Source organism: Ensifer sp. ENS09 (assembly GCF_014852425.1).
GTDB lineage: Bacteria > Pseudomonadota > Alphaproteobacteria > Rhizobiales > Rhizobiaceae > Ensifer.
On record NZ_JACVBP010000002.1, the window covers coordinates 226,116 to 678,309 of the forward strand.

Consider the following 452,194-nt stretch of genomic DNA (forward strand, 5'->3'; position numbering starts at 1 on the left):
GTCAACCGTCTGGCGTGACTTACTGCTTGTTTTGGTCGGCCTGGCCGAAAGCCTTCGCGCCGCCATTGGCGATCGCGCCGGTTGCCGTCGTGTCGACGGTTTTGTCTTCAATGCCGGCATAATAGTCGCCGCGGCTTGCGGTCGCGGAAACACCGGCGCCGGCGGAAGCCTCGGCGCGACCGGTAAAGAGCGGCGTGGAGCTCACACCCTCATAGTAGCTGCCGCCGGCAACGGCCGCAGACGCGCCGCCGAGCATGGCGGCCGCAACGAGAACTGCGGCAAAGGACTTCTTCATCGATCTGTTCCTTGGTGGAGATGTAAGGTTGGGGCTCAGCCCCTCTAGGCGCTTGGGATCGCCTCATAGGATCATCACGGTGGTCCATCAAATCCCTTGAAATGGGGTGCGGGCGAAAGCCCGCGCCCCCTCATTCATCGCGGTTAGCGCGAAATGCCCTGGTAGTATTCGCCTTCGCCGCCGATCACGCTCTTCGGCGCGACGCTGAAGTTCGCGACCGAGCCGGTGTTGGTGCGATCGACATAGCCGGCTTCGGAGCTGCCGATGGTGAAGGACGACTTGCCGGTAACGGCAGGCGTGCGCTCGGTGTAGAGCGGCGTCGGGCTGACACCTTCATAATAGCTGCCGCCGGCGAAGGCAGCGGAAGCGCCACCGAGGATAGCGGTTGCAACGAGAGCGGCGGAAAGAGCGGTCTGGATTGCGGTTTTCATGGTCTTCACTCCTGGGAGGCTCGTTCGGCTGAACGAGGTTTCATCAAAATGTCCTTGGCCGGATCGATCGTCCCTCAGAACGCGGGGCCTCTGCCACTGGCGCTCGGTCGATCGAGGCGGTCAGAAGAGCGTTCCCCGCCCTTCCGTTATTGAAATGGTCCCTCACGATGAGGATGTGTAGTATCGATAGTCGGAACGCCTTGTTCAAAAATCGATAACAATGGCCTCTTGAATTCCCGGACCGCCACAGCGGTGGCAGCAGCACGCCGACGCCTCTTGCCTTCAAGGCCAAGTCCGGGCAAAAGGCCGCAATGATCCAGATTTCCGGCCTTTCCGCCCGCATCGCGGGACGTCTCCTCATCGAAAACGCATCCGTGACGCTTCCGGCGGGCACGAAGGCGGGGCTCGTGGGCCGAAACGGCGCTGGCAAGTCCACGCTGTTTCGCATCATAACCGGCGAATTCGCGTCGGAAGCGGGCACGATCGCGCTACCGAAGAACGCGCGCATCGGCCAGGTGGCGCAGGAAGCGCCCGGCACAGAAGAACCGCTGATCGAGATCGTGCTCAAGGCCGACAAGGAGCGCACTGCGCTGGTCGCCGAAGCCGAGACTGCGACCGATCCGCACCGGATTGCCGAGATCCAGACCCGGCTTGCCGACATCGGCGCCCACTCGGCGGAAGCGCGTGCTGCGAGCATTCTCGCCGGCCTCGGCTTCGACCACGAAGCACAGCTGCGTCCCGCCTCGTCGTTTTCCGGTGGCTGGCGGATGCGGGTGGCGCTTGCGGGCGTGCTCTTTTCCGAGCCGGATTTGCTGCTGCTCGACGAGCCGACCAACTATCTCGACCTCGAAGGCACTCTGTGGCTGGAGGATTACATCCGCCGCTATCCGCACACGGTCATCATCATCAGCCACGACCGCGACCTCTTGAACACCGCGGTCAACGCCATCGTGCATCTCGACCAGAAGAAGCTCACCTTCTATCGCGGCCCCTACGACCAGTTCGAGCGGCAGAAGGCGGAAGCCGACGAACTGCAGATGAAGGCGAAAGCCAAGAACGACGCGGCACGGAAGCACCTGCAGAGCTTCATCGACCGCTTCAAGGCCAAGGCCACCAAGGCACGCCAGGCGCAAAGCCGCGTCAAGGCGCTGGAGCGCATGGGCACGATTGCGGCCGTGATCGAAGACCATGTCCAGGGCTTCTCCTTCCCTGACCCCGAGAAGGAAGCCGCTTCGCCGATCATTGCCGTCACCGGCGGCACCGTCGGTTACGAGCCCGGCAAGCCGATCCTCAAGCGTTTGAACCTCCGGATCGATACGGACGACCGCATCGCCCTGCTCGGCTCGAACGGCAACGGCAAGTCCACTTTCGCCAAGTTCATCTCCGGCCGCCTTGCGCCGGAATCCGGCGAACTGAAGATCGCACCCAATCTCAAGGTCGGCTTCTTTGCCCAGCATCAGCTCGATGACCTGGTCCCGACGCAAAGTGCTGTCGAGCATGTGCGCCGGCGGATGCCGGAAGCACCGGAAGCAAAGGTGCGCTCGCGCGTGGCGCAGATGGGGCTTGCAACGGAAAAGATGGAAACGCCCGCCAAGGATCTCTCCGGCGGCGAAAAGGCGCGGCTGCTGATGGGCCTTGCCGCCTTCGACGCGCCGAACCTGCTGATCCTCGACGAGCCGACCAACCACCTCGACATCGACAGCCGCAACGCACTGATCACCGCGCTCAACGACTATTCCGGTGCCGTGATCCTGATCTCGCACGACCGGCACCTGATCGAGGCGACGGCAGACCGGCTGTGGCTGGTGCGCGACGGTACCGTGACGAGCTATGACGGCGACCTCGAGGATTACCGCAGCCTGATCGTCGGCGGCCCCAAGGCGAAGGACGAGAAGCCGAGGCCGACGGGCGTCGACGACAGTCTTTCGAAGGCGGACCAGCGCAAGGTCAATGCCGACAAGCGTGCCTCGCTGGCGCCGCTCCGCAAGAAGATCAATGAAATCGAATCCTTGACCGGAAAGCTGGAGAAACTGATTCAGGCACTTGATGTGGAACTTGCCGATCCGGCGCTCTACGAAAAGTCGCCGGCCAAGGCTGCGCAGAAGGCCAAGGAACGCTCCGACGCGGCAGCAAAACTCGCGCAGGCCGAAGAGCAATGGCTCGAGCTTTCCGCAGAATATGAAGACGCGATGGCCGGCTGATTAGCCGGCCCGGCGGTCGCCTCGCCTCCGTCAACCCAGCTCGAAGGTGGTGATTCCGTAGATCCGCGCCAGCGGTAAACCGGGATCCGGTCCACGATACATGCGCGCGGTTTCAAACACTGGCTTCAGATTGTAGCGATCGCAAAGTGCCTTGGCCGAAGCATTCGGTTCGGGGATGTCGAGATAGACGTCGCTGCCGTTGACGCCGGCGGCAAGCTTGCGAAAGACCAGATCGGCGCCGGTCTCGGTATCGGAAAACAGCGGCCCGATCTTGAATCCATTTCGGCAGGCCCGGATGGTCCCATAGGCCGCAACCGCGCCGTCGCGCAGCAGCAAGACGCTGCGCCGGCCGTCGCTCGACTTCAGCCACTCGCGCAGAAAAACCTCGCGACGCGCCGGAACGAAGCGGCGATCATAGTCGACGAGGAGCGGCATGTGCACCGGCGCGACCTCCAGGAGATCCGCGCCCGGCGGCTCGACCACGTCGATGATGGCGCCGTAGCGGATGTTCGCGTGGGCGTAGGCGAAGCCGGACCGGCTATAGTTCTCCTGCTGCGCGACCACACCGTCCAGGCCGACGATGCGCCGATCGGCAGCCGAGATCGCCTGTTGCCACAGCTGCCGGCCGATGCCCCTGCCACGGTGATCCGGCCGGGTGATGTAGAAGCCGAGAAAGCCGTAATTTTGGTTGTATCGCACCAGCGAGATCGCTGCGACCGGTCCCTCTACCCCCTCCGCAACCCAATACCCCTCCGGGTCGGCCGCCCAAAAAGGCCCTGCGTCGCCGAGACCGGGGTTCCACCCCTCCTCCGCGGCCCACTCGATCATGACGTCGAGGTCGGCTCGGCTTGCCCGACGGATCTGCTGCTGCATCGTTCACTCCCCTTTCAAGCGGTGAGACCGCCCCATAGTCCGTTCGGCTGACGGGAGGGCACCGCACGTCCGAGGGTAAAGTTAGTGCGGCGGCGTTGAGAGGGAATGACAATCTGTCGATTTCGTCGACATAGATGTCTTGGTCTGGCCGGTGGGCGGCCGCTTGCTCCCGGTGCGCAATCTGCTACAAGAACCGACAATAAGTCATACAAATCGAGCGGAACACCATGGCCCCCATCAAAATTGCGCTTGTCGGCATCGGCAAGATCGTTCGCGACCAGCACCTGCCCGCGATCGCCAAGAACCGCGACTATCAGCTGATTGCCGCCGCGAGCCGGCATGGGACGGTCGATGGCATCGACAATTTCAAGTCGATCGAGGCGATGCTCCAAGCTGTGCCTGCGATCGAAGCCGTGTCGCTCTGCATGCCGCCGCAATATCGCTACGAGGCGGCGCGCGTCGCACTCGACGCCGGCAAGCACGTTTTCCTGGAAAAGCCCCCGGGCGCGACCCTCAGCGAAGTGGCGGACCTCGAGGCGCTGGCCGCATCGAAGGGGTTGTCGCTGTTTGCAAGCTGGCACTCTCGCTACGCGCCGGCCGTGGAAGCGGCAAAGTCCTTCCTGGCAAGCACGACGATCAAGGATGTCCAGGTCATCTGGAAGGAAGACGTGCGCCACTGGCATCCGAACCAGGAATGGATCTGGGCGGCCGGGGGCCTCGGGATATTCGATCCGGGCATCAACGCATTGTCGATCGTCACCCACATCCTGCCGCGCCCGCTGTTCGTAACCTCGGGCGTGCTTGAATTCCCCGAGAATCGCGATGCGCCGATCGCCGCCAGCATCACCTTCACCGACGGCCAAAAGCTGCCGGTCACAGCGGAATTCGACTGGCGCCAGACCGGCAAGCAGAGCTGGGACATTGTGGCCCGCACGGCGGGTGGCGAGATGGTGCTGTCGGAGGGCGGCGCCAAGCTCTCCATCGACGGCAAGCTCGTGCATGAGGAACCGGAGCAAGAATATCCGATGCTCTACCGGCGCTTCGCCGAGATCGTCAAAGCCGGGAAATCCGACGTCGACCTGGCGCCGCTTCGCCACGTCGCCGATGCCTTCATGCTCGGCAAGCGCAAGTTCGTCGAGGCCTTCCACGACTGATCTTGCGGACAGGCCGGAAACAAAAAGCCCGCGGTCTCGGCCGCGGGCTTTTTGGTGACGTTTGTAAACTCAGGCCTTCTTTTCCCAGCGGCCGTCGCGGTTCTGCTGCCAGTAGGTCAAGGTGTGCCCCTCGCCCTTCAGCCGCTTCCAATGACCGCGGGCGCCTTCGAGCTGCTCCTGGTCGTAGCCGTCAAACATGAAGACGATGCGCTCATAGGCTGAAACATCAGGCGGGCTTGCGCCATCGATGACGAAGCGCACCGTCGCCGCATTGGCGTTGCCGTCGTCGGCGACGAGCAACACCGGCTGGTCCGCCGCAAAGTCCCCGGTGTCGGTGCCATGCGGCAGGAAGCTCTCGTCGCGATAGACCCAGAGATGCGTGTCGAGCGCGTCGCGCCGCTCGGCATCGATCGTCTGCACGACCACCCGCCAGCCACGCTCGACACTCTTGTCGAGCAATGGCGGTAGCGCGTCTTCCAGCTTCGATTCCGTCAGGTGATAGAACAGGATCTCGGTCATGCCGACTTCTTCCCGCCTTGTGTCACGTCCGGCATTGGTGATCAGGCCTCGTAGCTCGCCCGCACCAGTTCATCAAGCAGCCGCACGCCGAAGCCCGAGCCCCAGGACTGGTTGACCTCGTCGGTCGGCGCGCCCATGGCGGTTCCGGCGATGTCGAGGTGCGCCCAGGGGGTATCCTTGACGAAACGCTTGAGGAACTGCGCCGCGGTCACCGCGCCGCCGTGGCGGCCGCCGGTGTTCTTCATGTCGGCGAACTTGCTGTCGATCATCTTGTCGTATTCCCGGCCGAGCGGCATGCGCCACAGGGGCTCGTGCGTCGCGATGCCGGCGGCTAGAAGCTGCCCCGCCAGGCGGTCATCGTTGGAGAACAGGCCGGCATGATGTGTCGCGAGCGCCACCATGATGGCGCCGGTCAGCGTTGCAAGGTCGATGATCGCCTGCGGCTTGAAGCGATCGTTGCAGTACCAGAGCGCATCGCAAAGCACGAGGCGGCCCTCGGCGTCGGTATTGATCACCTCGATCGTCTGGCCGGACATGGAGGTCACGATATCGCCAGGGCGTTGGGCGCTGCCGTCGGGCATGTTTTCCACAAGGCCGATGATGCCGATGGCGTTGACCTTGGCTTCACGGGCGGCGAGCACGTGCATGAGGCCGGTGACGGCTGCGGCACCCCCCATGTCGCCCTTCATCTCCTCCATGCCGGCTGCCGGCTTGATCGAGATGCCGCCGCTGTCGAAAACGACGCCCTTGCCGACGAAGGCGAGCGGACGATCCTTCGACTTGCCGCCCTTCCACTGCATGATGACGAGGCGCGGCGGGCGGCTCGACCCTTGTGCGACGCCGAGCAGCGCGCCCATGCCGAGCTTCTTCATTTCCTTTTCGGTGAGGATCTCCATCTCGACGCCGAGCTTTTCCAGCTCCTTCGCCTTGGCGGCAAACTCGACCGGGCCCAGCACGTTGGCCGGCTCGTTTACCAGGTCGCGGGCGAGAAACACGCCTTCGGCAACGGCCTGCGCCGCCGTGAACGCCTTTTTCGCCGCGATGACCGTGCCGGTGACGATCGTCACCTTGGTCGGCTTGCCGGACGACTTCGCGTCGTCGTCGGCCTTCTTGGTCTTGTAGCTGTCGAAGGCGTAGGCATTCATTTCCATGCCGAGCGCGAAGTCGGCGGCCGCCTTGCCGGTCACGTTGACGTCGTCCGCGTCGATGAAGACCGTCACCTTGTCGACCGAACCGAGCTTCGCTGCAACGCTACCGCCGGCCTTCAGCCAGTCATGGTCCGTCAGCGCATCCGCGTCTCCAAGACCGAGCACGACGATTCGATCGGCGGGCGAGCCATGCGGCGCGACGATGTCGAGGGTGGAGAACGCCTTGCCGGTAAATTTCTTGATCTTCGCCGCCTTCGCCACCACGTTCTCGGGGTCGGCGACATCGGCGCCGGCAGCCGCCGACGCGCCCGCGGTCTTCAGCAGAACGGCGACGCCGCCGCTCGGCTTGTGGGACTTGGCAAAGGTGAACTCAAACTTCATCGACATTGAAAACTCCGGGTATTTCCTGGCTGGACGCAACCCTTTGGATCGAATGGTTCTTTCCGAGGGATCGAGCGCCAGCCCAAGGGGATCGAGGCCGCAAAACGCATCCGGGCGACACGGCAGGGCTCATGGCAAGCCGGGCTGTTACCGGGCGGTTACAGTGGCAAATATTCGCATCGTTCGCCACCGTCAAAGCTGTGGCCGGCACCCTTCTCGCTTTTCAACCGCTTGGCAAGATGCCCGCAGATGTTTACATGCGGTTAACCGAGGTTCTTCGCCTTAAATTATCCCTGTTGCTACACAATTCGAGCAGCAAGGGTGGCTGGCAAAGGACCGGGCTTCGGTTTACGGACACGGGCGAGACCCAGTTCGACAACCGCCGCCGGAACAGAAACATGAGCAGGATTTTGGACCGGACACGGGCATGAAGCTGATCGAACGCTACATATTCCGGCGTGCCGTGATCATGTTCCTCGCAACGCTCCTGCCGTTGCTCGGCATCGTCTGGACGACTCAGGCGCTGACCAACGTCAACCTCGTCACCGACAACGGCCAGTCCGTGTTCGCCTTCGCCAAGGTGGCGACCCTCATCCTGCCCTCCGTCATCACGATCATCCTGCCCTTTGCGCTGGTGATCGGCGTCACGCAGACGCTGTCGACGATGAACACCGATTCGGAGCTGACAGTGCTCAATGCCGCCGGCAGCTCGCGCATGGCGATCATCCGGCCGGTGATCTACCTGGCCTTGGGCCTCAGCGTGCTTTCCTTCGTGGTCGACAATTTCGTCGAGCCCTATGCGCGCGTCGCCTTGCGCAAGATGCTGGCAACCGCCAACGCCGACCTGCTGTCGTCGGTTGTGCAGGAGAACACCTTCCGCAAGGTCGCAGACAATCTCTATGTCCAGGTCGGCGCGCGGCGGGGCGGCGGCGTGCTGCAGGGCATCTTCGTCGCCGATTCGCGCAATCCGAGCTTCGAGCTCGTCTACTATGCGCGCGAAGGCGCCATCGACGACAAGAGTTCAGCGCTGGTGATGAAAGACGGGGAAGTGCAGCGCAAGCTCCCCGACGGCAGCGTATCGATCATCAAGTTCGACTCCTACGCCTTCGATCTCGCCGACATGACGAAGACGACGCGCGAAGCGACCATCCGGGCGAAGGACCGCGACCTTCCGGGTCTGATCAATCCGGACCCGGAAGATCACGTCTACAAGAACAATCCGCTTGCCTTTACCGCCGAGCTCAACCGTCGCTTCACCGAATGGACCTTCCCCTTGCTCTTCGGCCTGATCGCGCTGGTCTTCAGCAGTGATGCGCGCTCCCATCGCGAAGCGCGGCTTCATCCGATGGTCAGCGCCCTCGGCACGGCCCTGCTCATCCGCTGGATGACGTTCTATGCTGGTAACAGCGCCGAGGATTCTGTCTGGTTTGTGCCGTTGATGTATGCCGTGCCGCTGATTGCGGGCGCGCTCTGCATCCACCAGCTCGTCAGCAACAGGCGACTGGACATTCCGATGACCGGACAGGAAAAGCTGCAGGAACTCCTGGTTCGCCTGCGCCTGATGCGGCCCGATGCCGAGAAAGGGCAGCCGTCATGATGGGCACGCTCGGCCGCTACTTCTTCATGCGCTATGTGATCACGACGTTCTGGTTCCTCGTCGGGATCTTCTCGCTGGTCTTCATCATCGACTTCAGCGAACAGGCGAGCCGGCTGGCGAACCTGCCGCGCTACAGCATCTCCGGCGCCCTTTTGATGACCGCGCTCCGGATCCCGCTGATCCTGCAGCAGACGATACCCTTCGTCGCGCTGTTTTCGGCCATGGCGGCACTGATCTCGCTCAACCGCCGCTACGAGCTGGTCGTGACCCGCGCGGCCGGCATTTCCGTCTGGCAGTTCCTGCGGCCCTTCATCCTCGGCTCCTTCCTCTTCGGCGTGCTGGCGGTCGTGGCGCTCAATCCGCTTGCGGCCTGGGGAACGAAGCGCGGCGAGGCGCTTTTGGCCGAATGGGGCTCCACACGGAACGCCGACGCCGGCTCGATCCCGTGGCTCAGGCAGATCTATAACGGCACGGACACGATCATCGGCGCACGCTCTGTTCAGGACAACGGGACGACGCTTCTCAACGTCACCGTCATCCACTTTGATCCACAGGGCACGATCATTCTGAGACAGGATGCGGGGTCGGCGAAACTCGAAGATGGTTACTGGCTTCTTAACGACGTCACGGAAACGCGCAACGGACAGCTTCCGCAACGTTTGAAAACAGCACAGCTGGCCACCAATCTGAAGCCGGAGTTTGTTCAGGAACGTCTTGCAAAGGCTGATTCCATTCAGTTTTTCGACCTGCCGCGCAAGATCGAAGTGGCCCGCTCCTTCGGTTTTTCGACCAACGGCATGGAAACCCAATTCCACTCAATGTTGTCGTTGCCGCTGCTGCTCGTCGCCATGACGCTGATCGCCGCTTGCGTGTCGCTGAAATTTAGCCGGTTTAACCAATCGCGCTCCGTAATTCTCGGTGGCATCCTTTCAGGCTTCGTGCTTTATGTCGTCACCGTGCTTGTCAAAGCATTCGGGAGCAGCGGCATTGTGCCTCCTTTCGTTGCAGCCTGGTTGCCAGTTGTTGTAGCGATGGCGCTGGGCTCGACGATTCTTTTAAATCAGGAGGATGGCTAGTGGCGGTAGTGAACCGCAAACGTATAAGGCTGATCAACGCCGCCCTGCTCGCAGGCGTGGCGCTGCAGACACTTGCCATGGGAATGAGTGCGCCAGCGATGGCGCAGCAGGCTTCGGAGCGCCTCGATTCGTTGCGCCCGAACATGCCGGAAGACGCCAAGCTGCTTCTGTCCGCCAATGAGCTCGTCTACAACAAGGACGCCGAAAAAGTGATCGTGCGCGGCAACGTGCAGATCGATTACGGCGGCTACAAGATGGTGGCCCGCCAGGTCGAGTACGACCAGAAGAAGGGCCGCATCTATGCATCCGGCGAAATCCAGTTCGTCGAGCCGGGCGGCAATGTCGTCTACGCCGACAAGATGGATATCACCGACGATTTCGGGGACGGCTTCCTCGATCAAATGCGCATTGAAACCACCGATCTGACGCGGCTTGCTGCCACGAGCGGCGAGCGCCGGAACGGCGAAGAATTCATTCTGAACGAGGCGGTCTACACGGCCTGCACGCCCTGCTCGACCAAGCCGGAACATCGCTCGCTGTGGCACATCAAGGCCCAGCGCGTCATCCAGAACGGCCGCACGCGGACCATCCGCCTTGAGAACGCCCGCTTCGAGCTGTTCGGCAAGCCGATCGCCTACATTCCGGTCATGGAGCTGCCCGACCATACGGTCAAGCGCAAGAGCGGCTTTCTGTTCCCGACATTCCGCTCGGCCCAGAAGCTCGGCGTTGGCGTCGGCGTCCCCTATTATTGGGCGATCTCGCCCTATATGGACGCAACGGCAACGCTGACCGGCCTGACGCGACAGGGCTTCCTGCTGGAGGGAGAATTCCGCCAGCGGTTCCACAACGGCTTCCATACGCTGAACTTCGCCGGCATCAGCCAGCTCGACAAGGGCAAGTTCACGCCCGGCACTGTCGACGCGATGCATACGAACCGAGGCATGATCGCGTCGAAGGGCGAGTTCGAGATCAATCCGCGCTGGACCTTCGGCTGGAACGTGCTCGTTCAGTCCGACGCCAACTTCGCCAAGACCTACGAGCTGTCGACGTTCGACGGAACGACCTACGTCAACCAGGCGTATCTGAGCGGGCTCGGCAAGCGGAACTACTTCGATCTGCGCGCTTTCTACTTCGACATCCAGGATGCCGACGCCAACAGCATCGAGGAGAACCAGCAGCCTGCGGCACAGGTTCTCGACTATTCCTACAAGGCGCCTGAATCCGTCCTGGGCGGTGAGCTTTCCGGTACGCTGAACTTCACGAACGTGAAGCGCAACCGGCTCGACGCGTTCACGCAGCCGGGCGTGACCCGTTTCCGTGGCCTCGAGGGCACGTCGCACCGCCTGACCGGCGAACTGGAGTGGAAGCGCACCTTCATTGCTCCAGGCGGTCTGGTCATCACGCCGCTGCTAGCGGCGCGTGGCGACGCCATCGGGCTGAACATGGACAACCCGGGCCCGGCCTACACGGGCGACTACAACACGAGCGACGCGGTGACGCGGCGCATGCTGACCGCGGGTCTCGAAGCCCGCTACCCGATCCTGTTCGTCGGCGAAGACAGCAGCCACGTGCTCGAACCGATTGCGCAGCTCTACGCGCGTCCAAACGAGCAATACGCAGGCGGCCTGCCGAACGAAGACGCGCAGAGCTTCGTGTTCGATGCGACAAACCTCTTCGATCGCGACAAGTTCTCCGGCTTCGACCGGATCGAGGGCGGCACCCGCGCCAATGTCGGCTTCCGCTACACGGGAACCTTCGACAGCGGCTACGGTCTGCGCGGCATCGTCGGCCAGTCATTCCATCTCGGCGGCCTCAACTCGTTTGCGACAGACGACCTGGTCAAGGCCGGCGCGAATTCCGGCCTGGAGAGCAGAAGCTCCGACTATGTTGCCATGTTCGGTATCGATGCACCCTCCGGCCTGATGGCGAGCATTTCCGGCCGCCTCGACGAAAAGGACCTGTCGCTGCGCCGTGCCGATACCACCGTCGGCTATCTCGGCACGACGTGGCAGGCGGCGATGACCTATACGCGCATCGAAGCGCAGCCGCTCTACGGATCTCTGTCCAACCAGGACGAAATCCAGACGGCTGCCGCCTACCGGTTCCATGATTACTGGTCGGTGTTCGGCGCGATCACCTATGACATCAACAAGGATGTCATCTCGCGCAACGGTTTCGGCATCACCTACGACGATCAGGACACGCTGTTCTCGATCGTCTACAAACAGGAACGCGATACCGACGCCAATGTGGCGAACGACTGGTCGATCGGCGCGAGAATCAGCTTCCGTACGCTCGGCGACGTGAACGTCGGCGACACCAAGTTCGAAGAGCTGGATTATTATTGATATCGTCAAGCGAGTGGGCGGGCCAAAAGTTCGCCCATTCGTCGATATCGGCACGGTCAAACGGTCTTGTCATCGTTTGGCCGCATGTATTATGCATTCCCTCCGACAAGATAAGGCAACGGCGCAAGGCCGACAGGCGGACAAAGCCTGTCGACGGTGATAGTCCGGGATATAGGAAAAGATAATGGGCGGGAAAATGTCGATCTTGAGGACACTGTCGGTACTGGCTTTGGCCGGCACCTTGAGCGTTGCCGTATGCTCCGGAGCTCAGGCAGCAGCGAGTACGGTCAAGGTAACGGTCAACAACACGGTGATTACCTCCGGCGACATCGCCAAGCGCGTGGCCTTCCTTCGCCTGCAGCGCCAGAAGGGCGGCAACGACGAAGCCAAGAAGCAGCTCGTCGACGAAGTTCTCAAGCGGGCCGAGATCGCGCGCATCGGCCAGTCCGTCAGCACCCAGGAAGTCGATGCCGCCTATGCGCGCTTCGCCTCGGGCAACAAGCTTTCGACCGAGCAACTCGGCAAGATCCTCGATCAGGCGGGCGTCGGCGCGGAACATTTCAAGCAGTTCATCGCCGTGCAGATGAGCTGGCCGCGCGCGGTCAACTTCCGCTACGGCAGCTCCAACCGTCTCCAGGGCGCCGACCTCGTCAAGCGCATGATGGCCGGTGGCGGACAGAAGCCTGTCACCACCGAGTACTTCCTGCAGCAGGTGATCTTCGTCATTCCCGAGAAGAAGCGTGGCGCGATCACCGCGAAGCGGCAGGCCGAAGCCAACGCCTCCCGAGCCCAGTTCCCGGGTTGCGAAACCTCCAAGGTGTTTGCCGCCAACTATCGCGACGTGTCGATCCGCAGCCTCGGCCGCATGCTGGCCCAGCAGCTGCCCGACGAATGGAAGCCGCTGATCGAGAAGGCCGGCGAGAACGGCACCACCGGCACCCGCGTGACCGAAAAGGGCGTCGAGTACCTGGCGATCTGCAAGAAGCGTGAGGTCAACGACGACACCGCCGCCGAAATCGTCTTCCGCGCCGAGGATATCGGCAAGAAGAAGGAAGGCGGCGAGGACCCGAACAGCGAGAAGTACCTCGAGGAGCTGCGCAAGAAGGCGCAAATCGTCAACAAGTAATCACGACGGAACCATGCGCGAAACAACCGGCGGGCCCCTCGCCCTGACCATGGGCGACCCGGCCGGTATCGGGCCGGACATCAGTCTTTCGGCCTGGCTCGGCCGCCGCGACCACGCGACGGCCCCCTTCCTCTTCATCGGCGACCCCGCGGTGCTTGCCGCACGCGCATCGATGCTCGGCTATACAGTACCCGTCCGCGAGACCGATTGCGCCGGCGCGCGCTCCCTATTCGATACGGCGTTGCCGGTTCTGCCGCTCACCTGCCCTGCCCCGATCAACGCCGGCCATCCTGACACGGCCAATGCCAGCGCCGTCATCGGTGCGATCGACACGGCCGTGCGACTGGTGAACGCCGGTCAGGCGTCGGCCGTGGTCACGAACCCGATCGCCAAGGCGGTTCTTTATGACGCTGGCTTCCGCTTTCCAGGCCATACCGAATATCTCGCCGATCTTGCCGAAAAGGCGACGGGCGAGCCGGTTCTGCCGGTGATGATGCTGGCCGGACCGAAGCTGCGCGCCGTGCCCGTCACCATCCACATCCCCTTGAAGGACGTGCCGGAGCAACTGACGCCAGACCTCATCTACCGCACCTGCGCGATTACTGCGGCCGACCTTCGCAATCGCTTCGGACTTCAACAGCCGCGGCTCGCAATCGCCGGCCTGAACCCGCATGCCGGCGAAAACGGTGCGCTTGGGCTCGAGGACGACGCCGTGATCCGACCGGTCGTCGACCGGCTGCGCGCTGAAGGCATTGATGCGGTTGGACCGCTGCCGGCCGATACGATGTTCCACGATCGCGCACGCGCCACCTACGACGTGGCGATCTGCATGTATCACGACCAGGCGCTGATCCCGGCCAAGGCGCTCGGCTTCGACGACAGCGTCAACGTCACGCTCGGTCTTCCCTTCATCCGCACCTCGCCCGACCACGGCACGGCCTTCAGCCTTGCCGGCAAGGGCATCGCCCGCGACGACAGCCTTCGGGCAGCCCTCGACCTTGCCGCATCGCTTGCGGCCAATATGCCAGGAGATATTCGCTGATGGCCGCCCTTGACGGTCTTCCTCCGCTACGCGACGTCATCCAGCGTCACGGCCTCGATGCCAAGAAGGCGCTCGGCCAGAACTTCCTGCTCGACCTCAACCTGACGCAGAAGATCGCGCGGACCGCCGGTTCGCTCGAAGGCGTGACGGTCATCGAGGTCGGCCCCGGACCGGGCGGCCTCACCCGCGCCATCCTCGCGCTCGGCGCCAAGAAGGTCATTGCGATCGAGCGTGACTCGCGCTGCCTGCCGGCGCTTGCGGAGATCGGCGCGCATTATCCCGATCGGCTGCAGGTGATCGAAGGTGACGCACTGAAGACGCCCTTCGAGACGCTTGCTGACGAAGGGCCGGTCAAGATCATCGCCAACCTGCCCTACAATGTCGGCACGCAGTTGCTCGTCAACTGGCTGCTGCCCGAGCGCTGGCCGCCCTTCTGGCAGTCGCTGACGCTGATGTTCCAGCGTGAAGTGGGCCTGAGGATCGTCGCCGACGCGGATGACGACCACTATGGCCGCCTCGGTGTCCTCTGCGGTTGGCGTACGAACGCACGGATGGCGTTCGACGTGCCGCCGCAGGCCTTTACGCCACCACCGAAGGTGACGTCCTCCGTGGTCCATCTGGAGCCGGTCGAAAACCCGATCCCCTGCTCGGTCGCAGCCCTTGAGAAGGTGACGCATGCAGCCTTCGGCCAACGCCGCAAGATGCTGCGCCAAAGCCTGAAGCCGCTCGGCGGTGAAGCTTTACTTGCCAAGGCCGACATCGACCCGCAGCGACGCGCCGAAACACTTTCGGTGGAAGAGTTCTGCCGGCTGGCAAACTGCCTCTGAGCGGGCATGTGGATCGCAAGGCGCGCGCTACAAACGGACATGAATCAAAAATGGCTCCTCACGGAGCCATTTTCTTTTTTGAGCCTTAGAACGGGTTTTCGGTCAGCAGCCCGTTGACGAAATCGAACAGCCCAGGGCGCCGGTCACGGCGCAGGCGTTCGGCCTCAACGATCGCCCGCACGGACGCAAAAGCGCGGTCGAGATCGTCGTTGAGCACGATGTAGTCATACTCCCGCCAGTGCTCGATCTCGGCGCGCGAGTTCGCAAGGCGCGTGGCGATCACCTCTTCGCTGTCTTCGGCCCGGCGATGCAGGCGAGACTGCAACTCGGCCATGGACGGCGGCAGGATGAAGATCGAGACGACGTCTCCCGCCATCTTCTCCTGAAGCTGCTGCGCACCCTGCCAGTCGATATCGAAGAGCATGTCGCGGCCGGCGGCCATGGCCGCCTCCACAGCGTCGCGCGGCGTGCCGTAGAAATTGCCGTGCACCTCCGCCCATTCGAGCAGCGAGTCAGTGGACCTCAGCGCCTCGAATTCGCGTATGGACTTGAAGTGATAGTGCCGTCCGTCAATCTCGCTCGGGCGCCGCTGACGCGTCGTCACGCTGACCGAAATGCTCATCTCCGGATCGGCTTCCAGGAGATTGCGCGCAATGGTCGACTTGCCAGCGCCCGACGGCGAGGAAATGACGAGCATCAGCCCACGACGGGCGATCTTGATGGGCGAAGGGGTCGCCGGGTTCATACCTTACTCCAGATTCTGGACCTGTTCGCGGAACTGGTCGATGACGACCTTCAACTCGATGCCGGCGGCAGACACTGCGGCTGCGTTCGACTTGGAACAGATCGTATTCGATTCTCGGTTAAATTCCTGTGCGAGGAAATCGAGCTTGCGCCCGACGGGGCCGCCCTTCGACAGAAGGTCGCGGGCGGCAACGAGATGGGAGCCAAGCCGGTCGATCTCCTCGCGAAGGTCCGCCTTGGTGGCGAGCAAAGCGACTTCGGCATAGAGACGGTCCCGCTCTAGCGATGACCCGTTGTCCATGACCAGGGCAACCTGCTGCGCCAGCCGGTCGGCAATCGCCGCGGCGCTACGTGACGGGTCGGCCTCGACCGTCGCCGTCAGCCGCTCGATCGTCTCGACCTGCGCCAGCAGGATCTGACAGAGCGCCGCGCCCTCGTCCGCGCGCATCTTGCGCAGATCGGCGAGCGCGCCCGCCAGCCCGGCCAGGATATCTGCGTCGAGCGCCGTGCGCTCTTCTTCGCTCTCCTCCGGCTCACGGAAGTCGACGATGCCGCGGATCGAGAGAAGCGTGTCGAACCGGAGCGGCGCGGGATCGACGAGGTCCCCGAGCTGACCGCGCAGGTCTAGCACCGCCGTCAAGGCTGCTTGGTTGACCACGGCTTCGACGGCCGCCTCGCCGCCGCTGACGGAGAGGCCGATCTGAAGGTTGCCGCGGGAAAAATAATCAGCTGCAAGCTTGCGCACCTCGGGCTCGAAGCGCTCGAGCCCCTGCGGCAGGCGCAGCCGGAGATCCAGGCCCTTGCCGTTGACGGAGCGCAGCTCCCAGGCCCAACGACGGCGGCCGCTGCTGCCTTCTCTCCGGGCAAAGCCGGTCATCGATTGGAGCGGCATCATCACCTCCGTTGCGGTTTCAGCAGAAGCAATAAGGCGACGGCGCGGCATCCCGCAAGGGATATCCGCGCCGTGATTCGTCCGTCCACAGTGCAAGCATCGCTAGGCGGCTCTGCCACCAGCGAGCACCGGCCTATTGCGGCTGCGTAGCTGCCGGTTCAGCAGTGCCGGCGTCAGACGCAGCCTTCGCCGCTTCGGCTGCCCGCTCCGCCTCAACCTTGCGCCAGCGGCGGACATTGGCATTGTGTTCGTCGAGCGTCTCGGCAAAGACGTGGCCGCCCGTGCCGTCGGCAACGAAGTAAAGCTCCGGCGTACGCGATGGATTGGCGACCGCTTCCAGGGCTGCACGGCCGGGATTTGCGATCGGCGTCGGCGGGAGGCCCTTGATGATATAGGTGTTGTACGGCGTCTGCTTGTCGATGTCCGACTTCAGGATCGGCCGGTCCGCCGGCTTTCCGTCGCCGCCGAAAATGCCATAGATGATCGTTGGGTCGGACTGCAGCCGCATGCCCTTGTCGAGCCGGTTGATGAAGACCGAAGCGACGCGCGGGCGCTCGTCGGCGCGGCCGGTTTCCTTCTCCACGATCGAGGCAAGCGTCACCAGTTCTTCCACCGTCGAAACCGGCAGATCGGGATCGCGCTTCTCCCAGATCTGGCCAACGAGGACCTTCTGGGCAGCGGCCATCTGCTGAACGATCTCGCCGCGCTTGGTGCCGCGCGTGAACTTGTAGGTGTCAGGCATCAGCGAACCTTCGGCCGGCAGTTCCGACGGTAGATCGCCGACGAGCACCGGATCATCGGCGAGCCTGTGGAACATCTGCTTGACGGTCAGGCCTTCGGGCAGGGAAACGGAATAGAGGATCGACTTGCCCGACTTCAGGAGCTGCATGACCTCCTGCATCGACGAGCCCGCCTTGATCTCGTATTCACCGGCCTTCAGCGTCTCGTTGTCGAGATAGGCCTCGGAGACGAAACGGAAGACACGCGCATCGGTGATGATGTTGCCGCGCTCAAGGCCGCTTGCGATCTCGCTCATGCCGGCGCCGCCGCGGACGATGAAGTTCTGGTTCGCCTGCAGCGGACCCGGCTTTTCGTACTGGTGCATCGCGTAATAGACCGTGCCGGCGGCGGCGAGCGCTGCAAACACGATGACGGTCATGACGAAGTTCAGGAAGATCACGACCTGGCTGCGGGCTTTGCGCGATCGTTTCGGCGGCTGCGGCACCTTTTCCGGACGCAGCGCTTCGTTTGCCGATTTCGGAATGATCGGTCCGTTGCTCGCGTTTTCACTGCGGCCGAATTGCGCCGCGCCGTTATCGTTTGAGTCGCTCACGATTATCCCGAACCCGAAATTCGCGGCCTCATTCTCTTCCTGCTTCCGGTGCGAATTTCGGACTGGACCGTGGCAGGCATAGGTCAAATTTATAAAACGGTGCCGCCCAGAAGGCCGGCGTCCGCAGTTACTCAAAAATCCGCGTCCGGTGCAATCTCACCGAAGAACCACAGAAATGTGTCGAATCACCGTGCGTTCAAGAGAACGCGGCGGACGACCGACACTTTAATCCGGAACCTCGGCCCGCGGTAAAAACCGGGCAAACCGTCGTTCCAGACAATGGCTGAATGGCATTCTGACAGATATGCCTTGCGCGAACATCGCGGTCGGCGAGCGCCATCTTCCATGACGGCGCCTCCTCCCAACACATGCTTGTAGCGAGCAATACGGCAAAAGCTGGATCATCGCGCCGCCTTCTGCGGTCGGCGCGATGATTGGCTCAGGCGACGCTCCGGGCGCGCGATCAGGCGCCGGTGTAGCGACGCAGGACCAACGAAGCGTTGGTGCCGCCGAAACCGAAGGAATTCGAGAGCGCCACGTTGATTTCGCGCTTGCGCGCGACATGCGGCACGAGATCGATCTTCGTCTCGACCGATGGGTTGTCGAGGTTCAGCGTCGGTGGCGCGATGTTGTCGCGGATCGCCAGCGCCGAGAAGATCGCTTCCACCGCGCCGGCAGCGCCGAGCAGGTGGCCGATGGCCGACTTGGTCGAGGACATCGAGATCTTCGACGCGTGTTCGCCAACCAGACGCTCGACGGCACCAAGCTCGATCGTGTCGGCCATAGTGGAGGTGCCGTGGGCGTTGATGTAATCGATATCGGCAGCCGTCAGACCGGCGCGCTTCAGCGCCATCTGCATGCAGCGATAGGCACCGTCGCCGTCTTCCGACGGAGCAGTGATGTGGAAGGCATCGCCCGAAAGGCCGTAACCGACGACTTCCGCATAGATCTTGGCGCCGCGCGCCTTGGCATGCTCGAGTTCTTCGAGGATGACGACGCCAGCGCCCTCGCCCATGACGAAACCGTCGCGGTCGATATCGTAGGGGCGCGAGGCCTTCTGCGGATCGTCATTGTGCTGGGTCGACAGCGCCTTGCAGGCGGCAAAGCCGGCGAGGGAGATCCGGCAGATCGGCGATTCCGCGCCGCCAGCCACCATGACGTCGGCATCGCCGAGCGCGATCAGGCGGCTCGCGTCACCGATCGCATGGGCGCCGGTCGAACAGGCGGTGACGACAGAGTGGTTGGGACCGCGCAGCTTGTGGCGGATCGACACCTGGCCAGAGGCAAGGTTGATGAGGCGGCCAGGAATGAAGAACGGCGAGATGCGGCGGGGGCCCTTGTCGCGCAACGTGTAGCCGCCTTCGACGATGCCTTCGAGGCCGCCGATGCCTGAACCGATCAGCACGCCGGTAGCGATCTGGTCTTCATCGCTCTCCGGCTTCCAGCCGGCATCGGAAAGCGCCATGTCGGCCGCAGCCATCGCGTAGACGATGAACGGATCGACCTTGCGCTGCTCCTTCGGCTCCATCCAGTCGTCGGCATTGAAGGTAGCATCGGTGCCGTCGCCGAAGGGAATGCGGCAGGCAATCTTGGCAGGAAGGTCCTCGACCTCGAATTCGGTCACCTTGCGCGCAGCATTGTGCCCGGCAAGCAGGCGCGCCCACGTCGCCTCAGTTCCGCAACCCAAGGGAGATACCATGCCGGTACCGGTGATAACGACACGTCTCATAGTCCGCGACCCACCCTGACTTTTCCATTTCAGAGCCGGATCGGACCACGTGTAACGAACCCGATCCGGGCATCCATTTTAAGGTTCTTATTCACGATCAGAGGGAAATGCGGAAAACGCTTGCTGATCGAAATCCCCGCTCGGCGCGGGATAGCCCACTTCCCTGGGCTGAAACGGGCCGCTTTAGGCGGCCCGTCCACGGCCGAAGCCGCTTCAATATATTAGGCCTGGGCCTTTTCGATGAACTTGACGGCGTCGCCGACAGTCAGGATCGAGTCAGCAGCGTCGTCCGGGATTTCAACGCCGAATTCTTCTTCGAAAGCCATGACCAGTTCGACGGTGTCGAGCGAGTCCGCGCCGAGGTCGTCGATGAAGCTTGCGCCTTCGCTGACCTTTTCGGCGTCGACGCCAAGATGATCAATAACAATTTTCTTTACGCGTTCTGCGATATCGCTCATGTCGGAGTTCCTCGACCTTCGTTTCTGTAGGCGCCTATTCCGGCACCGGTACTCTTCTGTAAGCCTGATAGACCAAGACGGCCCACCCGGCAATCCATCCAACCGGAACTGCGGCAAACCCAAGGCAGCCAAGGCTGCCGGACGCCTGGCGGGACCGGTCGACTGCTAACAGTCATGGCCCGATTAACACGGTTTAACGCTGTCGCAAAGTCCGAAAATGCCTGTCATTCGCTTGCTCAACATTGAATTTCAGGCATTTGGCAGGCGGCATCCCGGGACGTTGAAGATCGCCCGCCGCACAATCTCGGCGGGCGGCCCATCCCGGAAACCGGATTAGATCATGGCCATGCCGCCGTTGACGTGAATCGTCTGGCCGGTGACGTAACCAGCTTCGTTCGAAGCGAGGTAAACGACCGCCGAAGCGATTTCGGCGCCGGTGCCCATGCGCTTCATCGGGATCGCGCCCATGATCGCGTCCTTCTGTTTGTCGTTGAGCTTGCCGGTCATCGCGCTTTCGATAAAGCCCGGAGCCACGCAGTTGACCGTGACGTTGCGCGTCGCGATTTCCTGGGCAAGCGACTTGGAGAAGCCGATCATGCCGGCCTTGGAGGCGCAGTAGTTCGCCTGGCCGGGGTTGCCGGTGACGCCGACGATGGAGGTGATGTTGACGATGCGGCCGAAACGGCGGCGCATCATCGGATGGGTGAGTTCGCGCGTCAGGCGGAACACGGCCGTGAGGTTCACTTCGAGAACGGCATCCCAGTCCTCGTCGCTCATGCGCACGAAGAGGCCGTCCTTGGTGATTCCGGCATTGTTGACGAGAATATCGACGCCACCGAGTTCGGCCTCGGCCTTTTCGCCGAGCGCCTTGACTTCGGCGCGGTCGGAAAGATTTGCCGGGAAGAGCTGCACGCGATCGCCAAGTTCGTTGGCAAGCGCTTCGAGCTTTTCGACGCGGGTGCCGTGCAGGCCGACGATGGCGCCTTGAGCGTGCAGCATGCGGGCGATTTCTTCGCCGATACCACCGGATGCGCCGGTAACGAGAGCCTTGCGGCCGGAAAGATCAAACATCTCTTTGATTCCTTATAACTGGAATAACTGGAGCGCCTAGGCGTTCGCTCAGGCGAGCAAGGCGGCGAGTGCTGCGTCGATATCGGCGGGCGTATTGACGGCGATACCGTTGACGGTCTTGTCGATACGGCGGGCAAGCCCTGTCAGGACTTTGCCGGAACCGAGTTCATAAAGCGTCGTGACGTTGTTGGCGGCGAACCACTCGACCGTCTCGCGCCAGCGGACCTGGCCGGTGACCTGCTCGACCAGCAGCCGGGCGATCTCTTCGGCATCGCTGACGGGGGCGGCAAGCACGTTGGCGATGACGGGAACCACCGGATTGCGCTTTTCGACCTTGGCCAACGCCTCGCGCATCGCGTCGGCAGCCGGCGCCATCAGCGCGGAGTGGAAGGGTGCCGAAACTGGCAGCATCAGCGCGCGCTTGGCACCCTTTTCGGAAGCGAGCGCCGCGGCCTTCTCGACGGCAGCCTTCTCGCCGGAGATCACCAGCTGGCCACCGCCATTGTCGTTGGCGATCTGGCAGGAACCGAGGGCCGACGCTTCGCGGCAGACGGCTTCGACATCCGCATGTTCAAGGCCGATGATCGCCGCCATCGCGCCCTTGCCGACGGGAACCGCCGCCTGCATGGCGTTGCCGCGGATGCGCAGCAGGCGCGCCGTGTCGGCAATGGAGAACGTACCGGCGGCACAGAGCGCCGAGTATTCGCCGAGCGAATGGCCGGCGACGAAGGAAACCTTGGACTTGAGGTCGAGGCCCTTGGCTTCGAGCACGCGAATGACGGCCATCGATACGGCCATCAGCGCCGGCTGCGCGTTCGCCGTCAGCGTCAGCGTTTCCTCGGGGCCGTTCCACATGATCTCGGACAGCTTCTGGCCGAGTGCTTCATCGACTTCGGCAAAGACGGCTGCCGCTTCCGGAAAAGCGTCGGCCAGATCCTTGCCCATGCCGACAGCCTGGCTGCCCTGGCCTGGAAACGTGAATGCAATGCTCATGGGATCGTCCCTTCCCTAGATCACTAGGATTTAGGGTCGGCGCGACACGAAATCCTAGTGATCGGTTCTTATGAGTTAGAGCGGGATGCAGGCAGAAACCATACATCTCCGGTTTCCTCTCCATTCACATTCCTTACCGACGAGTCAAGCTTGGAGGCCGGCAGGGACGCCGCCGACAGGCCCTTTTGCCCTTGATCTTCAACAATCAAGGCGTAAGTTTGCCGCCCGATGTCGCCCTTTCCCCAACCACCGGGACTGAGGCGACCGCTCCATTCCCGGTGCCGGCGCCCCTTCCCTCCCCAGGTCGGCGCTCGCCCTTCACAAGGATACTTATCTAGATGCGCTACAACACGCTTGGCCGCACCGGCATCAAGGTTTCGGAAATCTGCCTGGGCACCATGACCTGGGGCTCGCAGAACTCCATCGCCGAGGCGCATGAGCAACTGGATTACGCCTTCGACAAGGGCGTCAACTTCATCGACACCGCCGAACTCTACCCGACCACCCCGCTGTCGCCGGAGACCTACGGCGACACGGAACGCTTCATCGGCGAATGGCTGGCCACGCGCGGCCGGCGGGATGACGTCGTTGTCGCGACCAAGGTTGCCGGTCCCGGCCGTCCCTATATCCGCAGCGGCAATCCGACGACGCCCGAGGGCATCGACCAGGCGATCGACGCCAGCCTCAAGCGGCTGAAGACCGACTACGTCGATCTCTATCAGCTTCATTGGCCGAACCGCGGCCACTATCATTTCCGCAACGCCTGGTCCTACGACCCATCCAAGCAGGACAAGGACCACGTCGCGAGCGACCTTCGGGCGATCCTCGACAAACTCGGCGACCTCGTTAAGGCCGGCAAGGTGCGCGCCATCGGCCTCTCCAACGAGACGGCCTGGGGCACGATGAAGTTCATCGACATGGCTGAGCGTCATGGCCTGCCGCGCGTCGTTTCGATCCAGAACGAGTACAACCTGCTTTACCGCACCTACGACCTCGACCTTGCGGAACTGTCCCACCATGAGGATGTAGGCCTGCTCGCCTATTCGCCGCTCGCCGCCGGGCTTTTGAGCGGCAAGTATCTCGACGGCGCGAAGCCGAAGGGCTCGCGCCTTTCGATCAACGGCGATCTCGGCGGCCGCTTCACGCCCCACCAGGAGCCGGCCGTCGAAGGCTATGTCAAACTGGCGCGCGAGCACGGCCTCGATCCGGCGCAGATGGCGATCGCCTTCTGCCTGGCGCGGCCCTTCATGGCGTCCGTCATCATCGGCGCGACATCGATGGAGCAGTTGAAGACCAACCTCGGCGCCATCGATCTCACGCTGTCGCAGGACGTTGTCAACGGGATCCGGCGGCTGCACCGGATCTATCCGATGCCGATCTGAGTGTGGGAGCAGGTCGCCGATGCCGGTGCCCCAGACGAAAGCCGAACTGCTTGAGGCGATCGAAGCCCAGTTCGCCAGGCTGATGCGCGAGTTGGAACGGGTTCCTGACCAGAGCTACCGCGAACCTTCGCTCGAGGGCCACGCCAAGGGCACCATGATGAGCGTCGGCGATCTCGTCGCCTACCTCATCGGCTGGGGCGAGCTGGTGATCAAATGGATCGATCGCGATCAGCGCGGCGAGCCGGTCGACTTCCCCGAGACCGGCTATAAATGGAACGAACTTGGACGGCTGGCGCAGAAATTCTATGTGGACTTCCAGGCTCTTTCGCCGGGCGAGCTTGTCGCCAGGCTGAAGCAAAGCAAGGAGGCGATCGAAGCACGGATCAGGGATCGCGACGAGCAGGCGCTCTACGGGCGGCCATGGTACGGAAAATTCACGCTCGGACGCATGATCCAGTTCAATACTTCCTCTCCCTATGCCAACGCCCACGGCCGCCTGCGCAAATGGAAAAAGGTGAACGAGCTGGCGTAGAAAGCGGAAAAGATGCGGCAAGCCTTGCCTTCCGCGGAAAAATGCGTATAAGCGCGCTGTTCGAAATGCCCGGTCTTCTGGCTGGTGGCTGAACGGAGGGCCGGCTTCCTCGAGGGGAGCCGTTAGGATTGCACGTCTTTCCGGCCTCCCGTGTCTCCGCTCTCGACCGTCTCGATACAACACTTTCTTGCCGGCTGCCTGTCAGCCACTAAGAACAGTCGTTGAGGCTTAGCCGCCGAGGTCCGGGCTGATTAACGCAAGAAAGGCAAGCCACAATGGCTCTTTATGAACACGTATTCCTGGCCCGCCAGGACATCACGCCGCAGCAGGTCGACGGTCTCGTCGAGCAGTACAAGGGCGTGCTCGAAGCAAACGGCGGTAAGGTCGGTCGCGTCGAAAACTGGGGCCTGAAGTCCCTCACCTACCGCATCAAGAAGAACCGCAAGGCTCACTACGTTCTCATGGACATCGATGCTCCGGCAGCGGCTGTTCACGAAATCGAGCGCCAGATGCGCATCAACGAAGACATCCTGCGCTACATGACGATCGCCGTCGAGAAGCACGAGGAAGGCGCGTCGGCCATGATGCAGAAGCGCGACCGCGACGACCGTCCGCGCCGCGATGGCGACCGTCCGGAGCGTGGCTTCGGCGACCGTGGTCCGCGTCCGGACCGTGGCGACCGCGAAGACCGCCCGCGCCGTCCGCGCGAAGACCGCGCGTAATCAAGAAGCTTTAGGAGATTAAGACAATGGCTGAAGTTTCTTCCGCTCCGGTTCGTCGCCCGTTCCACCGTCGCCGCAAGACTTGCCCCTTCTCGGGCGCAAACGCTCCGCGGATCGACTACAAGGACATCCGTCTTCTGCAGCGCTACATTTCCGAGCGCGGCAAGATCGTTCCTTCCCGTATCACGGCCGTTTCCCAGAAGAAGCAGCGCGAACTCGCCCAGGCGATCAAGCGTGCACGCTTCCTCGGCCTGCTGCCCTACGTCGTTTCCTAAGAACGGCTGACCTTCCGTCAGTCTTCTGACTCGACGGAACCCGACGTGTTGGGAGAGGCGCTCCCCCAAGGTGAGCGCCTCTTTCACTCCCTTCCGCGATGGGCGCGGATCGGAACCGGCGCGATGCGCCAAAATCCCATGCTGGGGAAAAGGCTTTGGCCATCCCCTAACTGCACGAAGCAGGACAGCGAACGTGACGAATGTGAACAGGACATCGCTGCTGACCGGCGTTCTCGCCGGCTTTACCGCCGCCCTCTTGTCGATGGGCGCGAATACGCAGTCGTCTCTTGCCATCGTCCTTTACGCCGCTTCGGCCCTTCCGATCCTGATTGCCGGCCTCGGCTGGGGCAATGCCGCAGCGATCACCGCAATCGTCACGGCCGGCGCCACCGGTGCCGTTCTCGTTTCGCCCTATTTCTCGCTGCTGATCCTCGTCGTCACGCTGATCCCGGCCGGTTGGCTGAGCCATCTCGCCAATCTCGCCCGCCCGGCGTCCGAACTCGGCGGCCCGGACGAGGCGCTTGCCTGGTATCCGCTCTCCGATATCCTCAGCCATCTCGCCGGTCTGGTGACCGTCGGCATGATCATCGTCGGCGTGATCGTCGGCTATGGAGCCGATATCTCCGATCGCATGGTCGATATCGTCATTCAGGCGGTGAAGGCGCAGGACAGCGCCTACAACCCGGATGCGGCTGCCATCGCTCAGATCAAGTCGCTTTTCACCCTCGCCTTGCCGCTCGTCCAGGGCGCGATCTGGGTGCTGATGCTGTTTACCGCCTACTACCTTGCCACCCGCATCGTGCAGATGTCCGGCCGGTCGTTGCGCCCGCGCGAGGACATTCCTTCGACGCTGCGCATGCACCGCAACGCGATCTTCATTTTTCTCGGCGGCCTGGTCCTCACCTTCCTCGGCGGCGCACCCGCAACGATCGGCGCGCTGATCTGCGGAACCTTCGGCGCGGGCTTCCTGCTTGCCGGTTTCGCCTCCTTCCATTTCCGCACGCGCGGCAAGTCCTGGCGGCTTCCCGTGCTGTGGATCGCATACCTGTCGGTGCTCGTGTTCACGATCCCGGCATTCTTCTTCCTCCTGTCCGGCCTGATCGATACGCGACGCACCATCGCGGTCACGCCGGTTGGAAAAAACTGACCAACGAACTGGAACTCTGAAAGGAAACCAACATGGAAGTCATTCTTCTCGAACGTATCGCCAAGCTCGGCCAGATGGGCGAAACCGTAAAGGTTCGCGACGGCTTTGCCCGTAACTACCTCCTGCCGCTTGGCAAGGCGCTGCGCGCCAACGCTGCCAACAAGGCCCGTTTCGAAGCTGAGCGTTCGACGCTCGAAGCCCGCAACCTCGAGCGCAAGTCGGAAGCCCAGGCTGTTGCCGAGAAGCTCGACGGCAAGTCGTTCATCATCGTCCGCTCGGCTGGCGAAACCGGCCAGCTCTACGGTTCGGTCGCTGCCCGCGACATCATCGAAGTGCTCGCTGCCGAAGGCTTCAACGTCGGCCGCAACCAGGTCGACCTCAACCAGCCGATCAAGTCGATCGGCCTGCACAAGGTCACGCTGCACCTGCACTCGGAAGTCGAGATCTCGGTCGAAGTCAACGTTGCCCGTTCGGCCGAAGAAGCCGGTCGCCAGGCCAAGGGCGAAAGCCTGACCTCGGCCGACGCCATCTACGGCGTTGACGAAGACGCCCTGAAGCCGGAAGACTTCTTCAACCCGGAAGCCGAATTCGAAGGCGAAGAAGAATAAGCCTTAAAGGCCATTCGACATGCGAAAGCCCGGATCATCGATCCGGGCTTTTTTCTTGGCCGCTGCACGGTCCGCGCTGTCAATGACGTCCGGGAAATCCGGCCGCCTTATCCGTGAGCGGCAACGGGCGTGCCGCCCTTGTTGGCCTGGTCCGGTGCAACATGAACCGGCGCATCCTTGTCGACGCGCACGACGACCGAGAGACCGGGTGAGAGCATTTCCGCCAGCGGCTGACCGGGATCGACGGCGATGCGCACGCCGACGCGCTGAGCCACCTTGGTGAAGTTGCCGGTGGCGTTGTCCGGACGGATGATGCTGAACTCCGAACCAGCGGCGGGCGAGAACCGCTCGATATGCCCCATCAGCTCGTTCCTCTGCAGGGCGTCGACCGCGATGGTGACGGGTTGGCCCGCCTTCATGCCATCGAGCTGCGTTTCCTTGAAATTGGCGACCACCCAGACGTCGTTCGGAACCAGCGCCAGGAGTTGCGAGCCGGCCGTCACATATTGACCGATGCGCGCGCCGATCTCGCCGAGCCGGCCGTCACGCGGCGCGACGATGCGCGTGTTGTCGAGATCGATACGCGCGAGTTCGACGGCCGCTTCCGCCCCGCTCACCGCGGCCTGCAGTCCGGAACGCGCGCCGAGCGTCGTCGCCAGTGCCTGCTTCGAGACTTCCAGCCCTGCTTCCGCCTGGCTCACGGCAGCGTCAGCTTGCTCGAAGCCCGCACGCGCCTGATCGGCGTCGCTGCGGGTCGAAACACCCTTTTCCGCAAGCGGGCGAATGCGGTCCCAGGTCGCACGCGCCCGGTTGAAGGCGGCCTTGGCGCTGTCGATCTGCGCCTGGCTTGCGGCGATACCGGCCTTGGCCGAAAGCTCCTGCTGGAAGGAATTGGCAAGGGCTGCCTTCTGACCGGCAAGCGTGGCTTCCGCCTGCGCCACCTTCTGCGCATAGATGCGGTCGTCGATCTTGACCAGCAGTTGCCCGGCCTTGACCGTCTCGTAGTCGCGCACCGGAACGTCGGCGACATAGCCCGCAAGCTGTGGGCTCATGATCGTGACAAAGCCACGCACATAGGCGTTCTCGGTCGATTCGACCGAACTGTGGAACGGCGGCAGCCGCCAGGCGTAGAGCACAAGGGCAACACCGGCGATGCCGGCGAGAAGAACGATGATGCTCGTGGGCGAGCGCAGGGATTTCAACATGGTCGTCAACTCTGTCAATCAGGTGGCAGGCATCGGCGCAGGCGCGGACAATCTCTGCCTGAGCCAGTTGTAGAAGATGTGCAGCAGCAGCCCGGCGAGCGCGAAGAGCGCGACCGCCGAAGCCAGCAGGAAGGCGTCGTTGTAGGCGAGGATGTAAGCTTCGCGGGTCACCTGCTGTGACAACAGCACGGTGCCTTCGCCGCCGAGCAGGGTCTTGTCGCCCATCACCTTGGCGTAGGCGGCGGAAAGCTGGTTGACGCGCTGGGCAACCAGCGGGTTCGAGAGCACGATCCGTTCGGCGAGAATGTTGGAGTGAAACTTTTCGCGGATCGTGACGAAGGTGCCGAAGGCAGCGGAACCGATCAGGCTGCCGATGCTCTGGGTGAAGAGGAAGATCACGATGAAGCTCAGGATATAGCTCGGCCCCTTGGCGAGCGCCGCCTTGAAGCCGCGTGCCATGGCCGGCGGCAGGAAGAGCGCCGTGCCAGACGCAATCATCGCCTGGCTCAGATACATCTGCTCCGGCCGCGTGAGGTTGGTCGCCTGGCTATCCATGTAGGCGCCGGTCGCCAGAAGGCCGAGCGCCAGGATATGCACGCGCTCCGCATGCTGAGGGTTCATCAGCGCGGCGCAAAGCAGACCGCCGCCGATCGCCGCGGCAAGGATGATCCAATAGAGGGTCGCGACCTGCTCGAACTGGAGGCCGAGCTGCTGGTAGAAGTTCGCCGCGACCGTCGATTGTTCGGATGCCACCAGGCGGAAAATCAGGAGAACGGCGGCAAAGTGCACGATCTCCTTGGAGGCGATCCAGCGCACGTCGATCAAGGGTACCGGGCGATGGAGCTCGATCAGCACCGCAGTCGTCAGCGTCGTGATCGAGACGACCAGCAGGACACCGAGCCATGGCGCCTCGAACCACCAGTAGAGGCGCCCCATGGTCAGGACCACGGCGAGGCAGCCGAAGGCGACGGCGACGAGCAGGTAGCTCAGGATATCCATGCGCTGAATGACCTTGGCATGCGGCACCGGCGTCAGCGGCAAGAGGTAGATGATCGGCAGAGCGATCAACGCCAGCGCCATTTCCAGCGTGTAGAGCGCGTGCCACTGGCCGTATTCGATCAAGGTCGGCGAGATCAGGCGGGTAACCGGCGCGGAAATCGTCGTGCAGGTGAGCGCCAACGCCAGACCGACGGTCAGCTTGCGCGCCGGCGGAAAGGCTTCGAGCATGTAGAGAAAACCGAGCGTCGACATCGGTGCGGCGGCAATGCCGCTGATGAAGCGCACGACGATCGCCGAATGCAGATCGGAAACGAAGACGTTCATCAGCGAGACGACGACGAAACCGGCGATGCTGATTTCGGCAAAACGGCGCAGCCCGTACTGGGCGCGGATCTTCACCAGCGCGATCGACAGGCTGACATTCGGCGCCATGTAGGCCGCCGAGAGCCAACCGGCCTCGATGGAGGTCGCCGAAAGCGAGCCCTGGACCTGCGTGAGGTTGGCGAGCGCCAGGTTCATGCCGAGCCCCTGAGTCAGGAACAAAAGCACAGAGCCCAAGACGTAGACCGCCGAAAGCAACAGGCCTTTCTCGACCGGGGCCGGTACGGGCGCTGGCGCCGGTTCTGGTTCCGGCGCAATCTCGGTTTCCCCGCGTTGATCCTCGTCGATGGTCTCCGCAGCCTCAAGCTCGATGGCGAGGCGGTTGTCGTTTGCGGCGGCCGTCGCGCCTGCACCCATCGCCCTCACTCCCGCGCCAGCGACTGGACATTGTCGGCGATCGCCCGGATCACCCGCTTCGTCACCGCAAGCTCGGCTGCGTCGATGCCTTGCAGCACTTCGGCGCGGATCTCGTCGGCAAGTCTGAGGATCTCGTCGGCAACCGTTCGGCCGAGTTCGGTCATATGGATCTGCTTGGCGCGACGGTCGGAGACCTCCACCCGCCGCTCGATGAAGCCTTGCTTCTCCATGCCGTCGAGCAGGCGCACCAGGGTCGGGGTCTCGATGTCTAGCTCGTCGGCGAGCTCCCGCTGGTTCAGGCCGTCCTTCTTCGTCAGGGCAAAGAGCGCGCGGGCGCGCGACAGCGTCAGCCCCCTCTCCTTCACCCGCGCATCGAACACGGCGCGCAGCTTGCGGTTGACCAGCGACAGGGCATCGAACAGTTCGCGGTTCACGGTCGGCTGATACATTGGTATCTTTTCCATACTAATAGCATGCTAATTATATTGCCTCTATCTAATCCAAATGCGGTGGACTTTCAAGATGCGGATTTGAGGCAGAGGAGGACGGCGCTACACTTCGGCTTGTCGGGAAGGTTCGGGTGATTCGCGGCGTCAACGACCAAATTTGTGACGACGGCATAATCCGCACATTTGCGAACCCCCGCCTGTGGATCAGTCGAACAACGGGAACAGCGCCGGATGCGGTGACGTCGCTCTGCGACTGTGTCCCTCGTGCACTTGACCCGGCCCGCGCTTAGACGCAAACCGGTGCCACACCAGACAGAGGCAGAGATAATCGAATGAACGAAGCGTCGCGAAAGCTATCCCCTATCGGCAAGGATCAGGCGGACCAGCACTACCGCGAGGCCCCGAACAACCTCGAGGCCGAGCAGGCGCTGCTTGGCGCGATCCTCGTCAACAACGACGCCTACTACCGCGTCTCGGACTTCCTGAAGCCCGTGCATCTGCACGAGCCGCTGCACCGCAAGATCTACGAAGTCGCCGGCGACATCATCCGCATGGGCAAGATGGCGAACCCGGTCACCATCAAGACCTTCCTCAAGGCGGACGAGAAGGTGGGCGACGTCACCGTCGCGACCTATCTTGCGCGCCTTGCCGGCGCCGCCGTCTCGATCATCAACGCCGAAGACTATGGCCGGGCGATCTATGACCTGGCCCTGCGCCGTTCGCTGATCACCATCGGCGAGGACATGGTCAACATTGCCTATGACGCGCCGCTCGACATGCCGCCGCAGGGCCAGATCGAAGATGCCGAACGCCGTCTGTTCGAACTGGCCGAGACCGGCCGCTACGACGGCGGCTTCCAGTCGTTCAACGATGCCGTGGCGCTCGCCATCGACATGGCCGGCCAGGCCTTCGAGCGCGACGGCAGCCTTTCGGGCATTTCAACCGGCATCCTGTCGCTGGACGGCCGGATGGGCGGCCTGCAGCGTTCCGACTTGATCGTGCTTGCCGGACGTCCGGGCATGGGCAAGACCTCGCTTGCCACCAACATCGCTTACAACATTGCTGCGGCCTACGAGCCGGAAGTCCAGGCGGACGGCTCGTTCAAGGCGAAGAACGGCGGCGTCGTCGGCTTCTACTCGCTCGAAATGTCGTCCGAACAGCTCGCCACCCGTATCATCTCCGAGCAGACCGAAGTCTCCTCCTCGAAGATCCGCCGCGGTGACATCTCCGAGGCCGATTTCGAAAAGCTCGTCGCCTGCTCGCAGATGATGCAGAAGGTGCCGCTCTATATCGACCAGACCGGTGGTATCTCGATCGCCCAGCTTTCCGCCCGTGCCCGGCGCCTGAAGCGTCAGCGCGGCCTCGACTGCCTGGTGGTGGACTACATCCAGCTCATGACCGGCTCGGGCAAATCCAGCGACAACCGCGTGCAGGAAATCACCCAGATCACCACCGGCCTCAAGGCGCTCGGCAAGGAGCTGAATGTTCCGATCATCGCGCTCTCGCAGCTCTCACGTGGCGTCGAAAGCCGCGAAGACAAGCGTCCGCAGCTCTCCGACCTTCGCGAATCGGGCTCGATCGAGCAGGACGCCGACGTCGTGCTCTTCGTGTTCCGTGAGGAATACTACGTGAAGAACCTGGAGCCGCGCGACGAGTTCGATCCGAAGTACGAAGAGTGGAAGATGAAGATGGAGCAGGTGAAGGGCACGGCCGACGTGATCATCGCCAAGCAGCGTCACGGACCGACCGGTACCGTGAAGCTCGCCTTCCAGTCGGAATTCACGCGCTTCACCGATCTCGCCGACCCATCCTTCACTCAGTACGAGGAACACTAGACTGCTTCCTTGTTTCTTCGAAACAGTGAAGCGCTCCATCACTTTGAAAGAACGCAATTCCGGACGGAAAACCGTTTCACACTTTTCCTGGGATTGCTCAGAGTTCCGTGGGGGCGGCCGGAGCGGGCTGGGAAAAATGTTTGCGGTTTCCCAGCCCGCTCTCAATTTCAGAAGGCATGTGCCTTTCTCTCCGAAGCGCGCCTCGCACTCCGGCACAAACTCTCAGAACACGAGGCGCAGCAGCGCCACCGAGACGACACCGACGGCGACCGACACCAGGAGCGGCAGTCGCATGGCGGCGACCGCCGTCGCGGCGGCCGCGATCGTTTCCGCCGGACCGGTCACGAAGGCCGTCGGCGCGATGACCGCCATCAGCACGGCCGGCGGGATCGCCTCCAGCGCGCGCTTCTGGTTTTCCCCGATCGTCACATAGCGGATCAGCACGAGGCCGCCGATACGGGTCGCGATCGTCGCAACCGCCATGGCAAGAATTGCGAGCAGCGTGTTGAGATCGACGGTCATGCATGGGCCTCCTTGCGAGCGCCGGAGAGAAGCGCCACCACGACGCCGGCCGCAGCCCCGGCAGCGATGTACCAGACGCCCGGCAGCAATCGGTGCGTAATGACCGCCGCGAGCGCGCTTGCAGCCAGAACGGCCCCGGTCTCGCGCCCCTTCCAGAAGCCCATGACCAGCACGATAAAGACGGCGGGGAACGCAAAATCGAGGCCCGTGACCTTCGGATCGCCCAGGACGGCCCCGAGCAGCGCGCCCGCAAGGCTCGTCAGCACCCAGACGCAATAGAACGGTACCGCAAGGCCCGCATACCAGGCAGGCGTCAGCTTGCCGTTGCTCGCGCGCATCTCGGCCATGGCCCAGGTCTCGTCGGCCAGAAGCAGCATCGACGCATAGCGCGCCGGCCCGGAGAAACGGTCGAGCTTGCCGCCGATCGAAGCACTCATTAGCACATGGCGAATGTTGACGAGCAGGGCCGAAAAGCCAAGCGCCGCCCAGGACGCCGGATGCGTCCAGATATCCATAGCGACGAACTGCGATCCGCCAGCAAAGACCAGCGCGCTCATCAGCGCCACCTCGGCCGGCGTGAGCCCCTTGCTCGCAGCCACCGCGCCGAACACGAGGCCAACCGGCATGACCGCGACGATCAGCGGCGTCATGGCGACTGCCGCGGCCCGAAATTCCTGAAACGCACTTCTTTCCTGCAACGTCCACGTCTCCATTCGCGCGATGCGCCGCCTTTCCACGCAGGCGCGCCATCGCAATCACCCGCGTGTTCTAGGTCTCGGGCTGCGGATCGTCTTGAACGAAAGTGATCAGCCGGCGCGGAAGGCCCCGGGGGTGACGCCGGTGCGCGCCTTGAAATGACGGCTGAAATGCGCCTGGTCGGCAAAGCCGCATTGGTAAGCCGCGTCCACCGCCGACCAGCCGTGCCGCAGCAGCGTCTTTGCCGCCCGCACGCGCTTGTCGGTCAGGAACGCATGCGGCGTGATGTGGAACTCCTTGCGGAAAGCGCGGATGAGGTGGGCGCGGCTGAGGCCGGCGACCTTCGCCAGTTCCTCGAGCCCGACGTCCTCGGCATAGTTTTCCGCCAGGAAGTCGCGCGCCTGGTGCACCGCCGATTGCTCCCGCGTTTCAATCGGCGTGATGATCGTGCTGCCATGGCGCTCGAACATCGTGGCGAGAACACTGAACATGCTCTCTTCCGCCTCGAGGGTGCCGCCGTTCAGCTCGAGCATGCGGTGCGCGTGATGAAAGGCTATCGCCAGGTCAGGCGCCTGCAGCACGCGCCTGGAAAAGGACGGCGTGCCCTTGAAGGCACGGCCGGTCACGTCCTCGATGATGTTCACCAGAAGCTCGGCGCTCGGATAGACCATGCGATAACGGTAACCGCTGCCACCGGGATGGCCGTCATGGATCTCGTCGGGGTTGATGAGATAGAAAAAGCCCGGGCCTGCTTCCGAGCGCTCGCCCTTGATCTTGCTGATCTGCGAACCGGCCTCGATGGCGCCGATGCTGAAAGTCTCGTGCGCATGCGGCGCGAATTCGTGGGTGATGAAGGTCGCCGTCAGACATTCCATGCCCATGAAACGGGGATCCCGCCAGAAGCGCGTGCGCTCGGCGCCCTCTATCGGCATGACATCGATGGCTTCTTCCTGCGAAATTGTCTGCATGGCAAAACCATAGTGCGCATGCGCGGCTGCGTCTTGCACAAAAGTGCTCGTTTGCCTGGTCCATCCGCGAGGGCGCTGCGACAGGGGAATATTTGCGACGCTCTGCGCTTGGCTGTATTGATCCTGGATCATCCACGCAGAGTGCCCGGCATGCTTCCTCCAGACTTCCATTCCGCTTCCAACCGGCTCACGATCGATCTTGGCGCGCTTGTCGACAACTGGTGGGCCATGAACAAGCGCTCCGGCAAGGCGCGTGCCGCGGCCGTCCTCAAGGCGGATGCCTATGGCATCGGCATCGCGCAGGCGGCCCCTGCCCTCTATGCCGCCGGCGCGCGCGACTTCTTCGTCGCCAATGCCGAGGAAGGTGCCGATCTCCGCCCTCTGGTTCCGGACGGCCGGATCTACATTCTCGCCGGCATGTGGCCCGGCAACGAGGCGCTTTTCTTCGACAATGACCTGGTGCCGGTCATCAATTCGGACGAGCAGCTGGCCGTGTTCATGGCCGCACTCTCCGAACGGGGCGACCACCCTTGCGTGCTGCATGTCGATACCGGCATGAACCGGCTCGGCCTTACGGTCGAGCAGGCCGTTGCGCTTGCGACAGACCCGGCGCGGCCGGCGAGCTTTTCGCCGGTGCTGATCATGAGCCACCTCGTCTGCGCCGACGATCCCGAGCACCGGCTGAACGGCCTTCAGCTCCTGCGCTTCCACGAGGCGACCGCCGCCTATGAAGGCGTCGATGCGAGCCTTGCCAATTCCGGCGGCGTCTTCCTCGGTTCCGACTACCACTTCGACCTGACCCGGCCGGGCATCGCCGTCTACGGCGGCGAGGCGGTGAACGACGTTCCCAACCCGATGAAACCGGTGGTGACCGCCGAGGCACGGATCATCCAGGTTCGCGATGTGGCCGCCGGCGGCACCGCGAGCTATGGCGCATCCGCTCGCTTCGACCGCGACAGCCGTATCGCGACTGTCGCAGTCGGCTATGCCGATGGCTACCACCGCTCGGTCTCCGGCGGCGGCGTCACGCTCAGGCAGGCAACGCCATCAGGCGCCTTCGGCTTCCTGCATGGCCGGAAAGTGCCGCATGTCGGCCGCGTCACCATGGATCTCAGTCTTTTCGACGTCACCGACCTGCCGGAAGGCACGGTGCGGCCGGGCGATTACATCGAGCTCTTCGGCCGGCACATCGCCATCGACGATGTCGCGCGCGCCGGCGGCACGATCGGCTACGAGATGCTGACCAGCCTCGGACATCGCTATGCCAGGCACTACGTCGGCGGCGCGTAACGCCGTCCTTCATATCAATTTTCAGTCATTCCCGCTGAAATTCACCTTTTGTTCCGCGTTTCGCGGCATTATGTGACGATACAAGTGATTCTTTTCCGCCGACGTCCGATCGCGACGTCGGCGGTCTCACATTCCGAAAGTCGATGCCGATGGCGAAATCGCGTACCCAATTCATCTGCCAGAACTGCGGCACGATCCACACCCGCTGGGTGGGCAAGTGCGAAGGCTGCGGCGAGTGGAACACGATCATCGAGGACAATCCGACGGCAGGCATCGGTGGCGGTCCGTCGCGGGCGCCGAAGAAGGGACGCCCGGTGGCGCTCACTACGCTCTCGGGCGAGATCGAAGACGCGCCACGGATCCAGACCGGGATTTCGGAACTCGACCGGGTGACCGGCGGCGGCTTCGTGCGCGGCTCGGCGCTGCTCGTCGGCGGCGATCCCGGCATCGGCAAGTCGACTGTGCTGATGCAGGCGGCCGCCGCGCTCTCGCGCCGCAACCACCGCGTCATCTATGTCTCGGGCGAAGAGGCCGTGGCGCAGGTGCGCCTTCGCGCCCAGCGCCTTGGCGCTGCCGACAGCGACGTCCTGCTCGCCGCCGAGACCAATGTCGAGGACATTCTGGCGACGCTCTCTGAAGGCAAGCGCCCGGATCTGGTGATCATCGATTCAATCCAGACGCTCTGGAGCGACATCGTCGATTCGGCGCCGGGCACCGTCACCCAGGTTCGCACCGGCGTTCAGGCGATGATCCGCTTTGCCAAGCAGACGGGGACCGCCGTCGTGCTCGTCGGCCACGTCACCAAGGAAGGCCAGATCGCCGGCCCGCGCGTCGTGGAGCACATGGTGGACGCCGTGCTCTATTTCGAAGGCGACCGCGGCCATCACTACCGAATCCTGCGCACCGTCAAGAACCGCTTCGGCCCGACCGACGAGATCGGCGTGTTCGAGATGTCGGACAAGGGCCTGCGCGAGGTTGCCAACCCGTCGGAGCTCTTCCTCGGCGAACGCAACGAGAAATCGCCGGGCGCCGCCGTCTTTGCCGGCATGGAAGGCACCCGCCCCGTCCTCGTCGAAGTGCAGGCGCTGGTCGCGCCGACCTCGCTCGGCACGCCGAGACGCGCGATCGTCGGCTGGGATTCCGCGCGGCTCTCGATGATCCTCGCCGTGCTCGAAGCCCATTGCGGCGTGCGGCTCGGCCAGCACGACGTCTATCTCAACATTGCCGGCGGTTACCGCATTTCCGAGCCGGCTGCGGACCTGGCTGTGGCTTCCGCACTGGTTTCATCGCTTGCCGGGCTTGCCCTTCCGGCGGATTGCGTCTATTTCGGCGAAGTCAGCTTGTCGGGTGCCATCCGGCCGGTTGCGCATACCGCACAACGCCTTAAGGAAGCCGAGAAGCTCGGGTTCTCGCAGGCGGTCCTACCGTCCGCTTCGACCGAACTGCCGAAAAACGGCAATGGCCGCTGGAGCGAGATGGAAAGCCTGCCCGATCTGGTGGCGCGCATCGCGGGGTCGCGAAACGCACTGAGACCGGCGGAGGACGAAGACTGAAGATGCGGATGTCGCAGGCCGCCCTTTAAGGGCCGCAAACAGGCTGAAAATGCCCTGAACTCAGGGCCGATGGCGGATAGGCTTGAGGAGACCCGGACGAACCGGGTCCGGAGTAAGGACAAAATGCCCATTACAATTCTCGACGGTATCGTTCTCGGCGTCGCCCTGTTTTCCGCAATCCTGGCCATGGTTCGAGGCTTCTCGCGCGAGGTGCTCTCGGTCGCGAGCTGGGTGGGTGCGGCAGCTGCCGCCTACTTCCTCTACCCGCATCTCCTGCCCTATGCGAAGCAGTACACCAACAGCGACACGGTTGCGATGATCGGATCGGCAGCGGTGATCTTCCTGATCGCGCTGATCATCATCTCCTTCATCACCATGCGGATCGCCGATTTCATCATCGACAGCCGCATCGGCGCGCTTGACCGCACGCTCGGCTTCCTCTTCGGTGCCGCCCGCGGCATCCTGCTGGTCGTCGTCGCCATGCTGTTCTTCAACTGGCTCGTCGCTCCGCAGCAGCAGCCGACCTGGGTCACCCAGGCCAAGTCGAAGCCGCTGCTCGACAATCTGGGCAACAAGCTGATCGCTCTGTTGCCCGAAGAAGCCGACGCCACCATTCTCGATCGCCTGCGCGGCAAGGACACGACCGGCGAAGGCGAAGGCGAAGCGCCGGCAACGACGCCCGGCCAGGCACCTGCGACGACGCCGGACCAGGCGCCCGCCGACGACGCCCCGGCCAACAACGGCTGAGACAGGAACGATTTGCCGACAAAGCCCGCCCCGCGGGCTTTGTCCTTTTGGGGAATAACGCTTGCAGCCGTTTTCAGCTAAGATTGCTTGAAGACGGCGGGCCTGATCACGATATGCGCACCGGTACGGAGCAAAGGCGACTGTGATGACCGATAGATCCATCGAAATCCACGATGAACTCGAAGGCGACGAGCTGCACGAAGAGTGCGGCGTCTTCGGCATACTGGGGCACTCGGATGCGGCGGCGCTGACAGCGCTCGGCCTGCACGCGCTCCAGCATCGCGGCCAGGAGGCGGCCGGCATCGTCACCTTCGACGGCAAGCAGTTCTGCACCGAAAAGCGCATGGGCCTCGTCGGCGACCACTACACGGATCCCGCGACGCTCGCGAAACTGCCCGGCTTCATGTCGATCGGCCACACCCGCTATTCGACGACGGGCGAAGTGGCGCTGCGCAACGTGCAGCCGCTCTTTGCCGAACTCGAAGTCGGCGGCATCGCCGTCGCCCATAACGGCAACTTCACCAACGGCCTCACGCTTCGCCGGCAGCTGATCGCCGACGGCGCCATCTGTCAGTCGACCTCGGATACCGAAGTCGTTCTGCACCTGATTGCCCGCTCGAAGCAGACCTCCTCCTCCGACCGTTTCATCGACGCCATCCGCCAGATGGAAGGCGGCTATTCGATGCTGGCGATGACCCGCACGAAGCTGATTGCCGCGCGCGACCCGATCGGCATCCGCCCGCTCGTCATGGGTGAACTCGACGGCAAGCCGATCTTCTGCTCCGAGACCTGCGCGCTCGACATCATCGGCGCGACCTATGTCCGCGACGTCGAGAACGGCGAAGTCATCATCTGCGAGATCCAGCCCGACGGTTCGATCACCATCGACGCGCGCAAGCCTGAGGTGTCTCAGCCCGAACGGCTGTGCCTGTTCGAATATGTCTATTTCGCCCGGCCGGATTCGGTCGTCGGCGGCCGCAGCATCTATGTGTCGCGCAAGAACATGGGCATCAACCTCGCCAAGGAAGCGCCGGTCGAGGCGGACGTCGTGGTTCCGGTTCCGGACGGCGGTACGCCGGCCGCGCTCGGCTATGCCCAGCAGAGCGGCATTCCCTTCGAATACGGCATCATCCGCAACCACTATGTCGGCCGCACCTTCATCGAGCCGACGCAGCAGATCCGCGCCTTCGGCGTCAAGCTGAAGCATTCGGCCAACCGCGCGATGATCGAGGGCAAGCGCATCATTCTCGTCGACGATTCGATCGTACGCGGGACGACGTCGGTGAAGATCGTACAGATGATGCGCGACGCGGGCGCACGCGAAGTGCATGTGCGCGTCGCCAGCCCGATGATCTTCCATCCGGATTTCTACGGTATCGATACGCCGGATCGCGACAAGCTGCTCGCCAACCAGCATGCCGACCTCGCCTCCATGTGCCGCTACATCGGCGCGGACTCGCTCGAGTTCCTGTCGATCGACGGCCTCTATGAGGCGGTCGGTGGAGAGAAGCGCGATTCGAAGGCACCGCAGTTCACCGACCACTATTTCACCGGGGACTATCCGACCCGCCTCCTCGACCAGGAAGGCGCCAGCAATGTCCGCAAACTCTCGGTTCTCGCCAGCAACGGATAATCAGACAACAAAATGACGATCGATCTCAAAGGCCGGGTGGCCGTGGTCACCGGCGCATCGCGCGGTATCGGCTATTTCACCGCTCTCGAACTGGCCAAGGCCGGTGCCCATGTCGTCGCCTGCGCGCGCACCGTCGGCGGCCTCGAAGAACTCGACGACGCGATCAAGGCGGCGGGCGGTTCTGCGACGCTGGTGCCCTTCGACCTCGCCGACATGCCGGCGATCGACAAGCTTGGCGGCGCGATCAACGAGCGCTGGGGCAAGCTCGACATCCTGGTTGCCAATGCCGGCGTGCTCGGCACGATCTCGCCGATCGGCCATGTCGAGGCGAAGGTGTTCGACAAGGTGATGATGATCAACGTCAACGCCACCTGGCGGCTGATCCGTTCGCTCGAGCCGCTGCTGATCAAGTCGGACGCCGGTCGTGCGCTGATCCTGTCGTCGAGCGCTGCACACAAGTGCAAGCCCTTCTGGGGCCCCTACTCCGCGTCGAAAGCCGCCGTCGAGGCTCTGGCCCGCACCTGGGCCGGCGAGACGCAGCGCCTGCCGCTGCGCATCCTCTCGGTCGACCCCGGAGCTACCCGCACCGCGATGCGCGCCCAGGCGATGCCCGGCGAGGATCCGGAGACCGTGCCGCATCCTTCGGAAGTCGCAGCCAAGCTGCTGCCGCTGGTTGGCCCCAACCAGACCGAGACCGGCAAGCTCTACATCGTGCGCGAAGACAAGATCGTCGATTACCGGATGCCCGAATAAGCTTCGGCACACCGCTCAAATGAGAAAGGCCACCGTGTCGTCACGGTGGCCTTTTCTTTTTGCGTGTCGTTTTGGTCTCGGTCAGTCCTTGTCGCCCGGCAAGCCGTCGCCGCCGGTCGAAGGATGGACCGGCCAGTCGCCGCCATACTTGCGCTGCCAGGAGCGCGCGCCGAAGGGCAGCGTGATCAGATAGCCGAGCGCCGTTACCGCCATCGTTTCCCAAGTATAGGTCATCAGCGTCGCGACGTAGAAGACGACGCCGAGGATGGCCGGCAGGACGAGATCGCGGCGAACGCGGCTGTTTTCCGACTTTCCGGACCAGACCGGCAGGCGGCTGACGAGAAGGAAGGCGATCAGCACCGTATAGGCCGACGCAATCAGCGCGAAGGTGCGCTCCGGAGCAAGACCCAGGAGACCCAGGTATACCGGCAACAGCACGAGCATGGCGCCTGCGGGTGCCGGCACGCCGACGAAGTATTCCGACTGCCAGGACGCCTTGACCTGGCGCTCCGCCATGACGTTGAAGCGCGCGAGCCTCAGACCCATCGCGATCGCATAGACCAGAGCCGCGATCCAGCCGATCGAGCGCGCCTGGTCGAGGATGAAGACGTAGAGCACGAGGGCCGGCGCGACACCGAAGTTGATGATGTCGGCAAGCGAATCCATCTGGCCGCCGAAGTTCGACGTAGCCTTCAGGGCGCGCGCGACGCGACCGTCGATGCCGTCGAGAAAGGCGGCGAGCAGCACCATGGCAACGGCAAGCTCGATGCGGTTTTCAAAGGCGAGCCGGATGCCCGAAAGACCGGCGCAAATCGCGAGCACGGTGATGAGATTGGGGATCATCAGCCGCAGCGGGATCTCGCGCAGCCGAGGGCCGCGCGCGGTATCGCTCGAGCCGTTGGTGTCCTCGGACATCTGCGGCGCTTCGATCGGTTTTTGCTGTTCAGAGCCTTCCATGGACACTCCTTATGCGCGGCGGCTGATGACCGGGCCCTTGGCCGAGCCAAACTCGGCAAGCACCGTTTCACCGGCAACGGCGGTCTGCCCGACGCTGACGCGCGGCTCGGCACCGGCCGGCAGGAACACGTCGAGGCGCGAGCCGAAGCGGATCAGGCCGAAACGTTCACCGGCCTCCAGCGAGCCGTTCTCATACTTCCAGCACAGGATGCGGCGGGCAACGAGGCCGGCGATCTGAACGACGCCGATGGCGCCGTGCTTGGTGTCGATCACCAGACCATTGCGCTCGTTCTCTTGGCTGGCCTTGTCGAGCTCGGCATTGACGAACTTGCCGGCGCGATAGGCGACGCGGGTGATGGTACCGGCCATCGGCGCGCGGTTCACGTGGCAGTTGAACACATTCATGAAAACGGAGATGCGCAGCATCGGTTCCGAGCCTAGGTTCAATTCTTCCGGCGGCAGGACCGTTGCGATCGACGAGACGCGGCCGTCAGCCGGGCTGATCACCAGATCGTCGTCAAGCGGCGTCATGCGCTCGGGATCGCGGAAGAAGTAAGCGCACCACGCGGTCAGCACGAAGCCGATCCACATCAACGGCTCCCACAGGAAGCCAAGCACCAGTGACACGACGAAGAAGATCGCGACGAAGCGATACCCTTCCTTGTGCACCGGAACGAGCGTGTTGCGGATCGTATTGACCAGGCTCATGAACTCTACTCCAGATTTTCCGTGGAACGTGATCGTTTTCTATAAGTTAGCGCGGGATGCGGACGGAAAACCGCAAACGCATTTCCTGCCCCCGCTCTAGCGCGAAATGTCCCGGCGGGCAACGCCGCCCGCCCGGTAGCGACAAAACGCGTCGCGCTCAGCAAAGAAAAAGACACCATCAAACCGCCGGCTCGCCACGCGTGACGATGCCGAGATCGTCGCTTTCGCGCACGCGCTTCAGTTGCTCTTCTGCCTGCGTCGCTTCGCGCTGGCGGCTCCACATCGAGGCATAGAGACCGTTGCGGTCGATCAGTTCGCCATGGGTGCCGCGTTCGGCAATGACGCCGTCCTTCAGCACAATGATCTCGTCGGCGTTGATGACGGTCGAGAGCCGATGCGCAATCACAAGCGTCGTGCGGTTGCGCGACACGACGTCGAGGGCCGACTGGATCTCTTGCTCCGTGCGGGTGTCCAGTGCGGACGTCGCCTCGTCGAGGATCAGGATAGGCGGGGCTTTCAGGATCGTGCGGGCGATCGCGACGCGCTGCTTCTCGCCGCCCGAAAGCTTCAGGCCTCGCTCGCCGACCATGGCCTGGAAGCCCTCCGGCAGCGTGCGGATGAACTCGGCGATCTGCGCGGCTTCGGCCGCCGCCTCGACTTCGGCTTCGCTCGCCGAAACGCGGCCATAGCGGATGTTGTAGGCGATCGTGTCGTTGAAGAGCACCGTGTCCTGCGGCACCATGCCGATCACCGAGCGCAGGCTCTTCTGCGTCACTGTGCGCACGTCCTGGCCATCGATGGTGATCGCCCCTTCCTGCACGTCGTAAAAGCGATAGAGCAGCCGCGAGAGCGTCGACTTGCCGGCACCGGAGGGCCCGACCACGGCAACCGTCTTGCCGGCGGGCACCTCGAAGGTGATACCCTTCAGGATCGGGCGCGCCGCATCATAGGCGAAATGCACGTCCTTGAAGGCGATGGCGCCCTTGCCGATGACAAGTTCGCTCGCATCCGGGCGATCCACCACTTCGGCACGCACGTCGAGCAGATCGAACATATGCTCGATGTCGGTGAGCCCCTGACGGATTTCGCGGTAGACGAAGCCGATGAAATTGAGCGGGATCGCAAGCTGGATCAACATGGCGTTGATGAAGACGAAGTCACCCAGCGTCTGTTCGCCGCGCTGAACGGCCAGCGCCGACATGATCATCATCACGGCCGTGCCGGCGCCGAAGATCAGCGCCTGGCCGAAGTTGAGCCAGCCGAGCGACGTCCAGACCTGGGTCGCCGCCGCCTCGTAGCGTTCCATCGACTTGTCGAAGCGACGGGCTTCCATCTCCTCGTTGCCGAAATACTTGACCGTCTCGAAGTTCAGCAGCGAGTCGATCGCCTTGGTATTGGCGTCGGTGTCGCTGTCGTTCATCGAACGGCGGATGGCGATGCGCCAGTCGCTCGCGCGCACGGTGAACCAGATGTAGAGCCAGACGGTGACGGCGGTGACGAGGAGATAGCTGAAGCCGTAGCCCCACCAGAAGATCACAGCCGTCAGCAGGAACTCGATCAGGGTCGGCACGCTGTTGAGGATCGTGAAGCGGACGATCGTTTCGATGCCCTTGGTGCCGCGCTCGATGACGCGCGAAAGCCCGCCGGTGCGCCGCTCCAGATGGAAGCGGAGCGACAACTGGTGCATGTGTATGAAGGTCTTGTAGGCGAGTTGCCGCACGGCATGCTGGCCGACGCTTGCAAAAAGCGCGTCGCGCAGCTGGTTCAACCCGGCCTGCAAAAGGCGGGCAAGGTTATAGGCAAGCACCAGCATGACCGCGCCGGTCATGAACACGGGCAGAAAGCCCAGGACATCCGGCTTGCCGTTCAGCGCATCGGTTGCCCATTTGAAAGAATAGGGAACAAGGATCAGCACGACCTTGGCGATGATCAGAATGACCGTTGCCCAGATCACCCGGAGCTTAAGATCGGCCCTGTCCGACGGCCACATGTAGGGCCACAGATTGGCGATCGTCTGCAGGGGATTGCTGGTATCGGCCGAAACGGTTTTCTTCTGGGGTGCCACGTTCTGATCCGCTCTTACGTTTGCGCGCTTGGAGGCAGATTGTCGCGCATCCAAGCTCTGCGCCGAGCCTTCCCTGTAAACGAAGACCTCAGGCGCCGTCATCACCGTTCAATGAAAAGCGGCGCCCTGTCGAAGGCGCCGCCCTTGGTCGGGAGATAGGCATCCGCCGCAGCCGCCGCAATGTCGGCGGCCGCAGATCGGCTGCTTATTGCTCTTGTTTCATGTGCTTCTTGTGAATTTCCCGCGATTCTTCGTCCGGCAGCGCCTTGTCCGGCACGCCGAAGACCTGGCCCGGACGAATGCGGTCCGGGTCCTCGATCTGATCCTGGTTGGCGAGATAGATCGTGGTGTAGCGCAGGCCCGCGCCGTAGACGCGGCGCGAGATCTGCCACAGCGTGTCGCCGCGGCGGATGATCACCGAACTCTTGCTCTCCTTGAGCGGAGCCTGCTCGAGCGTCTGGGGCTGGTCGGGCGATGCTGCAACAGCTGCGGTCTCGGTCGCCGGCTGTGCCGGTGCGGCATCGTTTACAACCGCGCTCCCAGCACCCATCGCCTTTGCCAGTTCACCCGGCGCCGGGGCATTGTCCTTCGGCTGAGCCTTCTCGGGTGACGCCGGCGTGGCGCTGCCCTGCTCGGCCAGGACCGCACCGACGGTCGCATCAACCTTGGTAAGGGCCGCCGCCACGCTCGACGGGTCCTGAGGCGCTGCCTTCAGCGCCGCGAGCGCACTGGCCGCGGCCTTTGCGGCCCGCGTCGCCGAGGCGACGAGCGTCTGATCGGAATTGTCGGCAAGACGGAAATCCGCAAGCGACTTCAACGCGATCTCGGTCGCCGAACGGGCGGCAGCCAGCTGCTCGCCGTTCGGGACCTTGCCATTGGCATAGAGCCCCTTCAAGAGCGCCAGCGCCTTTCCAGCTTCCGCACGCAGGCCATCGAGACCGGCGGTTGCCGACGGCGTGCCCGAAGGCGCTACGGCCGCAACCTGCGATCCTGCGGGCCGGTCGAAGGGAACCGAGGCGCGCATCACGACCTTGGTGCCGTCCTCGTTCAGCATGTCCGCCCGGATGATGTGGCTGCCCACCGTCAACTCGATCTGACCGTCGACGACGAAGTGGCCCCTGTCGTCGGCCTTCATTTCGCCGACGAGCCTGTCGTCGGCATAGACGCGCACCAGGGCACCGGCCTTGGCACTGCCGGCGACGAACATCTTGCTGCCTTCGATCTCGACCGCGCTCACCTGCAGGCCCGGAACGCCGGAAAGCTGCGCCGGCGCCGTGGCGGCATCGACCGCCTGCGGCGTTGCGGAAGCAACCTCGGCCGGCTTGAGGTCCGCAGCCGCGACTTCCTCCGCCGCACCCGGCGTCGTGATCAGACGGCTCGCCGTACCCGGCTTCGAGACCATGGCAAGCAATTGACCGGACGGATCCTTGGGAACGGAAACGGTCGCGACTTCCTCGGAGCTCTTCACCGCACCGTTTTCACCGGTGCTGCGCAGTGTGAGCTGATGGTCGCCCGCCGGAAGGGGATTGTCGAAGACCGCGGCAAAGTCGCCGGTCGCGCCGACATCGGCTGTGCCGACCACGGTGTCGCCGCTGAGGATCTCAAGCTTCGAATTCGGCTGGGCGTGGCCGGCGATCACCGTCGAGCCATCGGGCTCAACGCGCAGCACGTCGAAACCGGGAAGGGCAGGATCCGTCGCAGGCGCGTTGGCGGCGGTCGCCGCTTCGGCCTTCGGCTGCTCCTGCTGCGGCACAGCATCCGTCTTGGCGGTCTCGGCAGAGGCGCCGGTCGCCTGCGGTCCACCGGTCGCGGGCGTCGCCTCGGTCGACTGCGTCGCGGTGCCTGCCGCCTGATCGGCCGCCGGCTTCTTGCTGTCGCCGCGCAAGTTCGGTTGAATTACGAATACCATCAACGCTGTTGCTGCCACGAGGACAGAAATGGCCACCCAGCCGGCCTTATTTTTGATCATGCCACTCTCCACACGGAGCGGAGCAACGCTCCGCGCATGCCCTCTCATCGGCCTGCGGTGCGGGCTTGCGCCGTCATTATAGCGCAACAGCAAGCAACTCGTCCGATTTCTTCAATCAATCACTGAAATTGCTAGCGATTCGCGATTCGGCATACAAGCAGCCGAAGGGGCGGCAACCCGCAGAAAGCCGGGTTTCCCCTCATTTTTCTTGACCCATGCTGCGCTGCAATGTTTTTTGAGGGCATGAGCACCGAGAACAGCACGATTCGATCCATCTGCGTCTACTGTGGTTCACAGCCGGGACGTGACAATGCCTACATGGAAGCCGGGCGCGCGCTTGGCCGATCCATCGCCGATCACGGGCTTCGCCTGGTCTATGGCGGCGGCACCCGCGGCATCATGGGAGCGGTCGCCAGCGGCGTGCTTTCCAACGGCGGCGAAGTCACCGGGATCATCCCCGAATTCCTGATGGACAAGGAAGCGACCCGCCATTCGCTCGGCCAGCTGAACGAGCTGATCGTGACGGCCGACATGCACGAGCGCAAGCATACGATGTTCGAACGCGCCGACGCTTTCGTGGCGCTGCCCGGCGGCATCGGCACGCTGGAAGAGATCGTCGAGATCATGACCTGGGCGCAGCTCGGGCGTCACCGCAAACCGATGGTCTTCGGCAACATCAACAATTTCTGGAGGCCGATGATGGACCTCCTGCAGCACATGCGCGAGGAAGGCTTCGTCCACACGGCGCATCTCGTGCAGCCGCTTGTCGTCAATGACGCGGCCGACATCGTGCCGACCATCCTGGCGGCCGCTGGCGGCGGCAACGGCCGTGAGGGCGAAACCGAGATCATCTCCAAGCTTTAAGAAACGCATTCGGCCAACAAAAAAGGCGCGCCACCCGGTGCGCCTTTTTTGATTCTATCGATTGGCCTTATTCGGCGGGGCTTGCCTGCAGGGCGCGGCGCGCCCTGCTTTCCGCCAGCATGGCGCCTGTATAGATCACCAGCGCCGCCCAGATCAGGCCGAAGGCGATGAGCTTCGCCGTGCCGAAGGGCTCGTGGAAGACGAAGACGGCGATCACGAAGATCATCGTCGGCGCGATGTACTGCATGATGCCGATCGTCGACAGGCGCAGGAGCTTGGCGCCGTTGGCGTAGATCATCAGCGGCACGGCCGTGACGATGCCGCAGGACAGCAGCCACAGGACGTCGGCCATGCCGGTGTCACCGAAATGTCCCTGCCCCGTCGTCTCCAGCCAGATGATGTAGCCGATGGCCGGTACGCTCAAAAGCAGGACTTCCAGGAAGAAGCCCTGGTTGGGGCCAACCGGCAGGGTCTTGCGGAAGAAGGCATAGAAGCCCCAGGACAGGCAGAGGCCGATCGACACCCAAGGCAGACCGCCGGCATCGAACGCAAGCACGGCAACGGCGGAGGCAGCGAGCGCGATGGCAACCATCTGCGCCGGGTTCGGCCTCTCCTTCAAAAGCACGGCGCCGAGAAAGATCGAGAAGAGCGGATTGATGTAGTAGCCGAGCGCGGTTTCGATGGCGCGGCCCGCACCGATTGCCCAGACATAAATGCCCCAGTTGATGGTGATGAGCACGGCGGTCAGGGCGGCCATGCACAGCATGCGCGGCGAGCGCAGTGCCGCCTTGATATCATCGGTGCGTCCGAGCCAGAGCAGAACGAGACCCGCGAGCGGCACCGACCACACGATCCGGTGCGCCACGACTTCCGGCGCCGGAATATGAGCGACAGCCTTCATGAAGAAGGGCAGGAAGCCCCAAAGCAGATAGGCGGTCAGCGCGAAGGCAAAGCCTTTCGCGGAATCGGTATTTTCGGCGGGTGCTTTCGGCTCGGCCATATCATCTTTTCCTGGTGTTTTGCCGGAGAGCCCTGGCGGCAATGGCCGCTCTCCGGTCAGAAGGGAGGGCACAGCCTGTCAGCCGGCACGATCTCCCATTGGTGCGTACTACCCCAATGGCCGGTGATGCACCAATTCATTTCCGTGAAGGGAGAATGAGTTTTGCTCACCCTCTCCCATGCCCAGTCCATCAGCGTTTATGGACCGATCGTCGAGATTACTCGGCTGCGATCAGTCCGACGTGGTCGCGGTTCTTCAGAAGCTTGAAGACGATACTGTCCATCAGCGCTTGGAAAGACGCATCGATGATGTTGTCGGAGACCCCCACGGTCCACCAGCGCGCGCCCGTTCCATCGGTCGATTCGATCAGAACGCGGGTGATCGCCTCGGTCCCGCCATTGAGGATACGGACCTTGTAGTCCGCAAGCTCCAGATCTTCGATTTCCGACTGGTACTTGCCGAGGTCCTTGCGCAGCGCCAGGTCCAGCGCGTTGACCGGGCCGTGGCCTTCGGCAACCGACATCATCGTCTCGCCGTCGACCACCACCTTCACCACCGCTTCCGAGACGGTCTTCAGATGGCCGTTGGCATCGAAGCGACGCTCGACCATCACCCGGAAGCTTTCGACATGGAAGAAATCCGGCACCGTGCCGAGGATGCGGCTGGCGAGCAGCGCAAAGCTCGCATCCGCGCCTTCGTAGGCATAGCCGGTCGCTTCGCGTTCCTTGACGATGGCGATCAGCTTGTCGAGCTTTGGATCATCCTTGCTGACAACGATGCCGCGACGCTTCAAGGCGTTGATGAAATTGGCCTTGCCGCCCTGGTCGGACACCATGACCTTGCGAAGGTTGCCGATGCTCTCGGGCGCCACATGCTCATAGGTGCGCGGATCCTTGAGCAGCGCCGAGGCGTGGATACCGGCCTTGGTGGCAAAGGCCGACGCGCCGACGTAAGGGGCCTGCTGGTCGGGCGAGCGGTTCAAGAGTTCGTCGAAGGAATGGGCGAGCTTCGTCAGCTCCAGCAAGCGATCGGCGTCGATCGCCGTTTCGAAGCGGCTGGAGTAGGTCTCCTTCAACGCCAGCGTCGGGATCAGCGTGACGAGATTGGCGTTGCCGCAACGCTCGCCAATACCGTTCAGCGTTCCCTGGATCTGCCGCACGCCGGCCTCCACCGCCGCCAGCGAATTGGCGACCGCCTGGCCCGTATCGTTATGCGCATGGATGCCGAGATTGGCACCGGGCACGCCGGCAGCGATCACGGCGGCGACGATCTCGCGGACCTCCGGCGGCTGCGTGCCGCCATTGGTGTCGCAGAGCACCACCCAGCGCGCGCCGGCGGCAAAGGCCGTGTGCGCGCAGGCAAGCGCATAGGCGGGATTGGCCTTGTAGCCGTCGAAGAAATGCTCGCAATCGACCATCGCCTCGCGGCCCGAGGCGACCACCGCCTCGACCGAGGCGCGGATGTTGTCGAGGTTCTCCCCGTTGGTGCAGCCGAGCGCCACTTCGACGTGATAGTCCCAGCTCTTGGCGACAAGACAGATAGCGTCGCTTTTCGCCGCCAATAGAGCTGCGAGGCCTGGGTCGTTCGACGCGGAAACCCCGGCGCGCTTGGTCATGCCGAAGGCGACGAAGGAGGCCTTCTGGGTTCGCTTGCGCCCGAAGAACTCCGTGTCGGTCGGGTTCGCGCCGGGATAGCCGCCTTCGATATAGTCCATGCCGAACTGATCGAGCAGGCCGGCAATCGCAATCTTGTCCTCGACGGAAAAGTCGATGCCGGGCGTCTGTTGCCCGTCTCTCAGCGTCGTGTCGAAGAGGTAGATGCGTTCCCTGGTCATGGCTCTCGTCCAAAAATGCTCTGTTTAGTTTTGCTCGGTCTTGCCTGCGAACTGGTCCGTGGTGCGGATCAGCCGATCGAGGATGCCGGGCTCGGAATAGGCGTGGCCTGCGCCTTCGATCAGATGAAGCTCCGATCCCGGCCAGGCCTTATGCAGTTGCCAAGCGTATTTCGCCGGGCACGGCATGTCGTAGCGCCCATGGATGATGACACCTGGAATGCCGTGCAGCCGGTGGGCGTCGCGCAGCAATTGGCCCTCTTCCATCCAGCCGGCATTGACGAAGAAGTGGTTCTCGATCCGCGCGAAGGCGTCAGCATAATCGTCGTCGGCGAAGGGCGCGCTGGTTGCAAGTTCCGGCAACAGCGTGATCGTCTCGCCTTCCCAGATGCTCCAGGCCTTGGCGGCCTCAAGGCGCGTCGCCTTGTCGTCGCTCATCAGGCGGCGGTGATAGGCCTGCATCATCTCGTGGCGCTCGTTCTCGGGAATGGGCGCGATGAAACGCTCCCATTTGTCCGGGAACATTTCCGAGACGCCGAACTGGTAGTACCAGTCGAGCTCGGCCCTGGTCAGCGTGTAGATGCCGCGCAGCACCAGTTCGGAAATCCGTTCCGGGTGCTTCTCGGCATAGGCGAGCGCCAGCGTCGATCCCCAGGAACCGCCGAAGACCAGCCACCTGTCGGCGCCGGCCATCTCGCGCAACCGCTCGATATCGGCGACGAGATGCCAGGTGGTGTTGGCTTCGATCCTGGCATTCGGCGTCGACTTGCCGCAACCGCGCTGGTCGAACAGCGTTACGTCGTAGAGTGCCGGATCGAACAGACGGCGGTGGCTCGGCGAGATCGTGCCGCCGGGCCCGCCATGCAGGAAGACGGCGGGCTTCGCGCCCGGTGTGCCAGCCTTCTCCCAATAGATGGTGTGGCCGTCGCCGACGTCGAGATGGCCCGACGCGTAGGGCTCGATTTCCGGATAAAGCATACGCAGAACACTCGTCATTTTCAGTCTTTCGTGAGCGGCCAGTGCACGGTGTCGTAGTCGGGATGCTGGCGGTTGGTTTCGAGAACGATCAGATGGCGGGTCGCCGAGACCTCGGTGCCATCATCCGTCTCCCTTGGCGGCAGGCCCGCGAGCCGCGAGAACCATATGACGCGGGATTCGACGCCGGACTGGTAGACGGGCTGCACGTCATCAGGGTCGTCGAGCGAGCCGAGCGCGATGTTGATGAAACTCTCGTCGGGCATATCGTAGAACAGCGGCGTGCCGCAATCGCTGCAGAAGCCTCGGCGCACCAGATGCGACGAGCGGAACCAGGACGGCTGGCCGCGGGTGATGTCGAACGTGTCGCGGGACGCATTGGCGAGCGGCATGAAGTAGTTGCCGGTCGCCTTCTGGCACATGCGACAATGACAGATATGCGGGTCCGAAAGCACGCCCTCGGCGCGGTAGCGCACGGCGCCGCATTGGCATCCGCCCGTATAGATGCGCGCGATGGTCACCGGAATGCTCCCGAAGGATGCCATTGGTCGGTCTCGTGGTCCGGGTGCTGGAACGAGATGATGCTTTCCTGCCTGGCGTAGAAATCCTGATCCTCAAGCACCGGCTGCTCGAAGATCGTCTCGACCCAGGGCAGACGCGAAGCGTGGTTGACCTGGATTTTCGGCGCAAGATCGGAACGATCGTCGAAGGTGCCGATGGCGATCTCGAGGCCGCCCGGATGCCGGTAGGTCATCGGCGTTCCGCATTTCGGGCAAAAGCCGCGGTCGATGTTGACCGAGGACTGGAAGTAGCTCGGCTCGTCCCGCACCCATTCGACACCATCCTTCGGCGCCGTCACCAGCGCCGAGAAGAATGAACCGAATTGCTTCTGGCACATGCGGCAATGGCAGATCGACGCGCGCCCGAGTTCCCCCTTGATCCGGAAGCGGACCGCGCCGCATTGGCATCCACCTGTTCGAACGTTTTCGGTCATCGCTTCTCCTCCGGGGGCCAGGTCTCGGTGTCATGGTCGGGATGCTGATAGCAAACGAGTTTCTCCAGGAACTCCACGGCGTCCGGGTCTTCCATCGTGTGAACACCGGGCAGCGCGGCCACGTGGTCGGTATAGGGCAACTTGCTTTCAATGCCCCATTGCACCGTTGGCGTGATGCCCTGCGGTTCGTCGAAAGCGGCAATCGCCAATGCCATGCCGTCGGGCGCCTCATAGGTCAGCGGCGTGCCGCAATCGCCGCAGAAACCGCGCCAGCCGAAATTGGACGACTGGTAGCGCTTGCGCTCGCCGCGCGTCCAGGTGACATGCGCGCCGCCGACGGAAACCAGCGGCAGGTAGAAATTGCCGCTGGCCTTCTGGCACATGCGACAATGACAGACCGACGCATCGCCGAGCCTGCCCTTGATGCGAAAACGCACTGCGCCACACTGGCAACCGCCTGTGTAATAGGGCCTGTTGTCCAGACTCATCGCAATCTCTCCTCAGCCCGGCGCGTGGCAGACGGCTTCGATATTGTTGCCGTCGGGATCGAATACGAAGGCCCCGTAATAGTCCGGGTGGTAGTGCGGTCTCAGCCCCGGCTTGCCGTTGTCACGCCCGCCGGCGGCCATTGCCGCTTGATGGAAGGCATCGACCTCGGCGCGACTGCGCGCCGAAAAGGCGTAGTGCCGGCCCGGCCCCGTTGCAGCCGTCTCATGCAGCCAGAAGACCGGCCGCTCGCGGCCATAACCGCCCACCTTGAGGCCGCCGGTGTGTTCCAGCGGCACCATCATCAGCAAGGAGGCACCAAGCGGAGCAAAGGCCTTGTCGTAGAACGACTGCGCCCGGTCGAAATCCGCGACGGGAATGCCCGTATGGTCGATCATCGCACGAACTCCTCTTTCATGCATGCGCTCCACTTTTCGCCGCCCTTTCAGATACCGTGTCCGAACCGATCAGATGGATCGGACAGGGCTCTATGCCTAGGCAGCCGTCACCGTTTGATATCCCAGGTCGTCACCCGCTCGCCGGTTGCCGGATCCTTGCCGTCCTTGAGCTGAACACCGCGCGCCAGCAGATCGTCGCGGATCTTGTCGGCTTCCGCGAAGTTCTTCGCCTTCAGCAGTTCCAGACGGGCCCGCACGCGGCTGTCGATGTCGCGGACCAGCCCCTCGTCGAGTTCGACCGCCTGCGGCACCACGCCGATCAACGCGGCACTTGCGGCAAAGGTCCCGAGCAGCTTCGGATCAGCCGCCGCCTTCTGGGCGAGCGCATGGACCGCCTGGACCGCCGCCACCGTGTTGAGGTCGTCGGCAAGTGCGGCGACCACGGCCGGATCGGCCTCACCCTTGGCGTCACCTGGGACCGGCCACTTGGAGAGCAGATGCTCTGCTTCTTCCAACCGCTTCACCGAAAAATCGATCGGTTCGCGATAGTGCGTCATCAGCATGGCGAGCCTCAGCACATCGCCCGGCCACTGGCGGCCGGCGAACTTTTCCGTGTGCAGCAGTTCGTAGATGGTGACAAAGTTGCCTTCGGACTTCGACATCTTGCGGCCTTCGACCTGCAGGAAGCCGTTGTGCATCCAGACATTCGCCATCACCTCGGTGCCGTGAGCGCAACGGGACTGGGCAATCTCGTTTTCATGGTGCGGGAAGATCAGATCCAGCCCGCCGCCGTGGATGTCGAAGACTTCGCCGAGGTAGCGGCTGCTCATGGCCGAGCACTCGATGTGCCAGCCGGGACGGCCCCTGCCCCACGGGCTTTCCCAGCCCGGTTCGTTGTCGCCAGAAAGCTTCCACAACACGAAGTCGCCCGGGCTCTTCTTATGCGCCTCGACGGCGACACGGGCACCGGCCTGCTGTTCGTCGAGATTGCGCTTCGAGAGCTGACCGTAATCGGCCATCGACTTGGTATCGAACAGCACCTCGCCACCCGCCTGGTAGGCGTGGCCCTTGGCGATGAGCTTTTCGATGATGTCGATCATCTGCGCGATGTTGTCGGTGGCCCGCGGCTGGACATCGGGGTCAAGGCAGCCAAGCGCCTTGGCATCGTCGAGAAACTGGGTTGCGGTCTTCTCCGTCACCCGCCGGATCGCGTCGTTGAGCGGCAGGGTCGGGTAGTCCCGCAGCGCCCGCGCGTTGATCTTGTCGTCGACGTCGGTGATGTTGCGCGCATAAGTGACGTGATCCGCGCCATAGACATGACGCAGCAGCCGGAACAGAACGTCGAAGACGATGACCGGCCGGGCATTGCCGATATGGGCATAGTCATAGACCGTCGGGCCGCAGACATACATGCGAACGTTGTCGGGATCGATCGGCTTGAACTCGATCTTCTCCCGCGTCAGCGTGTTGTACAGCTTCAGTGTCGGCGTTCCGCCCATTGCCATTCTCCAAGATGCATACGACCGTAAAATACCGCGCCCGGAAGGCCCGCGCGTTTGTCATCTTGGATTTTAGGAGACGAAAACGGCCAGGCCAGCGGAGCGCTAGCGAATAATGTTCCGGCAGATAATGCAGATAACCGTTTTCATGGCCTCACTTATCGCGCGTCACCCGATTTCGGTCAAGAGGTCAGCCGCATGCAAGTACAGCCGACTATCGAAAGGATTCCGCGGTCATGGATTTGTCATGATTAGGCTTATCTGAGATCGCCATGCGGAAAACAGATTCGCGGTGTAGTTGGTAACGCACCACGAAATCCTGTCTCCGGAGAGCAAGGAGGAGCGTCGCTTTCGTGAAGACGTGCGAAAGCGGCAGTGTATCCGGTTCGGGAAAGCATCAAGGAGTGAGTGCAAGTGAAAGCCGCAAAGACCAAAGACATCGTCAAATCCGCCAACCTCGTCGAACAGTATCGCCCACTCGGCCTGAAGGCCGTACTTGCCGCAGCGCTGCAGGTGAAGGCGAAGCCGGCTGGCAAGCTGACCAAGCGGCCGGCCTGACGCTTCCGACGCTCTTTTCCTTAAAAGAGAGACATCTGCCCGCCATCGGGCTCGGTCGGCTTGCTCTTGCGTTTTAGCTGGGCATCCGCGACGGGCCTGGGTGTGACGGCGTCCTGGATTTCGGGCCCGGTGTTGACGACCTTGTTGACCTTGTCCGAAACCGGGATCGCCTCGAAGTAGTCCTCCGCGACCGGGCCGAAGAGATCGGCAACCTCGCGCGGCTCCTGCGTCTTGCAGTCCAGCCAGCGGGCAAAATCCTCGGGCTGGATGACGACCGGCATGCGGTCATGGATCTGCCGGATCGAGGCGTTGGCGGCCGTCGTCAGGATGGCCGCGGTGTCGACCTCGGAGCCGTCGGCCGAGGACCAGGTTTCCATCAAACCGGCGAAGGCGACGATGCCGCCCTTCCTCGGACGCACCCAATAGGCCTGCGACGGCTCGCGGCTGCCCTTCGGCGGCCGTCGCCATTCGTAGAAGCCGGAGGCCGGCACAAGGACCCGCCGGTGCCGCATGGCTGCACGGAACGACGCCTTTTCGATTGCCGATTCGACCCGCGCATTGATCAACAGTGGAAAGTCGCGCGGGTCCTTGACCCAGCCCGGCATGAAGCCCCAGCGCACGAGCAGCGCCCGGCGCTCCGGCAGGTTGCTGCCGGGTGCCGCACGCTCGCCGGCCACGACAACCATGATCGGCTGGGTTGGCGCGATATTGAAGCGCGCCGGAAAGTCGTCGCTTTCCAGCAGGCTGAACAATTCCATTATTTCGTCGGGTGTCGCCGTCAGCGCAAAACGTCCGCACATGACATCGATGTGGCACTTCACGTAGGATGGGTCAACGCTACCGAGACGATTTGATTCCCTGATGCCGACCAAGCCCGAACTTGCTTCCTCCGTCATCCTCGAACGCGACAGCCGCTATCTGCTCGTCCGCCGGGCCAACCCGCCGTCGGCCGACATGTACGCCTTTCCGGGCGGCCGGGCGGAAGCGGGCGAGACGCCGGCGGAGACAGCACTTCGCGAATTGCTCGAGGAAACCGGCATCAAGGCGTGCGATCCGGTGCTGTTCGAAGTCTACGATCTGCCGGGCAAGGAGTCCGAAGGGCGACACTTCCTGCTGTCGGTCTTCAGGGCCGAGGCTGATGCCGACGCAGTTGCCGTCGCCAGCGACGACGCCGCAGAGCTCGGCTGGTTCACGGCTGACGAGATCTTCGCCCTGCCGATCCCCGACAGCGTGCGCGAATGTGTGGAAAGGCTCTCCGGCGCCGGAGCGAACGCCGCGACATCAGGCAACGGCCTTGAAACCGCCGCCAATTCGGGCTTGGTGAAATCATGATCCCTGTCCCGATCCTTACAAGGCTTACGCTCGCCGGCATCGCCTTGACAGTCGCCACTGGCGCGGCAGCGCAAAAATCACCGACGAAAGAGCCGGCCAAGACCGAGACCGCAGCCCCTGCCCCGGCCGCCGTGGAGGAAAAGCCGACGCCCTATGACCAGCGGCTGGTTCGGCTGTCCGAGATCCTCGGCTCCGTGCACTACCTCCGCAATCTCTGCGTCAAGGAACCGGAGGATGTCTGGCGCCGCTCGATGCAGGAACTGATCGACAAGGAAACCGCCACCGAAATCAAACGGCGCGAGCGGATGACGGCCGCCTTCAACCGCGGGTATCGCACCTTCGCATCCGTCTATACGAGCTGCACGGGGCCTGCGATCGTCGCCGAACAGCGATATCGTGCCGAAGGGGCAACACTTGCGTCAGAAATCGTCGCCCGCTTTGGAAATTAGCAATAAATTAACCTCTTTTCTCACGACCCCGTGTCGTTTCGGGAAAAGGCTGCTAAGTTCGTTAAGAGAGTGGTAAGAAGTGGCGAGTCCGTCACGGCCGTTCAGTCGGAGTTCAGCCGAACGGCCATAAAATGAACCGCTTGCACAATGGAAGTCGCATGGAACGAATGATGGAACCAAGCCTGACCGACATCGATGACATGATCGTCCACGAGAAAATGCAGGCTGCGCTGGAACACCAGAGCGAGGCCTGGGCGGACGGAATGGCCGACGGTATCGAGCCGGAAATCATCGCCGATGCAGCCATTGCCCTTGCCATGCGGGAAACCGTTCGGCTTCATGGCGAAGACGGCGCCGAAGCAATGCTCAATTCGCTTCGCGAGCGCGTGCTCGCCGGCGAGTTCTCGCCCCAGCGCACGATTCAGTAATATCAGGACTGCCCGATGCATCGGAATCTCGCAAACCGGACCCTTCCGGTTCGCCTCGCTACACTGCTGTTGGCCGGTGTCGCCTTGACCACCCCGGCAGCGGTTTCTCCCGCCTTCGCTCTCAGCGAATTGCAGGGCGCGCCACAACCCGTCCCGGCCGAGCAACAGCCTGCCGCCGGCGACCAGAAAGCGACGCCGCCCGTAGCCGAACCCGTTGCCGAACAACCGGATGAGGAAGAGAAGCTTCCGCTCGAAATCCCGATGCCCGATCCGCTGATCAACAAGTCGGCGACAGCCACCAAGGAAGACGCTCCCGAAGCCGAAGAGCCGGAGCAGACCGGGCCTGTCGAAGTGCTGACCGACGTCTCCAAGATCCCAGCGCCGGTCGCCCGCATGCGTGAGCTGATCGTCGAGGCAGCGGCTTCCGGCGATATCGAGCGGCTGCGCTCGCTGCTCGGCAAGGGCCCGAACCAGACCCAGGTCACCGGCGTCACCGGCGACGAAGACCCGGTCTCGATCTTGAAGAGCCTTTCGGGCGACCAGGAAGGCGTCGAAATCCTCGCGATCCTGCTCGACGTGCTGTCGACCGGCTTCGTGCTGGTGGACAAGGGCACGCCGCAGGAGGTCTATGTCTGGCCCTATTTCGCGGAAAAGAAGCTTTCGACACTGACCGCACCGGAAAAGGTCGACCTGTTCCGGCTGGTCACCGCCGGCGACTTTGCCGACATGGAAGAATTCGGCAGCTACAACTTCTATCGCGTCGGCATCATGCCGGATGGCAAGTGGAAATTCTTCATCGCCGGCGACTGAGCGCCGGCGACCTGCTTGCCGATCATCGCCGAACATCCTACCTCTTCGCCAAGAGATCGCCGGTGGGACCGGGGCCCGAGTCGGCCGCGGCCATCCAGGTGATCGTTTGCTAGGTTAGCGCGGGATTCTCCCCTCCCGTCGAACAGGATTCGAACGATGCCCAGAGTTCGCCTCGACGATCGCGCGATCGTCGCCATTTCCGGCAAGGACGCCGAAGATCTTCTCCAGGGACTGATCACCACCGACCTCGACGCGCTTGCGCCCGACGAGGCACGTCCCGGCGCTCTGTTGACGCCACAGGGCAAGATCCTGTTCGAGTTCCTGATCTCCCGCGACGGCGACGGCCTACGGTTGGAAACGGCACATGACCAGGCCGAAGCGCTGCTGAAGCGCCTGACGATGTACAAGCTTCGCTCGGCAGTGGAGCTTTCGATCAAGACATCCGACGCCGTTACCGTGATATTCGACGAAGCAGCACCGACAGATGCCTATCGCGACCACCGTTTCGAGAAGGCGGGCATCGCGCTCTTTCGCGCCTATGGGGAAGCCACCGGCGACACGGCCGGCGCAGAAGACCTCGAACGCCTGCGGATCGCGGCGGGCATTGCCAATGCCGGCGCCGATTATGCGGTGCAGGACGCCTTCCCCCATGATGTGCTCATGGACAAGAACGGCGGTCTTTCCTTCAAGAAGGGCTGCTATGTCGGCCAGGAAGTGGTGTCGCGCATGCAGCACCGCAGCACGCCGCGCCGCCGGGTCGTGATCGTTTCTGCCGACGCCGCCCTTCCCCCGACGGGAACGACGATCACCGCGAACGACAAGTCGATCGGCACGCTCGGCACGGTACAGGGCAAGTCGGCACTCGCGATCGTGCGCATCGACAAGGCCGGCGAAGCGATGGCGAACGGCATCCCGCTGCTTGCCGGCGACGTGCTGGTGACATTGGTCCTGCCCGAATGGGCCGGGCTCACCTTCCCGACGTCTGCCGACGAGGCGAGCGCGTGACGACGGCCCGCGCCTGGCAGCGCATGCTCTCCGGCCGCCGGCTGGACCTGCTCGACCCGTCGCCGCTCGACGTCGAGATCGGCGATATCGCCCACGGTCTCGCGCGCGTCGCCCGCTGGAACGGGCAGACCGCCGGCGACCATGCTTTCTCGGTCGCCCAGCACAGCCTGATGGTCGAGGACATTTTTCGCCGCAGCAACAAATGCAGCAGCGACGATTGCCTGTTGGCGCTTTTGCACGACGCGCCGGAATACGTGATCGGCGACATGATCTCGCCGTTCAAGGCGGTGGTCGGCGGCGGCTACAAATCGGTCGAGAAGCGGCTGGAAAGCGCCATCCATCTCCGTTTCGGCCTGCCGCCGCATTGCTCCAAGGAATTGAAGGACAAGATCAAGAAGGCCGACCATGTCGCCGCCTATTTCGAAGCGACCGTGCTTGCCGGCTTCTCGGTCGAGGAAGCGCGAAAATTCTTCGGCCAGCCGCGCGGCATCACCCGCGAGACGCTGCTGATCGATCCCGTGCCGGCGGTCGAGGCGCAGCGGTTGTTCACCGAGCGGTTCCTGGCGCTGGAAGCGCAGCGCCTGCCTTCACGCGCGGAAATCTGACATGCCCGACATCATCGTTTCACCGCTTTCCCGCATCGCCGAAATGGCCGTCCGACATGGCTGCACGGAGATGATCAGCCTCGTTGCCAAGGGCCAGGACTTTCATCGCCCCGGCGTCATCGCCAAGGCGCGGCATCTCACGCTCGGCATGAACGACATCACCTTTGCCGGCACCGGCGACCTCATCGCGCCGCAGGAAGACCATGTCCGGCAGATCGTCGCCTTTGCGCGCGAATGGGACCGCGCACGGCCGCTCCTCGTTCATTGCTGGATGGGCGTCTCCCGCTCGCCCGCAGCCGCCCTCATCGCCGCGCTGGCGGCCGAGCCGGACCAGGACGACACGCAACTGGTGCAACGGCTGCGCCGAGCCTCGCCCTTTGCGACCCCCAACAGTCGACTTGTCGAGATCGGTGACGCCGTACTCGAGCGCAACGGCCGGCTCGTCGCCGCCGTTCGCGCGATCGGTCGCGGCGCGGATGCCGACGGCAACGCACCGTTCCTTCTGCCGCTTGCTTTCGAAGGAGCAGCCGTTGCCGATTGAGACACAGCCGACAACGGTCGAGATCGGCCTCAATGCGGCGATCGTCGCCGTGGTCAACCGCAGCCCGCGCATCCTCGCCGTCAGTGAAAGCGACGGCGACGCGCGCGACAGCCTGCCCTTTGGCCCCTTCGATCCGGCGCTCCACCGGACCTTTGAGACGAGTCTGCGCGATCGCGTCGAGAAGCGCACGGCGCTGAAGCTCGGCTACATCGAGCAGCTCTACACCTTCGGCGATCGCGGCCGCCAGCGGCTGCCGGGCGAAGAGGGCAAGCACATGGTCTCGGTCGGCTATCTGGCGCTGACCAGAACCGATGCCGAGAATACCGAGCGGCTGGCCGAGGCCGGCGCGCACTGGCGCGACTGGTACGGCTACCTGCCCTGGGAAGACTGGCGGCAGGGACGCCCGGCGGTGCTCGACCAGGCAATACTGCCAGCACTTGCCCGCTGGGAGACCGGCGTGTCCGGCGACGAGCAGGCCGCCCGGATTGCCGGGCGCCGGGCGCGCATTCGCCTGGCGTTCGGCCTCGGCGATTTTCCCTGGGACGAGGAGCGCGTGCTCGAGCGTTATGAGCTGCTCTACGAGGCGGGGCTCGTGCCCGAGGCGGCCATCGACGGCCGCGGCAACGGCAGCGACATTCTGACCGTCGGGCTGGCAATGCGCCACGACCATCGCCGCATCGTCGCCACCGCAATGGCGAGGCTGCGCGGCAAGATTAAATATCGGCCGGTCGTCTTCGAGCTGATGCCGCCCGAGTTCACGCTGACCGATCTGCAGGCAACCGTCGAGGCGATCTCCGGGCGCCACCTGCACAAGCAGAACTTCCGCCGCCTCGTCGAAGGGGCCGAGTTGGTCGAGCCGACGGGCATGACTCTCTCTTCGACCGGTGGGCGGCCGGCGGCCCTCTTCCGTTTCCGCCGTCAGATCCTCGAAGAGCGCCCCGCCCCGGGGCTCAAGGTCGGCGGGCGATGACCGTAGCCACCAATCCCTGAGCGGGACCGGCATCTAAAAACATCCGACGGCACGCCCTACATAGGAGGGATGATGCTATGATAGGTGCTGCGGGACGAGGCCGGACAGTCGCCACCTGCCGCCGAACGACCCGATATTTACGACGAGGTGACAACCATGCTGCTCGCACTGGCCTTTTTGACGTCGCTGCTCGGCACCTCGCCGCAATCGGGAACCGACGAGAAGCCGAAGATGCCCGACTACTTCAAGAACCAGCAGGGTGGTGGCATGCAGCCGCAGACCACCATCTGCAATCTCAACAGTCAGGACACGAACGGGCAGTTCCGGACCTGCCGCTATGATTGCGGCACGCAGATCACCGTTGGCGAACGCTTCTCCTGCCCCTTCATCATGCAGCGTTGATCTTTTCTCTGGCTATTTGTTGATGGCGATGTCGAGACCGATGTCGAGCGTTGGTGCCGCCATCGTGATCTTCGAGGTCGAGATGTAGTCGATGCCGCTCTCGGCGATTGCCCGCACCGTATCGATCTTGACGTTGCCTGAAGCCTCCAACCGGGTCCGGCGCGCATCGACCGCATAGACGTCGGCAGAGAGCTGCCAGTGCGCCCGGTTGATCGCAACGGCCTCGCGGAGCAAGTCTGGCCCCATGTTGTCGAGCAGGATGACGTCGGGTTGGGCCGTCAGCGCCTCGCGCATCTGGTCGAGGCCATCGACTTCGATCTCGATCTTGACGAGATGGCCGCAATAGGCGCGCGCCGCGTGGACGGCGCTGGCGACACCGCCGGAAACGGCGATGTGGTTGTCCTTGATCAGCACCGCGTCATCCAGCCCGTAGCGGTGATTGGAGCCGCCGCCCAGACGCACAGCGTATTTCTCCAGCGCACGCAGGCCCGGGATAGTCTTGCGGGTGCAGCAGACCTTCGCACGCGTGTGGGCGATCTCGTCGGCGAATTTCGCCGTATAGGTGGCGATGCCCGAGAGATGCATGAGGAAGTTGAGGCCGACGCGTTCGGCCGACAGCAGGCCGCGAGCGCGACCGGAGATCCGGGCGATTGCCGTATCCGGTTTGACCCGGTCGCCGTCCGCCACCAGGGCTTCGAAGCGGATCGACGGATCGACCAGACGGAAGGCTGCACGCGCGAGCTCCAGTCCGGCAATGACGCCGGGATCGCGCGCATTCATACCGGCCGTTGCCGTCAGGTCCGGCCCGATCGTCGAAAGCGTCGTGATATCGCCGGCGCGGCCGAGATCCTCAAGCAGTGCCGCGCGCACCTGATCCTCGATCATCAGTGCGGGCAGTTCGGGGCGGAGGGCTGCTGTCATCGTGTCACTCATTCCAAGGTTCAATTCGAAAGCGGCCGACCTGGCTGCCTCAGGCTGCTTCCGTCTCTGCCAGTTCACGCGCCAGGCGATTGGCCTCAGCGAGCGTCAGATAGGTGCGGCGACGCCATTCCGGGCGTTCCTGCGGGCAGTCGGCGCGGAAGTGACCGCCGCGGCTTTCGGTGCGCCGCAGCGCGCCGACGGCGATCAGCTTGGCGGTCGTGATGATGTTGGTGAAGCGCATGCGGGTGTTGTCGCGCTCGAGCTGCTGGATCTCGCGGATCGCCCGCACCAGGCTTTCGCGCGTGCGGATCACACCGACGCAGTCGCTCATGACCTTGCGCAGGATCGTCAGCTGAGGGCTGTCTTCGACCGTCACCGGATCGTCGTTCTCGCCGGCATTGTCGCCCCATTCGGCCAACTGGGGTGTCGGCAGCGTGCCCTTGATGTTTTCGGCAATACGCGCGGCAAAGACCACGGCTTCGAGCAGCGAGTTGGAGGCAAGGCGGTTTGCGCCGTGCACGCCGGTCGAGGTCACCTCGCCGGCTGCCCAGAGGCCATCGATCGAGGTGCGACCTTCGGCATCGGTGAGCACGCCGCCCATGTGATAGTGGACCGCCGGCACGACCGGGATCGGCTGCGTCACCGGATCGATCCCGGCCGCCATGCAGGAGGCATAAACGGTCGGGAACATCTCGGGGAAATGCTTGCCGACCGCCTTGGTGCAATCGAGGAAAGCGCCGCGTCCGGCCTGGACTTCGGCGAAGACCCCGCGCGAAACGATATCGCGCGGCGCCAGCTCGCCGTCCGGATGGATGTCCAGCATGAAGCGATGGCCGGCGGCGTTCAGAAGCTGGGCGCCGTCACCGCGCAGCGCCTCGGTCGCAAGCGGCGCCGGGTCCTTGCCGATGTTGATAGCGGTCGGGTGGAACTGCACGAATTCCGGATCGGCGATGATAGCGCCTGCACGCGCAGCCATGCCGAGCCCCTGCCCGCAGGCCTCCCACGGGTTGGTGGTGACCGCATAGAGGTGGCCAACGCCACCGGAGCAGAGCACGACGGCGCGGGCCGGGAAAGCCACGCGCTTCTTCGACTGTCCGGCATCCGGGCGCGCAATGACGCCGGAGATGAACCGGCCTTCGCGCACCAACTCCTCGACCACATAGCCTTCGATCACGCGGATCGACGGCGTCCGGCGGACGGCGGCAATCAGCGCTTCCATGATCGCCTTGCCGGCCATGTCGCCCTTGACGCGGACGATGCGGCGCTCGGAATGCGCCGCCTCACGCGAGAGCAGCAGCTTGCCTTCGAGATCCCGGTCGAATGGCACGCCATAGTCGAGCAGATCGTGAATGCGCGCCGGGCCTTCGGCCACCATCATGCGCGTCATCTTCTCGTCGACGATGCCGGCACCGGCGGCAAGCGTATCGGCGACGTGTTTTTCGAAGGTGTCGCCGGGGCTCATGGCGGCGGCAATCCCCCCTTGCGCCCAGGCCGACGAGGCGCCATGGCCGATCGGGGCTGCGGCAAGGATCGTCACCGGCCTCGGGCTCAGCTTCAGCGCGCAGAAGAGGCCGGCCAGGCCGCCACCGACGATGACGATGTCGTCAATCCCGTTGAAGGATTGCGGGCGGAAATGGTCGGTCAGCATGATTCATTCTCCTCCAATGCGCATGCCTGCATCCGGTGTGAGCCGGTTGAAATTGTTACTGCTTGAGGTTCACCATGCGCTCGACCGCAAGGCGGGCGCGATCGGCAATCGCGGGATCGACGAGAACCTCTTCCGTCATGGTCAGCAGGCTGTCGAGGATCTTCGGCAGCGTGATGCGCTTCATGTGCGGACAGAGATTGCACGGTTTGACGAACTCGACGCCTTCGATCTCCGCCTGGATGTTCGACGCCATCGAGCATTCGGTGACGAGCAGCACCTTCGACGGGCGGTTGTCCTTGACGTAGTTGATCATGCCCGACGTCGAGCCGGCGAAGTCGCAGACGGCGATTACGTCCGGATGGCATTCCGGATGGCCGATGATCTCGATGCCCGGATTGGCTTCCTTGTAGGCGAGCAGTTCGGCGGCGGTGAAGCGCTCGTGCACCTCGCAGTGGCCCTTCCAGGTCAGGATCTTCTTGTTGGTCTGGCGCGCGACGTTCATCGCCAAATATTCGTCAGGGATGCAGAGAACCGTATCGGATTCCAGGCTCTCGACGACATCGAGCACGTTCGACGAGGTGCAGCAGATGTCGGTCTCGGCCTTCACGTCGGCAGACGTGTTGACATAGGTGACGACGGGAACGCCAGGGTAGCGCTGCTTCAACAGGCGGACATCGGCGCCGGTGATCGATTCCGATAGCGAGCAACCTGCCTTGGCGTCGGGGATCAGCACGGTCTTTTCCGGGCTCAGCAGCTTGGAGGTTTCGGCCATGAAGTGCACGCCGCACTGGATGATGATCTCGGCATCGACCTTGGCGGCATCGCGCGCCAGCTGCAGCGAGTCGCCGACGATATCGGCAACGCAGTGGAAGATATCCGGTGTCTGGTAATTATGCGCGAGGATGACGGCGTTGCGCTCCTTCTTCAGCCGGTTGATGGCGTGCACATAGGGCGCATAGACCGGCCACTCGATCGCCGGAATGAAATCCTTGACCTTCTCGTAAAGATGCTCGGTTTCGCGCGCGACCGCCGGCGTAAAGGCAAGCTCGGGTCTTTCGATGATGCCGAAGCGCTCAGCGGCGCTGACAAAAACCGGTTTCGCCACGGTCGCGGTGCGGGGTGCAAGGCGCGTCATCGACATCTCCTCTCCGCCCCTCTTCCTGGGCGGCTCTTCAATTATGCTCAATCTGAGCATAATTGAACCAAAACAAAAGCGGCAAAGCCGCATGGGTTGATTTAGAAAGTTTTGTGACAGAATTCAAGAATAGAAGCGCCGCTTTTCGCGGCGCCTCTGATTTTCGTTTGCGTTCAGCCCATGGCGGGGCGTGCCACGCCTTTCTCCTCGATCGGCCAATGGACGATTGCCGCGAAGATGCCAAGCGCTACGCCGAGCCACCACACCGGATCGTAGGAACCGAAGTGGTCGTAGAGGTAGCCGCCCATCCACACACCCAGGAACGAGCCGACCTGGTGCGACAGGAAGACGATGCCGCCGAGCAGGCCGAGGTGCCGTGTGCCGAACATGATCGCGACCAGCGCATTGGTCGGCGGCACCGTCGAAAGCCAGAGCAGGCCCATGACAATGGCAAAGACGATGACCGAGGTCGGCGTCTGCGGCAAAAGCAGGAAGGCCGTCACCGCCACCGAACGCGCGATATAGATCAGCGCCAGGAAATAGGGCTTCGAATAACGCTGGGCGATGAAGCCTGCCGACAGCGAACCGATGATGTTGAAGAAGCCGATCAGCGCCAGCGCAATCACCGCGTAACGCGCGTCGATGCCGATATCGCCGATATAGGCCGGGAAGTGCGCGGTGATGAAGGCAACCTGGTAGCCGCAGACGAAGAAGCCTGAAACCAAGAGCAGGTAGCTCTTGTGGCCAAGCGCTTCCTTCAGCGCCTCGCCGATCGACTGCTTGTACTGAGCCTCGCTCTGGCGGCCGGAGGACGCGTTGCCGCGCAGCGGGATCGCGAAGAACGGCACCAGCAGCATGAGGACACCGAGATAGACCAGGCTGTCCGACCAGCCATAGGCGGAGATCAGGCCCTGGCTGAGAGGCGCGAACAGGAACATGCCGGCCGAACCGGCCGCCGTGCAGATGCCGAAGGCAAGCGAGCGCTGATGCGGCGTGACATTGCGGGCAAAGGCGGAGAGCAGAATGCCGAAGGAGCCGGAGCCCACCGCCATGCCGACGAGCACGCCGCCGCCGATGTGCAGCCAGATCGGCGCATCGGCAAAGGCCATGATGAACAGGCCTGCTGCGTAGAGAAGGCCCGACATGGCAAGCACTCGCCACGTACCGAACTTGTCCGCGATCGCACCGAAAAACGGCTGGCTCAGGCCCCAGCAGAGGTTCTGCAGCGCCATGGCAAGGCCGAAGGTCGTCCGGTCCCAGCCGGTATCGGCAAGCATCGGCAGCTGGAAAAAGCCCATCGCCGAGCGCGGGCCGAAGGTGAGCATCGCGACGACCGAGCCGGCCGCAATGATCAGCCAGGGCATCTCCTGGCGGGCACTGGACGGCGCGGATGCTCCGGAAACAGCGGACATGGAATCTCTCCGATTGATGGAGCGCGATCCTATGCGGCTGCTAAAACAGATAAAAGCCAATTAAATTGACGCCGCAATCACCGGAATTGATGCCTTGATCAAGCGGCGCTGCGGAACCGGTCGCGAAACGCTCGGGGCGTCATGCCCTTGGCGGCCTTGAACTGACGATTGAAGTTGGCAAGCGAACGGTAGCCGACGGCATCGGCGATATGGGCGATCGAGCGCGCCGAACCACTGAGCAGCGCGCAGGCCTCGCCGATCCGCAGCCGCATCAGATATTCCGAGACCGGCATGTTGAGGTGGCGCAGGAACAGGCGATGCAGGCCGGAGAGGCTGAGTGCTGCCAGATCGGCGAGTTCGTCCATCGACGGGTTTTCGGCGTAATGCAGATGGATATGGTCGAGCACCCGGTCGAGGCGGCCGCGATCGACCGATCGACCCGACGGCGTGACGACCCGGCTCGAGAGCGGTGTGACCGCCTGCTCGCGCGCCAGGATCGTCAGCATCGACAGAACATCTGGCAGCCGCTCCTCCGGCGCCAACCGGCGCAACCCTTCAAACAGCGGCCTGACACGGGCGGCCACGTCCGCTGAGAATTGCAGCCCCGGGGCCGAACGCTCGAACATCGCCTTGACGCCGGCGAGTTCGACGAAGCCCTCCTCCAGGCGCTCCACCCATTCCGGATGAAACCAGAGCACCAGCGCCACGTGCGGCTCCGCCCCCTCGAGCTTGCCGGCGGAATGCCAGGTGTGCGGCAGGTTGGAACCGACGAGCACGAGGTCGTCGTCGTCATAGGCGCCGATATGGTCGCCGATGAAACGCTGGCCACGCGAGTTGAGGGTCAGCGTCAGTTCGAACTCGGGATGATGGTGCCATTGGAACGGGATGGCATCGTCGAGCCGGCGGTCGAGCAGGATGGATGAGGCATTGGTCGGCCTCGATATCTTCTGCAAAACAGCCTTCATGTTGCGCCACTTCCCCCTTAGAAGCCAGAATAGTATCAATTTTGGCAGGCTGCGTGCAACAGCGGCACCGGCAAAAGGGCTAGGTTTTCTCCATCACCCATCAAACATGCCAGGCGAGGAGATACCCATGCAGCCACTCAGAGACAGCCATCCGACGGCAGCCCATCTCGACATTCAACTGAAGGACATCAAGAAGCGGCTGCCTTTGCGCGTGCTGTCGGAAGCGGACTGGCAGCACTGGGTGACCAAGGGCTATGTCATCGTCCGCCAGGCGGTAGCGCCGGCCAATGTCGAGCGCCTCGTCGATCTGCTCTGGCGCTTCGACGAGAAGGATCCGAACGATCCCTCGACCTGGTACGCGCCGCAGCGACGCGAGCACAAGATGAAGGAACTCAACAACACCGGCATGCTGGAGATCTACAATCACCAGTATCTCTGGGACAATCGCCAGGAGCCGCGCATCTACGGCGCCTTCGTCGACATCTGGGACCGCGAGGACCTGTGGGTGACGATCGACCGCGCCAACCTCAATCCGCCGAAAAAGGTGAAGGGCAATCCCAACGGCTTCATTCACTGGGACGTCGACACCTCGATCCGGCCGCTGCCGATCGGCGTTCAGGGCGTGCTCAGTCTGAAAAAGCAGGACGGCGACGTCGGCGGCTTCCAGTGCGTGCCGGAACTGTTCGAAAACTTCGAAAGCTGGGAGAAGACTCAAAGCACCGACCGCGACCCGATGCACCCCGACATGACCGGTCTTTCAACGGTCAACATCGAGATGGAGGCCGGCGACCTGATGATCTTCAACAGCCTGCTTGCCCATGGCGTGCGCCCCAATCACTCCGATGGCCGCGTGCGCATGGCGCAATACATCTCGATGCATCCGGCGGAATGGGAGAATGTCGCCGAGCGCGAGGAGCGGGTGCGGCTGTGGCGCGAGCTCGATCATCCGAAGCGCGACGCCTTCCCCGGCGATCCGCGCGAATGGGAAAAGCACAACGCTTCCCCCGCCAGCCTCTCGGATCTCGGTGCCAAACTTCTCGGCATCACGCCCTGGGCGTGAGAGCCAAGCCCATCCGGGGAAAGTGCGAAGCGGTTTTCTGTCCGGAATGCTTCTGAATTAAGCCGAAGCACGCACCTTCATCGGCCAGCGCTCGCCGCGTCGGCCGATGATCTTGACCGCGTCGCCGAGCTTCACGGTGCCTTCGCTGCGCGGCGCCGCGTTCCAGCCGAAGAGCACGCCGGGCACACGCCGGTCAGAGGACATGCGTTTTTCCGCGAGCCCCTGGATCGGGTTGCCGCCGATGCGCTCGCCGGTCACCTGGTCCTGCGTGGTCATGATGCAACGGGCGCAGGGTTTGACGAGATCGAAGCGGATGCCACCGATCTCGACGCTTTCCCAGAAGTCTTCATCCCAGGCGTCATCGCAATCGACGAGGATATTGGTGCGGAAACGATCCATGCCGACGGGCTCCTGTCCCTTTTCGGCAAGCGTCCGGTTGAGGTCGGCGAGCGAACCTGTCGTCGTAATCAACACCGGAAAGCCATCGGCAAAGCCGACGGGCGCGGCGGTACCCGCCCATTCGGCGCCGACATGGCGCTCGGCCGAGGCATCCATATGGGCGAGCCTGACCGGGCGACCAAACCATGAGGAGAGGACCTCGTCCGTCGTTTCGTCCGACACGGCTGCATCGACTTCGCTGCCCCAGACGACGACGTTCAGCCGGCGGTCGGGATCGAAGCGAATCGAGATCTCCCGGTCACCCATCTTCAGATGTACGCCGCCATCGATGTGGCTCGCCTCGACCTGCGCCAGCAGTTGCAATTCGCGCTGGGTGATGAAGCGCCCGTCCGGTTCCACCAACATGAAGCGCCGATCGCCCTCGACACCGTCGAGATTGACCGAGACCGTCTCGCGGGCAATCGCGCGACCGCTCTTTAGCGGATGAATGTTGAGACCGGTCACCTTCATGGGCACTTCCCTCGTCTTCAGAAACTGATTCACGTGCCTGACGATCCGATTCATCAGCGCGGCACAATGTGTTGAAAGGCCTAGATCATTTCTCGGATTGATGGAAACGGAGAAATGTTCCGGTGCAATCTACACACCCGCACAAAGAAGCGCGTCGCGCCCTTCCCGGCAACTAGATTTCATCGAGCATCATGGCAAGCACGTCGCGCAGCCGCTGCTCGCGTTCCGTGGCGAGCCGGCGCCCGGCCTTGGTCTTGAAGCCGTCGGCCAGCCGGAAAAGTTTGGTCTCGAAATGATCGATGGCGAACGCCTTGTCGTCGAGCGCCCGCGCCTCGGCCAATGGATCGAGCGGGTCGTAAAGGCCGCTGCCCATGCGTCCGGCGATATAGAAACAGCGGGCAGCGCCGACCATGCCGATCGCATCCAGCCGATCGGCATCCTGAAGGATCTTCGCCTCCAGCGTTTCCGGCGGGATGTTGGCCGAGAAGCTGTGCGTCAGGATGGCGTGCGCCACCGCGGCAATCTCATCCGCGCCCCAACCGAGATCTTTCAGAATGCCCGCCGCCTTCTCAGCCGCCAGTCGCGATGCCTGGGTGCGCAAGGGCGAATTCTTCTCGACCGAGACGCAGTCATGCAGCAGCACCGCGGCGGCGAGCAAACGCGCGTTTCCGCCCTCCTCCGCCTGGATGCGGGCGGCATTCTTCCAGACCCGGATCAGATGCGCGGCATCGTGCGAGCCGTCATCGGCGGCAAAGGCATGCGGCAGCAGCGCTGCAGCAAGCTCCTCATGCGGCGCGAAGGCGGCCGCGAGTTTCGAAATCTCTGTCATGCTTTCCTATTGCTGTTCGGCAGGCTTTGCCGGCGCCGTCGGTGCAGCGACAACGCCGGACAGGATCTTCTGGTAGAAGAGCCCTATTCCGATCAATACCCCGCCAAGGCCGATGAAGGACAGAGCCCGGAGGAAACCTTCGAGGTTGGACATGTCGATCAGGAACACCTTCAGCACGGCGACGAAGACGAGAACGGCCGAAGCGATGCGGATGCTCTTGGCGTGGAAGCGCGAGCCCAGCACCAGCAGCAGCACGCCGAGCAGCAGCCAGACGACCGAGTAGGTGTAGGTCTCGCCCTGCAGGAAGCCCTTCCACTCCGCGATGTTTTCCCCCTGCCAGACACGGCGGACCGTGAGGCTCGCCCAGGCGAAGGCAAGCACCGCGCCGCTGACGGCAAGCGCCATGACATAGGGCAAGGGCCGCTTGTCGCGCGCATACCAGGCAAGGCCGGCATAGCCGAGCCCCGGCAGCAGATAGCCGATCAACAGCAGATCGAAGAACGGAATACGTCCAAGCAGTTCGCCGCTGAAATAGGGGTTGAGGCCGAGGAGATGTGCCGAAAGCACCGACAGCATCGAAAGCACGCCGAGGCCCATACCGCCATAGCGGAAGACCGGGCTCGGCGACTGCATGTCGAGGCTCATGAAGATCGCCGAGGCGCCGATTGCCAGCAGCGTGTAGATCGACTGCTCGCCGAGCGTCGGCACAGCGCTGTCGAGCACGCCGCCGTTCATCGCGTGGCGCACCAGGATCGCGAGCGTCAGCAACACGAAGAGGCTGGCGAGCGCCTGTAAAAGGTTGCGCACCCGCGTGCCGGGCCAGGATCTCAGGAAATAGGCGGAGCCTGCAAGCAGCACGGCGGGAACGCCGTAACCCGGCAGCAAGGCATTGAAGACAGGCGTCGTGCCAAGATTGCCGGCACCGACGATCGTCGGTTCCCAGGCGATGCGCCCCAGAACGACGATGGCCGCCGCGCCGGTCATCCACGGCAGGATCGGCCAGGTGCGGACGCGGGTCGCGAGTGTGTAGGCGGTGCCGAGCACGGCGATCGCAAGCGTCGTGACCAGCCCGTCCGTCCAGGCATGGAGGGCAAGCACGAAGAGGGCGAACGAGCCGCCCACCAGCAAGCCGGCCGCCGTATCGCGCGCCTCTGCCGCGCCGTCGCGGCGGTAGAGCCAGTCCGCTAACGCCAGCAGCGCCGCCCCGGCGACGAGCGAGAACAGGCCGTGCGGCAGGTCGAAGGAATAGTTGCCGGTCATCAGGAACGACATGGCGACAAGCGCGATCGGAACGACCGCGGCAATGCCCGCCCAGAGCGTCGAATATTGAGGATGGGCGACGAGCCGGCGTGATAACACGAAACCACCGAGGCCGATAAACAGCGCAGCAAGCAACATAGCGGTGAACATGGCGGTGCGCCCGGGCAGGACGACAGCCGGAAGGGCATCGGCCAGTGAAGGATCGAGATAGGCGAGCACACCGCTCAGCGCCGTCAGGCTCCAGACGCCAGCGACAGCGCCGACCGCCGAAAGCGCGGCGGGATAGACCGCCGTCGGCCGCCAGGCCCCCAGGGCTGCCAGCGCCGCAATGACGACGGCAAACTCCGTCACCGGATATTTGACCGCGGCCACGGCCGGGCTGATGAGAAGGAGCGCAAGCACGGTGGCGGCGACGGCAGCCGAAATGGAGATGGCCGCATGGGGCGGGATGAACAGCCGCTCCCAGGGACCGGCAACGGCGCCGCGTCGCTCGGCCCCTTCTGGCGCTTCGGGCGCAGGCGCCGCTTCCGTGGCGCCCGGCCAGATGAGGCCGATGCCAACGATCATCACCAGCAGCGCAAAGGCGACCGGCCGCGGTTCGAATGGCGCGACCGCGGTGATGTAGGCCAGGCCCCAAAGCCCGACGCCCGCATTGGCCAAGGTCGGAACGACGGTCCAGCTGCGCAGGCGCGACGCAAGCAAGGTCGCGAGCCACACGATCGAGAGGAAGCCGAAGAGCACCCAGGGGCGCGGTTCATTGCTCGAGACGAGCAGCGGCGTTGCGAGCGAGGCAAGCAGGCCGAGGCCAGCGAGCGCCTGCCCATGCAGCAGCGACAGGCCGACAGTCGCAAGCGAAATCGCCGCCAAGAGAACGAAGGCCGTGCCTGTGCCGATATAGTCGTAGATGCCGTAGGCGGCATAGGCGACCCCGAAGAGTGTGACGGCGCCGGCGGCCGTCAGGATGCCGGGGATCATGGCATTCTGGAATTCGTTGGCGATCACGGGCACGGCGCGCCGACGGATGACCTCGCCAGCGGCCATCAGCAGGAGGCCGAACAAAGCGGCCAGCGTCAGACGAACAGCCGGGCTCAGCAGGCCGGCGTCGATCGAGTACTTGACCATGAAGACGCCACCGAGCGCCAGCGCGATGCCGCCAACCCAGACCGCCCAACGGGCGCCGAGGCGGCTCTCGAGGCTCTCGGTCTGACGGGGTACCGTTGCAACCGGCTGCGGTGCTTCGGTGCTGGCAGCGATCGTCTCCTCGCCCTCGATTTCGGCCGCGGCTCCTTCTGAATCGCCGAAAGTCCGGGCGCCTTCGCGCGCGCTGGCCGACATGGCGGCGGCAGCATCGTCCAGCGTCTCCGGGTCAAACGTCTCCGGCACAGCCGGCAATTCGTCCGCAGCCGTAAGCGCCTCGGTCGCTCCTTCGGCCGGAGCGCGATCGCCCGGCGCGGCCTTCAGCGCCACGACCTCCGCCTTGAGGGCGGCCAGTTCGGCACCAAGGCGCTCGGTCGTCCTGCGGTTGCCGAGATAGGCGGACAGGGCCAGAATAAAGGCAGCTAAAGCAATAAGTTCGAACATACTTTCCCCTGGCAGTCGCAATCGCCGGCGCGCGCAACCATACAGACTTTTGTGCAAGCGCCAAATCTATAGACGGCCGAGCGCTGTAATCTCTTCACGGAAATGTCGCAGAACTGTCATCGGGCAGCTGGTACAGGCGGATGAACACCGCTGCCTCGCGCGGTGGTTTCCATCGTTCAACCAGGAGACCCGATCATGGACAAGCATCTCGCCCAGACGGAAGAGACCGAATTCAAGACGCTGACGGAACGCAGGGAAGAGCTGGAAGATGTCGGCCATAACTGTTCCGCCAATCCGACGATGGGCGACATCATCCATCGCCGCTTCTCCCGCCGCTCGTTCATCGGCGGTTCGCTGGCCGTTGCCGCGATCTCGACCACCGTCAGCCCGCTCGCTCTCCTGACCGCCGAAGAGGCACGCGCCGAGGATGGTTCACAGTTCGACTTCACCGAGATCGAAGCCGGCGTCGACGAGAAGCACCATGTCGCCGAAGGCTACGATGCCGACGTCCTGCTGCGCTGGGGCGACAAGATCTTCGCCGACAGCCCGGAGTTCGACCCGAAGAACCAGACGGCTGCTGCCCAGGAAAAGCTGTTCGGCTACAACAACGACTATGTCGGCTTCATCCCGCTCGACGGCAGCGCCGACCATGGCCTGCTCGTCGTCAACCACGAATACACCAATGCCGAGCTGATGTTCCCGGCCTTCGCCAGCGTCGTGAAGGAAAAGGTGACCAAGGACGGCAAGGAGGTCGAGGAAGAGAAGGTCGTTCTCGGCGAATACAGCAAGGAGCTTGTCGACATCGAGATGGCTGCCCATGGCGGCACGATCATCGAGATCCGCAAGGTCGACGGCAAGTGGCAGCCGGTTCTCGACGGCAAGAACAACCGCCGTATCACCGTCAATACCGAGATGCAGATCACCGGCCCTGCCGCCGGCCACGACCGCCTGAAGACGCCATCCGACCCGACCGGCAAAAAGGTGTTCGGCACGCTCAACAACTGCGCCGGCGGCGTCACCGCCTGGGGCACCTACATGATGGCCGAGGAAAACTTCAACGGCTATTTCGGCGGCGAGATCGCCGAGGACCATCCGGAATACAAGCAGCTGAAGCGGCTCGGCGCACCGGGCGGACAGTATGAATGGGCGTCCTTCTACGACCGTTTCGACGTCTCCAAGGAGCCGAACGAAGCCAATCGCTTCGGCTGGATCGTCGAGGTCGATGCGCTGGACCCGACCTCGGTGCCGAAGAAACGCACGGCTCTCGGCCGCTTCAAGCATGAAGGCTGCGAATCGATCGTCAACAAGGACGGCCGCGTCGTGCTGTATTCCGGCGACGACGAGCGCTACGACTATGTCTACAAGTTCGTGACCAAGGGTGCCTTCAACCCTGAAGACCGCGCCGCCAACATGGACCTCTTCGACGAGGGCACGCTCTACGTCGCCAAGTTCGACGAAGACGGCACTGTCACCTGGATGCCGCTGACGCACGGCGAAGGCCCGCTGACCGAAGCCAACGGTTTTGCCTCGCAGGCTGATGTACTGATCAACACCCGTCTCGCCTCCGACGCCCTCGGCGCCACCAAGATGGACCGTCCGGAAGACGTTCAGCCGAACCCGAAGACGGGCAAGGTCTACGTCATGCTGACCAACAACACCAAGCGCAAGGCCGACGAAGTCGACGCCGCCAACCCGCGCGCCAAGAACGCCTTCGGTCATATCGTCGAGATCACCGAGACCGATGGCGACTTCGCCTCGCTGAAGAGCCGCTGGGACGTGCTCCTGAAGTGCGGCGATCCGAGCGTGGCCGATGTCGGCGCTTCGTTCTCGACCGCGACCACCAAGAACGGCTGGTTCGGCATGCCCGACAATTGCGCCATCGACACCGACGGCCGTCTCTGGGTTTCGACCGACGGCAACAACGAGAAGGACACCGGCCGCACCGACGGTATCTGGGCGATCGACACGGACGGTGCCGCCCGCGGCACGTCGAAGCTCTTCTTCCGCGTGCCGGTCGGCGCCGAAATGTGCGGCCCCTGCTTCAACCCGACATCGGACACCTTCTTCCTGGCCGTCCAGCATCCGGGCGACGCCGGCCTTGCCACCTACGAGACCCCGGCCACTCGCTGGCCGGACTTCAAGGACGACATGCCGGTGCGCCCGGCCGTCGTTGCCGTGACCAAGCAGGGTGGCGGCCGCATCGGCTGACCAGGACTGCGATTACAAGCAAGAACGCCGCGCAATTCAGCGCGGCGTTTCTTATTTCAGAGGTGGTTTGCAGCGACGGAATTCCGGACGGAAAACCGCTGCGCACTTTTCCTGGAATTGGCTTTCCCGGTTCGCAATCCCGGCCGGAAAACCGCTATGCACTTTTCCTGGAATTGGCTTTCCCGGTTCGCAATTCCGGACGGAAAACCGCTGCGCACTTTTCCTGGAATTGCTTAACGCCTGAGATTGTCGATCGGGAAGATGGCGCAGGTTTCGGTGCCGTGGGCGAGCAGCTTGCCGTTCCGGTCGCGCAGCCAGGCCTCGGAGGTCGCAATGGTGCGGCCGCGATGCACGATGCGTCCCTCGCAGAAAACCTCGCCCATATCGGGCAGCAGCGGGCGCACGAGGTTCACCTTGAACTCGACCGTCGTATAGGCCTCCCCCGGTTTGACCGTGGTGAAGACCGCGCAGCCGAGGGCCGAATCCATGATCGTTGCGGTCCATCCGCCGTGAACCGTGCCGAGCGGATTGAGGTGTTCTTCGGTCGGCAGTCCCCTGAAGACCACCCGCCCCTCTTCCACTTCGCTTAGTCCGAACTTCAGCGTCTTTGACATCGGCGGGGCCGGCAGGTCGCCGCTCAAAAGGTCCTGCATCGCCTTCAAGCCGCCGTCGCGGGCGACGCGGTCAAGCGACAACACGCCGATGCCGGACACGGCCATGCCGGGGTAAAGTTCCTGGTGCATCGAAAACTCCTGGGGTCAGGCGGCCGAGGATTGCGCTTTCAGCGCCTTCAGCGCCGCATGGACGAAGCCGTCGCGGGCGGAAGAAACATCGAGGCCGCGCGGTTCATAGACATGGCGGTGAAGGAAGAAGGCCGTCAGCCGGAAGGCGGCGGCAAGGCTGTCGTGGTCCGCAGCCCTTCGCGCTTCGGCCGAAAGGAAATCCGGCAGCGCCAGCATGCGATCGGCATAACGCTCTCCCGCCTCCCGGCAAACCGCCCTGCCCGATTTCGGCGAGACGTAGACGAGTTCGGTGCGGGTGCCGGTTGCGACACATTCGGTCAGATCGAGGCCGAAGCCGAGATCGTTGAGGACTGCGAGTTCGAAGCGCACGAACAATTCGCCGGCATCGGCGGGATCGGCCAGATGATCGACGATAACGGTCAGCGCCTCATAGAGATGAGGATGCGGGTCACGCTCGGGAAGCAGGCGCAAGAGCGCGCCCAGCGCCTGGATGCCGTAGACGGAGGTCGCCGTCTCCATCAGCCGGGCGGCGCGCAACTCAACCGGCTCGATTCGGAATTCGCCCATATGCTCGTCGAGCCGGGCGCGCCAGGTGACCTCCACCGAGTTGCCCGGCTGCAGCACCGGCTGCATCGAGCGCGAGCGGCCGGAACGCACCATGCCGAGATGCCGGCCGTGGATGGCGCTCATGACCTCGACTATAGCAGAGCTTTCGCCGTGCCGCCGGATCCCGAGAATGATGGCCTGATCGCTCCATTGCATGGCTATGGCATACACCCGTGGTCGAAAGCGGATCAAGCTGTGTTGCGAGCGCAAAGCACCATTGCCGACTGTCGCCATTCGGCCACACTCATCGGTTGCCTCATTTGCGACATGCTGTCGCCGCCCCGACGCCGTCTTTGACATTAGAACGGAAGAGCGGCAAAAGCCGTGCCTCCCGCCCGAAAATGACAATCAGCAGGATCAAAATTCAAATTATGTGTGTGTCCCGGAACAGCGCCGGCCGCCTGGCGCAGCTCTTCGCCCTTCTTCTCGCCACCTCGACGCTCGCAAGCTGCGTCACTACGTCGGGGCCTGCCACGCCGAAGGGACCGGATCCATACTACGTGGCGATGTACGGTCCGCTGCCGAACGAAAAGTTCCCGCTGGATGCCATCGACATCAGCAAGGTCGACAAGCGCTATCTGCGCCAGCAGGTCGCCTACCAGACGCATGAGCCGCCGGGCACGATCGTCATCGATACCCAAAACCGCTTCCTCTACCTCGTGCAAGATGGTGGCATGGCGATGCGCTACGGCATCGGCGTCGGCAAGGCCGGTCTCGAATTCGAAGGCGAAGCGCGCATCGCGCGCAAGGCCGAATGGCCGCGCTGGACGCCGACGCAAAGCATGGTCGAGCGCGAGCCGGAACGCTACGGCCCGCTTGCCGGCGGCATGGAGCCGGGCGTGCGCAATCCTCTCGGACCGCGCGCGCTCTATCTCTTCCAGGGCAACCGCGACACGCTGTTCCGCATCCACGGCACGACCGAGGCCTGGTCGATCGGCAAGGCCGTTTCGAGCGGCTGCATCCGCCTCTTCAACCCCGATATCATCGACCTCTACAGCCGCGTGCCGCTCGATTCACGCGTCGTCGTGCTGCAGGCCGAACCGCCGATGACCGAGCCGGCCGGCGGCATCCCGATGGCGAGCGCCACCAATGGTGGCCTCCCTCCGATGTACTGAGGACAGCTGAAAGCGACGGCCGGGCGCCTTACCAGGCGTCCGGCGCCCTGACCATGTGTACGATATTGGCCGGGTTCATGATCCAGCCGCCACGAAAGCCCTCGCCCAGATCCTCGACCGCGTCGCAGCGTACGACCCCCTTGGCGGCGAGCTGCCCAAGGGCACCAGCATGGTCATCGGTGAAGAGTTCGAGCCAGACTTCCGCCTGGCTGAAATTCGCAGCCTCGTCGATCCACAGTTGGTTCGGCCCAAGCTTGAAGCCGACGGCAGGCAACTTTTCCGGGATGGGTTCGAGGCCAACTGTGTCGCGATAGAAGGCGACCACCGCTTCGTACTGATGCGAGGGGACCTTCATTGCGATGTTGATACCACCGGTAATTTTCGTCATGACGCACGCTCCTGTTGGCCGCCGACCCGTCTGGGTGCGGCTGCGATGTTGATCTGTCAAAGCCCACGAAGAATTGCCGCAAGCGAGCGAAAGCGCCGCCCGCTTGCACGAACGTGCGACGGGCGCTCCTGCTGCTGCCTCGAGATGTCCTTCCGCTTGCGGCGTTACCGCTCCAGGCGGGTTTCTAGGCCTGCGGCTCGAGCGCCGGCTTGCCTGAGAGTTCGCTGAGGTAATAGCCGTCGCGCAGATTGATGCCGTATTCGAGCCAGGCTTTCATGCAGGCGAGCATTTGCGACCAGCCCTCGCAGTTGACGTAGGAGCTTTTCTGCCCCTGCCCGTTCTCGCGCCAGCCCGTTTCGGCGATGGTCACCATCGTTGCGCCATCCTCCAGTGACTGGAAGCGCATCTCCACACGGGTCTGGTAGGCATCCTCGCCTTCGGCGACCATGGCACCCCAGCAAAAGACGATTCGCTCGTTGGGCTCGACCACCTCCACCTGGACCGGCACTTCGCCCCACCAGGTCACGGTTGCGCCGGCGACCAACGGCCCGCTGATGCCACCGAGCGTCACGAAGTAGCGGCTGAGGTGGTCCGGATTGACGACCGCGTCGAAAACCTGGGCGACAGGGCGGCCGATCCGTCCGTTCACGCGAAATTCAAAGGGCATGGCGTATTCCTCCTGTCGATACCAACGAGATTATGTTATAGAAATACAACATGTCAACCGATTCGAAAGACGACCTGGTGTTCAAGGCGCTCGCCAACGGGCTGCGCCGGCAGATGCTCGACGCCATGCGGCAGGAGCCGCAGACCACCGGCATGCTGTGTGAGCGCTTCAGCAATCTCGACCGCTGCACGGTCATGCAACACCTCAAAGTCCTTGAGCAGGCCGAGCTCGTGCTCGTCCGTCGCGAGGGGCGCGAACGCTGGAACCATTTGAACGCATTGCCGATCCAGGCGATCCATGATCGCTGGATCAGCCAGTATGCCGGCCATGCGATGTCGGTGCTGTCTGCCCTGCAACAGGACCTCGACCGGTAACCAGACCGATGGTTTCGGCTTTCAATCGATCGCCTTTCTTCGTATGAACGGCCGATACGTAAATTGGGGACATCGTCGTGCGCTACCTCATCACCGGCACCGCAGGCTTCATCGGCTTTCACCTCGCCAAGCGGCTGATCGACGAAGGGCATTTCGTGGTCGGCTTCGATGGCATGACCCCCTATTACGACGTGACGCTGAAAGAGAATCGGCATGCGATCCTCGCCCGCTCGAACGGCTTCAAGCCCGTCGTCGGCATGCTTGAGGACAGGGACGCGCTGCGCCGGGCCGCTGAGCTTGCCGAACCCGAGGTCATCATCCACCTCGCCGCCCAGGCGGGCGTGCGCTACAGCCTCGAAAATCCGAAGGCCTACGTGGATTCCAACCTGGTCGGCTCCTGGAACATTCTGGAACTGGCGCGGGAGCTTAACCCGAAGCACCTGATGCTGGCCTCGACGTCCTCGATCTACGGCGCCAACGAGAAAATCCCGTTTGCCGAAACCGACCGCGCCGACGAGCCGATGACGCTCTATGCCGCCACCAAGAAGTCGATGGAGCTGATGGCGCACAGCTACGCCCATCTCTACAAGGTGCCGACCACGGCCTTCCGCTTCTTCACGGTCTACGGCCCCTGGGGGCGTCCCGACATGGCGCTGTTCAAGTTCGTCGATGCCATCCACAAGGGACAGCCGATCGACATCTACGGCGAAGGCCGCATGAGCCGCGACTTCACCTATATCGACGACCTCGTCGAAGGCATTCTTCGGCTTTCCCACGTGGCGCCGGCGGAAGAAAACCGCGTGCCTGCGGAAAAGGCCGAGGACACGCTGTCGCGCCAGGGACCCTTCCGCGTGGTCAATATCGGCGGCGGCCAGCCGGTCGAACTGATGACCTTCGTGGAAACGGTCGAGAAGGCGGTCGGCAAGCCGGCGGTGCGCAACATGCTGCCGATGCAGCAGGGCGACGTGCCGCGCACCTACGCCTGCCCCGACCTTCTCGAAGCGCTGACCGATTTCAAGCCCTCGCTTCCTGTCGAAGAGGGCGTGGCGCGCTTCGCTGCCTGGTACAAGGATTACTACAACGCGAACCGGTAAGCCGCTCGCCAGCTAATCCCCACTGATTATTCTGTTGGCGAGACGGCTTGCTTTACGCGCAATCGAGCATAAATGGGTGTGAACCTGAGCGCATAAGCAATTGCAAAAATACGCAATTGCACGTTCTATGAACTGAGCTCGCTGTGGAACACAACAAGGGAAAGAGCCTATGAAAATCACGATGATCGGCGCCGGCTATGTTGGCCTTGTTTCCGGCGTGTGTTTTGCGGACTTCGGTCACGACGTCGTTTGTCTCGACAAGGATGAGAGCAAGATCGACGCCTTGATGCAGGGGCGCATTCCGATCTTCGAACCCGGTCTCGACCAGCTTGTGGCAAGCAACGTCGCTTCGGGCCGTCTCACCTTCACGACCGATCTCGTTGCCGCCGTCGCCGACAGCGACGTCATCTTCATTGCGGTCGGCACCCCGTCGCGGCGCGGCGACGGCCATGCCGACCTTTCCTATGTGCATGCCGCTGCCCGCGAGATTGCCCAGAACCTCAAGGGGTTCACCGTGATCGTGACGAAATCGACCGTTCCGGTCGGCACCGGCGACGAGGTCGAGCGCATCATCCGCGAAACCAATCCGGACGCCGATTTCGCCGTCGTTTCCAACCCGGAATTCCTGCGCGAAGGTGCCGCAATCGAAGACTTCAAGCGGCCGGACCGCATCGTCATCGGCCTTTCTGGCGACGACGCGCGCGCACGGGACGTGATGACCGAGGTCTATCGCCCGCTCTATCTCAACCAATCGCCGCTGGTCTTCACCTCGCGCCGCACCTCCGAGCTGATCAAATATGCCGGCAATGCGTTCCTCGCGATGAAGATCACCTTCATCAACGAGATGGCGGATCTGTGCGAACGGGTCGGCGCCAATGTGCAGGATGTCGCCCGCGGCATCGGCCTCGATGGCCGTATCGGCTCGAAATTCCTGCATGCCGGCCCCGGTTACGGCGGATCCTGCTTCCCGAAGGACACCCTGGCGCTGGTCAAGACCGCGCAGGACTATGACAGCCCGGTACGGCTGGTCGAGACGACGGTGGCCGTCAACGACAACCGCAAGCGGGCCATGGGCCGCAAGGTCATCGCTGCCGCCGGTGGCGACGTGCGCGGCCGCAAGATCGCAATCCTCGGCCTCACCTTCAAGCCGAACACCGACGACATGCGCGACAGCCCGGCGATCGCGGTCGTGCAGACGCTGCAGGATGCCGGCGCCCATGTCATCGGCTATGATCCGGAAGGCATGGAAAACGCGAAGAAGCTGATCGACGGGATCGACTATGCCAGCGACCCCTACGAGGCCGCCAACGAAGCCGATGCACTGGTGATCGTTACCGAATGGAACGAGTTCCGGGCACTCGACTTCCGCCGGCTCAAGACCGTGATGAAGACGCCCATTCTCGTCGACCTCAGGAACATTTACCGCGAGGACGAGGTGGTGAAGCACGGCTTCAGCTATTCGAGCGTCGGCCGGTCGCTCTGACGGGAGCGGCTGAGCTCGCTCCCCCAGAGGCTAGGCCTTCGGTACCGGCAAGGGCGGCAGGGTTTCCCAGCTCTTGCCGGCGAGGATGACGCAGCTGCGCCCGTTGACGTCGGTGACGATCAGCGTCCAGCTGCCATTGTCGGCAGCGTATATTTCCATGATCGCCTGCTGGTTGATCAGCGCGGTTGCCGCCGGCTTCTCCTGATATTGCCGCGTCAGAAACTCGATCACTTCGGACCGGTCGGCACAATTGACCGGAGCCTGGGAGATCGCGGGAACCGGACGCGCCACCACGCCCGCCGCCAAGAGGGCGGCCAATGCCAGGCCGCGGATCGCACTGCCCACCATCACCGAACTCCTTTCACCGGACGCGCGGCGAAGGAGTTTGCGTTGACCTTTCCGTCGCCGGCCGGCTGCGGCATGGGCACGGTGTGCCCGCGCCGCCCTGCAGCCAGTATGGTGGAAAGGCCGGATTATTACAATTAGCTAATTTATAAAGCAAACAGCCGGGGCGCCGGATGCGCCCGCGGCGAATGCCTGCGCTATTTGCGCTTCATCGCTTCCATCAGCGCCGCACCGAAGGCGCCCTGAGCCGGTTGCTGCGGCTTCTGCTGGCGCGGGGCCGGGCCACGATTGTTGTTGCCGCCCGGTGCGCCTGACCGTGGCTCGCGGCCCGTCTCGACGCCACCATCCTTGCGCATGGTGAGGCCGATCCGCTTGCGGGGAACATCAACCTCGGTGACACGAACGGTCACCACATCGCCGGCCTTAACCACCTCATGCGGATCCTTGACGAAGCGATCCGCGAGCTGGGACACGTGCACGAGGCCGTCCTGGTGCACGCCGATATCGACGAAGGCGCCGAAGGCGGCGACATTGGTCACGGTGCCCTCGAGCTGCATGCCGATCTTCAAATCCTTGATGTCGTCGATACCGTCGGCAAAGGTCGCGGTCTTGAAGCTCGGGCGCGGGTCGCGGCCGGGCTTTTCCAGTTCCGCAAGGATGTCCTTAACCGTCGGCAAGCCGAAGCGCTCGTCGACGAAGACCTTCGGATCGAGGCTCTTCAGCGCGACGCTGTCGCCCATCAACGCCCGGACGTCGCGACCACAGGCCGCAACGATCTTCTTGGCGACACCATAGGCCTCCGGATGGACCGAGGAGGCGTCGAGCGGCTCCTTGCCATTCGGAATGCGCAGGAAGCCCGCGCATTGTTCGAAGGTGCGAGCGCCAAGACGCGGCACGTTCAACAGTTCCTTGCGGCTCGCAAAGGGACCGGTCGCGTCGCGATGGGCGACAATCGCCTCGGCCGAGGATTTGCCGAGACCGGACACACGGGCAAGCAGCGGAGCAGAAGCCGTGTTGACGTCGACACCAACGGCATTCACCGCATCTTCCACCACAGCATCCAGCGAGCGGCTGAGCTTCGACTGGTCGACGTCGTGCTGGTACTGGCCAACACCGATCGACTTCGGCTCGATCTTCACGAGTTCGGCCAGCGGATCCTGCAGGCGACGGGCGATCGAGACCGCGCCGCGAAGCGAAACGTCGAGGCCGGGGAACTCCAGGGCGGCGGTTTCGGACGCCGAATAAACCGAGGCGCCGGCCTCGGAGACGATGACCTTTGTCGGCTTCGGCGCCGGAAGCTGCGAGAGCATGTCGGCCACGAGCTTTTCGGTTTCGCGGCTGCCGGTGCCGTTGCCGATCGCGATCAGCTCCACCTTGTGCTTGCGGATCAGCGATGCGAGTTCGGCCTGGGTGCCGCGGACGTCGTTCTTCGGCGGGAACGGGTACACGGTCGTCGTTTCGAGCAACTTGCCGGTGCCGTCGACGATGGCGACCTTGACGCCGGTGCGGATGCCCGGGTCGAGCCCCATCGTCGCCCGCGATCCCGCAGGTGCCGCCAGCAGCAGATCCTTGAGGTTGCGGGCAAAAACGTGGATCGCCTCTTCCTCGGCGCGCTCGCGCAGTTCGCGCATGAGGTCGAGCGACAGCGAAATGGAAAGCTTCACGCGCCAGGTCCAGCCGATCATCTCGGCAAGCCACTTGTCGCCCGGCAGGTGACCGCCAACATTGTAGGCGGCCGCGATCATGCGCTCGACCGGCTTGACCGTCGCGGTATCGTCCTGGTCGACGACGATGTCGACGGAGAGCACCTCTTCGTTCCAGCCGCGCAGCATGGCCAGCGCCCGGTGGCCCGGTGTCGTCGCCCAGCGCTCGGAATGGTCGAAATAATCGGAGAACTTGGCGCCCGCCTCCTGCTTGCCGTCGACGACCTTGGCGCGCAGGAAGGCGGCGCCCTTCATGTGGTTGCGCAGGCGGCCGAGCAGATCGGCATTCTCCGTCATGCCTTCGGCGATGATGTCGCGCGCACCGTCGAGCGCCGTCTTCACGTCGGCCACCTCGGCAGTCAGGAAGGCGGCGGCGCGGTCGGCAGGTGCCACCGAGCGATCGGCAAGGATCGCCTCTGCCAGAGGCCCGAGGCCACGCTCGCGGGCGATCTCGGCCTTGGTCCGGCGCTTCGGCTTATAGGGCAGATAAATGTCTTCGAGTTCGGCCTTGGTTTCGACGGCGGCGATCTTGGCTTCGAGTTCGGCGGTCAGCTTGTCCTGGCCGCGGATCGATTCGAGGATCGATGCCCGGCGCGCCTCGAGTTCGCGCAGATAGGTCAGCCGTTCCGCAAGCGTACGCAACTGCGTATCGTCGAGCCCGCCCGTCACTTCCTTGCGGTAACGTGCGATGAACGGCACCGTGGCGCCCTCGTCGAGCAGCTCGACCGCTGCAACGACCTGCGAAGGTGTTGCCTTGATTTCGCTGGCGATAATGGCGGCGATGGGTTTTGCAGGGCTGGCCATATGGGAATTCCGTCTTTGCTGTTTGGTCGGCGACCATAAAGGCGCAGACCTTGAAGGCCAAGTGAAGGCCTTCCGCGGAAAACCGGAACTCCACAGAAGATGGATCGGCCGCCCCGTTTTCAGGCGGGACGGCCGATGGTTCAGCACGCCATGGCGGCAGGCTCGACGTGCTCCTGCTCAGGCACGGCATCCCAGGTGTTGACGGGTTCGAGCGGTGGGCGGCGCTTTTCGAACTCGATCAGTTGCCGCTCCCTCTCCTCGATATAGCCGCGCGAGGCCGGAACCGCACTGAGAGACGGCGAGATCTGCAGCTGGAAGATGAAGTGCTTGTCGTAGAGGAAGGCCGTCTCCGACGCAGCCAGATAGAACTCCCACATGCGGAAGAACCGCTCGTCGTAGAGCTTGATCGCCTCCTCGCGCCGGGCGACGAAGCGCTCGCGCCAGGCTTTCAATGTCCAGGCGTAGTGCATCGGCAGGATTTCGACATCCTTCACCAAGAGCCGCGTGCGCTCGACGGAAGGCAAAACCTCCGAAATCGCCGGGATATAGCCGCCGGGAAAGATGTACTTCTCGATCCACGGATTGGTGGCCCAAGGCTTGTAGATCTGGCCGATCGAATGCAGCAGCATGACGCCGTCAGGCTTCAACAGCGCGTTCATCTTCTCGAAGAAGTTGCCGTAGTTGCCGATGCCGACATGCTCGAACATCCCGACGGACACAATGCGGTCGAACTGCCGCCCTTGCAGGGTGCGATAGTCCTGCAGTTCGAAGCGGACCCGATCGGAGAGCCCGCGCCTGGCGGCGCGGTCGCGCGAGACCTTCAGCTGCTCTTCGCTGAGCGTGATGCCGGTAACCTCGACGCCTGAGGATTCGGCCAGGTACATGGCCATGCCGCCCCAGCCGGAGCCGACCTCCAGCACCTTCTGGCCGGGCTCCAGCAGGAGCTTTGCCGCGATGTGCCGTTTCTTGGCGAGTTGGGCCGCATCGAGCGATATTCCGCGCGGTTGAAAATAGGCGCAGGAATATTGCCAGTCCTCGTCGAGGAACAGGTTGAAGAGCTTGCGATCGAGATCGTAGTGATGGGCGACGTTGTGCCGGTTGCGGTTGACCGGCATGCGGCTCCGCATCTGCTGGCGCAACACATGCCAGAGGGCCGCCAACGTATTGGTCGCCGTTGCGGCGTTCTCGAGCCCGTTCCTCTTCACGATCGAGAGCACGTCAAAGATATCGCCCTTCTCGATGACGACACGCCCGTCCATGTACATTTCACCGAAGCGAAGAGCGGGATCGCGAACGATCGCCGCCTCCGCCTCCGCATCGATGATGCGGATTGATGCCGGCTTTCCACTGCCGTCACCCAGGATCACTTCTTCACCGGAAGAAAATACGACCGTCAGGTTACCGTTGCGCACCAGACGGCGAAGCAATGTCAACAATGCTGCATTCATATCCCACCCCTACCAGACCTATCGAACGTGTCCCGGTGCATGAGAGATGCGAAGGGTCGGCTCTTTCGGGGCTTCAGGAGTGGTTGCGCGGGGCGCATCGGGAACAGGCGCCAGCGCGTCCGGAAGCGGCGAGAACCGGCACGGGCGTGGCCTCACGGGTATCCGGCGGGACACATCTGGCTCCTCTTGGGTGCCGCGCCGGGAATTCGTCAGGCCGCCGCCATCGGGCTCTTATCCATCAGAACTCAAATTAAGGTAGGAAGCTTCGATCGATTGGCAATGGGTTCTTTATGGCCCCTCATAAATTTGTTTCCTTAGCAAATGCTGAGAAACAAACCTAGATTTCAGCGACGCCTAGACCGGGCAGACGCGCGCGGTCATGGGGTCGGTCGAAATCGAGCAGCGGGCCTGCAGGCACGATGCGCGTCGGATTGATGTGGGCGATGCCGTAGTAGCCGCGCTTGATGTGGTCGATGCGCACGCTCTCGCGGATGCCTGGCCACTGGTAGATCTCGCGCAGATAGTTCGACAGCGCCGGAAAGTCCTCGATCCGGCGGATGTTGCATTTGAACGCCCCGTGATAGGCCGCGTCGAAGCGAACCAGGGTGACGAAGAGGCGGATGTCGGCCTCTGTCAGGTGCTCGCCGGCAAGATAACGGTTCTCCGCAAGGTGGGCCTCCAGTTCGTCGAGCATGCCGAACAGGCTTGCCACCGCCTCGTCATAGGCGCCTTGTGTTTTGGCGAAGCCGGAGCGATAGACGCCATTGTTGACACGCTCGTAGATCGGGCCGTTCCAGCGCTCGATCTCGGCGCGCAGGGCCTCGGGGTAGAAGTCGAGCCGGTTGCCGGTGAGCCCGTCGAAGGCCGAGTTCAGGATGCGGATGATATCGGCGGACTCGTTGTTGACGATGCGCCCTTCGCGCATGTCCCAGAGCACGGGAACAGAGACCTTCCCGGTATAGGTCGGGTCGCTCGCCACATAGAGTTCGTGATGGAAGCGGATCTTGCCGACGCGTGCACCGGCATCGACCGGTTCGTCATAGACCCAACCGTCTTCGCCGAGTTCCGGATTGGAAACCGTCAGACCGACAATGTCCTGCACGCCCTTGAGATTGCGGAAGGCGATCGTGCGCGAGGCCCAGGGGCAAAGATAGGAAACGAACAGGCGGTAGCGCCCGGCCTCGGCCGGCAAGGCTTCCTGTCCCTGCGGCCCCGGCCTGCCATCGGGCGTGATCCAGCGGTGAAACCGCGTCGGCTCGCGGTGGAACGCGCCGGCCTTCATCTCGCTCGCAGCAACGTCGCCCTTGACCCATTTTCCTTCGACGAGTTGCGGCATCTCACTTCTCCCGGATCGCACGTCAGTGACGGCTACCTCTCACGGCCCCCGGCTCACGGTCAATCGCGCGCGCGGGTGACACATTGTTCGCAATCCGCGACATGCACGCACGCGATACGTGCAAAGCAACATCGTCGCGCCACAATGTCGGGCAATCCCGATTCCCAGAGGAGAATCAGGATGAAGAAAGCGCTTGCCATTTTCGTGCTGTTTGTCGCGGTCGTGTGGTTGATGAACACATCGTTGTTCATCGCGCCGCCGGCGGGTACCGCAAAGCTGCTTGCCCACCGGGGCATGCATCAAACCTATCCGAAGGAGAATGTCGGCAGGGACACGTGTACGGCGACGATCATCAGGTCGCCGGAGCATCCCTATCTCGAAAACACGATTGCCTCGATGCAGGCGGCCTTCGACGCCGGCGCCGATGTCGTCGAACTCGACGTGCATCTGACGCCCGACAGACAGTTCGCCGTCTTCCACGACTGGACGCTCGATTGCCGGACAGAGGCCAAGGGTGTGACCGAGGAAACGCCGATGGCCACGCTGAAGTCTCTCGACATCGGCTACGGCTATACGGCCGATGGCGGCAAGACCTTCCCCTTCCGCGGCAAGGGCGTCGGCCAGATGCCGACGCTCGAGGAGGTGCTGGCCGCCCTGCCCGACCGCAAGTTCCTGATCAACTTCAAGAGCCGGCGCGCCGAAGAAGGCGCTGAACTCGCGACGCGCGTCGAGACGCAACCGCAATGGCGGGAGGCCGTTTTCGGCGTCTATGGCGGCGAGGAGCCGACCCGCGAGACGCTGAAACGCCTGGAGGGCATGCGCGGTTACGACCGGACGTCGACGAAGGCATGCCTGACGCACTACTTCGGCTACGGTTGGACCGGCATCGTCCCGGACGCGTGCAAGAACACCCTCGTCGCCGTGCCGGGAAACTATGCGCCGTTTCTCTGGGGCTGGCCCGACCGCTTTGCTGCGCGGATGAAGGCGGCCGGAAGCGAGATCATCCTGCTCGGCCCCTTTGACGGTGGCGACTCCACCACCGGCATCGACACGATGCAGGATCTGGAAATGGTACCGCCAGGGTTCTCCGGCTACATCTGGACCAACCGGATCGAGATGATCGGCCCGGCACTTGCAAAGCGGCAGGTCGCCGACGCCGGTACGAACTGACACGGGCGGCCGGCTTGCCTGCGGCGAGCTTCGACCCTATGGCTTTGAGCAACCGTCGACGCTGGCCGCAACGGCGGCCTCAATTCCGCGGAAGGCAAGCACATGAACGTCACGATCTACCACAACCCCGCCTGCGGCACCTCGCGCAACACGCTGGCGATGATCCGCAACGCCGGTATCGAGCCGACGGTGATCGAGTATCTGCAGGCGCCGCCGTCTCGGCAGGCGCTGGAAAAGATGATTGCCGATGCCAGCCTGACGGTGCGTGACGCTCTTCGCGAGAAAGGCACACCCTATGCGGAGCTTGGGCTCGGCGACCCCACGGTCAGCGACGAACGGCTGCTCGACGCGATGATGGCGCACCCGATCCTTATCAACCGCCCCTTCGTCGTCACCCCAATCGGCACACGACTCTGCCGCCCATCCGAACGGGTGCTCGACATCCTGCCCGACACGCACAAGGGTCCGTTCTCGAAGGAGGACGGCGAACCGGTTCTCGATGCGAATGGAAAGCGCATTTCAGGCGCTTGAGCCCACCTGGGCGGTGAGCGGCACGGCACCCGTTTCAACGGGTGCCGAAAAACATCACACCAGACGGTGTGCGCGCGGCCTTATCGCGGGAATTCCAGGCCCATTTCGCGGAAGCGCTCGGGGTCGTCGCCCCAGTTCTCGCGTACCTTGACGAACAGGAACAGGTGCACCGGCTGTTCGAGGATCTCGGAGATCTCCTTGCGCGATGCGGTCGAGATCGCCTTGATCGCGTCACCGCCCTTGCCAAGCGCAATCTTCTTCTGGCTCTCGCGCTCGACATAGATCACCTGCTCGATGCGCACCGAGCCGTCCTTGCGCTCTTCCCACTTCTCGGTCTCGACATGCGAGGCGTAGGGAAGCTCCTGATGCAGACGCAAAAAGAGCTTTTCGCGGGTGATTTCAGCGGCGAGCTGGCGCATCGGCAGATCGGAGATCTGGTCTTCCGGATAGTACCAGGGGCCTTCCGGCAGCGTCTCGGCCAAGTAATCCATCAGATCCTTGCAGCCCGAGCCGTTCAGCGCCGAGATCATGAAGGTGCGCTCGAACTTGATCGTCTCGTTGGCGGCAGCCGCCAGCTTCAAGAGGTCTTCGGGACGCACCTGGTCGATCTTGTTCAGCACCAGGATCTTCGGCTGGTGCACTTCCTTGAGCCCCTCGAGGATCGCTTCCGCATCGCCCTTCAGGCCGCGTTCGCTGTCGATCAAGAACATGATCACGTCCGCATCCTTGGCGCCGCCCCAGGCGGTCGTGACCATGGCGCGGTCGAGCCGGCGGCGTGGCTTGAAGATGCCGGGCGTGTCCATGAAAACGATCTGGGCGTTGTCATGAATGGCGATGCCACGCACGATCGCGCGCGTCGTCTGCACCTTGTGGCTGACGATCGAAACCTTGGCGCCGACGAGGCGGTTGACCAGGGTCGATTTGCCGGCGTTGGTCGCGCCGATCATCGCCACGAAGCCCGAGTGGGTCGGCGCGCCTTCGGCGGCCGTATCTTTTTCCATGTCCGTCATGTTTTCCGTCAATTTCCGGCGGAACTCTTCCGCCACACGCCTTCGCGTTCCAACAATTTCGTCGCGGCTACCTGCTCGGCTCCGCGCTTGGATCTGTCCGTTCCGGTCTCCGGCGCGACACCCGTGACTTCGACGGTTACCGTGAAGCGGGGGTCGTGGTCAGGGCCGGAACGCTCATCCGTCCGGTAGGCTGGCGCGATGCCGAACTTGGCATGCGCCCATTCCTGCAATTCGGTCTTTGCATCGCGGCGAGCCCCATCGGCGCGCACTGCGCGATCCTTCCAATGGCGCAGCACGAAGCCGCGGGCAGCTTCGAGACCGCCATCGAGATAGATGGCGGCGATCAGCGACTCTACCACATCCGCCCGTACATTCATCATCGCCTTGCCGGTTATCTTCTTGACGTCCGAGCCGGTGCGGATGAATTGGTGCAGCTCCAGGTCGTCGGCGACCTTGGCGCAGCTTTCGGCGCTGACGAGCTGGTTCAGCCGGACCGAAAGCTCGCCCTCATTGGCATCGCGAAAGGTCTGGAACAGAAGTTCCGCCACGCAAAGCCCGAGCACCCGGTCGCCCAGGAATTCGAGGCGCTGATAGTTCGAACCCTTGGCGCTTCGCGCGCTGGAATGGGTGAGCGCCCGGTCAAGGCGCTCCTTCTCCGCGAACTGATAGCCGATCACGGCCTCAAGCTTTACCCGATCCTCCGCGCCCAGCGACCGCGACTTCATCATTCGACCGCCTTGAACAGACGGTCGTAGCGCAGGTTCGTCGGCCACTTCCACACTTCGCGGAACGACGTGTCGTGACCCAGCGAGAAGAAGATCATGCTGGCGCGGCCGACGAGGTTTTCGGCAGGCACGAAGCCGACGTCGAAGCGGCTGTCGGCCGAGTTGTCGCGGTTGTCGCCCATCATGAAGTAATGGCCGGCGGGCACGATGAACTCGCGGGTGTTGTCGCCGCGTGCATCCGGGAACTGGTCAAGCGTGTCATAGGAGACGCCATTGTCCATTGTTTCGCGGAAAACCGGAACGTCAGCGCCGGTGTCGTACTGGTCGTCGGCGCGGAACCCGCCATCCGGCGTGCGCTCGACCGGCTTGTCGTTGATGTAGAGAATGCTGTTGCGCACCTGGATGCGGTCGCCGGGAAGGCCGACGAGACGCTTGATGTAGTCGATATCCGGGTTCGGCGGGAAGCGGAACACGACGATATCGCCGCGCTTCGGCTCACTTGCGAAGATGCGGCCGGAGAACAGGTCGGGCGAAAGCGGCAGCGAATACTTGGAGAAGCCGTAGGCGAACTTGTTGACGAAGATGTAGTCGCCAACCAGCAGCGTCGGCATCATCGAGCCGGACGGAATGGTGAAGGGCTGAAAGAGAACCGTACGGATGACCAAAGCCAGGAGCAATGCCTGGATGACGACCTTCACGTTCTCCCAGAGGCCGCTCTGCTTCGCTTCTGTCTTTTCTGCCACGCTACTGTGTTCCTTTATCATCGCAACGCCCGCGCGGGGGCTTGCTCTCAACTTTTGTCCCGACTCTCGGTCCGGCTTTGGACTGCGCGCAATCCCGGTCTCATATGCTGCAAACCGCCGCGCCTTCAATTGGTCAGGCCCGGTTTTTCCAGCGGAATGCTCTAAACCGTTCCCTCAATCGGGGCAACGGGCAGCGCCTCGATAATCACGAAGGCCTGGGCCAGGGGGAAATCGTCGGTAATCGTCAGATGGATGGCGGCGCGATGATGCGGCGGCAGCATCTGCTCCAGACGCGCTGCGGCACCTCCGGTCAGGTTCATCGTCGGCTTGCCGCCCGGCAAGTTGATGACGCCCATGTCTTTCCAGAAGACGCCTTGCGCGAGGCCCGTGCCAAGCGCCTTCGAACAGGCTTCCTTGGCGGCGAAGCGCTTGGCGTAAGATGCCGCGCGGTTCTTCCGCCCATCGGACTTGGCGATCTCGATCTCGGTGAAACAGCGCTGAACGAAGCGTTCGCCGAAGCGGGAAAGCGAGTTTTCGATCCGTCTGATATCGATCAGATCGCTGCCTATGCCTATGATCATGAAGAGGATCCAAGCTCTTTGGTGCGTGCCCGGCGGCGCTTTTGAAAGAGCCGGGCCGCCTGATAAGCCGCAATGTAGGAAAGAAGGGCACCGCCTGCCGCGAGCGGCAACGAGCCCACCAGCATCGGCTTGAACACCGGACCCCAAAGAGCCGGAAGGTCGAGGTGCTCGACCATTCGCATGACGTCGGCCGAGCTTGCGGCGTGCGCGCTCTCGACACCGAGGATCGCCGTCCCAAGTTCGTAGGACGCCGTCAGGATCATCGGGATCGTCACGGGATTGGCGAGCGCTGTCGTGATCGCGGCCGCGACGAGATTACCGGAGAACAGGAACGCGAGCGCAACGGCGATAATGATGTGCAGGCCGAAAAATGGCGTGAAGGACGAAGCGGCACCTGCCGCCACGCCGACGGCGATCGAATGCGGTGTCGATGAAAGGCGCAACACGCGCAGCGTCACATAGCGCAGGCCGCGCGCAAACCCTTTGCGCGGCCAAAGAATGGACCGCAGCCTTTCGGAAATCGTAACCGGTTTTCTGCGCCTGAATAACATTATGCCGTCATGACCGCGTCTTTAAGCCGTCAGCCGGCACAAGACCGCGCGTCCGCCTGTTTGCTGGCCGCAAGATAGGCGTCCTGCCTGTCGCTTGCAACCCGCCCAGGCGCCGCGCGCATGTCGCAGGCGAGCCATCCGGCGAACGCATGGCTCAGCATCCCGCCAGAAGACGGGACGCAGCGGGCTTAGTAGTTACGGAACAGGCCGCGATCGATCTGGCGCTGGCGGTACTCGAGGTCGATACGGTCGACCGAGCTATTGAGATAGGCGAGCTCGCGCTCTTCCTGAGTGGGGACGCGCAGAGCGCGGGTGATCTTCTTCAACTGATTAAACATGGCAAACCTCTTTGTTTACCTCCCGACCGAGAAGATAGTTTAGAGGTCCCTGTTCCACCAGAGACAGGAAATGGCGGCAGCCATGCGCCGTTGGCATGGCTTGCCGTTTCGTCAGCGCAGCCTGCCTGTTTTGCAGGCAATTGCGCAGGGCGCAGCCAGTCGCCTTATTCGAACAGGCGCTTCACCATGGACACGCTCGGCAATTCCTTGAGCTGCGTGATCAGGTGATTGAGCTGACGCAGGTCCCAGACCTCGAGGTCGAACTGCAGTTCGCTGAAGTCGGCAGCCACGCGCCCCATCGACAACGTCCGGATATTGACGTCGCTGGTGGCGATCGCCTGGGCCACCTCGGCAAGCGTCCCCGGCTCGTTCAGGGCGCTGATCGCGATGCGGGCGATGAAGCGGCTGCTGTTGGCCTCGTCCAGATCCCAGCGCACATCGATCCAGCGCTCCGGCTCGTCATCGAACTTCTGCAGGATCGGCGACTGGATCGGGTAGATGGTGATGCCCTTGTCCTTCTCCATGATGCCGACGATGCGGTCTCCGGGAATGGCCCCGGCCGGGCTGAAATGCACTTCGGCATTGCCCGAGAGACCACGGATCGGCAGGGCCTCCGGCCCTTCGGCCTGGGCAACGCCGTTCGCATCCTTGCCACGGCCCGGCAACTTGAACACCATGCCCGCGGCACTGCGCATGTTGAACCAGCCGTCGTCGGCGCTGGGCTTCACCGTGACCCGCTCGTCCTGATGATCCGGGAACACTGCGCGCAGCACGTCGAGCGAAGAAAGCTCGCCGCGACCGACGGAGGCGATGGCGTCCTCGACCTCCTTCTGGCCGAGCCGGTGCAGCGCCGGCTTCAGCGCCTCGCGCGAAAAGGTCTTGCCGGCGCGCTCGAAGGTGCGCTCCAGAATGCGATAGCCGAGGCCGGCATATTGCTTGCGGATGGCCGCACGCGTCGCGCGGCGGATCGCCGAGCGGGCCTTGCCGGTAACGACGATTTCTTCCCAGGCGGGCGGCGGCACCTGGATGCCCGAGCGGATGATCTCCACTTCGTCGCCATTGTTGAGGCGGGTGACCAGCGGCATGATACGGCCGTTGATCTTGGCGCCGACGCAGGTATCGCCGATATTGGTGTGGACGGCATAGGCAAAGTCGATCGGCGTCGCGCCGCGCGGCAGCGCGATCAACTGGCCCTTGGGCGTGAAGCAGAACACCTGGTCCTGGAACAGTTCGAGCTTGGTGTGCTCCAGGAACTCTTCCGGATTGTCGCCCTCCGCGAGCGATTCGATCGTGCGCCGGAGCCAGGAGTAAGCATTCGACGTCGGCGACAGGGCCGCATCTGCCGACGCACCCTCTTTCCCCTCCCCGTCCTTGTAGAGCGAATGGGCCGCGATACCGTATTCGGCGATGTCGTTCATGCGGCGCGTGCGGATCTGCAGCTCGATGCGCTGGCGGGACGGGCCGACGATGGTCGTGTGGATCGACTGGTAATCGTTCTGTTTCGGGGTGGAGATGTAGTCCTTGAAGCGGCCGGGAACGACGCGCCAGCGCGTATGGACGATACCGAGCGCGCGGTAGCAGGACGGGATATCATCGACGATGATACGGAAGCCCCAGACGTCGGACAGCTGTTCGAAGGACAGAGACTTCGACTGCATCTTGCGGAAGACCGAATAGGGCTTCTTCTGCCGACCCTTGACCTGTGCCGCCTTCAGGCCCTCCGCCTGAAGCAGTTCGCGAAGCTCGTCCTCGATCTTCTTGATCAGGCCCTCGTTGCGCTCGGACAATTCCTCCAGCCGCCGGGTGACCGTTTCGAACGCCTCGGGGTTGATATGGCGGAACGAAAGGTTTTCGAGTTCCTCGCGCATGTCCTGCATACCCATGCGGCCGGCGAGCGGCGCGTAGATATCCATGGTCTCTTCGGAGATGCGGGCGCGCTTCTCCGCTGACATGTGGTCGAGCGTGCGCATGTTGTGCAGCCGGTCGGCGAGCTTGACGAGCAGAACCCGCACATCGTCCGAAATGGCGAGCAGCAGCTTGCGCAGGTTTTCCGCCTGCTTGGCCTTCTTGGTCACGAGATCGAGCTTCTTGATCTTCGTCAGCCCCTCGACGAGCGCGCCGATATCCTCGCCGAAGAGATCGTCGATCTCCTGCCGCGTGGCCGTCGTGTCCTCGATCGTGTCGTGCAGAAGAGCAACGGCAATGGTCGACTCGTCGAGACGCATCTCCGTCAGGATCGCCGCCACCTCCAGGGGGTGGGATATATAGGGATCGCCGCTTGCCCGCTTCTGCTGGCCATGCTTCTGCATCGCATAGACGTAGGCCTTGTTGAGCAAGGCCTCATTGACGTCGGGCTTGTATTTCTGCACGCGCTCAACGAGCTCGTATTGGCGCATCATTCGCTGGCGATCCTCTAGATCATGATGATTTCAGGTCCCACCGACCTAAAATCATAAACGTGATCGTTCTCCTAATTTAGAGCGGGATGCAGGCGGAAAACCGCAAACACTTTCCATTTCCCGCTCTAGAAGAAATCAATAAAAAAGTGCGCCAATCATACGAGTGGCGCACTGCTTTGAAAACACGTGGGAACGGGCGTTCCGCGACGGATCTCAGTAGTCGTCGCTCTTTTCCGGCGGCACGAGACCTTCGATGCCGGCAAGCAGTTCTTCTTCCGACATGCGGTCGAAGGTGATGGCTTCCGGCTGATCTTCGTCCTCGGCGACTTCGGTAAAGGTCGTCTCGGCATCGGTCTGGAGCAGCGAAGCCGGATCGGGCTCGGGCTCGTCCACTTCAACATGCTTCTGCAGCGAGTGGATCAGGTCTTCCTTGAGGTCGCCAGGAGACAGGGTCTCATCTGCGATTTCGCGGAGTGCGACGACGGGGTTCTTGTCGTTGTCGCGGTCGATGGTGATGGCGGCGCCCTGAGAAATCAGGCGCGCGCGGTGGCTGGCAAGCAGAACGAGTTCGAAACGGTTATCGACCTTGTCGATGCAATCTTCGACGGTGACGCGGGCCATTGCCTGTCCTTTTGGGCTCGAAGCGCGGCGGCATCGCCGCTGCACGGATTGACAACACGAAACCGGAGCAGTCGCCTGACGGCGCCTCATCGGGTCCGATTTCTGGAATTAAGCGCCCGGATACAATCAAAACAAGGCAAGTTCAAGTTTTTCCTTCAAGGGACGCTCACGTAACGTCACACTTCGTGATAAAATGCGATGCGAATGAGCTGGAAACGTCGATCACACATTTAGGTTGCATCTTCAGATCAGGAATGAAGCCCCTGATGGAAAAGGCGACCCAGAGATGTGGACGATCTATAGCAACTGCTAAAACTAGCTATATTCGCGAGCGCGCGGCTGGAATAATGCAATACATAAGCTACATTATTTGCCATATCAGCAATTATTAATGTAATCGACTTACTTTTGCGCACCCGCCGGCAGGCGGCCTTTGATGCGCCGCTATTGAAAAAGGAAAGACGATGTTCGACCCCCGCGAAAAAATCGCACTCTTTATCGACGGCGCGAATCTTTACGCGGCATCGAAAAGCCTCGGCTTCGACATCGACTACCGTAAGCTCCTGAAAGCATTCCAGAAGCGCGGCTATCTGCTGCGCGCCTACTACTACACGGCCCTCATCGAGGATCAGGAATACTCTTCAATCCGCCCGCTCATCGATTGGCTAGACTATAACGGTTACAAGGTCGTGACGAAGCCGGCCAAGGAGTTCACCGACTCGCTCGGTCGCCGCAAGATCAAGGGCAATATGGATATCGAGCTGGCGATCGATGCCATGGAGCAGTCCGAAACTGTCGATCACCTCGTCATTTTCTCCGGCGACGGCGATTTCACCACGCTGGTGGAAGCGCTGCAGCGCAAGGGGCGTAAGGTTTCCGTCGTCTCGACGATGTCGACGCAACCGCCGATGATCGCCGACGACCTGCGCCGTCAGGCCGACCACTTTATCGATCTTGCAACGCTGCGTGCCGAAATCGGCCGCGAACCGTCCGAGCGCACCCCGCGCCACAACACCGAGCCGGTGGCCGATCCGGTCGAGATCTGAAGCGTTCATCCGAACGCAAGGCGCGCGATTGCCCGAGCGCCGTTCGAAACGCCCCGCATCAACGACGTCGATCGTTGAACTTCTCTCAAAAATCTCAAAATTGCCGGCAGGTTTTTCAGCGCGCGGTGGGTGACTGTCGCGTTGCACCGGCCGTCTTTGGCGGATGCAACGCAAAGGGATTTCTCTTAGCCGCGGTCCTTCAGAAGGCGGTTCTTCTGGCGGTTCCAGTCGCGTTCCTTCGACGTCTCGCGCTTGTCGTGCAGCTTCTTGCCTTTGCCCAGCGCCAGTTCCAGCTTGGCGCGGCCGCGATCGTTGAAGTAGATCTTCAGCGGGATCAGCGACATGCCTTCGCGGTTGACAGCACCCTGTAGCCGGTTGACCTCGCGCTTCGACAGAAGCAGTTTCCGCCGCCGCCGCGTTTCATGGTTGAAGCGGTTCGCCTGCAGATATTCCGGCAGATAGGAGTTGATCAGCCAGATCTCGCCGCCCTCGTCCGTCGCATAGGACTCGGCAATGTTGGCCTTGCCTTCGCGCAACGACTTGACCTCGGTGCCGGTCAAAACCAGACCGGCCTCGTAGGTATCGACGATCTCGTAGTTGAAGCGGGCCTTGCGGTTTTCCGCCACAACCTTGTTGACCGTGCGCTGGCTTCCTTTGGGTGCCATCAGTTCATCAATCCTGCGTGTCTGAGCGCTGCATCGATCGCAGCCTCGGTTGCCGGCTCGAGCGTCGGCAACAGCGGCGAGCGCACGGCGCGGCTCATGCGGCCGAGGCGGTTCAGCGCATACTTGGCGCCGCAGAGGCCCGGCTCCATGAAGATCGCCTTGTGCAGCGGCATCAGCTTGTCCTGATAGGCGAGCGCCTTGGCATAATCGCCGGCGAGCGTCGCCTGCTGGAACTCGGCGCAAAGACGCGGCGCGACGTTTGCCGTAACCGAAATGCAGCCGACCCCGCCATGGGCGTTGAAGCCGAGCGCGGTTGCATCTTCGCCCGAAAGCTGGACGAACTCCGGACCGCAGCCCATGCGCTGCTCGGAGACGCGCTCGATCTTGCCGGTGGCATCCTTAACGCCGATGATGTTGGCGTAAGCCTTGCTGAGCGCCGCCATGGTCTCGACGCTCATATCCACGACCGAGCGGCCAGGGATGTTGTAGATGACGATCGGCACCTTCACGCTTTCGGCGATTGCCGCATAGTGCGCGAAGAGACCCTTTTGCGTCGGCTTGTTGTAGTAGGGCGTGACGACGAGGATCGCGTCGGCGCCGGCCTTTTCAGCATGCTGCGCAAGTTCGATCGCTTCCGTCGTGTTGTTGGAGCCGGCGCCGGCAATAACCGGCACGCGCTTGGCGGCGGCCTCGATGCAGAGTTCGACGACCTTCTTGTGCTCGTCATGCGAGAGGGTCGGAGACTCGCCGGTGGTGCCGACCGGCACCAGGCCGTGGCTGCCTTCTTTTATCTGCCATTCCACATGCGCGACGAAACCATCCGCATCCACCGCGCCGGTGGCGGTGAACGGTGTTACGAGAGCGGGAATGGAACCCTTGAACATGCACAACTCCTGACGGCGTAAAAGCGAAGTCTGCACTCATGCTTTGGCCGTAATCGACGGTTAAAAAACTGCCGCACCATAATCATGTGACGTGGCTGCGGCAAGCGTTGTAACACGGCATTTCATACCGGTTTTCATGCAAAAGCTTGATGTTTGGCCCGCATAATCACGACCGCCCAACCAGGGCGAGAGCGGGTTTGGGGCAGTTGTTGTGATCGATACTGGCCGCCCGCCTCGTCATCGGGCAATCTGGCGGCGGACGAAGTTGGACACGGGGAACACGGGGTTCTTGATGCGCGGGTCAATATATCTGCCTGCCGCCGCCATCATCGGCGCGGCGCTTCTGGCAGCGTCGGCAGGCAGCGCAGAAACCCTCGATCGCGTACCGGTTCCGACACGCAAGCCCGTGCTTTCGGACAAGGCGATCCCCATTGCCACGAACGAAACCACGAATGCCATCGCGAAAACGGCCGGACCGGTCAGCAGCGATCTCAAGGCAGGGCTCGATGCTCTTTCCAACAAGCAGCCGGCCGCGGCGATTGCCGTGCGCGACGCCATGACCGAAGGCACGCTCGATCGGCACATCTTGACTTGGGCGATCGCCGTTTCCGGTCAGCGAGGCGTGCCTTCCTTCGAAATTGCCGACGCCCAACGGGAACTGCAGGGTTGGCCGGGGCTGAAATCCCTGCGCGCCAATTCCGAACGAGCGCTTTATCGAGAGAACCCGCCAGCGGCCGACGTGCTCGCGGCCTTCGGCAACACGCAGCCGGAAACGACCGAAGGCTCCCTCATTCTTGCCCGCGCGCTCGTCGCCACCGGAAAAGCCGATACGGCAGCCAAGAACCTGCGTGCGATCTGGCAGCGCGACACGCTCGACAAGGACATCGAAACCAAGATCCTCGACGAGTTTTCCAGCCTCCTGACCGCTGACAATCATCAGCGCCGCATGGTGATGCTTCTCTATCGCAACCGCGTCGAGCAGGCCGAACGGTTCGGCGACCTTGGAAAGGCACAATCGCTGTATCGCGCCTGGGCGGCAGTCAGCCGCGGCAGCGACAAGGCGATGGCCGTCATTGCAGCGGTTGATCCCGCCTGGCGCAAGGACCCAGCCTATCTCTTCATTCAGGTCGAGTACCTGCGCAAACAGAAGAAATACGAAGAAGCGGCGAAGCTCCTTGCGCGCATGCCCAAAGACAAGGGTGCCTTGGTCAACCCCGGCGAATGGTGGGTCGAGCAACGTGTCGTCAGCCGCGGGCTGCTCGACAGTGGCGACTTTCGAGGCGCCTACCGGATCGCCGCCAGCCATCTCGCGACCGAGGCGACCGATATCATCGACGCCGAGTTTCATGCCGGATGGTATGCCCTGCGCGGCATGGAGGACCCGGGAACCGCAGCGCGTCACTTCCGCCGCATTCTCGATGTGTCGAGCCGCCCCCTCTCCGCTTCGCGCGCATGGTACTGGCTTGGGCGCTCGGCCGAGGCGGGCGGACCGGGTGACGCCAACGAATATTTTGCAAATGCGGCCCGCTATCCCGGGACGTTCTACGGGCAACTCGCAGCCGCCCGGCTGGGTCGCAAGACGCTGAACGTCGCCTATCCGGCCCCGACGGCAGACGACCGATCGCGGTTCGAAAACCGCGAGGCGGTGCGCGCCATCACGCGGCTCGAAGGCACTGGCCACACCTGGCGCGCGGACAGCATCTACCGGGCGCTTGCCGACGAATTGACGAGCCCCGGCGAGCTGGCACTGCTTTCGGCCCGTGCGGAAAAAACCGGCAATCACCAGCTGTCGCTCCAGGTTGGCAAGATCGCCTTTGGGCGCGGGATCGATGTCGCAGCGCTCGCGTTTCCCGTCGGCGTGATCCCATCGAGCGCCAATATCGACGGCTCCGGCAAGGCGCTCGCCTATGCGATTGCGCGTCAGGAAAGCGCCTTCAACCCGGGCGCCATATCCACCGCAAACGCTCGCGGCCTGCTGCAGCTGATGCCGGGAACGGCCAAGGGCGTTGCCAGCCGATACGGCCTTGCCTATTCGCAGGATCGCCTGACCAGCGACGCGGGCTACAACGCCACGCTTGGCGCGCATTATCTCGGCGAACAGATCAGCAGTTTTGGCGGCTCCTACATCCTCACCTTCATTGCCTACAATGCCGGCCCGCGCCGCGTCCCGGAATGGCTCGACCGCTACGGCGACCCGCGCGGAAAACCGATTGACGAAGTCGTCGATTGGATCGAACGCATTCCGTTTCAAGAAACCCGCAACTACGTCCAGCGGGTGATGGAGAACTATCAGGTCTACAAGTCGAGGCTCGGGCAAAAAGCCGATATCGTCGAAGACCTGCGAATGGGCCGGCGATAGCCGGCCTAGCGGCGATCAAATAATTGTGATGAGCGCCGCGGGCACAAACCGTGCGCTCAACCATTTCCTTCCTAAGGCCAGTCTATTCCAAAGGAAATGGTGAACGTTATGAAGACCTTGACAATCGTCGCCCTTTCGCTGGCGACCACCTTGAGCAGTGTGCCACCCGCCGGCGCGTTCCCGAGCACTCCGCCGATCGTCTCCGGAACGTCCAACGTTCAACAGGTTCAGTTCTCTTACGAGCGCGGCGAAGAACGCAAGAGCCGATCCAGTTGCGCCGTTCCCTATTGTGAACTTCGCGCCCGACATGGCTATCGCGATCGGGATCGCGACTACCGCGACTATAATCGCAGCGGGTATTACCGCGACAGATATTACCGGGATCGATATCGCAGACACTATGACCACGACGACAACAACGTCGGGGCGGTGATCGGCGGCTTAGCCGCAGGCGCGATCATCGGCGGACTACTGAGCCAACCGCGATATTACAACAGCCCGAGATACTACAACGGACCAAGAGCCGTCAGCGGCAACGCGCATCAGCGCTGGTGCTATGCGCGCTACCGCTCCTATAGAGCCTGGGACAACAGCTATCAGCCCTATGGTGGCCCTCGGCGCCAATGCAGCTCGCCCTATTGAGCTCGGGAGTAACCGAGCAGACGACCGAAGCGGACAGGAGGTCCGCAACAGAAAGACGCGACAGTTGGCAGTCGCCAGCCAAGCTCGGGCCGCCGAACAGTTATGTCGGCCCGAGCAACTTGCCCTTCCCCTTCAAACGGTTAGGATTTCGCCTGATCGAGAGGGAGCAGCATGGATCAAGGTGTATTCAAGGAGCATTTCTTCCGCAGTTCCGACGGACATCTCCTTTACGCGCGAAGCTACGGACCTCCCCCCTCGCCATCCGCGGCAATACCGATCATCTGCCTGCCGGGCCTTACCCGCAACAGCCGGGACTTTCACCAACTCGCAAGTTTCCTCTCGACGTCAGGCGACTTTCCGGTCGTCGCACTGGACTACCGAGGGCGCGGAAACTCGGAGCGCGACAGCGACAAGAGCCACTACACGGTGGCCGTCGAAACGGGCGATGTGATAACGGCCTGTGCGCACTTCGCTGTCGAAAAGGCAATTTTTATCGGCACATCGCGTGGTGGCCTGATCCTCCACAACCTCATCGATCGTGCCCCGTCGTTGATTGCAGCCGCAGTGCTCAACGACATCGGGCCTGTGATCGAAATTGGTGGACTGCTTGCCATCCGGGATTATCTCAACTCGAACGATACCTCGACGAGCTGGCCGACAGCAGCCACCTATCTAAGGACGTTGCACGGCGCCGACTTTCCCGCCTTAAGCGACGGCGATTGGTCGGACATGGCCAAAGCGATTTATCGCGACGAAGACGGCATGCCGGTTCCCGATTTCGACCCGGCCATCGCGCTGTCCCTGCGCGGATTGACACACGAAACACCATTGCCCGACCTCTGGGTCCCCTTTGATGCCATGAGCCAGATCCCCTTGATGGTCGTCAGGGGAGAGCATTCGCGGCTTCTCTCGGAAAAGACGGTACGCGAAATGCGCCGGAGGCACGCCCGGATGGCGGACTTCACTGCTCCCGGCCAGGGACATGCACCGCTGCTTCATCTCGACGGCCCGCGGGAGGCGATCGCCGCATTTCTAAACGACATCGCGCGCTCGCGCTGACCCACGGAAGCCGGCCCCGACGCGGTCCATATTCCCTGATTCCTCAAGCACGATGTGCAAATTCAGGGGCAAACTCACGGCACCATACCAAACGAAAAAACCCGGCTCGAAAGCCGGGTTCCTCTCTTCTGACCGAAATCAAATGATCTTAGAAGTCGCGCTGCAGGCGGACGAAGCCAAATACCTGATCATCGCGGTTGTCAGCATCTTCGTACTGAACCGAAACGCGGGTCGCGAGGCCTTCGGTGATCTTGTAGTCGAGCGTAACGCCAGCGCGCCATGCGTCGTCGTTGCCGAAGTCTACGTCAGATACCGACAGGTTGTCGAAGTACTGTACGCCGGGAGTGATGGCGAGCCTGTCGGTCGCGTTGAAGCGGTACGACGCAGCAACGGTCCACTCGGAGCGAGCCCAGTAAGCGTTCGGGTTGGAAGCCCAGATACCTGCGAGCTGGAAGACGCCCGGGCCGAGGTCAGCCGAGAGCAGAGCGCGGATCGCGCCTTCTTCGTATTCAGAGTCGTAACCGCCGAGCAAATCGAAGGATACGCCGCCGAGCGAAGCCGAAACGATACCGGAAACGCCGATGCCGTTAGCCTTGGTCGAAGTGCCTTCGAGTTCGTCAACCGAGATACCAGCCTGGAACGAACCACCGTCATAGAGGTAGGCGATCGAGTTGAATTCGGTGTTGTTGCCGAGCGAGTCGGTTTCGCCGTTCAGGCCCTTATCCCACCAGTTGTAGAAGAAGCCTGCCTTGAGGCCGCCGAGCTGGATGTAGGCTTCATCAACGTCGATGAGGCTGTCGCCAGCATCGGTGTCGTTGTCGGCGTTGAACTCAGCAGCGAAGAAGCCGGTGAGCGTGCCGTACTCGGTGTCGCTCTTGGCGTCGAACGAGATGTAAGCGCGCGAGAACGAATCCCAGTCCGACGTGGACTGACCATCCGGGAAGCCGTCACCGTTGTTGTCACGCTCCTGGTTCCACTTGTTGTCGGCAGCGTCGCGACCGAAATCAGTCTGGAAACGGATGAAGCCGCCGATCTTGAGGCAGGTTTCGGTGCCCGGGATGTAGAAGTAGCCAGTGCCGAAAGCGTCGCAAACGCGAACGTATTCCATGGGCTCCGGCTCTGCTGCGACGATTGCGTCGGCTGCCTGAGCGCCGGAAACTGCTGCGAGAGCTGCAGCGGAGCCGAGAAGAAGGCTCTTGATGTTCATTTCTGACCTCCAGTCAAAAGTTTCAAACGGGTCTGGGTATTTTGCTGAAGGACAGCTTTCCCTGCCCCATCCCCAACGTTCAAGAAGTCGGACGATCAACCGCCCTTGCTTCCGGAGTTGAAAATACAAGACCGGATCACCGGCGCAACGTCCAACTGGCGAGTTCACCTCCTTTGCATCGCCCTTCGCCGAGCCCTGTTGCTGAAACGACACAAAATCGCCGCAGACCCCCGAAGAAAATTAACAAAGCATTAAGAAAACCCTTTGCTGACGGGGGGTTAGCATAAGGAAGGCAAGGGGCGCCTGTTTCAGAAAGAGGCAGAAACCCGCCTAAAACAGGGGAAAAGCTGGACGCGAACTTCGATTCAGATGAACCGCAGAATGCCTAAAACAGCATTCGCTCCAAAAAAGCGCTTCGTGAAGAAAGGATAGAGGCCCGAGGAATCGACAGAATCAACGCAGAGATTCGCGAAACGCCCTGCACAAGTGATTCTGGACGCTGTGAACGCCAGCACCGCGCAGCATCAAGAATGCGCAGGCGACTATAGCGAACTGCCGCCACGACCAATGAACCACGACGAGTGAAATTCTACGAGAGATAGCCGAAACCATATGCTCGCTCGAAGGGTGGAGTGCAAAGGATATGGACTGCTTGGGATGATGGCGGAGAAGAAGGGATTCGAACCCTCGATACCGTTTCCGGTATACTCCCTTAGCAGGGGAGCGCCTTCGACCACTCGGCCACCTCTCCGTTAGCGCCTGACTAGTGTCACTCAGCGGCCAATGCAAGATTTTTTTGTCGGTTTCCGGGAAAACCTCGCATTTTCGTGTGGGCCGATTGGCAAGTCCGGCCGCACCGCGTTGTGTTCGCCCTCATCTTGCCGGGCAGGGCCTGTGTACGCAGCGATGTGATTCCGTGTCGGCGCAGTCGTCTGCTCCTTACGATTTGCGCGCGAGCCGTTCGATTGCCTGTTGAGTCGCGGCACCAAACTCGCCGTCCACCGGGCCACCATAATACCCACGGTCCTTCAAGAGGCTCTGCATTTCCTTGCGGAAGGCCGGCGTGAAGTTGTTGGGCTGGTTCTTCAGTTCATCGAGCTTGGCCGGATCCCCACCCTCGACGCTGGCCGCCGCCCAGCGAACCGCCTCCTTGGCGTCCGCCTTGGTGCCGAGACCATAATCATAAAGGCGACTGAGGTTGCCCATGGCATAGGCGCTGCCGGCGTTGGCCGCCATCTCATACCAGGTGCGCGCCTGCGCATAGTCCTGCGCGACACCATTGCCGATATCGTAGAACCAGCCGAGCAGCGCCATGGAATAGGAATCGCCCACATTGGCCGCCTTCTCGTACCAGACCTTGGCATCCGGGTAGCTCTGTTCGGTCCCCAGCCCGTTCTGATAGGCCCAGCCGAGCGACGACATCGCGTTGGCGTCGCCACTTTCGGCTGCCTTCTTGTACCAGGCGAGCGATTGTCCGAGGTCTTTCGGTAACCCAAGGCCTTCGCGATAGAACCAGCCCATCGTCGCCATGGCATTGGCGTAGCCCTGATTGGCGGCCAGTTCATACCACCGGGCGGCTTCCGCATAGTCCTGTGCGATGCCACCATAGCCCTCGCGATAGAGCCAGCCGAGCGAAGCCTGCCCATAAGCATTGCCGGCGCGGGCCGCCTGGTCGAACATGCGCTTGCCCTCGTCGACATCTACCGGCCCATCGGTCCCGTAGACCGAAAACCAGGCGAGATTGGTCAAGGCATACATGTTGCCGCCGTCGGCGGCCTTGCGATAGTTGCGCCGCGCCTCGACATAGTTGCGCCCGGCGTCCTGCGCGCGACCCAACATATTGACGAGCATCATATCGTCAGGGTTCTCGTTGACGGCCTGAGCGCAGGCAGTGAGCGCCCGCTCGGCATCGAGTTTCAGGAAATTGACCCCGAGGAAACCGGGCATCGACTGGGGCTCGCCAGCAAGCAGATAGCAATCGCGCGAAGCCTGGGTGTCCTTGCCGGTCGGCGAGACGTTGAGGCCCTTCTGCGGCTCAAGGGCTGCAATCTGCTGCTCGGCCTCTGACTTGTGTTTGCTGTCAGGGTAGCGCTCGATGAAGCGCGTCAGCGCCGCCGCATCGGTCGACTGCTTCAAGGCTTCCCAAGCAATCTCGTCCGGCGTCACGCTCGATGTCTGCTCGGCTTCGCTCAAGAGCTTCAGCTTCTTTTCGGCGAGCATCTTATAAACAGGGTCCGAGCCATGCTTGGCCAGGAAAGCGGTCAGCAGGTCCTTGTCGGCGAGATCACGGATGTTCTGCCAGTCGGCAGCCGCTTCCGATTGGCTGTTCGGCGACAGCTGTCCGCCATTGTTGGTGACGGTGATGTTCACTTCTTTGATGTTGAGAAAGATCTGGGCGCCACCGAGCGAGCCGTAGACGAACGGCTCCTGGCCGCGATTGGTCACCGACACCACCTCGTCGCGCACCTTGCCGAGCGCAATGCGGACATCGACGCCCGGCTCCGTCAGATATTTGGCGAGTGCCGTGGCGAAGGGGCTGTTCTTGCCCTCCCCGTCGAGCGCAACCGTGCCGGCCTTGGAAGCAAACGCAACGAGAAGATCGGCCGATTCGGGCTCGACGCGCGCCAGTCCACGCGAAACGGCCCTGGTAGAGATCGAGCGCGTCATGCTCTGCTCGAAGGGATTGTTGCGACAGGCGTCGAGAATCACAAGCTTGAGCTTGGTTGCGCCTTCGAGCGAACGCTGAACCCGGTCGAGGTCGATCGCCTCGTCCTCGACATCCTTGTCAGTCTTCAGTTGCACGTCGACGGGAAGCAGGAAGTTCTCGCCGTTCATCTCCATGCCATGGCCGGAATAATAGACGATCGCAACCTCGGCACCGGTCGCGAGATCCTCGAACTCGCGCAGCGCCTTGACCATGTCCTGGCGACCGACGTCGTGCACGGTCGTCACCGAATCAAATCCGGCGTCCTCGAAGGAAGCCTTCATCAGCTCGACGTCGTTGGCGGGATTGTTCAGCGGCGACGTCGCTGCATATTTCTCATTGCCGATCAGCAGCGCGACGCGCTTTGCCGCCCACGCTCCGGCGGGCATCGACACGAACAGCGCCACACAGATGATCGAAAGCGGCAGCCACCGCCGCGAAAGCCCCAAGGCCATGCTATTCCCTCCGGCACCGGCCATCGTTTTCCGCCTTGCCCAGCTTCAACGACAGACGACGCCTCGCCCGATTACCCTCGGAAGCTACCATCGGCGCTCCCGGTCTTGCCTGACGAAAGTATTACGTATGAGGTTGGGGCTTTCAATGTCGGCGCACGCCATATTTTAGCGATGACGTCTGCCGATGGCACAAGGTCGAAGCAAGTCGGCATGCTTAGCTCAATCATGGTGGCGAAACGGCGAGGCCGCCAAGAGCACCACAGATCCGCCGAGGGCTGCGCTGATACGGAGCTTGCAATGTCGATGAAAATGCATGTCGCCGAGGGGAAGCCCGGCCAGCTCGCCACGACCCATCAGCATTATTTCATCGAGCGGCCGTGCCGGATCCTCGTCATCGGCCAGCACCTGAAGGCCAAGACCAAGTACCAATGCCTGCTGCGCCATATCTCGGTTGCCGGCGCGATGCTGGATTTCAACGCGACGATCCTGATACCGAAACACTTTTTCCTCGAGATAGAGGGGTTCAAAGAGGAAATCGGGTGTTCGCAGGTCCATCGCGAGGGCACGGAACTCGGGGTGCGGTTCAACATGCTGCTTTCGCCCGACTTCCTGAGACGCCTGATCCGCATCCAGTTTTCCAGCGGCGGCCTTTGATCCCTTCGATCCAGACAAGCCCCGACATTAGATTTTTAGTGATCGATTTCAGGGGATTGCAAGTTTCTTCTGCAAAACTGATTCTAGCATCGGTGGAAATTGCCCACCGACATGATGTGGGACAAATGAATTGTCCGGGGTCTTGGCATGCGGTCAGGGGTTGATCGCGCCGTCCGACCCGGCACTGGCGGAGACAGACGCATGCAGAACCAGACGATGTATTCCTGCGTCCCCTCGCCTTTTTACGAGCGGCGCTACGAGCGTTTCTCCATCGGCCATGCGGGCACGTTGACTGCCGTGCAGCCGGGGCTCGGAAGCGTCTCGGTCCGCTCCTGCCGGATGATCGACATATCGCGCGGCGGCGCCAGCTTTGCCGTCGACACCAATATCGGCCTGCCGCAACATTATTATCTGCACATCGTCGGCACCTCGCTTCGGATCGGCTGCGCCGAGGTCTATCGCAATGGCGAGCGCATCGGCGTGCAGTTCATCAAGCCGATCGAGCAGACCTTGCTGCGCGAAATCATCCGACAGGAATTCTTCACCGGGCAAGTGAAGAACGCCAAGCCGCGGCGATAGGCCGACGCCGACTGCAAGGCAAAAGGCCGCGGATTCCGTCAGCTTTTCTTTCGGCAGCGATTCCGCTTTGACGAAGCATGCGATAAGTTCCGTTACGTCATTCGAACGGGGCCTTATCTTCAGCATGTCCGCATTCTCTCGCTTCACGCCGCTCATCCAATCCCTTCCATCCACCATCCCCTTTGTCGGGCCGGAGGCGATCGAACGCCAGCGCGGGCGCGCGATCGCGGCGCGCATAGGCGCCAATGAAAGCGGCTTCGGTCCGGCCGAGAGCGTGCTTTCGGCGATGCGGCAAGCGGCGAGCGAAACCTGGAAGTATGCCGACCCTGAGAATCACGATCTGAAACAGGCGCTCGCAGCCCATCTCGGAACCAGTCCGGCCAATCTCGCGATCGGCGAAGGCATCGACGGGCTGCTCGGCCAGATCGTCCGCATGGTGATCGAGCCGGGCATGCCGGTCGTGACCTCGCTTGGCGCCTACCCCACCTTCAATTACCACGTCGTCGGCCATGGCGGCCGGCTCGTCACCGTGCCCTATGCGAGCGACCGGGAAGACCTCGCCGGGTTGCTGGCAGCTGTGAAGCAGGAAAACGCGCCGCTCGTTTATTTCGCCAATCCCGACAATCCCATGGGAAGCTGGTGGTCGGCCGAACGCATTGTTGAATTTGCTAGGGCTTTGCCCGAGACGACGCTCTTCATTCTGGATGAAGCCTATTGCGAAACCGCGCCGGCCGATGCGCTGCCGCCGATCGACTCCCTGATCGACATGCCGAACGTGGTGCGCACGCGCACGTTCTCGAAGGCCTACGGGCTTGCGGGTTCGCGCGTCGGCTATGTAATCAGCACGCCGGGCACAGCTCAGGCTTTCGACAAGATCCGCAACCATTTCGGCATGAACCGGATCGGTGTCGCCGCGGCGATCGCAGCGCTTGCGGACCAGGTGTATCTGAAGGAAGTGACGGCCAAGATTGCAGAGTCGCGGCAGCGTATCGCCGCCATCGCCACGCAAAATGGCCTTGCGCCGCTCGTCTCGGCCACCAACTTCGTGGCTGTCGATTGCGGCCGGGACGCGGTCTATGCCCGCGCGATCGTCGATACCTTGATGAGCGACCATGGCATCTTCATAAGGATGCCCGGGGTCGCGCCGCTCAATCGCTGCATCCGGATAAGCACCGGACCGGAGACGGAGATGGCCCTGCTCGAAGCGGCCATGCCCGCGGTTTTGAAGAAACTCGCCTGACGCCTTTTCTCGAGGCCCAGCTTGCGGCGCCGTCGGGCGCCGCCCGTCCGATCAGTGAACCGTCATCCATTCGCGAGCGGCGCGCAGCGCTGCTGCGAGATCCGGCTTGCTCATCGTCATCGCCAGGTCGGCGCGCAGATCGACGGCGCGGTCGCAACCCTTGATCGCCGCGATGTTCAGCCACTTGTGGGCGGCGACCAGATCGACCGGGCGTCCGTGGCCGGTCGCATAGGCCAGGCCCATATCGCAAAAGGTTTCCGCTTGGTTGTCACCACCCATCGCGGCATCCGAAGCAATCTGCATATCAAAGCGTGCCATTGTCGTGTCCCTGTCTTGCCTGGTTGGTTTTTTCCGAAGCGGCCCGCCCGTTTGGGGCGGACCATGCTCCAGATCAGCACTTGTTTTGGTCCCTGTTCGACCTTGCCTCTTTGCGGGCCTTTCCGAAGCGCGCCGTCTTTTTGCGGTGTCGTCCTCGGTGGTTTTTCGGAGCGTTTCGTTCCGCTCGTCTTATGGCTTCACTATGCCTGACGGGCTTCAATGGGCGCTTAAAATGCATGCTTAATTTGCGACAAACAAAGTTCAAACGCTTGGTAAACTTGAGTTTTTGTTAAACATCGGAAGGCCTGAAATTCGGCGCATTCGCCTCAAAATTTACGAAAAATTCAATCGACGATTTCAACCAAACGCTAACCACGAAAAGATCGGCGCCCGCGAAGCCCGCGCAATTCCTTGCGCAAGAAGCGCTCAAAACCGTCCAGGAAAAAGCGGCGAAAGCCGCGATTCGACTTGTTTACCTTTACGTGCGCGTAAGCTATCTTGCCCGCGGCGGTGAGGAGACTGCCTTTCATACGAGGACATCTAGGGCTGTCGGCGGAGCGGACCACGCCGGCAAGCTCGATCTGGAGGACACGAATGCTACGCACATTGCTCATCGCCGCGACGCTGGCTCTCGGCATTGCGGGAACGGCCACGGCAGCGGAACCGATCTTAGGCAACTGGAAGACGGCGAGCGGCGCCACGGCGGAAATCGCCCCTTGCGGCGGCGCCTTCTGCATCACGCTGAAGACAGGCAAGCACGCCGGCAAGCGCATCGGCAATCTTGCGGGCGCCGACGGCAGCTATTCGGGCGAAATCACCGATCCGGATACCGACAAGACCTATAGCGGTTCCGGCGCGGTTAACGGCAAATCGCTGAAGATGAAGGGCTGCGTGCTGAAGGTGCTGTGCAAATCGCAGACCTGGACCCGTCTCTAATAAAATAGAGCGCGCGGCAGAAATCGCAGTCATGATGAAGACGATGAAAGGGTAGCCGATGGCTGCCCTTTTTTCATGCGCGCAAAGGGCCAACCGAGCAGCTTTTCGCCTGCGCCTTCAATGGGTGTTTTGAAATGGCCCGAGCCTACGCCGCCCGTTTCTCCCGGGCACCGGCGCCGGGGTCGGCCACCTCTTGGTTCCATGGACGTTCAACCGAAGATGAACGCCAGATGAACGGACATCTCAGCATCAATTCAGTTTGGGTATGCGAAAACACACTCAATCGATTTGAACCTGCCTCCAAACAACGGACAGAACCATGGATATCCTCGCTCGGCGCCTCACCATCATCAGCCTTCTGATGGTCGTTTTCGCTGTCTCTCTTGCCGCCGCGGTCAGCGCTGACACCGAACGTCGCCGCAGCAATACCTATCTCGGTTCGCTGACCGATTGCACCGCTCACACGGCACAGTACTGCCAGGCCAAGCTCTAACGCAGCCAGGCGGGCTAAGTTCCAGAGCCGCAACTGAAACCGATCACTTCGTGGTCTGATGGAGAGACGAACATGCTGGCAGCACTTTCGACTTCGGCCTTCCTGTCGCTGCGCGTCCTGGCGCTCGCAAGCCTGCTGATGGCGCCGGTCGGGGCGCTCGCCTATTCCAAGGCCAGCGGTACCGGCATCGGCAAGCAGGGCGCGGGCCTTGTCCTCTTCGTCACCCTGCAGCGCCAGGCCATGACCTGACGGATCGCTATGGATCGGAATCATGAGCTGTAAAGGGCGCGCATCGCGCCCTTTTGTTTTGGCCGGCTTGCGCATCCGCGCGCCGCTTACCTATCCTTGGGTCTCCAGAGAATTCGTCACCGACAAGGCCACCAGACCCGAACCGATGCCCGCCTATCTCATCTACGCCCTCGCCGCCCTTGCCGAAATCGCCGGCTGCTTTGCCTTCTGGGCCTGGCTGAAGCTCGACAAGTCTGCCCTCTGGCTCGCTCCCGGCATGGTGTCGCTGGCGCTCTTTGCCTGGTTGCTCACATTGATCGACAGCGAGGCCGCGGGCCGCGCCTATGCGGCCTATGGCGGCGTCTACATCGCCGCATCGCTGCTCTGGCTCTGGCTGGCGGAAGGCGTCAGGCCGGACCGCTGGGATCTCACAGGCATGGCGGTCGCGCTGATCGGCAGTGCGATCATCCTCGCCGGACCGCGTTGAGCGACGAACCCCAAGTCGCCTCGCGGTTGTGGGTGCTGCCATCTTGTCGTTTGCTTGTCAGAAGCCGCAGCCTATAATGCGACATGAACAAGCGAATCTCTGCACACTCCGTCCTTTCCACAGCAACGCCCGAGCCTTTCGAGCCGCAGTATTTCGATGATCCTGCGGCCGCCGTCGATTGCCTCGAGGCGCTCTACGAACGCAATACCCGGTTCCTCTGCGACGCGTTCGAGGAGCTGGGCAAGGGCGGCAAGCCGCTGACCCGTTATCGCGCCTGCTACCCGCAGGTCAGCATCGAGACAAGCAGCTTCGGCCATGTCGATTCCCGTCTTTCCTATGGTTATGTAAGCGCCCCCGGCGTCTACACGACGACGATCACCCGGCCAAAACTCTTCCGGCACTATCTGAAAGAGCAACTCGGGCTGCTGACCCGCAATCACGGCCTCGGCGTCACTGTTTCGGAATCGGCCACTCCGATCCCGCTGCATTTCGCCTTCGGCGAAAGCGCCTATGTCGAGGCATCCGCCGCCAACGCCATCGACATCCCCTTGCGCGACCTGTTCGATGCACCCGACCTGACGACCACGGACGACGAAATCGCCAACGGCTCCTACGAGCCGGGTCCGGGCGAACCGTCCCCACTCGCGCCGTTCACCGCGCAGCGTATCGACTATTCGCTGGCGCGGCTCAGCCACTACACGGCAACGAGCGCCAATCACTTCCAGAACTTCGTGCTTTTCACCAACTACCAGTTCTACGTCGACGAGTTCTGCGCCTGGGCCCGGCAGCAGATGGCGGAAGGCGGCAACGGCTATACCGCCTTCGTCGAGCCCGGCAACATCGTGACACCTGCCGGTGCCATCAAGCCGGAGACGGACTTCACCCTCCCCCGGCTGCCGCAAATGCCGGCCTATCATCTGAAGAAGAAGGGCCACGGCGGCATCACGTTGGTCAATATCGGCGTCGGTCCGTCCAACGCCAAGACGATCACCGACCATATCGCCGTGCTGCGCCCGCACGTCTGGCTGATGCTCGGTCACTGCGCCGGCTTGCGCAACAGCCAGCGTCTCGGCGACTACGTGCTTGCCCATGCCTATATGCGTGAGGATCACGTGCTCGACGACGACCTGCCGGTCTGGATCCCGCTGCCGGCGCTTGCCGAAGTGCAAGTGGCGCTGCAGGACGCCGTGGCGGAAGTGACCGGTTATCGCGACTACGATCTCAAGCAGATCATGCGCACGGGAACCGTCGCCACCATCGACAACCGCAACTGGGAGCTTCGAGACCAGCGCGGCCCGGTCAAGCGGCTGTCGCAGGCGCGCGCCATTGCGCTCGACATGGAATCGGCAACGATCGCCGCCAACGGCTTCCGCTTCCGCGTGCCCTATGGAACGCTGCTGTGCGTCTCCGACAAGCCGCTGCACGGCGAATTGAAGCTGCCGGGCATGGCGACGGCCTTCTACAAGACGCAGGTCAGCCAGCATTTGAAGATCGGCATCCTGGCGCTGCAGAAGCTCGCGGCGATGCCACCGGAAAAGCTGCATTCCCGCAAGCTCAGAAGTTTCTACGAAACCTCGTTCCAGTAGGGGCCGGAACGTCGCCAGGACATTGCCCCCACGGCATGGCGCTCTAGCGACGTTTTCCCAGAACCATCGACAACAGCGTGCCCGCGACCGCGGACACGATGATCAGAAGATGCGCGTTGACGCCGGCGGTCGCCAGCAGTTCAAGGCCCGCGCGACCGGCGGGGGCGCCGAAGGAAACGGCGCCGGCCGCAATCGCCGCCGGATAGGTGCCGACGCCGGCCGGCGCGTGCATCGGCAGCACTGACGAAAGCTCGCCTCCGAGCGCGCCGCCAAAACTGGCCGCAAGCGGCGCAACCCCCATGAACGCCAGCACCCAGGCGAGCACGATCACCTTCACCGCCCAGTTGAGGATGGTCATGCCCCAGGCGCGCAGGAATGCAGCCACGGTGCCCGGCAGGCCCGCCTCCAATTCCTCGACGACCGGCTCGAGCTTTGCCGGCAGGAGCCGGCGTGCCAGCGCGATCGCATGGTCCTTCAAGAGAAAAAAGAGAAACGGCGAGACGAGCGCTGCAAACCAGACGAGCCAGAGCGCGACCGATCCTCTGCCGAAGACCAAGCCGATGACGGCCACGACGAGGAGCGCATGCAGGTCGAGCAGGCGCATGACCAGAAGGGCGGCCGTGCCCCTGGCGAGCGGGACGGAAAACTCCGAACGCATCAGCAGCGGAAAGCTGGTCTCACCGGCCCGGAAAGGCAGCATGATGTTCAGGAGATTGTGAACCTGGGTGACGCGAAAGAGTGGCAGGAAACGCCCCGAGGTTTCGTTCGGGAAGTAATCGTAGATGCGATAGCAGCGGATGAAGTAGGTCGCGATGAGCAGCAAGAGGGCCGCAGACGCGGCACCAAGGCCGATTTCGGACCACTGGCGCAAGAGCGCCGGCCAGCCCCAGAACCATTCGACGAAGGCCGCGTAGGCCGCAATGGCGCCCGCCGACAGCAATGTCATCCGGTTGCGGACGAGCCAGGATCGCCGGTCAGGCTCGCAATCCGATGTCATCAGGCCTCGATTTCCCGTGTTGAAGGGCAAGATTGAACGTTGGTTATCACCGATATCTGTGCAAGAAAATGTTTATGTAAGCACAGTCCAATTCTTGCGGCAGCGCGAGCGCCGTATGTATGAGCGGTTCCCATGCATTCCATAGAGCTATCCGTCGTCATTCCCGTATTCAACGAAGAAGACAGCATTCAGCCGCTGATTACGCGGGTCCGCGATGCACTGACGAATTTTCCGTCCCCTTGGGAACTGATCCTCGTCGACGACGGCAGCACCGATCGAACGCTCGTGAATGCAAGAAAGGCGCTTTCCGATCCCGGCATCGACCTCAAGATCGTTGAGCTGCAGAAGAACTTCGGACAGACGGCAGCCATGCAGGCCGGCATCGACGCTGCCGCCGGCCGCCTGATCGCCACGCTCGACGGCGACCTGCAGAACGATCCGGCCGATATTCCCGAGATGGTCACTGCGATCGAGGAGCGTCAGCTCGACCTGCTCGTCGGTTGGCGAAAGAACCGACAGGATGGTCTGTTCCTTCGGAAAATCCCGTCCTGGTGCGCCAACCGCCTGATCGGCAAGATCACCGGCGTCCGGCTTCACGACTATGGCTGCAGTCTGAAGGTCTATCGCGCGTCGATCATCAAGCAGGTGAAGCTGATGGGCGAAATGCACCGCTTTATCCCCGCCTGGGTCGCAGGCGTCGTGCCGAGCAGCCGCATCGGCGAAATGCCCGTTACCCACCACGCGCGGCAGCATGGCCAGTCCAAATACGGGATCTCCAGAACCTTCCGGGTGATTCTCGATCTCCTATCGGTGCTGTTCTTCATGCGCTACAAGGCGCGTCCGGGACACTTCTTCGGTTCGATCGGGCTTGCGGCGGGTGCGCTCAGCGGGCTGATTCTGCTCTATCTCGGCTTCGACAAGTTCGTGCTCGGCAACGATATCGGAACCCGGCCGATGCTGATCGTCGGGGTGATGTTGTTCCTCTCGTCCGTACAGCTCATCACCACAGGCATTCTCGCGGAAATGATGGCGCGCACCTATTTCAGCGACGACGGCACGACGAGCTATATCGTCCGGCAGGTCTTCGTGCGGGACCAGACAGATGCTTGAGGCCGTCAACCGCCGGCCAAACCTGGTCCTTGCGCTGATTGCGGGCTACTTCCTGCTGTGCATCGCACTGAGGCTCTCCGCCTCGACGTCGCTCGAGATCGACGAATCCGAGCAGGCCTATGTCTCGCAGTTCCTGATGCTCGGCTACGGTTCGCAACCGCCTTTCTACAACTGGCTGCAATACGGGCTGACCTCGCTGTTTGGCCCGTCGGTGGCCACGATGACCGTGCTCAAGAATGGTCTGCTGTTCCTCTGTTGTCTCTTCTTCGGCCTCGCATCCCGTGAGGTCCTCGGCGACCGGCGCCTGGCAGCCATTGCGACAATGGGCGTCCTCGCGCTCCCGCCGATCTTCCTGCTTGCCCAGCGTGACCTCTCCCACACGGTCGCCGCGCTATTTGCCGTTTCGCTGTTCCTCTACGCATTCCTGCGGACGATGAACCGACCGACCCTGTTTGCCTATGCACTGACAGGCGTCGCCGTCGGGATCGGCGTCATTTCAAAGTACAATTTCGTGATCGTTCCAGTCGTCGCGATCGTCGCGATCCTGCCCGAGCCGAAACTTCGCGCCCGGCTGTTCGACTGGCGCATCCTTGTCGCAATCGCGGTCTGCGCGCTGATTGCCCTGCCGCATGGCTATTGGGTCCTGCAAAATATCGGCGCCGCGTCGAGCAACACCTTCAAGGAAATGGGAACGGGGCAGGAAGCCGGTTTCGTGTCGAAGGCGTTCAAGGCGATCGTCGCGCTCGTTGCCTCGACGCTTCGCGGCTCAGGCATCATCCTCGTCGTCTTCGCCCTCGTGTTTCGCAAGGACTTGCCGGCGATCTGGCGCGCCGACAACCTCTGGGCCCGGGTCGTCGGGCGCATGCTGGTGCTCTGTCTCGGCGCCGTTCTCGTCATCATGCTGGTTGCCGGCGCCACCCATATGCGGGAAAAGTGGCTGGTCCTCTTCCTCGCCCTGCTGCCGCTCTATCTGGCTCTCAAGGTCGAGGCGTCCGGCGTCGATACCATGCGCAGCGTCCGGCCCGTCGCCCTCCTTATCGGCTTCGTCATCGTGACGACGCTGGTCGTGGTGTCGACCCGCGCCTTCGTCCGGCCCTGGCTCGGCAAGGTTTCGAGATTGAGCATCCCCTACAGCACCCTCGTCGACACCGTTGTTCAACAGCATGGACGCGAACCGACGATGGTACTGGCCACCAACAAGCAGGTGGCCGGCAACCTGCGAACACGTCTGCACGGCGCCAAGGTTTACGTGCCCGGCAACAACAGCAGCCCGGCGATCGATCAGCTGGCCGGGCCGCTTCTTGTCGTCTGGACCAATGGCGGCAAGGCCGATGCAGCGCCACCGGCGCCACTCGTCGATGTCCTCAAATCCTTCGGCGTGCCGGAAACGCACTTGCAGCCGCAGCAACTCGCGTTGCCCTATCTGCACGGCAAGCTCGAGGATCGCTACAGTTTCGGCTACTTCTGGATCGACGATCCGTCGCGATCCGCGCCGACGAGCAGCTTGAGTTCGCCGGGGTGAATGCGAAGCGCGACGTCTCGGCCCATGGGCAGAAGCTCACCGTCGATGACGCAGTTGATCTTGCGCTCGACCTTCGGGAAATGCAGATCGAGCGCGTGGCCGTTCATGGCCGTGATCAGCGGGCTGTCGCGAAATTTTCCACGCATCACATCAAGCGCGAGCTTGGCGACACCCGGCGGGCTCAGGGGCGGCGCCGTGTAAAAGCCGAGATGACCGGCAGTCACGTCGTCCGCATACATCAGGGTATCGCGACCGAACGGATTGTTGGAGACCGAGACCGCAGACACGTGGCGGCTCTCCTTGTGGCCGTCGACATCAAACTCGATCTCGAAATCCGGGGGATTGAGAATCACCCCGACCGCGGCGCGGGTGCTGGCCGCGATCTTTCCCGCCCTTGAGCGAAAGCTGTAGGATTCGCGGTAGCGCACCATGCGCGCATGCAGCCCCATGGAGAACTGGTGCACGAAGGCGCGGCCATCGGCGCTGCCGATGTCACCGTCGATGATCACGCCATTTGCCAGCACTTCCGGCACTTTCCAGATATCGAGCGGCAGTTTCAGCGTGCGGGCAAAGAGGTTCATCGTTCCGGCGGGAACGACGCCGAGCGGCATGCGGTTCTTCCAGGCGACGCCGGCGGCGGCCGAGATCGTGCCGTCGCCTCCACCGGCAAGAATGGCATCGAGGTCGTCTCGGCGGCAGGTCCGCTCCAACGCCTCTTGCATTTCGCTTCCGGAAACCGCCGCAATCTCGATCTGGTGACCCGCAGCCTGGAAGACTTCCTCGACCTTCTGGCCATAGGCGGCCATGTCCGTCGTGCGGAATGTCCCGCCGTCGCGATTGAAGATTGCCTTGATTTTCATGAACGGCTCGTCGGCTCCATTGCCGCGGCAATGCGGCTCACCGCGATCAGATAAGCGCGATTGCGGCCAATTCCAGAACCTTACCGAAACTTAACGGGAGCGCCGGACCCTTCAAGCGCTCCATCACGACCGTTACAACAGAAGCGAAGTGTCACGGCAGCGCAGCGATCAGCGCGGCTCCGGCAGCTTCAGCGGCCCGCCTGTCTTGATCGAGCGGATCGCGAAATTGGACCGGATGTCGGTGACGCCGGGCAAGGCCAGCAACGTCTCGGTCAAGAGCTTCTCGTAGGCGGGCAGATCCTCGACGACGACCTCGGCGAGGAAATCGGCATTGCCGGAGATCAGAAAGCAGGACACCACCTCGGGGATGGCGAGCAGCGCCTCCTGTTGCTGCTGTGCGCTCTCGCGGCTATGGCGCCCGACCTTGATTTCGACGAAGACCGTCAACCCGAGACCGGCTTCCTTGCGATCGATGTCCGCCCTGTAGCCGCGCAGAATGCCGGATTTTTCCAGGTTGCGAATGCGTCGCAGGCAGGGCGACGGCGAAAGATTGACCTTCTCGGCAATCTCGACGTTCGTTGCGCGCGCGTCCTCCTGAAGGATTCTAAGGATGGCGAGATCGAATTTATCGAGGCTTGGCATTTTTACAAACTTCAGATGTCATTATTGGCACATTGTTGCTGACAGTAGTCTATTTCGGGCACAAATCGCAAGGACATGCCCCGCTGTCAGGGCGTAATCTTCCTTCCAGACCCCAAAGCCTCTCAGGTATCCAATTCGGGAAGGAAATTCAAATGGTTGCGCTCGCTCTCGATCGCGGCAATACGACGCCTGTCGCCACCGGCTATGCCGGTGCGTTCATAACCGTCCTCATCTGGGCGGGCTGGATACTGGCGACCCGCCATTCCGCCGGCACCGCGTTTGGCACGATCGATCTCGGCCTGATCCGCTACGGCGTGCCGGCGCTGCTGCTTGCCCCGGTCTGGCTGAAGACCGGGCTGCTGCCGCGCAACCTGCCGGTCCTGTTGCTGGTTCTCATGGTCGCCGGCTCGGGCGCCCTGTTCTTCCAGGTCTCCGCCTTTGCGATCCATTCCGTTCCAGCCTCCTCGGTTGGCGTTCTGCTCGGCGGTTCGATGCCGCTTGCGACCGCCCTCATCGGCATCACGGTCTTCGGCGAGCGGCCGGACCGGATGCGCGTGCTCGGCTTTGCTGCGATCCTTGCCGGCGTCGCCATCCTCCTGACGCGCAGCCTCGGTAGCGCGGCATCGACCGGCTGGAGCGGATACGCGCTGCTGCCGACGGCTGCCACCCTCTGGGCGATCTATACCCATGCCTTCCGCCGCTCCGGCCTCAGCCCGCTGCGGGGAAGCGCCCTGATCGCCATCTGGTCGTTCCTGATCCATCTGGGACTCGCCGCCTGGTTCGGAACCACCCTCGCCAGCGTTCCGCTCCAGGAGATCGCCCTGCAAGTCACCAGCCAGGGCATCCTGTCCGGCCTCGTCGCCATGGTAGCCTACGGCTTTGCCGTGAAGAGCCTCGGCGGCACGCAGGCTGCCGCCTTCACGGCGCTGACACCGGTCCTGGCGATGATCGGCGGCGCCATCCTGCTCGGCGAACAGATCGGCCCCTTCGAGATCCTCGCCGCCGTCGTCACCGCAACCGGCGTCGCACTTTCGACCGGCATTCTCTCCGCCCGCAGCTGAGAGCCTGGAAGTTTCCCGAAATGACAAAGGCCCCGGCGCTCTTCGCGTCCGGGGCCTTCCTTTTTCTTCCGATCGACAAGGCTCAGCCGTGGATGATTTCGCGATGCTTCTGCAGCCGATGGCCATAGGCCTGGCTGACGCGGTCAAAGATGATGGCAATGCCGACGATCGCCATCCCGTTGAAGATGCCGAGGGTGAAGTACTGGTTGGCAATCGCCTTCAGCACTGGCTGGCCGAGGCCTTGAACGCCGATCATCGAGGCGATGACCACCATGGCCAGCGCCATCATGATCGTCTGGTTGATGCCGGCCATGATCGTCGGCAAGGCGAGCGGCATCTGCACGTTCTTGAGCTTCTGCCACCCCGACGAACCGAAGGCATCTGCCGCCTCCAGCACGTCCTTGTCGACGAGGCGAATGCCAAGGTTCGTCAGGCGAATCATCGGCGGGATCGCGTAAATGACGACGGCGATCAGCCCCGGCACCTTACCGATGCCGAGCAGCATCACGACGGGGATCAGATAGACGAAACTCGGCATCGTCTGCATGACGTCGAGGATCGGGTTGACGATGTTCTGGAACCGGTCCGAACGGGACATGACGATACCGATCGGAATGCCGATGGCGATCGACAGCACGGTGCAGACGAAGATCATCGAGACCGTCTTCATCGTGTCGTCCCACATATCGAAGTAGCCGATCAAAAGCAGCGTGCCGATGCAGCCGGCGACGATCTTCCAGTTGCGGCTTGCCACCCAGGCGATGAAAGCGATCAAGATCAGAATGATCGGCCAGGGCGTCTTCGTCATGAAGCGCTCCGACTGGATGAGAAAGAACTGCAAGGGCTCGAAGAAGCCTTCGATCGCGTCGCCATAGGCGCGCGTGAAGCCGCGAAATCCCTCGTCGATCGCCTTTTTCAAGGCTCTCAGGCTCTCGTCATCCATGTGTGGAAACTGGGTCAACCAGTCCATTCCATTTCCCCTTCAGATTTCGCCGGCCGCGATTGTTGTTTTGCCTTTGCCGGACCTCGAACGAAGAGGCGGCGCATATGACTGCGCCGCCCGCTGGCTATGACCGTCGCGATCAGAGCGCGGCCTTCACCTTTTCGGCAACCTCCGGCGAAACCCACGGGGTCCAGATATCCGGGTTTTCCTGCAGGAAGTGCTTGGCGCCCTCCTCGCCGCTCGCCTGGTTGTCGGTCATCCAGGCCATCAGCTTGTTGACCGTATCGTTGGTCCAGGCGCGCTTGTTGAGATAGTCCATCGCCGGGCCAGCACGATCGGCGAAGCCCTTGGTCACGAGCGTCTGAACCTTGTCCTTCGGCCAGTCGTTCTTCTTCGGATCCGGGCAGTCGGCGACCGTGTTGCAGCGCTTCCATTCGGCCGGATCGGCGGCCACGCCATGTTCGAGCTTCACCATCTCGTACTTGCCGAGAAGAGCCGTCGGCGCCCAGTAGTAGCCGACCCAGCCCTGCTTGCGCTCATAGGCCTTGGCGATCGAGCCATCGAGGCCTGCGGCCGAACCGGTATCGACCAGCGTGAAGCCAGCCGCTTCGCCGCCATAGGCCTTGTAGAGCTGCGTCGTCACGACCGTGCCGCCCCAGCCCTGCGGGCCGTTGAAGACGGCGCCCTTGCTTGCGTCTTCCGGATCCGGGAACAGCTCCTTGTGCTTCAGGGCATCATCGATCGTCTTGATGTCGGGATTGGCGTCGACGATGTATTTCGGCACCCACCAGCCCTGTACGGCGCCATCGGAGAGCGCGATCGCCGCGCCGACGAGCTTGCCTTCCTCAAGGCCGCGATTGACGACGTCGGGAAGCAGGTCGACCCAGCCTTCCGGTGCGACATCCGGCTGTCCCTTTTCGATCATCGAGGTGATCGTCGGCACGGTGTCGCCAACCACCAGTTCGGCATTGCAGCCGTAGCCTTCCGTCAGGATGATCTTGTCGACACTCGCCAGCACCTCGGCGCTCTGCCAGTTCATGTTGGCGATCGTCACGTCGCCGCATTCGGCGGCCGAAGCTGCGCCGGCGAGGCCGAGGAGGCCTGCGGCCAGGCAAGTCGTTGCAAGAAGCTTCTTCATTTCCGTTCCCTTGTTTTGGCGGTGCATCCCGTCGCACTGCCGATCTCACCGCGGGGATCGACAGCGTCACAGGGCTCGGTCCAACTCAAGACAACAGGGACCGAACGGCCTGCAGATCCGTCGGCGTCAAGCCGATGACACCATGAAAGCTAACGGGCTTTTCCGGCAAGGACTTTCCCATTTGCGTCAACGGGTGCCTTTCCTAATATTTGCGCATCGTCGAAGTGCGCGTCAGGACGTTTTGCTGCGCTGGTAATAGCGCGACACGCGCACCCGGTTTCCGCAACGCGCCGCCGAGCACCAGCGCCGCCTCGCATTGCTGCCGACGAACAGCATGACGCAATCCTCGGCCTCGCATTTGCGGATCAGCCTGGCGTCCGCGCCGGCGAGAAGCGCCGCGGCGTCCTCGGCGAAGAAGCCGGCCAGTTGTACCATGGGCTCCGCCGTTCTTTCACTGACGAGCCGCGGCGGATCGGTCCAATCGAGACGGCGGACGACCGGTGCTGACCGCATCGCCGCGTTAAGGCCGTCGATGTCCGCTGCCGGAACAGGTTGCCCGTCCATCACATGCGCGATCGCCGACGCCACATGCGAACGGACGGCAAGGACTGGCGCGAGATCGTCGGTGCCGGTCGCACCGATGCCGGCAAGCGCGAGATCAGGCAGACGGCCCCTCTCCAACGCCAGCCAATGCGTCAGCCCGCCATCGGCCGCGAGGAGATCGGTACGGCCGCTCGCACTCCAGGGGCGGGTGTTGACGAGATCGAGAGAAAGGGGCTCCCCGACAAACGGAACCAGATCCATGCGGCCCTCACATAATGCATGATTTCGATATTGACACATTAGATTTTCCAGCGCAATTCTAATGCATAAAAGTCAAAACTAGGAGTGTTAAATGAACAGGCATAGCATTCCATCGATCCACCACCGGTTCATCGAAGCCGGAGGCGTCCGCATCTTCTACCGCGAGAGCATACCGGCCGGAGTGCTGGCCGACGCCCCGACGGTCCTGCTGCTGCACGGTTTCCCCTCATCTTCCCACCAGTACCGTCGGCTAATGGACGCGCTTGGCAGCGACTACCGGCTGATTGCACCTGATTATCCGGGCTTCGGGCATAGCGACGCGCCGACCTCGACGAACGAAGGCGGCAGTTTTGCCTATAGTTTCGACAGGCTGGCGGACGTCATGGAGGCGTTCGTCGATGCGCTCGCGCTGAAGCGCTTCGTCCTCTACACCTTCGATTTCGGCGCACCCGTCGGGTTTCGGCTTGCAAGCCGGCACCCCGAGCGCATCGCCGGGCTGATCGTCCAGAACGGCAATGCCTATCTGGAGGGGCTTTCGGACATTGCCCGCGACTTCATTGCGCTCACGCCCGAAGACGAAGGCGCTGAAGAGCAGGTGCGGCAGCTTTTGACCTTGGAAATGACCCGCGCGCAATATGTCGGCGGGACGAAGGACCCGGACCTGATCGCACCGGATGGCTGGACCATGGATCAGCACTTCCTCGATCAACCGGACCGCCGCCAGCCGCAAATCGACCTGGCCTTCGACTACAAGAGCAACCTTGCCCGTTACGGCGAATGGCAGGAGTGGCTGCGCCGCGAACAACCACCGACCCTGATCACCTGGGGACGCAACGATCCCTTCTTCACGGAAAAGGGCGCCCGCGCCTTCCCCACCGACCTTCCCGAGGCCGAGCTCCACCTGTTCGACACCGGCCACTTCGCCCTGGAAGAAAAGCTGCCGGAGATCGCGCCGCTGATTGCCGATTTCGTCGATCGTGCCTGGGTAAAGGCGTGAAACGACAAAGGCGCCGTGACCAATGGCCGCCGGCGCCTTTGTGAACCTCAATGGCCCGCAGGTCTTAAGTCCCTCCCGAACTCACATGTTCGGATAGACCGGGCCTTCGCCGCCTTGGGGCGGCACCCAGTTGATGTTCTGGTTCGGGTCCTTGATGTCGCAGGTCTTGCAGTGCACGCAGTTCTGCGCGTTGATGACGAAGACGTCTTTTCCGTCCTTCTCTACCCACTCGTAGACACCGGCCGGACAGTAGCGCGTCGACGGGCCGGCATAGACGTCATGCTCGGAGCGCTTCTGCAGATCCATGTCCTTCACCTTGAGATGGACCGGCTGGTCCTCCTCATGGTTGGTGTTCGACAGGAACACCGAGGAGAGCCGGTCGAAGGTCAGAACCCCGTCCGGCTTCGGATAGTCGATCTTCTGGTGCTGGGCTGCCGGCTCGAGCGACTGCGCATCGGTTCGCCCATGCTTCAGCGTGCCGAAGAAGGAGAAGCCGAACAGCTGGTTGGTCCACATGTCGAGACCACCGAGCCCAACGCCGATCGCCGTGCCGAACTTCGACCATAGCGGCTTGACGTTCCTGACCCGCTTCAGGTCCTGGCCGATGGCGCTGTCGCGCCAGCCGCGTTCGATCTCGATCGGCTCGTCATTGGCCCGACCCGCTTCGATTGCGGCCGCCAGCTTTTCCGCTGCGAGAATGCCCGAGAGCACCGCATTGTGGCTGCCCTTGATGCGCGGCACGTTGACGAGACCGGCCGAACAGCCGATCAGCGCGCCGCCGGGGAAGGACAGCTTCGGCACCGACTGATAGCCGCCCTCGGTGATCGCACGCGCGCCATAGGAGAGACGCTTGCCGCCCTCGAACGTGCCGCGGATCGCCGGATGCGTCTTGAAGCGCTGGAACTCCTCGAACGGGAAGAGATAGGGGTTCTTGTAGTTGAGGTGCACGACGAAGCCGACGGCGACCATGTTGTCTTCGAGGTGGTAGAGGAACGAGCCGCCACCGGTCTTCATGCCGAGCGGCCAGCCGAAGGAGTGCTGCACCAGGCCCGGACGATGGTTTTCCGGCTTCACCTGCCAGAGTTCTTTGAGGCCGATGCCGAACTTCTGGACGTCGCTATCCCTGGAGAGATCGAACTTGGCGATCAGCTGCTTGGCGAGAGAGCCGCGCACGCCCTCGCCGATCAGCGTGTACTTGCCGAGCAGCGCCATGCCGCGGGCGAAGTTCGGTCCCGGCTCGCCGTTGCGCTCGATGCCCATGTCGCCGGTGGCGACACCGATGACGGCACCCTCATCGTTGTAGAGCACTTCGGTTGCGGCAAAGCCCGGATAGATCTCGACGCCGAGTTCTTCCGCCTTTGTCGCCAGCCAGCGACAGACGTTTCCGAGCGAGACGATGTAGTTGCCGTGATTGTTCATCAGCGGCGGCATCAAAAAGTTCGGCAGGCGGATCGAGCCGGCCGGGCCCAAGAACAGGAAGTGGTCGTCCTTCACTTCGGTCTTGAACGGATGGTCGGCGTCCTTACGCCAGTCGGGCAGCAGCCTATCGATGCCGATCGGATCGACGACCGCACCCGACAGAATATGCGCGCCGACCTCGGCGCCCTTTTCGAGCACGACGACCGAAAGCTCCGGATTGACCTGCTTCAGCCGGATCGCCGCTGCAAGACCCGCCGGTCCCGCACCCACGATCACAACGTCGAACTCCATGCTCTCGCGTTCGGGCAGGTCTTGTTCGGTCATACCGTCTCTCCAGTCTCACCGGTCTTCTGCCGGCTCAGTTCCCAGGGCATATCATTCCGTCATGGCAAATGCAGTTTGGCTTGTCGAGCCGGGATGCGACAGACGATGCCCGCTTTTGCGCATGAGGTCATGAGTATAGGGCAAATATCTATATGACGTGTACGTAAACGTAAATATATCAATTTGTCGCGCAGCGAAGCTACTACTCATGCGGCCTTGCTTTTGCCGAAGAGCCGTGCGACGAGGCCGCCGCACCCTTCCAGCGGTACGCGCTGGCACACCCCATTCGCAATCGGCACGCGGCAAGGCGCCTCTCGGCGTCCGGACGGCGTGTCTTTCGGCTTTGCAGCCGGCCGCCCAACGATCCCTGAGAGCGGCCCACGGAATTCATGTTGCGTCGCGCGCCTGCCGGCTGGCTCCGGGCGGCGAAGCGACGCCAGACGCAAGGAGACACTCATGGTCAAGGCACTCGGCTTTGATTTCGGCACCACCAATTCCGTTCTGGCGGTTGCCGCGGGCGACACGACCCATTCGATGCACTTCGACAGCCTCGCCGGCTCCACCGACGCCATGCGTACTGCCCTCTCCTTCATGAAGGATGCCAAGCTTGGCGCCCAGGCGCTGAAGGTCGAGGCGGGTCAGGCCGCCATCCGCGCCTTCATCGACAATCCCGGCGACTGTCGCTTCCTGCAGTCGATCAAGACCTTTGCCGCAAGCCCGCTCTTCCAGGGCACCCAGGTCTTTGCCAAGCGCCACAGCTTCGAAGACCTGATGCGCGTGTTCCTGACCAAGCTGCGCGACTATGCCGGCGACGGCTGGGCGGACCAATACAGCCGCATCGTCGTCGGGCGTCCGGTGCACTTTGCCGGCTCCAGCCCCGACCCGGCGCTGGCGCTCGAGCGCTACGGTGCGGCCCTCTCCGAATTCGGCTTCCCGGAAGTGCACTACGTCTACGAGCCGGTGGCAGCGGCCTTTTACTTCGCCCAGAACCTGAAGCAGGATGCGACCGTGCTCGTCGCCGACTTCGGCGGCGGCACGACCGACTATTCGCTGATCCGCTTCGAGACCAAGGCCGGACGCCTGACGGCAACCCCGATCGGCCATTCGGGCGTCGGCATCGCCGGCGACCACTTCGACTTCCGCATCATCGACAACGTCGTCTCGCCGCTGATAGGAAAGGGGAGTCTGTTCAAGAGCTTCGACAAGCTGCTTGAAGTGCCGTCGAACTACTACGCGAATTTCGGCCGCTGGAATCAGCTTTCGATCTTCAAGACACTGAAAGATTTCACGGATCTGAAGAAGCTGGTGCGCCAGAGCCTGGAGCCGGAAAAGCTGGAGGCCTTCGTCGACCTGATCGAGCATGACGAAGGTTACCCGCTCTACAACGCGATCTCGGCAACCAAGATGCAGCTGTCGAAGCAGGACGAGACCGAGTTCTATTTCGCGCCGCTCGGCGAGATGTCGCGCCGCACCGTTCGCCGCAGCGATTTCGAAGGCTGGATCGCACCGGAGCTCGCCCGCATCGAAGGCGCGCTCGACGACGTGCTGCAGTCGACCGCAACGGCACCCGAGACGATCGACAAGGTGTTCTTGACCGGCGGCACCTCCTTCGTTCCAGCCGTACGCGCCATCTTCGAGCGGCGCTTCGATGCCGACCGGATCGAAAGCGGCGGCGAACTGCTGTCGATCGCCCACGGCCTGGCGCTGATCGGCGAGCACGAGGACATCGCCCACTGGACCGCGAACGCAGCCTGAGGCGACGCGCGGGCCCGATGTGCATGACCTTGGATAGGAGGGCCGAGCGCCGGAAAAGCGGTTCCGGTCCGGCCGCTTATGGGCTAGGTTGGCGGCCATGATTTCCGCCCACGACCTCTCTCCGGCGCAGCTTGCCGCCCTCCTCGCCTTCCACGGCGATGCGGGCGTCGAATGGCTGCTGGAAGAGGAGCCGGTCGACCGTTTCGCCGAATTCGAGGCGATGAAGGCAGCGCGCGGCAGTGCCCGCGCGACGGCAACCAGCAACCGGGCGGAGGCACCCGCCTCGCAACCGGCTGCGCGCCAGACACCGGCGGCCGCTGCCCCCACGCCTTCCCGCGCATCGGCCCCCGTCGCGAACGCCCCTGCGGTTGCCATTCCCGATGCGCAGGCGATCGAAGAGGCGCGCTTTGCCGCCGAATCGGCCCGGTCGCTCGGCGAGCTCCGCGTTGCGATGGAAGGTTTTGCCGGCTGCAATCTCAGGAACAGCGCCCGCAATCTGGTCTTTGCCGAGGGTGATGCGGCAAGCGGCATCATGATCGTCGGCCCGATGCCCTATGCCGACGACGATCGCGACGGCCAGCCCTTTGCCGGCCGCCTCGGCGAGATGCTGACCCGGATGATCGCCGGCATCGGCCTTACGCGCGAAGGCGTGCTGCTCAGCAACGTCGTGCCCTGGCGCCCGCCGGGCAACCGCGTACCGACGGCGCGCGAGGCTGACATCTGCCGCCCCTTCATCGAACGCCAGATCGCACTGGCAGAGCCCAAGCATCTGCTGCTGCTCGGCAATTTCACCGCCCGTTTCTTCTTCGGCGGCAACGACACGATCCACCAGCTTCGCGGCGAATGGCGCGAGCTTGCGATCGGCGGCATCAACGTGCCGACCCTTGCCACCCTGCATCCGCAAGACCTGGTGACCGCGCCGATCAACAAGCGCTTCGTCTGGCAGGACCTGCTTGCCTTCAAGGCCCGCATTCACGGCTGATCCCGAGGAAAGCGCCCTGCCCGGATGGTGCTCTCGCCCGCCTGCCCGTTTCATGAACAAAGTATGAAGAAAGCCATGCGGCCTGCGCATATCAGCGGCGCATTTTGACGCATTGCAAAATGGTATGTTGCAGCGCAATATATTGACACGGGAGGAATGGAATTTAAGGAAATTGAACCATGACTGCCCGCTTTCGTCCGATCCACAGCAGCTTTGAGACGCTCCGCCACACCGGCGCTGCTTACCGGACGCCGTTCAACCGCTTTGGCACGGCAGCCAACGAGCAGATGACCGCGATCGGCCTCGCCCGGACCACCCGTCCGGCGCAGATTTTCGCCGACTTCATCCAGCGCTGATCCCCACGCGATACGCGGCCTTGCGTATCGCGTGACACGTCGTTTGACCCGGCACGAAGAAAGGAACGAACCCATGACCAAGCCAATCGCCAGCCTCAAGGTCCTGCTCGATTCGATCTACGACATCGGTACGGCCGTGCGCGCCTCGCGCGAATACACCGTTCTCAGCACCAAGCAGGATGCACGCCGCGCCCATCGCATGGCCGTAAGCCCGCTGCTGCCGAACTGATCGCTGCCCGAAGACCAACACACCGCCTTTTTGCCATCGCCTGTCGCAATCGACAGGGCGTAGAAAACTGGATAGAGCCACACTCGTCCCGACTAAGGAGTGTCAGGCTCATCCGGTCCCGCCAGACCGTTCCTCGCTCCATCTGCGTTTGCTTGTCATCGGACAAATGACGAAGCGCCACGTTTCCAGGAGCGCCGATGCTGGCCAGCCTCGCTTCCGTCTTCAGCCTGATGGTGTCGACCCTGCTCATGATGGTCGGCTTCGGCCTGCAGAGCTATGTTATCCCCGTGCGCTCCGTCGCGGAGAACTGGTCGACGCTGACGGTCTCGGTGATTGCCACCGGCTATACGGTCGGCTTCACGATCTCCTGCGTCGTCACGCCGAAATTCGTACTGCGTGTTGGCCATGTGCGCGTCTTTACCGCGCTGATCACCCTGCTCTCCATCGCGATCCTGCTCTGCGGCCTCATTGTCGACTGGCGCGCCTGGATCGTGTTCCGCGCCATTGCCGGCTTTGCCATCTCCGGCAGCTATCTCGTCATCGAGAGTTGGCTCAACGAGCGCGTCACCAATGAAAACCGCGGCCTGCTCTTTTCGCTCTACCTGATCACGACGATGGTCGGCACGATCGGCGGACAATACATGGTGCCGCTCGGCGATCCGACCAACACGTCACTGTTCATGCTCTGCAGCGTGCTCTTCTCGCTGGCGTTGCTGCCGACGGCGCTCTCCTCATCCCCCATGCCGGCGCCGCCGGCGCAGGCGAAGTTCGATATCCCCGCCCTCTTTCGCCGCTCGCCGGTTGCCGTCGTCGGCGGTTTCCTCGCCGGCGCGCTGTCGGGGGCCTGGCTGAACCTCGGCGGCGTCTTCACCCAGAAGATCGGGCTATCGACGGCGGAAGGCGCCACACTGCTCGCCTCGCTTCTGACGGGTAGCGCCCTCTCGCAGATCCCGATCGGGCGTCTTTCCGACAAGATCGACCGGCGCATCGTCATGGTCGGCTGCGGCATCGTCGGCGTCATCTCGTGCCTGGTGATGTCGGCGTCGATTGGCAGCCAGCCCGCCGTTCTCTACATCATCGCCGCCTTCGTCGGATCGGTGCTCTTCCCGATCTACGCGCTGAACGTCGCGCATGCCAACGACCTTGCCAAGCCCAACGAATATGTCGAGACGTCCTCAGGCTTGATGATCACCTACGGGCTCGGCACGATTTCCGGCCCGCTCATGGTCGGTCCGGTCATGGACCGTTTCGGCCCGGCGGCGCTGTTTCTCGTCCTTGCCGTCTACTTCGCGCTCTATGGCGGCTATGCCGCCTGGCGCATTCTGCGGCGCGAGCAGCACAAGGGGCTCGTCGTCAAGACCGACTTCCAGGCGACGAGCGTCATGCCGACACCCGGCCCCGATGTGACGAGCCCCGTTGCCCTGCAGGCGGCACAGGAACCGCTGATCGACGACGACACGGTCCCGGCCTGGGAAAACCCGCGGCCATAGGCCGTGGCTCAGCCCTGCGGCGTCACATGCTTGCGGGCGCCCCGGCGCTCGAGGCCGAGCCGGTGCTCGCGAAAGATGATGAAGATGCCGGCGCCGACGACGATGGCTGTGCCGACAAGCATGGTGGCCGTCGGTATATCGTCGAACAGGAAGTATCCGATGATCAGGCCGAGCACGATCGAGGTGTATTCGAACGGTGCGATCGTCGACATGTCGGCATGGCGATAGCTCTCGGTCAGAAGGATCTGGGCGACACCGCCGCAGAAACCGGCAAACATCAAGAGCAGGAAGGCTTCGCGCGAAATCGACGGCCAGCCGAAAGGCAAGGTCGCGAGAGAGAAGACCGAAGCCGACAGCGAAAAATAGAGCACGATCGTGTGGGTACGCTCATTCTTGACGAGCTTTCGCACCAGCACCATCGCAACGGCGCCGAGCGCCGCCGAGACCAGCACAGCGGCCGCCCCCATGGCCTCGAACGAACCGAAGCCCCCCTCTTCGAACAGCGTCAGCCGCGGCCAGGTGATGATCATCACCCCGACCAGCCCGATGACGACCGCCGACCATCGATAAAGCCGGACGGATTCGCCGAGAAAGATTGCGGCGAAGGCGACCGCGATCAGCGGCATGGCATAGCCGATGGCGATGGCTTCAGGCAGCGGCAGGTGCACAAGACCGTAGAAGCCGAAGCTCATTGCGAGAATGCCGATGAAGCCGCGAGCGATATGGCCGGTGATGTCCTTGGTCTTGAAAGCGTCGCGCAACTGTCCGCGAAGAGCGAGATAGCCGAGGATCGGCACCATGGCGAAGGCCGAGCGGTAGAAGGTGATCTGGCCGGTGGCGATCTCGTTTCCGGCCGCCTTGATCAGCGTCGACATGCAAACGAAAATGACGACGGAAAGGACCTTGAGCAGGATCCCCTTCATCGGGCTTTCGACTTCCGCATTCATTGAGGGCACTTTTCGAACAGCCTTGACCGGCAATCAGCAGGCACGCGGGCTGGTTTGGAGATTTTTCAGCGGAGAGAACCGCTGCAGGACCCCATCACCTTAGCGACGCTTCGCAGGAAAGTCGGATCAAACTTCGTGATGAATGACGTTTTTTCTTGATCGATTAACCTTCGACAGTAGGGCGGCCGGCTTTTCTTTAGCCGCCCCGAAAAAAACCTTTCCAATTCATGTCTTGTTAGTCCCACTTCGGTACACATCGGTCCGATAAGGGAGCGGGAAGATTAACGGACGCCATGTCTTTTCTGCCGGAAGTGCGGTCGCCGGCATCACAATCGTGTGGCACAGCCCAGCTTTTCGCCCCTTGGCCTTTTCACCATCACAGGCGCCCTCTACAAATTCTCCAGTAGAACGGTGCAAGCGGGACTGACCATGCGGACAAATACTGGCCAGATCATTCATCTGGAAGACTACCGGCCGACCGACTTCGTTCTGGAGAGAGTGGATCTGACCTTCGAGCTAGACCCGAAGGAGACCAAGGTCGAGGCCCGGCTGATCTTCCATCGCCGCGAAGGTGTCGACAGTGCCGCGCCGCTCGTGCTCGATGGCGACGAGTTGACCATGACCGGCCTGCTGCTCGACCAGGAAGAGCTTGCGACGTCGCTCTACGATGTCGCCGACGATACGCTGACGATCCGCGGCCTGCCCGAAACCGCCCCGTTCGAAATCACCATCACCACCCTGCTTTCTCCCGAGACCAATACGCAGTTGATGGGGCTTTACCGCACCAACGGCGTCTACAGCACCCAGTGCGAAGCCGAAGGCTTCCGCCGCATCACCTATTTCCCCGATCGTCCGGATGTGCTCGCCGTCTACACGGTCAACATCATCGCCGACAAGGCGTCCTCTCCCCTCCTGCTTTCGAACGGCAACTATCTCGGCGGCGCCGACATGGGCGACGGCCGTCACTTCGCCGCCTGGTTCGATCCGCATCCGAAGCCGAGCTATCTCTTTGCGCTGGTCGCCGGCGATCTCGGCGTGGTCGAGGATACCATCACGACCATGTCCGGCCGCGACGTTGCGCTGAAGATCTATGTCGAACACGGCAAGGAGCCCCGCGCCTCCTATGCCATGGATGCGCTCAAGCGCTCGATGAAGTGGGACGAAGAGGCCTTCGGTCGCGAATACGACCTCGACATCTTCATGATCGTCGCCGTCTCCGACTTCAACATGGGCGCCATGGAGAACAAGGGCCTCAACGTCTTCAACGACAAATACGTGCTTGCGGACCCGGAAACGGCGACCGATGCGGACTACGCCAATATCGAGGCGATCATCGCGCACGAATATTTCCACAACTGGACCGGCAACCGCATCACCTGCCGCGACTGGTTCCAGCTCTGCCTGAAGGAAGGCCTGACGGTCTATCGTGACCACGAATTCTCCGCCGACATGCGCTCGCGCGCAGTCAAGCGCATTGCCGAAGTGCGTCATCTGAAGTCGGAGCAGTTCCCCGAGGATGCCGGTCCCCTTGCCCACCCGGTGCGTCCGACGAAATACCGCGAAATCAACAACTTCTACACGACGACCGTCTATGAAAAAGGATCGGAAGTCACCCGCATGATCGCGACCATTCTCGGCCGCGATCTGTTCAAGAAAGGCATGGATCTCTATTTCGACCGGCACGACGGCCAGGCGGTGACGATCGAGGATTTCGTCGCCTGCTTCGAGGCGGCAAGCGGTCGAGATCTGCGCCAGTTCGCACTCTGGTATCATCAGGCCGGAACGCCGCTGGTCACCGCTTCGGGCGTCTATGACGCCGCCAAGCAGACCTTTACCCTTTCGCTCGAACAGACCGTGCCGCCGACGCCCGGACAGAGCGCCAAGGAAGCGATGCACATTCCGCTGAAGATGGGTCTGCTGCTCGAAAACGGCAGCGAAGCGGCCCGTACCGCCGTTTCCGGCGCCGACATGACCGACGATGTCCTGCATCTGACGGAGCGCAAGCAGACGGTCGTCTTCTCGGGCATCCCCTCGCGCCCGGTTCCGTCGTTCAACCGCAGCTTCTCCGCGCCGATCAACCTGCATATCGAGCAGAGCGCCGACGACCTCGCGCTGATCGCACACCACGAAAGCGACCTCTTCGCCCGCTGGCAGGCGCTCAACGCCATCGCGCTTGGCAATCTCGTCGAGGCGACGGCGAATGTCCGCGCCGGCAAGCCGGTCACCGCGGACAAGGCGCTAATCGACGGCCTGATCCGGGCCGCCGCCGACGACAGCCTCGAGCCGGCCTTCCGTTCGCAGGCGCTGGCACTGCCGAGCGAATCCGATATCGCCCGCGAGATCGGCACCAACAACGATCCGGACGCAATCCACGCGGCCCGCCAGCAGATCCTGACGGCCGTTGCCGTCGCCGGGCGCGACACCTTCCTCAAGCTCGCCGACGAGCTCGTCTCCGGCGGCGAGTTCAGCCCGGATGCGGCAAGCGCCGGCAGGCGGGCACTGCGCAACAGCGCGCTCACCTACCTCGTTCAGGCCGACGACGGCCCTGAGCGTGCGGCGAAGGCCTTTGCGGCGGCCAACAACATGACCGATTTCAGCCATGCGCTGGCGTTGCTCGCGCACCGCTTCCCGGATTCGGCCGAAGCGGCAGAGGCGCTTGCAACATTCCGCACGCGTTTCGCCGACAACGCGCTCGTCATCGACAAGTGGTTCGCCGTGCAGGCGACGATCCCGGGCGCTGGAACGCTCGATCGCATCAAGGCGCTGATGAACGAGCCGCTGTTCAACGGCAACAATCCGAACCGCGTCCGCTCGCTGGTGGGCACCTACGCCTTTGCCAACCCCACCGGCTTCAACCGCGCCGACGGCGAAGGCTACCGCTTCCTCGCGCGCCAGATTCTCGACATCGACCCGCGCAATCCGCAGCTTGCGGCCCGCATCCTGACCTCCATGCGCTCCTGGCGTTCGCTGGAGGACAAGCGTGCCGGGCATGCCCGCAAGGCGCTGAAGGAGATCGCCAGCGCATCGAAACTTTCGGCCGATGTCGGCGACATCGTCGAGCGCATGCTCAAGGCCTGAGCATCGCCAAAGCCTGATTTTCCTGGGGCCGGGCCGCTACTGCATGTCTCCTTAAATCGACCTCGATTTAAGGGAAAAGACATGCAGCAAATCAAAGTGTTACAGCGGCCTTTGCGCGTCTGACTAAGACGCGCGGCGCTGTAGCGCGACCCGGCTTATTATTTTCCAACGATAAGAAATGGTTAACAAATCTTTACCAGCGCCTCTGGACAAGGCGAATCGCCCTGTGATTCATTGAGTCAGATTCGGGCGAGCGGCGCGCCGAATCATCAGAGGGTTTAGAGCATTGGGAAAGATGGCGGACGCGCGACCAGCGAGCGCAGCCGACGGGCGGTTGCGACTCAAGCTTCCAGGCGTCACCGGCCTGGAGCAGGAGTTTATCTCGCAGGCGAAGATCTTTGCCGGGCCGGCTTCGCGCCGCCTGGCAAACGCGGAGCCCGTTCTCAAGCGCTCCATCCCGATCCTGATCATTGCGTTCCTGATTATCGTGGCGGTTTCGCGCATGTCCAGCATCATGGACGAGCACGCCCGCATGGAGGAAAGCTCGCGCCAGACCGTCGGCCTTGCGGCGGCGATCGCCGTTGCCGCCTTCCAGACGGACGGCGTCGCGCTGTTCGATGAGGGCCGGCGTGCCGAGGCGGAGCAACGCTTCAGCCAGTTTCTGCCGACCGGCATGCTCGACCCCGGCACGTTCATCCTCGCGGTTCGCAAGGACGGGCGGATCTTTGCAAGCACGGAAGGCGGTGGCCCGCTCATCGGCCGCACGCTCGCCGCGGCCGCGCCCGACATCGCGACGCTGCAATATTTCGGCGAGCATTCGAGCATCATGAAAACGGCGATCGCCGGCGCCGACCACATCGTGGCGCTGGCGCAGCTGCCCGATGCGGCTGGCGTCGTGCTGGCCGCAACGCCGGTCACCCAGCTCGAGACGACCTGGCGAGACGAGGTTTCGCTGAACGTCACGCTGTTTGCCGGCATCTCGGCCATCCTCTTGATGGTGCTCTACGCCTATTACATCCAGGCAAAACGCGCCCGCGATGCCGATTCCGTCTTTGCCGAATCGAACCTGCGGGTCGAGACGGCGCTCTCGCGCGGCCGCTGCGGCCTCTGGGATTTCGATCTCGCCAACCGGCGGCTGTTCTGGTCGCGCTCGATGTACGAAATGCTCGGCATGCCCGGCGAAAGCAGCGTGCTCTCCTTCGGCGACGCCGCACGTTTGATGCACCCTGACGATCACGGCATCTACAGCGTCGCCCGCACGATCGCCCGCGGCGACGCGCGCCAGATCGACCAGGTGTTCCGCATGCGCCATGCGGATGGTCACTATGTGTGGCTGCGCGCCCGCGCCGAGATTATCCGCACCGCCTCTGGCCGGGCGCATCTGATCGGCATCGCCATGGACGTGACCGAACAGCACCGGCTTGCCCAGCGCTACGCCGAGGCCGACCAGCGGCTTGCCGACGCCATCGAATGTACCTCCGAAGCCTTCGTGCTCTGGGACAAGCACGACCGCCTTGTGATGTGCAACACCCACTTCCAGGAGGCCTACAAGCTTCCCGATCATGTGCTGGTTCCCGGCACCGAACGCATTGCCGTCCATACGGCGGCAGCGCGGCCAGTGGTCGAGCGGCGGATCGCCGACCCGGATCACAGCAACCAGTCGCAGACGAGCGAAGTCCAGCTTGCGGACGAGCGCTGGCTGCAGATCAACGAGCGGCGCACGCGCGACGGCGGCCTTGTTTCCGTCGGCACCGACATCACGCTCCTGAAGCGCCACCAGGTGCGCCTGCGCGAATCCGAACGGCGGCTGATGGCCACCATCGGCGACCTCTCGGCCTCGCGCATGACGCTGGAGCGGCAGAAGACAGAGCTTTCGATCGCCAATTCCAACTACCAGGTCGAAAAGGACCGCGCGGAAGCGGCCAACCGCGCCAAGTCCGAGTTCCTCGCGAACATGTCGCATGAGCTGCGCACGCCGCTCAACGCCATCCTCGGCTTCTCGGAGATCCTGCAGAACCAGATGTTCGGGCCGCTCGGCTCGGAGAAGTACAACGAGTATTCGCGCGACATCCATGAGAGCGGCAAGCATCTCTTGAACGTCATCAACGACATCCTCGACATGTCGAAGATCGAGGCCGGGCACATGCGCATCAGCCGCGAGACGATCGATCTCGCGCCCCTCATCGAGGAAACGCTGCGCTTTACGACGATACCGGCCGAGCAGAAGAACATTCACGTGGTGCAGCAGATCTCGTCGGGCCTGACCATGGTCGCCGATCGGCGGGCCATGAAGCAGGTGCTGCTCAACCTCCTGTCCAATGCGGTCAAGTTCACCAATGAGGGCGGGCGGATTTCGCTTCGGGCACGCAAGGTGACGGGCGCGGTGACACTCACCATCGCCGATTCCGGCATCGGCATTCCGCGCGACGCGCTTCAGAAGATCGGCCAGCCCTTCGAACAGGTGCAGAGCCAGTACGCCAAGAGCAAGGGCGGATCCGGCCTGGGGCTCGCGATCTCGCGTTCGCTCACCCGCCTACACGGCGGCAGCATGAGAATACACTCGACCGAGAATGTCGGGACCATCATTTCGGTCAGGATCCCGGACCGCACCTGAGGTAGGTCTCAATCAGCGCGCGGACGTCCGCGCGCCTTCCGCATTCCGCGCGGCCCCATTCACCCCGAAACGACGGATTGGAAGACGCGCCGCACGGACTTGGAAAGCCTGCGGACGTCTCCCTCCAAGGTTTTAAGGTCCGGATAGTCCCCTGCCCGGCAGACGAGATCGATCAGGCCCGCCGGCGCTTCCTTCGGCTCGAACTCGCCCTCGATGCAAAGCCGCACAATCTGGGACAGTTCGGTGAAAAGATGCAGCGCCTCCAGCGCCACATCGAGATCGTTCGGGTTCATCAACGCGTCACCAAGCAGCTTCAGCGCGTCGGCGGTATTGGTGCCCGATGTCAGCGGCTGAACGCCCTTGGCCGGGGCCACGAGCGCCAGATACTGGGTAATGAACTCGATATCGACGAGACCGCCCGGGATCAGCTTGAAGTCCCAGATATCGCTCGGCGGTTTCTCGCTATCGATCATCTCGCGCATGGAGATCACGTCGGCGCTAACCTTGGTAACATCGCGCTTGCGCCCGAGGATCTCGGCGAAGATCCCGTTGGCCTCGGCCATCAGCCGGTCGTCGCCGCAGATGCAGCGCGCCCGGGTCAAAGCCAGATGCTCCCAGGTCCAGGCTTCTTCGCGCTGGTACTTGGCAAAGGCGTTGATCCGGGTTGCGACCGGGCCCTTGTTGCCCGAGGGACGAAGCCGCATGTCGACCTCGTAGAGAATGCCTTCCGCCGTCGGCGCGGAAAGTGCGGCGATCAGGCGCTGCGTCACCCGCGTGAAATAACGCGTCGGATCAAGCGGCTTGGCGCCGTCGGACTCGGTTGCCGTCTCGTCGTAGTCGTAAAGCAGGATCAGGTCGACGTCCGAGCCCGCGGTCAGCTCGTGGCTGCCGAGCTTGCCCATGCCGACGACGGCGATACGGCCACCGGGGAAATCGCCATGAACGGAGCGGACTTCATCCTCGACCGCCTTCACCGCCGCAGCGATGATGAGGTCGGCAAGATCGGTAAAGGCACGGCCGGCTTGCGCGCCGGAGATTGCGCCGGTCAAAAGCCGGATGCCGATCAGGAAGCGCTGCTCGGCGGCGATGATCCTGAGGCGATCGAGCACCTCCTCATAGTGCCTTGCGCCGCCGACGAAATTGGCGATGCGTGGCGCCAGATACTCCCGCGTCGGCAGTTCGGCGAGCAGGCCGGGATCGAGCATGCCATCGAAGACATGGGGGCGCGCGGCGATGATTTCCGCAAGCCTTGGCGCCGACGACATGACATTGACGATCAGCGACAGGAGGCCGGGATTGTTGCCGAGCAGCGAGAAGAGCTGAATACCCGCCGGCAGGCCGGAGATGAAGTTGTCGAACCGCAGCAGCGCGTCGTCGGCGCGGCGGCTTTCGCCGAAGACCCGCAGCAGCTCCGGCGTCAACTCGGTCAGCCGCTCGCGCGCCTCCACCGACTGCGTCGCGCGGTAGCGGCCATAGTGCCAGGTGCGGATCGTGTGGGAGATATCCGACGGCCGCTGGAAGCCGAGCTTCTTCAGCGTCTCCAGCGTGTCCGGGTCGTCGCGCTGGCCGGTGAATACGAGGTTTCCGGTCTCGGTCGAGAGCTTGGCTTCCTGTTCGAAGAGCTGGGCATAGCGGCGCTCGACGGTCTTGAGCACGCGCGACAGGGCCTTGGAAAAGGCGGCCGTATCCTCGAAGCCGAGCATATAGGCGATGCGCTTCAGCTCCGCTTCGGTCTCGGGCAGGACATGGGTCTGCTCGTCGCGCACCATCTGGATCCGGTGCTCGACATCGCGCAGGAACCAATAGGCCTCGACGAGTTCGTCGGCCGTCTCCTCGTCGATCCAGCCGGCCTTGACGAGCGCCCGCAGCATCGGCTCGGTTGCGCGCTGGCGCAGGTCCGGCATGCGGCCACCGGCAATCAGTTGCTGGGTCTGGACGAAAAACTCGATCTCGCGGATACCGCCGCGGCCGAGCTTGATGTTGTGGCCTTTGACCGCGATCTCGCCGTGTCCCTTGTGGGCATGGATCTGCCGCTTGATCGAATGAATGTCGGCGATCGCCGCATAGTCGAGATATTTGCGGAAGACGAAGGGAACCAGGTCCTTGAGGAAGTGCTCGCCGGCCTCGATGTCGCCGGCGACCGGCCGCGCCTTGATGAAGGCGGCGCGCTCCCAGTTCTGCCCCCTGCTTTCGTAATAGAGCATCGCCGCTTCGACCGGGATTGCCAGCGGCGTCGAACCTGGGTCCGGGCGCAGGCGCAGGTCGGTGCGGAAGACGTACCCGTCGCCGCTACGCTCCTGCAGGATGCGGATCAAGCGGCGCAGCAACCGACCGAAAGTTTCCGAGGCATCGTCGCGGTCGACGATGATGCCGGACTGCGGATCGTAGAAGACGACGAGGTCGATATCGGAGGAATAGTTGAGCTCGAAGGCGCCGAGCTTGCCCATGCCGAGCACGACGACACCGGAACCGGCGCTCGGCTTTGCGACATCCTTGACCTTCAGCTTGCCGCTCTCGTGCGCGCTCGAGAGCAGGTGGTCGATCGTCGCGGAGACGGCCGCACCGGCGAATTCGCTGAGCCAGCGGGTGGTTTCGCGCCCGTCGAAATGGCGGGAGAGATCGGCGAGAGCAACCGCGAAGGCGAGCTCACGCTTGGCGCGCCTCAGCCGCGCCATGATCTCGGTATCCGGCAATGCCGCGCCACCCTCGTTCGGCTTCCAGGCATCGCGGGCGCGGCGTACGCGCTCGCTCAGGAAAGCCGTGAGTTCGGTCGACAGAAGTTCTTCGAGAATAGCCGGTCGGCTGTCGCCGGCATCGCGCAGGAATGGGGAAAGGGCAAAGGCCGAGACGATGAAAGTCTTGAACGGCGTGTCGGACGCAAGCAGGCTTGCGACCTTTTCGTGGCCCTTGGCCATATCCTTCAAGACCGAAAGCGCTGTTTTGGCATCGGCTTGTGTCGCCGCACGGATCGGTGTCGTCTCGACCGCCCAGCACTTCTGCACCTGTTCCTGCATGCCGTCTCCCTCTCGCCGGAGCCGACGCGCGCAACGACCGCGCGCTGCCTCACTCCGCCTCGTTCTCCCAGAACCGGTCTATCAGGTTGCCGCCACCGGGAAAACCATCTGAACCGTCAGACCCTTGCCGCCTTCGGCGGACGGAACCGTGTCGGCGAGATGCAACGCGCCATGGTGCATTTCCATGACTGCCTCGACCAGCGACAGGCCAAGGCCGGTGCCTGGCTTGGACCGGCTCTCGTCCAGGCGTACGAAGCGCTTGATCACCTCGTCGCGCATCGCCGCAGGTATGCCCGAACCGTGATCGGCAACCGACAGCAACACACTCCCCTCGCGCTTTTCCAGCGAGACCTTGATCAGGGGGTTCTCGGCGCCATCGGCATACTTGATGGCGTTGTCGATGAGGTTCCCGAGGGCCTGGCCGATCAGTTCGCGGTTGCCAGAAATAACCAGTTCCGGGGCGACGTCGGCTTCGAGTTTCAGGCCGCCATCTTCGGCCACCGGTTCGTAGAGCTCGACGCAATCGGCGACGATCTGCGAAAGGTCGATGTCGCTCATCTCGGCGGCAGACGAGCCGGCCTCGACGCGCGAGATCATCAGAAGGGCGTTGAAGGTGCGGATCAGTTGATCGGATTCGCCGATGATCTCCTCCAGCGCGCCGCGCTGGCTCGTGCCCTTGCGGGCAAGAGCTGCTTCCGCCTTGTTGCGCAGCCGCGTCAGCGGCGTCTTCAGATCGTGGGCAATGTTGTCGGAGACCTGTCGCAGCCCTTCGTTCAGTTTCTCGATGCGGCTGAGCATGGCGTTCAGCGATTCCGACAGCCGGTCGAACTCGTCGCCCGAACCGCTCATCGGCAGACGCTGCGACAGATCGCCGGCCATGATCTTGGTGCTCGCCTCCGACATGCGGTCGATGCGCTTCAGGGCGTTGCGACCAATGCCGAACCAGATAACGAGCGCGCCGAGCCCCATGACGCCGAGCGCCACCATCAGCGCCTGGCGCACGAGCGCGCGAAACTTCTGTGGCTCCTGCAGGTCGCGGCCGACGAGAATGCGCAGGCCATTGTCGAGCACCAGCACATGGGCAAGCGCCACATGGGTGTCCTTCTTGCTCTCGTCCGTATAGCGCTGATAGGCGAAAGGACGCTCGGTCCAGCCTTCGCTGTCGAGCAGGCCCGGCTCCAGGCTCGCGACGTTGCCGGCGAGGATTTCGCCGCTCGGTCCCGCGATCACGTAGAGATTGGCGCCCGGCTGACGTGCCCGCCGCTCAAGCGAGCGCAACAGGCCGTTCATGCCTGCGCGGCTATAGACCTGCTCGATCTGCGCCACCTCGGCGGTGACCGCATCACGGGTCTGCTGCTGCAGCAGCCGCTCAGACATGCCGGTGACGTAGATGACGAGAAAGGCAGCACAGAGCGAAAAGAGGATGAGGTAGAGGGCGGAAAGCCGGACCGCGGTCGTTCTGAAGAGAACGCGAAGCTTGCTCATGCGGGCGCCCGGTCATCCTTGATCATGTAGCCGGCGCCGCGCACCGTGCGCAGCAGCGGCACATCGAAGTCCTTCTCGATCTTCGAGCGCAGCCGCGAGACATGCACGTCGATGACATTGGTCTGCGGGTCGAAGTGGTAGTCCCAGACGTTTTCCAGCAGCATCGTGCGGGTGACGACCTGGCCGGCGTTCTTCATGAGATATTCGAGCAGACGAAATTCGCGCGGCTGCAGAGGAATTTCCTTTCCCTGCCGGCGCACGGAATGCGACAGGCGGTCGAGTTCCAGATCGCCGACGCGGTAAACCATGTCCTGATCGGGCGTGCCCTTGCGGCGACCGAGCACCTCGACGCGGGCGAGCAGTTCATTGAAGGCGTAGGGCTTCGGCAGATAATCGTCGCCACCTGCGCGCAGACCCGTTACCCGGTCGTCCACCTGGCCGAGTGCCGACAGGATCAGCACCGGCGTGTGGATGTCCTTGCGGCGAAGCTCGGTGATGACAGAGAGACCGTCTCGACGCGGCAGCATGCGGTCCACCACGAGAACGTCGTAATTGTTCTCGCTGGCCATGAACAGGCCGCTCTCGCCATCGCTGGCGTGATCGGACACGATGCCCGCCTCGCGGAAGGCTTTCGCCAGGTAGGCTGCCGCCTCGAGATCGTCTTCAATGATGAGAATCTTCATACGCGCGACCATAGTCCCGGACCCCTGTCTGTCTCAACCGGTTTCGACTTTCGACAACCGGGTTGGCGAGTGCTCTCGTGAGCGAGAGCGGGACGCGGGCGGAAAACCGCACACACCTTTTCACATCCCGCTCCAAACGGCGAGCGCCGCGACATCACTTGGAAATCGCGGCGCTCCGGTCAATCATCTGACTGCCGCGATCAGCCCTTGTCGATCGGAAGGGCCACGAAGCGGCTGCCGTTTTGGGCCTCAATCTGGAAGAGCGCCTTGCTACGACCGTCCTTCTTGGCAGTGTTGATGACCTTCAGGATGTCGTCGGCGGACTTCACTTCCTGATTGTTCACCGAGACGATCTTTTCGCCCTGCTTCAGTCCGCGATCGCTGGCATCGGAGTCTTCGTCGACCGAAGCGATGGTGACGCCCTTGCCATCATCGGACGGCACGACCGAGACGCCAAGGTCGGCCAGTGCCTGCTCGCTCGACGGCTGGGCTTCATCGGACTGGTCGTCCTGGCTCTTGGCAGCTTCCTTGTCGTCCTTCGGCAGCGTGCCGATTTCGAGCTTGACGGTTTCCGCCTTGCCGTCGCGCCACAGGGCCAGGTCGACCGTGGTGCCCGGGCGGATCGCCGCAACCTTGCGGGCAAGGTCACGCGGATCCTTGACCGTGTCGCCGTTCAGCGCGGTTACGACATCGCCCTTCTTGATGCCGGCTTTTTCGCCCGGCGAACCGGCCTGTGGCTCGACGACGAGCGCGCCGCTTGCTTCCGAAAGGCCGAGGGATTCGGCGATATCCTTGGTGACGGGCTGGATCTGCACGCCGAGCCAGCCGCGGGAAACCGAACCGTCCTTGATCAGGTCGGCAACCACATCCTTGGCAACGGTCGACGGGATGGCAAAGGCGATACCGACGTTTCCACCGCCCGACGGCGAGAAGATCGCAGTGTTGATGCCGACGACTTCGCCGGAGAGGTTGAAGGTTGGGCCACCCGAGTTGCCGCGGTTCACTGCCGCGTCGACCTGCAGGTAATCGTCATAGGGGCCGGAGCCGATGTCGCGGCCACGCGCCGAGACGATGCCCGAGGTTACCGTACCGCCGAGACCGAAGGGATTGCCGACGGCAACCACCCAGTCGCCGACACGGACCTTGCTGTCGTCGGCCCAGCTGACATAGGTGAACTTGCGCTTGTCGTCGACCTTGAGCACGGCGAGATCCGTGCGGCTGTCCTTGCCGACCAGCTTGGCGTCGAGTTCGGTGCCGTCGTTGAGGATGACGGTGAAGGCCGAGCCGTCGGAAACGACGTGGTTGTTGGTGACGAGGTAACCGTCATCGGAGATGAAGAAGCCGGAGCCCTGAGCGGTCGGACGCAGGCGGCCTTCGCCATTCGGGCCACGACGGCCGGGGCCGCGGTCGGCACGGTCGTCGCCGCGCGGGCCGAATTCCTTGAAGAAACGCTTCAGCGGATGGTCTTCCGGCAGATCATCGAAACCGCGACCGTTGAAATTGAAGTCGAAACCGCTTCCGTCTTCCGACACCGGATTGGCGCGCGACTGGACGCGGACCGAAACGACCGCCGGCGAAACGGCCTCGACGACGTTGGCGAAGCTCGGCACCGACGGCGCTTCTACCTTCACCGGATCGGCAAAGGATTGCGAGATGCTGGCCGGCAGACCCGAGGTCAGCATGACGGCGGCAAGGCCGGCGACGGTCGAGGTCTTCAGAACGGTCTTGAGGGAGGGACGCAGGGATTTGGTCGTAAACATCCGTTTTGCCTTTTCTCTTCCTTGATGCCGTCGAAGACGGCACCGAAACCTGGTTGCGAAACCGCCTCAGGGAAGGCGGAATTCGTTTTGGCTGACTGGAGGAACAGCCGATGACCAAAGATGTAACGGATGGGACCTTACTGAGTTCTGTCCGGAAAATGAATTTTTGGTAATGTTGTGAAGAGCTGGCTCGGGCTTGGCCAAGTGCCTACCGGGAATTGCGCGTTGGCGCGAACGGCATTGCCCGCCACTGGAGGGGATCTCCAGCGATATCAAAAGATTAGTGCGGGGCCGGTGCAACGGATGCGCGTTTGGCGAGCGCCGCTTTAAGGCTGAAGCAGCTTCTTCAGCTTTTCCTTCTCGTCCTCGGAAAGCGGCGTCCCTTTTACCTGGGCGCCGCGACGGCGAGAGGCGATAACAAGCGTAATCGCCCCGACGAGGAGCAGGGTCGCCGGCATGCCCCAAAGGATCAGCGTCTTCGTCTCGAAGCGCGGCTTCAGCAATACGAATTCGCCATAGCGGGACACGACGTAATCGATGACGGCCGTGTCGCTGTCGCCGTTGGCCAGCCGCTCACGCACGAGCACCCGCAGGTCCTTGGCAAGCTCGGCGTTGGAATCGTCGATCGACTGGTTCTGGCAGACCATGCAGCGCAGTTCCGCCGAGATCGCCCGCGCCCGCGCTTCGAGCGCGGGATCGGCAAGCACCTCATCCGGGTTGACGGCAAAGGCCGAGCCGACAGGCGCGAGCAGAAGCAGGAGTGCCAGGAGCAGGCGGTTCATTCCGCAGCCCCCACCGGCACCGTCTTCGGTCGCTTGGCCTTGGTAGGTGCGCCGACGCGCAGGCGGCGATCACTCAGGGAGACGAAGCCGCCCGCCATCATGAACAGGGTGCCACCCCAGATGCACAGGATCATCGGCTTCCACCAGATGCGCACGACGATACCGCCTTCGCTGATCTGGTCGCCGAGCGAGACATAGAGCTGGCTCAAGCCGAAGGTGCGGATGCCGGCTTCCGTCGTCGGCATGCGGCGCGCCTGGTAGAGGCGCTTCGATGACCAGACCTCGTCAATAGCAACACCGCCGCGCCTGATGGTGAAGTGGCCGGACTCCTCGGAATAGTTCGGGCCGCTGCCATTGCGCATACCATCGAAGCGCAGGGTGTAGCCGCCGGCATCGACCGTCATGCCCGGCTTCATCTCCACGACGGTTTCGGTCTCGAAGGCCGTGACGGCGACGATGCCGATCAGGGTGACGCCAAGGCCGATATGCGCAAGCGCCGTGCCGAAAGCCGAACGCGGCAGGCCAGAGAAGCGCCGCCAGGCGACGTTGCCTGCGACCTTGCCGAGGCCGGAGCGCAGCGCCAGGTCCGTCAACGACCCGACGATCACGTAGACGCCAAGGGCAATGCCGAAGAGTGCAAGAACCGGCCCGCCGTTCATGAAGTAATAATAGGCGACACCGAAGAGCAGGCCGATGGCGACCGCTGCGAAGAGCCTCTGCGAAACGCCGGCAAAGTCGCCGCGCTTCCAGGCAAGCAGCGGGCCGAAGGGCACGGCAAAGAGCAGCGGCAGCATTAAGAGGCCGAAGGTCATGTTGAAGAAGGGCGGGCCGACCGAGATCTTGTCTCCGGTCAGTGCTTCGAGCACCAACGGATAGAGCGTGCCGGTCAGGACCGTCGCCGTCGCCGTCGTCAGGATGAGGTTGTTGAAGACCAGCGCGCCCTCGCGCGAGATCGGCGCGAAGATACCCCCGGCCTTCAAGTGCGAAGCGCGCAAGGCGAAGAGCGTGAACGCGCCGCCGATGAAGAAGACGAGAATGGCGAGGATGAAGATGCCGCGGGTCGGGTCGGTCGCAAAGGCGTGAACCGAGGTCAGGACACCCGAACGCACGAGGAAGGTGCCGAGCAGCGACAGCGAGAAGGTCATGATCGCAAGCAGCACGGTCCAGATCTTCAGCGCCTCGCGCTTTTCCATGACCAGCGCGGAGTGCAAAAGCGCGGTTCCCGCAAGCCAGGGCATGAAGGAGGCGTTTTCGACCGGATCCCAGAACCACCAGCCGCCCCATCCGAGCTCGTAATAGGCCCAGTAGGAGCCCATCGAAATGCCGGCGGTGAGGAAGGTCCAGGCGGCAAGCGTCCAGGGCCGGACCCAACGCGCCCAGGCCGCGTCGATCCGGCCCTCAATCAAGGCCGCGATGGCAAAGGAGAAGCAGACGGAGAAACCGACGTAACCGAGATAGAGCAGCGGCGGATGGATGGCGAGACCGACATCCTGCAGGATCGGGTTCAGGTCCTTGCCCTCGCCCGGCGCCGGCATCAACCGCGCGAACGGATTGGACGTCAGCAAGATGAAGAGCGCGAAGGCCATCGCGATCCAGGCCTGGACGGCAAGCACGTTTGCCTTCAGCGTCTCAGGCAGGTTGCGCCCGAAGGCGGCAACCAGCGCCGAGAAGAACGTCAGGATCAACAGCCAAAGCAGCATCGAGCCTTCATGGTTCCCCCAGACGCCCGAGATCTTGTAGATCAGCGGCTTCAGCGAATGGGAGTTTTCCCAGACGTTGCGGACCGAGAAGTCCGAGGTCACGTAGGCGAAAGTGAGGACGGCAAAGGCGAAAGCGACGAGCAGAAAGCAGGCGACGGCGGCACTGGAGGCCAGCTCCATCAGGCCGCGATCGTTCAGCCGTGCGCCGAGGATCGGTAGGGCCGCCTGAATGACCGCAGTCGCCAGCGCCAGAACCAGAGCGTAGTGTCCGAGCTCGATGATCACTTGATGGTTTCCTTCCCGCTGAGCTCGACACCCTGGGCCTTCAAACGGTCGGCGACATCCTTGGGCATATAGGTCTCGTCATGCTTGGCGAGAACCGAGTCGGCCACGAAGACCGAGCTTCCCGCGACGAAGGTTCCCTCCGTCACCACGCCCTGCCCCTCGCGGAACAGGTCGGGCAGGATACCGGTATAGGTGACCGGCACGCCACTCAGCGTATCGGTGACGGTGAAGGTCACCGTCTTGCCGTCGCCGCGCTTGACGGAGCCGGCTTCGACGACGCCGCCGAGGCGGATGCGGGTTCCCGGCGGTACGTTGGCCTTTTCGAGGTCGCTCGGCACATAGAAATAGGCGATCGCCTGGCTGAAGGCGAACATCACGAGGAAGGCTGCAAACACCAGGAAGCCGACACCGCCGCCGATGATCGCCAGTCTTTTTTGTTTGCGCGTCATTGCGTTACTCCGTCGGTGGCAATCCCGAGCTCGCGCGCCAGCGCCAGCAGCTGCTTGCCGCCGTCGCCATCGGCCGGGAAGGTTTTCAGGCCCTCCCTTAGCGCGGCAAGCGCCTTGTCTCGTTGATCAAGGACAACATGGGAGCGGATCAGCCGCGCCCAGCCTTCGAGATTATCCGGATTTTCCTTCAGCCGGCTTTCGAGGCTGCCGACCATACCCCGGATCATTTCCTGGCGATCGCCGGCGCTCATGCTCTGGGCCGCAGCCACATCATCGGCACTCGGATTGCCCGGCGCTGCAGCGCTGGTGGCGCCCCCCAATTCAGCCACGTGCTGTTTGACGAGCGGCAGCCAGGGTGCGTCGGCCGGCGACGTCGCGACCAGCCGGTTGAAGGCGGTCAGTGCTTCCGCGTTCTTGCCTTCCTGCTTGAGGCCGAGGGCAAGATAGAATTCCGAGCGCGGGTCATTGGGGTCGAGCGCGAGCGCCTGCTTCAGCGCGTCCTGCGCCTTGCTCGTCACGACGCCGTCGGACTGCACGACCATTGCCTCGGCGTAGCCGCCAAGACGTGCCGGCGTCGGGCCAAGCAGGCGGATTGCCCGGTCATAGGCATCGACCGCATCTTCGACACGGCCGTTGCGCATGTAGATCGGCGCAAGCAGGTCCCAGCCGGCGCCGTCGTTCGGCTTTATCGCCAGGTGGTTCTCGGCCTTGGCAATCAGGATGTTGATGTCGCCATTGGGATCGGCCAGGCGTGCGGCGAGCGGCTGCGCCGGAAGGCCCGGGCTGCCGGTCAGCAAGTAAAGACAGAGGCCGACGGCCGGAAGACAGAGCAGCACGAAGGCCTGGGCCAGACGGCTGACACTGCGACGCGGCGCAGCGGCCGGCGCCACTTCGCTGTCGCTCTCGCCAGCGGCCAGCAGCCGGCGCGCCACTTCGGCGCGCGCAAGCTCGGCGTCATCACCGCCGATCAGACCGCTGTCCTGGTCGCGCTTCAACTCCTCGAGCTGGTCGCGATAGACCTCGATGTCATGGCTGTGGGGAGACGACGGGGCTTCCCCTGCCCGCAGCAGCGGCAGGATGAGCACGGCAGCGACAGCCGCCGTCAGGGTGGCGACGAGGATCCAGAACAACATGGAAGCTCAATACTATGGCCCCCATGCCATTCCAACACGAAAACCCCTTATGACGGAGATTTGAGGCGTTTCGCCGCAACGGCGGATCGAGCCGCCCGGGCGCATCCGGAAGACCCGGCCCGCCAGGCCTCAGGTCAGCGGCGTCCAGCTGCCGTCCGGGTTGCGGCAGGCAGCGCCCCGCGCCGTCTTCGGCTGACCCTTGACGGTAACCGTGTGGCTATACTGGCGGCAGTTCTGCGACCCGACCTGATAGGGAGCGGCTGCAACGACCGAACCGTTGACGCCGCGCCCGTCCCAGGTCACCGGCTGGCCACCGGGGGCCGCTTCAAGTGCGCGGTACTCCGCCTCCAGGGCCCGCTGGCGGTCCGATGCTCCGATGTCGAGATCGGTAAGACGCGCGATCACCCCGCCCTGGAGTGCCGCGATGTAATTGGTCGAGGTGGCACCGCGCGTCGCCGTCGAGCCGAGGCTGGCGGCCGCACCCTTGCTGCCCGTCGTGCCGCATCCGGCCAGTGCGACGGCCGAAGCGACCACAACGATCCTGCCGCCGACGACAATAGCCCGTGTCATTTCTGCCTGGTTCCTCATGATCCGCGACACTCAATCATCCTATCCGAAGTCGCATCCTTAAGCTCGTTCCATTCGAGCACGGTGACGACTAGTCCTTGATTTTCTTTTGGCATTCCCCGCGTGCCGAGGCAACGGCGGGCCCTGCGGGTGTGACATTTTCAAGCACGGGTGTGACCCCTAAATCACGATGGATTCGCAAGCGAGCGACGCCAGACCCACGTATTTCTCCCGCACCCTCTAAACGGCCGCCGGCAAAACCAGTTCCGCCCGCAAGCCTCCCTCGTCCCGCCGCGACAGGGTGATGGTGCCCTGGTACTCCCGAACGATCTCGCTGACGATCGAAAGACCGAGCCCGGTTCCCGGCTTGCTTTCGTCGAGCCGCTTGCCGCGCTTCATCGCCACGGCGATCTGGTCGGGGTTGAGCCCCGGCCCATCGTCGTCGACATCGAGAACGATCCACTGCCGTCCTGGTTCCTTGGCATGAACCTCGCTCGGCGCCGGCCTGACGTTCAGCCACACCTCGGCTCGGGCGTGGCGGGCGGCATTTTCGAGCAGGTTGCCGACGGTCTCCTCAACGTCCTGCAGCTCCATGGCAAGAACCAGTCCCGGCGGGTTGATAGACAGATGAACCTGCTTTTCCGGATTGAGCTTGCGCATGACGCGCACGAGGCGTTCGAGCGCCGGCTGCGCTTCGGTCCGCGCCAGCACGGACTCACGCTGCGCCGCGATCCGGGCGCGGCTCAGATAGGACTGAACCTGGGTCTGCATCGCATCGACCTGGGTGCGCACCAGCTCGCCGTGCGATGCCTCGAGCACTCGCGCCTCGTTCAGCAGCACCGCGATCGGCGTCTTCAGCGAATGGGCGAGATTGCCGACCTGCATGCGGGCGCGCTCGACGATGCGGCGGTTGCTGTCGATCAGGGCGTTGACCTCGTTGGCGAGCGGCTGGATCTCGCGCGGGAATGCGCCATCCAAGCGTTCGCTTTCGCCGGCGCGGATCTTCTCCATCGAGCGCCGGACCTCATCGAGAGGCCTAAGACCGAAGAGGATGGTGAGCGCGTTCACGCCAAGCCCACCAAGACCGAAGATGGAGAGCGCGATCGTCAGGTTGCGGGTGAAGCGGTTGATGTCGGCCTCGAGCACATCGCGGTTGCCCGCCACGCGAAAGCGCGCCGTGTGGCCCTGGATGTCGAGAACGACCTCGGTCTCGGAGACCTCGACCTCGTTCCCGAAGGGATCCTTGGTGGTGTAGAAGCGGACATAGCCGGTATCGAAGGGCACCTCGTCGACGCTGGCGATCGGCAGCTTGCCGTTGCCGAGCGAGGTCGAGATCAAAGGCGGCGTGTCGAACTCGCCGATCGGATCGACGATCCAGTACCAGCCGGTCTGCGGCTGCGAGAACCGGAGGTCGCCAAGCTGCGGGCTCCCCGACAGCACCGTCCTCTCGTTGACGGAAATCGAGTTGACGACGTTGAAGAGCTGGGCGCGCAGCAGGTCCTTGAAGCCGCGCTCGGAGCCCTGGCGATAGAGCTCGGAGATCACCACGCCGATCACGACGAGCGCCACCACCGCCCAGACGGTGGAGACCACCAGAACGCGTGCGGTGAGCGATCTAATTGCCATTGCCCGGCGCTTGCATACGGTATCCGAGACCGCGCACCGTTTCGATCAGATCGTTGCCGATCTTCTTGCGCAGCCGGCCGATGAACACTTCGATCGTATTGGAATCGCGATCGAAATCCTGATCGTACATGTGCTCGACCAGTTCCGTGCGCGAAACCACCTGCCCCATGTGGTGCATGAGATAGGAGAGCAGCCGGAACTCGTGCGACGTCAGCTTCAATGCCACGCCATCGACCGTTGCCTTGGAGCCCTTGGTATCGAGGCGGACCGGGCCGCAGACGATCTCCGAGCTCGCATGGCCGGCAGCGCGCCGGATCAGCGCGCGGATGCGGGCGAGAACTTCTTCGACGTGGAACGGCTTGGCGACATAGTCGTCGGCGCCGGCATCGATGCCAGCCACCTTGTCGCTCCAGCGGTCACGCGCCGTCAGGATCAGAACCGGCATGGTCTTGCCGTCGCCGCGCCATTTTTCAAGGACGGTGATGCCGTCCATTTCCGGCAGGCCGATGTCGAGGATCACGGCATCATAGGGCTCGGCGTCGCCGAGATAGTGCCCCTCCTCGCCATCGTAGGCCTGGTCAACGACGTAGCCGGCCTCCTTCAGCACCTCGGCGAGCTGCCGGTTCAGGTTGGCGTCGTCCTCGACAATCAGAATGCGCATCCGTCTTTACTTCCTCTCGCGGCCATCCTGCTGCATGTGTCGCCAAATCTGGCCAATTCAAGGATAAGAACACGCAGCCATTCAAAGTGCTACAGCGACCTTCGTACGCCTGATACGGCACACGGCGCTGCAGGGATAGCCTACATCGGCACCTTGACGGTTACCTTCTTCGGCCTACCGCCATTGCCGGGAACAAGCACGGTGATCACGCACTGACCATCGGACGTCGGCTGCGCCGACAGCAACTCGCCGCCGGTGTCGGCAACGACCTGCGCGGCAGCCGCACTGCAATCGCCGGCCACACGAACGACAAGATCCGACGGCACGCTGATCGCTGGCGGGCTGAAGCCGGCGAGGCCTGCAGCAAGCGCGGCTATGATCACTGGTGAAGACATGAACGCACTTTCGACTTGGGAAGCATCATGGCAGAAGGAATAAACGAACGAGGCTGAATGGCAAATGAATGTCGGCCTTTCGGACCGGCAGGCACTATCGGGAAACGCATCACCTCCCCCGAAATCCGACCTTAGATTGCGGCGATTCTTCCCTGGAGGAAACCCGCATCGGCCAATCCGTTGCCTAGCCATAGCCGCGTCCTGCGACAGTTTGAGCGACGCGATCGCGCAAGGAACGCGGCCCGGAACCCAAGGCCACCAGACGGAACAGCCCAACCGTCAGCTTTCGTTAAGCATGTTTCGCTAGGATCTTTTTGCTGACCTAAACAGCGCCGTTCCCGATCGAGGGCGGCATGGCTGCGCACCCATTTTGCCGATTCTTTTGAATCGCTTGGCGGCTGTCGCTCGCAGCGTGATTCAAACACTTCAGAAACTGATTCAGGTTCGGCGCCCTTTCAAACAAGGCTCGGCCATCACGGCCCTCGGCCCTGCCGAGGCAATGCGTCACCACGGCACCGATCACGCCCGCAGCAGTGTCGTCTTCTTAGACACAGCACTGCGAACCGGCCGACCCTTTTGCCACAATCTATGCGCGCAAAATACTTCAAAAATAGCTGCAACTTAAACCTGTTGACGACCAGGCGCGATGCGTGCTGTGTATAAACGAAAAATTAATCGATTTAAAGATTTTTCAATCGTTTAAATGATTTAAGCCACTGATTTACAAAGCCTTTACGATGTGAAATTGTCCGCCACATCATACATCACGAAACCGTCACAGAACCCGGGAGGATCGCATGCAGACGCTCGCAAACAACCAGCCCGCATCTCAGCAGTCCAAAGTACCGCAATCATTGCTCGACCGTTTCGAGAGCGAATGGCGTGAGATGCGCGCCGCGAGCGACGCAACGCCGAAGCCGGTCGCACCGGCGGAATAAGGGCCCGCCTGAGTGGCGCGCCTGCGCGTCACCAGCCCTGCCCTTCGATTTCCCTAGATTGTCGTCGGACAGCGCTCGTTCAGAGCGCTTTTCGGTGAGTCCTTAGCAGACCGGCGGTGAGGCAATCACCGCTGGTCGCGACGTTTCCACCCCAGTGCGGCCGGCGAGGCGCCACCGATGCCAAAGCCCATCCAGGCAGCCCGATCAGGCTCCGCTAGCGCCCTTGTCGAGCGCGCGCATCAAGGGCGCCCCTTGCAATTTTTGTAGTGATTTTCAGCCTTTTTGCCATTCGGCAAAAGCATGTTAATCTTTCTTCATGCTGACGGAAGAGATCGAAAGACTCGCGCTGAGCCTGCCCGGAACGGAGGAAAATGCGCATTTCGGAACGCGAGATTTCCGCGTCGGGAAGCGTATTTTCATGAGCCTGCCGGAAGCCGGGCGCGCCGTTTTCAAGTTCACGCCCGATCAGCAGCGCATGCTTCTGGAAATGGAGCCCGGCGTCTGCGCCGCGGTGCCCGGAGGCTGGGGCGAGCGTGGCTGGACCTCGCTCTATTTCGTCCAGGCCGACGAAGATCTCGTGCGGCAGTCGATGGAAACGGCGTGGCGCAATGTTGCGCCGAAAAGCCTCGTCAAGAAGAACGGCGGCAGCCACTAGAGTTTCGTTGCGGCAGAACGGCCCTGCCGGCGCCGCACTGCCAAAACGATTCCGCCACTTCGGCTAACCCCTTGTTAGTCCAAGTTTTCCTGTCCGACCTCCAGCGGCCAGGTGACGAGATAATCCTCGTAATCGTCGACATCGATGCCGTCTTCCGCAACGGTGCGGCCGCGGACGGAAATGCCGGCGGCGTGAACCGTTTCCGGATCGCCCGAAATCAACGGATGCCACCAATAGAGATCGCGCCCTTCGGCCACCAGCCGGTAGCCGCAGGTCGGCGGCAGCCAGGTTATCTCGCGCACGGCCTTCGGCGTCAGCTGGATACAGTCGGGCACAGTCGCCTGGCGGTTGGGATAGTCCTTGCAGCGACAGCTCTCGCCGTCGAGAAGCGTACAGCGGATCGAGGTCCAGGCGATCTCGCTCGTGTCCCAATCCTCGAGCTTGTTGAGACAACAGAGGCCGCAGCCGTCACAGAGGCTTTCCCACTCGGTGTCGGTCATGTCTTCAAGGCTTTTCGCCTTCCAGAAAGGCATTTCGCCCATCGTCATCACACTTTCGTCAAATCGCTCGCGATACAGAAATTTCGCAGAAAATTGCCGGTTTTTTAAGGCCGGCGGCGCGATATGCAAGTAGATTGGAATTTGACGCCGTGCAAATATTACATGGCGCCGGCATGATGCCGTAGAGCCTTCAGGTGGTTGAGACCGTGCGGGAACCGAGGAAAGACGATAATCGGCCGAAGAAACGGCACATCTTTCTCAGGATCGACTCCTGGATCGATTCCACAGTCTGGAATGCCGGCTTCAAGCTGGGGCAATGGTGGGAAGACACCACCATCTTCTTCCGCCGCTTCCGCGCCACGGGCTGGAAGAAAGTCGTCTTCGAGGTGCTCGGCGAAGGCATGAACTGGGGCACGGTCGGCTCCGTGCTGATGCTGGCACTCGCCCTTCCCGCCTTCGAGGAAACCAAGGGCAACTGGCGCGCCCAGAGCGATTTCGCCGTCACCTTCCTCGACCGCTATGGCAATGAAATCGGCCACCGCGGCATCATCCACGAAGACTCCGTACCGATCGACGAGCTGCCGGATCACCTGATCAAGGCAGTGCTGGCGACCGAAGACCGGCGCTTCTTCGACCATTGGGGCATCGACTTTCTCGGCCTTGCCCGTGCCATGACCGAAAACGCCCGCGCCGGCGGTGTCGTGCAGGGCGGCTCCACATTGACGCAGCAGCTTGCCAAGAACCTCTTCCTGTCGAACGAGCGGACGATCGAACGCAAGATCAAGGAAGCCTTCCTCGCCGTCTGGCTGGAATGCAACCTGTCGAAGAAGGAAATCCTCCGGCTCTATCTCGACCGCGCCTATATGGGCGGCGGTACCTTCGGTGCGGCGGCCGCGGCGCAGTTCTATTTCGGCAAGTCGATCACCGATGTCAGCCTGGCGGAATCGGCGATGCTTGCCGGCCTCTTCAAGGCGCCGGCGCGCTACGCGCCGCACGTCAACCTGCCGGCCGCACGCGGACGCGCCAACGAGGTTCTGACCAACCTCGTCCAGGGTGGCCTGATGACCGAGGGTCAGGTGATCGCCGCGCGCCTCAATCCGGCGACGGTCATCGACCGCGCCCAGGTGAAGGCGCCCGACTTCTTCCTCGACTGGGCCTTCGACGAAGTCCAGCGCATCGCCCGCCCCTTCGCGCAGCATTCGCTGATCGTGCGCACCACCATCGACATGGGCCTGCAGAATGCCGCCGAGGATTCGGTGGAATCGAGCCTGCGCCAATATGGCGAAAGCTTCCGCGTCAAGCAGGGTGCGCTGGTGATGGTCGAAAACGGCGGCGCCGTGCGCGCCATGGTCGGCGGCCGCGACTATGGCGAGAGCCAGTTCAACCGTGCGACCCGGGCTCTCCGCCAGCCGGGTTCCTCCTTCAAGGTCTACACCTACGCGGCCGCGATGGAAAAAGGCATGACGCCGGAAACGGTCGTCGTCGACGCCCCGATCACCTGGCGCGGATGGTCGCCGCAGAATTATGGCCGCAGCTATGCCGGCCGCATCACCATCCTGACGGCCATCGCCAAGTCGATCAACACCATTCCCGTGCGCCTCGCCAAGGACAAGCTCGGCACGGACCTGATCGCCCAGACGGCCAAGGACATGGGCATCGAGACCCCGATCCGCACCGATAAGACCATGCCGCTCGGCACATCGGAAGTGACCGTGCTCGACCAGGCGACCGCCTACGCGGTGTTTCCGGCCGGTGGCATGCAGTCACGCCGCCACGGGATCAGCCAGATCCTCAACTATGACGGCGACATTCTCTACGACTTCGGACGCGACGCGCCGCCGGCGCGGCGCATCCTCTCCGAAACCGCCAACACGTCGATGAACTCCATGCTGACGCAGATCCCGATCATCGGCACGGCGCGCAAGGCCGCGCTCGACAACGGCATCGTCGTCGGCGGCAAGACCGGCACGACGCAGGCCTATCGCGACGCCTGGTTCGTGGGCTTCACCGGTGACTATACGACTGCGGTCTGGTTCGGTAACGACGACTACACCTCGACCAACAACATGACCGGCGGTTCGCTGCCGGCGATGACCTTCAAGCGGCTGATGGACTACGCCGAGCAGGGCATCGAACACCGGACGATCCCAGGGATTACCGCGCCGACGGCGCCGGCAAAGCAGCCGCCGCAGGTGGCGTCAGCGAAGCCGGACGAAAACGCGTTGCCGCCGTTGGTGCGGCCGCGCTCGCTTTCGACCGACGTCACCCGGCTTCTGCGCAGCATCGGCGAGACCTTCGAAAAGGCACCGGCACTGAAGGCACCCGAGAAGGCCGGCGGCAAGCTTGCCTCTCTCGGCGCGGCTGAAGAACCACGGTCCGGACAGGCAAAGCCCGATGCAGCCAGCAACTGAGCGTTCGGGCATGCCCGCCTTGCTTTCGTATCCCGGTTGCGATGTCCGGTTCGAGGCCGTCGCCGTTGCGCCGGCCGCGGATTTCGGCGACATAGTGGGTCAACCCGGCGGTGCTACGCCGCGGGACCATATCCGGTAGAGTCGCCCTTGTTTCGAATCCCCTTCCTCGTCGCGCTTACCCTTGCCATCGCCTTCGGCGGCGGCATCGCCTCGGCGGTATGGGCGCTGAAAGCGACCGTCGGCTTCGGCTCGATCGCGATCGGCCCTTGGGTCGCCTTTCCTGAGGCGCAGACTGCCAATGCCGACCCCTATGCCAAGGCGCATCGGGCGCGCGCCGGCGAGTTGCTCTATGGCGGCGCCGAAGGGCTGATGTTCAGCGCCCAGGCCGACAGCAAGGGCGAAAAGCTCCAGGCGGCCTGCTCCTATGATGTTGCTGGGCTGACCCCACAGGCCCGCTTCTGGACGCTTTACGCCGCGAATGCAGAGGGCCTGCCGCTGCGGCCCGGCTCCGACCTCCCCTCCGCGCTCAACTCCTGGACGGTCCTGCGCGGCGAAAACAGCAACTTCACCATCCATGTGTCGCCGAACGCACAGCCCGACAATTGGCTGGCCGTGCGCCACGCGGGCACGTTCCGGCTGGTGCTGACGCTGCTCGATACGCCGACAGCCGGCTCCTCCGGCCTGATCGATCTCGCCATGCCGGTGATCACCAAGACGGGTTGCGGCGATGCGTAGTGTTCTCTTTGCCACGATCCTCGGCCTAGTCGGCGCTGCGCTGCTGCACATCATCATCGTGCTGGCGCTGCCGCAGTTCACGGGCCGTGACGCCTATACCCGCGTCCTCGGGCTTTTGGAGATGGACAGTTTCTTTGCGCTGACCAGCACGCCAGGTCCGACCGGCCTTGCCAACGACGATCCTTATTTGAGAACCGCGGTCTGCAGCTTCTCGATCTCGGACGGACCGGCGCGGTTCCTCGCCAGCGGCAACGTGCCGTTCTGGTCGCTCGCCGTCTTCGACGGCAATTCGAATGAAGTCTTCAGCATGAACGACCACACGGCGGTCAACGGCAAGCTCGACCTCGTCGTCGCAACGCCGATCCAGTTGGTCGAGCTGCGAAAGTCTCCGCCGCAAGCGCTCGCACAATCGATCATGATCGAGATGAAGGAACAGGATGGCTTTGCCGTGCTGAGAGCGATGGCGCCGGTCGACAGCTTCGAAGAGCAGGTCCGCAACTTCCTTGCGGAATCGACCTGCGAGCCGTTCCGTCGCTAGACCAGCCTTGATGAACGTCGGGCAACAGCAGCAAGCTTAAAAATCTGCGCCGAGATACGCGGCGATGAACCGATGGCGCGTCGAGCGCAGCGGTACATAGGGGATAGGCCCGAGGTACCGGGCAAGAACAGTGACTTTAACGCGACCGTTTCGGTCGCCTATTGCGCAGGAGCGCTGGGGCTCACTGCTTCTTGATGCGGCGCCCGTCCGGTGCGGTCGGCTGCGGGTCGCGATCGACGCGCTCGTAGCGGATGCCGGTGAACAGCAGCACTTTCGCTCCACCCGAAATGGCCGGAGGCCGGTGCGGCGGTATACGGACCTTGCGGTCCTGAATTCTGATCACGTCTGCCATGCTCGTCTCCACAAAGTCTTGAGACGGATGAACTACCGTACAGATTTCACCCTGCCCTTCTCGGGCCAGCGCATTTTCCCAGATCTTCCCTGGACAGGCGCGCCTTTCTCGTTTGCTCCTTCTTCCGGTCGCCCGGATGTTGCTGTTCTGGTTCACGACGCGGCCCGATAATACAGGACCCACTTCGATTGAGCCACAGGTTGGTTAACAGATTACTAATACACGTTCTGCAACCCCAACCTGCGTTCAGTATGTCTGCCGACCGGCCCTGGCGATGTATCCAAGGTAACAGCGGCAATCCGGGCGAAGCCTCGCCTCTGCCGCTAACGGCGGGACATCAAACCGAACAGGAAGGACACACCCGCAACGGCGACCAGGGTCGATAGCGGCTCGTCACGCACACGCTCTCTCACGCGCTCTGCGAGGAGATCCGCCTCGCTCTGCACAACCGCCTTCGTACTCGTTCCGATCGCTGAGACCGTTTCCGTCAGCCGGGCGATTTCCGCGCGCAACTCGGCGATCTGTGCATCCACCTCGGCGCGAGCGCCTGATTCCGCTTCACTCATGGCAACTTTTTCCACCGCCTGCAGTTTCTTTTCGACCATTACAACGCTCCCTTGTCTGCGCGGGCTCAACGCGCCGGCTGGCGTTTGGTTCCGCCAAAGTCGGTTGAAAGCGGATCTTGCGAAACGCAAAACGGGCGACCAGGGCCGCCCGCTCTTTTCCACTCAGACTTTTCATCAGACCGGGCCGCACCGATGCGTGGCGCCCGGATCAGTTCTCGCAGTAGGGATCGTCGATCTGGCAGCGCACCATCGGAGCCGGGCGGGTGCGCTCATAGACGGTGCCGTCGTCCTGCCGAACGCGCATGCCGCCATCGCTGCGGCGTTCCCAGTCACGGCGGTCCTCGCGTTCCGTGCGCTGACGGCGCCATTCGTCGTCGCGCCACTTGTCCTCGTCGCGCTGCCTGCGTTCCCAGTCGCGTTGTTCCTTTCGGCGATCGCGCTCCCAGTCACGGCGGTCACGCTCGCGCTGCCGTTCCCAGTCGCGGCGATCACGCCGGTCATCGACCCAATCCGGTCCGCGGCGCCAGCGGTCGCGCTCGCGATAGAAGTCGCGGCCGCGGTAGTTGCGGTCCCAATAGCTGTCGAACTGGAAGACGACAGTCGGAATGCCGAGCGGGCGATAGTAGCGCGGCTCGACATAGACGCGGTTGCGGCGATAGTCGGCCTGGACATAACGCCCAGCAACCCAGCCGCGGCCGCCGTAGAACGACACGTCGCACCACGGAAGGTCGGCAAGGCAGCCGTGGATTTCGACTGATTCGCCCACCGGGATCATCGATACCGCCGGGTAGCGCGTGCTCGGGCCGGAGCGCATGTTGACGTTGGCGGTGGCAAAACCCTCGGCCGCCTGCGCAATCGCCGGCGCCACGAGGAGCGCGCAGACCGCCGCTGCGCGCAGAATAAATTTCTTCACAGTTCCATATCTCCCATGGAGAGGCCCCTCTTCACATGGCCCCAAACGTCGGCGGGCGTCCGGGCCCTTCACCGTCGCCGCGATAACTCATGACAGCATGTGGATTTTTTATGGCTGGCGCCGCGGATGTCCCCGAGTTTTGCCGTTCCGATAGCGCGATCCATGGGCGCATCGCGCGCCCTGGGGGTGCCGCAAGCCTGAATAAAGCTCCAACATCCATAGTTAACAGTGCGCTAACGCTTTTCTTCTAATTTTTGCGACGTGTGCCGTTCCGGATCGCCGGCAATGGCGATCATGTTTTGCGTGCAGGGAATTATCGTGACGGATCGCTTTCGTGAGTTGGAAAGGCCACAGACTGGCCGCTTGAAGGACGTCGTCCTGATGGCGACCGTCACCGGTTTCGAAAGCCTGCGTTTCCCCCGCAAGTCCGACATGAAGCAATTTGCCGAGCTGTTCGAGCCGCTGTTCCTCGGCTCCAGCAACGAAGCCCGCCGCCAGGCGGCAGCAGCCCTTTCGCAATGCCAGCAAATTCCGGAGACTGTCGCAGCGCTGATCGGCGGCATGCCGATTGCCATCGCTGCGATTTTCCTGACCCGCTCGAAGGCGATCGCGGACCGGACGCTGATAACGATCATCCGCGAGCGCGGGCCGGAACATGCCGCCGCCATCGGCCGCCGCCCGAACCTCTCTCCCCTCGTCGTCGATGCGCTCGTCGAACATCACAACCCGCCGGGACTGGCAGCGCGCAGCAGCGCCGTGAAAGCGACAGAAGCCGAACAAACGAGCCAGGAAGACGAGGCCGCCTCGTTGCGCTCGGCGCGCGAAGAAGCGCTTCGCGGCGAGATCAAGGCGCTTGCCGGCGCCCGGTCGCGCGATATTCCACAGACGCCGTCGTCGACGACGATTACCGACGTCATGGCTGCACTGCTCGTGCGCTTTGCCAGGAGCGGCGAGATCATCCTGTTTTCGCGTGTCCTCGGCCAGGCCCTCGACACCAGGGATGCGCAGGTCGAGCGTATCCTGCTCGATATTTCCGGACAGCTCCTTGCAACGAGCCTGGTCGCGCTCGACATCGAGGCGGCCGATGCCGGTTTCGTGCTTCAGGCCCTTTATCCGCATCTTCGTGAGCCCTTTGGCGACACCAGCCATGCGGCAGCCTTGATCGGCGCCATGGACCGCAGCGCCTGCCGCGCGCAACTGGATGCCTGGCTAAAGGCGGAAGCCGAAGAAGCTACGCCCGCGGCACGGTACGAAGCCTATTTTGCCGAAAACACTGCCAACGACACGCGCCACGTTGGCGCGCGCAAGGTCGCAGCCACGGCCGTCAACGTGCAGCCGCAGCGACTGTTTGGCCGCCGCCGCGGCTGATACATGCTTCCGCCCACGCGGGGCATGTCCGGCAATGTCGGCCCAATGGAGCCGAGGTCCCTACCCTAGAAGAGCTGCTTCATCGCGTCGATGATCCAACTCCACTGACGACCGGTCGGGGCCTGCGGCGCTTGCCCTTGCAGTAACGCCATCAATTCCTGGTAACGCGCCGAACGCGCGTGGTGCCTGCGGTACTGTTCGAGCTGCCAATCCAGGAAAGCCTCATCCGGCGCCCGCTTCATCGCCCTTGCCGACTGCGCCAGCCAGTCGGGGGCGATTTCTCTGGCGACCGCCGACTGAGGCCCTAGGCCATTGTCCATCGCTGCCCTCACCCGCCCGAAGGTGGCGTCCGCCGCCTGGGCGTAGGCAGCGGGGTCGAATTCCTCGGTCCACAGGTTCGACATATGGGCGCGCATCTCGGCGGCATAGGCTTTGTCGGACAGCATCTCCATCAGTTCCGCCCAGGCGTCGATCTGTTCGGCTGCCGGGTCTTCGGGCAGATCTGGCGTACTGGCATCCATCATCTTCTTTTTCCACGCCGCATCCATCGGCGCGCCGCCGGCGACGTCATCATAGAAACGCTCGAGCGCGGCACGAAATTCCGTCTTTGAAATCCTGGTCACGGTCCACAATCTCCTGAGATCCGTTGGGGAGGGTTCATGGATCTTCAAAGCCATTCGCAGGGCCGTGGCGATCCGGCGCTTTGACCGGATCTCCGTTTCGAGCGTCTGAAGCCGCAACGCCAGAACGTCGGCAAGCGAGGTTCTATTGGCCAGGATCTTACGGATATCCGTGAGGCTCACGCCCGCTTCACGCAGGGCAAGCACGAGGTCCAGCCGCGCCAGGTCGGCCCCGGAATACATGCGGTAGCCGCTCACCGTCCGTGTGGAGGGTGGCAGCAACCCCTTGTCCGAGTAAAACCGAAGCCGCCGGACCGGTATGCCGCTCAGCTTCGAAACTTCGCCTATCGAAAAGATTTGATCGTCCATGAACGCGTCCTACGGCCTCCACCAAGTGGAGAGTCAAGCAGGCCGGTGCAATCGGCAAGAGGCGTCAGGGTCGGCCTTTGCCATCGTCGGCAACGACCTCGAACAGGTCGCCGCGGTCGTCCAGTTCGATCTCCACGATCCAGCAATCCCGATCGAAGCGGATCTCGCTTGCAAGCGCCGCATCGACCTTTTCGGCGTCGCTGTCCTGCAGCCGCACCTCGAACTTGCGGCCGAGATCGATCTCGTCGGCGAAGAAGTTCTGCGGCGCCGGGGCAAAGAGCGTCTCGGTACCCATCCGCGTCCGTTGGCGAATGAAGATTGCGCCAGCGTCCTCGGCTCCCTTGCGCAGCACCGCCGCATAGCCGCCGAGCGAAAACGCACGACGCAGCAGAGACGAGACGAAGATGTGGGACTTCAGGCGCATGGGAGGCTGATACACGCGCACGGCGAAGGAGGCAAATCGCGCCTGAGCGACGACAGGGGTGAGCGCGCATCAAATGCGTCAGAGCGCGCCGATTTCCTTGAGCTTCTTCAGCACTTGCGGATTGGGTTCGCCGGTTTGCGGCAGGCGGTAATGTTTTTCGAAGTGGCGGATCGCTGCGCGCGTCTGCTCTCCGGCAACGCCATCGACCGCCACGTCCGCATAGGCGAGGTTGCTGAGACCCTTCTGGATGTTCAGCACCAGTTCGCTCGACACTGGAATTTCCGCACGCGGAACGAAGGTGCTTTCCTTTTCGGCCGAGCGGATGGCTGCAGCGACCGGATCAATCTCCACGCCGCCGCCCTTGGCTTCCGAAAGCGGTCGGCCGGCCGGAACCGCGGCAGCCTTTTCAGCCGGTGCAGATCTCAAGACCTGGAGCAACTCGACACTCGCCGCGCCGGTCCCCGTGCGGCCCGCCCGCTCCTCGAAGCGGAGGATTGCCGCTGCCGTCCGCGGGCCGCTCCGCCCGTCCGGCGCGCCGTCATAAAGGCCAATGCGGCCCAGTTCCTTCTGGATCTCCGAGACAAGCTTCGACTGCGCCGGATCCGGCACGCTCGCCACCCGTTCGGGCGACGGCTTTTCCGACTGCGGATCCGCGGATGCGGCCGCGATCACATCCTCGACGTTTTCAGCTTGCGCCTCACCCTCGCGCTCGATGACGAAGGTGGTTACCTTTCGCGGCTCGATCTCCTCGCCCTTGGCGATCGCGATGCGCTGCGCCGTTTCGGCGCTGACGAGCGGAACGCGGGTGCGCAGAAGCGGCGACGGGTGCGTGCCGTGCTGATACCACATGGCATTGGCCGCAACGAAGGAGAACACGACGAGAAAGGCGGCCGAGCCGCCGGACACCAGCGGATGGCGCGCCATCAGACGACCGGCAAGCCCAGCACCCCGTCCGGCAAGGACCAGCCCGCGCACGGCCAGGCCGGGCGTTTGCCGCGCGGCCTTCTTCCGTTCAGGCTGTTTTCGCTTGCGCGGCGCCATATCCCCGTTCCTCGTTCAAACTTTTCCCCTCGAACCGCCCCCCTTCGGCGGCCGGGGCGACATCACAATCCTTCAGGCGCGGCGGAAATTCCACCGTCACCGGTGTACGTGCTTCCTCCTGCTCCGCGCAGGCGATACCGGAGCCATCACGCGGTAGCGTGACGACGATAACGGTCCCCTCGCCCTCGCGGCTGCGGATGGAAAGCTCTCCGCCGTGCAGCGCAACCAGGCCCTTGACCAGCGAGAGGCCAAGGCCGGTGCCTTCGTAGCGGCGAGTATAGTCGTTCTGGATCTGGACAAAAGGTTGACCAAGCAGCGCCAGCTTGTCAGCCGCAATGCCGATGCCGGTATCGCTGACGGACAGCTTCAGCATCGCACCGTCGGCCTCCGCGTCAATCGTCACGACGCCGCCCTGATCGGTGAACTTGACGGCGTTGCCGACCAGATTGATGAGGATCTGCTGGAAGGCGCGCTGGTCCGCGTTGATCTCGCCGAGACCGCGGGTGATGCGGCTTGCAAGCTTGACGCCCTTTTCCGTGGCCTGGTGCGACAGCATCGCCTCGCAGGCGGAAACCGCCTCGGCGACACCGAAGGGCTCGGGCATCAGCTCGTAGCGACCGGCCTCGATCTTGCTCATGTCGAGCATGGTGTTGACGACGGAAAGCAGGTGCTCGCCGGACTTGTGGATCAGGCCCACATATTCGCGCTGGCGATCGTTCTCGAGCTTGCCGAAATATTCGCCTGCAAGCACGTCCGAAAAGCCGAGGATGGCGTTGAGCGGCGTGCGCAATTCGTGGCTGACGGCGGCCAGGAACCGCGTCTTGGCATCGTTTGCCGATACCGCCTCAGCGGTTCTGGCTGCAGCTTCAGCACGCAGGCCCGCTTCCTGCGAGACATCGCGCGACTGGGCGAGGATCGCGACCAGGCGACCATTGTCGTCGCGCAGCGGCGCCAGCTCGCAGGACATGTAGACGAACTGTTCGCCCTCGATCGGCAACGTGCGCCGCTCGATGCGGATGTCAACCGTCGCCCGGTCGCCGCCCTGGCGAAGGATGTCGATCGCGCTCAGGAAGGTAATGCGATCGGAAACGTGGATCTGCTCGATGAAACCGCGTCCTGCCGGATCGCGCATCAGGGTCAGATGCTCGGCCGCGTCGCGGCCATGGACAGAAAGCACGTTGCCGCGCAGATCGTGCACGGTCACCAGGCCCGCAAAGAGGTCGTAGGCGGCAGAGAGGTCCGGCACGACCGGCTCCGATACGGCGGCCACCTCTTCCGGCGCGCGGCCGCGAACAATCGCGCCAGCGGCCGCAAGCAGCGAGGCCGAGGCCCAAAGGGCGGTGCCCAGAGGGAGAGCCGAAGACACGGGCATGGCGAGCGACAGGGCAAGCGGCACCACCGGCAGAGCCGTCAAGGAAACGGCCGCGAGGGTACGCAGGCGCTTCACGTGGCGGAGATCGGCCGGCGAAGACGCTTCACGACGGGGAAGCCACAGGGCCGCGACCTCGTCCACACGGGACGTCCATCTGCCAGCCATGTTACGCAATACGCTCACGCTTTACCCTGCTACATTTGTTGTTCTTGCGAGACCGACACTCTGTGTTTTCACGACCCTTTGGATCGAGACTCAAGCCGCCTCGTGACATGTCGGAATCTCGCATCCCCGGCTTAATGAAAGAATAAACGCGGCCGTGCCGGAACCGTGCGAAACGGTCGAAAAATCCCGTTTTGAGCCAAATCGGGCGACCTTCATTTCTTGTGGTTAATGGGGCGTAAGCAGCGGATTTCTGTGCATTTTCTGCACTGTGTTAACGATTGTGGCGCGGGTTTTGCGGTGCGATTCCCGCTGCCTTCGGGGTTGCCGCGCGCGGCTCTGCCACGAACCTTAACGGCAAACGCTAAAATGCAACACAAATGCCCCGGCAAATCGCCGGACACCGGCATTTCATTAAAACTTGAAGCAAATGCCGCTCGATTTCGAAAAGCCGTCTTGTGATTCCCACCGTAATGTCGATCTCAACAAGGGGCCGGGCACCAAGAGAACGCCGGCAGGCTCCTAAGGTTTAGAAGGTGGCGTGAACGGGTATCAGGGGATACCACGGCGCTGCGGGGTGCCGAAGGTGCAAAAGCCGGCTACAAGACTGGCGGGCCGCGGCAGCCGAACGAAGGATGGGCAGAACATGTGGTTTCTCATCAAGGCGACATTCTGGTTTTCGCTGGTGCTGGTGTTGCTGCCATTCCTCGACCCTACGAGCGCGCAGAAACTCGAACACGCCCCGAAAGTAGAACTGGGCGACACCTTCTCCGCTGCCAATGAGGCGTTCCAGTACATCAGCGCCATCTGCATCCAGAAGCCGGATGTCTGCGAGAAGGGTGCCGAAACCTTCGTTGCCCTGGGCCACCGGGCCCGCGAAGGCGCCCGCATCGCCTACGAATTCCTCGATACCCAGTTTGCCGAAACCGATGCCACGACGCCGGATGCCAAGGTGACGACCGGTACTGTCACGCCGGCTGCCGACGTGGCAGCTCCGGCGACCGAGGTCAGCACCATCGACGCCGAACCCGTCTTCAAGCGCACCCCGGTTCCGGAAAGGCGCCTCGACCCCAAGGCTGCCGTTATCCAGTAACAGCACCCCTCCGCACATTTCTGACTTACTGCCTGACTTGCCGTCCTGTTGCGGCCGCCGCGAGGAACCCATCCCCTCGCGGCGTTTTCTTTTTTGCGCCCGCAACCGCTGATTTTCTCGCCGCACAGCCACACGCAAGCCCTGCCTGCTTACGTTCGCCACACCGACAGGCGGAGGCAGACAATGCAGATTTATGGGCTTTTCTCGAACGCCGGCGTGACACGCCCGGCAACGTCCGGCGCCGCCCCCGGCACAGTTGGCGAAGGCAAGAGCCCTGCTTCAACCGCCCTGCTTCTTGGCCGCAATGACGAAAGTGCCGCGAACCGCGCCGCTATCGCCAAAAAGAAGCTCGACGACGTCAAGGAGCAGCTCCGCATGCTGCGGTTCTTCGCATCGGACCCGGAAACGCTTGCAAGGCTTGCCAAGCAGCTTGCACAACAGCTCGGCACGGCCGCCCAGCAGCTGGCCGGCGCCGGCGGCGGGGGAGCTGGCGTCTCATCCGCCGCGGCTGCGGCCACCACGGCAGCCACCGCGCTCGCCGATGCCGGTAGCGCGCAGGCGGATACGTCGGGCGCGCAAGCCGATGCCACCGCTGACAGTGAGGCTGAGCCCTCATCGGGACCGGCAAGCTTTGCCGAGCGCGCCTACCGCGAATTCGGCGGGTATAACGACAGCTCTGACGTCGTCGCGAAGGTGGCAGCCGAACTCAAATCCGTTGCCGAACAGGTGAAACAACTGCTGCGCAAGGCGGAGCAGGAATTGCGCGCCCAGGGATCCGGCCGTGATGCGGATGAGGCCCGTACTGCCGGCCAGGCGCTTTCGGCCGCCACCGGCAACATCGAGGGCGCTGGCGGTGGCACGACCGTTTCCCTCAGCATCCCGACAAGTATCTCGGTCTGACCGGGAAAGCGGTTGCCGTATCCGTCGCACATTTGCCGGTTCTCAATGGCTCTGCCATCGCCTATATGATGGCTGAACGCCCGAGCGCCTGAAGGCGACGGGCAAGAACAGGGATGAAAGTGTTCGCGGCAAGGGCCGGCGAGCTTATAATCTCCCGACGAATGGACCGGACCATGACGACGCTCGACCAGATCATCGACGATTTCGCCTTTCTTGAAGAATGGGAGGATCGCTATCGCTATGTGATCGAGCTCGGCAAGGCGCTGCCGGAGATGCCTGAAGCCAAGCGCACGCAGGAAAACAAGGTTCAGGGCTGCGCCAGCCAGGTCTGGCTCGTCACCAATGCGGCCGGCGATCCCGAGGATCCCGTCCTCAACTTCGAAGGCGAGTCCGACGCCCATATCGTGCGCGGGCTCGTCGCCATCGTGCTGGCCATCTACTCCGGCAAGCATGCCTCCGAAATCGCCAGGACCGACGCGATCGACACCTTCGGCAAGATCGGCCTGATCGAGCACCTTTCGACCCAGCGCGCCAACGGCCTGCGCTCGATGATCCGCCGCATCAAGAACGAGGCGGAGCTTCGCCTGGCGGCCTGACGCGCAGCCATTGGCGAGCATCGCGCGTTCAAGACGCGCGACCTTTCACTGACCTTTGCGCGTCCGGTATGACGCGCGGCGCTGTAGTGGCAATCGTCGTGGCCGGACTTCGGGACGCCGACGTTTTGGAGTTGCCTCTCCTGGAGGGTGCGCCAGCACGTCGCCTGCTCGAGCCAAACTCCGGCATCGACGCGGGAAAAAGTCAGGGGGCGAACCGTCCCGCTTGCCCCATGTCAGCGTCCTGCATGGAGACTGACCTCTTCTTCCGCCGGATGCTCGACCATGTCCAATGTCACGGCGTCCTTCCAACGGTTGGTTAGAAAATCAATCAAGGCCCGGGCCGCCGGCCCCATCGGCCGCGATGGACAAACACAATAGACGCCTGTCTCCTTTCCTGCCCAACGGGGGAGTACCTGAACCAATTTGCCGCTGCGGATCGACGCGGCCATGGTCACCTCAGAATGAAAGGCGATGCCTTGGCCATCGATGGCAAGCTGATGGACCGCGTCTCCGTTGTCGGCACGCACCCTCCCGCGCGGCCGAAAGGACCGTTCTCCGGTCGGGCCGAACAGCCGCCAGACCTCACCGTGGTGGTTTGCCGTCGACACGACGCATTCGTACCGCTTGAGTTCATCAATCTCCGCGGGATCGCCATGGATTTCGAGATAGGCCGGCGAGGCCACGAGAATTCTGCGATTGCTGAGAAGTTTGCGGGCGACCAGGCTCGAGTCCTGGAGATTGCCGATACGGATTGCCACCGTAACACCCTCGGCGACGAGATCGACGTATCGGTCGGTCATCAGAAGGTCGAGCCGCAGTTGCGGGTAAGCAGCCAGGAAGGCCGACAGATATGGCACGACGTGCCATCGCGACGACCAGCGCCGGCGTAGCATGGTCACTCGGCTATCGCGACGGCGACGCCCTTCGGCTGGACCGGCACCTGGCAAGCGTCGCGGCAATCGCCCGCGTGACCAGTGTGCCGCTCAGCGTCGACATTGAAGCGGGCTACACCGATGACGAGGTGGAGATGGCCCGGACGACCGCTCGTTTCATCGAGGCCGGCGCGGTTGGGATCAACATCCAGGATGGCGTCGGCACGCCGGATCTGCTCTGCCGCAAGATCGAGCGGGCCCGAGAGACGGCAGGGCGACTTGGCATCAGACTCTACATCAACGCGCGCACGGATGTTTACGCGCGAGCACTCGCAGCCGCCAGCGACCGTGTGAAGGAGGTGCTTGCCCGCGCCAGGCGGTACCGGGACGCGGGAGCCGACGGCTTGTTCGTGCTCTATCCGCGCTTGGTGTATCTCGGATCAGCGTCGGGTCATGGATTCCCCAGACGTTGTGGCTGCAGACGTCGACGTTGGTGACGAACTTCCTCGCCGATGGGCGGTCCGAGGCGCTCTTTGAGCATGCGGCGCCATATCCGGAGATCAATGCATATTTTTGAGCCGCGCTGGATGCGCCCACTCATCTTCCCCAGACGCCAAGGGCGATCGTGATACGTTGGGATGCTGCATCCATTTGTGGCGGGCGCCCGTGGACCAGGCGGCTGAAACACGATGGCCGGGCGCATAGGCCCGGCCATCGTGATTGAATTTTCCCGCTCACGGCCAAGCAGCCACCACGGGCTGCCCGCATCTTCAGCGGGACGACTGGTCTTACTTGCCGCGGCGCTTGCGGCGCTGGCCGAGGCCCATTTCCTTGGCGAGGCGCGAGCGTGCTTCCGCATAGGCGGGCGCGACCATCGGGTAATCGGTCGGCAGGTCCCACTTCTCGCGGTATTCTTCCGGCGACAGATTGTGGTGGGTCATCAGGTGGCGCTTCAGCGACTTGAAGGTGCCGCCGCATTCGAGGCAGGTGATCTGGTCGTCCTGAACGGACTTGCGAACCGATACGGCCGGCTTCGGCTTTTCGACGGGAATGACGACCGGCGCGGGAGCCGCCGTGTTGTTCAGCGCCGAATGCACATCTGCGATCAGCGTGGGAAGCTCGGCGACCGGAACCACATGATTGCTGACGTAGGCGGCAACGATTTCCGCCGTCAGCTCAACCAGAAGTTCATGGCTCGCGCCAAGCGCTGTTTCAGTCATTTCTTTCTCCTATCGGACTTAAGCACAACCCGAAACGGCGTTTCGGGGGAGGAACGCTTGCAAGAGCCGTCAGGAAGCCTTGGCTGCCTTGGGATGGACCATCAACGCGGCAAGGAGAAACACCGGCCGCGATATCAAGAGCTGGAACTTGATTACAAAACCTGCTGCCGAGTCACCGGTGACGACCGAACTCTCAAAGCAACGATCAACATTCACAACTCAAGCTGGAATTTCAGATCAAAGTATTTTCCACGACGACACTTTACATTTACTCGATTAACATCGATGCGCGAAATGTCCAAACATAAATTTAGCGGCGCTTAGCAAGTTTATCTCCAAATTGCTAAAATGGCCACACTCGATCGTAATGTTCTGAAATACAGTTTCAGAACTGTCGTCGATCAGTCGCAACGCGGCTCTTCCTTTTGCGGAAGCTGATCTATGACAGAAAGCTTAGTCAGCCTGTAACCTGCCTGATGTGCGGCTTTTGCCAAGAGATGAGCCGAGATCGGCGCAGTCAGAACGAAGAAAAGGAAGCCTGCAAGCGCGCGAATCAAAATAGCCGGATCGAGAGAATGCACGCCCGCGGCCAGAAGCAACAGGCCCGATCCGATCGTGCCGGCCTTGGAGGCCGCATGCATGCGCGTGTAGAGATCGGGGAAACGGATGATGCCGATCGCCGCCAGCAGCGAAAAGATCGCACCGACGACCAACAGGACGGCGACCAGCAGGGTAACGGCCATATCGAGCACCGGGCTCATCGGCGTCCTCCCTTGCGCTTGCGCTGCGTCGATTTGCCCCTTGGCGCCGCCCCGCCTTTGGCCTGCGGCACGCGTCTGTCGGCGACGGCTTTCTCGGGCGAGAGGCCGCGCGCCAGCACGAAGCGAGCAAAAGCAACCGTCGCCAGGAAGCCGACAAGGCCGAGCGCGATGGCAATGTCGATGTAGAGGTTGAAGCCGGTGCGAATGGCAACGACGGCGATGAGGCCGATGGCGATCGCGACCAGCATATCGAGGCCGAGCACGCGGTCCGGCAGCGTCGGGCCGCGAATGATGCGCCAGACCGTTATCAGCAGCGCTGCCGACAGCGCGGCCAGCGCAAAGCCGGTGGCAAGGGCGAGGATCTGCGCCGACAGGGTCATTCGAAGGCCTCCTTGATCCGGCGCTCGAAGCCATTGGCGATATCGCGCCTGAGGCCGCCCGGATCGGCACAGTCGAGCGCATGGACATAGAGCGTCTTGCGGTCGTCGGAGACGTCGACCGACAGCGTTCCCGGCGTCAGCGTGATGAGATTGGCCAGCAGCGCGATTTCGAAGTCGCTCTTTACCGTCAGCGGATAGGCGAAGATGCCGGGCTTCAGCACCATCTTCGGCTGGATGACCAACAAGGCGACCTTGGTCGCCGAGATCGCCAGTTCCTTGAAGAACAGCGCGGTCAGCAGGAAGAGCTTGATCGGGCGCACCGGGTAGGCAACGGGCTCAAGCTCGCGCCGGATGAGAAAGAGCGACAGCGCTCCGACGGCAAAACCGAGGATCAGGTTGGCCGGCGAGAAGCTGGCGCTGATCGCGCCCCAGATCGCCGTGAACACGAGATTGATGGTCAGGAACTTGGTCACGGGGCACCTCCCGGGAAGACCGAGTTCAGGTAGGCCGACGGCTCGGAAAGGCCTGCGGCAGCATTCTGAACCATGGATAGCAGCGGCTCGGGATAAAGGCCGATGGCGAGCGCCAGCACAGTCAAGGCGGTGAGCGGCAACAGAGCCGCCGGCGCGATCGTCGCGGACGCAGAGGCGCCCTCAGTGGACCCCGCATCGCGCCAATAGGCGAGCAGGAAGAAACGGCCGGTGACGATGGTCGTCAGGAAGCCGGTCAGAAGCAGGACGGCTGCCAGCCACCAGGCGCCGATATCGAGCGCCGCCTTGACCAGCATGACCTTCGGCCAGAAGCCGGAGAACGGCGGCAGGCCGGACACGGCGAAGGCAAGCATGAGCGTCAGCGCCGCGAAACCGGCATGGCGACGATAGAGGCCTGCCAGCGAGGTCAACGAGAAGCTGCCGCCGAGCCTCGCTGCGACACCGGACGCCAGGTAAAGCGCGGTCATGACGAGCATCGAATGCAGCGCATAGAAGATCGCGCCGCCGATACCGCCCGGGCCGCCGACGCCGACGCCAGCGAGGATCGAGCCGATGCCGGAGACGACGAGATAGCCGAGCATGCGGCGGAAGTCCGACTGGGCCAGCGCACCAAGCACGCCGACGAGCATCGTCAGCGCGCCGGCAATGGCGATGACGAAGCTCAACTCCTCGCGCTCGACCGGCAGCAGCATGACGGTGACGCGGATGAGCGCGTAGATCCCGACCTTGGTGAGAAGGCCGGCAAACAGGGCCGACACCACCACGCGCGGCGTATGGTAGGAGGCCGGCAGCCAGAAATTCACCGGGAATGCGGCAGCCTTCATGCCGAAGGCAAGCAGGAACAGCGCCGTCAGCGTCATCAGCGGCGCTGTACCCGCGAGCCCCTCGGCCTTGCGGGCAATGTCGGCCATGTTGAGCGTGCCGAAGCTTGCATAGAGATACCCTGTGGTGATCAGGAACAGGGTGGTCGCAACGAGGTTGAGGAAGCCGTATTTCACCGCGCCGTCGATCTGCTCGCGTTCGGAGCCGAGCACGATCAGGCCGAAGGACGAGATCAGCAGCACCTCGAACCAGACGTAGAGATTGAAGACATCGCCGGTCAGGAAGGCGCCGGACACCCCCGCCATCAGCAGCATCAGGAATGGATAGAAGCCGTAGCGCCGGCCGCTGTCGTTGATATCGGCAAGCGAATAGATGCCGCCTGCAAGCGCCACGACGGAGGCGGTGAGCGCAAAGAGCGCGCCGGTCAGGTCGACGGTGAAGGCAATGCCGAAGGGTGGCAGCCAGCGCCCCATCACCATCGTTACCGGTCCGCTTGCAAGCACATGGCGCAGAAGAAGCACATCGATGATGACGAGCCCGGCCAGTCCGGCAACGGCGACGTAGGGATGCCAATCGATCTTCCGGCGCAGCATTACGAGTAGCGCGCCGATTGCGAGGCACCAGGCAACCGGCAGGATCACCAGCCAGTCGGCAGACGCGACGGGCTCGAGCACGAGCGCGGCGGAGAGATCAGCGGGAGGAGAGGTTGTAGCGGCCATGGGTCGGTCAGTATCCAAGCGGCGGGGCCGGCTCGTCCTTCGGCTCGGCAACGCGCATCTCGTCGGTGTTGTCGGTTTGCAGCTCCTCGTAGGCCCGCCAGGCGAGAACCAGCAGGAACGCGAAGAAGGAGAAGGAGATGACGATCGCCGTCAGGATCAGCGCCTGCGGCAGGGCGTTGGCGGCGGGACCGACGAGCGCATCCTGATCGCCAGGGACGACCGGTGGCACGCCGCGGGTCAGCCGACCGCCGGTGAAGATCAAAAGGTTGACGGCATTGCCGAGGATGGCGACACCAAGCAGCACCCGGATGATATACTTCGACAGGAGCAGATAGACGGCGACCGTGAAGAAGATGCCGACAAGCAGAGCGAACCAGGCTTCCATTACTCGCCTCCCCGCTCTTCGAGCGAAAGCGCAATCGAACTGATCGCGCCGACGACCACCAGATAGACGCCGCAATCGAACAGCATCACCGTCGAGAGCGGCACTTCCAGGCCAAGCACCGAAGGATAGATCCACAGGCCGGTCATGAAGGGCACGCGGGCGGCGATCGAGACCAGGCCGGCGACCGTCGCGGCCAGGAGGCCCGCCCCGGCAATCGCCATCGGGTGGAAATAGATCGCACGACGCACCGTCTCGACGCCGCAAGCGATGCCGTAGATCGCCAGCGCCGACACCGCGATGAGGCCGCCGATGAAACCGCCGCCCGGCTCGTTGTGGCCGCGCAACAGGACGAAGATCGAAAACAACACCATCAGGCTCGTCAGGAACGGCGCGACGGCGCGGAAAATCACCGACTTCATGCGCGCTCCTCCGCATCCGGATCGTTATCGGCGATACGCCGGAGCGAACCTGCCCTCAGACGAACGAGCGACAGGATCGCAAGGCCCGTGACCATCACCACGGCGATCTCACCGAGCGTGTCCGTGCCGCGGAAATCGACGATGATGACGTTCACCACATTGGCGCCGTGGGCGATCGACTTCGAATAGAGGTTGAAGAAGTCGGTGAGCGTCGTATCGAAGGGCACCCCCGTCACCTTCAGCAGCATCAGCCCGAAGCCGAGACCGCAGGCGAGTGCGATGGCGAGATCCGGGATCTTCTGCGCAAGCGGACGATGGTCCGACGGCGAAAGCCGGAGCCGCGTCATCACCAGCGCAAGCACGACGACCGAAAGCGTCTCGATCATGAACTGGGTAAAGGCCAGATCCGGTGCGCCGTAGAGCAGGAAGATAACGGCAACGGCAAAGCCCTGGATGCCGAGCGAGACGATGGCGGTCAGCCGGTCGGCGGCAAGCACCACCGCGACGAGGCCGATGACCGCGATCGCCATGATCGCCAGTTCATGCAGCGGCACGTCTGCGGCAAAGAACGGCGCGCGCGGGAACTCGCCATAAGCGATCGGCACGACCAGGAGCACGAAGGCGACCAGGATGAAGGTCGCGGTCATGTAGACTTCGAGGCGCCCCGACTGCAGCCGTCGCGTCAGCGCGACGGAGAAACGGACGAGGCCGCGAATGAACTGGTCGAAGCCGCGATCCGGACCCCAGCCGATATCGGAAAGGATCGCCGCCATGAAGGCGCGCACGCGGTCAAGCTTCAGGTAGAACGCGATGCCGATCAATGCGGTCGCAGCCGACATGGCGAGCGGCACCCCGATGTGCGGGAAGACCGTTATCGTCACCGCGCGCGGTTCGCCCGCGATCGCCGACGCCATCGGCGTCGATACCAGTTCGTGCGTCAGCCCCGAAAGCAAGGCGGCGGAGAGCCCCTTGGCCGCAAGCAGCGCAGGGCCGAGCCAGAGCAGGATCGGCGCCTCGTGCGCCGCCTTCGGCGTCTCGACCTTGGCGCCGATGAACGGCTTCAGCGCAACTGCAAAGGCCACCGCGAACATCAGCGCGTTGCCGAGGATCGCGATTGCGGCAAAGACCAGGGAACGGCGATCAAAACCGGAGAGAGCGTAGTAAATCTCCTCCTTGGCGATGAAGCCGAAGAAGGGAAACAGCCCGCCCATCGAGAATGCCGCGGCAAGCGCGATGACGAAGGTGAGCGGCATGGCGGAGCGAAGGCCCCCGAGCCTCGTCACGTCGCGCGTGCCGGTCTCGTGATCGATGATGCCGGCGACCATGAACAGGGCGCCCTTGAACAGCGAATGGGCAACGAGGTAGAGCACCGCCGCTTCGATCGCATGGGGCACGCCAAGCCCGATCAGCATGACCAGCAGGCCGAGCGACGCCATCGTCGTATAGGCGAGCATCAGCTTCAGGTCGGTCTGGCGGCAGGCAAGAGCCGCGCCAATGACGAGCGTCGCACCCCCGAAGAGCGGCAGAAGGATCTGCCACTCGGGCGTGCCGCCGAGCACCGGGTTCAGCCGCATCAGCAAGTAGACGCCAGCCTTCACCATGGTCGCCGAGTGCAGGTAGGCGGAGACGGGCGTCGGGGCTTCCATCGCGTTCGGCAGCCAGAAATGGAAGGGGAACTGCGCCGACTTGGTAAAGGCGCCACCGAGAACGAGAAGGAGTGCCGCCAGATAGAACGGGCTTTCGCGCATCTCCGGCCCGAAGGCCGACAGCAGCGAGAGCTGGGTGACGCCGCTGACGTTCCAGATGATCAGCAGTCCGGCGAGCAAGAACAGGCCCCCGCCCCCGGTCACGACCAGCGCCTGCAGGGCCGCGCGCCGCGCCGCCTCGCGCGAATGATCAAAACCGATCAGCAGGAACGAGGTGATCGAGGTCAGTTCCCAGAACACGAACAGCATCAGGAAGCTGTCGGAGACCACGAGCCCGAGCATCGAGCCCATGAACATCAGGATGAAGGAAAAGAACCGGCCCTGCTGCGGGTGGCCCTTCAGATAGCCACCGGCATAAAGCACGATCAGCATGCCGATGCCGGCAATCAATAGGACGAATGTGAGCGACAGCCCGTCGATCAGCCAGGAAAAGCTGACATTGAACGAAGGTATCCAGGCGTAACCGCCAGTAACCACCTCGCCCTTGGCCACTTCCGGCCAGAAACCGGCGAAATGCAGAACGACGCCCAAGGGGAACAGCGCAAGCACCCAGGCCGCATTGTGGCCGAGAAGGCGCGTCAGAAGCGGCGCGAGCAATGCCGCGACGAAAGGCAGTGCAAGGGCCAGAAATGTCAGGGCCGCAACATCCATCGTCCAGGCCTGCTCCTTTTAATTCATCGTATAATCGATCGAACCCCCGACATAAAAGAAGGGTGTTGGGGTCTCAAGCCTTATCCAGATAAAATCGGCGTTATGTGTCCGTCAGTTCGGCCGGACGAACCGAAGCGGAGCCCCTGCAATACCAGATTCGCGCGCTTTAGGCGGCGGCCGCCAACAACAATTAAAATGCTGTTAGCAACATCTTCATCGGGCGGCGGGGGATAGATCGAACATTCTGGAAACCGAACTGCAAGACGTGATAGTTGTATTTGCAGACGCCCTCAATTCAGAATGAACAGATGCGACGACGACGCCGGCAGACCTTGCAACGGCTGAGACGCGGTTGCCCGTGCCGCTGTCGCTAGCGGCAGGCACGAAACAGAAGACCACATAACGAATGGGCGGGACCCGCTTGGAACGATCTCGCATAGTCGTCATCGCCAGTATCCTGGCTGCCCTCGGCGCGATCCTGCCGATGCTGGCAGCCTATTACCTTTCCTGGTCGATCGCCGTGCGCAGCGAGCAGGCACGGCTTGCCCGTCTTGCCGACTATGCCATCATGCGCGCCGACGCCGCGCTCGATGAGGCGTCGCGGGCGCTGAAGACCGCCGACCGGCTCGACATTCCGCCATGCATGGCCACGCATATCGCGGCGCTGCGCTCGCTGGTCGTCAACACCACCGCCATCGAGGACATCGGCTATTTCGAGAACGGGCTGCTCAGATGCACCTCGTGGGGCTACCCGCCGCGCCGCCTCACCCGCGCACCACCGGCCGATTTCTTCGCAAGCAATGGCGTCGAGGTCATCCCGCGGATGTACCCGACAATCAGCACCGGCACGCCCATGACGGCTTTCCGGTACCGCTCCTATACGGTGCTGACCAATCCGATCCGTTTTGTGGACGTGATCGCAGAGCCCGGCACCCGGCTTGCCGTCGCCACCAAAAACGGCGTGCTGATCAGTACCCTCAACGATCCTGACCCGCAGCTCACGGAGCATCTTGCCGATCTTCCGAAGACCGGCAGCAATGCCGACGACCTCTTTGCAACGTCACGGGACGCCAACTGGATCGCGGTTGCCACTGCGCCCAGTATCGCCATTCTCAGCGACATGGATCGGGAACGCCTGCTGCTCCTGCCGGGCGGGGCGCTGGTCGCGGCACTGATGGTCGGGCTCGTCGTCTGGCTGTCCCGGCGTCGCCTGTCGCCGCTCGGCGAGCTTTCGATTGCCGTGCATCGGCGCGAGTTCATCGTGCACTACCAGCCGCTGATCGAGCTCAAGACCGGCATCTGCGTCGGCGCGGAGGCTCTGGTGCGCTGGCGGCGGCCGGATGGGCAGATGGTCCGGCCGGATCTCTTCATCCCTCTTGCGGAGGAAAACGGGCTGATCGAGGAGATCACCGATCAGGTTCTCTATGCGACGATCGCCGAGCTGAAGAGCGTGCTCGTCGCCGACCGCTCGCTGCACATCGCCATCAACCTCGCCGCCGACGACCTGAAATCCGGGCGCATCCTGCCGGTGATCGAGACGGCGCTTCGAAACACCGGCATAATCACGGAACAGATCTGGCTGGAGGCAACCGAACGCGGCTTCATGGACGTGAAATCCGCCCGGACGACGATCGAGGAAGCGCGTCGGCGCGGCCACTCGGTGGCCATCGACGACTTCGGCACCGGCTATTCGAGCCTGCAATACCTGCAGGAGCTTCCGCTCGATGCGCTGAAGATCGACAAGTCCTTCATCGACACGATCGGCACCGATTCGGCCACCAGCTCGATCACACCCCATATCATCGACATCGCCAAATCGCTCGATCTCTACATCGTCGCCGAGGGGATCGAGCGGCAGGAGCAGGCCGACTATCTCATCGAGCGGGGCGTGCAATACGGCCAGGGCTGGCTGTTTTCCAAGGCGCTGCCGGCGGCCGAGTTCATCGCCTTCTACAACGACAGCAAACGCAGGCTCGGGGCCGGGCCGGCGGTGATCCGCCGCGAAATCGCTTGAGGTCCGTCACGGAACGGGCGCTGGCGATGTTTGCGCGCGCGGTCGCGCATTCCTATATAGTCGCCGCAACGACAGGAGACTTTCATGACGACCGTAAAGACGCCGAAAGTGGTGAAAACCGATGCGGAGTGGCGGGCGCAGCTCTCGCCGGAGCAGTATCGCATCACGCGAGAACAGGGCACCGAGCGTCCGTTCACCGGTCCGTTCCTCAGCAACAAGCAGACCGGCACCTACGAATGCGTCTGTTGCGGCCGGGCGCTGTTCCGCTCCGACACCAAGTTCGATTCCGGTTGCGGCTGGCCGAGCTACTTCGCCGCGATCGACGATCAGGCGATCCGCGAGATCGAGGACCGCTCCCACTTTATGGTGCGCACGGAAATCCGCTGCGCCGATTGCGACGCCCATCTCGGTCACGTCTTTCCCGACGGCCCGCCGCCGACGGGGCTGCGCTATTGCCTGAACGGCCATGCGATGACGTTTACCGAGGATTGACACCGGAGCCTGGAAGGAGTGGCATGGAGTGCTGTTCCGCCGGGAACGGCCCCGTGGCGCCAACCGCGCTAGAAGTTATAGATCGAGCAAGCGAGAGGAGGTCCGCATGCTACGCATCCTGACTGCCCTCGCCTTGCTGCTCCCTTCCGCCCTGACGGCGTCGGCGGCAGAGGATTGGGTTCCCTACGCCAACGCTCGATTTGGCTATGTGCTCGACATTCCCCCCGGCTTCGAACTGCAGAGCGAGGGCGATAATGGCGATGGCGCGAGTTTTCATGCCAGCGACAACGGCGCGACCCTTTCGGTCTTCGGCAGCACGCTCATGGACGGTGACTTCGAGACCGACGTCAACGACCGCATGGGTTACGAGCGGGAGGGTGACTGGCGGATTTCCTATTCGCGCGTAACGGCGGCCTGGGCGAGTTTCTCGGGCGCGCGCGGTGACGAAGTGTTCTACACCCGCGCCATCGCGCTCTGTGACGGCAGCGCCGCCTATTTCCGCCTGCAGTACCGCAAGACCCGGCTCACCAGCTTCGACGGCGTGATTTCGCGGATGGCGGAGGCCCTGAGGCCTTCGGAAGGCTGTCAGCATCCACCGATCGCTGCGGCGGCCGGCGAAGCGCCGAACTGATCGCCCCTCAGGACGCGGCGCTGAAACAGGTCAGCACGGCCGAATAGTGCACCGCCGCCCCTGTCACGACGAAGCCGTGCCAGATAGCGTTCTGGAAGCGCAGCTTTTCCCACACATGGAAGATCACGCCGGCGGAATAGATGATGCCGCCAATCAGGATCAGCACGAGCGTCGTTGCTGTCAGCGCCGACAACAGCGGGCCGACGGCGAGCACGCCGCTCCAGCCCATGGCAAGATAGAGCAGGATCGCCAGCCGGTCGAAGCGCCCCGGAAAGAGGCACTTGATGGCGACGCCAAGACCGGCGATCGCCCAGATGCCGATCAGCATCACGAACAGGAACGGATCATCGAGGCCGCGCTGCAGGAACGGCGTATAGGTGGCGGCAATCAGAACGAAGATCGAGGAATGGTCGAAGCGGCGCAGGAACCACTTGGTGCGTGAAACCGGGTAGAGATTATAGAGAAAGGAGATCGAGAGGGTCGCAAGCAGCCCGGCGCCATAGACGGCCGCGGCGGCAAGCTGCCCGGTCGTGCTCCATAGCGTTGCGTAGAAGATCAGCGCGGTCACGCCAACCAGTGCAGCCGCCAGGCCGATGCCGTGAACGATGCCGTCGGCAATCAGTTCCGAGCGGTCATAGTTCCATTTGACGCCTGCGAATTCCACGTCTTCCCTCTCCCCGAGCCTTTTCTTCTCCAGCGGCGCGCATGCCCGTCGCACCGCAACGTTTCCACCATCCTGCCACAAGGCTTCGCCGCCGCAAAGAAGTAGCGCCGCGGCAAAAGCATCAACTTTTGCAACGCATTACAACAATCCCATAACAAATCTGCAAAGTTTGAAAGGAGACTTGCCCAAGGCCACCGCGATGACCACATGAACGGCCGGAACACGCCGATCGGGAGGATCATCATGTCAGTCTTGCGCACCCCTCAGCCGGAGGAAGCGGCCGTGCTCAGCGACCTCTGCCTGCGATCGAAGGCTGTTTGGGGCTATGACGAGGCTTTTCTTGAAGCGTGCCGACCGGCCTTGACGCTTACGGCCGACGACTGGACGGATTCGGACCTGCAGGTGGCCACGGACGGCGAACGCATCGTCGGCCTGGCGCAGGTCCGCGGGAGCGGCAACTACGTCGAACTCGACAAGCTGTTCATCGAACCGGAAGCACGGGCGGCAGGCATTGGCCGACGGCTTTTCGACTGGTGCGTCGCCGCCGCGCGCAGGCGTGGTGCGACCGTCATGACGATCGACGCAGACCCCGGTGCCGCCGACTTTTACCGCCGTATGGGGGCAGTCGATGACGGGGTCGTCGCGTCGAGCCTGATCCCCGGGCGGTTCCTGCCCCGGCTGAAAGTGGATTTGGGGAGCGGCACGACCGCCTGACGTTACCGCCCGCCGCGGGCGACCTCGGTGGCGCAGTCCTGACAGAGCGGGGCATGAGGCACGGCCTGCAGGCGCGCCGCCGAAATCGGCAGGCCGCAGCGCACGCAGGTTCCGAAGGTGCCGGCGGCGATCCGATCGAGCGCGGCGTCGATCCCGCGGATTTCCTCCTGGCCCGCAAGGCCAAGGCCTTCGAGCACCTCGTCCCCTTCCCGCTCGGTCACCCGGTCCGGGACATCAGCGTTCATCGGCTCATCGAGATCGTGCTCGATCTTGACCAGACGCCCCTGCAGTTCCGCCTTGCGGCGGGTCAGGCGGTCGTGAAAGTCGTCAATCCCATGTTTGTCCATCTGAAGACTCCTTGGCGGTGGCGGCGCGAAGGTCACGCGCCGCATGCGCTCTTGTTATTCGTGGCTTACCGGTCGACGAGAACGGCGCAGGGGCAATGGCTGACGACCCGGCTTGCCGTCGATCCGATGAAGTAGTCGATGAGACCCGGCCGATGGGATGCGATGATGACGAGATCAGCGTTTTCTTCGCTGGCAAAGGCGTTGATGGTGCCGGCGGCCCCGCCGGTCCGGATTTCGATGCGGCCCTTGATCCCATGCTTGGTTTTAAGCGCCTCGAGCGTCTTGAGCGCCTGCTTGCGGGATTCCTCGACCATTTCCAGCGGAAAGTCGACGATCATGTAGCCTTGCGCATAGGCGTTCAGGTCCTCGACGACGTTGAGCAGGATAATCTCGCCCCCTTCATCGATCAGCTTTTCGGCGATGCCAAGCACGGACTCGCCGTGTTCGAGCTGATCCATGGCAATCGGGACGATGATCTTCTTGTACATGCTGTACTCCTTCTGTTGCCCACGCGGATCGCCAGGCTGCTGCCACAGGCCAATCCCTCGCCTCAAGATTGCGCCTCGACGGCATCTTCGGCTTTGATTGAAATCAAATCGAAGCGCTGCGCGCGCATGGCCCCACTCGAAATGAGGTAGGGCGACAACAATCACTGTCAACGCGCGTCGAACACAACATCAAGTGACTGACAGTCTTCCGTGAACGAACGAGGCGGCCCATATTCCGAGCAGTTTCGACGAGACTGAAACGGCGAACCGGCCGTAGCTTCGATGCCAAGGAGACCGATATGACCTCGCAGGAGACTTTCCACATGCCGACCGACCATGCGCTTGCCATGCCCGCGCATGTCGAGCATGCGCATCTGGTCGTCCAGGATCTGCCGGCCGTTTCCGCCTGGTATCAGAAGATCATGGGCCTGAGCCCGATTGAAGCCAGCAAGAGCGGCGAGACGCTCGGCGTCAATGGCCGCCCGCTGCTGACGCTGACGACCGAGGGCAACGCCGCGCGGGCACCGCGCAACGCGCCCGGCCTGTTCCACAACGCCTTTCTCGTGCCGAACCGCGAAGAGCTCGGCCGCTGGCTCGCCCATATCGCACACAACAATGTCCGGCTGCAGGGCGCGTCCGACCACCTGGTCAGCGAGGCGATCTACCTCGCCGATCCCGAAGGCAACGGCATCGAAGTCTATCGCGACCGACCGCGGGCCGAATGGAGCTTCAAGGCCGACGGCACCGTCGGCCTGGATACGCTGCCGCTCGATCTGCAGGCGCTCTACGACGAAGCGCCCAAGGACAATTGGGGCGGCATGGCGGACGGGACGGCCATCGGCCATATCCACCTGCAGGTTTCCGATATTCCTCAGGCCGACGCCTTCTTCCGCGACGTTCTGGGCCTGGGGCTGATGGCACGCTATCCCGGCGCGAGCTTCTTCGGCGCGGGCAAGTACCACCATCACGTCGCCGCCAACATCTGGAACTCGCGCGGCGCGCCCAAACGCGAAGGCCACATGACCGGGTTGTCGGACTACACGATCCAGTACAAGGAGCCGGCTGAACTCACGGCAGCGCTTGCGAAGCTCGAAGCGCTGGAAATCGCCGTCAGCCGCAACGGCAGTGGCCACGGCCTCGTCGATCCCTGGGGCATCGGCCTCAAGCTCGTCGCCTGATCCTCTCTCCCAGGCCACAGGCGCCTTTGCGCCCGTGGCAAACTTGCCGACCGCAGCCGCCTCAGGCGCTGCGGTCGTATTTTTGCTGGGCTTGCAGTACGGCCTCGATGTTCTCCTCCGCCCAGCGCGTCAGCGCCGCGACCGTCGAGGTCAGTGTGCGGCCGAGCGGCGTGATCGCATATTCCACCGTCACCGGCACCGTCGCAAAGACGCTGCGGCTGACGAGCCCGTCCCGCTCCAGCTTCTTCAGGGTCTGCGACAGCACCTTCTGCGAGACGCCGTCGATCTCGCGCTTCAACTGGTTGAAGCGCACCGGTTGTTCATCGAGCTTTCCGAGCACCAGCACGGCCCACTTGTCGGCAAGCCTGTCCAGCACCAGGCGGGTCGGACAGGTCTGGATATAGACGTCGTACTCCATCGGGCACCCCATCGCGGTTTCCGGGCGGAAACCATGTCGCCAAAAACTGCCTCCTTTACAGCATTTTCCCGGACCAATATCCAGTATCCATCCGAAACATGGTTTCATTTTGATACTTAGGAGAACGGTGATGCCAGGCAAGATTCTGGTTCTTGGATCGAACGGGACGATCGGCAGCAAAGTGGTACGGGCGCTGGTCGCGCGTGGCGAAACGGTCAGGGCTGCGTCCCGAAAGGCGACAGCCGTTGACGGCGCGGAAGCCGTCGCCTTCGACTACGAGGATGCCGCGACCTTTGGCCCGGCGCTCGACGGCATCGACCGCCTGTTCGCGCTGACACCGGCGGGATATCTCGATCCGGTCGGGCTGGTCGGACCGATCATGGCCGCTGCTGCCGCGCGCGGCGTCAAGGTTGTGCTGATGACCGTCATCGGCGTCGATGCGGACGACAAGATCCCCTATCGCCAGCTTGAGCTGCAGCTCGAGAAAACCGGAACACCCTTCGTCATCGTGCGGCCAAACTGGTTCTCCGACAATTTCCAGAGCTACTGGATAGAAGGTATCCGCCACGGCGCCATCGCGGTTCCGGCGGCCGAAGGCAAGACGAGCTTCATCGACACCCGCGACATCGCCGAAAGCATCGTGGCAGCGCTGACGAGCGACACCTTCAACGGCCGCGCCTTCAACCTCACCGGGCCGGAAGCGCTGAGCTATGGCGAGGCGGCAGCGATCCTGTCGCGCGTCACCGGCAAGCCGGTCGCCTACACGCCGGTCGATGACGGGACCTTCGTCGGCATGCTGGTCGGCGCTGGCGTGCCTGAGGACTACGCCCGCTTCCTCGCTTCGATCTTCCATCCCGTGCGCGAAGGCTGGGTGGCAAACCCGACCGGCGATGTGAAGACGCTGACCGGCCACGCGCCGCGCAGCCTGGAAACCTACGCCAGAGACAATTCCGCGGCCCTCAAGGCCTGACCGGCCCCACACGATGGCCGCCCGGCCACACCCGGGCGGCCTGCGTCAACACGCCGCTGGATAGTTCGCCGACAACCGATCAATAAACTTGAGTATTACACTCACATATTTTAACCGCATGCCCAACCGGCCTCGCCCAAGGCCGCATACATGCGGAGTTAATAATATGAAAAATAAGAATTTTCTTGCGGCTGCCTTGGCAAGCAGCACACTTCTTTCGAGCCCCGCGCTGGCGGTGGATTTTCGTCCGCAGGCGGAAATCGAAGGCGGGTTCTTCAGCGGCGGGTCCGCTGCCGGCGGCGGCTTCTTCCTCCCCTTCGTGCTCGATTCGGGCAATGCGATTTTCATCGATACACGCGGGACCATTGCCAATGACTCCGTCCGAGAGGGCTCCATCGGTGCGGGCTATCGCTTCCGCGCCAACGACCAGTGGGTCATCGGCGGCTATGGCTATTACGACTATCTGAAAAGCGACTACGGCAATTCCTTCAGCCAGCTGTCCTTCGGCCTCGAGGCGCTCAGCGGCGACCTCGAAATGCGCAGCAACTTTTACCTGCCATTGACCGGCGCCAAGACGCTGAGCGCCTTCAATGCCGCCTATGTGCGCGACCACGTGCTCGTCTTCCAGGAAGGCAAGGAACGGGCGCGGCGCGGCATCGACGCCGAAATCGGCGGACGGCTGCCTGTTTTCGCCGAAGACTCCAACGTTCAGCTGAAGGTTTTCGGCGGCAGCTATTGGTACGGCGGCCGCAACCTCGGCGACATGTTCGGCGCCAAGCTGCGTGCAGAGCTGACCTTTGCCGACCTTCCGGGTCTTTCCGAGGGATCGACCGTCTCGCTCGGCGTGACCGGCACCTATGACAACGAGGACAAGCTGAAGGGCGCCGTCATGGCACGGCTGCGCATCCCGTTCGGCGCGACCGGCTCGACCGCAGACGCCTTCGATCCGATGACTCAGCGTGTCGAGCGCGCCACCCGCATCCGCACCCATGCCGGCGCCACCGGCGACGTCGAGGCCGCGCAGCTTGCCGGCACCGGCCGTAACGCCGGCCGGGTGGTGACCGTTTCATCGGCCTCCGGCAATGCCTCCGACATCAACGCCCTGATCGGCGCTGCCGGTGCCGACGCGCTGATCCTTGCAGACGGCAACCTCGGTCTCGACCGGACACTCGCGCTCGGCAACGGCCAGACGCTCCTCGGCGGCGGCGGCGCAATTGCCGTTAGCGGCGCGCGCAGCGGCGCGACCGCAACTTTCGTCAACCGGGGCGCAGCCACGACGATTACCGGTTACAACCCGGCCCAGGACGTCATCGCCATGGCGTCGGGCAGCACCATCTCGTCGCTTTCGGTCCGCGGCGGTCTTGCCGGTATTTCGGCGGCCGATTCCAAGGGCGTTACCGTCGACAATGTCGATATTGCTGCGACCAACCATGACGGCATTCGCTTCACGCGGGTCGATGGCGCGCTGGTCCAGGACAGCAGCATCCACGACCTCTACATCTGCGAAAACAACACGACCTGCGAATTCTCGATCTACAACCCCAACAAGGCGCCCTATGCCGCCGTCAGCTCCGTCGGCAGCCGCAACGTAACGGTACGCGATACTGTCATCGACAAGGTCACCTATGGGGTCTTTGCCGGCGGCGAGTTCAGGAAAGTCGGACGGACCGATTACGAACTGGTCACCGGCACGCAAAACGTCACGCTCGATAACGTGACGATCAGCAACTCCCGCCGCGAAGGCGTGCTGCTCGTCGCCGGAAAGGATGTCAGCCTCAACCGCGTGACGGTCGACAATGCCAAGCAGGACCGGGACATGGATCTCGTGGTGCTGCAAGGCACCTCCAATGTCGCGATCAACGACATGCGGCTCTTTGGCGGCATCAACGGGCTGATGCTGGTCTCGAGCCCGAACCTCGATGCGACGACCACCAACGTCAACGTCAAGGAACTGACCGTCGACGGCACCCGCAACGCCGGCATCTTCTTCAATCCGGTCTCGGGGATTTCGCTCGAGGACGTCAAGGTAACGAATGCCGGCACCTATGGCGCCTTCATCTACGGCAACGAGTTCGAGTTCCTTGGAGGACCGGCGCGCGACATCGTGCTGAAGAACATGACCGTCGACAAGGCCGGGAAGGCCGGCCTCTACTTCTCGGGCCCGACCGAAGACATCACCGGCAATGTCAGCGTGACCAACACGCCGAAGGATTGCCTGCTCGACAACGGTTGGTCGGCTGGGACGATCACCCAATCGCCGGGCTCGGTTCTGACCGTCAACGGCGTCAAGCTTGACCAGGGCAACGCCGCGGCCCGTTGCCGCTGATAGCCGAAGCCACGCCCGGGCGGCCGGGCGTGGCTCTTTTTGCCGGTTTGCTTCGGTGCACTATGCCGGGCGGTGGCATTCGAAGGTGACGACGTGGTCCCCGTCCTTTGGAGTACGGCCGAAGGTGTAGTCGCCGGAAACGGCGAGATCGACGAAGCCGGCCGCCTGCAGCGTCAGCGCCATTTCCTGAACGCCCCACCAGCGCATGGTGAAGAATTCAAGCTCGCTCGACGCCAGCCGACCCTCTTGCCATAGGTCGTAACGCAGGTGGGATATGGTCGTCTGACCGATGATATCGGTCTTCACCCGCTGGCTGGTCAGGGTCAAAAGCTCACCCGCCTCCGTCTGCCAGCTGCGCACATTCGGCTGCAGATCCGCGACCATGTCGCCCGGGTAAAGATCGAAGATCAACCGACCGCCCGGCCCCAGGTGATCGTAAAAGCGCTTCAATACGGCTGATGCCGCTGCATGATCGGCGATCAGCTGCAAGGAACCGGCGGGCACGACAATCGCCTCGAAGCGCTTGTCGTAGCTGAAGGTCTCGAAGGTCTGGCGCGACAGGGCCGGCGCAAAGCCGCGGCCAGCACATTGGGCGAGGCAATAGTCGAGCATGTCCTGCGAAGCATCAAACCCGGAGACATCGAAACCGGCCTCCAGCAACGGGATCAACGCTCGACCGTTACCGACAGCCGGTTCCAGGATCGGCCCACGACAGCCGTGGAGCCTCTGCCGGTAGTACTCGATGTCGCCGAAGGACTTTCCAATATATTTGTCTAAATTATAAACATGAGAGGCAAGTCTACCATAGGTATTGTTCACGATACCTCAGCTCCCGATAACACAAAGCAACGCCGCGCCTTATACAGGAGTACGTGACCAGGGGTTGTTGCTTGCCGGCCACGCCTACGGTTTATCGTCGCCGCCTAAACGCGTCAGAAGCGCGCCGGCCGGATGAACTTGCCGTAGACCCAACCCTCCTGCCAGTTTCCGTTGCGCTGAGGATCGTGCCAGATCTGGCACCAGGTGGCCCGCACGGCCTGGCGCTGGGCGGAAACCGACCAGCGGGCGATGCGCTTCAGATCGACGCCGTTCATGCAGCGGCCGGTCATCTGCAACTTCGTGCCGTTGGGATAGCCGGCGCGGATCGCCGAGGAGGAGGATGGCCAGGCCCGCGCGTTGAGCACGTCGTTCCAGTCGACACCCGACACTTCCCAGGCGACGAACGTGCTTGCGGTGGCGGGAAGTGCAGCGGAGAGCGCCCCGGCCAGGATGGCCGCCGGCATCAATTTGTTGAACATGCCCATCTCGATTGCCCCTTGCTCAGGCCGCCGTTTGTGCGGCAGGAAACAGAATGCGGCCCCTCGCCTGAATTGCAACTGAATGGATTTCACGACGGGAATGCCGCCCTATCCGAGAACGACCTGGGCGAAGCCGCCCGTCCCGGTTTTCCGGGACGGGGCTTCGTCAGCCTGGTAGGCGGCAGACGACGCCGACCAGCCGCGCGACCACTGGGCGGACCATGAGCACGCAGAAAAAGGCGACGGGCATGGCAAGCGCGTAGGAACCGAGCACGCGGGCCGGGTAGCCGGCGTCGATGCCGGTGTTGGCGCCGACGATGACGCAGCACATCAGGAACGCCATGATCGCCGACATGAAGAAGGCGAAGGCAATGGGCGCCGCGCGCGGCGGCAGCTTGCGGCTACGCGCGAGCCGCGGCGCCGATAGGGTATCTTCCATCGGAAGTCTCCTGGTTTGATCGAGGGGACCACCCCCTCGTTTCTGGCCGCACTATATGGATCGCGTCTTAGCCAGGTAGACCATTGCAGCCTTGTTCAGAAACAGTCAAAACCATCGAATAGAAGTTTCTATTCGATGGATTGTATTATGGACACTTTGCGCGGCGTCGAGAGTTTTGTGAGAAGCGTCGAGGAAGGCAGCATCGCCGCGGCGGCGCGAAAGCTCGGGATTACACCCGCTTCCGCGAGCCAGAACATCGCCCGCCTGGAACGCACGCTCGGCAGCCGGCTCTTGAGCCGAACCACGCGCCAGCTGGGCCTGACCGAGAGCGGGCGGATCTATTACGAGCGGGTGCGCGGCGTCGTGCACGAGCTGGAGCTTGCCGCCGCCGCCGTCTCGGCACTCAGCGCCGAGCCGCGCGGACCGCTCAAGATTGCCTCGTCCGTCGCCTTCGGCCGGCACGTGGTTGCGCCGCTCGTTCCCTCCTTCGCCGCCAGATATCCGGATGTCTCGATCGAGCTCGTCGTCACCGACCGCGAGATCGACCATATCGGCGAAGGCATCGACATCAGCGTGCGCTTCGGCCTGCAGCTCGAACAGGGGCTAATTGCCCGCAAGCTTGCCTCCGTGCCGATGATCATTTGTGCGGCCCCCGCCTATCTGGAGCGACGCGGCCGCCCGCAGCGGCCGGAAGATCTCGTGCACCACGATTGCCTCGTCTACCGCTATGCCGGGCATGGCCGGATCTTTCGCTGGGCCTTTACCCGCGACGGCCTGCGCTTTGAGCCGGAGCTGAAGGCGACGATCGTCAGCAACGATATCGACACGCTCGCCGAGATGGCGATCGCCGGCGCCGGCATCACCCGGCTCGGCGCCTTCATCGCAGCGCCGCTGATCGAACGCGGGCTGGTGGTGCCGCTGTTCGGCGAACTGCCCCGGGAGGGATTGGCCAGCACCGACCACGAGCCCTTCGACTTCTACGCCTGTTTTGCCGACCGCCAGGCGCAAACGCCGAAGGTGCGCGCGTTCATCGAGCATGCGGTGCAGAGCCTGAAGGGGCGCTGGTAGGTCTTATCCACCGGTGGCAGGGACCGCAGCGGCAGCCGTTTCCTTGCGCACGACCTCGACGCCTCGCCGCTGCTTCAGTCGATAGCCGACCTCGACGATGGCGTGGATGGCCGGGATGAACTCCGCGCCGAGCTCACTGAGGCTGTATTCCACGGAAGGCGGCGACGTCGGCATGATCCGCCGCTCGACAGCCCCCTTCTCCTCAAGCTCCTTCAACCGGGTGCTCAACACCTTTGCGGAAATGCCGGGCACGTCGATCCTCAGTTCGCTGAAACGGCGCGGCCCGGCGCTCAAGGACCAAAGGATGTTCGGCGTCCATGCGCCACCGAGCAGCACCATGCACTCGCCGACCGGGCAGTTCGGCGGCAAGGCCGCAGCCCGATTTTTCCGAATTTTCAAGCTCATGGGCAAAACTTTCCAGTTACCGCCGGGAAACCGGAAAGGGAGGTAACATAAGGTTATCTGATATACAAAGGTTATCCCTTCGGCTTAGGTTCCGCCGTCCTCGACAAACGGGCAATCATTTCAGAAGGAACCACATCATGAAGCTCTATTACGCCCCCGGCGCCTGCTCGCTTTCCCCCCATATCAGCCTGCACGAGGCCGGCGCCGACTTCGAGATCGTCCGGGTCGATACCAAGACGCATCGCACCGAGACCGGTGCGGATTACAGGGCGGTCAACCCCAAGGGCTATGTGCCGGCGCTGGTGCTGGAAGGCGGCGAAGTCGTTACCGAAGGTGCTGCCGTGGTGCAGTACATCGCCGATCGCTTTCCGGCGGCCAAGCTTGCGCCTGAAAACGGCACGCTGGCGCGCACTCGCCTGCAGGAACAGTTGAACTTCATCGCGTCGGAACTGCACAAGGCCTTCTCACCGCTGTTCAACCCCACCGCATCCGCCGAGGCAAAGGAGGCAGCCACGCTGCAGGTGGCGAAACGCTTCGGCCATGTCGAAAGCCTGTTTGCGGACGGACGCCCTTACCTGCTCGGGGAGGCCTTCTCCGTCGCCGACGCCTATCTCTTCACGGTCGTGAACTGGAGCGGCGGCACCGGGATCGCGCTCACGCAATGGCCGCATCTCGCCGCCTATATGCAGCGGATCGGCGCACGTCCCGCCGTGCGCACCGCAATGCAGGCAGAAGGCCTGGTCGCGGCATGAGTGCGTCACCGAAGGATCCGCAGTTTGCAGCCGTCATCGACGTCCTCCAACGCTACTTCGACGGGCTCTATCGCAGCGACGCAGACATTCTCAGGCAGGTCTTCCACCCGAAGGCGCTCTATGCCACCGCGACGGACGGAACCCTGCTCGAACTCGACATGGACAGGTACTTTCCGATCGTCGAAAAACGTCCCTCGCCCGAAAGCCGAGGCGAAGCGCGCATCGACCGTATTCTTTCGATCGAGTTCGCCGGCCCCGTAACCGCGTTTGCCAAGGTGCAATGCGCCATCGGCGAGAAGGCCTTCACCGACTTTTTGTCGCTGGTCTTTCTTAACGGCCGCTGGCAGATCATCGCCAAGGTCTTCCACTACGACATCGCATCAGCGCAATAGGAGAAGCATGTGCCCTATGTGAACATCAAGATCACCCGCGAGGGTGCAACCGCCGAGCAGAAAGCGGCCCTGATCAAGGGTGTCACCGATCTGCTCCAGACCGTACTCAACAAGGATCCCGCCACCACATTCGTCGTCATCGACGAAGTCGCGCTTGAAGACTGGGGTGTCGGCGGGCTGCCGGTGGACGCGTACCGGCGAAAGGTCGGCGAAAAATCGTAGCAACACGCTGCCCCTACCCACCACGATGGAAGGGGCAGCCGCCCACCCGATGCCGCGGTGATCCGCGCGCAGCTCGATTGCGCTTGATCCCTTTCGACAGGGTCTCTATCTCATTGTCTCCCGCCGCATTGATCCCGGAGACGTATCTTGTCCGTATTCAGCAACCTCCCCAAAGCTCCCGTCGCCGCAAAGAAGCCGGTCAGCGACACGCGCCACGGCATTACCCGCACCGACGACTATGCCTGGCTGCGCGCGGACAATTGGCAGGCGATGTTCAAGGATCCTTCGATCCTCGATCCGGATATCCGTAAGCATCTGGAGGCCGAAAACGCCTACATGAACGCGGCGATGGACGACACGAAGGCGCTGCAGAAGACGCTGTTTTCCGAGATGCGCGGCCGCATCAAGGAGGACGACAGCTCGATCCCGGTCAAGGACGGTCCGTTCGCCTATGGTCATGCCTATGTCACCGGCGGCGAACAGCCGCGGTACTTCCGCATTCCCCGTGACGGCGACCACCAGGACGAGGCAATCCGGCAGTTGCTGCTCGACGGCGACAAGGAAGCGGAAGGCAAGGCCTATTTCCGCCTCGGCGGCCTCGACCATTCGACCGACCACAGCCTCGGCATCTGGGGCTATGACGACAAGGGTTCGGAGTATTTCACGCTTCGGGTGCGCGACCTCGCAACGGGCGAAGACCTGGCAGACGTGATCGAGAACACCGGTGGCGGCGGCGCCTGGGCGCCGGATGGCAAGAGCTTCTTCTACACGGTACTCGACGACAATCACCGCCCGTCGAAGATCTTCCACCATATCCTCGGCACGAACCAGGCCGACGACCGGCTGGTTTTCGAAGAAACCGATCCCGGCTTCTTCATGTCGGTCGGCGGCTCGCTGCTCGACGACTTCATCTACATCGACATCCACGATCACGAGACCAGCGAGTACCGGCTGCTCTCGACCAAGGATCTTCTGGCTGAGCCGAAGCTCGTCGCCGAGCGCGTCACCGGCCTCGAATACTCGATGACCGAAGGCGGCGACGTCTTCTACATCCTCACCAATGCCGATGGCGCCAAGGACTTCAAGATCGTCGAAGCGCCGGTTACAGCACCCGGCAAGCAGAACTGGCGCGAGGTGGTGCCGCACAAGCCGGGCACGCTGGTCCTCAGCCACATGGCCTATGCCCGCCATCTCGTCTGGCTGCAGCGCCGCGAAGGCCTGCCGGAGATCGTCATCCGCGACCGCAAGACCGGCGAGGAACATGCGATCGCCTTTGCGGAAGAAGCCTATTCGCTCGGTCTTTCGGGCGCTGCCGAATACGACACCGACGTCATCCGCTTCTCCTATTCCTCGATGACCACGCCGTCGCAGCTCTTCGACTACAACATGGCGACGCGCGCCCGCACGCTCTTGAAGACCCAGGAAGTGCCTTCGGGCCACAACCCGGACGACTATGTCACCCGCCGCGTCTTCGCGCCCTCGTGGGACGGCACCGAAGTGCCGGTGACGCTGCTTTACCGCAAGGACACGCCGCTCGACGGTTCGGCGCCCTGCCTGCTCTATGGCTATGGCGCCTATGGCATCACCATTCCGGCCGGCTTCAACACCAATTGCCTGTCGCTTGCCGATCGCGGCTTCGTCTATGCCATCGCTCATATCCGCGGCGGCAAGGATCGCGGCTTTGCCTGGTACGAAGACGGCAAGATGGCCAAGAAGACCAATACCTTCAAGGATTTCATCGCTGCCGCTGACTATCTGAATCAACAGAAGTTCACGTCCTACGCGAAGATCGTCGCAGAAGGCGGCTCGGCCGGCGGCATGTTGATGGGCGCGATCGCCAACATGGCGCCGGAGAAGTTCACCGGCGTTATCGCGGCCGTCCCCTTCGTCGACGTGCTCAACACCATGCTCGACGACACCCTTCCGCTGACCCCGCCGGAATGGCCGGAATGGGGCAACCCGATCGAGAGCCGGGAGTTCTACGACATCATCGCCGGCTACTCGCCCTACGACAATGTCGAGGCGAAGTCCTACCCGGCGATCCTGGCACTCGGCGGCCTCACCGATCCGCGCGTCACCTATTGGGAACCGGCCAAGTGGGTCGCGCGACTGCGCGAGAAGACGACCGGCAGTGCGCCGATCCTGTTGAAGACGAACATGGATGCCGGCCATGGCGGCGCGTCGGGCCGCTTCCAGCGGCTCGAGGAAATCGCCTTCGAATACGCCTTTGCCATCAAGGTCGCCGGCAAGATGTAAACGCATCGGGATGAGGAACCTGTTTGCGGGTTCCTCGTCCCTTTCTCACCTGATCCCGGAGGTCCCGCCATGTCCGTCCACGTCGCCCTGCTGCGTGCCGTCAATGTCGGAGGTACGGGATCACTTCCAATGGCCGACCTCAAGGCGATCTGCGAGGGGCTCGGCTTTACCGACGTCAAGACCTACATTCAGAGCGGCAACGTGCTGTTCCGCTCCGATCTGCCGGCGGCAGACGCAGCCGCAATGCTGGACAGCGCCCTTCAGGAAAAGCTCGGTAAGGCGCCGGGCGTAATGATCAGGAACGGCGCGCAATTGCAGGCGATCGCCGATCAGGCACCCTTCCCGAACGCCAAGCCCAATCTGCTGCTTGTCGTTTTCCTGCGCGAGCCGGCACCATCCGACGCGCTCGACAAGCTCGTGGCACCCGATGGCGAAGAAACCCAGGTTGCCGGAACTGAGATTTATATCCACTTTCCGAACGGCTCCGGCCGGTCGAAGTTCAAGCTGCCGGCGGCCAAGTCCGGCACGGCGCGCAACCTCAACACCGTGCGCAAGCTTGCTGCGATGGCGCTTGAGATGGAAGGCTGACGCTCCTCAAAAGGCGCCGTTCCGAACGGAAGACCGCTTCACACTTTTGCTGGAATTGCTCACGCCGTCGGCTGGAACAACAACCGGACGAAGGACCGCAGCACGAGCAGTTGCTGCGGTAGGGTTTCAGGCTGCTTCAGCGCCTTCGACAGGATGATGCCGCCTTCGAGCACGGTCGAGACCATGTCGGCAAGCTGGTCGACGTCGAGCGGCTCGCGTGGTCGGTAGACTTGCATGATCGCCTCGAACATCGTGCCGAAACGCCGACGCCACATCAGCGCCGCCTGCCGGTTGATCTCCTGGATCTCCCGATCGAAGGCGCGCTCCTGCGTGCACATGACAGCAACCAGGCAGCCGGGATGGCCGTTCGGCAGGTCGGCGAGAATTTCCGACAGCATCTTCAGTCCCAGGAGAAACGCCTGCAGCGGGTCGTCGGACAGTTGATGGGCGCGGCCGAATATCTCGTCGTAGATGCGCTCGTCGTTCTCGATGTAGCGCTCGAGCAGAGCCCGCGCGAGCTCGTTCTTGTCGCGGAAATGATAGAAGAACCCGCTCTTGGTGATGCCGGTTTCGGCGATCAGTTCGTCGATCGACGTCGCACCGAAACCCTTGGCAAGCACCGCCGCCTCGGCAACGTCGAGGATTCTGGCGCGCGTTTCCTCACCCTTTCGCATTAGCTGCTCCCTACCATTGGTACGGTTTCCAGCAATTACTCGGCGGCCAGCCCCTAGCGCAGCGACGGCAACAGAACAGTAAGTCACTGATTTTACTACAGTAATTTAGTATATTAGCAATAGTATACCGCAAGTCGTCTAGTTTAGAAGATGATCATAAGGCAGAAATTTACTTCGCTCTGCGGTGTTGGAGGCATCCGCGGGCCCTTCAGCCAAGACTGAACCGGTGGAGACCGATATGGCCAAATACAGACGCAGCCTGCCGCTCTTGAAGGGTGGACTGTTCCTGAGTGACGGCGGCATCGAAACGACGCTGATCTTTCATGAGGGCATCTCCCTCCCGCATTTCGCCGCCTTCGTGCTCATTTCGACGGCGGACGGGCGGCGACGCTTGCTCGACTACTACAAGCGATACCTCGCGATCGCCCAGCAGCACGGTACCGGCTTCGTGCTCGACACGCCCACCTGGCGCGCCAGCGCCGACTGGGGCATGAAGCTCGGCTATGACGCCCCGGCCCTCACCGAGGTCAACCAGAACGCCATCTACATGTTGGCGGAACTGCGCACCGAGTACGAACGTCCGCAAGCATCGATCGTGCTGAGCGGCGCCATCGGGCCGCGCGGAGACGGCTATCGCCTGGGCCGCATGAGCGCGGACGAGGCCGAGGATTATCACGGGCCACAGATCTCGGCCTTTGCCGCCAGCGACGCCGATATCGTCAGCGCCTATACGCTGACCAGCATCGACGAGGCGACCGGCATTGCCCGGGCGGCCCAAAGCCATGGCATGCCCTGCTCGATCGCCTTCACGGTGGAAACCAACGGCCGGCTCCCAGACGGCCGTACCCTTCAGGCCGCGATCGAAACGGTGGATGCGGAGACCGGCGGCTATCCGCACTACTACATGGTCAATTGCGCCCATCCCGATCATTTCGAGACCAGCCTTGATACGGGGAGCGCCTGGGCGCAGCGCATTGCCGGTATCCGCGCCAACGCCTCCAGGATGAGCCATGCCGAGCTCGACAACGGCGAAACCCTGGATGCCGGGGATCCCCTCGACCTCGGCCAGCGTTATCGGACACTGACGACCCATTTGCCACGACTGCGCATCCTTGGCGGTTGCTGCGGCACCGACCATCGCCACATCGCGGCAATCTGCGAGGCCTGCCTTCCACCGACGGCGCTCAGCGCCTGAGGCGCGGGGCCTCGCCCTCCCCGGCCCTCTCGCAAGCAATTGCGGGAGGGCGCCTTCTCGTCGCCACCCTCGCGAAAGCGATAGCGGTCGTGTAGACTTGGGCGGAAAGGACGGCAGCCGGACATCCCGGCAAGAGCCGTTGACTGCATCGTCATGAATTACGCTCCTCCCTCGCCGACCGGAAATGCCGAAGCCTTAGCCTTCGACAACAGCTACGCGCGCCTGCCACAGCAGTTCTTCGCGCGTGTTGCGCCGACACCCGTCGCAGAGCCGTGGCTGATCAAGCTCAACAAGCCGTTGGCCGAGGAGCTCGGGCTGGACGTGGTGACGCTCGAGCGCGAGGGCGCCGAGATCTTTTCAGGCAACCGCCTGCCCGCCGGTGCCGATCCGCTCGCCATGGCCTATGCCGGCCATCAGTTCGGTACCTTCGTACCGCAGCTCGGCGACGGCCGCGCGATCCTCCTTGGCGAGGTGATCGACCGCAACGGAAAGCGGCGCGACATCCAGCTCAAAGGACCGGGCCAGACGCCCTTCTCACGGCGCGGCGACGGGCGCGCGGCGCTCGGCCCCGTGTTGCGCGAGTATATCGTCAGCGAGGCAATGTACGCGCTCGGCATTCCGACGACACGGGCGCTTGCCGCCGTCGTCACCGGACAGCCGGTCTACCGCGAGCAGATCCTGCCGGGCGCAATCGTCACGCGGATTGCGGCAAGCCATATGCGCGTCGGCACCTTCCAGTTCTTCGCAGCGCGCGGAGACATGGAATCGGTGAAGGTGCTTGCCGACTACGCGATCGATCGCCACTACCCCGAGGTCAAGGACGCCGAACGACCCTATCTCGCCTTCTACAAGGCGGTGACCGCGCGCCAGGCGGAGCTGATCGCACGCTGGCTGCATGTCGGCTTCATCCATGGCGTGATGAACACGGACAACATGACGATCTCGGGCGAGACGATCGACTTCGGCCCCTGCGCCTTCCTCGACGCCTACGATCCGAAGAAGGTGTTTTCCTCGATCGACCAGGTCGGTCGCTACGCCTATGCGAGCCAGCCGGCGATCGGGCAATGGAACCTGGCGCGGCTGGCCGAAACGCTGGTGCCGCTGTTCGACGACAACCAGGATACGGCGGTGGAACTGGCCAACGATGCGCTCGGCGAATACGGCGCGACCTTCCAGCGCCACTGGCTGGACGGCATGCGGCGCAAGTTCGGATTGGCCATGAGCGAAGAGGGAGACCTCGACCTGTTGCAGGCACTGCTGACGGCTATGCATCAGGGAGAGGCGGATTTCACCCTCACCTTCCGGCGGCTGTGCGACAGCGCCCGCGACCCGGCCGCCGACGCCGTGCTCGCCTCGACCTTTGCCTCGGCCGAGGCAATAGGCCCGTGGCTGCAGGACTGGCGTCAGCGTCTCAGCCGCGAGCAGGCGACGCCGGATGAACGCGCGACCGCCATGAAGGCGGTCAACCCGGCCTATATTCCGCGCAACCACCGGATCGAAGAGGCGATCACTGCCGCGACCGAGGATGCGGACTTCTCGCTCTTCGAGGCCCTGGTCGAAGTAACCGCCAATCCCTATGCCGACCAGCCGCAGTTTGCCCGCTACCAGGCTCCGCCGAGCCCGCAAGAGGAAGTCCAGCGCACCTTCTGCGGCACATAGGCCCCGTGCGGGAATGCGGAATGCCGGTGCCTGTGCTCCCGCAGTCTCTGGACATCCGCTGCCAGGCAGATTCACCTAATCGCTCTATGCCACTGTTTTTACGCAGTGACCTTCGGCTGATCGCTCTCGGACGCGCTATCCGCAGCGGTTCAACGCGCGTGGCGCACGCTCGGCCGTCCCTCGCTTGAGCGCAAGCTTATTGCGGGCCTGCGAAAATTTCCGCGTTGCGGAATGTGGCTATTGAAAGGCAGAGGTGGCGCGTTAGGTGCTAGAAGGACAGGCGCTCAGCGCCTTGCCTGACCGGGCGGCCGCGACATGCGCGCGACCGCCGCCTCGAAACCCACCTGTCTCACGCGGTCCGGCGAGGACCGCCGCAATGGAAAGGTGCCATGGCACCGTTCTTCGATGCGGGAGTTCCATCATGCTCGTACTGACGGCCATCGTCTTTGCTCTCATCGGCCTCGCGCTTGGCGGCGGCGGCGCCAAGTTGCTCATGCTTGGCGGCAGCCCCTACTACCTCGCAATCGGCATCGGCTTCCTGCTGACGGCGGTGCTGCTGTTCACGCGGAGATCGGCGGCGATCTGGCTCTATGCGTTCATGATCCTCGGCTCGCTCGGCTGGGCGATTTCGGAAGTAGGGTTCGACTGGTGGCAGCTCGGCCCGCGCGGCGGCGTCCTCGTGCTTCTGGGGCTCTGGCTGCTCTTGCCTGCCGTGCGCCGGCCGCTCGGCTTCGAGAGCCCGACAGGCGAGCGTTATGCCGTGAGCGCCTGGCCGTTGGCCTTTGCGGTGCTGGTGTCGGTCGGTGTCGCCGGATACGCGATCATGCAGGACCCGCATGACATCCGCGGCGATCTGCCAAGCGATGTCGTCGCGGAAAATCCGCCGCTCGGCGGCTCGGTACCGCCAAACGAATGGCACCAGTACGGGCGCACCGCCTACGGCCAGCGCTATTCGCCACTCGATCAGATCACGCCTGACAATGTCGCGGGGCTGAGGGTCGCCTGGCAGTACCAGACCGGCGACGTCAAACGCCCCGACGACGTGGGCGAAACCACCTATCAGGTAACGCCGCTCAAGATCAAAGACACGCTCTATGCCTGCACGCCGCACAACTGGGCGATCGCGCTCGATGCGGCAACCGGCGAAGAGAAGTGGAAATATGACAGCAATTCCGGCATGAACCCGGACCGCCAGCACCAGACCTGCCGGGGCGTTACCTATTGGGCCGACCCGGCTGCAGCCCCGGGCAGCCCCTGCGCCGAACGCGTGTATCTCCCAACTTCGGATGCGCGCCTGATTGCGCTCGATGCCGCGACGGGCTCGGTCTGCACCAGCTTTGCCGACAACGGCGTGCTGCATCTCGAAACGGGCATGAAATACAATCCGGCCGGCTACTATTATTCAACGTCGCCGCCGGTTGCCGTCGGCGGCAAGCTCATCATCGGCGGTGCGGTCAATGACAACTATTCCACCCAGGAACAGTCCGGCGTCATCCGCGCATTCGACATCAACACGGGTGCACTGATCTGGAACTGGGACAGCGGCAATCCTGACGTGACGACACCGCTTCCAGAGGGGCAAACCTACACGACGAACTCGCCGAACAGCTGGTCGGTGATGAGCTATGACGAGGGCCTCGGCCTCGTCTACGTTCCCATGGGCAACCAGGTGCCCGACCAGCTCGGCATGGGCCGCAGCGAGCACGTCGAAAAGTACTCGTCCTCGATCGTCGCGCTCGACATCAACTCCGGCGCGGTGCGCTGGGTGCGCCAGACCGTGCATCACGATCTCTGGGATATGGACGTGCCGGCCCAGCCGGCGCTGCTCGACATCACCAAGGAAGACGGCACCGTCGTGCCGGCACTGGTGGGCCCGACGAAACAGGGCGACATCTACGTGCTCGACCGCAGGAGCGGCGAGCCGATCATCCCGGTCGAAGAGGTGCAGGCGCCGGGCGGCGCGATCCCGGAGGACTTCACCGCCCCGACCCAGCCGGTCTCCGGCCTCACCTTCATGCCGGCGCCGCTGCAGGAAAAGGACATGTGGGGCGTCACGCTATTCGACCAGCTCGCTTGCCGCATCGCGTTCCGGTCGCTGAAATACGAGGGCCGCTATACGCCGCCATCAATCGAGGGCACGCTCGTCTATCCCGGCAACTTCGGCACCTTCAACTGGGGCTCCGTGGCGATCGATCCGGAACGGCAGGTGATGTTCGGCATGCCGACCTACCTCGCCTTCACCTCACGGCTCGTGCCCCGCGACCAGGTGCCGCCGAAGGGCCAGGACGAAAAGGGCTCGGAACAGGGCCTCAACCGCAACGACGGCGCGCCTTACGGCGTGTTCATGGGGCCGTTCCTCGGGCCGCTCGGCATTCCCTGCCAGGCGCCGCCATGGGGTTACGTCGCTGGCGCCGATCTCAGGACCGGCAAGATCGCCTACAAGCACAAGAACGGTACGGTCGAGGACATGACGCCGCTGCCGCTGCCGTTCAAGGTGGGCGTTCCCGGCATCGGCGGGCCGATGATCACCAAGGGCGGCATCGCCTTTCTGGGTGCTGCGGTCGACGATTACCTGCGCGCCTATGACCTGACGACCGGGCGCCAGCTCTGGGAAGCGCGCTTGCCCGCCGGCGGCCAATCGACACCGATGAGCTATGCGGTCGGCGACAAGCAGTATGTGCTGATCGTCGCCGGCGGCCACGGCTCGGTCGGCACCAGGCCGGGTGACTACATCATCGCCTACACCCTGCCGTGAGGCGCGCGAGATATCCCTAATTCTCGCTAGATGGTTGCAAAAGCAAGCTCCGCGCAAGCCCGCGACAGCAGCTTCCCCCGGACGACAGATTCCGGGGGATTCCCATGAAGATCGACAACAGCATCTCGAGCTACTACTTCTCCCAGCGCCGCCAGCAGGGGGGCACCATCACGCCGATCGAAGGGAGCGGCAGTGATGCGCGCCCACGCCAGGCCCCAACGATCGCGCCGCCTTCGACATCGAACGCGCTTTCCAACGCGCTGTGGATGACGGCGACCCGGGACGGCGAGAGCACGGCTTCGATTTCCGCCAAGGAAGGCCCTGCGGCTCCGGACGGTTCGGTCGGCGACGAGTTTCTGAACGAAGCGAAGAAGAGCCTCGTCGAGAGAATCCGCGAACAGGTCCTCAAGGCAATGGGCCTGACCGAAGGTGATCTCAAGGAGATGCCGCCTGAGCAGCGGCAAGCCGCCGAAGAAGAGATCCGCAAGGCAATCGAGCGCGCAATGGGTGTCGAGCAGCAGCGCGACACGGCGACGGCCGATATCGCCAATGGCGGCGAAGACATCCTCTGAGAGGGCGGTTTGTGCCGATCGGCTTGTCTCGGTCGGATAATCGATGATATCCAGCGATCCTCCAGAGAGGACCAAGTTCCATGCGCCTGATCCGTTAGCGACGTTCACCGGCAGAAAATAACCGACGCCACGGCCGCCCCTCGGCGGTTTTTGGCATGGCTTTTTCCGGCCGCCTGAACGCCTGACATGGATATGACCGTTCACCGGCCATCGCTAGGATCATCCTCATGACCACCAAAGACGGATTTGTTTCCGAAGCCGGTAGCCTTCGCGCCGGCCCCTTCGACCTCAGCTATCGGATCGAAAGCAGCGGCATGCCGCTGCTCGTCGTCGGCAGCGCCACCTACTACCCGCGCACCTTCTCCCAAGCGCTTCGCGAGAGGTTGCAGCTGGTCTTCATCGACCATCGCGGCTTCGCGCCGGCGCGGACCGACTATGCCGCTGTCGACATCGGTTTCGAGACGGTGCTCGACGACATCGAGCGGATGCGGGCGCATCTGGGTCTCGAACGCTTCCCCATTCTCGGCCATTCCGGCCATGGCTGCATGGCGCTTGAATATGCCAAGCGGCATCCGGAGAGGGTCAGCCACGTGATCATGGTCGGCACCGGCCCGAGCCATTCGGCCCGCCACATGGCGCTCGCCGATCGGATCTGGGAAGAAACCGTGTCGCCTGCGCGAAAGGCGATCTTCGAACGGGAGATGGCCAAGCTTGGCGACGACATCGCCGCACGGCCTGAGGCGCGTTTCAAAGCCCTGCTGATCCGGCTCGGCGCGAAAAGCTGGCATCAGCCGGACTTCGACGCAGCGCCGCTTTGGCGCGATGTCACGGTCAACAATGCGGTGTTCGACCATCTCTGGGGCGAGGTCTTTCGCGACATCGATATCCGAAAGGGTCTGAACAGGCTGGCGGCGCCGGTGCTGCTTGCGCTCGGCCGCTCGGACTATCTCGTCGCTCCTGCCTTCAGCTGGGATGAATATCGGGCGGACTTCAGAGACCTGACGGTGCGGCTCTTCGAGGAGAGCGGGCATACGCCGCAGCTGGAAGAAAGCGATCTCTTCGACGAAGCCCTGCTCTCGTTCCTCGAGAACCACCGCGACTAGTCAAACCGGCTCGCAGTGTCCAGCATTCGGAGGGGCCGGGACCGGCCCCTCCTCCTCCTTGCCATTGACACAGGGTTAGGCTCAACTATCTAATGCTCCAGAAGCTATAGGTTTGAGGCGAACATGTATTCCATCGGCGATCTCTCCCGGCGCACCGGCGTCAAAATCCCGACGATCCGCTATTACGAGCAGATGGGGCTGATCGCGGCACCGGAGCGTTCCGAAGGCAACCAGCGGCGCTACGAGAAAAGCGAGCTTGAGCGACTGGCCTTCATCCGACATGCGCGCGACCTCGGCCTGTCGATCGATTCGATCAAGGATCTGCTCGCCCTCAGCCAGCATCCGGAGCGCCCTTGTGGCGAGGCCGACCGGATCGCCAGCGAGCACCTCACGACGGTCCGCGAGAAGATCGCGCGGCTGAAGAAGCTGGAGCAGGAACTGGAACGCATCGTCGCCTGCGACGGCAACCATACCGTCGGCGACTGCTACGTGATCCGGGCGCTCGCCGACCATTCCATGTGCGAGAGCGAACACTGAGGCGGCAGCTTAATTAGTCGCCTTGAAAAATCCCCGTTGACAAAAGTGCGAAAACAAACAATCTAGCGCCCATGATCAAGAACGCACCCATTTGCCGCGTGTATTTTTGGCTGTTCCGATAGGAGCGGCCTGCTGATCATATTCAACAAGGCCGCCATCAGGCGGCTTTTGTTTTTCCGGCTCCTGATGGCGAGAAAACCCGAGGAGCCGAGACATGCTACAGACCGCCATCCCTACCCTTCATGCGACCCCGGCGACACGCCCGCCGATGGTGACGATCCGCTCAGCCAAGCAGCGCGACCTGCCGGAACTGCGCGACATGATCGCGGAGCTTTCCGCCCATCACGGCGACGCCGCCCCGATCACGCCGGAACAGCTTGAGCGCGATCTCTTCGGTCGCATGCCCTGGATCACGGCGCTCGTCGCCGAGGCCGGCAACCGGCTGATCGGCTACGCGATCCTGGTGCCGATCTACCGGGCAGCCGAAGGCGCGCGCGGCATGGAGTTGCATCACCTCTTCGTTCGCCCGGAAAACCGCGGCACCGGCATCGGCCGCCACCTGGTTGCCAAGGCGCGCGAGCAGGCGAAGATGGCCGGCTGCGACTTCCTTTCGGTCAGTGCCGCCACGGGTAACTTCCAGGCTCACCATTTCTACGAATCCGAACGCTTCGTCCCTCGCCCGGTGACCGGCATGCGCTATATGCAGAAGCTTGGCTGAGGAGCTGCCGATGCGTCTTGCAATCGTCCTGTGCGAAGGCTTCGCCGATTGGGAATGCGCGCTGTTGATGGCGGCGGCGCGCACCCATCTCGGCGTCGATATCGAGGTTGCCACCGTCGACGGCGCGCGCGTCGCCTCAATGGGTGGCCTCGATGTTTCGGCGCATCTCTCGGTCGATGCCCTCGATCCGGCCGGCTTCGATGGGCTGGTGATCTGTGGCGGCGCCATCTGGGACACGAACGAGGCGCCCGATCTCTCCTCGACGATCCGCGCCTTCGATCGCAACAAGCGTGTGGTCGCAGCCATTTGCGGCGGCGTCCATGCCCTTGCGACATGCGGTCTTCTCGACCGCGTCGACCACACCGGCAACAGCGCTGAAAGCCTTGCGGCGCTGACCGGCTATCATGGTGCTTCGCACTATCGCGATCAGTCGCAGGCGATGCGTAGCGGCCATGTCGTCACCGCCGCCGGCACGGCGCCGATCAGCTTTACCGGTGAGATCCTGCATGGCCTTGGCCTCGGCTCACCCGAGCTCGACGGCTTTCTCGCACTTTACGGGCGGGAGCATGGGCCGGACGACAGCGGCAGCATCGGGTAAACCGCTTTCCGTTTCGGGGCGGAAAGCGGCCTCTCTTTTGTTTGAAAACTGCCTAGAGCCAGTTGGAGATCTGATCGAGCGGCTTCTTCACCTTGCCGGCGACCGGCACGGTCGCATCCGGGGCGGGATAGCCGACCACCAGGATCAGGAACGGTTTTTCACTGTCCGGCCGGCCGCAGATCTCGTTGAGGAAGTTCATCGGCGCCGGCGTATGGGTGAGTGTCGCAACGCCCGCGTGATGCAGCGCCGTGATCAGGATGCCGGTGGCGATACCGACGCTTTCGTTGATGTAGTAGTTCTTTTTCAGATCCCCCGGATTGGGGCCGCCGCGCTTCTGCGAGAAGACGACGATCAGGTAGGGAGCGGTCTCTAGGAAGGGTTTATCTTCGTCGGTGCCGAGCGGCGCCAGCGCATCGAGCCACTCCTGCGGGGCCTTGTCCCGATAGAAGATGCGCTCCTCCTCTTCCGCCGCGTGGCGCACCTCGGCCTTGATCCGGGCGCTCTCGATGACGGTGAAATGCCAGGGCTGATGGTTGGCACCGCTCGGTGCCGTGCCGGCCGCCTTCAGACAGGTTTCGATGACCTCGCGCGGCACCGGGCGATCGCTGAAATAGCGCGTGGTCCGGCGGCGGTTGACCTCCTCATAGAAGTCCGCGGCGCGCGCCACCATCTCCTCGGGGCTGCGTTCGATCCACTGGTCGTAGGGCGCGGTTTCGTGTGGGCGCATTCAGTCTCCTCCTCGTTGCGAAGCGGAGTTGAGCGCGCCTTGCCTCTCAGATCAAGGCCTTAGAGCGACGGTACCGCCTTCAGATAGGCGGCGATCGCCTCGCGATCGGCCGGCGTCAGTTTCGCCATGTTCTTCTGCACTTCCACCATGGAGCCGCCGACGGAATCGAACTCCGGCGTGAAGCCCGTCTCCAGATAGGAGGCGATATCCGAGGCGCTCCAGCTGCCGATGCTCTTGGAGCCGGGCGTGATATCGGGGATACGGCCCTCGCCTTCCGGGTTCGGCGCGCCGGCGAGCCACTGGTCCGGCTCGAAGCCGCCGAGCGCATTCCTCGGCGTGTGGCATTCGCCGCAATGGCCGGGCCCCTCGACGAGGTATTGCCCACGGGCAAGCTTCGGGTCGTTCGCGTCCACCGCGGCGCGTGGCTTGTCGGTGAGGAACAGCAACTTCCAGCCACCCAACGCGATCCGCATGTTGTAGGGGAACGGCAGTTCGTGCGGCGGCGCAACCTCCGTGCTCTTCGGCAGCGTCTTCATGAAGCCCCAGAGGTCGTTGACGTCCTTTGCCGTCATGCGCGCATAGGAACCATAGGGAAACGACGGATAGAGATGCTCGCCGTTGCGCCCCACCCCACGGGTCATCGCGTTGGCGAACTCCGCGAGCGTCCATGCGCCGATGCCGGCGGTTTCGTCCGACGAGATGTTCGGCGCGTGGAAGGTGCCGAACGGGCTCTTCAGCGGTGCGCCACCGGAAAGCACCAGGCGTGCGTCGCCTTCCGCACCCTTGCCGGCATGACAGCTGACGCAGCCGCCGGCCCAGAAGACCTGTTCGCCATTGGCAAGATCCGGCTCACCCAGGCCCTCCCAATGGGAAGCGCTCCAGGGTGCCGGCTTCGTCAGCCACCAGAAGGCGGCACCGCCGACGACGCCCAGCACAACAAGACCCGAAACCAGCTTTCTCGCCCGACGACCCATAGTCTCCCCTCATGCCCTGCCGAAAACAGCGTGCTAAATACGAATGGAGGCACGCGGCGGGACGTCGCGTGCCTCCTCATTCAGCCGGATAGGACGTTATCGCCTATCAATTCTTCTTCAGGCGGTAGCTCTCATGACAGCTGCCGCAGTCCTTGCCGATGCCGCCGAGGGCCGCGCCAACGGCTGCCTGGTCGGCCGGGAGCTGTGCCAGCACCGCTCCGGCATCCGTGCCGAGCTTGGCGGCCTTGGCCTTGAAGTCATCCATGTTTTCCCAGATCTTCGGGCTTGCCTCGCTCTCATGGCCCGTTTCCGAGCCGGCCGGGAAATGGTCCGGGAAGGTCTTCATCGTTTCGCTGATCGTCGTCAGCGACGCTTTGACCACCTCGGCGTCATAGGGCTTTTCGCCCTTGGCGATGCCGGCAAGCGCGCCGGTCGCGGCACCCACCTTCTTCATCGCCTGCTGGCGAACCACCTGCGGCTCGTCGGCTGCGGTCACGGCAGTAACACCCAGGCCCGCGAGTGCGGCAGCCAACATGAGTGCGCGTATTTTCATCAGGATCTCCCGGTCAATGAAATCTAATCGGCGAATCTGCCTGCCTGGCCTTCATGCCCAATGCGCCGGCATGATGTCATTTTGAGTATTCGACGGAAGTAACATTTATTTGATGCTCTTGTTAGGACAAAGGAATTTCCGTCGATCGGCGCAATTCCGGGATCTCCACGAACCCGTCAATAACATGACTTTAATATTCATGTTTATACTTACAGAGACCGGGGCGGCATCACCGCGCCGACCACCCCTGCCACACGGTGAAGGCGGCGACCAGAACGAGCACGGCCCCGGCGGCCCGGCCGATCCACACGGTCGTCTCGGGGCTGCCGACCAGAAAGTCCCGCCCGCGGCCTGCAGCAAGGGCAAGACCGCCATAGACGGCGAGCTGCGTCGCAGCGATCATCGCCGCCATGACCAGGGCCTGCGACCAGATCGGCCCGAACTGCGGCTTGAGGAACTGCGGATAGACCGCCAGCATGAAGAGATAGGCCTTGGGGTTCATCAGGCTCGTCAGCGCGCCCTGGCGGAAGCTTGCCCAGCGCGAGAGCTTGTCCGAGCCTTCGATGCCACCGATGGTGATCGAGCTTTTGACCAGGGAAAAACCGATCCAGGCGATGTAGGCGGCACCCGCGACGAGCAGCACGTTGAAGAGGCCGGGCACCAGATGCAGGATGACGCTGACGCCGAGTGCCGCATAGAGCGTGTGCAGCACGCCGCCCGCCATGATGCCGGCGGTCGCAGACAGGCCGGAGGCCCGCCCACCCGTTAGCGAGTTCGCCAGGACGAAGACCATGTCCATGCCCGGCACGATGATGATGCCGAACAAAAGGGTGAAGAAGAGCCAGAGATTTTCCGTGTAGGTCATGTCAGTTGTCCGTCGTCCAGGTTTTCATTTCTCAATCGAATTGCTGTTTTTTCAATCCGTTGGCTGATGGTATAGATCCCGGCAACTGACAAGGGTGTGTCAGGAGCGTTGACGACGGGGGAGATTTTCTATGCGCAAGGCGGCACGGCTTTTCGAGATCATCCAGATCCTCCGGCTTGCGAGAAAGCCCGTGACCGGCGCGCAAATGGCCGAGACGCTGGAGGTGACAGTGCGCTCGATCTACCGCGATATCTCCGCACTCCAGGCGATGCGCGTGCCGATCGAAGGCGGCCGCGGCATCGGCTATATTCTCAGGCCCGGCTTCGACCTGCCGCCGCTGATGTTTTCGATCGAGGAAACCGAAGCGATCGCCCTGGCCCTGGCGCTGTTGGCACGAACCGGCGACGAGGAACTGAAGGCAGCCGCCGGTCGCGTCAACCAGAAGATCACCGCCGCCGTGCCCGAACCGCTCAGATTGGCGTTCCGCTCGCAGGCGCTGCATGCCTGGGGAACGATCGCCCCCTCGCCCGCCGGCATCGATCTCGCCCTGGTGCGTCGGGCGATCCGCGACGAGCAGAAGCTCGAGCTCGACTATCGCGACGAAATGGGCCGCGCCACGGAACGCACGATCAGGCCGGTCGCGCTGATCTACTATTCGGAAACCGCCAACATCGTCGGCTGGTGCGAATTGCGCCAGGCGATCCGCAACTTTCGTGCCGACCGCGTCGAGCATTGCGAGGCGGTCGAAGCGTTCTTTTCCGGCGAAGGAAATCGTCTGAGGGAGCTCTGGGTCAGCGGCTGGAAGACGCCGCCAGCGGCTTGATCTGCACAGTTCCGGCAAGCGCAAACGAAAAGACCCGGCGCGAGCGCCGGGTCCAAACGTCATGCATCGAAGACGGGCAGCTTACTTGGAAGCCGCTTCGTACATTTCGAGCACGTAATCCCAGTTGATCAGGCTGTCGACGAAGGCTTCGAGGTACTTCGGACGGGCGTTGCGGTAGTCGATGTAATAGGAGTGTTCCCAGACGTCGACGCCGAGGATCGGCGAGGCGCCGTGCACGAGCGGGTTTTCGCCGTTCGGGGTCTTGGAGATTTCAAGCTTGCCGTTCTTGACCGAGAGCCAGGCCCAGCCCGAGCCGAACTGGCCGGTGCCGGCGGCGATGAAGTCGGCGCGGAACTTGTCGTAGCCGCCGAGGTCGGACTTGATGGCCGCTTCGAGCTTGGCCGGCAGGCTGGTGCCGCCGCCGCCCTTCTTCATCCACTTCCAGAAGTGGACGTGGTTGTAGTGCTGGCCGGCATTGTTGAACAGCGGCTGGTTGGTGCCGTAGGACTTCTTGACGATTTCCTCGAGCGACAGGTCGGCAAGGCCGGCCTCTTCGGCAAGCTTGTTGCCGTTGGTCACGTAAGCGAGGTGATGCTTGTCGTGGTGGTACTCAAGCGTCTCGCGCGACATGTAGGGCGCCAGCGCATCGTAGTCATAGGGAAGGTTCGGCAATTCGAAAGCCATGTGGGCATCTCCTCTTGGCATGGAATTTCGTCGGGAAATCCGTGAGCGGGAACATAGGCACCGACCCCCATGGAGGCAACCGATGCAATGCCAATTTTTCCTCAACCCACGGAATATACTTTCAACATCATTTTGAAAGCATGACACTTTCGAGCACATTCATGCCACGGTTCGCGTGCAGCTTCGCGACCGTTGCAACCATGCATAAAGGACAGTCCATGCCGCAGCGCCTGATTACCGCCTTCGCCCTCGCCGCCGCCACAACGTTCATTGCGTCTACGGCTGCCGCCTCCTCCGGCGATGCATGGGAAAGTTTCCGGGCAGAGGTCTCCGAAAAGTGCCTGGCGGCCGCCGCGTCGCTGGAAAAGGCAAGCGCCGTCGTCGACCCCTTCGGCTCGGAAAGCTTCGGCCTGGCGCTGGTGATCGGCACGCCCAAGGGATCCGACACCGCCGTGACCCAGATCTGCGTCTTCGACAAGCAGAAGAAGACGGTGGAGCTCGGCGGCGAACTGACACCAGATACGGTCAACATCGCCGTTCCGACGAAGGCACAGTAGATCAATGAGCGAGGGGCGCGGGCGATAGCTATCGCGGCCGGGCCGGCTATGCCTGACTGGGCCACGAGGCGCAGGCACTCGACGTCGTAAGCCGGTCGCGGTGGCGACGGTCCGTGGTGCGATCTCCAGCCCGTCACAAACTGCCTCCGTCGGCCACAACGAGTTGCGAATCGATACACATGCAATTACCGGGACAACACCAACCGGAGATTGTCATGAAGTCCCTACGCATCGCCTCACTTGTTGTTGCCCTCACGACCCTTGCCGCCTGCGCACCATCACAGGACGAATATGCCCGCCTGCAGACCGCTGTCCAGGGCAGCCCGGCCATGCAAAAGGCGCTTCACAAGGATTGCGTCAGCAAGAAGTGGTCAAAAGCCGACCGCGAATACGGCGCCTTGCTGATCAGCGTTCCACCGGCCAAGGTTCAGGCTGTCGTGTGCAAGCGCATCGTTAATGCCATGGCGTCCGGCCGGCTGAAATATGCCGACGTCCGGCAGCTCACGAGCAACCAAGGGCCAACGGTGAACCTCATCAAGATCCTGCAGGGCCGATAGGCCAGCGGCCGCATCGACCCCCATCGACGTCCAGCCGGTCAAGCAGCCCGGCTGGACGTGGCTGCCTGCCCCGACGACCGCGACACAGCCGCCTTGCGGACATGGCTTGTCGCTTGAGCTTCAACAGCGCCGTTGATAGATCTTGGTCATGGTAAGCGATACCCACGAGAGAATCCTGGACGCAGCCGAGCGCCTCATGGTGTCGAGGGGCTACAATGCGTTCAGCTATGCCGACATCTCCGCCGAACTGGGCGTCGGCAAGGCGACCATCCACCATCACTTCCCGACCAAGGCCGACCTCGCAACCGCCGTGCTTGCCCGCTATCGCAAGAACAATCGCCGCAGCGTCGAGGGACTGTTTGCCGCCGTCAGCGATCCGGTCGCCCGGCTCGAAGCCTATGTCGGCTACTGGGAAGACTGTATCGCCAAGCAGCATACGCCCTTCTGCATCGGCGCCCTTCTCGCCTCGGAGATCCCCGCCTTGCCCGATAGTGTCGTCGCGCAGGTGCGCGGCCATTTTTCCGACCTTTCCGGGTGGCTCGGTGCGGCGATCGAAGACGGAGTGACCAGCGGCCACCTGAAGGCTGCGCATGGACCGAAGGCGGAGGCCGAGACCCTCATGGCCACCGTTCACGGCGCGATGCTCGCCGCACGCGTTGCTGGCTCCGATCCGGCGGTGTTTTCCGCAATCGCCCGGCCGGCACTGGATCGTCTGGTGGTCGGAGCTTGACCGACTGGCGGAAAAATAGCGGCGGTGAAACGCCCATTTGCAGCGCGGTGTTCCCGTGGGAACGGCAGGCTTGAGCCGCCGGCGCTAGAAATTGACGTAACGGACGCGATGGCAACGGGACCATTGCGTTTTCTTTTGACAACCGTGCCGACCAACTAGTCGGTCGAGACTTGAAGGAGCAAGTTCATGGCAAATCCACTTTCCACGCTCGGCATCGTCCATACCGCAATCAGTCTCGCCCCTGTCGCCGCCGGCCTCTACGGCTTTGGACGCTACGGCGCGATTGTCCCTTCCACCCGATCCGGCAAGATCTACCTCGCCACGCTCATTCTTGCGGTTCTGACCTCTGCCGGACTTTCTAGCACCGGGGGGTTCAACGCGGGGCATGCGCTGGGCCTCGTCACGCTGGCAGTGGTCGCCGGAAGCCTTGCTGTCGACAGGCTCGCCTTCGTCGGACGCCTGAAGCCGTACCTCACGGCGCTGGGTCTCTCGTTCAGCTACTTCCTGCTGATCGTGCCGGCGATCGCAGAAACGCTGAAGCGCCTGCCCGCCTCGCAACCGCTTGCCAGCGGGCCGGAATCGCCGATCGTGCAAACAACACTGCTTGTCTGGCTGGTGATTTTCCTGTCCGGCCTTTCCGTGCAGGCCTACCTGATCCACAGGCGCGCCGCAGCCACGGCGCGCGCTCCGCGCTCGCACTGAGTGTGCGGGAAAGGTCGTTGACCGCGTTCACCAGCGTGGCGGCCCCGGCCGCACGCTGATGAGGGCCCCGGCTGCGTCAGATGTCGCGGGCCGCGTGCGCCCAGTCCATGTAGAGATCGCGCGCCTTGGCGGCGACCGGACCGGCCTGCAGGTCGCGGCTTTCAAGGCGTGTCACCGGCAGAACCTTGGAGTAGTTGCCGGACGTGAAGATCTCGTCGGCCGCTTCGAAGTCGGCCATCGTCAGCGTTGCCTCGACCACTTCGAAACCGGCTTCGCGCAGCAGCGTCATGACGCGGAAGCGGGTGATGCCGGCAAGGAAGGTGCGGTTGGCAGCCGGCGTAAAGACGACGCCGTCCTTGACCAGGAAGACGTTGGACGAGCCGGTCTCGGCTATGTTGCCGAGCATGTCGCGCACCAGCGCATTGTCGAAGCCCCGCGAACGGGCCTCGGTCAGGATGCGCGCGTTGTTCGGATAGAGGCAACCTGCCTTGGCGTCGGTCGGCATCGATTCCAGCGTCGGCCGACGGAAGGGCGAGAGCGTCAGCGACGAGCCGCCATGGCCGTTGCCCATCGGCGCCTCGAACAGGCAAAGCGCAAAACGGGTCGATTCCGGATCGATGGCGACGACGCCGGCTGCGCCATGCTCGGCCCAGTACATCGGCTTCACGTAAAGTGCTGTCTTGCCGTCGAACTTCTTGGCGCCTTCCCAGGTCAGCGCCTCGATCTCTTCCGCCGCCATCGTCGGCTTCAGGCCAAGTGCGATCGCCGAGCGGTTGACGCGCTGGCAATGAAGGTCGAGGTCGGGAGCAACGCCGTCGAAGACGCGGGCGCCGTCGAATACCGTCGAGCCCAGCCACATCGCGTGCGAGGTCGGGCCGATCAGCGGCGGATTGCCCGAGAGCCATTCACCATCGACATAGGTCCAGGTCACTGAGCGGGGGGATGTATCGACGGCCATCTGCGTCTCCTTGAGGTTTTTATTCTAGTCTTTCCGCATACCCCGAAAAAACAGCATCGGGGTGAATGGGTCTATCAAAAAATGTCATGGCGACCGTTCTGGTACCGCGACGGCCTCTCGCTTAGTCTCCTCGGCAAAGAAAGGGAAAGCCGTGCGCATCAAGCATCTCGACGCAGACGACGTGGACATCTTCCGCCGCATCAGGCTGGAAGCGCTCAACCGCGACCCCGATGCCTTCGCCTCGACGGCGGCCGACTGGGAGCGGCTTTCAACGGAGGAATGGCGGACGCGGCTGACCGCCAACGCCGTATTCGTGGCCTTCGACAGCGATGAGCCGGTCGGCATCATGGGCCTGATGCGCGAGCGTGCGAGCCGGCTGGCGCATCGGGGCACGATCATCATGGTCTATGTGCGCGACGAGGCCCGCGGGTCCGGCGTGGCGCGACAGCTGCTTGCGCAACTGACCGACCATGCGCGCTCGGCCGGCATCCGACTGCTCGAACTCGTGGTGCGTGCCGACAATCCGACGGCGATCCGCTTTTATGAACGTGCGGGTTTCTACAAGATCGGGCACGTTCCCGGCGGCATGCGCGACGGCGACCGGGAGGTCGACGAATTTCTGATGGCGCGCCACATCGACGGCCGCGCCCCACCCATTGAGACATTGCAAGGAGCGACCCGATGAAAGCCATGTATTACGAGGCCTTCGAAAAGATGCCGGAAATCCGTACCCTTCCCGATCCGACACCGACGGAGAACGGCGTGGTCATCAAGGTCGAGGCAACAGGGCTTTGCCGGTCCGACTGGCACGGCTGGATGGGCCATGACGCCGATATCCGCCTGCCGCATGTGCCCGGCCATGAGCTGGCTGGCGTGGTGACCGCTGCCGGCCGCGGCGTCATGCGCTACAAGGTCGGCGATCGGGTGACCGTGCCCTTCGTTTCCGGATGCGGCCGCTGCGGCGAGTGCCGCTCGGGAAACCAGCAGGTCTGCGAGGCGCAGTTCCAGCCGGGCTTTACCCATTGGGGCTCGTTTGCCGAATATGTCGCGCTCGACTTTGCCGACCAGAACCTCGTGCATCTGCCTGAAAGCATGGACTTCACCACGGCTGCGAGCCTCGGCTGCCGCTTCGCAACGTCGTTCCGCGCCATCGCCGACCAGGCCAAGGTCAAGGGCGGCGAGTGGGTGGCGGTGCATGGCTGCGGCGGCGTCGGCCTCTCGGCAATCATGATCGCGGCGGCCCTCGGCGCCCAGCCGATCGCGATCGACATCGCCGAAGACAAGCTCGCCTTCGCCAAAAAACTCGGCGCGGTCGCTGTCATCAATGGCCGTGACGTGCAGGACGTGGCAGCGGCTGTGAAGGATATCACCGGCGGTGGCGCCCATGTCTCGATCGACGCGCTCGGCAATCCGGTGACCTGCTTCAACTCGATCAAGAACTTGCGCCGGCGCGGCCGCCACGTCCAGGTTGGCCTGATGCTCGGCGACCAGGCGACGCCGCAGATCCCGATGGCGCAGGTGATCGGCCACGAACTCGAAATCTATGGCAGCCACGGCATGCAGGCCTGGCGCTACGACGCCATGCTGGCGATGATCGCCGACGGCAAGCTGGAGCCGCAGCAACTGATCGGCCGGGAAATTTCTCTTGAAGAGGCGATCCCTGCCCTCGTCGCCATTGACCGCGCCACCGATCTCGGCATCAGCGTCATCACGCGCTTCTGACGGCCACGGCAAGCCGTGAGCGCCGCAGCCGGCAGGCAATATGATGACCGCCCATTCCGACTCACCATCCGCATGCGCTAGCCTTGCCTCCAATCGGGGGCAAGGCAGATGACCATTGCGAGACGGCGAAGACTGATCAAGCGGCAGCGCACCGGCACGGCGCTGGCCGTCGCCGCGACGATCTCGTTTCTCGCCGGGATGACCGACGCGATCGGGCTCTTGAGCATCGGCGACTTCGTTTCGTTCATGAGCGGCAACACGACGCGGGCGGCGATCGCGCTCGGCGACGGCGACCTCACCGGCGCCCTGCTGCTCGTCGGCGCGCTTGGAGCGTTCATCATCGGCAACGCGCTCGGCGTGATTGCGGCCGCACGCCTCGGCGTCGTCGGCGTCCTCTCGATGGTCAGTTTGGTGCTAATGCTCTGCGCCGGCTTCGGAACCTCGATGCCAAAGCCCTTCTATTTCTACGGCATCGTGCTTGCCATGGGCCTGGTCAATGCCGCCGTCGAGCACATCGAGGGCCTGCCGATCGGGCTCACCTACGTGACTGGTGCCCTTTCCCGTTTCGGGCGCGGCCTGGGCCGCTGGCTGCTCGGCAACACCAACCGCCAATGGCTCATGCAGATCGTGCCGTGGCTTGGCATGTTCTCTGGCGCTGTCGCCGGCGCCGTCCTGCAGCGCCATTTCGGCCCGGCGTCTCTTTGGGCTTCCTTCGCGCTTAGCGCCGGGCTCACGCTGGCCACCATTCTGGTGCCGTCGCGCTGGTCGAAGCGCTACATCCATCCGGGCTGATCCCGCTCCGGCCACAGCTTTTCGCCTCTCGCCAAGTTTTTACCCTTAAGCCCGGACGGGTTTCAGGGCAAAATCCGCGCTGAAGAATCACGAGCGAGGTCCTGCCATGGCGCTTGCGGCAGCCGTTACTGCGGATGAACTTTACCATCCCATCCTCAATTCCAATCCGGCGCATCCGTCCGGCTGGCCGATCCGGGTCATCGTCAGCTCGCAGACCGAAGCGCGGCACAATCGCGCGATCTGGGCGCCGACGCACCTGATCTCCATCCGTGCGCCCGGCAGCCGGCTTCTGTCGATGATCGAGCTGCCGCCGGAAAAGCACCTGGAACTGTTTTTCGGCGACACGACCGATCCAGACGAGCCGGATGCGGCACGCCCGCAGGCGATCGACGCCGCCTTCGCTTTCGTCGACCGTCTGCCCGAGGACGCGCATCTGCTCATCCATTGCCTGCGCGGCATCGGCCGCGCGACGGCGCTGACGCTCGGAATTCTGGCGCGCTACATGCCGCCGGAAGACGCGGCCGCAGCCCTGCATGCGTTGCGACCGGAGGCCAAGCCGAACCGGCATGTGGTCAACCTTTGCGACACGGCGCTCGGGCTCAAGGGCAAACTCGCCAAGCAGGCGCTGCGCTTCCCGGCGAAAGTCTGGAAACCGGCCAAAGCCTGAGGCAGGAAGCCTGCCTTCGATCGGCCAACCGTTGTGCGATGCACAAATATTTGACATGATCCGCGTAAAGAACGGTGACAGCGTGCTGCCCGATCGGGCATGATGCTGTAAGCCTTTGTTTTTGGATGGGCTTTGACGCGGCATATGTGCCCTGTCGGCCAGCGCCGAAGACAACAGACGGGAGGAAACGATGTCCCACGCGGCCTATGTGTTTGACGCCTACGGCACGCTCTTCGACGTGCATGCGGCCGTCAGGCGCCACGCTGAGGAGATCGGTCCGGACGGGCAGGCTTTTTCCGAACTCTGGCGCGCCAAGCAACTCGAATATTCTTGGGTACGCTCGCTGATGGGCAGCTACCAGGATTTCTGGAAGCTGACCGAACAGGCGCTCGACTTTGCCTTCGCGCGCTTTCCCTCCGCCGACCCGAAGCTGCGCAAGCGGTTGCTGGACGCTTACTGGACGCTCGATTGCTATCCGGAAGTGCCGGCAGTTCTGAAAGGCCTCAAGGAGCGCGGGGCGCGGATCGCCATCCTCTCCAACGGTTCGCCGGCCATGCTCGCGTCAGCCGTGCGCAACGCCGCACTCGATATCGTCATCGACGACGTCTTTTCGGTCGACGCGGTCAAGGCGTTCAAGACGGCGCCTGCCGTCTACGATCTCGTCACCACCAGCTACAGGCTCTACCCGCACGCCGTGTCGTTCCAGTCGTCTAACCGCTGGGACATTGCCGGGGCAACGAAGTTCGGCTTCCGCACCGTGTGGATCAATAGGGCGGACATGCCGGACGAATATCGCGATCACGGGCCTGCCTTGATCCTGCCCTCTCTCGAAAGTCTGCAATTCGGTATCTGAAGGAGTTCCCGATGGCCTGGTCGCCCGCGCAGTATCTGAAGTTCGAAGACGAACGTACTCGACCAGCCAGAGACCTTCTCGCCCAAGTGCCCGACCTGCCGGAAGGCCTCGCCTTCGATCTCGGCTGCGGCCCGGGAAACTCCACCGAACTCATCCGCGACCGGTTTCCCTGGAGCACACTTTCAGGCCTCGACAGCGACGAGAACATGCTCGTTGCCGCCGCCAAGCGATTGCCCGGAGTATCCTTCGAAAAGGCGGATCTTGCGACCTGGGTTCCCCCCACCGGCGCCTCGCTGTTTTACGGCAACGCCGTCTTCCAATGGCTTCCGAACCATCTCACGATCTTCGAAAGGCTGATGAAGGCGCTCGCCTCCTGCGGCACGCTCGCGGTGCAGATGCCGGACAATCTCGCAGAGCCGAGCCACGTGCTGATGGAAGAGACCGCGCGCAGCCCGGCTTTCGCTGAGGCCTTTGCCGGCAAGACCATCCGCCGCAACCCGATGCCGCCGCCGGCAACCTATGTCGAATGCCTGGCGCCATGGGCCGCGCGTATCGAGGTTTGGCACACGATCTACTATCATCGCCTCGCCAATGCGGAGGCGATCGTCGAATGGGTGAAAGGGACCGGCCTTAGACCCTATCTCGACGCCCTGCCCGAGGGCCGGCGGAGCGGCTTTCTCGCCGACTACACCGGCAGGATACGCGCAGCCTATCCGGCGACGAGCGACGGCAAGGTGCTCCTGCGTTTTCCGCGGTTCTTCATCCTGGCGGTCAAGGCGGCCTGACTTCGTCTGCTCACCAAGCGCTTACATGCGCTCGGCGAGAAAATCGATGAAGGCGCGGATGCGGGCCGCGAGATGCTCGTGGCCGGCATAGACGGCGTAGACCGTCTCGATATCACCCGACTGATAGTCCTCGAGCAGCGGAACCAGCGTTCCGGCCCCGAAATCCGGCTCGACATGAAACCGGCCGATCCGGCCGATGCCGACCCCGGCAAGGCAGAGCTGTCGGACGATCGAGCCGCTCGAAACCTGCATATTGCCGGAGACCGTTCGGTGCGCGACCTGAGACTGACCGGGCATGCGAAACGCCCATTCGTCGACGCTTCGGCGGAAATTGAAACGAATGCAGTTGTGGCCGTCGAGATCGTCAGGGGTTTTCGGGATCCCGTGCTTTTCCAGGTAGGCGGGCGAGGCGATCACCACCGGCCGGGTTTCCATCAGCTTGCGCGCCTTCAGGGATGAATCACGCAGCGGTCCGGTGCGGATCGCCACGTCCGTGCGTTCGCCCACCACATCGATCATGCTATCGGTCAGCGTCAGGTCGAGCTGGACTTCCGGGTATCGCGCCAGGAACTCCGGCGCGAGCGGCATGATGTAGCGCTCGCCGAAACCGACGGCGGCGTTCACCCGCAAGAGCCCGCGCGGCGCCATGCGTCCGCCGGCGGCAACGACATGCTCGGTCTCGGCAATATCTCCGAGGATCCGTTGCGCCCGCTGGAAATAGACTTCGCCCTCCGGTGTGAGCTGCAAGGTGCGGGTCGAGCGCACGAGAAGACGCGTGCCGAGCCGATCCTCGATGCGGGTCACCAGCTTGCTGACCGCCGACGGCGACAGTTTCAGACGACGCGCCGCAGCAGAAAAGCTGCGGGTCTCCGACACGGCGACAAAAACCTCCATCTCACCCGCCCGGTTGTCCATGCTCGTCCTTTGAACTAAATTCACAAACGTTTGTCTGATTATGCGTATTATCGCGATGAGTGCAAAGGCTCATATTCCGCCCGACTTCAACAACAGCCATACGCCCGGTGCTCCCAGCCGGGTGGGAAAGGTCTCGTCGTGCCCATTGCCATACTTGCGCTGACGATCGCGGCCTATGCGATCGGAACCACGGAATTCGTGATCGTCGGCCTGCTGCCGACTGTCGCCACCGACCTCAATGTCACCCTGCCGCTCGCCGGCCTGATCGTCAGCGTCTATGCGCTCGGCGTCACCTTCGGCGCGCCGGTGCTGACCGCCCTCACCGGGCGGATCGAGCGAAAGCCGCTGCTGATCGGCCTGATGGCGCTGTTCATCGTCGGCAATGCCGCCGCCGCATTGTCGCCGAGCTATGAACCGCTGCTCGTCGCCCGCGTCATTTCCGCCTTTGCCCATGGCGTATTCTTCTCGGTCGGTTCGACCATTGCCGCCGCCCTGGTACCGGAAGACCGCCGCGCCTCGGCCATTGCTATGATGTTCATGGGCCTCACGGTCGCGATCGTCACCGGCGTGCCGCTCGGCACCTGGATCGGCCAGACCTTCGGCTGGCGCGCCACCTTCTGGGCCGTGACCGGTCTCGGCGTCGTCGCTCTTGTCGCGATCGCGGCCCTGTTGCCGAACACGCTCTCCAAGGCCCCGCCGGCAAAGCTCATCGACCAGGTCCGCGTGCTCGGCTCCGGCCGCCTGCTGATCGTCTTTGCCATGACCGCGCTCGGTTACGGCGGCACCTTCGTCGCCTTCACGTTCCTCGCGCCGATCCTGCAGGACATCACCGGCTTTTCGGAAAGCGCCGTCAGCCTGATCCTGGTGCTCTACGGGATCGCGATCGCCATCGGCAACATTGCCGGCGGCAAGATCGCCAACCGCGACCCGGTGAAGGCGCTGATCGGCCTCTTCCTGGCGCAGGCGGCCGTGCTCGTGCTCTTCACCTTTACCGCCCCCTCGCCGGTGCTGACGCTGGTGACGCTTGCAGCCCTCGGCTTCCTGTCCTTTGCCAATGTACCCGGCTTGCAGCTCTATGTCGTACAGCTTGCCAAGCAACACCGTCCCGGAGCCGTCGATGTCGCCTCGGCGCTCAACATCGCGGCCTTCAACCTCGGCATCGCCGTCGGTGCCTGGCTCGGTGGCGTGATCGTCGCCTCGCCGCTCGGCCTCGGCATGACGCCCGTCATCGGTGCCCTGCTCGTCGCCGCAGCCCTGCTTTTGACGCTACTTAGCGGCGCCCTTGATCGTCGCACCGGGGCGGCCTACCAAACGGCTTGAACCGCCGTTCCCGAGGACCACCTATAGCCTCATTCCTTTTTCGCCCGGCCAAGCGGCCGGGCGCGCATCAAGCATGACATGCCAAGTACAAGGAGTTACCAACCATGCATTCCGTCAATTCCAACGGCGCCAACATTCCGGCGCTCGGCTTCGGCACTTTCCGCATGCCCGGCGCCGATGTGCTGCGCGTTCTGCCGGAAGCCTTGAAGCTCGGCTTCCACCACGTGGACACCGCACAGATCTACGGCAACGAGGCCGAAGTCGGCGAAGCGATCCAGAATTCCGGTGTCTCCCGTGCCGATATCTTCCTCACCACCAAGGTCTGGGTCGACAAATATGCCCATCGCGACTTCCTCGCTTCGGTCGACGAAAGCCTGAAGAAGCTGAGGACCGACCATGTCGATCTGCTGCTCCTGCACTGGCCGGGCGGCAGCGACGTGCCGATGGCCGAGCGCATCGGCGCCCTCAATGACGTGCACAAGGCCGGCAAGGTCCGCCATATCGGCATCAGCAACTTCAACACGGCGCAGATGGAAGAGGCCGTGAAGCTCAGCGACGCGCCTGTTGCCACCAACCAGGTCGAGTACCACCCCTATCTCGACCAGACCAAGGTGCTCCAGACCGCCCGCAAGCACGGCATGTCGATCACCGCCTATTACGCGATGGCGAACGGCAAGGTGCCGAACGATCCGCTCCTGAAGGAGATCGGCGCCCGCCACGGCAAGACCGCCGCGCAAGTCGCGCTGCGCTGGCTGGTGCAGCAGAAGGACGTGATCACGCTTTCGAAGACCGCGACGATCGATCGCCTGAAGGAAAACTTCGCGATCTTCGACTTCGCGCTCGGCGACGGCGAAATGGCAGAGATCCACGCGCTTGCGCGTGCGGACGGCCGCATCGTCAACCCAGAAGGCCTCGCGCCCGCCTGGGACAAGGCCGCCTGATCTTAGGTTGGGCGGGATGCGGATGGAAACCGCATCCACTTTTCCTCATCCCGCTCGGTCATTTCACTGCCGGCCAATTCCCTGCCGGCGGCGGATACGATATGGACATCGCCTCTAGGACACGGATCGTAGGGAGGGGGCGATGTCGTTGCATGAGGCGCAGGCGAGCGATTTTGCTCCCGACTGGCCGGCGATCATCGCCGTCGTTCTCGGTGTCACCGCCTTCTCGGTGGCGCAGGGGCTCACCTATCCGCTGATCTCGCTTTCGCTTGAGAGCCGCGGCGTTTCGGCCGGCATGATCGGCCTCAATGCCATGGGCTTTGCCGCCGGTCTCGGTGTTGCGACGCTTATTCTCGGCCGGCTGACGCGGCTCGCCTCGGCCGACAAGCTGATCATCGCCAGCCTCATCGGCTGTTCCATCTGTCTCGCGACACTTGCCTCGACGTCGGAACTCGTCATCTGGTTTATCGCCCGCTTTGCCCTCGGTTTCTTCGTCAGCATGGTCTTCATGCTTGGTGAAGCGTGGCTGAACATCGCCTGCCCGGACCGGCTGCGCGGCCGCGTCTCCGGCCTCTATGGCGCCGGCATGTGCGGCGGCTTTGCCGCGGGTCCGCTGGCGATCCCGTTGCTCGGCACCAGCGGCGGTCTCGGCTTTGCCCTCTTGGCGATCTATATCGCACTCGTCGCCTTCCTCACGGGGCTGCTGACCATGGGCGCCCGCACCCGGCCGGAACCCACCTCGACGCGTGACCTCTTTGCCTTTTTCAAGAAGGCGCCAATCCTGATCCTCATGGTGCTGATGTTCGGTTTTGCCGATATCGCGGCGATCTCGGCCATGCCTGTCTATTTCGTCAAGACGGGCCACAGCCAGGCATTTGCCGCGCTCAGCGTCACGGCGCTGGCGATACCGACGGCACTCGCGCAGCCTTTCATCGGTGTGCTTCTCGACCGGCTGCCGCGCCGCCGGGTGGCGATCTCGGCTGCCGCGGTCGCTGCCACCGGCTATCTTCTCGTGCCGTTCCTCTCGTCCGACGTGGCGCTGCTTCTGACCTTCGCCTTCATCGGCGCGGCGAGCTTCGCGCTCTATACGGCAGCACTCACCATGCTCGGGGAAGAGTATCGCGGCAGCATGCTGGTTGCCGGCAGTGCCGCCTTTTCGCTCGCCTATGCCGCCGGCAGTGCCGCTGGCTCCGGCGCGACCGGCGCGCTGATGAACTTTATCAACCCGATCGCTGGCCCGATCGGCGTGGGCGTCGTGCTGGTGGTCTTCACGCTTGCCTTCGCGCTCAACGGCCGACGCTAGCCCTCCGCGCAGATCCGGGCGAGAGCCTCGTTGAAGACGCGGGCGGCCGGCCCGAGCGGCTCGTCGATCCGGTGAACGAGATAGGCCTCGGCCCCCACCTGGCTGTTGCGGCCGAGGGCGGCCGTCGGCATGCGCACGAGCCGGCCATCGGCAAGGTCGCGCTCCACCTGCCAGAACGGCAACCGACCCCAGCCCAGGCCCGAACGGATCATCGCATGTTTCGTGTCCTGGCTGCTGACGCGGCAGGTTTGCGGCGAGAGCACGCCGAAGTCGCGCCCGACCGTACGATGCGACGGATCCGACAGGACGATCTGCAGATGGTCCGCAAGCTCGGCAGTGTCGAGCGCATCTCCCCCTGCGCGCAGGCCCAAGGGATGATTTGCAGCGACGACCGCGACGAGTTCGACCGTCGCAAGCGCCCGGCGGGCGATCGCCGGATCGCGGAAATCCTCGCCGACGGTGATGCCGAGCGTGAAGCGGCGATCGACCAGGCCATCGACCGGCCCGCCGAGCGGCAGGACCGCAAGCCGGATGGACACATCCGGATAGGCGCCCCGCATCTCCTTCAGCGCCAGGCCGACGGTCTCGATCGGAAACAGCGTATCGACGACCAGGGAAAGCTCAAGCTCGATGCCTTCGCCGAGCCCGCGTGCCCGGGCGCGCATGGCGTCCACTCTGAGCAGGATGTCGCGGGCGTTGGCGAGCAGCGCCTGCCCTTCCGCCGTCAGGACCGGCCGATGGCCGGAACGGTCGAACAGGGCGACACCGAGTTCGGCCTCCATGTTGGCGATGGCGTGGCTGACGGCCGACTGCACCCGTGAGAGCCTGGCGGCACCGGCCCGGAAGCTTCCGCTTTCGGCGACGGTCACGAAGGTCCGCATCTGATCGAGAGTGAGCGCATCCAGCATGATCGATTCCATAGATCATCTTGATGAAAATTATATCACTCCAAGAGATCAAGAAAAGCACCCATCTTTTCTGTGAACGGCAATGCCGCCCACAAAAAGGAAACCGAAATGACCAAGGTGCTCGTGCTCTACTATTCCTCCTACGGCCACATCGAGACCATGGCGAAGGCCGTCGACGAGGGTGCGCGCACCGCCGGCGCCACCGTCGCGCTCAAGCGCGTGCCGGAAATCGTCCCGGAAGCCGTGGCCGTCAAGGCCGGCTACAAGCGCAACCACGATGCGCCGGTGGCAACTGTCGCCGAACTGCCCGACTATGACGCGATCATCATCGGCACGCCGACGCGGTTCGGCAACATGGCCGCCCAGATGAAGAACTTTCTCGACCAGGCGGGTGGGATCTGGGCGCGCGATGCCCTGGTCGGGCGTATCGGCAGCGTTTTTACCTCGACCGGAAGCCAGCATGGCGGCCAGGAATCGACGATACTCGCCACGCATACCGTACTGCTGCATCTCGGAATGGTGATCACCGGCCTTCCCTACAGCTTCAAAGGCCAGATGCGCATGGACGAAATCACCGGCGGATCACCCTATGGCGCCTCGACGCTGGCCGACGACGGCAATGGCGGCGACCGGCAGCCGAGCGCCAACGAACTGGAAGGCGCACGCTTCCAGGGGCGCCACGTGGCGGAACTGGCGGCAGCGCTGGTTGCCGGACGCACCCGCGTTGCGGAGATCGCCTGATGGCCATGGCCGCAGCCTTTGTTCGCGAAAGAACCGATTGGTCGGGCGTGATGACCGTTGTTGCGGCCGGCGTGGTCGCGGCGATGCAGGTGGGCAAGGGGCTGATTGCCGGCCCGCTGCTTCAGTCCGATCTTGAGCTCAACCTGCCTGCCCTCGGCTGGATCACCTCCGTCTTCGCCATCGTTGGCGTCGTCGGGGGCATGGCAGCCGGCGCGTTCGTCACAGCTGCCGGCGACCGGCGCCTGCTTGGCATCGGCATGGCACTGCTGGCGTTCGGTTCCTTTGCCGGCGCGGCGAGCCCAGCATTCACGCTGCTTCTACTGTCGCGCATCATCGAGGGCTTCGGCTTTCTGCTTGTCGTCGTCGCCGGCCCCGCCATCCTCATGCGGCTGGTGACGCAGGAGCGCCGCGATGTCGTCTTTGCGCTCTGGAGCTGTTTCATGCCCGCGGGCATGGCGATCGCCATGCTGACGGGGCCCGCCTTTGCCGACTGGCAGGCGATCTGGTGGAGCAACGGCTTGCTCACGCTTGCGAGCCTCGCCTCCATCTTCCTCGCCGTTTCGCCGTCCCGGCAAGCATCGCGTGTCACCACCCGCTTCAGGGACGATGCCGCGGAAACGCTGACGAGCCGCGGCCCCGTGCTGCTCTTCGTGCTATTCTCGCTCTACAGCCTGATGAGCTTCACGCTTTCGAGCTTTCTGCCGATCCTGCTGATCGAGCGCCTGCAGGTCTCGCTTGGAACCGTTGGCCTCCTGAGCGCCGTCATCACGCTGGTGAACGTCTTCGGCAATCTGGCCGCCGGCCATCTTCTGTCCCGCGGTTTCGCCCGCGGCAGGCTGGTCGCGAGCGCCGCACTCTTGACCGGCGTCTCCGGCCTTTGGATTTTCCTGAGCCCGTCAGGCGGACATCTGATTCTGGTGCTCTGCATCCTGTTTTCCGCGATCGGCGGGCTCATCCCAGCGACGCTGATCTCTTCGGTGCCGCTCCTGTCGCCGCGTCCGGCGCTTGCGCCAATGGCGATGGGCCTGCTGATGCAGGGCAGCAACTTCGGGCAGCTCATCGGCCCTGTTGCGGTCGGAACCGCAATCGAACACTACGGATGGGCTTCAGGGGCGGTCTTCATCGGCGCCGGCGCCGTTCTTTGCATCGCGCTGGCGCCCACACTCGAACGGACGCTACGGGAAAGCAGACCCGAACGCTGACACCAGCGGCAGTCAACAAAAAACCCACCGGCAGATGCCGGTGGGTTTTGTTTTTGCAGTCGAGACGCCCGTATCAGACGAACTGGCTGAGACCCGGAACCGAAGCGACGACTTCGTCGACCACGTCGGCGCCAGCCTTCTCCTTGGCGAATGCGATGGTTTCCTTGGCAAGCCCGGTGATTTCACCCATGCCGAGGCCCTGGCTCATCAGCTGCTGGCCAAGCGCCATGACGCCGCCGCCACCGATCGCCGACATCAGACCGCCGAGCAGTCCGCCGCCGCCGGTGCCTTCGCCGTTGTACTGCGCGATCAGCTCGGACGCGCCCGGGATCGCTTCGATCATCTGGGCAACCGGACCGTCGGCGGCTTCGCGCTGCAGGAAGCCGAGAATCATGCCGACAGCCTTTTCGGCCGTTGCCGGCTCGATGCCGACATTTTCAGCAACGCGCGTGACCAGTTCATTCATGGAGAAACTCCCTCATTTTGGATTTTTGACGTTGACGTCAAGGTAAATGATCGCTCATCAAATAACAAGCCGTGAGCCGTGACTATCGACCCGTCGATATCGCCGCTTTCCGGTCGCGGATGGGCACAGCCTTGTTGCCGGGCGCAACCGCACCACCTATAACAGAAATCCAGGCACAATTCGATGACGGCGCGCCCCTGCGACACTGCGAACCGCCCGCTTTCATTGATGAAACGGAGATGAAGCCCACATGTTGGAAGAAGGCAAGCTCTTTATCGGCACCAGCCGCAAGCCTGATGATTCGATCAACAAGGGCGAGTACCTGGAGCTCAAGTTCGGCAACCGCCACGGCCTGGTCACCGGCGCCACCGGCACCGGCAAGACGATCACCCTGCAGGTGCTCGCCGAAGGCTTTTCCAACGCCGGCGTCCCGGTCTTCTGCGCCGACGTCAAGGGCGACCTCTCCGGCATCGGCGCGATCGGCGAGGCCAAGGATTTCATCTTGAAGCGTGCCGAACAGATCGGCCTGCCGACAAACCCGTACGAGTTTCAGGAATTCCCGGTCATCTTCTGGGATCTCTACGGCGAAAAGGGCCACCGCGTCCGCACCACCATGTCGGAGATGGGCCCGCTGCTGCTGTCGCGGCTGATGAATGCGACCGACGCGCAGGAAGGCGTGCTCAACATCGCCTTCAAGATCGCCGACGAGGGCGGACTGCCGCTGCTCGACCTCAAGGATCTGCAGGCGCTGCTCAACTACATGGGCGACAATGCCAGCGCGCTCTCCAACCAGTTCGGTTTCATCTCCAAGTCCTCGGTGGGCTCGATCCAGCGGGAGCTGCTGATCCTCGAACAGCAGGGTGCCGAACATTTCTTCGGCGAGCCGGCGTTGAAGATTTCCGACATCATGCGCACCACCAATGACGGTCGCGGCGCGATCTCGGTGCTTGCCGCCGACAAGCTGATGATGAACCCGCGGCTCTACGCCACCTTCCTGCTCTGGCTGCTGTCGGAACTGTTCGAGGAACTGCCGGAAGTAGGCGACCCGGACAAGCCGAAGCTCGTGTTCTTCTTCGACGAGGCGCACCTGCTCTTCAACGACGCGCCGAAGGCACTGATCGAGCGCGTCGAACAGGTCGTGCGCCTGATCCGCTCCAAGGGCGTCGGTGTCTATTTCGTCACCCAGAACCCGCTCGACGTGCCGGACACGGTTCTCGGCCAGCTCGGCAACCGCGTCCAGCATGCCTTGCGCGCCTACACGCCGCGCGACCAGAAGGCGGTGAAGACCGCCGCCGACACCTTCCGCCCGAACCCGGATTTCGACTGCGCCACGGTGATCACCAATCTCGGCACCGGTGAGGCTCTCGTCTCCACGCTCGAAGGCAAGGGCGCACCCTCGATGGTCGAGCGCACGCTGGTGCGCCCGCCGCAGTCGCGCGTCGGCCCGCTGACCGAGGCCGAGCGAAAGAAGGTCATGGACGTCAGCCCGGTCCGCGGTCTTTACGACGAGGATTTCGACCGTGAATCGGCCTACGAGATCCTGGCAGCACGCGCCAAGAAGGCGTCCGACGCGCAGGCCGAAGCCCAGGCTCAGGCAGGTCAGCAGACGAGCGAGGCGAGCACCGGCGGCAGCCGCTGGACGCTGCCGGGCTTTGGCGACGACGATCAGCCGGCACCGGCCGGCAAGCAGGCGCGTCCGCGCAGCTCCGGCTACCAACGTGAGACGGTCGTCGAAGCGGCAATGAAATCGGTCGCCCGCACGGTCGCGACCCAGGTTGGCCGCGCCCTGGTGCGCGGCATCCTCGGCAGCCTCAGCCGGCGCTAACCAAGGCCGGCCGACGCGGCCCATCCATTCCCACGCGCCCTGACCCCATCAGGGCGCGTCGTCGCACCGAATTTCTGAAGAAAGCTTAAGTCCAACGCGGGGTGCCGGAACGGCGCGGTGACATTACCCGACGGCCTGCCGTGCCGCCATCAATGCCGCGTCTTGGGGACGGTGACTGCGCTCAGGCGACGCCCGCTCACCGCGACGGCGGCGCGCTGTGTGGCGGCGTATTCGTCCGTCAGCTCCAGTAGAACCAGAGCGATCTCGTCCCAATGCCACCCTGCCCGCTCGGCGAGATCCGTCAGCAGTTCGAACTCCTCGCGCAACGCGGCTGCGCATTCGAGCTCGCGCTGGGCGAGTGTGCAGGTTCTGGTTTTCGGCCTGGCGATCATCCTATTTTACCTCCTGCTCATCAACGCCCAGCCGGACCATAGGTTCCAGCAACGCCCAGCCGAAGCCTCGGTTCGAGCACCGCCCAACACCGTGGAAGGGGAACCAATCGGTCGCCGGGCCGTTGGCTAGGGACAGGAGGTACTGTCATGAAGAAAATCATCCTAGCCAGTTTTGTAGCGAGCCTTGCCTTTTCCGGCGTCGCCCTGGCTCAGACCACGACGGTCGTCGTTCCCGGCGAGGTCAAAACCTACGTCCTTCAGCAAACCAGCCCATCGGTGACCTATGACGGCACCGTCGTGGTGGGCGAGCCCCTGCCCGACACGGTCGAGGTCTACCCGATCCCGCAGCAGCCAACCTACGGCTATGTGGTCGTCAACCAGCAAAGGGTGCTGGTCGACCCGCAAAGCAGGCGGGTCATCGAGGTTCTACAGTAGACCGGCACGAAGCGTGCCGGAAATAGAAGAAACCCGGCGGAGGCCGCCGGGTTTCTTTCAATAGGGTATCTGAGGAAACTCAGGCGACGGTGAGCTTCACGTCGATGTTGCCCTTGGTCGCATGGCTGTAGGGGCAAACGATATGCGCCTTCTGGACGAGATCTTCGAGCACGGCCTTGTCGACGCCCGGCGAAGAGATTTCGAGTGCGGCGTCGATGCCGAAGCCGGTGCCATCTTCGCGCGGACCGATGCCGACGGTTCCCGTCACCGTGGTGTCTTCCGGAAGTTTCACTTTCTCCTTGCCGGCCACGAATTTCAGCGCGCCGAGGAAGCAGGCCGAGTAGCCGGCTGCAAAAAGCTGCTCGGGATTGGTGCCGCGGGCGCCGTCGCCGCCGAGTTCCTTCGGAACGGTGAGCGTGATGTCGAGCACGCCGTCGGCGCTCTTGGCCTGGCCAGCGCGGCCACCGGTTGCGGACGCTGTGGTGCGGTAAAGAATGGGCATTGGCGGGGTCTCCTTTGCGTTTCCTGAGTGAATGCGGTTTAGATAGCGCAAAATTCAATTGTACGCAAATTAATTTTGCAAATTGCATTTCGGGCGTCTTTTTGCGACAATGGCGCATGGCGAACAGGGCGGCACATGGCGACACTATTCCCGAGGAAGCACTAGCGCTCGGCAAGCAGCTGTGTTTTGCGGTCTATTCTGCGGCGCACGCATTCAACCGCGCCTACAAGCCGCTGCTCGATCGTTTCGGCCTCACCTATCCCCAATATCTCGTGCTCCTGGCGCTCTGGCAACAGGACGAGATGACCGTCAAGCGGATCGGCGAGGAGATCGGACTGGATTCAGGAACGTTGTCGCCGCTTCTCAAACGCCTGGAGGCAGCCGGGTATGTCGGCCGCCAGCGCGATCCTAGCGACGAACGACAGGTGATCGTGCGGCTGACGGACAAGGGCCAGGACCTGAAGAACGAGGCCTTCGGCATCCTGGCGGGCATCAGCAAGGCTTCGGGATGCAGCCTGAAGCAAGCGGAAGACATTCGCGAGACGCTGCATCAGCTGACGCGACAGCTCAATGCCGGCCCGGGCGAAGAGTGACCGGCTTGCCTTCCGCTCCACGTAGAAGGTGCCGCGCATTAATGAGAGGGGCGGATTCCGCCCCTGCCCGTCATCAGATGACGAGGATAGGCGCCTTGCCGCGAACGCGATCGTAGAGATCCATCACATCCTGGTTGAGCATGCGCACGCAGCCGGACGAGACCGCCTTGCCGATCGACTTCCATTCGGGCGTGCCGTGGACGCGGTAGAGCGTGTCCTGGCCGTTCTGGAAGATGTAGAGCGCCCGCGAACCGAGCGGGTTGTTGAGGCCCGGGGCCATACCGCCGTTCTTGGCCGAATAGGGTTTTAGCTGCGGCTGACGCGCGACCATGCTGTCGGGCGGGGTCCAGCGCGGCCACTTCTGCTTCCACTGGATGACGCCGCGGCCGGACCAGGCGAAACCCTCGCGACCGAGGCCGACGCCGTAACGCAGCGCCCGGCCGCCCGGCTGGATCAGGTAGAGGTAACGGTCGCCGGTATCGACGACGATCGTGCCCGGCTGCTCGCCGAAGGGGTCGCTGACCTCCTGGCGATAGAAGCGCGCGTCGATCTGACGGAACGGCACCTCCGGCACCTGATAGCCGCTGTCGCTCACCGAGGCATAGATATCCGAGACATAGAGGCCCTGCGGCGGCAGACCGGTCGGAACCGGCCCTGGGCCATCCTGCCTTTCATAGATGCCTTCGGCGCGCGGATCGGTAAAACGTCCCTCGACCGCTGGATTGCGGAACACCGGCGCCGTCTCATAGCGAAAGACATCCGTGTTCATCGACGAAGTGCAGCTTGCAAGACCGGCGGAGGCGAGCGCCACACCGGACGTGCGAAGAAACTGGCGACGGGAGAAAAGGACTGAAGAGGACATCGAACTCTGGGGGCTTGAGTGCGGCATGAGGAGTGCTGCATGAATTTGCTTAACGAAATGCTACGCACAGCCCACACGGATTGGGGCGATGCTTGCATTTACGGCTGGAACGAGGCTTGCGTCGCGCGGGCGGCAGGGCTCAAACGCTGTGGATACTGAACCGGGGCTGAAGCATGAGCGCCTCGAAATCCGGAGCCGAGAGCGGCCGGCTGAAGAAGTAGCCCTGGATCTCGTCGCAACCGCTCTGGCGTAGAAATTCGACTTGGGCCTGGTTTTCCACACCCTCTGCAATGACACGCAGGCCGAGGTTCCGGGCCAGCGAAATGATCGCGGCGGTGATGGCGTTGTCGTCGAGATCCGTCGGGATGTCGGCGACGAAGGACCGGTCGATCTTCAGGCGGCGCACCGGAAAGCGCTTCAGCGCGCTGAGGCTCGAATAGCCGGTGCCGAAATCATCGATCGCCAGATGCACTCCGATCGCCTGCAGCTCGTGCATGGTGGCGATCGCGCCCGGGACGTCCTGCATGATCAGGCTCTCGGTCAGTTCCAATTCGAGGCAGAACGGGTCAAGCCCGGTCTCTGCGAGAATTGCCGCAACGTGGGCGGCCCAGTTGCGCTCGCGGAACTGGCGCGCCGAAACGTTGACGCTGATGATCAGCGGCGGCAGGCCGGCGTCCTGCCAGGCCCTGGCCTGGCGGCAGGCGGCGCGCAACACCCAGTCACCGATCGGCACGATCAGCCCGGTTTCCTCGGCGAGTGGAATGAAGGCGGCCGGCGAGACCGTGCCGCGTTCGGGGTGACGCCAGCGCAGCAAGGCTTCGGCGGCGAACACGCGGCCATTCGCCAGATTCATCTGCGGCTGGAACTGCAGGAAGAACTCGTCGCGCGCGAGAGCCTTGCGCAGTTCTTCCTGCTGCTTGAGCTTCTCATGGGCCTTGGCGGCCATCTCTTCGGTAAAGACCTGCAGGTTGTTGCGGCCGAGCTCCTTGGCCCGGTACATCGCCATGTCGGCATTGGCGAGCAATTCGCCGACCGTCTTGCCCTGATTGGGAAAACAGGCGACCCCCATGCTGCAGGTGACCTGCAGGCTGCGGCCCTCGATCTGCATCGGCGCAGCGATCGCGCGCCGGATATCCTCGAGCCGAGCCAGCACGATATCGCGTTCGCAGGGAAGCCCGTTCAAAAGCAGGATGAATTCGTCGCCGCCGACCCGCACGACCATGTCGGACTTGCGCACCGAAGCGCGCATGCGCGAGGCCGTGACCTTCAGGAGTTCGTCGCCGGCGGCATGGCCGAGCGTATCGTTGACCAGCTTGAAATTGTCGAGATCGAGGAAGGCGAGCACGGCCCACTGGCCGCTGCCGCGCAGGGCTTCCAGCGCCTCGGCGACCCGTTCCTCGAACAGCGCACGGTTCGGCAGACCGGTCAGCGCGTCGTGGTGCGCCATGAAGCTGATGCGATCTTCCGCCTGCTTGCGCTCGATCGCGATGCCGGCGAGATGCGCCGCCATCGCGATCAGCTCCTTCTGCCCGTCGTCGGGCACGCCGACCGATTCGGAGTACAGCGCAAAAGTGCCGAGCACCTTGCGTTCGCGCGAATGGATCGGGGTCGACCAGCAGGCGCGGAAACCGTAGGGAACCACCAGCTCGCGATAATCGTCCCAGAGCGGATCGATCATAATGTCCGAGACGATCACCTGCTCGCCGCGCCAGGCGGCCGTGCCGCAGGAGCCCATGCGCGGGCCGATCTCGACGCCGTGGATGGTCGCGCAATAGGCCTCGTCGAGGCTTGGCGCTGCGCCGTGGAAGAGATAGCGGCCATCGGCCGACAGCAGCAGCACCGAGCCCTTGATGCCCGGCATCAAGGCTTCGATCAAGAGGATCATGTCGCGGAAGAAGGCGTCGAGCGGCCGGCCGTTGGCGATCATTTCCAGCAGGCGCGCCTGCCCTTCGAGCAGCCGCTCGGCCGCCTTGCGGTCGGAGATGTCACGCGAGACGCCGACGATGCCGACGATCTTGCCGCTCTTGTTGCGCAGCGGAACCTTGGAGGTCATCAGCCAGCGATCGCGGCCCTTGCTGACGATGGCTCGTTCCTCGATGCCGAAGATCGGCTCGCCGGTTTCGATGACGCGACGCTCGATGTCGGCGATCGCCTTGGCCATCTGCGGCGGATGGAGATCGAAATCAGTCTTGCCGACGATATCCTTCAAGGCTTCGAGCCCGTTGTCGGCAACCGTCACCTGATTGGCGATCAGGAACCGCCCCTCGACATCCTTGGCGTAGATGTAGTCGGGCACATGGTTGATCATCGTCTCCAACCAGTAGTGCCGGTCGGCAATGTCGGGTTCGCTCGGAAAGATGCGCGCGACCTCTTCGGCCAGCCGATTGCTGGCATCGATCAGGCGGCGCGTTTCCTCGTTGCCGCCAGCATTGAGAGCGGCATATCGCGGATTGCGGGACGTGTTCTTCGCCAAGCAAGGCCTCCCGACGCTCTTCGTCGCGTCGCTGGTCGATCTTTCCCCACTTCACGTTAGACGAGCAAGAGTTAGCTCTTCCTAAATAACTGTAGAAAAATCGTGTAGAGGTTGCAACGGCCAAGTTGCAGCGGGCGATAGAAGGGGTGGACGACGCCACCCCTTGTTGTTTGTTCAGGACAGCCGCCGTCGCACCGTCGCAACGCGCATCAGCAATTGATCGGCAATCACCATGACGACGATCGCAATGCCGGTCAACGGAAACGCCAACCCGAAGGCAATCGCCATGAGCCACAGCCCCACATAGACGCTGCGCCGCGGCGGCATCGGGGGCACGCCGATGCGCCCTGCCGGGCGGCGTTTCCACCACATGACGACGGCGGAAAGGGAAACCAGCACGATGGAAATGCAGGCGGCCAGCATCAGCAGCTGGTTGAAACGTCCCCACTCCTGCCCCTTGTGCACGTTGATGCTCCACTCGATCGCCTTGCCGAGCGCAGGGTAATCGCCAAAGGAGATGTCGACGAGCGGCTTGCCGGAATATTGATCGATATGGATCGTGCGCTCCCGGGCAAGGTCGGCGGGAAAGATCGCTGCCGTATAGACGCCGGTCTCGTCGAGCGGGATCGCCAGTTCGTAGCCGGGCAGCATGCCGGCAGCATCCGCGATGGCGACGGCGCGATCGATCCCGACCGGCTCACCCGTAGCACCGCTGGAGGCCGGAACCGGCGCGTTCTCCATCAGCCAATTGGCCTTGGGCAGCACGTCGGTCGACACCTTGCTGGAGGTCGGAACCTCATCCCAAAGCGCTGCCGGATAACCGAGCCCCATCGCCGTCAGCTTGCCATTGACAGTCGCACCCCAATAGCCCGACCACAAAAGCCCCGAAAAGGCGAGAAAGACGATCAGCAGGCCGGCCCCGATACCGGTCACGGCATGGAGATCGCGCCAGAAGACGCGACGCGCCGGCGTGCCGCGCACGGTCAGAACACCGCCGGTCTGCTGGCGCGGCCACCAGAGATAGATGCCGGTGAAGACCAACAGGATGGCAAAGCCCGCAACGATCTCGATGATCGTTTCGACCGACTTGCCGAAATAGTCGAGGCTGTGCAGGTCCTCGACCACCTGGTTGAATTCCTCCGATGGCGCGACCCGGTCGAGAATGGCGCCAGTATAGGGATCGACGAAGACCAGCATGCGGGCCTTGCCGATGCCGACCGTGACCCGCGCGGAACGATCCGCATCCGCCGGTGTGCGGTAGGAGACGGGCGCGCTGCCGGGCACGGACTCGACGGCGGTGGCGACGATTGCGGAGGGTGACATCCGCTCCGTGCCTGCGGGCACGACGTTGCGGTAGGCAAAAACGGTATCGTCGATCTCGTCGTTGAAGAGATAAAGCCCACCGGTCAGCGCCAGACTGATCATGAAGGGGATGACGAGCAGGCCGGCAAAGAAGTGCCAGCGCCAGATGGCGCGGTAGAGCGAGATGCCGCGCTCTGTGGCCGCGGGGCTTTCCACGGCGCTGGTGAAGGATGCGGTTGTCATGGTTTTCTCCGGGAAGGACCGTTTGCACGGCTTCGCCTCTTGGTGATCGGGACGACTGCCGATCGCGGCAACGCGCGTCGAAGAGTGACGCCCATGGGCCGATCAGCTGTCGTTCAAGCGCGTATCAGGCGGAGAAAACCGTTGGTGGCGCCCTTGGCCCCGCTCCGGTCAAGAGCACCGAGCGAACGAAGCCGAAATCGCCGGCCGGAGCGGAAAGTGGAGCCGTCCGGGCTTGCGACGGCAAGGCGACCGGGTAAGGCGCCGGCAGGTCGGCGGGCGCAACCAGGCAGCAGGACTGGCACCCATGCCCCGTCGCGCCACCTTTTCCATCGGGATCGTCGTGGCCCGAGAGGCAGAGATCGGCAAGGCTGCCATCGGGGAGCACGTAGGCGGTCGCATCCGGCGACCGCGGCATGGCGGCGGCCGGCTGCTGGATCAAGGCCGAAACGACGAGAACCAGCGCGCAAAGCATGCGCGCCGCCAAGTTCGTCAACCGATCCCCCAAAATCCCTGCCAAATCTATCCCCAAACCGACCAGCGACAGCTAAAGATCCGCGGCCGCAAAGGCAAGCCGGCAAAGCGCCGCACGGCGCATCAAAAGATTTCATGTGTGCTATCAGCGCCGCCCGCTTCCGTCGCCCCCGGCGCTTGCCTAAGACAGATGACAACGCAGGACGGGAGGAAATCGACATGCTGACGATCTATGGGGTCTATCGCTCGCGCGCATCGCGCAACTACTGGATGGCGCGGGAGCTCGGCATCCCTTTCCAATCGGTGCCAGTCATCCAGGCGCGCCGTGTCGCCGATCCTCTGGCTGCCGATGCGCCGATCAACACCAAGTCGCCGGCTTTCCTCGCCGTCAACCCGATGGGGCTGATCCCCGCGATCGAGGATGAGGGCGTGGTGCTGACGGAATCGCTTGCCAACAATCTCTATCTTGCGCGCAAACACGGCGGGCCACTGGCGCCTGCCGATATCGCCGAGGAAGGCCTGGTCGGCAACTGGACGATGTGGGGGGCGACCGAGGTCGAGCCGCACGCCGTGGAGATCATCCTGACCTACGACTACGGGACCGAGAACACCGACGAAGGCAAGGCGACGATCGCCAGATGCGTGACGTCGCTCGACAAAGTCTTTGCCCGCATGGAAAGCCACCTCGACGGACGCGACTATCTCGTCGGCGATCGCTTCACCGTCGCCGACCTCAATCTCGCGGAGGTCTTCCGCTACGCCATGAGCCAGACGCAGCTGTTCGAAAAGCATCCGCGGGTTTCGGCCTGGCTTGCCCGCTGCCATGCCCGCCCGGCCTTCAAGGCGATGATGGAAGAACGGCTGAAAGAGCTGGCGGACTGAGGAGCGGTCAATAGGGGGCCTTCCCGCGATCAGCCCATGGTCGCCGCTTTAAAGCCAACACGCGGCGCCTTGATGTCGAGCAGGCGCATGCCCTCCTCCACCTCGTCGCGGACCCAGCGCTTGAACGCCTTGGCGGCCTTGCTCTCGCGCCGTGACGGCGCGCTGACGAAGTAGTGGCCAAAGCCCGTCGGCACCCGGATGCCGAACGGCACCACAAGGCTGCCCTGCGCGATCGCGAAACCGGCGAGCGTCTGCCAGGCGAGCATTACCCCTTGCCCGGAGATCGCGGCATCGAGCACCAGCGACGCCTCGTTGAAGGTGTGGCGCACGTTCATTTCCGCGCCCGAGAGCCCGACTTCACGGAGCCACACCTCCCAGCTGAACATCGAATGGCCGTCGATAACGGCCGGCAGTTTTAGAATATCTGCAGGCTTCCGAAGCCCTTCGGCCATCGCCGGCGAACAGACCGGAAAAACCTCCTGCTGCAGAAGAGGCTCGGACTTCACCCCCGGCCATTCCCCCGTACCGACGCGGATGCCGACATCCACGTCCGACGTGTCGAGATTGACGAGCTTGGTCGTCGCGTCGATGCGCAGGCGAATGTCGGGATGGCGTTCGGCAAAACGGTTCAGCCGATAGACCAGCCAGCGGGCGGCAAAGACCGGCGCGACCGAGATCGTCAGCACCGACTCGTCGCGCCGACGCGCCGAAGCCACGGCCTCCGCCAGTTCGTGAAAGGCGTTGCCGATGCGCGCGAGGAAGCGTTGGCCGAAATCGGTCGGCACGAGGCCGCGGGGCGTGCGCTCGAACAGCACGCGGCCAAGCTGGGCCTCCGCCTTGGCGATCTGCTGGCTGACGGCGCCCGCGGTCACGCCCAATTCCTCGGCTGCGGCAGCCAGCGAGCCCAGCCTGCCGGCAGCCTCGACGGCGCGCAGCCCGTTCAAATGCACGGAATTCAGATCTCTCATATAGTTTTTCTAAACGAGGTCTCTGCCATTCTCAATTGAAAAGATAACAGGACAGGCGGATCATCCAAGCATCGAAAGGATGGTCCGCCATGTTTAGGCTTCTCTCGAAACTGACGCCGCTCAAAACATCCGACAACCGAAGAGACGATGCGCCGCTCGCCTGGGCGCGCGATCCGCTGCAGCATCCGGATCTCGAGCGGATGGATGAGCGCGAACTCGGCGACCTGCCCTTCCCGGGCTGGCCGTGGCCTCGCACGGCGGAGTGCACCGGCAGCCGCCTCTAGGGCCTGCGGCTTTGCAGCCGCGATGTGATATGCTGGCCGGATGAGCGACGATCTCGAGCGCAACTTCATCCGTGTCGTCAGGCTGGCGGAGGCCGCCGGCCTGCCCGAAGTGACGGTCGGCACGTCCTACGGCACGCCGGCGCTGCTGGTGAAGGACAAGAGTTTTGTGCGCATGAAGGATGGCGAGACGCTGGTCGTCATGTGCGCGCTCGAAGAAAAGGAAATGCTGCTGGAGCTCGATCCAAGGCTCTACTTTCAAACGGATCACTACAAGGGCTGGCCCGCCATGCTAGTGCGGCTCGCGGAGATCGACGACCAAAGCCTCACCGGGCGACTGGTTGCCGCCTGGCGCGAAAAGGCGCCGAAGCGGCTCACCGCGAGCTTCCTCGATGCCGGTCAGGCTCCGCCGCCGACCTTGTAGACCAGGCAGACCCTGCCGCCATCCAGCCGCTTCAGGTCATCGAGCTGCACGTGATGACGCGCGGCCACGGTGTCGAACAGCGCTTTCCCCTTGCCGACCACGAGCGGGTGGATGGTGAGCCGCAGCTCGTCGATCAGGCCGTGATCCATCAGGCTCGACACCGTGCGCGCGCCGCCGACGACATAGATGGTGCGGCCCGGCGCCCGCTTGAGCGCCTCGATTTCGGAGGCGTCGCGCACGATCCTGGCGTTTTCCCATTCGACGTCGGAGCGGGTTTTCGAGAGGACGTAATGCGGCGTGCCAAGTGCGAAGTCCGCATATTCGATTTCTTCGGACGTCGGAAGCTGGCCGGTGAATTCCAGCGGCGCATGCGGGTCGCGCTTAATCGCGGTCCAATATTGCTCGTAGCCCGAATACATGCCGTTCCCAAGGACGCAGGCGTCGATCTCGGGCAGGAGGTCGAACGTGTCCGACCAGGACTCAACCCAATCCGTATAGCCATCCGGCCCATCGATCAGACCGTCGATGGACATCTGCATGCCTGCAACCACCTTGCGCATCGTCATTGCCTCCCTGTTGGCGTTACACGCCAAGGACGAGCGGCAGAGAGAACGCCCGACATCACAGGCAAAATAATCCTGGCTATGCGGGGAACGTCACCGAACGGACGGCCCTTCCATTTCGAAGCTTGCGCCTATACCGGTTAAGCGAACAGCCGGACAGGTATTCCCATGATCGTTCGCAACCGCCCTACCCTTTTGAAACTCTTCTTCATCCTCCGAGGGTCGGTCATTCAGCGGATCTTTCCGCAAGTGCTGTTCGTCTTTGCCCTCTCCGCCCTCGTCGTCTGGGCGCACCGCGTCGATCCAGGCCTCGTGCCGAGCGTCAACAGCGGCCCCTTCGCGCTGCTCGGTATCGCACTCTCCGTGTTTCTCGGCTTCCGTAACAATGCCTGCTACGACCGCTGGTGGGAGGCGCGAAAGGACTGGGGACAGTTGATCTTTACCGCGCGCGACCTCGCCCGCCAGACGCTGATCCTTGCCGAGGCCGAGCGGCAGCGGTTGCTCGACATCACGATCGCCTTTGGCCACGCACTGGTCTGCCATTTGCGGCCTGGAAGCGATGTCGGCAGGCCGCTGGCGCGGTTGCCGGCGGATCTTGCTGCCGGCTACAAGGCCAGCCGCAACGGACCGGATTTTCTGCTGCGCGAAATGGGCCGCATTCTCGCCGGCCTGCGGGGAACCGGAACGATCAGCGACTTTCAGTGGGTACAGCTGGATGGCACGCTCGGCAGGATTTCGGCCATGCTCGCGGCCTGCGAGCGGATCCGCAACACCCCCGTGCCGTTCGGCTATACGCTGCTCCTGCACCGCACAGCCTATCTCTTCTGCTTCCTGCTGCCTTTCGGCTTCGCCGATGCGCTCGGCTGGGCGACGCCGTTTGTCACAGCGCTCGTCGCCTACACCTTCTTCGGCCTCGACGCGCTCGGCGACGAGCTGGAGGAGCCGTTCGGCGTATTGCCGAACGACCTGCCGATCGTCGCTCTTGCCGAGACCATCGAAATCAATCTGCGCGAGGCGCTCGGCGAGACCAACCTTCCGCCTCTACCGCAGCCGAAGAACTACATCCTGATGTAGCCGCAGGCTCGATGGTTCAGACCTTCAGCGCTGCCAGCACCCGGGCGACGGCCGGGCGTGCGGTCATGCGGTTGCGATGATCGACGATTTTGGGGAAGCGCGCGGGATCCACACCATCGGGCTCGATCCAGCCGGCGACGGTGAAAAGATAGGGATCGGCGATCGAATAGCTCTCGCCAAAAACGAACGGCCCTTCGAACATCTTGCTTTCGATCAGTTCGTAGCAGGCGGTCATGTTGGAGGCGACCTTGGCCTTCATCGCCTCATGCGCGGCCGGATCGTCGGCCCAGCGTGCACCGCGGCGACCATGGGCGTGGGCGATGTGCACCGTCGAGCAGAGGTAATTCAGAAACGACTGCAGTTGCGCGAAGGCAAAGGCGTCGTTCGCCGGGGCGAGTTTCGCGGCCGGAAAGGCCTGCGCGATATAGGTCAGGATCGCCGGCGTTTCGGTGATGACGCCCCGGTCGGTCAGGAGTGCGGGGACCCGCGCCTTCGGGTTCACCGCGAGATAGTCGGGCTTGGTCTGCTCGGCTGTCGAAAAATCGACACGGCGCGCCTCATACTCGGCGCCCGCTTCTTCCAGCGCGATATGCGAGGCCAATGAACAGGTTGCGGGGGCGTAGAACAGTTTCAACACTTTAAGTTCTCCTCTGCGATCATGCGGATCGGTTTACGTGATGTCGATCAACCGATCCGGCTCTGTCAATTGCGGTGGGTCGAAGCGGCATGCAACGGAGAACCGTACGCTTCCTGCCGTGTCGCTCCAGAGCAAAGACCGGCCGCAGAAGAAAGGAAGTCACCTCGATTGACAAGCAGAAGTGGCAAGGCGGCGAAGGATCGCCGTCGTCCGCCGTCGTTAGGGTGCCCGGCAGGCTACAGCTGCCGGGCCTTGCACGTTCACGCGACCAGCGGCTCGCTGCAGCCGGGCACGTCCTCCAGGCGATAGTAGACGGGAATTCCGCGCTCACGGGCGATGCGCACGTCGTTGTCCGCCCCCTTGCTGTCGCCCGGCAGGCGCAGAACCGCATCGCAGAGCGCCAGCAACCGGCCCGCCACCGGATGAAAAATCTCCTCATAGAGGTCGTCGCCGATCCGCGCCCCGCCGGCCGCATGCCAGACCGGCAGCGCCACCCACTCGCCGATGACAGGCACATGGCCCGCCTTGAACAGCGCATAGGACGGCTCTTCCAGCCGCTTCAGATTGGCGGCCATTTTGGCCGGGTCGTCCCCGGTTCCAGAACGATAGGGGCCTGCGATCAAGATCAGCATTTTTCTCTCCCGAGATGCGATGAACGATCCAGATTATTCTGGAATATTCATGATATTTCGTGCAATATCGTGAAGAGTCAAGGAGACATTTCATGCTGACGATACAGAGGCGGGCTTTGATTTCGGCGCGACTGGCACGAGACGGCGAGGTCGTCGCAAAGCGCATGGCCGACGAGTTGAACCTGTCCGAAGACACGATCCGGCGCGATCTGCGCGAAATGGCGGCGGAGGGGTTGCTGAAACGCGTGCATGGCGGCGCGCTGCCCCTGGTGCCGCCGCTGCCCAACTTTGCGGCGCGTCAGGAGATTGCCGGCGACGTCAAGCGCCGGCTCGGACAAAAGGCGGCTGCGATGATCGAGGCCGGTCAGACGATCTTCCTCGACGGCGGCACGAGCAATGCAGAGATTGCCCGGGCGCTGCCGCGCGACATGCGGCTGACCGTCGTCACCCACAGCCCGACGATCGCCGCCGAACTCGAGCGCCACGAGGCGGAGGTAATCCTGATCGGCGGGCGGCTCTGCAAGCATTCGATGGTCGCGACGGGAGCAGCAGCGCTTGCAGCGATTGCCGGCATCCGAGCCGACCTGTTCTTCCTCGGCGTCACCGCCATTCACCGGGCCCACGGTGTTTCAACCGGCGACTTCGAGGAGGCGGCCGTCAAGCGGGCGATCCTCGGCCAGGCCGCGGAAACCTACGTGCTCGCAACGGTGGAAAAATTCGATGCGGTCTCGCCGCACCACGTGGCCGCGATCCCTGAGCTCGCGGGCTTCATCGTTCCCAACGAGATCAGCGACGGCATGCTCGCCCCTTATGACGGCACGGACGTTGCGATCATCGGCGCTTGATGGCGGCGCGGCGCCAACGGGCGGACCGTCGGAAAATTGAGCGGGCCGAAACGACCCGCCCCGCAGCGGCTCAGGCGGCGAAAGCGTCCGTCACCCTGACGTCGCCGACATGGATGCCGTTCCAATTGTGCATGGAATGGTTGGCCTGCGCCATCAGCGCCGCGTGCAGTTCGGGCTCGTCCCGGAAGAAGCGGGCAAGCGTTGCCGCGACCATGGCTTCGGCAGCCCGGGTCGTACCATCCTCGCACTTCAGCGCGATGGCGATGCCTTTTTCCGGAATGGCGGCGCAGAACACGCCTTCCGCACCGGTCTTGGCAAAGATACGTCCGGGCGCCGTCTTCATCAGTCGTGTGCAAGCGCGCTTGGTGCCGGCAACATAGAAGGGCTCGGCCATGCAGGCATCGATCAGCCGCTTCGAGGCGCGGGCACGTTCGGCTTCGAGGCCGACACCGGTCGCCATCTTCGCGAAACCGTGTGCAAGCCCCTTCAGCGGCACCGCATAGGTCGGGATCGAGCAGCCGTCGACGCCGCAATTGTCCTTGGCGAGGATCGCGCCCGTCAGGCTTTCCATTGCGCCGCGGATTTCGCGCTGCAGCGGATGGTCGTAGCCGACATACCCCTTCACCTCGGTGCCCGAATGGCAGCAGGCGCAGATGAAGCCGGAATGCTTGCCGGAGCAATTGTTGTGCAGCGCGGTCGGCGCTTCCAGGCTGCGGGCCTGGCCAATCAGGGTTTTCTGGTCGGACGACCAATGGGCGCCGCATTCGAGCGCCGAGACATCGCGGCCGGCAGCGGCCAGCATCTTGGCGGCCAGTTCCACATGTTCCGGCTCGCCGGAATGGGAGGAACAGGCAAGCGCCAGTTCACGGTTGCCGAAGCCGTAGGCGTCGGCCGCGCCGCTTTCCATCAACGGCAGCGCCTGCATTGCCTTGCAGGCCGAACGCGGGAAGACGGCGTTGTCGGTTTCGCCCAGCGAGAAGACGGTCCGGCCGTCGCCATCGACGGCAATGACCACGCCGCGGTGGCGGCTTTCGACGAGGTTTCCGCGGGTAACTTCGACGAGAACGGGATTTGACATGCCTTGCCCTCAAATATCCGAAATTGCTCCGTGCATTTAGCAGGATTTTACCGGCAAGAAACGGAGTTTTCATGAAATTCGCCCGCAGGCTGGCCGCCGCCTTTCTCGTCATCTACTTGCTGCCGGCGCTGGCCTCGGCCGGCTGGTGGTACATGCGGGACCGGCCGCAAAGCTGGCGCGACGCCGATTGGTCCTCGGCCGGCATCCTGCCGAAAGCGGCAGAAAGCGCGGACGCGGCAATCTACGTGTTCTCGGCAACCACGGGCGGCATGAAGGGCGCTGTCGCGAGCCACGCCTGGATCGTGACCAAGGATCAGGGTGCCACCGCCTATGATCGCTACGACAAAGTCGGCTGGGGCAAACCAATCCGCAAGAACGGCTATCCGGCGGATGCACGCTGGTACTCGAATGAGCCGCGGCTGGTCGTCTCGGTGACCGGTGCCGACGCCACGCGAATGATCCCGAAGATCGAGGCGGCAATCGCCAGCTATCCCTATGCTTCGCCCGGCGGCTACCGGATCTGGCCCGGCCCGAACTCCAACACCTTCGTCGCCCACGTGCTGCGCACCGTGCCGGAACTCGGCGCCGTTCTGCCGCCGGATGCCGTCGGCCGCGACTATCTGCCGGAGGGCAAGCTGTTCCAGATCGATGCCGACGGGCGCGACCTGCACGCCACGCTCTATGGCCTGGCCGGCATCTCGGCGGGTGTTCGCAGCGGCCTTGAGCTGCATTTCTTCGGCCTGGTCGCAGGCTTCGACTTCGCCAATCCCGGCATCAAGATCCCGGCGATCGGACGCATCGGCATATGATGGCGCTGGTTCGACGGGCCATCGCTTAAGTTGAGCGCCGGCGGTTTGCGTTGCATGGTCCGCCGGTTGAATGAGAAGGACGCGCGCGATGCATGAAATACCGATCAGGAGCTTTGCCGTTTCGGTCGTCGTTCTCCGCCCGGCCGGGAGCACCTTCGAGGTACTCCTTCTGAAGCGCTCCGGAACACTCGCGGGAACCTGGTGCCAGGTTGCCGGCGCGATCGAAGCGGATGAGACGGCCTGGCAGGCGGGCCTGCGCGAAGTCGAGGAGGAAACGGGGCTGCGGCCCGACCGTTTCTATTCCGCCGACATCTGCGAGCAATTTTACGAGGCCGACCCCAACGCCATCAGTCTGCTGCCCGTCTTCGTCGGCTTTGCGGCTGAGGGCGCCACGGTCCGGCTCAATGCCGAACACAGCGAGTTTCGCTGGGCAAGCTTTGACGAAGCGCTCCAGATGGTGCCCTTTGCCGGGCAGAGGAAAGTGCTGAAGCATGTCCGGGACGAGTTCATCGGTAATGAACCGAACCCCTGGCTGCTGATCCAAGACACAGCGCCGGCCGGGTCGGCCGGTTAGGCGAGGCTTGGTCCTGAGCAAGTCCCGAAAATGGAAAAGGGCCGCGCGAGGCGACCCTTCCATGAGTTTTGGCCGTATGACTGGCCCGGGCTGTTAAACCCGAAGGAAGGCGGGGATTACGCCGAGGGCTGCCTCGACACCTTCACCTCTTCCATGCCCTTCACCAAGACCGAAATCTCATTAGACATTGGACCACCTTCCTTTCTGTTCGTTGCTGATGATTTGAAGGTAAGCGATCCGTCAGCGATTACAAGGGCGACGATGGTCGAAGATCGTTTTCCCGTCGCACCGCGAATTGCGGGCTAATGGTCCGAGGGATCACAGGGACATGATGATCTTGCCGATATGGTCGCCCTCCTCCATCTGTCGATGGCCGTCGGCAACCGCGCTGAAGGGCAGGACGGAATGGATGACTGGCGCGACCTTGCCTGTTTCCAGCAATGGCCAAACCTTTTCCACCAAGCCGTCGCGGATCGCCTGCTTTTCCGCCGCCGTGCGCGGGCGCAGGGCCGAACCCATGACATGCAGCCTTTTGGTCAGGATCGGCGCGATGTTCGCCGCCTCGACCTTGGCGCCGCCGAGGAAAGCGATGATCGACAGGCGGCCGTCCTTGGCGAGCGAGCCGATATTGCGGTCGAAGTAGCGGCCGCCGACCATATCGAGAATGACATCGACGCCGCGCCCACCGGTCTCTTCGAGTACGACCGATTTGAAGTCCTCGTCGCGATAGTTGATCGCCCGCCTGGCGCCGAGCGCTTCGCAGGCCCGACATTTCTCGGCACTCCCGGCCGTCACGAAGACCTCGGCGCCGAAGGCCTTGGCAAGTTGGATCGCCGTCGTGCCTATGCCGCTGGAACCGCCATGGATGAGGATCGTCTCACCCGCCTTCAGGCCGGCCATGTCGAAGACATTGGCCCAGACCGTGAAGAAGGTTTCCGGCAGGGCGGCCGCCTTCACGGCGTCATAACCCCTGGGCCAGGCGAGCGCCTGGCTCGCGGGCACTGCCGTATATTCCGCATAGCCGCCGCCATTGGCGAGCGCGCAGACCTTGTCGCCGATCCGGAACCCTTGTGCCCCCTCGCCGAGCGCCACGACTTCACCTGCCACTTCCAGGCCGAGGATCGGGCTTGCGCCGGGCGGCGGCGGATAGTCGCCCTTGCGCTGCAAAACGTCCGGACGGTTGATGCCGGCCGCCTCCACCCGAACGAGGATGTCGCCCGGCTTGACCTCCGGCAACGGTCCTTTCTTCAGGATCATGTTTTCCGGCCCGCCCGGGGCCGGGAGGTCGACGAATTGCATTTCCGATGGAAGAGACATGGCTTTACCTCGCGAATTCTCAAGGCGCATAGGTAGCGCCGGAAACGCGAGGCGAAAAGGCTGATTGTCGCGCGGCCGGTCGTCGAGGGCGCTACTCAGCCGCCGAGCGCGTCCATCACCAGACCGGCCTCGCTCGCCTTGGCGCGCGACTTGATTTCGGCGATGCGGGCGCTGACGGCCTGGGCGTCGGAGAAGACGAAGCCTTCCGGCAGCCCGAGGACGGCGATCGAGCAGCGCATCAGCGGAAACTCCTTCGGCGCACCATCGCGGCCATGGCCGCTGATGCGACCTTCCGCCTGATGCTCCGGTGAATAAAGCTGGCAAACGTCGGAGCGAAAATTGTCGAGCAGGCGGTTCAGCACCGCCTCCAGTTCCTCCACCGAACAGCCGCTGACGCCGACGAAAAAGTCGTCGCCGCCGACATGGCCGAGGAATTTCTCCTCACCGATGAAATGGCGCCTGAGAAGGGCGGCAAAGAGCGTGATGGCGAGATCGCCCTTCTGGAAGCCGTAGGTATCGTTGAAGGGCTTGAAGTCGTCGAAGTCGCAATAGCAGAAATAGCGGGCATGATCGCCGTCGAGGATCGCGTCCTGGACATAGTCGCGGATGGCGCGGTTGCCGGGCAGGCCCGTCAGCGGGTTTTGCTCCTGCGCCATCTTCAATTGCTTTTCGTTGATGATCTTCAGAAGCGACGAGGCCGAGAGCGTGCCGGCGTAGCGCATGTTCTCCGTCAGGATCAGGCAATCGCTGCCGTCCATGCCGGCGAAGATCTTCAGCATCTCATCCGCCGGCGTGTCGAGATCGGCGATCGGCGCAGGGCTTGCGAAATGCGATATCCGCCGCTGGTAGATCCGGTTCTTCAGGAGATCGCGGCCGAAGGGGTGATAGATCAGCTCCTTGACGTGATATTCGTGCAGGATGCCGCGCGGCTCGCCATTGGCATTCAAGACTGGGAAGAAGCCCTGGCGCGGATTACGCCGGAAGAGATCGAAGACGGAATCGAGTTCGTCGCTTTCGCGAACGGTCGGCAGTTGCTCGATCTGCTTGCGGATCAGGATACCGTCGAGCGAAGACGAGGACCGCCTACTGACGACGCTCTGATCGAGATGCGGATAGGCGGGCAGAAGCTCGCTCAGATGCGTCGTCGGCCGGGCAACGTAATAGCCTTGCACCAGATCACAGCCGAGGTCGCGGCAGGTGAGGAATTCCGCCTCGGTCTCGACGCCTTCGGCAATCACCCGGGTGCCGAGCACATGGGCGGTGTTGACCGTGTGGCGGACCAGATGTCGCTTGCGGGCATCGGCCTCGATGCCGGAGATGAAATGCCTGTCGATCTTCACATAATCGACCGGCTGGTCGCAGAGCAGCTTCAGCCCGTTGAAGCCGGCGCCGAAATCGTCAATCGCCAGCTTGAAGCCGGCAAGGCGGAGATCGCGCACGAGGGCCGAGAAATCCGGCATCTTGCCGCCGTCGAAGCGCTCTGAAAGCTCGAAACAGAGTGCCGACGGGGCGATGTTGGCACGCTTCAGGTGGTTGACGAGGCGTTCGACAATGTCGCCTTCGCCGCCGACAAGGCGCGAGTCGAAATTGAGAAAGAGCGTGCGGGCGGAATGATCGGGCAGCGTCGCAAAGCCGGCGACGGCGCGACTGTTGATCATATGCTCGAGCGCCAGCAGTTGCCCCTCTTCTTCCGCCTTGTCGAGCAGTTCCAGCGGCGAGGCAAAGCCGAGTTTCTGGAAGCCGCGCATGAGGGATTCGTAGCCGAAGACGGTGCCGGTCGCCGCTTCTGCGATCGGCTGGAAGGCGGTTTCGATCACCAGCTTGGCGAGCGTTACGATCTGGTCGTCGCCGAACCGGCGCAACGAGAGAATTTCGGCGGGGGCGGCGGACATGCCGGGCTCCAGAAATATGGGACGGACGGTCGAACGCCGGCAGCATGGCCAGCAAGCGTCAACGAAGTCTTTCCCCATTATGAAGCTTTGATGAAAGCTATGTGACAGCGGCAACTGCGCCAATCAGATGCAAACACTCTAATGAAATCAGTAGTTTCATGAGCAAGTCCTGTGATCGGTCGGCCATCTGCGCGATGTTGACCGTCGAGCCAGGATGGCATCATTCGAGAACGAGCAATGCCAGGTATCCGGCACCGATAACAAGGCAGAGCGGACCGTAGATGCGACGGTCGAGCGTCACGAAGGGCTCCGTGCCGTGGCGCTGGTGAAAGGCGGTGGTGAAGGCCACGAGACCACGGGCGACGAAGACGGCGGCAAGCCCCGCAAGGCCGCCATAGGCAAGGACCGGTGGCAACATGTCGGCAAAGACGGGTGTCACCGACAATGGCAGGATCGCTGCCGCAAAGAGCAGTGCGACGACGACCAGCGTCAGCCAGGCCGGCGGCATCACCGTCCGGTGCTTCGTGCCGACCACCGTGCGGACAAGCGTTTCCTCGTCGTCACAGGGCCAAAGTCCGCCGAACGCCCAGTAAGCATGCAGCCCGGCGATACCGGAAAGGACGAGGAAAAGCAGGATCGCGATTGCCGTCGACATGATGGGTTCCTTGCTTGCCTGTCGGCGAACCGCCTCAGGCGGCCATGGTTGACGGAGACCCTTTGTCCGAGCGCACGCCGATCGCCCCGAGCGCGGCCATGAGGAGAAAGGCCGCCCATTGCGGCGTGGTCGAGAGAGAGCCGAGATAGGCAAGGCCGTAACCGATGAAGAGCACCGCATAGGCGAGATATTGCACGATCACCGCAGCGGCGAGGGGCACACGGTAACGTCCGTTCACGGCGGCAAACAGCAGGGCGAGACTGTTGATCAGGAGGATGGCGCTCGTCGCGTGCCAGTGAAGCGAGACATAGGTCTTAAGCAGCGCCGACGGGCTGCTTGCAAGCAGAGGCACATGCACCTCCGGTCCGCCTGCAAAGAGATGAATGCCCGTTGTCGCCAGGGACAGGGTGCCCGCTGCCAGAAGCCATTTGCTCATGCGTTCGCCTCCAATTGTCGCCATACGGTAGCGTATGTACGCCACCTGGTTGCATCCGTCAATACGGTAGCGTATGGAAGCATATGGCAACAAAAAACACCCTGACGAGCGATGATTGGATCAAGGCTGCCTTCCGCGCGCTGACGACGGGCGGCGTGCAGGCGATCCGCGCCGAGGCGATTGCCCGCGACCTGAAGGTCAGCAAGGGTTCCTTCTATTGGCATTTCAAGGATGTGCCCGACCTGAAGGCAAAGATGCTTGCCCACTGGGCGCGCGAAGCGACAGACGCGATCATCGCGGAAATCGAAGCCTTGGAAGTACCGGCGCAAGAGCGATTGCGGTTGCTGGTACATGCCGCAACCGACGAACGCAGCCTTCCCTATGGCGGCTTGCTGACGGACGGCGCGGTCCGCGAATGGGCGCGCTTCGACGCCATGGCCGCGACGACCCTTAAGTCCGTCGACGAAAGCCGCCTCGGCTACATTGCCGTCCTGCTCGGTGATTGCGGATTTTCGTCAGATGAGAGCCGCAGCGGCGCCAGTGCGCTCTATGGCGCGCTGATCGGGCTTGAGGCACTCGCCGCGAGCGGCCTTGCCGATCTTCGCGGCGACCTGCTCCGGCTGCTCGAGGCGCTGCTTGGCAGCAGCACCCCGCGCTAAACTCCACCCTTGGCCAGAACGCCGAAGGCGATCAGAGACAGGCCCTGCATGACAAGGTCAACGGCGAGGAACAGGCCGAGGATCCAGAGGCTGTTGACCGGCCAGCCAGCGGCGATGATCAGGCCGGCCACAAGCGTGACCAGGCCGCCAAGCGCCACCCATCCCCAGCCCTGCAGCGGCCTGAGCTTCAGGCCGACCCAAATGCGAAAGCATCCGGCGACGATCAAGGCGACCGCCATGATAAAGGTGAGGAAGGACGAGGCAAGCACGGGGTTGATGAAGGCAAAGAGGCCGGCGATCGTGTAGCAGGCACCGCTCAGGCCCCAGTAGAGCACGCTGTCCCAGCCCTTCACCTGAAAGGCATGGGCGAGATTGAACAGCCCGCCGACCAGCATGATGATCCCGACATAATAGACGGACGCGACCGTCGCCATCAGCAGATTGCCGAAGGCAAGGCCGCCGCACATGATCAACAGCACGCCGAGGGCGACGAACCACCCCCATTTACCGGCAACCGCTGACTTGTCGGCTCGATCGAATGCGTGGGTCATCTCAACCTCCAGCCCTTTGCAACGCGAGATCGCTAACGCGGGGATTGAGCCGGATTTCTGCACAAAAGGAAAGCGAAAACACTGCTGATTTTTATTGATTGATGAGTCAATCAAAAATAGACTGATCATCGTCAAGGGAGAGACGGATGCCGAAGGTCGGGATGGAACCGGTGCGCCGCAAGGCGCTGGTAGACGCAGCGCTACGCGTGATCGGCGACCAGGGCACGCTGGCCGTCACCATGTCCGAAATCGCCCGTCACGCCGGCGTTTCCCCTGCCCTTGCCCACCACTATTTCGGCAGCAAGGAACAATTGCTGATCGAGACCATCCGCAGCCTTCTACGGCAATTGCGCGACGACACGGTGACGGCGCTCCGCGCAGTCGTGAGCCCGCGCGAAAGACTGAGCGCGCTCATCCGCGTCTCCTTCCAGGCAAGCCAGTTCGCCCCTGATACGATCGCCGCATGGCTTGCCTTTTACTCGGAAGCGCAGCGCTCGGAAGAGGTGCGGCGGCTGCTCGTGGTCTATGCCCGGCGGCTGCGCTCCAATTTGCTGGCGAGCCTCAAGACGCTTTGTGCCGACGATGACGCGGAACGCATCGCCGAAGGCGCAGCTGCGATGATCGACGGGCTCTATATCCGCCAGAGTCTGCGCTCCGCGCCGATCAGCATCGAAGCCTCGATCGCGCTCACCGAAGACTACGTCACCTCGCACATCGATCGGCTCACATACCGGGGAACGGCCGCATGACCGCAAGACCGAACATCCTGATCATCATGGTCGACCAGCTGAACGGAACGTTCTTTCCGGACGGACCGGCCGCGTTCCTGCATGCGCCACACCTGAAAGCGCTCGCGGCCCGTTCGGCCCGCTTCCGCAACAATTACACTTCGTCGCCGCTCTGCGCCCCTGCCCGCGCCTCGTTCATGGCCGGGCAATTGCCGAGCCGCACCCGCGTCTACGACAACGCCGCCGAGTACCAGTCCTCGATCCCGACCTATGCACACCACCTGCGCCGTGCCGGCTATTACACGGCACTGTCGGGCAAGATGCACTTCGTCGGGCCGGATCAGTTGCACGGCTTCGAGGAGCGGCTGACGACCGACATCTACCCGGCCGATTTCGGTTGGACCCCGGACTATCGCAAGCCCGGCGAGCGCATCGACTGGTGGTATCACAATCTCGGCTCGGTCACCGGCGCCGGCGTCGCCGAGATCACCAACCAGATGGAATATGACGACGAGGTCGCCTTCCTCGCCAACCAGAAGCTCTACCAGCTTTCGCGCGAGAACGACGATACGGAACGCCGCCCCTGGTGCCTGACGGTTTCGTTCACCCATCCGCACGACCCTTACGTGGCGCGCAAGAAGTTCTGGGATCTCTACGAGAATTGCGAGCACCTCCTGCCCGAGGTCGGCATGTTGCCGGAGGATCAGCAGGATCCGCATTCAAAGCGCATCATGCATTCCTGTGACTACGTCAATTTCGACCTCACGGAAGAGAACGTCCGCCGTTCGCGCCGGGCCTATTTCGCCAACATTTCCTATCTCGACGAGAAGGTCGGCGAGCTGATGGACACGCTGACGCGCACCCGCATGCTCGACGACACGCTGATCCTCTTCTGCTCGGATCATGGCGACATGCTCGGCGAGCGTGGCCTCTGGTTCAAGATGAACTTCTTCGAGGGTTCGGCCCGCGTGCCGCTGATGGTCGCCGGCCCCGGCGTCGCGCCCGGCCTGCATCTGGCGCCGACCTCCAATGTCGACGTGACGCCGACCCTTGCCGATCTCGCCGGCATTTCGATGGATGAGGTCAAGCCCTGGACCGACGGCATCAGCCTTGTGCCCATGATCAACGGCGAGGAGCGCTCAGAGCCGGTGCTGATGGAATATGCGGCAGAGGCCTCCTACGCACCACTCGTCGCCATTCGCGAAGGCAAGTGGAAGTACATCCACTGCGCGCTCGATCCCGACCAGCTCTACGATCTCGAGGCGGACCCGCTGGAACTGAAGAACCTCGCCGCCGATCCGGAGACGCCGGTCCAGGCCGCGACCCTGCAGGCCTTCCGCGACATGTGCGCCGCTCACTGGGACATGGAGGCCTTCGACGCCGCCGTGCGCGAAAGCCAGGCACGGCGCTGGGTAGTCTATGAGGCGCTTCGAAACGGCGCCTACTATCCATGGGATCACCAGCCGCTGCAGAAGGCATCCGAGCGCTACATGCGCAACCACATGAACCTCGACAATCTCGAGGAATCCAAACGCTATCCGCGAGGAGAATAAGATGAAAGCCCAACCGCAAGCCTCGCACTTCATCGACGGCGAATATGTCGAGGACATCGCCGGCACCGTCATCGAGAGCATCTACCCGGCAACCGGCGAAGTCATCGCGCGGCTGCACGCCGCAACGCCCGCCATCGTCGAAAAGGCGATTGCGGCGGCCAAGCGCGCCCAGCCGGAATGGGCAGCGCTGAGCCCGACCGCCCGCGGCCGTATCCTCAAGCGCGCCGCCGAGATCATGCGCGCGCGCAACCGCGAGCTCTCCGAGCTTGAAACGCTCGACACCGGCAAGCCCATCCAGGAGACGATCGTCGCCGATCCGACCTCGGGCGCCGACAGTTTCGAGTTCTTCGGCGGCGTCATCGCCACCGCCCTTAACGGCGACTACATCCCGCTCGGCGGCGACTTCGCCTATACCAAGCGCGTGCCGCTCGGCATCTGCGTCGGAATCGGCGCCTGGAACTATCCGCAGCAGATCGCCTGCTGGAAAGGCGCCCCGGCGCTTGCCGCCGGCAACGCCATGGTCTTCAAGCCCTCGGAAAACACGCCGCTCGGCGCGCTGAAGATCGCCGAGATCCTCGTCGAGGCCGGCCTGCCGAAGGGTCTCTACAATGTCATCCAAGGCGACCGCACAACCGGCCCGCTGCTCGTCAATCATCCTGACGTCGCCAAGGTGTCGCTGACCGGCTCGGTGCCAACAGGCAAGAAGGTGGCCGGTGCGGCCGCGGCCGAACTCAAGCACGTCACCATGGAACTCGGCGGCAAGTCGCCGCTGATCGTCTTCGACGACGCCGATCTCGAAAGCGCCATCGGCGGCGCCATGCTCGGCAATTTCTATTCGACCGGACAGGTCTGCTCGAACGGCACCCGCGTCTTCGTGCAGAAGGGCATCAAGGAACAGTTCCTGACGCGGCTGAAGGCCCGCACAGAGGCGATCGTCATCGGCGACCCCATGGACGACGCGACACAGCTTGGGCCGATGGTCTCGGCGCCGCAGCGCGACAAGGTCTTCTCCTACATCGAGAAGGGCAAGGCCGAGGGCGCGCGCCTCGTGACCGGCGGCGGCATCCCGAACGCCGTCAACGCAGAGGGCACCTATATCCAGCCGACCGTCTTTGCCGACGTCACCGACGACATGACGATCGCCCGCGAAGAGATCTTCGGGCCTGTCATGTGCGTGCTCGATTTCGACGACGAGGCGGAGGTGATCGCCCGCGCCAATGCGACCGAGTTCGGCCTTTCGGCCGGCGTCTTCACCGCCGACATCACCCGCGCCCACCGTGTCGTCGACCAGATCGAAGCCGGGACGCTCTGGATCAACACCTACAATCTCTGCCCGGTGGAAATCCCCTTCGGCGGCTCGAAACAGTCAGGCTTCGGCCGCGAAAATTCGGTCGCGGCACTCAACCACTACAGCGAGTTGAAGACCGTCTATGTCGGCATGGGGCCGGTGCAGTCACCCTATTGAGATAGGGCTGCGGCCGCTTCTTGAGAGGCGGCCGTTTTATCTCCCTCATCCTCGGGCGAGCGTAGCGCGTTCCGGGGATCCAGCAGCGCCGGTCGGTGGCGCACAACAGTCTTCAAGCGAAAGACGTCGCTTGGCTGGATTCCTGTCACGGGCACAGGAATGGGGAGCCGAAATAGCAGCGCAAGATCAGCCGGTTCTAGAGACGCTAGAGAAAGACCACGCTTATGCAGGCAGATTACATCATCATCGGCTCCGGCTCCGCCGGTTCGGCGCTCGCCTATCGTCTCTCGGAAGACGGCAAGAATACCGTTTTGGTGCTGGAATATGGCGGCACGGATGCAGGCCCCTTCATCCAGATGCCGGCAGCACTTGCCTGGCCGATGAGCATGAAGCGCTACAACTGGGGCTACCTCTCCGAACCCGAGCCGAACCTCAACAACCGGCGTATCACCGCGCCGCGCGGCAAGGTGATCGGCGGCTCCTCCTCGATCAACGGTCTCGTCTATGTGCGCGGGCATGCCGAGGACTTCAACCGGTGGGAAGAACTCGGCGCAAGCGGCTGGGCCTATGCGGATGTGCTGCCCTATTTCAAGCGTATGGAAAACAGTCACGGCGGCGAAGCCGGCTGGCGCGGCACCGACGGACCGCTGCACGTCAAGCGCGGGCCGGTGCACAACCCGCTGTTCCATGCCTTCATCGAAGCGGGCCAGCAGGCCGGTTTTGAAGTGACCGACGATTACAACGGCTCGAAGCAGGAAGGCTTCGGGCTGATGGAACAGACCGTCTGGCAGGGCCGGCGCTGGTCGGCGGCAAACGCCTATCTGAAGCCGGCGATGAAACGGCAGAACGTCTCTCTGGTGCGCTGCTTTGCCCGCCGCATCGTCATCGAGAACGGCCGGGCGACCGGTGTCGAGATCGAGCGCGCCGGCAAGATCGAGATCGTCAAGGCCAACCGCGAGGTTGTCGTCTCCGCCTCCTCGTTCAATTCGCCGAAACTGTTGATGCTCTCGGGCATCGGCCCGGCCCAGCACCTGAAGGACATGGGCATCGAGGTGAAGGTCGACCGGCCGGGTGTCGGCGCAAACCTGCAGGACCATATGGAGTTCTATTTCCAGCAGGTCTCGACCAAGCCGGTGTCGCTCTATTCCTGGCTGCCCTGGTTCTGGCAGGGCGTTGCTGGTGCGCAGTGGCTGTTCTTCAAGAAGGGCCTCGGCATTTCCAACCAGTTCGAGGCCTGCGCCTTCCTGCGCTCGGCCCCCGGCGTCAAGCAGCCGGATATCCAGTACCATTTCCTGCCGGTGGCAATCAGCTATGACGGGAAGGCTGCCGCCAACACGCACGGCTTCCAGGTGCATGTCGGCTACAACCTGTCGAAGTCACGCGGCAACGTCACGCTGCGTTCCTCCGACCCGATGGCCGATCCGGTCATCCGCTTCAACTATATGAGCCACCCGGAGGACTGGGAGAAGTTTCGCCACTGCGTGCGCCTCACCCGCGAGATTTTTGGCCAGAAGGCCTTCGACCAATACCGCGGCCCGGAGATCCAGCCGGGCGAGAACGTCGAGTCGGACGAACAGATCGACGCGTTCCTGCGCGAGCACCTGGAAAGCGCCTACCACCCCTGCGGCACCTGCCGGATGGGCGCCAAGGACGATCCGATGGCGGTGGTCGATCCCGAGACCCGCGTCATCGGCGTCGATGGCTTGCGTGTCGCCGACAGCTCGATCTTCCCGCACGTGACCTACGGCAACTTGAACAGCCCCTCGATCATGACCGGGGAGAAAGCGGCCGACCATATTCTTGGCAAGCAGCCGCTCGCCCGCTCCAACCAGGAGCCCTGGATCAACCCGCGCTGGCAGGTCAGCGACCGGTAACCCGCTATCCGATGAAGCCGATCCAGCGGCCGGCGAGCACCGCGGCGAGCCAGATGGACAGCGAAACGAGCGCCTGCAGCCGCAGACGGGGGGCTATCATGCCGCCCGCCAAGACGGTCTGCCAGGCCGTACCCCGGCGCAGCGACAGCGCATTGAGGACGCCAAGCGCCAGCAATGCGAGCTTCGCCAGAAATGCCGGATTGGCGAGATAGGCCGCGGGCCTGACGCTGAAGAGGCAGAACCCGGTGGCGACAGCCAGCAGGAGGCCGATGGCGGCGGCGCGCGTAAGGAACGGGCCGAGCACGTCGACCGGCGCATGTCCGACGAGCCCGAGCAGCCGCAGGTCGAGCGGCACGATCGCGCCGATCAAGAGCCCGATCGCCAGGATGTGGGCCGCGTTGACCACGAGATAGAGCAGCGCCGAGCGCCTGAGTGCTGCCCCTACCGGCCAGCCGGAGACCCATTCGGCAAGCTCGGCCGGACTCATCCCCCAGCCCGGATGCGTTCCGGATAGATGTCATAGGTCTTGCCCGCGACCGTGATCCGCACGGCCTTCATGCGCTTTTCGTTCGGGTCGAGCGAGCGATTGCCGAGTACAACGACCTCGTCGCCAGTTTTGGCCGACCCCTCGATAAAGCCTGAACGTTCCGTCTGGCGGGGATTGCCGAGTTCAACGTGCCAGGTCCCGTCCGTGGTCGATTCGACCTGAAGCGTCGGATGAGGCGGTGCCATGGAGATTTCGCGGATCGTGCCCTTGAGCTCGATCTGGTCGGCCTCGGCCCAGGACCAGCCGTGATGGGCATAAGCGCCGGTGGCCAGCACGGCGGCGATCACAACGCCAGCTAAACCTCTGCGTGAAATGGCATCCAGCATCGACCTGCTCCTTCGTTTGCCTGGGGGAAGCCGCAAGCTTGGACCTGAACAGCCGTTGACGGAAGCGCTGAGCGTTCAACACTTCTTGAAGAGAAGGGCGCCGACCTTGTCCGGCGCGGCAATAAACACCGTGACCGAAAGTTGCATGGTGAATTCATGAACAGCTTAAAATTTAGCCATTCTTAATCTCCGGTTGTTATGTCTATATGAGACGGAGTGAACGCTGGGCGAACGTGCCATGACGGCAGTTTCGCCGCGCAATATCGCGTGCTCCATCCCATCATCGACATCACTCCCCTGCCAAGGCGAGCTCGCTTACCGATGCCTTTGCGGCCATCCCCGCGGCATCGGCCGAGGATGATTTGCCTTGCGGGCAACCGCGGAGCGTTATTCATGACAATCAAAGCACGCTTGCTCGTGTGTCTGTCCCTGCTCGCCGTCGCCATGCTGGTCATGATCGTCACGGCCTTCAGTGCGATGACTTCCATCTCCAAACGCACCGAATCGATTGTCGCCGACCGGTTGCTGCCGGTCGATCATCTGAAAACGGTGTCCGACATGTATGCGGTCGAAATCGTCGATACCACCCACAAGGTTCGCAGCGGCGCCCTGGACTGGGCGGCCGGAGCAAAGGCGATCGACCTGGCCCTCTCGACCATCGACACGCGCTGGCGCACCTATGAGGCCACGCGGCTGACGCCCGAGGAGAAGAAGCTGACCGAGATTTTCGACAAGGCGCGCATCGCAAGCGATGCGTCGATCCGCGATCTCGTGCAGATCATGCAGCGTCAGGACAAGGCCGAACTCGAACGCTTCGTCGATACCAAACTCTACTCCTCCGTCGATCCCCTCGCTGCGCCGATCAGCGACCTGATCAAGCTGCAGCTTTCGGAGGCCAACGCCGAGCTCGAAGCGGCGAAGGCCGAGAAGAACAACCTCACACTCTGGCAAAGCGTGATTGCCGGTTTCGCCCTGCTCATGCTTGGCGCGACCGTCTGGTTCATCATTGCCGGCCTGCTGCGCCCACTGACCAAGCTGCGCGAAGCCATGCGCCAGCTGGCCGCCGGCAATCTCAAGACACTGATCTTCGGCGAAGGGCGCCGCGACGAGATCGGCCAGATGGCCGGCGCGGTCGCCGTCTTCCGCGACAACGCGTTGGAACGCCAGCGGCTGGAGCAGGAGGCGGAGGCCGGCCGTTCGCTCTCGGAACGCGAGCGCGAGCAGCGCGAAGCGCAGAAGGCCAAAGAGGCCGCGGAGGTTCAGACGGCGGTCAGTGCGCTTGGCTTTGGCCTCGATCGCCTTGCCGAGGGCGACCTCACCTTCCGGATCGAAACGCCGCTTGCCGAGCGGCTCGACGCGCTGCGCACCAATTTCAACAGTTCCGTCGCCAACCTTGAGGATGCTCTGCGCTCGGTTGGCGAGAACGCCCGCAGCATAAATGCCGGCGCCAGCGAAATCCGTTCGGCGGCGGGCGACCTCTCCAAGCGCACGGAACAGCAGGCTGCCTCGGTCGAGGAAACAGCCGCCGCACTCGACCAGATCGCCACCACTGTCGCCGATGCCAGCCGGCGCGCAGAAGAGGCGGGCACGCTCGTCACCCGCACCCGTGGTGCTGCGGAGAAATCGGGCGAAATCGTCGGCAATGCCGTCACGGCCATGAGCGGCATCGAGGCCTCGTCGCGGGAAATATCCAGCATCATCGGCGTCATCGACGATATCGCCTTCCAGACGAACCTGCTCGCGCTCAATGCCGGCGTCGAGGCGGCTCGGGCGGGTGAAGCCGGCAAGGGCTTTGCCGTCGTCGCCCAGGAGGTGCGTGAGCTCGCCCAACGCTCGGCCCAGGCCGCCAAGGAGATCAAGGTGCTGATCGCCACATCCGGCCAGCAGGTCAAATCCGGCGTCACTCTGGTGCGCGAGACCGGCGCGGCGCTCGAAAGCATCATCGTCGAGGTCAAGGAGATCAGCAACCACGTGACGGCGATCGTCGAAAGCGCCCGCGAACAGGCAGCCGGCATCCAGCAGATCAACACGGCGGTGAACGCCATCGACCAGGGAACGCAGCAGAACGCGGCCATGGTGGAGCAATCGACCGCCGCCAGCCACAGTCTTGCCCGCGAGGCCGGCGCGCTCAACGACCTCCTGATGCGCTTCAGGACCGGCAATGGCGCTTCGGCCGCGCCTCGCCGCGTGGCAAGTGCTTCCACGGAAAGTGCAGCCCCCTCGCCCGCACGGGCCCTGACCCGTAAGCTCGCAAGCGCCTATCGCGGCAGCGCACGGCCACAGGAGGACGGCTGGGCGGAGTTCTGACGATCCGGTCGATTGCCAACCAGGGAGGCGCGGACAGCAGGGTTCGCGCCTTTTTCTTTTTTACGACACAGCAGCCGCAAGCAATACAGTATTAAATCTAGTAAATTACTAGTCTATATTCGGTTTTTCGCTGCTTTTCGATCTGAGAGGCAGATTTGCTCCAAACAAACAGCATTAGAAACCGCTATTTCTGTCCATTGACCTGTTCGGCTGCGATATTCCGCCCAAGTTGGAACAGGACGCAGCCATGACCACGTCATCCCTCGAAACCACCGCCAAGGCACTGAACGAGAGGCTCGAAGGCCTCGATCTCGCCGGGCGGCTGGCGCTCGTCGCAAGCCTTGAAGGGCGGGCGGTCTTCACGACCTCGCTCGGCATCGAGGACCAGGTGATTACCGCCGCGATCGGCAAGAACAAGCTCGCCGTCGATGTCGTTACGCTTCAGACCGGCCGCCTCTTCAATGAGACCGCAGCGCTGATCGACAAGACGGAAGAAGCCTTCGACATCCTGATCAAGCGCTACCATCCGGAAAAGGCCGACATCGACGCTTACGCAGCGCGTTACGGCCTCAACGGCTTCTACGAAAGCGTCGAAGCACGACATGCCTGTTGCGACGTGCGCAAGCTGAAGCCGCTTGCGCGCGCACTCGAAGGGGCAAGCTTCTGGATCACTGGCCTGCGTCGCGGCCAGTCGGGCAACCGCGCCTCCACACCCTTTGCCGAGGCCGATGCCGAACGCGGCCTGATCAAGATCAATCCGCTGGCCGACTGGGACATCGAGACCATCAACAGCTACGTCGCCACCCATGCCGTTCCGGTCAACCCGCTGCACGCCCGCGGCTATCCGTCGATCGGCTGTGAGCCCTGCACCCGCGCCATCAAGCCCGGCGAGCCCGAACGCGCCGGCCGTTGGTGGTGGGAGAACGACGAGAAGCGCGAATGTGGTCTGCACGTTCCGGAAGCCGCCGCAAGCTCCATCATCCCCAATTCGAGCAGCGCCGCCTGAAGCTGGCGCGCTCGTCCGAAGACAAATCCTCCCGGAGACTGAAATGCCCCATATCCATCCGGAAACGGAACTGCATAACCCGCAGAGCGCCAAGCCGCCGCTCGATCCGCATCTGAAGGCGCTGGAAAACGAAGCGATCCACATCTTCCGCGAAGTGGCCGCCGAGTTCGAACGCCCGGTCATGCTCTATTCGATCGGCAAGGATTCTTCCGTACTGCTGCATCTGGCGCGCAAGGCCTTCTATCCCGGCCGCGTGCCCTTCCCGCTGCTGCACGTCAACACCGGCTGGAAATTCTCCGAGATGATCGCGTTCCGCAACGAGATCGTAGAGCGCTACGACCTCGACCTGATCGAGCACGTCAATCCGCGCGGTGCCGCCGAGAACGTTACGCCCTTCACCCACGGCTCGGCGCTCTATACGGACATCATGAAGACCGAGGCGCTGCGCCAGGCGCTCGACGCCGGCCAGTTCGATGCTGCCTTCGGCGGCGCGCGTCGCGACGAAGAGGCAAGCCGCGCCAAGGAGCGCATCTACTCCTTCCGCACGCCGGACCATCGCTGGGATCCGCGCAACCAGCGCCCGGAACTGTGGAACGTCTACAACGGCATGATCCGCAAGGGTGAGAGCGTGCGCGCCTTCCCGCTGTCCAACTGGACCGAAGTCGATATCTGGCGCTATATCCAGGCCGAAGACATTCCGATCGTTCCGCTTTATTTTGCTGAAAGGCGCCCGGTCGTCGAACGCGACGGCATGATGATCCTCGCCGAAGATCCGCGCCTCGAACTTCTGCCGGGCGAGACCAAGCGCGAGGAAGTGATCCGCTTCCGCACGCTCGGCTGCTTCCCGCTGACCGGCGCCATCCGCTCAAACGCGACGACGCTCGACGACATCATCTCCGAACTCGAAACCGCGACCGTTTCCGAACGCCAGGGCCGCGCCATCGACCGTGACCAGTCCGGCTCGATGGAAAAGAAGAAGCGCGAAGGATATTTCTGATGACCGCAACCGCAACCGCGAATGCCGTTGAGCACGCTCAAGCCGGCGAGGTTCTGGCCTTTCCGGCGCAGGAGCCGGCGCGCGCCACCCGTGACAGCCGTCCGCTTCGGCTCATCACCTGCGGCTCAGTCGACGACGGCAAGTCGACGCTGATCGGCCGCCTGCTCTGGGATACCAAGGCGGTCAAGGAAGACCAGGCGGCAACGCTGCAGCGTGATTCCAAAGGCAAGCAGAACGACCTCGGCCTGCCCGATTTCGCGCTGCTGCTCGACGGCCTCCAGGCCGAGCGCGAACAGGGCATCACCATCGACGTCGCCTATCGCTATTTCTCGACCGACAAGCGCTCCTTCATCGTCGCCGACACACCCGGCCACGAGCAATACACCCGCAACATGGCGACCGGCGCTTCGACCGCCGATCTCGCCGTGCTGCTCGTCGATGCTCGCGTCGGCCTGCTTGAACAGACCCGCCGGCATGCGACGATCGCGACGCTGATGGGCATCAAGCAGTTCGTGCTGGCGGTCAACAAGATCGACCTGACCGACTACGACCGCGCCCGTTTCGAAGAGATCAGCCACGAGTTCCGCGAACTGGCGCTGTCGCTCGGCGTACGCCAGGTCACCGCCATTCCGGTCTCGGCCCTGAAGGGCGAGAACGTCGTCTATGACGGCCGCGCCTCCATGCCCTGGTATGACGGCCCGACGCTGATCGAAGTCCTGGAACTGGCGACGACCCGTTCAGCCCAGACGGTCGGTTTCCGCCTGCCGGTGCAGCGCGTCTCGCGTCCGGGCGAAAGCTTCCGCGGCTATCAGGGCACGGTTGCCGGCGGCTCGGTCAAGCCCGGCGACAGCGTCGTCATCCTGCCCTCGGGCATGGTCGCCAACGTCACCAAGATCGTCACCTTCGACCTGGTGCGCAACGCGGCGGTCGCCGGCGACGCGATCACGCTCGTGCTCGACCGCCAGGTGGATGTGTCGCGCGGCGACATGATCGTGGCGATCGACAGCCAGCCGCTGACCGGCCTTTCCTTCGACGCCCAGCTGGTTGCGCTGCAGGCCGAGGGCATCCAGCCCGGCAAGCGCTACTGGCTGAAGAGCGGCAGCCGCCGCCAGCGCGTCCAGGTGCAGCCAGCAAGCCAGCTCGATCTGCAGACCGGCAAGTGGAACCAGGCCGACCAGCTGCCCATGAACGCCATCGGCAAGGTGCACCTCGCCTTCGACGAGCAGGCGATCTTCGACACCTACGAGCAGAACCGCACCACCGGCGCCTTCATCCTGATCGACCCGGACACCAACAACACGGTGGCCGGCGGCATGATCACCGCCAAGCGCTCGGCGCTCGGCGGCATCCACACGGAAGATGCCCGCGTCATCCTCTCTCTGCCGGCCGACCTTGCCGACCAGCTGATGGCGACCGAACTCTTCGCCGGCCGCCGCGAGGAAGCCGAAGTCCGACGCGTGAGCGCCGGCCGCGCCGTCGAGATCATCGACGACATCGACGGTTGAGCGACATCACACACAGCAAAAAGGGGGCCAGAACGGCCCCCTTTTTTGTCTACTTGGGCGCTTGAGATCCGTCGGCGATCACTGCCGGCGCGCCTTTCTATGAAGTGCCGGCGGCGTAGCACCTACCGGCGCCATCGTCTCAAAGCTGCTGCTCGATCGCGGGCAGAGTGATCGTCAGCGGTGCAGGATCGGCATGCTGCCAGAGCTGGTAGCCGACCACGCTGCCAAGGATGGCGGACCAAATGGCGATCTCGCGAAAGGTGAAAATCGGTTCCTTCAACATCCGGGCCTCTCGGAAAAAGACAAGTGTTGATGGAAATATCGCCCCTATTGTTCACACTGATAAGACAGCGTTTGATGAACGCCGTGTTTCCATGTGAACGATAGCGCTGTCACCGACGACGTTACGCTGTCGGGCCCAAGCGTTCGGCCGCCGTCTTCGAAGCTTGTCCGCATGCACGAGACTGACCCATTCCGGGACAGGACTGATGAATGCTTCACCTTTGCACGAGGTCGCCACAACCGAGCCTTCCAATCCGGTTTCGCATTCGTAATTTGGCGCATCGATCATGAGGATCGACAGGGCTGTTTCACCGTTTCCGAACGTCGTGGGACAGTCCGCCTGACCGTCAGGTGCGGTAGGCCAAACAAAAGAGGGCCGCTGCGGGCCCTCTCCTGCTGTCACGTCTCCAACGCCCAGTCAGCGAGTGCTGACCACCGGCTCGGTCGTTTCGTCTTCCGTGCGGCTTGCGAAATAATTGGCAAGGAGCGCACCGGAAATGTTGTGCCATACGCTGAAGATCGCGCTCGGCACCGCTGCCACCGGCGAAAAATAGGTATTGGCGAGGGCCGCGCCGAGGCCACTGTTCTGCATGCCAACCTCAATGGCGATCGCCTTGCGCTTGGCAAGCGACAGACCGGCCGCCTTGGCGGCGAAGAAGCCCAGCAGATAGCCGAGGCCATTGTGCAGGACGACAACGGCGAAGATCAGCAGCCCGGAGCTGGCGATCGCGCCCTTGCTGGCGCCGACGACGGCCGCAACGATCAAGACGATGCCGGCGACGCTGACGAGCGGCAGCGCAGGCACCGCCGCCTTGACCAGACCCGGCAAAAGCTTCTGCAGGAAAAAGCCCAGCGCCAGCGGCAGCAACACCACCTTGACGATGCTCATGAACATCGCGGTCGCATCGACAGGCAGATATTGGCTCGCAAAGGTCCAGACGAGGAACGGCGTGACGATCGGCGCAAGCAGCGTGGTGACGCTGGTGCAGGCGACCGACAGTGCGACATCGCCCTTGGAAAGATAGGTCATGACATTGCTCGAGGTGCCGCCCGGGCAGCAACCGACGAGGATCACGCCGGCAGCCACCTCCGGCGGCATCGGGATGACGGCCGTCAGCAGAACCGCGAGCAGCGGCATGATGAGGAACTGCGAGACCACGCCGATACCGACCTCAAACGGACGCTTGGCGACTTCCTTGAAGTCGTCGAGCGAAATGGTCAGACCCATGCCGAACATGATGATGCCGAGCAGGGTGACGATATAGGGCGTGACCTGCTTGAAAATATCCGGGAAGACGAACCCGAGAATGGCGAAAACAATGACCCAGAGCGCGAATGTGCGTCCGACAAACTGGGAAAACGATGCAACGGCCTTCAAAACCTTACTCCTTGCGTGATGGCCGCTGTCTAGGCCCGCACGCGGGCGGCTTCAACACGCTTCGAACAAAAAAACGCCGCCTGCCGCAACTTTGTGTCGATGAAACCGGAGCAACCGACATAAATGCGACGCATATGGACAGCGACCACGTCCTGGGGATATCAGGCAGATCAAGCAGAGCGAAAGCACCGGATCTTGAGGGAGACGACGATGACGAACCAGCCGGAGACGAGCGTGACGGTGGAAAAGCGCCAGAACGGCAAATGGTGCTTCGTCATCAAGCATCGCGGCGTCACCTACCCCGCACAGGGCAATTTCACCTCGATGCTGCAGGCGCAGGCCGTTGCCCAAACTGCGCTGAAGGCGCTCGAAAAGCAGGGCTGACCGGCCGCATCGCTAGCGGCGCTGCTCGTGTGCCGTCACCGAGCAAACGCCGAGAGCCACTGCCACTTCTTTCTGATCGATAGCAGCAGCGTGCGAATGCGCCGGTCGCGATTCGTGATAAGTCGCGCCGAACGCCAGGGCGTTTGTTTCCGGTACTCCAGAAACGTCGCCTTCTCCGGGTGCTCGCATTCTTTCGTGTTCGGCTTGGCGTGCGTGAAGTGCACAATGGAAGCTTGGGAAAAGTCTTCCCATCCCTTCTGCGCATTCCAGTGGCCGGGAAGATGAACGAAGTTCCCTTCGGTCGTAAGGTTCAGTACGTCCTGATCCAAGAAATCGAACGAACGCGCCTGAAGCAGCCTGGCAATGCGAGCCGTGTAGTCCTGCGCGTTCCAGGCGTCGATATCGACCAGCAGGACTCCCGCGTTGAAGTAGGGTGTGTTCGCCTCTCGGCCGAGCGACGGATTGAAACGCGTCGGGTCATCATAGGGAACGGCTGCAACGGCCCTGCCCTCAAACGACAGATCCGCCAGTGGTGCCAGGCTCTTTTTGATCAGCGTGTCAGCATCCAGGTAGAGCAGACGGTCGTGTCGGTCGGCTAGCAATTCCGGCAGATACAATCGTGCGTAGGTAGCGCGGCTCCAGTAGCTCGTCGTCTTCAGGCCTGAGATTTTTGAGAGAATGTCGCCTTCGACATCGATGAAGCACAGCTTCCGTTTCGCGCAGGCTTGCAGCATTTCCTTGTCGGACGCCCGCAGCCCGTCACCCAGGATAAAGACCTGCGCATCTGGAATGCCACCGTTCTTTTCGAGCGAGTAAAGCATGACACCCGCGAGTTCCGCGAAGCGCCTGTCGATCGAGCATGCAACAATCATTTAAAGTCAATTTCAGCAATGCAACGCGCAGCCACAGGGCCGCATGCAGTGTCCAGGCCAAAAGCAAGATCTCGCTCGACCGGACATACCGGTAGATGCTTTGATTGCTTTCATTTGAAATGGCGTGACCCTCGCCAAGCGAGGGCCACGCTCATGGTGTCGCGCAATATGCGACGGAAGTATCAATGAAATTAATAGGTCATCTCTTACCCGAAAACACGCGGATGCACTGGTGTGCTTCTCTTCATGGCGAATGACTTCGCACACCATGCTTCCGCGTCAAGTGGGCAGAGCAGATAATAGTTGTTTGTCCGCAGAATCTCGCGCAGATCGTGTAGAAGACCTGCGCGCGGCACCTATTCGGTCGCGGACCGGATGATGTTGCAAAGCCCTTCCTGCACCACCTGCTTGGTGGCCACCTGCCCCACCTGAATATCAAACATCGCATCAACCCGCGTGCCTGAACCGCGCTTGCGGGCGACGACTCGCAATGTCTGCAGCCGCCCGGAGCCTGCCGTATCCTGGTAAGCTTCGATCGTTCCGAGTGCCTTGTTGATCTCGATCCCGGAAAAGCCTTCCGCCGCGACGCCCCGCGCCATTCGCTGCAGGGCGGTCTCGGGCTTCAGCTTCGGGAATTCCTGCCAGGTCTTGTAGAAGACCGGCGTCACCAGCGGCACGCCGTTTGCCTTGAAATTCTTCTCGCAGCTCTGCGCCGCCGCCACCGAATGGCCGGCCACCAGCAGAACCGCCGCAATGGATAGGTGTTTGATCGACATGTCCGTTCCTCGTCGTCAGCATCGAATGGCGGAACGCTAGAGACTTCGCCGCTGGACCAACAGAGTGACCCGGCTGCAAATACACCTCTATTCGACCAACGGCTTGGAAGGGGCGACGAACGGCACCGAACTGCAGCAACGGGAAGAGCCTTCACCGTCAACCCAAACCGGGTGCATCACAAAAATGTGCCGCGCTGGTTGTGAATCCGTCAGTGAGGCTCTAAAGCTGGCTCGAAGGCTCCCTGACACAGGATTGCGCTCATGAAGCTGGTGACCGGTAACTCCAACCGCGCCCTTGCCGAAGCCATTGCCAGATACCTCAATCTTCCCCTCACGGACTGTACGGTCGAGCGCTTCGCCGACCAGGAAGTCAACGTTCAGCTCCACGAGAACGTGCGCGGCGAGGACGTCTATATCCTCCAGTCGACGAGCACGCCCGCCGACGCCAACCTCATGGAACTCCTGATCCTGACGGATACGCTGCGCCGTTCGTCTGCGCGCCGGATCACCGCCGTCATCCCCTACTTCGGCTATGCCCGCCAGGACCGCCGGGCCACTGGCCGCACGCCGATTTCAGCCAAGCTGGTCGCCAACATGATCGCCGGTGCGGGTGTCAACCGGGTTATGACGCTGGACCTGCACACGGATCAGATTCAGGGCTTTTTCGATATACCGACCGACAACCTTTATTCGGCGCCGGTGATGACGCGCGATATCAAGGAGCGCTACGACGTCGGAAATCTCATGGTCGTTTCGCCAGATGTGGGCGGCGTGGCACGGGCGCGCGGCATCGCCAAGCGCATTGGCACCGATCTTGCGATCGTCGACAAGAGGCGCCCCCGCGCCGGCGTGTCGGAGGTCATGAACATCATTGGTGACGTCTCCGGGAAGACCTGCCTTTTGATCGACGACATCATCGATAGCGGCGGGACCTTGATCAATGCGGCTGACGCATTGCTGGAGGCGGGTGCACGAGAGGTCTCGGCATACATCACCCATGGCGTGCTCTCCAGGGGAGCCTGCGGGCGCATTGGTGCCAGCAACCTCAAGGAACTGGTGCTGACTGATTCCATTCAGGACACCGATGCGCAGCGCGAGACCGCCAATATCCGCCGGATCACCGTTGCGCCGCTTCTGGGCGAGGCCCTCGCCCGCACCGCCCGCGAGCAAAGCGTTTCAAGCCTTTTCAACTGACTGAAGCAAACCGTGCAAGGCCGTTTTGGTTGGCCAGCCGGCGCTTGCCGATGAAAAAAGGACGCAATCTGCCCTTGCGTCCAAAACCACAGAAACACGCGACACAAACGGCGAATACGTTCCAACGGTGGTGATTGAAGCGGCCTGCAGTCGATCCGCGCACTGGCGTATATTTCGGGAAAGATCGACTAAGCAATTGATTTGGCTGGTCGGAGTGGCAAGATTCGAACTTGCGACCCCCACGTCCCGAACGTGGTGCGCTACCAGACTGCGCTACACTCCGTGACCAGCGGCGCCTCTATAGAACAGGCATTTTGATTTCACAAGCGCCTATCTCGAAAAACATTGCGCCTTTCTCAAAAAATTTGTGACGGTGGAAAACGGAGGCGGAGAATGGCCCTTGTCTGCGCCGACAGCGCCCGGCAGACCGCGCGATAGGGACTTTCTGCAACGCTTCATAATTTCCGGCAACAGGAGCCGTTGCGTGCATTTCCTTTCGTCTCTTTTGGCGCTAGAGGCTCAACGGAAAGCGCGGAAAACCAGGGGACACGGGTTTGCGCGCCATGCCTATTTCAGAACGAGAGCCAAAGGGGCAGAAACATGAACTTCCGCATGATGACGGTGGCGGGCCTCGCGCTCGTGCTCGCCGGCTGCACGACGACCGGAACGGGGATTTCCAGGAACGCGGTCGAGGCCCGCTGGCTCGGCCAGCCGGCCGGCGGCTTCTTCGCCCAATACGGTCCGCCGATCTCCGACGTCGAAAGCGGCAGCTCCACGGTCTATAGCTGGAAGGGCGGCTACAAGACCCGCAAAATCCCGGCGCAGTACGAAACCACCAAGGACGGCAAGCGCGGCAAGCGCATTTCCTCGGCGCGCACCGAATATCTGAGCTGCGCCGTGCAGCTGACCGTCTCGTCCGACTACGTCATCCGCTCGATCCACATTGCCGGCGACCGCAAGCGCGCCGAGGGCCCGAGCTGGTGTGAAGAGTTCCTCGGCGCACCGGCCCAGACCAAGGCGGCGGCAACCGCAGGCTAAGCCAACAAACAAAAAACCCGCCGGTGAAAATCGGCGGGTTTTTTCTAGGGGATTGCGTCGAACTCAGCCGGCGCTGTTGTCCTCGACGGGCGCGTCGGGACCGTTCTTCTTGATCGAGTCGATGGCGTTCTGCGCGCTGGCCTTGGTCTTGTAGCCCTCGGTCGAGAACATCACTTCGCTGTTGTACTTGAAGCGAACACGGAACTCGCCAGCCTTGTCTTTGTAGATTTCGAATTTGTGAGCCATCTTCTCCCTCACACATGTTGGAATCAACGAAACTAGCGTGTCAGTTGCAAGATGACTTGACAAGAGTGCATGCAAATCCGGCGCGCGCGATCGCCCGCCCAATGGATCAACTGCCTGGAAAAATGTGGCTGGGGCGCCAGGATTCGAACCTGGGAATGCCGGTACCAAAAACCGGTGCCTTACCGCTTGGCGACGCCCCAACGGATTGACGGGACGATACGTCCGCCAAATCGAGCGCCTGATTATCAAAGCTCGCCGCTCGTCACAATCACTAAGTTGGCACTAAGTTGAATTTTCGGCGGATTTGTTGGCGACGACGCCGAAGGGCGCTCGCCGCGGGTACCGGATGTACCCTTCCCTTCGCTGACCGCACCTCCTATTGTCCCGGCAGATGGAGAATTTCATGAGCCAGTTTCGCGCCCGCCCCCCTGCCGTTCCAACCGTACTCGTCGACGACACGGTCGTCAGGATCACCCGTTGGGATTTCGAGCCCGGCGCCGACACCGGTCACCATGTGCACGGGCTCGGCTATGTGGTGGTGCCGATGACCGACTGCCAGTTCCTGCTCGAGGAAGAGGCGGGCAGCCGGCGGGTCGATATCGCCAAGGGTGCCGCCTACCGCCGTGAGGCGGGCATGGCTCACAACGTCGTCAATGCCGGCAAAGAGCCGATGTCGTTCATCGAGATCGAATACAAGTGAAATCCAGGAAGAAACGCATGCAGGGCCCGGATTTCGATCTCGATTTCAAGCCGGCCCATGGCGAGGCCGTGACAGTCGCCGACGACGTGCAGCGCGTCACCGTCAACAATCCCGGTCCTTTCACCTTTCACGGCACCAACAGCTACATCGTCGGCAAGCGCTCCGTTGCCGTCATCGATCCCGGTCCCGATGAGGAGGCACATTTCCAGGCGCTGATGACGGCGCTCGCCGGCCGCGAGGTCACCCATATTGCCGTCAGCCACACGCATCGCGACCACTCGCCGCTGGCGCGCCGGTTGAAGGCTGCCACAGGTGCGGTGATCGTCGGCGAAGGCCCACACCGCTCCGCCCGTCCCTTGCATGCGGGCGAGAGCAATCCCTTCGCCGAGAGTTCGGATATGGAATTCGTCCCCGATCTCGTGCTTGCCGACGGCGGGCGTATCGAGGGTGACGGCTGGAGCCTGACGGGGCTTGCCACGCCCGGCCATACGGCCAACCACATGGCCTTCGCGCTCGATGGCACCGGTATTCTCTTTTCCGCCGACCATGTCATGGCCTGGGCGACGACGATCGTCGCGCCGCCGGATGGGGCCATGGCGGACTACATGGCCTCGCTCGAAAAGCTGCTTTCCCGCGACGAACGTCTCTACCTCCCCGGCCACGGCGGACCGGTAAGCGAGCCTGCCTCTTTCCTGCGGGGCCTGCGCGCCCACCGCAAGATGCGCGAGCGCGCCGTGCTCGAACGCATCCGCGCCGGTGACAGCCATATCCCCGACATGGTCAAGGTCATCTATGCTTCCACCGACGTGCGGCTGCATGGGGCGGCGGCACTTTCGGTGCTCGCCCATCTCGAAGACCTGATCGAGCAGGGGCGGATCGAGACCGATGGTCCGCCCTCGCTTCTCGGCGCCTACCGGCTGGCGCCCGGCGGAGCCGGCTGATCATGCGGCGCGAGGCTTACAGCTATCGCAACGATGCTTCCGTGCCCGCCTTTGCAGACGACAAGCCGGTAATCGTCTTCGACGGCGAATGCATCTTCTGTTCCGGCTGGGTGCGCTTCCTGCTTCGCCATGACCGGCATGCGCAATATCGCTACCTCACCGCCCAGTCGCCGCTTGGCCAGGCGCTCTACCGGCACTACGGGCTCGATACCGTCCGCTTCGAGAGCAACATGCTGATCGAGGACGGCGTCGCCCGTTTCAAGTCCGACGGGTCGATCCGCACGCTTGCGCGGCTGGGCCTGCCGTGGTCGCTCGCCAACATTTTCCGCATCCTGCCCGCTGCCCTTCGCGATCCGCTCTATGATCTCGTGGCGAGAAACCGCTACCGCATCGCCGGCCGCCGCCAGACCTGCATGGTGCCGACCCGCGAGGAGCGCGGACGCTTCATCGCATGACGACGGAAGACATGGCCCAGGAACAAAGCCTCTACCGCCAGATCCTCGGCCGGCGGTGGGACGACGTGCCCGCATCGATCCGCGCCCTGCATGGCCGGCCAGAGGGGCATGCCACCTTTCGCGGGCGCGCGGTCATCGAGCGCGGCGGCTCGATAGGAGCGCGACTTGTCGCCTCAATCCTTGGCTTTCCCCGCGCCGGCGCGGACGTTCCGGTCGAAATCCACTTCGCATGCGGCAAGGGTCTGGAAGTCTGGACCCGACGTTTCGGCGGGAAAGTCCTGCGCAGTTCGCAACAAGGGGCCAAACGGCGGAACGAGGAACTGCTCGCGGAAGATTTCGGACCGTTCCGCGTCCTCTGCGCGCTGGAGCCAGGGAAAACCGCCTGCACCTCTCGGTGCGCGCCTGGTCCTTCCTCGGCCTTCCGCTCCCTCTGCTGTTTGCGCCCGGTGGCCGGACTTTCGAGGAAGATCGCGACGGCCTGTTTCATTTCCACGTGGAGGTCGAAAGCCCGTTGACCGGCCTGATCGTGCGTTATCGCGGCTGGGTACGACCAGCGGGCGAGCCGACGGACGACTTAGAGGTCGCGAAGCCTTCGCAAAAGAATGATGTTTTCTGACGGGCTTTCGCCGGTCAGTCGCCGGCAATGCCCAGCAACTCGGCATCGAGCCCGCGCAGGAACTGATCGGCGAAGGCGGCGCCCATGCCGAGATCATGAGGCCCGTAGCGCGAGGCGACCCGCAGGTCGACGAAGGTGGTCTCCGCCTCTTCGCGCAGCCGGATCAACACATCGAAGCGGAAGCCGGCAATCAGCGTGCGCCATTCGCCCTGCAGCACGACATCGCTGGCGCGGCGGCCGGCAATCGCGCCTTCGAGAGCCATCTCCGGACGCGCCGCCGGAATGGGTACGTTTTCCGGCTCGGCGTTCGTGTCCGCGCCCGCATTCGGCCGCACTGCGAGATCCTCCAGATCGGCGCGGGCATTCTCGACCCCAAGCTCCTCGGTGATGCCGACGCGGTTCTGTTCGATGACGTTGCGCACCCCCTGATAGACGCGGTCGAGCGCGCCGTCATAGCGCCGGCCGGTCAGGGCCGGATAGGCGAGGATCTGCGCTTCGCGGTCCTGAGGCGTTACCGCCGCCTTGCGCTTCAGCCAGCTCTCCTCCGCCTGCGGCACCTTGAGCCACGGCGGCGGCGTCACGGTATCCGTGCTGACGTCGTAGATCTCCGGGCGGGTCAGATACTGGACAACGCCATAGCCGATGAAGCCGAGCGCCGGCGCGGCATAGACAAGGGCTGCGGCAGACGCCAGACCACCGATCGCCGCAACCTGCCACAGGCGCGCCAGCCCGACGACGGCGAACAGCACGCCTAAGAGGGCAAAGATGCCGGCGAGACCGATAAGGGCGAGGAAATGCGGCGTCGTCAGCGGTCCGAAGCGATGCGCCAGCAGCGAGAACACAAAGAGCAGGAAGGAGACACGGGCGAAGCGGCGCGCCCAATGGGCGGCAAAGGAATAGGGGCGCTCATACCGGACCATCATGTAGTTGAATCAATTCCCTGCCGCGATACAGACCGCATTCTTAGACCATGCCCCGTGCCGAGGAAACAGGCAATGCGGCAGTCCGACACCGCGCGCTGGGCCTCCCTTATGCTTCGCCGCAAAATCGCCATTCTCGTTAACCACCTATCAACACATGGGAATGTGCCTGTGCGCCCGGGATTCGAAGGGCACGCGGCGTTTCAATCGGAGGCAATGGCCGGCGCGCGGCATCAAACGAGGGCGCTCGGCAATCGACGGAGAACCGACAATGGGCGCATCGCAAGCAGCCGTGGCCATCGCCACCCCCTCTGCCCTTCCGGCCGGAGACGGCGGCATCCCCATGGGGCTCCTTGAGCTCGAACTCTCCCTCGATGGTTTTTCCGGCAACAATGCCGATTTCACCAGCTTCGTCCGCACGGTCGCGGACAACGCCGGCGGCGAGTTTCTCTTTGCCCTACCCGCCTGCGATCTGATCGAAGACTGCCGGAGCATTGCCGTGCTCCGTATGGCTGACGTGGGAGGCGATGCTTCGATCCTGTTTGCCTGCCTCGACGAACAGGGCCGGGCCGTCCGTATCGAACATCCGAGCGACAGCACGCGCGACCTCGAGCGCTTTGCAGAGTCCTTTGTCGGCGTGCTCGAACGCATGTAACGCGACTGCCCGCACAGGGTAAATTGGATCCCCCTTCAGGCCCGGCGCGCTCGCGAGCTGCCGGGAAGTCTTTTCGCAGGCGGCGGAAGCACGACCAGGCCGCCGCGCAGAGATCTTTTCCCACACTCTTCCGATAGGCCCACCTTACAGGGCAACAACCGGTCGGTGACGCCGTTTCGCGTACAACCGCGAACTCGACACAGAATCGCCGCCACTCGTTTCGAATCTCGATACAAGTCCCTATATTGATTGTGATTCGAGGCTTTGGCGCCGTGCCGCTCGATTGCTCACGGCGAGACGCACACCGCTACGGCTTCACACGACCCGGTTGTGCCCAGGAGGCGCGAGAACCATGATGACCCGATTGTCCATCCTTATCGCAGCTGCACTTCTTCTGACGGCGTGCCAGACGATGACGCCGGAGGAAAGGCGCATCGCCGACGGCAACACCTGCGCATCCTACGGCTTCCGCCGCGGCACCGATGCGTTTGCCACCTGCCTGCAGCGGATCGAACTCGACCGCCGCGCGGAATCGCGCGCCTTCCGCTATCAGAACGACATGATGATGTGGGGCTGGGACCGCCCCGTCATCGTCTCGCGCCCGGTGATCGTCCAGGCCAAATGAGGCGATCACGGCCGAGCCAACGCCGCTTGGGCGGCGCTGGCTCTTGGCTTGTTACCCGTTGCCGCTAATTGTGGCCTGGGGGCGTGAGCGAAACTTACAGTCGGAAAGTCTTCACCGCGTTGCCACGCTCCAGCTCCTTGCTGGCCATGAACAAGGCGGTTTTCTCCTGCTTCTCACGCCCGACGGCGATGAGGTCAAGTATCGCCTGAAGCCTTCGTATGGCCGCCGCTTTGTTGCGATGCTGCGACCGGTCCTCCCGACAAACGACGGTAACCCCGGTGGGCAAATGCGTTGCACGCACGGCGCTGTCGGTGGTGTTTTGGTGCTGACCTCCCGGCCCGCCCGCCCGCATGGTTTCGAACCGCAGGTCTGTCGGATCGATCGACGTGGCAACGCTGCCAGCCGAAAGGTCCACCTGCTGCACACCAACGAACCAATTCTGCCTCTGGTGCCCTTTGCGGACAGGACTTTTGAAGACGAAGCGGATGGTTCCGCAAAAGTCCCTCGCCACATCCTCGCATCGGCTGCCTGCCATCGTTACAACAGCTGATTTCGGGCCGAAGGCATCCGGCTGTCCGCCAAGCGCCAGGTCGAAGCTGCAGCCATGGCCCGTCGCTTCCCTGTTGAGAATCTCGATCAGCGCAGCAACGGCGATGCGGCATTCCACCGGGCCGTTGCCGGAGGTCAAGAACAGTGTCACCTCAGCCATGGCGCATCCTCCTGATCGTCGTCCGCTCCCACTTCGCCTTTGCGCGCACCCGCTCCTGCGGCTGGGCGTTCTTGTAGGTGACGAGCGGTTTCATCGCCGCGATCGGTTGCACGAGCCCAAACGCCGCAAGGTCGGCGATGACCTTCGCCGCATCCTTGTAGGCGCCTGCGGCTTCCTCGATCAAAAGGTTGCGATCTTCGCAGATCGCGACGCCACCCCAGGGGTTGACCCGCAAGGCGTCGCGCTCGGAACGCGTACTACCGACGCGACCGTGCATGGCCTTGCGGTCGTATTTGCGTCCCGCACCGTGAGAGATGGCCCAGTGCGATCGCTCCGCACCGGCCAGCGCCCGCACCAGATAGCTTCGCGTCGCCCGCGACCCTGCGACCGGAGCAACGACACCTTCTCCAACGGCGGCCGCACCCTTGTAGTGCAGGAAGCCGGACGTCGTAGCCCGCACCAGGTTGTGCGGAACATCGGAGACGAGTGACAGATCGGCACGAAGCACCCGGGCCGCTCGCTCGGCAACCATTTGCCGGTTGAGCGACGCCCATCGAACGCATTCCCCGCTCCTGGCGAGCCATTCGACGGCCGCAGCAGCGTCGGCAGCCAGGCCGTCTTGGAAGCGTTCCTCGCCGCCGAGCGTCAGACCGAAAAGGTCTGCACCCGCCGACCGAGAACCGGAATGAACCAGCAGATAGAGCTTCTGCCGATCAGCGACGCCCTCCTCGAACACGTCGTCCACGGCCTGCAGCTCGCAAAAATGGTTGCCGCCACCGATCGTGCCGAGCGACTGCGGGCACATGTCAGGCGAAAGATCGTGCTCCGCAAGCCGGGCCGCCATGTCGCCGAGATCAATCTGCTCCAGCCCGCGCAGTTGTTCGGCCGCCTTGTCGACCTTGAACTTGCGCAGTGGCAGGGAAAGTTCGAAGAACGACATGCCACAGCCGATGTCGTTGCCGATCAACTGCGGATAGAGCCGTTGCGAAAACGCCACCATACCGACGGGGCCATACTTGCCCGGGTGCAGGTCCGGAAAACCTGCGACCGAGATCATGCCGGGGAGACCGGCGGTCTCCTCCAGCTGTTGTACTGCCGTGCCTTCGATCCAGCTGCCGGCAGTGAAAAAATGCGTGATGGCCGCCTTGCGCGCACCATCACCGACTTCGGGGACGAAGTCCCCGGAACAATGATTGCCCATGAAAATAATCCAGAACAGGGTCAAACGGCCGACACACCGCAGGCTTCGTACCTTTCAGGACGCGCGTACAGTTGTCGGCGGAACGGGCTCTTTCAGCGCATCAACGCTGATTAGCCGCGAAGCCCCAAGGGGCGTGTGGAAACGCACTGCATCATTTTCCGCTCCCGTTCTGAAGAAACATCATGCCCATGCATGACCAATAATCGCTCGTGCCGATACAGCGCGAGCGAGATGCTGATGCATCATCCGCGCGCTGCCTGCAACCAGGAATTCAGCTCACCGACAATACAGCGTCCGCCCGTTGCATCACAGCAACAGGCGGAGAGCGCCTTCACCCCTTGCCGTTGATGGCAGCCTGGGCTGCTGCGAGCCGGGCGATCGGCACGCGGAAGGGTGAACAGGAGACGTAGTCGAGGCCGGCGTCTTCGCAGAAGCGGATCGAGGCCGGGTCGCCGCCGTGTTCGCCGCAGATGCCGAGTTTCAGGCCGTTCTTGGTGCGACGACCACGCTCGGCGGCGATCTGGATCAGTTCGCCGACGCCATCGAAATCGAGCGAGACGAAGGGGTCCTGCTCGATGATGCCCTTCTGTTGGTAGGTCGCCAGGAACTGCGAGGCGTCGTCGCGGGAGATACCGAAAGTCGTCTGCGTCAGGTCGTTGGTGCCGAAGGAGAAGAAGTCGGCGGCTTCGGCAATCACACCGGCGCGCAGGGCTGCGCGCGGCAATTCGATCATCGTTCCGACCAGATAGTCGATGCCGATACCGGCTTCGCCGATCACCTCCTTGGCGACCGCATCGATGCGCGCCTTGACGTAATCGAGCTCTGCCTTGAGGCCGACGAGCGGCACCATGATTTCGGGAACGACGGCCGCTCCGGTCTCGTGCGCCGCTTCGACAGCCGCTTCGAAGATGGCTCGCGCCTGCATCTCGGCGATCTCCGGATAGGAAATCGCCAACCGGCAGCCGCGATGGCCGAGCATCGGGTTGAATTCGTGCAGTTCGTCGACACGCTGGCGCAGTTCCGACGCATCGAGCGAGAGCGCGCCGGCAACGTCGGCGATCTCCTCGTCGGTCTTCGGCAGGAACTCGTGCAGCGGCGGGTCGAGCAGGCGAATCGTCACCGGCAGGCCGTGCATGATCGAGAACAGTTCGGCGAAATCCGAGCGCTGCATCGGCAGGAGCTTGGCGAGCGCCGCACGGCGACCGTCTTCGTCGTCGGCGAGGATCATCTCGCGCATGACGTTGATACGGTCGTCCTCGAAGAACATGTGTTCCGTGCGGCAGAGGCCGATGCCTTCGGCACCGAAGGAGCGTGCGGCGCGTGCATCCGCCGGCGTTTCGGCATTGGTTCTGACCGTCATGCGGCGCGTCGCGTCCGCCCAGGCCATGATCTTGCCGAAGTCGCCGGAAAGTTCCGGCTGCAACATGGCGATCGCGCCCTTCAACACCTGGCCGGACGAGCCGTCGATGGTGATGATGTCGCCCTTCCTGAGCGTTACGCCGCCGGCGGTCAGCGTTTCGTTGCGAAGGTCGACACGAATGCTGCCGGCGCCCGAAACGCAAGGGGTGCCCATGCCGCGGGCAACGACGGCGGCGTGGCTGGTCATGCCGCCGCGGGTCGTCAGAATGCCCTCGGCGGCATGCATGCCGTGGATGTCTTCAGGGCTGGTCTCGACACGGACGAGGATGACCTTGCGGCCTTCCTTGTCGGCCTGCACCGCCTCCTCCGAGGTAAAGACGATCTCACCCGTCGCAGCCCCCGGCGAGGCCGGAAGGCCCGAGCCGATGATGTCGCGGCGTGCATGCGGATCGATGGTCGGGTGCAGCAGCTGGTCGAGCGAGGCGGGATCGATGCGGGCGACGGCCTCCTGTTCGGAGATCAGTCCCTCCTCCGCCATGTCGACCGCAACCTTCAGCGCCGCCTTGGCGGTGCGCTTGCCGGAGCGCGTCTGCAGCATCCAGAGCGTGCCGCGCTCGATGGTGAATTCGAGATCCTGCATGTCGCGATAGTGGCGCTCCAGCGTATCGCAGATCGAGCGAAACTCGGCGAAGGCCTCCGGCATCAGCTTTTCCAGCGACGGCTTGTCGGAACCGGAACCGATGCGCGCGGCTTCAGTGATATTCTGCGGCGTGCGAATGCCGGCAACGACGTCCTCGCCCTGCGCGTTGACCAGAAACTCGCCATAAAGCTCGTTCTCCCCGGTCGACGGGTTGCGGGTGAAGGCAACGCCGGTCGCCGAGGAATTACCGAGATTTCCGAAGACCATCGCCTGGACGTTGACGGCGGTGCCCCAGGCGGCGGGGATGGCGTGCAGGTGGCGATAGGTGATCGCCCGCGGGTTCATCCAGCTCGAAAACACGGCGCCGATCGCGCCCCAGAGCTGCACTTCCGGGTCCTGCGGAAAGGGTTCGTCGAGCGCTTCCTCGATCGCTTCCTTGTAGCGGGCGATGACGCTCTGCCACTCGACAGCCGAAAGCTCGGTATCCTGCTCATGCCCGAGACGCGCCTTCTCGTCCTCGAGGATTTCCTCGAAAACGTCGTGGTCGACGCCCATGACGACGTCGCCATACATCTGGATGAAGCGGCGATAGCTGTCCCAGGCAAAGCGCGCGTCGCCGGCGTCGTGACCGAGCGCATGCACCGACTGATCGTTGAGACCGAGGTTGAGAACCGTGTCCATCATGCCGGGCATGGACGCGCGTGCGCCCGAGCGAACCGAAAGCAGCAGCGGCCGGGCGGTGTCGCCGAAGACGCGGCCGGTCACCTCTTCCATCCGGCTGATCCCCTCGCGCACCTGGTCGCGCAGGCCATCCGGCATCTGCCTTTCATTGTCGAAGAAGCTGTTGCAGGCATCGGTGATGATCGTCAGGCCCGGCGGAACCGGCAGCCCGAGATTGCACATTTCGGCAAGGTTGGCACCCTTGCCACCCAAGCGTTCACGATCACCCGCACGTCCCTCGGCCTTGCCCCCACCGAAGGTGTAAACCCATTTCGTCATGCCTGCTCTCCACCCAGAAACAGTCTTTAATGACGATTTACAGTATATGCTTCAGGCTGAAAATGCACCCGGCGAAGATTTATGCTGCAGCGCATCATTTTCTGTAACATTGCTACACATCGCGCTTCACTTCTCACAAAACGTGTCGGTGGCTTTAAATTGCAGCCGAAATTCCTGAAGAGGCTGCGCAACGCCAGCCGATCCGACATTGCCCGAAACATAACAATTATCTAATATACAGATGCGCGATGGGGGTGCATCCAGGAATATCCCGTCATGGCAATCCGTTTCCGTCTCGATGGCTCGGAGGGTCGGTCATGAGGTGGCGTGCAGATCTGACAACCTGGCTGCTTTCGGCGCTCATGGTCCTTTTCACCATGGGAAACGCCTTTGCCGAGGAAAACGGCAAGCGGCTGGCGCTCGTCGTCGGCATGAGCAATTACGTGCTCGCTGGAACCTTGCCCAATGCCGCCCGCGATGCGGAAGCCTTCGACGCATTCCTGAAGGGCCAAGGGTTCGAAACGAACCTGGTGCTCAACGCCGATCGCCGCGGCCTTGCCGGTGCGCTCTCAGAGTTTTCGCGCAAGATCGGTCCTGACGATACCGCCCTGTTTTACTACGCCGGTCACGGCATGCAGTTGCACGGCGAGAACTTCCTTGTCGGCACCGATGCCAAGCTCGAAAGCGAATTCGACGTGCCGGCCGAGACCGTGGCGCTGTCCGAGATCATCGGCGCGATGGAAAAGCGCGCCCGCATCTCGATGGTCTTTCTTGATGCCTGCCGCAACAATCCGCTCGCCGAGCGGCTGACGCGCGAAGTCGAGGGCGCGACCCGCGGTGCGGCGACGAGAGGACTGGCGCCGATCGAAACACAGGGCGGCGGCACGCTCGTCGCCTTTGCCGCAGCCCCGGGACAGGTCGCCGCCGACGGCACCGACGGGCATTCGCCCTTTACCCGGGCGCTGATCGCCAATCTCTCCGGCGCCGGTCTCGAAGTCGGCACCGCCTTCAAGCGGGTCGTGCGCGACGTGCGCAAGGAGACGCAGGGCAAGCAGCAGCCGCAGATACTGTCATCGCTATCACTGGAGTTCTATTTCGGGCCCGAAACCGTAACGCCGCCGACCCCCGTGGTGCAGACGCCTGCGGTCCAGACGACCGTGCCACAGACCGCGACGGTCCAGCCGGCACTCACCGTGCCAGCCATCGACCCCGAAACGCTCGAAGCGGAGAAGGACTTCAAGAAAGCGCTGAAGATCGGGACGGCACGCATCTGGCACTTCTTCGTCGAAAAGCACCGTACCGGTGAATATGCCGACCTCGGACGGCAGGCGCTGGCCCAGATCGAACCGGCGGCCATGCGCAACGAGGCGCATCTGCCGCAAGCCGTCGAAGCGCAGCTCTTGCCGGGCAAGGACCAACGACGAGACATTCAGCTGGCGCTTGCCTCACGGGGATTTGCAGCAGGTGCGGCCGATGGCGTCTTCGGCGGACAGACCAGGGACGCGATCAAACGCTTCCAGAGCACCAACCAGCAGCCGGCGAGCGGCTTCATCACCGAGAACACGGCGGCCGCCCTCGGCATAAATGTCAACGCCCGTGCCGAAGGCATCTACAGCGCGACGAAAGCCCGACGATACGACGTCGCCAACCTCGAGGGGCTGGAAACCGATCAGACCGTCCTGCGGGCGCTGACCTGCCTGCGCCACTTCGAGACCGTCTACGGCGTGTTCGGAGGGCACCTCTATGTCGCCGTTCACACGGGTACGATCCTGGCCGTCTATGCGCGGGGAATTGCCGGCGGTTGCGGCGCCCACCTCGCCTCGATTTCATCTCCGGAAGAAAACGCGTTCGTCGCATCGCTTTTCAATTCCGACCCGAGCTTCTTTGAGACCGGATACGACCCGAGAGGAAACGTCAGCTACAAGATGGGGCCATGGATCGGCCTGACACAGGACCCGCAGGGCAAGGAGCCGAAGGGCGGTTGGCACTGGGATAACGGCGCTCCGATGACCTACACGAAATGGTTTCAGGACATGCCGAACGAAGACAAGAAGGGCGACGACATCGGCATGTACTACGCCCATCGCAATGGCCGGTCCGACACCAAGTCCCTCTATGTCGACACCTGGGACGACATGGGGCCGACCGATGGAACAGCCGGTCTCATTCTTGAATTCGAGTGAACTAAGTTCAGGCGCAGCCGCGCCGTTGAACGGAGCGCAATTCGGAGGGCCGCTCATGAAATGGCGTGTGATGCTGCTGTTCCTTGCCCTTTCGGTTCCGCTCGCAAGCGGCAATGCCTTTGCCGAAGGAAACGGCAAGCGGCTGGCGCTCGTCATCGGCATGAGCAACTACGTGCTCGCTGGAACCTTGCCGAATGCCGTGCGTGACGCCGAAGCCTTCGATGCTTTTCTTAAAGGGCAGAGCTTTGAGACCGATCTGGTGCTCAATATCAACCGTCGCAGTCTTGCCGAGGCGCTCGCGCGCTTCTCCCGCAGGCTTGGTCCCAACGATGTCGCCTTGTTCTACTATGCCGGTCACGGCATGCAGTTGCGCGGCGAGAACTTCCTCGTTGGCACCGATGCGCGGCTCGAAAGCGAGTTTGACGTTCCGGCCGAAACCATGCCGCTTTCGGAGATCATGAACGCGCTGGAACAACGCGCGAAAATCTCCCTGATCTTCCTTGACGCCTGCCGCAACAATCCGCTCGCAGACAGGCTCAACCGCGGCGTGGCGGGCACAAGCCGCGGCGGCGCCACCAGAGGACTGGCACCGATCGAGACGCAGGGCGCCGGCACGCTCGTTGCCTTCGCCGCGGCGCCCGGACGGGTGGCGGCCGACGGAACCGACGGGCGGCAAACAGTCGCCACAGATCCTCTCCTCGCTCGATCTGGAATTTTACCACGACGGCAGCGCCACGGCTGAAGCGCCCCAACCCTTAAAAGCAGACAATGTCGATATCGCTGCGCTCGACTTCAACAAGGCGATGCGCGTGGACACGGCCAGGACCTGGAAGCGCTTCATCGCCAAACATGGCGAGAGCAACTATGCCGACGCGGCACGCCAGTCCATTCAGCGGCTCGGCAAAAGCGACGACTTCAAATCATCGCTGGCGGCGATCGCCCAGGAACAGAAGATGCTCGACAGCAAGGACAAGCGCGCGACCGCGCAGCTGGCCCTGCAGAGCAAGGGTTTCGACACGGGTGCGACGGACGGCGCCTTCGGTGGCCAGACACGCAGGGCGGTCACGGCGTTTCAGGCGGCCCGCGAGCTGAAGCAATCCGGATTTCTCGACCAGGAGACCGGAGCAAGCCTGGGCCTCACCTTTGCCCGCATCGACCAGGACATTCTTTCGGCCGCCAGCGCACGGCGCTATGACGCCACCGATCTCGAGGGACTGGAGGACGAACCGGTGATCGCCATGGTGCGGTGTCTTTCGCCTCTGCCACTGACCTATGTAACCTTTGCCGGCCACCTCTATGCAGCGGCCTATGACGGGCAGCAGATCGGCTGGCAGGAAGCAAAAGCGATCGCCGAGCGCTGCGGCGGTCACCTTGCGACGATCGATTCCAGCGATGAAAACACCTTCGTCGCCTCGCTCGTGAATACCGATGACCGGTTCTTCAGCAGTTCGTTCGAAGGCGGCGAGCACCGACGGGTCGGGCCATGGCTCGGGCTTTCGAACGAAAACGGCGGTGCCGAAGGGTGGAGATGGACAACGGGCGCTGCCGTCAGCTTCGGCAGATGGTTCAGGCGGCCGCCGGAAAAGGCAGGGGCGGCAACGCTTTACGCGGCCTATCGGGCCAACCAGGTTCCCCTGTCAGCCTACGTCGACACCTGAGAGGCGCGCGATCCATCGCGGCCGGTCTCGGGTTTCTTCGCCGAGTTCGAATGAACGATCAGACGACTTCGCGCAGGCGCTCGGCGGTCTGCAGGTCGACAGAGACGAGCTGCGAGACGCCTTGCTCGGCCATGGTCACGCCGAACAGGCGGTTCATGCGCGCCATGGTGATCGGATTGTGGGTGATGATGATGAAGCGTGTCTCTGTCGAGGCCGCCATCTCGTCCATCAGGTTGCAGTAGCGCTCGACATTGTGGTCGTCGAGCGGGGCGTCGACTTCGTCGAGCACGCAGATCGGCGCCGGATTGGTGAGGAACACGGCGAAGATCAGCGCCATTGCCGTCAACGCCTGCTCGCCGCCCGATAGCAACGTCATCGTCTGCGGCTTCTTGCCCGGCGGACGGGCGAGAATTTCAAGGCCCGCTTCCAGCGGATCGTCGCTCTCGATCAGTTGCAGCTCGGCGGTGCCACCGCCGAAGAGGTGGGTGAACAGCCGCTGGAACTGCACGTTGACGACGTCGAATGCGGCGATCAGGCGTTCGCGGCCCTCGCGGTTCAGGTTCTGGATGGCGCTCCTCAGCTTGCGGATCGCCTCGATGACGTCGTCGCGCTCTCGCAGCAGCAGGGCGAGCTTTTCCGAAAGCTCCTTCTGCTCCTCTTCGGCGCGCAGGTTGACGGCACCGAGCCGCTCGCGCTCGATCTTCAGCCGTTCGAGCTCGCGCTCGACATTGCGCATGTCGGGCAGCGCCTCGTCGACGGCAAGTCCCGTCAATCGCATCACTTCGTGCGGCGGGCAGGAGAGCGCTTCCTGAATACGCGCCTCGATCTCGACGCGGCGTTCACGGGCGGAGACCAGGCGCTCCTCGGCGCGGCCGCGCTTTTCGCGCGATTCGGCCAGTTCGGACAGCGCGGTTGCGGCCAGACGGTCGGCCTCGCGCTGGCGGTTCTCGGCCTCGGCAAGCAGATCGGCCGCTTCGCGCCGCGCCGCTTCCGCCTTCTGCAACTCGTTCATCAGCGCCCGGCGCTTGTCCTCGAACTCGTCGGGCGCATCGATCAGCTCTTCCACCTCGTCGCGGGCTTCCGCTTCGCGGTCACGCAGGGTGGCGATATGTTCCTCGGCGCTGGCGGCACGGGCCTTCCAGGTCTGCCGTTCCACCCCGATCGCGGCAATGCGACGCTGGCGAGCCTCGTTCTCGCGCGCCAGGCCATCATGAGCGGCGCGGGCCTCGGCGGCGGCGGCGCGATCGGCAGCGACATCGGCCGTCTGCGTCCGCAGCTTCAGTTCCAGTTCGGAGAGATCGGGCGCGTGCGCCAGCGCGTCGTTGGCCGTCTCGATCTGCTCGGCCACCTCTTCGACCTGCGCTTCGATCTGGCTGCGCGATTCGGCAAGCACCGCTCGCCTGCGTGCAAGGTCGCCGGAGGCGCGTTCGGCCGCAGCAAGCGCGTCACGGGCCTCGGCAAGCTGTCGGGTGATCATGCGTTGCGCGTCGCGCGCGAGCCGCAGCCTTTCGTCCTCGGCGCGGATCCGGCTACCAGCGGCGGCAAGTTCGGCCTCGGCGAACCGTAGCGCCTCAGCGGCCCCCTCGGCCTCTGCATCCAGTTCGGCCAGCCGGTTCTTCTGCGCCAGCCGCAAGGCGGCAGCACTTGGCGCCTCGGAGCCGGTCACGTGGCCGTCCCAGCGCCAGACGGAGCCCTGCTTGGTGACAAGGCTCTGGCCGGGTTTCAACAGGGGCAACAGCCGCTCGGCTTCCGCCTCGCTTGCGACGATGCCGATCTGCTTCAGGGCACGGGTCAGCGTGTCAGGCGCCTTCACATGCGCAATCAGCGGGCTGACGCCTTCCGGCAAATCGGCGTCGCCGGCATGGTCCCCCGGTTCGCGCCAATGGGCGGGCGCATCGGTTTCAAGCGGTGAGTCGAGGTCGTCGCCCAGTGCGGCGCCGAGGGCTGTTTCGAAGCCGCGGTCGACCTTCATCTCCTCGACGACGGCGGGATAGGCGCCACCGGCCACTGCCTCAAGCATGCGCCGGATGGTGCGCGCTTCGGTCTCGATGCCGTTCAGCGTCGCGCGCGTCCGATCGACGGGCTGACGCGCCTCGACTTCCATGTGCCTCGCCTCGGCGAGCGACTCTTCAATGGCGATCACATTGCTTTCGGCTTCTTCCAGCGCAGCTTCTGCGACCTCGACCTGGCCCTGCTTTTCGTGTGGATCAGGAAGGGCTGCCATCTGGCGGTCGAGTTCGTCGAGATCGCGCGACTGGTCGCCAAGTTGTCGCGCAAGGCGCGCCTGGCGCTCAGAGAGGTCGCGCAGCGTGCGCTCCAGCTGGTTGCGGCCGGCCTGCGCCTCGGCACGTTCGGCCGTCAGCCGCGCCAACAATGCCTCGCTGCCGACGAGTTTTTCGTTCGCCTCTTCGAGGCGCTCGCGCGCTTCCGTCGCACGGTCGTCGGCCTCGGCGAGCATATCGCTGAGTTCGGCTTCCTCTTCGTCGAGGCGCGAAAGAATGCCGGCATTGTCGACGACAAGGCGCTCTTCGCGGGCGATGTCCTCAGCCAGTTGCGCCAGCCGGCGCTGCAACTCGTCGCGGCGTCTGAGGATGCGGCCGGCGTCTTCTTCGAGCTGCGAACGGGCGATCTGCAGGCGCTGGAGGGCGGCGGCGAACTTCGCTTCGTTCTCGCGCAGCTCCGGCAGCTTCAGGCTGGCGATCGCCTGGTCCTTGGCCGCCTGCATCTGCTGCTGTGCCTTTTCCGCAACCAGCGCCGTCACCTGATTGAGCTGGCTCGTCGCCTCGGCCTCCGCCTCCTTGGCTTGCACCCAGCGAATATGGAACAGGATTGCCTCGTGCTTGCGGATGTCGGCCGAAAGCATCTTGAAGCGGTTGGCCTGGCGGGCTTGGCGCTTGAGGCTCTCAATCTGGCTTTCGAGCTGCGAGGTGACGTCGTCGAGGCGCTCGAGATTGGTCTCCGCCGCCCGCAGGCGAAGCTCCGCCTCATGGCGGCGCGAATGCAGGCCGGAGATGCCGGCCGCCTCTTCGAGGAGCTGGCGACGGGCCTGCGGCTTTGCCGCAATCAGTTCGCCGATGCGCCCCTGCCCGACCATGGACGGCGAGCGTGCGCCAGTCGACGCATCGGCGAAAAGAAGCTGCACGTCCTTGGCGCGCGCTTCCTTGCCGTTGATCCGGTAGACCGAGCCCTGCTCGCGCTCGATGCGGCGGCTGACCTGGATCTCGTCGCTGTCGTTGAAGGCGGCGGGCGCCGTGCGGTCGCTGTTGTCGAGATAAAGGCCGACCTCGGCCGTGTTGCGCGCAGGACGGTTGCCGGATCCGGAAAAGATCACGTCGTCCATGCCGGAGGCGCGCATGTTCTTGTAGGAGTTCTCCCCCATCACCCAGCGCAACGCTTCGACGAGGTTCGACTTGCCGCAACCGTTCGGTCCGACGACGCCGGTCAGCCCCCGCTCGATGATGAATTCGGTCGGTTCGACGAAGGACTTGAAGCCGAGCAGGCGAAGCTTGTTGAACTTCATGGGACGGACACCGGGGCTACGAGGTGCCCCCCTTTGCAATCAGCCCAGACAAGAAAAACGGGCGCACGGCTGCTGCCGTCGCCCGTTTTCAGGAAAAGCGAAGGATCAGAGCTTGCTGTCGATGAGGGCCGACATAACGTCAACCGACATGTCCCCCGAATAGTGCTCGCCATTGACAAAGAAGGTCGGCGTCGACTGAACCCCGAATTCCTTGGCGCCCCGTTGCATAACAGAGTTCACATCATCCAGAAGTTTTTGGTTCGTCAAGCAGGCCTCGAAGCTCTCCTGTGTAAAACCGGCGAGTTTGGACATCTGCAGCAGGGCGTCGCGGCCATTCTGGGCTGCGGCCCACTGCTGCTGCTGCTTGAAGAGCATCGAGATCATTGGGAAGTACTGGCCATCCGGAGCGCAGCGCGCCAGCATGAAGGCGGCCGCAGCGCGCGGGTCGAACGGGAATTCGCGCAGCACGAAGCGGACCTTGCCGCTGTCGACATACTTGGTCTTGATCGCTTCGAAGGTGTTGTTGTGGAAGGCGGCGCAGTGCGGGCAGGTCATCGACATGTATTCGACGATGGTCACCGGCGCGTTGGCGTCACCGATCGCCATTTCCGGCAGAGCACCCGGCTCCATCAGCTTGGCGACGTCGACGGAACCCTCCGACGAAGGAAGCTCGACCTTGACGGGCGCGGCGGTCGTCTGCGCGACTTCGGTGCCGGCAGCAGGCTTGGCTTCGGTGGTGGCCGGCGTCGCGGTCGTCGATGCGGTGGTCGTTGCATCCGTTGCCGGCTTGGTTTCGGTCTTCGCTGCCGTCTCGGTGGCTGCGGCCGGGGCGGTCGATGCCGTTTCCTTCTTTTCGTCGCTGCAGGCAGCAAGCACCAGGGCGACGGTTGCGATGGCGGCACCGCTGAGCAGGCGCTTGGTAAGGTTCATTGCGGAAGCGGACATGATTTGACCCGTGTTCGGAGGGAATTGCGGTGCGGATTCGATATCTTGCCGCGCGCAGGGCGGCAAGTGGCGCGGCGTCAACAGAATTCAAAGAATTGTGACCGACCGATGGCTGCCCGGAAGCGCAGTTCGACCTGATATCCGCGCCTTGCGCTTTTGGCCTCTGGTTTTCGCATGCCGTCGCCGCAAACCGCTGGAGAGTTTTGCGCGACATGCTTTAGCGGCGGCGTGGGTTGAGTACAGCGGTGCCCAGCCGACGCAAGGCCGCCTTCAGCTCTTCGCTTTCGATGCCTTCGACCATCGTTTCGAGCCGGCGCGCGGGCTCGCCCGAAAGCGGCTTCGGCTTGCCGCGGTGTTTCGGCTGCTGCGAGACGGGTTTCTGGACGATGCGCAGCTGGCCGATGGCATAAAAGCCGAAGAAGCCGTTGATGCGTTGGATCAGTTCACCCTGGGCATGGGTCAGAAACAGGGCGCGCGCGCCCTCGCAGGCAACCGTCAGCACGCCCGGCTGATGGCCGCCCTCGCCCATGATCTCGGAGGCGCGCCGCGGCCAGGCGATCTTTTCGGGCCGCGTGCAATCGGCAAAGTCTTCGCCGGCGATTTCATCCCAGGAGCCGAGCAGCATGGTGTTGATGCCTGCCCGCTTGGCGAGCACCGGGTCGATCAGGCCATTCGCGACTTCGCTGATCTGGACAACGCCCTTCCGGGACTTCTGCTCGCTCACGTATGGACTTTCTGTAGGCAATGTCGATTGAGCCTTGATGCTGCGGCTCCGCTTCGCCAAGTATAGGCCGGAAAAGGAACTTCCGGCAAATCATGCACGATACGATACCGGCGGCGGACGCCGCACCCCTGCTTTTGGAATGGTACGACAGGCACCATCGCGACCTGCCCTGGCGGGTTTCGCCGCCCATGGCGCGCCGAGGCATCGTCGCCAATCCCTATCACGTCTGGCTATCCGAAGTGATGCTGCAGCAGACGACGGTGCAGGCGGTAAAGGCCTATTTCGAAAAGTTCCTGTCGCTGTGGCCGACCGTCGAGGATCTGGCGCAGGCCGACAATGAGGACGTGATGAAGGCATGGGCCGGGCTCGGCTACTATGCGCGCGCCCGCAACCTGAAGAAATGCGCCGAGGCCGTCGCGAACGATCACGGCGGCCGTTTTCCCGATACGGAGGACGGGCTGAAGTCCCTTCCCGGCATCGGTGACTATACCGCCGCCGCGATTGCGGCAATTGCCTTCAACCGCAAAAGCGCCGTTCTCGACGGCAATGTCGAGCGGGTGATCTCGCGCCTCTATGCGATCGAGACGCCGCTGCCGGCTGCAAAGCCCGAGATGCGGGGCCGCGTCGCCGCGCTCACCCCCGGCGAGCGCCCGGGCGACTTCGCCCAGGCGATGATGGATCTCGGCGCGACGATCTGCACGCCGAAGCGCCCCGCCTGCTCGCTCTGTCCCTTCCGCGCCCACTGTCGTGCGCTTTCCGTAGCAGACCCGGAAACCTTTCCGCGCAAGGCACAGAAGAAGGACAAGCCGCTTCGGCGCGGTGCTGCCTTCGTCGCGATCGACGGCGACAACGCGGTCTATCTGCGCAAGCGGGCCGAGACGGGCCTGCTTGGCGGCATGACCGAAGTGCCCGGCACCGACTGGACGTCGCGGCAGGACGGCGACACCTCGCTTGCCTCGCAACCCTTTGCGGCCGCCTGGGAAGATTGCGGCACCATCAGCCACGTGTTCACGCATTTCGAGTTGCGTCTCTCGGTCTACCGCGCCAATGTCGCGCGCACCGGAACGCAGGGCAACGGCTGGTGGGAACCGGTCCACTCGCTGAGCGCCCAGGCGCTGCCGACGGTGATGAAGAAGGCGATCGCCCAGGCGATCCCGCATGCCTTCAAGGCGGAACGCTAGCGCGGCACGGGGTCACCCGTCCCGCTCCAACTCCGAAAATTCAAGCAGGGAATTCGTTCATGAGCAGCATCGAGATCCGTCACATCGTCTTCGACATCGGCAAGGTGCTGATCCACTACGACCCCAACCTGCCCTATAGCCGCATCATCCCCGATGAGGCCGAGCGCGAGTGGTTCTTTGCCAATGTCTGCACCCATGACTGGAACATCGAGCAGGACCGCGGCCGCTCCTGGGAAGAAGCCGAAGCGCTGCTGATCAAGGACTTCCCCGAGCGTGAAGAACAGATCCGCGCCTTCCGCAAATATTGGCAGGAGATGGTGCCGCACGCCTATGTGGAGACCGTGTCGCTGCTGGAGCGACTGATCGCCGAAGGACGCGACGTGACGATGCTGACCAACTTCGCTTCCGATACGTTCCGCGAGGCACAGGTCCTCTACCCCTTCCTGACCTTGCCGCGCGGCGTTACCGTTTCGGGCGACGTCAAGCTCATCAAGCCCGATATCGCCATCTATGAGACGCACACGCGGACCTTCGATCTCAACCCGTCGGCGACGCTCTTCATCGACGACAGCGTGCCCAACGTCGAAGCCGCGCGGCTTGCCGGTTGGCACGCGGTGCATTTCGTCGACCCGGAAAAACTGAAGGCCGATCTCGCCGGCTACGGCATTCATCCGTAGGCTGGGTGGGACTGCCGATAGCCGATGGCTCCTGTTCGTGGCGGCACGATTCCGCCACGATTCACGCCTACCACCTGCGATTGCGTAACCGCAGAGGTAGTATATGAATAGTTTAGAATTTTCGGTAGCTCGAGACGGCGTCGCCAAGGACGCCTTCATGGACGAGCTCTACGCGACGACCGAGGCCAGCTTTCGCGACGAGGTCTCTCGACAAGAATTCAGTGAACGGTATTCAGAGACCCGTTTCGTGGTCGCCAGACGCGATGCCAAATTGGCGGGCTGGCTCAGCCTTCGACCGCCGATTGAAGGCGACGACGAGAGAGCGGCCGATCGAGGCTGGCACGCCATGCCGTCGCACGATCTGCAGAACGCCGAAATTCTGGCGCAGCTCTTTCGGCTTGCAGCGGTAGAGGTCGGTTCAGAGGGCATCATCTGGCACTCCCGAACAACCCCTCTCAACCAGCAGGTCGTCGAAATGACCGGCGCGACCGCGCTTCGGGATCTGTTCAGGACCTGGCAGGCGCCATCTGAGCGCTGGCCAGCCGCAATCGCAAAACCCAAGGACGATGCCGTCGTTTACGCCGTCCACGCGCCTCTACCGGAAGATCTTCTCGCAAAGTTCGTGGACTTCCTCACACGCGCGGGGATATCGGACTGCAGCGGAGAAACCTGCACCACAACCTGGGACGCGGACGCTGTCGCCCAACGTATTGCGGACTGGGATGAGGGCGGGCTGCTGATGCAGTGGCTGGAACATCACGACCTCGTCGTCGCCGAGGCCTACGCCTTTGTCTGGAACGATGAAATGATGATCCACATCACCGAACACCAGGCCTCTTCTCCGGGGCTGATTGCCCTGGTTGCCACCCTGCTTCAGCGCATTCCCGCGGCCTATCCCGATATCAGGGTCGCCACGGTCGAATTACAGGAAGACGAAAGAGCAGGCCTCGAGCCTGTGCTCACCAGTTGCGGCTTTGAGGACAAAGGCCCGCGGACGCTCTTCCATTTGCGCCCAGAGGGAGCGCCGGTTCTCTGAAGGCGGTGTATCCGCCATTGAACGCGCCGCGGCGGCACGGGTCGCCGCGGCGCATTGTCAGAACCTGGCCGCGATGAGGTCCCATGCCAGCCAGGCCGCAACGACCGCGGCCACGAACCAGATGCTCAGGATTGCAACAAGACCACTTCGGCTGGACGGGCGTCCTTCCAGTGTCGTCGCCCGCTCTCGGAATTCTTCCATCAGCGCCGGCGGCAGCAGACGCACCGCCAGGAGGATGCCGAGCGGAACGAGGATCAGGTCATCGAGGTATCCGAATATCGGAATGAAGTCCGGGATCAGGTCGACCGGCGAGAGTGCGTAGGCCGCCACAGCGCCGGCAACGACTTTCGCCGAAAGCGGCGTTCGACGATCTCGCGCGGCGAACCAGAGCGCAACGACGTCCCGTTTGATTTGCCGCGCCCATTGCTTCACGCGCTGGAGACGATCGGGCAAGGCCATGCGGATGACACTCTTGTTCGGATGAAGGCCGGTCTGCCTGAACCCTATTGGCGGATGCGTAGATTGGCAATCGGCCTCAGGGCTGGCCGGTTGCTTCATACGCTCGGTCCTATGGCCCGGACATACACCGGACATACAAATGCCCGGAATCCTCACATCGAGGGTTCCGGGCATTTAAAGCTCTCCTTCCGGGACTGAAGGTACAAAAACCGGTCAGAGCGCTTTTCGAAGGATCCGGCGGAACTGGTTGATCAGTTCAGTTTTGCCAGATCATTTCGAATGACGGTTCTGAGTTCGTCGATGGGCTTCAGGGTGTTCCCCTCTTCGAAGTGCCAGAATGTCCATCCGTTGCATGCATCAAGCCCCTGGACCTTGGCGCCCAGGCGATGAATTGAGCCGGCTTCGCCGCCGGAAGCGACCGTGCCGTCGGCGCGGACGATCGCGCTGTAGCGGCGCTTGGCGTCCGTCAGAACCGTACCGGGCTTGATCAGCCCGCTTTCGATCAGCGTGTTGAAGGCGACGCGCGGCTCGGCCTTCTTGCCGGTCATGACCGACAGCATTGCCTTGCCGAGCGGCTCGACGGCGTCGATGCGCGCCGATGCCGCGTCGATGTAATCCTGCTCGCGCTCGATGCCGACGAAGTGGCGGCCGAGGCGCTTGGCGACGGCGCCGGTCGTGCCGGAACCGAAGAAGGGATCGAGAATCACGTCGCCAGGCTTGGTCGAGGCCATCATGATGCGGGCAAGCAGCGCTTCCGGCTTCTGGGTCGGATGCACCTTCTTGCCGTCGTCGTCCTTCAGGCGCTCGTGGCCCGAGCAGATCGGGAACAGCCAGTCGGAGCGCATCTGCACGTCGTCATTGGCCGCCTTCATCGCATCGTAGTTGAAGGTGTAGCCCTTGGCGCTGGCGTTCGGCGTCGCCCAGATGAGCGTTTCGTGGGCGTTCTGGAACCGGCGGCCCTTGAAATTCGGCATCGGGTTGGTCTTGCGCCAGATGATGTCGTTGAGGATCCAGAAGTGCAGGTCCTGGAGGATCGCGCCGACGCGGAAGATGTTGTGGTAGGAGCCGATCACCCAGAGGGTGCCGGTCGGCTTCAGCACGCGGCGGCAGGCGAGCAGCCAGGCGCGGGTGAAGGCGTCATAGGCCTCGAAGGAAGCGAACTGGTCCCACTCGTCGTCAACGGCATCGACCACCGACTGGTCGGGACGGGTCAGCATGCCGCCGAGCTGGAGGTTATAGGGCGGGTCGGCGAAAACGACGTCGACCGAATTGTCGGGAAGCGCATTGAGCGCGGCCACGCAGTCACCCTTGATGATGGTGTCTAGCCAGCCCTGCGGACGGGCGGAGCGGGAGACTTCGGCAAGCGAAACAACTGAAGACATGGACAACTCGCAAATACGCTTACTCGGAACGGATCATGGAGCGTATGGTTACCGAAGATGGTTACCAAAGCCTGAAGGCCGTTTCGAAAAAGTGCGTAGTCACGCTATGTTAGAGAGGTCTTCTGGAGTGAACAGGCAAGGCGGGAACGGGTGTTCACCCGCCTCCCGCCGCAGCGTATAGGCGTCTCGGACGCGTTTCACCTGTTGTCGTGAAAGGCGCGGCTGTCCGAGGGTGCCTCATGGCGCTCGTTCAGCCCGTAGTCGCGGATCACGGAGGCGATGCGCAGGCGGTAGTCGGCAAAGACGCCGTGGCGCCCGGCATCCTGGGCGGCCCGATGTTCGGCGCCGTTCCGCCACGCCTTCACCGCCTCCTCGTCGCGCCAGAAAGACAGGGAAAGCACCTTGTCGGGATTGGCGAGACTCTGGAACCGTTCGATCGAGATGAAACCATCGATGTCGTCGAGCAGCGGCCGCAGGTCGGCGGCAATGCCGAGATAGGCGTCACGCCGGCCCTCGGCCGGCAAGACTTCGAAGATGACGGCAATCATGGTTCACTTTCCTCCTGTTGGCATCGAGACGTTCTTCAGGAAAATCCGATCCTCCTTCAGGATAAACCGCTCGCGGCGGGAAAAGGCATAATTTTCCCGGCCGAGCGGATCGGCAGCAAGCCGGGCGCGATAGGCCTCATAGGCCGCGAGGTTCTCGATGTTGTAAACGCCGTAAGCCGTCGTCGCCGATCCCTCGTGCGGACCGAAATAGCCGATGAGATCGGCGCCGCAGCGCGGAATGACCTCGCCCCAATTGCGCGAATAGGTGGCGAACTCGTCCTTTTTGAAGGGATCGATTTCGTAGCGGATGAAACAGGTGATCATCATCATCTCCAGGTCCTTGGGGCCTTTCGCCCGGTCTTCGATGAGGTGACTATGCCCGCTTGTCTGTCGAGAATGCTTCGATTACGATCGAAGTATGAAGGAAGGTCCAGACATCGCTCTCATCGGTTCGCTGATCGGCGATCCCGCCCGCGCCAACATGCTGACGGCGCTGATGGGCGGCAGCGCGCTGACCGCAACCGAGCTTGCCACCCATGCCGGTATCACGCTGCAGACCGCCAGCTCCCATCTCGCCAAACTCGAGGCCGGCGGCCTGCTCAGCCAACGCAAGCAGGGGCGCCACCGTTATTTTCAGCTGGCAGAAGACGAAGTCGGGCTGATGCTCGAGAACCTGATGGGCTTTGCCGCCGGCCGCGGCATGACCCGCCACCGTCCCGGGCCGAAAGATCCGGCACTGCGTAAGGCGCGCGTCTGCTACAATCATCTGGCCGGCGACTATGGCGTGCGCATGTATGACAGCCTGATCGCCGAAAAGCAGATCGAAGTCACCGGCGACGACCTGGCGCTGACGCCCGACGGGCAAAGCCGGATCGAGGCGCTCGGCATCGACTATGCAGCGCTGAAAAAATCCCGCCGCCCGATCTGCCGCACCTGCCTCGATTGGAGCGAGCGCCGTTCGCACCTGGCCGGCTCGCTTGGCGAAGCGCTGCTGACGCTGTTCATCGACAAGGGCTGGGCCAAGCGCGAGGCGAACAGCCGCGTCATCCGCTTCACCGCCAATGGCGAGAAGGCTTTCTCCGAGCTGTTTCCGCAGTAGCTGCTGCCAGCCACTTTAGCCAACGATGGAAAAGGCCTCACGGGTTTCGCCCGCGGCGGTCCTGACCGGCGTCTTGCCGATCCAGCCCACATGCCGTTCGAGGATCTTTGCCGCCTCGTCGCCCCGGCCCTCGCGCAAGGCGGCCAGGATCGCGCGGTGATCGTGGTCGGTGCGCGCCTCCCAGCTCGTGCGCCAGGCGGAAAACAGGAAGCGGGCGCTCGCCGCATGCAGATCGTCGATCGCCGCAAGCAGCCGTGGCATGCCGCAAGGTTCGAGGATCAGCCGGTGGAAGGCGCGGTTTGCCGCCTCCCAGGAGCGCACGTCGCGTGATGTATCGGCAGCGACCGTGGCCATCTCGGCCCGATCGAGGATCGCCGGCGTCAAATGCGGGATGGCATGGCGAAGCGCCAGGACCTCCAGCACCGCGCGCATCTCGGCGACTTCCCTCACCTCCTTCAGGTCGAAGGAGGCGACGCGAACGCCGCGGCGCGGTTCGCTGACGGCCAGGCCCTGGGCCTCCAGCCGCCGAAAGGCTTCGCGGACGGGTACATGGCTCGCACCGAATTCCTCGGCGATATGATCCTGCCGCAAGCGCTCCCCCGGCATCAACATGCCGGAGATGATCCGCTCGGCCAGGGCCTTGCTGATGCGACTTGCGAGCGTATCGTCCTGCTGCTTTTCCATCGCCTACTGATAGAGCCGCGAAACAATGCTGTCGAGCAAGCGCACGGGCGGTTTCGATAATTTCCAATGGTTGAGCTTTGGCCTACCATCGTATAAAAGCTCTGCCGTACGAAAGCCCCGCGCCGCGCGAACATTCCTCCCCCGCCTGCGGCGCCTCTCCTCCCAGGGAACTGTTCCATATGACCGGTATCGATCTCATCATTTTTGATTGCGACGGCGTTCTCGTCGATTCCGAAATCATCGCGTCGGAAGTCGAAGCAGCACTGCTGACAGAAGCGGGTTACCCGATCAGCGTCGAGGAAATGGCGGAGCGTTTTGCAGGCATGACCTGGCACAACACGCTGCTGCAGATCGAGAAGGAAGCAAGCATTCCGCTTTCGGCCCAGCTCATCAGCAAGGTCGACACCATCCTCGACGAGCGTCTGGCCCGCGACCTCAACATCATCGACGGCGTCAAGCCGATGCTGGGGCAACTGACGCTGCCGCACTGCATCTGCTCCAACTCGACCTCGGCGCGGCTTGCCATGATGCTCGGCAAGGTCGGCATCAAGGACCATTTCGGCCGCCGTATCTATTCGGCGCGCGACCTCGGCGCCGACCGCGTCAAGCCGAAGCCGGACATCTTCCTGCACGGCGCCAAGCAGATGGGCGTCGGCCCGTCGCGGGTGCTGGTGATCGAGGATTCCGTCCACGGCATCCACGGTGCACGTGCCGCCGGCATGCGCGTCGTCGGCTTCACCGGCGGTTCGCACACCCATCCCTCGCATGCCGACCAGCTGACCGAAGCGGGTGCGGAAACGGTGATTTCGCGCATGACGGCGCTGCCGGGCGTGATCGCGGCCCTTTCCGCATGGTCGGAGTCGATGACGGCCTAATTGGCCGCAGGCGGTTGCGCACCGCCATGCCCCTTTCGCTCCGGCTTTCGGCCGGAGCGGGAAAGAAGCCTTCGGCCAACACGGCAGACGTCCAATTAGACGCCGAGGGACATGATGACACATTGCAGTGGCGTCACGTCCCCCAGAAAATCTTCCCGGTTTTCGAGGAGCCGCGCACGAGGGCCGTACCAAGCAAGCCCCAACGGGGTATTTTTAGGAGGAAACACAATGCGTCTTTCAATGTTGACCGGCCTGACCCTGGCAGCCAGCGTCGCCTTCGGCCCGCTCGCCTTCGCCGACATCACCATTGGCGTGATCACGCCGCTTACCGGCCCGGTCGCGGCCTATGGCGAGCAGGTGAAAAACGGCGCGGAAACGGCTGCAGACGAGATCAACAAGGCTGGCGGCATCAATGGCGAGAAGATCGTGCTGAAGATGCTCGACGACGCCGGCGACCCGAAGCAGGCCGTTTCGGTTGCCAACCAGGCTGCCGGTGAAGGCATCCGCTACGTCGTCGGTCCGGTTCTGTCCGGCACCTCGATGGCGGCTTCGGACATCCTTGCCGAAAACGGCATCCTGATGGTGACGCCGACGGCAACCACGCCTGACCTCACCACCCGCGGTCTCTGGAACGTGCTGCGCACCTGCGGCCGCGACGACCAGCAGGCCGAGGTTGCGGCCGCCTATGTGCTCAAGAACCTCAAGGACAAGAAGGTCGCCGTGCTGCACGACAAGGCGCCTTACGGCAAGGGCCTCGCTGACGGCTTCAAGAAGGCGATCAACGCTGGCGGCATCACCGAAGTCGTCTATGAAGGCCTGAACCCGGGCGACAAGGACTTCAGCGCCATCGTCACCCGCCTGAAGGCCGAAAACGTCGATGTCGTCTACTTCGGCGGCTACCATCCGGAAGGCGGCCTGCTGGCGCGCCAGATGCACGACCAGGGCGTGAAGGCGCAAATCTTCGGCGGCGACGGCCTGTCCAACACCGAGTTCTGGGCAATCGGCGGCGAAGCTGCGACCGGCACGGTCTACACCAATGCCAGCGACGCGACCAGCAACCCAGCCTCCGCTCCGGCTGTCGAAGCGCTGAAGGCGAAGAACATCCCGGCCGAAGCCTTCACGCTGAACGCCTATGCTGCCGTCCAGGTGCTGAAGGCCGGCATCGAGAAGGCGGGCTCCGCTGAGGACGCGACTGCGGTTGCAACCGCGATCAAGTCGGGCGACGCCATCGACACGGTTCTCGGCAAGCTGACCTACAGCGAAGCCGGCGACCTTACCTCGCAGGCTTTCTCGCTCTACAAGTGGGAAGGCGGCAAGAGCGTTCCGGCTGAATAAGTCGCACACAATGGAAATGAAAACGCCGGGGCAAGCCCCGGCGTTTTTTATGCGGCATGGGCCGCTGCTTATTTCTTCTTGCCCTTGGCCGGCGGGCCTTCGTCGAAGCCGACATAGACGGTGACGTTGGATCCGGCGCCGGCCGGCAGCGTCACGTTAGCCTTGGTGAAGACGAACTGGCCAGAGCCGGTCGAGGGGATCTCGACGGCATGCTGCGTCAGCTCGGAATAGAGCGTCTTGTCCTCATCGGTCGCCGCAACGCGGATCGGCATCGTGACCTTGCCGGGGCCGCCCGCGGGTCCGCTGACCACGCGTCCCTGAACCACCACAGTCATCGTCAGCGAGTTCTCGCTCTGGACGCACTGGCGCGTGGTGTCGGCAAGAGAGGCCTGGTAGACGACCTTGGTCGGGTCGTTCTTGGCACCCTTGGCGTAGCTGGTGAAGACCGACGTGCCGTCACGCAGGATGACCTGCGGGCACGCGGCCTGAACGACGGCCGGCGTCGGAGCAGCGGCACTGCCGCCTGCGTCGATCGCCCCACCGGATTGAGTCTGATTGCAGCCGGCTAGGACCGCGAGAAAAGATATTGCGAGAACAGGCCGGGATACTTTGCCAAACACGTTGAACAACCTCTGCTGGACCGGTTGAAACTCCTTGACCGAAATCTCGGCCGGAAGACCTTTCATGGCCTTCGGGCATCGTCTATAGCAGCGACAAACTGAAAAATCGATTGGGTCAGTCCGTCCCTTCCGAATTTTCCGAAGCTAGTTTTGCGACCGGAAATTGGGTCGGTGACAAGAATAGATGCAGACTTTGTCAAGGACTGACGCAATAAGACGAGCGTGTCGCGACGACGTTTCCCAAGGTCGCCGCAACCCTTGAGGTGGGACGAAGGACAAAGATGGTGAAGTATATCTCGACGCGCGGCGAAGCCGCTCCTCTCGGCTTCTGCGATGCGCTGCTTGCCGGTCTTGCGCGCGATGGCGGTCTCTATCTCCCCAAGGAATGGCCGACCTTTTCCAAGAAGGAAATCCGCGGCCTGCGCGGCAAATCCTACCAGGACATTGCCTTCACCGTGCTCGAGCCCTTCATCAATGGCGAGATCCCGGCGGCCAAGTTCCGCGAAATGATCGACGAGGCCTACGCCACCTTCCGCCATCCGGCGGTGGCGCCGCTGGTACAGACCGGACCGAACGCCTTCGTCATGGAACTCTTCCACGGCTCGACGCTCGCCTTCAAGGACGTGGCGATGCAACTGCTCGCGCGGCTGATGGACTATGTGCTTGCCGAACGCGGCGAGCGCGCCACCATTGTCGGCGCGACTTCGGGCGACACCGGTGGTGCAGCCATCGACGCCTTCGCCGGTCGTGAGCGTACCGACATCTTCATTCTCTTCCCGCACGGCAAGGTCTCGCCGGTACAGCAGCGGCAGATGACGACCTCGACCGCATCCAACGTTCATGCCATCGCCGTCAATGGCAACTTCGACGATTGCCAGAACCTCGTCAAAGCGATGTTCAACGACGCCGCCTTCCGCGATCGCGTCAAGCTTTCGGGTGTCAACTCGATCAACTGGGCGCGCATCATGGCCCAGATCGTCTATTACTTCACCACGGCGGTCGCGCTCGGCGGGCCGGACCGCAAGATCTCCTTCACGGTCCCGACCGGCAATTTCGGCGACATCTTCGCTGGCTACGTCGCCAAGCGTATGGGCCTGCCGATCGACAAGCTGATCATCGCCACCAACGAAAACGACATCCTCGCCCGCACGCTGAAGACCGGCCGCTACGAGATGCGCGACGTCAAGGCGACCACCGCACCGTCGATGGACATCCAGATTTCGTCGAACTTCGAACGGCTTCTGTTCGAGGCGAACGACCGCGACCCGGGCGAAATCCGCTCGGCGATGGACGGGCTGAAGCAGTCCGGCTCCTTCACCATCCGCGAGAAGGCGCTGAAGGCGATCCGCAAGGAGTTCCGCGCCGGTCGCGCCTCGGAGAAGGACGTCGCCAAGACGATTGCAAAGACGCTTGCCGACACGGGCTATCTGCTCGATCCGCACAGCGCCGTCGGCGTCTTCGTCGCCGCCAAACACGAGAAGGCGTCCGCTCCAATGGTGACCCTTGCGACCGCCCATCCGGCGAAATTCCCGGACGCGGTAAAATCGGCAAGTGGTATTGACCCGGCGCTTCCGACGTGGCTTGCTGACCTGATGAACAGGGAGGAGCGTTTCGATATCCTGGATCCGGACCTGAAAACCGTCGAGACCTTTATCGGCGAGCGGACCCGCCTCCGGGGGTAAGAACGAGAAGAAACGTATGATGAAAGTTGAGTGCACCCGGCTCCCTTCCGGGTTGACGGTGGTAACCGAGCAGATGCCGCATCTTGAAAGTGTGGCGCTCGGCGTGTGGATCAAGTCCGGTTCGCGCAATGAAACCCTCGGCGAACATGGCATTGCCCATCTGCTCGAGCACATGGCTTTCAAGGGCACCGCGCGGCGCACCGCCCGCCAGATTGCCGAAGAGATCGAAAACGTCGGTGGCGAGGTCAATGCTGCGACCTCCACCGAAACGACCTCCTATTATGCCCGGGTTCTCAAGGACCACGTGCCGCTTGCGGTCGACATTCTCGCCGACATTCTGACCGAGTCCAGCTTCGACGAGGAAGAACTGCGCCGTGAGAAGCACGTGATCCTGCAGGAGATCGGCGCTGCCGACGACACACCCGACGATGTCGTCTTCGACCGCTTCGCCGAGACCGCCTATCGCAACCAGACCGTCGGCCGGCCGATCCTCGGCACGCCGGAAACGGTCATGTCGTTCTCCGCCGACCAGATCCGGCACTATCTCGGCCGCAACTACACGACCGACCGCATGTTCGTGGTCGCCGCCGGCGCCGTCGAACACGAATCCTTTGTTCGCCAGGTCGAAGAACGCTTCTCGTCATTGCCGCGCACACCGATCGCAACGCCCGTGCTCGAAACTGCCCTCTACACCGGCGGCGAGAGCCGCGAAACCCGCGACCTGATGGACGCGCAGGTGCTGCTCGGCTTTGAAGGCAAGGCGTACCACGCCCGCGATTTCTACTGTTCGCAGATCCTCGCCAACATCCTCGGCGGCGGCATGTCCTCCCGCCTCTTCCAGGAAGTACGCGAGCATCGCGGCCTCTGTTATTCGGTCTATGCCTTCCATTGGGGCTTTTCCGACACCGGTATCTTCGGCGTGCATGCCGCAACAGGCGGCGAGAACTTGCCGGAACTGATGCCCGTCATCGTCGACGAGCTGCGCAAATCCTCGATGAACATCGAGCAGCAGGAAATCGAGCGCGCCCGCGCCCAGATCCGTGCACAGCTTCTGATGGGCCAGGAAAGCCCGGCGGCCCGCGCCGGCCAGATCGCCCGCCAGATGATGCTCTACGGTCGCCCGATCCCCAACGAGGAACTGATGGAGCGCCTCTCCGGCATTACCATCGAGCGCCTGACCGACCTTGCCGGCCGGCTGTTCTTCGACACGATACCGACGCTTTCGGCGATCGGCCCGCTCGATCAGCTTGCCCCGATGGGCGACATTCTGTCGTCGCTGACCGGCAAGGCCGCCGTTCCGCACGCCGTCGCAAGCTAAGCCGAAGGCTTAACGGCCGGGCTCCGCTTCATCAGAATGAATGAAGCGATCCCGGCCTCCCAAACAGTGAGCAATTTTGCACGGGAGGCGCTTTCAAGCGCCGCCCGTAAAACTGCGTTCAGCCAGCCGGCGCGCCGCGGATGACGACAGCGTGTGCGAATGGTGAAGTCTTTGCGCCTTTTCGCAAAATCGGATTCGATTTGCGCGCAAAGTTGTGCAACGTTTCGATTTGTGATGGCGCAAAGGCGTGCCGTCGGGCGGATGGTACAAGGTCCTCGCGCGTAAACGGAACGGCCTCGGAGGCAGCTATGACACGATCGGTTTTTCGGTTCCTGTCGCGGCAGCCGGAGACGATCGAAATCGCCGACCAGAATTACCTGCTCCGCCTCCCCCGCTATTCCGATTACCGCCAGTGGTATCAGCTCAGAAGCGACAGCCGCACCTTCCTGGAGCCGTGGGAACCGACCTGGCGCACCGACGAAATGACCGAGAGCGCCTTTCGCAGCCGGGTCATCCGCAACGAGCAGGAATATGCCTCCGGCCAGGCGGTGCCGCTTTTCCTTTTCCACAAGCCAGGCGAGATCCTGCTCGGCGGACTGACCATCGGCCACATTCGCCGCGGCGCCGGGCAAAACTGCATGATCGGCTACTGGATGGGCGCGCGCCACGCCGGCAAAGGCCACATGTTTGCGGCCCTCAAGCTCGCGATCCCCTACATCTTTTCGACCCTTGAGTTGCACCGTATTGAAGCAGCCTGTATTCCGGACAACTCAAGAAGCATCCGGCTCCTTGAAAAGGCCGGTTTTGAGCGTGAAGGCTATTTAAGACAGTACTTGAGAATCAACGGCCAGTGGCGAGACCATCTGCTCTTTTCTCTCCTGTCCGACGATGCCGTACCGAACAGGAATATGCCCCTTTGATGCCTCTAGCCCGCTCGCCCTTCGCCTGGTCAGCCTCCAAGCTGGCAGCGTTTCTGATAACGCTCACGACGATTTTCTGTGCGCTCGGCGGCGCGGCCCAGGCTTTGGAGCCGGTCAAGATTTCGCGTGAAGACACGGCGCTCGACCTGACGGCGACGACCGAAATCTACAGCGGCCGCAACGAAGCCTTTCAGGTTTCGACAGCACCCGGCACCGACGGCATCGTGCGACGAATCGAAGTGCGCTCCAACAGCGAAGGCCACCAGGGCGACTGGGCGGTGTTCGCGCTCGCCAACGTTTCGGCCGAACAGCTCGAGCGCGTGATCGTCGCGCCGCATTTCCGACTGGTGAATTCCAAGCTCTTCTGGCCGGACCTCGGCTCCAAGCGCATGCTCTCGATCACGCCGAGCGAAGGCTCCGCGCTCACCCGCGAACCGAGCGACGAGGCGGACGTTTTCCGCGTCTCGCTGGCGCCGGGCGTCATCATTACCTTCGTCGCCGAGCTTGCGACACCGGACCTGCCGCAAATCTACCTCTGGGAGCCGGACTCCTACAAGGACACGGTCAACGCCTTCACGCTCTATCGCGGCATCGTGCTCGGCATCGCCGGCCTGCTTGCGGTGTTCCTGACCATCCTCTTCGTCGTCAAGGGCACCTCGATGCTGCCGGCGACGGCGGCACTTGCCTGGGCCGTGCTTGCCTATATCTGCGTCGACTTCGGCTTCCTGTCGAAGCTCATCAGCGTGACGGCGGGGGACGAGCGAATATGGCGAGCGGGCACCGAGGTCTTCCTCGCGGCCGGCCTCGTGATCTTCCTGTTCACCTACCTCAATCTCAACCGCTGGCACCAGCATCTGGGCTATGCCACGCTCGCGTGGATCCTCGGCCTCGGCCTGCTCTTCGGCGTCGCCGTCTACGACCCGGCGATCGCGGCCGGCATCGCCCGTCTTTCCTTTGCGCTGACGGGCACCGTCGGCATCGTGCTGATCGCCTATCTCGGCTTCAACCGCTATGACCGGGCGATCCTGCTCGTTCCCGCCTGGCTGCTGATCCTCGTCTGGCTGTTCGGCGCCTGGCTGACGGTCACCGGTCAGCTCGCCAACGACATCGTGCAGCCGGCACTCGGCGGCGGTCTCGTGCTGATCGTGCTCCTGATCGGCTTCACCGTCATGCAGCATGCCGTTGCCGGCAGCGGCTACCAGCAGGGCCTGTTCTCCGATCTCGAGCGCCAGTCGCTGGCCCTCACCGGCTCCGGCGACACCGTCTGGGACTGGGACGTCGCGCGCGACCGTGTGGTGACCATGCCCGATATCTCGACCCAGCTCGGCCTGTCGCTCGGAAGCATGCACGGACCCTTGCGCAACTGGCTGCCGCGGCTGCATCCCGACGATCGCGACCGCTTCCGCGCCACGCTCGACGTGCTCCTCGAGCGCCGCCGCGGCAAGCTCAATCATGAATTCCGCGTGCGCGCCGAGGACGGCCACTATCACTGGCTCTCTATCCGCGCCCGCCCTGTGCTTGGCGCCAACGGCGAAATCATCCGCTGCGTCGGCACGATCATCGACATCACCGAACAGCGCAATTCCGTCGAACGGCTGCTGCACAACGCGCTTCTCGACAATCTGACCGGCCTTCCGAACCGTCAGGTCTTCCTCGACCGGCTGCAGGCGATGCTCTTGATGGCCGACGGCAGCAATTCCGTGCGCCCGACGGTGCTTGCGATCGACATCGACCGCTACAAGCAGGTCAACGATCTCTTGGGCATTGCCGCCGGCGACAACATCCTGATCGCACTGACGCGGCGCCTGCGCCGGCTGCTGCGCCCGCAGGACACGCTGGCCCGCCTCGGCGGCGACCAGTTTGGCCTGATCCTGATGTCCGAGCGCGATCCCGCCAAGGTTGCCGATTTCGCCGACGCGGTGAGCAAGGCAATCATGGTGCCGCTCAACTACGGCAACCGCGAAATCAACCTGACGGCATCCATTGGGCTCGTCTCGTGGCTCGACCAGGAACAGAGTGCGGCCGGGCTTCTCGATGATGCCGAGCTCGCCATGTTCCGGGCCAAGAAGGAAGGCGGCAACCGCGTCGAGCCGTTCCGCCCGGCCTTCCGCACCTCCGGTTCGGACCGCATGCAGCTCGAAGCCGATCTGAAGAAGGCAATCGAGCGCAAGGAACTTTCGCTCGTCTACCAGCCGATCGTGCGGCTGAACGATGCCGAGATCGCCGGCTTCGAGGCCCTCATGCGCTGGGATCACCCCAAGCGCGGCAACATCTCGCCGACCGAGTTCATCCCGATCGCCGAGAATTCCGACCTCATCAACCAGCTCGGCATGTTCGCCTTCGATCGGGCAACGAGCGACCTGACGGAATGGCAGTTGCAGACCGGCGAGCTGCCGATCTTCGTCTCGATCAACCTTTCGAGCGCGCAGTTGCTCAACAACGAGCTTTATGACGACGTTCGCGCCATCCTCACCAAGAACCGCTGCGATCCGGGCAAGGTGAAGATGGAGCTGACGGAATCGCTTGTGATGGAGAATCCGGAGCAGGCCCGCCTCGTCCTCGAAAAGTTGAAAGAGGCCGGTCTCAAGCTCGCGCTCGACGACTTCGGCACGGGCCACTCGTCGCTCTCCTACCTCACCCGCTTCCCCTTCGACACGATCAAGATCGATAAGGCGCTGGTGCGTGATCCGAGCGACAAGCGCGGCATCCTCTTGCGCTCCGTCATCACCATGGCGCGCGAGCTCGACATGCAAGTGGTGGCCGAGGGCATCGAATCCGAGGACGACGCGATCCAACTGTCGCAGATGGGCTGCGACTACGGACAGAGCTTCCTCTTCGGTCCGCCGATCGGCTCGGAATCGATCCAGCGACTGCTGAAGGAACGCTTTCCGCTGATGAAGCGGGCGTAATCGCCAAGGCGACGCTTCTCGGCGCGCAGGCCAACGTCTTCAGGCCCGTCAGTAACAATCCGGCGGGCTTTTCGTTTCTGCGTCAAGGATCTGGAAGAGAGCGGGCGCGCTGTCAATCAGGCGTGGCCGGCATCCATGGAGAGCATCGCGGCCGAAACACCCATCAGCGCCAGCGCCCGATCGTATTTGTCGTCGAGCGCCTTGTCGAAGATCAGCTCTTCGCGTGCCGGGCATGTGAGCCAGCCGTTCTGGGTGATTTCCGCTTCCAGCTGCCCCGGCCCCCACCCGGCGTAGCCGAGCATCATCGTCGCGCGCACGGGCCCCTGCCCACGCGATATGGCACGGACGATGTCGAGCGTCGCCGTAAGGCAGATATCGTCGCTGACGGGAATGCTGGAGTCGCTCAGATAATCGTCGGAATGCAACACGAAGCCGCGCCCGGTTTCGACCGGACCGCCCGCCTGGATCTGGAAATCCCGTGTTACCTGGGGAAGCCGGATCGCCTCATCCTCATCGAGAAGATCGAGGTGAAGCAGCACGTCCGGGAAGGTCAGCTGTTGCGGCCGGTTGAGAATGAAACCCATGGCGCCATCGTCCGAATGGGCGCAGATGAAGATGACCGTGCGGGCGAAATTGGCGTCAAACATCCCGGGCATGGCGATCAGGAACTGACCGTCAAGAAAGCCTCGCTCGCGTCTCTTTTGCGCCATCGGAGTAGCCATCATGCGAACAGCCTATCAATTCGCCGCGAAATGAAAAGCGCCTCAGCGTCGCGGCCCATAATTATTGCACGCACGGCGTTCACTTCGCCGTGTCCGATCAAGCAATTATGATCGTTGCTTCCGTCGCAGCGTCTGGAGCGCGTCTGGCAAAAGCGATATTGCTTGCCGTATGATCCAGTGCTTCACACACCAGAAAATGGCTCAGTTCATCGGCGCGGCAAGCCTGGCTGGCTGTTTTTTTCTCCCCTTCGGCGCCAACGCGGCCACCAGCGAGTGGGTCACCTCCCCCGGCGGCATGATCCGTCTGGTCGCCGCCCAGCCCAAAGGGGACGGCACGATCCCGGCGACGCTGGAGGTCAAGCTCAACCCTGGCTGGAAGACCTATTGGCGCGAGCCCGGTGCAAGCGGCATTCCCCCACAGGTGACGCTCGACCCGAAAGGCGGCGTGGAGCTGGAAAAAATCGGCTTCCCGGTGCCGAAGACGTTCGACGACGGCGTCGTGCGCTATATCGGCTATGACAAGCCGGTCGCCTTCCCGCTGACATTGAAGCGCCTCCACGGCAGCGGCGACGTAACCATTCGCGCCTCCGTTTTCCTCGGCATTTGTGAGGACATCTGCATCCCGGTGCAGGGCGAGCTCACGCTCGCCATCAAGCAAGGCGGCTTCGACAATCCGCTCGACGGCGCGCGGATCGACGATGCCGTGGCTGCACTGCCGGAGGCGCCGTCCACGGATTTCGCAGTCACCGCGAGCCGCTACGACGCCGACAAGGCGATGATGCATCTGTCGGTTCGCCTACCCGCCGACGACAAGGATCCGGAAGTCTTCCTTGCCGGGCCTTCGGGCATTTCGTTCGGCAAGCCCGAGATCCAGCCTGCCGGCGACCGGGCGTTGAACGCAGCTGTTCCGGTGAGGCTCACGGGCAAGGACAGGGAACTCAAAGGCAAGCCGATCGTTTTGACTGTGCGCGCCCAGGGCCGCAGCATGGAGACGACCCTTGCCTTTGATTAGGGCGCATCTATAGTCCGCCGAGTTCTCCGACGAGTGCGGAGAAGCGAGACGCAAGCAACGCAAGGAGAGTGCCGTGACCATTGCCGTCGGAGACAAGCTGCCAACCGCAACCTTCAAGGAAAAGACCGCCGACGGTCCCGTCGAGGTCACCACCGATCAGCTCTTTGCCGGCAAGCGCGTCGTGCTCTTCGCCGTCCCGGGCGCATTCACGCCCACCTGCTCGCTTAACCACCTGCCCGGCTATCTCGAAAACCGCGACGCGATCCTTGCTCGCGGCGTCGACGACATCGCCGTCGTCTCGGTCAACGACCTGCATGTGATGGGCGCCTGGGCAACCACCTCGGGCGGCATGGGCAAGATCCACTTCCTCTCGGACTGGAACGCCGCCTTCACCAAGGCGCTTGGCATGGACATCGACCTGTCGGCCGGCACGCTCGGTGTGCGCTCCAAGCGCTATTCGATGCTCGTCGAAGACGGCGTGGTAAAGTCGCTCAATCTTGAGGAAAGCCCCGGCCAGGCGACCGTTTCCGGCGCTGCCGCGATGCTCGAGCAGCTCTGAGCACAGAAGCAAGTGCACATGGAAACGGGCCTTACGGCCCGTTTTTCATTTCACCAGAAGCGAGCCCAAGCCACGCTTCTTCTTGTAGGGTTCCATGCCTTTGCGCGCGAGCTCGTCGGCGCGCTCGTTCTCCGGATGGCCGGCATGGCCCTTGACCCAGTGCCAGGTCACCTTGTGCCGCCGGTTGGCTTCGTCCAGCCGCTGCCAGAGTTCGCCGTTCTTCACCGGCTTCTTGTCCGCAGTCTTCCAGCCGTTCTTCTTCCAGCCGTGGATCCACTTGGAGATGCCGTCCATCACATATTTGCTGTCGGTGTAGAGATCGACCTCGCAGGCGCTCTTCAGCGCGTCGAGCGCCGATATCGCCGCCAGCAGCTCCATGCGGTTGTTGGTGGTTTCAGCCTCACCGCCGGACAGCTCCTTTTCCACCTCGCCATAGCGCAGCACAGCGCCCCAGCCGCCCGGTCCAGGATTGCCCGAACAGGCACCGTCGGTAAAGATATCGATATGTTTCATGCCTGGCCTCCGTCGCGGCGCAGGCCATATTCGGCACTGGACGCAATCGCGCGGTGGAAGCGTATCTTCGTCAGATATTCGAGCGGATCCTTCTTGACCACGAGCGCGCCCGCAGGCGTCATCAGCCAGTCGTAGAGGCGCGTCAGGAAGAAGCGCAGCGCCGAGCCGCGACACAGCAGCGGCAGGGCGTCAACCTCGGCCGGCGTCAGTTTGCGCACGCTCTCATAGCCCGAAAGCATCGCCATGCCCTTGGTGATGTTATAGGAGCCGTTCTTCTCGAAGCACCAGGAATTGAGGCAGACGGCGACGTCATAGGCGAGATAGTCGTTGCAGGCGAAGTAGAAGTCGATGAGCCCGGACAGCTGGTCGCCGAGGAAGAAGACGTTGTCCGGGAAGAGATCGGCGTGGATGACGCCTTCCGGCAGCGATTTCGGCCAATGGCGCTCCAGATGTTCGAGCTCGGCCGAGATCTCGTCCTTGAGCCCTGCCTGCACCTCGTCGGCGCGCGCTTCGGAATTGACCCAGAGCGGCCGCCAGCCGCCGACGGAGAGCGCATTGGTGCGCTTCAGCGCAAAACCCTCGCCGGCGACGTGCATGGCCGCCAGCGCCTTGCCCACTTCGTGGCAGTGCCTGGCTTCGGGCTTTCTCAGCCACATGCCTTCAAGGAAGGAGATGACGGCGGCAGGGCGACCGGAAAGCTCGCCGAGCAGCTCGCCGTCGGAACGCGGTAGCGGCAGCGGGCAGGACAGACCGCGCTCGGCCAGATGATGCATCAGGCCCAGGAAGAACGGCAGGTCGCCGGCATTCACGCGCTTTTCGTAGAGCGTGAGGATGTAGGAGCCCTTGGTCGTGTGCAGCAGGAAATTGGAGTTCTCGACGCCCTCGGCGATCCCCTTGTAGGAGGTCAGCTGGCCGACGTCATAGGCGGTGAGAAAACGGGCGAGATCGTCTTCCGTGATATCGGTGTAAACGGCCAAGGGTGTCCACTCTCAAGAAAATGCGGGCAGGAAATGCGGCTTATTCGCCGTTGACGAAGGCCATGTCGGCAGCCGTCAGCGGCACGTGGCGGATCTCGCGGTTGACGAGGAAGTTCTCGTTTTCCTCGACCGTATCGGCGAGTTCCACCGAAGCGTCATAGCGTTCGCGAAACGCCTCGATGATCTCGTTGACGATCACTTCCGGCGCAGACGCACCGGCCGACAGGCCTACCGTAGAGATGTCGCCGATTTCGTACCAGTCGATTTCCGACGCCCGCTGGACCAGCACGGATTTTTTCGCGCCGGCTCTCAGCGCCACTTCGACGAGGCGCTTGGAATTGGACGAGTTGGGCGCGCCGACGACGAGGAACAGGTCGCAGCCGGGGGCTGCCTGCTTCACCGCTTCCTGGCGGTTGGTGGTGGCGTAGCAGATCGAATCAGCGGCGGGCGCCGTGAGGTTCGGAAAACGCTCGTGCAGCCGCTTGATGACGCCGGCGGTGTCGTCGACCGATAGCGTCGTCTGAGTGACGAAGCCGAGGTTGTCCGGGTCCGGCGGCTGGTAGACGTCGGCATCCTCGACGGTCTCGACCAGCGATACGGTGCCTTCCGGCAATTGGCCCATGGTGCCGATCACTTCCGGATGGCCGGCATGACCGATCAGGACGACGTGGCGGCCGAGACGATTGTGGCGCATCGCCTGCTTGTGGACCTTGGAGACCAGTGGACAGGTGGCGTCGAGATAGAACAGGTTGCGGGCATCCGCGTCGGCGGGCACCGACTTCGGCACGCCATGCGCCGAAAAGACGACCGGCTGCTTGCGGTGTTCCGGCGGGATCTCGTCGAGCTCTTCAACGAAAATCGCACCCTTGGCTTCGAGGCCTTCGACGACGTAGCGATTGTGGACGATCTCATGGCGGACATAGACCGGCGCGCCGAATTCCTTCAGCGCCAGGACGACGATCTGAATCGCCCGGTCTACGCCGGCGCAGAAGCCGCGCGGGCCGCAAAGGCGGATGGTGATCGGGGATTTTTCTGCCGCTGATGATGCCATGGATCAGGATGCCATTAGAAGGAAAACGAGCGCTGCGATCGCCGGGCCGCCCTGGATGAGGAGGATACGCAGCTTGACCGACCACGCGCCATATATAGCGGCAACGACCACGCACACAAGAAAGAACACCTTCAGCTGGATGGCAAAGGCGGCTTCAGCCTGGATCAACGACCAGAACAGGCCGGCGGCAAGAAAGCCGTTGTAGAGCCCCTGGTTGGCCGCGAGCACCCGTGTCGTCTCGGCCTGCTCGGCCGTCATACGGAACAAGGCCCTTCCCTTCGGCCCGGTCCAAAGGAACATTTCCAGCACCAGAAAACCAATATGCAGCAAGCCGGTCAAAGCAATCAGTGTGTTCGCGATGATCGTCATCGTGGCCCCCGCTGCCGTTCGTCCCACACGGTTAGCATGACGGTAAACCCGCGGCTATCGCCCGCGCCGCATTGCATAGAGGCCGCTGACCAGCACCAGTGCCGCTGCCAGCCCGTACCAGGTGAGCGCATATTGCAGGTGGTTGTTGGGCAGGTCGAACTGGGTGACACCGCCAATCGGCAGACCGCCCGGATTGGGCGTCGCATCTGCATCGACGAACAGCGGCACGACCTTGTCGGCGGGAAGGCCGACCGAAGACGCCATCGTGTCGAGGTCCTTCCAGTAGAAGATGTTCTTGGCGAGGTCGTTGTCCGGAACGAGCGACGATGGCTTGCCGTCAAGCTTCGGCCTTGCAAGACCATGAATGCCGACGAAGGCGGGAAGCTCGCCGGCAAGCCGGGTCGAGGAATCCTTCTGCTCGAAAGGCACGAAACCGCGATTGACGAAGAGAAAGCGGCCGTCGTCCAACCGTAGCGGCGTGAAGACGTAATAGCCGGTGCGGCCATTGAACGTCGCGAAGAAGTGCCGCTCCTTGGTATGATCGAACCCGCCAGTCACCGTGACGGTGCGGTAGTCGATGTCGCCGCCATCGGCGAGGATCTTCTCGATCTCGGCAAGTGTCGCCGGTGGTGCGGACCTGCGCTCGGCCATGGCCGAAAGCAGGCCTTCCTTCCAGTGCAGCCGCTGCATCTGCCAGGTGCCGAGCGAGACGAGAATGGCAAATGTCGCGACGAGCAGCAGCAACGTGCCGATGCGACCAATCAGGCCGCCCTTTTTCCTGGTCGCGATCTCAGCCACGGTCGATCTCGCCCGGACGCGCATTGTTGCGGAATTGCAAGTTGATCAGGATGCCCTTGAGCATCCGCGTCAGGCCGAGGCTGAAGATCACCGCAAGCGGGATCCACAGGATGAAGTGTAGCCAGAGCGGTGGGTTGAAGTTGACCTCAGCCCAAAGCGCCGCGCCGACGACAATGAAGCCGACGATCAGGATCACGAACACGACAGGGCCATCGCCGGCATCGGCGAACTTGTAGTCGAGATCACAGCTCGCGCAGGACGGCTTGACCTTCAGAAACCCGTCGAAAAGCTTGCCCTGGCCGCAGCGCGGGCAAAGCCCCTTGATCCCGGTCATCACCGGGTCAACCGGCGGGAAATGTGCCTTGTCTTCACTCACGGCTTGATCTCGATTGGCGTGTTGTTGGGCACCATGGCCCAGATTTCTTCCATTTCAGCATTGGTAACGGCAATGCAGCCATTCGTCCAATCGAAGCGCTGCGTCAAAAAGGCCAGCCAGCCGAAATAATTGGGCTGGCCATGGATCATGATCATGCCGCCGGGATCGACGCCGCTTGCGGCGGCGGCAGAGACATCGGCCGGCGCCGGATAGGAGACGTGGATGGACTTGTAGTAGCCGCTGCCGGGATTGCGCCAGTCGAGCGAATAGAGCCCTTCCGGCGTCTTCTGGTCGCCCTCCTGGCGCTTGTGGCCAATGGGGTTGCCGCCGAGCGCAACCGTGTATTCACGGATCACCTGGTCCCCTTGGAAGAGCTGCAACAGCCGCCGTTCCTTGTGCACGACCACTCTGTCTGCGCTATCGGCGGCCACGGCGGGCAAACAGCCGGATACCACAAGCGCCGCCGCCACCAAGCCCAACCTCATATCCGTCACCCCTCGAGCCGTCCTGTGGGCACACCACCAAAAGAACAAGGCGGCTGCATGACTGCAACCGCCTTGTCGAAACGAGCGTAGGCTCTATTCGCTTACATGTGGGCGACAGGCGCGCCCCAACCACCCCAGATGTAGATGGAGAAGAAGAGGAACAGCCAAACGACGTCAACGAAGTGCCAGTACCAGGCGGCCGCCTCGAAACCGAAGTGCTGCTTCGGGGTGAAATCGCCACGCAGCGCACGGATCAGGCAGACGAGCAGGAAGATCGTGCCGACCAGGACGTGGAAGCCGTGGAAGCCGGTCGCCATGAAGAAGGTCGCGCCGTAGATCGAGTCCTTGAAGGCGAACGGAGCGTGAGCGTATTCGTAAGCCTGGACGTAGGAGAACAGTACGCCGAGCGCGACCGTCAGCGCCAGACCGTTGACCAGGCCCTTGCGGTCGTTGTGCAGCAGCGCGTGGTGCGCCCAAGTGACCGTCGTGCCGGAAAGAAGCAGGATCACGGTGTTGTAGAGCGGCAGGTGCCAGGGATCGAGAACCTCGATGCCCTTCGGCGGCCAGACGCCACCGGTAAAGGCGGTGCGGGTTGCCTGGATGGCTTCGCCCGGGAACAGGCTGGCGTCGAAATAGGCCCAGAACCAGGCGACGAAGAACATCACTTCCGAAGCGATGAACATGATCATGCCGTAGCGCAGGTGCAAGGCAACGACGCGGGTGTGGTGACCCTCATGCGCTTCCTTCACCGTGTCCGACCACCAGCCGTACATGGTGTAGAGAACGATGATGAGGCCGGCGAGCAGGATCCAGACGTTCGCGAACTCGAGGCCGAAGATCTTCAGCGAGCTGCCCGACAGGTAGCGCATGTAGCAGATGCCGCCGAACGCCATGACGAAGGCGCCGACCGAGGCAAGCAGCGGCCAGGGGCTTGGGTCAATGATGTGGTAGTCGTGATTCTTCTGATGCGCACCGGCCATGTCAGTAATCCCCGAAATGTCTCTCTCTCGTCGCCCTTCCGGCATAGCCGAAAAGGACCTCCAGTCAAAGTTTGTTCTCTTCCGTCTTCACCTGCGCGACCGGCTTTGACGGTTCGCGCGGATAGAAGGTGTAGGAAAGCGTCAACGTCTTGATGTCCTTGGTCTCCACCGCCTTGACCATGTCCGGATCGACGAAGAATACCACCGGCATCTCCATCTCCTCTCCCGGCTGCAAGGTCGTCTCGGTGAAGCAGAAGCACTGTACCTTGTTGAAGTAGGCGCCCGCCTGCATCGGCGTGACGTTGAAGGTCGCCTGACCCGTCGTCGGCTTCGACGACAGGTTCTTCGCCTTGTACATCACCTGCACCGTTTCACCGATGCGGATGTCGATATCGCGCTGGACCGGCTTGAACTCCCAGGGCAGGCCGCCCGAGGTGTTCGCGTCGAAGGTGACCTTCACCTTCTCTTCCAGGATGACGTCGGACGCCTGCTCGACGCGCTGCGTGGTACCGTTGTAGCCGGTGACGCGGCAGAACATGTCGTAAAGCGGCACGGCCGCATAGGCCATGCCGACCATGCCGCCAACGAAGGCCAGGCAAGTGCCGACGACGACGCGGTTGGAGCGCTGCGAGCTTGTGGTCTGCGGTGAATTCGTCATGCCATCCCGCCTCAGTTGACCATGCCGTTGCCGAACTTGATCAGCGTGACGATGTAGAACAGGACGACGAGCCCGAAGAGGACGAAGCCGAGCGCGATGTTGCGGCCGCGGCGCGATTTCTTCTGGGCATCAGTGAGCTTGACGGTTTCCATCAGGCAATACTCCCGGCATTCAGCCAGATATTGACGATCAGGTGATCCGCCATCAGGGCGGAGAAGATCACGAAAAGATACATGATCGAGAAGGCAAAGAGTTTCTTGGCCGGCAGCATGCGCTCATCAGTTTCCGGCATGCGCAGCACGCCGATCGAGTACCACACGAAGCCGAGGCCGAGGGCTGCTGCGACTGCGCCGTAACCGATGCTCGCAAAACCGAGCAAGGTGGGACAGATGCCGATCAGCGCGGTCAGCACGGCGTAGATGACGATCTGCTTCTTGGTGGTCGCCTGGCCGCAGACATTCGGCATCATCGGCACACCGACGGCGCCGTAGTCGCCCATCTTGAAGAGGGCGAGCGCCCAGAAGTGCGCCGGGGTCCACAGGAAGGTGATGAGGAAGAGAACGATGCTTTCGACCGACACGGCGCCGGTCACGCAGGCCCAGCCGATCATCGGCGGGAATGCGCCGGCAGCACCGCCGATGACGATGTTCTGCGGCGTCGAACGCTTCAGCCACATCGTGTAAATGACCACGTAGAAGAAGATGGTGAAAGCGAGCAACCCGGCTGCGAGCCAATTGACGGCGAGCCCGAGGATGATCACGGAAAAGGCAGACAGCGTCAGACCGAACGCCAGCGCTTCCTGCGGCAGGATCTTGCCGGCCGGGATCGGGCGCTTGGCGGTACGGGTCATGACCGCGTCGATGTCGGCGTCATACCACATGTTCAGCGCGCCGGACGCGCCAGCGCCGACGGCGATGCACAGGATGGCGATGAAACCGATGAAAGGATTGATGTGTCCTGGTGCCAGCACCAGCCCGGCGAACGCCGTGAAGACGACCAGGGACATGACACGCGGCTTCAGAAGCTCGAAGTAATCGCGCGCAGAGGCTTCGGACAGGCGCGGTACGCCTTCCATGCCGACTGCTTCGTGATTGTCGATGACCGTCATGTCTTGTCCCTGCAAAAGTCCCGACCGCAAGGGCCGTGTGTCGCCGGTTTCCCGGCGGGGTGAAGCCGCCGGAACCGGCGGCTTCTGTTCGTTGCCCGTCACTTGATGCGCGGGAGCTGTTCCCACTGGTGGAACGGCGGCGGCGAAGACAGCTGCCATTCCAGAGTGTTCGCACCCTCGCCCCACGGATTGTCGCCAGCGACGCGCTTCTTAGCGAAGGCTTCGAAGACGCCGAAGAGGAAGATCAGGACGCCGACGGCTGCGACGTAGGAGCCGTAGGACGAAACCATGTTCCAGCCGGCATAGGCATCCGGATAGTCGATGTAACGGCGCGGCATGCCTGCGAGTCCGAGGAAGTGCTGCGGGAAGAAGATCAGGTTCACGCCGATGAACATGACCCAGAAGTGCAGCTTACCGACGAACTCGGAGTACATGTAGCCGGTCATCTTCGGGAACCAGTAGTACCAGGCCGCGAAGATTGCGAAGACGGCGCCGAGCGACAGAACGTAGTGGAAGTGAGCAACCACATAGTAGGTGTCGTGCAGCGAGCGGTCGAGGCCGGCGTTGGCGAGCTGAACGCCCGTGACGCCACCGACGGTGAACAGGAAGATGAAGCCGATCGCCCAGACCATCGGGGTCGTGAAGCGGATCGAACCACCCCACATCGTCGCGATCCACGAGAAGATCTTAACACCGGTCGGAACAGCGATGACCATCGTCGCGAAGACGAAGTAGCGCTGCGTGTCGAGCGACATGCCGACGGTGTACATGTGGTGTGCCCACACGATGAAGCCGACGGCGCCGATCGCGACCATGGCGTAGGCCATGCCGAGGTAGCCGAAGATCGGCTTGCGCGAGAAGGTGGAAACGATGTGGCTGACAATGCCGAAGCCCGGCAGGATCAGGATGTACACTTCCGGGTGACCGAAGAACCAGAACAGGTGCTGGAACAGGATCGGGTCGCCGCCGCCTTCAGGCGCGAAGAAGGCCGTGCCGAAGTTGCGGTCGGTGAGCAGCATGGTGATGCCGCCTGCCAGAACCGGCAGCGAGAGCAGAAGCAGGAACGCGGTGATCAGAACCGACCAGGCAAAGAGCGGCATCTTGTGCAGCGTCATGCCCGGAGCGCGCATGTTCAGGATCGTGGTGATGAAGTTGATCGCACCGAGGATCGAGGACGCGCCGGCAATGTGCAGACCGAGGATGACGAAGTCCATCGCCGGTCCTGGCATGCCCGATGTCGAGAATGGCGGATAGATCGTCCACCCTCCCCCTGCGCCATAGGCACCGGCCGGACCTTCGACGAACATCGAAAGCAGCACGAGCAGGAAGGCCGGAATGATCAGCCAGAAGGAGATGTTGTTCATGCGCGGGAACGCCATGTCCGGCGCACCGATCATGATCGGAACCATCCAGTTGGCGAAGCCGCCGATCAGCGCCGGCATGACCATGAAGAAAATCATGATGAGCGCGTGCGCGGTCGTGAACACGTTGAACATGTGCTTGCCGCCGTCGATGGCAGCATCGCCCTCGAAGCCGTAAACCATCTGCGCCAGACCGTGGAAGATCTGGATGCCCGGCTCCTGGAGCTCGGCACGCATGAAGATGGACAGCGTGCCGCCGATGATGCCCGCGAAGATCGCGAAGATCAGGTAGAGCGTGCCGATGTCCTTGTGGTTGGTCGACAGGAACCAGCGCTGGAAGAAGCTCAAAGGCTTGTGCGCATGGTCTGCGTGGCCATGATCGGAGTGATCATGGCGTTGGTCTTGATGAACGGCTGTTCCAGCCATGGGTCGAGCTCCCCTTCCGATTACTGTGCGGCGTTAGCGGCGACGTCGACGGTCTTGGCCGAGTCGATGGACGCCATGAGCGCCTTGTTCGCATCGCCAACATTCGTTGCGGCGGCTGCGAGCCAGGTGTCGTATTTTTCCTGCGAAACCACGCGGATGGCGATCGGCATGTAAGCGTGGTCCTTACCGCAGAGCTCGGAACACTGGCCGTAGTAAAGACCTTCGCGCTCGGCCTTGAACCAGGTTTCGTTCAGGCGGCCGGGAACGGCGTCGATCTTCACGCCAAAGGCAGGCATTGCAAATGCATGGATCACGTCAGCAGCGGTGACGAGAACACGAACCGTCTTGCCGACCGGCACGACGACTTCGTTGTCGACGGCGAGCAGGCGCGGATATTCTTTCTTGTCTTCCTTGCCGAGCGCCGCACGATCTTCTTCCTTCATCATGATGCTGTCGAAGGTGAGCGGGCTTTCGCCGACTTCATACTCGTAGGACCAGTACCACTGGTTGCCGGTCGCCTTGAGCGTAAGGTCCGGATTGGCCGGCGGCGTCAGCTGCGCGGTCAGGAGCTGGAACGACGGGATCGCGAGGAAGAGAAGGATGACGACCGGACCGACGGTCCAGACGACTTCGATCGCGGTGTTGTGGCTGGTCTTGGACGGAACCGGGTTCGCGCTTTCGCGGAACTTGATCACAACGATGATCAAAAGGAGGAGAACGAAAAGTGTAATCGGAATGATGAACCACAGGGTATAATGTTCAAACCACGTGATTTCTTCCATGATGCCCGTAGCGGCCGACTGAAAGTTCGTCTGCCATTCGACAGGCTTGTCAGCAAAGGCGCTCGAAGCAAAAAGCAGACAGGCAAGCGCTGCCAGAACTGCATAAGCCTTGTTTTTCACAATGTGTCTCCCCAATGCGCTTGATCAGGATCAAACCGGAACGCAGAATCCCTGCGATACTGCTGCGCTTCAAACCACAGTTTGTCCGATGCCGCAACATCTGACCAATCAACCCCATGCGGCATTTTTGCACAAACGTTGCTTTTCACACAGGCACCCCTCGAAACCCGTGGCGAAACCACCTATAGGGGCTGTTCTGCGCGCTTGGCGATCCGATTGCACAGCGCTTTGACGGCGGCGCGCCGGATAGGGCGTCGAACCCGCCCAATTTCCGCCATATGGCGCTGGAATGTGCCCCGCAGGGCTTTTCATTTATTCCTGCGCACTTCAAGAATAGCCCTGATGATTCGACGTTTTGAGGTTTACATGGGCCTGCCCCTCTTTTCCCGACTGTCGGCCTTCGCCGCCTTCGGCCTTGCCGTTCTCGCTCTCCCGGCTCAGAGCCTGGCCCAGCAGCCCGCCGGAACACCCGGCACGGTCAAGTCCAACCATGGCGCGTGGTCGATCGTCTGCGATCAGCCGCCGGGCGCGTCCGCTGACCAGTGCGCGCTGATGCAAAACGTCATCGCCGAAGACCGGCCGGAAGTCGGCCTTTCGGTCGTCGTTCTGAAGACGGCGGATCGCAAGGCCAAGATCCTGCGCGTGCTCGCTCCGCTCGGCGTGCTTCTGCCGAACGGCCTCGGCCTCAACGTCGATGGCAAGGATATCGGCCGCGCCTATTTCGTTCGCTGCTTCTCCGACGGCTGCTATGCGGAAGTCGTGCTCGAGGACGAACTCCTGAAGACCTTCCGCTCCGGCGCAACGGCGACCTTCATCGTCTTCCAGTCGCCTGAGGAAGGCATCGGCATTCCTGTGGACCTCAAGGGCTTCGGCGAAGGCTACGACGCGCTGCCCTGATCGGCGACATATTCAAAGACAAACAAGAGCCGCGCTTCGAGCGCGGTTTTTTTTGGCGAGCATATAAAGACAAGGCCCGGATCGATGATCCGGGCCCGAAGCATGGCGAGAGCGACGCGTCTTTAGATGATGTCGGTCCCGACGATGTTGATGCCGAAGCCCTCGAGGCCGACATAGTGGCGTTCGCGCGAAGCGAGCAGCCTGATGGAACTGATGCCGAGATCCCTCAGGATCTGCGCGCCGAGGCCGATTTCCAGCCACTCGTTTTCGCGCGCCTGGGCCTCGTCGTGGGCCTCGCGGTCGTGCTTGCCCTTGCGCGCCGTCTGCGACACGCCGACGCCAACCGAGCCTTCGCGCAGATAGACGATGACACCCCTGCCCTCGTCGGCAATGCGCTTCATGATGCGGTCGATCTGGCAATCCTTGCCGAAGACGTCGGCGCCGACATTTTCGAGATGCAGGCGAACCGGGATGTCGACGCCGTCACGGATATCACCGAAGACGACGGCGAGATGCTGCATCGGATCCCAGGGCAGCGCATAGGAATGCCCCTTGGCCGCACCATAGGGCGTCTCGATATCGAAGGAACCGCCATGCTCGATCAGCGTTTCCTTGCGCTGGCGGTAGGCGATGAGGTCGGCGACAGACACCTGCTTCAGGCCATGGGTGTCGGCAAAGCTCGCCACCTGCGGCCCGCGCATGACCGTGCCGTCGTCATTGACGAGTTCGCAGATGACGCCGATCGGCGGCAGGCTGGCGAGCCTGCAGAGGTCGACGGCAGCTTCCGTGTGGCCGGAACGCATGAGAACGCCGCCTTCGCGCGCGACCAGCGGGAAGATGTGACCGGGGCGAACGAAATCCGTCGGGCCGACATTGGGATTGGCGAGGTTGCGAACCGTCAGCGTGCGGTCGTCGGCGGAAATGCCGGTCGTCGTGCCGTGCTTGAAATCCACCGAGACGGTGAAGGCCGTCGTATGGGCGGAATCGTTTTCGGCAACCATGGCGTTGAGGTTCAGGCGCTTGGCCTCCTCACGCGGCATCGGCGTGCAGACGATGCCCGAGGTGTGGCGCACGATGAAGGCCATCTTTTCCGGCGTGCAATGCACCGCCGCGACGATCAGGTCGCCCTCGTTCTCGCGGCCGTCGTCATCGGTGACGACGACGATTTCTCCGGCCTCGAAAGCGCGGATGGCATCGACGACACGCTTCTGATCATAGGACATGGTGTTCTTCCCGAATTTGGCTGAAGCCGAATTACTTGAGGCGGCCGGTCTGGCCGCGGTCACGCAGGTAGTGATCCGCGATCGTGCAGGCAAGCATCGCCTCGCCGATCGGCACGGCACGGATGCCGACGCACGGATCGTGGCGCCCCTTGGTGCGCACGTCGACCTCGTTGCCGTCGCTATCGACCGAACGCCGTTCGGTGAGGATCGACGAGGTCGGCTTGATGGCGAAACGCGCGATTACGGGCTCGCCGGTGGCGATGCCCCCGAGAATACCGCCAGCATGGTTCGACAGGAAGACCGGCTTGCCATCGGCACCGATGCGCATCTCGTCGGCATTCTCCTCGCCGGTGATTTCGGCCGCACCGAAGCCGTTGCCGATCTCGACACCCTTGACGGCGTTGATCGACATCAGGTTCGAGGCAATGTCCTGGTCGAGCTTGGCATAGATGGGCGCACCGATGCCGGCGGGCACGCCCTCGGCCACCACTTCGACGACGGCACCGATCGAGGATCCCGACTTGCGGATGCGATCGAGATACTCTTCCCAGACCGGCACGATCTCCGGATCCGGCGCGAAGAAGGGGTTGTTGTCGACCTCGGCCCAGTCCCAGTTGGCGCGGTTGATCTTGTGCTTGCCGATCTGCACGAGTGCGCCGCGCACGACGAGCCCCGGCACGACCTTGCGAGCGACACCGCCAGCAGCCACACGTGCCGCCGTTTCGCGCGCCGACGAACGCCCGCCGCCGCGATAGTCGCGGATGCCGTATTTCAGATCGTAGGTGTAATCGGCGTGGCCGGGACGGTAGCGCTTGGCGATCTCGGAATAGTCCTTCGAGCGCTGGTCGGTGTTTTCGATCAGCATCGAGATCGGGGTTCCGGTCGAGATCATCGTCTCGCCGTCCTCGTCGAACATGACGCCCGAGAGCACCTTGACCAGATCGTCTTCGCGGCGCTGCGTCACGAAACGCGACTGGCCGGGTTTGCGCTTGTCGAGCCAGACCTGGAGCTCGGCGAGGGTGAAACGGATGCCGGGCGGGCAGCCGTCGATGACGCAGCCGAGCGCCGGCCCGTGGCTTTCGCCCCAGGTGGTTACGCGGAAGAGATGACCGAAAGTGTTATGCGACATGAAGGCAACCGACCCTAAGCAAGCAACGGCCGTACGTTTGTACGCGGATGCCCTCTCTTACTGCATAATTCCTCAAATCGATATCGATTTAAGGACAAAATTATGCAGCGCTTCAGAGTGCTACAGCGACCTTAGCGCGTCTTAAAAGACGCGCGGCGCTATAGTGGAAAGCCGAAGACGGGAAAGACTTTTGCAATCCAGCGCGATGTCCTCCGTCACGATGCCAGGCGCAGACCCCGCTCGATCGCGAAGGCGAGAAACTTCTCTGAGCTCAAGGGCCTCGCGAAGGCGTAGCCCTGCAGCACGTCGCAGCCGAGGATGCCGAGCATTTCGGCATGCGCCATCGTCTCGACACCTTCGGCCACCGTCTCGATGTTGAGCGAGCGTGCGATCTCGATGATCGAGCGAACCAGCGCCTGTTCGCTGCGTGCGCTCAAGACCGGGACCACAAGCTGGCGGTCGATCTTCAGCCGCTTCGGCTTAATCTTCAACAGGCTGACGATCGAGGTGTGCCCGGTACCGAAATCGTCGACCTCGATGTCGATACCCAGTCGCTTGATACCCTCGATGTTGGTCGCGACGATATCGTCGCTCTCATCGAGGAAGATCGATTCCACCAGCTCGAAGCAGATCTGGCCGGGCGCAATGCTCAGGCCTTCAAGCGAAAGCAGCAGATCGTCGTCCTGAAGCCGCTTTGCCGAGACGTTGACCGAAATCTTGGGAACGCGCACGCCGGCGGCGGCCCAGCGCATCTGGTCCTTGAGGGCTTTCTCCAGAACCAGCCGGTCGAGCGCAGCGGTGACGTTGAGTTCGTCGGCGATCCCGAGGAAACGGTCCGGCGTCAGGATACCCTCGCGCGGATGCTTCCAGCGCACCAGCGCCTCCACGCCGCAAAGCGCAAGCGAGGTCGCGTCGAACTGTGGCTGGTACCAGGGTTCGAATTCGTCCCGCTCGATGCCTTCGAGAATTTCATCGGCGATGCGTTTGGCGGTCACCACCTCCGCCTGCAGCGTCTCGGTGAAGAACTGGTAGCGGTTTCGGCCAGCTTCCTTGGCGCGGTAGAGCGCGATGTCAGCGTTAACCAGCAGCTTGCGCGCGTCGATTTCCGGGCCCTCTCCGACCGCGACACCGATGCTGACACCGAAGCGGCAGGGAAAGCCGTTGTAATCGACCGGCTGCCGCATGGCGGCGATGATGCGGTCGCAGCGCGGCGCAAGGGCGGCCTCGCCGACAGCCCCAGTCACGGCCACCACGAATTCGTCGCCGCCGATGCGCGCGATGATATCGGCGGGCGAGGTGTTCGCCCTGAGGATCTCGGAGGCATGGACCAGCATGGCGTCGCCGGCGGCATGCCCGAGCGTATCGTTGATCTGCTTGAACCTGTCGAGGTCGATATGAAGGATGGCGATGTCTTCCCGATCACCGTCGGGCGACGACGTCAGGCGCTCCAGCGCCTTGTCGAGCATGCGGCGGTTGCCGAGCCCGGTCAGCGGATCGTGAAGCGCATTGTGCTCTATGCGCACACGCGCCTGCTCCAGCTCAGCATTCTTTGCATCTGCCATCGCCTTTGCCGCACGCAGCTGCTCGGTCATCACGACGTCGTCGGTGACGTCGAGCGCCATGCCCACGAACTTTCGCGCGCCGTCGGGCGCCACATGCAGCTTGCCGACGGAGCGGATGTGACGGACACCACCGGACAAAAGGACGACGCGAGCCTGATGGACATAGGTTTCGTTGGCGGCAATGGCGCGATTGACCGCCTCCAGAGCCGCTTCGCGATCATCGGGATGAAGCGTGGTAAGCCATATTTTTTCGTTTGTGGCCCCGTCGGAGTAGACCAGTCCGTAAAGCTGGTGCATGCGCTCGTCCCAATAGGCGACGTTCTTGTCGAGATCTGCCTCCCACATACCGCAACGATAGGAATCGAGTGCCAGGTCGAGCCGGCGCGAAAGCAGTTCGAGATCCTGCTCGCGCTCGTAGAGCCCCTTCAGCGCCTGCTCGAGCTCATGGTTTTGCTGATCGACCTGCGTCTTGGCCGCGCTCAGCCGCTCATTTCTCAGCACATCGTCGCTGACATCCCAGCTAATGCCGGTTACCTTTGCGCGTCCATCGGCGCCTCGGTAGCTGGATCCGACATTACGGATATGGCGCATCGTTCCGTCAGGCAGGATGACGCGATACTGCGACCGGTATTCCAGGCCATCGTCCAGGCTGCGGAAGAGCGCGTTGGCGGCAATGCAGACATCATCGGGATGTACCGTCGCGCGCCACTCGTCGTATGTCGGCTCTTCCACATGGGCCTCCAGCCCGTGCAGATGGAACATCCGGTCGTCCCAGGAGCGCTGCTGGCTCTCTACGTCGATCTCCCATATCCCGATCTTCGACGCGTCGAGCGCCAGGTTCAGGCGATGAGACAGCGTCATCACCTCCCCTTCCCGCGCCTTCAGCTTGGCGATGTTGCGCTGTCGCTCGTTGACGAGGCCGCCGGCCAGGAGGATCGGTATAACCACCACCGTGACGGCGGCAACGATCGCCATCTGGATGAAGCTGCTGTTTTCGGGGAGCTGCTTCCATCCGCCGACGGGCATGGCCGCAAGCTCCCACACGCCGCCGGCGAGCTCCAGCCGACGCTTGACCGGCGCGGCGCGAAAGAGAGCGTCGTCGCCGTAGAACGCATCCTGTATGCGCTCCGGCTCGGAAATGTCGCGGATCGCCAGATGAACGTCGATGTGGCGGTGATCCCGGGCCAACTCCGGCGCTTCGCCGCCCGACTCGAGCAGGCGTGCCGCGCGGTAAAGCGCCTTCTCGTCGAGTATGGCCTCGACATAGCCCCAACGCTCCATGCGGCCCTGGATCTTGGAGAAGACCGGCAGGAACAGTTCGAAACCATTGCGGCCGCTCGGCAGCCGGATCGGGCCGATCATCACCGGCCTGACCGTCGAGGACGCGCGCTCGATGGCGTGTCTTGTCGCGCCGAATCGGTTGAAGTCGCTGCCGACGAACCATTGCTGGCTCTCGCGCGGAAAGGCGATCCGCACCACGCCGCCGGGCGCTGCCGAAGCGCGCACCATCTGTGGGTTCTGCAGGAGGAGCTTCGTCGCCATGACAGTGAAGTCGTCTGACGTCATGGCCGGATGGACGCCGATGCTGTTGGCAAAACCGTTCAACGCGGCAATGCTGGTATTAACCTCCGATTGCAGCCGGTTGGCAATGAGGTTCAGTTCGTTCTCGACGTCGATGCTAAGGTCGTTCTGGAAATTCTCGCGATTTTGTCGCTCATAGACATGCCCGCCCGTAAAAACGACAAGGCCAGCGATCGCCGCCGGAATGAGCGACGGTTTCGCAAATCTGGCGGCGGCCCGAATGCGCTGGCGCAGAACGTCGATGATCTTCAATCTCTTCCCCTCGATCCCCAACCAAAGGTAGCGAGCGAGTCTTAAGATTGGCTTTCGTCACAATTCCTTGGCAAACCCTATAATTCATGGGGAAACCACCCCGCCGATACCCGGAGTTCGGCCCCTGCCCGCTTGAAAAATACGGTATCGCCGTCCAGTCTCCAGAGTTCGGATCGACCATCAAAAAAGCGGGGCGTCCGGCCAAAAGCCACGCCGCAAGGCAATTTTTGCCACAATCGGGGATCAAAGGAAGTGACGAGAATGTTCGCAGAAACGTTGAAGAGGGCAAGAAGAATGCGTTTTGTTATTGCCGCACTCATGGCCACCGCAGGGCTGCTCTCCCCCTTGTCCGCCCTGGCCGAAAGCGCCGACGTTGAAGCTACCATTACGGGTGTTGATACCGATAGGCTGAGCCTGTCGCTTGACGACGGCAAGAACTACCAGGCGCCCGAGGAGTTCAATTTCGAAGGCCTGAAGGCCGGCGTAAAAGTTCTCGTCTTCTACACGGAAGTGGACGGCAAGCGGGTCATCAACGACCTCGAAATCGTTCAATAACAAAGCGCGGCCTTTCCTAGCGGCCACTGCACGGTTCGGACGAGCCGATTTTCACATTTCTGGAAACAGGTTTCTCGGATGCCCCGCACGCGGGCATACATGTGAAGCGCATTGCGCGCCACCGCGCCAAACTACGCCCTAGGCTTCAGACCCAGCCAATGGCGTTGCCGGAGATCCGAAGAAGGCGGTCCTGCGGGATCGCCGCGGTCGCGGCCTCCTCGGCTTCCATTTCCCCGAAAAGCTTGAACAGCACGCGAATGACGCCGCCATGACTGACGCAGACCGTCGGCTTCGTCACGTCCCTGAGCCAGGCGGCTATGCGCCAGGACAGGATTTCGTAGCTCTCGGCGTCCTCACCGGGGGGAATGAAGTCCCACTTCACGGCGCGCCGCTCGGCGATCCGCTGCGGCGCCGAGCGCTTGAGTTCGGGCAGCGTGTGCCCTTCCCAATCGCCGAAGGAGACTTCCTTGAGCCGCTCGTCGGTGCGGTAGGCCTCCGGATCGAGCCCCATGGCCCGCCGGACGCGCTCCATGGTCTCGCGGGTGCGACCGAGCGGACTGGCGACGAAGTCGAAATGCCGGGCGTCGGCGCCGAGGATGCCCCCAAGCGCCACGCCGTTGCCGGTCGCCTGCTGGCGACCGAAGTCATTGAGAGGGATATCCTTTTGCCCCTGGAGCCGGCTTTCGGCGTTCCAGTCGGTCTGTCCGTGACGGATCACATAGATCAGCACAACATGTCTCCGGGCAGCAGGCTGCCGAATCCGACTTTGCGGTTCGGTCAGTCCTTGATCACGGAGATATCGGGCGCGTCCACTGCCTTCATGCCGACGACATGGTAGCCGCTGTCGGCGTGGTGCACTTCACCGGTGACCGAGCGCGACAGGTCCGAAAGCATATAGAGGCCGACGTCGCCGACTTCCTCGATGGTGACGGTACGGCGCAGCGGCGCGTTGTACTCGTTCCACTTGAGGATATAGCGGAAGTCGCCGATGCCGGAGGCAGCCAGCGTCTTGATCGGGCCGGCGGAAATCGCGTTGACGCGGATGTTCTTCGGGCCGAGGTCGACAGCGAGGTACTTGACGCTTGCTTCGAGAGCAGCCTTGGCGACACCCATGACGTTGTAGTTCGGCATGACCTTCTCGGCGCCGTAATAGGTCAGCGTCAGCATCGAGCCGCCGTCCGTCATCAGCTTTTCAGCGCGACGAGCAACCGAGGTGAAGGAGTAGACCGAGATCTGCATCGTCTTGGCGAAGTTGTCGGCCGAGGTATCGACGTAGCGGCCAGTCAGTTCGTCCTTGTCGGAGAAGCCGATCGCGTGCACCACGAAATCGATCTTGCCCCACTGCTTCTCGAGCGTATCGAAGACGGCATCGATGGAGGCTTCGTCGCTGACGTCGCAATGGCCGGCCATGAAGCCGTCGATTTCCGCAAGCAGCGGCTCGACGCGCTTCTTCAGAGCGTCGCCCTGATAGGTCAACGCAACTTCACCACCCTGCGCGTGGATGGCCTTGGCAATGCCCCATGCGATGGAACGGTTGTTTGCAACGCCCATGATGACGCCGCGCTTGCCCTTCATCAGACCGGATGCCTGAGCCATGGTAAGTCCCCAATACTATTCCAGCATCGGCGGGCGCCGGTGCCAAAGATCAAAAATGTCAAAGACGCCCCACGAGAACGGGTGCGGCAAAATGTCGAGAATTGCCTATGGCATAGCCGCAAGGGTGGTTCAAGCGCGGCTGAGATCAGGAACTGTTAGTCCCCGTAATATTGGGTCAGTGTGTCAGCGAACTGTCACAAATGGCCTGTCACAGATAGAGGCCGTCGCGTTGCGACTTCATTAAATCGGTGATCTTGTCGTCGGGCGCGTCGGGGAGAACCAGTCGCAATTCGACCAGCAGGTCGCCATGCGTACCGTAAGCGCCGGGCATCCCCCTGCCCGCAAGACGGATGACCTTGTCCGAGCCGGACCAGGCCGGAACGACCACGGTAACCTGCCCGACCGGAGTTTCGAGCACCTGTTCGCAACCGAGCACGGCGCCCTGCAGGTCGACCGGCAAGGTGGTCATGAGATCGAGCCCGCGGGTACGGAACGTCCCGCCCTGATCGACCCTGAGCGTGACGACGACGTCGCCCCGGGTCATGCCGGTCACCCGATAGCCCTGCTCCGCCAGACGAATGCTCTGACCGTCGACGGCGCCCGGTGGGATCTGCACCTTCAGGCTTTCGCCGTCAGGAAGCTCGACGGAGAGGCGCTGGCGGTTGATCAGGTCGTCGATGCTGACGGAGAGATCGACGGGAAGATCAGGCACCTTCTCGGCCGTCTTTGCCGCGCGCCCCCGGATGCGCCGGACGATCGCCGCCACAAGTTCTGCCGCTGGTGCGGCTGCGCGCTGCATCAGCGGCGCCTCGGTCCTGAGCACGCTTTCCTGCTGGGGCTCGGGCGTTGGTTCCGGCTTGCTCTCGGAAGCCTGGGCCGGACGCTCCGGCTCCTTCGCCGCCGCAGCGGGCTTGGGTGCCGGTTTCGGCGTCGGCTTTGGCGAGGGCCGGGCCGACTTGGTGCGGGTCTCCGCACCGAAAATCTGTGAAATGGCGTCCTCGGCGGTCTCGGCGTCGACCGGCGCCTCTTCCTGAGGCCGCATCTTCGCCTTCATCGCCTCCATGCGACGAAGTTCGGCCTCGCGGCGCGCATAATCGTAGCGGCTTCTGAGCTTCGGGTCGCGCAACAACTCGTAGGCCTTGCCGGCCTCGGCAAAACGCTCGGCGGCGTTGGGATCGTCCTGGTTGTGGTCCGGATGCACGGCCTTTGCCAGCGAACGCCAGGCGGCCTTGATTTCATCCTGCCCGGCATTTCGCCGTACCCCGAGGATCACATAGGGATCACGCATGGTTTTACCATCTTCTCTGATCGGCGGCCGCTCCCTGACGCCCGCCTTTGCCCCGATTGCGGGCGCCATCGTCGCCCGTCCGTTGAATGCCGATGATCAGGAGAAGTTGCTAAATAGTGGTTAGCCACGGGTCCTCATGCGGCCATTGGGACGGCATCGTGGGCCGTCATGCGCGCATTTGCCGAAACGTGGTTAACCACCGATTTCAACGACTTGGGTCGGGCGCCGCTCAGGCGCGCGGGCCGAAGCTCGTCAGATACCAGGCGCCGTCGCCGCCCTGGCAGGTGCTGCCGTCAAACTTGGCGATGCCCTCGTAAGAATGACGCGTCGTGGTGAAGCGGCGGCAGAGCATGCCGCTGGCGCGGTCTTCCTGGATGCTGCTGATGACGCCGGCGCTGCCGGAGGTCGCATTGGCCCAGGGAATAGGGTTGATGGCGCCGCTGTTGAGCTCGGCCGACGTCACGGCATTGCGAACCATCACAGCGTCGGAAAGGCCATCGGAGGTCTTGGCGACGGGAACGGTGCCCGTCGAAACCGTGCGGTCGACACCGCTGCCGAAAAGGTCGAGGCCAGCCCCCATGCAGCCGGACAGCGCCAGGACCGGCAGGCAAATTGCCGCGCTACGTAGCAAGGCGAAGGAATACCCCTTCTTGGCGTCGATCCACTTTGCTATGTCTTGCACGGCAATCCTGTCAGACTCGCTGGAGCCGCACGTTTCTCGACAAGGTCAACATACAGGCTCCGACATTTTCGATGCGGAAACACCGGTCGGGCTCATCCCGAAGCATTTCCGCGCCAGACATCACGGCATTGGAACGCAATAATGGCGGCGAATGAGTTAACAAGCGGTGACTTCACCGAATCAAATGAACCCTTTTCCCTGTTTGGCACATGGCTGAAGGACGCGGAAGGCAGCGAGATCAACGACCCGAACGCGGTCGCGCTCGCGACCGTCGATGCCGACGGGCTGCCGAATGTCCGCATGGTTCTGCTCAAGGGGTTCGACGAACGCGGCTTCGTTTTCTACACGAATTTCGAAAGCCAGAAGGGTGAGGAGATCCTCGGCGCCCGCAAGGCGGCGATGTGCTTTCACTGGAAATCGCTCCGTCGGCAGGTGCGCGTGCGCGGCCCGGTCGAGATCGTCACCGACGAGGAGGCGGACGAATACTTCAAGAGCCGGCCGCGCGGCAGCCGCATCGGCGCCTGGGCCTCGAAGCAGTCGCGACCGCTCGAAGGCCGCTTCGCGCTGGAGAAGGCCGTCGCCGAATACACCGCCCGCCACGCCCTCGGCGAAATCCCGCGCCCGAGCTACTGGTCGGGCTTCCGCATCCGCCCGACGTCGATCGAATTCTGGCACGACCGCCCGTTCCGGCTGCACGACCGGATGGAGTTTCGCCGCGAAACGCCCGAAGGCGGCTGGGAAAAGGTACGTATGTACCCGTAGCCTGCCTGTCTCTTTCAAGAGAGACGCCAGATGCAATGACGACGCCCGGCCATGCAGGTGGCCGAGCGGATATTATCCTTTGCCCGGCTTGAGCCGGGCGTTTTCATCGAGTGCCTTTTGATGACGATCGATGTTCGTGACGCGACGCTCGACGATGTCGCCGGCTGTCACCGCTGCCTTGACGAGGTTGCCCAGGAAGGCCGCTGGCTTTTACGGCTAAGCGCTCCACCCTTCGACGGCTTTGCCGCATACATGACCGACCTGTATCGCGCCCGGGCAACCCAGATCGTCGCGGTCGACGATTACGTCGTCGGCTGGTGCGATATCCGGCTGGATGCTTCGCCCGTTCGCGCGCATGTCGGCACCTTGGGCATGGGGCTCCTCGCCACCTATCGCGGCAAGGGAATCGGCGGCCGGCTTCTGCGACTGGCGATGCAGCGCGCCCGCGAACGGGGGCTGGAACGCATCGAGCTCTCCGTTCTTCATGACAATGTTGCGGCCCGGGCGCTTTATGCGCAGTTCGGCTTCCAAATCGAAGGCCGCCGCATCAGCGACTGGAAACACGAAGGCGTTTACCAGGACAGCATTCTCATGGCTTTTGCCTTCAATTGACGCCGAAGCGCTCGGCTTTCCAACTCGCTTTTTCTACCCGGCCGCCAGGCGGAAAGGGATGCCGGATGCCAGCGCCGAGACATAGCGGGCGCGCTGGAAATGGCCGTTCAGCGAAATGCGCGGCAGCGCATAAGGGCTGGATTGCGTCCGCACCGTGAGCGTTCCGGGTTGGGTGGTGACGGCCAAGGTAAGACCCAGATCGGCGACGATGCGATGGTCGCGTACGGATACCGCCGGCGCGTCGCCATAGGGATAGGCAAAGGTCTGGGGTCGCCGACCGGTAATCGCCTCGACGCGCCGCAGCGATCCCTCGATCTCTCGCTTCGCCTCGGCATCCGACAGGCGCGCGATCGCGCGGTGGCTGATCGTGTGGGCGCCGAGGCTCGCCAGAGGACTTTCGATCAGGCGCCGTAACCCGGCCTCGTCCAGTGTCAGCTTTTCGGTGATCGCCAGGGGATCGATGCCGCGGTCACGAGCGGCAGCGTTCAAGGAAGCGATCGCCGTTGCCTCGTCATGGCCGTGAATGAACGCCGCGATACGATTGAAAACGGCCTGTCTTTCGGCCGTTGTCGACGCCTGCAGTGTTTCTACACCGCCGCCGAAGTCAAAGTGTAGCGTCTCGTTCGTTTCGAGCATATCGGCGAGCGTTTCCCACCAAAGCGTATGGGTGCGGTCGACGAAACCGCCGGCAACGAACACCGTGAACGGCGCCTGGTGGCGCTCGAAGACCGGCAACGCGTGCTCGAGATTGTTGCTGTAACCGTCGTCGAGGGTAAAGCAGGCCACCGGTTCGCCCTTGGCGGCCAAGGCCTGCGGCAAGTGTTCGAGCGGGACAAAGCGATAGCCGCCGCGCTTCAGCGTCCGCAGCGCGACATCGAGAAATTCCGGCGTGATCTCCAGATGGGCGTTGGGATCGAAGGCACGGGCAAGCTTCGGCCGGACATGGTGCAGCGTAAAGACCGCCCCCTGCCCGCGCGCGCCGGCCATCAGCCCGGCGCGGCTCAGGCCCCCGGCGACTTCCAGCCCGCCGGCAATTGCGGCGCGGCGAACAATTGTCCTGATCATGCCCTTGATGGTCGCCCCCAAAATCTGGCCCAAGCGCTCCCCGCACGGCCTGCAAGCCTGGAAAGTTAACGGCGAGGGCGTTAAACCTTGTTGAACGGGGAGAGCGTTCATCGGCCATTTACCACAACCCCGAAAACAAGGTCGGCTTGCCACATTCCGCCCTAAAGTTGCAGCAAAGACACGGATCTTGTCACAAAACGAAACAGCTTTGCGCCTGACCGCGGGCGCCTTTCGACGGGGATCGACATGAAAACTCTGCGCTGCCTCCTGCTGGCGACCTTCGCACTGGCGCTCGGGACGGCGACCGCCGTCGCCGGAAGCGCCTCGCTGGTTCTGGATGCGCGCACCGGTAAGGTCCTCTCGTCCGAAAACGCCGATGTCCTCAACCATCCGGCCTCCTTGACCAAGATGATGACGGTCTACATGGCCTTCGAGGCGCTGAAGAGCGGCAAGCTTTCCTGGGACAGCAAGATCAAGGTTTCGAAGGCGGCGGCCGCCAAGCCGCCGATGCGTCTCGGCCTCAAGTCCGGCATGACGATCACGGTGCGCGAGGCGGTCCTCGGCATGATCGTGCGCTCGGGCAACGATGCGGCGGCCGCCATGGCCGAGAAGCTCGGCGGCTCCGAGGCGAATTTCGCCCGGATGATGACCGCCAAGGCGCGGCAGCTTGGCATGAGCAAGACCATTTTCATCAATGCCTCCGGCCTGCCGGCCAGCAAGCAGGTGACGACAGCGCGTGAAATGTCGACGCTTGCCGTGGCGCTGATGCGCGACTTCCCCAGGGAGTATCGGCTGTTTGCGACCGAGAGCTTCAATTTCCGCGGCCGCAAGGTGCGGGGTCACAACAACCTGATGTATCGCTACGACGGCATGGACGGCATCAAGACCGGCTACACCAACGCCTCCGGCTTCAACCTGGTCAGCGCCGTCAAGGACGGCAATCGCCGGGTGGTCGGCGTCGTGCTCGGCGGCAAGACGGCGCGCAGCCGCGACGCCAAGATGGCGGCCCTTCTCGATCGCCACGTTGGCAAGGCGGCCAAGGGTGGACGGCAGCTCGTGGCGTCGACGCGCGGCGGCAAGACGGTCGAAGCCCCCGTCGAAGTGGCCGCGGTCGCAACATCCGAGGTTCCGATGCCCTACGCCGCACCGCAGCGGGCCAAGCAGGATTCGGTTGCTGCCCTGATTGCGGCGACGTCGACGACCGCGATCCCCGCGGAACGCCCGACCGAGGTTGCCGAGATCGAAACGACCGCTGCAGTTCCGGCAGCGTCAGGCGGCTGGCAGATCCAGATTTCGGCCGCACCTTCGGCCGAGGCTGCGCGCATGCTGCTGGCGCAGGCGCGCTCGGAGGCCGGTGCGCCGCTCGCAGGCGCCACGCCCTATACGGAAGCCGTCGGTAAGGGTGCCAAGGCGATCTACCGCGCCCGCTTCGTCGGCTTTTCGAGCAAGGATGCGGCCGCGGCCGCCTGTGACGCGCTCAAGCAGCGCTCCTATGACTGCATGATGCTGCCGTCGCGCGGCTGACGGCAGCGGTTCGCCGCAGCTTCACGCGCTTGCGGCTCTGTGGGCGCGATTGGCCATCCACCAGTCGCACTGCTCTTCGCTGTAGCCGAGAAGCCGCCCCTCCTCGCGCTCATCCTCATCCGTCCATGGACGCCAATTGTAGAAGAGCTGGTCGCAGCGCGTCCTGAACCGCTCGAAGCGCCAGGTCTCGCCCGGCAGCGCATAGGCGAGATAACGGACCCGCTCCTCTTTCTCGCTTCCCGTGGTCGTCGGGCAAATCTTTGCCAGCTCGAACGTGTCCAGCACCAGCACTCCGGCGGCGACATACGGGGCAAAGAGCGCCTTCGTTTCGTCGAGCCAAGGCGAGGCGGGATCGTCGCCGAAATAGGCAAAGGGCTTGCGCCCTTCCAGCATCAGCGGAAGTTCGTAGCCGGTATGGACGAGGTAGGGCGTTGCATCGATCCGGTGCGGCCGGCGAAGCAGAGCCTCCTCCCCCGTATCCGGAAAGGCAAACCCGAGCGCTGAGGCAAGCGCAGTCAGATCCTTGCGGTCAAGCAGGTAACAGGCATGGTCGGCAATGGCGCCGCCGTCCAGGTCCAGGGCACGCGCGATGTCTCCCGGATCGCCATCGAACCGCAGTTCGTGGCTGGGCGTGGCGGTCTCCGGCGACAGGAACGAAAGCACGAAGACCGCCACCGGAACTTACGCCTGCGTGCCGCCCACCGTGATCTGGTCCATGCGCAGATGCGGCTGGCCGACGCCGACCGGCACCCATTGGCCGGCCTTGCCGCAATTGCCGATGCCGGTATCGAGCTTGGTGTCGTTGCCGACCATGGTCACCCGCTTCATCGCGTCTGGGCCGTTGCCGATCAGCATGGCGCCCTTGACCGGCGCGCCGATCTTGCCGTTTTCGATCAGGTAAGCCTCGGTGCAGCCGAAGACGAACTTGCCCGACGTGATGTCCACCTGACCGCCGCCGAAGGAGACTGCATAGATGCCCTTCTTCACCGAGGCGATGATTTCCTCCGGCGTCTTGTCGCCGGAGAGCATGTAGGTATTGGTCATGCGCGGCATCGGCACATGGGCATACCCCTGGCGACGGCCGTTGCCGGTGGGCTGCATGCCCATCAGCCGGGCGTTCTGCCGGTCCTGCATGTAGCCGACGAGCTTGCCGTCCTCGATCAGCACGTTGTAGCCGGACGGCGTGCCCTCGTCGTCGATCGAGATCGAGCCGCGGCGCGCCTCGATCGTGCCGTCGTCGACGACCGTGACGCCCTTGGCAGCCACCTGCTCGCCCAAAAGGCCGGCAAAAGCCGAAGTCTTCTTGCGGTTGAAGTCGCCTTCCAGGCCATGGCCGACGGCCTCGTGCAGCATGACACCCGGCCAGCCGGAGGCAAGCACTACATCCATTGTGCCGGCCGGCGCGTCGATCGCTTCGAGGTTGACGAGCGCCTGGCGCAGCGCCTCGTCGGCGCCGATCTTCCAGTTTTCCTCGGTGACGAAATCGCCGAAGCCGCGACGCCCGCCGGTGCCGAAGGAACCGCTTTCCTGGCGGTCGCCATCGCCGGTGACGACGGAGATGTTGATGCGCGTCATCGGCCTGACGTCATGGACCCGATGACCGTCGGCGCGCAGGATATCGACGACCTGCCAGCTTGCGGCGATGGTCGCCGTCACCTGTCGGACCTTGGGGTCCTTGGCGCGCAGATAGGCGTCGATTTCCTGAAGCAGCGCGACCTTCGCCTCGAAGCTGGGCGCGCCGATCGGGTTTTCGTCGCCATAAAGCTTCTTGTTGGTGCGCTGCGGGGCTGCGGCGTAGGAGCCGGCATAGCCGCGCGTCACCTGCGCCACCGCGTCGGAGGCGCGGCGCAGTGCCGACAGGGAAAGCTCGCCGGAATGGGCATAACCAACCGCTTCGCCGGCAACGGCGCGAAGGCCGAAGCCCTGGTCGGTGTTGAAGCTGCCGCCCTTGAGCCGGCCATTGTCGAAGGACAGCACCTCTGCCTGGGCATGTTCGAGGAACAGTTCGCCGTCGTCGGCACCGGCGAGCGTTTCCGAGAGAACCTTGCGGACCGTTGCCTCGTCGGCATCGAAGAGGCTCATCAGATCGGTGTTCATAGTGGCACGCTCCCGCGTCAGGAATTTCTATCGCCTCCATTTAGGAAGGCGGCGGGTTCAAGCCAAGGAAAATATCACCAACTGCATGTTTCCCTGATCCGCACCGATCGACGCAAACATGCGGCGGTTTAGGTCGCTATAGCGACGCGTTCCAGCCATCGAGCCGTTCCACGCGCTCGACGCCAGCGAAGCGGGCAACCCGATCGAGCTCCGCATCGATGCGCTCCAGGCGTCCGGCCGAGGCGCGGACGCCCTTTTCGAGCCAGAGCCTGCGGACATCGAGGCTGCCGCGCTTGCGGTCCGCCTTCATGTCGATGCGGCCGATCAGCCGGTCGCCCTCGATCAACGGGAAGACGTAATAGCCATATTCGCGCTTGGCTTCGGGGACGAAGATCTCGATGCGATAGAAGAAGCCGAAGAGCCGTTCCGTGCGATTGCGATCGCGCAAGAGGGGGTCAAAGGGGCTGAGCACGCGCACCCGGCCGGGCGGCTCGGGGATATCCCCGAGTGCTTCCGGAAACCCGGCGAAGGCGTAGGAGACACGCGGACGTCCGCCATCGATCGCTTCGATCTGCACTTCCACGAGTTCGTCGCGATGTTCGGCCACCCAGGTCTTCGCCTCCTCGGGCGATACCAGGTCCCAGAAGGCGGCGATCTCGCCATGGGTGGCAAAGCCGAGACGCTCCAACGCGCTGCGGCAGGCCCAGTCGATGAATTCCGGATGGCTGACGTCACCCTCGTTGTGGTGCGGCGGGATCACTCTTTCCGTGAGATCGTAGACCTTCTGGAAATTCTCGCGCCGCGCGATCGCAAGCTTGCCTGTGCGCCACAGCACTTCCAGCGCCGTCTTCGACGGATGCCAGTTCCACCAGCCACCGGATTGGTGCTCGGCTTCCTTCAGATCGCGGGCAAGCACCGGGCCGCCTTCGGCAATGCGCTGATAGGTGTCGTCGCAGCCTTTCTCGAAACCCTCGCCTCGCCACGCCTTCCAGCGCTCGACGATCGTCTCGCCTTCCCACTTGAAGCGATGCTTCCAATAGCGGAAGAAGCTGCTGGGAATGATCGAGGCGTCGTGGGTCCAATGCTCGAAGAGGTCGCGATCGTCCTCCAGAAGCGCCGTCAGATGTTCCCGACGATAGGTCTGGTTGCGGGAAAACAGGATCTGGTGGTGAGCACGCTCCACCGTGGCGATGCTGTCGACCTGCACGAAGCCGATGTCGTGGATGAGCTTCAGCAGGCCCTCCTTGCCGAGCGCGCGGTTGGGCGCGCCTGAAAGGCCCTGCTTGGCGAGGAAGATGCGACGGGCGTCGCTGTTGGAAAGGCGAATCGTCATGGCGAGGAGAATAGGCTTATATTCCCATAATTCAAATAGAGCATCGATCCCGGGACCGCATTGCCCTTGTTGTCGCACTTGGCCTATAGAGCAACCCGAAAACGGCGCGGGCCGGAGACAGCGAGGAACGGAATGGACATCCGCTTTACCGATTGCGCGGTCCGCTTCGGCGAGCGGGTGGCTTTGCACCCCCTGACGCTCACGCTCAACGAAAAACGCATCGGCATTATCGGCCTCAACGGCTCCGGCAAGACGACCTTCGCGCGCCTGATCAACGGCCTGGTGAAGCCCTCCTCCGGCGGCGTCACGGTCAACGGGCTCGATACCGTCAAGGACGATCGCGCCGTGCTTTCCGAGGCCGGCTTCATCTTCCAGAATCCGCACAACCAGCTGATCATGCCTGTTGTTGCCGAGGACATCGCCTTCGGGCTGAAGAACCGTGGGTTTTCGCGCGACGAGATCGATCGCCGGATGCAGGCGGCACTTTCGCGCTTCGGCATCGAACACCTGGCAAGGCGGCGCGTGCATGAGCTCTCGGGCGGAGAAACACAGCTCGTCGCCATGGCGAGCGTCGTCGTTACCGATCCGAAGATCCTGATCCTCGACGAGCCGACCAACCAACTCGACCTGAAGAACCGGCGCCGTGTCGCCACAGCGATCGACGACCTGCCGGAGGATACGGTGGTGATCACCCATGATCTCGGGCTCGTCGAGACTGTCGAACGGCTGCTGCTCTTCCATGAGGGCCGGCTTGCGTTCGACGGCAACCCGCAAGAGGCGATCCGCCACTATCACGAGATCGCCGGATGCTGACGAGCCTGCATATCGAGGGCAACAGCCTGCTCCACCGGCTGCCGGTCAGGGTCAAGCTGATTGCACTCGTGGCGTCGAGCATCGGGCTTTTTCTGAGCGCCTCACTCGCGGTTCAGGCGATCGCCTTCGTCGTTGCCGCCGCTCTCTATCTCTCCCTCGGTCTCTCGCCCAAGGAAGCGCTGAAGCGCGTCGGCTTCGTCTTCCTGACGATCTTCTTTCTGGCGGCTGTCAATCTCTTTTACCTCTCGGTTTCCGAGGTCGCGACTTTGGCCTTGCGGCTGATGGCGCTGGTTCTTTTCGCTGCCGCCGTCACGGCGACAACGACGATCAGCGCCTTCATGGACGAGATCACCATTCTCCTGAGCCCGCTCGAGCGGCTTGGCTGGCTGAAGGCGGCCGATGTGAGCCTGGCGCTCGGGCTGGTGCTGCGCTTCGTTCCCGATATCTTTGCGCGCTATCAGGCGATCCGCGAAGCCCATCGCGCCCGCGGACTGCCTGTCCGGCCGTTGACGATCATCGGGCCGCTGATCATCCTGACGCTGAAGGATGCCGATACGATTGCCGCGGCGATTGACGCGCGCGGATTTCGCCGTCAATAAATTCGCGAATTCTAAAAGACAGGGAACCGGAACTACATGAATACCAGAGATCTCGTGCTCATCGCCCTCTTCGCCGCGATCGTCGTCGTGCTCGGCCTCATCCCGCCGATCACGCTCGGCTTCATTCCGGTCCCGATCACCGCGCAGTCCATGGGCGTCATGCTGGCCGGCTGCATCCTCGGCGCCAAGCGCGGCGCGCTCGCCTTCCTGCTGTTCCTGCTGCTGGTCGCCATTGGCCTGCCGGCGCTTTCGGGCGGCCGCGGCGGCCTTGCGGTCTTTGCCGGCCCGTCGGGCGGCTTCATCATCGGCTGGGTTATCGCCACCTTCGTCACCGGCCTGATCGCCGAGCGCGCCGTGCGTGAAGGCCAGGCGGAAACGCGCCAGTTCGTCGGCTTCTTCCTCGCCTCCGTCCTCGGCGGCATCGTCGTGCTCTATGCGATCGGCATGCCCTGGGTTTCCGCCGTCAACGGCACCCCGCTCATGACCGTTGCTGCCGGCTCGCTCGCCTTCATTCCGGGCGACCTGTTGAAGGCTGCGATCGCGACGCTTGCCGCTCGCGCCGTCTACGCCGGCTATCCGCTGCTGCCGGCCCGCGCCTGAGCCGATGCCGTTTGCCGCCGCGATCCATCGCCACGCGGAAGAACATCCGCATGCCCCGGCTTTCCAAATCGAAGGCCGGGTTTTCACTTTCGGTGACCTCGCACGCGCCGCCGGGACGCTTGCCGAAACGTTCGACGAGCTGGCTGGAAATGCTGCGCGCCGTAGCGTGCTCGGCGATCGCGCACGGCTGATCGCGCTGGAGGCGGGCAATCATCCGCTCTTCGCCGCGGCCTTGCTTGCCGCCACCAGTGGCGGCAACTGCGTCGCGCTGATCGACCCGCATTTGCCTGAGGCGACGCGCCAGGCCATGCGCGATCGCCTGTCGCCCGATCTCATCATCAGTGCCGATGGTGTCAACCTGTCGCTTCAAGCGCCCGCAAGCGGCGAGACGCGGACCTTCGGCGAGACCGATGGCAACGAGCGAAAGCCGCTCGCAGTCGGCGAAGACGGCGAGCCATTCCTCATCGTCTTCACCTCGGGCACGACGGGCACGCCAAAAGCGATCATCCGCGATCGTGGCTCGTGGCGCAGGAGCCTGGCCACGGGTGAGCCCTTCTTCGGCATCGGCCGCGCCACCCGCACCTTTGCGCCCGGTCCGCTCGCGCACGGGCTGACACTTTATGCGCTTGCAGAAACCCTCGTCGCCGGCGCCGAATTCATCGGGGCCACACATTTCGAGGCATCCCGGGCGATGTCCGTTATCGAGGCGAAGGCGGTCCAGCGACTGGCGCTGGTGCCGACGGTGCTGCGGCGGCTCTGCGCGGCAGCCGCCGGTCGGCCGCAAATGTCGGTCAAACAGATCACCGTCGCGGGTGCCAAGCTGACCGAAAACGATCGCGACAGCGCGGCGCTCGCGTTTCCGCAAGCCGATATCATCGAATATTACGGCGCCTCTGAACTGGGCTTCATCAGCGTTGCGACCAAGGGTGACACCGCTTCGGCCACCGCCGTCGGCCGCGCCTTTCCCGGCGTCACACTCAGCATTCGCGACGACAAGGGGGACGAGCTGCCGACCGGTGAGACGGGCACGATCTTCGTCGACAGCGCCCTCATCTCCGACGGTTATATCGGCGGCGCCGACGGCGCCGGGTTCCATCGTCTTGGGTCGCTGGCGACGGTCGGCGATGTCGGCTTCCTCGATGAATGCGGCACCCTGCATCTTCTCGGCCGCGCTGGTGGCATGGTGCTTTCGGGCGGCAACAACATTTACCCGCAGGAAGTGGAAGCGGTCCTCGTCGCCGATGCCGGCGTTCACGCGGCACTCGCGCTTGGCCTCGATCACCCGGATCTCGGCAGCGAACTGGTCGCCGTCATCGAGCCGGAAGGTGGTATGTTCGATCGGGAGGCGCTTGATCGTCATCTCGCCGCCCAGCTGCCGCGCTACAAGCATCCGCGCCGCATCTGGCTCTGCCTGAACATGCCGATGACGCAGTCGGGCAAGGTAGCGGCAGGCACGCTCAGGCAATGGATCGCGGATGGAAACGATGCTCTCGACCTCATCGAATGACCCGGCACGCATACCTGTCATCATCGCCGCACTCCGCACGCCTATCGGCCGCGTCAACGGCACGCTTCGCGATATCGAACCGTCACGGCTGGCGGCACCGCTGATCGCCCGAATTCTCAGCGATACCGGTGCGAGCGAGATCGACGACGTCATTCTCGGCAATGCCGCCAACAGCGCCGGCAATCTCGCCCGGCTCGCCGCTCTCGAAGCCGGTCTGCCGGTCTCGACACCGGGCGTGACCGTCGACCGGCAATGCGGTTCCGGGCTGGAGGCGATCGCGCTTGCGGCGCGGATGATCCAGGCGGGCGCCGGGCGCTTCTATCTGGCCGGCGGCACGGAAAGCGCCAGCCGTGCGCATATCCGCCTGCAGCCGCCGCTGGAACGCGGCGGCGAGCTCGCGCCGGTCAAGCGTGCCCGCATGGCCCCGGACGAGATCGGCGACCCGGACATGGGCGTGGCCGCCGAAAACGTCGCGACCGCCTGCGGCATCTCCCGTGAACGGCAGGACGCCTTTGCGCTTCAAAGCCATCGACGCGCCGTCGAGGCCGACCTGGCCGGCCGGTTTTCCCGCGAAATCGTGGCGATCGACACGGTGGCGGGCCCCGTGTCGCGCGACGAGTGCCCGCGCGCCAATGCCTCGATGGCAACGCTGCAGAGACTGAAACCGGTCTTCGTCGAGGGTGGCACGGTAACGGCCGGCAATGCCTGCCCGATCAACGACGGCGCAGCTGTGGTCCTGGTGACGAGCCTTGCCGAAGCGCGACGGCTTGGCGTTTCTTTCGCGCTCGAATTCATCGATGCGGCGACAGCGGGCGTCGATCCCAACCTGCTCGGCCTCGGCCCGGTTCCGGCGATGCAGAAGCTGAAAGCCCGACAACCGACTCTCGATCCGGCAAAGGTCGATTTCGTCGAATTCAACGAGGCCTTCGCCTCGCAGGTGCTCGGCAGTCTCGATCAGCTCGATATCGCCGCGGATAGGGTCAATCTCGACGGCGGCGCCATCGCGCTCGGCCACCCCTATGGCGCCTCCGGAGCGATCCTCACGGTTCGGCTTTTCTCGCAGATGCAGGCATCACCGCAAGGCACGGAAGGGCTGGCGATGATGGGTGTTGGCGGCGGCATGGGCATCGTCGCGCTGTTTCGTTCGGTCCATCCGGTTTAAGCAGCTCAGCTCCGAACGGAAAACCGCTTCGCACTTTTCCTGGAATTGGTTTCTTGGTCCGCAATCCCGGACGGAAAACCGCTTCGCACTTTTCCTGGAATTGCTTGGGCTAGACCGAATAGGCCGCCAGCCATTCGCGCGTCGCTGAAGGCAGCGGCAGGGGCGTGTGGCGCTGCGGATCGACCGCGACCCAGACAACCTCGACTTCGGCCGCGAGTTGGCCGCGCGCTTCGACCTTGACGACAAAGCTGATCGAGCTACCGCCGACCTTCGCCACGTTGACGGTAAGACGGGCCGGCTCGTCGTAGCGCAAGCCACGGTGATAGACGCAGGCCGAGCGACGGACGAGATAGCTCGGCTCGTTCACCACATGCGGACGGTGGCGCCAGAGGCTGGAAAGTGCCGCCTCCGCATGGGCATAATAGGCGGCATTGTGCATGTGGCCGTGCATGTCTATATCGCGAAACGGAATGCGGATTTCCGTGACGTTCTCCAGCTCCCTGCCGTCCATGCGAGGCTCCCTGACGATGCGCTCCACCCTCGTTAGCCAGTTCGGCGATCCCCGGCAAGTGATTGCGCTCGTCGACGCCGAACGCGTGGCGCCTGCGGCGGGCGAAGTCGAGGTGGCGCTGTCGCTCGCCGCCATCAACCCGTCCGATCTCATCCCGGTGACCGGCGCCTATAGCGCCCGCACCACGCTGCCCTTCGTGCCCGGCTTCGAGGGCTTCGGCACGGTGTCGCGCATTGGCCCTGGCGTGACATCGCTGAAGATCGGCGACCGCGTTGTGCCGATCGGCGCCAGCGGTCTGTGGCAGGAGTATCTGATCCGGCCGGCCGCATGGTGTTTCGCCGTGCCCGAGGATATCGGCGAGACCGATGCTGCTACCTGCTACGTCAATCCGCTGACGGCGCTGCAACTGATCGAGGCGCTGCGCGCCCATTTCGGTTCGCTCGATGGCCGCCGTATCGGCGTCACCGCGGCAGGCTCGGCGATCGGCGGCATGCTGATGAAGCTGCTGGCCGGCGAAGGCGCTGATACCACCGGCATCGTTCGAAGCGCACGCAGCGCTGAACGACTGGCAACCGAGGTCCCCGGCCACATCGTGCTTGGCGACGAGAGTCATGTGCTGCAGCTTCGCCTCGATGCGATCATCGACGCGGTCGGTGGCCCCTTTGCCGGCGATCTCATCCAGCGCACGCTCGACCCCGGCGGCGCCTTCATCCAGTATGGAGCGCTCAGCGGCGTGCCGGTGCCGCAGGCAACAATCCAGGCGCGGCCTGATATCCGCTTCTCCTTCCTGTGGCTGCGCACCTGGGTGCATTCGGCCGGGCGACCGGCGATCGAAGCGGCCTTCGCCAAGAGTTTTGAAGGTTTACGATCGGGTCTCTTTTCGAGCCGCATCGCGGAAATCTATCCGCTGAGCCGGCTCGGCGCGGCGCTTGCGCATCAGGCGGATCCGGGCCGCGACGGCAAGCTGCTGCTCGATCCGCGCTGTTGAAAAATCTGTCTTTCGGCTGCGTCACCATGGACCTTGCGGGGTGCGCGCACTAGGTTCCGGGCATGACCACGTTCCTCTATGAAAATCCGGTCTTTCTGGAACACGAGGTTCCGGAGGGGCATCCTGAGCGGCCGGACCGGCTGAAGGCGCTGAACCTTGCGCTCGAACACCCGAACTTCTCCGATCTCAAGCGGATCGAGGCGAAGAAGGGAAGCGAAGACCTCGTGTTGCTCGCCCATCCGGAAGAGCATCTCGCTGCCGTCAGGCGCGCCATTCCGGAAGAAGGCCTCAACAATTTCGAGGCGGACACCTACGCGAGCCCCTTGAGCCTCGAGGCGGCGCTGACCGGGATCGGCGGGGCGACCGCCGCGGTCGACGCCGTCTTTACCGGCGAGACCGACAACGCCTTCGTCGCGGCGCGACCACCGGGCCACCACGCCGAGAAGAACAAGGCTATGGGCTTCTGCCTTTTCAACACGGTGGCGATCGCCGCCCGCTACGCCCAGAAGGTACACGGCGCCGAACGGGTCGCGATCGTCGACTGGGACGTGCACCACGGCAACGGCACACAGGACATCTTCTGGGACGACCCCTCGGTGCTTTTCTGCTCGACGCACCAGATGCCGCTCTATCCCGGCACCGGCGCCAAGGACGAGACGGGCATCAAGGGCAACATTGTCAACGCACCGCTGTCGCCGAATATGGGCAGCGAGCATTTCCGTGAGGCGTTCCGCAGCCGGATCCTTTCCGCGCTAACAAACTTCCGCCCGGACTTCATCCTGATCTCCGCCGGCTTCGACGCCCACCACCGCGATCCGCTGGCGCAGATCAATCTCGTCGCCGAGGATTTCGACTGGGCGACCGGACGCCTGCACGAGATCGCCGATCGCAGCGCCGGCAACCGCATGGTCAGCCTGCTCGAAGGCGGCTATGACCTTCAGGGACTGGCCGAATCGGCCGGCCTGCACATTTTGAGACTGATGAGAGGGTAACGATGAACACCACCACGCAACCGGACGTTTCAACCCTCTCCTTCGAGCAGGCTGTCGAAGAACTGGAGCGGATCGTTTCGGCGCTGGAGCGCGGCGATGTCGCCCTCGACAAATCGATTGAGATCTACGAGCGCGGCGAAGCGCTGAAGAAGCACTGCGAAGCCCTGCTGAAGGCAGCCGAGGACCGCATCGAAAAGATCCGCCTCGACCGCGCCGGCAAGCCGCAGGGCGTGGAGCCGCTCGACGCCGACTGATCACTCATCGCAATTCCGGACGGAAACCGCTTTACGCTTTTCCCGGAATTGCCAAGATCGGATTGATTGTCACGCGGAAACACTGCGTCCCGGCTTCGCCCCTACCCGCCTGGTTTCATAGGCGTTAGTACTTGATGCGACAGCAAAAACGGGAGCAAGCGCCATGTCTTTCTTTCCAGGCCCCGACCCGCTCGCCGGCGACAAGCCCGCCTGCGACGCCATCGAACATTTGATCGTTCCGCGCACCAGCGACATCGGCGGGCTGCAGGTTCGCCGCGCCCTGCCGACGGCGAAGCGCCGCCTGGTCGGCCCCTTCATCTTCTTCGATCGCATGGGACCGGCGCTGCTGCGCGCCGGCGAGGCGATCGACGTGCGCCCGCACCCGCATATCGGCCTGTCGACCGTCACCTATCTCTTCGACGGCGAGATCAAGCATCGCGACAGCCTCGGCACCGAAATGGTCATCCGCCCCGGCGACGTGAACTTGATGACGGCCGGCCGCGGCATCGTGCACTCCGAACGCTCGCCGGAGAACCAGCGCGGTCATGAGCGCTCGATCTCGGGCCTGCAGACCTGGCTGGCGCTGCCCGACCACAAGGAAGAAATCGACCCGATCTTCAGCCACACCGAAGAGCGAATGCTGCCGCATATGAGCGACGACGGCATCAAGGCGCGAGTGGTGATCGGCAATTTCGAGGGCGCGAAGTCGCCGGTCTCGGTCTTCACCGACACGATCTATGTCGACCTCAATATCGCACCCGGCAAGAGCGCCCCCTTTGCGGCGCAGTGGGAAGAGCGCGCGCTCTATATCCTCTCCGGCGAGGCAATCATTGCCGGCGATCATTTCGCCGACAACCAGTTGCTCATCTTCCGCGCCGGAGACGAGATCACGGTCACGGCCGGACCGCAAGGCTGTCACGTCATGCTTTTCGGCGGTGCAGCGCTCGGATCGTCCCGCCACATCTGGTGGAATTTCGTTTCTTCGTCCAAGGAACGCATCGAGAAAGCCAAGGAAGAGTGGCGCAGCGGACGCTTCGACATCGTGCCCGGAGACGAAGAGGAATTCGTTCCGCTCCCCGAGGGCTGACCGCGACCTAAAGTGGCACAGGCTGGGTGCGGAAAACCGCGCAACATTGCCTCATGGTGCTTGAATCGATTTCGATTCACAGAATCATGCGCTAGTCTCTTGGTTGATGACGCAGGAACGCCTAATTTTGCATTCAGCAACGATTGCGTCTAAAGAGCCGCTTCGACGGTACCCACCAACTATCGCGCGCCCGACCTTTGGGGCGCGCATGAGGCATGCAGCGTGACACAACTGCCAACCAATCCGATGCCGGCTACTCCCTTGCTCGACAAGGTGACCTATCCCGACGACCTGAAGAAGGTCGACGACAAGGATCTGCCGCAGCTTGCCGGAGAAGTCCGGGCGGAAATGATCGACGCAGTGTCGCGCACCGGCGGCCATCTTGGCGCGGGCCTCGGCGTCGTCGAATTGACGATCGCCATCCACAAGGTGTTCAACACGCCGCATGACCGGCTGATCTTCGACGTCGGCCACCAGTGCTATCCGCACAAGATCCTGACCGGCCGCCGCGACCGTATCCGCACGCTCCGTCAGGAAGGCGGCCTCTCAGGCTTCACCCGCCGCGCCGAGAGCGAATACGACCCCTTCGGTGCTGCGCATTCCTCGACCTCGATCTCGGCCGGCCTCGGCATGGCGGTCGCGGCCGATCTCGACGGCAAGAACCGCAATGTTATTGCCGTCATCGGCGACGGTGCGCTTTCGGCCGGCATGGCCTATGAGGCGCTCAACAATGCCGGCGCGCTCGACGCGCGGCTGATCGTCATCCTCAACGACAACGACATGTCGATTGCGCCGCCGACCGGCGCGATGAGCGCCTATCTCGCACGTCTTGCCTCCGGCCGCACCTATATGGGCATCCGCGAAGTCGGCAAGAAACTGACCGCCTATCTCGGCAAGACCGTCGACCGGGCGATCACCCGCGCTGTCGAACACGCCCGTGGCTACGTCACGGGCGGCACGCTCTTCGAAGAGATGGGCTTCTACCATATCGGCCCGATCGACGGGCACTCCTTCGACCATCTGCTGCCGGTGTTGCGCAATGTGCGCGACAACGCCAAGGGTCCGGTGCTGATCCATGTGGTGACGCAGAAGGGCAAGGGCTATCCGCCGGCGGAAGCCGCAGCCGACAAGTACCACGGCGTCAACAAATTCGATGTCATCACTGGCGCGCAGGCGAAGGCCAAGCCGAACGCGCCCGCCTATACCTCGGTCTTTGCCGACGCGCTGACGCAGGAAGCCGGTTTCGACGACAAGATCGTCGCCGTCACCGCCGCGATGCCTTCGGGCACCGGTCTCGACAAGTTCGCCAAGGTCCATCCGTCGCGCTGCTTCGATGTGGGCATTGCCGAACAGCATGCCGTCACCTTTGCCGCCGGCCTTGCCGCCGAAGGCTACAAGCCGTTCGCAGCGCTCTATTCGACCTTCCTGCAGCGCGGCTACGACCAGGTGGTGCACGACGTGGCGATCCAGGGGCTGCCGGTACGCTTCCCGATCGACCGTGCCGGTTTCGTCGGCGCCGACGGCCCGACCCACGCTGGCTCCTTCGACACGACCTATCTCGCCACCCTCCCCGGTTTCGTGGTGATGGCGGCTGCCGACGAGGCGGAACTGAAGCACATGGTGCGCACGGCTGCTGCCTATGACGCCGGCCCGATCTCGTTCCGTTATCCGCGCGGCGAAGGCGTTGGCGTCGAGATGCCGGAGCGGGGCCAGATCCTCGAGATCGGCAAGGGCCGTATCGTCAAGGAGGGCTCCAAGGTGGCGTTGCTGTCCTTCGGCACGCGCCTTGCCGACTGTCTGCTGGCCGCCGAAGACCTCGACGCCGCCGGTCTTTCGACCACGGTCGCCGATGCGCGCTTTGCCAAGCCGCTCGACCATGATCTCATCCGCGAGCTTGCCCGCAACCACGAGGTGCTGATCACCATCGAGGAAGGTGCGGTCGGCGGCTTTGCCAGCCACGTGCTGCAGTTCCTGGCCGAAGACGGCCTGCTCGACGGCGGCCTCAAGGTTCGCCCGATGGTCATGCCCGACGTCTGGATGGAACAGGCCAAACCCGAGGCGATGTATGCCGCCGCCGGCCTCGACCGCGCCGGTATCGTCTCGACCGTCTTCAAGGCACTCGGCCAGAAGCAGGACATCGGCATCGGCGCTGCCGGCTGATAGGTCCTCGCATAGCATGAAACAAAAACCCCGGCTCATCGCCGGGGTTTTTGCGTTCTGCATCAGTCGATCAGAATTCCTGCCAGTCGTCCTGCGCCACCGCGGTGTTGCCGCGTGACAGCGGACGGGTGGGCGTGAAGCGCTGCGTGGGCGTGGCTGCCGGTGCCGCCATGGCGCGGGCGGCGGTGCGCAGATCTGCGGTCGTTGCTGCGCGCGCCTGGCCCGGAAGGGTGAAGCGGGTAATCAGTTCGCGCAGGCGGACTGCCTCGTTGGCAAGCTGGGCGCTTGCGGCGTTGGCTTCCTCGACCATGGCTGCGTTCTTCTGCGTCACCTGGTCCATCTGGTTGACCGCCGTGTTCACCTCGGTCAGGCCCACGGACTGTTCTCGCGAGGACACGGCGATTGCGCTCATGTGCTCGTTGATGGTGACCACATGGTCGCCGATCGCCTGTAGGGCCGCACCGGTGTCGCGCACCAGCCGGACACCGCCTTCGACCTCGACGGACGAATTGCGGATCAGTTCCTTGATTTCCTTGGCGGCCTGCGCCGAGCGCTGTGCAAGTTCGCGGACCTCCTGGGCCACGACCGCAAAACCCTTGCCGGCTTCGCCCGCACGCGCCGCTTCGACGCCGGCGTTGAGGGCCAGAAGGTTCGTCTGGAAGGCGATCTCGTCGATGACGCCGATGATGTTGGAGATCTGACCGGAGGAATGCTCGATCCGGCGCATGGCCTCGACCGCATCGGCAACGACGCTGCCGGACTTGGCGGCGCTGGCGTTGGCCTCGACGGCGACATGCCGGGCTTCCTCTGCGCGCTTCGTCGAGTTGGCGACATTGGCGGTGATCTCGTCGAGGGCGGCCGCGGTTTCTTCCAGGGCTGCGGCCTGCTGCTCCGTGCGGCGTGACAGGTCGTCGGCGCTCTCGCTGATCTCGCGCGAGCCGCCGTCGATCGAGCGGCTCGAGTCGGCGACTGCCGACAGCGCATCGCCGAGCTGGGCGACGGCGCTGTTCAGGTCGTGGCGCAGTTGCTCGAAATCGGGCGCAAAGGGTTCGCTAAGCTGGAAGGCGAGATCGCCGGCGGCGAGGCGCTTGAGACCGCCGGCAAGGCCGGAGGTCGCCTGGATCAGGCGGGCCTGTGCAGCGGCTTCGGCGTCTTCTTGCAGGCGAATGCGTTCGGCCTCGGCCCGTTTGCGGTTTTCAGCGGCCTCCGCCTCCAGCCTGCGGTTGGCGATCGCCGCCTGGCGGAAGATTTCGACCGCGCCGGCCATCTCGCCGATCTCGTCCTTGCGGCCGGAATAGGGGATCGACGATGCAACATCACCGTCGGCAAGGCGGGTCATGGAGCGGGTGGTGGCAACGATCGGCCGCGAGATGGTGCGCCCGACGAGGAAGACGGTCGCGGCAATGACAGCAATCGCCGCGACAACGGCCGCCAGTGCGATCGCCTCGAGCGACTTCTGGGTGGACGCACTTTCGGTTTCGGACTTGACCTTCTCCGCTTCGATGGCGCCCGCCATCTGCTCGAACACCGGCTCGACATCGGCAAAGGCCTTCGACATCGTCGCCCGCAGCGCCGTCTCGTTCTCCGCAAGAGCCGCGTAGTCGTTGAAGGCAGTCGCGTAGTCCTTGAGCGCCGCCAGGACCTTGCCCTGCAGGTCCGCACCGCCGAACAGCTCTGCCGGCGCGCCGGTGAAAGCCTTCACTTCCTCGGCGTGCTTCTCCGTGTATTTGTGATCGCGCCGCATGATGAAGTCCTTCTCGTAGCGACGCATCGTCAGCATGCTCGCCTGGAGCCCCTTGTCCTTGATCGGCTTCAACAACTCCTCGACCGCATGGACGGCGGTGCGCATCGCGCCCTCTTTGCCGGCCGCCGGATCGAGACCGAGCGTACGGTTGGCCTCGGCAACGGCCGAGAAGGCTTTCAGATAGCGCTCGTAGCCCTCGGAAATCGTCTGCAGCTCGCTCCGTGTCGACGAGCTGTCGAGCAGCTTGCCGAGCTCGGCCATCGTTGCCTGCGCCTTTGCGGCGGTTTCGTCATGGGCCGCGGCATATAGATCTTCCCTGCGCAGCAGGAAGTCCTTTTCGGCACGGCGGTTCTGCAGGAACTGTATCTCCAGTCTCAGCAAGGCGCGCTCCGCGTCACGATGCACCTGCACCTGCCGTCGGTAGTCCTCCTCGAGGCCCTTCTCCACGACGAAGATTGCAACAATCGCCAGGATACCGGCGACGGCGATCGGTACGAGCAGACCGATGCGATGGGAGATCCTGAGGTGAAAACGCGGCATGCAGCAGCTCCTTGCGCCCGGAGGCGTCAGGTGGGAAGAACAGATTGTGTCGGGAGGTCCGGCTTGCGGCGGAAGTCCTGCGTCATGCAGGTGCGACATCCCCGCAATGTCGCATCCATCATTTAAGGTTGGGTGAATATTCAGTTATTTTTTAGGGGTTTCTAACTGTGTCCTCCGATCGCCGTGGACGCGGGGGGCTTGCCAATGCGCCGGCAAGCCGCCATGAGAAGCACATGTCAGAAGATCGCCAGAACGAAGAACACAAGAACCGGGTCCGCCTCGATCAGTTGCTGCTGAACTCGGGGCTCGTCGCAAGCCGCGCGCGCGCCCGTGACGCAATCCAGCGCGGGACCGTCAAGGTCGACGGCCGCACGGTCACCAAGGCAGCGTCCATGTTTGCCGAGACCGTGACGATCACCATCGATGATCCGGCGCAGGACTACGTCTCGCGCGCCGCGCTGAAGCTGGTCGCGGCGCTCGATCATTTCGGGCTCGACCCCTCAGGCGAAAGCTGCGTCGATATCGGTGCTTCGACCGGTGGTTTCACCGAAGTGCTGTTGAAGCGCGGAGCCGAGCACGTGGTCGCGATCGACGTCGGCCATGGCCAGATCCATCCGCGTATCGAGGGCGACGAACGCGTCACCAGCATCGAGGGCCTCAACGCCCGCGCAATGACCGAGGAGGACATCGACGACCGCGACGTCACCTTCGTCGTCTCCGACGTCTCGTTCATTTCGCTCAAGCTCGCCCTGCCGCCGGCACTCGACATGGCCTTGCCGGGCGCGCACTGCATCCTGCTCGTAAAGCCGCAATTCGAGGCAGGTCGCGATGCGATCAGCAAGGCGGGCCTGCTCAAGGATCCCGAGAGCGCGCCGGATGTTGCCGCCGAACTCGAGCGCTGGCTCGTCGAAGACATGGGCTGGCAGAGCCTCGGGCTCATCCCCTCGCCGATTGCCGGCGGCGACGGCAATGTCGAATTCCTGCTCGCGGGCAAGAAGCCATGACCACCGAAGCCGTCACCGTCAAACGGCTGGGTGCCCAGGGCGACGGCATTGCCGACGGTCCGGACGGACCGATCTATGCGCCCTTCACGCTGCCTGGCGAAAGCGTCGCGCTCGCCGTCAACAAATCGCACGGCACGCTGATCTCGGTGAGAGAAGCCTCTCCCGAACGCGTCGAGCCGCACTGTCGGCACTTCGGGCCGGATGGCGTCAATGGCACATGCGGCGGCTGCACGATGCAGCATGCCTCGGACACGCTCTACCACGGTTTCAAGCGCGATCTGGTGATCGCCGCCCTGAAGTCGAAGGGCCTGACGCCCGAGGTGGCGCCGCTCATCACCGCCGAGCCGGGCCAGCGCCGGCGTGCGGTTTTCACGGCGCGCAAGACCGAGAAGGACCTGCTGCTCGGCTTCAACCAGGCCGAAAGCCACTACATCGTCGCGATTTCGGAATGTCCGATCGCGAGCCCGGGCATCGTCTCGAAGCTCGCAACCATCGCCAGGATCGGCACTGCGATGGCGGTCAATGCCGAGCCCTTCCGCATCACCGTGCTCGAAACGCTCTCCGGGCTCGATCTCAACGTCGACGGCATCAAGAAGCTTGACGACAGCGTGCGCCGCCGCACGGTCGAAGCCGTGCTCGGCGAACGCGGCATCGCGCGCGTCAGCCTCAATGGCGAAATCATCGTCGAGCCGGTGAAGCCGGTCATCGATTTCGGCGGCGTTTCCGTTTCGCCGCCGCCCGGCAGTTTCACGCAGGCGACGGCACAGGCCGAAGAAGCGATGGCGAAGCTGGTGCTCGACCATCTCGGCAAGTCCAAGCGCGTCGCAGACCTCTTTGCCGGCTGCGGCACCTTCGCGCTGCGCATCGCCCGCAAGGCACGCGTCCATGCGGTCGAAGGCGAGGACAAGGCGCTGAAGGCGCTCGACGTGGCCGCCCGCAATACGCAAGGGCTGAAGCCGGTGACGGTCGAGAAGCGTGACCTCTTCCGCCGCCCGGTCATGGCGCAGGAACTGAAGGTGTTTGATGCCATTGTTTTCGATCCGCCACGGGCCGGCGCGGAAACGCAGTGTCACGAGATCGCCCGATCCGGTGTCAAGAAGGTCGTCGCCGTTTCCTGCAACCCAGTGACGCTCGCGCGCGACCTCTCGATCCTGACGGCCGCCGGCTACCGCATCACCTCGGTGACGCCGATCGACCAGTTTCTCTGGTCGTCTCATGTCGAGGCGGTGGTGACGCTGGAGAAGTGAACAGGCCCGGTTTCCGGGCCTGCCTGCTGTTCAGCTTTCCCAGACTATTCCGCTCCCTCTGTCATGCTCGGGCTTGACCCGAGCGTCCATTTCCGAGCCTCGAACTCCATCGCACTGGCTCCTCGGGTCAAGCCCGAGGATGGAGGAGTCGGCGAACGAAGAAGAGGCGTACCAATGACAAAGGCCCGGTTTCCCGGGCCTTTGTCATGTCAGGCTTGAAGCGCTTGCCATTTCGATTCACGGCAAGCGCCCTATGAGCTTGTTATTGCAGCGTTTTGTCGATCCGCTCGCACTCAGGCCGCGCGACGACGACCACCACCGCCCATCTGAACGTCACCCAGATTGAACTGCGCAAGCAATGCGTTGAGCGAGGCGGCTTCGGACGCCAGCCCATGGCTTGCCGCCGTCTGCTCCTCGACCATTGCCGCGTTCTGCTGGGTACCCTGGTCCATGGTGTTGACCGCCGTGTTGATCTCCTGGAGCCCCGTCGATTGCTCACGCGTCGCCGTGACGATCGCGCTCACATGTCTGTTGATCTCCTGCACTTCGGCAACGATCGTTTCCAGTGCCTTGCCAGTTTCGCCGACCAGGCTCACACCACTCCTCACCTGGTTGCCCGAGGTGGTGATCAGCGCCTTGATCTCCTTGGCGGCCTGTGCCGAACGCTGGGCAAGCTCACGCACTTCCTGGGCGACAACGGCAAAGCCCTTGCCCGCTTCCCCGGCACGGGCCGCTTCGACGCCGGCGTTCAGCGCAAGCAAGTTCGTCTGGAAGGCGATGTCGTCGATGACGCCGATGATGTTGGAGATCTCGCCCGAAGACTTCTCGATCGCGTGCATCGCGTCTACGGCGTTCGCCACAACCTCGCCGGACTTCTCGGCGCCGGCACGGGTGCGGGCGACGAGCGCGCCGGCCTCTTCGGCGCGGCGCGCAGAGTCCTTGACCGTCGTGGTGATCTCTTCGAGCGCTGCGGCGGTCTCTTCGACCGAGGCTGCCTGCTGCTCGGTGCGGCGGGCAAGATCGTCGGCGGCCGAGCGGATTTCCGTCGCACCCGCGTCGATACCGCGGGCATTGGCCCCGACGGCGCAGAGGGTGTCATGCAGCTTGGCGACCGAGTTGTTGAAGTCGGCTCTGAGACTGTCGAGGCGATCGGCGAAGGGGTCGTCGATGCGGTAGGCAAGATCGCCTTCGGCCAGATGGCCAAGGCCCGTCGCAAGACCATTGACGGCCTGCTGGATTTCGGCCGCATCGCGCGCCTTCTGCGCTTCACGCTCCAGACGCTCGCGCTCCGACAGCGAACGGTTCGCATCCGCTTCGCTTTCGAGCTGCATCTTCGCGATCGTCGCATCACGCAGGACCCGCAGGGAGCGGGCGAGATCGCCGATCTCGTCCTTGCGCTCGGCCTCGGACAGGTCGACGTCGGTCTCGCCGGCCGCGATCTGGCCGGTGACGCCGATGACATTGGCGACGCGCTTGCGGAAGCGGCTTGCCAGCGTCCAGCCAACAATGATCATGATCGCGGCGGCAACGGCAATGACGGCGATCGAGATCATCGCAAGCTGCGAAAGGCCGGCAAAGACCGTGGCTTCGGGAACCGAGACCACGACATACCATTCCGTGTCGGGCAACAGGTTCACCGGCACGGCGACGGCCAGATGCGCGCTGCCATCCGTGTGCTTCAGCGCGAAGGCCTGGCCGGTGTGGCTCAAGAGGTCTCCCCACCCCTCACCCGCAAGCGGCGTGTCCTTCAGCACCTTGCCGAGCACCTTGGCATCGGGGTGGCTGATGATGCTGCCGTCCTTGCTGAGCAGTGAGACGAATCCGGTGCCGAAGGGCTTCAGCTTGGCGAGTTCGGTCGACAGTTCGCCAAGCGCCATGTCGACGCCGACGACACCGATGAAGGCGCCGTCCTTCTTCAGCGGCACCATGATCGAGGTCATCAGCACGTCCTTGCCGTTGATCGGGTAGACATAGGGCTCGGTGACCATATCGAGGCCGGTCTTCTTCGGGATCTGGTAGTAGTCGCCGGGGCCTGGCTTGTCATAATCGGCCAGCGCCTCGTGGATCACCTTGTCGCCGGAGCGGGCGATATAGGGAACGAAGCGGCCGGTCGCATCGTGACCTGGCTTGCCGACGAACTCGGCGTCCTTGCCGTCGAAGGCGTTGGGCTCCCAGCCTGTGCTCATCCCCACGGCAAGCGGGTTGTCGACGATCCAGCGTTTCATCAGGGTTTCGATTTCGGCGCGCGAGGGCTCGCCGGTGCCCTTCACCGCATAGAGCGCAGAGCGGATGTTGTTTGCGAGCGTCTTTGCCTCGGCAAACTTCGTCTCGACGCTGCGCGCGCTTGCGGATGCGGCATTGGTCATCTCGGCGATGCTGCGCTCACGCAATTGCTGATAGGAGAGCCAGAAGACGACGGCGGCGGTGACCATCGAGGTCAGAAGGCCGGTCATCACGATGGCGAACATATTTCTTGCCGTTGCAGTCTTTAGGATCACCGTATGTCTCCCCTCGCGCCTCCGCCATTGCGGTCGTGCGCGGCCAAATCATCGATTGCGTGACGGGCACGCTGAGCATTGGGACAGATGTCTGGAGCACATCGCGATGATGAATGCTGGAGGCGACGTGCGGGCGAAGTCATTTCGCGGCGAAGAAACGGTATGCGCGACCGATTTATCAAAGCTTAAGAAACAAGGGGATGACTCGTGATCCTGCAGTGAAAAGCGAGAATCCTGATGCAGTGCGCAAAGAAAAGGCCCGGTCTCCCGGGCCTTTTAGCTGTCGAATGTCGGCGAAGACTAGGCTGCGCGGCGGCGGTGGCTGGTCGCCGATGCGTATACGCTCTGCGTATCGCCAAGATTGAACTGGGCCAGCAGTGCGTTGAGCGAGGCGGCTTCGGACGCGAGACCATGGCTGGCGGCCGTCTGTTCCTCGACCATCGCCGCGTTCTGCTGCGTGCCCTGGTCCATGGTGTTGACGGCCGTGTTGATCTCCTGAAGTCCGGTCGACTGTTCGCGCGTGGCGGTCACGATCGCGCTCACGTGCTTGTTGATCTCCTGCACTTCGGAAACGATCGTCTGCAACGCCTTGCCGGTATCGCCGACGAGCGTCACGCCGTTCCTGACCTGATTGCCCGAGGTGGTGATCAGCGCCTTGATTTCCTTGGCGGCATTGGCCGAGCGCTGCGCGAGTTCACGGACTTCCTGGGCGACGACGGCAAAGCCCTTACCGGCTTCCCCGGCACGGGCTGCCTCGACGCCGGCGTTCAGAGCCAGCAGGTTCGTCTGGAAGGCGATGTCATCGATGACGCCGATGATGTTGGAGATCTCGCCAGAGGACTTCTCGATCGCGTGCATCGCGTCTACGGCGTTCGCCACAACCTCGCCGGACTTCTCGGCACCGGCACGGGTGCGGGCGACGAGCGCGCCGACTTCCTCAGCCCGGCGGGCGGAGTCCTTGACGGTCGTGGTGATCTCTTCGAGCGCTGCGGCGGTCTCCTCGACCGAGGCTGCCTGCTGTTCGGTGCGGCGGGCAAGATCGTCGGCGGCCGAGCGGATCTCCGTCGCGCCGGCATCGATGCCGCGGGCGTTGGCGCCGACGGCGCAGAGCGTGTCATGGAGCTTGGCGACCGAGTTGTTGAAGTCGGCGCGCAGGCGATCGAGACGGTCGGCGAAGGGGTTGTCGATGCGGTAGGCGAGATCGCCTTCGGCCAGGCGGCCAAGGCCGGATGCGAGGCCATCGACGGCCTGCTGGATCTCTGCCGCATCCCGCGCCTTCTGCGCCTCACGCTCAAGACGCTCGCGCTCCGACAGCGAGCGGTTCGCATCCGCTTCGCTCTCAAGGCGCGCACGCTCGACGGCGTTGGCCTTGAACACGGCGACGGCGGCGGCCATGGAGCCGATCTGGTCGGTCCGCTCTTCGCCGGGGATCTCGACGTTGTGGTTGCCCGAAGCGAGCTTTTCCATCGCGCCGGTCATGTCCGTGACGGGACGGATGACGAGGCGGTTGAGGAAGGTCGCGAGGAAGACGAGCATCACGCCGACCGCGAGGATCGTGGCGATGGTCGCGGCAATGCGGAACTGGTCGATCGCCGAATAGGCGGCATCGGCGTCGATGACGAAGCCGATATACCATTCGACCGAGGGCAGGCCCTGAACCGGAACGAAGCTCACCAGCATCGGCTTGCCGTCGAGCTCGGTGTTCATGATGCCGGTGCCGATTGCCGGCGTGTCGATCGGGAAGGCATCGGCAAGCGACTTGGTGACGAGCTTGGCATCGGGATGGACGAGGATCTGGCCGTCCTTGCTCGCGAGGAAGGCAAAGCCCTCGCCGCCGACATCGACGCCCTTGATCATGGTCACCAGGGTTTCGAGCGAGAAGTCGCTGGCGGCAACGCCATAGAGCTTGCCGTCGCGCTTGACCGGAACGGCCGCACTGATGATCAGAGCGCCGCTCGACGCGTCGACATAGGGTTCGGTCAGCACGCGAGCGTCAGCCTTGACGGCCTGCTGGTACCAGGGGCGCTGGCGCGGATCGTAGCCGGCCGGCATCGGATTGTCGGGCCAGGTGATGAACTTGCCGCTTTCGTTGCCGACATAGGTCGACATGAATTCGCTGGTGAGAACGTCGTTCTTCAGGATCGGCTGGACCCCACCGTCATCCGCGACGTTGCCGGTGGCATCAGCCACCATCGCCGTCAGCGTGACGCGGCCGTTAAGCCATTTGGCGACGCTCTGCGCAGCTTGCGTACCGGAGGAGGCAATGTTCTCCTCGACGGCCTTGGTGGTCGTGTCGCGCTGCAGGCTGTCGATGTATACGGAAAAGCCGGCGAAGGCGCCGACGACGACACAGGACGCGGCAACGAGGATGCGCGTCATGAGGTTCGATCGCTTGGACAAGGTGGGCTCCCAATGGGTGCCGGCGGCGACCGCCGGACATGAGCTCTTGATGATTTTCGCGCAGCATCCATCGTCCGTCCGTGAAGACGGCGCGCAGAGGCTGACGGGAAAACGTTGAACATGCCAGAAGGCGGGGCCAGCCCTGCTTCATGCGGCTGGGGCCATCCCGAAAAGAGGATAGGCCTATCGCGCAGGACGCTAGCGACCGGTATTTAAGAAGAAATTAAAATTGATATATGCAAGTTCGCGATGGCGGCGGCAACGGGATCTTTACCGCCGGGCGGGTAGGAGCTTGCCCCCGAATGCAAAACGGGTGCACAGCGGCACCCGTCTCGTGCTTCACGAAATCCAAGCTGGATTAGCGGCGCATGAAGGCCTCGAAGGCGGCGCGCGCTTCGGCGCTCTTCAACTGCGCAGCGAAGTGTTTTGCTTCCTCGTCGATGCGGGCCAGCACGTCGCTGCGGTCGCCGCGCACGAGATCGCGGGCGATGCGAAGCGCCTCCGGCGGCTTTTTGGCGAGCCGGGCGGCGAGCGCCAGCGTTTCGCTCTCGACTGCATCCTGGCCGACGACCTTCCAGATCAGCCCGGCGTCGACGGCCTCGCGTGCGGTGAGCGGTTCACCGGCGGCAAGCAGGGCAAAGGCGCGCTGGTGGCCCATGATGCGCGGCGCGATCAGGCTGGAGGCCGCCTCCGGCACCAGCGCCAGGTCGACGAAGGGTGTCTTGAACAGCGAGCGCTCGGAGGCAACAGTCAGGTCGCAATGGAGATGGATCGTCGTGCCGATGCCGATCGCCAGACCATCGACGCCCGAAACGACAGGCTTGGTTGCGGTCGCGAGCGCCTTCAGGAATTCGATTACTTCCATGCCCATGGAGCCGCCCATGGCGAAGGCCAGGAAGTCCGCCATGTCGTTGCCGGCGGAGAAGCAGCCATCCGTGCCGAGAAAGGCGGTGGCGCGCACGGCCGGGTCACTCGACGCAACCGTCAGCGCATTGGTCATCTTCGCGTACATCTCGCGCGTGATGGCGTTTTTCTTTTCCGGCCGGTTGAAGCGGATCACCTGGACGCCGGGGTGCGCTTCCGGCCGTTCGATGAGCACGTGGTCGGTCATGATGGGTCCTTTCAAGCCAGAACGGCGCGGGCGACGGCGAGGCTGTCGGCGCCGTTGACGACACGGTCCTTCAGCGCGGTAGTCTCGGCCAACAGGTTTTCAGCGGTGAAGCGGCAGAGTGCGATGCGCTGATCGTCCTTGCCATCGCTCACTTCCGCCAGACCACCCTTTGCGAGATAGGCGCCGGTCAGCGCCAGGCCGAAGAGGCGCTGGTAGGCGGTGGCCCCGGCGAGCGCTTCTGCGAGTTTGCCGTCGGCAACCGCCGCAATCAGCCACTCGGTCGCAGCCGAAAGATCGTCCAGCGCCACATCGAGCCGGGCGGCCGTCTCGCCGAAACCGTCGCGGTTCGAGGCGCGAACGGCCGCTGCGATCTCGCGCAATTCGGCAATGAAGCCGCGCACGTGGCCACCATCGGAGAGCGGCAGCTTGCGGGTAACGAGGTCGATCGCCTGGATGCCGTTGGTACCCTCGTAGATCGGCGCGATGCGGGCGTCGCGCAGGTAGCGGGCGGCACCGGTTTCTTCGATGAAGCCCATGCCGCCATGGACCTGGATGCCGAGCGAGGCGACGTCGACGCCGGCATCGGTCGAGAAGGATTTGGCGATCGGCGTCAGCAAGCTGGAGCGCTCCTGCCAGAACTTCGCCTTCTCGCTTTCAGCCGTGTGCCCCATGTCGACGGCGTGGGCGCAGGCATAGGAGATTGCGCGGGAACCCTGCGTCAGCGCCTTCATCGTCAGCAGCATGCGGGCGACATCCGGGTGCTCGATGATCGGGCTCATGCCCTGCCCTGTCCAGCCGGGCGCCTTGCCCTGGGTGCGCTCCTTGGCAAAGGCGATCGCCTTTTGGGTCGCGGCATCGGCGATGGCCACACCCTGCATGCCGACCGCGAGACGGGCGTTGTTCATCATCGTGAACATGCAGGCGAGACCGCGGTTTTCCTCACCGATCAGATAGCCGATCGCGCCCTTTTCAGCACCGAACTTGCCGTCTCCGTAGATCATCGTGCAGGTCGGCGATCCATGGATGCCGAGCTTGTGTTCGAGCGAATGGCAGAAGAGATCGTTACGTTCGCCGAGCGAACCGTCCGGATTGACGAGGAACTTCGGCACGAGGAAGAGCGAGATGCCGCGGGTTCCGGCCGGCGCATCGGGAAGCCGCGCCAGCACCAGATGGACGATGTTGTCGGTGAAATCGTGTTCGCCCCAGGTGATGAAGATCTTCTGGCCGAAGATGCGGTAGGTGCCGTCGTCGCGGCGCTCGGCGCGCGTCTTTAGCACACCGAGGTCGGAGCCGGCATGCGGCTCGGTCAGGTTCATCGTGCCGGTCCATTCGCCGGAAACCATCTTCGGCAGATAGGTGGCCTTCAGTTGATCGGAGCCGTGTTTTTCCAGCGCCTCGACGGCGCCCATCGTGAGCGTCGGGCCAAGTGCGAAGGCCATGGAGCCGGCGTTCCACATTTCCATGGCGGCGACGTGCAGCATGTGCGGCAGGTTCTGGCCGCCGAAATCTTCCGGCGCGGTCAACCCGTTCCAGCCGCCGGCGATCCAGTTGTGGTAGAGGTCGCGCCAGCCATCCGGGGTCTCGACCTTGCCTTCGACAAGACGCGAGCCCTGCTTGTCGCCGATGTCGCCAAGCGGCGCCACCTCTTCCGTCGCGAACCGGCCGGCCTCGGAAAGAATAGCATCGACCAGGTCTTCGCCGAGATCGCCCAACGCGCCCGATTGCAGCGCATCGCCCATGCCTGCCACGTGCTTCAGCGTGAACGCGATCTCGTCGACGGGTGCCTTGTACATGATGATCCTCCCAGATAGCCAGGTCGCGCCGGGCGCTGCCTTGTGCGCCGAACACTATTGATTTTTACGTAAACGTCAACGTCAATTGCCGTGGGCATCCCGAGCATCGGGCTTCGGCCACCCGTAACAAAACTGTCATCAACGGCGCATAGAAGCCAAGACAGACAGTGCCGCACGTTGTCGAAGACGCGGCGGTCACTGTAGCACTTTGAATGGCTGCATGTTCTGCCCTTCCATCGCCAGCCATGGATCGGAACAGGTAGCCCACCCTGGACAAGGCGTTCAGATGAACCTGATTTCCCCCGAAATACCCGGCATCGTCTGGGCCTATCGTTTCCTGCCTGGCGAAAGCCGCTGCCAGCGGATCGCCACCGACGCCTCGATCGACAGCCTGCTTGAAGGCGACGGATGGGTGTGGGTTCATCTGGCGCTCTCGGACGCGCGAACGCCTGCGCTCATCGAGCGGGTCGGCAACCTGCCGCCGCTCGCGGTCGCCACGCTGACGAGCCACGACACCCAGGCCGCCATCACCGTTTCAGACGATATCGTGCACGGCACGCTCGTCGACTTCGAGCGCACCTTCGACGCAGTGACGAAGACGATCGGCTGGCTGCATTTCGCCGTGAACGAGCGCATCATCATCACCACCCGCCTGCATCCGCTGCGCAGCATCGACCGGGTCAAGGCGGCCGTCGAGAAGAGTACGAAATGCGCACGGCCGATTGACCTCTTCGAGATGATCGTCGTCGAATTCCAGCGCACACTGATTTCGCTGGTTCTGGAGTTGACCGAGGACCTGAACGTCATCGAGGACCATGTCTATGGCGAGGCCGGGCATCGGCAGCAGCCGGGGCTTGCGCCGCTGCGCAGGACCGTGGTGCGGCTGCACCGGCACCTGCGCACGATCCTCGCCTTGCTGCGGCGTGCGGGCGCATCGGATGAGGACGAGGTGCCGCCAGGCTTCATCGACGCAGCGGAGCGGCTTTCCGACCGGCTCGAAGCGGTCGACCGCGACGTCTTTGCGCTGCAGGAGCGGGCACGACTGCTGCATGAAGAGATCGACAGCAAGATCTCCTCGGAGACCAACCGGCATCTTTACATCCTGTCACTGATGACCGCCTTCCTCTTGCCGCCGACGCTGGTCACCGGCTTCTTCGGCATGAACACCGGGGCGCTGCCCTTCGCCGACGGCACTGGCACGCTTTACGCAGCACTGTTTATCGCGCTCTCCATGGCATTTGCCTGGTGGATTCTCCGGCAGATCGGCATTCTCTGAGACGCCGCCCGGAACCCTCACCAAGCGTTCGGTGTTGAAGAGAGCAGCCAGAACGACACCGTGGAGATTGGAAGCATGGCGCTCAAGCGAATGGACAACATAGGTATCGTCGTCGAAGACCTCGAAGGGACGATCGATTTCTTTCGTGAACTTGGCCTTGAACTCGAAGGTCGGGCGGAGATCGAAGGAGAATGGGCCGGGCGTGTTACCGGGCTTGGCGATCAGCATGTCGAAATTGCCATGATGCGCACGCCGGATGGCCATAGCAGGCTCGAGCTTTCCCGCTTCCTCGCGCCGCCGGTGGTCGCCGATCACCGCACGGCTCCGGTCAATGCGCTTGGCTACCTTCGCGTCATGTTCGCCGTCGACGACGTCGACGAGACGCTTGAGCGGCTCCGCAAACGCGGCGCGCAGCTGGTCGGCGAAGTGGTCCAGTACAAGGACGCCTACCGACTTTGCTACATCCGCGGGCCTGAAGGTCTGCTCATCGGGCTCGCCCAAGAACTTTAGCACCGCGGGACAAGTTCTCGCCGGGCACGACGGTGCTATCGGCCAGTCCCAGAGCGCGCGCAGTGACGGGTCTCATGCGAAGCCGGGCGCAAAAAGGCCGGGAGCGGAAGCGCCCGGCCCTGCCTCCCCGTTAGCTATAGGGCGAATAGCACTGGCGGCGCGGACCGCCATAGGGCTGATAGGTATTGTCGTAGGCCCGGTACGAGCGGTAGCGGTCGTAGCACCATTGCACATGGCGGCTGCCATAAACGGGCGCCGGACGCGTGTAGCGCGGCGGCTGGGCAATCGCTCCGCCGATGATGACGCCGGTGCCAAAGGCTGCCATCGGATACCACCAGCCATTGTAGTAGCGATAGCCAGGACGACGATAGTTATAACCGCGGTAGCCGTTATAGTAGTAATAGCCGCCGCGACGCTCCATGCCCGGTCTGCGATACTGGACATTGACCACATCGTTCTGCCGCTCGACCCGCGGCGGGGTCGGCGTGAAGGCCTGCGACGGGGCAGCCGACGTCACCAGCACGGCCGCCGCAACAGCCACGGAAAACCACCGGCCCATCCCGGACTTCAGCACATTCTTCATCAAATCCCTCCATCACCGAAAGCATGTTGCGCGCCCCCGGCTTCGGGTTGCCGCGACATTTCAACCTTTTCCATGATTTCACCCCGACCGAGGCCGATCCGGGGATGTCCCTCAGCCGGGAAATCCGAAATCGACCGATAACGCATAAGTCACCGGTTTTGTTCCATCTTCCGCGTCCTTTGGGATCAGCTCGCGCGGCCGACACCCGTTGCCGTGGCGCGCTTTGCCGCATCATCGACTACCTGTCGCGACCATGAAAGCAATCACTTATATACAGCCGCAGGTCGGTATACATTCGCGCGCCGCTCCCGCACAGTCCGCTCGGGGGCTGGGATTTACGATGCGTTAACGATACTGTCGGCAATCTCAGAGAATGGCAAAGCGGTGTATCTCCACGACAGGGATGATTCTGCGCCTCGCGACCTTCATCGGTCTGGCTTTCGCGGCGGCGATCGCACGCGCCGGTGAACTGGAGCCCTGGAAGACCAAATCGAACGCCATCATTGTCGACGCCTATGAGATGAACAGTATCGACTGGGAAACGATGCTTGGCGACAAGCGCATTTCCGGTTTCATCGCCAAGGCCTCCGACGGCCTGCCCGAAAGCTTCTCCTGCACCGGCGACCACAACGGCGACACCTTCAACCACTGCAAGACCATGTGGCGCAAATACGCCGTCAGCCGCGAACTCTACCAGACCCGCCGGATGATTGCCCGCTCGCACGGACTGCTGTGGGGTGCCTACCACCTCGCCCGTCCGGGCAATCCCGTTGACCAGGCGAACCATTTCCTCGACTACGCCGATCCGCGCGACGACGAACTGATGGTGCTCGATCTCGAAGGCATCGATCCGGACAAGTACATGTCGCTTGAGGACGCCGCCATCTTCGCCGGGCACATCAAGACCCGGACCGGGCGCTACCCGATCCTCTACACCAACCACATCACCGCTAAATACATCGCCGCGCACCGGGCCAAGCACCGGCTGCTGTCGCGTCTGCCGCTCTGGTACGCCCGCTACAAGCCGGATATCCGCCAGGTCTTCCCGATGGGCAACTGGGACAGTTACGCGCTGTGGCAGTTCTCCTCGGGCATCAACTGCGGAAAGCGCCGCTGCCCCTACCGCGTGCCGGGAACGCTTGACGACATCGACGTCAATGTGGCGGCGATGTCGCCGCAGGCGCTGAAAGCGATCTGGGCACAAGGCGCCTTGCTGCCGGAAAAGCCGCTACCGCTGATGCTCGTCGCCCAAGCCGAGCGGGGAACGGGCATGCAGGCGGTCGCACGGGCGACCGCAATGTTTAGCGAGCCGCTGCTTGTCAGCCGCGCCGACGCTGCGAGCGGCGCCGGCAGCGGCGTCGACATGATGGTGACCGGCTCGATCGATTTCGCCCGCCAGGAGCGCGCCCTGCAGGTGGCGATTGCCGGCAATGAAGCCGCCCAGGGCACATGCCCGAAAACGGCGACCGGCACCGACGCCCCGGCAAGCGTTTCGGCCAATCCGATCCCCTGCAACGCGCCATAAGCCTGTCGCGTGAAAAAGGATCTCGCGCCAGGCTTTAAGCTCTCATCCTTTATGCACGTCGCTGCTGCAAAACCGCGACGCACTTCTCGCGACATGCATCGCCGCCCTCAGGCTTCGATCTGGACGTCGCCAAGTGGTCGCGAGCAACAGGCGAGGATGTAGCCTTCGTCGATCTCGTCGTCGAGAATGCCGCCATTGTGGTTCATCTCGACCTCGCCCGCGACCTTCATCACCCGGCAGGTGCCGCAGATGCCGCCTTCGCAGGCAGCGCCGATGCGCACCCCGTTGGCGCGCGCCGCCTGCAGGATCGTCTGGCCGGGCTTGGCCTCGACCTCCTTGCCGCTCATGGTGAAGGCGACCTTGGCCGCCTGGATCTCGCCCTCGTCACCGGCACCGGCGCGCACGGCGATCTCTTCCGCGGCGGGTGCCGCCGCCGGCTGGAAGCTCTCCTCGTGATAGCGGCCCATGTCGAAACCGGCCGATTTCAGCATCTCGCGCACGCCGCGCATGAAGGGTTCGGGGCCGCAGCAGAAGACGGTGCGGTCCATGAAATCGGGCGCAAGCAGCGGCAGCTTGGCGCCGTCGATGCGGCCGCGCAATCCGTGCCAGCCGTGGCGCGCCTCATGCCCCTCGACGATGAAGCCGAGGTTGAGCCCGGACATCTGCGTGGCCAGGACTTCCAGTTCCGAACGGAACAGCAGATCGTCCGGACGACGCGCGCAGGAGATGAAGGTCACATCCGTCTCGGGCACGCAATCCGCCATCCAGCGCGTCATCGACATCATCGGCGTGATGCCGGAGCCGGCCGAGATGAACAGATACTTGTCGCCCGGATGGCGCACGAAGCTGAAATCGCCGAGCGGACCGAAGGCGCGGAGCTTCATGCCCGGCTTCAGATGCTCGAACATCCAGCGGGTGCCGATGCTGTCGGCCTGCGCCTTCACCGTGACCGCGATTGAAAGCGGCCGCGATGGCGTCGACGACAGCGTGTAGGTCCGCATGACCGGCTCGTCGGCGACCGGCAGTTCGAGCGTTACGAATTGCCCGGGGAGATAGCGGAACCAGGCGGGCTTTTCGGCCCGGAAGGTGAAGGTCATGACATCGGCGGTCTCGACGACAGCCGATGTGCATTCGAGCATCTGCTGCCGATCGATCCAGACATGCAGCGCGTCGAAATGGTGAAACGAAGGGGCCATCTGCATGTCAGGCGACCCTTGAAAGCGGAGCCGCGTCGCCAGCAAGGCGCTGCTCCATGAACTTGCAGTACCACTCGACGAACTGCATCACGCCGCCTTCGTGCTCGGGCGAATACGGGCCGGGCTCATAGGCCGGCGAGCGGATGCCAAAGGCATTTTCTTCGACGATCTGGCGATCCTGATCGTTGGTCTCGGTCCAGACATGCGTCAGTTCCTCGAGATTGTAATCGACGCCTTCGACCGCATCCTTGTTGACCAGCCACTTCGTCGTCACTTGGGTAAGTTCAGGCCCGAGCGGCAGCACACGGAAGGTGATGGCGTGGTCGGCGAGCACATGGTTCCAGGTGGTCGGGTAGTGGAACATCAGAAGCGTGCCGATCTGGCTCTGGGAAACATCGGCCGACAGAGCCCGCCTGACGGCGCGCGCGCCCGACATGGTGTAGCTTTCGGCATTGTCGACGAGCGGCATGCGGGCGGCGCGGAACTGGCCGGTCGGCGACATCCTGAATTCGCTCGGCAAGCCTTCGGCCTCGCATTTCGCCCAATGTTCGGCGATCACGGGATCATCCTTGGCGCCCTGCACACCGGTCGCGGTCGGGGCTTCCGGATAGGTGCGGCAGAGTTCCGGGTGATTGGCGGCGCAATGGTAGCATTCGCGGTTGTTTTCCCAGACGAGCTTCCAGTTGCCCTTCTCGACGATAGTGCTTTCGAACGCGACCTTGGTTTCGCCGAGCCGGTGCGGCGCGAGATAGGGCAAGGCCATCTCACGGAACGCCGTGAAATCCATCGGCTTTTCCGACAAGTTGATGAAGATGTAGCCGCCGACCGTTTCGCAATGGATCGGCTTCAGGCTGTGGGCTGCCTTGTCGAAATCCTCGCCCATCTGCCGGGCGAAGAGCAGCGAGCCGTCGAGCTCGTACGTCCACTGGTGATAGGGACAGACGAGCTTGGCCGAGGAGCCCTTCTGTTGCGTGCAGACGCGCGAGCCGCGATGGCGGCAAGAGTTGTGCAATGCCCGGATGGCACCCTGGCGATCGCGGGTGATGACAACGGGGTAGTCGCCGACCTGGACGGTGAAATAATTGCCGGCCCGCGGGATCTCGCAGTCATGGCCGATGAACAGCCAATCCTTGTACCAGATGTTTTCCAGATCCTGCCGATAGTAGTCGGGATCGATATAAAAGGCCCGATCGAGGCTGTAGCCGTCGCGCCGGCCCTTCAGCTTTCGAAGCATATCGTTTCTGGTTTCCATGTCCTGTCCTCATGCGCCATGTCTTGGAGAGGCAGGACAGGAACCCGCACGAGCGCACGCCCATGCGTTGTCGGCTCCGATCCGGCTGCCCGCCGCAACCCGTTACGGTTATGTCCGTCAAGGCTGGTTTCCGGGCTCAGGAGCCGTCCCTTCGGACCAGCCCGGCGCCTTCCCGGACGAACCGTCCAGTGGCCTTTGCCGAGGCTTTCGCTCCACCACCGTTGCGGGGGCAGCGCCGGGATTTGACCGGCTTCCCAATTCTCCGACTTCTCTTCGAAGACGGCACCTTGAGTAAAGATATGTAATCGCGGAAACCGCCCTGGCAGCTGCCGGATAGCGACATCCAATTCCAGAATGACGACACGGGAAAAACCGCCATCAACGGCGCCTGTCTTAGAATTTTTACACTACAAACATATAGATAGCCCACGTCTTGGGCATTTGCCGCCTTTTGCGGCGCGGGCGGCGCAGACGCGGGAAAGCTTCGCCCGTTTGCGACATCCCATCGGATGGGGAACGCTCATGATGCAGCCAGAAGGCAATCATTCATTAACCATGAGCCGCTAGCCTAGCCGGCAGACGAGAGAGGTCCTGCAGGCAGGCAGATGGCGCGCTGACGATCATGGCAAAGTTGAGATACTACGACGCGGCAGCCGAGGCGCCGCCGACAATCCCGCCGAAGACGGCGGTTCATACCGAATTCCTGCGCACGGGCCGGATCAATCGCAGGCAATGGGTGCCGAGCGAACGGCGCTACCTGAGCTATGAGGAAGTTGCGGACAGGACGGGCAAGAAGCTCAACACCGCCGGCGACACGACCCATAAGCGGATCAACGGGTTTCACACCTCGATCCAGTTCCCGAAGATGATCTTCCACCGCACGCTCGTCGGCCGGCCGCATCTCGGCTACTGTCACGTGACGGCGGCGCGCACGCCGGTTACTCCCTCCAAGGACATCACCTGGTCCTTCTACTTCGCCAACTTCTACTGCGACCTCGGCCACGAGACGCATTTTTTCGAAGGCATCCAGCCCGGCTATTCGCGCATGTATTTCGCCGTTGCCATCGAACCGGGCGCGGAAGCCGGCCAAATGGTCATCAACCGCAATTTTCGTGACAACGGTCTGCTGTTTCGCACCGACGATCCCAAGGTCGCACTGAAAAACGTGCTGATGCTCGGCGCCAAAGATGACGCGTTGCGCCGCATCATCCGCAGCCTCTGAGCCGAACCGGTTGCTTCAAAGAAAATCGTTCTGTTTTTCCGGTGCGTCCGTTAAGGAAGCGTCGGAAAGGAAACGGCATGGCTGAGATCATCGATACGGATAGGGAACCGGACCGCGCGATCGCGCGTGCCTGCGCCGTTCTTGCCGAAGGCGAACCGGTCGCCATTCCGACCGAGACCGTCTACGGCCTTGCCGCCGACGCCACCAACCCTGATGCGATCAGCCGCATCTACGAGATGAAGGGGCGCCCGCGCTTCAATCCGTTGATCTCGCATGTCTCCGACATGGCGATGGCCGAAGCCCATGTGCACTTCGATCCGGTTTCCCGGCAGCTGGCCGAAGCCTTCTGGCCCGGCCCGCTGACGCTGATCCTTCGGCAGCGCGCCGACAGCACGGTTCATGCGCTGGCGTCCGCCGGCCTCGACACGCTCGGCATCCGCATGCCCGACGGTTTCTCGCGCCGGGTCATCGCCCGCTTCGGACGGCCATTGGCTGCGCCCAGCGCCAATACTTCAGGCAAGATCAGCCCGACCAGTGCGGCCCATGTCGAGGCCGATCTCGGTGGAAAACTGAAGCTGATCCTCGACGCCGGCCAGGCCCAGATCGGCCTTGAATCGACGATCATCAAGGTCGATGGCGACGAGATCCGGCTGCTTCGGCCGGGTGGCCTCGATGCTGCCGAGATCGAACGCCTGCTCGGCCGTCCGGTGATCCGGCCGGAGACGGCGGGAGCGACGATCGAGGCGCCGGGCATGCTTGCCTCGCACTATGCGCCCGGCGCTGCCGTGCGGCTCGATGCCACCGAGGTGCATGCCGGCGAAGCCTTGATCCGTTTCGGCGGCAATCGGATTGCCGGCGAGGAACAGGCGGCCATCGTTCTCGACCTCAGCCCGACCGGCAATCTGCGCGAAGCCGCCGCCAATCTCTTCGACTACATGAAACGGGCGGATGCCAGCGGCGCAGAGACCATCGCCTTCGGGGCCATCCCTTCGGACGGGCTGGGGGAAGCCATCATCGATCGGTTGCAGCGGGCAGCCGCACCACGAGGGTAAGATGGCGTGCGGCATTTTCCGCGCACCCGCCCTCACCGAACGGCACCCATTGCGGTTATGATCGCCGCCGACCAGGAACCGAGGATCCCATCCTCAGATCGACCGATCCGATAGCGCGCGCAGGCGCAATGCGAAGTGAGGCCCATGAGCACCCTTCCCTCTCCCGAATTCATCGCCTCCTTCGCCGACATCGTCGGAAGCGCCAACGTGTTGACGGCCGAACCGGACAAGGCGCGTTATCTCGTCGAATCGCGTGGACTTTACCGTGGCACGACGCCGATGGTGCTGCGTCCGGGCTCCGTCGACGAGGTCTCGCGCATCATGAAGCTTGCGAGCGCCACCCGCACGGCGATCGTGCCGCAGGGCGGCAACACCGGCCACGTCGCCGGGCAGATCCCGCGGGAGGGCAAGGCGGACATCGTTCTTTCGCTGGAACGGCTGAACCGCATTCGCGACATCGATCCGGTCGGCAATGTCATCGTCGCCGATGCCGGCTGCATCCTTGCCGACATCCAGAAGGCGGCGGACGAGCACAATCGCCTGTTCCCGCTGTCGCTCGGCTCGGAAGGTTCGGCCCGCATCGGCGGCAACCTCTCCACCAATGCCGGCGGCACCGCCGTGCTTGCCTATGGCAACATGCGCCAGCTCTGCCTCGGCCTCGAGGTGGTGCTGCCGACCGGCGAAATCTGGGACGGGCTGCGCCGGTTGAAAAAGGACAATACCGGCTACGATCTGCGCGATCTTTTCATCGGTGCCGAAGGTACGCTCGGCGTGATCACCGGCGCCGTGCTCAAGCTCTTCCCGAAGCCACTCGGACATCAGGTCGCCTTTGCCGGGGTCGGCACCGTCGAGCAAGCGCTCGCTTTGTTCGAAAAAGCGTCCAGCCTTTGTGGACCGGCGCTGACCGGCTTCGAGCTGATGCCGCGGCTCGGCGTCGAATTCACCGCCAAGCACATCCCCGGCGTTCGTGACCCGATGGAAACGATCCACCCCTGGTACGCGCTGATCGATATCTCGACATCCGATAGCGCCGAAAGCGCGGAACGGATGGTACAGGATCTGCTGGAGCAGGGATATGCGGCCGGCCTCGTCGAAAATGCCGTGATCGCCGCCAACGAGACACAGGCCAAGGCGCTGTGGCACATGCGCGAGAGCATGTCACCGGCACAAAAGCCCGAGGGCGGCTCGATCAAGCACGATGTCTCCGTGCCCGTCTCCAGCATTCCGGCCTTCATGAAGGAGGCGGATGCCGCCGTCATGAAAGCGATTCCCGGCGCGCGCATCTGTTCCTTCGGCCACATGGGCGACGGCAACATCCACTACAACATTTCGCAGCCTGTCGGCGCCGACAAGCAGGCCTTCCTCGACCGCTGGCGCGAAATCAACGCCATCGTCCACGGCATCGTGCTTGGGCATAACGGCTCGATCTCTGCCGAACACGGCATCGGCCAGTTGAAGCGCGACGAACTCGCCGAGGTCCGGGCCCCGATCGAAATCGAGCTGATGCAACGCATCAAGCACGCATTCGATCCCGCGGGCATCATGAACCCCGACAAGGTGTTGCGCGCTGACCGATGACGGCGGCCCGCCCCGCGCGGCGAGCTACCATGCATCCGCCAAGCCGAAGCTCGGCCATCAGGCGGCAGGCCTCAGCGGCCGCCCGCGCGTAGCTGCGAGAGCGTCATCAGCGTTTCGGCACTGACGCTGCCGCCCCCGCCGCCGGTCAGGATCGCGAGACCAGGCGAAACGTCCTGGTTGTTTTCGACGTCATAGAGTGCCGTGAAGCGCTGCAGCAGCTTGTCGATCTTCCCGGGCTCCTGCAATTCCTTGAGGTTGATCGTGCGCTCGATATAGGCCGCCTGGGCTTCGATCTTGGCGTTCTGCAAGCCCTCCGGCATGCTGTAGGCGGTCTTGATCACCTCGAACAGGGCGCGGTCGGCCAGGATGTCGTATGCCGTATTGATCTCCGGGGCCTTGCGCTTGAAGTAGAGCGCAAGACGAATGCCGCCGTTGTCGGCGCCTTCCCGTTCTTCGAGCGACTGGTTGAGGAAGAGATCGACCGTGGTGATGAGACCGCGGCGGGTCTGGATATGGCCTGCCTCGCCCCGGACGATCTTGCCGTCCTTGTCGAAGTTGAAGGACGAGACGATCTCGCGGTATTTCAGCCCGTTCGGATCGGTGTTGATAAAACTCTTCGGATCTTCGAGATCCGACGTGAACATCTCTCTGAGATAATCGCTCTTGACCGTCTCGGGGTCGATACCGGAGCCGACAAGGACCAGATCGACCAGTCGCCGGTTCTTCAGAAAGTCATCCAGTGTTTCGATCTTTGCGATCTCGGCGGTGTAGTATTTGGCTTCGTCCTGGGCCTTTTGCTTGGCGACCTTCTTCTCGTCATCGGTCCCGAAGCGGGACTTGGCGATGATGTAGTCCCTCGCCGTGCTCATGATGTCGGAGTCGCTCTGCGCGAGCTTCGGCGCGCCGAGCGTCCCGTCGGGATTGAAATTGAACGCCTTCACGAGCTTGACGTAGCGCTCGTCACGCAGCGTGTTGGCATAGCTCTTGGGATCGTTGAGATCACTGGTCAGGATGCGCCTCAGCTCACGCGTGCTCAGCCCCTCTTCTTCTAGTCCGAAGGCGCGCAGCGTGAACGTCACCACACCCTTGTCGGCAAGCAGCTTGTCGACCGATTCCATCGTGTTGACCAAGAGCTTGAAGCTCTTGACCATCGCTTCGTCTTCGGCGTCGCCCTTGTCGTTGTAGCGCACCATGTAGCCGTCGGACGTGGTCTTCAACTGATCTGCGTTCTGTGCCGTCTTGCCGGGCTGCAGCGTACCGTCGGCCTGGAAATTGAAGGCCTTGTGCATCGCCTTGAAGGCGGCATTGTACTCGCCGCCCTGTGTGTTGACGTAGCTGTTCGGGTCGTTGATGTCGCTGGTGAGAATGTTTTCGATCGTCGACGGCACCGTTGTCGATGACTTGAGGCCGAAGGCTGTGACGATGTAATTGAACAGCCGGCTATCGCTTGTCAGCTCAGAAATGCTGGTAATGCCGGCGATCTTCTGCTCGTAGTATTCCTTGTTGAGCAGCGCCCCGGCACCGGTCAGGCGCGTTCCGCCCATTGGGGTATCGCCGGGTTTCTCGAAGACGTAGATGTTGTTGAGCGCGGTCTTCTTCTCTTCACTGATCGCCTTCTCACCGGCAGGAACGGTGCCGTCGGCGTTGAAGTTGAACGTTTCCGCCAATTTGATGTAGGTTGCGAAACTGCGGATGCGCCCGTTCAGCTGGTTGATTTCCTGGCCGAGCGATGTCATCAGCGCAGGAGCCTGATCGCGTGGCGGCAGCTTGGCATCGAGATCCGCGACGATCGCGTTCTGTTCGTCGATCTTCGCTTGAATAGCCGGCTTGTCCGCAGAGGGTGCTTCAGCCAGTTGGGCGGTCAGCACATCGATCGCCGCGAGAGACTTCCTCCGTGTGTCGAGGTCCGTCTGCAGCTTGACCGCTTCATCCCGTCTCGTGATGTCGGCCGTGCGGCTTGCGGTTAGTGCGGCCGGGTCACTGGTCAGGGCGTTGCGCACTTCGGTGTAGTTGAATGTCTTCGTGTCCAGCCCGAAGACCGTAAAGGCAAACGAACGCAGCCGTTCGTTGCCGAGAAACTTGTCGACATCGGTGACCAGATCCATGGCCGCGCCAAAATAGGCCATCTCGCCGCGCATGACCGTGTCGAGGCTAGCGATCCGCTCGTTGTAGAGACCGATCAGCGCATCCTGCTGTGCGTTGGTTTGAGCCACCGGCTTCGACGAGCTGAAGTTGAAGGCCTGCGCGAAGTTGCGGTAGCGTTCATCGGTGAGACGGCTGGCAAAGCTGTTTTCGTCCGAAAGGTCGCTTTCCAGGACCTTGCGCATGAAGGCCTTGGCATAGGTCATGTCCTCCAGGCCATGTGCCTTCATCGCGTATGAGTAGAGTCGATAGTCGTCCAGAAACTCCTCGACAGTTTTCACACTGCCGATGTTCTCTTTATAATATTCGGCTTCACGCGCGATCTGCGGCTGCTGGGCAATGCGGTTGAGGCTGCTCCTCATGTCCCGCGTGATGCGACTGTAGTCGAGATAGGTCGATACCATGCCCTGGCGCCTCGTCGGTTACCCATGGGGACAGGCCGGACCCGAGCCCCTAAACAGAATTCTGACGCGTCATGATTGCAGAGCTGGCTTGCGTGTGGCTTTTCCCGGCAGTTCGAACGACAGCGCAGGTGCGCCTGATCGGAACGAATGCAGACGCACTGTTGACGAAACGGAAACCCTGACCGGTCGGCTTTTGCTAACCATCGAAAAACGCAAAGTTTTCTTAACCGCGAATTTTAAGTCGTTCGGAAAGGGCGCCGCCTATTCTCCTGCTCATAGAGGACGAAAAAGTCCCGACGAGAAGACCGGAAACCGGCTCTCAAGGAAAAACAAGGGCGATTGAAATGCGCAACACACTCTCTCAACCCGCATGGGTCGAAAACACGCTCCGTCTTGATCCGCAGCGCTTTCCACAGCAGGCAAGCTACGCTTTGCGCGGTCACACCGGTAATGTCACGATCAGCCTGGACGAGCGTGGCGCAGTTCTGCGCAAGGTGCTACCATCGAGCGGCCTGCCGCTTTCGATCGCACTGCCGGCGCGCGCATTCAAGGGGGTCGCGGCTCGCGCGATCGATCACGGCGACGGAGACGTTACAGTGACGCTGGAACTTCATCACGACGACCCGGACCTCTGTGTCCCGCTGCTCGTCGCACACGACCTGTCCGACATCGCGGCCGACTGGCGCGCCTGGGCAGAAGCTTACCGCATTCCGATGCTGATGGTCGAAGCGGATGGCGTGGCAAGGCCGCTCGAAGAGCACCTTGGCGACGTGCGCACCGCGCCCGTCAAGCCGCGCCGCCGCCACTCCTTCTTCGCCGAGCGCCGCCCGCGCTTCCTCGTGCGCCGTTCCACCGGCACGCTTGGCGTACACATGAAGATCGACGGGCGCGAGATCATCGCCCGCAGCTAATTGCAGAGCCTACCTCCAGCGCGACAGCCGGCCGTTCCCTGCGGCCGGCTGTCGCGTTTGGTGCGGTCAGATCTGTCGGGATATTTCTTACGGGCACGCTTGCCCTGACGGCGTTGCCGCCTCCCCCGACGATTTACCGGATGTTCCCCCGGAAACAGTCGCATCGCCTTCTTCGTGCCATATGGGCTTCATAGCCAAGACCACGAAAGAAGGAGAAACCCGATGCGCAAGCACATCGCCTCAATCGTTGCCGCCGTCCTGTCCAGTTTCCGTGCGCGTCACGAGGCACGCAAGCGCAAGGCCGCCCGCGACATCAGCTGGGCCTGAGATTTTTGCAGGCCCGCAACGGGCGGGCCGACCCATGGGGCAATGAAGACGATCCTCCGCCACAACGGAGGATTTTTCATATCATGCGCAGAATGAGCGCCAGCACCAGCCCGGCGAAGATGATCAAGCCGACGATGCCGTTGAACTTGAACAGCGCCAGGCACTGTGCGGGATCGTGGATGTTCAGGACGAGGATCTGATAGGTCAGCATCGCCGCTGCGATCAGAAGGCCGACATAGGCAACCGCGCCGGCGCCGGCTGCGACGAAGGACAGAAGGACAAGCAGCGTCGCGATGCCGTAAAGGCCGATCAGCCAGGGGCGCGGGTTTTCACCGAAGCGCCGCGCCGTCGAGCGCACGCCGATCAGTTCGTCGTCCTCCTTGTCCTGGTAAGCGTAGATCGTGTCGTAACCGATCGTCCAGGCGATCGCCGCGCCGTAGAGCAGAACGGCGGCCAAGGAGAGCGTGCCGAACTCGGCCGCCCAGCCCATCAGCGCTCCCCATGAGAACGCCAGCCCCAGGAAGAATTGCGGCCAGTCGGTAAACCGCTTTGCGAATGGGTAGATCGCGACGATCGCCAGCGACAGGATGCCGAGCACGATCGAGAAGGTGTTTAACTGCAACAGCACCACAAGGCCGACGAGCGCCTGCAGCACCATGAACACCTTGGCCTGAAGGCGCGAAACACGGCCCGACGGCAGCGGCCGCGAGCGGGTGCGGGCAACTTCCATGTCGATGTCGTGATCGACGATGTCGTTGTAGGTGCAGCCGGCGCCACGCATGGCGATGGCGCCGACAGTGAACAGGACGCAATGGAACAGGAAGCGGCCGAAGGAGAATTGACCGGCGCTGGCCGCCGCGCCCGACGCCAGGGCCACGGACCAGAGGCACGGCAACAGCAGCAGTTGCCAGCCGATCGGACGGTCCCAACGAGCGAGCTGCGCATAGGGCCAGAGCGCACGCGGCAGCACGCGATAGACCCAGTTGTTGGATGGCGCGTCCTGAACGCGGCCGGAATCGGCAGAGATTGTGTTCATATCCCTGTTTGACGCCGCAGGCCCGACCGGTCAAGCGGCGAGATCGCCGCCGACCAAGGGAGCAAAACGCCTGATCAGGGAAGCGTGAAATCGAAGCGGTAGGTTGCCGACAGGCCGACGAGAACCTGGTTGCGGCTGCCGCGTTCGCGAACGAGGCTGGAATCGGCTGCCGGACCAAGCAGGCGCTTGTATTCGGCATAGGCGCTCGTCTCGAGCTTTTCGGTTGCCTGCCAGGTGATCGCGGCACCGACGCCGGCCGATCCGACGCCGCCATGCGGGGTATAGTTGCTGAGACCGGAGGCCGCCGCCTCGCGATCATTCACACCGTAGTAGGCCGTGTAGTAGCCGCTGGTGGCCGCCGACAGGCGCGGGCCGCCGGAAATACGGACATTGCTGCTGACATCAGCAAAGGCGTCCGCCGCAACATCGGCGACGACGCCGTGGTGACTGCGAATGCCCTGGCGAACTTCGGCGCGCACGCGCAGCCAGTCGGTCGGATAGACCTCGGCAAAGCCGCCGGCTTCACCGCCGAACTTGATCGGATCAAGACCCTTGAGGTCGCTGGAGGTGCCGGAATCGCGTTCGAAGATCAGCTTGCCGACGAGACCGGCGCGGAAGCTGCCCTGGTCGACGAGCGCATAGGACATGTTGTCATTGCGCGAGGAGAAGCGGACCGTGCTGCCGGCCTTGCCGAGCGAGATCAGCGGGGCAGCCTGGAACATGCGCTTGGAAGCGCCTTCGTATTTCGGGCCGTAGAAGCCGGTGGCGCCGACCTTCAGGTACCAGTCGCCGGACCAGAAATGTTGGCCGTCGCCGGCAGAGGCGGCATTTGCCGACAGCAAAAGGGTTCCAGAAAGGAGAAGAAGAGAACGGATACGCAAGAAACAACTCCGGAAGATGCATTCGCCGGGGCGAAATTGGCCGTGCCGTCGGGCCGAAGGAGGGAGTGGGCAGGAACGGCACAGGGCGAGTTATTGGCCCTTGTTCCTACGATTCCGTTAACCAGGTCAATTCAGCTTTCGTTTCCCATGAGCGCTTAGCTGCCCACAGTCACTGGCCGAGATAGGTCTTCAGATAGACGCTCGGCGGGCTGCCGAGCATGCGGCGGAACATCGTCGTAAAGGCCGCGACGTTCTCATAGCCGGCATCGAGCGCCACGTTGATGATCGGCTCACCGTCGGCCAAAAGCGGCAGCGAGGCGAAGATGCAGGCCTGCTGGCGCCAGGTGACGAAGCTGACGCCCGTCTCGTTGCGAAACAGCCGCGTGAACGAGCGGCGGCTGAGACCCAGCCTGTCGGCCCACTGGTCGATGCTGGCGGCCGCCGATGGCGCCTGCAAAAATTGCCGGCAAAGCGCCGCAAGCCGTTCGTCGCGCGGGAACGGCAGGCCGAGCGGGCGCTCCTGCAGCCGGCCGATTTCCTCCAGAAGCAGATCGGTCACCAATTGTTCGCGCCGCTCCGACATCGCCTCGTTCTCGACGCTGACGAGGGCATCGACGAGGCTGCCGGCCAAAGGATTTATTTCCATGACCATCGGCCGCTCGGCGCGCAAAAGGTCCGGCGCAAAGTAGATCGAGTGCATGCGCACGTCGCTGATCATCTCGGCCGAATGCTCCATGCCCGCCGGGATCAAAAGAGCGTGGCCGGGCGGCACCATCCACCGCCCGCGCTCGGTGCGCATCAGCACGACGCCGCCGCGCGCCCACCAGAGCTGGGTCCGGGTGTGTTTGTGAAAAGGCACGAGGAGGCCGGCATTGTAATCCCGTCCGAGGGCGAGCACCGGGGCGTTTCCGGTCTCGACCCAGTCGAGGTTCCGGAAGTGATCGTCATCGGGAAGCTGCGGTAGCGGATATCGACGGATCGCCATTTGGCCCACTCACGAAAGAAATCGACCAGATCACAAAAGCAGGCCAATCGCAACCTCAGTAGAGATGGGGCCACGCCGCACACAACCTTCGAGACGGCAAGGAATCACCCATGTCTACCGTGACTTCAACTTCCGGGATCTCCCCGGAGAAGACGGCTTTCTCCGTCATCCTCGCCGTCAGCTTCTGCCATATGCTGAACGACATCATGCAGTCGCTGCTGACCGCGCTTTATCCGCTGCTGAAGGCGAATTACTCGCTCGACTTCGTGCAGATCGGCCTCCTGACCTTTACCTTCCAGCTGACGGCATCGATGCTGCAGCCGGCCGTCGGCATCATCACCGACCGCTGGGCCCTGCCCTATTCCCTGCCGCTCGCCATGCTCTCGACCTGCAGCGGCCTGATCCTGCTCGCCAACGCCCATGACTTCTGGGTTCTTCTGGTTGCTGCCAGCCTGATCGGCGTCGGCTCGGCGATCTTCCATCCGGAATCGTCCCGCATCGCCCGCCTTGCCTCGGGCGGTCGCCACGGCCTTGCCCAATCGCTGTTCCAGGTAGGCGGCAATGCCGGTAGCGCCATGGGTCCGCTGCTCGCCGCCTTCATCGTCATCCCGTTCGGCCAGGGCAGCCTCAGCTGGTTCTCGATCGTCGCGATCATCGGCTTCTTCGTGCTCTCCTGGGTCAGCACCTGGTATGTCCGCCATCGCCGCACGACCATGAGCCGCGCAGCCCCGAGCCGGGCCCTGCCCCTGCCGAAGGGCCGGGTGATGTGGGCGGTTGCCGTGCTCGTGCTTTTGACGGCCACCAAGAATGTCTACATGGCGAGCATCTCCAGCTACTTCACCTTCTTCGTCATCGAGAAATTCGGCGTCGAGGTGCAGCAGGCGCAGCTGATGCTGTTCCTGTTCCTGGGTGCTGCCGCAGCCGGAACCTTCCTCGGCGGCCCGATCGGCGACCGTTACGGCGCCCGCTTCGTCATCTGGTTCTCGATCCTCGGCGTCATCCCCTTCGCCTTGATTCTGCCCTATGCGAACCTCTTCTGGACCTGCGTGCTCTCCGTCATTATCGGCCTGATCTTCTCCTCGGCCTTCTCGGCGATCGTCGTCTTCGCCCAGGAGCTGGTTCCCGGTCGCGTCGGACTGATTGCCGGCGTCTTCTTCGGGTTCGCCTTCGGTTTCGGCGGTATGGGCGCTGCCGTACTCGGCATCTTCGCCGACCGGCAGGGCATCGAGTTCGTCTACACGATCTGCTCCTATCTGCCGCTGCTCGGCGTGCTCACCATCCTCCTGCCGAGGATCCCGGCACGATAAAAGATCAGGCAGAAAGACCTGGAAAATCGGACCGGGCGCCGCCATGCGGCGCCCGGTTTCCGTTTCTCGAAAGACACAGCCATCGCCACCCCGCGGCCGCGCGCAGCCCTACGTAATCATTCATAAATTTTTGCGCGCTACGGTCGTCTGACGGGCTTGGGCAGGGGTATACAATGCAGGGGCGAACGGCGATTCCGGCCTTATTGGCGACGTTGCTATTCGCAACGGCGGCACCGGCCGAGACCCTGAACCTGCTCATCTGGGAATCCTATATCGACCAGAAGATCCTCGACCGCTGGTCGTCGATCACGGGCGTTGCGGTGCACCAGGTCTATTACGACAGCGGCGATACCCGCGACGAGGTGCTGGCCGATCCGAACAGCCGCGTCGACCTGGTGGTAACCGGCGAAAACAGCGCCGCCCTCTTCGGCCGCAAGGGCGTTCTCGAAAAGCTCGACGAGACCAACGTCGCCTCGCTCAGGGACTACGACGAAAGCTGGCGCACGCGCTGCTCCGGCCGGGGCCTGCCCTATCTCTGGGGCACGATGGGCATTCTCTACCGCTCCGACGTGTTATCCGAAGCACCGACCTCCTGGCAGGATCTGATGCGCCCTGCCCCTGCGCTTTCCAAGCATGTGGCTATGTACGACGACCACAACGAAGCCTTCGTCGCGCCGTTGATGCTGCTCGGCCAATCGATCAACACCAACGACAGCAGCACGCTGAGGGCCGCCTTCACGCTGATGAAGGAACAGGCCCCTTCCGTGCTCACCTACGAATACGTCATCAGCTCGATCCAGAACCCTGCCGTCAGCAAGGACATCTACATGGCGCTCGGCTACAGCGGCGACCAGCATGTCCTCAATGCCAAGGCCGGCACTCCTGGCATATGGCGTTACGTGGTTCCCAAGGAAGGCACGCTCTCCTGGCTCGACTGCATGTCCGTCGTTGCCAAATCGCAAAACAAGGATCGGGCGCTGGCGCTGCTCGACTATCTCGGCTCGCCGGGGAGTGCCGCCGCCAATGCGCTGGCGCTCAACATGCCGACGGCAAGCCGGGCAGCCCACGCACTCCTGCCGGAAGAGGTCCGCTCCGACCCGGCGATCTACCCCTCGCCCGACATTCTGGCCAAGAGCCAGTATCAACAGGAACTGTCCACAGAATCGGTGCAACTGCGCCGACGGATCATCAGCACATTGGCGAATTTCCAGTGAACCTCGGCAAACGCGCGCTCATCCTGATTTTTCCCGTGGTGCTTGCCGGCTATCTGCTGGCGGCGATCTCGGTCCACGTCACGCAGAGCCGCTCCATTCGCGCGCTCGAGCATGCCAAGCTGTCGCAGCGCCTTGAACATGCGGCCGCCGTCTTCCAGAACGAGATCGGTCGCAGCAAGGGCTTTCTCAATGCGCTCTTGAACGGCAATTCGCTGCGCCAGTACGTTTCCGAAACAGATGCGAGCTATCGCGCCAATGCGCTCGGCGTGCGGCTGCAGGAGAGCGTCAAATCGCTGCTCGACGATCCGACGGGCTATGTTTCGCTGGCACTTCTGAGTTCGGAGCTCAAGTCCGAATACTACTTCGAAAACAGCTGGGATCCGTTCGCCGAGATCGACGAGGCGCAGCTCAACCTCGCCCGCCGGCTGATCCGCGAAGACAAGCTGGCCGATTGGACCTATCTCTATGAGGCGGGCCAGAGACCGCGTATCGTCTATTCCTTCTTCCTCGACCCGATTGCCTTCACCCGGCCGTTGCCGAGCAAGAAATCGAACGCCCTGCTCGTGCAGGTCGCGATCCAGCCCGACCGCTTCCTCGACATGCAGCAGGCGCTGAAGAAGGAATACGGCTCCGACATCGCACTGCAGCCCTGGCCGTTGGCCGTGACAGACGACCTTTCGGCAAGCGTGCATCTCGGGCCCTCGCTCTACGCGACGCTCACCGTTTCGAGCGAGCATTTCGATGCGCTGATGGCGCAGCAGAAGTTCCTGCTTGCGCTCGGCGCCGTCGCCATGAGCCTTTTCTCGATCTGGCTGATCATCATGTTGATCCGCCGCTTCATCACCGATCCGATCGCCACTCTCGACGCCAATGTGATGGCCGTTATGGTGGGTGCGCGCGACGAAATCCGCGACATGGAAGAAAAGGGCGAGATCGGGCGCCTCACGGAAAACATCCGCGAATTGCACCGCCAGTCGGTGCAATCGCTGAAGCTGGTGCAGCGCAGCTCGTGGACCGATACGCTGACGGGGATCAGCAACCGCGGCCATTTCAACGCACTCGCCGCCGGCGTCGTGCGGGAGGCGATCGCGGCCGGCGAGAAGTGCAGCCTGCTGTTCATCGATATCGACAACTTCAAGTTCGTCAACGACAAGCATGGCCACGAGATCGGCGACGAACTCCTGAAGACCTTGGCGACCCGCATCGCCGAGCGGGTCGACGCGATTACCGAACGCCGCGGCCAGAAGCCGGCCATCCTCGCGCGCCTTTCGGGCGACGAATTCGCCGTGCTGGTGCGTTCGCGCCCGGGCGACGGGACAGTCCGGGAAATCTCGGGCGCCATCCTCTCGCTTTTCGAGGACGGCTTCGAAGTCTCCGACAAGCGCTATCCGGTGACCGCAAGCATCGGTGCGGCGATCTGCCCGGATGACGCCACCAACCTCACCGAGCTGATCGCGAATGCCGATGCGGCGATGTATCAGGCCAAGACCAGCGGCAAGAACCGCTCCGCCCGCTACTCGCGCGCGCTTCACGACAAGCGCACGCGGCTGCGCCAGATCCAGGACGAGTTGCGCTCGCTCGATCCGGACGAACAGTTCCACCTCGTCTACATGCCGATGGTCGATACCGAAGGCCGGGTCACCGGTTGCGAGACGCTGCTGCGCTGGTACTCGCCGGTGCTCGGCAACGTCACCCCGGACGAATTCGTGCCGATCGCCGAAAGCTCGGGGCTCTTCACCAAGATCGACTGGTGGGTGATCAACAAGGCGATGTCCGACTGCGGCCAGCTGAAGGCCCTGTTCGGCCCCGAAACCGTGCTCGCCATCAACATTTCCTCGGCCGAACTGCACTCCAAGGCGATTGCCGACCACTTCGCCGACTGCCTGCAACGGCATGGGCTGGAGGCGCGCTCGATCGAGATCGAGCTGACCGAAACCTTTGCCGTCAAGTTCAGCGACCAGCTTCGCCGCAACATCGACGCGCTCCGCCAAAACGGTTTCCGGCTTTCGATCGACGATTTCGGCGCCGGCTACACGTCCGTGCAGCAGATCATCGAATATACCGCAGATACCATCAAGCTCGACCGGGCGCTGGTATCGAACCTCACCGCGTCGCATTCCCTGCCGGTTCTGAAGGCGCTGATCGCGCTCTGCCACGCCAAGGACGTCGCGGTTGTCGGCGAAGGCATCGACACACCGGAGAAGCTCTCCATGCTGACGGCGGCCGGCTGCGACCTGTTCCAGGGCTACCTCATCAGCAAGCCGCTGCCGATCGAGGATCTGGCGATCTGGGCGCTGACACGCACCGCCCGTTATGCGCATGACGAAGCGCTGGATGAGCAACAGAGCCGCCAGGCCATCGCCTGAGAGGTGGCGATTGCGAGAATCGCCACCGGAACTCCCATTTTCCCTTGACCTTGCCGCCCTGCCGTCCTAACCGCAGCGCAACATTTTCGGTATATCGGGGGCTGCAATGAAGGTTCTTCTGATCGGATCGGGTGGGCGCGAACACGCCCTTGCATGGAAGATCGCGCAGTCGCCGAAACTGACGAAGCTCTATGCCGCACCGGGTAATCCAGGCATTGCCGAAGAAGCGGAAATCGTAGCACTCGACACGGACGACCATGCGGCCGTCGCCGACTTCTGCCGCAAGGAAGCGATCGATTTCGTCGTGGTCGGGCCTGAGGGACCGCTGGTCGCCGGTCTTGCCGACGTGCTGCGCGCTGCCGGCATCGCCGTCTTCGGCCCCTCTGCCGCCGCCGCCCAGCTCGAAGGCTCCAAGGGCTTCACCAAGGATCTCTGCGCCCGCTACGACATTCCGACCGGCGCCTATGGCCGCTTCACCGATGCGGAGAGCGCCAAGGCCTATGTTCGTGAACAGGGTGCACCGATCGTCATCAAGGCCGATGGCCTCGCCGCCGGCAAGGGTGTCACCGTCGCCATGACGCTCGACGAGGCGCTCGCCGCCGTCGACGATTGTTTCGCCGGTGCCTTTGGCGCCGCCGGCGCCGAAGTGGTGGTGGAAGCCTATCTCGACGGCGAGGAAGCAAGCTTCTTCTGCCTCTCGGACGGCAAGACGGCGCTGGCGCTGGCGTCAGCCCAGGACCACAAGCGCGTCGGTGACGGCGACACGGGGCCGAACACCGGTGGCATGGGCGCCTACTCGCCGGCCCCGGTCATGACGTCGGAGATGATCGAGCGTACGATGAAGGAAGTCATCGAACCGACGATGCGCGGCATGGCGGAAAGCGGCCATCCCTTCTCCGGCGTGTTCTTTGCCGGGCTGATGATCACCGCCAAGGGTCCGGAACTCATCGAATACAACGTCCGTTTCGGCGACCCGGAGTGCCAGGTGCTGATGATGCGGATGAAGAGCGATCTTCTGCCGCTGCTCTATGCCGCCGCGACCGGCACGCTCGCCGGCATGGCTGTGGAGTGGCGCGACGAGACGGCGTTGACCGTCGTCATGGCCTCCAAGGGCTATCCCGGCAGCTACGCGAAAAACACGCCGATCGGTGCTCTCCCCGCAGCGTCCGACACCACCAAGGTGTTCCATGCCGGCACAGCGATGAAGGAGGGGGCCCTGGTCGCAACCGGCGGCCGCGTGCTCAACATCACCGCGACGGGAACCAGCGCTGGCGCGGCCAAGGACAGAGCCTATGCGGCCCTTTCGGCCGTTTCCTGGGACAACGGCTTCTACCGGCACGATATCGGCTGGCGCGCGGTCGCACGCGAGAAGGCGTGACCGGTAGCCGGTCAATTCGCGGATCATTCTATTTTTACCAATTCTCCTGACGGGAAAGTAAGGGAGCACGCATATTCTCCCCGGTAACGATCCGGGAGAAAAACGATGCGCCTGTTGCTGATCACCACCGTCCTTGGCCTTGCCGCTGGCAATGCCGCGGCGTCGTCGATCGAAGCGATCGCTTCCGGCACGACCGACAATGCCAGCGTCTCCACGGTTTCCTGCGCCGATTGCCCGCCGCTGCAATCGCGGAAGAAGGTCACCTATGTCGTGCCGACGATTGCGACTGGCGACGAAACGATCGAGCTTAAGAAAATCAACGGCGAGATGAAGATGGTGCGCACCGAGGCCTGGCTCGGTGGTTCACCGGTGGTCTTCGTCAGCAAGCCGTCTCACGAGATGATCAAGACGGCCGAAACCGACGGCGACGCTGCAACCGTGACCGTCTCGAACATTTCGAACGACCAGAACCCGCAGGTTTCCAAGCCGGAGTTTCTTGCCATCGATCAGACAGCAAAGACCGCCGCGGTGACACCGATCGGCGCGTCCGTGGTGGCGACCCCCGCGGCAAACGAGGGCTCACAGGATTTTGATCCGTCCACCCTCGAACTTCGGCTAGACTGATCGCCTATCGGGAAAGTTCCCTGCCCCGCTCAGCCGTCCCCTGCACTAAATGGCTGACGGGCATCGCTGCAAAAGCGAGAGATTGCGCCCCTGAGAGAAGCAGGGGCGCAATCTTTTTATTTCGGGCTTTCCAATTCTTCGATCCGCGCGACCAGCGCCTCGATCTGCCTGTCCGAATAGACTTCGACGCCGTTGGCAAGCAGCAGGGCGGCCGTGACGCCCTCACCCGGATGGCGCGCGCCGGAAAAGCTGCCGTCATAAACGAAGCCCGATCCGCAGGACGGGCTGCCATCGATCAAGAGCGCGAAGCGACAGTCAGCTTGCCTGGCAAGCGAAAGCGCGTTCTCGGCCGCCTGTATGAATCCCTCGGTGACATCGCCACCGCTGATCTCCACCACCCTCGCCTTGCCGGCGAGCACATCCTTGCCGAGGGCGCCGGCGGCGATCTCGGCCGGCGGGCGTGGCACCGGCATGCCGGCCGACATTTCCGGACAGATGGTCACGAGACGGCCTTCCGCGCGCCAGCGGTCGATCGCCGGATGAACAAGCGGCTTCGACTGGCCATCATAACGAACGGCATGGCCCATGAGGCAGGCGCTGACGAGGATCTTTGCGGGCATGCCTCTCTCTACCCCGGCGCCATGCCGGTCAGCAAGTGCGATCGTGGTGCCCTGGGACAAGGATCAGATCCAGCGGTCGTTCTCCGCGGTGCGTTCGCCACCCTCGTGGCCGGTGTTGAGCGTCCCGCGCGGCTCGATCAAGAGCATCTTCACCTCTTGCTCCGCATAGGGCTTGTGCTCGACGCCCTTCGGCACGACGTACATTTCGCCGGGACCGAGCGTCACAGCCCCGTCGCGGAAGTCGATGCGCAACGTGCCCTCGAGCACGATGAAGGCTTCGTCGGTATCTTGATGATCGTGCCAGATAAAGTCGCCCTCGATGCGCACGATCTTGAACTGGTAGTCATTGAGTTCGGCAAGGACGCGCGGCTGCCACTGATCTGTGAAGAGCGAGAGTTTTTCGGCGAAATTGATCGGCTTGTAAGTCTTCGTCGCGATCGTCATCGGTTGTCTCCATCTTGTGTGATGGAGACAGGATATAGGTCGCCGGGCAGCGAGCCGCTTGAACGTTTGTGCGCGGGCGTGATGCCGCCGGTCTCCCGGCGGCGATTCCGCCTTACCCGACGATCTTCGAGAAGTCCGCGACCGTGCCGGTGGCCGAACGGATCAGGCCGAGCAGCGCCAGGCGGTTGGCGCGGATTGCCGCATCGTCGTCATTGACGAGCACGTCGTTGAAGAACTGGTCGACCGGTTCGCGCAACTTGGCCAACGCTTCCATGGCCGAACGGAAGTCTTCCTTGGCGATCGCATCGCGTGCTTCAGCCGAAGCAATTTCGACGGCCTGGTGCAGCGCCTTTTCGGCATCGAGACGGAAGAGGCCGGCATCGACGGCGTCGGCGACGGCAGTGCCCTTCTTCTCTTCGGCGGCCAGGATCTGGGTGGCGCGTTTGGTGCCGGCCAAGAGGTTGCGGCCTTCCTCGTCGGTGATGAAGGCGGTCAGCGCTTCAACGCGACGGGCGATCATCAGCAGGTCGTCGGCGTCCGGCGTCAGCACGGCGTCGATCAGGTCGTGACGGGCGCCGAGGTCGCGCAGGTAGACCTTGAGGCGATCATGGAAGAAGGAGAGCAGATCGGCCGAAACGTCGTCCGCAAGCGCCGGCTTCTGCGCGCGAAGGGCGGCGAGCGCCGTTTCGAAAGCGGGCAACAGTGCCAGGCGCGCCTTGCCTTCCAGGATAAGACGGATGACGCCGAGTGCTGCGCGGCGCAGCGCGAAGGGGTCCTTCGAGCCGGTCGGCTTTTCGTCGATCGCCCAGAAGCCGACGAGCGTGTCGAGTTTGTCGGCAAGCGCGACGGTCACTGCAACCGGATCGGTCGGCGCGCGGTCCGAGGGACCGTTCGGCTTCCAGTGATCTTCGATCGCCGTCGCCACTGCGTCGTCTTCACCCTGAAGCAATGCATACTTGCGACCCATGATGCCCTGAAGTTCGGGGAATTCGCCGACGGCTTCAGTGCGCAGGTCCGCCTTGGCGAGCACGACCGCGCGGTCGACGAGCTTCACGTCGGCACCGGTCACCTTGGCGAGTTCACCGGCCAGCGCCCGAATGCGGGCGACGCGCTCGCCCTGGGTGCCGAGCTTGGCATGGAAGGTGACGTTCAGCGCATCGAGCTTGGCCATGCGCTGGTCGAGCGGCTTGGCGAGATCAAGATTGAACGTCTTCGCCGATGCTGCCAGCGTTTCGAGGTCCGGCAGGTTGCCCTGGTCGCGGTGCCAGAAGTGCGCTGCGTCCGACAGGCGGGCGCGCACGACCTTGCCGTTGCCGTGCACGATCTCCTTGCCGCCGTCCTTCGCCTCGATGTTCGAGACCAGAATGAACTTGTTGGAGAGCGTCTCGGCACCGGGTGCGCGGGTAACGAAGCACTTCTGGTTGGTCTTGATCGTCAGCCGGATGATTTCCGAGGGGATTTCGAGATAGGCTTCTTCGAAGCTGCCCATCAGCACCTGCGGCCATTCGACGAGGCCGGAGACTTCTTCGAGCAGGCCTTCGTCTTCGACGAGTTCGAGGCCGTTGGCGAAGGCGACGTTGCGCGCGTCGGCAAGGATCATTTCCTTGCGGCGCTCGCCATCGAGAACGACCTTCGCCTTTTCCAGCTTCTCGGCATAGTCGGCAAAGCGGCGAACCGTGATCGCTTCCGGTGCATGGAAGCGGTGACCATAGGTGACGTTGGAGGCGACGATGCCGTCGACTTCAAACGCAATCACTTGGGTCTCTTCGGTTTCAGATCCGAAGGTGCAGACGATGGACTGCAGCGGGCGGACCCAGCGCAAGGCACCGGGCTTGGCCGAGGCCACGCCGGAACGCATCGGCTTCGGCCAGGGGAAATTGCGGATGATATCCGGCATCGCCTCGGCGATGATCTCTTCGGCGGGGCGGCCCGGCTTGACGATATGGGCGACGTAGAAGTCGCCCTTCTTCGGGTCGCTATGGACATGCGCCTCGCTGATCGAGGAAAGGCCGGCGCCGCGAAGGAAACCTTCGATCGCCTTCTCGTTGGCGTCGGTGCGCGGGCCCTTGCGCTCTTCGCGAACATCGGCGGAGCGGGCGTTGAGGCCACGGATGTCGAGCGTCAGCCGGCGCGGCGTCCAGTACTCGCGCGCGCCCTCATAGGTCAGACCCGCCTCGACCAGGGCATCGGTCAGCAGCTTCTTGAGGTCGCCGGCCGCCTTGCGCTGCAGGCGGGCAGGAATTTCCTCGGAGCGGAGTTCGATAAGAAGATCGGGCATGGGAGTGACTTTTTCTGTTCCTGACGGTTGCGGCGGACTTAGCAATCTCTGGCAAGATTGTCACCAAGCGCCGCGATGAATTTGGCTTTCCAAGGGCAAGTGCGCGGCGGATTTACCAGCCGCCGCCACCACCACCGCCACCGCCGCCGCCGGAGAAGCCGCCGCCGGTCGAAAAGCCCGACGATGACGACTTGGGCGGGGGCGGCAGGGAGGACGTCATCGTGTCGGCCATGGATCCGGCAAAACCGCCGATGCGATCGCCGAAGGTGCTCGAGCCGAAGCCGTCACCGTGATACCAGCTCGGCTGATAAGCGGCGGCCGCAGCCGCCCCAGCCGCCGCGGCCAGCAGCCAGCGATCGAAGGTCTCGGTCCACGGCTTTTCGACGCCGAGCGCCACGGCGTAAGGGAGCAGCGCCTCGAAATGCTGGGGCGACATTTCGGGCGCCCCCTGCATGTTCATGCGGTCCTTTTCGGCGAGCGTCATGTATTGCCGGAGCCCGTCGATACCATCCATCATCCGCGTTCCGAGCGGCGTCGGCGCACCCATCAGGAAGAAGAACAGCACGTTGATGAGCACGATCGCGCCGATCACGAAGAGCAGCGGCAATTCGTCGGTTTCGGCTGCCGAATAGAAGACGGCCGCAAGGATGGTCGAGAAGATGGTGAAGGCGACGAAACCGATGAAGGCGACCACGACGATCGAGATCATCCGGCTCATCAGGCTCCTCTCGCGACGAAGCGACTTGCCGAAGGAGACGGCGAGGATCGAGACGAAGAAAGCGATGAAAACCGGAACGATCACGAGCGGCAGGCTGTCCTCGCTGAGATCCCCGAACAGGAAGACGGCCGCAACCGCCAATACCGACAGGATGACGCCGGCGACGATGTAACCGCTGTTGGCGTGGTAGTACTTGCCGCGATGCTCGCGCTCCATAGCGTTGCGGAAATCGGCGCCGGTCGCCTGCACCCGGGTGCCATGCGCGCGGTCGATGGTGAGCTTGCCGCCGCTCGCATTGACCGCCTTCATCACCGCCGCCTCGCCGGTCGACAGCTTTTCGTCGGCTTTTTTGCCGGTGGCGGCAATGACGATGGCGTTCTTAAGGTCTTCGAGAACGACGTGGCCCTTGACCGCGAGATTGAGTGCTGCCGCCGACAGCGCCGTCCAACCCTCACCGGAAAAGCCCTTGTTGTCGATATAGTTGACCAGCGCCGGCGAGATGCCCTCCGGTGGATCCCAGCGCGGCACCACGACGCCGCGGTCCGGGTCACGCCCGACCCTGAGCCAGGCCTGGCTATAGTAGAGAAGGACGACGGCCAGGCCTGCGCCGGCGATAACGAGCGCCAGATGGTCGTGCAGCCACCAGGCATTCTCCTGGCTGGAGGTGGGCCTGTCGATGCTGCCCTTCGGCATTTTGATCGCGATCGTCAAGCCTTCGCGGGGATCGAGACGGCGGGTGGTGGCAAAGAAGATCTCACTGCCATCCCTGGAGGCGCGCGCATCCTTGCCGGTCGCGCCATAGCCGCCCGTGAAGTAGTCGAGCGCTTCGGCCCTGACGCCCTGCGGCAACGTCACGGTCGCGCTCGCCTCGTCGATCGGGAAATCCCACTCGGTGCCGGTGACGTTCCAATAGAGTTCGTCGTGATCGTCGAAGAAGCGGATCTGCCGGCCGGTTTCGTAGGTGAACTGGAAGGTATGCTCGCCCCGCTCCAGAAAGACCTCCGCCGAACCGGTATAGATGCGGATGCCGCTACTGATCGTCTCGGTGCGGTAAGGTTCCTGCTCACCGTCACGCTCCACCGAGAGCAGCTTGAAATCGACCTTGCTGCGCTTGCCCTTGGCGTCCGTGAAAGTCAAAGGCATATCGCGATAGATGCCGCGGCGGATCTTGTTGCCCTCGACCGTCGCCGTGATCGTCTCGGTCACCGTCATCGTGCCGTCCTTGGCGACATCGATGACGGAGCGATAGGCGGAGAAGACCTCCTCCGCCCGACCAACCCCCGCCGTTGCCAGCAAAAACACCAGAACGGCAAATGCGGCAGCGAAACGAGGCATAAGGATCAAGCTTTCTTCCGGTTGAGGTTCAAGGCACGAGATCGGTTCTTATGGGTGAGAGCGGGATGCGCGCGGAAACCGCAGACGCGGTCCCACATCCCGCCCGGCATCAAGGCCGGTCGTCGCTGAATTCGACGCCCAGCGAAGCGAGCGCGTCCCAATAGGCCGGATAGGTTTTCGCGACGCAGCCGGGATCTTCGATGGTGATGCCGTGGATCTTCAGGCCGGCAAGCGCAAAGCTCATGGCGATGCGATGGTCGGCAAAGGTGTCGATCGAGGCAGGCAAGGTCTGGCCGGCAAGCGTGGGATCGGAGGAGACGATCAGGTCGTCGCCTTCCTCATGTGCCAGGTCCGGCCGGATCGCCGTCAGGCCGAGCGACAGGGCACGCACGCGGTCGCATTCCTTGACGCGCAGGTTGGCGAGACCGACGAAGCGCACCGGCGTGTTGTTGAAGGCGGCAAGCACGGCGATCGTCGGGATCGCGTCCTGCATCTGCGAACCGTCGATGACGGCCGGCAGGTTCGGGAAGCTTGCGATCACCGCGTGGGCGCGGGCATCCGGCTGCGAGAAGGCGTCCGCCGGAACACCGAGATCGATGGCGCCGCCGGTCAGGACTTCCGCAGCCCAGAGATAGGTGGCCGCCGAAGCGTCCGGCTCGATGACATAGTCGGCTGCCCTGTAGCCGGTCGGCGCGACCTGCCAGACAGACGGGCTCACCTGCTCGACTTCGGCGCCGAAGGCGCGCATGGCGGCGACCGTCAAGTCGATGTAACCGCGCGCGCCGATCTCGTCGCCGGCAAGCTCGATGCTGACCGGACCTTTGGCGCCGGGGGCTGCCATCAGCAGGGCCGAGACGTACTGGCTCGAAAGGCCGGCATCGATGACGACGCGGCCGGCCGGAAAACCGCCGGTGCCCTTGACGGTGACCGGCGGGCAGCCGGTCTCGGAGGTGACTTCGACGCCGAGCGTTCCGAGTGCCTCGACCAAGGGCTTGATCGGCCGCTTGCGCATGTGCTGGTCGCCATCGACCACGACAGTGCCATCGACGAGAGCGGCTGCCGCCGTCAGGAAGCGTGTCGCGGTTCCGGCATTGCCGAGGAACAAGGGAGCTGCCGGCGGGAGCAACTTGCCCGTGCTGGTGACGACGAAGGTCGTTTCATCCGGCTCGCTGACCTCGACGCCCATCGCGCGCAAGGCTTCCGCCATGTAGCGGGTGTCGTCGCTCTTCAAGGCGCCGGTGAGCCGGCTCGTGCCCTTTGCAAGGCCGGCCAGAAGCAGCGCCCGGTTGGTGATCGACTTCGAGCCCGGCGGGCGAACATGGCCGCGGAGCGGATGGTCGGTCGGCAGGATGGTCAGTTTTTTCATGCTATCGGAGGTCATCGAATGGGTCTCTTGATGCGAATGGCGCCGCCGCGGGATCCCGCGGCGAGGAATGTTCGGGAAGCGTGGCGGTCAGAACTTGACCTGCGGCACCGCGCGATCGGCGTCGTTGGTGATTTCGAAGTAGCCGGCTTTGACGAAGCGGAAGGCGTTGGCGATCAGGTTGGACGGGAAGCTCTCGACCTTGACGTTCAGGTCACGGGCCGCACCGTTGTAGTAGCGGCGGGACATCTGGATCTCGCCCTCGATCGTTTCCAGCGAGCGCTGCAGTTCGGCGAAGTTCTCGTTGGCCTTCAGGTCCGGATAGGCTTCGGCCAGCGCAAACAGCTTGCCGAGCGCTTGGGAGAGCGCGCCTTCCGCCTGGGCCCGCCCCTCGACGTCGCCTGCTGGCACCGCCTGCGCGCGGTTGCGCATGGCAATGACTTCTTCGAACGTCGATTTTTCGTGGGCGGCGTAGCCCTTCACCGTTTCGATCAGGTTCGGGATCAGATCGGCGCGGCGCTTCAACTGCACATCGATGCCGGACCATGCCTCCTCGGCGATCTGCCGCGCCTTGACGAGACCGTTATAGACGAAAACCAGATACAGGATCACGACGACGGCGATTGCCAGACCGATCATAGGGCACCCTCCAAAAAACTCGCGCAGAGATTAGCATTCGCTTCTCAGCTTCATAGCGCTTTCTGCAGCAATCGGGCCGAGAAACGCACTCCTCCCCAATTGCGATTTGCAGCGTGAACACACTGTTCACCGCAGCAACGCCTCGCAAGGCGAAAACCTCTCGATTCCTGTTCCAATGGTAACGGCGGACCCGCCGGCGATCGGCGATAGTCGTTTCATCGAACAACCCGGAACCGAAGTGAAGACCATGAAAACGCTCGCAACTCTCATCAACGTGATCGCCTTTTCGGCGCTCTTCGTTGCCTATGCGAGCGCTCACTCGCCCGAACGGCCGGCCGGAGTTCGCCGCGCCCTGCAGACCTATTCCGGTCAAGTCTATACCGGCGCCTACCCGACGATGAAACCGTTCTGCAAGAACGACGTCGGCGCCACCCGGATCATTTGACCGCCGACCGCCCCTTGATCTGCGACACGATTGCTTCTGCCGCCTCATCTGCCCCCAGGGCAGTGACGTCGATCTCGATCAGCAGGTCGCCGTTGCCGCGCAACAGCCTGTGGGCGCGCCGCAATCCGAGGAGCACCTCGGGATCGGTGAGCTTGTGCTGCTTGGCCCGGCCCGCGCGCGTCAGCCGCTTCAAGTTTTCCTCAAGATCGCAATCGATGACGACCGCGACGAAGCGCGCACCCCGTCTTTGCGCGAGTGCTGCATAGTCTTCGAAGGCACGGGTATCTGTGGCATCGTCGGACAGCGCATCGGTGAAGACGAAGGATTGCTCGGCCGGCGCCTTGGCGATGTGCTCGAACACGCTTTCGCGGATTTCCGCGCGCAGCGACCGGTAAAGCGGCGTGCCGCGCGTAAACAGTGCTTCGGCCGGATTGATCAGCGTGTGATTGTCGGCGAGCCGCGCGCCCAGCCTTTCGGGAAGTTGGCGCGCGATCGTCAGCTTGCCGGTGCCCGGCCAGCCGTTGATGTGAACGACAAGGCCGGACGGTTCGACGCTCAAGCGGCGTCCCGGTTGAGGTTCGCGCCACCGGCGTCGGTCAACAGGAAGGCTTCGCCGCAGGCTTTGGCGAGCGTGCGTACGCGCAGGATGTAGCTCTGGCGCTCGGTGACCGAGATCACACCGCGGGCATCGAGCAGATTGAACACGTGGCTCGCCTTGATGCACTGGTCATAGGCCGGGAAGACGCACTTGTGCAGGTGGTTGTTGCTGTGGTCGCCGGGAGCGCCGGCAGCCAGCAACGCCTGGCACTCGGCCTCTGCGTCGATGAAATGCTGCTGCAGCATCGCGGTATTGGCGTATTCGAAATTGTAGCGCGAATATTCCTGTTCGGCCTGCAGGAAGACGTCGCCATAGCTGATCTTTTCGGCACCCTCGCGGCCGTTGAAGTTCAGGTCGTAGACGTTGTCGACGCCCTGCACATACATCGCCAGGCGTTCGAGACCGTAGGTCAGTTCGCCCGAGACCGGCGAGCATTCGATACCGCAGACCTGCTGGAAGTACGTGAACTGCGACACTTCCATGCCGTCGCACCAGCATTCCCAGCCGAGACCCCAGGCGCCGAGCGTCGGGCTTTCCCAGTCGTCCTCGACGAAGCGGATATCGTGCAGCAGCGGGTCGAGGCCGATCGCCTCAAGCGAGCCGAGATAGAGTTCCTGCAGGTTGGACGGGTTCGGCTTCAGGATCACCTGATACTGATAGTAGTGCTGCAGGCGGTTCGGGTTTTCGCCGTAGCGGCCATCGGTCGGGCGACGCGACGGCTGGACGTAGGCCGCGCGCCAGGGACGCGGGCCGAGCGCACGCAGGGTCGTTGCCGGATGGAAGGTACCGGCGCCCACTTCCATGTCGTAGGGCTGCAGCACGGCGCAACCCTTGTCGGCCCAGTAGTTGTGGAGTGTCAGGATCAGAGCCTGAAACGAGCGCTTCGGGTTCATATGATCAGGCAGAGTGGTCATGGATCGCGTCCGGATTTCTTCTGGAAAATGTGCCGGACAGGTGCCACGCCTGATGACAGGGGTCAAGCGCTACGGCAGCGGGCAGGCAAATAGACCGCCGCCACACTGACGCGTTCAGAACGCCCTCACTCGCCGTCGCGCTTCAGCCTGTATTCGCCGGTTTCCGGATCCTTTACCAATGTTCCCTGGGCCCCGGTCTGCTCCTCGCGGCGCGCCCGCTCGCGCTGGCGCGTCAGCTTCTGGGCATCCGCCACGAACTTGCGATAGCCGAGCCAGAAGACGAAACCTGCGATCAGGAGCAGGATGAGTTGCGGCATTTTCCCTCCAAGGACATGTCAGGCCGGGCAGGCATCAAAGCCCGAACCGGGCCCACAATGCCCTTTCCTCGATGGCTTCGGCAAGTCCCGCCGCTGCGGAAGCGGCCAATGGAGCGGCGATCGCGCCGGCGACGGCCGCACCGCTCTGCCGGCGGCCGAAAAGGCTGCGCACCGGATGGATGAGTTCGAGGCGCGCCTTGTCGCCATAGCGCTTCTTCACCTCGCCGCGCAGATCGCCAAGCCCGTCGATGATGCCGAGCTCCAGCCCGCGCCGACCGGTCCAGAAAAGACCGGAAAAGATATCGGGATCGTCGGCGAGCAGCTGGCCGCGGCGGGCCTTGACCATCTGGATGAAGGTATCATGGATATCGAGCTGCAGGTTCTTCAGGAAAGCGATGTCGTTTTCCTTTTCCGGCTGGAACGGATCCAGCATCACCTTGTTTTCGCCGGCGGTATAGACACGCCGCTCGACGCCGATCTTCTTCAGGAGTTCCGGAAAACCGAAGCCGCCGGAGACAACACCAATCGAGCCGACGATCGAGGTCGGATCGGCGATGATCTCGTCGCCGGCAAGCGCGATCATGTAGCCGCCGGATGCGGCGACGTCCTCGACGAAGATCAGCACGCGCTTTTTCTTCTCAAGGGCGAGATCACGGATGCGCTGGTAGATCAGCCGCGACTGCACGGGCGAGCCACCGGGCGAATTGACGGAGATCGCAACCGCCGGCGCCTCCTTTACGGCGAAAGCCTTTTCGAGAAGCGGGGCGGCCGTTGCCAGGTTGAGCGCCGGCCGGAACTGACCGCCGCCGGCCATGATCGCGCCGTGGAGCCGGACGACGGGGATCGTCACGCCTTCCTTGCGAAAACGCTTGGGCAACAACCGTCTCAGGAACGCCTTCATTTCAACTCCTGCCTGCTGGGCCGTGCCTATGATCTTGGGCCGGAACAGCCGGAAATCATAGACTTGACCGCTTCTCATCGGCGATAAGCGGAACGCTTCGCCTCCCCTGCCCGGATCGTCGTCAGGGGCTCTTCCATGCCATGTATGCACTGACGCGGCGAACGCAATGCCGCATACGGTAAATCAACGGCGGCGATAGGCGGCACGGCCATTGTTGAGGTCGTCGACATGGTCGGCGAAGCGATGCCCCTCCTCGTGCATGACGAGCGGCGCGCGGAAGACCAGTCGCTTGCGGCTCTGCTTGATCGCCGTCACCAGGATGCGCACGGCGTTTTCGCCAACCCGCGGATGCAACGCCGTGATCTCGATACCGCCAAAGCGGCGGCCACAGGCGGCGATGATCTCGGCGATCGATTCCGGCCGGGCGATCAATGACAGTTGCCCACCCGGCTTCATGATCGCGCCTGCCGTCTTCACCCAGATCTCGAACAGCCCGTCGCTCATCGCATGGGCCTCGGCCTTCAGCGCATCCGGCGTCTTGCGGTCGGAGGCATCGTTGAAGGGCGGGTTCATGATCACGTGGTCGAAGCTGTCATCCGCCAGACCCGTCGCGACGCGCGCCTTGCCGGTCAACGAAACGTCGGCCTCGACGACCGAGACCCGCTGCGCAAAGCGGGCATTTTCTGCGAGCGCCAGGCTGCGGCGGGCAAACTCCGCCATGACCGGCGAGCGTTCCACCAGCACCACTTCCGCTTCGTCGATCCGCGAAGCAACCGCCATGCCGGCCGCACCCGCGCCAGCGCCGAGATCCGCGACGCGGCAGGGACGATCCGATGCGACGAGCGACGCAAGCAGCATGGCGTCCATGCCCGACCGGTGGCCCTGGCCGAGCGGCTGGACGACATGGAACTTGCCGCGGTGAAAGGCATCGACGGTCTCGGTTGCGGCCGCCGGAGCCGGAGCCGAACTCACGATCGCAACTCCGCCTCGAGGCCGGCGTCGATCAGGATCCGGCGCGCGGCGTCCGCGTCTTCCTCGGCGACCAGAAAGCGGCGGGGCAAGAGGCCAAGCGAGCCCTCGAGAATGCTCATCCCCTGATCGGCAATCAGGGTGGCGATGCCGGCGTCTTTCATCAGGCTCTCGGCGAACGAGAGCAGGACGGCATCGTTGGTACGGATCAATTCCTTCATCCAGCGGTTTTTCCTGTCCTATTTCAGCAAGCGGGACAATTCGCCTCTTGCCGCACGGGACACCCCTTCCTATTGTCGAAAGCGACAATGAAAACAGGAGTCCCGGTGTGGGCGTAGTGATACCGCTGGAAGACAGCAAAAACAAACAGGCGTCCGTAAAGCCGCTCGTTGACCTGACAGCAGCGGACATGGAGCGCGTCAACCAGCTCATCCTGTCGAAGGCCGGCTCCGACGTTCAGATGATTCCCGAGGTCGCCAACCACCTGATTTCCTCGGGCGGCAAGCGCCTGCGCCCGATGCTGACGCTCGCTTCCGCTGCGATGTTCGGCTACGAGGGCGACGCCCACGTCAAGCTCGCAACCAGCGTCGAATTCATGCACACGGCGACGCTTCTCCATGACGACGTCGTCGATGAAAGCGACCTTCGCCGCGGCAAGTCCACCGCGCGCACGATCTGGGGAAACCAGGCAAGCGTGCTGGTCGGCGACTTCCTGCTCGGCCAGGCCTTCCGCATGATGGTCGATGTCGGCTCGCTCGACGCGCTCGACGTGCTGTCGACCGCCGCTTCGGTCATTGCCGAAGGCGAAGTGCTGCAGCTCTCCGTCGCCAAGAACATGGAAACGACAGAGGACGACTATCTCCAGGTCATTCGCGCCAAGACCGCAGCGCTCTTTGCCGCTGCCGCCGAGGTCGGCCCGATCGTCGCCCAGACCAGCAAATCCGACCGTAACGCGCTGAAATCCTACGGCATGAACCTCGGCCTCGCCTTCCAGCTCGTCGACGACGTGCTCGACTATGGCGGCTCGTCGAGCGACCTCGGCAAGAATGTCGGCGACGACTTCCGCGAAGGCAAGATCACCCTTCCGGTGATCCTCTCCTACCGCCGCGGGACGGCGGAAGACCGCGCCTTCTGGCGCGAGGCGATCGAAGGCGGCGACAGCAGCGACGCCAACCTCGACAAGGCGCTCGGCCTGATCAAGCGCTATGGCGGCTTGAGCGACACCATCGCGCGCGCCCAGCACTACGGCACGATTGCCCGCGACGCCCTGGCGCCGCTGCCGGTGTCACCCTGGAAATCGGCGCTTACGGAAGTCATCGACTTCTGCATCGATCGCGTCAGCTGACGGGCTCCGGGCAGGCCAGAACGAACGACAGGATTTTCTTGCCGCGTTGCGCCAAAAAAGCCATTCTGTTCCTCAAGAGTTGCGTTGGGCAATATGTGGCTGACTCCGAAACAACCCTTAGTGGTGCGAAAGCCGAGCAATCGGCGCGAAAGGTTTGACATGCGGCAAAAGACGATTCTCCGCCTCCTCAGCGGCGCAGCACTGCTGGCTCTCGCTGCTGTCAGCGGCGGCCACCAGGCATTTGCCGAGGAGAAGGCCGCAGCCGCCGAGGAAAGCGAACCCTTCGACATCAAATCGGTCAATACCTTTTCCGGCGCGTTTCTCGCTGCCCGCACCGCCGATACGGACCGCGACTTCGCTTCCGCCACCGAGCTCTACAGGATCGCGCTGCAGTTCGAGCCGAACAACAACGACGTCAAGCAGCGGCTGATGATCACGCTTTTGATGGCGGGCCAGTTCGACGAAGGCGCGAAGATCGCCGAGCAGCTTAAGTCGGACCCGGCCGTCGAGCGCATCACGACGGTCATTCGCGCGATCGAAGCGATCCGCAAGCGCGAGTATCGCAACGCGCAGAAGCTTCTGAACTACCAGGGCCCGAACGATCTCGACCGGCTGATGAACGGCCTGCTCTCTGCCTGGGCGAAATTCGGCCAGGGCAAGCCGAAGGAAGCGCTCGCCCAGATCAAGGAACTCGATGGTCCCGAATGGTTCCGCGTGTTCAAGAACTACCATGCCGGCGCGATCGCGGTTGCCGCGGGTGACAAGCAGACGGCACGCACCAGGCTCAACGACGCCATTCTCGACCGCGAGGGCGGAAGTGCCGCTCCCGACACCTTCATGCGTGCGGTGGAAGCGCTCGCCCGTTTCGAGGCGCGCGAAGGCAACAAGCAGAAGGCGCTCGACACGGTCGCCGTCGGCGAAAACATGGTCAACAACTACACGCCGCTGCAGGCGCTGAGGACCGAGATCGAGAACGGCGTCCCGCAGGAACAGCAGGTCAAGAACGCCACCCAGGGCGCTGCGGCCGTGCTGTTTTCGATCGGTGCCGCACTCAACCGCGACGGCGCCGAAGACATCGTCTCGCTCTACCTGCAGACCGCGCGCCGGCTCGACCCTGACAGCGCCGATATCCTGGTCATGCTCGGCGGCATCGCCGAAAACCTGAAGAAGCCGAACGAGGCAATCGAACTCTACAAGGCTATTCCCGAGACCTCGCCGATGCGGCGCGTTTCGGAACTGCAGCTTGGCCTCAGCCTCGCCAGCATCGGCAAGGTCGACGAGGCGAAGAAGCACCTGAAGGCGCTGATCGACGTCGATCCGAAGAACATCCGCAACTATCTCGCCTATGGCAGCGTGCTTTCCGACGCCAAGGACTACAAGGAGATGGGCGAGCTTTACGATCGCGCCGTCGACCAGATCGGCTCCGTGCCGACGCGCAGCGATTGGACCGTGTTCTTCCAGCGCGGTATCGCATACGAGCGCCAGAAGCTCTGGGACAAGGCCGAGCCGAACTTCCGCAAGGCGCTGGAGCTCAATCCGGACCAGCCGCAGGTGCTGAACTATCTCGGCTATTCCTGGGTCGACATGAACACAAATCTCGAAGAAGGCCTGGAGATGATCCGCAAGGCCGTCGAGCTGAAGCCGGATGACGGCTACATCGTCGATTCCCTCGGCTGGGCCTATTTCCGCATGAACCGTTTCGACGACGCGGTCGTGGAGCTGGAGAAGGCGGCCGAACTGATGGCCGGCGACCCGACGATCAACGATCACCTTGGCGACGCCTACTGGCGCGTCGGCCGCAAGCTCGAGGCCGTGTTCCAGTGGACGCAGACGCTCGAACTGAAGCCCGAGGAAGCCGAGATCCCGAAGATCAAGGCGAAGATCGAGAACGGGCTGCCGCCGCTCAAGGAAACGGTTCCCGCCTCGGCCGATGCCAAGGAAACCGCGCCGAAGAAGGTGACCCCGGAAGCACCGGCGCCGGACAAGAAGTCCTGATCGTTCCATGTCGGACGGTAACATCGAGGGCCTCGCGCTGACGCGCGCAGCCCCCGCCAAGATCAATCTGGCCCTTCACGTCGTCGGCCAGCGCGCCGACGGCCACCACCTTCTCGAAAGCCTCGTCACTTTTGCCGATCGCGGCGACCGCATCGGTCTCTCGCGGGCGGATGCGGATCGCTTCACGGTCTCGGGCGCGTTTGCCGCCGCGTTGCCGATGGATGCCGGCGCTGAGGGCGGCAATCTGGTTTTGAAGGCGCGCGACCTGCTGCGCGCCGAACTGCGGGCGCAAACCCCCGACGCGGCCGGGCCGGTTCACCTGCATCTCGAAAAGAACCTGCCGCTCGCCTCGGGCATCGGCGGTGGGTCGGCGGATGCTGCGGCGACGCTTCTTGGGCTTCTCGAACTCTGGGGCGCGACGCTCGAACCTTCCCGCCTCGGCGCCATCGCGCTGCGGCTCGGGGCGGACGTGCCGATGTGCCTTGCCGGCAGGCCCCTCTTGGCAAAGGGCATCGGCGAGGAGATCACGCCGATCGACGATTTCCCCGCGCTGCCGATCGTACTGGTCAATCCGCTCGTCGCCGTCTCGACGCCGGTCGTGTTTCGGACGCTCGCCAACAAAACGAACTCGCCGCTCGCTGCGCCTCACGGTGCCGGAACTGTGGCCGAGTGGATTTCCGCCATCGCCACGATGCGCAACGATCTGCAGCCGCCGGCAGAGAGCCTTGAACCCGTGATCGGCGAGGTCTGCAAGGCACTGACGCAAGCCGGAGCGACACTCACGCGCATGTCCGGTTCAGGCGCCACTTGCTTCGGCCTTTTCGACAGCGAGGCACGCGCGGCTGCGACAGCGCGCGCTCTTTCAGAGGCCTACCCCGGGTGGTACGTTCTCGCCTGCAATTCGGTGGGCAAAGGGAATTAGCATGGCCGGCATCGACGAAAAGCGCCCCTTCATACCTGTCGGGATCGCCATCCTGACGGTCTCAGACACCCGCACGCGCGCCGACGACAAGTCGGGGGACACGCTGGAAGCGCGGGTGCGTGACGCCGGGCACCGCCTTGAGGCGCGCGCCATAGTTCCCGACGACAAGACGAAGATCTACGGCCAGGTGAGGGCCTGGACGCTCGATCCCACCATCGACGTGGTGATCACGACAGGTGGGACGGGCTTCACCGGGCGGGACGTGACGCCCGAGGCGCTGGAACCCCTGTTCGAAAAGCGCATGGACGGGTTCTCCGAGGTCTTCCACCGTATCTCCTACGAGAAGATCGGGACGTCGACGATCCAGTCGCGCGCAACCGGCGGCGTTGCCAACGCCACCTTCATATTCGTCCTTCCGGGTTCGCCCGGCGCCTGCCGCGATGCGTGGGACGGCATCCTCAAGCAGCAGCTCGACTACCGGCACATGCCCTGCAATTTCGTGGAGATCATGCCGCGGCTCGACGAGCATCTGAAACGCGGCTGAAGAGCATGGACCGTTCCGGCCCGGCCGACCTGTTACCTTAGTAACTGACGCTCGCTTTCCCTCCGGATAGTTTTCAAGCGTTGACACAGCGAGGAACGACCGCCGCACGTTCCATTCCTCGCACCGCAAGACCCTTCCGCCTCTGTCCCCCAGGCGGAATGAAATGTTGGATACGACGGGCAGCCAGAATGCTGCCCGGACAGAAATCTTCCAAACAAGGTCATTTGAGAGCCGCTTGGAGGTGCCGTCCCCTAAGGGACTGGCACCTTTAATTTTTTCGCGCGGGAACCGGCGTTACCGCCTGGCTTCGAGAGCCACCCAGGCCGGAACGAGTTCGGTCGAAAGCCTGCGGACTGAGCGGACATTCGTCATGGCATCCAGGCCCGCCTTGCCACGGGCGGCCGCAAGCGCATCGTTCTTGCGCAGAAGAAATCCCGTCTCCAGCGGCTTTCCACGCCCGGTCAGCCGGCGGAAGAAAGGCTTGCGGTGCAGTCTCGATCCGGAGAAACGGGCCGGTGCCTTGTTCATCGACACGTACTCGGCCAACTCATCGATCCAGCGGCCGATCGGGCGCGCGCCCGGCTCCAGCAACATCAGCCACTCGCCACGCGCCGAGCCCACCACATCGGCGAGATCCCAATCCCGGCAGAAACGGCATCCGGCGGCATCGGCCACGTCGGACGAACCGTCCTTCGAGCCGTGATCGAGGATGATCACATCGCTGACCAGGCCTTCCACGGCGCCTGCCACCAACACGGCAAGCGTCTGCGCCAGTTCGGCCTCGTTGTCGCGGGTTTCCATGATGATCGTGAGCATTGTTTCTCGTAACGCATCGGCACGGCAATTGCTACATCCGGGACACCGCTCGCAGCGGTGCCTTGATCGGTAAATTCGAAACTCCAATTTTTTGTTCTTGAATTGTTCCTCCATTCGCGATAGGAAAATAATCAGAACAAAACGGGATCAAATATCTGATTCCGGGGAGATTCCAATGACCGAGCTGTCTCAGATCAGGCAGGGTGCGCTTGCGCCCGCCAATACGGCAGATGTGGCCGAAGCGATGATGAGTGCAACGGGCCTGCGGATCGATATCGATCGCCGTCGCGGGCGCGGCGCCGGGATCAACATGTCCGGCCGCTTCGAACCGCGCAGCCGCGAGACGTTCGACGACGGCTGGGAAAGCCTGGAGGATCTGCCGCCCTTCAAGACCGAAGTTCAGGTCGAGAAGCCGCGCACGGTGATCACCAGGAACGAGTCTCCCGATATCTCCTTTGACCGCTCGATCAATCCCTATCGTGGCTGCGAGCATGGCTGCATCTATTGTTTCGCGCGGCCCACGCACGCCTATATGGGCCTCTCGGCTGGCCTCGATTTCGAGGCGAAGCTGTTTGCCAAGCCGGACGCACCGCGGCTTCTGGAGCGCGAACTGGCGCGGCAGGACTACAAGGTTAGGCCGATTGCCATCGGCACCAACACCGACCCTTATCAGCCGATCGAGAAGGAGTGGCGCATCATGCGCCAGATCCTCGAGGTGCTGCGGGACGCCAACCATCCGGTCATGATCGTCACCAAATCGGCGATGGTCACGCGAGACATCGATATCCTGGCACCGATGGCGGAAAAGGGCTTGGTGCGCGTCGGCGTCTCCGTCACGACGCTCGACCGGAAGTTGGCCCGCACGATGGAGCCGCGGGCCTCGACCCCGAGCAAGCGGCTGGAGGCGATCCGCATGCTTGCCGAAGCAGGAATCCCGGCCGGCGTTCTCGTTTCGCCGATCATTCCCGCGCTGAACGACCACGAGATCGAGCGCGTGCTCGAAGGTGCAAGGACGGCCGGAGCAACCGAAGCAAGCTATGTGCTGCTGCGGCTGCCGCTCGAGGTCAGCCCGCTCTTTCGCGACTGGCTGCTGCGCAATTATCCGGACCGCTACCGGCACGTCATGTCGCTCATCCGCTCCATGCGGGGCGGCAAGGACTATGACGCCGAGTTCGGCAAGCGCATGAAGGGCGCCGGCCCCTATGCGTGGCAGATCGGCCGCCGCTTCGACCTGGCGGTCAAGCGTCTCGGCTTCAACCCGACGCGCCGGCAGCTGCGGGACGATCTCTTCGTGCCGCCGCTCGGAACGGGGGTGCAGCTCTCGCTTCTTTGACGGCCTTCCGATGTCTCGGTAGCCGTCCCGCAATTCATAATCGGCGTACGGCGAGAGATGATCGCCCCGTCCCGCCAGGCAAGCCCGATGGCGGGCGCCTGAGACCACATAGCAGTTCCGGTGCCCCCTTACCCGCCGTGGGCCCCGGTAATCCCCCGTCCGCCGCCGCACTCGGACCTGGGGGCTTGAAGAGAATCGGTCGATCATGCGATCTAGACTTATGTCTCGCAGATCGTCCGATTCTCCCCTTTTTCCCGATATCATCGTAGCGCCCGATTTCAGTTTCGAGATTTCGGCCAGGGGCGATGGGTTCTGGCCGGTCGCCGGAGCGGATGAGGCCGGTCGTGGGCCGCTCGCGGGACCGGTGGTTGCCGCCGCCGTCATTCTCGATCCGGACGCCATTCCCGCAGGACTCGACGACAGCAAGAAGCTGACGGCCCAGGCGCGCGAAAAACTGTTCGAAGAAATCCTCGCCACATCCGAAGTGTCGATCGCCTCGGCGTCGGCCGGCACGATCGACGCCACCGACATCCGCAAGGCAAGCCTCGAAGCGATGCGGCGGGCCGTCGCCGGCCTGCCCTCGAACGCGCGCTTCGTGCTCGTCGACGGCCGTGACGTACCGCCCGGCCTCCCCTGCCACGCCAAGGCTGTGGTCAAGGGCGATGCGCGGTCGCTGTCGATCGCCGCTGCTTCGATCGTCGCCAAGGTTACCCGCGACCGCATGATGGCCCGTGCCGACCTTGCGCATCCCGGCTACGGCTTTGCACTCCATGCCGGCTATGCGACGGTGACCCACCGTCGCGCCATTGAGACCCACGGCCCCTGCCCGCTGCACCGCATGAGCTTCCGGCCACTGCGCCAGGACGACTAACCGGCGCGCAACCGCGTAGCGAGCGCCACGCAGGCGCTTCCGGTTTCGGTTCCGACATATCTCGCCAACAGGTTTTCTCGCGTCAGAAGCCATCCGGTGGCGCGCCTGCTGCCGTGCGACACCTTTGGCCTTGAACACTGGCACTGCTTCGCTTCGGCAGCTGAAGGCGAGACGCCTGCGTAAATCCTGGCGGAGCTTGGCGCCTCATCCTTCGGGCCAATGCAGCCTCTACAAACAGGCATAAAAAAAGCCCCGCACGAGGCGGGGCTCTTTCAATCGGAATGTCCGAACGCTTAGTTCAGGCGCGCCTTGACGTCGCCAAGTGCCTTCTTGAACAGATCGTTCTGGGCGCCGGCGTCGGCCTTAGCGGCAACGACCTTCTCGGCAGCGGCAATCGCGAGATCGACGGCAGCGGAACGAACCGCGTTGATCGCATCGCTTTCGGCCTGCTTGATCTTCTGTTCCGAAAGAGCCGTGCGACGAGCGACGTATTCCTCGGTCTTCTGCTTGGCTTCTGCGGTCAGCATTTCGGCTTCGCGCTGGGCGGCAGCGACGATGCCGGCAGCTTCCGCTTCTGCATCCTTGCGCTTGCGCTGGTACTCAGCGACGAGGCCCTGAGCTTCTTCGCGCAGGCGCTTGGCTTCGGTCAGCTCGTTGCCGATCTTTTCGGCGCGGGCGTCGAGCGCCTTGCCGACCATGCCTGGAACCTTGAGATAGGCAATCAGGACGAAGAACAGGATCAGGCCAACGAAGGCATAGAAAGTTGCATCAAGATGCATAGTTCAGTGCTCCTCAGTTGCCACCCGATGCCTTGACGGCAGCGGTGATCTCGGCCTTGGTGACGGTTCCGCCGATCAGCTGCTTGACGACAGCCGTTGCGGTTTCCTCGGCGATGGCGCCGACGTCGGCCAGTGCCTTTGCCTTGATGTCGGCGATGCGGTCTTCTGCAGCCGAGATCTTCTTGGCAAGGTCGGCTTCGACGGCGGTGCGGTCAGCATTGGCCTTGGCCTTTGCGGATTCGCGGGCGTCGTCGGCGATCTTGTGACCCTTGGACTTGGCGGTTGCCAGGTCCTGCTCGTAGGAAGCGATGGCAGCGTCGGCTTCGCCCTTGAGGCGGGACGCTTCATCGAGATCCTGAGCGATCCGATCGTGACGGGTTTCCAGAATTCCGCCGATCCGCGGAATGATGACCTTCGACATCAGGAGATAGAAGAGGCCGAACGTGATCGCGAGCCAAAGCAGCTGCGATGCGAAATGGGTCGTATCGAAGGGCGGGAACACGCCGGAGCCAGCCTCGCCTTCGTGAGCCACACCCGTTTCGGTGTGCACCTCACCGGCCGCAGCGGCATCGTGTGCTTCGGCGCCTTCAGTGGTGGTTGACTGGGCATAAGCCGCGGTCACAAACATGCTCACCTCCAGGTGCACTCAAGAATATGCGCGGCCGCGACCTTTTGACGGGTCGCGGCCGAAACTCCAGCCGATATTAGACGGCGAAGAGGAGGAGCAGGGCTACGAGCAGCGAGAAGATGCCCAGAGCTTCCGTAACGGCGAAGCCGAATACGAGGCGGCCGAACTGGCCGTCAGCAGCCGACGGGTTACGCAGCGCGCCAGAGAGGTAGCTGCCGAAGATGTTGCCGAGGCCGAGAGCCGTGCCGGCCATGCCGAGGCAAGCGAGACCTGCGCCGATGTACTTTGCTGCTTCCGCTTCCATGTGTGAACTCCTTCGAATGGTGTTGCGGCTTAGGATTGCGCTTCCGACGGAGGACCGGCCGGAAGCAAGCGACTGTTATTCCTTAGTGGCTTCCGGGATGGACAGCGTCGTTGAGGTACATGCAAGTCAGTACCGCGAAGACATAGGCCTGGAGGAAGCAGACGAGGAACTCAAGACCGGTAATGGCGACGGTCATGATGAGCGGCAGGATGGCGCCACCGATGCCGACTGCGCCGAGGGCGCTGAGCGAGGTGACGAAGCCTGCGAAGACCTTCAGCGTGATGTGGCCGGCCAGCATGTTGGCGAAAAGACGGACCGAAAGGCTGATGGGACGGGAAAGGAACGAGATGACTTCGATCGCGACGACGAGCGGCAAAAGCACGCCAGGAACGCCATGCGGCACGAAGAGCTTCAGGAAGCCGAGACCGTGCTTGTAGAAGCCGTAGAGAATGACGGTACCGATAACGAACAGCGCCAGAGCGAAAGTGACGATGATCTGGCTGGTGACCGTGAAGAAGTAGGGCATCATGCCGAGCAGGTTCGCCGTCAGGATGAACATGAACAGCGAGAACACCATCGGGAAGAACTTCATGCCACCGCTGCCGGCGCCTTCGCGCAGCATCGAGGCGATGAATTCGTAGGACATTTCCGAGACCGACTGCATGCGGGTCGGGATAAGACCGCGCTGCGACGTCGTCAGATAAAGAAAGCCTGCGGCAACACCTACGGTCGCAACCATGAACAGCGACGCATTGGTGAAGGAAAAGTCCATTCCGCCAATTTCGATCGGGACAATCTTATTGACCAGGAACTGGTGGGTCGGATCGTTTGACACCGCGCTTCTCTTTCGTTCTACCCGCCCGGAAGCGGAAACCGTTTTCTTCGGGGCAACGCCTCAGCGGGCGTCGCCGTCCTTCTTGTCATTCCCAGAACCGCCTCTTCCGGCTTCCGGTGTCGCCACCATACCGGCCGAGCGCAGCACATTCAGCACGCCAGCGCAGAAGCCGAGAAGCAGGAAGATAATCAATCCCCACGGCCCTGTACCCGCAAAGTGGTCCAAAAGATAGCCCAGAAACGCCCCGACAACGATGCCGGCGATGAACTCGCTCGAGAGCTTCATCGCCGCCGCATAGCCTTTACGGCTTTCGGCGGCTCTGGCTTCCGCTGCATCAGGCGTATTGGGCCTCTTGGACTCAATCTTTTCGCCGAGCTGCTTCAGCCGCGCTTCCAGACTTTCTTCAGGTTTCTCCGCCACGTGGCTACTCCCTTGTCGTCCTTATCGGGTCTCAGACCGCGATTTCGGTCACACAATAGGCCTTCGCACAAGCCACGTTTCGGCCCCATTTGAAGTCGCGCGCAACATAGTTTTAGGCACCCGCATAGTCAAGGCGTGCGGGCCGCTTGATCGTGGACAATGTTTTCCATTAAATTCAATGGGTTAAGCACGCATTCATCGATCTGCAGCAAGGTCGCGGCAGGATTCCGGCCGGAGACCGGCGGGAATCTCCCCTTCTGCGTGCGCGCAGGAAAGACGGCGGAATCGCGTCGGGCGCGGATCAGCTCCAGCCGCCGCCATAGGTGCGGTAGAAGATATGCATGCCGATCTTGCCGACCCGCTTCATCGTCTTCGCCCACGGCGGATTGACGTAGGTCGCATGGTAATGGGTGGCTGAGCCCACTTCCGGCAGCCAGATCTTGCCGGCGGTGACGGCCATCGCAACTTCCTTGGCCGTCTTCCAGTGTGAGCGGGAATAGATAAGGTCGCGGATCATGTCGCAGGCGAAGGAGAACTGGCAACGGTTGCGCCAGGCCTTGTTCTGATAAACGACGCCGCAAATGGTCTTCGGATAGGTGGGATTGCGCACGCGATTGAGAATCACCTGCGCGACGGCGGCCTGGCCTTTGAGCGGCTCGCTGCGGGCTTCGAAGTAGATGCCTTCGGCCAGACAGGTCTGCTCTTCCTTGCTGAAAACCGAGCCCGGCAATGCGGTGGCGGCCCAGGCGTGGTCGTCCGGCGCGATCTCCGGAATGAAGCGACCGGCGTTCTTGTCTTCGCGCAGAATCGAATCGAAGGGCGATTCACGCGCATAGTCCGGCTCGGGCCGGACGTAGGCAGTCGCAAGAATGTCAGAGCGATCGTTCGTAACGAGCTTGGCCAGCATCGGCGAGACGCCGGGCTCCGCCTTTGGCGGCGTCTTCCGGTAGAAGGCGGTGGCGATCTCGATCTCCTTGCCCTTGATGCGGGACTTGGCGAAGACCATCTTCTCCCCCTCCCCCAGGCTTGGCTCCATCAGGGAGCTGGTGCGCTGCAGGATGGAGCCGGCGGAGAAATCCTTGGGCGGCGTTACCGGGGTCACGGCGACGACGCGGCCCTTTTTGGCCTGACGGTTGACGCGGTCCTCGTCGGGTGTGCCCGAATGTTTGGTTTCCGCGGTCAGCGCGACGCGGCTGCCATCGGGCATGGTGATGCCGGCACCGCCGTCGAGCGCGCCCGTGGTGACCGGATCGGCAAACACCATTTCGGCTTCATGGATCGAACCGGCAGGCGACGCGGTCATGTACATGCGCCAGCGCTCGCCGCCCCGGTTGATGCCGGACAGGAAGGTCGCAAGGTCGGCATAGGCAGCAGCCGAGGGAAAGCCCAGATACAGTGCAAGGCCGATGATCGCGGGCGCCATCCAGGCAGACGGGCTCAGGCGAGACTTTAGATGCAGGTTCCGACTCTTACGCACCAACCGACTCCACGCAACGCTATCAGGCGGCACGGCTTCGCCCGCGCCGGCTATGCGCCAGCGTCGAGAATTCCGCGCGGGAAGATTAGACAATCAAGCAGCCGGACACTTCGCCGGGACCGCTCCGTTCGTGCTTTGAAAATGAAGCATTAACCTTGATGTTTCGTTAATGCGCGATCGCTGAAAGGCGGATGCCCATAACGCAGCGAAGCCGCCCTCCGGTCGGAAGGCGGCTTCTTCTGTTGCAGATCAGCGCTTCTCGCGATCAGCCGAGAACGTCCGAGCGTCAGATGATCACGTGCGATCCGAGTTCGACCACGCGGTTGGTCGGCAGGCGGAAGTAGTCCGACGGATCGATTGCCGCATTCGCAAGCGCGATGAACAACCGGTCCTGCCAGTGCGGCATGCCGCTCTCGGCATCGGGCACGAGCTTGCGACGGCCGAGATAGAAGGACGTTGACATGATGTCGAACTTCAGGCCCGACTTGCGGAACAGGCCGAGTGCCTGCGAGACGTTCTGCGTTTCCATGAAGCCGAAGCGCATTTCGAGCAATGTGAAGCGGTCCGACAACGGCTGCATGCTCACCCGCTCCGACTTCGGCACCTTCGGCGTATTGGCCGTGCGGATCGTCAGAATGAAGTTCTGATTGTGCAGCACGTGGTTGTGCTTGATGTTGTGGAGCAGTGCGGCCGGCGTCGATTCCGGATCGCTCGTCAGGAACACGGCGGTTCCGGGCACAGCCACCGGCGCGTGTTCACTCTTACGCTCGATCGACTTGATGAAGCTTGCCAGCGGAATGTCGATGTGGCGCGTCTTGGCGTGCAGGATCTGTGTGCCGCGCCGCCAGGTCCACATGATGATGATGAAGGTGGCGGCGATCAGCACCGGAACGTAGCCGCCGTCGTGGATCTTCAGCATGTTGGCGCCGAGGAAGATGAACTCCAGCGCAAAGAGCGGCAGCAGCACCGCGGCGGCCGCGAGCGCCGACCAGTTCCAGCGCATTCGCAGGAACTCGAAGGAAAGCACGGTCGTCACCACCATCGCGCCGGTGACCGAGATGCCGTAGGCGGTCGCGAGCGATTCGGACGAACCGAAGACGAAGACCAGGGCCATGACGCCGAACATCAGCAGCGTGTTGACGTTGGGCAGGTAGATCTGGCCCGTATGGGTTTCCGACGTATGGAAGATCGCCATGCGCGGCAGGAAGCCGAGGTGGATCGCCTGGCGCGTCAGCGAGAAGGCGCCGGTTATCACCGCCTGGCTGGCGATGATGGTTGCCGCCGTCGCCAGAATGACCACCGGCAGCAGCGCCCATTTCGGGAACATCAGGAAGAACGGATCCGACATCGCCTCCGGGTTCTTCAGGACGAAGGCGCCCTGGCCGAGATAGTTGAGGGTCAACGCCGGAAAGACGATCAGGAACCAGGCCCACTGGATCGGCCGACGGCCGAAATGGCCAAGGTCGGCGTAGAGCGCCTCGGCACCCGTCACCGTCAGGAAGACGGCGCCGAGCACGATGATGCCGACATAGCCTTCGTTGAGCATGAAGCTCACGGCGTAATAGGGATTGAAGGCCTTGAAGATCGACAGGTCGTCGGCGATGTGCACGAAGCCGATGCCGCCCATTACCAGGAACCAGACGAGCGTGATCGGACCGAAGAAATTCGAGACCGCCGCTGTTCCCTTGGATTGCACCGCAAAAAGCATGAGCAGGATGACCACCGCGATCGGTACGACATATTCCGACAGCGCCGGCGTCACCAGCTTCAGGCCTTCGACCGCCGAAAGAACGGAGAGCGCCGGTGTGATCATCGCGTCGCCGATAAAGAGCGCGGCCCCGGCGATGCCCATGAAGAAGAGAATGGACGCGTGGCCGTTGGCGGACTTCATCAACAGGGCCAGCAGCGACAGCGTGCCGCCCTCGCCCTGGTTGTCGGCGCGCAGCAGGAACAGCACGTATTTGATCGTGACGATGATCGTCAGCGTCCAGATCATCAGCGAGATCAGGCCGATAATCTCCGCATCGGTCACACCGTCATGGGAGACCGGGCGCAACGCTTCGCGAAAGGCATAGAGCGGGCTGGTGCCGATGTCGCCATAGACCACACCGATCGAACCAAGCCCGAGGACCAGCAGGCGGCGCAGGTCCTTCGGCTCTTGAGTGGAAGGGGCATGCGATTGGGTCATGCAAACCTACTGGCGTTCAAAGCCAGCCTTTCCAGCGGAAAAAGAAAAAGGGGATCACGGCCGATATCACCATCGCCGCGATCGCCCAGGGATAACCGAATTGCCATTCCAGTTCGGGCATGACGCGGAAGTTCATGCCGTAGACCGAGGCGACCAGCGTCGGTGGCAGGAGCACGACCGACGCGATCGAGAAAATCTTGATGATGGCGTTCTGCTCGACATTGATCAGGCCGAGCGATGCATCGAGCAGGAAGGTAATGTTGCCGGAAATGAAACCGGCATGTTCGGACAGCGATTGGATGTCGCGCGAAATCGAGCGGCAGAGTTCGCGCGTTTCCTTGTCGTCCTGCACGTGCGGGACCGTGTAAACGAATGTCAGCAGGCGCGAGAGCGAGGCAAGGCTGTCGCGGGTCTTGGCGACCAGGCGATGATGCCCGGCGACGTCGCGCAGGCGCGCCTCGAGAAAATGCGGCGGGCGGCGCTTGCCGGCCGCCTTGTCGCCGAAGACGGCGATCGACAGATCGTCGATCTTGGTCACAGCCTCTTCGAGAATTTCGGCGGTCCGGTCGGCGATCGTTTCCAGGAGCCGGGTCAGAACGACCGCACCGTCGCGGCAGTTTCCGGGGAAGCGGTGCATCGACGCCTTGAAGAGCGCAAAGGACCGGGGTTCGGCATAGCGGATGGTGACGAGCCGGCTACCCGCCAGGATAAAGCCGACGTCGGTCAGGCCGGGTATCTCCGTCTCCGACCGAAACACCAGCGACGCCGTCATGAACACGGCGCTCTCCTCGACATAGAGACGGCTCGAAGGCTCGATGTCTTTGAGGTCGTCGCGCGTCGGGATGGAGATGCCGAGCAGCTTTTCCATCATCAGGTCTTCGGCCTTGCTCGGCTCGAGCAGATCCACCCAGATGACGTCCGGGCGCAAGCTCTCGGGCGGGTCGGCGGGCGTCAGGACGACGGCCGTTCCATCGGCGCAATAGCCGGTGATCATGCGAGCATCCTCGTCATGCCAACCTTGGGGTCGAATGGAAGAGGCGAAAGGTCGTGCGCCACAAAATACCCACAATAGAGATCCATCGGATGGAACGTTCCGCCAGTCAGGACGAAGTCTTCAACTCAGTCATCGCGAGAGGCCTAGATCTCGGGCGAGAGGGCGTCAAGTTGGGCACCTTCGCAAGTGCGGCAAGGCATATGGCGCAACGCAAACGCAAAATCAATGCCCTCTTGCAATCCGGCACGCGGGCATGCACCGCCAGTTCGGCGCCACCCTATCCCATGTTCGCCTAAATCAAAATCGAATCAAGGGCAAAACTACGCCGGGCGAAGAGCCAAAGTTCCCGTGGGCAACTTCACTCGAACACGATGTTCGGCGCGGCGCGGCTCTTGTCCTGCTGCGTGGCAGATACCTGCTCCCAGACCTTGGTCGCGATATCGCGATAGACGCGCGCGACCTCGCCGGCCGGATCGGAGGCAACCAGCGGCGTTCCCGCATCCGACGTTTCGCGAATCCCCATTGTCAGCGGCACTTCGCCGAGGAAGGGCACGCCGATGCGTTCTGCCTCCTCGCGGGCGCCGCCGTGACCGAAGATGTCATAGCGATTTCCGGTGTCGGGCGCGATGAAGTAGCTCATGTTCTCGACGATGCCGAGCACCGGGACTTCCACCTTGCGGAACATGGCGAGGCCCTTGCGGGCATCGATCAGCGCCAGGTCCTGCGGCGTCGAGACGATGACGGCACCGGCCAGCGGCACCTGCTGGGCCATGGTGAGCTGGGCATCGCCCGTGCCCGGCGGCATGTCGACGACGAGAACGTCGAGATCGCCCCAGGCGACTTCGCGCAACATCTGCAGCAGCGCCGACTGGATCATCGGTCCGCGCCAGATCATCGCCACTTCCTCATCGACGAGGAAACCCATGGACATGACCTTGAGGCCGTAATTTTCCATCGGGCGGATGAGCCGGCCCTCGATCTGCTGCGGCCGGCCGGAGATCTTCAGGAGCCGCGGCATCGAGGGGCCGTAGATGTCGGCGTCAAGCAAGCCGACCTTCAGGCCGTTTGCCTTGAGCGCCAGCGCCAGATTGACCGAGGTGGTCGACTTGCCGACACCGCCCTTGCCCGAGGCGACGGCGATGATCGCGCCGACGCCGGGGATGCCCGCCTTGGCAGGCGGTCCGCCAGCCGGACGCGGAGCGTGGGAATGGCCTGCATGGGATGGCGCCTGCGGCTGCGGGCGCTGCACCGGCGCGCTGCCGGCAGCTGCCTTGCGGTCGGCCGTCAAAGCGACCATTGCCGCGGTGATCCCGGGAATGTCGCGCACCACGCGCTCGGCTGCAGCCCGCATCGGCTCCAGTTCCTTGGCGCGTTCGGCCGGCACGGTGATCGAGAAATAGGCCTTGCCGTCGGAGATGAAGACGTCAGACACAAGCCCGAGGTCGACGATGTTGCCTTCCATGCCCGGGCCACGCACCGTGCGCAGTTTTTCAAGCACCACTTCTTTCGTGACTTCCGGCATCGCGCCCTCTCATTCTTTTGTTATCTCTTAGATAGTCGAGGCTAGGCGCTTCGCCAATGCGACATAACGGAAAAAGCAAGGGCCACCACCCGCCTCGGTGTCCGTACATCCGGGATCACCTTTAAGCGGGCAGTGGCCCTTTTCATCGCGACCTTCGTGGGCGCTGTCTTCTTTTTAGTCCCCTCTGGACATGCCAATAGAAATGCAGGATGCGTGCCAGATTCACATTTGGCGAAAATAATCAGCAATTTCAAAAAGATAATCTCGACCGCCATTCATCGGCCGGCGATGGCATATGCCCAGTTTCTGAGCAACCGTCTGCAAATCGTCCAAGGATGGAGCAGATCGCCCAGATGACGGAACCTTGGCGACAGCATGCCGGGCTTCCCCAAGCTTCTTTCGATCGCATCAGGTCGAGGACATTCAGGAAGAGGCTTGCGGCGCAGGGCCGACTTGGGGCTAGCTGATGTAGCCCTTCTTCATCGCCTTCACGACCGCCTGGGTGCGGTTGACGGCGTCGAGCTTCTTGGTCACGTGGTTGAGGTAGTGGTTGACCGTATGCTCGGAGAGCCCGAGGATACCGGCGATCTCGGCGCTGGTCTTTCCGGCCGCCGTCCAGCTCAGGCACTGGATCTCGCGCTCGGATAGTGCGGCGCCGCTGCTCTTCCACACGGAGCCAATTTCAGCGAGACGGTTATAGACATGGATTGCAATCATCTGCAGTTCCATGGTCACCGTCATCGGCAGTTCGACCAGCGGGCCCATCAGGATGACCGCGCCACGGCCGCCCTCTGCGTCATGCACCGGGAAGTAGCTAGCCTGGAAGATGCCGTTTTCGCGCAGCATCGCGATGTATTCGGCCGCCGTTTCCGGCTTGCCGCCCTCGCCCTCCCACGCCGCAAGCGTCACCTGGAACGGCGTCGTCGTCTCGCGCAGGCGGCGCACACCGGTGCTGAAGCGCAGCATCGACAGGCTGTCATACTTGTTCAGCAGTTCGGCCGGCATATTGGAGATGACGGTGCTCGCGGCAAGGCGCTCCACGTCGATCGAGGGGATCGAGCAGATCAGAAACGTCTTGAAGCCAAAGACCTGCGTGATCCGCCGCATGTAGCGGATGATATCGAACTGGGTCTCAAGCTTTGCGATCTCGGACGCGAAATCGCCGCCCCGGGGCAGATCTGCGTCAGTCATCCCGGTCGTCATCGTATCCTGCATTCGCGCGTTCCATGGCATTCATCACGTATCAAATAGACCGAGCAGCCTGCCAATGCCAACAGATGATCGAAAATCCCTGCCGCCTCGACCCAAAAGTCTGTGTATTTCCCCTCGTGAGGGCCGATATGGCCATCAGCCTCGCGTACGACGCGTGCCGGCGATCAGTTGATCAACCCGGCGCGCACGGCCTTTGCAACGGTCTGAACGCGATTGACCGAATCCAGCTTGCGCGTTGCCCGGTTGAGGTAGTGGTTGACCGTATATTCGGACAGCGCCAGAATTTTCGCCATTTCGCTGGTGGTCTTGCCGGCCGCCGCCCAACGCAGACATTCGACCTCGCGGCGCGAAAGGCTTCCCGCACCGCGCTTGTCGCGATCGCGAACCTCCATGTATTTGCTGTAGAGCACGCCGGCCCAAAGATTGAGCTCCTGAAGCTCGTCATTGGAGACCACAGGACGGTCGCCGCCAAAGGCGATCGCGGCGCGGTGCCCGCTCGCATCGTGCACCGGCAGATAGAGGCCGCGCGGCATGTTCGCCTGCTCGAAGACGCAGACCGCCGCGTCGCCCTTGCCGTCGGCACGGCGGCGCGCGAGCTGGTGCGCGTCGTAGGTAAAGGGAATGGTGCTGCGCCGCAGCCGCTGGATCACCGGGCTGCCGTTGATCAGGCCGGCGCTGTCATAACCCTTGAGAAAGGCAGCCGGGTAGTTCGTCATCAGTGCGCTGACCGACAGGCTGTTGCTCTCCGTCTCCGGAATGGCCAGCACCAGGAAACCACGGAAACCGTAGGAATCCGCGACCTGGGCGATCACGCGCCTGATATCATCCTCACAACAAATCGGCCCACGGATGGTTCGCCCATCAGGAAGCGCCAACGCCGACAAATTCGCGCTGAAATCGATCATCTTCCGCCCTTCTCCACATCCGGTTCCATGCGGGAACCGGCCGCTGACGCCGCATGAAGATCACGTCAAAAATTTATACCAATACCAAAAACGAACCAGACTAAGACCATCCACGAACCTGAGTCTGATATATTAAAGCTATCGAGCGAGACGCGCCACGTCCAGTCGATGTTTCTAATTTACCGTAAAGTGAATTCAAGGTCCACCACGGCCGGGCCCGAGGCGGATCGCCGCGTCCTCGCCAACCGCTTGCGCCGCGGCCCGAACCGCAGCCGCCCAGGCCGACAATTGCTCCATGGTGACCCTGTAGGCGGGCCCCGTCACCGACAGGCCGGCCGCAAGTTCGCTGCCGGGAATGAGGATGGGCGCGGCAACGCAGCGGATCTCCGTTTCATGCTCCTCGCGATCGAAAGCGTGTCCGTCGCGCCGGATTTCCTCGATCTCCGCCAGCAAGGTGGCGGCCGAGCGATGGGTGTGCGGCGTGAAAGCGTGAAATTCGGTTCGAGCCAGAATGCCTTCCAACGCCGGCTGCCCAAGCAGGGACAGCGCCGCCTTGCCGATGCCGGTGCAATAGGCCGGCGAGGCCTTGCCGATCTGCGAACTCATGCGCACCGTCTGGCGGCTCTCGACCTTGTCGACATAGACGATCTCGGTCTCGCGCAGGATGCCGAGATGCACGGTCTCGCCCGTCAACTCGTGCAGGCGCTGCAGGTGCGGTTCGGCAACATCGCGGAAGCGATTGGCAGACCATGAGCGATAGGCAAGCGTCAGCAGCCGAAGGCCAGGCTCATAGGAAAGGTCGCGACGCTGGATCAGCAGCCCTTCTTCGACGAGGTGACTGAGCAGCCGATGCAACGTGCCACGCGGCTGGCCGGATCGAGCGAGAATATCGGTGAAGCGCTGCGGGCCGTCGGCGGTGACCACCGCTTCCAGCACGGCGATCGCCTTGCCGAGCGTGCCCGTGCCAGCCGCCGCACGCCCCTCGTCCCCGCCGCCTGCCTCTTTGCTCGTCATCGTCGCTCGCTTGTGTCCGATTGCCGTCGCGCGATCGGCGCGCGACCTTGACAAGGTAGACGCTTCAACGCGATAATTCCATATAATAAAATCAAGTTCCAAATAATGGAACAATAATCTTGCCACAAAACTGATCGGGGATACAGGAATATGCCGGTGCCGAGGGCACAGTTTCATGATCTCAAGGACCGCGCGGTGCTGATCACCGGTGGCGGTTCCGGCATTGGCGCAGCGCTTGTCGAGGGTTTCGTCGACCAGGGCGCACGGGTGGCCTTCGTCGATATCGACGAACGGGCAAGTCTCGACCTCGTCGAAAGGCTCGCCGCACCACTCTATATTCCCGCCGACTTGCGCGACATCGACGCGGTAAAGAAGGCCGCGCAGACGGCGGCGACCGCGCTCGGCGCGATCCATGTGCTCGTCAACAATGCCGCGCGTGACGATCGCGAGCCGCTGGAGAGCGTGACAGAAGAGAGCTGGGACGAAAGCCAGGCGGTCAACCTCAGGCATCTCTTCTTCATGAGCCAGGCGATTGCACCGCATATGCGCCAGGCCGGCGGCGGGTCGATCGTCAATTTCTCGTCGATCGCCTATCTGCTCAACATGGCCGAAATCCCGGCCTATGCGACGGCGAAAGCCGCGATCGTCGGCCTGACCAAATCGCTCGCCGGAAAGCTCGGCCCCGACAATATCCGCGTCAACGCGATCCTGCCCGGCATGATCGTCACGGAGCGACAGAAGCGGCTGTGGCTGAGGGACGCGGACATCGCCGGCATGCAGGAACGGCAGTGCCTGAAGCGAAGCCTCACCGCCGACGATCTCGTCGGCCCTTGCCTATTTCTCGCGTCGGCTTGTTCCTCGGGCATGACCGCGCAAACAATGATCATCGATGGAGGCGCACTGTGATGACGGCAGCCTATTATGCCGCGGTCGACTGGGGAACGACGAGTTTCCGGCTGTGGATCATCGGCGAGGACGGCACGGTACTCGCCGAACGCCGAAGCGGCGAAGGCATGACCACCGCCAACAAGACCGGGTTCCATGCGATCCTCGAAAAACACCTGGCCGCCGTCGATGCGCCAGGCCACCTGCCGGCGATCATCTGCGGCATGGCCGGCGCCAAGCAGGGCTGGGTCGAAGCCGGCTATCTCGATACGCCGGCCGCTCTCGCCGATATCGCCTCCCATGCCGTGGCGGTGCCGGATCTCGATCGCGACATCCGCATCCTGCCGGGCCTCGCGCAACGCGACCGGCGGCACCCGGACGTGATGCGCGGCGAGGAGACGCAATTGCTCGGCGCGGCCGGCGATCTCGGTCGCGGTCGGCATCTCGTCTGCATGCCGGGCACGCACAGCAAATGGGTGCGGCTCGAAGACGGCGCCGTCAGCGGCTTCTCCACTTTCATGACCGGCGAATTGTTCGACGTGATCTCCAAGCACTCGATCCTCAGCCACTCGATCGCCGAGGCGCACGCGTTTTCCGGCGACCACCCCGCCTTTGCGGCGGCGGTGGCCGAGGCGCGCACCAATCCGGCGCTTGCCACCAGCCTGATCTTCGGCGCGCGCTCCGGCCAACTGCTGCACGGCGCAAGCGCGACCGACGCCAAGGCGTTGCTTTCGGGCACGCTGATCGGGCTTGAGATCGCCGGCGCGCTGGCTTCGGCCAGGACGATCGACAGCATCTGCCTCGTCGCCTCCGGTTCCCTCGGCACGCTCTATCAGGCGGCGCTCGAAAGCCTCGACTGCCCGCTCCAGGTGGTCGATGCCGACACCGCCGTCCGCTCCGGCCTCTCGACCGCCGCCCAGGCGATCTGGCCCCTCTGAACGAAAGACACGCTCATGACCCGCATTCCCTTTCCGTCGATGAAGTACCCGCTGATCGCCATCCTGCGCGGCCTCAAGCCCGAGGAAACCGCAGGCGTCGTCGGCGCTCTGATCGAAACTGGCTTCACCGCGATCGAGATCCCGCTGAACTCGCCCGATCCGTTCCGCTCGATCGAGACCGCCGTGAAGATGGCGCCCGAGGGCTGCCTGATCGGCGCCGGCACGGTGCTGACGACGGCGCAGGTGGAACAGCTTGCCGATGTGGGCGGCCGCCTGATGGTGAGCCCGAATGTCGAGCCAGCGGTCATCTCGCTTGCCGCAGAGAAGGGCATGGTCACCATGCCGGGCGTGCTGACCCCGACCGAGGCACTTTCGGCTGCGGCAGCGGGCGCCACCGGCCTCAAGTTCTTTCCGGCAAGCGTGCTCGGCCCATCGGGCATCATCGCGATCCGCGCGATCCTGCCGCCAGAGTTGGAAATCGCTGCCGTCGGCGGGGTTTCGGACGCGAACTTCGGCGACTACGCCAAGGCCGGCATCCGCAGCTTCGGTCTCGGATCGAGCCTCTACAAGCCCGGCTTGAGCGCGGCCGAAGTCCGCGAGCGCGCCGTTGCCACCATCAAGGCCTACGACGCCGTCTACGGAGCACAGTGATGAGCGACACCATTCCCTTTGCCGGCAGCATTCTCTGCGAAGCGACGTCGATCCTCGGGGAAGGCCCGACCTATGATCCGGCGACCGGCACCGCCTGGTGGTTCAACATCAAGGGTCAGGAACTGCATGAGCTGCACCTGCAAAGCGGGCGCAAGACGGTGCATGCCCTGCCCTTCCTCGGCAGCGTGCTCGCCGTCATCGACCCGGCCCGGCAACTCATTGCCTCCGACCAGGGCCTCTTTGTCAGGGATACGCGGACCGGCGCTCTCAGCGTGCTCACCACGCTTGAGGACAAGCCGATCAATCGCTCGAACGACGGCCGCGTGCATGCGTCCGGTTCTCTGTGGATCGGCACCATGGGCCGCAGCGCCGAAAAGGGCTCGGGCGCGATCTATCACGTCGCCGGCACCAGGGTGACGAAGCTCTACGACGCCATCACCATTCCCAACAGCATCTGCTTCTCGCCGGATGGAACCGTCGCCTATTTCGTAGACACCGACATCAACCACCTGATGCGCGTCGACATCGATGCCGAGACGGGACTGCCCAAGGGCGAACCGAGCCTGCTCGTCGATGGCAGCGGTGAAGCTGGCGGCATCGACGGTTCCGTCTGCGATGCCGACGGCCTGATCTGGAACGCCCGCTGGGGCAGCGGCACGGTCGACGTCTACCGGCCTGACGGCGCGCGCATCGCGCGTTACGCGATGCCGACGACGCAGCCCAGCTGCACAGCCTTCATCGGGCCGAAGGCTGACCGCATGCTGGTGACATCCGCCTGGCAGGACATGGACGAGGCAACGCGTGCGGCGGACCCGCATGCCGGCAAGACCTTTGACCTCGGCATCAGCGTCAAAGGCCGGTTCGAGCCGTCTTTCCGTCTCTGACCGGAAATTCTTGGCCACGGGACTCTTGGCGAAGCGCCAATAAAAAGTCATACAATTCAGCCACGCGTTAGATCGCATGGTGAGGAGGAGCTCGCATGAGCGACAAGAAGAAAGAACTGCGCAGCCGTCACTGGTACGGCGGCACCGACAAGGATGGTTTCATCCATCGTTCCTGGATGAAGAACCAGGGATTTCCGGACCACGTGTTCGACGGCCGCCCGATCATCGGCATCTGCAACACCTGGTCGGAACTGACCCCGTGCAACAGTCACCTGCGCATCCTCGCCGAGGGCGTGAAGCGCGGCGTCTGGGAAGCCGGCGGTTTTCCGGTCGAGTTCCCGGTGTCTTCGCTGGGCGAAACGCAGATGCGCCCGACCGCGATGCTCTTCCGCAACCTGCTCGCCATGGACGTCGAAGAGGCGATCCGCGCCTATGGCATCGACGGCGTGGTGCTGCTCGGCGGCTGCGACAAGACCACTCCCGGCCAGTTGATGGGCGCTGCTTCCGTCGACCTGCCGACGATCGTCGTCTCCTCCGGCCCGATGCTGAACGGCAAATGGAAGGGCAAGGACATCGGCTCCGGCACGGATGTCTGGAAGTTCTCCGAGGCCGTGCGTGCCGGTGACATGAGCATGCAGGAGTTCATGGCAGCCGAAAGCGGCATGTCGCGCTCACCGGGCGTCTGCATGACCATGGGCACGGCCACCACCATGGCCTCGATCGTCGAAGCCATGGGCCTGTCGCTGCCGACCAATGCAGCACTGCCGGCCGTCGACGCTCGCCGCATGGCGCTGTCGCATATGACCGGCAAGCGCATCGTCGAGATGGTGCACGAGGACCTGCGCCTGTCGAAGGTGTTGACCAAGAAGAACTTCGAAAACGGCATCATCGCCAATGCCGCCGTCGGTGGCTCGACCAATGCCGTCGTTCACATGCTGGCGATCGCCGGTCGCGCCGGCGTCGATCTCTGTCTTGAGGATTTCGACCGGGTCGGCAGCCAGGTGCCCTGCATCGTCAACTGCATGCCGTCTGGCAAGTACCTGATCGAAGATCTCGCCTATGCCGGCGGCCTGCCGGCGGTAATGAACCGCATCCAGCACCTGCTGCACGCCGATGCGCCGACGGTGTTCGGCGTGCCGATCAGCAAATATTGGGAAGACGCCGAAGTCTATAACGACGACGTCATCCGCCCGCTCGACAATCCGCTGCGAGCCGCTGCCGGCATTCGCGTGCTCAAGGGCAACCTTGCCCCGAACGGCGCCGTCATCAAGCCGTCGGCGGCCAGCGAGCATCTCTTGGTGCATGAGGGCCCGGCCTATGTCTTCGAGACGATCGAGGAACTGAAGGCGAAGATCGACGATCCGGACCTGCCGGTCACGGAAGACACGATCCTCGTGCTCAAGGGCTGCGGGCCCAAGGGCTACCCGGGCATGGCCGAGGTCGGCAACATGCCGATCCCGCGGCGCCTCGTCGAAAAGGGCGTGCGCGACATGGTGCGCGTGTCCGACGCCCGCATGTCGGGCACTGCCTTCGGCACCGTGGTCCTGCATGTCAGCCCGGAATCGAATGCCGGCGGGCCGCTCGCCATCGTCAAGACCGGCGACCGCATCCGCCTCGACGCGATGAAGGGCGAACTCAACCTGATGATCAGCGAGGAAGAGTTTCAGACGCGCATGGCCGCTTGGCAGGCGCCGCCGCAGAAATGGACCCGCGGCTACTACAAGCTCTACCAGGATACGGTGCTGCAGGCCGACAAGGGTGCTGACCTCGACTTCCTCGTCGGCGCCAGCGGCAGCGAAGTGCTGCGCGAAAGCCACTGACGGCTTCGGACCCATTTCGAAGCAGAAGCGCTCCAGATACCCCGCCCATCCGGCGGGGTATTTTTATCCGGCCAGAGGACGGGAGCCCAATCGCGAAAGGCTCGAGGCCGGCGAGCGCAGCCGCGCCCAGGTTTCAAAGCCGTAGATGGCAAGCCCGAGCGCGATGAAAAACTCCTTGTACTCGGTCGCATCCCAAAGGCGCACGAGCGTGGAAGCCTGGAGGATGAACAGCTCCTGGATCGCGACGATCAGAACGGCGCCGGCCGTCAGCACGATGAACTCGCGCCAATGCCCCGCCCTCAGTGCGATATCGGCGATCACCAGCAGTATGATCACGGTCATCATCACCATCATCTGCGTCGGCAGCATGCTCCAGTTGTCGCTGTTGAAGGCGGCCATCGGGGCGCTTGCCACCAGCACCAGCACGCTCGGGGCGAAGGCACCGAGCCGGCCAAGACTGACGTTCTTGCGCAGATAGAGCCAGACGAAGGGCGCCAGCGTCAGAAGGAAGAAGCTGCCGGTGTAGTAGAGCAACTCCGAGAAGCCGGTGGAGATGTTGTGCAGGTTCAGTTCCTGCTGCTTGTTGAGCGCGAGCAGGCCCTCCGGCGTGGCGATGCCGAAGACGCGCTGCATCCAGGATATCTCCTCCATGCCGACCACGAAAAAGCAAAGCGCCAGAAGCGCTGCAAACGCCGCGGCCATCCAGGCGCGGCGCCCCATTCCCGAACGGGCCACGCGCAGCTGCCCGACGGCGGTAAATGCAAAGAAGCCGCTGGCGATGAAGATCAACAGGGCAGACGCCCATTCGACCAGGCCGTCTTCGCGCGCCAGTAGGCTGAAGCCGAGGGGATCGGCAACGAACACCAGCGCCATCAGCACGGCGAGCATCCAGCTGGCGACACAAAGCCCAAGCTCACGCCCGGACGCCAGCCGCAGCTCCGGCGCGCCAAGCCAGGCGGCGTCGCGGGTAAATCCCTGAACAGCCGCAAGCGACAGGCTCAGCGCCACCCAGGCATGCCAGAGATTGTAGGGCTCGACGCCGGGAACCCGCTCCGAAAAATAGCGCAGGCCGAAAAGATTGCGCTCGATCAGAACGAGGCCGGCCATCGCCAGAACGGAGAGCAGGGAAATCGAAAGAAAGCGGCGCGGCAAGAACATCGTGAAAACCATCCCGAGATAACAGGGTGACGACGCTGCGCGCTATTTCCTGCCATGGGACAAGTATCAGCAAGAACACTCAAGAATTCATGAATGGCGCGAAGTACGTAATTGATCACTAAAATACATATATTCGAAGACTGAAATACATGTCCGCAGGAGATTGCCGGCAATCCTTGGAAAATCGCGATCCAAGGCCACGCTCACCGGCAACGGATCTTTCATCCCTGAAACTTTGAGTATTTTTCCGGAACCGTTCGCGCCCCCGGGCGTTGACACCATATCACCGGCGCGGTGGACCTGGCGGCAGAAGCCAGGCCCGCGCCCTGATCGAAACGTCAAGGAAAGGCAGTTTGAGATGATCAAGAAACTCGTAACAACCGTCGCAGCCGGCGCGCTCTTCGCGGGTCTTACTGTCGCCCCGGTGGCTTTCGCGCAGGACGCAACCAAGCCGATGGATCAGCCGCAGACGATGCAGCCGGCGCAGCCTGCCCCGGACGCCACGGCCCCGGCCGACCAGGCTGAAACGAAGCCGCCGATCACGGAAACCAAGCCCGCTGATATGGCGCAATCGAACGCCACCTATCTGACCGAGCAGGAGAGCGACCAGATCGCGGCCAGCACCTATATCGGCCAGAGCGTCTACAATGCCGGAGACGAAAGCATCGGCGAGATCAACGACCTGATCATGAAGAAGGATGGCGGCGTGGAAGCGGCCGTGATCGGTGTCGGCGGCTTCCTGGGCCTCGGTGAAAAGGACGTAGCGGTTCCGTTTGATCGCATCACGATTGCCGAGCAGCCCAACACGGACAAGCTGAAGCTGACGACGACGGAAACCGCCGATACGCTGAAGGCGGCTCCGGAATTCAAGACCAAGTCGCAGAAGATCGCCGAGCAGAACGCCAACCAGCCGGTTGACACATCGACGACCTCTTCGACGAGCACGGCACCGGCTCAGCCGCAGCAGTAATTGGTATCAGGTTGTTGTTGAGTGCACAGGGAGCGGCGGTTCACACCGCCGCTCTTGCCGTGTTTAGACGAGCACGCCGTAACGCAAGGCATCGTAGATCCCCGCATGGATGTTGCGGCTCGAAACCGCATCACCGATGCGGAACATGTCGAAGCCGGCATCCGGGTTTTTCTGCGGGATGGGGTTCTCGCCGCGAAGCAGCGCCTTGTAGTCGACGGCGCCCAGATTGCGCGAAAGCGGCTTCAGTTCACGATAGAGCTCGTCCATCGGCATCGTGCCATGCTCGACCACCACTTGCGCCACACGTCTCTCGACCGTGGCCTTGTCCGAAAAATCGGAACCGAGCGTCGCCACCAGGCCGTTGCCCTCCCGCCGCACGGTTTTCAGCCGTGTGTTGATCGTCACCCGCACATTGTGTTCGGCAAAGGCAGCGGCATAGGGCACATGGTTCATGCCCCCGACCTCGGGCGCGAACATCCGCTCGGGCGAGACGATTTCGAGTTCGACGCCGGCACGCGCGATCAGGTCGGCCGCCGTCATGCCGCTGTGGGCACCGTTGTCGTCATAGAGCAGCACCGGCCCCTCCGGCTTCACTGTTCCGGCGATGATGTCCCAACTCGACACGACGAGGTCGTCGCCTTTGTCGAGTGTGGGATTTTGGGCAATGCCGCCGGTCGCGACGACGACGAGATCCGGGACGCGCTCTTGAATGTCGTCCACGCCGGCAAAGACATTGTAGTGGATCGGCACACCGAGCCGCTCCAGTTCGGAGAGCCGCCAGTCGACGATGCCGATCAGCTCGCGGCGGCGTGGATTGCGCTGGGCGAGCAGGATCTGGCCACCTGCCTCGCCGGTCGCCTCCAGCACCTCGACCTGATGCCCGCGCTCGGCAAGCACCCGGGCCGCCTCGAGCCCAGCCGGGCCGGCGCCGACGACCACGGCCTTGCGCTTCGGCCCTTCACTTTTGCGGATGACATGCGGCACGATCGCCTCGCGCCCGGTAGCGGCATTGTGGATGCAGAGCGCACCGCCGCCTTCATAGATGCGATCGAGGCAGTAGGTGGCGCCGACGCAGGGGCGGATTTGGGCCTCCCGGCCCTCCTCGATCTTCCTGACGATGTGCGGGTCGGCGATATGTGCGCGGGTCATGCCGACCATGTCGAGCTTGCCTTCGGCAATCGCGTGGCGGGCGGTGGCCACATCGGCGATGCGGGCGGCATGGAAGACCGGGAACTTCGTCGCCGCCCTCACCTCTCCGGCGAAATCGAGATGCGGCGACGCGGCCATGCCCTGGATCGGGATGACCTTGGTGAGCGGCGCGTCGTGATCGATATGGCCGCGGATGACGTTGAGGAAATCGACCTTGCCGGACCCCGCGAGCCGCCGGGCGATCTCGACGCCCTCCTCCTTCGAAAGCCCCTTGTCCCAATCCTCGTCGGCGACCATGCGGATGCCGACGATGAAGTCCTTGCCCACGGAGGCGCGGATGGCGTCGAGCACCATGTCGGTGAACCGCAGGCGGTTGTCGAGCGAGCCGCCGAAGGCATCGTCGCGCTGGTTGGTTGCCGGCGACCAGAAACCGTCTATCAGATGGCCGTAGGCCTCTAGCTCGATACCGTCGAGACCGGCGGCCTGCATGCGGCTTGCCGCCGCTGCATAGTCGCTAACGATGCGCTCGATGTCCCAGTCCTCGATCTCCTTCGGAAAAGAACGATGCGCCGCCTCACGCACCGGCGAGGCGGAGAGCACCGGCAGCCAGTCACCCTTGTTCCAGCCGGTCCGGCGGCCGAGATGGGTAAGCTGGATCATCACGGCGCAGTCATGCTCATGACAGTCGTCGGCGATCTTCTTCAGCCACGGCACGATCTCGTCTGAGTAGGCGTGGAGATTGCCGAAGGCCGGCGGCGAATCCTCCGACACGATCGCCGAGCCGGCGGTCATCGTCAGCGCCATGCCGCCCTTGGCCTTTTCCAGGTGATAGAGCCGGTAGCGGTCCTTCGGCATGCCATCTTCGGAATAGGCCGGCTCATGGGACGTCGACATGATCCGATTCTTGAGCGTCAGGTGTTTCAGGCGGTAAGGCTGCAGCAGCGGGTCTTTCGACGATGTCATTTCCTGTTCCTTGAAAGGCGACCGAGCATGCCGGCTTCGTCAGTACCAAGCATCCGCCATGCTATCCTTGCGACGCGTGACATAATCGATCAGCGCCTCGTCGAGCGCCACATCCAGCGGCGGCGCTTCATATTCGGCAAGCGTCTTCTTCCAGGCGCGGTTGGCGCGTGTCGCCATGTCGGTCTCGCCCTCCTCGAGCCATTTCTCGAAGGGTTCGTTGTCCGAAAGGGCCGAGTCCCAGAAGGCGGTCTGGTAGTTGCGCATCGTGTGGTCGCAGCCGAGGAAATGGCTGCCGGGACCGACCTGCAGGAAGGCGTCCATGGCGAGCGTGTTGTCGTCGACGACGACGCCGGCGAGATAGGAATGCAGCGCGCCGCAGAAGTCCGTGTCCATGACGAACTTCTCGTAGGACATAGCGAGCAGCCCATCGACGAAACCGGCCGAGTGCAGGATGAAGTTGGCGCCGCAATGCACCGCCGACAGCATCGACATCGCGCCTTCCTGCATCGCTTGCGCATCCGGCAGCTTGGAGTTGGAGAAGTTGCCGGCACAGCGCAGCGGCAGGCCGAGCCGGCGCGCAAGCTGGCCGACCACCATGCTGCCGATCGCCGGCTCCGGCGTGCCGAAGGTGGGCGAGCCCGAACGCAGCGACATGGACGACAGGAAATTGCCGAAGATGACCGGGGCACCCTTGCGCTCGAGCTGGGTCAGCGCACAGCCGGCCAGCGTCTCGGCATAGGACTGGGCAATGGCGCCGGCATTGGTGACCGGCCCCATGGCGCCACCGAGGATGAACGGCACGATCACCGCGGCCTGGTTTGCCCGCGCATAGGCGCGCAGAGACCTCGTCATCGTGCCGTCCCAGACGAGCGGCGAATTGACGTTGACGTTGCCGAGGATGACGCAGTTGCGATCGACGAAATCGCGCCCGAAGAGAATGCGCGCCATCTCGATCGAGTCCTCGGCCCGCTCTTCCGCTGTGATCGAGCCCATGAAAGCGCGGTCGGAATATTTGATATGGCTGTAGACCATGTCGAGGTGGCGCTTGTTGACCGGCACGTCGACCGGCTCGCAGATCGTGCCGCCCGAATGGTGCAGCCAGGGGCTCGACTGAGCCAGCTTGATCAGGTTGCGGAAGTCCTCGATCGTGCCGTAGCGCCGCCCCTTGTCGAGATCCATGACGAAGGGCGAACCATAGGCAGGCGAAAAGACGACGCTGTTGCCGCCGATCTCGACATTGCGGGCCGGATTGCGGGCATGCTGGGTGAACTGGCGCGGCGCCGAGGAGACGATTTCCTTGAGCATGCCCGGCTCGAAGGTCACCCGGACGCCATCGACCTTCGCACCGGCCCGCTTCCAGTGGTCGAGCGCTTCGGGGTCGTCGCGGAACTCGATACCCACCTCGGCGAGAATGCGATCGGCGACCGCCTCGATCCGAAGCAGGCTTTCCTCGCCAAGGATATCATAGGTAGGAATGTTGCGGATAATGTAGGGAACGCCAAGGCTGCGCCCCGCGCCCTCGCGCCGGTTCGGCCGTGTGCCGCGCGTCCGTCTCGGTGCCGCCGCATCCGTTGCCAATGCCGTATCCATGCGCGTATCCTCCCATCATCTCAGGTGATGCTATGGGCGAAAAATTCCATTGTAACGCTGGAAAAATTCGATCCATGCTATAAGCATGATTTATGGAAAACCTGCGCCGCCTGCTTCCGTCAGCCGCAAGCCTCATCGTGTTCGAGGCGGCCGGCCGCCACCAGAACTTCACCCGTGCTGCCAACGAGCTCGGCATGACCCAGGCTGCGGTCTCCTACGCCGTGCGCGGACTTGAGGAACAGCTGGGCGTGCCGCTGTTTCACCGCGTGCACCGCGCCGTGGAACTCACCGAGGCGGGGGAAAAATTCCATGCCGACGTGTCGGTCGGCCTGTCGCGCATCCAGAAGTCGGCCGAAGACATTCGCGCCAAGGGCCGCGAGACCAACGTGACGCTGGCGGCGTCGACCGCCTTTGCCTCGATGTGGATGCTGCCCCGCCTCAACCGCATGCGCGAGGACCTGCCGGAAATCGACCTCCGGATCCAGACCAGCGTGCGCGACCTCGACCTGGAAGAAGAGCCGATCCCGCTCGGCATCCGCGGCGGCGACCCCAGCCATTGGCCGCGCTACCATGCCGCCCTGCTCGCCGACGAGGTAGTCAACGCGGTCGCCACACCCGCCTACATCGAGCGGCATGGCCTGCCGAAGACGGCCGCCGACCTGCCCAGCCACAATCTCATCCACCTGGAAGAGCCGGTGCGCCGCGCCTGCGATTGGACCGAGTGGTTTGCGAGCGCCGGTCATGCCTATCCCAAGCAGGCTCGTCGCCTTTCGATCAACGACTATGTCCTGGTGATCCAGGCGGTACTGTCCGGCGAAGGCGTGGCGCTCGGCTGGGAACACCTGATCTATCCGCAGATCCGCTCGGGCGCGCTGGTCCCGGTCGCCGGGCACGTGCTGAAGACCGGCCTTGCCTTCTACGTCGTCTGGCCGCGATCGCGCGAACTGAATGCGCAGGCCAAAAGGGTGCGTGACTGGCTGCTGGATGAAGGACGGCGCGACCGCGCTGAGATGTCCGGGACCGAGGACTAACCCGGATCAGGCCTGGACGGGAAGATCGCGGTAGCGATCGGCAAGATAGCGCATCGTTGCCACCGCATCGGCAGGTTTTCCGTAGAAATAGCCCTGCCCCAGGCCGCAGCCGAGTGCCTTCAGCTTCAGGGCCTCGGAAAAATCCTCGATACCTTCGGCGACGACTTCGAGCTCGAGCCCCTCGCACATCGACACGATCGCCTTGATGATATGCTCCGAGGCGCGATCGGCCGAGATGCGCGAGACGAAGGCCCGGTCGATCTTGACCTTATCGAAGGAGAAGTCGCGCAGCCGGCCGAGGCTCGACTGGCCGGTGCCGAAGTCGTCGAGCGAGACGCGGACACCGGCGGCGCGCAGTTCGGCAACGATCTTCTGGGCGATATCCGCATCGGCCATGACGGCCGTCTCGGTGATCTCCAGCTCCAGCCGCCGCGGGTCGAGGCCGATCTGGCTGATGATCGACAACAGGCGCCGGCTGGTGGTCGGATCCGTCAGCTGCGCCGAGGAAAGATTGAAGGAGAGGAAGAGTTCCTTCGGCCAGGAAAGGGCGGCATGGGCCGCCTTGCGCAGCAGCACCTCGGCGAGCGAATCGATGAAGCCGCGCTCTTCTGCGAGCGGCACGAACACTGCCGGCGAGACATAACCGAGATCGGCATCGCACCAGCGCGCCAGGGCCTCGAAGCCGACAACCGCGTCGTTGCGCAGATCGACGATCGGCTGGAAGTGCACGTCGACCTCGTTGGCGATGATGGCATTGCGCAGCGCCTGTTCGAGCTGAGTCGCGCGCTTCATCTCCTGGGCGATCTCCTGCGAATAGACGGTGATCTGCCCGCGACCGCGGCGCTTCGAGCGATAAAGCGCAGTGTCGGCGCTTTTCAGGAGGTCCTCGAACACCTCGCCCGCAAAGGGATAGACGGCGAAGCCGAACGAGGCGGACAGACGAACATGGCGGTCGCCGAGATCGAAGGGGGCAGACAGCACTTCCTTCAGCATCTGCCCGATCTTCTCGGCGCCCTTGCGCTCGAAGATCAGCGGCAACACGAAGGCGAATTCGTCGCTGTCGAAACGGGTGATGGTGGCGCCTTCAGGCGCGCAGGCCTTCAGCCGATAGGCCACCTGGCAGAGGATCTCGTCGCCTGCCTCGGGTCCGAACAGGTCATTGATCGGCTTGAAGCCGTCGATATTGGCAAGGCCGATGGTGAACGGGGCCGGGTCGCTGGCCCGCTCCTCAGCGAGGTCAAGCACGCTCTGGCGCAGGCAACGGGCGTTGCCGAGACCGGTCAGCGGATCGACGTCGCCCCAGGTGGCAGACACCTCGCGGCCAACGCGGTGGTAGGGCGTTTCCGCTGTCATCATCGCCGTCCCCCATTCATCTGGCAGGGGCGATGCCCGATAGACCGCATCGCCAGCCCGCGCCACGACGCAGACCGGCTGTGTCCTTCCGACACGACCGGGGCTTGGGCAACGAGGTGGATGCGAGGCATACGGATGGGGCTCTACACTTTAGCGGCAATTCGGTGCAGACGATCGCAATCGGCGGTTAACAATCCGATATCGCGCCGCTCCAAGATTTGCCATTGGCCTCCCCAATTCTAGCGAGTTGACACGCCTTTTTACTCAACCTGCCGTTCGTACTGCCTTCACCGGCATGAATTTTCTCAGCACCGCCTCGATCATGTCGGGGCTCACCGGCTTCATGATGTGGTCGTCCATGCCGGATGCCTTGCATTGCTGCAGGTCGATATCCAGGGCCTGGGCGGTAACGCCGATGATCGGCGTTTTCTGTGTGCGTCCCTTCTCCGCCGACCGGATCGCGACGGTGGCGTCGAAGCCGTTCATGACCGGCATCGACACATCCATCAGCACAAGGGCCGGTTGCAGTTCGTGCCAGAGTTCGACGGCCTCGCGGCCGTTGGCGGCGATCCGATGAGAAACGCCGAGCCCTTCGAGGATCTGGGTGAAGACGAACTGGTTGATCTGGTTGTCCTCGGCAACGAGCACATCGACCTGCGGCGCCGGCGGCGGCGGCGCGATCTCCTCGGCCTCGAACGACAGCGACCATTCCTGTTGCGGCGCGGCGCCAGCCCGCTCGGAGCAGACGCGAAAGACTTCCGCAAGCACCGCCGCCCCGTCCTGATCCTCAGACACCGGGAGGATCGGGCTGTCGCGCCAGCCGGCGGCGACCTTCCGCCGCTCCGGGAAAGCCGCGTCGAGCAAGAGGATGTCGAGTTTCAGCCCCGCCTCGTCGACGGCCGCGCAGAAGGCGTGCAATTCGTCGGCATCGCGAACCGCGCAGGCGTCGAGCCCGGAGCCGCGCAGCCGGGCGACAAGCCGCTCCTCCAGCGATCGGTCGTCGGTGGCGAGAAGCACCCGCAGGCCCCGCGCCGGCAAGGTCTCGATCATCGACCCCGCCTCGACGAGCTGCTGGACATTCAGCGCCCGGAAAGGATCGTAGAAATTCTGCGCCGCGGTGAAGATGCTGTAGTCGCGGATCTGCAGCGTGGCTTCGCTCGAAGGCTCCTCGCCGCCCTGGTACAAGACGGCAATATCGGTCACGTCGTTCATGCAGGTGACGACGAAGTGGCGACCGGGCATGCCGACGCGGTACTTGCGGGTCAGCACCCAGAGATCGCTGCCATCGGCACGCACGATGTGCTCGGCCTGCGAAAACGGCTTGCCGGTTTCGAGCACCACGCGATCGGACTGTTCGAAGCGCTCCGCCAGGTCGCTCTCGACCAGGTCCCATGCCGAGCGGCCGAGAATGGCGTCCTGCGCCAGGTCATGGATCAGGCAGAAGGCCTTGTTGACCGCGATGTAATTGAGATTGCGGTCCTTGACGCAGATGGGATTGGGCTGGGCGTCGAGGATCTGCTCGGTCAGCTCCACCCGCTCCAGGTCGGTCTGGAGCTGTTCGTCGCGCTTCTTCTGGTCGGAGACGTCGCTGATCGACAGGATGCCCATGCCGCTCGACAGACGGCGCTTGCGCATGGAAACCCAGCGGGTGCGGCCGGCGCGCTCGACGCTCTCGTAGCGCTCGCGCCAATGCAGCGCCATGTGCTCGGCAATCCATTCCTCGCGGTTGGTGCGCCGGCGGCTGTTTTCCGGAACGGTGCCCGGACGGACGCCGGTGTCGTAAACGGCGCCGAGGAAATCGCGGAGCCGCGTGCCCGGCATCAGGGCTTCCGCCGGCACCGGGAAAAATTGCAGCATCGTGCGGCTGGCAAAGAGAATGGTATCGTCCCGGCTGCAGACAAGCACAGCGATGCCGAGTGCGTCGCAACTCGACTCAAGAATGACCCTGTTGATGTCCGCGCCGTTGGGCGCCCCATCGCTCATCGCACTGTCCTCACTCGCCTACCGCATGTGTCCCTGGATCACCCTTGGATCAAGGCAGAACAGGCGGCCATTCAAAGTGCCACAACGACCTGCCGCGTCTTTCCAAAGACGCGCGGCGCTGCAACGGCGGTTTCATTTCGGGACATGCTGGGGTGGCCTTGGCAGGCGTCTCTTCGAGCGGCGGGAGTGCGGCGTCCAGCTACGCCGCAAGGCTCAAAAGACAAAACCCGTGATCATTCAGGTTGTTGTGGAAAATCGCAGCAGAGTGTTAAGGGCCGATTAAACCCTCGCTCATTTTTCAAGGGTAACCGCACCAGACGCTCGTGACCGGGGACGAGATATCGTTCCCCCTTCCGTTTCCGTGGCGAATCCCGGAAAATGGGGCATGGCCATCAAGCAGCTTTCAGAAACCCTCATCAACCAGATCGCCGCCGGCGAAGTGATCGAACGTCCCGCCAGCGCCGCCAAGGAGCTGATCGAGAATGCGCTCGACGCTGGCGCGACCCGCATCGAGATCGCAACCGCCGGCGGTGGCAAGACGCTGCTGCGCGTCACCGACAACGGCTCGGGCATGACGCCTGGCGACCTTGAATTGGCGGTGCGAAGGCACTGTACGTCGAAGCTCGACGACAGCCTGTTCGACATCCGCACCCTTGGCTTCCGCGGCGAGGCCCTGCCGTCGATCGGTTCGGTCGCCCGGCTGTCGATCACGACACGCAAGGCCGGCGCCAGCGAAGGAGCGATCATCGCCATTGCCGGAGGGAAGACCGATCCGGTGCGCCCATCGCCCGCCAATACCGGCACGGTGGTCGAGGTACGCGACCTGTTCTTCGCCACCCCGGCCCGGCTGAAGTTCATGAAGACCGAGAAGGCAGAAGCGGCCGCCATTTCGGAAGTGGTGCGCCGCATGGCGATCGCGTTTCCGGCGGTCCGTTTCGTGCTCTCGGGCAGCGACCGCTCGACGCTCGAATTCCCGGCAACCGGCGACGACCGGCTGGCGCGCATGGCGCAGGTGCTCGGCAAGGATTTCCGCGACAACGCGATCGAGATCGATGCAGCGCGGGAAGACGTGGAACTGACCGGCTTTGCCGGCGTGCCGACCTTCAATCGCGGCAACTCGCTGCAGCAATATGTCTTCGTCAACGGCCGCCCGGTACAGGACAAGTTGCTGCTGTCGGCGATCCGTGCCGCCTATTCCGAGACGATCCCGAGCGGCCGCTATCCGGTCGCCGTGCTGTCGATCACGCTCGACCCGGCGCTCGTCGATGTCAACGTGCATCCGGCAAAGTCCGACGTGCGCTTCCGCGACCCCGGCCTCATCCGCGGGCTGATCATCGGCGCGATCCGCCAGGCGCTGACGCGCGACGGCGACCGCGCCGCAACGACGGGCGCCCGCGGCATGATGCAGGCGTTCCGCTCCGGCGATTATCGCCCGCAGCCCTGGAGCGCCGAGACGTCGCCTTCCCGGCCGACACAATTCGACTCCATGCTGCGCCATCTCGGCGAGCAGCCGCAGGCGAGCTTTGCGGCGTTTTCCGCCCCATCGGCGCGTGTTGCCATCCCGTTCGAGCGGGAAATGCCCGTGCCGGCGCCGGAGGTCCAGCAACCGCCGCAGCCGCAGTCCTTCCCGCTCGGCGCCGTGCGCGCCCAGCTGCACGAAAACTACATCGTCGCCCAGACCGATGACGGCCTCGTCATTGTCGACCAGCATGCCGCCCACGAGCGGCTGGTGTTCGAGGCCATGCGTACGGCACTGCATTCGCGGCCGGTCGCCGCCCAGGCGCTGCTGATCCCGGAGATCGTCGATCTGCCCGAAGACGACTGCGACCGGTTGATGACCCATGCGGAGGAGTTCTCCCGCCTGGGCCTTGCGATCGAGCGGTTCGGCCCGGGCGCGATCGCGGTGCGCGAAACGCCGGCCATGCTCGGCGAAATGGATGCCGTCGGCCTCGTGCGCCAGCTCGCCGACGAGCTTGCCGAATGGGATACGGCAAGCGGGCTGACGAGTCGGCTCGAATATCTCGCCGCGACCATGGCCTGCCACGGTTCGGTGCGTTCAGGCCGGCGCATGCGAATAGAGGAGATGAACGCGCTTTTGAGGCAAATGGAGGCGACGCCCGGCTCCGGCCAGTGCAACCACGGCCGCCCCACCTATATCGAACTCAAGCTCTCCGACATCGAACGGCTGTTCGGCCGGAGCTGATCTTCCCGTCCGGCGAAATGCGACTGGCATTTTTCCGGGCGGCGAGCTAGACCAGAGAACCCATAACGAAGACGGAAACAGGCGCCGAGCATGATGAACCGGTTTGAAGGAAGCGCTTCGCGCGAAGCGAAGATCCGTTATCTCGACGGCGACTTTCAGATCGTGCTTGCGGGCTCGCACGTGATCTGCGCGATGACCGGCAAGACCATCCCCGTCGATGAACTGCGTTACTGGAGCGTCGCCCGGCAGGAGCCCTATGTCGACGCGGAAGCTTCGCTCGAGGCGGAAAAGCGCGCAGGCGCGCTGCCCAACCAACGCCGCTAACCAAGCCCGAGCGCCGGCACACCAAGGCCCGAAAGGCGCCGTTACTTAGCCGCGCCTTCGCGCAGCTTGCGGGCACGCGCCGCGGCAAGCGCCGTCTCGATGATCTTTTTTGGCGCCATCGGGTCGTCGAAGCGTACGTCGATCTCGATCACCCTGCTCGCTGCGGCAAGCTCCGCGGCGCGGCCGTGGCCGGGCTCCAGGCGCACAAGATCCTTGGCGGTGGTGACAAGCTGGCATCCGAGCGCTGCAGCCCGGTCGAGCAGATCGGCGATCTCGTCCTCGGAAAAATGGTGATGGTCGGGAAAACTGCGGGTTTCCTCGATGACGGCGCCCGTCTCCCGGACGGTGCGGTAGAACTTCTCCGGATCGGCAATGCCCGCCCAGGCAAGCACCTTGACGCCATTCAGCGAACCGTCGTCGTGCCTTATGACCTCGGCTTCGTAGATCTGTTTGCCGGCGCGGGCGGCGCGACGGATCAGGGCGTCGGCTTCGGTGCCGTCGCCGATCTTGAGCAGGGCCGTAGCATGGCGGAGCTGGTTCGACAGCGGCGCCCGCACCGGACCGGCCGGCACCAGATAGCCGTTGCCGATGCCGCGGCGGGAATCGATTACCAAAAGCGCGAAGTCGAAGGCCAACCGCGCGCTCTGGAAACCGTCGTCCATGATGATGATGTCGACGCCTTCCTTCACCAGCCGGCGAGCCCCATCGACGCGGCGGCGGCAAACGACCGTCAAGCCTTCCTTCGCCAACAGCAGCGGTTCGTCGCCGACATCGCGGGCGCGGTGATGTTCCAGGTCGACGACTGTCGTCACGTCGAGCGAGCCGCCATAACCGCGGCTCAAGAACCCGGGCTTCAGCCCCTTCTCGCGGATGACGCGGGCAAGCGCGATGGAGGTCGGCGTCTTGCCGGCGCCGCCGACGGTGAAGTTGCCGACGCAGATGACAGGGACCGGCACCGAGGCGCGCTGCGCGCGATCCATTCGCATGCCGGCGATCCGTCCGTAAACCCATGACAACGGCCACAACGCGCGCGCACGCCAATCCGCCTTGGTCCACCAGAATGGCGGCGCTTCCGATACCATCTTCGTTCCGTGGCCTCCCGGCCGCTCAGGTCCTTCCTTGTCCGGGAGGGACGGTTTGTTCGCCGGTCGAAACCGGCGGATTGCGACAAAAAACGTCAGAACGGGAAAAAACGCAAGCTATGGAGACCGATGCAGCCACGGCAAGGGCGCTGAACCGGACCGATCGCGGTGCGCAACCGAAGGCAATCGCGGCAAGCCGCTGCCACAACCCGATCTAGAGGACAGCTTCGAGCTCGGTGATGTCGGCGAGGCAATGGTCCGAGGCCGCCGCAAGCGACTGGCGCGAGCCGGTGCCCGTAAGGACCGCGACCGTCATGCCGACGCCGGCGCTGCGGCCCATGTGCATGTCGTGATTGTTGTCGCCGACGACGACGACCTGCTGCGGCTCAAGGCCGGTCGCCGCACAAAAGCCAAGCACCATGCCCGGCTCGGGCTTGACGCCGTAACCGCTGTCGTAGCCCGCCACATAGTGCAGGTAGTTCTCGAAGCCGAAGCGCTTTGCGGTTTCGCGGATCGAGCGCTCGTTGTCGCTGGAGGCGACACCAAGGCGGTAGCCCTTGGCGTGCAGCCCGGCGAAGAAAGCACCGAGATCGGTCACAGGCACCGCATATTCCGCCGAGCGCGCAAACAGGCCGTCAAGGAGGGTCGTCAGTTCGGCAATCGTGAAGGGCGCGCCCGCGCCGACGAAGCCGGTCGCGATCTCGACCGTGTTGCCGGCGGCCAGCAGGCTGTCGGGCAGCACGTGGCCGGTGTCAGCATCCATGCCGCCGGCTGCAAGCAGCGTTCGGGCCAGGGTCACGTCACCCTTTGCCGCGATCCGCGCCAGTTCGTAGTTCACCGGCACCCAGCTCTTTGCGTAGTCGAGCAGAGTTCCGTCCTTGTCGAACAGGATGCCGGCGATGGCTTTGGCTGCGGTCATGACGAGGCTTCGTCTCCTAGTGGATCAGTTGTCGGTCGGCGGGTTGAGGCGCGCCTTGACGACGAGCGGATTGATATAGGGCTCGAGCCCCTTCATCGTCGCCGACAGGGCACCGCGCATCTCTTGCACGGTTTCAAGGCCGGCATCGATCATCGAGCGACGCATGTCGTCGTTGGCGAGCAGATAGTTGACGCCCTTGGCCAGCATCTCGACGTCGCGCACGATCTTGGCGCTGCCGTTCTTGGCCAGCGTCTGATAGGTCTCGCGAAAGTTCTGGACGTTGCCGCCGGAAAGGATGGCGCAGCCGAGCATCGCCGGCTCCAGCGGGTTCTGGCCGCCTTCGGCAAACAGCGAACGGCCGACGAAGGCAACCTCGGTCAGGCGAAGATAGAGGCCCATTTCGCCGATCGTATCGCCAAGGAAGATATCGACGTCCGGCGTCAGCGGATCGCGGCGCGTGCGCCGGGCGACCTTCAGCCCCTTGGCCGTCAGCGCCGCCTCGATGGCGTCGCTGCGATCGGGATGGCGCGGAACGATGATCGTCAGAAGGCCGGTTCGCTCCTTGAGCGCGCGGTGCACGACGCCGGCGGCGGCTTCCTCGCCGTCGAAGGTCGAGATCGCCGCCCAGGTCTTGCGGGCGCCGATCTGCTGGCGATACTCCTTCAGCGCCTGCGGATCGTGCGGCGGCGCGTCGGTATCGACCTTGAGGTTGCCCGACACCATCACCGGCAGCGCGCCGAGCGTGCGGAAGCGCTCGGCATCGACATCCGACTGGGCAATGACGAGCGCGAGGTTCTCGAACAGCGCGTCGGCAAGCGCCGGCCGGCGCTTCCAGCGCGCAAAGGTCCGGTCGGACATGCGCCCGTTCACCAGAACCTGTGGGATATGGCGACGGCCGAGTTCCAGGATGGTCATCGGCCAGATTTCGGATTCGGCGATGATCGCCAGATCCGGCTCCCAATAGTTCAGGAACCGGCTGACGGCCGGCTTGAAATCGAGCGGGACATACTGGTGGATGACCGTCGACCCCAGGCGTTCGGCCACGACGCGCGCCGAGGTCATCGTCCCGGTCGTCAAGACGACGTGGATGCCGCGCCGCCTGATTTCCTTGATCATCGGGATGACGGCGTTGGTCTCTCCGACGCTTGCCGCGTGGAACCACACCAGGGGGCCTTGCGGCCGCGGCTCGCTGGCATGGCCGTAGCGCTCGCGGCGACGCGCCGGATCCTCCTTGCCCTTCGCGGCGCGAACGGCAAGGTAGGACCAGACGAGGGGATAGATGGCCGAGCCGATCCAGCGGTAGCTGGAGAGCGCCAGGCGCGCGCGAAAGCTGCTCATGTCAGGTCACCTTCCCCGGCCGTTCCGGCCCGGAGAGACTTAGGGGCGACTGGCATGCGGGTAAACACCGCGCATCCCGACCTCATCGGCATCAGCCGTTTTCCGGGTCGAGCAGACGGTGCATGTGGACGATGAAGTAACGCATGTGCGCGTTGTCGACGGTCATCTGCGCCTTGGATTTCCAGGCAGTCAGGGCGCTGTCGTAGTCCGGGTAGATGCCGACGATATCGAGCTTGTCCAGGTCGCGGAAATGCACGTCAGTCAGCGTGGTGAGTTCGCCGCCGAAGACGAGATGCAGACGTTGTTTTTTCTCGGTGTCGTGAGCCATCGGACTTCCATTTATTCTTGTTGGGTGTGGCCGTTGATTTGAGGCATTCGGCCTCAAAGGTCAATGGGGCTCCATGGACCGCGATGCGGCGACCAGGCCTGGCAAGAGCGGCTTTGCCGCCGCGCAGAGAACCCCGTGAACGACAGTGGATCGATTGTAGAAGAGCGCCTGCCCGTCGAGATCGACCAGCGCGCCGCCGGCGCTCGCTAGAATGAGGTCGGCCGCAGCCAGGTCCCAGTCGTGGGCGTTCTTCTTCACCAGCGTTCCGTCGATCCGCCCGTCGGCAACCATGGCCAGCCGATAGGCAAGCGACGGCACATGCGGAATACGGGTAACGGCGCTGCGATAGGGCGCCGGAAGCTTGTCGATCGTGTCTTCGGCGGCCGCCAGATGCAGCGTTTCCGCGGGCTTTGCCCCGCGCACCGAGATTTGCGCACCGTTCTTCAGCGCATAGCCGCCTGCGACCGCCTCGAAGAGTTCATCGAGCGCCGGAGCATAGAGCACGCCGGCAACGGGCTGGCCACGGTGCACGACGGCGACGCTGACGCACCAGAGCTCCTTGCCGGCGATGAAGGCGCGTGTGCCATCGATCGGATCGACGACGAAGACGGTTTCGCGCGACAGCCGGCTGAGATCGTCGTCCGTCTCTTCCGAGAGCCAACCGTAATCGGGCCGGGCCGCAAGCAGGCGCGTCTTCAGCACATCGTTTGCGGCGAGATCCGCCTCGCTGACCGGCGAGCGGCCTTCGTTCTTCCAGCGGACGTCGGGCGCCTTGCGGAAGTAGCCGAGCGCAGTTTCGCCGGCGACGACCGCCGCGGCGCGGATCACGTCGAGATCCGGCTTCCAGTCCGCGCCCGATGGTGCAGTGTCAGACATTCAAAACCCCGTCAGCCCGCCTCTCCCTTGTCCGGAAGGCGGGATCGGCGCGGTCTCCCCGCGCCTGCTTTTCCTGCGGCCTTGTCAAAGGCCGGCGAGCGTCATGCCTTCGATGGCGAGCGTCGGTGCCGCGACGCCGAACTTGCGGTCGATGTCGTCTGCCGGCGTCAGCGCCATGAACATGTCCTTGAGATTGGACGCGATCGTTACTTCCGAGACGGCAAAGGTCAGCTCCCCGTTCTCGATCCAGAAGCCGGAGGCGCCGCGGCTATATTCGCCGGTCACCATGTTGACGCCCTGGCCGATCAGCTCGGTGACGTAGAAGCCGGTGCCGACGCTGCGGATGAGATCGTCCCGTGAGATCGATCCCGGCTCGAGCGCCAGATTGGTCGAGGACGGATTGACGGTGGGCCCGCCGCGCACGCCGCGTCCGTTGGTCTGAAGCCCGAGCTCGAGCGCTGCCGAGGTGGACAGGAACCAGTGGTTCAGCACGCCATCCTCAACCATCGCCAGCTTTTCGCCGCTGACCCCTTCGCCGTCGAACGGACGCGACGAGGAGCCGCGCACGATCAACGGGTCGTCCGTCACCGAAAGACCCGATTTCAGGATCTGCTTGCCCATCATGTCGCGCAGGAAACTCGTCTTGCGGGCAACAGCCGCGCCATTGATGGCGCCGGCCAGATGGCCGACGAAGCCGCGGGCCATGCGCGGATCGAAGACGACGGTGACATTCTTGGCGGTCGGCACCTGGCGCGGGTTGATGCGGGCGACCGCACGCTCACCGGCTAGACGGCCGATCTCGTCGGCGTCGCGCAGGTCGGCAAAGAACAGGCGGCTGTCATAGTCGTAGTCGCGCTCCATCTTGGTGCCCTCGCCAGCAATCGCGCTGACGGAGCGGCCGAAGCGGGTGGCCATGTAGGAGCCGGAAAAGCCATGCGAGGTGACGAGTACGAGCCCGCCCATGCCGGCCGAGGCGCCGCCACCGCTGGAATTGGTAACGCCCGAAACCGCAAGTGCCGCCTCTTCGGCCGCAAGCGCCGCTTCGGTCAGGGTTTCGGTCGAAACCGCCGTGGCGTCGAAGAGGTCGAGGTCCGGATAGGACTTCGCCAGCCGGTCGGCGTCCGCCAGCGAGGCAAAGGGATCTTCCGGCGAAGCCTTGGCCATGGCCACCGCGCGCTCGGCGAGCAGCTTCAGGTCAAAACCCGGATTGGCCGAAACGCTGGCGACACGCCGTCCGATAAAGACGCGGAGCGAGAAGTCGTCGCTTTCGGAGGCTTCCGTCGCTTCGACCTTGCCGAGGCGGACGGAGACGGAGCGGGAGCGTCCGCGCACCACCACCGCGTCCGCCGCATCGGCGCCGGCCTTGCGGGCGAGGTCCACGAGTTCGGATGCGCGTTTTTCGAGGTCGGCAGAATCGATCGTGTCTGACATGGTGTGGCCTTTCATTCCTGCCCCATTTATTGTGCGGCGAAGCAGGCATCAAGGGCATCGACCCGATTCCCGCTCAAACACCGCAAATGAAGCGCTCTCGAAAGCTCCGCTTGGGGCCGGGTTCAGCAACAGTGAAAGCCTGAGGCATGGCAACGACACCGATCATCTATTCCCAGGCACTGATGCTGCTCGGTGGCGCGGTCATCGCCGCTCCGCTTTTCAAGCGGCTCGGGCTCGGCACGATCCTCGGCTATCTCTCGGCCGGCGTGCTGATCGGACCTGTGGCCCAGAGCATCACCGAAGGCGAGCAGATCCTGCACGTCTCTGAACTCGGCGTCGTCTTCCTGCTCTTCATCATCGGGCTCGAACTGAAGCCTTCGCGGCTCTGGCAGATGCGGCGCGACATCTTCGGCCTTGGCACGGCGCAGGTGCTTTTGACGGGAATCCTGCTTTCCTACGCCATCTACGCCCTCGGCCTGCTCGATCATGGCGGCAGCATCATCGCCGGCTTCGGACTGTCGCTCTCGTCGACGGCCTTCGCCATGCAGATCCTCGACGAGGGCAACGACCGCAACACGCGCTATGGACAGCGCGCCTTCTCGATCTTGCTGCTGCAGGACCTCGCGATCGTGCCGCTTCTGGCGCTGATCCCGCTGCTGGCGGCACAGGCGCCGGAGGACACCACGCCACCGCTCGAGGATTTCGCCATCGCCACCACTGCGATCGTCGTGCTCTTCGCTGCCGGGCGCTACCTGGTGAATCCGCTGTTCCAGCTCATCGCTCGCACCGGCGCACGCGATGTCATGATCGCCGCCGCACTGCTTGTGGTCATGGGGGCGGCGACCATGATGCAGCTCGCCGGATTGTCGATGGCCATGGGTGCCTTCCTTGCAGGCGTGTTACTAGCCGAGTCCTCCTACCGCCATGAACTCGAGGCGGATATCGAGCCGTTTCGCGGTATCCTGCAGGCGCTGTTTTTCATGGCGGTCGGCCTGTCGCTAGAGCTCGGCGTCATCGTCGAGCGGTACCAGCTGATCATCATCGCCGTGCCGCTGCTGATGGCACTGAAGAGCCTGGTTCTCTATTGGCTCTGCCGCTTCACCGGATCACATCACAATGACGCCGTGCGCATCAGCCTGCTCTTGCCGCAGGGCGGCGAGTTCGGCTTCGTGCTGTTCACGGCGGCGGCAAGCGCCGGCGTCTTCTCGGACGGCAACGCCTCGCTGCTGGTCGCGATCGTGACCCTGTCGATGGCGCTGACGCCCCTTGCCGCCATGCTCGCGCCGAAATTGATGCGCGAGCAGGACGAGATGGACGAAGAGATCGAAGAAGACTTCGATGGCGCCAATGCCGATGTGCTGATGATCGGCTTCTCCCGCTTCGGCCAGATCGCCGCCCAGATCCTGCTTGCCGGCGGTCGCGATGTGACGATCATCGATCATTCCGCCGCGCGCGTGCGCCAGGCCGCGACCTTCGGCTTCCGGATCTATTTCGGCGACGGCAACCGCCTCGACGTGCTGCGTGCCGCCGGCATCGAACGGGCCAAGATCGTGGCCGTCTGCACCCAGAAGAAGGAAACGACCGACCACATCATCGATCTCGTGCAATCCGAATATCCGAATGCCCGCATCTATGCCCGCTCCTACGATCGCCTGCACACGCTGGAACTGCGGGCCAAGGGCGTCGACTACGAGCTGCGCGAGACCTTCGAGTCCGGCCTGCTCTTCGGCCGCAAGACGCTGGAGGCACTTGGGGTCGGCGACGACGAGGCGATCGCGATCATGGACGACATCCGCAAGCGCGACGAGGCTCGGCTGGTGCTGCAGGAGGCCGAGGGCATCACCGCCGGCCGCGACATGCTGCACTCGCGGCCTGTGCGTCCGGAGCCGCTGGTCAAGCCGAAGCGCGAGGTCGACCATTCGCAAGAGACCGGCGAACGGATCCTCCCGGGCCTTCCCGCGGACGAGCGCGAAAGCGCCTAACCGCTCACGCTGCGACGGCACGCGCCGTCATTGCCAAGGTTGTTCAGGCCCCAAGCTTCAAACACCAAGGTTCAGGTGAGCCTTGGCGCTGTCATCCGCTCTTCGAGTGCGCGCTTGAGTTCGTCCTTGATCGCAGCCGTTGCGTTCAGCACGTCTAGGGCGCGCAGGAAATCCATCACGCGGTAGCGGCCGACATCGGGACGCAACAGGATGTCCGGCGCCCCCTCCTTCAGCTTCATGGCGATGATCGACTGCATCATCAGCTGGCTCGCGCCGAACAGGCTGTCGATCCGGCTGGGGATCGCCTTGCCGTCGCCATCCGGCCCGCCGACGACATCGACCGCAATGACGATATCGGCAAGGCCGCGCAGGTGATCAAACGGAATGGGATTGTAGATGCCGCCGTCGATCATGACCCGCCCGTCGATCCGGACCGGCGTGAAGATCGCCGGCAGCGCCGCAGACGCAGCCAAGGCCTTGCGGAGGTCGCCCTTCTCGCAGATCTTCTCCGTCTGACCGTAATAGTCGGTGGCGACTACTTTCAGCGGGATTTCGAGGTCGGAGAATTTTTGCGGGATGGCCTCGGGCAGGAAGGCCTTGAGCACCCGCTCGACATTGAACTGGCCGAAACGGAAGCCGCTCGCCATGGCTTCGGAAAGACTCGATGGCCGCAATTGCCACAGGCGGTTGACCACTTCGCGCCGGTGGCCGACGGTGGAAAGCGTATGGGCCCGGATCTCTTCGCCGCGCAAACCCGCCGCCATGCCCGCGCCCATGATCGCGCCGATCGACGAGCCCGCGATCGCGACCGGCCGAATGCCGAGTTCATCCAGCGCCTCGATGACATGGATATGCGCAAGACCGCGGGCGCCGCCACCGCCAAGCGCCAGCGCGACGGTGGGCCGCGCCGGGGCTTCCGCCGATCCATGCGCCATCGAAAGATCCTGCTTCATCGGCATGCCTCCGCGCTGGGCGGTTGAGAATGTAGCGTCGTCCGGCTGAGCCTATCCCGGTAACTCAACCGAAATTACGGCATCAGGCTCCGCGAAACCGATAGAAATGCATGCGGGTGTCGCCGAACACCCTGACATCGAGGTTTTCGAAGACGGCGACCGGCGCCGGCTGGACATCCGCCCGCTCCTCGAGGATCACCAGGGCGCCGGGCACCAGCCAGTTGCCGATGGCAGCCGACTCCAAGGCCTTTTCGCCCAGACCCTTGGCGTAGGGCGGATCGGCGAAGACGAGATGAAACGGCTCCATCGTACCGACACCACCGAGACTGGTCGCATCGCGCCGGAAGACCTTCGCCCGCCCCTGTAGCGCGAGCGTCTCGATATTGGTCTGCAGCAGGCCCCTGCCCTCGACGCTTTGTTCGACGAACAGCGCCTGCCGGCACCCGCGCGACAGCGCCTCGATGCCGACCGCGCCGGTGCCGGCAAAGAGGTCGAGCACACGGGTGCCGTCGAGCGCTTCCGGATAGGAATGGCTCAGGATGTTGAACAGGCTTTCGCGAGTCCGGTCCGTGGTCGGCCGGATATCGTTGGACTTGGGGGTCGCCAGGCTGCGACCCCGAAACTCTCCACCGACGATCCGCACGGCCGCTTAGTTTCCTCTGCCACGCGGCTTGCCGCCACCGGCCGGGCGTCCAGCGCCACCGGGGCGACCAGCGCCACCCGGACGTCCGCCGGGTTTTCCACCGCCTGGCTTGCCGCCACGCGGGCCACCGGAGCGTTCGCCGAAGGATTTTCCACCCGAGGGCTTGCCGCCGAACGACTTGCCGCGGGGCTTGTCGCCGAACGGACGGTCACCGCCTTCGCGACGCGGCGCGCGGTCACCGTCTGCGCGCGGAGCCCGCGGCTTGTCGAAGCGGCGATCACCGCCTTCGCTGCGGGCCGGGCGGTCGCCAAATGGACGGTCGCCACCTTCGCGACGCGGCGGACGGTCACCGTCGGCGCGCGGCGTGCGCGGCTTGTCGAAACGGCGTTCGCCCCCCTCGGCACGGGCCGGACGGTCACCACGCGGGCGGTCGCCACCTTCGCGGCGCGGCGGGCGGTCACCTTCGGCGCGCGGCGCGCGCGGCTTGTCGAAACGGCGTTCGCCACCCTCGGCACGGGCCGGACGGTCACCACGTGGGCGGTCTCCACCCTCGCGGCGCGGCGGACGATCTCCGTGATCGCGCGACTTGCGGTCGCCGCCGTCAAAGGACTTGCGACGATCGAAGCCGCCATCCCGGCCTTCGTCGCGGCGACGAACCGGCTCGGCGGCACTGATCCACTCGCCGTCCTCGTCACGGCTCTTGACGAAGGGGCGGGCAGGCTTGTCGGCGCCACGGCCGAAATCTTTGGAAGCGCCCTTGCGGTCCGGGTCGAACTTGCCAGTCGTCTTGGTCGCCAGGCCATCCTTGTTGCGGCCGTAGCGCTTGGACTTCGGTGCGCTCTCCGGACGCTCGCGACGGGCGGACTTCTCGGTGGCGTCGCCGTCAACGGACTTCGGCTTCTTCTCGGCGAGCGGGCGGGCGCCCGGCGCCATCCAGACATTGGCCGTGCGGGCGCGCTGCGCCGGCGCACGCTTCGGCCGGTCCTCGAACTTGGCGTCGCGGTCTTCGCGCGGGCCGCCCTTGCCGCGGGGGCCATCGCGACGATCGTCGCGGCGAGTATCGAGCCGCGACAGAGCACGTTCGCGCTTGTCCTCAGGCTTTTCCCAACGGTTGGAGCGTTCCGGCCGGCGCGTATCGCCGCCATCGTCGTCCGCCGCATCGCCGGCAACGGTTGCCGCCTGGTCGTTGTAGAGCGGCGCGTCGAAGTTCGCCTTGGCGTCCTCGATCAGGCGCGGTCCCAACTGGTCGCGCAGGGTGCGTCCGCGGATTTCCTGGACATGCCCTTCAGGCAGTTCGCCGAGCTGGAACGGGCCGTACGAGATGCGGATGAGGCGGTTGACGTCTAGGCCGAGCGCGCCGAGCACGTTCTTGATTTCGCGATTTTTGCCTTCGCGAAGCCCCATCGTGATCCAGACGTTCGAGCCCTGGACGCGGTCGAGCGTCGCTTCGATGGCGCCATAGAGCACGCCGTCGACGGCGATGCCGTCCTTCAGCTTGTCGAGCGCTTCCTGATCGATCTCGCCATGGGCGCGCACGCGGTAGCGGCGCAGCCAGCCGGTCGACGGCAGTTCAAGCACGCGGGCAAGGCCGCCGTCATTGGTCAGAAGCAGCAGGCCCTCGGTGTTGATGTCGAGGCGGCCGATCGACAGAACCCGCGGCAACTCGTCCGGCAGGTTTTCGAATACGGTCGGACGACCCTCCGGGTCGGCATTGGTGGTCACCAGACCGGCAGGCTTGTGATAGAGCCAGAGGCGCGTGCGCTCGATACCGCGGATCGGCTGGCCATCGACCTCGATCGCATCGGCAAGCGTCGCGTTGACCACGGGCGTGTCGAGAATGACGCCGTTGAGCCTGATGCGACCTTCCATGATCATGCGCTCGACGTCGCGACGCGAGGCAACGCCGGCACGCGCCAGGATCTTCGAGATACGCTGCGGTTCGTCGGCCGCCGCTGCAGCCGCAGCCGGACGTTCCCGGGCTGGACGCGAGGCACCGGCCTTGGGATCAGACGTCTTTGCGTCGAAGCTCCTGCCGGGGCCCTTGGCACCGAAAGATTTCGGGCCGGAAGCCTTGGCTCCTGCAGCCTTTTTCGGCGCAGCGCCCTTCTTGTCGGCGAAATGCGGTTTCTTGTCCCGGCCAGCGGACTTGCCGCCAGGCCGCGTGGGCTTGTCTTTGGATGTCATTTGTGTTGCCTGCCTTTTGCGGCTGTCCTATCAGGTCGCGGCCCGTGGGTTAAGAGAAATTATTGTTTGAGCGATGGCTGAGACGACACGCTTCATGGACGCGGCCCTTGAAGAGGCCCGCAAGGCTGCCGAACGCGGCGAAGTGCCGATCGGCGCCGTGGTGGTTTTCGACGGCCGGATCATCTCGCGCGCCGGCAATCGCACCCGCGAACTCAACGACGTGACCGCCCATGCGGAGATCGTCGCCATCCGCGAGGCTGCCGCCGTCCTCAAGGACGAAAGGCTGACGGGCGCCGATCTCTACGTCACGCTCGAACCCTGCACCATGTGCGCGGCGGCGATTTCGTTTGCGCGCATCCGCCGCCTCTATTACGGCGCCGACGATCCGAAGGGCGGCGCGGTCGACAGCGGCGTGCGTTTCTTCGGCTCGCCCACCTGCCACCATGCGCCCGATGTCTATTCGGGCCTCGCCGAGCGGGAAGCCGCCGATATCCTCAGGGATTTCTTTGCCGGCAAGCGGTGAGAGATCTCTTCGCGACTTGCGACGGCGTGATTTCCTGAAATCGCTTCAGTCGGCGGCGAAGCTATCGAGTGCCGCGCCAGACAGGCGGTAGCGCGTCCATTCGGACATCGGCTCTGCGCCAACCGATTCGTAGACGCGGATCGCCGGTTCGTTCCAGTCGAGCACGCTCCATTCGAAGCGGCCGCAGCCTTCCTCGACGGCGATCTTTGCCAGATGCTTCAGGAGCATCTTGCCGGCGCCGGAACCGCGGCAATCCGGGGTGACGTAAAGATCTTCGAGGTAAAGTCCCTTGCGCGCCTGCCAGGTGGAATAGTTGTAGAACCACATGGCAAAGCCCGCCGGCTTGCCATCCTTCTCGCAGATCACCGCGCGGGTGATCGCGCCGGGACCGAAGAGCGAAGCCTGCAGCATCTCGACCGTCGCCTCGACAGCGTCGGGCTCCTTCTCGTAGATGGCAAGTTCGGTGATGAAACGCAGAATGGTTTCGGCGTCTTCCGGGCGGGCTTCACGAATGCTGATGGTCATGGCTCAGGCGCTTCTCAAGCAGCTCCAGCAACAAACGCGCGTTTAGCCGAAACTGCATGGATCAAGGGGAGAGATGCATTTCGCCGTTTCAAGGGAACGGCGAAAACGGGTTTAGAAGGGCCAATACCACTTGGAGCCGGAATTCTTGATCTGCGCCTCCTTCTTGCGGCGGCGCTCCTTGTCCTTCTCCGGCTCGCCGAGATCGGTCTCGGTGCCCTCAGGCAGGCGACGGTAGTCGAGCGGCGGATCGCTCAGGAAGCGGCGCTTGTCGGAATAGGCGCCCATCTCGATCTTGCGCCCTTCGCGATAAGCCTCCTGCTGCTCCTTTGCGGAGAGCCGGCGACCGTTGGCGCTTGCCTTGGCAAGCGGCGAGACATAGTTCGGGTTGTTCTTGTTGGCGTCGGCCTCTTCACGCAGGCGCTTGCGCACCTCTTCCGGAGACTCGACCCATTCCGGGTTTGCCTCGCGGCTGGCGAGCGACTTCTGCGGCTCGACGAGCGAGGCCTGCTGGGCCGACGGCGGCAGGACGAGGCCCGGACGCGGCTGGTACTTGACCGGATCCCGCTTCGGCGGCCCGAAGCTTGCGACGCTCCCGAGGTCGTCCATGAGCTGTTCGCCAGCGGTCTTGTCCGTGCCATAGGTCGGGCCACCGATGCAGCCCGTAAGCACCAGGCCGCTCGTCAAAATGGCGGCCACGCTGGCAAGCACTCGCAACTCTCGCGTCATTTCCATGAGATTCCTTCCAGCCGGCCACCGGTCAGCGCGGCCACTCAAGCGCCCATGGCGGAGAAATCCGCCAAATTTCGGGCAGGTTTTACCGGATGAACGCAAGGAGTGCAATTCATCCGGTAACAATGCGTTAAGCCTTGAAACCAAGCTCGCGCAAGGCAGCGGCATCCCGGGCGGAAACGTCCGGGTAGAGTGCGTCGGAACCGACGTCGGTCGTGATCCGCCAGGAGCGGGCGCATTTCTGACCTTCGGCAAGTTTCGGCACGACGCTGACCTTGGCCACTTCGGCGAGGCGGAACGCGTCGGCCGGACCTTCGGTGGCTTCGACGGTGATCCCCGAGGTGATGCAGATCTCGGCGAAGTCCTGGCCTTCCAGCGCCTTCAACAGCTCCGGATCGGCGACGTGGACGACCGGTGCCGCCTCCAGCGACGAGCCGATGCGCTTGTCCTTGCGCTCGATCTCGAGCGCGCCGGTGACGACGGTGCGGACCGCGCGGATCTTTTCCCACTTGGCTTCGAGCGCATCGTTCTTCCATTCCGCGGGGATCGCCGGGAACTGTTCGAGATGCACCGAGACCGCATCGGGCTTGCGCGACAGCCAGGCCTCTTCCGTGGTGAAGGGCACCATCGGCGCCAGCCACAGCACGAGGCAATCGAAGAGCTTGCGGATGACGGCGAGAGCCGAGCGCCGGCGCAGGCTCGACGGCGCGTCGCAGTAGAGCGCATCCTTGCGAACGTCGAAATAGAAGGCCGAGAGCTCGACATTCGAGAAATCGATCAGCGCGCGGGCGATCTTCTTGAAGTCGAAGGCGTCGTAGCCTTCGCGCACGACCTGGTCGAGCTCGGCCAGGCGATGCAGCATCAGCTTTTCGAGTTCCGGCATCTCGGCATAGGCAATCTCTTCGCCCTTGTCGTGGGCGAGCGTGCCGAGCATCCAGCGGATCGTGTTGCGCAGCTTGCGATAGGCGTCGATGTTGGTCTGGATGATCGTCTTGCCGAGGCGCTGATCTTCCCAATAGTCCGTCGTCATCACCCAGAGGCGCAGGATGTCGGCGCCCGCATCCTTCATCACCTCTTGCGGGGTGACCGTGTTGCCCTTGGACTTCGACATCTTCTCGCCCTTCTCATCCATGGTGAAGCCATGGGTGACAACGGCGTTGTAGGGTGCGCGGCCGCGCGTGGCGCAGGCCTCGAGCAGCGAAGAATGGAACCAGCCGCGATGCTGGTCCGAACCTTCGAGATAGACGTCGGCCGGCCACTTCAGATCAGGACGGTCTTCGAGCGTGAAGGTGTGGGTCGAACCGCTGTCGAACCACACGTCGAGGATGTCCATGACCTGGTGCCACTTGGCATGATCGTGGTCGTTGCCAAGGAAGCGATCCTTGGCGCCTTCGGCGAACCAGGCATCGGCGCCTTCCAGTTCGAACGCATCGAGGATGCGGGCGTTGACGGCCTCGTCGATCAGGATCTCGCCCTGGTCGTCGGCAAAGATCGCGATCGGCACGCCCCAGGCGCGCTGGCGCGAGAGCACCCAGTCCGGACGGCCTTCGATCATCGCGCGCAGACGGTTCTGGCCGGCACCCGGAACGAAGCGGGTGTCGTCGATCGCAGACAGTGCGCGCGAACGCAGCGTCGTGCCGTCGCCGAAGGCCTTGTCCATGTAGACGAACCATTGCGGCGTGTTGCGGAAGATCACCGGCTTCTTCGAGCGCCAGGAATGCGGATAGGAGTGCTTCAGGCGGCCGCGGGCAAAGAGCGCGTGGCGGGCGATCAGCGCCTTGATGACGCGATCGTTGGCGTCGCCCTTCTTGCCCTTGTCGTCGATGACGCGGCCGGCGCCACCTTCGGCGTCCGGGCCGAAGCCGTGGGCGTCAGCGGTGAAGTAGCCGGCGTCGTCGACCGTGAACGGGATCGCCGAGGAGATGCCGCGGGCTTCGAGCGCGCGGGCATTGTCCATCCAGGCGTCAAAGTCCTCGCGACCGTGGCTTGGGGCCGTGTGCACGAAGCCGGTGCCGGCATCGTCGGTGACGTGGTCGCCGTCGAGCAGCGGCACCTTGAAGGCGTAGCCGCCGCCCAGACCGTGCAGCGGATGGGCGCAGGTCACGGACGACAGTTCATCGGCCTCAAGGTCGCGAACGAAGTTGAAGGTGAGCTTGGCCTTGGCGGCGGACTCGTCTGCCAGGCGCTTGGCAAAGATCAGCTTCTCGCCCGGCTGCGGACCGAAGTCGTTCTCAGCGGTCGCCACCTCATAGAGACCGTAGGCATAACGCGAGGAATAGGCGATGGCGCGGTTGCCGGGGATGGTCCAGGGCGTGGTCGTCCAGATCACGACGAAGGTGCCGGCAAGGCTGTCGGGACCTTCGGTGACCGGGAACTTCACCCAGATCATGTCGCTTTCGATATCGGCGTATTCGACTTCGGCTTCGGCCAGTGCCGTGCGCTCGACGACCGACCACATGACCGGCTTCGAGCCGCGATAGAGCTGGCCGAGCTTGGCGATCTTCATCAGTTCGCCGGCGATGCGCGCTTCGGCGTGGAAGTTCATCGTCGTGTAGGGATTGTCGAAGTCGCCCTCGATGCCGAGACGCTTGAACTCCTCGGCCTGGACCTGGATCCAGCCGGCGGCGAAGTCACGGCATTCCTGGCGGAACTCGTTGACCGGAACCTCGTCCTTGTTCTGGCCCTTCTCGCGATACTTCTCCTCGATCTTCCACTCGATCGGCAGACCGTGGCAGTCCCAACCGGGCACGTAGTTGGCGTCGAAGCCGCGCATCTGGAACGAGCGGTTGATGACGTCCTTGAGGATCTTGTTCAGCGCGTGGCCGATGTGGATGTTGCCGTTGGCGTAGGGAGGACCGTCGTGCAGCACGAACTTGTCGCGGCCGGCAGCCGACGCGCGCAGCTTCTTGTAAAGGCCCATCTTCTGCCAGCGGGCCACCGTTTCCGGCTCCTTCTGCGGCAGGCCTGCGCGCATCGGGAACTCCGTCTGCGGCAGATAGAGGGACGAGGAATAGTCGATCTTTTCAGCGGTGTCGGTCATGGTTTTTGCAATCGCTTCTTCGCGCGAACGGCCGCGCATACGAAATGGGCTCGGTATCGAGAGATGACTGGGGCGTCGGAAACGCCGAAATCCCGGACCTTCCGGCTGATCACAGCACGCGGAAGGCCGGGCCAATAATTCGCTGATCGATGATCAATCGACGGTGCCGGGTCATGGTGGCCGGTTGTTTAAGGCGTTTTCCGCCTTTTGAAAAGGTCCGCCGCCGCGCGAAGACCGAAATCTTTTATCGGGCGAAGTTGAGCCTGCGGTCGATGTCGCCGAGCGGCGTGACGCCGGAAAGCAGCGCGCGGGCTTCGGCCTCGTCCTGACGGATCTGCGCAACGAGCGGATCGAGGCCATCGAATTTCAGTTCGTCGCGCAGGTGACCGAAGAAGGTGACGGCGCAGACCTCGCCATAGAGATCACCGGAGAAATCGAAGACGAAGGTTTCGAGCAGCGGCTCGCCGTCGCTGTCGACTGTCGGCCGGCGGCCGAAGCTCGCGACGCCGTCGTAGAGCGAGCCGTCGGCGCGACGGAAACGCACGGCATAAATGCCGGGCCGAAGCTCCACCTCGGGCGCGAGCCGCATATTGGCGGTGGGAAAACCGAGTTCGCGGCCGAGCTTCTTGCCGCCAATCACCTCGGCTTCGACGAGATAACGGTAGCCGAGCATGCCGGCGGCCTGCGCGACATCGCCCTCGCCGAGCAACGCTCGGACGTAGCTCGACGAGATGACGGACGCATTTTCATCACGGAAGGCGTCGACCAGCGTCACGCCAAATCCGTTATCGCCGCCCGCCGCCATCAGAAACGCAGGGCCACCCTCGCGACCTTTGCCGAAATGAAAGTCGAAACCGGTCACCACATGCGAGGCATGCAGCCATTCGAGCAGGATGCGATGGATGAAGTCCGATGCGGAAAGCTGCGAAAAGGTACGATCGAAGGGATATTCGATGACGGCGCCGAAGCCCATGCCTTCGAGGATGCGGGCCTTCAACGGTGCCGGCGTCAGCCGGAAGACAGGCGTGTCCGGGCGGAAGACGGTTCGCGGATGCGGTTCGAAAGTGAGCACGAGCGCCGGCACGCCGCGCGACTTCGCCTCTTCCAGCGCCCGATTGAGAACCGACTGGTGACCACGGTGCACGCCGTCGAAATTGCCGATGGCGACGACACCGCCGCGCAAGTGCTCCGGAAGCGGATCACGGGTCTCGTTGCGATGAAAAACCGTCATCTCCATCTTCCCGTCAGGCGAGCCGTGGCATCCAATATTTAGGCGAGGCGCCCTCCTTCTTGAGGAAGGCGGCAAGCTTCGCCTCGTCGGTCCGGCTTTCGTTCATGTATTCCTGGGCGTGGATACCGGCGCTGATATAGAGCAGATCCAGGCCCGCATCCTGCGCACCCTTGACGTCCGTCGGCATGCCGTCACCGACAGCGATGACGCGGGTGAGGTCAATCGGTCCGCGCGCGGCCTTCGCCTCGCCGAGGGCGGCGCGGTAAATCGCGATGTAGGGCTTACCGGCAATGCGCGCCTCGCCGCCGAGTTCCTCGTAGAGCTTGGCAATCGCGCCGGCGCAAGGGATCAGCCGGTGGCCGCGCTCGACGACGAGGTCGGGATTGGCACAGATGAACGGGATCTTGCGCTTGGCAAGGCCCGTCAGGGTCGCGCGGTAATGCTCGGGCGTTTCGGTCTCGTCGTCATAGAAGCCGGCGCAGACGACCGTCTCGGCATCTTCCGAGGAAACGATCTGCGTCCCCAGGCCCTCGAGCAGCGGCAGGTCGCGCTCGGCTCCGATGAAGAAGATCTTCTTGTCGGCGGCAGCGATCAGAGCCCGGGTCACGTCGCCCGAGGTGACGATCCGGTCATAGGCTTCGTCGGGCACGCCGAGGCTGCGGATCTGCACCTTCACCATCGGGCTCGGGCGCGGCGAATTGGTGATGAGTACGACGGTCAGCCCGGCGGCACGCGCCTCGGCCAATGCTTCACAGGCGGAGGCGAAAGCCTGCACGCCGTTGTGAAGAACGCCCCAGACGTCGCACAGAACGACATCGTAGCGCTTGGCGATTTCGCGAAAACTGTTGATCCTTGCGGCCATTCTGGCTTCCTGCAAACACGGTTTCCGGCTTGCATGGCAAGGAAGGCAGGAGATTACAAGTCTCGTCTCCCGAAAAAGGCGCCCCTTCCCAAGGATTCCGGCCGTGTCGAGAGCCAGGAAAAAATGCATTGCAGACGCCGCCCGCCACGCAGAAGCACCTTGTCGTGGTTATCAACCGTCAAAATCCGGCCGATGCCACTCATCGACGCGATCGCCTAGATTTCGCCAAGAATGAGGGTAGGCTGCCTACGCTCTCGCCTGCTGCGCCCACCCAAGGCAACCGCCGCCAGCAAAAAATCTAGGCGCCGATCCTTGACTCACCCCATACCCAAGCTTATCTCGGCATCGCTAGCACTCGATAAACAAGAGTGCTAACACCCATCCATCGGGTCCATCTGCGATCCGTAGTGTCATTTGATCGAGGGATTAGACTAATGGCAAGCACCAACTTCCGCCCGCTGCACGACCGCGTTGTCGTTCGCCGCGTCGAGTCTGAAGAGAAGACCAAGGGCGGGATCATCATTCCGGACACCGCCAAGGAAAAGCCGCAGGAAGGCGAAATCGTCGCCGTCGGTTCGGGCGCCCGTGACGAAAGCGGCAAGGTTGTCGCTCTCGACGTCAAGGCTGGCGACCGCGTTCTGTTCGGCAAGTGGTCGGGCACCGAAGTCAAGATCAACGGCGAAGACCTTCTGATCATGAAGGAAGCCGACATCATGGGCATCATCGGCTGATCCAGCCGTCGTCCACCCTTTTCATGACAACCAATGGGCAATGAGCCCGGGAGTTCTCTAATGGCTGCAAAAGAAATCAAGTTCGGCCGCACCGCGCGCGAAAAGATGCTGCGTGGCGTCGACATCCTCGCTGACGCCGTAAAGGTCACGCTCGGCCCGAAGGGTCGTAACGTCATCATCGACAAGTCCTTCGGCGCTCCGCGCATCACCAAGGACGGCGTATCGGTCGCCAAGGAAATCGAACTCGAAGACAAGTTCGAAAACATGGGCGCCCAGATGGTCCGCGAAGTTGCTTCGAAGACCAACGACATCGCCGGCGACGGCACCACGACTGCAACCGTTCTGGCCCAGGCGATCGTTCGCGAAGGCGCCAAGGCTGTTGCTGCCGGCATGAACCCGATGGACCTGAAGCGCGGCATCGACCTCGCTGTCGGCGAAGTCGTCAAGGATCTCCAGGCCAAGGCCAAGAAGATCAACACGTCGGAAGAAGTTGCACAGGTCGGCACGATCTCGGCTAACGGCGAGCGTCAGATCGGCCTCGACATTGCAGAAGCAATGCAGAAGGTCGGCAACGAAGGCGTCATCACGGTTGAAGAAGCCAAGACCGCCGAAACCGAACTCGAAGTCGTCGAAGGCATGCAGTTCGACCGCGGCTACCTGTCGCCCTACTTCGTCACCAACCCGGAAAAGATGGTCGCTGACCTCGACGACGTCTTCGTTCTCCTCCACGAGAAGAAGCTCTCGAACCTGCAGGCCATGCTCCCGGTTCTCGAAGCTGTCGTTCAGACCGGCAAGCCGCTGCTCATCATCGCTGAAGACGTCGAAGGCGAAGCTCTTGCTACGCTCGTCGTCAACAAGCTGCGTGGCGGCCTCAAGATCGCTGCTGTCAAGGCTCCGGGCTTCGGCGATCGCCGCAAGGCCATGCTCGAAGACATCGCCATCCTGACCGGTGGTACCGTGATCTCGGAAGACCTCGGCATCAAGCTCGAAAACGTCACGCTCGACATGCTCGGCCGTGCGAAGAAGGTTTCGATCTCCAAGGAAAACACGACGATCGTCGACGGTTCCGGCCAGAAGAGCGACATCGAAGGCCGCGTTGCCCAGATCAAGGCTCAGATCGAAGAAACCACTTCTGACTACGACCGCGAAAAGCTGCAGGAACGTCTTGCCAAGCTCGCTGGCGGCGTTGCCGTGATCCGCGTTGGCGGCTCGACGGAAGTTGAAGTCAAGGAAAAGAAGGACCGCATCGACGACGCTCTCAACGCGACGCGCGCTGCTGTTCAGGAAGGCATCGTACCGGGCGGCGGCGTTGCCCTGCTGCGTTCTTCCGTCAAGATCACCGTCAAGGGCGTCAACGACGACCAGGAAGCCGGCATCAACATCGTTCGTCGCGCTCTGCAGGCTCCGGCCCGCCAGATCGCAGAGAACGCTGGTGACGAAGCTTCGATCGTTGTCGGCAAGATCCTCGACAAGGACCAGGACAACTTCGGCTACAACGCCCAGACCGGCGAATACGGCGACATGATTGCCATGGGCATCATCGACCCGGTCAAGGTCGTTCGCACCGCCCTTCAGGACGCAGCTTCGGTTGCTGGCCTCCTCGTCACGACGGAAGCCATGATTGCCGAACTGCCGAAGAAGGACGCCCCGGCTGGCATGCCTGGCGGCATGGGCGGCATGGGCGGCATGGACATGATGTGATAACGGCGACAGCCTTATCGCAGCATCGTCCATAAAGCTTCGCCCATGCACTTAAAGTGGTTCAGCGCGTCAAGCGCGCTGAACGGGCGGCATGGACATGATGTGATAAAGGCGAAAGCCTTATCGCAGCACTGATCCATCCGGATCGGAAAGGCGGCCTTCGGGTCGCCTTTCTTGTTTTTTATCAATGCCATTCATCGCCGGTGAAGCATCTGCCGAACAGTCGGCAGGAAAAAACCCATCGGTTGTAGTCAGGCTTCAAAAAACCGTTGAAGTCGAAAAAAAACGAACTATAACAGCGCCCCAAGTGAGCGAAGATTGAGGGGAGACTGGGCGGCACACTTGAGGCAGGCGGGCAATCGCCGGGACTTTTTCGTATTCGCTGTCCATCCGGAAATTCTTCGAGACTATACCTAAAGAATAAAAGTATTTAATCGCAAATTAAGCCGACACTCTCCTTCGACATAAGTTCGCCGGCGAGATCCACTACCATCTATCGACCTTTCTACTTGAGAAAACACCCACACCATGTGGCGTGCGCTCTCGTATTGGTCATGTCGGGCGCTGTTTGCACATTGGGACGTGTTTCCCTGGGGCGCCGAAGGCGGCTCCGGGAACTCTGCTGGGGTAGACCGTGTTTAAGATCACCAGAGCAAATTCCGCTCCCCTCGGCGTTCCGGGACAGCCGCATCCCGGCCTTCCGCATCATGAATTCATGGAGCAGTTTTGCGTTTCCGAGGGATGGTCCGGCGATCTGTCGACGGGCCTGTTCCGCCTCGGCGAGAAGGCGGCCGCCATCCATGGCCTGCGAGACGGGGAGTGCGGCCTTCTGAACTTCGTTCGCTGCTACGATCCGGCCGATCGCAACCACGTGCTCGAACTGTTCGAGCAAGCGGCAACGAGCTGCTCGTCCTTTTGCTTTTCGACGACGATCGCGCTGGAGGAATCCGGCCAGAAGCAGCCGCTGTTCTGCATCGGTGAATCTTCCGGCCTCGAACAGCGCTATTCCGGCATGATCACCGGCATCTTTTTCTTCCCACGCTTTCTCGTGGAAGTCGCGGGCCGCGCGCTGCTGCGCCAGTAGGCCCGCCCTCGCCCGCGCACGGGTGTAGATAATCCCTGATCACATGCATGGCCGTCGCAACCGCCCCGGTGGGCGACTGCGGTGAAGAGCGTGCGGCAGAGACGCGGACGTACGGCTCAGGCGGCCGCCGCGTCGTCCTTGCTGCCCGTGAAGAGCACCGCCATCGGCGCCGGGCGGCCGAGCAGATAGCCCTGCGCCTCATCGCAGCCCTCGGCCTGCAGGATATCGAGCTGCTTCTGCGTCTCGACGCCTTCGGCAAGAATCGGCACGGACAGGCTCTGGCCGAGTGCAAGAATGGCGCGCACGATCGCCTTGGCCTGCGGGCTGCCCTCCACTTCCCACATGAAGCTCCGGTCGAGCTTGATCTTGTCGAAGGGGAAGGAGCGCAGCGTCTCGAGCGACGAGTAGCCGGTGCCGAAGTCGTCGATCGCGATGGTGACGCCGAGTTCCTTGATCTGCCGCAGCGTCAGCAGCGCCCGCTCCTTGTCGTCGATGATCGTCGATTCCGTAATTTCGAGCTCCAGCCGGTTCGGGTCGAGACCCGTCTCGGCAAGCACGTCCTGCACCAGGCTGACGATGTCGCCATTGGCAAGCTGGACCGGCGAGAGGTTGACCGCAATCTTGTGGCTGCTCTCCCAGCCCGCCGCCTCGCGGCAGGCTTCGCGCAGCACCCATTCGCCGATCGGCAGGATCGCGCCGCACTCCTCGGCAAGCGGGATGAACTCGCTCGGAGGCACCATGCCGCGTTCCGGATGGCTCCAGCGCAGGAGCACCTCGTAGCCGATGACGGCTCCGGTCATCACAGACTTCTGCACCTGGTAGTGCAAGGCAAGCTGCTTCTTCTCCACCGCGTCCCAGAGATCGTTAGCAAGCGCGCGCCGCTGGCGGGCGGCCTCGTCCATCGACACCTCGTAGAAGCAGACGGTCTGGTTGAGGGCAGCCTTCGCCCGGTACATGGCGAGGTCGGCATTGTTGATCAGCGTGTCGGCCGTCTCCGCGTCCTGCGGATAGATCGCGACACCCATGCTGCCGCCCGACTTGAGCTCGAAATCGCCAAAGCGCATTTCCTCGTGCAGGCTCTTTTCGATGCGGCGCAAGAAGTCGTTGAGCTCGGAGAGTTCCTCGAAGCGCTTGACCGCCGCGAACTCGTCGCCACCCAGGCGCGCCACGAACTCGCCCTCCTGCAGCAGGCCCTTGACGCGCTGGGCGATCGTCACCAGCACGAAGTCGCCGGCGGCGTGACCATGCAGGTCGTTGACTTCCTTGAACTTGTTGAGGTCGACGCCGATAACGGCGACCTTGCGGTTGAACCAGGCGGCTGCGTCCAGCTCCTCTTCGAGGTAGCTGCTGAACTGCAGCCGGTTCGGCAGGCCCGTGAGGCTGTCGTGCCGGGCAAGGAAGGTGATCTGCTCCTCGGTGTCCAGCCGCTCGGTGATATCCTCATAGGTGCTCACCCAGCCGCCATCGGGCAGCGTGCGATGCTTGGTCAGGATCGAACGGCCGTTGACCAGCTTCTCGACGATATCGCCGCCGCCGTTGCCGACCATTTCGATGCGGTGCTTCTGGTAGAGCTCGTCGGCCTTGGTCCGCGCCATTTCCGGATCGGAGTAGATGCGGGCAAAGACGATGTCGAGGATCTCGCGGAAGGTCAGCCCCTTGCCGGCGAGCGTCTCGGAAAAGCCGAAGATCTCTCGGCAACGACGGTTCGATAGCAACAGCCGGTCGTTGCTGTCGAACAGGCAGATGCCCTGCGACATGTTTTCGAGCGCGACATCGAGATTGTTGCTGACCTCGGCGATGCGATCGGCGTCAAGCTTCGCCTTGGTGATGTCCTTGACGATCTTGATGAAGCCGGCGTGCTTGCCCTCATCGTCCATGAAAGGGTCGAGCACCACATGGGCCCAGAAGCGGGATCCATCCTTGCGATAGCGCCAGCCTTCGTTCTCGAAGCGGCCATCGGCCAGTGCGACCTCGAGCGCGCGCTGCGGCACGCGATCGCGCTGATCCTCCTGCGAGTAGAAGCAGGAAAAATTCTTGCCGACGATTTCCTCGCCCTTATAGCCCTTGTTGGCCTCGGCGCCGGCGTTCCAGCTGGCAACGCGGCCGTCGGTGTCGAGCATATAGATGGCGTAGTCCTTCACGCTGCGCACGAAGCGGGCGAATTCCCGTTCGGCAGCGGCGGCGGAAAGCTCGGCGTGATGGGCGAAGCCGGCGGCGATCAGCACCATCGACAGCAGGAAGAAGGCGGTGCCGGCGATGACGAAGGCAAGCAGGTGCGGCTGGATCATGCCCGCATGGGTCGGCGTCAGCAGGTCGGCCTCGATCGTGACCGCGCCCATGGCGGTGAAATGCAGCGCGACGATCCCGAGCGTCATCAGCAGGGTGGCAAGGACTTTCGCCTTCAACCGGTTGCCGATGCTGGCGATCGTACGCAG

General features: G+C 63.2%; 435 protein-coding genes, 3 tRNA genes, 2 pseudogenes and 1 riboswitch (1 of these 441 running past the window's edge). Of the genes and pseudogenes, 203 read left to right on the forward strand and 237 right to left on the reverse strand.

All coding sequences use genetic code 11. From position 1 onward, the window contains the following. Positions 1–19: 19 nt before the first annotated feature. Together IB267_RS09240 and IB267_RS09245 are read right to left on the reverse strand one after the other, a co-directional pair. The gene (locus tag IB267_RS09240) at positions 20–295 is read right to left on the reverse strand and encodes a hypothetical protein (RefSeq protein WP_192448342.1); all 276 of its coding nucleotides are present in this window, start codon (positions 293–295) and stop codon (positions 20–22) included. A gap of 143 nt (positions 296–438) precedes the next feature. After that, positions 439–726 carry a hypothetical protein gene (locus tag IB267_RS09245; RefSeq protein ID WP_034803904.1) on the reverse strand — a complete coding sequence of 96 codons (288 nt, stop codon included), beginning with the start codon at positions 724–726 and terminating at the stop codon, positions 439–441. A gap of 311 nt (positions 727–1,037) precedes the next feature. Here IB267_RS09245 and IB267_RS09250 point away from each other — a divergent pair, with 311 nt between their 5' ends. After that, a complete protein-coding gene (locus IB267_RS09250; protein ID WP_192447356.1) occupies positions 1,038–2,927 on the forward strand; it encodes an ABC-F family ATP-binding cassette domain-containing protein in 1,890 nt (629 codons plus the stop codon). 30 nt (positions 2,928–2,957) lie between these two features. Here the strand turns inward: IB267_RS09250 and IB267_RS09255 are convergent, their stop codons facing one another. After that, entirely contained in the window at positions 2,958–3,800 is an 843-nt protein-coding gene (locus IB267_RS09255; RefSeq protein ID WP_192447357.1) for a GNAT family N-acetyltransferase, read from the reverse strand. A 227-nt stretch (positions 3,801–4,027) separates the two neighbouring features. On the opposite strand from IB267_RS09255, the gene IB267_RS09260 reads away from it, so the two are divergent. Further along, entirely contained in the window at positions 4,028–4,954 is a 927-nt protein-coding gene (locus tag IB267_RS09260; RefSeq protein WP_192447358.1) for a Gfo/Idh/MocA family protein, read from the forward strand. Between the two features lie 69 nt (positions 4,955–5,023). On the opposite strand, the gene IB267_RS09265 is transcribed toward IB267_RS09260, so the two are convergent. Together IB267_RS09265 and IB267_RS09270 are read right to left on the reverse strand one after the other, a co-directional pair. Next, positions 5,024–5,473: a DNA polymerase III subunit chi gene (locus IB267_RS09265; protein ID WP_192447359.1), complete on the reverse strand. Its 450-nt coding sequence runs from the start codon at positions 5,471–5,473 to the stop codon at positions 5,024–5,026. A 41-nt stretch (positions 5,474–5,514) separates the two neighbouring features. Continuing rightward, positions 5,515–7,008 (reverse strand): leucyl aminopeptidase, encoded by a 1,494-nt coding sequence (locus IB267_RS09270; protein ID WP_192447360.1) that lies wholly within the window; start codon positions 7,006–7,008, stop codon positions 5,515–5,517. Positions 7,009–7,429: 421 nt separating this feature from the next. On the opposite strand from IB267_RS09270, the gene lptF reads away from it, so the two are divergent. From lptF to rsmA, 6 genes are all read left to right on the forward strand, one after another. Further along, positions 7,430–8,599, forward strand: coding sequence for an LPS export ABC transporter permease LptF (gene lptF / locus IB267_RS09275; protein WP_192447361.1), 1,170 nt, complete (start codon positions 7,430–7,432; stop codon positions 8,597–8,599). Then, complete coding sequence (gene lptG / locus IB267_RS09280; protein WP_192447362.1) at positions 8,596–9,675, forward strand: LPS export ABC transporter permease LptG; 1,080 nt, start codon at positions 8,596–8,598, stop codon at positions 9,673–9,675. The genes lptF and lptG overlap by 4 nt, the downstream gene beginning before the upstream one ends. Beyond that, positions 9,675–12,023 carry an LPS-assembly protein LptD gene (locus IB267_RS09285; protein ID WP_192447363.1) on the forward strand — a complete coding sequence of 783 codons (2,349 nt, stop codon included), beginning with the start codon at positions 9,675–9,677 and terminating at the stop codon, positions 12,021–12,023. Before lptG ends, IB267_RS09285 begins: the two co-directional genes overlap by 1 nt. Before the next feature lie 184 nt (positions 12,024–12,207). Next, positions 12,208–13,149 (forward strand): peptidylprolyl isomerase, encoded by a 942-nt coding sequence (locus IB267_RS09290; protein ID WP_043611377.1) that lies wholly within the window; start codon positions 12,208–12,210, stop codon positions 13,147–13,149. 13 nt (positions 13,150–13,162) lie between these two features. Further along, a complete protein-coding gene (gene pdxA, locus IB267_RS09295; RefSeq protein WP_192447364.1) occupies positions 13,163–14,191 on the forward strand; it encodes a 4-hydroxythreonine-4-phosphate dehydrogenase PdxA in 1,029 nt (342 codons plus the stop codon). Next, complete coding sequence (gene rsmA / locus IB267_RS09300) at positions 14,191–15,018, forward strand: 16S rRNA (adenine(1518)-N(6)/adenine(1519)-N(6))-dimethyltransferase RsmA (RefSeq protein ID WP_192447365.1); 828 nt, start codon at positions 14,191–14,193, stop codon at positions 15,016–15,018. Before pdxA ends, rsmA begins: the two co-directional genes overlap by 1 nt. A gap of 85 nt (positions 15,019–15,103) precedes the next feature. Here the strand turns inward: rsmA and gmk are convergent, their stop codons facing one another. The 7 genes from gmk to fabD form a co-directional block, all read right to left on the reverse strand. After that, positions 15,104–15,763 (reverse strand): guanylate kinase, encoded by a 660-nt coding sequence (gene gmk / locus IB267_RS09305; protein ID WP_034803935.1) that lies wholly within the window; start codon positions 15,761–15,763, stop codon positions 15,104–15,106. A gap of 3 nt (positions 15,764–15,766) precedes the next feature. After that, the gene (locus IB267_RS09310) at positions 15,767–16,654 is read right to left on the reverse strand and encodes a YicC/YloC family endoribonuclease (protein ID WP_192448280.1); all 888 of its coding nucleotides are present in this window, start codon (positions 16,652–16,654) and stop codon (positions 15,767–15,769) included. Between the two features lie 133 nt (positions 16,655–16,787). Next, on the reverse strand, positions 16,788–17,987 hold the full coding sequence (gene mltG, locus IB267_RS09315) for an endolytic transglycosylase MltG (protein WP_192447366.1): 1,200 nt from the start codon (positions 17,985–17,987) through the stop codon (positions 16,788–16,790). A 463-nt stretch (positions 17,988–18,450) separates the two neighbouring features. Further along, positions 18,451–19,716, reverse strand: coding sequence for a beta-ketoacyl-ACP synthase II (fabF, locus tag IB267_RS09320; protein ID WP_043611371.1), 1,266 nt, complete (start codon positions 19,714–19,716; stop codon positions 18,451–18,453). Between the two features lie 221 nt (positions 19,717–19,937). Then, positions 19,938–20,174 carry an acyl carrier protein gene (locus IB267_RS09325; RefSeq protein WP_003531676.1) on the reverse strand — a complete coding sequence of 79 codons (237 nt, stop codon included), beginning with the start codon at positions 20,172–20,174 and terminating at the stop codon, positions 19,938–19,940. Positions 20,175–20,507: 333 nt separating this feature from the next. Beyond that, the gene (gene fabG, locus IB267_RS09330; RefSeq protein WP_057252708.1) at positions 20,508–21,245 is read right to left on the reverse strand and encodes a 3-oxoacyl-[acyl-carrier-protein] reductase; all 738 of its coding nucleotides are present in this window, start codon (positions 21,243–21,245) and stop codon (positions 20,508–20,510) included. A 48-nt stretch (positions 21,246–21,293) separates the two neighbouring features. Next, positions 21,294–22,238 (reverse strand): ACP S-malonyltransferase, encoded by a 945-nt coding sequence (fabD, locus tag IB267_RS09335; protein ID WP_192447367.1) that lies wholly within the window; start codon positions 22,236–22,238, stop codon positions 21,294–21,296. Positions 22,239–22,576: 338 nt separating this feature from the next. Here fabD and IB267_RS09340 point away from each other — a divergent pair, with 338 nt between their 5' ends. The 6 genes from IB267_RS09340 to rplI all read left to right on the forward strand — a co-directional run bounded on the left by IB267_RS09340 (position 22,577) and on the right by rplI (position 26,904). After that, positions 22,577–23,620: an aldo/keto reductase gene (locus IB267_RS09340; RefSeq protein WP_192447368.1), complete on the forward strand. Its 1,044-nt coding sequence runs from the start codon at positions 22,577–22,579 to the stop codon at positions 23,618–23,620. 19 nt (positions 23,621–23,639) lie between these two features. Further along, positions 23,640–24,152, forward strand: coding sequence for a ClbS/DfsB family four-helix bundle protein (locus IB267_RS09345; protein WP_192447369.1), 513 nt, complete (start codon positions 23,640–23,642; stop codon positions 24,150–24,152). Between the two features lie 275 nt (positions 24,153–24,427). Further along, positions 24,428–24,874 (forward strand): 30S ribosomal protein S6, encoded by a 447-nt coding sequence (gene rpsF / locus IB267_RS09350; RefSeq protein ID WP_034803973.1) that lies wholly within the window; start codon positions 24,428–24,430, stop codon positions 24,872–24,874. 26 nt (positions 24,875–24,900) lie between these two features. Continuing rightward, the gene (rpsR, locus tag IB267_RS09355; RefSeq protein WP_025426448.1) at positions 24,901–25,149 is read left to right on the forward strand and encodes a 30S ribosomal protein S18; all 249 of its coding nucleotides are present in this window, start codon (positions 24,901–24,903) and stop codon (positions 25,147–25,149) included. 193 nt (positions 25,150–25,342) lie between these two features. Continuing rightward, a complete protein-coding gene (locus IB267_RS09360; protein ID WP_043611358.1) occupies positions 25,343–26,296 on the forward strand; it encodes a membrane protein in 954 nt (317 codons plus the stop codon). A gap of 32 nt (positions 26,297–26,328) precedes the next feature. Further along, positions 26,329–26,904 carry a 50S ribosomal protein L9 gene (rplI, locus tag IB267_RS09365; RefSeq protein WP_034803982.1) on the forward strand — a complete coding sequence of 192 codons (576 nt, stop codon included), beginning with the start codon at positions 26,329–26,331 and terminating at the stop codon, positions 26,902–26,904. A gap of 107 nt (positions 26,905–27,011) precedes the next feature. Here rplI and IB267_RS09370 read toward each other — a convergent pair whose 3' ends face one another. Genes IB267_RS09370 through IB267_RS09380 form a run of 3 tightly spaced genes read right to left on the reverse strand, consistent with a single transcriptional unit; the run spans position 27,012 to position 30,295 of the window. After that, a complete protein-coding gene (locus IB267_RS09370; RefSeq protein WP_192447370.1) occupies positions 27,012–28,109 on the reverse strand; it encodes an HlyD family secretion protein in 1,098 nt (365 codons plus the stop codon). 18 nt (positions 28,110–28,127) lie between these two features. Further along, positions 28,128–29,846, reverse strand: coding sequence for an MFS transporter (locus tag IB267_RS09375; protein ID WP_192447371.1), 1,719 nt, complete (start codon positions 29,844–29,846; stop codon positions 28,128–28,130). Between the two features lie 5 nt (positions 29,847–29,851). Then, positions 29,852–30,295: a MarR family winged helix-turn-helix transcriptional regulator gene (locus IB267_RS09380; RefSeq protein ID WP_043611356.1), complete on the reverse strand. Its 444-nt coding sequence runs from the start codon at positions 30,293–30,295 to the stop codon at positions 29,852–29,854. 332 nt (positions 30,296–30,627) lie between these two features. Between IB267_RS09380 and IB267_RS09385 the strand changes: the two genes are divergently transcribed. After that, a complete protein-coding gene (locus IB267_RS09385; protein WP_043611355.1) occupies positions 30,628–32,130 on the forward strand; it encodes a replicative DNA helicase in 1,503 nt (500 codons plus the stop codon). A 222-nt stretch (positions 32,131–32,352) separates the two neighbouring features. Here the strand turns inward: IB267_RS09385 and IB267_RS09390 are convergent, their stop codons facing one another. From IB267_RS09390 to IB267_RS09400, 3 genes are all read right to left on the reverse strand, one after another. After that, positions 32,353–32,652 carry an AzlD family protein gene (locus IB267_RS09390; RefSeq protein WP_043611353.1) on the reverse strand — a complete coding sequence of 100 codons (300 nt, stop codon included), beginning with the start codon at positions 32,650–32,652 and terminating at the stop codon, positions 32,353–32,355. Continuing rightward, positions 32,649–33,302: an AzlC family ABC transporter permease gene (locus IB267_RS09395; protein ID WP_192448281.1), complete on the reverse strand. Its 654-nt coding sequence runs from the start codon at positions 33,300–33,302 to the stop codon at positions 32,649–32,651. The genes IB267_RS09390 and IB267_RS09395 overlap by 4 nt, the downstream gene beginning before the upstream one ends. Positions 33,303–33,458: 156 nt before the next feature. Then, on the reverse strand, positions 33,459–34,316 hold the full coding sequence (locus IB267_RS09400) for an AraC family transcriptional regulator (protein WP_192447372.1): 858 nt from the start codon (positions 34,314–34,316) through the stop codon (positions 33,459–33,461). Positions 34,317–34,466: 150 nt separating this feature from the next. On the opposite strand from IB267_RS09400, the gene alr reads away from it, so the two are divergent. From alr to IB267_RS09425, 5 genes are all read left to right on the forward strand, one after another. Continuing rightward, positions 34,467–35,606, forward strand: coding sequence for an alanine racemase (alr, locus tag IB267_RS09405; protein WP_192447373.1), 1,140 nt, complete (start codon positions 34,467–34,469; stop codon positions 35,604–35,606). 149 nt (positions 35,607–35,755) lie between these two features. Then, the gene (gene radA, locus IB267_RS09410) at positions 35,756–37,159 is read left to right on the forward strand and encodes a DNA repair protein RadA (protein WP_192447374.1); all 1,404 of its coding nucleotides are present in this window, start codon (positions 35,756–35,758) and stop codon (positions 37,157–37,159) included. A 123-nt stretch (positions 37,160–37,282) separates the two neighbouring features. Further along, positions 37,283–37,906, forward strand: a complete 624-nt coding sequence (locus IB267_RS09415) for a CvpA family protein (RefSeq protein WP_192447375.1) — start codon at positions 37,283–37,285, stop codon at positions 37,904–37,906. Between the two features lie 145 nt (positions 37,907–38,051). Next, the gene (gene purF, locus IB267_RS09420) at positions 38,052–39,539 is read left to right on the forward strand and encodes an amidophosphoribosyltransferase (RefSeq protein WP_192447376.1); all 1,488 of its coding nucleotides are present in this window, start codon (positions 38,052–38,054) and stop codon (positions 39,537–39,539) included. A gap of 12 nt (positions 39,540–39,551) precedes the next feature. Continuing rightward, on the forward strand, positions 39,552–40,292 hold the full coding sequence (locus IB267_RS09425) for an SDR family NAD(P)-dependent oxidoreductase (RefSeq protein WP_192447377.1): 741 nt from the start codon (positions 39,552–39,554) through the stop codon (positions 40,290–40,292). A gap of 81 nt (positions 40,293–40,373) precedes the next feature. Here the strand turns inward: IB267_RS09425 and pssA are convergent, their stop codons facing one another. The 4 genes from pssA to IB267_RS09445 form a co-directional block, all read right to left on the reverse strand. Further along, entirely contained in the window at positions 40,374–41,207 is an 834-nt protein-coding gene (pssA, locus tag IB267_RS09430; protein WP_192448282.1) for a CDP-diacylglycerol--serine O-phosphatidyltransferase, read from the reverse strand. Positions 41,208–41,258: 51 nt separating this feature from the next. Continuing rightward, positions 41,259–41,957, reverse strand: coding sequence for a phosphatidylserine decarboxylase (locus tag IB267_RS09435; protein WP_192447378.1), 699 nt, complete (start codon positions 41,955–41,957; stop codon positions 41,259–41,261). Positions 41,958–42,135: 178 nt separating this feature from the next. Further along, positions 42,136–44,022 carry an ABC transporter ATP-binding protein/permease gene (locus IB267_RS09440; protein WP_192447379.1) on the reverse strand — a complete coding sequence of 629 codons (1,887 nt, stop codon included), beginning with the start codon at positions 44,020–44,022 and terminating at the stop codon, positions 42,136–42,138. A gap of 205 nt (positions 44,023–44,227) precedes the next feature. Continuing rightward, on the reverse strand, positions 44,228–45,991 hold the full coding sequence (locus IB267_RS09445; RefSeq protein WP_192447380.1) for a LysM peptidoglycan-binding domain-containing protein: 1,764 nt from the start codon (positions 45,989–45,991) through the stop codon (positions 44,228–44,230). Positions 45,992–46,234: 243 nt separating this feature from the next. Between IB267_RS09445 and IB267_RS09450 the strand changes: the two genes are divergently transcribed. Beyond that, a complete protein-coding gene (locus tag IB267_RS09450) occupies positions 46,235–46,855 on the forward strand; it encodes a TIGR00730 family Rossman fold protein (protein ID WP_192447381.1) in 621 nt (206 codons plus the stop codon). 67 nt (positions 46,856–46,922) lie between these two features. On the opposite strand, the gene rarD is transcribed toward IB267_RS09450, so the two are convergent. The 8 genes from rarD to cysS form a co-directional block, all read right to left on the reverse strand. Continuing rightward, positions 46,923–47,855, reverse strand: coding sequence for an EamA family transporter RarD (gene rarD / locus IB267_RS09455; protein ID WP_043616557.1), 933 nt, complete (start codon positions 47,853–47,855; stop codon positions 46,923–46,925). Positions 47,856–48,072: 217 nt separating this feature from the next. Then, the gene (gene cimA, locus IB267_RS09460; protein ID WP_192447382.1) at positions 48,073–49,689 is read right to left on the reverse strand and encodes a citramalate synthase; all 1,617 of its coding nucleotides are present in this window, start codon (positions 49,687–49,689) and stop codon (positions 48,073–48,075) included. A gap of 24 nt (positions 49,690–49,713) precedes the next feature. Continuing rightward, positions 49,714–50,682, reverse strand: a complete 969-nt coding sequence (pip, locus tag IB267_RS09465) for a prolyl aminopeptidase (protein WP_192447383.1) — start codon at positions 50,680–50,682, stop codon at positions 49,714–49,716. 2 nt (positions 50,683–50,684) lie between these two features. After that, positions 50,685–51,206 (reverse strand): GFA family protein, encoded by a 522-nt coding sequence (locus tag IB267_RS09470; RefSeq protein ID WP_043616566.1) that lies wholly within the window; start codon positions 51,204–51,206, stop codon positions 50,685–50,687. Then, positions 51,179–51,655: a GFA family protein gene (locus IB267_RS09475; protein ID WP_192447384.1), complete on the reverse strand. Its 477-nt coding sequence runs from the start codon at positions 51,653–51,655 to the stop codon at positions 51,179–51,181. Before IB267_RS09475 ends, IB267_RS09470 begins: the two co-directional genes overlap by 28 nt. Then, positions 51,652–52,143, reverse strand: a complete 492-nt coding sequence (locus IB267_RS09480) for a GFA family protein (protein WP_192447385.1) — start codon at positions 52,141–52,143, stop codon at positions 51,652–51,654. The genes IB267_RS09475 and IB267_RS09480 overlap by 4 nt, the downstream gene beginning before the upstream one ends. A gap of 12 nt (positions 52,144–52,155) precedes the next feature. After that, the gene (locus IB267_RS09485; protein ID WP_192447386.1) at positions 52,156–52,539 is read right to left on the reverse strand and encodes a VOC family protein; all 384 of its coding nucleotides are present in this window, start codon (positions 52,537–52,539) and stop codon (positions 52,156–52,158) included. A gap of 107 nt (positions 52,540–52,646) precedes the next feature. Beyond that, a complete protein-coding gene (gene cysS, locus IB267_RS09490; protein WP_192447387.1) occupies positions 52,647–54,038 on the reverse strand; it encodes a cysteine--tRNA ligase in 1,392 nt (463 codons plus the stop codon). A gap of 414 nt (positions 54,039–54,452) precedes the next feature. Between cysS and IB267_RS09495 the strand changes: the two genes are divergently transcribed. Then, positions 54,453–54,596, forward strand: coding sequence for a hypothetical protein (locus IB267_RS09495; RefSeq protein WP_192447388.1), 144 nt, complete (start codon positions 54,453–54,455; stop codon positions 54,594–54,596). A 20-nt stretch (positions 54,597–54,616) separates the two neighbouring features. On the opposite strand, the gene IB267_RS09500 is transcribed toward IB267_RS09495, so the two are convergent. Further along, on the reverse strand, positions 54,617–55,396 hold the full coding sequence (locus tag IB267_RS09500) for an SOS response-associated peptidase (protein ID WP_192447389.1): 780 nt from the start codon (positions 55,394–55,396) through the stop codon (positions 54,617–54,619). Positions 55,397–55,454: 58 nt separating this feature from the next. On the opposite strand from IB267_RS09500, the gene IB267_RS09505 reads away from it, so the two are divergent. From IB267_RS09505 to IB267_RS09545, 9 genes are all read left to right on the forward strand, one after another. After that, positions 55,455–55,928 (forward strand): NUDIX hydrolase, encoded by a 474-nt coding sequence (locus IB267_RS09505; protein ID WP_192448283.1) that lies wholly within the window; start codon positions 55,455–55,457, stop codon positions 55,926–55,928. After that, the gene (locus IB267_RS09510; RefSeq protein ID WP_192447390.1) at positions 55,925–56,377 is read left to right on the forward strand and encodes a TIGR02301 family protein; all 453 of its coding nucleotides are present in this window, start codon (positions 55,925–55,927) and stop codon (positions 56,375–56,377) included. The genes IB267_RS09505 and IB267_RS09510 overlap by 4 nt, the downstream gene beginning before the upstream one ends. Positions 56,378–56,535: 158 nt before the next feature. Continuing rightward, on the forward strand, positions 56,536–56,805 hold the full coding sequence (locus IB267_RS09515) for a hypothetical protein (RefSeq protein ID WP_089043914.1): 270 nt from the start codon (positions 56,536–56,538) through the stop codon (positions 56,803–56,805). A 15-nt stretch (positions 56,806–56,820) separates the two neighbouring features. Beyond that, positions 56,821–57,615: a hypothetical protein gene (locus IB267_RS09520; protein WP_192447391.1), complete on the forward strand. Its 795-nt coding sequence runs from the start codon at positions 56,821–56,823 to the stop codon at positions 57,613–57,615. 156 nt (positions 57,616–57,771) lie between these two features. Further along, on the forward strand, positions 57,772–58,620 hold the full coding sequence (locus tag IB267_RS09525; protein ID WP_192447392.1) for a folate-binding protein YgfZ: 849 nt from the start codon (positions 57,772–57,774) through the stop codon (positions 58,618–58,620). Next, complete coding sequence (locus tag IB267_RS09530) at positions 58,617–59,225, forward strand: YfbR-like 5'-deoxynucleotidase (RefSeq protein ID WP_192447393.1); 609 nt, start codon at positions 58,617–58,619, stop codon at positions 59,223–59,225. Before IB267_RS09525 ends, IB267_RS09530 begins: the two co-directional genes overlap by 4 nt. A 1-nt stretch (position 59,226) precedes the next feature. Further along, entirely contained in the window at positions 59,227–59,766 is a 540-nt protein-coding gene (locus IB267_RS09535; RefSeq protein ID WP_192447394.1) for a tyrosine phosphatase family protein, read from the forward strand. Then, positions 59,702–60,736 carry an NAD regulator gene (locus tag IB267_RS09540; RefSeq protein WP_192447395.1) on the forward strand — a complete coding sequence of 345 codons (1,035 nt, stop codon included), beginning with the start codon at positions 59,702–59,704 and terminating at the stop codon, positions 60,734–60,736. The genes IB267_RS09535 and IB267_RS09540 overlap by 65 nt, the downstream gene beginning before the upstream one ends. 156 nt (positions 60,737–60,892) lie before the next feature. Beyond that, positions 60,893–61,138, forward strand: a complete 246-nt coding sequence (locus IB267_RS09545) for a hypothetical protein (protein WP_192447396.1) — start codon at positions 60,893–60,895, stop codon at positions 61,136–61,138. Positions 61,139–61,150: 12 nt separating this feature from the next. Here IB267_RS09545 and nadC read toward each other — a convergent pair whose 3' ends face one another. The 5 genes from nadC to IB267_RS09570 all read right to left on the reverse strand — a co-directional run bounded on the left by nadC (position 61,151) and on the right by IB267_RS09570 (position 67,219). Further along, positions 61,151–62,059 (reverse strand): carboxylating nicotinate-nucleotide diphosphorylase, encoded by a 909-nt coding sequence (gene nadC, locus IB267_RS09550; RefSeq protein WP_192447397.1) that lies wholly within the window; start codon positions 62,057–62,059, stop codon positions 61,151–61,153. Positions 62,060–62,108: 49 nt separating this feature from the next. Continuing rightward, positions 62,109–63,707, reverse strand: a complete 1,599-nt coding sequence (locus IB267_RS09555) for an L-aspartate oxidase (RefSeq protein WP_192447398.1) — start codon at positions 63,705–63,707, stop codon at positions 62,109–62,111. A gap of 55 nt (positions 63,708–63,762) precedes the next feature. Further along, positions 63,763–64,842 (reverse strand): quinolinate synthase NadA, encoded by a 1,080-nt coding sequence (gene nadA, locus IB267_RS09560; protein WP_043616689.1) that lies wholly within the window; start codon positions 64,840–64,842, stop codon positions 63,763–63,765. Between the two features lie 173 nt (positions 64,843–65,015). Further along, complete coding sequence (locus IB267_RS09565; protein WP_192447399.1) at positions 65,016–66,254, reverse strand: MFS transporter; 1,239 nt, start codon at positions 66,252–66,254, stop codon at positions 65,016–65,018. 98 nt (positions 66,255–66,352) lie between these two features. Further along, entirely contained in the window at positions 66,353–67,219 is an 867-nt protein-coding gene (locus IB267_RS09570; RefSeq protein WP_192447400.1) for an AraC family transcriptional regulator, read from the reverse strand. Between the two features lie 127 nt (positions 67,220–67,346). On the opposite strand from IB267_RS09570, the gene IB267_RS09575 reads away from it, so the two are divergent. Next, a complete protein-coding gene (locus IB267_RS09575; protein ID WP_192447401.1) occupies positions 67,347–68,279 on the forward strand; it encodes a phytanoyl-CoA dioxygenase family protein in 933 nt (310 codons plus the stop codon). Positions 68,280–68,336: 57 nt separating this feature from the next. Here IB267_RS09575 and IB267_RS09580 read toward each other — a convergent pair whose 3' ends face one another. From IB267_RS09580 to IB267_RS09590, 3 genes are all read right to left on the reverse strand, one after another. Next, positions 68,337–69,188, reverse strand: coding sequence for an MOSC domain-containing protein (locus IB267_RS09580; RefSeq protein ID WP_192447402.1), 852 nt, complete (start codon positions 69,186–69,188; stop codon positions 68,337–68,339). A 172-nt stretch (positions 69,189–69,360) separates the two neighbouring features. Beyond that, positions 69,361–70,017: an HD domain-containing protein gene (locus tag IB267_RS09585; RefSeq protein WP_192447403.1), complete on the reverse strand. Its 657-nt coding sequence runs from the start codon at positions 70,015–70,017 to the stop codon at positions 69,361–69,363. Positions 70,018–70,023: 6 nt separating this feature from the next. Further along, entirely contained in the window at positions 70,024–72,858 is a 2,835-nt protein-coding gene (locus tag IB267_RS09590; RefSeq protein ID WP_192447404.1) for a DUF2339 domain-containing protein, read from the reverse strand. 195 nt (positions 72,859–73,053) lie between these two features. On the opposite strand from IB267_RS09590, the gene IB267_RS09595 reads away from it, so the two are divergent. Beyond that, positions 73,054–75,066, forward strand: coding sequence for a PhoX family phosphatase (locus IB267_RS09595; RefSeq protein ID WP_192447405.1), 2,013 nt, complete (start codon positions 73,054–73,056; stop codon positions 75,064–75,066). Positions 75,067–75,299: 233 nt separating this feature from the next. Here the strand turns inward: IB267_RS09595 and IB267_RS09600 are convergent, their stop codons facing one another. Together IB267_RS09600 and recO are read right to left on the reverse strand one after the other, a co-directional pair. Continuing rightward, positions 75,300–75,809, reverse strand: coding sequence for a PaaI family thioesterase (locus IB267_RS09600; RefSeq protein ID WP_192447406.1), 510 nt, complete (start codon positions 75,807–75,809; stop codon positions 75,300–75,302). Between the two features lie 15 nt (positions 75,810–75,824). Beyond that, positions 75,825–76,571: a DNA repair protein RecO gene (gene recO / locus IB267_RS09605; protein WP_192447407.1), complete on the reverse strand. Its 747-nt coding sequence runs from the start codon at positions 76,569–76,571 to the stop codon at positions 75,825–75,827. Positions 76,572–76,786: 215 nt separating this feature from the next. Between recO and IB267_RS09610 the strand changes: the two genes are divergently transcribed. After that, on the forward strand, positions 76,787–77,530 hold the full coding sequence (locus IB267_RS09610; protein WP_192447408.1) for a L,D-transpeptidase: 744 nt from the start codon (positions 76,787–76,789) through the stop codon (positions 77,528–77,530). 28 nt (positions 77,531–77,558) lie between these two features. On the opposite strand, the gene IB267_RS09615 is transcribed toward IB267_RS09610, so the two are convergent. Both IB267_RS09615 and IB267_RS09620 read right to left on the reverse strand, forming a co-directional pair. Continuing rightward, positions 77,559–77,918 (reverse strand): hypothetical protein, encoded by a 360-nt coding sequence (locus IB267_RS09615; protein WP_192447409.1) that lies wholly within the window; start codon positions 77,916–77,918, stop codon positions 77,559–77,561. A 184-nt stretch (positions 77,919–78,102) separates the two neighbouring features. Continuing rightward, positions 78,103–78,585, reverse strand: coding sequence for an SRPBCC domain-containing protein (locus IB267_RS09620; RefSeq protein WP_192447410.1), 483 nt, complete (start codon positions 78,583–78,585; stop codon positions 78,103–78,105). 50 nt (positions 78,586–78,635) lie between these two features. Between IB267_RS09620 and IB267_RS09625 the strand changes: the two genes are divergently transcribed. The 3 genes from IB267_RS09625 (at position 78,636) to rkpK (ending at position 81,536) form a co-directional block, all read left to right on the forward strand. Then, a complete protein-coding gene (locus IB267_RS09625; protein WP_034804089.1) occupies positions 78,636–78,959 on the forward strand; it encodes a helix-turn-helix transcriptional regulator in 324 nt (107 codons plus the stop codon). A 77-nt stretch (positions 78,960–79,036) separates the two neighbouring features. Then, positions 79,037–80,053 carry an NAD-dependent epimerase gene (locus IB267_RS09630; RefSeq protein WP_192447411.1) on the forward strand — a complete coding sequence of 339 codons (1,017 nt, stop codon included), beginning with the start codon at positions 79,037–79,039 and terminating at the stop codon, positions 80,051–80,053. Between the two features lie 169 nt (positions 80,054–80,222). After that, positions 80,223–81,536: a UDP-glucose 6-dehydrogenase gene (gene rkpK / locus IB267_RS09635; RefSeq protein ID WP_192447412.1), complete on the forward strand. Its 1,314-nt coding sequence runs from the start codon at positions 80,223–80,225 to the stop codon at positions 81,534–81,536. Positions 81,537–81,566: 30 nt separating this feature from the next. Here rkpK and IB267_RS09640 read toward each other — a convergent pair whose 3' ends face one another. From IB267_RS09640 to IB267_RS09655, 4 genes are all read right to left on the reverse strand, one after another. Continuing rightward, entirely contained in the window at positions 81,567–81,884 is a 318-nt protein-coding gene (locus IB267_RS09640) for a hypothetical protein (RefSeq protein ID WP_192447413.1), read from the reverse strand. A 194-nt stretch (positions 81,885–82,078) separates the two neighbouring features. Further along, on the reverse strand, positions 82,079–84,388 hold the full coding sequence (locus IB267_RS09645) for a Tex family protein (protein WP_192447414.1): 2,310 nt from the start codon (positions 84,386–84,388) through the stop codon (positions 82,079–82,081). 140 nt (positions 84,389–84,528) lie between these two features. After that, on the reverse strand, positions 84,529–85,836 hold the full coding sequence (locus IB267_RS09650; RefSeq protein ID WP_052201787.1) for a cyclopropane-fatty-acyl-phospholipid synthase family protein: 1,308 nt from the start codon (positions 85,834–85,836) through the stop codon (positions 84,529–84,531). A gap of 337 nt (positions 85,837–86,173) precedes the next feature. Further along, entirely contained in the window at positions 86,174–87,172 is a 999-nt protein-coding gene (locus tag IB267_RS09655; RefSeq protein ID WP_192447415.1) for a glutathione S-transferase family protein, read from the reverse strand. A gap of 180 nt (positions 87,173–87,352) precedes the next feature. On the opposite strand from IB267_RS09655, the gene IB267_RS09660 reads away from it, so the two are divergent. Further along, the gene (locus IB267_RS09660) at positions 87,353–88,342 is read left to right on the forward strand and encodes a glycerophosphodiester phosphodiesterase family protein (protein WP_192447416.1); all 990 of its coding nucleotides are present in this window, start codon (positions 87,353–87,355) and stop codon (positions 88,340–88,342) included. Positions 88,343–88,444: 102 nt separating this feature from the next. After that, entirely contained in the window at positions 88,445–88,873 is a 429-nt protein-coding gene (gene arsC / locus IB267_RS09665; protein WP_192447417.1) for an arsenate reductase (glutaredoxin), read from the forward strand. 80 nt (positions 88,874–88,953) lie between these two features. Here arsC and era read toward each other — a convergent pair whose 3' ends face one another. The 8 genes from era to rpoZ form a co-directional block, all read right to left on the reverse strand. Further along, positions 88,954–89,883, reverse strand: a complete 930-nt coding sequence (gene era, locus IB267_RS09670) for a GTPase Era (protein WP_043616701.1) — start codon at positions 89,881–89,883, stop codon at positions 88,954–88,956. 8 nt (positions 89,884–89,891) lie between these two features. Continuing rightward, positions 89,892–90,608 (reverse strand): ribonuclease III, encoded by a 717-nt coding sequence (gene rnc / locus IB267_RS09675; RefSeq protein ID WP_156134075.1) that lies wholly within the window; start codon positions 90,606–90,608, stop codon positions 89,892–89,894. Further along, complete coding sequence (gene lepB, locus IB267_RS09680; RefSeq protein WP_192447418.1) at positions 90,608–91,351, reverse strand: signal peptidase I; 744 nt, start codon at positions 91,349–91,351, stop codon at positions 90,608–90,610. The genes rnc and lepB overlap by 1 nt, the downstream gene beginning before the upstream one ends. A gap of 161 nt (positions 91,352–91,512) precedes the next feature. Next, positions 91,513–91,932 carry a holo-ACP synthase gene (gene acpS / locus IB267_RS09685; protein WP_192447419.1) on the reverse strand — a complete coding sequence of 140 codons (420 nt, stop codon included), beginning with the start codon at positions 91,930–91,932 and terminating at the stop codon, positions 91,513–91,515. Continuing rightward, the gene (locus IB267_RS09690) at positions 91,929–92,483 is read right to left on the reverse strand and encodes a DUF2062 domain-containing protein (RefSeq protein ID WP_192447420.1); all 555 of its coding nucleotides are present in this window, start codon (positions 92,481–92,483) and stop codon (positions 91,929–91,931) included. Before IB267_RS09690 ends, acpS begins: the two co-directional genes overlap by 4 nt. Before the next feature lie 188 nt (positions 92,484–92,671). After that, on the reverse strand, positions 92,672–92,821 hold the full coding sequence (locus IB267_RS09695; RefSeq protein ID WP_065377015.1) for a DUF3563 family protein: 150 nt from the start codon (positions 92,819–92,821) through the stop codon (positions 92,672–92,674). A 164-nt stretch (positions 92,822–92,985) separates the two neighbouring features. Next, on the reverse strand, positions 92,986–95,220 hold the full coding sequence (locus tag IB267_RS09700; RefSeq protein ID WP_192447421.1) for a bifunctional (p)ppGpp synthetase/guanosine-3',5'-bis(diphosphate) 3'-pyrophosphohydrolase: 2,235 nt from the start codon (positions 95,218–95,220) through the stop codon (positions 92,986–92,988). 213 nt (positions 95,221–95,433) lie between these two features. Continuing rightward, positions 95,434–95,841 carry a DNA-directed RNA polymerase subunit omega gene (gene rpoZ / locus IB267_RS09705; protein WP_034804144.1) on the reverse strand — a complete coding sequence of 136 codons (408 nt, stop codon included), beginning with the start codon at positions 95,839–95,841 and terminating at the stop codon, positions 95,434–95,436. A 464-nt stretch (positions 95,842–96,305) separates the two neighbouring features. Between rpoZ and IB267_RS09710 the strand changes: the two genes are divergently transcribed. Next, positions 96,306–96,887 (forward strand): NYN domain-containing protein, encoded by a 582-nt coding sequence (locus tag IB267_RS09710; RefSeq protein ID WP_043616666.1) that lies wholly within the window; start codon positions 96,306–96,308, stop codon positions 96,885–96,887. 185 nt (positions 96,888–97,072) lie between these two features. On the opposite strand, the gene smpB is transcribed toward IB267_RS09710, so the two are convergent. Both smpB and dapA read right to left on the reverse strand, forming a co-directional pair. After that, positions 97,073–97,552, reverse strand: a complete 480-nt coding sequence (gene smpB, locus IB267_RS09715) for an SsrA-binding protein SmpB (RefSeq protein WP_043616668.1) — start codon at positions 97,550–97,552, stop codon at positions 97,073–97,075. After that, complete coding sequence (dapA, locus tag IB267_RS09720) at positions 97,552–98,436, reverse strand: 4-hydroxy-tetrahydrodipicolinate synthase (protein ID WP_192447422.1); 885 nt, start codon at positions 98,434–98,436, stop codon at positions 97,552–97,554. The genes smpB and dapA overlap by 1 nt, the downstream gene beginning before the upstream one ends. Positions 98,437–98,728: 292 nt before the next feature. Here dapA and IB267_RS09725 point away from each other — a divergent pair, with 292 nt between their 5' ends. From IB267_RS09725 to IB267_RS09735, 3 genes are all read left to right on the forward strand, one after another. Continuing rightward, entirely contained in the window at positions 98,729–100,795 is a 2,067-nt protein-coding gene (locus IB267_RS09725; protein ID WP_192447423.1) for a lytic transglycosylase domain-containing protein, read from the forward strand. A 108-nt stretch (positions 100,796–100,903) separates the two neighbouring features. Then, on the forward strand, positions 100,904–101,437 hold the full coding sequence (locus IB267_RS09730; protein ID WP_192447424.1) for a BA14K family protein: 534 nt from the start codon (positions 100,904–100,906) through the stop codon (positions 101,435–101,437). Positions 101,438–101,608: 171 nt separating this feature from the next. Further along, positions 101,609–102,496, forward strand: coding sequence for an alpha/beta fold hydrolase (locus IB267_RS09735; protein ID WP_192447425.1), 888 nt, complete (start codon positions 101,609–101,611; stop codon positions 102,494–102,496). A 148-nt stretch (positions 102,497–102,644) separates the two neighbouring features. Here IB267_RS09735 and IB267_RS09740 read toward each other — a convergent pair whose 3' ends face one another. From IB267_RS09740 to IB267_RS09750, 3 genes are all read right to left on the reverse strand, one after another. Beyond that, a complete protein-coding gene (locus tag IB267_RS09740; RefSeq protein ID WP_192447426.1) occupies positions 102,645–103,703 on the reverse strand; it encodes a porin in 1,059 nt (352 codons plus the stop codon). Positions 103,704–104,364: 661 nt separating this feature from the next. Beyond that, positions 104,365–104,454: transfer RNA gene (locus IB267_RS09745), tRNA-Ser, on the reverse strand. A gap of 188 nt (positions 104,455–104,642) precedes the next feature. Next, complete coding sequence (locus IB267_RS09750) at positions 104,643–106,862, reverse strand: caspase family protein (RefSeq protein ID WP_192447427.1); 2,220 nt, start codon at positions 106,860–106,862, stop codon at positions 104,643–104,645. A 297-nt stretch (positions 106,863–107,159) separates the two neighbouring features. Between IB267_RS09750 and IB267_RS09755 the strand changes: the two genes are divergently transcribed. The 3 genes from IB267_RS09755 (at position 107,160) to IB267_RS09765 (ending at position 109,335) form a co-directional block, all read left to right on the forward strand. Beyond that, positions 107,160–107,516 carry a hypothetical protein gene (locus IB267_RS09755; RefSeq protein WP_192447428.1) on the forward strand — a complete coding sequence of 119 codons (357 nt, stop codon included), beginning with the start codon at positions 107,160–107,162 and terminating at the stop codon, positions 107,514–107,516. A gap of 201 nt (positions 107,517–107,717) precedes the next feature. Next, entirely contained in the window at positions 107,718–108,095 is a 378-nt protein-coding gene (locus tag IB267_RS09760; protein WP_043611195.1) for a PilZ domain-containing protein, read from the forward strand. Positions 108,096–108,219: 124 nt separating this feature from the next. Then, positions 108,220–109,335, forward strand: a complete 1,116-nt coding sequence (locus IB267_RS09765) for a pyridoxal phosphate-dependent aminotransferase (protein ID WP_192447429.1) — start codon at positions 108,220–108,222, stop codon at positions 109,333–109,335. A gap of 51 nt (positions 109,336–109,386) precedes the next feature. Here IB267_RS09765 and IB267_RS09770 read toward each other — a convergent pair whose 3' ends face one another. Beyond that, positions 109,387–109,653 carry a sel1 repeat family protein gene (locus tag IB267_RS09770; protein ID WP_043611192.1) on the reverse strand — a complete coding sequence of 89 codons (267 nt, stop codon included), beginning with the start codon at positions 109,651–109,653 and terminating at the stop codon, positions 109,387–109,389. 594 nt (positions 109,654–110,247) lie between these two features. Here IB267_RS09770 and IB267_RS09775 point away from each other — a divergent pair. From IB267_RS09775 to IB267_RS09795, 5 genes are all read left to right on the forward strand, one after another. Beyond that, on the forward strand, positions 110,248–110,589 hold the full coding sequence (locus IB267_RS09775) for a DUF2147 domain-containing protein (protein WP_192447430.1): 342 nt from the start codon (positions 110,248–110,250) through the stop codon (positions 110,587–110,589). Positions 110,590–110,908: 319 nt separating this feature from the next. Beyond that, positions 110,909–111,082: a hypothetical protein gene (locus tag IB267_RS09780; protein WP_192447431.1), complete on the forward strand. Its 174-nt coding sequence runs from the start codon at positions 110,909–110,911 to the stop codon at positions 111,080–111,082. Between the two features lie 72 nt (positions 111,083–111,154). Then, positions 111,155–111,331 (forward strand): hypothetical protein, encoded by a 177-nt coding sequence (locus tag IB267_RS09785; RefSeq protein ID WP_162251053.1) that lies wholly within the window; start codon positions 111,155–111,157, stop codon positions 111,329–111,331. Between the two features lie 145 nt (positions 111,332–111,476). Then, on the forward strand, positions 111,477–111,797 hold the full coding sequence (locus IB267_RS09790) for a YnfA family protein (RefSeq protein WP_043611185.1): 321 nt from the start codon (positions 111,477–111,479) through the stop codon (positions 111,795–111,797). Positions 111,798–111,880: 83 nt separating this feature from the next. Continuing rightward, positions 111,881–113,383, forward strand: a complete 1,503-nt coding sequence (locus IB267_RS09795) for an AMP nucleosidase (protein WP_192447432.1) — start codon at positions 111,881–111,883, stop codon at positions 113,381–113,383. 43 nt (positions 113,384–113,426) lie between these two features. Here IB267_RS09795 and IB267_RS09800 read toward each other — a convergent pair whose 3' ends face one another. Next, positions 113,427–114,380 (reverse strand): lysylphosphatidylglycerol synthase domain-containing protein, encoded by a 954-nt coding sequence (locus tag IB267_RS09800; RefSeq protein ID WP_192447433.1) that lies wholly within the window; start codon positions 114,378–114,380, stop codon positions 113,427–113,429. Positions 114,381–114,512: 132 nt separating this feature from the next. Here IB267_RS09800 and IB267_RS09805 point away from each other — a divergent pair, with 132 nt between their 5' ends. Then, positions 114,513–115,490 (forward strand): glycosyltransferase family 2 protein, encoded by a 978-nt coding sequence (locus IB267_RS09805; protein ID WP_192447434.1) that lies wholly within the window; start codon positions 114,513–114,515, stop codon positions 115,488–115,490. Beyond that, positions 115,483–117,012 carry a glycosyltransferase family 39 protein gene (locus IB267_RS09810; RefSeq protein ID WP_192447435.1) on the forward strand — a complete coding sequence of 510 codons (1,530 nt, stop codon included), beginning with the start codon at positions 115,483–115,485 and terminating at the stop codon, positions 117,010–117,012. Before IB267_RS09805 ends, IB267_RS09810 begins: the two co-directional genes overlap by 8 nt. Here IB267_RS09810 and IB267_RS09815 read toward each other — a convergent pair. After that, a complete protein-coding gene (locus IB267_RS09815; RefSeq protein WP_043611182.1) occupies positions 116,949–117,872 on the reverse strand; it encodes a diacylglycerol kinase family protein in 924 nt (307 codons plus the stop codon). The genes IB267_RS09810 and IB267_RS09815 overlap by 64 nt on opposite strands. Positions 117,873–118,040: 168 nt before the next feature. Further along, a complete protein-coding gene (locus tag IB267_RS09820) occupies positions 118,041–118,514 on the reverse strand; it encodes an Lrp/AsnC family transcriptional regulator (RefSeq protein ID WP_113189672.1) in 474 nt (157 codons plus the stop codon). A 152-nt stretch (positions 118,515–118,666) separates the two neighbouring features. On the opposite strand from IB267_RS09820, the gene IB267_RS09825 reads away from it, so the two are divergent. After that, positions 118,667–119,575, forward strand: a complete 909-nt coding sequence (locus tag IB267_RS09825) for a DMT family transporter (protein ID WP_192447436.1) — start codon at positions 118,667–118,669, stop codon at positions 119,573–119,575. An 82-nt stretch (positions 119,576–119,657) separates the two neighbouring features. Here the strand turns inward: IB267_RS09825 and IB267_RS09830 are convergent, their stop codons facing one another. The 3 genes from IB267_RS09830 to IB267_RS09840 all read right to left on the reverse strand — a co-directional run bounded on the left by IB267_RS09830 (position 119,658) and on the right by IB267_RS09840 (position 122,460). Further along, positions 119,658–120,545: a proline/glycine betaine ABC transporter permease gene (locus IB267_RS09830; protein ID WP_043611179.1), complete on the reverse strand. Its 888-nt coding sequence runs from the start codon at positions 120,543–120,545 to the stop codon at positions 119,658–119,660. 112 nt (positions 120,546–120,657) lie between these two features. Beyond that, positions 120,658–121,656, reverse strand: coding sequence for an ABC transporter substrate-binding protein (locus IB267_RS09835; RefSeq protein ID WP_192447437.1), 999 nt, complete (start codon positions 121,654–121,656; stop codon positions 120,658–120,660). 231 nt (positions 121,657–121,887) lie between these two features. Further along, positions 121,888–122,460, reverse strand: a complete 573-nt coding sequence (locus tag IB267_RS09840; protein WP_192447438.1) for an ABATE domain-containing protein — start codon at positions 122,458–122,460, stop codon at positions 121,888–121,890. A 91-nt stretch (positions 122,461–122,551) separates the two neighbouring features. Between IB267_RS09840 and IB267_RS09845 the strand changes: the two genes are divergently transcribed. Beyond that, complete coding sequence (locus IB267_RS09845) at positions 122,552–123,457, forward strand: alpha/beta fold hydrolase (protein ID WP_192447439.1); 906 nt, start codon at positions 122,552–122,554, stop codon at positions 123,455–123,457. Between the two features lie 81 nt (positions 123,458–123,538). Here the strand turns inward: IB267_RS09845 and IB267_RS09850 are convergent, their stop codons facing one another. Beyond that, positions 123,539–125,200 carry an electron transfer flavoprotein-ubiquinone oxidoreductase gene (locus tag IB267_RS09850; protein WP_192447440.1) on the reverse strand — a complete coding sequence of 554 codons (1,662 nt, stop codon included), beginning with the start codon at positions 125,198–125,200 and terminating at the stop codon, positions 123,539–123,541. Between the two features lie 456 nt (positions 125,201–125,656). Here IB267_RS09850 and IB267_RS09855 point away from each other — a divergent pair, with 456 nt between their 5' ends. The 5 genes from IB267_RS09855 to IB267_RS09875 all read left to right on the forward strand — a co-directional run bounded on the left by IB267_RS09855 (position 125,657) and on the right by IB267_RS09875 (position 130,012). Further along, on the forward strand, positions 125,657–126,955 hold the full coding sequence (locus IB267_RS09855) for an Hsp70 family protein (protein WP_192447441.1): 1,299 nt from the start codon (positions 125,657–125,659) through the stop codon (positions 126,953–126,955). A 97-nt stretch (positions 126,956–127,052) separates the two neighbouring features. Next, positions 127,053–127,937, forward strand: a complete 885-nt coding sequence (locus tag IB267_RS09860) for a uracil-DNA glycosylase family protein (protein WP_192447442.1) — start codon at positions 127,053–127,055, stop codon at positions 127,935–127,937. Positions 127,938–128,116: 179 nt separating this feature from the next. After that, the gene (locus tag IB267_RS09865) at positions 128,117–128,293 is read left to right on the forward strand and encodes a hypothetical protein (RefSeq protein ID WP_089043882.1); all 177 of its coding nucleotides are present in this window, start codon (positions 128,117–128,119) and stop codon (positions 128,291–128,293) included. A 73-nt stretch (positions 128,294–128,366) separates the two neighbouring features. Then, positions 128,367–128,522 (forward strand): hypothetical protein, encoded by a 156-nt coding sequence (locus IB267_RS09870; protein ID WP_192447443.1) that lies wholly within the window; start codon positions 128,367–128,369, stop codon positions 128,520–128,522. A gap of 197 nt (positions 128,523–128,719) precedes the next feature. Continuing rightward, positions 128,720–130,012 carry an MFS transporter gene (locus IB267_RS09875; protein WP_192447444.1) on the forward strand — a complete coding sequence of 431 codons (1,293 nt, stop codon included), beginning with the start codon at positions 128,720–128,722 and terminating at the stop codon, positions 130,010–130,012. Between the two features lie 8 nt (positions 130,013–130,020). Here IB267_RS09875 and IB267_RS09880 read toward each other — a convergent pair whose 3' ends face one another. Further along, a complete protein-coding gene (locus IB267_RS09880) occupies positions 130,021–130,959 on the reverse strand; it encodes a DMT family transporter (RefSeq protein WP_043625738.1) in 939 nt (312 codons plus the stop codon). Between the two features lie 429 nt (positions 130,960–131,388). Here IB267_RS09880 and pepN point away from each other — a divergent pair, with 429 nt between their 5' ends. Both pepN and IB267_RS09890 read left to right on the forward strand, forming a co-directional pair. Next, positions 131,389–134,037 (forward strand): aminopeptidase N, encoded by a 2,649-nt coding sequence (gene pepN / locus IB267_RS09885; protein ID WP_192447445.1) that lies wholly within the window; start codon positions 131,389–131,391, stop codon positions 134,035–134,037. Between the two features lie 286 nt (positions 134,038–134,323). Next, the gene (locus tag IB267_RS09890; RefSeq protein WP_192447446.1) at positions 134,324–136,651 is read left to right on the forward strand and encodes a PAS domain-containing sensor histidine kinase; all 2,328 of its coding nucleotides are present in this window, start codon (positions 134,324–134,326) and stop codon (positions 136,649–136,651) included. A 59-nt stretch (positions 136,652–136,710) separates the two neighbouring features. Here IB267_RS09890 and IB267_RS09895 read toward each other — a convergent pair whose 3' ends face one another. The 12 genes from IB267_RS09895 to IB267_RS09950 form a co-directional block, all read right to left on the reverse strand. Then, positions 136,711–139,665: a bifunctional [glutamine synthetase] adenylyltransferase/[glutamine synthetase]-adenylyl-L-tyrosine phosphorylase gene (locus tag IB267_RS09895; RefSeq protein WP_192447447.1), complete on the reverse strand. Its 2,955-nt coding sequence runs from the start codon at positions 139,663–139,665 to the stop codon at positions 136,711–136,713. A gap of 81 nt (positions 139,666–139,746) precedes the next feature. Further along, a complete protein-coding gene (locus tag IB267_RS09900; RefSeq protein ID WP_192447448.1) occupies positions 139,747–141,150 on the reverse strand; it encodes a HAMP domain-containing sensor histidine kinase in 1,404 nt (467 codons plus the stop codon). Beyond that, positions 141,147–141,845 carry a response regulator transcription factor gene (locus IB267_RS09905; RefSeq protein WP_043625726.1) on the reverse strand — a complete coding sequence of 233 codons (699 nt, stop codon included), beginning with the start codon at positions 141,843–141,845 and terminating at the stop codon, positions 141,147–141,149. The genes IB267_RS09900 and IB267_RS09905 overlap by 4 nt, the downstream gene beginning before the upstream one ends. Before the next feature lie 188 nt (positions 141,846–142,033). Next, on the reverse strand, positions 142,034–143,593 hold the full coding sequence (locus IB267_RS09910) for a Do family serine endopeptidase (RefSeq protein ID WP_192447450.1): 1,560 nt from the start codon (positions 143,591–143,593) through the stop codon (positions 142,034–142,036). A 326-nt stretch (positions 143,594–143,919) separates the two neighbouring features. Then, positions 143,920–144,375 (reverse strand): cytochrome c-type biogenesis protein, encoded by a 456-nt coding sequence (locus IB267_RS09915; protein WP_192447451.1) that lies wholly within the window; start codon positions 144,373–144,375, stop codon positions 143,920–143,922. After that, positions 144,372–146,360, reverse strand: a complete 1,989-nt coding sequence (locus tag IB267_RS09920; RefSeq protein WP_192447452.1) for a heme lyase CcmF/NrfE family subunit — start codon at positions 146,358–146,360, stop codon at positions 144,372–144,374. Before IB267_RS09920 ends, IB267_RS09915 begins: the two co-directional genes overlap by 4 nt. After that, positions 146,357–146,809 (reverse strand): cytochrome c maturation protein CcmE, encoded by a 453-nt coding sequence (gene ccmE, locus IB267_RS09925; protein ID WP_192447453.1) that lies wholly within the window; start codon positions 146,807–146,809, stop codon positions 146,357–146,359. The genes IB267_RS09920 and ccmE overlap by 4 nt, the downstream gene beginning before the upstream one ends. Continuing rightward, the gene (gene ccmI / locus IB267_RS09930; protein WP_192447454.1) at positions 146,806–147,942 is read right to left on the reverse strand and encodes a c-type cytochrome biogenesis protein CcmI; all 1,137 of its coding nucleotides are present in this window, start codon (positions 147,940–147,942) and stop codon (positions 146,806–146,808) included. The genes ccmE and ccmI overlap by 4 nt, the downstream gene beginning before the upstream one ends. Positions 147,943–148,071: 129 nt before the next feature. After that, positions 148,072–148,512 (reverse strand): hypothetical protein, encoded by a 441-nt coding sequence (locus IB267_RS09935; protein ID WP_192447455.1) that lies wholly within the window; start codon positions 148,510–148,512, stop codon positions 148,072–148,074. Between the two features lie 237 nt (positions 148,513–148,749). Beyond that, on the reverse strand, positions 148,750–150,135 hold the full coding sequence (locus IB267_RS09940; protein ID WP_192447456.1) for a HAMP domain-containing sensor histidine kinase: 1,386 nt from the start codon (positions 150,133–150,135) through the stop codon (positions 148,750–148,752). After that, complete coding sequence (gene feuP / locus IB267_RS09945; protein WP_034789361.1) at positions 150,125–150,796, reverse strand: two-component system response regulator FeuP; 672 nt, start codon at positions 150,794–150,796, stop codon at positions 150,125–150,127. Before feuP ends, IB267_RS09940 begins: the two co-directional genes overlap by 11 nt. 140 nt (positions 150,797–150,936) lie before the next feature. Next, positions 150,937–151,191: a hypothetical protein gene (locus tag IB267_RS09950; RefSeq protein ID WP_192447457.1), complete on the reverse strand. Its 255-nt coding sequence runs from the start codon at positions 151,189–151,191 to the stop codon at positions 150,937–150,939. Between the two features lie 797 nt (positions 151,192–151,988). Here IB267_RS09950 and IB267_RS09955 point away from each other — a divergent pair. Beyond that, positions 151,989–152,129, forward strand: coding sequence for a hypothetical protein (locus tag IB267_RS09955; protein ID WP_192447458.1), 141 nt, complete (start codon positions 151,989–151,991; stop codon positions 152,127–152,129). A 316-nt stretch (positions 152,130–152,445) separates the two neighbouring features. After that, complete coding sequence (locus IB267_RS09960) at positions 152,446–152,784, forward strand: MmcQ/YjbR family DNA-binding protein (RefSeq protein ID WP_192447459.1); 339 nt, start codon at positions 152,446–152,448, stop codon at positions 152,782–152,784. A 74-nt stretch (positions 152,785–152,858) separates the two neighbouring features. Here IB267_RS09960 and IB267_RS09965 read toward each other — a convergent pair whose 3' ends face one another. Further along, positions 152,859–153,326, reverse strand: coding sequence for a YcgN family cysteine cluster protein (locus IB267_RS09965; RefSeq protein WP_192448284.1), 468 nt, complete (start codon positions 153,324–153,326; stop codon positions 152,859–152,861). A gap of 152 nt (positions 153,327–153,478) precedes the next feature. On the opposite strand from IB267_RS09965, the gene IB267_RS09970 reads away from it, so the two are divergent. The 3 genes from IB267_RS09970 (at position 153,479) to IB267_RS09980 (ending at position 156,968) form a co-directional block, all read left to right on the forward strand. After that, on the forward strand, positions 153,479–155,695 hold the full coding sequence (locus IB267_RS09970) for a transglycosylase domain-containing protein (protein ID WP_371742525.1): 2,217 nt from the start codon (positions 153,479–153,481) through the stop codon (positions 155,693–155,695). Positions 155,696–155,842: 147 nt separating this feature from the next. Beyond that, on the forward strand, positions 155,843–156,430 hold the full coding sequence (locus IB267_RS09975) for a DUF1214 domain-containing protein (RefSeq protein ID WP_192447460.1): 588 nt from the start codon (positions 155,843–155,845) through the stop codon (positions 156,428–156,430). After that, entirely contained in the window at positions 156,423–156,968 is a 546-nt protein-coding gene (locus IB267_RS09980) for a membrane protein (protein ID WP_043620085.1), read from the forward strand. Before IB267_RS09975 ends, IB267_RS09980 begins: the two co-directional genes overlap by 8 nt. A 181-nt stretch (positions 156,969–157,149) precedes the next feature. Here the strand turns inward: IB267_RS09980 and IB267_RS09985 are convergent, their stop codons facing one another. From IB267_RS09985 to IB267_RS09995, 3 genes are all read right to left on the reverse strand, one after another. Further along, positions 157,150–157,320 carry a hypothetical protein gene (locus IB267_RS09985; RefSeq protein WP_192447461.1) on the reverse strand — a complete coding sequence of 57 codons (171 nt, stop codon included), beginning with the start codon at positions 157,318–157,320 and terminating at the stop codon, positions 157,150–157,152. Between the two features lie 323 nt (positions 157,321–157,643). Beyond that, a complete protein-coding gene (locus tag IB267_RS09990; RefSeq protein WP_192447462.1) occupies positions 157,644–157,925 on the reverse strand; it encodes a hypothetical protein in 282 nt (93 codons plus the stop codon). A 169-nt stretch (positions 157,926–158,094) separates the two neighbouring features. After that, on the reverse strand, positions 158,095–158,799 hold the full coding sequence (locus tag IB267_RS09995) for an SH3 domain-containing protein (RefSeq protein WP_192447463.1): 705 nt from the start codon (positions 158,797–158,799) through the stop codon (positions 158,095–158,097). Positions 158,800–159,093: 294 nt separating this feature from the next. Between IB267_RS09995 and IB267_RS10000 the strand changes: the two genes are divergently transcribed. Beyond that, a complete protein-coding gene (locus IB267_RS10000; RefSeq protein WP_192448286.1) occupies positions 159,094–160,167 on the forward strand; it encodes a DUF2336 domain-containing protein in 1,074 nt (357 codons plus the stop codon). A gap of 65 nt (positions 160,168–160,232) precedes the next feature. Here IB267_RS10000 and IB267_RS10005 read toward each other — a convergent pair whose 3' ends face one another. From IB267_RS10005 to IB267_RS10020, 4 genes are all read right to left on the reverse strand, one after another. Then, positions 160,233–161,156 (reverse strand): MerR family transcriptional regulator, encoded by a 924-nt coding sequence (locus IB267_RS10005; RefSeq protein ID WP_192447464.1) that lies wholly within the window; start codon positions 161,154–161,156, stop codon positions 160,233–160,235. A 64-nt stretch (positions 161,157–161,220) separates the two neighbouring features. Continuing rightward, positions 161,221–161,580, reverse strand: a complete 360-nt coding sequence (locus IB267_RS10010) for a DUF1491 family protein (RefSeq protein ID WP_192447465.1) — start codon at positions 161,578–161,580, stop codon at positions 161,221–161,223. Positions 161,581–161,658: 78 nt separating this feature from the next. After that, on the reverse strand, positions 161,659–162,621 hold the full coding sequence (locus IB267_RS10015; protein ID WP_192447466.1) for a peptidoglycan-binding domain-containing protein: 963 nt from the start codon (positions 162,619–162,621) through the stop codon (positions 161,659–161,661). Next, a complete protein-coding gene (locus IB267_RS10020) occupies positions 162,593–164,158 on the reverse strand; it encodes a HAMP domain-containing sensor histidine kinase (RefSeq protein WP_192448287.1) in 1,566 nt (521 codons plus the stop codon). Before IB267_RS10020 ends, IB267_RS10015 begins: the two co-directional genes overlap by 29 nt. Positions 164,159–164,801: 643 nt before the next feature. Between IB267_RS10020 and IB267_RS10025 the strand changes: the two genes are divergently transcribed. From IB267_RS10025 to IB267_RS10035, 3 genes are all read left to right on the forward strand, one after another. Continuing rightward, positions 164,802–165,248 (forward strand): DUF5330 domain-containing protein, encoded by a 447-nt coding sequence (locus IB267_RS10025; RefSeq protein ID WP_192447467.1) that lies wholly within the window; start codon positions 164,802–164,804, stop codon positions 165,246–165,248. A 183-nt stretch (positions 165,249–165,431) separates the two neighbouring features. After that, positions 165,432–166,148: a hypothetical protein gene (locus tag IB267_RS10030; RefSeq protein ID WP_192447468.1), complete on the forward strand. Its 717-nt coding sequence runs from the start codon at positions 165,432–165,434 to the stop codon at positions 166,146–166,148. Between the two features lie 173 nt (positions 166,149–166,321). Next, positions 166,322–166,744, forward strand: coding sequence for a SufE family protein (locus tag IB267_RS10035; RefSeq protein ID WP_192447469.1), 423 nt, complete (start codon positions 166,322–166,324; stop codon positions 166,742–166,744). 233 nt (positions 166,745–166,977) lie between these two features. Here the strand turns inward: IB267_RS10035 and IB267_RS10040 are convergent, their stop codons facing one another. Beyond that, on the reverse strand, positions 166,978–167,601 hold the full coding sequence (locus tag IB267_RS10040; protein ID WP_210335814.1) for a substrate binding domain-containing protein: 624 nt from the start codon (positions 167,599–167,601) through the stop codon (positions 166,978–166,980). Between IB267_RS10040 and IB267_RS10045 the strand changes: the two genes are divergently transcribed. Continuing rightward, positions 167,595–168,113, forward strand: coding sequence for an isocitrate lyase/phosphoenolpyruvate mutase family protein (locus IB267_RS10045; protein WP_210335815.1), 519 nt, complete (start codon positions 167,595–167,597; stop codon positions 168,111–168,113). The two genes, IB267_RS10040 and IB267_RS10045, sit on opposite strands and share 7 nt — an antisense overlap. Positions 168,114–168,404: 291 nt before the next feature. Here IB267_RS10045 and mucR read toward each other — a convergent pair whose 3' ends face one another. The 8 genes from mucR to IB267_RS10085 form a co-directional block, all read right to left on the reverse strand. Beyond that, positions 168,405–168,836, reverse strand: a complete 432-nt coding sequence (gene mucR / locus IB267_RS10050) for an exopolysaccharide biosynthesis transcriptional regulator MucR (protein WP_043620098.1) — start codon at positions 168,834–168,836, stop codon at positions 168,405–168,407. Between the two features lie 401 nt (positions 168,837–169,237). Next, positions 169,238–169,579: a monovalent cation/H(+) antiporter subunit G gene (gene mnhG / locus IB267_RS10055; RefSeq protein ID WP_192448289.1), complete on the reverse strand. Its 342-nt coding sequence runs from the start codon at positions 169,577–169,579 to the stop codon at positions 169,238–169,240. A 14-nt stretch (positions 169,580–169,593) separates the two neighbouring features. Next, positions 169,594–169,977, reverse strand: coding sequence for a cation:proton antiporter (locus tag IB267_RS10060; protein ID WP_192447470.1), 384 nt, complete (start codon positions 169,975–169,977; stop codon positions 169,594–169,596). Further along, on the reverse strand, positions 169,974–170,450 hold the full coding sequence (locus IB267_RS10065) for a Na+/H+ antiporter subunit E (protein WP_043620102.1): 477 nt from the start codon (positions 170,448–170,450) through the stop codon (positions 169,974–169,976). Before IB267_RS10065 ends, IB267_RS10060 begins: the two co-directional genes overlap by 4 nt. Beyond that, positions 170,447–172,009: a Na+/H+ antiporter subunit D gene (locus IB267_RS10070; protein WP_192447471.1), complete on the reverse strand. Its 1,563-nt coding sequence runs from the start codon at positions 172,007–172,009 to the stop codon at positions 170,447–170,449. The genes IB267_RS10065 and IB267_RS10070 overlap by 4 nt, the downstream gene beginning before the upstream one ends. Positions 172,010–172,016: 7 nt before the next feature. After that, complete coding sequence (locus IB267_RS10075) at positions 172,017–172,394, reverse strand: Na+/H+ antiporter subunit C (RefSeq protein WP_192447472.1); 378 nt, start codon at positions 172,392–172,394, stop codon at positions 172,017–172,019. After that, positions 172,394–172,813, reverse strand: a complete 420-nt coding sequence (locus IB267_RS10080; RefSeq protein ID WP_192447473.1) for a Na(+)/H(+) antiporter subunit B — start codon at positions 172,811–172,813, stop codon at positions 172,394–172,396. Before IB267_RS10080 ends, IB267_RS10075 begins: the two co-directional genes overlap by 1 nt. Then, entirely contained in the window at positions 172,810–175,170 is a 2,361-nt protein-coding gene (locus IB267_RS10085) for a putative monovalent cation/H+ antiporter subunit A (protein ID WP_192447474.1), read from the reverse strand. Before IB267_RS10085 ends, IB267_RS10080 begins: the two co-directional genes overlap by 4 nt. Before the next feature lie 421 nt (positions 175,171–175,591). Between IB267_RS10085 and IB267_RS10090 the strand changes: the two genes are divergently transcribed. The 3 genes from IB267_RS10090 to IB267_RS10100 all read left to right on the forward strand — a co-directional run bounded on the left by IB267_RS10090 (position 175,592) and on the right by IB267_RS10100 (position 178,307). Next, positions 175,592–177,184 (forward strand): EAL domain-containing protein, encoded by a 1,593-nt coding sequence (locus IB267_RS10090; RefSeq protein WP_192447475.1) that lies wholly within the window; start codon positions 175,592–175,594, stop codon positions 177,182–177,184. A gap of 84 nt (positions 177,185–177,268) precedes the next feature. Then, the gene (gene msrB / locus IB267_RS10095) at positions 177,269–177,676 is read left to right on the forward strand and encodes a peptide-methionine (R)-S-oxide reductase MsrB (RefSeq protein ID WP_192447476.1); all 408 of its coding nucleotides are present in this window, start codon (positions 177,269–177,271) and stop codon (positions 177,674–177,676) included. A gap of 106 nt (positions 177,677–177,782) precedes the next feature. Beyond that, the gene (locus tag IB267_RS10100) at positions 177,783–178,307 is read left to right on the forward strand and encodes a hypothetical protein (RefSeq protein WP_052201899.1); all 525 of its coding nucleotides are present in this window, start codon (positions 177,783–177,785) and stop codon (positions 178,305–178,307) included. 7 nt (positions 178,308–178,314) lie between these two features. On the opposite strand, the gene IB267_RS10105 is transcribed toward IB267_RS10100, so the two are convergent. Then, on the reverse strand, positions 178,315–178,971 hold the full coding sequence (locus IB267_RS10105; protein WP_043620113.1) for a hemolysin III family protein: 657 nt from the start codon (positions 178,969–178,971) through the stop codon (positions 178,315–178,317). A 243-nt stretch (positions 178,972–179,214) separates the two neighbouring features. Here IB267_RS10105 and IB267_RS10110 point away from each other — a divergent pair, with 243 nt between their 5' ends. After that, on the forward strand, positions 179,215–179,685 hold the full coding sequence (locus IB267_RS10110; protein WP_210335817.1) for a GNAT family N-acetyltransferase: 471 nt from the start codon (positions 179,215–179,217) through the stop codon (positions 179,683–179,685). Positions 179,686–179,687: 2 nt separating this feature from the next. Here IB267_RS10110 and IB267_RS10115 read toward each other — a convergent pair whose 3' ends face one another. Together IB267_RS10115 and IB267_RS10120 are read right to left on the reverse strand one after the other, a co-directional pair. Then, entirely contained in the window at positions 179,688–180,032 is a 345-nt protein-coding gene (locus tag IB267_RS10115) for a TraR/DksA C4-type zinc finger protein (protein WP_192447477.1), read from the reverse strand. Positions 180,033–180,097: 65 nt separating this feature from the next. Further along, positions 180,098–180,520, reverse strand: a complete 423-nt coding sequence (locus tag IB267_RS10120) for a universal stress protein (protein ID WP_043620117.1) — start codon at positions 180,518–180,520, stop codon at positions 180,098–180,100. A gap of 299 nt (positions 180,521–180,819) precedes the next feature. Here IB267_RS10120 and IB267_RS10125 point away from each other — a divergent pair, with 299 nt between their 5' ends. Beyond that, positions 180,820–181,698, forward strand: a complete 879-nt coding sequence (locus IB267_RS10125) for a VOC family protein (protein WP_192447478.1) — start codon at positions 180,820–180,822, stop codon at positions 181,696–181,698. A 61-nt stretch (positions 181,699–181,759) separates the two neighbouring features. On the opposite strand, the gene IB267_RS10130 is transcribed toward IB267_RS10125, so the two are convergent. Next, complete coding sequence (locus tag IB267_RS10130; RefSeq protein ID WP_371258899.1) at positions 181,760–182,128, reverse strand: winged helix-turn-helix transcriptional regulator; 369 nt, start codon at positions 182,126–182,128, stop codon at positions 181,760–181,762. A 118-nt stretch (positions 182,129–182,246) separates the two neighbouring features. Between IB267_RS10130 and IB267_RS10135 the strand changes: the two genes are divergently transcribed. Then, positions 182,247–183,086 (forward strand): SDR family oxidoreductase, encoded by an 840-nt coding sequence (locus IB267_RS10135; RefSeq protein WP_192447479.1) that lies wholly within the window; start codon positions 182,247–182,249, stop codon positions 183,084–183,086. Between the two features lie 166 nt (positions 183,087–183,252). Beyond that, a complete protein-coding gene (locus IB267_RS10140) occupies positions 183,253–185,412 on the forward strand; it encodes an inverse autotransporter beta domain-containing protein (RefSeq protein WP_192447480.1) in 2,160 nt (719 codons plus the stop codon). A gap of 60 nt (positions 185,413–185,472) precedes the next feature. Here the strand turns inward: IB267_RS10140 and IB267_RS10145 are convergent, their stop codons facing one another. The 3 genes from IB267_RS10145 to IB267_RS10155 all read right to left on the reverse strand — a co-directional run bounded on the left by IB267_RS10145 (position 185,473) and on the right by IB267_RS10155 (position 187,149). After that, complete coding sequence (locus IB267_RS10145; RefSeq protein WP_192447481.1) at positions 185,473–186,231, reverse strand: class I SAM-dependent methyltransferase; 759 nt, start codon at positions 186,229–186,231, stop codon at positions 185,473–185,475. A 113-nt stretch (positions 186,232–186,344) separates the two neighbouring features. Beyond that, positions 186,345–186,710: an SH3 domain-containing protein gene (locus IB267_RS10150; protein WP_156134166.1), complete on the reverse strand. Its 366-nt coding sequence runs from the start codon at positions 186,708–186,710 to the stop codon at positions 186,345–186,347. Between the two features lie 166 nt (positions 186,711–186,876). Next, complete coding sequence (locus IB267_RS10155) at positions 186,877–187,149, reverse strand: DUF2798 domain-containing protein (protein WP_192447482.1); 273 nt, start codon at positions 187,147–187,149, stop codon at positions 186,877–186,879. A 147-nt stretch (positions 187,150–187,296) separates the two neighbouring features. Between IB267_RS10155 and IB267_RS10160 the strand changes: the two genes are divergently transcribed. Beyond that, a complete protein-coding gene (locus IB267_RS10160; protein ID WP_192447483.1) occupies positions 187,297–188,217 on the forward strand; it encodes a LysR family transcriptional regulator in 921 nt (306 codons plus the stop codon). A gap of 3 nt (positions 188,218–188,220) precedes the next feature. On the opposite strand, the gene IB267_RS10165 is transcribed toward IB267_RS10160, so the two are convergent. Then, entirely contained in the window at positions 188,221–188,622 is a 402-nt protein-coding gene (locus tag IB267_RS10165; protein WP_192447484.1) for a helix-turn-helix domain-containing protein, read from the reverse strand. A 137-nt stretch (positions 188,623–188,759) separates the two neighbouring features. On the opposite strand from IB267_RS10165, the gene gstA reads away from it, so the two are divergent. The 5 genes from gstA (at position 188,760) to IB267_RS10190 (ending at position 192,832) form a co-directional block, all read left to right on the forward strand. Then, a complete protein-coding gene (gstA, locus tag IB267_RS10170; RefSeq protein ID WP_192447485.1) occupies positions 188,760–189,374 on the forward strand; it encodes a glutathione transferase GstA in 615 nt (204 codons plus the stop codon). Further along, on the forward strand, positions 189,371–189,766 hold the full coding sequence (locus IB267_RS10175; RefSeq protein ID WP_192447486.1) for a nuclear transport factor 2 family protein: 396 nt from the start codon (positions 189,371–189,373) through the stop codon (positions 189,764–189,766). Before gstA ends, IB267_RS10175 begins: the two co-directional genes overlap by 4 nt. 9 nt (positions 189,767–189,775) lie before the next feature. Continuing rightward, on the forward strand, positions 189,776–189,988 hold the full coding sequence (locus tag IB267_RS10180; RefSeq protein WP_192447487.1) for a 4-oxalocrotonate tautomerase family protein: 213 nt from the start codon (positions 189,776–189,778) through the stop codon (positions 189,986–189,988). A gap of 147 nt (positions 189,989–190,135) precedes the next feature. Then, positions 190,136–192,244: a S9 family peptidase gene (locus IB267_RS10185; RefSeq protein ID WP_192447488.1), complete on the forward strand. Its 2,109-nt coding sequence runs from the start codon at positions 190,136–190,138 to the stop codon at positions 192,242–192,244. Positions 192,245–192,313: 69 nt separating this feature from the next. After that, complete coding sequence (locus IB267_RS10190) at positions 192,314–192,832, forward strand: DUF1697 domain-containing protein (RefSeq protein WP_192447489.1); 519 nt, start codon at positions 192,314–192,316, stop codon at positions 192,830–192,832. 59 nt (positions 192,833–192,891) lie between these two features. Here the strand turns inward: IB267_RS10190 and IB267_RS10195 are convergent, their stop codons facing one another. Next, a complete protein-coding gene (locus IB267_RS10195; protein WP_192447490.1) occupies positions 192,892–193,506 on the reverse strand; it encodes a TetR/AcrR family transcriptional regulator in 615 nt (204 codons plus the stop codon). 238 nt (positions 193,507–193,744) lie between these two features. Here IB267_RS10195 and IB267_RS10200 point away from each other — a divergent pair, with 238 nt between their 5' ends. The 8 genes from IB267_RS10200 (at position 193,745) to IB267_RS10235 (ending at position 202,643) form a co-directional block, all read left to right on the forward strand. Further along, positions 193,745–194,701 (forward strand): homocysteine S-methyltransferase family protein, encoded by a 957-nt coding sequence (locus tag IB267_RS10200; RefSeq protein WP_192447491.1) that lies wholly within the window; start codon positions 193,745–193,747, stop codon positions 194,699–194,701. 153 nt (positions 194,702–194,854) lie between these two features. Beyond that, positions 194,855–196,360 (forward strand): YdiU family protein, encoded by a 1,506-nt coding sequence (locus IB267_RS10205; protein WP_192447492.1) that lies wholly within the window; start codon positions 194,855–194,857, stop codon positions 196,358–196,360. Positions 196,361–196,778: 418 nt separating this feature from the next. Beyond that, positions 196,779–199,115: a glucose/quinate/shikimate family membrane-bound PQQ-dependent dehydrogenase gene (locus IB267_RS10210; RefSeq protein WP_192448291.1), complete on the forward strand. Its 2,337-nt coding sequence runs from the start codon at positions 196,779–196,781 to the stop codon at positions 199,113–199,115. A gap of 104 nt (positions 199,116–199,219) precedes the next feature. Beyond that, a complete protein-coding gene (locus IB267_RS10215) occupies positions 199,220–199,687 on the forward strand; it encodes a hypothetical protein (protein ID WP_192447493.1) in 468 nt (155 codons plus the stop codon). 227 nt (positions 199,688–199,914) lie between these two features. After that, positions 199,915–200,790, forward strand: coding sequence for an alpha/beta fold hydrolase (locus IB267_RS10220; RefSeq protein WP_192447494.1), 876 nt, complete (start codon positions 199,915–199,917; stop codon positions 200,788–200,790). Between the two features lie 123 nt (positions 200,791–200,913). Beyond that, positions 200,914–201,327, forward strand: a complete 414-nt coding sequence (locus IB267_RS10225; RefSeq protein WP_043610910.1) for a helix-turn-helix domain-containing protein — start codon at positions 200,914–200,916, stop codon at positions 201,325–201,327. A 214-nt stretch (positions 201,328–201,541) separates the two neighbouring features. Further along, complete coding sequence (locus IB267_RS10230; protein WP_043610912.1) at positions 201,542–202,045, forward strand: GNAT family N-acetyltransferase; 504 nt, start codon at positions 201,542–201,544, stop codon at positions 202,043–202,045. Positions 202,046–202,055: 10 nt separating this feature from the next. Next, positions 202,056–202,643, forward strand: a complete 588-nt coding sequence (locus IB267_RS10235) for a DJ-1/PfpI family protein (RefSeq protein WP_192447495.1) — start codon at positions 202,056–202,058, stop codon at positions 202,641–202,643. Between the two features lie 52 nt (positions 202,644–202,695). Here the strand turns inward: IB267_RS10235 and IB267_RS10240 are convergent, their stop codons facing one another. The 4 genes from IB267_RS10240 to IB267_RS10255 form a co-directional block, all read right to left on the reverse strand. Next, complete coding sequence (locus IB267_RS10240; RefSeq protein WP_043610916.1) at positions 202,696–203,370, reverse strand: nitroreductase family protein; 675 nt, start codon at positions 203,368–203,370, stop codon at positions 202,696–202,698. A 59-nt stretch (positions 203,371–203,429) separates the two neighbouring features. Next, complete coding sequence (locus IB267_RS10245; protein ID WP_192447496.1) at positions 203,430–204,344, reverse strand: cytochrome c; 915 nt, start codon at positions 204,342–204,344, stop codon at positions 203,430–203,432. Between the two features lie 106 nt (positions 204,345–204,450). Continuing rightward, a complete protein-coding gene (locus IB267_RS10250) occupies positions 204,451–204,897 on the reverse strand; it encodes a cytochrome c (protein ID WP_192447497.1) in 447 nt (148 codons plus the stop codon). A 229-nt stretch (positions 204,898–205,126) separates the two neighbouring features. Beyond that, a complete protein-coding gene (locus IB267_RS10255; protein ID WP_192447498.1) occupies positions 205,127–205,762 on the reverse strand; it encodes a LysE family translocator in 636 nt (211 codons plus the stop codon). A gap of 130 nt (positions 205,763–205,892) precedes the next feature. Between IB267_RS10255 and IB267_RS10260 the strand changes: the two genes are divergently transcribed. Further along, positions 205,893–206,585, forward strand: coding sequence for a YafY family protein (locus tag IB267_RS10260; protein WP_192447499.1), 693 nt, complete (start codon positions 205,893–205,895; stop codon positions 206,583–206,585). 81 nt (positions 206,586–206,666) lie between these two features. Here IB267_RS10260 and IB267_RS10265 read toward each other — a convergent pair whose 3' ends face one another. Further along, the gene (locus IB267_RS10265) at positions 206,667–207,269 is read right to left on the reverse strand and encodes a superoxide dismutase (protein ID WP_043610924.1); all 603 of its coding nucleotides are present in this window, start codon (positions 207,267–207,269) and stop codon (positions 206,667–206,669) included. Between the two features lie 218 nt (positions 207,270–207,487). Here IB267_RS10265 and IB267_RS10270 point away from each other — a divergent pair, with 218 nt between their 5' ends. From IB267_RS10270 to IB267_RS10285, 4 genes are all read left to right on the forward strand, one after another. Beyond that, entirely contained in the window at positions 207,488–207,826 is a 339-nt protein-coding gene (locus IB267_RS10270) for a hypothetical protein (RefSeq protein WP_192447500.1), read from the forward strand. Between the two features lie 215 nt (positions 207,827–208,041). Beyond that, positions 208,042–208,383 carry a hypothetical protein gene (locus tag IB267_RS10275; RefSeq protein WP_192447501.1) on the forward strand — a complete coding sequence of 114 codons (342 nt, stop codon included), beginning with the start codon at positions 208,042–208,044 and terminating at the stop codon, positions 208,381–208,383. 148 nt (positions 208,384–208,531) lie between these two features. After that, positions 208,532–209,113, forward strand: a complete 582-nt coding sequence (locus IB267_RS10280) for a TetR/AcrR family transcriptional regulator (RefSeq protein ID WP_192447502.1) — start codon at positions 208,532–208,534, stop codon at positions 209,111–209,113. A 186-nt stretch (positions 209,114–209,299) separates the two neighbouring features. Next, on the forward strand, positions 209,300–209,815 hold the full coding sequence (locus IB267_RS10285; protein WP_192447503.1) for a hypothetical protein: 516 nt from the start codon (positions 209,300–209,302) through the stop codon (positions 209,813–209,815). Positions 209,816–209,891: 76 nt separating this feature from the next. On the opposite strand, the gene IB267_RS10290 is transcribed toward IB267_RS10285, so the two are convergent. Continuing rightward, positions 209,892–210,773 carry a branched-chain amino acid aminotransferase gene (locus IB267_RS10290; RefSeq protein WP_192447504.1) on the reverse strand — a complete coding sequence of 294 codons (882 nt, stop codon included), beginning with the start codon at positions 210,771–210,773 and terminating at the stop codon, positions 209,892–209,894. Positions 210,774–210,924: 151 nt separating this feature from the next. On the opposite strand from IB267_RS10290, the gene IB267_RS10295 reads away from it, so the two are divergent. From IB267_RS10295 to tam, 6 genes are all read left to right on the forward strand, one after another. After that, positions 210,925–211,458, forward strand: a complete 534-nt coding sequence (locus IB267_RS10295) for a GNAT family N-acetyltransferase (RefSeq protein ID WP_192447505.1) — start codon at positions 210,925–210,927, stop codon at positions 211,456–211,458. Further along, the gene (locus IB267_RS10300) at positions 211,455–212,495 is read left to right on the forward strand and encodes a zinc-dependent alcohol dehydrogenase family protein (RefSeq protein WP_192447506.1); all 1,041 of its coding nucleotides are present in this window, start codon (positions 211,455–211,457) and stop codon (positions 212,493–212,495) included. Before IB267_RS10295 ends, IB267_RS10300 begins: the two co-directional genes overlap by 4 nt. A 108-nt stretch (positions 212,496–212,603) precedes the next feature. Then, entirely contained in the window at positions 212,604–213,287 is a 684-nt protein-coding gene (locus IB267_RS10305; RefSeq protein ID WP_134886146.1) for a YoaK family protein, read from the forward strand. Between the two features lie 106 nt (positions 213,288–213,393). Continuing rightward, entirely contained in the window at positions 213,394–213,954 is a 561-nt protein-coding gene (locus IB267_RS10310) for a phosphatase (RefSeq protein ID WP_192447507.1), read from the forward strand. Between the two features lie 190 nt (positions 213,955–214,144). Next, entirely contained in the window at positions 214,145–214,807 is a 663-nt protein-coding gene (locus IB267_RS10315) for a haloacid dehalogenase type II (protein ID WP_034789254.1), read from the forward strand. Between the two features lie 11 nt (positions 214,808–214,818). Further along, positions 214,819–215,592 (forward strand): trans-aconitate 2-methyltransferase, encoded by a 774-nt coding sequence (gene tam, locus IB267_RS10320; protein WP_192447508.1) that lies wholly within the window; start codon positions 214,819–214,821, stop codon positions 215,590–215,592. A 21-nt stretch (positions 215,593–215,613) separates the two neighbouring features. Here tam and IB267_RS10325 read toward each other — a convergent pair whose 3' ends face one another. Then, complete coding sequence (locus tag IB267_RS10325) at positions 215,614–216,507, reverse strand: LysR family transcriptional regulator (protein WP_192447509.1); 894 nt, start codon at positions 216,505–216,507, stop codon at positions 215,614–215,616. A gap of 138 nt (positions 216,508–216,645) precedes the next feature. Between IB267_RS10325 and IB267_RS10330 the strand changes: the two genes are divergently transcribed. The 3 genes from IB267_RS10330 to IB267_RS10340 all read left to right on the forward strand — a co-directional run bounded on the left by IB267_RS10330 (position 216,646) and on the right by IB267_RS10340 (position 220,071). Continuing rightward, a complete protein-coding gene (locus tag IB267_RS10330; protein ID WP_192447510.1) occupies positions 216,646–217,827 on the forward strand; it encodes an MFS transporter in 1,182 nt (393 codons plus the stop codon). Between the two features lie 104 nt (positions 217,828–217,931). Further along, positions 217,932–218,768, forward strand: a complete 837-nt coding sequence (locus IB267_RS10335; RefSeq protein WP_192447511.1) for an aldo/keto reductase — start codon at positions 217,932–217,934, stop codon at positions 218,766–218,768. Positions 218,769–218,910: 142 nt separating this feature from the next. After that, complete coding sequence (locus IB267_RS10340) at positions 218,911–220,071, forward strand: MFS transporter (protein WP_192447512.1); 1,161 nt, start codon at positions 218,911–218,913, stop codon at positions 220,069–220,071. Here IB267_RS10340 and IB267_RS10345 read toward each other — a convergent pair. Further along, entirely contained in the window at positions 220,068–220,979 is a 912-nt protein-coding gene (locus IB267_RS10345; RefSeq protein ID WP_192447513.1) for a LysR family transcriptional regulator, read from the reverse strand. The two genes, IB267_RS10340 and IB267_RS10345, sit on opposite strands and share 4 nt — an antisense overlap. 108 nt (positions 220,980–221,087) lie before the next feature. On the opposite strand from IB267_RS10345, the gene wrbA reads away from it, so the two are divergent. Continuing rightward, positions 221,088–221,720: an NAD(P)H:quinone oxidoreductase gene (wrbA, locus tag IB267_RS10350; protein ID WP_192447514.1), complete on the forward strand. Its 633-nt coding sequence runs from the start codon at positions 221,088–221,090 to the stop codon at positions 221,718–221,720. Further along, complete coding sequence (locus IB267_RS10355) at positions 221,720–222,922, forward strand: CynX/NimT family MFS transporter (RefSeq protein ID WP_210335820.1); 1,203 nt, start codon at positions 221,720–221,722, stop codon at positions 222,920–222,922. The genes wrbA and IB267_RS10355 overlap by 1 nt, the downstream gene beginning before the upstream one ends. 73 nt (positions 222,923–222,995) lie before the next feature. Here IB267_RS10355 and IB267_RS10360 read toward each other — a convergent pair whose 3' ends face one another. Next, positions 222,996–223,388, reverse strand: coding sequence for a hypothetical protein (locus IB267_RS10360; RefSeq protein WP_034789243.1), 393 nt, complete (start codon positions 223,386–223,388; stop codon positions 222,996–222,998). Between the two features lie 250 nt (positions 223,389–223,638). On the opposite strand from IB267_RS10360, the gene IB267_RS10365 reads away from it, so the two are divergent. Then, positions 223,639–225,213: a helicase HerA-like C-terminal domain-containing protein gene (locus IB267_RS10365; RefSeq protein WP_192447515.1), complete on the forward strand. Its 1,575-nt coding sequence runs from the start codon at positions 223,639–223,641 to the stop codon at positions 225,211–225,213. A 149-nt stretch (positions 225,214–225,362) separates the two neighbouring features. On the opposite strand, the gene IB267_RS10370 is transcribed toward IB267_RS10365, so the two are convergent. Then, the gene (locus IB267_RS10370) at positions 225,363–225,605 is read right to left on the reverse strand and encodes a hypothetical protein (RefSeq protein ID WP_192447516.1); all 243 of its coding nucleotides are present in this window, start codon (positions 225,603–225,605) and stop codon (positions 225,363–225,365) included. A gap of 147 nt (positions 225,606–225,752) precedes the next feature. Between IB267_RS10370 and IB267_RS10375 the strand changes: the two genes are divergently transcribed. Next, positions 225,753–226,040: a DUF1236 domain-containing protein gene (locus IB267_RS10375; RefSeq protein ID WP_192447517.1), complete on the forward strand. Its 288-nt coding sequence runs from the start codon at positions 225,753–225,755 to the stop codon at positions 226,038–226,040. A 79-nt stretch (positions 226,041–226,119) separates the two neighbouring features. On the opposite strand, the gene IB267_RS10380 is transcribed toward IB267_RS10375, so the two are convergent. Then, positions 226,120–226,542, reverse strand: coding sequence for an organic hydroperoxide resistance protein (locus IB267_RS10380; protein WP_192447518.1), 423 nt, complete (start codon positions 226,540–226,542; stop codon positions 226,120–226,122). A gap of 116 nt (positions 226,543–226,658) precedes the next feature. Between IB267_RS10380 and IB267_RS10385 the strand changes: the two genes are divergently transcribed. Next, positions 226,659–227,135, forward strand: a complete 477-nt coding sequence (locus IB267_RS10385) for a MarR family winged helix-turn-helix transcriptional regulator (protein ID WP_192447519.1) — start codon at positions 226,659–226,661, stop codon at positions 227,133–227,135. 73 nt (positions 227,136–227,208) lie between these two features. On the opposite strand, the gene IB267_RS10390 is transcribed toward IB267_RS10385, so the two are convergent. The 4 genes from IB267_RS10390 to IB267_RS10405 form a co-directional block, all read right to left on the reverse strand. Continuing rightward, complete coding sequence (locus IB267_RS10390; protein ID WP_043610966.1) at positions 227,209–227,997, reverse strand: L,D-transpeptidase family protein; 789 nt, start codon at positions 227,995–227,997, stop codon at positions 227,209–227,211. A 139-nt stretch (positions 227,998–228,136) separates the two neighbouring features. Beyond that, a complete protein-coding gene (locus IB267_RS10395; protein WP_192447520.1) occupies positions 228,137–230,470 on the reverse strand; it encodes a bifunctional diguanylate cyclase/phosphodiesterase in 2,334 nt (777 codons plus the stop codon). Positions 230,471–230,644: 174 nt separating this feature from the next. Beyond that, a complete protein-coding gene (locus IB267_RS10400) occupies positions 230,645–232,015 on the reverse strand; it encodes a PepSY domain-containing protein (protein WP_192447521.1) in 1,371 nt (456 codons plus the stop codon). A gap of 124 nt (positions 232,016–232,139) precedes the next feature. Next, positions 232,140–232,508 (reverse strand): hypothetical protein, encoded by a 369-nt coding sequence (locus IB267_RS10405; protein WP_192447522.1) that lies wholly within the window; start codon positions 232,506–232,508, stop codon positions 232,140–232,142. 197 nt (positions 232,509–232,705) lie between these two features. Here IB267_RS10405 and IB267_RS10410 point away from each other — a divergent pair, with 197 nt between their 5' ends. Further along, entirely contained in the window at positions 232,706–233,368 is a 663-nt protein-coding gene (locus IB267_RS10410) for a glutathione S-transferase family protein (RefSeq protein ID WP_192447523.1), read from the forward strand. A 29-nt stretch (positions 233,369–233,397) separates the two neighbouring features. Here the strand turns inward: IB267_RS10410 and IB267_RS10415 are convergent, their stop codons facing one another. Further along, the gene (locus IB267_RS10415) at positions 233,398–234,336 is read right to left on the reverse strand and encodes a LysR substrate-binding domain-containing protein (RefSeq protein ID WP_192447524.1); all 939 of its coding nucleotides are present in this window, start codon (positions 234,334–234,336) and stop codon (positions 233,398–233,400) included. 89 nt (positions 234,337–234,425) lie between these two features. Between IB267_RS10415 and IB267_RS10420 the strand changes: the two genes are divergently transcribed. Together IB267_RS10420 and IB267_RS10425 are read left to right on the forward strand one after the other, a co-directional pair. Further along, positions 234,426–234,620, forward strand: coding sequence for a hypothetical protein (locus IB267_RS10420; protein WP_192447525.1), 195 nt, complete (start codon positions 234,426–234,428; stop codon positions 234,618–234,620). Between the two features lie 40 nt (positions 234,621–234,660). Beyond that, the gene (locus IB267_RS10425; RefSeq protein ID WP_192447526.1) at positions 234,661–235,041 is read left to right on the forward strand and encodes an MmcQ/YjbR family DNA-binding protein; all 381 of its coding nucleotides are present in this window, start codon (positions 234,661–234,663) and stop codon (positions 235,039–235,041) included. Here IB267_RS10425 and IB267_RS10430 read toward each other — a convergent pair. Continuing rightward, on the reverse strand, positions 235,017–235,607 hold the full coding sequence (locus IB267_RS10430; protein WP_246810611.1) for a dihydrofolate reductase family protein: 591 nt from the start codon (positions 235,605–235,607) through the stop codon (positions 235,017–235,019). The genes IB267_RS10425 and IB267_RS10430 overlap by 25 nt on opposite strands. Positions 235,608–235,772: 165 nt before the next feature. Here IB267_RS10430 and IB267_RS10435 point away from each other — a divergent pair, with 165 nt between their 5' ends. Then, entirely contained in the window at positions 235,773–236,678 is a 906-nt protein-coding gene (locus IB267_RS10435; protein ID WP_192447527.1) for a bestrophin family protein, read from the forward strand. A 16-nt stretch (positions 236,679–236,694) separates the two neighbouring features. Here the strand turns inward: IB267_RS10435 and IB267_RS10440 are convergent, their stop codons facing one another. Beyond that, positions 236,695–237,315, reverse strand: a complete 621-nt coding sequence (locus IB267_RS10440; RefSeq protein WP_192447528.1) for a glutathione S-transferase N-terminal domain-containing protein — start codon at positions 237,313–237,315, stop codon at positions 236,695–236,697. Positions 237,316–237,575: 260 nt separating this feature from the next. Beyond that, complete coding sequence (locus IB267_RS10445) at positions 237,576–237,947, reverse strand: NUDIX hydrolase (RefSeq protein ID WP_043620043.1); 372 nt, start codon at positions 237,945–237,947, stop codon at positions 237,576–237,578. A gap of 92 nt (positions 237,948–238,039) precedes the next feature. Between IB267_RS10445 and IB267_RS10450 the strand changes: the two genes are divergently transcribed. Next, the gene (locus tag IB267_RS10450; RefSeq protein ID WP_192447529.1) at positions 238,040–238,792 is read left to right on the forward strand and encodes a DeoR/GlpR family DNA-binding transcription regulator; all 753 of its coding nucleotides are present in this window, start codon (positions 238,040–238,042) and stop codon (positions 238,790–238,792) included. Between the two features lie 70 nt (positions 238,793–238,862). Here IB267_RS10450 and IB267_RS10455 read toward each other — a convergent pair whose 3' ends face one another. Next, positions 238,863–239,870 (reverse strand): asparaginase, encoded by a 1,008-nt coding sequence (locus tag IB267_RS10455; RefSeq protein WP_192447530.1) that lies wholly within the window; start codon positions 239,868–239,870, stop codon positions 238,863–238,865. Positions 239,871–239,941: 71 nt separating this feature from the next. Here IB267_RS10455 and IB267_RS10460 point away from each other — a divergent pair, with 71 nt between their 5' ends. The 3 genes from IB267_RS10460 (at position 239,942) to IB267_RS10470 (ending at position 241,559) form a co-directional block, all read left to right on the forward strand. Further along, positions 239,942–240,679 carry a DUF3750 domain-containing protein gene (locus tag IB267_RS10460; RefSeq protein WP_192447531.1) on the forward strand — a complete coding sequence of 246 codons (738 nt, stop codon included), beginning with the start codon at positions 239,942–239,944 and terminating at the stop codon, positions 240,677–240,679. An 88-nt stretch (positions 240,680–240,767) separates the two neighbouring features. Beyond that, positions 240,768–241,253, forward strand: coding sequence for an NUDIX pyrophosphatase (locus IB267_RS10465; RefSeq protein ID WP_192447532.1), 486 nt, complete (start codon positions 240,768–240,770; stop codon positions 241,251–241,253). A 30-nt stretch (positions 241,254–241,283) separates the two neighbouring features. Further along, a complete protein-coding gene (locus IB267_RS10470; protein WP_192447533.1) occupies positions 241,284–241,559 on the forward strand; it encodes a hypothetical protein in 276 nt (91 codons plus the stop codon). 12 nt (positions 241,560–241,571) lie between these two features. Here IB267_RS10470 and IB267_RS10475 read toward each other — a convergent pair whose 3' ends face one another. The 4 genes from IB267_RS10475 to IB267_RS10490 form a co-directional block, all read right to left on the reverse strand. Further along, on the reverse strand, positions 241,572–242,570 hold the full coding sequence (locus tag IB267_RS10475) for an NAD(P)H-quinone oxidoreductase (protein ID WP_192447534.1): 999 nt from the start codon (positions 242,568–242,570) through the stop codon (positions 241,572–241,574). Positions 242,571–242,665: 95 nt separating this feature from the next. After that, positions 242,666–244,462, reverse strand: a complete 1,797-nt coding sequence (locus tag IB267_RS10480; protein WP_192447535.1) for a GGDEF domain-containing protein — start codon at positions 244,460–244,462, stop codon at positions 242,666–242,668. Between the two features lie 220 nt (positions 244,463–244,682). Beyond that, entirely contained in the window at positions 244,683–245,117 is a 435-nt protein-coding gene (locus tag IB267_RS10485) for a DUF3995 domain-containing protein (RefSeq protein ID WP_210335821.1), read from the reverse strand. 34 nt (positions 245,118–245,151) lie between these two features. Continuing rightward, positions 245,152–245,553 carry a hypothetical protein gene (locus tag IB267_RS10490; RefSeq protein ID WP_192447536.1) on the reverse strand — a complete coding sequence of 134 codons (402 nt, stop codon included), beginning with the start codon at positions 245,551–245,553 and terminating at the stop codon, positions 245,152–245,154. Positions 245,554–245,636: 83 nt separating this feature from the next. Between IB267_RS10490 and IB267_RS10495 the strand changes: the two genes are divergently transcribed. Then, positions 245,637–246,212, forward strand: coding sequence for a TetR/AcrR family transcriptional regulator (locus IB267_RS10495; RefSeq protein WP_192447537.1), 576 nt, complete (start codon positions 245,637–245,639; stop codon positions 246,210–246,212). On the opposite strand, the gene IB267_RS10500 is transcribed toward IB267_RS10495, so the two are convergent. After that, a complete protein-coding gene (locus IB267_RS10500; protein ID WP_192447538.1) occupies positions 246,209–246,763 on the reverse strand; it encodes an HdeD family acid-resistance protein in 555 nt (184 codons plus the stop codon). The genes IB267_RS10495 and IB267_RS10500 overlap by 4 nt on opposite strands. A gap of 146 nt (positions 246,764–246,909) precedes the next feature. Here IB267_RS10500 and betI point away from each other — a divergent pair, with 146 nt between their 5' ends. The 4 genes from betI (at position 246,910) to betA (ending at position 252,383) form a co-directional block, all read left to right on the forward strand. Beyond that, positions 246,910–247,512 (forward strand): transcriptional regulator BetI, encoded by a 603-nt coding sequence (betI, locus tag IB267_RS10505; protein ID WP_192447539.1) that lies wholly within the window; start codon positions 246,910–246,912, stop codon positions 247,510–247,512. Further along, positions 247,509–249,044, forward strand: a complete 1,536-nt coding sequence (gene betC / locus IB267_RS10510) for a choline-sulfatase (RefSeq protein WP_192447540.1) — start codon at positions 247,509–247,511, stop codon at positions 249,042–249,044. Before betI ends, betC begins: the two co-directional genes overlap by 4 nt. Before the next feature lies 1 nt (position 249,045). Further along, entirely contained in the window at positions 249,046–250,509 is a 1,464-nt protein-coding gene (gene betB / locus IB267_RS10515) for a betaine-aldehyde dehydrogenase (protein WP_192447541.1), read from the forward strand. A 224-nt stretch (positions 250,510–250,733) separates the two neighbouring features. After that, on the forward strand, positions 250,734–252,383 hold the full coding sequence (gene betA / locus IB267_RS10520; protein ID WP_192447542.1) for a choline dehydrogenase: 1,650 nt from the start codon (positions 250,734–250,736) through the stop codon (positions 252,381–252,383). A 4-nt stretch (positions 252,384–252,387) separates the two neighbouring features. Here betA and IB267_RS10525 read toward each other — a convergent pair whose 3' ends face one another. Next, entirely contained in the window at positions 252,388–252,870 is a 483-nt protein-coding gene (locus IB267_RS10525; protein ID WP_192447543.1) for a DUF6644 family protein, read from the reverse strand. Beyond that, on the reverse strand, positions 252,867–253,256 hold the full coding sequence (locus IB267_RS10530; RefSeq protein ID WP_192447544.1) for a DUF6152 family protein: 390 nt from the start codon (positions 253,254–253,256) through the stop codon (positions 252,867–252,869). Before IB267_RS10530 ends, IB267_RS10525 begins: the two co-directional genes overlap by 4 nt. 393 nt (positions 253,257–253,649) lie before the next feature. Here IB267_RS10530 and IB267_RS10535 point away from each other — a divergent pair, with 393 nt between their 5' ends. The 4 genes from IB267_RS10535 (at position 253,650) to cysN (ending at position 259,071) form a co-directional block, all read left to right on the forward strand. Further along, positions 253,650–255,563, forward strand: coding sequence for a methyl-accepting chemotaxis protein (locus tag IB267_RS10535; RefSeq protein ID WP_192447545.1), 1,914 nt, complete (start codon positions 253,650–253,652; stop codon positions 255,561–255,563). Positions 255,564–255,810: 247 nt separating this feature from the next. After that, a complete protein-coding gene (locus IB267_RS10540; RefSeq protein ID WP_192447546.1) occupies positions 255,811–256,569 on the forward strand; it encodes a phosphoadenylyl-sulfate reductase in 759 nt (252 codons plus the stop codon). Positions 256,570–256,612: 43 nt separating this feature from the next. Next, the gene (gene cysD / locus IB267_RS10545; RefSeq protein WP_192447547.1) at positions 256,613–257,566 is read left to right on the forward strand and encodes a sulfate adenylyltransferase subunit CysD; all 954 of its coding nucleotides are present in this window, start codon (positions 256,613–256,615) and stop codon (positions 257,564–257,566) included. After that, complete coding sequence (cysN, locus tag IB267_RS10550; RefSeq protein ID WP_192447548.1) at positions 257,566–259,071, forward strand: sulfate adenylyltransferase subunit CysN; 1,506 nt, start codon at positions 257,566–257,568, stop codon at positions 259,069–259,071. Before cysD ends, cysN begins: the two co-directional genes overlap by 1 nt. A gap of 139 nt (positions 259,072–259,210) precedes the next feature. On the opposite strand, the gene IB267_RS10555 is transcribed toward cysN, so the two are convergent. Both IB267_RS10555 and IB267_RS10560 read right to left on the reverse strand, forming a co-directional pair. Then, a complete protein-coding gene (locus tag IB267_RS10555; RefSeq protein WP_089045238.1) occupies positions 259,211–259,354 on the reverse strand; it encodes a hypothetical protein in 144 nt (47 codons plus the stop codon). 417 nt (positions 259,355–259,771) lie between these two features. Continuing rightward, the gene (locus IB267_RS10560; protein WP_192447549.1) at positions 259,772–260,731 is read right to left on the reverse strand and encodes a bile acid:sodium symporter family protein; all 960 of its coding nucleotides are present in this window, start codon (positions 260,729–260,731) and stop codon (positions 259,772–259,774) included. 210 nt (positions 260,732–260,941) lie between these two features. Between IB267_RS10560 and IB267_RS10565 the strand changes: the two genes are divergently transcribed. Next, complete coding sequence (locus tag IB267_RS10565) at positions 260,942–261,115, forward strand: hypothetical protein (protein WP_192447550.1); 174 nt, start codon at positions 260,942–260,944, stop codon at positions 261,113–261,115. A 35-nt stretch (positions 261,116–261,150) separates the two neighbouring features. On the opposite strand, the gene IB267_RS10570 is transcribed toward IB267_RS10565, so the two are convergent. After that, entirely contained in the window at positions 261,151–261,987 is an 837-nt protein-coding gene (locus IB267_RS10570) for a glycosyltransferase family 8 protein (RefSeq protein WP_192447551.1), read from the reverse strand. Positions 261,988–262,343: 356 nt separating this feature from the next. Then, the gene (locus IB267_RS10575; protein WP_043616768.1) at positions 262,344–262,757 is read right to left on the reverse strand and encodes a hypothetical protein; all 414 of its coding nucleotides are present in this window, start codon (positions 262,755–262,757) and stop codon (positions 262,344–262,346) included. Between the two features lie 267 nt (positions 262,758–263,024). On the opposite strand from IB267_RS10575, the gene IB267_RS10580 reads away from it, so the two are divergent. Further along, positions 263,025–263,957, forward strand: a complete 933-nt coding sequence (locus IB267_RS10580) for a ribose-phosphate pyrophosphokinase (protein ID WP_210335823.1) — start codon at positions 263,025–263,027, stop codon at positions 263,955–263,957. A 206-nt stretch (positions 263,958–264,163) separates the two neighbouring features. Here IB267_RS10580 and IB267_RS10585 read toward each other — a convergent pair. Next, a tRNA-Pro gene (locus tag IB267_RS10585) sits at positions 264,164–264,240 on the reverse strand. Between the two features lie 317 nt (positions 264,241–264,557). Here IB267_RS10585 and IB267_RS10590 point away from each other — a divergent pair. Continuing rightward, entirely contained in the window at positions 264,558–264,995 is a 438-nt protein-coding gene (locus tag IB267_RS10590) for a hypothetical protein (protein ID WP_192447552.1), read from the forward strand. A 63-nt stretch (positions 264,996–265,058) separates the two neighbouring features. On the opposite strand, the gene IB267_RS10595 is transcribed toward IB267_RS10590, so the two are convergent. Continuing rightward, entirely contained in the window at positions 265,059–265,241 is a 183-nt protein-coding gene (locus IB267_RS10595) for a YegP family protein (RefSeq protein ID WP_034801332.1), read from the reverse strand. A gap of 125 nt (positions 265,242–265,366) precedes the next feature. Further along, positions 265,367–265,441 (reverse strand) — tRNA-Gln (locus tag IB267_RS10600). Between the two features lie 203 nt (positions 265,442–265,644). Here IB267_RS10600 and IB267_RS10605 point away from each other — a divergent pair. From IB267_RS10605 to IB267_RS10620, 4 genes and pseudogenes are all read left to right on the forward strand, one after another. After that, positions 265,645–265,941, forward strand: a complete 297-nt coding sequence (locus IB267_RS10605; RefSeq protein WP_034801330.1) for a cupin domain-containing protein — start codon at positions 265,645–265,647, stop codon at positions 265,939–265,941. 17 nt (positions 265,942–265,958) lie between these two features. Continuing rightward, positions 265,959–266,882 carry an MBL fold metallo-hydrolase gene (locus IB267_RS10610; RefSeq protein ID WP_192447553.1) on the forward strand — a complete coding sequence of 308 codons (924 nt, stop codon included), beginning with the start codon at positions 265,959–265,961 and terminating at the stop codon, positions 266,880–266,882. A gap of 2 nt (positions 266,883–266,884) precedes the next feature. Further along, positions 266,885–267,337: a thiol-disulfide oxidoreductase DCC family protein gene (locus IB267_RS10615; RefSeq protein ID WP_192447554.1), complete on the forward strand. Its 453-nt coding sequence runs from the start codon at positions 266,885–266,887 to the stop codon at positions 267,335–267,337. An 11-nt stretch (positions 267,338–267,348) separates the two neighbouring features. After that, positions 267,349–267,953, forward strand: a pseudogene (locus tag IB267_RS10620) (DUF4166 domain-containing protein). A gap of 14 nt (positions 267,954–267,967) precedes the next feature. On the opposite strand, the gene IB267_RS10625 reads toward IB267_RS10620, so the two are convergent. Continuing rightward, the gene (locus IB267_RS10625) at positions 267,968–268,876 is read right to left on the reverse strand and encodes a DUF1499 domain-containing protein (protein ID WP_192447556.1); all 909 of its coding nucleotides are present in this window, start codon (positions 268,874–268,876) and stop codon (positions 267,968–267,970) included. 268 nt (positions 268,877–269,144) lie between these two features. Between IB267_RS10625 and IB267_RS10630 the strand changes: the two genes are divergently transcribed. Together IB267_RS10630 and IB267_RS10635 are read left to right on the forward strand one after the other, a co-directional pair. Continuing rightward, a complete protein-coding gene (locus tag IB267_RS10630) occupies positions 269,145–269,528 on the forward strand; it encodes a hypothetical protein (protein WP_043616720.1) in 384 nt (127 codons plus the stop codon). Positions 269,529–269,880: 352 nt separating this feature from the next. Then, entirely contained in the window at positions 269,881–270,153 is a 273-nt protein-coding gene (locus tag IB267_RS10635) for a hypothetical protein (protein WP_043616716.1), read from the forward strand. Positions 270,154–270,247: 94 nt separating this feature from the next. Here the strand turns inward: IB267_RS10635 and prfH are convergent, their stop codons facing one another. The 3 genes from prfH to ppdK all read right to left on the reverse strand — a co-directional run bounded on the left by prfH (position 270,248) and on the right by ppdK (position 275,061). Beyond that, positions 270,248–270,862 carry a peptide chain release factor H gene (prfH, locus tag IB267_RS10640; RefSeq protein WP_192447557.1) on the reverse strand — a complete coding sequence of 205 codons (615 nt, stop codon included), beginning with the start codon at positions 270,860–270,862 and terminating at the stop codon, positions 270,248–270,250. Beyond that, positions 270,855–272,063 (reverse strand): RNA ligase RtcB family protein, encoded by a 1,209-nt coding sequence (locus IB267_RS10645; RefSeq protein WP_192447558.1) that lies wholly within the window; start codon positions 272,061–272,063, stop codon positions 270,855–270,857. Before IB267_RS10645 ends, prfH begins: the two co-directional genes overlap by 8 nt. A gap of 331 nt (positions 272,064–272,394) precedes the next feature. Continuing rightward, positions 272,395–275,061: a pyruvate, phosphate dikinase gene (ppdK, locus tag IB267_RS10650; protein ID WP_192447559.1), complete on the reverse strand. Its 2,667-nt coding sequence runs from the start codon at positions 275,059–275,061 to the stop codon at positions 272,395–272,397. Positions 275,062–275,378: 317 nt separating this feature from the next. On the opposite strand from ppdK, the gene IB267_RS10655 reads away from it, so the two are divergent. The 3 genes from IB267_RS10655 (at position 275,379) to IB267_RS10665 (ending at position 278,902) form a co-directional block, all read left to right on the forward strand. Then, entirely contained in the window at positions 275,379–277,244 is a 1,866-nt protein-coding gene (locus IB267_RS10655) for a caspase family protein (RefSeq protein ID WP_192447560.1), read from the forward strand. A gap of 55 nt (positions 277,245–277,299) precedes the next feature. Continuing rightward, positions 277,300–277,986: a caspase family protein gene (locus tag IB267_RS10660; protein ID WP_192447561.1), complete on the forward strand. Its 687-nt coding sequence runs from the start codon at positions 277,300–277,302 to the stop codon at positions 277,984–277,986. A gap of 67 nt (positions 277,987–278,053) precedes the next feature. After that, positions 278,054–278,902, forward strand: coding sequence for a peptidoglycan-binding protein (locus IB267_RS10665; RefSeq protein WP_192447562.1), 849 nt, complete (start codon positions 278,054–278,056; stop codon positions 278,900–278,902). Positions 278,903–278,960: 58 nt separating this feature from the next. Here IB267_RS10665 and IB267_RS10670 read toward each other — a convergent pair whose 3' ends face one another. The 3 genes from IB267_RS10670 to IB267_RS10680 all read right to left on the reverse strand — a co-directional run bounded on the left by IB267_RS10670 (position 278,961) and on the right by IB267_RS10680 (position 284,091). Further along, positions 278,961–282,422 carry a chromosome segregation SMC family protein gene (locus tag IB267_RS10670; protein WP_192447563.1) on the reverse strand — a complete coding sequence of 1,154 codons (3,462 nt, stop codon included), beginning with the start codon at positions 282,420–282,422 and terminating at the stop codon, positions 278,961–278,963. Positions 282,423–282,527: 105 nt separating this feature from the next. After that, entirely contained in the window at positions 282,528–283,367 is an 840-nt protein-coding gene (locus IB267_RS10675; protein WP_192447564.1) for a DsbA family protein, read from the reverse strand. 217 nt (positions 283,368–283,584) lie between these two features. Next, on the reverse strand, positions 283,585–284,091 hold the full coding sequence (locus IB267_RS10680; RefSeq protein WP_043619908.1) for a DUF721 domain-containing protein: 507 nt from the start codon (positions 284,089–284,091) through the stop codon (positions 283,585–283,587). Between the two features lie 92 nt (positions 284,092–284,183). Here IB267_RS10680 and mutY point away from each other — a divergent pair, with 92 nt between their 5' ends. From mutY to IB267_RS10695, 3 genes are all read left to right on the forward strand, one after another. After that, on the forward strand, positions 284,184–285,272 hold the full coding sequence (gene mutY / locus IB267_RS10685) for an A/G-specific adenine glycosylase (RefSeq protein ID WP_210335825.1): 1,089 nt from the start codon (positions 284,184–284,186) through the stop codon (positions 285,270–285,272). A gap of 59 nt (positions 285,273–285,331) precedes the next feature. Continuing rightward, entirely contained in the window at positions 285,332–285,949 is a 618-nt protein-coding gene (locus IB267_RS10690) for an HAD family phosphatase (protein ID WP_192447565.1), read from the forward strand. Between the two features lie 157 nt (positions 285,950–286,106). After that, the gene (locus IB267_RS10695) at positions 286,107–286,985 is read left to right on the forward strand and encodes a hypothetical protein (protein WP_192447566.1); all 879 of its coding nucleotides are present in this window, start codon (positions 286,107–286,109) and stop codon (positions 286,983–286,985) included. A 57-nt stretch (positions 286,986–287,042) separates the two neighbouring features. On the opposite strand, the gene IB267_RS10700 is transcribed toward IB267_RS10695, so the two are convergent. From IB267_RS10700 to IB267_RS10715, 4 genes are all read right to left on the reverse strand, one after another. Next, entirely contained in the window at positions 287,043–287,444 is a 402-nt protein-coding gene (locus tag IB267_RS10700; protein ID WP_192448297.1) for a YkvA family protein, read from the reverse strand. A gap of 251 nt (positions 287,445–287,695) precedes the next feature. Then, complete coding sequence (locus IB267_RS10705; protein WP_043619897.1) at positions 287,696–288,826, reverse strand: site-specific DNA-methyltransferase; 1,131 nt, start codon at positions 288,824–288,826, stop codon at positions 287,696–287,698. A 197-nt stretch (positions 288,827–289,023) separates the two neighbouring features. Next, on the reverse strand, positions 289,024–289,374 hold the full coding sequence (locus IB267_RS10710) for an antibiotic biosynthesis monooxygenase (RefSeq protein ID WP_192447567.1): 351 nt from the start codon (positions 289,372–289,374) through the stop codon (positions 289,024–289,026). A gap of 3 nt (positions 289,375–289,377) precedes the next feature. Then, positions 289,378–289,698 (reverse strand): NIPSNAP family protein, encoded by a 321-nt coding sequence (locus tag IB267_RS10715; RefSeq protein WP_043619930.1) that lies wholly within the window; start codon positions 289,696–289,698, stop codon positions 289,378–289,380. Between the two features lie 94 nt (positions 289,699–289,792). Between IB267_RS10715 and IB267_RS10720 the strand changes: the two genes are divergently transcribed. Then, positions 289,793–290,473, forward strand: coding sequence for a helix-turn-helix transcriptional regulator (locus IB267_RS10720; RefSeq protein WP_192447568.1), 681 nt, complete (start codon positions 289,793–289,795; stop codon positions 290,471–290,473). Between the two features lie 15 nt (positions 290,474–290,488). Here IB267_RS10720 and IB267_RS10725 read toward each other — a convergent pair whose 3' ends face one another. Next, positions 290,489–291,157 carry a GntR family transcriptional regulator gene (locus IB267_RS10725; protein ID WP_192447569.1) on the reverse strand — a complete coding sequence of 223 codons (669 nt, stop codon included), beginning with the start codon at positions 291,155–291,157 and terminating at the stop codon, positions 290,489–290,491. A gap of 179 nt (positions 291,158–291,336) precedes the next feature. Here IB267_RS10725 and IB267_RS10730 point away from each other — a divergent pair, with 179 nt between their 5' ends. Next, complete coding sequence (locus IB267_RS10730) at positions 291,337–292,032, forward strand: HAD family hydrolase (protein WP_192447570.1); 696 nt, start codon at positions 291,337–291,339, stop codon at positions 292,030–292,032. A 228-nt stretch (positions 292,033–292,260) separates the two neighbouring features. Next, the gene (locus tag IB267_RS10735) at positions 292,261–293,367 is read left to right on the forward strand and encodes an ABC transporter substrate-binding protein (RefSeq protein WP_043619889.1); all 1,107 of its coding nucleotides are present in this window, start codon (positions 292,261–292,263) and stop codon (positions 293,365–293,367) included. A 68-nt stretch (positions 293,368–293,435) separates the two neighbouring features. On the opposite strand, the gene IB267_RS10740 is transcribed toward IB267_RS10735, so the two are convergent. Beyond that, the gene (locus IB267_RS10740; protein ID WP_043619928.1) at positions 293,436–293,987 is read right to left on the reverse strand and encodes a hypothetical protein; all 552 of its coding nucleotides are present in this window, start codon (positions 293,985–293,987) and stop codon (positions 293,436–293,438) included. Between the two features lie 281 nt (positions 293,988–294,268). Here IB267_RS10740 and thrC point away from each other — a divergent pair, with 281 nt between their 5' ends. From thrC to IB267_RS10760, 4 genes are all read left to right on the forward strand, one after another. After that, positions 294,269–295,669 carry a threonine synthase gene (gene thrC / locus IB267_RS10745; RefSeq protein WP_192447571.1) on the forward strand — a complete coding sequence of 467 codons (1,401 nt, stop codon included), beginning with the start codon at positions 294,269–294,271 and terminating at the stop codon, positions 295,667–295,669. Positions 295,670–295,685: 16 nt separating this feature from the next. Next, positions 295,686–296,987: a pitrilysin family protein gene (locus IB267_RS10750; RefSeq protein WP_192447572.1), complete on the forward strand. Its 1,302-nt coding sequence runs from the start codon at positions 295,686–295,688 to the stop codon at positions 296,985–296,987. A gap of 308 nt (positions 296,988–297,295) precedes the next feature. Further along, a complete protein-coding gene (locus IB267_RS10755; RefSeq protein ID WP_192448298.1) occupies positions 297,296–297,907 on the forward strand; it encodes a GNAT family N-acetyltransferase in 612 nt (203 codons plus the stop codon). After that, positions 297,907–300,816, forward strand: coding sequence for an EAL domain-containing protein (locus tag IB267_RS10760; protein ID WP_192447573.1), 2,910 nt, complete (start codon positions 297,907–297,909; stop codon positions 300,814–300,816). Before IB267_RS10755 ends, IB267_RS10760 begins: the two co-directional genes overlap by 1 nt. 116 nt (positions 300,817–300,932) lie before the next feature. On the opposite strand, the gene IB267_RS10765 is transcribed toward IB267_RS10760, so the two are convergent. Further along, positions 300,933–301,538, reverse strand: a complete 606-nt coding sequence (locus IB267_RS10765) for a YqgE/AlgH family protein (protein ID WP_192448299.1) — start codon at positions 301,536–301,538, stop codon at positions 300,933–300,935. 196 nt (positions 301,539–301,734) lie between these two features. Here IB267_RS10765 and IB267_RS10770 point away from each other — a divergent pair, with 196 nt between their 5' ends. Both IB267_RS10770 and IB267_RS10775 read left to right on the forward strand, forming a co-directional pair. Then, positions 301,735–302,550: a protein-disulfide reductase DsbD domain-containing protein gene (locus tag IB267_RS10770; protein ID WP_371742526.1), complete on the forward strand. Its 816-nt coding sequence runs from the start codon at positions 301,735–301,737 to the stop codon at positions 302,548–302,550. A gap of 73 nt (positions 302,551–302,623) precedes the next feature. Then, the gene (locus IB267_RS10775; protein WP_192447575.1) at positions 302,624–303,109 is read left to right on the forward strand and encodes a peroxiredoxin; all 486 of its coding nucleotides are present in this window, start codon (positions 302,624–302,626) and stop codon (positions 303,107–303,109) included. A 45-nt stretch (positions 303,110–303,154) separates the two neighbouring features. Here IB267_RS10775 and rnhA read toward each other — a convergent pair whose 3' ends face one another. The 13 genes from rnhA to coxB all read right to left on the reverse strand — a co-directional run bounded on the left by rnhA (position 303,155) and on the right by coxB (position 313,113). Further along, entirely contained in the window at positions 303,155–303,622 is a 468-nt protein-coding gene (rnhA, locus tag IB267_RS10780) for a ribonuclease HI (protein WP_043619877.1), read from the reverse strand. After that, positions 303,619–304,599 carry a homoserine kinase gene (locus IB267_RS10785; protein WP_192447576.1) on the reverse strand — a complete coding sequence of 327 codons (981 nt, stop codon included), beginning with the start codon at positions 304,597–304,599 and terminating at the stop codon, positions 303,619–303,621. Before IB267_RS10785 ends, rnhA begins: the two co-directional genes overlap by 4 nt. Before the next feature lie 40 nt (positions 304,600–304,639). Then, positions 304,640–305,650 carry a 4-hydroxy-3-methylbut-2-enyl diphosphate reductase gene (ispH, locus tag IB267_RS10790; RefSeq protein WP_192447577.1) on the reverse strand — a complete coding sequence of 337 codons (1,011 nt, stop codon included), beginning with the start codon at positions 305,648–305,650 and terminating at the stop codon, positions 304,640–304,642. A gap of 3 nt (positions 305,651–305,653) precedes the next feature. Next, positions 305,654–306,019 carry a DUF1304 domain-containing protein gene (locus IB267_RS10795; RefSeq protein WP_192447578.1) on the reverse strand — a complete coding sequence of 122 codons (366 nt, stop codon included), beginning with the start codon at positions 306,017–306,019 and terminating at the stop codon, positions 305,654–305,656. 54 nt (positions 306,020–306,073) lie between these two features. Then, complete coding sequence (locus IB267_RS10800; protein ID WP_192447579.1) at positions 306,074–306,841, reverse strand: SURF1 family protein; 768 nt, start codon at positions 306,839–306,841, stop codon at positions 306,074–306,076. After that, positions 306,810–307,193 carry a DUF983 domain-containing protein gene (locus IB267_RS10805; RefSeq protein WP_043619869.1) on the reverse strand — a complete coding sequence of 128 codons (384 nt, stop codon included), beginning with the start codon at positions 307,191–307,193 and terminating at the stop codon, positions 306,810–306,812. The genes IB267_RS10800 and IB267_RS10805 overlap by 32 nt, the downstream gene beginning before the upstream one ends. After that, complete coding sequence (locus IB267_RS10810) at positions 307,190–307,678, reverse strand: murein L,D-transpeptidase family protein (protein WP_192447580.1); 489 nt, start codon at positions 307,676–307,678, stop codon at positions 307,190–307,192. The genes IB267_RS10805 and IB267_RS10810 overlap by 4 nt, the downstream gene beginning before the upstream one ends. A 101-nt stretch (positions 307,679–307,779) precedes the next feature. Next, entirely contained in the window at positions 307,780–308,658 is an 879-nt protein-coding gene (locus tag IB267_RS10815) for a cytochrome c oxidase subunit 3 (RefSeq protein ID WP_192447581.1), read from the reverse strand. Positions 308,659–308,722: 64 nt separating this feature from the next. Beyond that, the gene (locus IB267_RS10820; protein WP_192447582.1) at positions 308,723–309,316 is read right to left on the reverse strand and encodes a cytochrome c oxidase assembly protein; all 594 of its coding nucleotides are present in this window, start codon (positions 309,314–309,316) and stop codon (positions 308,723–308,725) included. Positions 309,317–309,327: 11 nt separating this feature from the next. Continuing rightward, entirely contained in the window at positions 309,328–309,468 is a 141-nt protein-coding gene (locus tag IB267_RS10825) for a hypothetical protein (RefSeq protein WP_043619862.1), read from the reverse strand. Beyond that, positions 309,468–310,424 carry a heme o synthase gene (locus IB267_RS10830; protein WP_192447583.1) on the reverse strand — a complete coding sequence of 319 codons (957 nt, stop codon included), beginning with the start codon at positions 310,422–310,424 and terminating at the stop codon, positions 309,468–309,470. Before IB267_RS10830 ends, IB267_RS10825 begins: the two co-directional genes overlap by 1 nt. Positions 310,425–310,522: 98 nt before the next feature. Beyond that, on the reverse strand, positions 310,523–312,211 hold the full coding sequence (gene ctaD, locus IB267_RS10835; RefSeq protein WP_043619858.1) for a cytochrome c oxidase subunit I: 1,689 nt from the start codon (positions 312,209–312,211) through the stop codon (positions 310,523–310,525). A gap of 20 nt (positions 312,212–312,231) precedes the next feature. Further along, positions 312,232–313,113, reverse strand: a complete 882-nt coding sequence (gene coxB, locus IB267_RS10840; RefSeq protein WP_192447584.1) for a cytochrome c oxidase subunit II — start codon at positions 313,111–313,113, stop codon at positions 312,232–312,234. Positions 313,114–313,479: 366 nt separating this feature from the next. On the opposite strand from coxB, the gene IB267_RS10845 reads away from it, so the two are divergent. Further along, the gene (locus tag IB267_RS10845) at positions 313,480–314,010 is read left to right on the forward strand and encodes an invasion associated locus B family protein (RefSeq protein WP_034801218.1); all 531 of its coding nucleotides are present in this window, start codon (positions 313,480–313,482) and stop codon (positions 314,008–314,010) included. A gap of 122 nt (positions 314,011–314,132) precedes the next feature. On the opposite strand, the gene ribB is transcribed toward IB267_RS10845, so the two are convergent. From ribB to IB267_RS10860, 3 genes are all read right to left on the reverse strand, one after another. Further along, positions 314,133–315,233: a 3,4-dihydroxy-2-butanone-4-phosphate synthase gene (ribB, locus tag IB267_RS10850; RefSeq protein ID WP_192447585.1), complete on the reverse strand. Its 1,101-nt coding sequence runs from the start codon at positions 315,231–315,233 to the stop codon at positions 314,133–314,135. 31 nt (positions 315,234–315,264) lie between these two features. Further along, on the reverse strand, positions 315,265–316,362 hold the full coding sequence (aroC, locus tag IB267_RS10855) for a chorismate synthase (protein WP_192447586.1): 1,098 nt from the start codon (positions 316,360–316,362) through the stop codon (positions 315,265–315,267). Between the two features lie 215 nt (positions 316,363–316,577). Then, positions 316,578–319,757, reverse strand: a complete 3,180-nt coding sequence (locus tag IB267_RS10860) for an EAL domain-containing protein (protein ID WP_192447587.1) — start codon at positions 319,755–319,757, stop codon at positions 316,578–316,580. Between the two features lie 294 nt (positions 319,758–320,051). On the opposite strand from IB267_RS10860, the gene IB267_RS10865 reads away from it, so the two are divergent. Then, positions 320,052–320,312, forward strand: a complete 261-nt coding sequence (locus IB267_RS10865; protein ID WP_043619849.1) for a DUF1344 domain-containing protein — start codon at positions 320,052–320,054, stop codon at positions 320,310–320,312. A gap of 145 nt (positions 320,313–320,457) precedes the next feature. Here IB267_RS10865 and IB267_RS10870 read toward each other — a convergent pair whose 3' ends face one another. From IB267_RS10870 to IB267_RS10885, 4 genes are all read right to left on the reverse strand, one after another. Next, entirely contained in the window at positions 320,458–321,042 is a 585-nt protein-coding gene (locus IB267_RS10870; protein WP_192447588.1) for a histidine phosphatase family protein, read from the reverse strand. A gap of 47 nt (positions 321,043–321,089) precedes the next feature. Then, positions 321,090–321,908, reverse strand: a complete 819-nt coding sequence (gene fabI / locus IB267_RS10875) for an enoyl-ACP reductase FabI (protein WP_043619845.1) — start codon at positions 321,906–321,908, stop codon at positions 321,090–321,092. A 208-nt stretch (positions 321,909–322,116) separates the two neighbouring features. Then, positions 322,117–323,196, reverse strand: coding sequence for a DnaJ C-terminal domain-containing protein (locus tag IB267_RS10880; RefSeq protein WP_192447589.1), 1,080 nt, complete (start codon positions 323,194–323,196; stop codon positions 322,117–322,119). A 229-nt stretch (positions 323,197–323,425) separates the two neighbouring features. Continuing rightward, complete coding sequence (locus tag IB267_RS10885) at positions 323,426–323,878, reverse strand: RT0821/Lpp0805 family surface protein (RefSeq protein WP_034801195.1); 453 nt, start codon at positions 323,876–323,878, stop codon at positions 323,426–323,428. A 141-nt stretch (positions 323,879–324,019) separates the two neighbouring features. Here IB267_RS10885 and pdxH point away from each other — a divergent pair, with 141 nt between their 5' ends. Together pdxH and IB267_RS10895 are read left to right on the forward strand one after the other, a co-directional pair. Continuing rightward, positions 324,020–324,640: a pyridoxamine 5'-phosphate oxidase gene (gene pdxH, locus IB267_RS10890; RefSeq protein WP_043619841.1), complete on the forward strand. Its 621-nt coding sequence runs from the start codon at positions 324,020–324,022 to the stop codon at positions 324,638–324,640. Between the two features lie 120 nt (positions 324,641–324,760). Then, positions 324,761–325,252, forward strand: coding sequence for a GNAT family N-acetyltransferase (locus IB267_RS10895; protein ID WP_192447590.1), 492 nt, complete (start codon positions 324,761–324,763; stop codon positions 325,250–325,252). Between the two features lie 33 nt (positions 325,253–325,285). On the opposite strand, the gene IB267_RS10900 is transcribed toward IB267_RS10895, so the two are convergent. Next, complete coding sequence (locus IB267_RS10900) at positions 325,286–326,317, reverse strand: polysaccharide deacetylase family protein (protein ID WP_192447591.1); 1,032 nt, start codon at positions 326,315–326,317, stop codon at positions 325,286–325,288. Positions 326,318–326,563: 246 nt separating this feature from the next. On the opposite strand from IB267_RS10900, the gene IB267_RS10905 reads away from it, so the two are divergent. After that, positions 326,564–327,841, forward strand: a complete 1,278-nt coding sequence (locus IB267_RS10905; protein WP_082006094.1) for a D-alanyl-D-alanine carboxypeptidase family protein — start codon at positions 326,564–326,566, stop codon at positions 327,839–327,841. Positions 327,842–327,862: 21 nt separating this feature from the next. Here IB267_RS10905 and IB267_RS10910 read toward each other — a convergent pair whose 3' ends face one another. From IB267_RS10910 to IB267_RS10920, 3 genes are all read right to left on the reverse strand, one after another. Continuing rightward, a complete protein-coding gene (locus IB267_RS10910) occupies positions 327,863–328,516 on the reverse strand; it encodes a hypothetical protein (RefSeq protein ID WP_192447592.1) in 654 nt (217 codons plus the stop codon). Between the two features lie 6 nt (positions 328,517–328,522). Continuing rightward, entirely contained in the window at positions 328,523–329,938 is a 1,416-nt protein-coding gene (tldD, locus tag IB267_RS10915; RefSeq protein WP_192447593.1) for a metalloprotease TldD, read from the reverse strand. A 136-nt stretch (positions 329,939–330,074) separates the two neighbouring features. After that, positions 330,075–331,271 (reverse strand): winged helix-turn-helix domain-containing protein, encoded by a 1,197-nt coding sequence (locus IB267_RS10920; protein WP_192447594.1) that lies wholly within the window; start codon positions 331,269–331,271, stop codon positions 330,075–330,077. Between the two features lie 132 nt (positions 331,272–331,403). Here IB267_RS10920 and IB267_RS10925 point away from each other — a divergent pair, with 132 nt between their 5' ends. The 5 genes from IB267_RS10925 to IB267_RS10945 are packed head-to-tail and all read left to right on the forward strand — an operon-like array spanning position 331,404 to position 335,952. Beyond that, positions 331,404–332,084 (forward strand): energy-coupling factor ABC transporter ATP-binding protein, encoded by a 681-nt coding sequence (locus tag IB267_RS10925; protein ID WP_192447595.1) that lies wholly within the window; start codon positions 331,404–331,406, stop codon positions 332,082–332,084. After that, entirely contained in the window at positions 332,078–332,683 is a 606-nt protein-coding gene (locus tag IB267_RS10930; RefSeq protein WP_192447596.1) for an energy-coupling factor transporter transmembrane protein EcfT, read from the forward strand. The genes IB267_RS10925 and IB267_RS10930 overlap by 7 nt, the downstream gene beginning before the upstream one ends. A 36-nt stretch (positions 332,684–332,719) precedes the next feature. Next, positions 332,720–333,283 carry a biotin transporter BioY gene (locus tag IB267_RS10935; RefSeq protein WP_192447597.1) on the forward strand — a complete coding sequence of 188 codons (564 nt, stop codon included), beginning with the start codon at positions 332,720–332,722 and terminating at the stop codon, positions 333,281–333,283. Positions 333,284–333,287: 4 nt separating this feature from the next. Beyond that, positions 333,288–334,790, forward strand: a complete 1,503-nt coding sequence (locus IB267_RS10940; RefSeq protein WP_192447598.1) for a class I adenylate-forming enzyme family protein — start codon at positions 333,288–333,290, stop codon at positions 334,788–334,790. Next, positions 334,768–335,952 (forward strand): thiolase family protein, encoded by a 1,185-nt coding sequence (locus IB267_RS10945; protein WP_192448300.1) that lies wholly within the window; start codon positions 334,768–334,770, stop codon positions 335,950–335,952. The genes IB267_RS10940 and IB267_RS10945 overlap by 23 nt, the downstream gene beginning before the upstream one ends. 109 nt (positions 335,953–336,061) lie before the next feature. Here the strand turns inward: IB267_RS10945 and IB267_RS10950 are convergent, their stop codons facing one another. Beyond that, on the reverse strand, positions 336,062–336,463 hold the full coding sequence (locus IB267_RS10950) for a thioesterase family protein (RefSeq protein ID WP_043619822.1): 402 nt from the start codon (positions 336,461–336,463) through the stop codon (positions 336,062–336,064). 16 nt (positions 336,464–336,479) lie between these two features. Between IB267_RS10950 and IB267_RS10955 the strand changes: the two genes are divergently transcribed. The 5 genes from IB267_RS10955 (at position 336,480) to dxs (ending at position 341,944) form a co-directional block, all read left to right on the forward strand. Continuing rightward, complete coding sequence (locus IB267_RS10955) at positions 336,480–337,451, forward strand: zinc-dependent alcohol dehydrogenase family protein (protein WP_192447599.1); 972 nt, start codon at positions 336,480–336,482, stop codon at positions 337,449–337,451. A gap of 62 nt (positions 337,452–337,513) precedes the next feature. Then, a complete protein-coding gene (locus tag IB267_RS10960; protein ID WP_192447600.1) occupies positions 337,514–338,443 on the forward strand; it encodes a histone deacetylase family protein in 930 nt (309 codons plus the stop codon). 2 nt (positions 338,444–338,445) lie between these two features. Next, on the forward strand, positions 338,446–338,697 hold the full coding sequence (locus tag IB267_RS10965; protein WP_173515809.1) for an exodeoxyribonuclease VII small subunit: 252 nt from the start codon (positions 338,446–338,448) through the stop codon (positions 338,695–338,697). A 163-nt stretch (positions 338,698–338,860) separates the two neighbouring features. Further along, positions 338,861–339,784 carry a pirin family protein gene (locus tag IB267_RS10970; protein ID WP_192447601.1) on the forward strand — a complete coding sequence of 308 codons (924 nt, stop codon included), beginning with the start codon at positions 338,861–338,863 and terminating at the stop codon, positions 339,782–339,784. 246 nt (positions 339,785–340,030) lie between these two features. Continuing rightward, the gene (gene dxs, locus IB267_RS10975) at positions 340,031–341,944 is read left to right on the forward strand and encodes a 1-deoxy-D-xylulose-5-phosphate synthase (protein WP_034801149.1); all 1,914 of its coding nucleotides are present in this window, start codon (positions 340,031–340,033) and stop codon (positions 341,942–341,944) included. 70 nt (positions 341,945–342,014) lie between these two features. Here the strand turns inward: dxs and IB267_RS10980 are convergent, their stop codons facing one another. Beyond that, complete coding sequence (locus IB267_RS10980; RefSeq protein WP_192447602.1) at positions 342,015–344,228, reverse strand: methyl-accepting chemotaxis protein; 2,214 nt, start codon at positions 344,226–344,228, stop codon at positions 342,015–342,017. Between the two features lie 233 nt (positions 344,229–344,461). Here IB267_RS10980 and IB267_RS10985 point away from each other — a divergent pair, with 233 nt between their 5' ends. Continuing rightward, positions 344,462–345,232 carry a TlyA family RNA methyltransferase gene (locus IB267_RS10985; protein ID WP_192447603.1) on the forward strand — a complete coding sequence of 257 codons (771 nt, stop codon included), beginning with the start codon at positions 344,462–344,464 and terminating at the stop codon, positions 345,230–345,232. Then, complete coding sequence (locus IB267_RS10990; protein WP_192447604.1) at positions 345,229–346,479, forward strand: class I SAM-dependent RNA methyltransferase; 1,251 nt, start codon at positions 345,229–345,231, stop codon at positions 346,477–346,479. Before IB267_RS10985 ends, IB267_RS10990 begins: the two co-directional genes overlap by 4 nt. A 293-nt stretch (positions 346,480–346,772) precedes the next feature. On the opposite strand, the gene IB267_RS10995 is transcribed toward IB267_RS10990, so the two are convergent. The 4 genes from IB267_RS10995 to IB267_RS11010 all read right to left on the reverse strand — a co-directional run bounded on the left by IB267_RS10995 (position 346,773) and on the right by IB267_RS11010 (position 354,281). Further along, entirely contained in the window at positions 346,773–348,947 is a 2,175-nt protein-coding gene (locus IB267_RS10995; RefSeq protein WP_246810613.1) for a methyl-accepting chemotaxis protein, read from the reverse strand. Positions 348,948–349,277: 330 nt separating this feature from the next. After that, complete coding sequence (gene mcpU / locus IB267_RS11000) at positions 349,278–351,356, reverse strand: methyl-accepting chemotaxis protein McpU (RefSeq protein ID WP_246810654.1); 2,079 nt, start codon at positions 351,354–351,356, stop codon at positions 349,278–349,280. 379 nt (positions 351,357–351,735) lie between these two features. Beyond that, positions 351,736–352,488 carry a crotonase/enoyl-CoA hydratase family protein gene (locus tag IB267_RS11005; RefSeq protein WP_192447606.1) on the reverse strand — a complete coding sequence of 251 codons (753 nt, stop codon included), beginning with the start codon at positions 352,486–352,488 and terminating at the stop codon, positions 351,736–351,738. Positions 352,489–352,499: 11 nt separating this feature from the next. After that, the gene (locus IB267_RS11010; RefSeq protein ID WP_192447607.1) at positions 352,500–354,281 is read right to left on the reverse strand and encodes an acyl-CoA dehydrogenase; all 1,782 of its coding nucleotides are present in this window, start codon (positions 354,279–354,281) and stop codon (positions 352,500–352,502) included. 286 nt (positions 354,282–354,567) lie between these two features. On the opposite strand from IB267_RS11010, the gene IB267_RS11015 reads away from it, so the two are divergent. Continuing rightward, positions 354,568–355,557 (forward strand): transporter, encoded by a 990-nt coding sequence (locus IB267_RS11015; RefSeq protein WP_192447608.1) that lies wholly within the window; start codon positions 354,568–354,570, stop codon positions 355,555–355,557. 75 nt (positions 355,558–355,632) lie between these two features. Then, complete coding sequence (locus IB267_RS11020) at positions 355,633–356,067, forward strand: VOC family protein (RefSeq protein WP_043625922.1); 435 nt, start codon at positions 355,633–355,635, stop codon at positions 356,065–356,067. Positions 356,068–356,197: 130 nt separating this feature from the next. Here the strand turns inward: IB267_RS11020 and IB267_RS11025 are convergent, their stop codons facing one another. Continuing rightward, positions 356,198–356,650 carry a BA14K family protein gene (locus IB267_RS11025; protein WP_371258917.1) on the reverse strand — a complete coding sequence of 151 codons (453 nt, stop codon included), beginning with the start codon at positions 356,648–356,650 and terminating at the stop codon, positions 356,198–356,200. Positions 356,651–357,023: 373 nt separating this feature from the next. Between IB267_RS11025 and IB267_RS11030 the strand changes: the two are divergent. Next, positions 357,024–358,061, forward strand: a pseudogene (locus tag IB267_RS11030) (glycoside hydrolase family 25 protein); the annotation flags it as partial. Between the two features lie 221 nt (positions 358,062–358,282). Here the strand turns inward: IB267_RS11030 and IB267_RS11035 are convergent. Both IB267_RS11035 and IB267_RS11040 read right to left on the reverse strand, forming a co-directional pair. Then, the gene (locus IB267_RS11035; protein ID WP_192447610.1) at positions 358,283–359,377 is read right to left on the reverse strand and encodes a hybrid-cluster NAD(P)-dependent oxidoreductase; all 1,095 of its coding nucleotides are present in this window, start codon (positions 359,375–359,377) and stop codon (positions 358,283–358,285) included. A 1-nt stretch (position 359,378) separates the two neighbouring features. Next, positions 359,379–360,623 carry an aromatic ring-hydroxylating dioxygenase subunit alpha gene (locus tag IB267_RS11040; RefSeq protein ID WP_192447611.1) on the reverse strand — a complete coding sequence of 415 codons (1,245 nt, stop codon included), beginning with the start codon at positions 360,621–360,623 and terminating at the stop codon, positions 359,379–359,381. A 103-nt stretch (positions 360,624–360,726) separates the two neighbouring features. Continuing rightward, positions 360,727–360,928, reverse strand: a riboswitch (cobalamin riboswitch). 317 nt (positions 360,929–361,245) lie between these two features. Between IB267_RS11040 and IB267_RS11045 the strand changes: the two genes are divergently transcribed. The 3 genes from IB267_RS11045 (at position 361,246) to IB267_RS11055 (ending at position 364,475) form a co-directional block, all read left to right on the forward strand. Next, positions 361,246–361,845 carry a DUF6656 family protein gene (locus tag IB267_RS11045; RefSeq protein WP_043625931.1) on the forward strand — a complete coding sequence of 200 codons (600 nt, stop codon included), beginning with the start codon at positions 361,246–361,248 and terminating at the stop codon, positions 361,843–361,845. Positions 361,846–361,922: 77 nt separating this feature from the next. Further along, positions 361,923–362,897, forward strand: a complete 975-nt coding sequence (locus IB267_RS11050; protein ID WP_192447612.1) for an L-threonylcarbamoyladenylate synthase — start codon at positions 361,923–361,925, stop codon at positions 362,895–362,897. A 144-nt stretch (positions 362,898–363,041) separates the two neighbouring features. Continuing rightward, complete coding sequence (locus IB267_RS11055) at positions 363,042–364,475, forward strand: FAD-binding oxidoreductase (RefSeq protein ID WP_192447613.1); 1,434 nt, start codon at positions 363,042–363,044, stop codon at positions 364,473–364,475. A 71-nt stretch (positions 364,476–364,546) separates the two neighbouring features. Here the strand turns inward: IB267_RS11055 and IB267_RS11060 are convergent, their stop codons facing one another. Beyond that, entirely contained in the window at positions 364,547–367,021 is a 2,475-nt protein-coding gene (locus tag IB267_RS11060; protein WP_192447614.1) for a DUF1217 domain-containing protein, read from the reverse strand. 344 nt (positions 367,022–367,365) lie between these two features. On the opposite strand from IB267_RS11060, the gene IB267_RS11065 reads away from it, so the two are divergent. Next, positions 367,366–367,932 (forward strand): DUF6101 family protein, encoded by a 567-nt coding sequence (locus IB267_RS11065; protein WP_034801118.1) that lies wholly within the window; start codon positions 367,366–367,368, stop codon positions 367,930–367,932. Positions 367,933–368,335: 403 nt separating this feature from the next. Here the strand turns inward: IB267_RS11065 and ubiA are convergent, their stop codons facing one another. The 3 genes from ubiA to IB267_RS11080 all read right to left on the reverse strand — a co-directional run bounded on the left by ubiA (position 368,336) and on the right by IB267_RS11080 (position 371,161). After that, positions 368,336–369,295: a 4-hydroxybenzoate octaprenyltransferase gene (gene ubiA, locus IB267_RS11070; protein ID WP_192447615.1), complete on the reverse strand. Its 960-nt coding sequence runs from the start codon at positions 369,293–369,295 to the stop codon at positions 368,336–368,338. 74 nt (positions 369,296–369,369) lie between these two features. Further along, positions 369,370–370,176, reverse strand: coding sequence for a MipA/OmpV family protein (locus tag IB267_RS11075; RefSeq protein WP_192447616.1), 807 nt, complete (start codon positions 370,174–370,176; stop codon positions 369,370–369,372). Positions 370,177–370,345: 169 nt separating this feature from the next. Continuing rightward, on the reverse strand, positions 370,346–371,161 hold the full coding sequence (locus tag IB267_RS11080; RefSeq protein ID WP_192447617.1) for a helix-turn-helix domain-containing protein: 816 nt from the start codon (positions 371,159–371,161) through the stop codon (positions 370,346–370,348). Positions 371,162–371,271: 110 nt separating this feature from the next. Here IB267_RS11080 and IB267_RS11085 point away from each other — a divergent pair, with 110 nt between their 5' ends. From IB267_RS11085 to IB267_RS11105, 5 genes are all read left to right on the forward strand, one after another. Further along, positions 371,272–372,468: an MFS transporter gene (locus tag IB267_RS11085; RefSeq protein ID WP_043625948.1), complete on the forward strand. Its 1,197-nt coding sequence runs from the start codon at positions 371,272–371,274 to the stop codon at positions 372,466–372,468. Between the two features lie 173 nt (positions 372,469–372,641). Further along, positions 372,642–373,682 carry a spermidine/putrescine ABC transporter substrate-binding protein gene (locus tag IB267_RS11090; protein ID WP_192447618.1) on the forward strand — a complete coding sequence of 347 codons (1,041 nt, stop codon included), beginning with the start codon at positions 372,642–372,644 and terminating at the stop codon, positions 373,680–373,682. Then, the gene (locus tag IB267_RS11095) at positions 373,679–376,048 is read left to right on the forward strand and encodes a GGDEF domain-containing phosphodiesterase (protein ID WP_192447619.1); all 2,370 of its coding nucleotides are present in this window, start codon (positions 373,679–373,681) and stop codon (positions 376,046–376,048) included. Before IB267_RS11090 ends, IB267_RS11095 begins: the two co-directional genes overlap by 4 nt. Before the next feature lie 106 nt (positions 376,049–376,154). Then, positions 376,155–377,426, forward strand: coding sequence for a phosphoribosylamine--glycine ligase (gene purD / locus IB267_RS11100; RefSeq protein WP_192447620.1), 1,272 nt, complete (start codon positions 376,155–376,157; stop codon positions 377,424–377,426). 105 nt (positions 377,427–377,531) lie between these two features. Continuing rightward, positions 377,532–378,050, forward strand: coding sequence for a plant virulence effector HPE1-like domain-containing protein (locus IB267_RS11105; RefSeq protein WP_192447621.1), 519 nt, complete (start codon positions 377,532–377,534; stop codon positions 378,048–378,050). A gap of 116 nt (positions 378,051–378,166) precedes the next feature. Here the strand turns inward: IB267_RS11105 and IB267_RS11110 are convergent, their stop codons facing one another. From IB267_RS11110 to IB267_RS11135, 6 genes are all read right to left on the reverse strand, one after another. Continuing rightward, positions 378,167–378,670: a DUF523 domain-containing protein gene (locus IB267_RS11110; RefSeq protein ID WP_192447622.1), complete on the reverse strand. Its 504-nt coding sequence runs from the start codon at positions 378,668–378,670 to the stop codon at positions 378,167–378,169. 63 nt (positions 378,671–378,733) lie between these two features. After that, positions 378,734–379,114: a cupin domain-containing protein gene (locus IB267_RS11115; protein WP_192447623.1), complete on the reverse strand. Its 381-nt coding sequence runs from the start codon at positions 379,112–379,114 to the stop codon at positions 378,734–378,736. Positions 379,115–379,226: 112 nt separating this feature from the next. Further along, positions 379,227–381,392 carry a glycine--tRNA ligase subunit beta gene (glyS, locus tag IB267_RS11120; protein WP_192447624.1) on the reverse strand — a complete coding sequence of 722 codons (2,166 nt, stop codon included), beginning with the start codon at positions 381,390–381,392 and terminating at the stop codon, positions 379,227–379,229. Between the two features lie 112 nt (positions 381,393–381,504). Further along, the gene (locus IB267_RS11125; protein ID WP_192448302.1) at positions 381,505–383,445 is read right to left on the reverse strand and encodes a DUF2207 domain-containing protein; all 1,941 of its coding nucleotides are present in this window, start codon (positions 383,443–383,445) and stop codon (positions 381,505–381,507) included. Between the two features lie 109 nt (positions 383,446–383,554). Next, positions 383,555–384,826, reverse strand: a complete 1,272-nt coding sequence (locus IB267_RS11130) for a 3-phosphoshikimate 1-carboxyvinyltransferase (RefSeq protein ID WP_192447625.1) — start codon at positions 384,824–384,826, stop codon at positions 383,555–383,557. Positions 384,827–384,898: 72 nt separating this feature from the next. Then, positions 384,899–385,447: a LemA family protein gene (locus IB267_RS11135; protein ID WP_192447626.1), complete on the reverse strand. Its 549-nt coding sequence runs from the start codon at positions 385,445–385,447 to the stop codon at positions 384,899–384,901. Positions 385,448–385,694: 247 nt separating this feature from the next. Here IB267_RS11135 and IB267_RS11140 point away from each other — a divergent pair, with 247 nt between their 5' ends. Beyond that, a complete protein-coding gene (locus IB267_RS11140; protein ID WP_043621007.1) occupies positions 385,695–385,892 on the forward strand; it encodes a hypothetical protein in 198 nt (65 codons plus the stop codon). Here the strand turns inward: IB267_RS11140 and IB267_RS11145 are convergent. The 6 genes from IB267_RS11145 to IB267_RS11170 form a co-directional block, all read right to left on the reverse strand. Continuing rightward, positions 385,885–386,451, reverse strand: a complete 567-nt coding sequence (locus tag IB267_RS11145; protein WP_192447627.1) for an AAA family ATPase — start codon at positions 386,449–386,451, stop codon at positions 385,885–385,887. The two genes, IB267_RS11140 and IB267_RS11145, sit on opposite strands and share 8 nt — an antisense overlap. Beyond that, positions 386,448–387,404: a glycine--tRNA ligase subunit alpha gene (locus IB267_RS11150; RefSeq protein WP_192447628.1), complete on the reverse strand. Its 957-nt coding sequence runs from the start codon at positions 387,402–387,404 to the stop codon at positions 386,448–386,450. The genes IB267_RS11145 and IB267_RS11150 overlap by 4 nt, the downstream gene beginning before the upstream one ends. A gap of 125 nt (positions 387,405–387,529) precedes the next feature. Then, the gene (locus IB267_RS11155) at positions 387,530–387,721 is read right to left on the reverse strand and encodes a hypothetical protein (protein WP_192447629.1); all 192 of its coding nucleotides are present in this window, start codon (positions 387,719–387,721) and stop codon (positions 387,530–387,532) included. 34 nt (positions 387,722–387,755) lie between these two features. Next, on the reverse strand, positions 387,756–388,622 hold the full coding sequence (locus IB267_RS11160) for a S49 family peptidase (RefSeq protein WP_192447630.1): 867 nt from the start codon (positions 388,620–388,622) through the stop codon (positions 387,756–387,758). Positions 388,623–388,805: 183 nt separating this feature from the next. Then, positions 388,806–389,594 (reverse strand): tRNA1(Val) (adenine(37)-N6)-methyltransferase, encoded by a 789-nt coding sequence (locus IB267_RS11165; RefSeq protein ID WP_192447631.1) that lies wholly within the window; start codon positions 389,592–389,594, stop codon positions 388,806–388,808. Continuing rightward, entirely contained in the window at positions 389,591–389,812 is a 222-nt protein-coding gene (locus IB267_RS11170; RefSeq protein ID WP_192447632.1) for a DUF2007 domain-containing protein, read from the reverse strand. The genes IB267_RS11165 and IB267_RS11170 overlap by 4 nt, the downstream gene beginning before the upstream one ends. A 107-nt stretch (positions 389,813–389,919) precedes the next feature. Between IB267_RS11170 and IB267_RS11175 the strand changes: the two genes are divergently transcribed. From IB267_RS11175 to moaB, 4 genes are all read left to right on the forward strand, one after another. Further along, entirely contained in the window at positions 389,920–390,936 is a 1,017-nt protein-coding gene (locus tag IB267_RS11175) for a polyprenyl synthetase family protein (RefSeq protein WP_192447633.1), read from the forward strand. A gap of 159 nt (positions 390,937–391,095) precedes the next feature. Then, positions 391,096–392,931 (forward strand): tetratricopeptide repeat protein, encoded by a 1,836-nt coding sequence (locus tag IB267_RS11180; RefSeq protein WP_192447634.1) that lies wholly within the window; start codon positions 391,096–391,098, stop codon positions 392,929–392,931. A gap of 7 nt (positions 392,932–392,938) precedes the next feature. After that, entirely contained in the window at positions 392,939–393,853 is a 915-nt protein-coding gene (locus IB267_RS11185; RefSeq protein WP_192447635.1) for a 4-(cytidine 5'-diphospho)-2-C-methyl-D-erythritol kinase, read from the forward strand. Position 393,854: 1 nt separating this feature from the next. Further along, positions 393,855–394,397: a molybdenum cofactor biosynthesis protein B gene (moaB, locus tag IB267_RS11190; protein ID WP_192447636.1), complete on the forward strand. Its 543-nt coding sequence runs from the start codon at positions 393,855–393,857 to the stop codon at positions 394,395–394,397. 294 nt (positions 394,398–394,691) lie between these two features. Here moaB and IB267_RS11195 read toward each other — a convergent pair whose 3' ends face one another. Then, entirely contained in the window at positions 394,692–395,213 is a 522-nt protein-coding gene (locus tag IB267_RS11195; protein WP_192447637.1) for a glycosyl transferase, read from the reverse strand. Positions 395,214–395,388: 175 nt separating this feature from the next. On the opposite strand from IB267_RS11195, the gene IB267_RS11200 reads away from it, so the two are divergent. Beyond that, positions 395,389–396,546: a PA0069 family radical SAM protein gene (locus tag IB267_RS11200; RefSeq protein ID WP_192447638.1), complete on the forward strand. Its 1,158-nt coding sequence runs from the start codon at positions 395,389–395,391 to the stop codon at positions 396,544–396,546. Between the two features lie 220 nt (positions 396,547–396,766). After that, positions 396,767–397,417, forward strand: a complete 651-nt coding sequence (locus tag IB267_RS11205; RefSeq protein ID WP_192447639.1) for a ribonuclease HII — start codon at positions 396,767–396,769, stop codon at positions 397,415–397,417. Between the two features lie 293 nt (positions 397,418–397,710). Here the strand turns inward: IB267_RS11205 and IB267_RS11210 are convergent, their stop codons facing one another. The 12 genes from IB267_RS11210 to IB267_RS11265 all read right to left on the reverse strand — a co-directional run bounded on the left by IB267_RS11210 (position 397,711) and on the right by IB267_RS11265 (position 409,695). Continuing rightward, complete coding sequence (locus tag IB267_RS11210; RefSeq protein WP_043620926.1) at positions 397,711–398,196, reverse strand: F0F1 ATP synthase subunit B; 486 nt, start codon at positions 398,194–398,196, stop codon at positions 397,711–397,713. 13 nt (positions 398,197–398,209) lie between these two features. Beyond that, entirely contained in the window at positions 398,210–398,824 is a 615-nt protein-coding gene (locus IB267_RS11215) for a F0F1 ATP synthase subunit B (RefSeq protein WP_192447640.1), read from the reverse strand. A gap of 76 nt (positions 398,825–398,900) precedes the next feature. Then, positions 398,901–399,128, reverse strand: a complete 228-nt coding sequence (locus tag IB267_RS11220) for a F0F1 ATP synthase subunit C (RefSeq protein WP_025426100.1) — start codon at positions 399,126–399,128, stop codon at positions 398,901–398,903. Between the two features lie 82 nt (positions 399,129–399,210). Beyond that, positions 399,211–399,963, reverse strand: a complete 753-nt coding sequence (locus tag IB267_RS11225; protein WP_043620932.1) for a F0F1 ATP synthase subunit A — start codon at positions 399,961–399,963, stop codon at positions 399,211–399,213. A 60-nt stretch (positions 399,964–400,023) separates the two neighbouring features. Beyond that, positions 400,024–400,383, reverse strand: a complete 360-nt coding sequence (locus tag IB267_RS11230; protein ID WP_192447641.1) for an AtpZ/AtpI family protein — start codon at positions 400,381–400,383, stop codon at positions 400,024–400,026. A 301-nt stretch (positions 400,384–400,684) separates the two neighbouring features. Further along, positions 400,685–401,806, reverse strand: coding sequence for a cell wall hydrolase (locus IB267_RS11235; protein ID WP_192448303.1), 1,122 nt, complete (start codon positions 401,804–401,806; stop codon positions 400,685–400,687). A 340-nt stretch (positions 401,807–402,146) separates the two neighbouring features. Beyond that, positions 402,147–404,048 carry a potassium transporter Kup gene (locus tag IB267_RS11240; protein ID WP_192447642.1) on the reverse strand — a complete coding sequence of 634 codons (1,902 nt, stop codon included), beginning with the start codon at positions 404,046–404,048 and terminating at the stop codon, positions 402,147–402,149. A 16-nt stretch (positions 404,049–404,064) separates the two neighbouring features. Further along, the gene (locus tag IB267_RS11245; RefSeq protein WP_192447643.1) at positions 404,065–405,042 is read right to left on the reverse strand and encodes a magnesium transporter CorA family protein; all 978 of its coding nucleotides are present in this window, start codon (positions 405,040–405,042) and stop codon (positions 404,065–404,067) included. Positions 405,043–405,400: 358 nt separating this feature from the next. Beyond that, positions 405,401–406,564, reverse strand: a complete 1,164-nt coding sequence (locus IB267_RS11250) for an Mrp/NBP35 family ATP-binding protein (RefSeq protein ID WP_192447644.1) — start codon at positions 406,562–406,564, stop codon at positions 405,401–405,403. Between the two features lie 459 nt (positions 406,565–407,023). Further along, positions 407,024–407,797, reverse strand: a complete 774-nt coding sequence (locus IB267_RS11255) for a LuxR family transcriptional regulator (RefSeq protein ID WP_052201938.1) — start codon at positions 407,795–407,797, stop codon at positions 407,024–407,026. A 143-nt stretch (positions 407,798–407,940) separates the two neighbouring features. Then, complete coding sequence (locus IB267_RS11260) at positions 407,941–408,681, reverse strand: LuxR family transcriptional regulator (RefSeq protein ID WP_192447645.1); 741 nt, start codon at positions 408,679–408,681, stop codon at positions 407,941–407,943. Positions 408,682–408,876: 195 nt separating this feature from the next. Then, the gene (locus IB267_RS11265) at positions 408,877–409,695 is read right to left on the reverse strand and encodes an IclR family transcriptional regulator (protein ID WP_192447646.1); all 819 of its coding nucleotides are present in this window, start codon (positions 409,693–409,695) and stop codon (positions 408,877–408,879) included. A 150-nt stretch (positions 409,696–409,845) separates the two neighbouring features. On the opposite strand from IB267_RS11265, the gene IB267_RS11270 reads away from it, so the two are divergent. The 5 genes from IB267_RS11270 (at position 409,846) to IB267_RS11290 (ending at position 414,873) form a co-directional block, all read left to right on the forward strand. After that, complete coding sequence (locus IB267_RS11270) at positions 409,846–410,601, forward strand: SDR family NAD(P)-dependent oxidoreductase (RefSeq protein ID WP_192447647.1); 756 nt, start codon at positions 409,846–409,848, stop codon at positions 410,599–410,601. After that, positions 410,601–411,518, forward strand: a complete 918-nt coding sequence (locus tag IB267_RS11275) for a 2-dehydro-3-deoxygalactonokinase (RefSeq protein ID WP_192447648.1) — start codon at positions 410,601–410,603, stop codon at positions 411,516–411,518. The genes IB267_RS11270 and IB267_RS11275 overlap by 1 nt, the downstream gene beginning before the upstream one ends. A 15-nt stretch (positions 411,519–411,533) precedes the next feature. Next, a complete protein-coding gene (locus tag IB267_RS11280; protein ID WP_192447649.1) occupies positions 411,534–412,169 on the forward strand; it encodes a 2-dehydro-3-deoxy-6-phosphogalactonate aldolase in 636 nt (211 codons plus the stop codon). Then, on the forward strand, positions 412,169–413,053 hold the full coding sequence (locus tag IB267_RS11285; protein ID WP_192447650.1) for an SMP-30/gluconolactonase/LRE family protein: 885 nt from the start codon (positions 412,169–412,171) through the stop codon (positions 413,051–413,053). Before IB267_RS11280 ends, IB267_RS11285 begins: the two co-directional genes overlap by 1 nt. 95 nt (positions 413,054–413,148) lie before the next feature. Continuing rightward, the gene (locus IB267_RS11290; RefSeq protein ID WP_043620951.1) at positions 413,149–414,873 is read left to right on the forward strand and encodes an IlvD/Edd family dehydratase; all 1,725 of its coding nucleotides are present in this window, start codon (positions 413,149–413,151) and stop codon (positions 414,871–414,873) included. 63 nt (positions 414,874–414,936) lie between these two features. On the opposite strand, the gene IB267_RS11295 is transcribed toward IB267_RS11290, so the two are convergent. Beyond that, the gene (locus IB267_RS11295) at positions 414,937–416,031 is read right to left on the reverse strand and encodes a hypothetical protein (protein ID WP_192447651.1); all 1,095 of its coding nucleotides are present in this window, start codon (positions 416,029–416,031) and stop codon (positions 414,937–414,939) included. A gap of 358 nt (positions 416,032–416,389) precedes the next feature. On the opposite strand from IB267_RS11295, the gene IB267_RS11300 reads away from it, so the two are divergent. Then, entirely contained in the window at positions 416,390–417,001 is a 612-nt protein-coding gene (locus tag IB267_RS11300) for a PRC-barrel domain-containing protein (protein ID WP_192447652.1), read from the forward strand. A 63-nt stretch (positions 417,002–417,064) separates the two neighbouring features. On the opposite strand, the gene IB267_RS11305 is transcribed toward IB267_RS11300, so the two are convergent. Together IB267_RS11305 and IB267_RS11310 are read right to left on the reverse strand one after the other, a co-directional pair. Then, the gene (locus tag IB267_RS11305) at positions 417,065–419,113 is read right to left on the reverse strand and encodes an NADH:flavin oxidoreductase (protein ID WP_192447653.1); all 2,049 of its coding nucleotides are present in this window, start codon (positions 419,111–419,113) and stop codon (positions 417,065–417,067) included. A 39-nt stretch (positions 419,114–419,152) separates the two neighbouring features. Further along, positions 419,153–420,703, reverse strand: coding sequence for a trimethylamine methyltransferase family protein (locus IB267_RS11310; protein WP_192447654.1), 1,551 nt, complete (start codon positions 420,701–420,703; stop codon positions 419,153–419,155). A 92-nt stretch (positions 420,704–420,795) separates the two neighbouring features. Here IB267_RS11310 and IB267_RS11315 point away from each other — a divergent pair, with 92 nt between their 5' ends. After that, positions 420,796–421,734: a LysR substrate-binding domain-containing protein gene (locus IB267_RS11315; RefSeq protein ID WP_192447655.1), complete on the forward strand. Its 939-nt coding sequence runs from the start codon at positions 420,796–420,798 to the stop codon at positions 421,732–421,734. 6 nt (positions 421,735–421,740) lie between these two features. Here the strand turns inward: IB267_RS11315 and IB267_RS11320 are convergent, their stop codons facing one another. Both IB267_RS11320 and IB267_RS11325 read right to left on the reverse strand, forming a co-directional pair. Beyond that, entirely contained in the window at positions 421,741–423,087 is a 1,347-nt protein-coding gene (locus IB267_RS11320) for a bifunctional diguanylate cyclase/phosphodiesterase (protein ID WP_246765058.1), read from the reverse strand. Between the two features lie 264 nt (positions 423,088–423,351). Next, positions 423,352–425,070 (reverse strand): response regulator, encoded by a 1,719-nt coding sequence (locus tag IB267_RS11325; protein ID WP_192447657.1) that lies wholly within the window; start codon positions 425,068–425,070, stop codon positions 423,352–423,354. 385 nt (positions 425,071–425,455) lie between these two features. Here IB267_RS11325 and mutL point away from each other — a divergent pair, with 385 nt between their 5' ends. Both mutL and IB267_RS11335 read left to right on the forward strand, forming a co-directional pair. After that, complete coding sequence (gene mutL, locus IB267_RS11330) at positions 425,456–427,273, forward strand: DNA mismatch repair endonuclease MutL (protein ID WP_192447658.1); 1,818 nt, start codon at positions 425,456–425,458, stop codon at positions 427,271–427,273. Positions 427,274–427,363: 90 nt separating this feature from the next. Beyond that, positions 427,364–427,597: a DUF2093 domain-containing protein gene (locus tag IB267_RS11335; protein WP_053250845.1), complete on the forward strand. Its 234-nt coding sequence runs from the start codon at positions 427,364–427,366 to the stop codon at positions 427,595–427,597. Between the two features lie 41 nt (positions 427,598–427,638). Here IB267_RS11335 and lpxK read toward each other — a convergent pair whose 3' ends face one another. The 6 genes from lpxK to IB267_RS11365 form a co-directional block, all read right to left on the reverse strand. Next, the gene (gene lpxK, locus IB267_RS11340) at positions 427,639–428,679 is read right to left on the reverse strand and encodes a tetraacyldisaccharide 4'-kinase (RefSeq protein ID WP_192447659.1); all 1,041 of its coding nucleotides are present in this window, start codon (positions 428,677–428,679) and stop codon (positions 427,639–427,641) included. Positions 428,680–428,893: 214 nt separating this feature from the next. Beyond that, complete coding sequence (locus IB267_RS11345; protein WP_192447660.1) at positions 428,894–429,598, reverse strand: HAD family hydrolase; 705 nt, start codon at positions 429,596–429,598, stop codon at positions 428,894–428,896. A 24-nt stretch (positions 429,599–429,622) separates the two neighbouring features. Beyond that, the gene (gene waaA, locus IB267_RS11350) at positions 429,623–430,936 is read right to left on the reverse strand and encodes a lipid IV(A) 3-deoxy-D-manno-octulosonic acid transferase (RefSeq protein ID WP_043620982.1); all 1,314 of its coding nucleotides are present in this window, start codon (positions 430,934–430,936) and stop codon (positions 429,623–429,625) included. Positions 430,937–431,027: 91 nt separating this feature from the next. Further along, complete coding sequence (locus tag IB267_RS11355; RefSeq protein WP_043620984.1) at positions 431,028–431,264, reverse strand: DUF4170 domain-containing protein; 237 nt, start codon at positions 431,262–431,264, stop codon at positions 431,028–431,030. A 60-nt stretch (positions 431,265–431,324) separates the two neighbouring features. Then, a complete protein-coding gene (locus IB267_RS11360; protein ID WP_192447661.1) occupies positions 431,325–432,140 on the reverse strand; it encodes a 3'(2'),5'-bisphosphate nucleotidase CysQ in 816 nt (271 codons plus the stop codon). Between the two features lie 84 nt (positions 432,141–432,224). Then, a complete protein-coding gene (locus IB267_RS11365) occupies positions 432,225–433,571 on the reverse strand; it encodes a TldD/PmbA family protein (protein ID WP_192447662.1) in 1,347 nt (448 codons plus the stop codon). Positions 433,572–433,717: 146 nt separating this feature from the next. Between IB267_RS11365 and IB267_RS11370 the strand changes: the two genes are divergently transcribed. Then, on the forward strand, positions 433,718–435,553 hold the full coding sequence (locus IB267_RS11370; RefSeq protein WP_192447663.1) for a monovalent cation:proton antiporter-2 (CPA2) family protein: 1,836 nt from the start codon (positions 433,718–433,720) through the stop codon (positions 435,551–435,553). Positions 435,554–435,624: 71 nt separating this feature from the next. Here the strand turns inward: IB267_RS11370 and IB267_RS11375 are convergent, their stop codons facing one another. From IB267_RS11375 to IB267_RS11385, 3 genes are all read right to left on the reverse strand, one after another. Beyond that, the gene (locus IB267_RS11375; RefSeq protein ID WP_192447664.1) at positions 435,625–436,506 is read right to left on the reverse strand and encodes a patatin-like phospholipase family protein; all 882 of its coding nucleotides are present in this window, start codon (positions 436,504–436,506) and stop codon (positions 435,625–435,627) included. An 82-nt stretch (positions 436,507–436,588) separates the two neighbouring features. After that, on the reverse strand, positions 436,589–437,149 hold the full coding sequence (gene rsmD, locus IB267_RS11380) for a 16S rRNA (guanine(966)-N(2))-methyltransferase RsmD (protein WP_192447666.1): 561 nt from the start codon (positions 437,147–437,149) through the stop codon (positions 436,589–436,591). Positions 437,150–437,155: 6 nt separating this feature from the next. Next, the gene (locus tag IB267_RS11385) at positions 437,156–439,333 is read right to left on the reverse strand and encodes a pseudouridine synthase (protein WP_192447667.1); all 2,178 of its coding nucleotides are present in this window, start codon (positions 439,331–439,333) and stop codon (positions 437,156–437,158) included. A 73-nt stretch (positions 439,334–439,406) separates the two neighbouring features. On the opposite strand from IB267_RS11385, the gene IB267_RS11390 reads away from it, so the two are divergent. After that, positions 439,407–439,856: a nucleoside deaminase gene (locus IB267_RS11390; RefSeq protein ID WP_192447669.1), complete on the forward strand. Its 450-nt coding sequence runs from the start codon at positions 439,407–439,409 to the stop codon at positions 439,854–439,856. A gap of 45 nt (positions 439,857–439,901) precedes the next feature. Here IB267_RS11390 and IB267_RS11395 read toward each other — a convergent pair whose 3' ends face one another. The 5 genes from IB267_RS11395 to IB267_RS11415 all read right to left on the reverse strand — a co-directional run bounded on the left by IB267_RS11395 (position 439,902) and on the right by IB267_RS11415 (position 446,243). Further along, the gene (locus IB267_RS11395) at positions 439,902–440,381 is read right to left on the reverse strand and encodes a GNAT family N-acetyltransferase (RefSeq protein ID WP_192447671.1); all 480 of its coding nucleotides are present in this window, start codon (positions 440,379–440,381) and stop codon (positions 439,902–439,904) included. Between the two features lie 111 nt (positions 440,382–440,492). Then, positions 440,493–441,113, reverse strand: coding sequence for a hypothetical protein (locus tag IB267_RS11400; RefSeq protein WP_043618384.1), 621 nt, complete (start codon positions 441,111–441,113; stop codon positions 440,493–440,495). Between the two features lie 127 nt (positions 441,114–441,240). Next, the gene (gene ileS / locus IB267_RS11405; RefSeq protein ID WP_192447673.1) at positions 441,241–444,150 is read right to left on the reverse strand and encodes an isoleucine--tRNA ligase; all 2,910 of its coding nucleotides are present in this window, start codon (positions 444,148–444,150) and stop codon (positions 441,241–441,243) included. 244 nt (positions 444,151–444,394) lie between these two features. Next, positions 444,395–445,381 (reverse strand): bifunctional riboflavin kinase/FAD synthetase, encoded by a 987-nt coding sequence (locus IB267_RS11410; RefSeq protein ID WP_192447675.1) that lies wholly within the window; start codon positions 445,379–445,381, stop codon positions 444,395–444,397. A 13-nt stretch (positions 445,382–445,394) separates the two neighbouring features. Further along, on the reverse strand, positions 445,395–446,243 hold the full coding sequence (locus IB267_RS11415; RefSeq protein ID WP_192447677.1) for a TIGR01459 family HAD-type hydrolase: 849 nt from the start codon (positions 446,241–446,243) through the stop codon (positions 445,395–445,397). A 434-nt stretch (positions 446,244–446,677) separates the two neighbouring features. On the opposite strand from IB267_RS11415, the gene groES reads away from it, so the two are divergent. From groES to IB267_RS11430, 3 genes are all read left to right on the forward strand, one after another. Beyond that, positions 446,678–446,974 (forward strand): co-chaperone GroES, encoded by a 297-nt coding sequence (gene groES, locus IB267_RS11420; RefSeq protein WP_004675403.1) that lies wholly within the window; start codon positions 446,678–446,680, stop codon positions 446,972–446,974. 60 nt (positions 446,975–447,034) lie between these two features. After that, positions 447,035–448,675, forward strand: coding sequence for a chaperonin GroEL (gene groL / locus IB267_RS11425; protein WP_192447678.1), 1,641 nt, complete (start codon positions 447,035–447,037; stop codon positions 448,673–448,675). A 634-nt stretch (positions 448,676–449,309) separates the two neighbouring features. Continuing rightward, on the forward strand, positions 449,310–449,759 hold the full coding sequence (locus IB267_RS11430) for a hypothetical protein (RefSeq protein ID WP_043618371.1): 450 nt from the start codon (positions 449,310–449,312) through the stop codon (positions 449,757–449,759). A gap of 116 nt (positions 449,760–449,875) precedes the next feature. Here the strand turns inward: IB267_RS11430 and IB267_RS11435 are convergent, their stop codons facing one another. After that, positions 449,876–452,194: the 3' portion of an EAL domain-containing protein gene (locus IB267_RS11435; protein ID WP_192447681.1), read on the reverse strand. It continues 483 nt past the right edge of the window; 2,319 of the gene's 2,802 nt are visible here — the last part of the coding sequence; its start codon lies beyond the right edge, outside the window; its stop codon occupies positions 449,876–449,878.

Excerpts from the sequence above, each read along its gene's own strand:
- IB267_RS09240 (WP_192448342.1), bottom strand. The coding sequence starts at position 295 with ATGAAGAAGTCCTTTGCCGCAGTTCTCGTTGCGGCCGCCATGCTCGGC.
- IB267_RS09245 (WP_034803904.1), bottom strand. The coding sequence starts at position 726 with ATGAAAACCGCAATCCAGACCGCTCTTTCCGCCGCTCTCGTTGCAACC.
- IB267_RS09250 (WP_192447356.1), top strand. The coding sequence starts at position 1,038 with ATGATCCAGATTTCCGGCCTTTCCGCCCGCATCGCGGGACGTCTCCTC.
- IB267_RS09255 (WP_192447357.1), bottom strand. The coding sequence starts at position 3,800 with ATGCAGCAGCAGATCCGTCGGGCAAGCCGAGCCGACCTCGACGTCATG.
- IB267_RS09260 (WP_192447358.1), top strand. The coding sequence starts at position 4,028 with ATGGCCCCCATCAAAATTGCGCTTGTCGGCATCGGCAAGATCGTTCGC.
- IB267_RS09265 (WP_192447359.1), bottom strand. The coding sequence starts at position 5,473 with ATGACCGAGATCCTGTTCTATCACCTGACGGAATCGAAGCTGGAAGAC.
- IB267_RS09270 (WP_192447360.1), bottom strand. The coding sequence starts at position 7,008 with ATGTCGATGAAGTTTGAGTTCACCTTTGCCAAGTCCCACAAGCCGAGC.
- lptF (WP_192447361.1), top strand. The coding sequence starts at position 7,430 with ATGAAGCTGATCGAACGCTACATATTCCGGCGTGCCGTGATCATGTTC.
- lptG (WP_192447362.1), top strand. The coding sequence starts at position 8,596 with ATGATGGGCACGCTCGGCCGCTACTTCTTCATGCGCTATGTGATCACG.
- IB267_RS09290 (WP_043611377.1), top strand. The coding sequence starts at position 12,208 with ATGGGCGGGAAAATGTCGATCTTGAGGACACTGTCGGTACTGGCTTTG.
- pdxA (WP_192447364.1), top strand. The coding sequence starts at position 13,163 with ATGCGCGAAACAACCGGCGGGCCCCTCGCCCTGACCATGGGCGACCCG.
- rsmA (WP_192447365.1), top strand. The coding sequence starts at position 14,191 with ATGGCCGCCCTTGACGGTCTTCCTCCGCTACGCGACGTCATCCAGCGT.
- gmk (WP_034803935.1), bottom strand. The coding sequence starts at position 15,763 with ATGAACCCGGCGACCCCTTCGCCCATCAAGATCGCCCGTCGTGGGCTG.
- IB267_RS09310 (WP_192448280.1), bottom strand. The coding sequence starts at position 16,654 with ATGCCGCTCCAATCGATGACCGGCTTTGCCCGGAGAGAAGGCAGCAGC.
- fabF (WP_043611371.1), bottom strand. The coding sequence starts at position 19,716 with ATGAGACGTGTCGTTATCACCGGTACCGGCATGGTATCTCCCTTGGGT.
- IB267_RS09325 (WP_003531676.1), bottom strand. The coding sequence starts at position 20,174 with ATGAGCGATATCGCAGAACGCGTAAAGAAAATTGTTATTGATCATCTT.
- fabG (WP_057252708.1), bottom strand. The coding sequence starts at position 21,245 with ATGTTTGATCTTTCCGGCCGCAAGGCTCTCGTTACCGGCGCATCCGGT.
- fabD (WP_192447367.1), bottom strand. The coding sequence starts at position 22,238 with ATGAGCATTGCATTCACGTTTCCAGGCCAGGGCAGCCAGGCTGTCGGC.
- IB267_RS09340 (WP_192447368.1), top strand. The coding sequence starts at position 22,577 with ATGCGCTACAACACGCTTGGCCGCACCGGCATCAAGGTTTCGGAAATC.
- IB267_RS09345 (WP_192447369.1), top strand. The coding sequence starts at position 23,640 with ATGCCGGTGCCCCAGACGAAAGCCGAACTGCTTGAGGCGATCGAAGCC.
- rpsF (WP_034803973.1), top strand. The coding sequence starts at position 24,428 with ATGGCTCTTTATGAACACGTATTCCTGGCCCGCCAGGACATCACGCCG.
- rpsR (WP_025426448.1), top strand. The coding sequence starts at position 24,901 with ATGGCTGAAGTTTCTTCCGCTCCGGTTCGTCGCCCGTTCCACCGTCGC.
- rplI (WP_034803982.1), top strand. The coding sequence starts at position 26,329 with ATGGAAGTCATTCTTCTCGAACGTATCGCCAAGCTCGGCCAGATGGGC.
- IB267_RS09370 (WP_192447370.1), bottom strand. The coding sequence starts at position 28,109 with ATGTTGAAATCCCTGCGCTCGCCCACGAGCATCATCGTTCTTCTCGCC.
- IB267_RS09375 (WP_192447371.1), bottom strand. The coding sequence starts at position 29,846 with ATGGGTGCAGGCGCGACGGCCGCCGCAAACGACAACCGCCTCGCCATC.
- IB267_RS09380 (WP_043611356.1), bottom strand. The coding sequence starts at position 30,295 with ATGTATCAGCCGACCGTGAACCGCGAACTGTTCGATGCCCTGTCGCTG.
- IB267_RS09385 (WP_043611355.1), top strand. The coding sequence starts at position 30,628 with ATGAACGAAGCGTCGCGAAAGCTATCCCCTATCGGCAAGGATCAGGCG.
- IB267_RS09390 (WP_043611353.1), bottom strand. The coding sequence starts at position 32,652 with ATGACCGTCGATCTCAACACGCTGCTCGCAATTCTTGCCATGGCGGTT.
- IB267_RS09395 (WP_192448281.1), bottom strand. The coding sequence starts at position 33,302 with ATGACGCCGCTGATCGTCGCGGTCATGCCGGTTGGCCTCGTGTTCGGC.
- IB267_RS09400 (WP_192447372.1), bottom strand. The coding sequence starts at position 34,316 with ATGCAGACAATTTCGCAGGAAGAAGCCATCGATGTCATGCCGATAGAG.
- alr (WP_192447373.1), top strand. The coding sequence starts at position 34,467 with ATGCTTCCTCCAGACTTCCATTCCGCTTCCAACCGGCTCACGATCGAT.
- radA (WP_192447374.1), top strand. The coding sequence starts at position 35,756 with ATGGCGAAATCGCGTACCCAATTCATCTGCCAGAACTGCGGCACGATC.
- IB267_RS09415 (WP_192447375.1), top strand. The coding sequence starts at position 37,283 with ATGCCCATTACAATTCTCGACGGTATCGTTCTCGGCGTCGCCCTGTTT.
- purF (WP_192447376.1), top strand. The coding sequence starts at position 38,052 with ATGACCGATAGATCCATCGAAATCCACGATGAACTCGAAGGCGACGAG.
- IB267_RS09425 (WP_192447377.1), top strand. The coding sequence starts at position 39,552 with ATGACGATCGATCTCAAAGGCCGGGTGGCCGTGGTCACCGGCGCATCG.
- pssA (WP_192448282.1), bottom strand. The coding sequence starts at position 41,207 with ATGTCCGAGGACACCAACGGCTCGAGCGATACCGCGCGCGGCCCTCGG.
- IB267_RS09435 (WP_192447378.1), bottom strand. The coding sequence starts at position 41,957 with ATGAGCCTGGTCAATACGATCCGCAACACGCTCGTTCCGGTGCACAAG.
- IB267_RS09445 (WP_192447380.1), bottom strand. The coding sequence starts at position 45,991 with ATGATCAAAAATAAGGCCGGCTGGGTGGCCATTTCTGTCCTCGTGGCA.
- IB267_RS09450 (WP_192447381.1), top strand. The coding sequence starts at position 46,235 with ATGAGCACCGAGAACAGCACGATTCGATCCATCTGCGTCTACTGTGGT.
- rarD (WP_043616557.1), bottom strand. The coding sequence starts at position 47,855 with ATGGCCGAGCCGAAAGCACCCGCCGAAAATACCGATTCCGCGAAAGGC.
- cimA (WP_192447382.1), bottom strand. The coding sequence starts at position 49,689 with ATGACCAGGGAACGCATCTACCTCTTCGACACGACGCTGAGAGACGGG.
- pip (WP_192447383.1), bottom strand. The coding sequence starts at position 50,682 with ATGACGAGTGTTCTGCGTATGCTTTATCCGGAAATCGAGCCCTACGCG.
- IB267_RS09470 (WP_043616566.1), bottom strand. The coding sequence starts at position 51,206 with ATGGCATCCTTCGGGAGCATTCCGGTGACCATCGCGCGCATCTATACG.
- IB267_RS09475 (WP_192447384.1), bottom strand. The coding sequence starts at position 51,655 with ATGACCGAAAACGTTCGAACAGGTGGATGCCAATGCGGCGCGGTCCGC.
- IB267_RS09480 (WP_192447385.1), bottom strand. The coding sequence starts at position 52,143 with ATGAGTCTGGACAACAGGCCCTATTACACAGGCGGTTGCCAGTGTGGC.
- IB267_RS09485 (WP_192447386.1), bottom strand. The coding sequence starts at position 52,539 with ATGATCGACCATACGGGCATTCCCGTCGCGGATTTCGACCGGGCGCAG.
- cysS (WP_192447387.1), bottom strand. The coding sequence starts at position 54,038 with ATGGGCGGAACGCCGACACTGAAGCTGTACAACACGCTGACGCGGGAG.
- IB267_RS09500 (WP_192447389.1), bottom strand. The coding sequence starts at position 55,396 with ATGTGCGGACGTTTTGCGCTGACGGCGACACCCGACGAAATAATGGAA.
- IB267_RS09510 (WP_192447390.1), top strand. The coding sequence starts at position 55,925 with ATGATCCCTGTCCCGATCCTTACAAGGCTTACGCTCGCCGGCATCGCC.
- IB267_RS09515 (WP_089043914.1), top strand. The coding sequence starts at position 56,536 with ATGGAACGAATGATGGAACCAAGCCTGACCGACATCGATGACATGATC.
- IB267_RS09520 (WP_192447391.1), top strand. The coding sequence starts at position 56,821 with ATGCATCGGAATCTCGCAAACCGGACCCTTCCGGTTCGCCTCGCTACA.
- IB267_RS09525 (WP_192447392.1), top strand. The coding sequence starts at position 57,772 with ATGCCCAGAGTTCGCCTCGACGATCGCGCGATCGTCGCCATTTCCGGC.
- IB267_RS09535 (WP_192447394.1), top strand. The coding sequence starts at position 59,227 with ATGCCCGACATCATCGTTTCACCGCTTTCCCGCATCGCCGAAATGGCC.
- IB267_RS09540 (WP_192447395.1), top strand. The coding sequence starts at position 59,702 with ATGCCGACGGCAACGCACCGTTCCTTCTGCCGCTTGCTTTCGAAGGAG.
- IB267_RS09545 (WP_192447396.1), top strand. The coding sequence starts at position 60,893 with ATGCTGCTCGCACTGGCCTTTTTGACGTCGCTGCTCGGCACCTCGCCG.
- nadC (WP_192447397.1), bottom strand. The coding sequence starts at position 62,059 with ATGACAGCAGCCCTCCGCCCCGAACTGCCCGCACTGATGATCGAGGAT.
- IB267_RS09555 (WP_192447398.1), bottom strand. The coding sequence starts at position 63,707 with ATGCTGACCGACCATTTCCGCCCGCAATCCTTCAACGGGATTGACGAC.
- nadA (WP_043616689.1), bottom strand. The coding sequence starts at position 64,842 with ATGACGCGCCTTGCACCCCGCACCGCGACCGTGGCGAAACCGGTTTTT.
- IB267_RS09565 (WP_192447399.1), bottom strand. The coding sequence starts at position 66,254 with ATGTCCGCTGTTTCCGGAGCATCCGCGCCGTCCAGTGCCCGCCAGGAG.
- IB267_RS09570 (WP_192447400.1), bottom strand. The coding sequence starts at position 67,219 with ATGAAGGCTGTTTTGCAGAAGATATCGAGGCCGACCAATGCCTCATCC.
- IB267_RS09575 (WP_192447401.1), top strand. The coding sequence starts at position 67,347 with ATGCAGCCACTCAGAGACAGCCATCCGACGGCAGCCCATCTCGACATT.
- IB267_RS09580 (WP_192447402.1), bottom strand. The coding sequence starts at position 69,188 with ATGAAGGTGACCGGTCTCAACATTCATCCGCTAAAGAGCGGTCGCGCG.
- IB267_RS09585 (WP_192447403.1), bottom strand. The coding sequence starts at position 70,017 with ATGACAGAGATTTCGAAACTCGCGGCCGCCTTCGCGCCGCATGAGGAG.
- IB267_RS09590 (WP_192447404.1), bottom strand. The coding sequence starts at position 72,858 with ATGTTCGAACTTATTGCTTTAGCTGCCTTTATTCTGGCCCTGTCCGCC.
- IB267_RS09595 (WP_192447405.1), top strand. The coding sequence starts at position 73,054 with ATGGACAAGCATCTCGCCCAGACGGAAGAGACCGAATTCAAGACGCTG.
- IB267_RS09600 (WP_192447406.1), bottom strand. The coding sequence starts at position 75,809 with ATGCACCAGGAACTTTACCCCGGCATGGCCGTGTCCGGCATCGGCGTG.
- recO (WP_192447407.1), bottom strand. The coding sequence starts at position 76,571 with ATGCAATGGAGCGATCAGGCCATCATTCTCGGGATCCGGCGGCACGGC.
- IB267_RS09610 (WP_192447408.1), top strand. The coding sequence starts at position 76,787 with ATGTGTGTGTCCCGGAACAGCGCCGGCCGCCTGGCGCAGCTCTTCGCC.
- IB267_RS09615 (WP_192447409.1), bottom strand. The coding sequence starts at position 77,918 with ATGACGAAAATTACCGGTGGTATCAACATCGCAATGAAGGTCCCCTCG.
- IB267_RS09620 (WP_192447410.1), bottom strand. The coding sequence starts at position 78,585 with ATGCCCTTTGAATTTCGCGTGAACGGACGGATCGGCCGCCCTGTCGCC.
- IB267_RS09625 (WP_034804089.1), top strand. The coding sequence starts at position 78,636 with ATGTCAACCGATTCGAAAGACGACCTGGTGTTCAAGGCGCTCGCCAAC.
- rkpK (WP_192447412.1), top strand. The coding sequence starts at position 80,223 with ATGAAAATCACGATGATCGGCGCCGGCTATGTTGGCCTTGTTTCCGGC.
- IB267_RS09640 (WP_192447413.1), bottom strand. The coding sequence starts at position 81,884 with ATGGTGGGCAGTGCGATCCGCGGCCTGGCATTGGCCGCCCTCTTGGCG.
- IB267_RS09645 (WP_192447414.1), bottom strand. The coding sequence starts at position 84,388 with ATGGCCAGCCCTGCAAAACCCATCGCCGCCATTATCGCCAGCGAAATC.
- IB267_RS09650 (WP_052201787.1), bottom strand. The coding sequence starts at position 85,836 with ATGAATGCAGCATTGTTGACATTGCTTCGCCGTCTGGTGCGCAACGGT.
- IB267_RS09655 (WP_192447415.1), bottom strand. The coding sequence starts at position 87,172 with ATGCCGCAACTCGTCGAAGGAAAATGGGTCAAGGGCGACGTTGCTGCG.
- IB267_RS09660 (WP_192447416.1), top strand. The coding sequence starts at position 87,353 with ATGAAGAAAGCGCTTGCCATTTTCGTGCTGTTTGTCGCGGTCGTGTGG.
- arsC (WP_192447417.1), top strand. The coding sequence starts at position 88,445 with ATGAACGTCACGATCTACCACAACCCCGCCTGCGGCACCTCGCGCAAC.
- era (WP_043616701.1), bottom strand. The coding sequence starts at position 89,883 with ATGACGGACATGGAAAAAGATACGGCCGCCGAAGGCGCGCCGACCCAC.
- rnc (WP_156134075.1), bottom strand. The coding sequence starts at position 90,608 with ATGAAGTCGCGGTCGCTGGGCGCGGAGGATCGGGTAAAGCTTGAGGCC.
- acpS (WP_192447419.1), bottom strand. The coding sequence starts at position 91,932 with ATGATCATAGGCATAGGCAGCGATCTGATCGATATCAGACGGATCGAA.
- IB267_RS09690 (WP_192447420.1), bottom strand. The coding sequence starts at position 92,483 with ATGTTATTCAGGCGCAGAAAACCGGTTACGATTTCCGAAAGGCTGCGG.
- IB267_RS09695 (WP_065377015.1), bottom strand. The coding sequence starts at position 92,821 with ATGTTTAATCAGTTGAAGAAGATCACCCGCGCTCTGCGCGTCCCCACT.
- IB267_RS09700 (WP_192447421.1), bottom strand. The coding sequence starts at position 95,220 with ATGATGCGCCAATACGAGCTCGTTGAGCGCGTGCAGAAATACAAGCCC.
- rpoZ (WP_034804144.1), bottom strand. The coding sequence starts at position 95,841 with ATGGCCCGCGTCACCGTCGAAGATTGCATCGACAAGGTCGATAACCGT.
- IB267_RS09710 (WP_043616666.1), top strand. The coding sequence starts at position 96,306 with ATGTTCGACCCCCGCGAAAAAATCGCACTCTTTATCGACGGCGCGAAT.
- smpB (WP_043616668.1), bottom strand. The coding sequence starts at position 97,552 with ATGGCACCCAAAGGAAGCCAGCGCACGGTCAACAAGGTTGTGGCGGAA.
- dapA (WP_192447422.1), bottom strand. The coding sequence starts at position 98,436 with ATGTTCAAGGGTTCCATTCCCGCTCTCGTAACACCGTTCACCGCCACC.
- IB267_RS09725 (WP_192447423.1), top strand. The coding sequence starts at position 98,729 with ATGCGCGGGTCAATATATCTGCCTGCCGCCGCCATCATCGGCGCGGCG.
- IB267_RS09730 (WP_192447424.1), top strand. The coding sequence starts at position 100,904 with ATGAAGACCTTGACAATCGTCGCCCTTTCGCTGGCGACCACCTTGAGC.
- IB267_RS09735 (WP_192447425.1), top strand. The coding sequence starts at position 101,609 with ATGGATCAAGGTGTATTCAAGGAGCATTTCTTCCGCAGTTCCGACGGA.
- IB267_RS09740 (WP_192447426.1), bottom strand. The coding sequence starts at position 103,703 with ATGAACATCAAGAGCCTTCTTCTCGGCTCCGCTGCAGCTCTCGCAGCA.
- IB267_RS09750 (WP_192447427.1), bottom strand. The coding sequence starts at position 106,862 with ATGGCCTTGGGGCTTTCGCGGCGGTGGCTGCCGCTTTCGATCATCTGT.
- IB267_RS09755 (WP_192447428.1), top strand. The coding sequence starts at position 107,160 with ATGTCGATGAAAATGCATGTCGCCGAGGGGAAGCCCGGCCAGCTCGCC.
- IB267_RS09760 (WP_043611195.1), top strand. The coding sequence starts at position 107,718 with ATGCAGAACCAGACGATGTATTCCTGCGTCCCCTCGCCTTTTTACGAG.
- IB267_RS09765 (WP_192447429.1), top strand. The coding sequence starts at position 108,220 with ATGTCCGCATTCTCTCGCTTCACGCCGCTCATCCAATCCCTTCCATCC.
- IB267_RS09770 (WP_043611192.1), bottom strand. The coding sequence starts at position 109,653 with ATGGCACGCTTTGATATGCAGATTGCTTCGGATGCCGCGATGGGTGGT.
- IB267_RS09775 (WP_192447430.1), top strand. The coding sequence starts at position 110,248 with ATGCTACGCACATTGCTCATCGCCGCGACGCTGGCTCTCGGCATTGCG.
- IB267_RS09780 (WP_192447431.1), top strand. The coding sequence starts at position 110,909 with ATGGATATCCTCGCTCGGCGCCTCACCATCATCAGCCTTCTGATGGTC.
- IB267_RS09785 (WP_162251053.1), top strand. The coding sequence starts at position 111,155 with ATGCTGGCAGCACTTTCGACTTCGGCCTTCCTGTCGCTGCGCGTCCTG.
- IB267_RS09790 (WP_043611185.1), top strand. The coding sequence starts at position 111,477 with ATGCCCGCCTATCTCATCTACGCCCTCGCCGCCCTTGCCGAAATCGCC.
- IB267_RS09795 (WP_192447432.1), top strand. The coding sequence starts at position 111,881 with ATGAACAAGCGAATCTCTGCACACTCCGTCCTTTCCACAGCAACGCCC.
- IB267_RS09800 (WP_192447433.1), bottom strand. The coding sequence starts at position 114,380 with ATGACATCGGATTGCGAGCCTGACCGGCGATCCTGGCTCGTCCGCAAC.
- IB267_RS09805 (WP_192447434.1), top strand. The coding sequence starts at position 114,513 with ATGCATTCCATAGAGCTATCCGTCGTCATTCCCGTATTCAACGAAGAA.
- IB267_RS09810 (WP_192447435.1), top strand. The coding sequence starts at position 115,483 with ATGCTTGAGGCCGTCAACCGCCGGCCAAACCTGGTCCTTGCGCTGATT.
- IB267_RS09815 (WP_043611182.1), bottom strand. The coding sequence starts at position 117,872 with ATGAAAATCAAGGCAATCTTCAATCGCGACGGCGGGACATTCCGCACG.
- IB267_RS09820 (WP_113189672.1), bottom strand. The coding sequence starts at position 118,514 with ATGCCAAGCCTCGATAAATTCGATCTCGCCATCCTTAGAATCCTTCAG.
- IB267_RS09825 (WP_192447436.1), top strand. The coding sequence starts at position 118,667 with ATGGTTGCGCTCGCTCTCGATCGCGGCAATACGACGCCTGTCGCCACC.
- IB267_RS09830 (WP_043611179.1), bottom strand. The coding sequence starts at position 120,545 with ATGGACTGGTTGACCCAGTTTCCACACATGGATGACGAGAGCCTGAGA.
- IB267_RS09835 (WP_192447437.1), bottom strand. The coding sequence starts at position 121,656 with ATGAAGAAGCTTCTTGCAACGACTTGCCTGGCCGCAGGCCTCCTCGGC.
- IB267_RS09840 (WP_192447438.1), bottom strand. The coding sequence starts at position 122,460 with ATGGATCTGGTTCCGTTTGTCGGGGAGCCCCTTTCTCTCGATCTCGTC.
- IB267_RS09845 (WP_192447439.1), top strand. The coding sequence starts at position 122,552 with ATGAACAGGCATAGCATTCCATCGATCCACCACCGGTTCATCGAAGCC.
- IB267_RS09850 (WP_192447440.1), bottom strand. The coding sequence starts at position 125,200 with ATGACCGAACAAGACCTGCCCGAACGCGAGAGCATGGAGTTCGACGTT.
- IB267_RS09855 (WP_192447441.1), top strand. The coding sequence starts at position 125,657 with ATGGTCAAGGCACTCGGCTTTGATTTCGGCACCACCAATTCCGTTCTG.
- IB267_RS09860 (WP_192447442.1), top strand. The coding sequence starts at position 127,053 with ATGATTTCCGCCCACGACCTCTCTCCGGCGCAGCTTGCCGCCCTCCTC.
- IB267_RS09865 (WP_089043882.1), top strand. The coding sequence starts at position 128,117 with ATGACTGCCCGCTTTCGTCCGATCCACAGCAGCTTTGAGACGCTCCGC.
- IB267_RS09870 (WP_192447443.1), top strand. The coding sequence starts at position 128,367 with ATGACCAAGCCAATCGCCAGCCTCAAGGTCCTGCTCGATTCGATCTAC.
- IB267_RS09875 (WP_192447444.1), top strand. The coding sequence starts at position 128,720 with ATGCTGGCCAGCCTCGCTTCCGTCTTCAGCCTGATGGTGTCGACCCTG.
- IB267_RS09880 (WP_043625738.1), bottom strand. The coding sequence starts at position 130,959 with ATGAATGCGGAAGTCGAAAGCCCGATGAAGGGGATCCTGCTCAAGGTC.
- pepN (WP_192447445.1), top strand. The coding sequence starts at position 131,389 with ATGCGGACAAATACTGGCCAGATCATTCATCTGGAAGACTACCGGCCG.
- IB267_RS09895 (WP_192447447.1), bottom strand. The coding sequence starts at position 139,665 with ATGCAGGAACAGGTGCAGAAGTGCTGGGCGGTCGAGACGACACCGATC.
- IB267_RS09900 (WP_192447448.1), bottom strand. The coding sequence starts at position 141,150 with ATGAGCAAGCTTCGCGTTCTCTTCAGAACGACCGCGGTCCGGCTTTCC.
- IB267_RS09905 (WP_043625726.1), bottom strand. The coding sequence starts at position 141,845 with ATGGTCGCGCGTATGAAGATTCTCATCATTGAAGACGATCTCGAGGCG.
- IB267_RS09910 (WP_192447450.1), bottom strand. The coding sequence starts at position 143,593 with ATGTTTACGACCAAATCCCTGCGTCCCTCCCTCAAGACCGTTCTGAAG.
- IB267_RS09915 (WP_192447451.1), bottom strand. The coding sequence starts at position 144,375 with ATGAACCGCCTGCTCCTGGCACTCCTGCTTCTGCTCGCGCCTGTCGGC.
- ccmE (WP_192447453.1), bottom strand. The coding sequence starts at position 146,809 with ATGACGCGCAAACAAAAAAGACTGGCGATCATCGGCGGCGGTGTCGGC.
- ccmI (WP_192447454.1), bottom strand. The coding sequence starts at position 147,942 with ATGTTGTTCTGGATCCTCGTCGCCACCCTGACGGCGGCTGTCGCTGCC.
- IB267_RS09935 (WP_192447455.1), bottom strand. The coding sequence starts at position 148,512 with ATGACACGGGCTATTGTCGTCGGCGGCAGGATCGTTGTGGTCGCTTCG.
- IB267_RS09940 (WP_192447456.1), bottom strand. The coding sequence starts at position 150,135 with ATGGCAATTAGATCGCTCACCGCACGCGTTCTGGTGGTCTCCACCGTC.
- feuP (WP_034789361.1), bottom strand. The coding sequence starts at position 150,796 with ATGCGCATTCTGATTGTCGAGGACGACGCCAACCTGAACCGGCAGCTC.
- IB267_RS09950 (WP_192447457.1), bottom strand. The coding sequence starts at position 151,191 with ATGTCTTCACCAGTGATCATAGCCGCGCTTGCTGCAGGCCTCGCCGGC.
- IB267_RS09955 (WP_192447458.1), top strand. The coding sequence starts at position 151,989 with ATGCAGACGCTCGCAAACAACCAGCCCGCATCTCAGCAGTCCAAAGTA.
- IB267_RS09960 (WP_192447459.1), top strand. The coding sequence starts at position 152,446 with ATGCTGACGGAAGAGATCGAAAGACTCGCGCTGAGCCTGCCCGGAACG.
- IB267_RS09965 (WP_192448284.1), bottom strand. The coding sequence starts at position 153,326 with ATGGGCGAAATGCCTTTCTGGAAGGCGAAAAGCCTTGAAGACATGACC.
- IB267_RS09980 (WP_043620085.1), top strand. The coding sequence starts at position 156,423 with ATGCGTAGTGTTCTCTTTGCCACGATCCTCGGCCTAGTCGGCGCTGCG.
- IB267_RS09985 (WP_192447461.1), bottom strand. The coding sequence starts at position 157,320 with ATGGCAGACGTGATCAGAATTCAGGACCGCAAGGTCCGTATACCGCCG.
- IB267_RS09990 (WP_192447462.1), bottom strand. The coding sequence starts at position 157,925 with ATGGTCGAAAAGAAACTGCAGGCGGTGGAAAAAGTTGCCATGAGTGAA.
- IB267_RS10000 (WP_192448286.1), top strand. The coding sequence starts at position 159,094 with ATGTTTTGCGTGCAGGGAATTATCGTGACGGATCGCTTTCGTGAGTTG.
- IB267_RS10005 (WP_192447464.1), bottom strand. The coding sequence starts at position 161,156 with ATGGACGATCAAATCTTTTCGATAGGCGAAGTTTCGAAGCTGAGCGGC.
- IB267_RS10010 (WP_192447465.1), bottom strand. The coding sequence starts at position 161,580 with ATGCGCCTGAAGTCCCACATCTTCGTCTCGTCTCTGCTGCGTCGTGCG.
- IB267_RS10015 (WP_192447466.1), bottom strand. The coding sequence starts at position 162,621 with ATGGCGCCGCGCAAGCGAAAACAGCCTGAACGGAAGAAGGCCGCGCGG.
- IB267_RS10020 (WP_192448287.1), bottom strand. The coding sequence starts at position 164,158 with ATGGCTGGCAGATGGACGTCCCGTGTGGACGAGGTCGCGGCCCTGTGG.
- IB267_RS10025 (WP_192447467.1), top strand. The coding sequence starts at position 164,802 with ATGTGGTTTCTCATCAAGGCGACATTCTGGTTTTCGCTGGTGCTGGTG.
- IB267_RS10030 (WP_192447468.1), top strand. The coding sequence starts at position 165,432 with ATGCAGATTTATGGGCTTTTCTCGAACGCCGGCGTGACACGCCCGGCA.
- IB267_RS10035 (WP_192447469.1), top strand. The coding sequence starts at position 166,322 with ATGACGACGCTCGACCAGATCATCGACGATTTCGCCTTTCTTGAAGAA.
- IB267_RS10045 (WP_210335815.1), top strand. The coding sequence starts at position 167,595 with ATGGCACGACGTGCCATCGCGACGACCAGCGCCGGCGTAGCATGGTCA.
- mucR (WP_043620098.1), bottom strand. The coding sequence starts at position 168,836 with ATGACTGAAACAGCGCTTGGCGCGAGCCATGAACTTCTGGTTGAGCTG.
- mnhG (WP_192448289.1), bottom strand. The coding sequence starts at position 169,579 with ATGGCCGTTACCCTGCTGGTCGCCGTCCTGTTGGTCGTCGGTGCGATC.
- IB267_RS10060 (WP_192447470.1), bottom strand. The coding sequence starts at position 169,977 with ATGACCCTGTCGGCGCAGATCCTCGCCCTTGCCACCGGCTTTGCGCTG.
- IB267_RS10070 (WP_192447471.1), bottom strand. The coding sequence starts at position 172,009 with ATGGCCGCTACAACCTCTCCTCCCGCTGATCTCTCCGCCGCGCTCGTG.
- IB267_RS10075 (WP_192447472.1), bottom strand. The coding sequence starts at position 172,394 with ATGGAAGCCTGGTTCGCTCTGCTTGTCGGCATCTTCTTCACGGTCGCC.
- IB267_RS10080 (WP_192447473.1), bottom strand. The coding sequence starts at position 172,813 with ATGAAGTCGGTGATTTTCCGCGCCGTCGCGCCGTTCCTGACGAGCCTG.
- IB267_RS10085 (WP_192447474.1), bottom strand. The coding sequence starts at position 175,170 with ATGGATGTTGCGGCCCTGACATTTCTGGCCCTTGCACTGCCTTTCGTC.
- msrB (WP_192447476.1), top strand. The coding sequence starts at position 177,269 with ATGACGACCGTAAAGACGCCGAAAGTGGTGAAAACCGATGCGGAGTGG.
- IB267_RS10100 (WP_052201899.1), top strand. The coding sequence starts at position 177,783 with ATGCTACGCATCCTGACTGCCCTCGCCTTGCTGCTCCCTTCCGCCCTG.
- IB267_RS10110 (WP_210335817.1), top strand. The coding sequence starts at position 179,215 with ATGTCAGTCTTGCGCACCCCTCAGCCGGAGGAAGCGGCCGTGCTCAGC.
- IB267_RS10115 (WP_192447477.1), bottom strand. The coding sequence starts at position 180,032 with ATGGACAAACATGGGATTGACGACTTTCACGACCGCCTGACCCGCCGC.
- IB267_RS10120 (WP_043620117.1), bottom strand. The coding sequence starts at position 180,520 with ATGTACAAGAAGATCATCGTCCCGATTGCCATGGATCAGCTCGAACAC.
- IB267_RS10125 (WP_192447478.1), top strand. The coding sequence starts at position 180,820 with ATGACCTCGCAGGAGACTTTCCACATGCCGACCGACCATGCGCTTGCC.
- IB267_RS10130 (WP_371258899.1), bottom strand. The coding sequence starts at position 182,128 with ATGGGGTGCCCGATGGAGTACGACGTCTATATCCAGACCTGTCCGACC.
- IB267_RS10135 (WP_192447479.1), top strand. The coding sequence starts at position 182,247 with ATGCCAGGCAAGATTCTGGTTCTTGGATCGAACGGGACGATCGGCAGC.
- IB267_RS10140 (WP_192447480.1), top strand. The coding sequence starts at position 183,253 with ATGAAAAATAAGAATTTTCTTGCGGCTGCCTTGGCAAGCAGCACACTT.
- IB267_RS10150 (WP_156134166.1), bottom strand. The coding sequence starts at position 186,710 with ATGTTCAACAAATTGATGCCGGCGGCCATCCTGGCCGGGGCGCTCTCC.
- IB267_RS10155 (WP_192447482.1), bottom strand. The coding sequence starts at position 187,149 with ATGGAAGATACCCTATCGGCGCCGCGGCTCGCGCGTAGCCGCAAGCTG.
- IB267_RS10160 (WP_192447483.1), top strand. The coding sequence starts at position 187,297 with ATGGACACTTTGCGCGGCGTCGAGAGTTTTGTGAGAAGCGTCGAGGAA.
- IB267_RS10165 (WP_192447484.1), bottom strand. The coding sequence starts at position 188,622 with ATGAGCTTGAAAATTCGGAAAAATCGGGCTGCGGCCTTGCCGCCGAAC.
- gstA (WP_192447485.1), top strand. The coding sequence starts at position 188,760 with ATGAAGCTCTATTACGCCCCCGGCGCCTGCTCGCTTTCCCCCCATATC.
- IB267_RS10175 (WP_192447486.1), top strand. The coding sequence starts at position 189,371 with ATGAGTGCGTCACCGAAGGATCCGCAGTTTGCAGCCGTCATCGACGTC.
- IB267_RS10190 (WP_192447489.1), top strand. The coding sequence starts at position 192,314 with ATGTCCGTCCACGTCGCCCTGCTGCGTGCCGTCAATGTCGGAGGTACG.
- IB267_RS10195 (WP_192447490.1), bottom strand. The coding sequence starts at position 193,506 with ATGCGAAAGGGTGAGGAAACGCGCGCCAGAATCCTCGACGTTGCCGAG.
- IB267_RS10200 (WP_192447491.1), top strand. The coding sequence starts at position 193,745 with ATGGCCAAATACAGACGCAGCCTGCCGCTCTTGAAGGGTGGACTGTTC.
- IB267_RS10205 (WP_192447492.1), top strand. The coding sequence starts at position 194,855 with ATGAATTACGCTCCTCCCTCGCCGACCGGAAATGCCGAAGCCTTAGCC.
- IB267_RS10215 (WP_192447493.1), top strand. The coding sequence starts at position 199,220 with ATGAAGATCGACAACAGCATCTCGAGCTACTACTTCTCCCAGCGCCGC.
- IB267_RS10220 (WP_192447494.1), top strand. The coding sequence starts at position 199,915 with ATGACCACCAAAGACGGATTTGTTTCCGAAGCCGGTAGCCTTCGCGCC.
- IB267_RS10225 (WP_043610910.1), top strand. The coding sequence starts at position 200,914 with ATGTATTCCATCGGCGATCTCTCCCGGCGCACCGGCGTCAAAATCCCG.
- IB267_RS10230 (WP_043610912.1), top strand. The coding sequence starts at position 201,542 with ATGCTACAGACCGCCATCCCTACCCTTCATGCGACCCCGGCGACACGC.
- IB267_RS10235 (WP_192447495.1), top strand. The coding sequence starts at position 202,056 with ATGCGTCTTGCAATCGTCCTGTGCGAAGGCTTCGCCGATTGGGAATGC.
- IB267_RS10240 (WP_043610916.1), bottom strand. The coding sequence starts at position 203,370 with ATGCGCCCACACGAAACCGCGCCCTACGACCAGTGGATCGAACGCAGC.
- IB267_RS10245 (WP_192447496.1), bottom strand. The coding sequence starts at position 204,344 with ATGGGTCGTCGGGCGAGAAAGCTGGTTTCGGGTCTTGTTGTGCTGGGC.
- IB267_RS10250 (WP_192447497.1), bottom strand. The coding sequence starts at position 204,897 with ATGAAAATACGCGCACTCATGTTGGCTGCCGCACTCGCGGGCCTGGGT.
- IB267_RS10255 (WP_192447498.1), bottom strand. The coding sequence starts at position 205,762 with ATGACCTACACGGAAAATCTCTGGCTCTTCTTCACCCTTTTGTTCGGC.
- IB267_RS10260 (WP_192447499.1), top strand. The coding sequence starts at position 205,893 with ATGCGCAAGGCGGCACGGCTTTTCGAGATCATCCAGATCCTCCGGCTT.
- IB267_RS10265 (WP_043610924.1), bottom strand. The coding sequence starts at position 207,269 with ATGGCTTTCGAATTGCCGAACCTTCCCTATGACTACGATGCGCTGGCG.
- IB267_RS10270 (WP_192447500.1), top strand. The coding sequence starts at position 207,488 with ATGCCGCAGCGCCTGATTACCGCCTTCGCCCTCGCCGCCGCCACAACG.
- IB267_RS10275 (WP_192447501.1), top strand. The coding sequence starts at position 208,042 with ATGAAGTCCCTACGCATCGCCTCACTTGTTGTTGCCCTCACGACCCTT.
- IB267_RS10280 (WP_192447502.1), top strand. The coding sequence starts at position 208,532 with ATGGTAAGCGATACCCACGAGAGAATCCTGGACGCAGCCGAGCGCCTC.
- IB267_RS10285 (WP_192447503.1), top strand. The coding sequence starts at position 209,300 with ATGGCAAATCCACTTTCCACGCTCGGCATCGTCCATACCGCAATCAGT.
- IB267_RS10290 (WP_192447504.1), bottom strand. The coding sequence starts at position 210,773 with ATGGCCGTCGATACATCCCCCCGCTCAGTGACCTGGACCTATGTCGAT.
- IB267_RS10300 (WP_192447506.1), top strand. The coding sequence starts at position 211,455 with ATGAAAGCCATGTATTACGAGGCCTTCGAAAAGATGCCGGAAATCCGT.
- IB267_RS10305 (WP_134886146.1), top strand. The coding sequence starts at position 212,604 with ATGACCATTGCGAGACGGCGAAGACTGATCAAGCGGCAGCGCACCGGC.
- IB267_RS10310 (WP_192447507.1), top strand. The coding sequence starts at position 213,394 with ATGGCGCTTGCGGCAGCCGTTACTGCGGATGAACTTTACCATCCCATC.
- IB267_RS10315 (WP_034789254.1), top strand. The coding sequence starts at position 214,145 with ATGTCCCACGCGGCCTATGTGTTTGACGCCTACGGCACGCTCTTCGAC.
- tam (WP_192447508.1), top strand. The coding sequence starts at position 214,819 with ATGGCCTGGTCGCCCGCGCAGTATCTGAAGTTCGAAGACGAACGTACT.
- IB267_RS10325 (WP_192447509.1), bottom strand. The coding sequence starts at position 216,507 with ATGGACAACCGGGCGGGTGAGATGGAGGTTTTTGTCGCCGTGTCGGAG.
- IB267_RS10335 (WP_192447511.1), top strand. The coding sequence starts at position 217,932 with ATGCATTCCGTCAATTCCAACGGCGCCAACATTCCGGCGCTCGGCTTC.
- IB267_RS10340 (WP_192447512.1), top strand. The coding sequence starts at position 218,911 with ATGTCGTTGCATGAGGCGCAGGCGAGCGATTTTGCTCCCGACTGGCCG.
- IB267_RS10345 (WP_192447513.1), bottom strand. The coding sequence starts at position 220,979 with ATGCTGGATGCGCTCACTCTCGATCAGATGCGGACCTTCGTGACCGTC.
- wrbA (WP_192447514.1), top strand. The coding sequence starts at position 221,088 with ATGACCAAGGTGCTCGTGCTCTACTATTCCTCCTACGGCCACATCGAG.
- IB267_RS10355 (WP_210335820.1), top strand. The coding sequence starts at position 221,720 with ATGGCCATGGCCGCAGCCTTTGTTCGCGAAAGAACCGATTGGTCGGGC.
- IB267_RS10360 (WP_034789243.1), bottom strand. The coding sequence starts at position 223,388 with ATGAATGAACTGGTCACGCGCGTTGCTGAAAATGTCGGCATCGAGCCG.
- IB267_RS10365 (WP_192447515.1), top strand. The coding sequence starts at position 223,639 with ATGTTGGAAGAAGGCAAGCTCTTTATCGGCACCAGCCGCAAGCCTGAT.
- IB267_RS10370 (WP_192447516.1), bottom strand. The coding sequence starts at position 225,605 with ATGATCGCCAGGCCGAAAACCAGAACCTGCACACTCGCCCAGCGCGAG.
- IB267_RS10375 (WP_192447517.1), top strand. The coding sequence starts at position 225,753 with ATGAAGAAAATCATCCTAGCCAGTTTTGTAGCGAGCCTTGCCTTTTCC.
- IB267_RS10380 (WP_192447518.1), bottom strand. The coding sequence starts at position 226,542 with ATGCCCATTCTTTACCGCACCACAGCGTCCGCAACCGGTGGCCGCGCT.
- IB267_RS10385 (WP_192447519.1), top strand. The coding sequence starts at position 226,659 with ATGGCGAACAGGGCGGCACATGGCGACACTATTCCCGAGGAAGCACTA.
- IB267_RS10390 (WP_043610966.1), bottom strand. The coding sequence starts at position 227,997 with ATGTCCTCTTCAGTCCTTTTCTCCCGTCGCCAGTTTCTTCGCACGTCC.
- IB267_RS10400 (WP_192447521.1), bottom strand. The coding sequence starts at position 232,015 with ATGACAACCGCATCCTTCACCAGCGCCGTGGAAAGCCCCGCGGCCACA.
- IB267_RS10410 (WP_192447523.1), top strand. The coding sequence starts at position 232,706 with ATGCTGACGATCTATGGGGTCTATCGCTCGCGCGCATCGCGCAACTAC.
- IB267_RS10415 (WP_192447524.1), bottom strand. The coding sequence starts at position 234,336 with ATGAGAGATCTGAATTCCGTGCATTTGAACGGGCTGCGCGCCGTCGAG.
- IB267_RS10420 (WP_192447525.1), top strand. The coding sequence starts at position 234,426 with ATGTTTAGGCTTCTCTCGAAACTGACGCCGCTCAAAACATCCGACAAC.
- IB267_RS10425 (WP_192447526.1), top strand. The coding sequence starts at position 234,661 with ATGAGCGACGATCTCGAGCGCAACTTCATCCGTGTCGTCAGGCTGGCG.
- IB267_RS10430 (WP_246810611.1), bottom strand. The coding sequence starts at position 235,607 with ATGACGATGCGCAAGGTGGTTGCAGGCATGCAGATGTCCATCGACGGT.
- IB267_RS10435 (WP_192447527.1), top strand. The coding sequence starts at position 235,773 with ATGATCGTTCGCAACCGCCCTACCCTTTTGAAACTCTTCTTCATCCTC.
- IB267_RS10445 (WP_043620043.1), bottom strand. The coding sequence starts at position 237,947 with ATGCTGATCTTGATCGCAGGCCCCTATCGTTCTGGAACCGGGGACGAC.
- IB267_RS10450 (WP_192447529.1), top strand. The coding sequence starts at position 238,040 with ATGCTGACGATACAGAGGCGGGCTTTGATTTCGGCGCGACTGGCACGA.
- IB267_RS10455 (WP_192447530.1), bottom strand. The coding sequence starts at position 239,870 with ATGTCAAATCCCGTTCTCGTCGAAGTTACCCGCGGAAACCTCGTCGAA.
- IB267_RS10460 (WP_192447531.1), top strand. The coding sequence starts at position 239,942 with ATGAAATTCGCCCGCAGGCTGGCCGCCGCCTTTCTCGTCATCTACTTG.
- IB267_RS10465 (WP_192447532.1), top strand. The coding sequence starts at position 240,768 with ATGCATGAAATACCGATCAGGAGCTTTGCCGTTTCGGTCGTCGTTCTC.
- IB267_RS10470 (WP_192447533.1), top strand. The coding sequence starts at position 241,284 with ATGGAAAAGGGCCGCGCGAGGCGACCCTTCCATGAGTTTTGGCCGTAT.
- IB267_RS10475 (WP_192447534.1), bottom strand. The coding sequence starts at position 242,570 with ATGTCTCTTCCATCGGAAATGCAATTCGTCGACCTCCCGGCCCCGGGC.
- IB267_RS10480 (WP_192447535.1), bottom strand. The coding sequence starts at position 244,462 with ATGTCCGCCGCCCCCGCCGAAATTCTCTCGTTGCGCCGGTTCGGCGAC.
- IB267_RS10485 (WP_210335821.1), bottom strand. The coding sequence starts at position 245,117 with ATGTCGACGGCAATCGCGATCCTGCTTTTCCTCGTCCTTTCCGGTATC.
- IB267_RS10490 (WP_192447536.1), bottom strand. The coding sequence starts at position 245,553 with ATGAGCAAATGGCTTCTGGCAGCGGGCACCCTGTCCCTGGCGACAACG.
- IB267_RS10495 (WP_192447537.1), top strand. The coding sequence starts at position 245,637 with ATGGCAACAAAAAACACCCTGACGAGCGATGATTGGATCAAGGCTGCC.
- IB267_RS10500 (WP_192447538.1), bottom strand. The coding sequence starts at position 246,763 with ATGACCCACGCATTCGATCGAGCCGACAAGTCAGCGGTTGCCGGTAAA.
- betI (WP_192447539.1), top strand. The coding sequence starts at position 246,910 with ATGCCGAAGGTCGGGATGGAACCGGTGCGCCGCAAGGCGCTGGTAGAC.
- betC (WP_192447540.1), top strand. The coding sequence starts at position 247,509 with ATGACCGCAAGACCGAACATCCTGATCATCATGGTCGACCAGCTGAAC.
- betB (WP_192447541.1), top strand. The coding sequence starts at position 249,046 with ATGAAAGCCCAACCGCAAGCCTCGCACTTCATCGACGGCGAATATGTC.
- betA (WP_192447542.1), top strand. The coding sequence starts at position 250,734 with ATGCAGGCAGATTACATCATCATCGGCTCCGGCTCCGCCGGTTCGGCG.
- IB267_RS10525 (WP_192447543.1), bottom strand. The coding sequence starts at position 252,870 with ATGAGTCCGGCCGAGCTTGCCGAATGGGTCTCCGGCTGGCCGGTAGGG.
- IB267_RS10530 (WP_192447544.1), bottom strand. The coding sequence starts at position 253,256 with ATGCTGGATGCCATTTCACGCAGAGGTTTAGCTGGCGTTGTGATCGCC.
- IB267_RS10535 (WP_192447545.1), top strand. The coding sequence starts at position 253,650 with ATGACAATCAAAGCACGCTTGCTCGTGTGTCTGTCCCTGCTCGCCGTC.
- IB267_RS10540 (WP_192447546.1), top strand. The coding sequence starts at position 255,811 with ATGACCACGTCATCCCTCGAAACCACCGCCAAGGCACTGAACGAGAGG.
- cysD (WP_192447547.1), top strand. The coding sequence starts at position 256,613 with ATGCCCCATATCCATCCGGAAACGGAACTGCATAACCCGCAGAGCGCC.
- cysN (WP_192447548.1), top strand. The coding sequence starts at position 257,566 with ATGACCGCAACCGCAACCGCGAATGCCGTTGAGCACGCTCAAGCCGGC.
- IB267_RS10555 (WP_089045238.1), bottom strand. The coding sequence starts at position 259,354 with ATGTTGAAGGAACCGATTTTCACCTTTCGCGAGATCGCCATTTGGTCC.
- IB267_RS10565 (WP_192447550.1), top strand. The coding sequence starts at position 260,942 with ATGACGAACCAGCCGGAGACGAGCGTGACGGTGGAAAAGCGCCAGAAC.
- IB267_RS10570 (WP_192447551.1), bottom strand. The coding sequence starts at position 261,987 with ATGATTGTTGCATGCTCGATCGACAGGCGCTTCGCGGAACTCGCGGGT.
- IB267_RS10580 (WP_210335823.1), top strand. The coding sequence starts at position 263,025 with ATGAAGCTGGTGACCGGTAACTCCAACCGCGCCCTTGCCGAAGCCATT.
- IB267_RS10590 (WP_192447552.1), top strand. The coding sequence starts at position 264,558 with ATGAACTTCCGCATGATGACGGTGGCGGGCCTCGCGCTCGTGCTCGCC.
- IB267_RS10595 (WP_034801332.1), bottom strand. The coding sequence starts at position 265,241 with ATGGCTCACAAATTCGAAATCTACAAAGACAAGGCTGGCGAGTTCCGT.
- IB267_RS10605 (WP_034801330.1), top strand. The coding sequence starts at position 265,645 with ATGAGCCAGTTTCGCGCCCGCCCCCCTGCCGTTCCAACCGTACTCGTC.
- IB267_RS10610 (WP_192447553.1), top strand. The coding sequence starts at position 265,959 with ATGCAGGGCCCGGATTTCGATCTCGATTTCAAGCCGGCCCATGGCGAG.
- IB267_RS10615 (WP_192447554.1), top strand. The coding sequence starts at position 266,885 with ATGCGGCGCGAGGCTTACAGCTATCGCAACGATGCTTCCGTGCCCGCC.
- IB267_RS10625 (WP_192447556.1), bottom strand. The coding sequence starts at position 268,876 with ATGATGGTCCGGTATGAGCGCCCCTATTCCTTTGCCGCCCATTGGGCG.
- IB267_RS10630 (WP_043616720.1), top strand. The coding sequence starts at position 269,145 with ATGGGCGCATCGCAAGCAGCCGTGGCCATCGCCACCCCCTCTGCCCTT.
- IB267_RS10635 (WP_043616716.1), top strand. The coding sequence starts at position 269,881 with ATGATGACCCGATTGTCCATCCTTATCGCAGCTGCACTTCTTCTGACG.
- prfH (WP_192447557.1), bottom strand. The coding sequence starts at position 270,862 with ATGGCTGAGGTGACACTGTTCTTGACCTCCGGCAACGGCCCGGTGGAA.
- IB267_RS10645 (WP_192447558.1), bottom strand. The coding sequence starts at position 272,063 with ATGGGCAATCATTGTTCCGGGGACTTCGTCCCCGAAGTCGGTGATGGT.
- ppdK (WP_192447559.1), bottom strand. The coding sequence starts at position 275,061 with ATGACGAAATGGGTTTACACCTTCGGTGGGGGCAAGGCCGAGGGACGT.
- IB267_RS10655 (WP_192447560.1), top strand. The coding sequence starts at position 275,379 with ATGAGGTGGCGTGCAGATCTGACAACCTGGCTGCTTTCGGCGCTCATG.
- IB267_RS10660 (WP_192447561.1), top strand. The coding sequence starts at position 277,300 with ATGAAATGGCGTGTGATGCTGCTGTTCCTTGCCCTTTCGGTTCCGCTC.
- IB267_RS10670 (WP_192447563.1), bottom strand. The coding sequence starts at position 282,422 with ATGAAGTTCAACAAGCTTCGCCTGCTCGGCTTCAAGTCCTTCGTCGAA.
- IB267_RS10675 (WP_192447564.1), bottom strand. The coding sequence starts at position 283,367 with ATGTCCGCTTCCGCAATGAACCTTACCAAGCGCCTGCTCAGCGGTGCC.
- mutY (WP_210335825.1), top strand. The coding sequence starts at position 284,184 with ATGCACGATACGATACCGGCGGCGGACGCCGCACCCCTGCTTTTGGAA.
- IB267_RS10690 (WP_192447565.1), top strand. The coding sequence starts at position 285,332 with ATGAGCAGCATCGAGATCCGTCACATCGTCTTCGACATCGGCAAGGTG.
- IB267_RS10695 (WP_192447566.1), top strand. The coding sequence starts at position 286,107 with ATGGACGAGCTCTACGCGACGACCGAGGCCAGCTTTCGCGACGAGGTC.
- IB267_RS10700 (WP_192448297.1), bottom strand. The coding sequence starts at position 287,444 with ATGGCCTTGCCCGATCGTCTCCAGCGCGTGAAGCAATGGGCGCGGCAA.
- IB267_RS10705 (WP_043619897.1), bottom strand. The coding sequence starts at position 288,826 with ATGTCTTCAGTTGTTTCGCTTGCCGAAGTCTCCCGCTCCGCCCGTCCG.
- IB267_RS10710 (WP_192447567.1), bottom strand. The coding sequence starts at position 289,374 with ATGATTGCCGTCATCTTCGAAGTCTTGCCGGCCGAGGGCCGGCGTGAC.
- IB267_RS10715 (WP_043619930.1), bottom strand. The coding sequence starts at position 289,698 with ATGATCACCTGTTTCATCCGCTACGAAATCGATCCCTTCAAAAAGGAC.
- IB267_RS10720 (WP_192447568.1), top strand. The coding sequence starts at position 289,793 with ATGAAGGAAGGTCCAGACATCGCTCTCATCGGTTCGCTGATCGGCGAT.
- IB267_RS10725 (WP_192447569.1), bottom strand. The coding sequence starts at position 291,157 with ATGGAAAAGCAGCAGGACGATACGCTCGCAAGTCGCATCAGCAAGGCC.
- IB267_RS10730 (WP_192447570.1), top strand. The coding sequence starts at position 291,337 with ATGACCGGTATCGATCTCATCATTTTTGATTGCGACGGCGTTCTCGTC.
- IB267_RS10735 (WP_043619889.1), top strand. The coding sequence starts at position 292,261 with ATGCGTCTTTCAATGTTGACCGGCCTGACCCTGGCAGCCAGCGTCGCC.
- thrC (WP_192447571.1), top strand. The coding sequence starts at position 294,269 with ATGGTGAAGTATATCTCGACGCGCGGCGAAGCCGCTCCTCTCGGCTTC.
- IB267_RS10750 (WP_192447572.1), top strand. The coding sequence starts at position 295,686 with ATGATGAAAGTTGAGTGCACCCGGCTCCCTTCCGGGTTGACGGTGGTA.
- IB267_RS10755 (WP_192448298.1), top strand. The coding sequence starts at position 297,296 with ATGACACGATCGGTTTTTCGGTTCCTGTCGCGGCAGCCGGAGACGATC.
- IB267_RS10760 (WP_192447573.1), top strand. The coding sequence starts at position 297,907 with ATGCCTCTAGCCCGCTCGCCCTTCGCCTGGTCAGCCTCCAAGCTGGCA.
- IB267_RS10765 (WP_192448299.1), bottom strand. The coding sequence starts at position 301,538 with ATGGCTACTCCGATGGCGCAAAAGAGACGCGAGCGAGGCTTTCTTGAC.
- IB267_RS10770 (WP_371742526.1), top strand. The coding sequence starts at position 301,735 with ATGGCTCAGTTCATCGGCGCGGCAAGCCTGGCTGGCTGTTTTTTTCTC.
- rnhA (WP_043619877.1), bottom strand. The coding sequence starts at position 303,622 with ATGAAACATATCGATATCTTTACCGACGGTGCCTGTTCGGGCAATCCT.
- ispH (WP_192447577.1), bottom strand. The coding sequence starts at position 305,650 with ATGGCATCATCAGCGGCAGAAAAATCCCCGATCACCATCCGCCTTTGC.
- IB267_RS10795 (WP_192447578.1), bottom strand. The coding sequence starts at position 306,019 with ATGACGATCATCGCGAACACACTGATTGCTTTGACCGGCTTGCTGCAT.
- IB267_RS10800 (WP_192447579.1), bottom strand. The coding sequence starts at position 306,841 with ATGCGCGTCCGGGCGAGATCGACCGTGGCTGAGATCGCGACCAGGAAA.
- IB267_RS10810 (WP_192447580.1), bottom strand. The coding sequence starts at position 307,678 with ATGAGGTTGGGCTTGGTGGCGGCGGCGCTTGTGGTATCCGGCTGTTTG.
- IB267_RS10815 (WP_192447581.1), bottom strand. The coding sequence starts at position 308,658 with ATGGCCGGTGCGCATCAGAAGAATCACGACTACCACATCATTGACCCA.
- IB267_RS10820 (WP_192447582.1), bottom strand. The coding sequence starts at position 309,316 with ATGACGAATTCACCGCAGACCACAAGCTCGCAGCGCTCCAACCGCGTC.
- IB267_RS10825 (WP_043619862.1), bottom strand. The coding sequence starts at position 309,468 with ATGGAAACCGTCAAGCTCACTGATGCCCAGAAGAAATCGCGCCGCGGC.
- IB267_RS10830 (WP_192447583.1), bottom strand. The coding sequence starts at position 310,424 with ATGACGGTCATCGACAATCACGAAGCAGTCGGCATGGAAGGCGTACCG.
- ctaD (WP_043619858.1), bottom strand. The coding sequence starts at position 312,211 with ATGGCTGGAACAGCCGTTCATCAAGACCAACGCCATGATCACTCCGAT.
- IB267_RS10845 (WP_034801218.1), top strand. The coding sequence starts at position 313,480 with ATGGGCCTGCCCCTCTTTTCCCGACTGTCGGCCTTCGCCGCCTTCGGC.
- ribB (WP_192447585.1), bottom strand. The coding sequence starts at position 315,233 with ATGTCCTATGATCAGAAGCGTGTCGTCGATGCCATCCGCGCTTTCGAG.
- aroC (WP_192447586.1), bottom strand. The coding sequence starts at position 316,362 with ATGTCGCATAACACTTTCGGTCATCTCTTCCGCGTAACCACCTGGGGC.
- IB267_RS10865 (WP_043619849.1), top strand. The coding sequence starts at position 320,052 with ATGCGTTTTGTTATTGCCGCACTCATGGCCACCGCAGGGCTGCTCTCC.
- fabI (WP_043619845.1), bottom strand. The coding sequence starts at position 321,908 with ATGGCTCAGGCATCCGGTCTGATGAAGGGCAAGCGCGGCGTCATCATG.
- IB267_RS10880 (WP_192447589.1), bottom strand. The coding sequence starts at position 323,196 with ATGCGTGATCCCTATGTGATCCTCGGGGTACGGCGAAATGCCGGGCAG.
- pdxH (WP_043619841.1), top strand. The coding sequence starts at position 324,020 with ATGGCGGCGAATGAGTTAACAAGCGGTGACTTCACCGAATCAAATGAA.
- IB267_RS10895 (WP_192447590.1), top strand. The coding sequence starts at position 324,761 with ATGACGATCGATGTTCGTGACGCGACGCTCGACGATGTCGCCGGCTGT.
- IB267_RS10900 (WP_192447591.1), bottom strand. The coding sequence starts at position 326,317 with ATGATCAGGACAATTGTTCGCCGCGCCGCAATTGCCGGCGGGCTGGAA.
- IB267_RS10905 (WP_082006094.1), top strand. The coding sequence starts at position 326,564 with ATGAAAACTCTGCGCTGCCTCCTGCTGGCGACCTTCGCACTGGCGCTC.
- tldD (WP_192447593.1), bottom strand. The coding sequence starts at position 329,938 with ATGAACACCGATCTGATGAGCCTCTTCGATGCCGACGAGGCAACGGTC.
- IB267_RS10920 (WP_192447594.1), bottom strand. The coding sequence starts at position 331,271 with ATGACGATTCGCCTTTCCAACAGCGACGCCCGTCGCATCTTCCTCGCC.
- IB267_RS10925 (WP_192447595.1), top strand. The coding sequence starts at position 331,404 with ATGGACATCCGCTTTACCGATTGCGCGGTCCGCTTCGGCGAGCGGGTG.
- IB267_RS10930 (WP_192447596.1), top strand. The coding sequence starts at position 332,078 with ATGCTGACGAGCCTGCATATCGAGGGCAACAGCCTGCTCCACCGGCTG.
- IB267_RS10935 (WP_192447597.1), top strand. The coding sequence starts at position 332,720 with ATGAATACCAGAGATCTCGTGCTCATCGCCCTCTTCGCCGCGATCGTC.
- IB267_RS10940 (WP_192447598.1), top strand. The coding sequence starts at position 333,288 with ATGCCGTTTGCCGCCGCGATCCATCGCCACGCGGAAGAACATCCGCAT.
- IB267_RS10945 (WP_192448300.1), top strand. The coding sequence starts at position 334,768 with ATGCTCTCGACCTCATCGAATGACCCGGCACGCATACCTGTCATCATC.
- IB267_RS10950 (WP_043619822.1), bottom strand. The coding sequence starts at position 336,463 with ATGGACGGCAGGGAGCTGGAGAACGTCACGGAAATCCGCATTCCGTTT.
- IB267_RS10955 (WP_192447599.1), top strand. The coding sequence starts at position 336,480 with ATGCGCTCCACCCTCGTTAGCCAGTTCGGCGATCCCCGGCAAGTGATT.
- IB267_RS10960 (WP_192447600.1), top strand. The coding sequence starts at position 337,514 with ATGACCACGTTCCTCTATGAAAATCCGGTCTTTCTGGAACACGAGGTT.
- IB267_RS10965 (WP_173515809.1), top strand. The coding sequence starts at position 338,446 with ATGAACACCACCACGCAACCGGACGTTTCAACCCTCTCCTTCGAGCAG.
- IB267_RS10970 (WP_192447601.1), top strand. The coding sequence starts at position 338,861 with ATGTCTTTCTTTCCAGGCCCCGACCCGCTCGCCGGCGACAAGCCCGCC.
- dxs (WP_034801149.1), top strand. The coding sequence starts at position 340,031 with ATGCCGGCTACTCCCTTGCTCGACAAGGTGACCTATCCCGACGACCTG.
- IB267_RS10980 (WP_192447602.1), bottom strand. The coding sequence starts at position 344,228 with ATGCCGCGTTTTCACCTCAGGATCTCCCATCGCATCGGTCTGCTCGTA.
- IB267_RS10985 (WP_192447603.1), top strand. The coding sequence starts at position 344,462 with ATGTCAGAAGATCGCCAGAACGAAGAACACAAGAACCGGGTCCGCCTC.
- IB267_RS10990 (WP_192447604.1), top strand. The coding sequence starts at position 345,229 with ATGACCACCGAAGCCGTCACCGTCAAACGGCTGGGTGCCCAGGGCGAC.
- IB267_RS10995 (WP_246810613.1), bottom strand. The coding sequence starts at position 348,947 with ATGTTCGCCATCGTGATGACCGGCCTTCTGACCTCGATGGTCACCGCC.
- mcpU (WP_246810654.1), bottom strand. The coding sequence starts at position 351,356 with ATGACGCGCATCCTCGTTGCCGCGTCCTGTGTCGTCGTCGGCGCCTTC.
- IB267_RS11005 (WP_192447606.1), bottom strand. The coding sequence starts at position 352,488 with ATGACCGACCACGTGCTCATCGAACGGCCGGAAGCGCACCCCGGCGTC.
- IB267_RS11010 (WP_192447607.1), bottom strand. The coding sequence starts at position 354,281 with ATGTACAAGGCACCCGTCGACGAGATCGCGTTCACGCTGAAGCACGTG.
- IB267_RS11015 (WP_192447608.1), top strand. The coding sequence starts at position 354,568 with ATGAACCTGATTTCCCCCGAAATACCCGGCATCGTCTGGGCCTATCGT.
- IB267_RS11020 (WP_043625922.1), top strand. The coding sequence starts at position 355,633 with ATGGCGCTCAAGCGAATGGACAACATAGGTATCGTCGTCGAAGACCTC.
- IB267_RS11025 (WP_371258917.1), bottom strand. The coding sequence starts at position 356,650 with ATGAAGAATGTGCTGAAGTCCGGGATGGGCCGGTGGTTTTCCGTGGCT.
- IB267_RS11035 (WP_192447610.1), bottom strand. The coding sequence starts at position 359,377 with ATGCAGATGGCCCCTTCGTTTCACCATTTCGACGCGCTGCATGTCTGG.
- IB267_RS11040 (WP_192447611.1), bottom strand. The coding sequence starts at position 360,623 with ATGGAAACCAGAAACGATATGCTTCGAAAGCTGAAGGGCCGGCGCGAC.
- IB267_RS11045 (WP_043625931.1), top strand. The coding sequence starts at position 361,246 with ATGGCAAAGTTGAGATACTACGACGCGGCAGCCGAGGCGCCGCCGACA.
- IB267_RS11050 (WP_192447612.1), top strand. The coding sequence starts at position 361,923 with ATGGCTGAGATCATCGATACGGATAGGGAACCGGACCGCGCGATCGCG.
- IB267_RS11055 (WP_192447613.1), top strand. The coding sequence starts at position 363,042 with ATGAGCACCCTTCCCTCTCCCGAATTCATCGCCTCCTTCGCCGACATC.
- IB267_RS11060 (WP_192447614.1), bottom strand. The coding sequence starts at position 367,021 with ATGGTATCGACCTATCTCGACTACAGTCGCATCACGCGGGACATGAGG.
- IB267_RS11065 (WP_034801118.1), top strand. The coding sequence starts at position 367,366 with ATGCGCAACACACTCTCTCAACCCGCATGGGTCGAAAACACGCTCCGT.
- ubiA (WP_192447615.1), bottom strand. The coding sequence starts at position 369,295 with ATGAACACAATCTCTGCCGATTCCGGCCGCGTTCAGGACGCGCCATCC.
- IB267_RS11080 (WP_192447617.1), bottom strand. The coding sequence starts at position 371,161 with ATGGCGATCCGTCGATATCCGCTACCGCAGCTTCCCGATGACGATCAC.
- IB267_RS11085 (WP_043625948.1), top strand. The coding sequence starts at position 371,272 with ATGTCTACCGTGACTTCAACTTCCGGGATCTCCCCGGAGAAGACGGCT.
- IB267_RS11090 (WP_192447618.1), top strand. The coding sequence starts at position 372,642 with ATGCAGGGGCGAACGGCGATTCCGGCCTTATTGGCGACGTTGCTATTC.
- purD (WP_192447620.1), top strand. The coding sequence starts at position 376,155 with ATGAAGGTTCTTCTGATCGGATCGGGTGGGCGCGAACACGCCCTTGCA.
- IB267_RS11105 (WP_192447621.1), top strand. The coding sequence starts at position 377,532 with ATGCGCCTGTTGCTGATCACCACCGTCCTTGGCCTTGCCGCTGGCAAT.
- IB267_RS11110 (WP_192447622.1), bottom strand. The coding sequence starts at position 378,670 with ATGCCCGCAAAGATCCTCGTCAGCGCCTGCCTCATGGGCCATGCCGTT.
- IB267_RS11115 (WP_192447623.1), bottom strand. The coding sequence starts at position 379,114 with ATGACGATCGCGACGAAGACTTACAAGCCGATCAATTTCGCCGAAAAA.
- glyS (WP_192447624.1), bottom strand. The coding sequence starts at position 381,392 with ATGCCCGATCTTCTTATCGAACTCCGCTCCGAGGAAATTCCTGCCCGC.
- IB267_RS11125 (WP_192448302.1), bottom strand. The coding sequence starts at position 383,445 with ATGCCTCGTTTCGCTGCCGCATTTGCCGTTCTGGTGTTTTTGCTGGCA.
- IB267_RS11130 (WP_192447625.1), bottom strand. The coding sequence starts at position 384,826 with ATGACCTCCGATAGCATGAAAAAACTGACCATCCTGCCGACCGACCAT.
- IB267_RS11135 (WP_192447626.1), bottom strand. The coding sequence starts at position 385,447 with ATGATCGGTCTGGCAATCGCCGTCGTCGTGATCCTGTATCTGGTTTTC.
- IB267_RS11140 (WP_043621007.1), top strand. The coding sequence starts at position 385,695 with ATGAAAACGCTCGCAACTCTCATCAACGTGATCGCCTTTTCGGCGCTC.
- IB267_RS11150 (WP_192447628.1), bottom strand. The coding sequence starts at position 387,404 with ATGACCACTCTGCCTGATCATATGAACCCGAAGCGCTCGTTTCAGGCT.
- IB267_RS11155 (WP_192447629.1), bottom strand. The coding sequence starts at position 387,721 with ATGCCGCAACTCATCCTGCTCCTGATCGCAGGTTTCGTCTTCTGGCTC.
- IB267_RS11160 (WP_192447630.1), bottom strand. The coding sequence starts at position 388,622 with ATGAAGGCGTTCCTGAGACGGTTGTTGCCCAAGCGTTTTCGCAAGGAA.
- IB267_RS11170 (WP_192447632.1), bottom strand. The coding sequence starts at position 389,812 with ATGAAGGAATTGATCCGTACCAACGATGCCGTCCTGCTCTCGTTCGCC.
- IB267_RS11180 (WP_192447634.1), top strand. The coding sequence starts at position 391,096 with ATGCGGCAAAAGACGATTCTCCGCCTCCTCAGCGGCGCAGCACTGCTG.
- IB267_RS11185 (WP_192447635.1), top strand. The coding sequence starts at position 392,939 with ATGTCGGACGGTAACATCGAGGGCCTCGCGCTGACGCGCGCAGCCCCC.
- moaB (WP_192447636.1), top strand. The coding sequence starts at position 393,855 with ATGGCCGGCATCGACGAAAAGCGCCCCTTCATACCTGTCGGGATCGCC.
- IB267_RS11195 (WP_192447637.1), bottom strand. The coding sequence starts at position 395,213 with ATGCTCACGATCATCATGGAAACCCGCGACAACGAGGCCGAACTGGCG.
- IB267_RS11200 (WP_192447638.1), top strand. The coding sequence starts at position 395,389 with ATGACCGAGCTGTCTCAGATCAGGCAGGGTGCGCTTGCGCCCGCCAAT.
- IB267_RS11205 (WP_192447639.1), top strand. The coding sequence starts at position 396,767 with ATGTCTCGCAGATCGTCCGATTCTCCCCTTTTTCCCGATATCATCGTA.
- IB267_RS11210 (WP_043620926.1), bottom strand. The coding sequence starts at position 398,196 with ATGCATCTTGATGCAACTTTCTATGCCTTCGTTGGCCTGATCCTGTTC.
- IB267_RS11215 (WP_192447640.1), bottom strand. The coding sequence starts at position 398,824 with ATGTTTGTGACCGCGGCTTATGCCCAGTCAACCACCACTGAAGGCGCC.
- IB267_RS11220 (WP_025426100.1), bottom strand. The coding sequence starts at position 399,128 with ATGGAAGCGGAAGCAGCAAAGTACATCGGCGCAGGTCTCGCTTGCCTC.
- IB267_RS11235 (WP_192448303.1), bottom strand. The coding sequence starts at position 401,806 with ATGGCGCCCGCGATCATCGGCCTTGCACTGTATCTGGGCTTTCCCTCG.
- IB267_RS11240 (WP_192447642.1), bottom strand. The coding sequence starts at position 404,048 with ATGACCCAATCGCATGCCCCTTCCACTCAAGAGCCGAAGGACCTGCGC.
- IB267_RS11245 (WP_192447643.1), bottom strand. The coding sequence starts at position 405,042 with ATGATCACCGGCTATTGCGCCGATGGAACGGCCGTCGTCCTGACGCCC.
- IB267_RS11250 (WP_192447644.1), bottom strand. The coding sequence starts at position 406,564 with ATGCCGGAAGTCACGAAAGAAGTGGTGCTTGAAAAACTGCGCACGGTG.
- IB267_RS11255 (WP_052201938.1), bottom strand. The coding sequence starts at position 407,797 with ATGCCATGGAACGCGCGAATGCAGGATACGATGACGACCGGGATGACT.
- IB267_RS11260 (WP_192447645.1), bottom strand. The coding sequence starts at position 408,681 with ATGATCGATTTCAGCGCGAATTTGTCGGCGTTGGCGCTTCCTGATGGG.
- IB267_RS11265 (WP_192447646.1), bottom strand. The coding sequence starts at position 409,695 with ATGACGAGCAAAGAGGCAGGCGGCGGGGACGAGGGGCGTGCGGCGGCT.
- IB267_RS11270 (WP_192447647.1), top strand. The coding sequence starts at position 409,846 with ATGCCGGTGCCGAGGGCACAGTTTCATGATCTCAAGGACCGCGCGGTG.
- IB267_RS11275 (WP_192447648.1), top strand. The coding sequence starts at position 410,601 with ATGACGGCAGCCTATTATGCCGCGGTCGACTGGGGAACGACGAGTTTC.
- IB267_RS11280 (WP_192447649.1), top strand. The coding sequence starts at position 411,534 with ATGACCCGCATTCCCTTTCCGTCGATGAAGTACCCGCTGATCGCCATC.
- IB267_RS11285 (WP_192447650.1), top strand. The coding sequence starts at position 412,169 with ATGAGCGACACCATTCCCTTTGCCGGCAGCATTCTCTGCGAAGCGACG.
- IB267_RS11290 (WP_043620951.1), top strand. The coding sequence starts at position 413,149 with ATGAGCGACAAGAAGAAAGAACTGCGCAGCCGTCACTGGTACGGCGGC.
- IB267_RS11295 (WP_192447651.1), bottom strand. The coding sequence starts at position 416,031 with ATGTTCTTGCCGCGCCGCTTTCTTTCGATTTCCCTGCTCTCCGTTCTG.
- IB267_RS11300 (WP_192447652.1), top strand. The coding sequence starts at position 416,390 with ATGATCAAGAAACTCGTAACAACCGTCGCAGCCGGCGCGCTCTTCGCG.
- IB267_RS11305 (WP_192447653.1), bottom strand. The coding sequence starts at position 419,113 with ATGACATCGTCGAAAGACCCGCTGCTGCAGCCTTACCGCCTGAAACAC.
- IB267_RS11310 (WP_192447654.1), bottom strand. The coding sequence starts at position 420,703 with ATGGATACGGCATTGGCAACGGATGCGGCGGCACCGAGACGGACGCGC.
- IB267_RS11315 (WP_192447655.1), top strand. The coding sequence starts at position 420,796 with ATGGAAAACCTGCGCCGCCTGCTTCCGTCAGCCGCAAGCCTCATCGTG.
- IB267_RS11320 (WP_246765058.1), bottom strand. The coding sequence starts at position 423,087 with ATGACAGCGGAAACGCCCTACCACCGCGTTGGCCGCGAGGTGTCTGCC.
- IB267_RS11325 (WP_192447657.1), bottom strand. The coding sequence starts at position 425,070 with ATGAGCGATGGGGCGCCCAACGGCGCGGACATCAACAGGGTCATTCTT.
- mutL (WP_192447658.1), top strand. The coding sequence starts at position 425,456 with ATGGCCATCAAGCAGCTTTCAGAAACCCTCATCAACCAGATCGCCGCC.
- IB267_RS11335 (WP_053250845.1), top strand. The coding sequence starts at position 427,364 with ATGATGAACCGGTTTGAAGGAAGCGCTTCGCGCGAAGCGAAGATCCGT.
- lpxK (WP_192447659.1), bottom strand. The coding sequence starts at position 428,679 with ATGGTATCGGAAGCGCCGCCATTCTGGTGGACCAAGGCGGATTGGCGT.
- IB267_RS11345 (WP_192447660.1), bottom strand. The coding sequence starts at position 429,598 with ATGACCGCAGCCAAAGCCATCGCCGGCATCCTGTTCGACAAGGACGGA.
- waaA (WP_043620982.1), bottom strand. The coding sequence starts at position 430,936 with ATGAGCAGCTTTCGCGCGCGCCTGGCGCTCTCCAGCTACCGCTGGATC.
- IB267_RS11355 (WP_043620984.1), bottom strand. The coding sequence starts at position 431,264 with ATGGCTCACGACACCGAGAAAAAACAACGTCTGCATCTCGTCTTCGGC.
- IB267_RS11360 (WP_192447661.1), bottom strand. The coding sequence starts at position 432,140 with ATGTCTGACACTGCACCATCGGGCGCGGACTGGAAGCCGGATCTCGAC.
- IB267_RS11365 (WP_192447662.1), bottom strand. The coding sequence starts at position 433,571 with ATGTCAGACACGATCGATTCTGCCGACCTCGAAAAACGCGCATCCGAA.
- IB267_RS11370 (WP_192447663.1), top strand. The coding sequence starts at position 433,718 with ATGGCAACGACACCGATCATCTATTCCCAGGCACTGATGCTGCTCGGT.
- IB267_RS11375 (WP_192447664.1), bottom strand. The coding sequence starts at position 436,506 with ATGAAGCAGGATCTTTCGATGGCGCATGGATCGGCGGAAGCCCCGGCG.
- IB267_RS11385 (WP_192447667.1), bottom strand. The coding sequence starts at position 439,333 with ATGACATCCAAAGACAAGCCCACGCGGCCTGGCGGCAAGTCCGCTGGC.
- IB267_RS11390 (WP_192447669.1), top strand. The coding sequence starts at position 439,407 with ATGGCTGAGACGACACGCTTCATGGACGCGGCCCTTGAAGAGGCCCGC.
- IB267_RS11395 (WP_192447671.1), bottom strand. The coding sequence starts at position 440,381 with ATGACCATCAGCATTCGTGAAGCCCGCCCGGAAGACGCCGAAACCATT.
- IB267_RS11400 (WP_043618384.1), bottom strand. The coding sequence starts at position 441,113 with ATGGAAATGACGCGAGAGTTGCGAGTGCTTGCCAGCGTGGCCGCCATT.
- ileS (WP_192447673.1), bottom strand. The coding sequence starts at position 444,150 with ATGACCGACACCGCTGAAAAGATCGACTATTCCTCGTCCCTCTATCTG.
- IB267_RS11410 (WP_192447675.1), bottom strand. The coding sequence starts at position 445,381 with ATGACGGTTTTTCATCGCAACGAGACCCGTGATCCGCTTCCGGAGCAC.
- IB267_RS11415 (WP_192447677.1), bottom strand. The coding sequence starts at position 446,243 with ATGGCCGCAAGGATCAACAGTTTTCGCGAAATCGCCAAGCGCTACGAT.
- groES (WP_004675403.1), top strand. The coding sequence starts at position 446,678 with ATGGCAAGCACCAACTTCCGCCCGCTGCACGACCGCGTTGTCGTTCGC.
- groL (WP_192447678.1), top strand. The coding sequence starts at position 447,035 with ATGGCTGCAAAAGAAATCAAGTTCGGCCGCACCGCGCGCGAAAAGATG.